This is a genomic window from Pseudomonas sp. GL_139_B (genome assembly GCF_057834475.1).
Genome location: NZ_CM174403.1, coordinates 4,657,206 through 5,118,578, shown reverse-complemented (window position 1 = coordinate 5,118,578; position 461,373 = coordinate 4,657,206). Strand labels below are relative to the sequence as shown.

The window sequence follows — 461,373 nt, the reverse complement described above, 5'->3', positions numbered from 1 at the left end:
CATCGCGCAAGCTCGGTATACGGCCGTTGTCTTCTTTGCGAAAGTTATGGAACACGTGCAACCCGCCGCCGGTGAAAAACGCTTCGCCGGGGTTGGCCGAGTATTTGCGATCCAGTGCGGCGCCGAGCATGGCCGGCAGGTTGCGGTCGGTGTTCGCGATCAGGTAATCGACGGCCCAGCGGCTCACGTGATCTTGGTCAGGGACGTCGATTTTTTTCAGTTCAGGGACCGTCATCCCGGCATATTTATCGTGCAACTCGGCGATGATTTGCAGGTAGGTGGTCAGCACGCGCATTTTTGCAGTGGAGCCCAATTCCAGTTTGCTGCCTTCGTTGATGTCGAACGGCTGGTCGGTGCTGTCGGTCTGAACCCGCACGCGCGCGCCGTCCGGTGTCAGTTCAAACAGGGTGAAGCTGTAGCGCACCTGGGTGGTACTGGTGGGGGTGAGCAGGCGTTCGCCCATCAAGCCGATCTTTGCGGCAAACGCCGGATCGGCCAGATGCTTGAGGTATTCGGTGGCCTGGGCTTGCAGATCCCCTTGCAGGGTGCTGGTGGCAGACAGGTCGAGGCGATCAAGGTCGTACAGCGGACGATTGAGCAATCCGCCCAGGCGGCTGCGCGCTACGCTGATGCCTTTATTGGTTTCGATCGGCTGAATGGTCGGCTGGGTCTGCCAGTCGCGATAAGTGACCTTGCTGGCCAGTGCCGCCGCCGCGAGGGGCGCATCAATCACGTTGTTCTGGGCCAGCAGGCGAATGTGGCTGTCGGTGAGATCGACCAGTTCGTCACGGCCCTTGGTCAGGTAATGAGAAGGGCGGCGCTGGGCAATCATCAACGAGAGCACTTCACGCAGGGCCAAACCTTTCGCGGCCAGGGTCTTTGGGTCCGTGTTGGTGCTGGTGAGCGTCTCGTTGGCCTTGTTGAAGTCGGCGCCGTACCAGACGCGCAACCCTTCGGCCATGCCATGCACTTCACCGTGGCCTGGCACGGCAGAAAGCGGCACGCTGTTGAGGTAGTCGCGAACCACATCCTGCCGGACCTTTAGGGTTTCCGGGCCGGCCTGATAGGCGCGTACGGTGGCGGAAATCATCTGCCGGATCTTTTCCGCGCCTGACACCGTCAGGCCATCGGGTGAATGCCGATACTTTTCAAGCTGGGTCGCCAGGGTACTACCACCTGCTGACTGGCCCGGCAGGTGGATCAGTTTGGCCACCTGCGACCACGCGGCCATGCCAAAGCGTGGCCAGTCCACGGCAGGGTTGGCCAAGGGTTGTTTGGGGTCGAGCAGAAAGCGGTTCTCGATGAACAACAGGCTGTTGACTACCAGTGGCGGAATCGATTCAAAGCTTGAATAAAGTTGTTGTGGATACTTGAACTGGTAAAGCGGTAACGCACGGCAATCGGTAATCGACAGGCCGGCCTGGATTTTTTCCGAGTAGGGAACGAAAAGGCCTTTGGCGCTGTAGTCCATCAGCTTTGGAGAGAAGCGGGTCTGGGCTGAAATCACGTAGTCGCGCTTGAGTAACCGGGGCAGGAACTCATTCAGTGAACTGTAGCCCAGACGCAAATCGAAAGGCCCGGCGCCAGGGTAACGAATGGCATCGCTGGGGCCCGGTTCCAGGGCGTAGCTCAGGGACGCGGCGAATTTGCTGACTTCCCGCGCCTGAAACTTCGACGTGCGCATTTCTTTGGCAGCAGCCAGTCCCACGACGATCAGGATGATGAGCAGCAGCAACCAAAACGCCTTCCAGCCATGTTTGACACGGCTGCTACGGGGTTTTTCAGGTGACGGCGCTTCTTCCACAGGTTCAGTCGGGACCACAGTTTTACTCGTATCGGTTTGCCACAAAGCGCCCATGTTCGATTGATCCATTTACGTAGATTGATCGGACTTGTCTCAAGCTTAGACGGTGGTTGGCGATGGTGAAAAAATTGTGAGTGCATAAATATCGAATATTTCCCGTGACCTGCGATGAATGGGCTTGCTGTGGTGAGTGGGCGTTCCGACAAGCCCCCTCGCCACAACAGCCCCTTGCCTTGGGAGCGAGGTTGGCTCTGAAATGCCTGGATTAGACACGTCGCCGCGTAAATGCTGCGAAGGTCTGGGCATGACGATGCACCAATGCTGTGCAATACTCGGCGCCGTTTTAAATAGCGAGTGAAAGCCGTTTTAGCCAGTTAAAGCCCCTCCTTAATTCGCGCTTTTGCCGAGAGTTGTGGCTGTAACTTATGGTTTATAGAGTGAAAACGCCTGCTAAAAGCTTTTTATACTGCGCGTCCCGCTGATCCTGAAGGTTTTGTCCTACGGGACGGTTTTGCTCATGAAGCAGGCCGGTTTCAGGCAAGCAATGACTTATCGGTCAACGCTTCGACACTCGGTGGGTATATCCAATAACAAGACGAGGATGTCCCCTATGCCAGCTGGCAATCACCTGCCCCACGGCGAGACCGCTCAAGGCGGCCCGCTTAAACGCGAACTCGGCGAACGGCATATTCGCTTGATGGCGCTCGGTGCCTGTATCGGCGTCGGTCTGTTCCTGGGTTCGGCCAAGGCCATCGAAATGGCCGGCCCCGCAATCATGCTGTCCTACATCATTGGCGGTCTGGCGATCCTGGTGATCATGCGTGCCCTCGGCGAAATGGCCGTGCACAACCCGGTCGCCGGCTCGTTCAGCCGTTACGCCCAAGACTACCTCGGCCCCTTGGCGGGTTTTCTGACGGGCTGGAACTATTGGTTCCTGTGGCTGGTGACATGCGTGGCGGAAATTACGGCGGTGGCGGTGTACATGGGTGTCTGGTTCCCCGATGTGCCGCGCTGGATCTGGGCGCTATCGGCGTTGATCAGCATGGGCACCATCAACCTGATCGCGGTCAAAGCCTTCGGTGAGTTCGAATTCTGGTTCGCCCTGATCAAGATCGTCACTATCGTTGCGATGGTGATCGGTGGCATTGGTGTGATCGCGTTCGGCTTTGGCAACGATGGCGTGGCACTGGGAATTTCCAATCTTTGGGCCCACGGCGGCTTCATGCCCAATGGCATACAAGGCGTGTTGATGTCCCTGCAAATGGTCATGTTCGCCTACCTCGGTGTCGAAATGATCGGCCTGACCGCCGGAGAAGCAAAGAACCCGCAAAAAACCATTCCGGATGCCATTGGCTCGGTGTTCTGGCGGATTCTGCTGTTCTATGTCGGCGCGCTGTTTGTGATCCTGTCGATCTACCCGTGGAATGAAATTGGCACCCAGGGCAGTCCGTTTGTGATGACCTTTGAGCGACTGGGCATCAAGACTGCCGCCGGCATCATCAACTTTGTGGTGATCACTGCCGCGCTGTCGTCCTGCAACGGCGGCATCTTCAGCACCGGGCGCATGCTCTACAGCCTGGCGCAGAATGGCCAGGCCCCAGCCGGTTTCGCCAAGACGTCGAGCAACGGTGTGCCGCGTCGCGCCTTGCTGCTGTCGATGGGCGCGTTGCTGCTGGGCGTGTTGCTCAACTATCTGGTGCCTGAAAAAGTCTTCGTCTGGGTCACCGCAATCGCCACCTTCGGCGCGATCTGGACCTGGGTGATGATCTTGTTGGCCCAGCTCAAATTCCGCAAAGGCCTGAGCGCCAGCGAGCGTGCCGGCTTGAAATACAAGATGTGGCTGTATCCGGTCAGTTCGTACCTGGCGCTGGCGTTTCTTGTGTTGGTGGTCGGCTTGATGGCGTACTTTCCGGACACCCGCGTGGCACTGTATGTGGGACCGGCGTTCCTGGTGCTGCTGACGCTGTTGTTCTACGTATTCAAGTTGCACCCGACCCATGTGTCGCAAGGTGCGATGCGTTCGGCTTCGTAAGATGTAAGGCTGAAATGCAAAAAGCCCCGGTCGAGATGGCCGGGGCTTTTGGGTTTCAGGCGACAGCGATCTGCGGCGAGCGATTCAGGCGTTTGTTGAGCTGTAGCCATGCGCCCAACAACCCCATCAACCCGGCCCCCACCAGCGCGGTGAAGATTTGCATGGCAAACGCATCGTCGGTCAGAGCGTTGAGCATATCCGCCAACGGCGCCAGCAATACGCCCAAGCAGAACACTTCCAGTGAAAAACGGCCCATGCGCGAGCATTGCCGGGCCATCCAGTTTTGCGTCCAGCCGGTGTCCGGCAACAGTTTCGCCGTGACGTACGCCAGGGCCAGAAAGTGCAGCAGGCGCACCGGCGACAGGTCGGTCTTGCTGATCGGGTAGAGCAGGTTGTTCAGCAGGGTAGGCATCAGCGCGTCATGAATGTCCGGCCAGCGCCAAGAGACGGTAATCACCCCGGCAGCCACCACGTACATCGCCGCACAGACAAACAACGGCTGGCGCAGCAGCGGACGAGCTGCTGCCCGCCGTGGCTTTTGCCCGTGAATCGCAGCGGCGCCGCCGAGGACAAACAGCAGTTGCCAAGTGATAGGGTTGAAGTACCACACGCCGTCTTTGATCGCTGCCAGGTTCCAGCCAAACGACGGCGCCAGCAAGTAAACGGTCAACGACACCGCTACCACCGCCCAGGCCCTGCGCACCAACATTGGCAGTACCAGCGGCAATCCTGCCAGCAGCACGATATACAGCGGCAACGGATCCATCAGGTTCGGTTTGAAGCGCAACAATAGTTCATCAGTCAGCGCTTGCTGCGGGTTGGTGATGAAGTGGTGCATGCCCATTTCCTCGACCAGATCCCGGGTTTCAACATGGCTGTTGGCAAAGAACACGATGCCCATCAGCATCGCCAGCAGGAAAATATGCACCACATACAGCACCCAGGCGCGGCGCAGGATTTTCACGCAGGTAAAGAAATAGCCGTCCCGCGCAAGGACCTTGCCGTAGGCCAGGACCGCCGCGTAGCCCGCCAGAAATACAAAGACTTCTGCTGCATCGCTGAAGCCGAAATTACGTAGGGTAATTTGGCCCAAGGGGTTGTGGGGCACGTGATCCCAGAAAATGAAGATCAGTGCCAGGCCGCGGAAAAAGTCGATTCTGTGGTCGCGCTCAGTCGTCATGGTTGCGGGCTCTTGAACGGGTTTTGAAGGAGGCGCGGGCGGCACCACAAAAGGTTGCGCGGCGCACACGGCGGCGCGCAGGGTGCAGGGATTCGCCGGCAATTGCAAAAGGGGGCGATTGCGGGATATTTCTACGCATTGCCCAGGGACAACCACCTTTGACAACCCGCCCGGATCGCCACGCTTGAGTGGTAAACGAGCGGGTCAAAATGACCGTTGATCTGGAGTGCCGTGCTGCCTGTCAGTTCTGACAGTAGACGCACACCTGCTCTGACTTTAGGTTTAAAGACAGCTGAAGCGGAAACAGGCCAAGGATCGGACATGAAAGCCCTATGGAAAGAGTTTTCCACCTACGCGGTGGTTGGCGTGGCCAATACGCTGATTCATTGGCAAATATTTTATGTACTCACCACCTCCGCCGAATTGAGTCAGGCCGCCAGTAATGTTTCGGCGTTTTGTGTGGCAGCGGCGTTCTCTTTGTATGTGCATGCGCTGTACACATTCGACGCCAAATACTCGATGCTTCGTTATCTGGTGTATCTCTGTTTCATGGGGCTGATGAGTTTCGTTGTTGGCCATTTTGCGGATGTCTGGAAACTTCACGGGTTGCTGACCGTCGCGTCGTTCTCGCTTTTGAGCCTGATCTGCGGGTTGTTGTTTTCGAGATTTATTCTGTTCAGCGACCGTGAGGCATGAGGGTTTCTCAGCGCGTTGCGCCCCCACTGAAACCACTCAAGGCGCCGTCCCGACCGTTTGTTGTCGATCTGGATGGAACACTTCTAAGATCCGATCTTCTGTTCGAATGCGCCATGGCTTTTGTCCGTCGCCAGCCGTGGCGCTGGATAAAGCCTTTGGTTTGGCTATGTCGCGGCAAAGCGTTTTTGAAGCAACAGTTGGCCGAGTCGACGGATATCGACGTCACCCTGTTGCCCTACAATCCTGATGTGCTGGCCATGATCGAGGAGCAACGCAAGGAAGGGCGGAAAATAGTGTTGGCTACGGCCAGTCATCATTCCTTGGCGCTGCGTATTGCCGAGCACTTGAGCGTGTTTGATGACGTCTTGGCCACAAGCCTTGAATGCAATCTATCGGGTACACACAAGCGTGACTTGCTGCTGACGTTGTACGGCGAGCGAGGCTTTGATTACGTCGGCAATGCTCTTGAAGATCTGTCGATATGGCGCTCGGCCGAACGCGCCTATGTCGTCAACCCACTGCCAGGCGTCGAGCACGCCACTAAAAGCCTGGTAAACGTAGAGCAAGTGGTTCGTTCCGGTAGGACGAATTTCAGGGATTGGTACAAGGCGTTTCGCATCCATCAATGGGCGAAAAATGCCCTGATTTTTGTACCCTTGCTGGCCGCGCACCAGATCGGCAATCCGCTCTTGCTCTGGCACGGTGTGTTGGCTTTTGTGTTTTTCGGGTTGTGCGCATCCGGTGTCTATGTCCTCAACGACCTGCTGGATCTGGAGGATGACCGAAGACATCCGCGCAAACGCAATCGACCGTTTGCCAGTGGCCGATTGTCGATCAAATCCGGCCTGATGACATTCCCTTGTCTGTTGCTAGGGGCCTTTCTCGGCGCCTGGTGGTGCTTGCCGTGGCCATTCGTCACCGTGTTGGCCTCCTACTACGTGTTGACGTTGGTCTATTCGTTAGCGTTGAAGCGGGTCATGGCCCTGGACGTGATTGCCCTGGCTTTGCTTTACACCTTGCGCATCATCGCCGGTGGTGCAGCGTTCGAACTGGAACTGACCGTGTGGATACTGGCGTTTTCGATGTTCATGTTTTTGAGCCTGGCCCTGGTCAAACGCTATACCGAACTTCAGGCCGCATTGTGCAACGGCATTACCGGGAAAACCGGTGGTCGTGATTACTATCCGTCCGATCTGGCGATGCTCTCATCATTGGGGGCCGCTTCGGGTTATCTGGCCGTGATGGTGCTGGCGCTGTACATCCATGACAGCACGACGGTCGTTCTTTATCGCCACCCACAGCTGATCTGGCTGGCTTGCCCGTTGTTGCTGTTCTGGATCACCCGCGTCTGGATGCTGACCCATCGCGGCAGGATGAATGATGATCCGGTGGTCTTTGCCCTGCGTGATCGCTTGAGCCTGGTAATGGGCGCGATGTTTGGCCTGATTTTCTGGGTGGCGGCATGAAGCGCTGCGGCCATCAAGATCGGCTCCTGCGATGAGTCGGCCATTAACGTCATGGGGGCATTTCCCCTCGGTGCCACAAACAGGTCACCCGTGCCATTGGCGAAACGATTTGGACCAGCGGTTACGGGATTTGATCAACGCTCACGGCACAACCCTGCCGTTCGGCAATGGCCGCAGTTACGGCGACAGCTGCCTGGCCAGCAGTGATCATGTGCTGCAGTTACTCCCCTTGAACCGATTTATTGACGCGAATTGGGAAACAGGAGAAATCTGCGCCGAAGCGGGGGCCACGCTTGGGGAAATTCTGCAACTGTCGATCCCGCGCGGCTGGTTTCTGGAGGTCACACCGGGCACACGTCACATAACACTTGGCGGCGCATTGGCCAATGACGTGCATGGCAAGAATCACCATCGGCGCGGCACGTTTGCCCACTCGGTATTGAGCTTTGGCCTGCATCGCTCCACGCATCCTCCGATGACCTGTTCACCTACACAAAACCCACAATGGTTTGCCGCCACCATCGGCGGGTTGGGCCTGACCGGGGTCATCAGTTGGGTGAGCCTGCGTCTGCGCAAAATCGAATCCAGCCTGGTCGATACGATTCGAGTGCGGTTCGACTGTCTGAGTGAGTTCTTCGCCCTGTCCGCAGAACTGGACCCTTTGCATGAATACAGTGTGGCCTGGATCGATTGCCTGGCCACGGGGCGTGCACTGGGGCGTGGCGTCTTTACCGTAGGAACGCATCGCGCAAGCGGCCCACTTCAAGTCGCATCGTCGCGCTCGTTGCGCATGCCTGTCCGGCCTCCAGTGTCGTTGATCAATCGGCACTCGCTGAACATCTTCAACCACAGCTACTGGACATTGCAGCCGAGGGGCAGGGAACACAGAACCATCGCCTACAGCCCGTTTTTCTATCCACTGGATCACATCGAAGACTGGAATCGGATCTATGGGCGCAAGGGCTTTCAACAGTTCCAGTGTGTATTGCCCGAAGCGGTGGCCAAGGACGCGTTGGCGCAGCTACTCAAGTTCACTGCCAGCAGTGGCACCGGATCATTTCTGGCGGTGCTCAAGCGCTGTGGCGATATTTCCTCCCCAGGCCTGATTTCATTTCCGATGCCAGGGACGTCTCTGGCGCTGGATTTTCCACAGAGCAATGCGCTGACAAATAAGTTGTTGCCTCTTCTTGATGCCATCGTGCGCGAGGCAGGTGGGCGGCTCTATCCGGCCAAGGACGCCCACATGAGCGGCAGCGATTTCCGCAAGGCGTATCCGGCATGGGAACAGATGGAGGCGCTGCGCGATCCTGCGCTCATTTCACGTTTTTGGCAGCGAGTCATTCGATGAAAAAAATACTGATTGTGGGCGCTACTTCCGCCATTGCCAGTGCGTGCGCGCGACTGTGGGCGGTCGATCAAGGTGAGTTCTTTTTGGTCGCCCGTGATGCGCAAAAACTGCAGCAGTCTAGTGCTGATCTATTGGTACGCGGCGCGAGCGAGGTGACAACGCATGTGATGGACGCCACCGATATCGCTGCGCACGCCGTCATGCTGGAATATTGCCTGAACACTTTGCAATCGATTGACATCTGCCTGATCGCCCACGGCACCTTGCCTGACCAATCCGCTTGCGAGCAAAACGCCGATCTGACCCTGACGGAGTTGGCCAACAACGGTACATCGGTAATTGCGTTGTTGACGTTGTTGGCCAATCAAATGGCCGTTCAGCGCAGCGGCACCCTCGCGGTCATCTCCTCGGTCGCCGGTGACCGAGGGCGCCCGTCCAACTACGTCTATGGTTGCGCCAAAGCCGCGGTATCGACCTTTTGCGAAGGATTGCGCGCGCGGTTGTTCAAGTCGGGCGTACAGGTGATGACCATCAAGCCTGGTTTCGTCGATACGCCGATGACCCAAGGTCTGGCATTGCCGGCGTTGCTGGTTGCCCAACCGGAAGCGGTCGCACTGCGCATTGTCGTCGGCATCGAACGCAAGGTGTCGGTGTTGTATGTGCCGGGGTTCTGGGCCTGGATCATGTGGGTGATTTGCGGGCTCCCGCAGCCGCTGTTCAAGAGGTTGAACCTATGAGCCAGGCGCAGTTTCTTTCGGGCTGGCGCTATCAGGTATTGATCGGTTCGGTGGCGATTTCAGCGCTCGGTTACCTCGGTATTTCACTATGGGGTGGGTGGCCGGCGGTGAGCGATGCGATGAGCCGGGTCGGGTTGTTCGGCGGGGCGCAGATTGTTGCACTTATCCTGGTCAGTTATGGCCTGCGCTTCTTGCGTTGGCAGCTGTACCTGAATGCGCTGGGACATCCATTGCGGTGGTGGCCGAGCCTGAACATCTATCTGGCGGGGTTTGCCCTGACCACCACACCGGGCAAGGCCGGCGAAGCACTGCGCGGGGTGTTGCTCAAACGCTGGGGCGTTCCTTACGCGAGCAGCTTCGCCGCGTTGGTCAGCGAGCGTCTGTCCGACCTGTTGGCGATGGTGTTACTGGCCTTGCTGGGTCTGAGCCGTTATCCCGAGTCGCTTTGGATGATCATCGCCTGCCTGGTGCTGGTGGCCGGCGGTATGCGACTGGTTTCCCGACACGCACTGATTGAAGCCATTGAACAGCGCATCTCCTTGGGGCGTGGCTGGATGCATCGGCTGCTGCGCTACGTTATTCGCGTATTGCACCAATCGCGCCGCTGCCACAGCCCGCCGCGACTGCTGGGAACCACGGTGCTGAGCCTGGCGGCCTGGAGCCTCGAAGCGCTGGCTTTTTACTGGATATTGAATGCCATGAACATCGATGTCCCGCTGATGTTTGCGATGTTTGTTTATGCGGTGTCGATGTTGGCCGGTGCCTTGAGCTTTATGCCTGGTGGGCTTGGCAGTGCTGAAGCGGTGATGGTGGGGTTGTTGGTGACCCGTGGTGTTGCAGTGGCTGATGCGATAGCGGCGACGGTTTTGTTGCGGTTAGCGACGTTGTGGTTTGCGGTGGGGTTAGGGAGTGTGGTGTTAATAAGCTCCAGGGAGGGCAAAGATGAATGTAAAGAATAATGGGAGATATGGGCATGTTTATGCATCACTTGGTGCAGCCATGCTTTTGGGATGTTACTTGAGGCTTCATAATCTCACGATTGATGGTCTCTGGCTTGATGAAGCATTTAGTGTGGCTACGAGCGATCCGGATAATGATTTTTTGAAGGTGTATAAACAAACATTGATGGATGTGCATCCTGCATTTTATCAATTGTCATTGTGGTTGTTTTACAAGGTTTTTGGTTTTGCAGAAACGACGGGTAGGTATTTGTCGGTGGCGTTTGGTGTGCTGTTGATACCCAGTATTTTTTACTTGGGTAAGCAGTTCTTCAATGATCGAGTAGCGCTAATTGCCGCGTGGCTGGCGGCTGTTAATTTTTACTTGATAACGTATTCTCAAGAGACGCGCTCATATGCGTTATTAGTTTTGTTGACGACGCTTTCATTTGCTGTATTTATAGTCGCCATCCGCAAGCCGAGTTTCCTGAACGTTTTTGTTTATGCGTTGGTTACAGCAATGCTGGTAAATACCCATTACTTCGGATTTCTTCCGGTGGCGGCTCAAGTGCTGTTATGGCTTTCTTTTTTGGTGAAGGTACCATTCGACAGGGGGTTGTTGTTCAAGTTTGTTGCCGCTGGGCTATTTGTTCTGCTGACAGTAATGCCAGGAGTCACGTATGTCTGGGCAAATCTCAATCGGCAGGGGTTCTGGGTTCCGCAGCCCAATGACCGATTTTTTATCGAATTGTTCGTTTTGTACTTCGGAAATCTTTTTCTTTCCATGATGTTTGCAGTCTTCCTGATTATCGGGCTTGGTTGTCTCGTGAAGGATGGAAACAAGAAAGAGGTACTTCAAGTACTCGTTGTATGGGGCGTCGTGTGCGTTGTTGTTCCTTATGCTCGATCTCTTTATGTTGAGCCTGTACTGACTATGCGCAATTTGATTGTTTTGCTGCCGGTTCTGTTAGTCATCTTGGCTTTTTCTATTAGTCTTTTAACGGATCGATTCACGTTGTGGAGTATTGCTGTTGTAGTTGCGTGCTTCTCTATGACACCTCTGTTTACTAGTCAGAAACCTGTGTTTACATATGAAAATCAACTGCGGCCGGTCAGTCAAATGCGTGAGCTTGTTAAGAGTGTGCTTGATACGTGCTCTAAATGTTTGATTTATTCTCCGGTTTCTATCGAGATGCAGGGGTATTTTAAAGTTTTGGGTTCGTCGGTTAGAGTTGAGGGTGTTGGGGTGATGGAGAGTGACTTGACGTCTGCAAAGCGACCTTCCGTTTTTTTTATTGTTGTAACGCGTGGAGTCTGGATGCCTGACGCTGATTACAGGACGAAGTACAAATTTCGTTTGGTTAAGGAAAACGTTATAGGAGACTCGTTGATTAGTGAGTACCAGACCATCCCCTAATTGATATGACATCCCGCAGCACCGTAGGAAATGGTACTGCGGTTGGGGGGTATTCAGGCCGCCACCACCTCATTCGGCTCAAAACTATCCGCCCGCGCCATCTGCCACATCCGCGAGTAGAACTCGCCGTTCACTTCTCCGGTAAGTAACTCCCCCGGTTTCAAAAACACATGCAACTGCGAGAACAGCTTGATCTCGGTCGCCGACATGCGTCGCACCAGATGCTTGGCCGACAGTTGCGAAGGGTGTTCCAGGCCAGCGGCAGCCAGCATTTCAGCCAATGCCTTGAGCGTATTGCGGTGAAAGTTGAACACTCGCTGGGCCTTGTCCGGAACCACCAGCGCACGTTGGCGCAAGGTGTCCTGAGTCGCCACACCGGTCGGGCATTTGTTGGTGTGGCAGCTTTGCGACTGGATGCAGCCGATAGCGAACATGAAGCCGCGCGCCGAGTTGGCCCAGTCGGCGCCGATGGCCAATACACTGGCGATGTCGAAGGCGCTGACGATCTTGCCACTGGCGCCGAGTTTGATTTTGTCCCGCAGGTTCAAGCCGACCAGCGTGTTGTGCACAAATAGCAGGCCTTCGCGCATCGGTACGCCGATGTGGTCGGTGAACTCCACCGGCGCGGCTCCGGTGCCGCCTTCCTTGCCGTCGACGACGATGAAGTCCGGGAGAATGCCGGTTTCCAGCATGGCCTTGGCGATGCCCATGAATTCCCACGGATGGCCGAGGCAGAACTTGAAGCCCACCGGTTTGCCGCCGGACAGTTCACGCAGCTGCTGGATGAAGTGCATCAGTTCGATCGGTGTGGAAAAGGCGCTGTGCCGCGACGGCGAGATGCAGTCTTCGCCCATTTTGATGCCGCGGGTTTCGGCGATTTCCCGGGTGACTTTGTGCTTGGGCAGAATCCCACCGTGACCGGGCTTGGCGCCCTGGCTCATCTTGATTTCGATCATTCGCACTTGCGGCGTTTGTGCCTGGGCCGCGAAACGTTCCGGGTCGAAACGGCCGTCAGCGGTGCGGCAGCCGAAGTAACCGCTGCCGAGCTCCCAGGTCAGGTCGCCGCCGTTTTCCCGATGGTACGCGCTGATGCTGCCTTCACCGGTGTCATGGGCAAAGTTGCCGAGCTTGGCGCCCTGATTCAAGGCGCGAATCGCGTTGGCGCTGAGCGAGCCGAAACTCATGGCCGAGATATTGAACACCGACGCAGAGTACGGCTGGGTACATTGCGGGCCGCCGACCATCACGCGGAATGCGCTCGGGTCACTCAACGGCGCCGGTCGCATCGAGTGGCCGATGAACTCGAAGCCCGACTGATACACATCGATCAGCGTGCCGAAGGGTTTGTCGGCGCTTTCGTTCTTGGCACGCGAATAGACCAGCGAACGCTGAGCCCGGGAGAAGGGCAGGGCATCACTGTCGGATTCGAGCAGGTATTGGCGGATTTCCGGGCGTATGCCTTCCACCAGATAACGAATATTGCCCAGGATCGGATAATTGCGACGCACCGCGTGCGGGCTTTGCATCAGATCGAACAGGCCGATCAGGCTCAGCACGCCGGTGACGGCGGTGATAGGCCAGAGCCAGTCGTATTGAAGAAAGGGCAGGCTGGCGAAGGTGAATATGACGCAAGCGGCAAAGAAGGCGTAGCGGCTCAAAAGTGACAGGCTCATACGGTTTCCTTGGGTTCGGACTCGGTTGTAGTCAGCACAGTGCCCCTTGTGGGAGCGAGCTTGCTGAGCAGTGAGGCGTTCTGCGCCTGGAGACAAATCGAAATAGCTCGGACCGGGATTTGATCCTCAGTTTGCTGTACATGTGTTTCTTATAGAGGTTCACGGTATCGACAGAGAGTTCCAGCTTACGGGGGATTTCTTGACAGGAGCAACCTCTGAGTATCAATCGCCCGACTTCCGGTCCCGGGCGGTCAATTGTGCGCCTTTGAGTGGCGGCACCGAGGCCTCCAGTTGCACTCACCAGGCAGTAAACGTCATAACACTGCGAGTGAGTAAGCGGGCCAGGTTGAGGTTCTCGGCTGTTTGATCAAGCTGCGGTAGGTTACCTGAATGAAAAAAACCCGGATCTTGCGATCCGGGCCGGCCTTACTTAACCCCTGAGAAGTCAGGCCGTTATCACCATGGAGTGGGCTCCAGCGGGCCGGCGCTCGGACCTTCGCCATTGCGTAGAAACGGCAGGTGCCAGAAGTCGTTGGGGATGATGCGGTCGCCAGGCATGATGTTTTCCGGAAAGATGAACTCAAACACTGGCGCGGTGTACATGCCTGCAACCAGACCGTTGGCCCACAAATTCCTGTTACTAAGGGCAGGGTTTGAGGCGTTTGCAATGCATTCGTCCACTTTCGCCTGGGTGGCGGGGATCGCGTCGGTGGCGGTGAGGGCTGTGCTCAATGCGGGGACCACTGGAACACAGAGTGAACGCACGATAACACGCAAGGTACGGCCCGGCTGGGTGAGAAGCCCGAGGGGCGCCTTGGCTGCCCGCAGCCTTGCACGGTTCGGCTGCGCGCCAGTGGACTGTGTCGCGATGCCACCGCTGACGCCCCGACAGGTTGCCGGCAGGGTTGTCGTTGTTACTGAGGCGTCGCACTCACCTGTCATTTCAAACGGTGTCACCCAGCGGTTGTGTTCTACGCCCGAAGCATCAACGTCCACCAGGTAGATGTCGATTGGTGTCTGCACATCGGTCGTGGACGCCTCTAGGAACATCCGATCCTGACTTTCCTGCAGCGCGCCATTGACGGCCGTCGCCGCAGGGTCGGCGGTACCGATGCCGAATTCACCGATAGACACGTAGCTTGGTTGCGTACCAGGCTGAGTGTAGATCCCGACTGCAGCTTCTATTGTGTGCGCCGAAATGAAGTCCGGAACGCCGCCACTGGTTGATTTGAAGAGAGTGCCGGAATACGTGATGAAGTCGCCGACTTCGAACGGCGCTTGCTCTCTCGCATCGGGTCCAGCAGTCAACGTACCGCGGGCGGGAGGGGTCGGCATTACGAATTGAGAGCAATACATCTGGTTTGCGCCCGGAGGAGTAAGCTCCCCGGCTTTTGGGATGGGTATACCAGCCTGGGCGAAGTTTCGGCAGTTGTTGGTGGAGGTCGGGCTCTTGACCAGTGGCCGGTTCGCCTGCGGGCAGAGTGGGTCACCATCGGGCGTTGACGTGCGAGGCACGCACATCGGGTAGCCGGTAGCGGCGTGAATCGTCGGGTTGACGTTATCGACTGAAAAACGAGGATCCGGGCTATGCGGCCGGCCAAAGCGCCCAGTGCTCCCATCCGGCAAGAGTGGGTCGTTGATCTGGATGATCGTCGGCGGCTGCGTCGAGTCACCGCTAACACCGCCAACCTCAATGTTGCCTGTGTCGTAGTCGATCCGGGTGATGTAGCCGCTACCGGTGTTGGCCGCTTGCTGTGAGATAAAGATCAGCCCGGCGATATTGTTGCTGGGACCGGGAGGATCGATCGAAACGCTCGGATCGGTCGGATTGATCAGGACGGAGTTGCCAACCACGTGGATCTCGAACGATGGATACGCTTTATTGAGGGCAAGCGATCCGGCCTTGACGAACTCGTTCCAGGGCAGGGTATTGGCTGGCATCTGGATAATGGTGTTGCAAGGAACAATGATCTTCATCCCATTGACTTTGACCATGCCGCCATAATTACCGCTGCTGACTGTGGTGGTAAGGCACTTCGAATTGTCGCTGTCCGCGGTCATGTCCTGGATAAAACCAGTGACGTCGAAGCCGTGAATACCATTCGGGTTCTTGAACGCCGGATCAGCCAGCGAGGGCACTACGAGCGGCACTGTTGCGCCCTTTACGGGCGGTTTGGCGGTCCCGGCGGCACCGCCGACATTCCCGCCCCCGCCCCCGCCACCCCCGCCACCCCCACCGCCCCCACCACCACCCCCTGGCGCACCTTTGGCGGCATAGGCAGCGCCTCCTCCAAGTAGCATTGCCAGGGCGACCGCACTGGCAATCAGTGCGGGACGACTAATGGCGCCGTTCAATCGCTTCTGGATTGGAGGCGCGGTTAGCGATTTTGTTTTTGCAAATAAGCTCATGGTGCTCTCCGAAATTTTGCGGGGCCAGTTGCCGGTCATTGACTCGCCTTGGTGGTGATGCACTTAGTCCTGCGCAAAAAAACAGAGCAGAGCGAGCGTTGCATGGGCTCGATCCAGTGAGTTGAATGACGTGGCTTCGTACCGTCGGCGCACAATCGCCATTCAGCCTCCAGACATATTCAAACGGCGTTGTGCTGGCCGGTTTCGGACACAATCGCGAGAGATAATCCCTGAGCCTGAAACGTATAAAGCGGGTTTCGTGCCACCTTTCGAAGATCTGACACAAATTGAAATAAAATGCCTGCTGCAGAGCTGTTTGTTGATGAGTCGGGTAGACCTTTGTGATTGCATCGCCCAACTGTGGTGGGGGAGATCCCCGCACGCGGGGAATGGGACGGGCTCAAAAGATTGCGGGGCCGGTGAGGCCCGTTTCTGCGGTATCGGAGCACTGATTGGGAGTGCGATTCATTCAAGCCAATTAGCGAGTACCTGCCTGGTGACGCCCCCTGGCGCGCATGGGATCCTTACATTTTTTCGCCCCCAGGCCATTTCTGACCCATGACACATTTATCCGAAGCTTTGCCTCGAATTATCCGCATCGCCGCTGCCCTGTTGATCGGCCCCGATGGTCGTACCTTGCTGGTGCGCAAGCACGGCACCGAAGCGTTCATGCAGCCGGGAGGCAAGATCGAAGCCCATGAGCAACCGGTTCATGCCTTGGCCCGTGAGCTGGAAGAAGAGCTGGGTTTGATCATCGACCCTGCGCATGCCACCTATCTGGGGGATTTCTCTGCACCGGCCGCCAACGAACCGGGATTTGTCGTACACGCTGAACTGTTTTTGCTGACTCTCGAGGCCGATGTCACCCCGGCGGCGGAGATCGAAGAAGTGATCTGGATCGACCCGACTACCGATGGCAATGTCACGCTGGCGCCATTGACACGGGACCTGATACTGCCGTTTTATCGAGCATCGCTGAGCGCGATCGCCTGATCATTTACGCAAAGGATTCGCCATGATCCCGCTTCAAGACCTGCTGATTTTCGCTGCCGCCGCGTTGCTGATGGTGCTGACGCCGGGGCCGAACATGATCTACCTGATCTCCCGTTCAATCTGTCAGGGGCGCAAGGCTGGCGTGACGTCATTGCTGGGCGTGGTCGCGGGGTTCTTCGTGCACTTGTTCGCTGCTGCGGCCGGTTTGACCGCGGTGTTCCTGGCGGTGCCGATGGCCTATGAAGTGTTGAAATGGGCGGGGGCGTTGTACTTGCTGTGGCTGGCCTGGCAGGCGGTCAAGCCCGGTGCGCGTTCACCGTTTGAGCCGCAGCAATTGCCGCCGGATTCATCGCGCAGGCTGATCACCATGGGCTTTCTCACCAGCGCGTTGAACCCGAAGATCGCGGTGTTTTATTTGTCGGTGTTCCCGCAGTTCATCAACCCTGAACATGGCTCGGTGTTCAGCCAAAGTATCATCCTTGGCTTGACTCAGATCAGCGTCAGCTTCTGCGTCAACCTGCTGATCGCGTTGTTTGCGGCGGGCATCGCCTCGTGGTTCGTCAGGAACCCCACCTGGCTGGCGGTGCAGCGTTATGTCATGGGTTTTGTGTTGGCGGCGCTGGCGGTGCGGCTGATGCTTGAGCAACGCAGGACGACGTGAACATGTGGATTGAACGGCTAGATGCCAGTCATGCGCTGGCTTACCGGGAACTGATGCTCGAAGCCTATGACTTGCATCCGCAGGCGTTTACGTCGAGTGTGCGCGAGCGTGCCGCCATGCCGTTGGGCTGGTGGGAAGGGCGCCTGACCAGCAAGCTGGATGTGGTGTTCGGTGCATTTGAGGAGGGCAAGTTGGCCGGCATCGTCGGTCTCGCCTTCGAACCCCGAGAAAAGGCCCGGCACAAGGCGACACTGTTTGGCATGTACGTGTCCGGCACGGTTCGCCAACGCGGGTTGGGGTATCAACTGGTGCAGGCGACATTGACCGAGGCGCGCAATCATCCGGCGCTGAAAGTCATTCAATTGACCGTCACCGCCGGCAATGAGGCAGCGTTCAACCTGTACCAGCGCTGCGGCTTCATTCAGTTCGGCCTGGAACCGCTGGCGGTGCGGGTGGGCGAGGACTACTTCGACAAAATCCACATGTGGCGGGAAATCTAAACCCACCCCAGCCCCCCCTGTGGGAGCCGGGCTTGCCCGCGATGGCGTCGCCAGATCCAACATTTATCTAACAGACATACCGCTATCGCGGGCAAGCCCGCTCCCACAGGGATCGTGTTGTGTTATCTGACTGCGCTCACGCCATCCAGCGTCGAGAACGACGTGTCTTTCGCGGTCAGCAAGAAATCGCGCATATACGGCGCATCCAGCATGTCCGCGCGAATTCCCGCGTACAACGTCGCAAACAAACCTTTCTCGCCCAGCCGCTTGGCCTTCACGTAACCCCGCGAGCTGTATTCATGCAGCGCCCAATGCGGCATGCCGCACACACCGCGTCCGCTGGCCACCAGTTGCATCATCATCACCGTCAGTTCCGAAGTGCGGACCTGAGCCGGTTCGATGTCGGCCGGTTCCAGGAAGCGGGTGAAGATGTCCAGCCGATCACGTTCCACCGGGTAGGTGATCAAGGTTTCCGTGAGCAAATCTTCCGGCATTATGTATGCCTTGCTCGCCAACCGGTGCTGGTTGGCCACCGCCAGCATGGCTTCATAGGTGAACAGCGGCACATAGGTGATCCCGGCGATGTCCAGCGGATCAGAAGTCACTACCAAGTCCAGATCGCCACGGGCCAGCGCCGGCAGCGGCGCAAAGGAGAAGCCTGAGGCCAGGTCCAATTCGACTTCCGGCCAGGCATCGCGGAACTGGTCGATGGTCGGCATCAGCCACTGGAAGCAACTGTGGCACTCGATTGCCATGTGCAGGCGCCCGGCCGTGCCGCCCGCCAAACGTGCGATATCACGCTCGGCGCCGCGCAGCAGCGGCAGGGTGGCGTCGGCCAGTTGCAGCAGGCGCAAACCGGCGCTGGTGAAGCGCACCGGTTTGGTTTTGCGCACGAACAGCGGCATGCCCATGCGCTCTTCCAGTTCCTTGAACTGGTGGGACAGGGCCGATTGCGTCAGGTGCAGGCGGTCGGCGGCGTCGACCAGGCTGTCGGCTTCGCGCAAGGCGTGCAGGGTCTTGAGGTGACGGATTTCAAGCACCGGATGGCTCCATGAGTAAAACTTGTGATCAACACGAAAAGGTTGAGTTTGTCTCATGATGGGTTGGCTGTCGACAATGGCGCCATGTTTTACAGCATCTTTTATAGAGAGAACTCATCATGGCGCTGGCCCACACACTTGGTTTCCCACGCATCGGCTCGGACCGCGAACTGAAAAAAGCCCTCGAAGCCTACTGGAAGGGCGACCTCGATCAGGACGCGCTGAACCGGGTCGGCCGCCAATTGCGCGCCACCCATTGGCAGCTGCAGAAAGACGCCGGCATCGACCTGCTGCCGGTCGGCGATTTTGCGTGGTACGACCAGGTGCTGACCCACTCCCTGACGTTCGGCGTGATCCCCGAGCGTTTCGACGGCGCCAAGGATGCCAACGGCCTGCCGACCCTCGACACCCTGTTCGCCATGGCCCGAGGTGCCACGGCGACCTGCTGCGGTGGCGAACACGGCACAGCGCAATATGCCCAGGAACTGACCAAGTGGTTCGACACCAACTACCACTACCTGGTCCCGGAATTCAGCGCTGACCAGCCGTTTAAACTGAGCTGGGAGCAGCTATTCGACGAAGTCGATGAAGCCAAGGCCCTCGGTCATAACGTCAAACCAGTGATCATCGGCCCGCTGACTTACCTGTGGCTGGGCAAGGCCAAAGGCCACGACTTCGACAAACTCGACCTGCTGGAACGCCTGCTGCCGGTGTACAACGAAATCCTCACGCGCCTTGCCGCTCAAGGTGTGGAATGGGTGCAGATCGACGAACCGATCCTGACCCTTGACCTGCCGCAAGCCTGGAAAAATGCGTTCGAACGTGCCTATCACATCCTGCAATATTCGCCGCTGAAAAAACTGCTGGCGACCTACTTCAGCGGTCTGGAGGACAACCTCGGCCTGGCCGTCGGTCTGCCGGTACAAGGCCTGCACATCGACGCCGTACGTGCGCCGGATCAACTCGGCCAGGTGCTGGATCGCCTGCCGACCTACAAGATTCTCTCGGTCGGTCTGGTCAATGGTCGCAACGTTTGGCGCTGTGAACTGGAGCAAGTGTTGGCGCAACTGCAACCGGCCCAGGAACGTTTTGGCGACAACCTGTGGGTCAGCAGTTCTTGCTCTCTGCTGCACAGCCCGGTTGACCTGGAACGTGAAGACAAACTCGACCCGGAACTGAAAAGCTGGCTGGCGTTTGCCGTGCAAAAGTGTGGCGAAATCGCCGTGCTGCGCGATGCCCTCAACGATCCGCAATCGCCCAAAGTACAAGCTGCACTGGCCGAGAGCCGGGCGATTCAGGCCAATCGCGCCGAGTCGCCGCGTATCCATAAAGCCGCCGTGCAGGCGCGCATCAACGCCATCGGCGCACCGGACAGCCAACGCCAGTCGCCGTTTGCCCAACGCATCGAACAACAACGTACTCGCCTGAAACTACCAGCATTCCCGACCACCACCATCGGCTCATTCCCGCAGACCGGTTCGATCCGGCTGGCACGTCAGGCGTTCAAACAGGGCAAGCTGTCGGCCAACGATTACACCGACGCCATGCACAGCGAAATCCGCCACGCTGTGCAAATACAGGAACGCCTTGGACTGGACGTTTTGGTGCACGGCGAAGCCGAACGCAATGACATGGTCGAATACTTCGCCGAGCAACTGGACGGCTACCTGTTCACCCGTTTCGGCTGGGTGCAGAGCTACGGCTCGCGCTGCGTGAAACCGGCGATCATTTACGGCGACCTCAGCCGTCCGAAGGCGATGACGGTCGACTGGATCACCTATGCACAGGGCCTGACCGACAAGGTCATGAAAGGCATGCTCACCGGTCCGGTGACCATGCTGATGTGGTCGTTCCCGCGTGAAGACGTGTCGCGCAAGATCCAGGCGCAGCAGTTGGCGCTGGCGCTGCGTGATGAAGTGGTGGACCTGGAAAACGCCGGCATCAAGATCGTGCAGATCGACGAAGCCGCCTTCCGCGAAGGCTTGCCGCTACGCCGGGCACACTGGCAGGAATACCTGGACTGGGCAGTCGAAGCCTTCCGCTTGAGCGCCAGCGGTGTGCGTGATGAAACCCAGATCCACACCCACATGTGCTACAGCGAATTCAACGACGTGATCAAGGCCATCGCCGACATGGACGCCGACGTGATCACCATCGAAACCTCGCGCTCGGACATGGAGTTACTGGAGGCCTTTGAAGCCTTCGATTACCCGAACGATATCGGCCCGGGCGTCTACGACATACACTCGCCACGGGTGCCGGACACCGCCGAGATGGTCAAGTTGATGAGCAAAGCCGTGCAGCGGATTCCGGCCGAGCGGCTGTGGGTGAACCCCGATTGCGGGTTGAAGACCCGGGCATGGCCGGAGACCGAAGCGGCATTAATCAACATGGTCGCGGCGGCACGGCAGTTGCGCAGTCAGTTGGCGTAAGAGGCCCAAAACGGGAGCGGAATAACCGCTCCCGTTTTTGCGTTCTAAGCCTGGTCGAAATGTTTGAGTGCTGCTGATTTCTTGCCGATGTCGGCGTACGGAAGACCGGCGTTATCCGCGTGAGTCACAAACCGGTGCTCCGGCAGTTTCAGATGGGCCTTTTCAAATTCACCGAATGCAGGGGCTGCCTTGCTGTAGTGAAAATGGGCATACCACATCACCTTGGGTGGTGTGTGCGTCAGGTCCAGGACCTCGTATTCCTGCAGGTAATCGGTTCGCCCGTCCGCACGTTTACCTAACGTTTCCATCGGTTTCTGTTTATGGATATCGACGATTTTCTTCCGCGTGGAATTTTGTTGCATGAGGTAATCCAGCATTCCATCGGTCGGGTTTCGACTTTTCATCGAGTACTCGATACGCAGCGTCCGTGCGGTATGGGTCAGCTCCGTGGCCTTGTCACGCAACTGCTGGATGAGCACGTGGCCGGTTTGAAGATCTTCTATCGCCAGAGCACGCTGGCCGAGTTCGGCTGCTTCGCTGAGCATCATGTGTTCCAGGTCAACCGGTCGCATGTCCTGTCGGGCATAGGCCTCGACACGGGTCTTGTACGCCGCTTGAGCAGCGAGTCGGTTCCGGGCATCGGCCGTTAACGCTTCAAGGTTCCGGGGTGCGGGGTGAGCAGCCTGCTCCTGAGGATTGAGCAGGCGAAACTTGCCGTTTGTTCCTTGCTCCCAAACCTCCTCGAACCCGCCCTGACTTGTCAGGGTGTATTGGCGCTTTTGCGTCGTCGGTTCCCAGCGCTCCTCCCCGATCAGCAATTGATCGTCTTCGGTGGTGAACACTTTTTTACTGCGTTGCCCGGCAGGGGCGGCGGGTGCGGGTTGATCGATGGCCTTGCGTGCCCGTTCGGCCATCTTCTCGATACCCAGCAGCAGTGGTTCCACGGCGTCCAGATGGAAGTGCTGGGGATAGCTGACGGTCCAGGCATTCATGTTGCGGCGAAACTCCCCGTAAAGATCAAGGCACTCCTGCAATATCTGATTGCGCTGGGCCCGAGTGGCGCTCACTTCCGCCAGGCTAAATTGAGTGAACAGGGCGCGATCGACTTTGGTTCGCAGCGTCTGTGCCCGTGCTTGCAAGTAGAACCAGGAAACATCGCCGGTGCTGTCGTAGCGTTTGACGATCTCCAGCAAGTGACTGGTTTTCAAGTACAGCTGATTGGCCTCGTTGAGCCTCGCGTTCAAGTCCACGAAGGCGCGGCTCAAGACTGTCTTTGTCGGTTTGTCGGTAATGCGCGGGTACCACAGGTTAAGGTCGCGCATGTGGGCATCGATCGCATCGAACTCGCGCATATTCTCCAGTCGCAGCTTCCTGACGTCCTCCAGAATACGCAGGCGCTCGCCCAGTGCCTCGACCGGCAGCAAGTCCAGTTGGTCCAGAAAATCGTCGATCCTGTCCGTCAGGGTCAATGCCCGTTGGCTGGCCAGGACCACCCGTTGTTTGGCCCGATCGGCCAGTAACAAGGCGTCGTTACTTTGTATTTCCTTGAGCACGCGCATTTTGTTGCCGCGCGTCATGGGGAGCAGATCAGTCAGCGTCTGGTAATGCGTGCTGCCCAGTTCCATGTCCTTGATGCACGCCGCTTCAAGTGCCTGTATCAGCGCTGGGCGAAGGTGTTCGGGGTTGGCGTTGTACGCTTCCATCAGGGCGGTGGTCCGCGTGACCTGGGCATCGATGAGCGGGCCCATGGCATCGGCGGCTTCGGTCAGCGCTTGCTGGCGGCGCAAGGCCTGGTCGGTCCACCAGCGCGGCAGACGCTCGCGAATGGCGGCCGGCCAGAGCGGGTCAAGGCCGTCCGCCAAGTGCCCGAGCACGCCACCGCCGCCCAGCCCACCGCCCTCGAACGTCACCCCATAGACACCGAACCAAGTGTCCCAATTGCCGGCTTCATCGAGGCCGACAGGTTGCTTGTAGGTTTTTTGTGAAGTGCCGCAGAGGCGCCAGTTGCGCGAGTCGCTGCTGCGTTCAATTTGGTAGATGCGTCCCTGGCGAACGATAAAGTCACCGTCGGCATGCCGGTAGACATTGCGGTAAACCCCTTGGGTTGCCGGTTCCAGGCCGGTCAGGGAAATCGGTTTTTCGTACTCGTACCCGGCGAAACGCTGGACAGCATGCCGGGCCCGGCGTTTCGACGGCACGTGCAGCGCCCCGGCGTTTTTCCCCAATACGCCGAGTTGACGAACACGCGTTAGCGAGTGAGCGCCCTTGGCGGTCCTGGCACTGACGGAAGCGCCCGGAAGGATGTCCATGGCGGCATCGATCAGTGACAGCAACACCGATTCAATCTCCGTCAGGCCATCGCCGACGTCACCGCGCAACAGGGCCGCGACGGCGTGGTTGGCGCTGTTCCAGGCGTCGTAGAGGGCGACGCCCGCGCCGACAAAGGGCACCATGCCCAGGGCCATTTTCATGTAGTTGAACGCCCTCGGCCCGCTGAGCGCATAGCGTTCCTGATACAAGGCATCGTTGGAGCGGGAAGTGCCGCGATGCGCTTCGATCAGGCGTCCCATGTGCGCATCGAGCAGGTGGGCCGACAACGACGTTGTTTTCGGCCAAGGCAAGCCGACCCCGATCATCGCGTCGAAATGTTTGAGCACGGACTGGTTGATGCGGCTTGCATGGGCTCGCACGTCGCCGATCAAGGCCCGTCCGGCCAGATAACTGAGCATCTCGCTGCGCAGGCACAGATTGAACAACGCGCGGCGGGCGGTCTCCAGGTTGTCGTAGCGGCGCAGGAACTGGCCGTCAGGGCTGTCAGGCAGATAAAGCAGGGTCATCCCGCTGACTTGCTCTTCAACGAAGGTCACCCCGGACAACGTCGTGGGTCCTTCGTTGGGTGTGTCCTTGCCACCGGCGCTGAGGTACGCCGGCCGGATCACGACGCGTTTGCCCGCAACGTTCCAGGCTGACGGCGTATCGGCTGAAATGGCGATGTTCAACACTTGCCAATCGTTTTGGTTGATCTGCTTTTGCAGGCGCGCACAGGTCCCCTGCAACTGGAGCATCAGGCGCCAGGGCTCGATCAGGCATTCACGCCGGTGTTCCTTGATGAACGTGGTTTCGCTGGCCGAGCCCATGAAGGCCTCGCGAATCAGGTTTTCGTAGGCTTGGGGCAGGTCCAGTTCAGGCAGCATCTTGCGCAGCCAGGGCAGGGTGATGCCAATGGCCAACGCCCGGCGTTCGGTTTCATCCGCCGCCGTGACCTCAAGCCGCATAAAGCCCAGTCGCAGGGAAAGAGGTTCCAGCTGCATCGAGGGCGTGTTGTCGATGTTGAGCTGAGCGAGTGCTTCAAGTGACATCTTGCTGCGAGCCGCGCTGGGCACCGCGACGAGTTTCTGCGGGGTGCCCGGGGCGGCGCCATCGGACAGTTGTTTTTGCAGCGATACCGAGTTGGGCAGATCAACTTGCACGGCAAAATGCCCGTTGAGCGAGAAGTCTTTGCGCAGTCGGGCCTGTAAATGCTGACGAGTGAAATCGTCACGCGGTGGCAGGGCGATTTCCAACTGTGCATGACTGCGGCGCATGGTCAGGAGATAAGCCTCCACCAGACCCTTGAGTTCAGCACGCTCGGACGCCGATAAGGTCGCCAGCCAATCGGGCAACAGAGAGAAGAGTTTCGCACTGCGGCTTTGTTCCAACAGGTGTGCAAAGGCCAGGTTTCTGGCGGCGGGCATCGGGACTTGCAGGGTCGCCAGCGTTTGTTTGCGCAGCGTTTCCAGTGGCTCTGCATGCTGGCGCAGATGCGCGGCGTGTTCTTCGAAGTGGGTGACCTGTTTATCGAGGCTGTAGTGCAGCGGGTCGGTGACGATTTTGTTCAGCTGCAAGGCCAACATCGGGTCTTGGTCCTGGATCTTGAACAGCTGTCGCTCCAGTTCTGTGCGGTTGGCAAACCGTTGCAAGCCGCCGCCGACACCTGGCCAGTACAGCAAAAGGCTGTGCGTCGATGGCGTATTCCGGGTGATGACGAAGGGGCCATTGAGCGCCTGGGTGGTGACGCCGCCATTGGCGCCGGTCATCGACAACGTCAGGCTGGCGGCGGTGATGGTCGCGTCACGATCGGCCGCCAGCGGCGTATCCAGCACAGCGTTGAGCAGGCTGAACTCATCGCTGTCGAGCTGCTTGAGCGCCAACTGAAGCTGGGCCTCGGCGCGCAGGCCCGCCTTGTGCGCCTGATAGAGCGCGCTGAACTCGCGGTTGATGGTCGTAAAGTCGAGGGCGCGCGACCGGTAAAGCAGGGCGGCGGCGGCCGTGTCGGCGGCTTGCTCAGCCGTCTCCAGCGTCTTCAATGCCTCTTTGAATGATCGGTGGCGGTCGCCTTCGAGCTCATCGCCCAGCAGCGCTTCGAGCGCATCGCGCTGCCGGTTCAGCGAGGCCTGGCGCTGGGGCCAGGGAATGTCGGCGAACAGGTTGTCGAACAGCGGTTGTTCATCGTCAGCCGGGTTGTCTGGCAGCGGAATTTCAAGGTCTGGAGGCGACGCGAAAACCACGGCGTTCGGGTACTGCGGGTGTAAAAGCAGCTCGGTGATACCGACCGTGAGCGGCTGAGCCTTCGCCGTGTACTCAAAGCGCACGCCATCGTCGGGCAGGCCTTGCGGAACGAGCGATTGGCCGGACAACCAGTCTTCCATGTCACTGCGCCGAGTGAAGCGCTGAATGGGAACAGCCCGGCCCGGCAGGTACAACCACTGCGCGGCGGGTTGCCGATCGCCCACGCTGATGACCCACGCAGCGGGGAGTTTCAGGGTGCCGCTGTCGCTCAATACCAGGGTCAACTGCTCGGTCTGGATGGGTTGATCGTCCAGGCGCAGGCCAGCGGCGGGAGAGGCCAGGATCAACCACAGCGGCTGCAACTGCTCAGCCGTCAGTGTTCGGCGAGCGAAGGCCACCTGCGCGCAGGCCTCGAAATGACTGCGGTACAACTGACCCGCCCGCTCGCGCCGCGACACTGGCGTACCGGGTGCCCGTGCATCCCAATAGGCGTTCCAGCGATCGTTGAGCGAGGGTTCAGGGCGGTGACTTCTCAAGGGCGCGGCGTCGAACAACGCCTGCAAACCCTGGCTGCACTCGCGCCAACGCGCGCAAGCGCTCAGCAACAGGCTTTCATCCGGGTTGTTTTTCAGGAGCGGAGTGGAGACGGGCAGGGTGCTGAACACACTTTCATTCATGGCAACGTGGCTCTGTGCAAGGGAGCGGCGTATCCGCTCTTGAAGAGCGCCATTAAAGGAAAATCGCCTCGGTGTGTGGCACTACATAGTTATCGCATTGACCATTGGGCGGCGTTCACGAAATTGTCATGGAACTGTGGCAGCGCGCTTGAACAAACATCATCAGACTCGCGCTCTACTGGGGTTCTGCGTTTTGGTGTTTTTCATGGGTGCTTCATTTTTTTCAAGAGTCGTATTGTTGGCCGCGCTGCTGTTCGGCCTGCCGTCTTTTGCGGCGTCTCGTTGTGATGTCAACGTTCCAACCGAACACGCCGATCTGGCGCAGGTGAGCCTGGCGTACCAGAGCATCGGCCGTGCGTCGGACCCTGCATTGCTGCTGGTGATGGGCCTGGGCGGACAATTGATTCACTGGCCGGACGAAGTGGTGGTTGCGCTGTGTCAGCAGGGCTTTCGGGTGATTCGTTACGACAACCGTGACGTCGGCCTGTCCACGTGGCGGCAAGCGCCGGCCGAGGCCAACCTGACCTTCGAAGCCTTGCGCTACAAACTCGGCTTGCCGGTGTCGGCGCCGTACACCTTGACCGACATGGCCGATGACGCTTTTGGCCTGATGGATGCGTTGCACGTCGAGCAGTTTCACGTATTGGGCGCGAGCATGGGCGGGATGATTGCCCAGCACATGGCAGCGATGGCGCCGCAACGTGTGGAAAGCCTGACGTTGATCATGACCAGCTCCGGGGCTGAAGGCTTGCCGGCGCCAAGTGAGGCACTGGTGCAATTGTTGTCCCGTCGTGGCGCGCCGAATCGCGAGGTGGCGCTGGAACAACAGGCGGATTTGCTCGCGGCGCTGGGCAGTCCATCGGTAACGGATGATCGCCAGGCGTTGCTGCAGCAAGCGGCGCAGTCCTACGACCGGGCGTTCAACCCGGAAGGCGTGAAGCGCCAGATCATGGCGATCCTCGCCGAGCGCAGTCGCGTGGATCTGCTCAATCAGTTGCGCGTACCGACGCTGGTGGTGCACGGCACGGCCGATCCGCTGTTGCCGGTGATGCACGGTGTGCATCTGGCGGCGCATATCCGGGGCAGTCAGTTGAAGCTGATCCCGGGGTTGGCGCATCGGTTCCAGGAGGCATTCAAGGAACCGTTGCTGGCGGCGGTGTTGCCGTACTTGCGGGCCCATCGCGAAGACACTTCGCATTGGGCGCAAATCGACCCGGTTCCGTCCCCAAATCTCTTGTAATCCCCAATCAAAATGTGGGTGCGAGCTTGCTCGCGATGGCAGTGTGTCAGACATGGGTGAGTTGACTGACAAGCCGCCATCGCGAGCAAGCTCGCTCCCACAGTTGATTTTCTGCCGCTTGGGGTTTAGGTGGGGACGACGTTATCCAGCATCCGGTTCACCGCCAGTTCACCGAGCATGACCGAGTGCTGAATGCCGAGCACGGTGTTGCGCTGGGTGCCGTCGACCGTCGCTGCGAAATTGCTCAACATCACACTCGCCGACGCCAGGGATTCACAGGCGTTGACCAGCAGGGTTTCGTGGTCGGTGTCGGCGGCGACGAGGTAGATGGTGCTGGGTTTGCGTGGGGTGTCTTTGGGGATGACCGGTTTCAGGTAGTAATCGAGGGCGCGGTCGGCGGCTTTGTTGAGCTTTTTGGACTCAGGGGTTTCGTAGGGGGAAACGTAGTCGGTTTCCGGTGGGTTCGGAGTAATTTTGAACATTGGGTATTCTTCCTAAAAGTAGAGCCGCAACCTGTCTCGCTACTAAACGGAAAGGGTGGCAGCTGTGCGCAAGTTAGTAGACCGGTAAAGATTACCCAAAAACCCGGCGCGCCCGAGGGCGCCATGCGCACAGCTACCATCAAGCGCAGGTCGAAACCTGACTGGATGACACTTGTGCAACCGAGGATAACCTAGCCGGGCTACTAAACCCGATCACTGGGAATCAGTGACAGGACCAAGTTACCGACGGGACTCCAGGCGCACAAGCCGGCGGATTCTGACGTGGTTGTAGGCGACGGCGCAAGGCGCTGTAGCTTTCAGGAAGTAACCCTAAACAGAATTAAACATACCCCCCAAAACACCGCACAAACCTGTAGGAGCCTGGCTTGCCAGCGATGGCGTCGTGTCAGTCGCTACCTGCTGTGGCTGACACACCGCCATCGCGGGCAAGCCCGGCTCCCACAGGGATTGGGGATGACTGCCAACGCGGGTCAGTCAGGTGTATCGTGCGAACTTTCCAGCGCGATTCAAGCCAGCGAGGTGTGTGATGAGTACCCCTTTGAAAATCGATTTCGTCAGCGACGTGTCCTGCCCCTGGTGCGTTATCGGCTTGTACGGCCTGACCCGGGCGCTGGATATTCTGGGTGATGAGGTCCAGGCCGAGATCCGCTTCCAGCCGTTCGAGCTGAACCCGAAGATGGGCCCCGAAGGGCAGAACATCACCGAACACATCACCGAAAAATACGGCTCGACGCCCGAGCAATCCCAGAAGAACCGCGAAATGATCCGCGCCCGTGGCGCCGAGGTCGGGTTTGCGTTTCGCACCAACGGCAACAGCCGCATCTACAACACGTTCAATGCTCATCGGTTGCTGTACTGGGCAGGGCTGGAAGGCTTGCAGTTCAACCTGAAAGAAGCGCTGTTCAAGGCGTATTTCACCGACGGCGGCAACCCGTCCGATCACGGGCAGTTGGCGCAGATTGCCGAAAGCGTCGGGCTCAATCGGCAGCGGGCCGAGATGATTCTGGCGTCGGATGAATACGCCAAAGAGGTGGTTGAGGAAGAACAGCTGTGGCTGACCCGTGGCGTGAGCTCGGTGCCGACGGTGGTGTTCAACGGTCAGTACGCCGTCACTGGCGGGCAGCCGGTGGAAACGTTTGTCGGGGCGATCCGGCAGATCATGAGCGAGGCGAAGGGCGGAACCGTAAGCTGATACCTGTGGGAGCGAGCTTGCTCGCTCCCACAGGGGGGGGCCGGGAATTAGCGGACGATTTTGTCGACGTGGATTCCCAGTTTTTTCAGCCGATACCAAAAGCTGCGCTCGGAAATCCCGATCAGTTGTGCGGCGGCCGCCTGCACGCCATTGCTCTGCGCCAATGCCGCCAGAATGTAGGATTTCTCCACGTGTGCCAGCGCCGCTTCCAGGTCCGCCGGCACGCTGCCCTCCGCGACCAGAACACCATTGTCAGCGGATCGTGAAGCAAACAAATACGCCGGCAGATCATCCTCTTCAATCACCGCCGCCGACGCGACGATGGTCGCGCGCTCCACGCAGTTTTGCAGCTCTCGAATATTCCCCGGCCACGAATAATTGGCCATTGCCTGCAACGCCTCGGCGCTGAAACCAGTGATGCGTTTACCCGACGTGGCCCCCAGCGTATGGGCGAAATGCCGGGCGAGCGGGGCGATGTCTTCGACCCGCTCACGCAGCGCCGGCAACGGAATCGGGAACACATTGAGGCGGTAGTAAAGGTCTTCGCGAAACTCCTTGTTGGCCACCGCATCCAGCAAATTCTTGTTGGTGGCGGCGATCACCCGCACATCCACCTTGCGCTCGCGCGGATCGCCCACCGGTTCGATCACCCGTTCTTGCAACGCCCGCAGGATCTTCGCCTGCAAGGCCAGCGGCATCTCGCCGATTTCATCCAGAAATAACGTGCCCTTGTCAGCCTGCATGAAGCGCCCGACCCGATCCGTCACGGCGCCGGTAAACGCGCCTTTGCGGTGGCCGAACATTTCGCTTTCCAGCAACCCTTCCGGGATCGCCGCGCAGTTCACCGCGACAAACGGTTTGTCCGCGCGATTGCCGTGTTTGTGGATGGCGCGGGCGACCATTTCCTTGCCGGTGCCGCTCTCGCCGGTCAGCAGGATGGTCGCGTTGCTGTCGCGCACCGAGTCGATGGCGTGCAGCACCCGGCGAAAGCTCGGGCTGTCGCCGATCAGGCTGTCGATCTGCTGGTGTTCGTCGAGCTCGGCGCGCATGCGCTGGTTGTCTTTGAGGATGTCGCGAAACTGCAGGGCTTTGTTGACGGTGATGTCCAGCTCGTCGATGTCGAACGGTTTGGCGATGTAGTCGAAGGCGCCGTTGCGCATCGACTGCACGGCATTTTTCACGGTGCTGTAGGCGGTCATGACGATCACCGGCAAGTGCGGATAGCGGGTTTTGATTTCCGCGAGCAATTGCGGGCCGTCCATGCCGGGCATGCGCCAGTCGCTGATCACCAGGTCGATGTCTTCGACTTCCAGTACTTTGAGTGCATGCAGTCCATTGCCGGCGGTGAATACCTGAATGCCGTTTTGACTCAAGGCCGATGCCAGCAGGTCGCACAGCTTGGGTTCGTCGTCGACCACCAGAACGTTATGTGTCATCACTGCCCCTGTCGAAGTGTTCGCCGTTTGCCGGGATGGACAAGGTGAAGGTCGCCCCGGACTCTTTTTCACTGACGCATTCGATGCGCCCGTCGTGACTTTCCATGATCGAGAAGACCTTGGCCAGACCCAGCCCGGTGCCGGAAGCCTTGGTGGTGACGAACGGCGTGAAGATCCGTTCGAGCATGTCCGCTGCGATGCCCTGGCCGGTGTCGCTGATGCGGATGACGGTGTAGTGCTGCTCGCTGCTGATCCCGACCGTCAGGCGCCCCCCCTCGGGCATGGCGTCGATGGCATTGACGATCAGGTTCAGCCCGGCCTGTTTGAGTTGCCGCGCGTCGGCATACAGGGTCGCGGCAGGCACTTGGTCGTCGATGCGCACCTCGATGTTGTGGCTGGTCAGTTCCGGGGCGCAGAAGCCGATCAGTTCATCCACCAGCGGGCGTGCCAGTTGCGTCGAGCGCATCGGTGCGCTGGGTTTGGCGAAGTCGAGGAAGTCGGTGATCAGGTCGTTGATGCGGCTGACTTCGCTGACCACGTATTCCAGGTGACGTTTGTCGGTGTCGGGCAAGTCGGCGCGCCGGTGCAGCAATTGCGTGGCGGTTTTGATGATGCCCAGCGGGTTGCGGATTTCATGGGCCAGGCCCATCGCCACTTCGCCCAACGCATGCAGACGATCCCGCCGGCGCAGTTGCGACTCCAGATGCTGCAGCTCGCCGAGGCGTTCGCTCATGTGGTTGAAAGTACTGCTCAGTTCCGCCAGCTCGTCGCCGCCGGTGACCTCCAGACGCTGGCGGTAATCGCCGGCAATCACCGCTTGAACACCTTCAGAGAGACTGCGCAAGGGTTTGGTCAGTCGCTGCGACACCAACCAGCCGACCGCCAGGGACGCCCCCGAGCTGAGCAGGAAAATCAGGATGAACAGGCTGCTCTGGTTCACCAGCCCGACAAGACTGGAGTGGCGCAGCAAGCCGCTGAAGATCACGCCTTGCAGCTCGCCGCTTTCATTGAAAATCGGCTTATAGATGCCGCTGTAGCGGCTGGTGAATTGTTCGATCGGTTGCTTGGTGGTGCGCAGAAATTGTTCGATGTCTTCTGGCACGGTCGCTGGATGGTCTTCGAAGCGCTGGCTCGCAAAGATCTCCGAAAAGTCGTCGGCCTTGGCCAGGTACAGGCGCAAATCGAGGGAATGCACATCGGCCACGCTGGTGAGGAAGCTGCTGTCGAGGTACGTCGCGATCACCAGTTTGTAGTCAACGCCGTCCTGGTCGGTCTCGAAGGTCGAGACCACCGTCCCGGTCGCGACGCCGCCGATTTGCAGGGTTTGCAGCACCGCTTTGGGTTCGGTGCTGATTTGCCGGACGATGTCGTCGGCGACGGTGCTGAACACCACTTTGTGATCGCTGTTGCGCACCAGCGTCACCACGTCGATGCCCATGGAATCGGCGATTTCGGTGGTGAGTTTGTTGTGCCTGGCCGACAGTCGATCCGTGGGCGGGCGGGTGTAACGCAGGAACAACTGCGCGGCTCGGGCGTTGTCACGGAGGATTTCGCTGATTTCGTCTTCGACGATCTTGGTCGATTCCTGCAGCCAGATCCGCACATTGCTGTCGAAAATCTGCGACAGCGTGGTGGCCGCCAGTTCGGCGGCGATCATGGTCGGGATCACGCTGACCAGCCAGAACGCCAGCACCAGTTTGCGTTGCAGGCTCCAGCCGGAAAGGGCGAATGGTCGGGTGGTGACGGGTGATTCTTTGGTCATTGAGTTTCGCTTATCACAGCGGGTCCGATCGGATAAACAGTTTCAATACAGTAGCCGACTTCGCCCTGTAGCAGCAGGCTTCGCCAGCTGCTACATGAACCGGATACGGGTTTTGGGTCAGGCCAGTTGGCGGTAATCCTGGCGCATGGTTTGCGGGGCGTAGCCTTGTTGCATGAAACGGTGCTGGATGAAATCCGCGCTCAGCTCTACCACGCGGCGGTATTGCAAGTCGACGGTGATCATGTGGTAGCAATCATCGAGCAAGATCTTCACCACAGGCCCACCGAGTTTTCGCTCCACGTAATCGGCGTTCCAGGGGCTGGTGATGTCGTCTTCGCGTGAGTGCAGCACCAGCGCCGGAGTGGTGATCCGCGGCATGCGTTTTTTCACCGCTGCCACCAGCCGATGCAATTCGCGAACACTGACCCCGGACATGGTCAGCAGCCCGGCGTTGCTGCTTTCGCCGGCCTTCATCTGTCGTTCGACAATCGCGCGCAAGCGTTCGTCCTTGATGCCGAACGGTGATTTTTCGTTGAAGCGGCACAGGTGCACGCCAAACGGAATCGACATCACCAGGCTGCTGAATTTCGCCACCCATGGGATGTTCCAGCCGTCATAACGCAGGGTCGTCGAATACAGCAACAAGCCTTCGATCTGGCCCGGATGCTCAGCGGCCAGGTACATCGACAATACCGCGCCCATCGATAAGCCGCCGACGAACACATGCTGGTGTTTGCGCCGAACGCCGACGAAGGTACTGCGAGCGCTCTCGTACCAGTCGCGCCAACCGGTGGCTTGCAGGTCGGCATTGTCGCTGCAATGGCCAGCCAGGGTCGGCACATACACCGTGCACCCAGCCTTGGCCAGACCCATGGCGACCCGACGCAACTCGGTCGGGGTGCCGGTGAGGCCGTGGATCAACAACACCGCGACCTCCCCTGAGCCGAGAACGAAACCGGCGCTGCCTCCGCCCATATCGATCTCTGCAGCATTCATCGTTTCATGGCCCGATCAAGCAAGCGGTCGAGCAGGGCGATGCCGAGGTCGATTTCCTGGTAGCTGATTTCCAGCGAAGGCGCGAGGGTGATCACGTTTTTGTAATAACCCCCCACGTCGAGGATCAAGCCGAGCCGTTTGCCGTCGATTTCGATGTCGCCCTTCATGCCTTCATCGACCATGAAATCCAGGGTCGCCTTGTCGGGCGTGAAGCCGTCCGGCCCGCAGATTTCACAGCGCAGGGCCAGGCCCAGACCGTCGACGTCGCCGATGATCGGGTAGCGTTTCTGCAAGTCTTTCAGGCCTTCGAGGAAGTATCTGCCCTTGTTCATCACCATGGCGCCATAGTCGAATTCGCTGGTCATCTTGAACATTTCCAGGCCCACCGCCGTGCCCAACGGGTTGGAAGCGAAGGTCGAGTGGGTCGAACCTGGCGGGAAGATTTTCGGGTTGATCAACTCTTCCTTGGCCCAGATGCCGCCCAACGGATTGAGGCCGTTGGTCAGTGCCTTGCCGAAAACGATGACGTCCGGTTTGACGTCGAAGTGCTCGATCGACCACAGCTTGCCGGTGCGGTAGAAGCCCATCTGGATTTCATCGACCACCATCAGGATGCCGTGCTGATCGAGCACATGCTTGAGTTCGCTGTAGAAGTTCATCGGCGGAATCACGTAGCCGCCGGTGCCCTGGATCGGCTCGACGTAGAACGCTGCGTATTCACTCTGGCCGACTTTCGGGTCCCAGACGCCGTTGTATTCGGTCTCGAACAGGCGGGCGAATTGCTGCACGCAATGGCTGCCGTATTCTTCCTTGGTCATGCCTTTCGGGCCGCGGAAGTGGTACGGGAACGGAATGAAATTGGCACGCTCGCCGAAGTGGCCGTAGCGGCGGCGATAACGGTAGCTGGAGGTGATCGACGAGGCGCCGAGAGTCCGGCCGTGGTAACCGCCCTCGAAGGCGAACATCAGGCTTTTGCCGTTGGTGGCGTTACGCACCACTTTCAATGAGTCCTCGATGGACTGCGAACCGCCGACGTTGAAGTGCACGCGACCATCGAGGCCGAACTTCTTCTTGGCATCGACCGCGATCATTTCCGAGAGCTCGATCTTGCCTTTGTGCAGGTATTGGCTGGCGATCTGCGGCAGGGTGTCGATCTGTTGTTTCAGCGCATTGTTCAGGCGCGGGTTGGCGTAACCGAAGTTGACCGCCGAGTACCACATTTGCAGGTCAAGGTAGGCCTGGTCTTCAGTGTCCCAGACGTAGGAACCTTTGCAACGGCTGAAAATGCGCGGTGGGTCGATGTAGTGGACAGTGTCGCCGTACGAGCAATATTTGGCTTCTTTATCCAGGAGGATCTGGTCTTCAGGGGTGGCGATTCGAATATCAGACATGGTGGAAGAGTTCCTGTGTTTCGGCGTTGAAAGTGGTGGCGTTGGCAGCGCTGGTCCCGTCGTTGGTGTGGCGCAGCAGTGCAAGTAACGCAGGGAGTTCGGCGAAGCTGTCAAAGCGTGCATGGGCGATGCCGTTGCGCTCGCAGTGCTCGGCCAGGCGATCCTTGGCGAACACGAAATCGGCAGTGGCGGCCACGCACATGTCGGACTGGCCATCACCGATCACCAGCACCCGTTTGGCGCTGGGGGTGGATTTGCATTTGCAGTTGCCGGAAGCGGCGCGGCAGGCGTCGCTGGCATGCGGGAAGTCGATGCGCCAGCTGTCGTGGCCTTGCTGACGCAAGCGGTTGGCGAGGATCGGCAACAAGCTGACGTAGTGGCGCGCCAGGATCCGGGCGATGCCTTGTTCGATACCATCGCTGACCACTTCAAACGAAGCGCCGAGGCCGATGGCGTGGTCGACGAAGTCGGGGAAGTCCGGGTCGATCTCGATGCTGTCGAAGAACCCGAGCAGTTCACTGGGTGTGGCCTTGACCAGCGCGAGCTGGCGGCTGAGGCATTCACGGGAACCGATGCTACCGGCCAGCCACTCGTTTTCGATCGCTTCCCAACTCGGGTCGGCGAAGCGTTGGAGGATGCTGTCGATCACGTCGGTGCGGGTGATGGTCCCGTCGAAATCACACACGATATGCCAGTCAATCATCTGCTGTACCTATTGGGCGTTGCGCGCTGTCTGCGCTTGCCAAAGGGATAGAGCAGGGACTGTGCCAATCGCGGCTGGCCCCGCGGGGCTGGGGTTTTGGCAGGTTTTGAGTGCTGCGAAGCTACAATTTTTGTAGGTCGCTACAAACAACATGAGTGCTTGCGCAGGGCATGTGGTTCGGGGATTGATGCGCGCATATCCCCGTACAAGGAACTGCCTCATGTCCCGGATCACTGTTGCTCTATTCGCAGCGCTGACGTGCCTTTCAGCCAATGTTTCAGCCAGTGGCATCACCGGAGAGGCCGGGGCGGGCCTCAGCTATCATCCGAGCGATCCGACCGGCAGCCGCTATGAAACCGGGCCAGTGCCGTACTTCGATCTGGACTGGGGCGATGTCAGCCTCGGCACCGACGACGGTCTGACCTGGCATGCGTTGAAGAGCAACGGCTTCAGCGCCGGGCCGTTCTTGAATTACCTGCCGGGCCGGACATCCAACGGCGATCTGCGTGGCTTGCGCGATGTGCCGGACATGGGCGAGGTGGGCGGATTTGTGCAATACGCGCCAGCCGATTTCTGGCGCGTGTTTGCCTCGGTTGGCCAAGCGGTAGGCGGGAACGGCGGACAGGGCGGGGTGCTGGGAAGGGTCGGTGGCGAGGTGGGGTATCCCGTGGGCGGCGGGGTGATCGGCAGTAGCAACCTGACCGCGCATTTCGCCGATGCGCGGCAGAATCAGACGTTCTTCGGGGTCAGCGGTGAGGAATCCCGGGCTTCAGGGTTTCGGCCGTATAACGCGGGGGGCGGATTGCAGAATGTGGTGTTGACCCAAAGCTTTGAGTTTGCGCTGGCAGCGCATTGGTCATTGCTGACCAGTGCCAGCTGGACTCACCTGACGGGTTCGGCGGCGGACAGCAGCATTGTCAAAGCCGTTGGGGATAGCAATCAGGGGGCCGTGCAGGCGGCCATTGCCTACAAATTCAATTGACCGGGACACCGTAATCCCTGTGGGAGCGAGCTTGCTCGCTCCCACAGGGGATTTGTGTCAACTGACAGAAGTGAGGTCTCAGGTTTCTTCGCCCTCGGCCAGCAACGCAATCCCGCCAATAATCACCGCCACCCCCACCCAGTGCAGCCCACTGATCTGCTCTCCCAGCCCCAGCCACGACCCGAGCAAAACCCCTACAAACACTAATGAACTCAGGGGAAACGCCAACGACAAACTGCTGCGCCGCAAGATCAGCATCCACACAAAAAACGCGCCGATGCCACAGCTCACGGCACACAGTACGCCGGGGTCGACCACCACGGCTTGCAGCCAGTGCAGGGTGAACGTCATCTGTCCCAACTGATCGCCGCCCACCTTGGTCGCGATCTGTCCCGCACTTTCCAGGAAAATCAGCAGCGCCCACAGCACCACGGTACCGATCCGCCCGTGTAGCCAATCTATCGGTGTGGAATCAGGCATGGCCGGCACACACGAGCATCACGCCCACCGTAATCACCAGTGTTGCGAGCCAGCGCCGCCGACTGACAGTTTCGCCCAGCACCACTTTGCCCGCCAGCACCACGCCGCAGTAGGCCAGGGCTCCGGCCGGAAACAACAGACTCAAAGGCGCTCGGGACAACGCTTCAAGCCAGACGAAAAATTCCAGTGCATAGGCGCCGATTCCGCCCCACAGCAGCGGCGCGTTGAACACCTGGCCCCAGAAGGCGTTCAGCCGGAAACCGCCTTCGAGTTCCGGCAAACGGTCCAGGCCGAGCTTGAAACAGAGCTGGCCGATGACGTCCAGCACGATGGACAAGGCGACCAGCAGGATGACGGTGAAGGTCAGGTCGGGATCTAAGATGTGCACGGTCAGGATTCACCCTTGGCGGACGCTCCCAGATACCGGGTTCACCAAACATGAAGACCGGCCGGGAGGGCTTTGGGGGTAAATGCAAGGGGCGGGCCAGACATCACGGCAGTGAGCCTGATGGAGATCCCTTGTAGGAGCCGGGATTGCCCGCGATGGCGGTGAGTGTCAGACACGTTCAATGTCGACTTACACACCGCCATCGCGGGCAAGCCCGGCTCCTACAGGGGATTGGGGGTTTCAGGAGTGGAGGCGAACCCAAACGGTGACGAGGATTGTCGCCGCGATCAACCAACCCACCGCCGCCACGGCCAACGAAGCCTCCAACCGCATCCGGTCCACCATCACATACAAGGTCGCCAGGTAAACGAAGTACGGAATGATCGACCACATGCCAAATACGATGGTGGTCTTCAAGTCCTCCACTGTGCGCCCTTTACCGACGATGAAATGCGCAATCAGCGCAAAGGTCGGAAACAACGGCACCAGCCCGGCGATGTAATAGTTTTTGGTCTTGGCCAGCGCCGCCAGAATAAGCACCACCGCCGCGCCCAACGCGGCTTTCAGAATCAGATCCATCAGTGGCTCAGCCCGTACTTTTTGACTTTGTCGAACAACGTGGTCTTGGCCATGCCCAGTTCCAGGCTGGCCTGGGTCAGGTTGCCGCCGCTGCGCTGCAAGGCGTCGCTGAGCAAGTTGCGTTCAAAAGCTTCCACCGCTTCAGCAAAGGCCAGGCCTTGATTGCTACCGCTGGCGCCAGACTTTTTGAAGGCCGGCAGGCCGAGGGCGAAGCGTTCGGCGACGTTGCGCAATTCGCGCACATTGCCCGGCCAGTCGTGGCTCATCAGGTTCGACAGGGTCTGGTTATCCAACTCCGGCACGGCGCGGTCGAAGCGCAGGGACGACTGCTGCAAGAAGTGTTCGAACAGTTGCAGGATGTCCTCGCGACGTTCGCGCAGCGGCGGCAGTTCAAGGGTCACCACGTTCAAGCGGTAATACAGGTCGCTGCGGAATTCACCGGCTCGGCTGGTTTCGGCCAGATCGGACTTGGTGGCCGCGATCACCCGGCAATCCACCGCCACGCTCTGGTTCGAACCGAGGCGTTCGAGGGTGCGTTCCTGCAACACTCGCAGCAGTTTGATTTGCAGCGGCAGGGGCATGCTTTCCACTTCGTCGAGGAACAGCGTGCCGCCGTCGGCGTGTTCGATCTTGCCGATCCGTCGCTTGCCGGCACCGGTGAATGCGTTGGCTTCGTGGCCGAAAATTTCGCTTTCGAACAGGTTTTCCGGCAGACCGCCGCAGTTCAGCGCGACGAATTGTTTGGTGTGGCGGCGACTGAAATCATGCAGGCAGCGCGCGACCAGTTCTTTACCGGTGCCGGTCTCGCCTTCGATCAACACGTTGGCCGAGGTGTCGGCGACGTTGGCGATCAGTTCCCGTAGGTTTTGCATGGCCGGCGAACGACCGATGATGCGACCTTCGAGGGAATCGCGCTCGGCCAGTTGCCGGCGCAATGACGAGACTTCGCGGGCCAGGCTACGTTGTTCCAGCGCACGGCGCGCAACGTCCACCAGGCGTTCCGGGGAGAAGGGTTTCTCCATGAAATCATAGGCGCCTTTTTGCATCGCGCCGACCGCCATGGAGATGTCGCCGTGACCGGTAATGAGCACAACCGGCAAGCTGCGGTCGCGAGCCTTGAGCTGCGTCAGCAGTTCCAGGCCATCGATGCCGGGCAGGCGAATGTCGCTGATGACGATGCCGGCAAAGTTGTCGCCGACCCGTTCCAGTGCTTCTTCGGCGCTGCCCACACCGACGCTGGGAATGTCTTCCAGGGTCAGCGCCTGTTGGCAGCCGAGCAGCACATGAGGATCGTCCTCGACGATCAGCACACTAAGGTCGTTGTTCATATGGGCTCGGCGGAAGTAGGGCTTACCAACGGTAAACTGAGGACGAAAGTGGTACCACCGCTGGCCGGGTGTTCGACACCCAAGTGCCCGCCGGTGGCGGCCGCCAGACTGGCAGACAGGGTCAGGCCGAGGCCCAGTCCTTGTTCACCGGGCTTGGTGGTGAAGAACGGTTCGAACAAATGCTTGCGCGTTTCGGCGTCGATGCCGTGGCCGTTGTCACGTACGCGAAGGCGATATTTGCCGTCGAATACGTCGCCTTCCAGCCAAAGTTCCGGCAACGGTTGGGCCTGCATGGCGTCGAGGGCGTTGCCGATCAGGTTGACCAGGATCTGTTCGAGGCGGGTCTGATCGATCTGCACTTGCACATCTTTGTAATCGCGATGCAGTTGCAGGTGCGCGCTGTCCACCCGACTGCCAAGCAGTTGCAAGGCGGCGTCTACGCCTTTGCCGAGGCTGGCCTGACCTTTGTCATCACCGCGACGAGCGAAAGAGCGCAGGCTGGCAGTGATCCGGCCCATGCGGTCGATCAGTTCGTTGATGGTGTTGAGGTTGGTGCTGGCCACGTCCAGCTGACCCCGCTCAAGAAAGCGCACGGTGTTGCCGGACAAGGTGCGCAGCGCGGCCAGCGGCTGGTTCAATTCGTGGGCGATGCTGGTGGACATTTGGCCGATGGCCGCGAGTTTGCCGGCCTGCACCAGTTCATCCTGGGCGCGGCGCAGCGTCTCTTCCGCGTGCCGGCGCTCGCGGATTTGGCCCTTGAGCCGTTCGTTGCTGGCGCGCAGGTCGGTGGTGCGTTCGGTAATCCGACGCTCCAGTTGATTGTTGGCTTCCTGCAAGGCTTCCCGGGCTGCAAGTCGGGTGGCGATGACCTTGCGCCGCTCGTTCCAGGCGATCAGCAGAAACGCCACCAGGGCGAATGCGATAGCCACCAGAATCCCCTGATTGATCGCTTCACGGCGCAAATCCTGAAGTGGCGTGAGCAGGGTGAAGTTCCACGGCGTGTCGCTCAAGGGCCGGGTCTGGGCCAGGTAGCTGATGTCTTCTTCGCCAGCCTTCACTTCGCTGTTGGCGGGGAAGGTCAGCTTCTCGACACCCTCGGCCAGGGTTTCACGGGCCAGCGGTTGCAGTTCATTCAGCGGAAACCAGTAGTACTGGAGGCTGCGGGCGAGTTTTTCTTTGGTCTCATCGCTCAACGGCACGACTGACTTGAGGCGCCGCGCCGGATCACTGGAGAGAATGATGATGCCGTTTTCGTCGCTGACGAAGGCTTCGAGGCGCGCCCGCTGCCAACGCTCCTCCAGGGCTTCGAGGCGGACTTTGACCACCGCGACGCCGATGATCTTGCCGTGTTCTTCCAGGCCGTGGGCCAGGTAGTAGCCGGGTTCACCGTTGGTGCTGCCGATGCCGTAGAAACGTCCCGACTGGCCGCGAATGGCGTTCTGGAAATAGGCGCGGAAGGACAGGTCTTCACCCAGATAACTGTCGACATCGCGCCAGTTACTGGTGGCCAGGACACGACCGGTGGTGTCCATTACGTAGATAGCCCGACTGCGGCTGCGCCGGTTCAGGCCTTCAAGGTAATCGTTGACCGTTTGCCGGTGTTCCGGCGACGGGTCGGCCAGCAGTGTGGACACACTGGTTTCGAGTTCCAACAGGCTGGGCAGGTAGGTGTATTTGCTGATCTCGCTCTCGACGGCGCGGGCGTGCAGTTCGAGCTGACGCTGGCCGTTCTCGCTGAGGCTGCGAATCCCATAGTGTTCACTGAGCCAGAAGCCAGCGTAACCCAGTCCGATCATCAGGGTGATGATCAGCGGCGGCAGTAACACGTGGCGAATCAGACGGGGTTTCACGGCAAGTGATGGCGTTGCTGCGCGATAGAGAGTGGGGTCGCATTTCATCACAGATGCCTTGGGTCAACCACAACACAAATCCGAACCTTGCACCGACCCCCTGTAGGAGCCGGCTTGCCGGCGAAGGCGATTGCCCGGACACCCGTGTTCGTCTGGACCACCGCCTTTGCTGGCAAGCCAGCTCCTACAAAGGAGCGGCGTTTGGGGCTTAGTGCTGCAGAATCTTGTTGAGGAAGTGCTGTGTCCGCTCGGCGCGGGCGTTGATGTCGCCGAAGAACTCCTCCTTAGGGCAGTCCTCGATGATTTTTCCCGCGTCCATGAAAATCACCCGGTCAGCCACTTTGCGGGCGAAGCCCATTTCGTGGGTCACGCACATCATGGTCATGCCTTCGTGGGCCAGTTGCACCATTACGTCGAGCACTTCGTTGACCATTTCCGGGTCCAGTGCCGAGGTCGGTTCGTCGAACAGCATGACGATCGGGTCCATCGCCAGCGCACGGGCAATCGCCACACGCTGTTGCTGACCACCGGAAAGCTGGCCAGGGTGCTTGTGCGCATGGGCAGACAGTCCGACGCGCTCAAGCAGTTGCAGGCCTTTCTTGGTGGCTTCTTCCTTGCTGCGGCCCAACACCTTGATCTGCGCGATAGTCAGGTTTTCGGTGATGGTCAGGTGCGGGAACAGTTCGAAATGCTGGAACACCATGCCAACGCGTGAACGCAGTTTCGGCAGGTTGGTCTTCGGGTCGGCAATCGAAGTGCCATCGACCACGATGTCGCCTTTCTGGAACGGTTCGAGGGCGTTGACGCATTTGATCAGGGTGGATTTGCCGGAACCGGACGGCCCGCACACCACGATCACTTCACCTTTTTTGACCTCGGTGCTGCAATCAGTCAGTACCTGGAAGTCGCCATACCACTTGTTGATGTTCTTGATAGAGATCATACGGCAAACCTTTTTTGCAGACGCTTGACCAGCAGCGAGGCGGCAAAGCTGATTGTGAAGTACACGAGACCTGCGAAGATCAGGAACTCATTGGAGCGGCCAATGATGTCGCCGCTGGCACGCGAGGCGTTGAGGAAGTCAACCAGGCCGACCGCGTAAACCAGCGAGGTATCCTGAAACAGGATGATGCTCTGTTGCAGCAACAACGGGGTCATCTTGCGGAACGCTTGCGGCAGGATGATCAGACGCATCATCTGGCCATACGTCATGCCCAGGGCCTGGGCGGCGCCCATCTGACCCTTGGGAATCGACTGCACACCAGCCCGGACGATTTCGCAGAAGTACGCCGCTTCAAACATCATGAAGGCCACGATGCACGAGGCGAATGCGCCGATCGGGGTGTCTTCGCCGGTGATCCAGCGCAGCACGAACGGCACTGCCAGGTAGAACCAGGTGATCACCAGCAGCAGCGGGATCGAGCGGAAATAGTTGACGTAGGCGCCGGCCAGGTTCGACAGCAGTTTGTTGTGGGACAGACGGCACAGCGCCAGGATGGTGCCGAGGATGATCCCGCCGACCACGCCCATGATCATCAGCTTGAGGGTCATGACCATGCCGTTCCACAAACCCGGCAGGGAAGGGATGATGCCCGAAAAGTCGAATTCCATTATTTACCCCCCACGGAGATCAGGCCCGGTACGGCCACTTTCTTCTCGACCAGACGCATCAGCAGCATGAGGCTCATGTTCAGGGTGAAGTAGATCAGGGTTGCCAGGGTGAAAGCTTCGAACAGGTTGGCGGAGAACTCGGCGGTCTGCTTGGTTTGCGCCAGCAGCTCCATCAAACCGATCAGCGAGGCCACGGACGTGTTCTTGAACACGTTGAGGAATTCCGAAGTGAGCGGCGGAATGATGATCCGGTAGGCCTGGGGCAGCAGCACATTCCAGTAGATCTGTGGCAGCTTGAAGCCCATGGCGCGAGCAGCGGACTCCTGGCCTTTGGGCAGGGCCTGGATGCCGGTGCGCACTTGTTCGCAAACGCGAGCGGTGGTGAACAGGCCCAGGCAGACGACGACGCTCAGGAAAGCCGAGGTGACCGGGCTCAGGTCCTGTTTGTACCAGTCTTGCAGGTCTTGCGGCAGCAGGTCGGGCACCAGGAAGTACCAGATGAACAGCTGAACCAGCAGCGGCACGTTACGGAAGAGTTCGACGTAGCAGGTCGCGATGCCCGATACGATGCGATTCGGTACGGTGCGCATGACGCCCAGAATCGAGCCCAGTGTGAGGGCGATGATCCAGGCCACGATGGCAATGGCAATGGTCCAGCCCAATCCGGTGATGTACCAGTCGAGATAGGTCTCGCTGCCAACGCCAGTGGACTTGAAGAACACGCCCCAGTCCCAGTTGTAATTCATTAGGGTCTCCCCTCAGATCGTTCGATGTACAAGTGCCCGCCTGGGGAAGCTCCGTTCCCGCCCTGACCTTGATGGTCAGGCACACACTATCGGCTCGACAGCCACCGGTTCGAGTGTTTCCAAAAATGCCAGCAGGGAGTGACAACCCCCTGAAAGGGCAGAGCCCTGTCAGGGGATAAGGTTAGTCAGAATTCAGGACTTTTTTTCTACAGGCTTGTCGTCAGCCGCTTTATCGGTCGGATTGGCGATCAGGGCCTTGAGCTCGTCGCTCATCGGGAAGTTCAGGTTCAGGCCTTTAGGCGGGATTGGCTGCATGAACCATTTGTCGTAGATCTTGTTGATCTCGCCCGACTTGTAGGTGGCGATGATGGCTTCATCCACTGCTTTCTTGAACGGTTCGTCGCCCTTGCGGACCATGCAGCCGTAAATTTCGTAGGACTGTGGAGTACCGGTCACGGCCCAGTCATCGGCTTTCTTGGCTTTGGCGGCTTCGCCGGCCAGCAAGGCGTCGTCCATCATGAAAGCAACCGCGCGGCCCGATTCCAGCATCTGGAAGGATTCGCCGTGGTCTTTGGCAGAGATGACGTTCATGCCCATTTGCTTGTCGGCGTTCATCGACTTGAGGATGCGTTCGGACGTGGTGCCAGCGGTGGTCACGACGTTCTTGCCTTTGAGGTCGTTGAAGTCTTTGTAAACCGAATCTTTCTTGGACAGCAGACGGGTGCCGATTTCGAAGATGCCAACGGAGAAGTCAACTTGCTGCTGACGCTCGACGTTGTTGGTGGTGGAGCCGCACTCGACGTCCACGGTGCCGTTCTGCACCAGTGGGATACGGGTTTGCGACGTCACCAGGTTGTAATTGACCTTGAGGTTCGGCATGTCGAGGTCTTTCTTAATGGCTTCGACGATTTTCAGTTGGATATCGTGGGAGTAGCCCATCGGCTTGCCGGAGGCGTCCGCGATATAGGAAAACGGAATGGACGCGTCACGATGCCCGAGGGTGATGACACCGGACTCTTTGATCTTTTTCAGGGTGCCGGTGAGTTCGGCGGCGAAAACCGGAGTGCTGATCAGAGCGGCAGCAATGGCTGCGCCCAGGATGTGGGGAACGATGCGCATCAAATTTTCCTCGACATTGTTTTTTTTATGGAGCCAGTTTATCGGCCCTTTTGTGCTTCGAAAGCCCGGCGGTCCCTGAAAGGATGCCGCGAAGGGTGTTCGTCAAAGAGTGTAGAGCATGACTCGTGCCAGGCCAGGTCATATGGCTCAACATATTGATTTGTAAGGGTATTAAATATTTATGGCGGTGTTTCTCGCGAGGAATAGTCCGGTTAACCGAATCGACTGGTGGGTCGCGTTCGGAAAACCGAATGCGGATGCCATACACATAACCCTGTCGGAGCCGGGCTTGCCCGCGATGACGGAGTGTCAGCCACCACAGTCGTCGGCTGGAAGACCGTCATCGCGGGCAAGCCCGGCTCCCACAGGGGATTTGTGGTGTCTGGCGGAATGTAAAAAGCCCCTGAATCTCTCGATTCAGGGGCTTTGCTTTTAACGGAAGCCCGATCAGGCTGCTTCGATCTTGCTGCGGTTCTGTTCAACCTTGCTCAGGTAATCCGCCAGTTTCTGTTGTTCGGCCGCAGTGGTGAACAGCCCCAGCTTGCTACGACGCCACATAATGTCGTGCGCGGTGGTTGCCCACTCATCGCTGCACAGGTAATCGACTTCGCGGGTGTAGAGCCCGCCACCGATGTGTTCACCCATATCACTGAGGTTCTGCACGCCTTCAAGCATGCGCCAGGTGCGACTGCCGTAAGCGGTGGCCCAGCGGCGGGCGATTTCGGTTGGCACCCAGTCGAACCTGTCGCGGATCAAGGCGCACAAGGCTTGTGGGGTGGTCATGTCTTCGCCACCCGGCAGCGTGGCGCTGGCGGTCCAGCTTGGCTTCATGTCGGTGAAGTACGGCGCCAGTTGCGCCAGCGCCGACTCGGCCAGTTTGCGGTAAGTGGTCAGTTTGCCGCCGAACACCGAGAGCAGCGGTGCTTTTTCACCGGTGCCCGACAGCGCCAGGGTGTAGTCGCGAGTGACGGCCGATGGGTTATCGGACTCGTCGTTGCACAGCGGGCGAACGCCGGAATAGCTGTGCAGGATGTCGTCGCGGCTGACCTGCTTTTTGAAGTGGGCGTTGACCACGTTCAACAGGTAGTCGGTTTCGCTTTCGGTGATCGCCACTTTTGCCGGATCGCCGGTGTACTCACGGTCGGTGGTGCCGATCAGGGTGAAGTGGTTGAGGTACGGAATGGTGAAGACAATGCGCTGATCTTCGTTTTGCAGAATGTGTGCGTGTTCGCCGTCATACAGTTTCGGCACGATCAGGTGGCTGCCCTGAATCAGGCGGATGCCGTACGGCGATTCCATCTTCAGGTCGTCACGAATGAACTTGGCGACCCACGGACCGGCCGCATTGACCAATGCCTTGGCGCGGATCGAAAACAGGCTGCCATCGGCGCGTTCCAGGTGCAGGTGCCACATATCCTTGGTACGACGCGCGCTGACGCAACGGGTCTGGGTGTGTACGTGTGCGCCTTTTTCGCGAGCAGCCATTGCATTCAAGACGACAAGGCGCGCGTCATCGACCCAGCAATCGGAGTATTCAAAGCCTTTGGTGATTTCGCTTTTCAGCGCGCTGTCCGGGCCGAACTTGAGGCTTTTCGAACCTGCCAGTTTTTCTCGTTTGCCAAGGTTGTCATATAGGAACAGGCCGGCGCGGATCATCCACGCGGGCCGCAGGTGCGGCCGATGTGGCAGCACGAAGCGCATTTGCTTGACGATGTGCGGTGCCTTGGCCAGCAGCACTTCGCGCTCGGCGAGGGCTTCGCGCACCAGGCGGAACTCGTAATGTTCGAGGTAGCGCAGGCCACCGTGGATCAGCTTGCTGCTGGCCGAGGACGTGTGGCTGGCCAGGTCATCCTTTTCACAAAGGAACACCGTAAGACCGCGGCCGGCTGCATCCGCTGCGATCCCTACGCCATTGATCCCGCCGCCGATGACGGCGATATCGTAGATCTCAGCGAGCGGGGGCGTACGCAAGGTGGAAGTGGGCATCGGTTGGCCTCGGTGCTTATTTTATGTATTTGAATTCGAACATTAATGTTCATTTACGAAAATGGTAGCCCATAAAGAAGCGCGCAGCCAGTTAACTTCGATTAAAAAACTCATCGAAGGGCGGTTAAAGGAAAATATTCGAACATTTAAAGGTGCGATTGGGGCGCAAGAGATGTGTTGCTTGATGATCGTCATCGCGGGCTTGCCCGCGATGGCGTCGGTACAGACGATAAAAGATGAGGCGGTTAAACGACTTCCAGTCGAATCTTGTGCTGACTCAACAACTGCGCCAACGCTGGCGAAGGTTGCTGATCGGTGACCAGGCAATCAATCAGGCTGATCGGCCCCAAGCGAATCATGGCGTTGCGCCCGAATTTGCTGGAGTCCGCCGCCAGAATCACTTGCCGGGCATTGGCAATGATCGCCTGCGATACGCGTACTTCCTGATAATCGAAGTCCAGCAGGCTGCCGTCTTCATCGATACCGCTGATGCCCACCAGCGCGAAGTCGACTTTAAACTGGTTGATGAAGTCGACGCTCGCCTGACCGACCACACCACCGTCACGCCGCACATTGCCGCCGGTCAGCAGAACGTCGAAGTCGTCCTTGGTGCTGAGCATCGAAGCCACGTGCAGGTTGTTGGTGATGATCTTCAGATGATTGTGGCTGAGCAGCGCCCGGGCAATCGATTCGGTGGTGGTGCCGATATTGATGAACAGCGAGGCGTGATCAGGGATCTGTGCGGCAATGGCTTCGCCGATACGCTGTTTTTCATCGCGCATCTGGTCGGCGCGCATGGCGTAGGCAGTGTTTTCGACACTGGAGTCGTAAGCGGCGCCGCCGTGGTAGCGACGCAATAAATTAGCTTCCGCGAGCTGATTGATATCGCGGCGGATGGTCTGCGGTGTAACAACGAACAGCGTGGCCATTTCTTCGATACTGACGTAGCCGCGTTCGCGGACCAGTTCGAGGATTTGCTGCTGACGGGGAGGCAGATTCATGGGGCTTCCTTTGGGCTGCCGTGCAAAATTTTCCCATGATGCCGCAGGAATCTGCTCCCGACCAGTTACAACCCTATTCGTAACCTGTTGTTGGCTTATTCAGCGCCTTCATGCGGTTCCCAGTCGCGAGTGCGGCTGACGGCTTTCTTCCAGCCGGCGTAGAGTTTTTCCTTCGCGGTTTCCTCCAGGGTTGGTTCGAATTCGCGCTCGATCACCGCTTTGCCGCGCAGTTCTTCCAGGCTGCCCCAGAAGCCGCACGCCAGGCCAGCCAGGTACGCGGCGCCGAGTGCAGTGGTTTCACGCATTTGCGGACGCTCGACCTGAGTGCCAAGAATGTCTGCCTGGAACTGCATCAAGAAATTGTTCGCCACCGCACCGCCGTCCACACGCAGGGCTTTCAAGCGTTCGCCGGAATCCTGTTGCATGGCATCGAGCACGTCGCGGGTCTGGTAGGCAATCGACTCCAGCGCGGCACGAATGATGTGATCCACGCGAACGCCGCGAGTCAGGCCAAACAGCGCGCCACGGGCATACGGGTCCCAGTACGGTGCACCCAGCCCGGTGAAGGCGGGCACCAGATATACGCCGTTGCTGTCCTTCACTTTGTTGGCGAAGTATTCCGTGTCGTGGGCGTCGTTGATGATTTTCAGTTCATCACGCAACCATTGAACCGTGGAGCCGCCATTGAACACCGCACCTTCCAGCGCATAGGCCACTTCGCCGCGTGGGCCGCAGGCAATAGTGGTCAGCATGCCGTGCTTGGACTTCACCGCTTTGTCGCCGGTGTTCATCAGCAGGAAGCAGCCGGTGCCATAGGTGTTTTTCGCTTGACCGGGTTCTACGCACATCTGGCCGAACAGGGCGGCTTGCTGGTCACCAGCGATACCGCCAATCGCGATGCCGCTTTTAGTGTGGCCGTAGATTTCGGAGGAGGACTTCACTTGCGGCAGCATCTCGCGCGGGATATCCAGCACCTCCAGCATCTTCGCGTCCCACTCCAGGGAGTGGATGTTGAAGAGCATGGTGCGCGAAGCGTTGGTGTAGTCGGTGACGTGGACTTTGCCACCGGTAAATTTCCAGATCAGCCAGCTGTCGACGGTGCCGAACAGAATTTCGCCGTTACGCGCACGCTCGCGGCTGCCTTCGACATTATCGAGGATCCACTTGAGCTTGGTGCCGGAGAAGTACGGGTCGGTGACCAGGCCGGTGGTGTCGCTGATGTATTGCTCGTGGCCGTCGCGCTTGAGCTGCTCACAGATCTCGGTGCTGCGACGGCACTGCCAGACGATCGCGTTGTAGATCGGGCGGCCGGTGGTCTTGTCCCAGACCACGGTGGTTTCGCGCTGGTTGGTGATGCCGATGGCCGCGACCTGGTCGTGATGCAGGCCGGCTTGCGCCAGGGCCTCTACCATCACGGCGCTTTGGGTGGCGAAAATTTCCATGGGGTCATGCTCAACCCAGCCGGCTTGCGGGTAATGCTGTGCGAATTCGCGTTGGGCGGTGCCGACCACATTCGCGTCGCGGTCGAAAATGATTGCGCGCGAGCTGGTCGTACCCTGATCGAGGGCAATGATGTAGTTCTTATTCTGAATGTCGGTCATGTCGATTGCCTTGGACGAAATTAGGGAGTGAGGTCAGGCGCGCAAACCCATTCGCAGGATCACGCGCCTACGATATCAAGAAGTTCTTGGTTTGCCGTCAATGGCCGGTGTTGCTTCCTTTGTGGCAGGTGTGGCGCTGGGCAGATGACGGGCAATCAGCCCGCGATAAGCGGCAGCGCCGAGGCAGGCACCGACAATCGGTGCAAAAACAGGAATCAGGAAGTACGGGATATCACGCCCACCGGTGAAGGAAATTTCACCCCAGCCCGCGAAGAAAGTCATCAGCTTCGGTCCGAAATCTCGCGCCGGGTTCATCGCGAAACCGGTCAGCGGGCCCATCGAACTGCCGATCACCGCAATCAACAGACCGATCAGCAGCGGCGCCATCGGCCCATTTGGCAGACCGTTGTTATCGTCGGTCAGGGACATGATCACGCCCATCAGGATCGCGGTGATGATCACTTCCACCAGGAACGCTTGGGCCGTGGTCAGGGCCGGGTTGGGGAAGGTCGAGAACACCGATGCCAATTCCAGACTTGCCTCGGTGCCGCGAACCATATGGTGGGTTTGTTCGAAATCGAAGAACAGATTGCTGTACAGCGTGTAGACCAACAGTGCGCCACAGAAGGCGCCCGCCACTTGGGCGAGGATGTAAAATGGCAATTTACGTTTTTCGAAGTCAGCAAAAATACTCAGGGCGATGCTGACAGCGGGGTTGAGATGCGCACCAGAAACCCCGGCGGTCAGGTAGATCGCCATGCTGACGCCGACGCCCCAGATGATGCTGATTTCCCATAAGCCAAAGCTGGAACCCGCGACCTTGAGCGCGGCAACGCAGCCAGTGCCAAAAAAGATAAGCAGCGCAGTCCCCAGAAACTCAGCCATGCATTGGCTCGAAAGCGACGGTTGTCGTAAAGCAGTTGTCATTGAAAACCTCAATTGTTTTTGTTGTCTGGCGCTTTTTTCATCATTGTCGAAGCGCGATTTTCACCAAGGCAGGATCCCCATCCTGGTCTTGGCTTACTGCGGTGTGCTGCTGAATAGCTTTCGTACTTGTTCAGATACGAAAAAATATAGACAAGAAACGCGGCTGTCAAAGGCCGAAAGTGAACCATCAGTCATAATCAAACTATTGGTCATGTGAATGATCGCGTTGTTCACGCGACGCTTCCTGCGTTGACGGACGGTAAAATGCATCAATGCCCCTTGAAAACAGGGGCGCAATAGAGCCTTTTGCGAGTCGATGACCTAGAATCCAGCGCAGGATTTTTCTACTGCCACCCAGTCTGGAGCTGTCATGACCCCCGCATTGGATTTGTTGAAAAAAGTTCGAGCCGAACATCGTGTGCACAGTTACGAACATGACCCCAAGGCCGCGTCCTATGGATTGGAGGCTGCAGAGAAGCTGGGGCTTGACTCCGCGCAGGTGTTCAAGACCTTGCTGGCGGCCAGCGAAAAAGGTGAGTTGCTGGTGGCGGTGGTACCGGTTGCGGGGAGTCTGGATTTGAAGCATCTGGCTCATGCAGCGGGCGTGAAAAAAGTCGAAATGGCCGATCCGGCCGCTGCGCAACGATCCACCGGTTATTTGTTGGGCGGCATTAGCCCGTTGGGGCAGAAAAAGCGTTTGCGCACCTTTATCGATAGTTCGGCTCAGCCGTTCGCCAGCATTTTTGTCAGTGCCGGTCGGCGTGGTCTGGAAGTCGAGTTGGCACCGGCAGTACTGGCCGAGCACACTCAGGCCAAGTTCGCCGATATCGGCCGCGCTTGAGTCAGAGGTGGGGAAAGATTGACGGGAGTGCGTCGCTCGTTGCGAGCGGAACGCTGATGCTGGATTGACGCTGATCTTTGTAGGAGCAAAGCTTGCTCGCGATGAACGATGACGCGGTGCGTCAGTTAAACCGCGGCGATGCTATCGCGAGCAAGCTTTGCTCCTACAGAAGCGGGGAGTCAGTTGGCGGTGCTGTAGCGACGCACGCCTGACTCTATTGCCGGAATCTGCGCTGCCGTACTGCCCGATGCCTGGAACAATACCAAGTGCTCAGCCGCGACACGAATACCGACCTCAGCGCCGACCTGTCGATCCACATGACTCGGGAAAATCGATTCCAGTTGCGCCCCGGTCGGCATCTGCAACCGGTACAACGTCGATGCGCCCTGGAACGACTTGCCGACAATCCGTGCCTTCAATGTGCTATTGGGCGCATAAACGATATCGTCCGGACGCAGCAACACATCCACCGCACCACCGACCGGCCAGGTGTAGGCACGATTGCCGCGCAACTCACCCAGTTCAGTTTGTACCGACTCCGGACTGCTCAACTGGCCACGGATGAAATAACCCTGGCCGATGAAGCTGGCTACAAACGGTGTCAGCGGTTCGTGGTAGAGGTTGTAGGGCGTGTCCCATTGTTCCAGGCGACCTTCCTTGAACACGCCGACGTGATCGCTGACGGCGAAGGCTTCTTCCTGGTCGTGGGTCACCAGAATCGCACTGGTGCCACGGGCCTTGAGAATGTCGCGCACTTCATGGCTAAGCTTGCGTCGCAGCTCGCCATCGAGGTTGGAGAACGGTTCGTCGAGCAGCAACAGTTGCGGTTCCGGTGCCAGGGCCCGGGCCAAGGCAACACGCTGCTGCTGACCGCCGGACAGTTCATGCGGGAAGCGATTGCCGAGGTTTTTCAGGTTGACCAACTCCAGAAGCTCTTCGGTCACGCGATCCTTTTGCGGGTGCTTGCGGATCCCGAAGGCAATGTTGTCGGCCACGCTCAAATGCGGAAACAATGCGTAGTCCTGGAAAACCATGCCGATCCGGCGTTTCTCCGGAGCCAAAGTGAAACCGGCGCGGGAGAGGGTCTCGCCCGCCAAGGTGATTTCACCTTCGTGCACCGGCTCAAAACCGGCAATCGCGCGCAACGTGGTGGTTTTGCCGCACCCCGAGGAGCCGAGCAGGCAACCGATGTCACCGGCATTCAAATGCAGGTTGAGGTTTTGCACGACCCGCTGGTCTTGATAGCCGCAGGCGAGGTTACGCAGGTTAAGCAGTAATGGCTGGCTCATGCGTGGTGATACGCCGGTTCAACGAGAAATTCGAGCAGGGCCTTTTGAGCGTGGAGGCGGTTTTCGGCTTGGTCCCAGGCCACGGAGCGTTTGTCGTCGAGCAGGTCGACGCTGATCTCTTCGCCGCGATGAGCCGGCAGGCAATGCATGAACAGCACATCGTCTGCGGCCAGGTCCAGCAAGGCGCGATTGACCTGGTAGGGCGCGAACAGTTTCAAGCGTTTGGCGGTTTCTTCTTCCTGGCCCATGGAGGTCCAGACGTCGGTGCTCACCAGGTGGGCGCCGCGCACAGCGTCCTTCGGGTCACGGACGATGGTCACCCGATCGCCGGCCCTGGCCACGAACTCAGGGTTGGGTTCATAGCCTTCAGGGCAGGCAACGCGCAGCTGGAAGTCGAACTGGATCGCCGCTTCTATATAGCTGTTGCACATGTTGTTGCCGTCGCCGATCCAGGCCACGGTCTTGCCATGAATCGAACCGCGATGTTCGAGGAAGGTTTGCATGTCGGCCAGCAACTGGCACGGGTGCAGGTCGTCGGACAGGCCGTTGATCACTGGCACGCGGGAGTTGGCGGCGAATTCGGTCAGGGTGCTGTGGGCAAAGGTTCGGATCATCACCGCATCGAGCATGCTCGACATGACGATCGCGCAGTCACCGATCGGCTCGCCACGGCCCAGTTGCGTATCGCGCGGCGAAAGGAAGATCGCCTGGCCGCCAAGCTGGATCATGCCGGCTTCGAAGGAGATCCGGGTGCGGGTCGAGGACTTCTCGAAAATCATCCCCAGGACGCGGTTTTTCAGAGGCTCGAACAGTACGCCGCGGTTACGCAGGTCCTTGAGCTCAACGCCTCGACGGATCACGCTGACCAGCTCTTCGGGCGTGCAATCCATCAGGGAGAGAAAGTGCCTTGCGCTCATCATTGACTACCTTTTTGCTACAAACCGCAGATGCTCAAAGCCTTGTTTAACGGAACAACGGGCGAGACCTGCGGCGTAAGCCGCACGGGGCGACGAAATAGGGGAAGGCGCGATCTTATAATTAAATGTCGCGTCTTACCAATAGGGGGCTTATTTTTACCGCATCCTATGGTTGCAGCGTTGCAACCATAGGATGCGGGCGAAGGGGTTGATCCACGTCGCTAAAGTCCAGACCAGCATTTGTACACGGTGCAGAAGCGGGTATGCAATAACCGCTGTGTTCAGGCACGCGCATTCAGCGCGTGTGTTTGTTCAGGGGCTGCGAGCCGCAAAGGCCTGCTTTTTAAGGGTTGGCGTTGTTTGCTGTTACGGTTTTACAAGCCGGTATCTGGCCATGCTCAGGTATCCTCTGCCTCATTGCGTGATGTCGACTTGAATCAAGCCAAACACCCCAAGGAGGGAACCCTGTATGTCGGTCGAAAAAAACGGATACGCAGGCCTGACGCGTCTTTGCCGTGTTTCTCCGGCTTTTGATATGGCTGTGCTTTCCACGGTCATGGGCTTCGCGATTATCGCCAGCACGATTTACCCCGGGCTCCCGAGCGCAGTGGTGGGAGCCATCGTTGGTGCTTTTATCGGGGTGAAGAATTTCAAGGACGACACGAGTGCAGATTGATTCGACCCAGTGTTTGGTGGTGGGTGGATTGATCGCAACTGGAATCTATCTGGGGGCTTCACTGCTCTACCGATCAACGCCTGACCTGAAGCATGGAACAGCATTAGTGGTCGCGTGGTTTACCGTAGTGAGCGTCGTCGACATTGCGTTGCAGGTCTATCAAGCTGAACCTCATCAACTAGGCATCCTGGCAAACCAGAAAGCGATCATCCTGATCGGGTCTGGGGTCATGCTTTGGTTGGCTGTCGGGGGCATATGGACGGCATTGATCTCACCTCTAAAGAAGAAGGCGTTGAAAGCTTCTCAAGCCCGGTGAGGTGTGTCTTCATGGTGAGCTGCCGATGTGTCTTCTACTGCCAGGTGCGGGGTTTTAACTAGCTGATGAGTGACGCAATTGCGAACGGCCATCGGCTGGCCTGATGGTCGCCGATTCACAAGACGAACGTCGCTGGCGCAGTAGCGGGTCTGGCGCCATAGTTTTGTTCCCGCGGCCGTTATGGCTCGCCCAGAACAAGACAGAGACTGGCCATGACCAAGACTCTCCATCACCGTGCCTGCCACTTGTGTGAAGCCATTTGCGGCCTGACCATCGAAACCTCCGAGGTCGATGGCGCTGTGCAAATCACCTCGATCAAGGGCGATTCGCTGGATACGTTCAGTCGTGGGCACATCTGCCCCAAAGCGGTGGCCCTGCAAGATATTCAGAACGATCCGGATCGTCTGCGCCAGCCGATGCTGCGAGTGGGCGGCGAATGGCAGCCTATCGCGTGGGAAGATGCCTTCAACCTTGTCGCCGAGCGCCTGGCGTCGATTCAGGAGCGACACGGGCAGAACGCGGTGGCGGTGTATCAGGGCAATCCCAGCGTGCATAACTACGGGTTGATGACCCACAGCAATTACTTCCTCGGTCTGCTGAAAACCCGCAACCGCTTTTCTGCGACGTCGGTCGACCAGTTACCGCACCATCTGACCAGTCATTTGATGTACGGCCATGGGTTGTTGTTGCCGATCCCGGACATCGATCACACCGATTTTATGCTGATCCTGGGCGGTAACCCCCTGGCTTCCAACGGCAGCATCATGACCGTGCCGGATGTGGAAAAACGTTTGAAGGCGATTCAGGCCCGGGGCGGCAAAGTGGTGGTGGTCGATCCACGCCGCAGCGAAACGGCGGCGATGGCTGATCAGCACCTGTTCGTGCGTCCCGGTGGCGATGCGGCGTTATTGTTCGGGCTGCTCAATGCCTTGTTCGCTGAAAACCTGACGCGTGAGAGTCATTTGCCGGTGGACGGTCTGGAAGATGTACGTCAGGCCATCGCCACCTTCACCGCCGAAGCCATGAGCCCGTTGTGCGCGGTGCCGGCAGAACAGATCCGCCAACTGGCGCGGGATTTTGCGGCGGCGCCGACGGCGGTATGTTACGGCCGCATGGGTGTTTCGACCCAGGCATTCGGTACGCTGTGCCATTGGCTGGTGCAACTGATCAATCTGGTCACTGGCAACCTTGATCGGGTCGGTGGCGCGCTGTGCACCGAACCGGCGGTGGACCTCGTGGCGTCCACCTCGGGCGGGCATTTCAATCGCTGGCAAAGCCGCGTGTCCGGTCGTCCGGAGTACGCCGGTGAGTTGCCGGTGTCAGCCTTGGCCGAAGAAATGCTCACCGAAGGAGTAGGGCAGGTCCGTGCTTTGATCACCGTCGCCGGTAATCCGGTGTTATCCACACCCAATGGCCGGAAGCTGGAGCAGGCACTGGATGGTCTGGAGTTCATGGTCAGCGTCGATCTGTATATCAATGAAACCACGCGCTATGCCAACCTGATTCTGCCGTCGACTTCAGCACTGGAAAACGATCACTACGACACAACGTTCAACATGTTTGCCGTGCGTAACGTGACTCGCTTCAACCGCGCGATTCTGGCCAAGCCTGAAGGTGCCCTGCATGACTGGGAGATCTTCGTCGGCCTGGCCAAGGCATTTGCCGCCAAAACCGGCAAGGAATTGAAGCCGACCATCGCTCCGGCGCAAATGATCGACCTTGGTTTGCGGATGGGGCTATATGGCGACGCCTCGGAGCATAAACTCTCGCTGACAACCTTGTTCGATCATCCTCATGGTGTCGACCTGGGCGCGCTGAAATCCAACCTCGCGCCACGTTTGAAAACAACCAATCAGCGCGTTCAGGCTGCGCCGCTGCAGATCCTTGCCGACCTTGCGCGCTTCGCCGCTCTGGAGGCTCCGGCCGCTGATCAGTTGCTGATGATTGGCCGCCGTCATGTGCGCAGCAATAACTCGTGGATGCACAACTATCACCGACTGGTGAAGGGCAAGCCGCGCCATCAATTGTTGATGCACCCGGATGACCTGGCCAGTCGCGGACTCAACGACGGCCAGCGTGTGCGGGTGAGTTCGCGGGTTGGCAAGATCGAAGTGGAAGTGGTCGCCAGCCTGGACATGATGAAAGGTGTGGTCAGTCTGCCGCATGGCTGGGGTCATGCGCGGCCGGGTGTGCAGATGACGATTGCCAGTGGCCAGCCGGGTTCCAGCGCTAACGACCTGACTGACGAGTGTCACCTGGACGAATTGTCGGGGAATGCGGCGTTGAACGGCGTGCCGGTAACGGTCGCGGCGGCGTGATTGTGTCTGTCGGGCAGACCGAGCATGGCGCTCGGGTTTCCGTTACAATGCGCCACCGAGCCGACCCCTGAGTCGGAAAGTTCAGCCGAGGTGCTCCATGGATATCATCGAAACGATTAAAGAGCAGATTGCTAACAACACCATTCTGCTTTACATGAAAGGTTCGCCGAATGCCCCGCAGTGTGGCTTCTCCGCGAAAGCCGCGCAGGCCGTGATGGCATGTGGTGAAAAGTTTGCATACGTGGACATCCTGCAGAACCCGGAAATCCGCGCCAACCTGCCAAAATACGCCAACTGGCCAACCTTCCCGCAACTGTGGGTCGGTGGTGAGCTGGTCGGCGGTAGCGACATCATGACCGAGATGGCTGCTGACGGTTCGTTGCAGACCACGATCAAAGCCGCTGTTGAAGCAGCTGCTGCCAACAAGACCGAAGCTTGATTCGATCTCTGTAGGCAATAAAAAAGCCCCGCCTCTTTAAAAGAGTGCGGGGCTTTTTAGTGTTTCGAGTTTAGCGAGCGCTGACTTACTCGTCTTCGCCCATCTGCGATTGCAGATAGTTCTCAAGACCGACTTTATCGATCAAGCCCAGTTGGGTTTCCAGCCAGTCGATATGTTCTTCTTCAGACTCAAGAATATCTTCGAGCAGTTCACGGCTACCGAAGTCGCCGACCGTTTCGCAATGAGCGATAGCGACTTTCAGATCGGCATGACCGATGCGTTCGATACGCAGGTCGCACTCAAGCATTTCCTTGGTGTGTTCGCCGATGTGCAGCTTGCCCAGGTCCTGGACGTTCGGCAGGCCTTCAAGGAACAGGATTCGCTTGATCAGCTTGTCCGCGTGCTTCATCTCATCGATGGATTCGTGGTATTCGTGCTTGCCGAGCTTGTTCAGGCCCCAATCTTCATACATGCGGGCATGCAGAAAGTATTGATTGATCGCGACCAGCTCATTGGCAAGGATCTTGTTGAGATGCTGGATGACTGTAACGTCGCCTTTCATGATGGGGTCCTGCCCTAAGTAGCTGTCTATAAGGCTGAGTTTGAGCCGCGTATGTAAGAGTGTCAAACCTAAGTTATTGAAACTTATATGAAAAATTAATCGGAATAAGAATGTTTGTGTTCCGCGTCTAGGGCGTAAGCAGTTGATTTTCGGACATAAAAAAACCGGACATCGAGTCCGGTTCTTTGAAACAGGGTAATTAAGCGGCAGTAAATTCTACAGGGAAAGGAATGGCTGCCTGGGACGATTGCAATTTGGTCAGGGTTTCGCGAACCACTTCCTTTGCAAGGCAGGCGCATTTTCCGCATTGGCTGGCTACGCCGGTGGCCTGACGGACTTCCTTATAGCTGCAGCAACCTTCATAGATTGCATCGCGGATTTGACCGTCGGTGACGCCAGTGCAGAGGCAGACATACATAAGTGAAAACCGTCGCTGGTTGTGACTCAATTGCGATGGATCTTAATGTTAACGAGAATGATTGTCAAAGTGCTTTCTGAAAGCTTTGCGCTATAAGTGGACGTGACCGACGAACGGTTTTCACTCGCTCATCTGCCAGTCACTGTAACAACGGTAAATTTACGCTCCTGCAAAAAACCGTTGAGGACAGCTCAAAAACGCCGTGTATGATGGTCGGTCCTTCGAAGGGGGATCGTGTCACAGGGCTGTCGCTTGAGGGTGGCAGGCTGATGCGTATCCAGTTCTTCACGTTAATAGACCAGGAGATATCCAATGAGCGTACTCGTAGGCAAACAAGCCCCGGACTTCACCGTTCCAGCTGTACTGGGCAATGGCGAAATCGTAGACAGCTTCACCCTGTCGTCGGCCATCAAAGGCAAATACGGCCTGGTGTTCTTCTACCCACTGGACTTCACCTTCGTTTGCCCGTCCGAGCTGATTGCTCTGGACAACCGCATGTCTGACTTCAAGTCCCGCAACGTTGAAGTGATTGCCGTGTCGATCGACTCGCACTTCACCCACAACGCCTGGCGTAACACCCCGGTAAACAATGGTGGCATCGGCGAAGTCCGTTACACCATGGCTGCCGACATGAAGCACGACATCGCCAAGGCCTACGACGTTGAGTCCGAAGGCGGCGTGGCTTTCCGTGGCGCGTTCCTGATCGACGACAAAGGCGTTGTCCGTTCGCAGATCATCAACGACCTGCCACTGGGCCGTAACATCGAAGAGCTGATCCGTCTGGTCGACGCTCTGCAATTCCACGAAGAGCACGGCGAAGTTTGCCCTGCCAACTGGAAAAAAGGCGACAAAGGCATGACCGCTTCGACCGAAGGCGTTGCGGCTTACCTGACCGAGAACGCTGCGGCACTGTAAGCCCAAGCGTCAGGCAATAAAAAACCGGCCTCTGATGAGGCCGGTTTTTTTATGCGCGGGATAAATCAACAAGATCAGTCGTTGAAGTCTTCCCAGCCGCCCATTTGTTTCCAGCGATTGACGATGCCGCAGAACAGCTCTGCGGTCTTCTCGGTGTCATAGCGGGCCGAGTGCGCCTCGCGACCGTCGAAATCGATATCGGCTGCCTGACAGGCCTTGGCCAGTACGGTTTGGCCGTAAGCCAGACCGGCAAGGGTCGCGGTGTCGAAGCTGGAGAACGGATGAAACGGGTTACGTTTCATGTCCAGGCGTGCGACTGCTGCGTTGAGGAAGCCCAAGTCGAAGCTGCTGTTGTGGCCGACCAGAATCGCTCGTTTACAACTGTTGGCTTTCAAAGCCTTGCGGATGCCACGGAAGATATCGGTCAGGGCCGCTTCTTCACTCACCGCCATGCGCAGCGGGTGATCGAGTTTGATTCCGGTGAACTCCAGCGCTGCTGCTTCAATGTTCGCGCCTTCAAAAGGCTCTACACGGAAGAAGTAGGTGTGATCGGGGTACACAAACCCTTTCTCGTCCATCGCGATGGTGGTTGCGGCAATTTCCAGCAGGGCGTCGGTGGCCGAGTTGAAACCACCGGTTTCTACGTCGACGACAACCGGCAGGTAACCACGGAATCTGGCAGCCATTGGATGGCGAGGACCGCCTCCACCGCCTTGACCGTCCTGTTCGTCGTCGAAATGGTCTTCACTCACGCGTGTTCCTCCAGCAGGCGCCAGCGCAGTTTTTCACCGGCGCGCAGCGGGATAACGGTCAGCTCGCCAAATGGCAGGCTGGTGGGGGCGGTCCACTCATCGCGGACCAGGGTAATGCGGTCAGTGTTCGCTGGCAGACCATAGAAGCGCGGGCCGTTGAGGCTGGCGAAGGCTTCGAGCTTGTCCAGCGCGTTGCGTTGTTCGAACGCTTCGGCGTACATCTCGATGGCCGCATAAGCGGTGTAGCAACCGGCGCAGCCACACGCGGCTTCTTTGGCGTGCTGGGCGTGGGGTGCCGAGTCGGTGCCCAGGAAGAATTTTTCGCTGCCGCTGGTAGCGGCGTCGAGCAAGGCTTCCTGGTGGGTATTGCGCTTGAGAATCGGCAGGCAATAGAAGTGCGGCCGAATTCCGCCCACCAGCATGTGATTGCGGTTGTACAGCAGGTGATGCGCGGTGATGGTCGCGCCGACGTTGGCCGAAGCCTCGTTGACGAACTGCACGGCATCGGCGGTGGTGATGTGTTCAAACACCACTTTGAGCGTCGGGAAGCGCTCGACTACGCGACGCATGTGCTCATCGATGAAGATTTTTTCGCGGTCGAACACGTCGACATCGCCACGGGTGACTTCACCGTGAATCAGCAAAGGCATCCCGACGTCGGCCATGGCCTCAAGCGCAGGGAAGATTTTGTCGATGCTGGTGACGCCAGAATCCGAGTTGGTGGTCGCGCCGGCCGGGTACAGCTTGGCGGCGTACACGAAACCGCTGGCCTTGGCCTCGCGAATTTCTTCAGGCTGGGTACGGTCGGTCAGGTACAGCACCATCAACGGTTCGAAGCGACTGCCGGCCGGGCGTGCAGCGAGAATCCGCTGGCGATAGCCGTCGGCTTCCGCGGCGTTACGCACCGGAGGTACCAGGTTGGGCATGATGATGGCGCGACCAAAGGTGCGCGCGACATCCGCAACGGTATTGGTCAACACGGCACCATCGCGAAGATGAATGTGCCAGTCGTCGGGACGCAGCAGGGTCAGGCGGTCGGACATGAGGGAATTCCAGGCGGGTCAAACTGAGGGGAATGCTACCGGAAAAGACACTTGCAGGCACTCGCTATCAAGTTTTGCAGGAACTTACCGATATGAACCAGGTATGCCGTAAACATGCGTGTGTCGGTCTTTTTGTCGTAGAAGCCAGTGGAGCCTCCCGTGCGCCAGCGTTATTTAGCCTTGCTCAGTGTGTTTGCCAGCCTTCCTGCAATGGCGCTGACTTTCCAGACACCTCTGGAGAACATTGAGTGGACGGTCGAAGGTGACAAGTTCGAATGCCGCCTGACTCAGCCGGTCACCGATTTCGGCTCGGGTGAGTTTGTGCGTCGTGCCGGCGAGCAAGCGACGTTTCGTCTGAATGCCTACAACGCGATGATCGGTGGTGGTTGGGCGACTTTGCTGGCGGCCGCCGCGCCGTGGCAGCCGGGACGGGGCGATATCAACCTGGGTTCCGTCAGAGTCGGCAGCGGCAATGTGCTGTTCAACAGCTCGCAAGCTCAGGCTGGGCGTTTGATCAGCGGATTGATCGATGGCCGCAGCCCGGTGATCCGGCATACTTCCGGCGATGGCCGGGTGTCGGAAGTGCGTTTGTTGCCGGTCAAATTCAACAAGGCGTTCAGCGACTATCAGAGTTGCGTGGCGAAACTGCTGCCGAAGAATTTCGAACAAGTTAAAAGGTCCGAAATCGGCTTCCCGGGTGAAAGTATTGATCTTGACCCGCAAGCCAAGGCTCAGTTGCAGGTGATGCTGGAGTTCATGAAGGCCGATCCTTCGGTGAATCATATCGAGCTTGACGGGCACTCTGACAACAGTGGCAATCGCCTGACCAACCGAGAGTTGTCACGCCGCCGCGCCTTGGCGGTGATGGACTATTTCAAGGGCAACGGTATTCAGGAGTCGCAGATCACGATGCGCTTCCATGGTGAGCGCTACCCTGTGGCGCCGAACACCAACGCTGGCAATCGCGCGAAAAATCGTCGGGTTGCGGTGCGACTGGAACGTGTGGCACCGACCGGACAAGTCGCGCCTCAAATTGCTACGAGCAGTACCCCAGCAAATTCCTGACTCGCCGGTCATCGTCGCGCGCTCGACAGATTCTGTCGCTTCGTCGTCATAAGCTGTCGCGCCTCTGTAAATTACCGCGGTTGAGCGGTAGACTTCCCGGCTTTCCGTAGAACCCCGTGGAGTGATGGCATGGCGGACGTAAACAAGGTCGTTCTGGCGTATTCCGGCGGCCTGGACACTTCGGTGATCCTCAAGTGGCTGCAGGATACTTATAACTGTGAAGTGGTAACGTTCACCGCTGACCTGGGTCAGGGCGAAGAGGTTGAACCTGCGCGCGCCAAGGCGCAGGCCATGGGCGTCAAAGAGATCTACATCGACGACTTGCGCGAAGAATTCGTGCGTGATTTCGTTTACCCGATGTTCCGCGCCAACACCGTTTACGAAGGCGAGTACCTGCTGGGTACTTCCATCGCTCGTCCGTTGATCGCCAAACGCCTGATCGAAATTGCCAACGAAACCGGCGCTGACGCCATTTCCCACGGCGCCACCGGCAAGGGCAACGACCAGGTTCGTTTCGAACTGGGCGCCTACGCGTTGAAGCCAGGTGTGAAAGTGATCGCTCCGTGGCGCGAATGGGACTTGCTCTCCCGTGAAAAGCTGATGGATTACGCTGAAAAGCACAACATCCCGATCGAGCGTCACGGCAAGAAAAAATCCCCGTACTCGATGGATGCCAACCTGCTGCACATCTCCTATGAAGGCGGCGTGCTGGAAGATACCTGGACCGAGCACGAAGAAGACATGTGGAAATGGACCGTCTCCCCGGAGAAGGCTCCTGACAAAGCGCAGTACCTGGAACTGACCTACCGTAACGGCGACATCGTTGCACTGGACGGCGTCGAAATGACCCCTGCCACCGTGCTGGCGACCCTGAACCGTATCGGTGGCGAACACGGTATCGGTCGTCTCGACATCGTCGAGAACCGTTACGTGGGCATGAAGTCCCGTGGTTGCTACGAAACCCCAGGCGGCACCATCATGCTGCGCGCTCACCGTGCGATCGAATCGATCACCCTGGACCGCGAAGTGGCTCACCTCAAAGACGAGCTGATGCCGAAATACGCCAGCCTGATCTACACCGGCTACTGGTGGAGCCCTGAGCGTCTGATGCTGCAACAAATGATCGATGCGTCACAGGCCCACGTGAACGGCGTTGTTCGCCTGAAGCTGTACAAGGGCAATGTGATCGTTACCGGTCGCAAATCTGACGAATCGTTGTTCGATGCCAACATCGCAACCTTCGAAGAAGACGGCGGCGCTTACAACCAGGCCGACGCGGCGGGCTTCATCAAGCTCAACGCCTTGCGCATGCGCATTGCCGCGAACAAAGGCCGGAAGTTGTTCTGAGCCCATTGAAGTAATAGAGCTGTGGCCTTGTCAGTGACAAGGCCACAATTCTGAAAAGGGAAGTTTTTCCTGTCGCGCATTGTGTTTTTCGACGTTCTTCTTGTTACTCGTACAATTCCTTCTGCGTTTTCTCTCTCTGAGTTTTAGAGAGTTGTCCTGTTCGGCTATCGGGCACTCAAGCCATAGTCGTCATACCCTGTGAGCTCACGTTGTAAGCGACACAGAACGCTGTGTTGCTGCGTTTCTTTGTTTGCTTTGAATGCTTGAGCGCGCTTTCTTTCAGTAACGCCTCTGAATCGCTACACGTGAGAAATACGATCAATTGTGCAGAGGGAGCCTGGACCTTCTCGATCAACGTGTTGAATTCCATTTTTTTGCTCATCCTTCGTACATCGACGATGTGTAGATCCTTCAGCAAGCCCGGTAACCGCACCTGATGCTCAATCCAGTTCTCGGTCGAGACTGCTCGTGCGTAACTACTATCCGATTGATCGGCGTTCTCCATCACCTTTATGAAATGTTTTCCCTTCTCAAAATCAGAGGGGGCGTACAGCGATCGGTAGTTAAAGTTGAGTGTTGCGAAGAATAGAAAAAGCAAATAAAAAGGGAAGCTGATAAGAAACCAGATGTAAATCTCGCGTTCATCATTATCGAGAAAGGGCAGAGAAATAGCCGCTGAAGTTTCAGACAGTGTTGCAAATACTGCGATGATCGTCATGGGGTTGGTGAGTCTTGATTTGGGTTTTATCATTTTTTCTGCTCATGAAAGAATATGTTTTCTCGATCTGTTAGTTTGGGTTGTTCATGTGTTTTGCGTTTTATTATGTCGGGTCGATTTTTTAGATCCGTTTAGTTTGGTTTATCGGGGGGGGTGGTGATTTTATACTAGCTGGATTTTTTGTGTGTCGGGTATGGTGGGTGTTCATGTTTTAAGTGAATTAAATTGATCTTTAAAGTTGGAGTGTTGCTCGATGTTGATTTTTTAAGCGTAGCTCAATCGCAGGTGTTTGTCGGGCGACACGTTCACTGTTCTGTCTCCTTTGTTTTTGGATGTAAATAGATACACAAAAATTTCAAAAAACGGGGTGCTGATAGGCAGGTAAAATTTAAGACACACAGTATTTGAGCATTTCTTGTAAGAATTATCCTTCTTGTTTGTAGGGAATGTCTCTCGGTGTGGGTCGCGGAGTGAGGCAGCATGCTATGGGTGAAGTGACTAGGCTATTGTGCGGGCTCTAAAAATTCGAACAGCGAAAATTGGAATTGCCCATGAATAAAGTGCTGATCGTGGATGATCACCCCGTCATTCGTCTTGCGGTACGTATGCTAATGGAGCGCCATGGCTACGAAGTCATTGCAGAAACAGATAACGGCGTGGATGCATTACAACTGGCCCGCGAACTTATGCCGGATATTGTCATTCTTGATATTGGAATACCGAAGCTGGATGGGCTGGAAGTTATTGCGCGACTGACAACGACGGCGATGCCACTTAAAGTGTTGATATTGACTTCACAAGCCCCTGGGCATTTTTCCATGCGTTGCATGCAGTCAGGGGCTGCAGGCTATGTTTGCAAACAGCAGGACCTCACTGAATTACTTAGTGCGATAAAAGCCGTTCTTTCAGGCTACAGTTACTTTCCGAATCAAGCGTTGCATACCGTACGGTCCAGTCTTGGCAATGCCAGTGAAGCCGATATGGTGGATCGTCTGTCCGGGCGCGAAATGATGGTGTTGCAACAGTTGGCCAGAGGCAAGACCAATAAGGAGATTGCCGATGGAATGTTCCTCAGCAATAAAACCGTCAGCACTTACAAAACTCGCCTGTTGTTGAAGCTCAATGCGCGCTCCTTGGTCGATCTGATCGAACTGGCTCAACGCAATGGTCTGGTTTAAGTGCCACTAACGGCTGATGAGGCGGCGCTCATCAGGAAACGGCACTTAGTAAAAAGCCTCCATTTCAGGAGGCTTTTAGGTGTTAAAGGTCAAAATCGTAATCGGCCAATTGCTTTTGAAGTCGGCGCTCCTCCAGCAAATTGTCGATGGTGCGGCGTTTGCTCAGGTTGGTCTTTGCCACTTCAACCACCGGTTCAGCGTCATCGGCCTCAACGGGTGTGAAGTCGTCTTCTACGTCCAATTGCTCTTTGCCAGTGCTCATCAGGTCAACTCCAGGCTAAGGCTGCCTTTGGGGCTCCTTATATCGACAATCGACCGGCGGGTAAAAAAGATTTTTTCAATCGATGGATCAATAAATCCAATAGTGCCTCAATCGTCCGAGGTCTTTTGCTTGTATTCGCACAAGTCCTCGATCCGGCAACTGCCGCAGCGGGGCTTGCGGGCCAGGCATACGTAGCGCCCATGAAGGATTAGCCAGTGGTGGGAGTCGAGCAAGTATTGCTTGGGTACAAACTTCATCAGTTTCTGCTCCACCTCGACCACATTTTTGCCGGGAGCAATGCCGGTGCGGTTGCTGACCCGGAAAATGTGGGTGTCCACCGCCATGGTCAATTGGCGAAAGGCAGTATTGAGCACCACGTTTGCCGTCTTGCGGCCGACGCCGGGTAGCGCTTCCAGTTCCTCGCGAGTTTGCGGCACTTCGCCGCCATGACGCTCCACCAACAGGCGACAGGTTTCGATCACGTTTTTCGCTTTGCTGTTAAACAAACCGATCGTCTTGATGTATTCCGACAGTCCCTCGACGCCCAGCGCATAGATCGCCGCCGGTGTATTGGCCACGGGATAGAGTTTGGCGGTGGCCTTGTTGACGCCGACATCGGTCGACTGGGCGGAAAGAATCACGGCAATCAGCAATTCGAATGGCGATGAATAGGCCAGTTCAGTCTTCGGTTCCGGGTTGTCTTCGTGAAACCTGCGGAAAATTTCCAAGCGTTTTGCGGCGTTCATGGGCGATGCGTTTCCTGAAAAACAGTCAATCAATGTGAGGACGTCGAGCGGGTCCAGGCCTGACGAGCGGCGATCAACACTCCCAACAGAATGAACCCGCCGGGGGCCAGCGTGGCGAGGTGCAGGCCACCGTTGCCAAGCAGTTCGCGCAGCAGGCCCAGGCCGACCATCAGCGCGCCAAACAGGGCGCACAGGCGCAAGCGATCAAGACGTGGGCTCTGGAAGAAACCGTTGTACTCCAGCACAACGCATTGCAGGGCAATCAGCCCAGCATAAAGCGCTACTGGTTGGTGCCATTGGAGTGACCAGACTTGTGCGGCCATTTGCGCGCAGCTGGTGAGCATGGCGGCCAGCAGGAGGCAGGCAGGCAAGCGGGCTGACGGAACCAGCCGGGATCTCAAGGCCCACATGCCAGCGCCATAAGCGCTGATCACTACGATGAACATCAGCCACAGTCCCAGCGCCGCCGCCCAGGAAGTCGTGGTGCCGATCAGGGGCGCAAGCATCAACGAGTTTTGCAGGGTCGAGGACTTAGTCATGGATGCTACTCCCGCTCAATTGTTGGCGGTGTTCATCGAAGTAGCGTAATGCGTCGTGAATGGCACTGATCACCGCCCTGGAAGTGCTGGTTGCCCCCGCCACCTGATCGAATTGCCCCTGATCCTTTTTCAGGGCCCAGCCAGCGTCGTCGGGGTCGCTTCGAGACTTGTCGGCAAATGCCTGGAGCCAGGTGTTGGGCCAGTCGGCGATCTTGCCACCCAGCCCCGGAGTTTCCGATTGCTTGAGGGTTTTGACTCCCAATAACTTGCCGTTGGGATCGATGGCAATCAGCAATTCGATTGAGCCTTCGTAGCCCATGGTCTGACTGCGCAGCAATACCGCGCTCGGCTGACCTGCCTTGGTCGCCAGGTAGCCGCCCAGCAGTGTGCTGTTGGGCAACGTGATGTTGGCGAGGACGAGCGGCTGTTCCAGCGGTTGATTGTCGTAGCTTTGCGGTGGTAGCAGGTCGAGCAGGTGGCGGCTATCGATCAGCCGTTGTTCAGCGGCAATGCGGGGGGCGCTGATGCGTTGCACGAGGTAGCTCGCGCTGATTCCCAGCCCGGCTACCAGCACCAGAATGACAACGCTGGACGCTCGGCTCATGGGGTCACTTCCTGTCTGGACGCGACAAAGCGCTCCAGCGCTGGCACACAAAGGTTCATCAGCAGCACGGCAAATGCCACGCCGTCCGGGTAGCCACCCCAGGTCCGTATCAAGTAAGTCAACAAGCCTGCGCCGATACCAAAAAGCAACCGGGCACCAGCGCTTTTGGCGCCGGACACCGGTTCCGTGACAATGAAAAATGCTCCCAGCATGGTGGCGCCGGTCAGCAGATGAAACAGGGGGGAGCCATGGGAGTCGGAGCCCGAGCCGTTCCAGCACAGCAGGCTGATGACGAACAGGCTGGCGAGCATGCCGACCGGCGCATGCCAGCTGAACACCCGCCGTTGCAGGAGAAAGGCGCCACCGCCCAGAAAGGCCAGGTTGACCCATTCCACGCCGCGTCCGCCGAAATGGCCGAATGCCGGGTTGCCGGCGAAGAGTTCGTCCATGGTCAGGCTTTTATTGATGCGCAGGCTGTCCAGTGCGGTGGCCTGGGCCCAGGCATCTGGTGCAGCGCTGAAGCTGAATCCGAAAATCTGTTGCAGGCCGCTGAGCAAGTCCATGCCGTGGGAGGACGGCCAGTGCGTCATTTGCTGGGGAAAGGCCACCAGCACCAGGGCGAAACCGAGCATTGCCGGGTTGAACGGGTTCTTGCCAACGCCGCCATACAGTTGTTTGCCGAACAGCGCGAACGCCGTCGCAGAGACCGTCAGCCACCACGGGCAGTACGGCGGTAACGCCAGTGCCAGTAACGTCGCGCTGACCAGCGCACTGCCGTCGCTCAAGGTTGGCTTAAGCGGGCGCTGGCGCAGCCGCAACACGGCGCCCTCAACCGCCAGCGCGGTAGCGGCCGCCAGTATCAGGTTGATCAATACGCCCCAGCCATACAGCCAGAACAACGTCAGCATTCCCGGCACGGTGGCCAGCAACACCAGTTTCATGGCCTGCTGGAGGCGTTCGTCCACCGATTCAAGGGGCGACATAGGCATCCACCTGGCGCTGGGCTTCCAGCAAGCGTGCGCGGGCCTTGTCGATCAATTCGCTTGGGGTGTCCGCACCTCGTTCAAGTTTGCTGACGTCGGCTCGGGCGTAGGCCAATTCGGTTTTCAGTTGTCGAAGTTGGCTGTCGATGGGGCGCTTTTCGACTCGCGTCAGGTCTGGCAGCGGTTGTTCACTCGCCGCTTCAGCGACGTGCAAGGCCTGTTCTGCCTCATTGAGTGCGCGTTGCAGGGTGTCGATCTGTTCGGCCGGTGCTTCGTTAGTCTGGGCTTTCTTGAACTCGGCGCGGCGCATGGCCAACTGGATCTTCGCCCGTTTCAACTCGGCGTCCTTCGCCGGGGCAACCGGTGTCGGGGCTGGCGGTGAACTGCTTTCCAGTCGTGCCAAAGCCTGTTCGGCGGCCTCGAACTGTTGTTGCAGCACGATCAGTTGCGACTGCTGCTCGAAGGTCGGTGGGTGCCCGAAGGCCTTGAGCGACTTGTTCAGTTGCGCCCGACTCATCGCCAGATCGATCTTGGCCTTTTTCAACGCTGCATCGGCGTTGGCCGCTTTTTGCGCGCGCACGCGTTCAAGCGCTGCCTGTACCGGGTCGAGCGTCGTCACTTCACTTTGCACAACGGTGCGTTGGGCGCGGGCCTGACGTTCCGCGAGTTTCTGTTGTTCCTCGCGCTGCAAGCGGGCATTGCGCTGTTGGAATCGACGCCGTGCATGGTTGCGCTTGGCGGCGCGAGCCTGTTGCTCTTCAAGGCTGAAGGCCAGGCCCCCGACAATCGGCAGCACTGTGACCAGCGGCAACGGTCGCATCTCGATGCAGTCTACCGGGCAGGGCGCCACGCAAAGGTCGCACCCGGTGCATTCGTCGACGATCACCGTGTGCATCAACTTGGCCGCGCCAACAATGGCGTCAACCGGGCAGGCCTGGATGCATTTGGTGCAGCCGATGCATTCGGCTTCGCGAATATAGGCAATTTGCGCTGGGGCTGAACCGCGACTGGTGTCCAGTTCCAGCACCGGTACTTTCAGCAGTTCGGCCAGGGCTGCAATGGTTTCGCTGCCGCCGGGCGGGCACTTGTTGATCGGCTCGCCGCTGGCGATGCCTTCGGCGTAGGGCTTGCATCCGGGGTGGCCACACTTGCCGCATTGAGTTTGCGGCAGGAGGGCGTCGATGCGTCGAATCAGACTCATGTTTTGATCAGTCCGCTAAATCCGAGAAATGCCACTGCGATCAGTCCGGCACCGATCAACTCGATTGGCAGGCCGCGAAAGGGCAGGGGGATATCGTTATCGAGTGTGCGCTGGCGCAAATCGCTGAACAGGCTCAGCACCAGCCAAAACCCCAGTCCGGTGCCAAGGCTCAGGAAGGTGGCATGAAAGAATCCCCTGTCGTCCTGAGCGTTGAGCAACGTCAACCCGAGCACGCCAGCGTTGCCCAAAAGCAGCAGCCAGAGCCCGTCGAACGCCAAATTGGGCAACAGCCGCGACAGCGCTTTCAACAACGGTCCGATCAACAACACGCTTAAGGGCAAGAATGCGAACAGGCGTAGCGACGTCAGCTCCAGCGGCACCAGCAGCCAACGGTCGGCGGTATAGCCCAACGTGCCAACCAACAGCATCAAACAGGTGGTCGCGATGCCCAGCGCATGGACTTGCCGGTGCTCGTTACCCAGCAGTGGATCAGCGCCCAGCGGCCAGTGCAACACGACATTGTTGATCAGGGCTGCGCTGATAAGCGTAAGAAGTATCTCGGTCATGATCGTGCCGGCAAGAACGGGGGCTTTTTAACGAGTGGTCTAAAAAGCTTAGGCATTATCCGGCAAGGACGGAGGGTGGGCCAGATATGAAAATCCCACAGTCGCGTCAGGCACGACTGTGGGATTGATTTACTGCAAGACCTTACTTGATGCGTTGACCCGGCTTGGCGCCGCTATCAGGGCTGAGCAGGTAGATTTCTTCGCCACCAGGGCCCGCCGCCATCACCATGCCTTCGGAGATGCCGAACTTCATTTTCCGTGGCTTGAGGTTGGCGATCATCATGGTCAGGCGACCATTGAGCTTGGATGGATCCGGATAAGCACTCTTGATCCCGGAGAATACGTTGCGTTGCTCGTCACCGATGTCCAGGGTCAGGCGCAGCAACTTGTCAGCACCTTCCACGTGTTCAGCTTTGAGAATCAACGCGACACGCAAGTCGACTGCAGCGAACGCGTCGAACTCGATCTCCGGCGACAGCGGGTCCTTGGCCAGTTCGCCGTTGCCGGCCGGTGCGGCTTCGCCGGTGTCGGTTGCGCTGGCGGTCAGGTCTTCTTTCGAAGCGTCGCTCATGGCCTGCACTTTTACCGGGTCGATGCGGGTCATCAACGGTTTGAACTCGTTCAGCTGATGATTGCTGAGCAAGGTCGCGTGGTCATTCCAGGTCAGCGGCGCGACGTTGAGGAACGCCTCGGCGTCGGCGGCCAGCAATGGCAGGACCGGCTTGAGGAAGATCACCAACTGGCGGAACAGGTTGACGCCCAAAGCGCAAATGGCCTGGACTTCGTCCTGCTTGCCTTCCTGTTTGTTCAGCGACCACGGTGCCTTGTCGGCGATCCAGGCGTTGGCACGGTCGGCCAGGCCCATGATTTCACGCATGGCACGGGCGAAGTCGCGAGCCTCGTAAGCCTCGGCGATGCTCGGCGCAGCCGCCAGGAACGCGTCGGTCAGTTCCGGCGCGGCATTACCCGCAACCAGCACACCGGCGTTGCCTTTGTGAATGAAGCCGGCGCAACGGCTGGCGATGTTGACGACTTTGCCGACCAGGTCCGAGTTGACCTTCTGCACGAAGTCTTCAAGGTTCAGATCGAGGTCGTCGACGCCACGGCTCAGCTTGGCTGCGTAGTAGTAGCGCAGGTATTCCGGCGACAGGTGATCCAGATACGTCCGGGCTTTGATGAAGGTGCCACGGGACTTGGACATTTTCTGACCGTTGACGGTCAGGTAGCCGTGCACGTTGATGCCGGTCGGTTTACGGAAACCGGCGCCTTCGAGCATGGCTGGCCAGAACAGGGCGTGGAAGTTGACGATGTCCTTGCCGATGAAATGGTACAGCTCGGCCGTGGAGTCCTTGCCCCAGAACGCGTCGAAGTCCAGCTCCGGCGTGCGGTCGCACAGGTTCTTGAAGCTGGCCATGTAGCCGATCGGTGCATCCAGCCACACATAGAAGTATTTACCCGGCTCGTCAGGAATCTCGAAACCGAAGTACGGCGCATCGCGGGAGATGTCCCACTGTTGCAGGCCGGCGTCCAGCCATTCGGCGATCTTGTTGGCCACGGCGTCTTGCAGGGTGCCGCTGCGGGTCCAGGTTTGCAGCATCTCCTGGAAGTCCGGCAGCTTGAAGAAGAAGTGTTGGGAATCTTTGAGCACCGGCGTGGCGCCAGAGATAGCCGACTTTGGGTCCTTCAGATCAGTCGGCGCGTAGGTCGCACCGCATTTTTCGCAGTTGTCGCCGTACTGGTCTTCGGTGCCACATTTCGGGCAGGTGCCCTTGATGAAACGGTCGGCCAGGAACATTTTCTTTTCCGGGTCGAAGTACTGCGTGATCGAGCGCTGGGCGATGTGCCCGGCGTCGCGCAGCTTCAGGTAGATCTGGCTCGACAGCTCACGGTTTTCTTCGGCGTGAGTGGAGTGGAAGTTGTCGAAGTCCACCAGGAACTCGGCAAAGTCGGCGCTGTGTTCAGCCTGGACGTTGGCGATCAGTTGTTCCGGGGTGATGCCTTCCTTTTCCGCGCGCAACATGATCGCCGAACCGTGGGCGTCGTCGGCGCAGACATAAATGCATTGATTGCCGCGGTGCTTCTGGAAACGCACCCACATATCGGTCTGGATGTATTCCAGCATGTGGCCAAGATGGATCGAACCATTGGCATAGGGCAGGGCGCTGGTGACGAGGATCTTGCGTGGCTCGGACATGGGGCTCGGCTACTTGATGAAACGGAGGTCGGCCACTATAAAGCGCTGGCGCATATTTTTCACCTTGTGAGCCTGTTTCATTGGATGAGTGACGAGGATTCACGCAACGGATCACGCCTCTGTAGGAGCCCGGCTTGCCAGCGATGGCGTATTGACGCCTCGGCGTGGGCGAGTCCATCCAATTACAGATCTGTTCGGCATCCCGCCAAGCGATCAGAACAGGTACGATACCCACCTGATTTTCCAGTCTTGCTATCGGAGTTGCCCATGAGCGCCGTCAATCGCGCAGCGGTGGAAGCCGTCCTTCGCCAATACACCGACCCTTATCTGAACCAGGATCCGGTCAGCGCCGGATGCGTGCGCGATATCCAGATCCAGGGCGATCGCGTCAGTGTCCAGCTGGAGTTGGGTTACGCCGCCGGGCTGTTCAAAAGTGGCTGGTCACAGCTGCTGCAAATGGCCATTGAAGGCCTGGACGGCGTGATGACCGCTCGCGTTGAGATCACCAGCGTGATTGCCGCGCACAAGGCTCAGGCGCAGATTCCGGGGCTGGCGAACGTGAAAAACGTGGTGGCGGTGGCGTCCGGCAAGGGCGGAGTAGGCAAGTCCACCACCGCCGCGAACCTGGCGCTGGCGCTGGCCCGTGAAGGCGCCAAGGTCGGGATTCTCGACGCGGACATCTATGGTCCGAGCCAGGGCATCATGTTTGGTATTCCGGAAGGTACCCGACCAAAGGTGAAGGATCAGAAGTGGTTTGTGCCGATCGAGTCGCATGGCGTTGAAGTGATGTCGATGGCATTCCTGACCGACGACAACACACCCATGGTCTGGCGTGGGCCGATGGTGTCCGGTGCGCTGCTGCAACTGGTGACCCAGACCGCCTGGGGCGACCTGGATTACCTGGTCATCGACATGCCGCCAGGCACCGGTGACATTCAGCTGACCCTGGCACAGAAAGTCCCCGTGGCGGGTGCCGTGATCGTCACCACCCCGCAAGATCTGGCCCTGTTAGACGCGCGCAAAGGCGTGGAGATGTTCCGCAAGGTCAACATCCCGGTGCTGGGCGTGGTGGAAAACATGGCCGTGCACATCTGCTCCAACTGCGGGCATGCCGAGCATCTGTTCGGTGAAGGAGGCGGGGTGAAGCTGGCCAACCAGTATGGCGTCGAACTGTTGGCCTCGTTGCCACTGTCGATGGTCATTCGCGAGCAGGCCGATGGCGGCAAACCAACGGTGATCGCCGAGCCGGACAGCCAGATTGCGATGGTGTACCAGGAACTGGCCCGCCACGTCGGCGCGCGGATCGTGTTGCAGGAAGCGGTGTCGCCGGCGATGCCGAACATCTCCATCAGCGACGATTGATATCTATCAATCAACACTGAAACCTGTGGGAGCGAGCTTGCTCGCGATAGCGGATTAACATTCAACAGATTTGTTGACTGAACCGCCGCTATCGCGAGCAAGCTCGCTCCTACAGTTGATTTTGCGGTGGATTTAGATCCGCAACCCGCCATCCATCTCGAGAATCCGGCCGGTGTAGTAGTCGTTCTCGAAAATGTACGCCGCCGAATGGGCGATCTCTTCCGATTTACCCATGCGCTTGAGCGGAATACCGGCGGTCATCTTGTCCAGCGCTTCAGGCTTCATCCCCAGCGTCATCTCGGTTTCGATAAAACCCGGTGCAATGCCCGCCACGCGGATGCCGTAGCGCGCCAGTTCCTTGGCCCAGGTCACGGTCGCCGCAGCGACACCGGCCTTGGCGGCCGAGTAGTTGGTCTGACCGACGTTGCCGGCGCGGGAGATCGAGGAGATATTGATGATCGCGCCGCTGTTGTTCAGCTCGACCATTTTGGCCGCAACTTCACGGGTGCACAGGAACACGCCGGTCAGGTTGACGTCGATGACGGCCTGCCATTGGGCCAGGCTCATCTTGGTCATTTCGCCGTCCTTGACCTTCAGCAGCAGACCGTCGCGCAGAATCCCGGCGTTGTTGATCAGGCCGTGGATAGCGCCAAAATCTTCGGCGACCTGGGCGACCATGTGGGTCACTTGCTCTTCATTGGCTACGTTGCACAGGTAGCTGCGCGCCTCGGCACCTTTGGCCTTACAAGCTGCGACGGTGTCGTCGAGCTTTTCCTGGTTCAGGTCCACCAGCGCCAGTTTCGCGCCTTTGGCGGCGAAATACTCGGCCATGGAACGACCTAAGCCCTGGCAACCGCCAGTGATAATGATTACTTTGTCAGTGAGTTGCATTCGCATGCCCCAATTGCAGGTCAGAGTGGGTTTCCTTGGAGAGGGCCTCTCGATCTGCGCCGGATGAGGCCTGGCTGCACATGAGAACTGCCCGAATGGCGCGCTGAATACTTATCCCCAGCCGCCTGTCCGTTTTTTCGACGGATTCTATTTAAGGAGTCATAAATTGAGCGTAGAAGCGGCCAAGAATGCCCGAAAATTGCTTCTCAAGGAATACCGGGGGGTGCTGTCGACCCATTCCAAGTCAATGCCGGGTTACCCGTTTGGCTCTGTGGTTCCTTACTGTCTGGATGAACAGGGCCGGCCGCTGATCCTTATCAGCCGCATCGCTCAGCACACGCATAACCTTCAGAAAGATCCAAAATGCTCTCTGTTTGTGGGCGAACGCGAGGCCGACGATGTACAAGCCGTTGGTCGGCTGACCTACCTCGCCGAAGCAGAACAGCTTGTGGACGAGGCCGCCATTGAAGCGGCGGCCCAGCGTTACTACCGCTATTTCCCTGATTCGCAGAGCTACCACAAGGCGCACGATTTCGATTTCTGGGTGCTCAAACCCGTACGTCACCGCTACATCGGCGGCTTCGGCGCGATTCATTGGGTCGATCAACTGACATTGGCCAACCCGTTTGCCGGCAAGGCTGAAGTGAGCATGGTCGAGCACATGAATGCCGATCATGCCAAAGCCATTGCGCACTACGTCGAACTGGCGGGCCTGCCGAAAACCGAACCGGCGCAACTGGCCGGCATCGACACCGAAGGCATGCATTTGCGTATTGGTCAGGCGCTATACTGGTTGCCGTTTCAAGCGCCTTGTAATACGCCGACACAAGTCCGGGAAGCCTTGGTTTCTCTGGCTCACGCCGAGCATTGGCCCAGTAATGACGTCGCCGGCGCTTGAATTCACGAAACGGCGACGTCATCTAGGGAAGACTGGCAAGGCATTCTTGCGTTGAGGAACCATTTGATGCGCCCTTTTTTGTTGCTCTTTGTACTGTTCCCGGTGTTGGAACTGTTCGTATTCGTCAAAGTCAGTGGGGCAATCGGGTTTTTCCCGGCCCTGCTACTGATCATTCTTGGCTCGATGCTCGGCGTGTTCGTGCTGCGTATCGCCGGTCTGGCCACTGCACTGCGTGCCCGTGAAAGCCTGAGTCGTGGCGAGCTGCCGGCCCAGACCATGCTGGAAGGCCTGATGCTGGCCCTGGCAGGCGGTCTATTGATCCTGCCGGGCTTCGTCAGTGATGTGCTGGGCCTGATCATGCTGCTGCCGTTCTCTCGTCGACTGCTGGCCAACAAAATGCGCCAGCGCGCCGAGGAAGCCGCGATCCGTCAGCGTGCATTCGCTGACGACCTTCGGCCGCGCGGCGGCCCTGTACCGCGCGAGCCGCTGGGCCGTGAGCCCAATGTGATCGAAGGCGAGTTCGAGCACCGCGACGCCAAGTAAATCGTTTCACCTGCACGGCACCTTCGGGTGCCGTGTTCGTTTTCGGGTCATCGATGTAAAAAATTTCGATCCCCGCCCTTGTAATGAGCTTATGTGCCCTTATGTAACGGTCACCGCAAGGTTTCTGGCAATCATGCCAGACAGACTTCCGCGTCTCGCTTGTCGAGCCGCACCCGGCACCGCCGGATTTTGTTAAACCCGCCGGGAGTACACCGGCCGATGAAAACCACAATTAGGAGAGATCGACAATGAAGCTTCGTCCTCTGCATGACCGCGTCGTCATCCGTCGCAGCGAAGAAGAAAAGAAAACCGCTGGCGGTATCGTCCTGCCAGGTTCGGCTGCTGAAAAAGCCAACAGCGGTGAAATTCTGGCAGTCGGCACTGGCCGCGTGCTGGACAACGGTGAAGTGCGTGCACTGGCCGTTAAAGTGGGCGACAAGGTTGTGTTCGGTCCTTACTCCGGCAGCAACACCGTGAAAGTTGATGGCGAAGACCTGCTGGTAATGGCTGAGAACGAGATTCTCGCTGTTATCGAAGGCTGATTCCCCGCTCATTTTCCCGCTACTACAAAGTATTTAAGGAATATCGATCATGGCTGCTAAAGAAGTTAAATTCGGCGATTCCGCCCGCAAAAAAATGCTCGCCGGTGTCAACGTCCTGGCTGACGCAGTAAAAGCGACCCTGGGCCCTAAAGGCCGTAACGTGATCATCGAGAAGAGCTTCGGCGCTCCGACCATCACCAAGGACGGCGTTTCCGTTGCCAAAGAAATCGAGCTGAAAGATCGCTTCGAAAACATGGGCGCGCAACTGGTCAAAGACGTTGCCTCCCGTGCCAACGATGACGCAGGCGACGGTACTACCACCGCTACCGTTCTGGCTCAATCGATCGTCAACGAAGGCCTGAAAGCCGTCGCTGCCGGCATGAACCCGATGGACCTGAAGCGCGGTATCGACAAAGCGACCATCGCTATCGTCAAAGAGCTCAAAGCCCTGTCCAAGCCTTGCGCTGACACCAAGGCCATCGCTCAGGTCGGCACCATCTCGGCCAACTCCGACAACTCCATCGGCGACATCATTGCCGAAGCCATGGAAAAAGTCGGTAAAGAAGGCGTGATCACCGTTGAAGAAGGCTCGGGCCTGGAAAACGAACTGTCGGTTGTTGAAGGCATGCAGTTCGACCGTGGCTACCTGTCCCCGTACTTCGTCAACAAGCCAGAGACCATGACTGCCGAGCTGGACGGTCCGCTGATCCTGCTGGTCGACAAAAAGATCTCGAACATCCGCGAAATGCTGCCAGTGCTGGAAGCCGTTGCCAAAGCCGGCCGTCCATTGCTGATCGTGGCCGAAGACGTTGAAGGCGAAGCCCTGGCGACTCTGGTTGTAAACAACATGCGTGGCATCGTTAAAGTCGCAGCCGTCAAGGCTCCAGGCTTCGGCGACCGTCGCAAGGCCATGCTGCAGGACATCGCTGTCCTGACTGGCGGTACCGTAATCTCCGAAGAGATCGGTCTGAGCCTGGAAAGCACTACCCTGGAGCACCTGGGTAATGCCAAGCGCGTCATCCTGTCCAAAGAAAACACCACCGTGATCGACGGCGCCGGCGTTGAGGCTGATATCCAGGCTCGCGTTCTGCAAATCCGTCAGCAAGTGGCCGACACTTCGTCCGACTACGACCGTGAAAAACTGCAAGAGCGTCTGGCCAAACTGTCCGGCGGCGTTGCAGTGATCAAGGTTGGCGCTGGTTCCGAAGTTGAAATGAAAGAGAAGAAAGCCCGCGTTGAAGACGCCCTGCACGCAACCCGTGCAGCCGTTGAAGAAGGCGTGGTACCTGGCGGCGGCGTGGCACTGGTTCGCGCTCTGCAGGCTATCTCCGAACTGAAAGGCGACAATGCTGATCAAGACGTTGGTATCCAGTTGCTGCGTCGCGCTGTTGAAGCGCCACTGCGCCAGATCGTTGCCAACTCCGGCGACGAGCCAAGCGTGGTGGTCGACAAGGTCAAGCAGGGTTCGGGTAACTACGGTTACAACGCTGCTACCGGCGAATACGGCGACATGATCGAAATGGGCATCCTCGACCCGGCTAAAGTGACTCGTTCGGCTCTGCAGGCAGCGGCTTCCATCGCCAGCCTGATGATCACCACCGAAGCCATGATCGCCGAGATCAAGGACGACGCTCCAGCTGGCGGCATGCCAGACATGGGCGGTATGGGCGGCATGGGCGGCATGATGTAAGCCAGCCTTACCCCAGTAATGAAAAACCCCGCCTGCGAAAGCAGGCGGGGTTTTTTTTGGTGCGCCCAGCATGGGCGCAATCTTGTGGGTGAAAGTCCCGCCGTAAGCTGACCACAGCGAACGAAGTGAAGCGCAACTGCATGAGGGTGACCGAGTGTGGGGAGGAAGCGTGAATCGAAGCCGTGAGCCGATGGACAAGAACCGGATACAAGGCGAAGCCGATCAGGGCGAGCGAGCCAAAAATCGCGAAGCTCTTGTGGTCAAAGATCAGGCTGCGTAAATCCGGCGGTTGTGCGGGGAAGGATTGCGTTCTTACCTGGGGAGATCTCGCCTCGTGCCTGAAAGGGCGACGGCGCCAGCCGGAGCGAGAAGTCAGCAGAGGCCGTAGTAGTCTTTTTTTTTTGACGAAGGGCCGAACGAGAGAAAGCGTTATAGGCCATGTTGATGCGAACGACCGGAAGTCAGATGCCTGCCAAACGCGGGGCGGATCGAGACTGCGAGCGGTGAAGCCGTGAGAAGCTCCGTCAGTGACGAGGTCAATCGCCCGCAAGATGAAACCGACAACGCAGGGCAAGGGCTACTGGAACGGGCCTTTGCGAGAGAAAACCTGAAGCGGGCATGGAAGCGGGTCAAGGCCAACAAAGGGGCAGCGGGAGTCGATGGTCTGGATATTGAACGGACTGCCGAACACTTGTTAACCCAGTGGGCAGCGATTCGTGAACAGCTTCTCTCAGGTGTCTACCGGCCCAGTCCGGTACGACGTGTGGTCATTCCCAAACCTGACGGCGGTCAACGCGAGTTGGGTATCCCGACGGTCACCGACCGTTTGATCCAACAAGCGCTGCTACAAGTCCTGCAGCCATTACTCGATCCGACTTTCAGTGAACACAGCTACGGCTTTCGCCCGGGACGCTGCGCGCAAGACGCCGTGTTGGCAGCTCAGCGCCACGTGTCTTCGGGCCGAAAAGTGGTGGTGGATGTGGATCTGGAGAAGTTCTTTGACCGGGTCGACCACGACATTTTGATGGATCGTTTACGCAAGCGGATTGCGGATCGGGCGGTTATCCGGCTGATTCGGGCGTATCTGGATGCAGGAACGCTGATCAATGGCGTGGTCGAGAAAAGCCGCTGCGGGGCGCCGCAAGGCGGCCCGCTGTCGCCGTTGTTGGCGAATGTGCTGTTGGACGAAGTGGATCGGGAGCTTGAGCGTCGAGGTCATTGTTTCGTGCGCTATGCCGACGATGCGAATGTGTATGTCCGTAGTCGCAAGGCAGGGCAGCGGGTGATGGCCTTGCTGAAGCGTGTGTATGACAAGCTGCACTTGAGCGTCAACGAGAGCAAGAGTGCGGTGGCGAGTGCGTATGGTCGCAAGTTTCTGGGCTACGCCTTCTGGGCATCTCCACAAGGCGTCAAAAGAGCGGTAGCGATCAAGGCGCGCAAGCAGTTCAAGCAACGGATACGCGAGCTCACCCGTCGCTCAGGCGGTCGCAGTATGCGACAAGTTGTGGAGAATCTACGCCCTTATCTCTTGGGCTGGAAAACTTACTTTGGGTTGTCGCAAACACCGAAAATCTGGCGAGAGCTGGATGAATGGATACGACACCGACTGCGAGCGATCCAGCTTAAGCAATGGAGGCGTGGACCGACGATCTACCGCGAACTGCGGACGTTGGGAGCCAGCAGCCAATCGGCCCGGAAAGTGGCGGCCAACTCGCATAGCTGGTGGCGTAACAGCCGATTTGAGCTGAATCGAGTGTTGGATTTGGCGTGGTTCGACAGGCTGGGACTGGTGCGACTCTCATAACCTCAATCTCTCGAACCGCCCGGTGCGGACCCGCATGCCGGGTGGTGTGGCAGGGGAGCGGCCTATGAAGGCTGCCCCCTATGCCGATTCCTGATTCGGGTAAGTCAGGAGACCGAGTCGCCGCCATCGCGGGCAAGCCACGCTCCCACAGGGGACTGCGTTAACCTGTGAGGTCAGCTCAGGCGCTGACAGCTTTTGCCTTGGCCACCGACTCAACCTTGGAAGCCGGTCGGTACAGAAGGTAGTAATACGACCCCAGGCAAATCAGCCAGCAGAAAATCGCGGTCCAGACGTTGTGCGAAAAGAAGTGCGCCCCCTGCATCATCCGGCCAATGGAGAACACCGAGCCCAGGGCAAAAGCGAAGACAAGCGCCGCTCGAGCCATGCGCGGGCGGCGGTCACGCAACACGAAGAACAAGGCAAACAGCGTGAAACCGGTGGCAGCATGACCACCCGGCCAGCAACGGCCAGGTTTGTCCGTGTGCGGTCGAGGGCTCAGCAATTCGCTGTATGTCTCGTGGCCGCCGAATTGCTCAAGGCTCCATGGACATTGCACCGCCGTCACCGCTTTCATGGGGGTGACAAAGGAAGTCGCCAGCCCCAGAGATAGCACGAGGCAGCCCAGCTCCCGTTTGAACGGCTTGAGCCTGCTCATGAAAAACGAGCCGATGAAGCCGAAGACGGCTAAAACCGAGAACGCGATGACCACTTGCTTGGCGCGGTCATGCAGGATGTCTTCCAGGAAGTAACTGTGGCGTCCGATAAAATCCCCTGCCACCGGATCGTAGAACAGTTTGGCAAGGTCCATGTCCAGGGATGTCAGTTCGAGCAGCACCAGAATGATCGCCGCGACGGCGGGGATGCCCAGGCACACCCAGAAATTGAGGGGGCGAGAGGCAGGACGGACAACGGTTGATGACATGGTGGATCCTGAACAGGGAAACAAGCCCCAGGGCATCAGCCTGGGGCGATTCGGTTAACGGTCGCTGACTTGGCCGGCACCCTCCTTGGGCGCCTTCCAGCCAAGCAGCTGTTGCTTGAAGCCATAACTGGCCGTTTGGTAATAGGTAATCGCACGGGTGATCAATGGATCGTTGGCGGTGGCACGGGACTCGCGACTGTCGGTCAGCGCGTCATCATGTCGACGCAACCCTTGGCGCGGGCTAAGGATCGCCAGATCCTTACCGTCAAACAACCCCAGGTGTTGATAATTGCCAACCACCACTCGCGGTGGCAGCGGATTGTCCTGCAACAGGTTGCGACCAAAGAACGTCGATTCATAATCCAGATTCAGCAAACCCAGCAAGGTGGGCGCGAGGTCGATTTGGCTGGCCAGTTGTGCGGTCTCACGGGCTTCGATCAACTTCGGTGCATAAATGAACAGCGGAATCTGATAGTTACTGATCGGCAAGTCTTCTTTACCGGCGCTGCCAGCGGTGTGATCGGCGACGAAGATGAAGATTGTATTGTCAAACCAGGGCTTTTTGCGCGCCTGATCAAGGAACTGACCAATGGCATAGTCTGTGTATTTCACTGCACCGTTACGGCCATCACCGGATTTGATGTCGATCCGATTCTCCGGATAGGTGTAAGGGCGGTGGTTGGACGTGGTCATCAGTTGCAGTAGAAACGGCTGTTGCTTCGCATAGTCGGCGTCAGCCAGTTTAAGCGTCTGCTTATACAAATCTTCGTCGGCCATACCCCAGGCATTCTTGAAGTGAATCTCTGCCTCATCGACGCTGCTCTGGTCGACTACACGGTAACCATTGCCGCTGAAAAACGCGTTCATGTTGTCGAAATAGCCGCGCCCACCATAAACAAACACGCTGTCGTAACCGACGGCGTTGAGTTGCTGGCCGAGACTGGCAAAACCGCTTTCACGCCCTACGCGCTTGACGATTGAGCGCCCCGGTGTCGGTGGGATGGCCAGAGTGATTGCTTCCAGGCCCCGGTCAGTACGGGTGCCAGTGGCGTAAAAGTTGTTGAAATACAGGCTCTGTTTGCGCAAGGCATCGAGGTTGGGCGTCAGGTTGAACTGGTTGCCATTGCTGCCCATGTATTTGGCGCTGAAGCTTTCGATGGTCACCAATATGATATTGGGTTTGCGCAGGGTGCCAGGATTATCGATATCCCGACGGATGTCTTGCGGGTCGGTGCCGATGAAGCGCGCATTTGGTTCGCTTAGCTCGGCCCGAATCTGCTGTGCGACAACGTCACTCGGCAAGGTGCTGTAAAACTGCGTGTAATCCAGTTCGTTGTTACGGAACGCTGCAAAAAATTGGTACGGACCGTTACTCGCCAGCTCGTTTTGGTAGGCGTTACCGCCTTGTGCGCGAGGCGAGTCCTGGCTGAGCAATTGCAGGCTCAACCCAGCAACGATCAATAACCCCAGGGCATTCAGCAGGCGCCCGCGCAAGGGTGGAAGCGGGGCATTCATCGCGGCATTGAAGGGCTTGCGTAATACGAAGCTCAGGCCCACGGCCAGGACCGCGAGCAGGCTCAGTAGCTTACCGATCGGATAGGATTCGAGCAGGTTGTTCAGTACTTCGTCGGAATACACCAGGTAGTCGACGGCGATGAAATTGAAGCGCACACCAAATTCATCCCAGAACAGCCACTCGGCCACCGCGGTAAAGAGCATGGCGAACAGGCTGACCGTCAGAAGCCCCTGAAGAAACCAGCGATGAGCGCGCAAACGCCACAGGCCCGGTGGACACAGCAGCAAGTAGAGGCCCATTGGCAGTGCCGCATAGGCAATAAAGCCCAGGTCATAAATCAAGCCGATGCCGAACACTGACAGGAAGCCGCTACCGGCCTCGTCCAGATGAGTGAGCAGCAGAACCGTTCGGGTCAGAAAGAAAATGGCCAGCCAGGCACCGGCGACCAGCAGGAGAAAGCGCATGGGAGCCGTCTTGAAGAAGTCCATGTTGTGTACATTCCTTATTATCAGTTACGCGGGATCTTCACCCGACCGCTGTAGTCAGGGTGTGAATCCATAGTGAAAAACGTGTTAACTCTATCATTTGGTTGTGCGAATTGATTCCTCCTGTCCGCAACCCTAGCCCTGAGCCACACTTGGCCTTAAGCTGCGCGGGCCAAGACGGCCGTTACTGTGTACGGAGGAGTGCCCATGCGAATTCTATTGGTTGAAGACAACCGCGATATCCTGGCCAACCTGGCTGATTATCTGGGCCTCAAAGGCTACACCGTGGATTGTGCACAAGACGGTCTGTCTGGCCTGCACCTGGCGGCCACAGAGCATTACGACTTGATCGTGCTTGATATCATGCTGCCAGGCATCGACGGTTACACCCTGTGCAAACGCCTGCGCGAAGACGCCCGTCGCGATACACCGGTGATCATGCTCACCGCTCGCGATCAACTGGATGACCGGCTGCAAGGCTTCAAATCCGGCGCTGATGATTACCTGATCAAACCTTTTGCCCTGTCTGAACTGGCCGCGCGGATCGAGGCGGTGATGCGCCGCACTCAAGGTGGCGGTCGTCGTACGTTGCAGGTTGGCGATCTGGCCTACGACCTCGATACCCTGGAAGTGACCCGCGAAGGCCGACTGCTCAAGCTCAACCCGGTGGGCTTGAAATTGCTGGCCGTGCTGATGCAGAAAAGCCCGCACGTACTGCGCCGCGAAATACTCGAAGAGGCGCTGTGGGGCGACGACTGCCCGGACAGTGACAGCCTGCGTAGCCACGTCCATCAACTGCGTCAGGTCATCGACAAGCCATTCGCCAAGCCATTGCTGCAAACCGTTCACGGTGTAGGTTATCGCCTGGCCGAGGGCCGTGATGGAGTTTAAGCAGAGCCTTGCTCAACGAATCATCATCGCCTTTGCGCTGATGAGCGCATTGGTGGCTGGCGCTTTTGCCATGGGCATTGTGGCGACCGTACACGTGGTGGAAGAAAAACTGATTTCGTCCGGTCTGGGCGGTGACTTGAACCGTCTGTTGCTGATGGACAGCATGTCAGACTGGAACCACCGTCCCGAGCCGGACCAGTTGTTCTACTTCAGTGGTGGGGCAGGCGATTTCGAACTGCCAAAGGATTTGCGCAACCTGGACTCGGGTTTTCACGAGGTTTTTCGCGATCATTTGTCTTATCACGCCATGGTCGAAATCGTCGACGGCCGGCGTTATGTTTTGCTTCAGGACCAAAGCGATTTCGAAGAGCGTGAGCGGGTGCTGTTTGCCGTGGTGTTAGTGGGCTTCGTGCTGAGCCTGGCGCTGGCAGTTTTTCTCGGTTGGGTCCTGGCGCGCAAAGTCATGGCGCCGGTGGTCCGTCTGGCTCGGCAGGTGCGTCATCGTGATCAGTTGTTAGGGCTGGCGCCGCCCCTGGCGCCCGACTATGCGGCCGACGAAGTAGGCGAGCTGGCTGTTGCCTTCGACGCCACCCTCGGGCGCTTGCGCCAGGCGTTGAACCGCGAGCGGTTGTTTACCAGTGACGTCAGCCACGAACTGCGTACGCCATTGATGGTGCTGGCCAGTTCCTGTGAGCTGCTGTTGGAAAACCCCGGTATCGATCAGCGCGGCCACGCCCAGGTCGAGCGCATTGCCCGGGCCTGTGAAGAGATGCGAGAGCTGGTACAAACCTTTCTGATGCTGGCCCGCGCACAGCGTGAAGACGCGAGCATGTCGCCCCAGCAGAACGTGAAGCAGGTCGCTGACGGGCTGCTCAATCTGTGGCGAGAGCCCATTGAAATGAAGGGGCTGACGCTGATTTTCGAGCCAGGCCCCCCTCCAGCCACCAGTTACAACGCAACCCTCTTGCACGCGGTAATGGGCAACTTGTTGCGCAACGCTCTGCATTACACCGAACGCGGGTTCATTCGCCTGACCCTCACGGCCACGGGTTTTTTGGTCGAGGACAGTGGTGTGGGCATTCCAGAGGACAAGCGCGAAGCGATGTTCGAGCCTTTCGTGCGGGGGTCCGAAAAGCGCGGCGAAGGCCTGGGGCTGGGGTTGTCGCTGGTGCAGCGGATTTGTGAGAACCAGGGCTGGACTGTCAGCCTGACGACAATGGAGCCCAATGGCTGTCGTTTTCAGGTCGAATTAGAGGTCGAGTTACCGGCGTCGAATGCCAGTTGATTGAATGGTCACGGTGAGATGCCATGAGCTATTGTTATCATCCTGTAAAATCTTGAAATAGTTCGAAGTTTTACTCAACGAAATTTTCACAAACACACGACCTTGCACTGACACTAAACTACCTAAGGTTGATGACATCAGCATTTCAGGAGACCTTGATGATGGACGACCCGATCAAACTTGATTTTTCCGAAAAATACGACGATCAACACGCTCAACACTACCTGCGCAAGCATCAGGATGGGCTCGGTCGCAAGTTGTCCCACTGGCGTGACGTTCAGCTGGCGCGCAAGGCGCTGAAGCTGGTCGGTGATCCTGGACTTGTACTCGATTTGCCATGCGGTGCCGGGCGTTTCTGGCCAATGCTGGCGGAAAAAGCCAACCGTGCGATCATCGGTGCCGACAACTCTGAGTCGATGGTGAAGATTGCCATGCAGTCGCAACCCGCCGACGTGGTCAAACGTGTACAACCCTTGCACACCTCTGCCTTCGACATCGCCTTGCCTGATAACGCTGTCGACAGCATTTTCTGCATGCGTTTGCTGCACCACATCGGTGAATCCGAACATCGAATGGCCATTTTTCGCGAATTCCAGCGTGTCTCCCGTGACAGCGTGATCCTTTCGTTGTGGGTGGACGGTAACTTCAAGGCCTGGAAACGCAAGCGTTCAGAAGCGCGGCGTGGGCAGGAAGGTTACCAAAACCGCTTTGTGCTACAGGCCGCAACGGTGGAAAAGGAGTTTGAGCAGGCGGGTTTCCGTATCCAGGAAAAACTGGACTTCATACCGCTCTACGCGATGTGGCGCGTTTACGTATTACGCAAGAGGTAACAGGATGGCAGTGCAATCGGCAGCAGAAAAGGAAGTCGCTCCCCAGGATCGCTTCGACTATTTCTGGAACCAGCGCGGTGAATGGGTAGAAGAACCCAACATTCGCCGCGGTGGAGAGAGTGGCGTGCAGCGCGTTACGGACAGCAGTGGACAGTTGCTTTACGCCAAGCGTCAGACCGGCCATATCTATCGCAGCTGGTTGCACCCGTTCGGCCGACCGACCGTATTGCGTGAGCAAGATGCCCTCATCGGCCTGCGCAAGCTCGACGTGCGGGTTCCTGAAATCGTTTTCTGCGGCGCACAGCGCGACCCTGTGCACAAATGGCGCGCATTGCTGGTGACCAAGTCGCTGGATGGCTTCGAGGAAATCGAACACTGGTACGCCGGTGGTGGCCGTGAGCGTCATGGCGAAGCGGTGCATGAGCGCGTCTTGAAAGACCTGGCCGAGAACCTCGCCCGTATGCACAAGGGCCGTTGGCAGCACAGTTGCATCTACATCAAGCACGTATTTTTGCGTGTCACCGGTGAAGGCGAGTCGGCCAAGCCGGAAATCGCCTTGATCGATCTGGAGAAGTGCCGGCAGCGTATGACCGCTTCTCAAGCGGCCGCTCATGACATGAAGCAACTGCGTCGCCACTCGTCGTTCAGCGCTGCGGATTGGAAAAAACTCGTCTACTTTTACGAGACGGCGTTTGGCAGCGCTATCAAAGGTTTATAGCGATGAAACTGGAAATTGCGCGAGGTTTGTTTTTGGTTGGAGCCTTGGCAGTTGCTACATTGGCGATGGCTGCATGGGAGCAGCCTCGCACGCAGGTCCTCAGTTCAGTGGGCGGCGATGCCCACTGTCCAATACCGCGGGCAATCAAAGCCTCCGCGGCTGCGCAACCCGACCACGATTTGTTGTTGCTGATGTTCGGGCTTGCTCAGGGAGTGAGGCCGCAAAGTTGAACAGATTGAAGCCAAAATAAAAGGCCTCGCAAGTGCGAGGCCTTTTATTTGTCCAACACCAATCCCCCTGTAGGAGCGAGCAAGCTCACTCCTACAGAGGGTTATGCGTGTTCTTTGGTGTCGGGTTTGGCCAGCAAGGTGTAAATGCAAGGCAACACAAACAAGGTAAACAGCGTCCCGATAGACATCCCCGTAGCGATCACCGTCCCGATATCAAACCGGCTTACCGCACCTGCGCCCGTAGCAATGATCAACGGCACCATGCCGAACACCATCGCTGCCGTGGTCATCAAGACGGGACGAAGCCGAATGGCCGCCGCTTCCTCCACCGCTTCGCGAGCCGTCAAGCCCTTTTCCTTGCGGAGCAGGTTGGCAAACTCGACGATCAGAATGCCGTGCTTGCTGATCAGCCCGATCAGGGTCACCAGCCCGACCTGGGTGTAGATATTCATGCTCGACCAGCCGAGGAAAAGCGGGATCAACGCACCGCAAATCGACAGCGGTACGGTCACCAGAATCACCAGCGGGTCGCGAAAGCTTTCAAACTGAGCGGCCAGTACCAGAAAAATGATCGCCAGTGCCAAGGCGAAGGTCACCCACAGGGCGCTGCCTTCCTGAACGTATTGCCGCGATGCGCCGGCATAGTCGATGGCGAAGCCCGCGGGGGCTTCTTCCCGGGCGATCTGCCGCACGGCATCGATGGCTTCGCCCATGCTGACCAGCGGCACCCCTGACAGGATGGCCGAGTTGAGTTGCTGGAACTGGTTCAACTGCCGCGGTCGGGCACGGTCGGTCACGGTGATCAGGGTCGACAGGGCCAGCAGTTCGCCTTTGGTGTTCTTCACGTAATAGTTATTGAGCCAGTCCGGGTTATCCCGGAACGGGCGTTCAACCTGCGCAATGACCTTGTAACTGCGACCCTCGATAGTGAAACGGTTGATTTCCGCCTCACCCAGCAACGTCGCCAGCGTTCCGCCCAGATCTTGCATCGACACGCCCATCTGCGCGGCTTTGGCCCGGTCGATATCGACCACCACTTCCGGTTTGTCGAAGGCCAGGTCAACGTCGACGAAGGCGAATTTGCCGGACTCCATTGCGCGCTTTTTCACCCGGTCCATCACTTGCAGCAGCAACTCGTAATCGTTGGCTGTATTGATGACGAACTGAAACGGCAGCCCCTCGCCAGTACCGGGCAGGGACGGCAGGTTGAAACCGAAAACCTGCAACCCCGGAATGCTTTCCAGTTTCGCCTGGACGGTGGGGAGGATCTGCATTTGAGTGCGGTCGCGCTGGTTCCACGGCTTGAGCAAGAAGCCGCCGATCCCCGATTGCACGCCGTTGAAACCATTGATCTGGAACGAAGAGTAATACTCGGGAAATGCTTTGAAGATCGAGATGAACTCGTCGGTGTAAGTGTTCAGGTAATTGAGGTTGGTCGGTTGCGGGGCGTTGGCCAACATGAAAATGATGCCCTGATCCTCGTCCGGAGCCAGTTCCGATTTGGTGAACTTGAGCAGCACCGGAATCAGGCACAGCACAATGACCGCGAACACCAGCACCACGGGCCGGGTGTTGAGGGTGCCGTGAAGCATCTGTTGATAACGTCGCTTCAGGCCTTCAAAAATCAGGTCCAGGCGATGAGCCAGCCCGCTGGGGTTTTCATCGTGACGCAACAGCAGCGCGCACATCATCGGTGACAAGGTCAGTGCAATGACCCCGGAGATCACCACCGCCCCGGCCAGCGTCAGGGCAAACTCCTTGAATAACGCCCCCGTCAGCCCCGTCAGGAAGCCAATTGGCGCGTAGACCGCCGCCAGGGTGATGGTCATGGACACCACCGGCATGGCGATTTCCCGGGCGCCTTCGATGGCGGCATCAAAAGGCGTCTTGCCTTCTTCGATGTGCCGGTGAATGTTCTCGACCACCACGATAGCGTCGTCCACCACCAGGCCGATGGCCAACACCATGGCCAGTAGTGTCAGCAGGTTGATCGAGTACCCCATCATTTGCATGAAGAACATCACGCCGATCATCGACAACGGGATCGTGACCACCGGGATCACCACCGAGCGAAAGGCGCCGAGGAACAGGAACACCACCACAATTACGATCAGCACCGCCTCGAACAGGGTTTTCACTACTTCGTCGATCGAGGCCTGGATGAACAGCGTGGCGTCGTAGGCAATCTCACCTTTGAGGTTGGGCGGCAACTGGGCATCCAGGTCCGGCATGATCTTGCGCACTTCCTTGATCACGTCCAGCGGGTTGGCGCCGGGCGTGGCCTTGATGCCGATGTACACCGAAGGCGTGCCGCCGAAGGAGCTGATGGTGTCGTAGTTTTCCGCGCCCATTTCCACCCGCGCCACATCACGCAACAGCACCCGACTGTCGCCATCGATCTTCAGTGGAATCGCCGAAAAGGCCTCGGCGGATTTGAGCTCGGTGTTGGCGTTGATGCTGGTCACCACGTACTCGCCTTTCACCTCGCCGGCGGCGGAAAGGAAGTTGTACTGGCGCACCGCGTTGGTCACGTCGCTGGCACTCAAGCCGAAACCGGCGAGCTTCACCGGGTCCAGCCACAGGCGCATGGCAAACACCTGATTGCCGAGAATCTCGGCTTCGGCCATGCCCGGTAGCGTCGCCAATTTCGGCTGTATGACCCGCGACAGGTAATCGGTGATCTGCGGGTTGCTCAGTTCCTTGCTGAAGTAACTGATGTACATCAGCGCCGAGGCGTCGGCCGATTCCTTGCTCAATACAGGGTCTTCGGCGTCTTGAGGTAGCTTGTTCTTCACCTCGTTGGCTTTGGCCAGCAGTTCGGTAAACAAACGGTCGGTGTTGGCGCCGACGCGCGCGTAGATCGAGATCACAGAGAAGTTCTGGCGACTGACCGAGGTCATATAGTCGATCCCCTCGGCGCTGGCCAGACTCTGCTGCATCGGTTGGGTGATGTAGCCCTGAATGGTTTCGGCGTTGGCTCCGGGGTACGCGGTCGTCACCGTGATCAGGGCGTTTTCCATGATCGGGTACTGGCGCAGCGGCAGTTTGCTCCAGGCCTGAAAGCCCAGCAGCACTATCAACAGGCTGACCACGGTCGCGAGGACCGGGCGGCGGATGAACGGGTCGGTAAAAGCCATGGGGATTCCTTGATCAGTCCGCGCGCGGCTGACTGTTCTTCTCGGCTAGGGTCTTGTCGTCGCTGATCGCGATGGGCGCACCGTTGTCCAGTTTGATCTGGCCGGCTGTGACCACTTTTTCGCCGTCCTGCACGCCTTTGGTAATGATCACCAGACCCTCGCGACGCTCACCGGTTTCAATGAAACGCCGTTCGGCGACCAGGATCGGCTCACCCTTGTCGTTCTTCTCGACGCTGCCGTCTTCGGCTTTTTTTTGCGCGACCACGTAAATCGAATTGCCGTAGAGGGTGTAGGTGATCGCGCTTTCCGGCACGACGACGCGCGGCTGCGGGTTGGGCAGAAGCACTTGCAGGCTGGCGAACATGCCAGGCAACAGTTTGCCGTCGGGGTTGGCCAGGGTGGCGCGCACTTGCACATTGCGCGTGCTGTTCTCGACTTTCGGGTTGATCGCAGTAATGGTGCCGGGAAATTCCTGTGTCGGATAAGCCGAGACAATGATCTGCACCGGTTGCCCAATTGCGATCTTCGGTACTGACTGCTCAGGCATGAAAAAGTCGACGTAGAGACTGCTGAGGTCTTGCAGGGTGGCAATCATGGTGCCGCTGGCCACGTAGTCACCCACGTCGACCTGACGAATGCCGATGGTTCCGCTGAAGGGTGCGAAGATGCGTTTTTTTTCAAGCGAGGCCTTGAGTTGATTGACTGTGGCCTTGCTCTTTTTCAGGACGGCCGAGAGGCGATCGAACTCGCCTTTGGAAATGGCCTGACTGCCCACCAGTTGGCTGCCACGGGTGTAATCCACCTGGGCCAGCCCGAGGTCGGCCTGAGCAGTCTCCAAAAGAGCGGTTTCCACGGCGCTGTCGAGTTGCACGATCGGCTGGCCGGCCTTGACCTTCTGGCCTGACTGAAACTGCACATCTGTGACAGTGCCGGCGATTTCCAGGCTCAGGTCTACGCCTTGCAGTGCCTTGAGGGTGCCAACGGTTGGCAGGCGAGCTTGCCACGGACGTTCGGTAGCCGTGGCCACAGCGACACTGATCGGCGGTTTTGGCGCAGAGAAGCCTTGAATCATCGTGTAAATGGAGAAGGCTTTATAACCGGCCAGGACCAGTACGATCAGCAGAACAACACCCAACATGATCAGCATGCGGCGACGCAGCATAGTTCCAGTTCCTTGGAGAAAATCAAGTGAGACAGAGAGGCACATTACCCCGTGTGCGCGGGTGATTCCAGCTGACACATTTCATAGGCCGATCCCTCTAGCAGCTGGCGCAGCCTGCGTCCGGCGGCGCAGCCGTCGTAAAACCATGCACCTCGGTGTGTCAGGCGCAACCGGATGTCCGGGATGACGACGGCTGCGCCCGAGCGCGGACCGGCCGACGCAGGCTGCGCCAGCTGCTACAGAGGACCGTGTCTAGATGAGGTGCAGGTGGTTGTCCCAGAGCCCTGCCGGCAGCTCCAGCGGTTGTGCAACCAGATTGGTCTGGCGGCAATCGTAGTAGCGACAGCGGCCCTGGCCCGAAGTCACGACAAAACCATCGGCTACGGCACCGACTCCGGCGCAATCGGGAAGTGGTGCATCCAGGCGCACTTCACCGCTGTCCAGGTCCCAGATGAAAAAGCGGTTGCCTCGGGGAGCGGTCAACGCCACCAGGCGCAGTTCGCTGTGCACCGCAACACTGGCGGTGTAATGCCCCATCGCCTGCAACTGATGCTCGGGCACGGGAAACGCCACGAACGGCTGGCCGGGGCGCTTGATTGCCAGCAACTCCGACGATTCGTGTGACGGCCCCATGAATTGCTGTCCGGCAACGATGGTGCCGTCGCTGGCGATTCCCAGATGGCGCACGCTGTTCATCTGCTGGGCCAGGGTTTCCTTGCTCAACAAGGTGCCGTCGCGCTGCATCAGCACCAGGCTTGGCTCCATGGCGTTGAGGTTCATGTCGACCCGGCTTTCAGCCTCGGTGCGAATGCCGCCGTTGGCCACGACCAGGGTTTCACCATCGGGCATCCATGACACCTGATGCGGGCCGAGGCCATGGGTGGAAATCTCGCCGCTGTGCACCAGCCGCTCATCCTCGAACTTATACACACCCAGCAAGCCGCGACCCGGATCGGTGGTGTCGTTCTCGGTGGCGTACAGCCAATCGCCGCTTTTGTGAATCACCGCGTGCCCGTAAAAGTGCCGGTTCGGCTGCGCGGTTACGGTTTGCAACAACGTGCCGTCACGCAGGTCGATCAGGTAACTCTCGGTGCCCGGACGACGGGCGACGAACAACGCAATCGACAGCGTCGGGTGGTTGATGATGTCGTGGCAGCGCTGGCCGACCTGGGTGGCGAACACCCGAGTGCCGTCCAGCCGATAGCCGACGGCGTAATGCTTGCCGTCGGTATCATCGCGCGCCGACAACAGCAGCGGGCTTTTGTCCTTTTGCTTGAACAGCGTCCAGCCGCCCAGTGTCACTGCTCCCAGCAGCAAGCTACCTAAAGTCAGAGCCTGACGTCGCAGCATGGCACTCGTCCTCATCAGTCACCGTCGTTGGCGTTGAAGCCCAGTTGAATGCCCAGCGCCTTGGCCAGTTCGCCTTCGTGCAGGCGATGGACCACGTTGAGGCTGTCGTACAGATCGTTGAGTTGCTGGCGACCGGCATCGTCGTTGAGCATTTCAGTCAACGAGCGCTGGTTGCTGGCGAAAAGCTTCAGCGAGGCAGCGTAGGCGGCATCGATCTTGTCGGCCAAGGGTTTTTGCTCAGCCGGCAACAGGCTGCGCAGGCCTTTGTTGTCGACGCCTTCCCACACGGTTTTGGCCGCGGCGAGGCTGGTTTCGATACCGGTCAGAGACGACTGGCTGCGCCATGCATCGGCCTGGAACGGCTGCGGCACGCCCTTGCTCTGGCGGCCCATTGGCGTGCCGAGTTTTTTCTTCAGGGTGTCGATGGCGGTGACTTGCACGCGCAGCAAGTCGGCGATGGCTTCGTGAGAGTCGGCGTAGCGCTGGTTCGGGAACTTGCTCATTTGCGCGAGCATGCCGTCGGTGTTGTTCCAGCTTTGCAGAATCTCTTCGGCCAGTTGTTTCTGACGCTCGCCAATGGCCTTCAGCAGTGGGCAGTATTTGGCTTTTTGCGCGTCATTGGCCACGTCTGGCTTGCTGTCGAACAGGATGTATTCATAGGCCGAGAGGCCCTGAACCACAACGCTGGACTTGGCCAGGGCGGCGGCATCGATCTGCGGTTGCGCGGTGACCAATTGCTCGACCTGACGGCCGACCAGGTTCTTCTTGTCCGGCCAGAACTGCACCTGCCACGAACGGTTGCCCTCGGCCAGCGGACCGATCAGCAGCGGTTGCAACTCGGCCCAGGCTTTCTGCGCGTGCAGGAAGTCGGCGCGGGCGGTGTCGAGGCTTTCCTTGCCTTCGCAATAGGAGAGGGCGCTGACGGCCAATTGGCGGTCGGCTTCAACCCAGCGGGTGTAGGTCGGCAGGATCACCGATTTGGCAATGGCGGCCGATGTCACGGCTTGCGGGTCCTGCGGTGAACAGGCGGCCAGTGCGAGTGCTGCAAGGCTGGTGAACAACAATTTGGGACGGAACATGTCGGGCTCCCGATTCTTTATAAGTGTTTAAAGAGAATTCAAAAACGCCAGCAACGCAGCGCGCTGCTCGGCATTGAAAGACAAAACCTGTTCACGCGCAGCCTGAGCTTCGCCGCCATGCCAGAGCACGGCTTCGAGCAGATTGCGCGCGCGGCCATCATGCAAAAACTGGGTGTGGCCACTGACCGCTTGCGTCAGGCCGATGCCCCACAACGGCGGGGTGCGCCAGTCGCGGCCACTGGCCTGGAATTCAGTGCGGTTGTCGGCCAGACCGTCGCCCATGTCATGCAGCAGCAGATCGCTGTACGGGCGAATCACTTGATTGGCCAGTTCAGGTTCTGCGGCGTTGGCGGCGGTGGTGTATTTCGGCGTGTGGCAGGACTGGCATCCGGCCTGGAAGAACAGATTTTTGCCGGCCAGCACTTGCGGGGCACTGACATCGCGGCGGGCCGGTACTGCAAGGTTACGGCTGTAGAACAGCACCAGACGCAAGATGTTGTCGCTGACTTCCGGCTCGCCATCGGGGCCGTTGCCGTTCGGCGCCTGTTTGCAGGCGGTTTGAGCGTCGGTGCAGTCATCGAACGGCCTGAGGCTGGTCGTCAGGCCCATATCACCTGAAAACGCGTGAACATTTTGCTGATTGAGGTTCGGTTGTCCGGCTTTCCAGCCAAATCGGCCGAGGACGGTCTTCTGTTGCACGTCATCCCAGACCCGGTTTGGGCGTCCATTGATGCCGTTTTTATCCTTGGCCTGCGCTTCGGCATTGGCCAGGATCGTCTCGTCGGGGATCGCTTCGAGCAAACCCAGGCCAATCATTGGCGGGGCGACGCGCGCCGAGAAACGGGTATCGGGATGCATCGGGCCATAGCCCAATTGAGTGATGTTCAGGCTCGGCTTGCGCAACTCGACTTCAGTGCCGTCCTTGAACCGCACTGGAACGGGTGCGTAATCGACGCGTACTTTGCCTTCCGGGGCAACGCCGGGGACGGCCATGTCCTGGAATTGGCCACCGTAGACCGGTTCAGGCACCACGCCGAGCTGTTCGATGACGCTGGCATAAGCCGGCGTGTTGGGGATCGACAGGCGTACGAGCATCGACACGGCATTTGCTGCATCCGGCGTCGGCGGATGGCCGCGACCGTCCTTGATGTGGCAGCCCTGACAAGCGTTGGTGTTGAACAGCGGACCCAGGCCATCGCGGGCGGTGGTGGTCGACGGGGCGATCACCCACGGGCTGCGGAAGAAACTGTTGCCGACGCTGAAGTCAACACGCCGTGACGGTGGCAGGTTGGCGGACGGCTGGGAAAACGAGTTCTGATCGGTCTTGCGCACGGTCGCGCTGCCACCGGACCGGGCTTCACCGGGTTCGGCCTTGGTAAAACGCGGGGCGTCATCGCAGGCACTCAGGCACAGGGCCAGCAACAGTGCGGACAAGCGAAGGAACAGCGGGGGCATCAGACATCCTGCAAGACGAGCAAAACAAGGGCGCAAAGTCTAACAGGGCAGCAGAGTTTGAATAAGAGGAATTATCGTTTACTTGATGTGGGGCAGGATTTGACTTTAGACCGCGTCGTGGCCATCGCGGGCAAGCCACGCTCCCACAGGGGGATTGCATTCAGGCAGGTATGAAAAAGGCGACCCTAAGGTCGCCTTCTTGTGCAGCCAGCGTTGATCAGAATTCGTGATCAGCGTTGTCCGGGTTCAGGTCGCTGATGCCCAGTTTGCCAGCGGCGGCTTCGATCGAACCGGTCTGCTTGACCAGGGAAGCGATCGCGTCGCGGACGATCTGGTTGCCAGCGGTGTTGCCGGCAGCAATCAGTTGGTCGTAGTGCTCACCCTTGTTGGCGTGATCGACCATGACCTGGATCTTGGCTTCGGTAGCAGCCAGGTCGGCTTTCAGCGCGTTGTCGGCAGCCGGGTCGGCCTTGGCCACCAGGGACGACAGGCTGGCGCCGGTCATTTTGGTACCGTCGACACGGGTGTATTCGCCCAGGTACACGTTACGAATGCCTTTGGCATCGTAGAAGTGCGAGTTGTGGGTGTTGTCGCTGAAGCAATCCTGTTCGTCTTCCGGGGAGTTGGCTTCCAGGGAAACCTTCATGCGCTCGCCCGCCAGTTCGCCCAAGGACAGACTGCCCATGCCGAACAGCATTTTGCGCAGACCCGAATCAACCGGTTCGGCTTCCAGGGTGGCGCGGTAGTTGTCGGCCACGTTCGGCTTCCAGTTACCGACCATTTCTTCCAGGTCGCTGACCAGCAGTTGGGTCACGGACTTCAGGTAAGCGCGGCGACGATCGTTGTGACCGCCGGTTGCGCCTTTGCCTTCCAGATAGTCGGAAGCAGGACGGTTGCCGGCGCCAGGGCCGGTACCGTTCAGGTCCTGGCCCCACAGCAGGAATTCAATGGCATGGTAGCCGGTCGCAACGTTAGCCTCGGAACCACCCAGCTCGTTCAGGCTGGCGAGTTTTGCCGGGGTGATGTCTTTCACGTCGACCTTGTCTTCGCCGATCTGAACTTCAGTGTTGGCGATGATGTTGGCTGTTGCGCCCGGGTTACCCAGTGCGTGTTCGTAGGATTTGTCGACGTAGTCGATCAGGCCTTCGTCCAGCGGCCAGGAGTTAACCTGACCTTCCCAGTCGTCGATGATCGTGTTGCCGAAGCGGAACACTTCGCTCTGCAGGTAAGGAACGCGGGCAGCAATCCAGGCAGCCTTGGCGGCTTTCAGGGTGTCGTCATTCGGTTTGGCGAGGAAGGCGTCGACGGCGGTTTGCAGGGTCTTCGCGGTGGATTCGGCATCGCTGTAAACGGCGAAGACGATGTCGGCGTAATTCGCGATAACGGCTTTGGCGGCGGCTTCATCGACTTTGCTGGCAGCGGCAGGCGCGACAGCAGGTGCTGATGCTGCAGCGGCAGTGCTAACGACCGCAGCAGGCGCTGGCGCGGCGGCGGCCTTGTCTTTGCCTTCGCCGCAACCGGCGAGGGAAATAGCGATGGCCAACAGACTGGCGGTAGCCAGAGGCATACGAATCATGGCGAACATCCTGCTTCAAGAGGGGTGGACTGGCGCTTCACGCGCGCAAAACTGCGACATAATGCAAATCTTTCGCATTCTGTGTAAAGGGTGCAGGTGGAAATATTTCCTATTTGCGCAAGAGGTGTGTCGTGGATCAAAGATCGCAGCCTCGTTTCACTCGACAGCTCCTACAGAGTGAAACGAGGCTGCGATGTTCGCAGACCTACAAAATAGCCGCGTTATTGCGCTGGGCCTGTTTCAGAAAGGCACTCAATTCCCGTGCCGGCAACGGTTTGCTGTAGAAATAGCCCTGACCTTCGTGGCAGCCTTCGGAGATGATGTAGGCCTCTTGCTCGGCGGTCTCCACGCCTTCGGCAATCACTTGCATGCCCAGGCTCTTGCCCAGCTGGATGATCGCCCGAACGATGGTTGCATCGTCGTCGTCATCGAGCAGGTCTTGTACGAAGCTCTTGTCGATCTTGATCTTGTCCAGCGGCAGGCTTTTCAGGTAGCTCAGTGACGAATAGCCGGTGCCGAAGTCATCGATGGCGATCAATGCGCCGGAGCGACGCAGGCTCAGCAGGTGCTGGGCGGCCGTGCTGATGTCTTCCATCAGGCCGGTTTCGGTCACTTCCAGTTCCAGGCTGCGCGGTGGCAAGCGGTACATTTGCAGCAGGTTGTTCACCACGCGCGGCAACTCGGCGTGGTGCAATTGCACGGTGGACAGGTTCACCGCCATGCGCAGGTCGGGGAAGCCCTGATCGTGCCAGTCGCGCAATTGCTTGCAGGCCTGATCCAGCACCCATTCACCGATGGCAATGATGGTGCCGTTCTGCTCGGCCAACGGGATAAACAGGTCGGGCGGCACCAGGCCATGCTCGGGATGCTGCCAGCGAATCAACGCCTCGACACCCACCACCCGGTGATCGCGGTAGCTGATTTGGGGTTGGTAGACGAGGTAGAACTGATCGCGGGCCAGTGCGTCACGCAGATCCTTCTCCAGTTCGCGACGACGGCGCATCTCGGTGTCGACGCTGGCGATGTAGAACTGATAGCGGTTGCGCGAGCGGGTTTTGGCCAACGTCATGGTCTGCTCAGCTTTTTGCAGCAGCTTCTCAGTGCTGTCACCGTCCTCGGGGAACAAGGTGATGCCAATAGTCGCGCGCAGGCGAATTTCCTGGTGATCGAGGGCAAACGCCGCTTCCAGATCATCGAGGATGCTTTGCGCCAGTTCGGCGGCTTCGTAGGGTTGTTCGATATCGGCCTGGACCAGGGCGAACTGATCGCCGCCCAGACGAGCGAGGGCGCCGAGTCGGCCGCTGTGGGCCCGCAGCCTGTCAGCCAGCGCCAGCAGCAATTGGTCACCGGTCTGGTAACTGAACTGTTCATTGATGCCTTTGAAGTCGTCCAGACCCACCACCAACACCGCGACCCGGCGTTGTAGTTTGCCGGCGTCGACCAGGATTTTGTCCAGTTGTTGTTGCAATTGCTGGCGGTTCGGCAGTCCGGTGAGGAAGTCGTACTGGGCCATGCGCAACAGGCTGTTTTCGGCTTCGTGGCGCAAGTGGGTGTTGCGTTCTATGGATTCGAGCAACTGGTTGGCGGTATTGATCCAGATCCCCAGTTCGTTCTTTTCGTGACCCTTGAGCTGCGGAATTTTGTGTTCGCTGGGGCGATCGGGATTGATTTCGGTCAGGTGCTGGATAATTCGCGATAACGGTTTGGTCAGCAGCCAGTGGTACACCAGGTACAGCACCAGGCCCATGGCCAGGGCGCGCAACACGCCGGAGATAAAGATGATGACCGAGCTGACGATGAACCCTTGCCCATAGGTGGCGGTGTCGAGGGTGATGCTCAGGTCGCCGTAATATTCACTGTATGGGCCTCGACCGACCAGCTGGGTGGTAAAGGTGCGTTCCTGGCCAAGGATCAGGTCGGTTAGCCAGCGGCTGTCTGAATGCTGCAACTCGCGGGATTTTTGCGCGAGCATGGCTTCGTTGGGATGGCCGATGGAGGCTTGGCGCACGGCGTCATCCTGGAACAGGCCTTCGATCACTTGCATGCCCATTTCCCGGTCAAGGCTGTAAACGGCCTGGGTCGAGGGGTCGCGGAACATGTCGAGGATACGTTCGGCATCGTTGGCTACGGCCTGGCGCGTCTTATAAGCATCGAAAACGATCTGCGCGCAGCTCAAGACCACGCCGACAATCAATGCCGAGAGGAGGACGACCCGGAGCAACTTCACCGACAAGCTGTTCTTGAGTTCCAGCTTCAAAGGGTTATTCCTTGTTTCGTGCGGGTAGCATCAAGTTGCCATGAGTATTGGCAATCCCGTGATGGCAGTCAAAGGGACAATCCATCACAGGGGGTTTTGCCTGTGGGCTTGGCCGATATGCTGTTGCCTGGGGTATTTGTCCTATTAGTACTGTGTCGGTAGTTGGAGCCTTCAACTTGAGGGGATTGGGATAATTTTTCCTTCTTGGTTGATGGTAGTCGGCTATGGCGGTGCGGCAAGGGGGCTAAGGCTGGACTCATCGTCGGTTTGGCCTGTTTTGTGGAGGTACGCGTTCTAACTGTAGGAGCTGGCTTGCCAGTGAAGGCGGCCTTCGGGCCGACCATGTTCTTGTTGGTTGTGTACATATCCATTCCTGCGGTAACGGCCGCTAATGGTTTCGCTCTTACAGCGAGTCCCTTTTGGCAAACGCCCCAAAAGGAACCAAAAGGTCTCGCCCCGAGCGTCCGGCCCCTCGCTAAGGCTCGGCGTTCCTTCGTTCCGGTATCCATCCGGGGACACTGCCCTCCGGTCTGCTTCGCTACGACCTACATGCAGCGTGTTCGACTGCGTCGAACGGCGCTACGCGCCACTCCCCGGATGCACACCTCCACTCAGCCTCCCGAGGGGGCGGGTGAATCAAGATCAAGAGCTGCAGGCGAGCTAACGCTCGGCCTGATGAGTGGTGAAAAGCGGCGGGTGTACACCGATTTACTGTAGGAGCTGGCTTGCCAGCGAAGGCGGCCTGACAGCCTACCAATCTCATTCTGCTGCCACCCGACTGATCGTTCCCACGCTCCCGCGCGGGTATGCCGCCATGGACGCTCCGCGTTTCAATTTTGTGTGTTGAAAGATGTGTAAAAAACACAGCGCTTTTCCACGCATTTTTCAGGTTGCCGGGTAGGAAGCAGTCTCTCTAACCTCTGACGGTCGCTGAAAACTCAGCGACCGGGTGTGAGAGCCCGGCAACTTATGGTCATCCAGTGTCTGTACACGCATAATCGCCGCCAGCTTACTTGCTGCCGGTAAATGCGTTATGGCGGCTGTGTGCGGGCGGACTTCGGTCCGGCCGGGTGTCCATAACCGGTCTTCTCACCTCGCACATAGCTGCCACCTCTTCGCCGTGTGAGAAGCGGCAAGTGGAGCCTCCAACGCTGGAGAAATTTTCAATGGACAAATTGATTCCCGATCCACCCTTCAACACCATCCCTCCAGACACCGAAGACACCCAATCCGAAGCGCTCCTGCGAGACCGCGAAGCCATCAAACGCGCCCTCGACTACTACCTCGACCCACCATCGCAATACACCGAAAAACCCCGCCGCCCGAGCACGATGTACATGATCGCCTCGAACATGGACACCGAAAGCCTCCTGGCCCAAGCCTGCGAGTCACTGGCCTCCGCCAGCGTCATGACCAGCGATTTCGCCGCTAACCTGATAGGTCCGCAGCGTAATACGGTGTTGGCGATTCAGCAGATCATCATGCTGGCGGAATTGGCGGTGAATCGCGCCTTGGATAACGTCGATCCGCAGGTCTAATCAAGCACCGCGTTATCGTTTATCGCAGGCAAGCCAGCTCCCACAAGAGATTGAGTGTGTTCTCAGGTTTTGAACACGACATAGATCACCTGTGGGAGCGGGCTTGCCCGCGATGGCGCCCGAATAGTCGACACATTTCTCCAGGCAATAAAAAACCCGGCAAAAGCCGGGTTTTTTGACTGGCATCGAGTTTAAGCGGTGAAGGTTTTGCCTTCGAACTGCTCAGCCACGAATTTCCAGTTGACCAGGTTCCAGAACGCTTCGACGTATTTCGGACGAACGTTGCGGTAGTCGATGTAGTAGGCGTGTTCCCAGACGTCGCAGGTCAGCAGCGGGGTGTCGCCGTTGGTCAGCGGGTTGCCGGCGCCGATGGTGCTGGCCAGGGCCAGGGAACCGTCAGCCTTTTTCACCAGCCAGCCCCAACCGGAACCGAAGGTGCCGATGGAAGTCTTGCTGAATTCTTCCTTGAACTTGTCGAACGAACCGAACGCAGCGTTGATGGCTTCAGCCAGCGCGCCGGTTGGTTGACCGCCGGCGTTTGGCGCCAGGCAGTTCCAATAGAAGGTGTGGTTCCAGACCTGAGCGGCGTTGTTGAAGATACCGCCCGAGGAAGATTTAACGATTTCTTCCAGAGTCTTGCCTTCGAACTCGGTGCCTGGCACCAGGTTGTTCAGGTTCACGACGTAGGTGTTGTGGTGCTTGTCGTGGTGGTATTCCAGAGTTTCCTTGGAAATGTGCGGCTGCAGGGCATCGTGTGCGTAAGGCAGCGGCGGCAATTCGAAAGCCATGATGATTCTCCTAATCAGGTCAGTTGCGGTGAGCGCAAGGCCGATCACGGGCGGCCAGACAAGCGCCGGGGAGTTTGTACTCTTTGCGGCGCAGGGAATCGGATCATAGCACTGGGGGTGCTGCATAACCACGCAACAACTGTGTGGAATAGAGGTTCCAGAGCCATTTGGAATAATTAAGGGGTGACAATTAATTGAAAGGCCACGGCAAACATCATCACCGCGACCAACAGGTCAAGAATTCTCCAGGTGCTCGGTCGCGCGAGCCAAGGTGCCAGCCACGCCGCGCCCAATGCCAAAGTGAAAAACCAAAGCAACGACGCACTCGCCGCGCCCACGACATAAGCACCAGGTTCGGTTTGTTGCGCACCAAGGGAGCCGATCAGCAAAACCGTGTCCAGATAAACGTGCGGGTTAAGCAGTGTCACTGCCAACGCACTGAGCATGACGGCGCGCAGTGAGCGCACGGCCTGGTTTTCTCCCTGTTGCAGGCTCTGTTTCGAGCAAGCGCGGCGCAGCGCCTGGCTGCCATACCAAATCAGAAACACCGCGCCGCCCCAACGGGCAACCGCCAGCAATGTCGGGTTTTGTGCGAGCACGGTCGCCAGACCGAACACGCCTGCGGCGACCAACAGTGCATCGCACGCCACGCACAGCGCCGCCACCGGCAGGTGATGTTCACGCCGAAGACTTTGCGCCAGTACAAACGCATTCTGCGTGCCAATCGCCATGATCAGTCCGGCGGCCACTAACAGGCCGTTCACATAGCTTTGCCACATAAAGGTTACTCCGCGTTGGTTGCAAGGTCGCGCAGCACGTGCAGTGCGCGTTCGGCGTCGGCCTGACCGACAAACAGGTGATCGTGGTAGTAACCGGCGATCACGTTGCAGCTGATGCCAGCCTTGCCTAACGCGGTGGCGAAGGCGGCGGTCAGACCGACGGCTTCCAGAGCGGAATGCACATTCAAGGTGATCCAGGCTGCAACGTAGTCAAAGCTGAAACCGGCCTTTTCGGCGTGGGAACGCTCCAGGACCACGGTCAGACCCTCCTGTTCGCGAAAGCTGCCGACAATCTCAAGGCCCGCCGGCAGCTTGCCGTCGCGCAGGGTGCAGAACACGTATTCGCCGGCGTTGAGTTGCGGGCTCATGCTGCGCAGCAGGGTTGCCAATGATGTTTCGCCAGCCATGTCGGTGTTCCTTGTTAAAGAGATCTTGATGGGCATTCTCCGCTGCTAACCTGTATAAGAAAAACCAATCATGCTGATCGCTCATTAGGAAAACTGATGTTCGACTATAAATTACTCTCTGCCCTGGCTGCCGTGGTCGAGCAAGCCGGTTTCGAACGGGCCGCGCAGGTGCTGGGCTTGTCGCAATCGGCGATCTCCCAGCGGATCAAACTGCTGGAAGCGCGGGTCGGCCAACCGGTGCTGGTGCGGGTGACGCCGCCGGCGCCGACGGAAATTGGTCGGCGCCTGCTCAACCATGTGCAGCAGGTGCGTTTGCTGGAGCGCGATTTGCAGTCCCTGGTGCCGGCGCTGGATGAAGAGGGCCTGCCGGAGCGCCTGCGCATCGCGTTGAATGCCGATAGCCTGGCCACGTGGTGGGCGCAAGCGGTGGGCGACTTTTGCGCCGAACAACACTTGCTGCTGGATCTGGTGGTTGAAGACCAGACCGTCGGCCTCAAACGTATGCGCGCCGGCGACGTGGCGGCGTGTGTCTGCGCCAGCGAGCGCCCGGTGGCTGGTGCCCGCAGCGTTCTGCTGGGGGCCATGCGTTATCGGGCGTTGGCCAGTCCGGCGTTCATCGAGCGCCATTTCCCGGAAGGCGTTCGCGCTGACCGACTGGCGAAAACCCCGGCGCTGGTCTTTGGCCCGGACGATTTCCTGCAGCATCGCTACCTTGCTTCGCTGGGGGTGGATGGCGGTTTCGAACACCATTTATGCCCCTCGTCTGAAGGCTTCATTCGCTTGACCGAGGCCGGTCTCGGCTGGGGGCTGGTCCCGGAATTACAGGTGCGCGAGCAACTGGAACGCGGTGTTTTGCTGGAGCTTTTGCCAGATAAGCCCATCGACGTGCCGCTGTACTGGCATCATTGGCGCAATGGCGGTCAACTTCTGGGGTTGTTGACCGATCAATTGGTGCGTTCGTCGAAGCAATGGCTGGTGCCGTTGGACTGACGGACAGCGTCAAGACCTCTCGAAATACGCAAAACGAAAGACATCGGAGCACTACATGAAAATTCTGGTCACCGGCGCAAGCGGCTTCATTGGCGGACGCTTTGCGCGTTTCGCGTTGGAGCAGGGCCTGGACGTGCGGGTCAACGGTCGCCGGGCCGAAAGCGTCGAACACCTGGTGCGCCGTGGCGCGGAGTTTATTCAGGGCGATTTGAGCGACCCGGAACTGGCGCGCGACCTGTGTTCAGACGTCGAAGCCGTGGTCCATTGCGCGGGGGCAGTGGGGCTGTGGGGGCGCTATCAGGACTTTCATCTAGGAAACGTCCAGGTCACCGAAAACGTGGTCGAAGCTTGTCTGAAGCAGCGCGTTCGACGGTTGGTGCACTTGTCCTCGCCGTCGATCTACTTCGATGGCCGTGATCACTTGGGGTTGACCGAAGAACAGGTACCCAAGCGGTTCAAGCACCCTTACGCCGCAACCAAATTTCTGGCCGAGCAAAAGGTCTTCGGTGCCCAGGAATTCGGCCTCGAAGTCCTGGCGCTGCGCCCGCGTTTCGTCACGGGCGCCGGTGACATGAGCATTTTTCCGCGATTGCTGAAAATGCAGCGCAAAGGACGCTTGGCGATCATCGGTAATGGCCTGAACAAGGTCGATTTCACCAGTGTGCAAAACCTCAACGAAGCGTTGCTCAGCAGTTTGCTCGCCAGCGGCTCGGCCTTGGGCAAGGCCTACAACATCAGTAATGGAACCCCGGTTCCAGTGTGGGATGTGGTCAATTACGTCATGCGCAACATGGAAGTCCCACAAGTGACGCGCTACCGTTCCTACGGTTTGGGTTATACCGTCGCGGCGCTCAACGAAGGGGTGTGCAAGTTGTGGCCCGGGCGCCCCGAGCCGACCTTGTCGCGACTAGGCATGCAGGTCATGAACAAAAACTTCACCCTGGACATCAGCCGCGCCCGGCATTATCTGGACTACGATCCGAAAGTCAGCCTCTGGGCCGCCCTCGATGAATTTTGCAGTTGGTGGAAGGCTCAGGACATCCGCTGACCGTCCAATCCCGCCTGCCAGCACTGAACCGAGTTGGGTGTAGAGAGTCAATCGGTGCGGCAGTGGGGGTTATACTCGCCGCATAAAGCCATCACCTCGTTCTACAAAGGTTGATTCAATGTCCATGCGTAACGATGCCAACGACGATTTCGAGAATGTACCGAGTCTGCGTGCCGACAGCCTCGACGATGATGACTATCCGCCCACTGTTCGTACCCGCGTGCATTCGCGGCCGGCGCCGGTAGTCAACGTCAAAGGCGCTAGCACCGGCCCGCTCTGGGCATTGGTCGGCGCGTTGTTTATTGCATTTGCTGGTCTTGCCTGGTGGAGTTTTCAGCAGATCTCGCTGATGGAACAACAACTGGTCGCGACCCAGGAAAGTTTCGCGCGTATCAGTGAAGAAGCAGCGGGGCGCTTGCAGGACATTTCCGGCAAGGTCGTCGCCAGCCAGACTAACGTCACCAGCGACAGCGAGGCGTTGAAACTGCAAATCAAGGACCTGGAAACCAAACTGCTGGATCAGGGCAAACAGCAACAAGGTGTTGTCGGCCAGGCCTCTGATCTGGACAAACGTCTGGCGCAGATGACTGCGCAAACCAGTGAATTGGATAAGCGACTGGCGCAACTCACCGCTCAGGATACCGAGCACCAAGCGGCCAATACGCAATTGCAGGCGCAGGTCAAAGCCTTGAGCGCTGAGTTGACTGCGCTGAAAAGCACGCCGGACGACAGCAGCAAATTCGACGCTCAGCTCAAAAGCCTGGGCGCCGACATTGCCTCGCTGAAAAAACAGGGCAACCCGAGCGCCGCTATCGAGCGTCTGGAGCAGGAGATGATTGTGCTCAAAAGCGTGCAGGACAACCGCCCGGCCGCTGCGCAAGGCGCCACCAATACCGCCGAGTTCGACGCGTTCCGCGGCCAGGTCACCCGCAACATCAACACCCTTCAGGCGCAGATCCAGAATCTGCAGCAACAACTTCGCACCCGGCAGTAAACCCAGGCCCCGCCGGGTATATCCCCCATTGCCGTCTACGCTCTTGAGACACCGACAAGAACGAGGAATGCACTATGGGGGTTCTGCGCAAACTGGCCTTACTGGGTGGGACGCTCTTGCTGTGCCTCGGGCAGGCTCATGCCGCCGGTACAGAAAAAGAAGACAGTCAGGCCGCCAAAGCCTTGCTGGAGAAGGCCCTGGCCTACTACCACGACAATGGTGACAAGGCCCTCGCGGCATTCAGTCGTCAAGGCGAGTTTGTCGACAAGGACCGCTACGTCTTTGTGGTCGATACCAAGGGCATGATGCTCGCGAGCGGCGGGCCATCTGCCGCGTTGATCGGGCGTGATGTCACCGAAACTCTCGGGCCGGACTTGCAGAAAGCCTTCAAGGACGCCGTGAAAGTGCCGGAGAGCAATGGCATTCAAGAGGCGGAATACCGCTGGCAGAACTGGGCTGACGGCAAAGTCGAACGCAAACATGTTTACTATCAGCGCGTCGGTAATCGGATTCTGGCGGTCGGTTACTACCTGCCGCGGGCGTCGGCGGAACAGGCAATGGCGCTGCTGAACAAAGCCGCGACCGATCTGGCCAAGGACGAGAAGGGCACACTGACCGCGATCAATTCCCTCAAGGGCGGTTACTTGCAGGATGACCTGTATGTGTTCGTCGTCGACCTGAACACCCAGCGTTACGTGGCCCACGGCACCAACCTGCGGTTGGTCAATACCGACTTCGGCGCGATCAAGGACCCGGAAGGTAAACCGGTGGGCGAGCCGATCCTGGCGTTGATGGCCAAGAAGGATTATGGCGATTACGAATACCGCTGGAAAAACCCGGTCACCAACAAGATTGAGAACAAGCATGCCTACCTGAAAAAGGTCGGGCACTTTCTGGTGGCTGTCGGGTATTACAGCCCGTGAGTTCTTTGGTGCCTGTAATGGCCCCTTCGCGGGCAAGTCGAATCGTCGCACCGCCGCTCCTACAGGATCTCCGTCGTACACATATTTTGTGATCACTGGGCATCCACTGTGGGAGCGAGCCTGCTCGCGAAGGCCGCGACTCGGTCCAACTACCGAACCTTGTCTTCCCGCCCCCGCAACAACATATTCGGCATCGCAACCGCCGCCGCCAACCCCAACAGCGACACCGCTGCACTGACCATCAGCAAATGCCTGAACGTCAGCAACAACTCGGCGCGCAAGGCGTTTTGTGCATCCCCCGGTGCGGCGTTCAAGCCATCGAGCAAGACATTGCCCGAACTGCCCTCGGCAATCAGCGACGAACCGGCGATGTGGGCAAAGCTGGAGTCCTGCAACAACGCCAGCAGTAGTGCCGACATCAACGCCACCCCCACCGCGCCGCCCAGCGAGCGAAACAGGTTGGTAGTGCTGGTGGCGACGCCAATATCGCGCTGGTCCACCGAGTTCTGCGTGCCGACCAATGACGTCGGGAATTGCATGCCGCCAGCGATCCCGCACAACAACATAAACAGGCTGCTCAGTACAAAGGCCTGAGGCGGGCTGAACGCCATGCCCAGAATCGAGATTGGCATCAGCGCCGCCCCGGTCAGGATCATCGGTTTGTAGCGCCCGGTCACCGAGGTACGGCGTCCGGCAAAGTACGCGCCGATCGGCAAGCCCATCGCCAACGGCAACAGGTGCAGCGCGGCGCTGTCGGCCCCGGCGCCGGTGACGCTCTGGAAGCGCAGCGGCATCAGCACGATCAGCGAGATTGCCTGGAAGCTAGTGAAGAAAATCGTGCACCAACACAGGATCGCGTTGCGGTTGGCGAACAAATGCATCGGCAACAAAGGTTCTCGCGCTCGGCGTTCATGCCAGACGAACACCCCAAGCACCAGCACCGCACAGGCAAACAATCCCAGCACTTCGGCGCTGCGCCACGAATGACCTTGGCCGACTTGAGTGATGCCTAGCAACAATGCGGTCAAACCGATGATCATCAGCAACGTGCCGAGGTAGTCGATGATCGGCTTGCGCTGCGGCACCGGCAGCCCGACCAGCGTGCGATTGGCCACCAGCCAGGCCCCAAGGCCCAGTGGCAGATTGATCAAAAACACCCAGCGCCAGGACAAGTACTCGGTCATGTAGCCGCCCAGCACCGGGCCGGCCACGCTGGCCACGGCGTACATGCTGCTGAAATATCCCTGATAGCGCCCGCGTTCCCTGGGCGGGACGATGTCACCGATGATTGCCTGGCTGACCGAAACCATCCCGCCCGCGCCGATGCCTTGAATGATCCGCGCCAGCACCAGTTGCTCCATGCTCTGGGCCATGCCGCAGAACAACGAAGCGAGGGTGAACAGCCCCATGCCAAACAGCATCAGCTTGCGACGGCCATACAAATCGCCGAGCTTGCCGTAGATCGGCACCGCCACCGTCATCGCCACCATGTACCCGGAGATCACCCAGGCCAGCAGGTTGACATCCTTGAACTGGGCGGAAATCGCTGGCATCGAGACGGCAACGATGGTCTGGTCCAGTGCGCTGAGAAAGATCGCCAGCATCAGGGCGATCAGCACGCTGCGAATGGCCGGTTTAGGCCTGTCAGGCTGGTTGAGATTGGTCACGGTAAAACCTGCAGGCAGTGGGGGGCCCGCGAGGAACAAGGCGAGCGGGAATGCTCGCCAGTGTAAGTCGATAGCAGGCTATTCGATAGCCTCGTACGGAAGCCCGACGTAATTTTCTGCAATGGTTTTTCGGCCGGCTTCAGAACCGACGAAGTAGTCCAGCTCCGATTCGCTGATGCGTTGACTGAAGGCGTCATGGTCGTCGAAGCGATGCAGCATCGAGGTCATCCACCAGGAAAAACGCTCGGCTTTCCAGACGCGGCGTAGACAGATTTCGGAGTACTTCTCCAGCAAATCCACGCGTCCCTCGCGGTAAACCTTCAGCAAAATATTGAACAACGTACTGACGTCGCTGGCCGCGAGGTTCAGGCCTTTGGCACCGGTGGGTGGAACAATGTGTGCCGCGTCTCCGACCAGGAACATACGCCCGTATTGCATCGGTTCCACAACAAAACTCCGTAACGGCGCGATGCTTTTTTCGATGGAAGGTCCAGTGACCAATGACTCTGCCAACGCGCAAGGCAAACGGGATTTAAGTTCATCCCAAAAGCGTTGATCAGACCAGTTTTCAACCTTCTCGTCAGCCGGTACCTGGAGGTAATAACGGGTACGGGTTGCCGAGCGCATGCTGCACAGGGCAAAGCCGCGCTCGTGGCGGGCATACACCAGCTCTTCGTGCACCGGCGGTGTGTCGGCGAGGATGCCGAGCCAACCAAACGGGTAGACGCGCTCGAAGACCTTGAGGCAATCGTCCGGGATCGATTGGCGCGCCACACCGTGGAAGCCATCGCACCCGGCGATGTAGTCGCAATCGAGGCGGTACGTCTCGCCATCCTTCTCAAATGTCACAAAGGGTTCTGCGGTTTTCATCCCGTGCGGTACGACGTTGCAGGCGTCGTAAATCGTCTGCGCGCCAGCCTCCCGACGAGCGGACATCAGGTCGCGGGTGACCTCGGTCTGGCCATACACCATCACGGTTTTTCCGCCGGTCAATGCGTGCAGATCGATGTGCACCTGGCGACCATCGAGTGCCAGTTCGAAGCCGGTGTGCACCAGCCCTTCGGCATCCATGCGCTGACCCACCCCGGCCTGACGCAACAGCTCTACCATGCCTTGTTCAAGGACGCCGGCACGGATTCGGCCAAGCACATAATCCGGGTTTTGGCGTTCAAGAATGAGGGTGTCGATACCGGCGTTGTGCAGCAGCTGACCGAGCAGTAAACCGGAGGGGCCGGCGCCAATGATGGCGATTTGGGTCTTCAGTGTTTTCATTGTTTTTAAGACTCGCAAGCTCCACGCGACCATGGCCGGTGAATTATTTTTATGTTTCGAGTGCTTGCATTTTTCACTTGCGAGTCTGTCAATTGAAGGTGAAAACTGAGCCGATACCTGTACATTCTGCCAATCAGTGCGATTATCGCCCGTAACCTCGAGGCCTTGATGAACAAGCCTGACCTGCCTTCGATTCCAGTGTTCAAGCTGTACGGTGAAAGCCTGGACTGGCCGACCCCGGACTTACTGCACTGCGAGACCATTTCCAAACGCAGCCGCGAACATCAGTGGGAAATCAAACCCCACCGCCACGCCGATTTGTGCCAGTTACTCTTCGTTTTCAAAGGTCAGGCAGAGCTTGAAATCGAAGGTAAACGCACGCAACTGACTGAACCGGCGATCCTGATCCTGCCGCCGTTGTCGGTGCATGGTTATCGGTTTTCCGAGGACGTCGAAGGGTTTGTATTGACCCTGGCCGCGCCGCTGGTTGCCCATTTGCAGGCGCAACTGGGCAACTCGGTGAATGCGCTGGCCCAGCCCGAAAGCTACCCGGCGGGCAAGGACGGCGACTACCTCAACAGCCTGTTTTCAGCACTGCAAGACGAATACACCGGTCACCAGCCGGCGCGTGAAATGCTCATGCATTCGTTGGTCAGCGTGATCATGGTCTGGGTCAGCCGACAGGTGATCACGCGCCGCAACGCCAGCCAGCGTCCGCAGCGCGCCCGGGAATACCTCAACGGGTTTATTCAACTGGTGGAAGAGACTTACCGCCAGCACGTCAAAGTTGAAGACCTGGCGCATCGGCTGGGGATTTCCGTGTCCCACCTCAACGGCACGTGCCGTGAATTGGCGGGACAACCGGCGTTGCAGATCATGCACGAACGGCAGTTGCTGGAGGCCAAGCGCTTGCTGACCTACACCAGCATGACTATTTACGAAATGTCCGACGTGTTGGGGTTTTCCGATCCGACCAACTTCACGCGCCTGTTCCGGCGTCGAGTGGGGATTTCGCCCAAGGCGTTTCGCGATCGCTTGAAGGCCGATCAGGACAACGAGGCCTGATCCCCTTCGTCACCGCAGGGCGTTGAGGGTCGCATTGTGGGGAATGCAGCGCTCGAAGTTGCAGCTCGCAAATTCACGGGGCAGTTGCCGCGCCTGCTCGACCCGCCAGGCCGCAGTGCCATACAGCGCCAGCGTCACCGCGCAGGTGATAAAAATGGTGAGGTATCTTCTTGTTTTGATGTTCATGGCGTGGACCTCTGAACGAATACCCTTGGGTATTACTTTGAGCATAGGTCAGCGCCGGTGAGTTGCCACTAAAGTGGCATTGCCCGTACCCCTTGTAGGAGCTGGCTTGCCAGCTCCTACGGGGGTGTTTACAGGCCGAGATCCCATTCTGGTTCATCGGGGAACCTCAAAACGAGAAAATCCAGCAGGCTGCGCAACGCCGCGGGCATATGTTTGCGTGAGGCGTACACCGCGTAGATGTTCATTTGTCGTGGCTCGGCCTGGGGCAGCAGGCGGATCAGCTCCCCGCTATGGATATGCACACCCGCTTGATAACTTGGCAGCATCGCCACCCCCGCGCCGGCCATTGCCGCGCGCAGCAAGGTGCTGGCTTCATTGGCGCTGATGTTGCCTTGGACCGCCACAGAGACCGGTTCGCCGTCCTCCTCGAAATGCCAAAGGCTTTTGCCGAAGTAGGAATGGGTCAGGCAGTTATGCCGGCTCAGATCTTCCACCCGCTGCGGCGTCGGATGTTCGCGCAGGTAGGAGGGGGAGGCGCAGATCACCGAGCGACAGACCGTCAGCCGCCGGGCAATCAGGTTCGGGTCCAGGTCGTTGCTGGTGCGAATCGCCAGATCAATGCGTTCATCCACCAGGTTCACCGTGCGGTCGAGCATTTGCATATCAATGCTGACGCTGGGGTAACGTTTGACGAATGCCGCCATGGCGTCCGCCAGTTGCGCCTGACCAAACGAGGTGCTGACACTGATCCGCAGCAATCCGCGCGGCGTATCGTCCGGCTCGCTGACAGCGGCTCGCATGTCTGTGGACAAGTCGAGCATCTGCCGACAGCGGGGCAGCATCTCGGTGCCGGCGGCGGTCAGGCTCAGCTTGCGGGTCGTGCGGTGCATCAACCGGGCGCCGAGCCAATCCTCCAACTCCGCCAGATAGCGCGAAACCACTGGCCGCGACAGGTCCAGTTGGTCGGCGGCGGCCGACTGGCTGCCGAGGTCGACCACCGTGACGAACACCCGCATTGCTTGTAGACGATCCATGATTTGCACGCTTTCAGAAACAAACTATGTTCCAGCATCGCATTTTTTGTACTGAGTCATGCAACTAAGCTCCCTCCCATCGCCAAGCATGGCATTCGGACAACGGAGCAACACATGATCGGTTTCACCACCCTCAAGCGCATTTTGCTGGCCACCGCCACGCTCGGCTTCGCGGCCCATGCAGCAGCCGCATCGACCCTGACGCTGGAGGTCTACAACCCCGCCGACAAGGCGATCTTCCCGGTGACGTCGGTACTGGTCAGTGGCGAGAAGGAGGCGATTCTGGTGGATGCGCAATTCGGCAAATCCCAGGCTGAACAGGTTGTCGAGAAAATCCGCGCCAGCGGCAAGCAACTGACCACCATCTACATCAGCCACGGCGACCCGGATTACTACTTCGGTCTCGACACTCTGACTGCCGCGTTTCCGAATGCAAAAGTGCTCGCCTCGCAGCCGACCGTGGACCACATCAAGCACACCGTCGACGGCAAATTGGCGTTCTGGGGGCCAAAAATGGGCGCCGACGTACCGGCGACAACCATCGTGCCCCAAGTACTCAAGGGCGACAGCCTGATACTGGAAGGGCAGAAGTTGCAGGTGGTGGGGCTGGAGGGGAAACAGCCTGATCGCACCTTCGTCTGGATTCCGTCGATCAAAGCGGTCGTCGGTGGAGTGGTCGTGGCAGAGAACATCCATGTCTGGATGGCCGATACACAAACCCCGCAATCACACGCCGATTGGTTGGCTACGCTGCACTCCATCGAAACCTTGAAACCGAACACCATCGTGCCGGGGCATTACCTCGGGGACAGCGCTCGATCCTTGGCCGCCGTGCAGTTCACGGCGGAATACATCAAGGCCTTCGACGAGGAAACCGCCAAGGCCAAAGATTCCGCCGCACTGATCGCCGCGATGAAAAAACGCTTCCCGACGCTGGGCGAAGAAAGCTCGCTGGAACTGAGCGCCAAAGTCGCCAAGGGCGAGATGAAGTGGGGGGAATGATCGTTCCGCATACACTAGTTCACCTGAGCCAACTGGAGAATGTCATGAGCAAAATCGCAATCATCGGGGCCACCGGCCGTGCCGGCAGCCAACTGTTGGAAGAGGCGCTGCGTCGTGGTCACAGCGTCACCGCCATTGCCCGCGACACGTCGAAAATCGGCCAGCGTGCCGGTGTGGTCAGCAAGAACGTCGATGCCCTTGATGCCGCAGCGTTGCAGGCCGCAGTTGCCGGTCATGACGTGGTCATCAGCGCCGCGCATTTCTCGACGCTTGCCGCCGCTGCCGTGATCGGGCCAGTGAAAAAGGCCGGGGTGAAACGTCTGCTGGTGGTGGGGGGCGCCGGTTCGCTGTTGTTGCCGGATAGCACACGCGTGATCGACAGCAAGGGCTTTCCCGAGGCGTATAAGGCCGAGGCGGGTGCCGGTGCTTTGTTTCTTGAGAGCTTGCGTCAGGAACACGAACTGGACTGGACCTTCCTGTCACCGTCGGCGGAGTTTGTCGAAGGTGAGCGTACAGGCATGTTCCGGATCGGCAAGGATGATTTGCTGGTGAGCAGTGCAGGGCGCAGCTGGATCACGTTTGCTGATTATGCGATTGCGATGATCGACGAAGTGGAAGTGCCGAAGCATTCCCGTCAGCGGTTCGCCGTCGGCTACTGAGTTCACCGATCCCTTGTAGGAGTGAGCCTGCTCGCGATGGCGTTGGGTCAGTCGACATCACCGTTGAATGATCAACCGCAATCGCGAGCAGGCTCACTCCCACAGGGAACCGCATCAAGACTTTCGGGTTTCACCGCGCTTGAGCCTGCTCGACCAACCACCCCAATAATTCCTGCAACTTCGGCGAAGGTGCGGACTTTTGCGGCAATACCAGGTAATACCCCAGCCCCGTCTTTACCTTCAATTCAAACGGCATGACCAGCCGCCCGGCGCTTAAGTCATCGCCAATCAACGACCAGTCTCCGATCGCCACACCCGTCCCCTGGGACGCCATCGACATCGCCAGGTCCAGGGTTTCGAAGTGCTGACCCTTGCTGACATTGCTCAGGCGAACATTGGCCGTGGCCAGCCAGGCCTTCCAGTCCCGCTCATCACGGGTGGGATGCAGCAGCATGTGCTGCTCAAGATCTTCCGGTGTCAGCAATGGCACCGGACCTTCGAGCAACGGTTTGGAGCAGACCGGGGTCAGCTGTTCATCGAACAGGCGTTGCGACACCAATGAAGTGTCCGGCGGCGCGCCGTACATCACCGCCGCATCGAACTGTTCGCGATGAAAATCCACGCCGTGCTTGACCGTCGTGGTCAGTTCCACCGGCACATCCGGACGCTCTCTCTGCCATTGCATAAGACGCGGCAGCAGCCAGCGCATGACGCACGTCGGGGCCTTGAGTTGCAGGGTTTCGCGTTTCTGGCCGATCTGTTCGACCGCCTCGTCGATCAGCCCGAAAATCTGCTGAACCCGTGGCAGCCATTCGCGTCCTTCTGCCGTCAGATCGAGGCCGCGAGCCTGACGGATAAACAGCTCATAACCCAGATGATCTTCCAGCCCGGCGATTTGTCGGCTTACCGCGCCTTGGGTGATGTGCAGCTGTTCGGCGGCCCGGGTGAAATTGCAGCATTGCGCGGTAATCAGAAAGCTGTGGAGCGCCGACAGGGGAGGCAGTCGTTTCATTGGAATCCAAGGTATGACGTGAGGACATGGCTAGTATGACTTTTTATCCATTGTTGCGGCTACGTGTCGCCCGTTCCAATGAGGCCATCCCTGGACCTGCCCACCCATCATAAACATTGCGCAGGCCCGGCGTCTCAAACGAACAAGAAGGGCAAAACACAATGGCGACGTGCGGCGAAGTATTGGTCAAGTTACTCGAAGATTACGGGGTCGAGCAGGTGTTCGGTATTCCCGGGGTTCACACCGTGGAGCTGTATCGCGGGCTGGCCCGTTCGAGCATCAACCACGTCACTCCGCGTCACGAACAGGGCGCCGGTTTCATGGCCGACGGTTATGCACGCACCAGCGGCAAACCGGGTGTGTGCTTCATCATCACCGGCCCTGGCATGACCAACATCACCACCGCCATGGGCCAGGCCTACGCCGACTCGATCCCGATGCTGGTGATCTCCAGCGTGCAATCGCGCAGCCAGTTGGGCGGCGGTCGCGGCAAGCTGCATGAACTGCCGAACCAAGGCGCATTGGTTGCCGGCGTGGCGGCTTTCTCCCACACCTTGATGTCGGCGTCCGAGTTGCCGGGCGTTCTGGCCCGCGCATTCGCGTTGTTTCAGGCGGGCCGTCCGCGTCCGGTGCACATCGAAATTCCATTGGACGTGCTGGTTGAAGAAGCCGATGACCTGCTCAGCAGCGTACCGGTGAACATCGACCGCGCCGGCGCATCGCCGACCGCCGTTTCGCGCATGACCGAGTTGCTGGCCGGCGCCAAGCGTCCGCTGATTCTCGCCGGTGGCGGTGCCATCGATGCCGCCGCTGAACTGACGGAACTGGCCGAACTGCTGGACGCACCGGTGGCACTGACCATCAATGCCAAAGGCATGCTCGAATCCAGCCACCCGTTGCTGATCGGTTCCACCCAAAGCCTGGTTGCGACCCGTGCACTGGTGGCCGAGGCCGACGTGGTATTGGCGATCGGCACCGAGCTGGCCGAGACCGACTATGACGTCACCTTCGCCGGTGGTTTCGAAATCCCGGGCAAGCTGCTGCGAGTGGACATCGACCCGGACCAGACCGTGCGCAACTATCCGCCGCACGTGGCGCTGGTGTCCGACTCGCGTAACGCCGCCCAGGCTTTGCTGAGTGCGCTGTCCCAGCAGTCGCTGGCCGAGCGTCGCAACGATTGGGGTCAGGCCCGTGCCGCCCGTTTGCGTGAAGAACTGGCCAAGACTTGGGATGCCCCGACCCTGGCCCAGACCCGCTTCCTTGAAACGGTATTGAACGTGTTGCCGGACGCGGTGTTCGTCGGCGATTCGACCCAGCCTGTCTACACCGGCAACCTGACATTCAATCCCGAGCGACCACGGCGCTGGTTCAACTCGTCCACCGGTTACGGCACCCTCGGTTACGCCTTGCCGGCCGCCATCGGCGCCTGGCTTGGCGGTAGCGTTGAAGGCGGCTCGCGTGCGCCGGTGGTGTGCCTGATCGGTGACGGCGGCCTGCAATTCACCTTGCCGGAACTGGCCAGTGCTGTAGAAGCGCAGACCCCGGTGATTGTGCTGTTGTGGAATAACCAAGGCTACGAAGAGATCAAGAAATACATGGTCAACCGCGCCATCGAGCCGGTTGGCGTGGACATCTACACCCCGGACTTCATCGGTGTGGCCAAGGCATTGGGTTGCGCAGCGGAAGCGATCAGCAGTATCGAGCAACTGCGCACAGCGCTGCGTTCCGCGGCCGATCGTCAAGGCCCGACCTTGATTGAAATCGATCAGACCCAGTGGATGAAGGCGGTGTCGAAATGACGTTCCCTACGACACTGGACGGTCTATTCATCGACGGTCAATGGTCGGCGGGCAACGAACACCTGCGCGTCATCAACCCGGCGACCGAAGCCCTGTTGACCACGGTCAATGGCGGCGATGCCCAGGCCGTCGATCACGCCGTGAGTGCGGCGACCAAGGCCTTCGCCGACTGGTCGAAAACCACCGGTGCCGAGCGTGGCGCGATCCTGCGCAAAATCGCAGCGGGCGTGCAGGCGGGTCGTGAGCAATTGATGCATTTGCAGTCGAGCAACAACGGCAAGCCGCTGTTCGAAGCCGCTATCGATGTCGATGACGTGATCGCCACTTTCGAGTTTTACGCCGGTCTGGCAGAAGGCCTCGACGCTAAACAAGACAGCGCCGTTGAATTGCCGAGCGACGATTTCAGTGCGCGTCTGCGCCGTGAGCCTGCCGGTGTGGTCGGCCTGATCGTGCCGTGGAATTTCCCGATGGTCACCACCGCCTGGAAACTCGCCCCGGCGCTCGCTGCCGGTTGCTGCGTGGTGCTCAAGCCTTCGGAAGTGACACCGCTGCCGGAACTGGAGCTGGCGTCGATCATCGCTAAGGCCGGTTTGCCAGCCGGAGTCTTCAACCTGGTGTGCGGCACCGGCCTGGCGGTCGGCGCGCCACTGTCGGCGGATCCGCGCATCGCCAAAATTTCCTTCACAGGCAGCAACGCGGTGGGCGTGCAAGTCATGCAACGCGCGGCGGAAACCGTTAAAGGCGTGAGCCTGGAACTGGGCGGTAAATCCTCGCTGCTGGTGCTGGCTGATGCCGACCTCGACCTGGCGGTGGAAGTGGCCTGTGGCGGCGGTTTCTTCAACGCCGGGCAAATGTGTTCCGCCACCAGTCGCGTGCTGGTCGCCGATGAACTGGCTGATGAATTCCTGTTGCGTCTGAAGGCGCGCACCGAAGCCATTCGCGTGGCCGACCCGTTCGACCCGGCCGTGGAAATGGGCGCACTGGTCAATCAGGCGCAATACCAGCGCGTGTTGGGCCACATTGATCGTGGTTTGACTGCGGGTGCCAAGTTGATTTGTGGCGGTAATCGTCCGGCAGACTTGCCGCGCGGCTATTTTTTGCAGCCGACGATCTTCACCGAAGTGCCCCTCGACAGTGCGCTGTGGTGTGAAGAGATTTTCGGCCCGGTGATCTGCGTGCGCCGTTTCGCCTCTGAAGCCGAGGCGATTGCCCTGGCCAACGACAGCCAGTTCGGCTTGGTAGCCAGTGTGGTCACGCGCAATGCCGAGGCGGCTGATCGAGTCGCCAACGCCTTGCAGGCGGGGCTGGTGTGGATCAACGCGCCGCAGGTGATCTTCCCCCAGACCGCCTGGGGTGGCTACAAACAGAGCAGCATCGGCCGCGAGTTGGGGCCATGGGGTTTGCAGGCGTTCCAGGAAATCAAACACGTGATTCGGGCTGTCTGACAGCACGAAAAGGGTGAGCGCATGCCTCTTGTTGAGGCATGCGCTGGCGTCATGGCTTCAATGAGTTTTTATCGATAGTCAGGTGTTTTACACAACCTCAGGATGAACCCGTCGGCGCAGCTTGAACCCCGTAAATACGGGGGTTTTAAGCTGGTCAGGCCGCGCGGATGCAACGGTTGCGACCAGCCTCATACCTACAAAAACAAAGGGAGTCCGTAATGGGCGAGCATGATCTGAACAGACGTCAATTCATCAAGACCGTGGGCGTAGCCTCGGTGGCAGCAGCGGCCATGAGCATGCCGTTCATCAAGGCTAATGCCAGCGACACACGCTTTGCGGGCAAAACCCTGCGTTTGCTGACCTGGTCCGATGACACCGGCCTGGCAGCCCTGCGCAATATCGCTGCGACCTTCGAAGACAAGTACGGCTGCAAGGTCATCGCTGACCGCACCGGCAGTACCTCGGAAATGGTCGCCAAACTCAAGGCCGGCGGTGATCGTCCGCAGTACGACATCATCACCCTGGCAGGCGTTGGTGCCGAAGGTCTGGCCGCTGCCAACCTGCTGGAAAAACCTGACCTCAACCGCATTCCCAACCTGGTCGACGTACCGGAAAAATACCGCACCGGCGCCAATGGCCACGGTATCGGTTACCTCCTGTGGTGCAACAGCCTGGTCTATAGCACTCGCACCCAGAAAGAAGCCCCGACCAGTTACGCCGCCCTGTGGGACCCGGAACTGGCGCCGAACATCTTCCTGCCGCCACCAAACTGGACCGAGGCCATGGACCTGATCATCATCGCCGCCAAACTGGCCGGTGGTGACGAACACAACATTGAGCCAGGCTTCAAGAAGCTTGCCGAGCTGAAAGATCGCGTGGTCACCCTGGGTGAAAACCCTAACCAGATCGCCGAGCTGTTCCGCACAGGTTCCCTGGACATGGGCGGCCTGTACGCGCCAGCCTTCTTCCCGAAACAGATTCGCGATCCGGCCTACGGCCTGAGTGCAACCTTTGGCATGAAGGAAGGTTTCTACACCGACTTGATGCAATCGGTCATGCCGAAGAACCGTCCGGGCGACACCGACATGGCGTACGCCTTCATCAACCACTCTCTGGACCCACTGGTGCAGGGCAAGATGGCTGAAGACATCTACAACGGCCCGGTCAACGCCAAGGCGATAATCTCCGCCGAAGCGCGCAAGAGCCCGTACATCCTCACGCCAGAGCAGATTGCCGAGAAGGCGATCATGCACGACAACGCCTTCCTGGCCACCGTGCATGACCAATGGATTCGTCGCTACACGGAAATCTTTTCTTCCTGATCGAGTGACGACCACACGTCTTTAGAACACTGAAATCCCCTGTGGGAGCGAGCCTGCTCGCGAATGCGTCGGCACATCCAACATCGATGTGACTGACGCACCGCTTTCGCGAGCAGGCTCGCTCCCACAAGGGGAACAGGGTGGTTTCAAGGACCTGTGTTTGTCAGCTGCTTTCCATTGACGAGACCCTTGCTATGGAACACCAACCTCTGACTCATCCGGTAAGCGTCGCCCCCGTGCGTGCTCGTCGGGGTGTTTCGCCGACGACCCGCGCCTGGTTTTTCCTGACGCCGTCGATGCTGTTTCTGGGTGTACTGATCGCCGCCAGCCTGCTGGTCCTGCGCATGAGCGTGGGCACCAAAGGCGCGGAATGGACCGGGTTCAGCCTGGCCAGTTACGCCCAATTGCTCGAACCGTATTACCTCAAATCCTTGCTGCTGACCCTGCGTCTGGCGCTGATCAGCGCAGTGATCGCCGTAGTCCTGGCGATCCCGGTGGCCTACACCATGTCGCGCCTGACCTCACCGTTTGTGCGCCGGGTATTCCTTGCCGCGGTGCTGTTGCCGTTGCTGGTCAACCTGCTGCTGCAAAGCTACGGCTGGCTGGTGATCCTCGGCCCGGGCGGCATGCTCAATCAAGCGCTGATGGGCCTCGGTCTGATCAAGCGCCCGATCATGCTGCTCTACAACCAGAACGGCGTGCTGATGGGCCTGGTGCAAACTGCGTTCCCGTTGGCCGTGTTGCCGATTGCCAGCGCCATGCGCGGCGTCGCCCGTACTTACGAAGAAGCCGCCGCGACCCTGGGCGCGAGTCGCTTTCAGGTGTTCCGTCAAGTGGTGCTGCCGATGAGCATGCCGGGGATCATTACCGGCGCGACGTTGGTATTTGCCTACAACGCGAGCAGTTTCGTGGTGCCTTTGCTGCTCGGGGGTCGACGCGTGCCGATGCTGGCGGTGATGGTCCATGACCAGATCGCGCCGCTGATGAACTGGCCTGCCGCGTCCGCTGCCGGTGTGGTGCTGATTGTGACCACGCTGGCGATCATGACCTTGTCCGAATACATCACTGGCCGCCGTCGGCGCATGCTGGAGGCTTCGCAATGAGCACCCTGATCAAAAAGCGTTATGGCCTGCTGCCGGGCGAAACCGGCAAGTTTGCCGGCATCCTCTCGGGCTTCATCCTGCTGCTGGCGGTGTTGCCGATCCTGACCATGATCGTGATGTCGTTCAGCGGTTCGTCGAACCTCGACTTCCCGCCGAGCAGCTACAGCCTGCAATGGTACAAGGCCGCCTGGCACACCTTCGTCTCGCCGGACGCCAGCGACGTGCTGAGCCTCGGCAAAGCGATGACCACCAGCCTGATGGTCGCGTGCCTGACCATGGTTTTCGCCACGATCATCGCGGTGCCTGCGTCGTATGCGCTGACCCGTTGCGAGTTCCGTGGCAAAGCCGTGGCGCTGCAACTGATGTCGCTGCCTCTAGTGTTCCCGATGGTGGTGTTGGGGCTGGCGTTGCTGCTGGTGTTCGACAGCCTGCCGTTCCAGATGACCACCTCGCGGCTGGTGATTGCCCACGTGATCCTGGCGTTGCCATTCGTGGTGAAGAACTGCACCGCGGCGATGCTCTCGATCGGCAGTGAAGTCGAAGAAGCCGCGCAAATGCTCGGTGCTTCACCGACCCGGGCGATTGTCGATGTGGTAGTGCCGTTGATGAAGTCGGGGATTCTGGCGGGCATGCTGCTGGCGTTCATCGTCTCGTTCAACGAATTCACCGTGACCTATTTCCTCTACACCATCGACGTCATGACCGTGCCGATCTGGATGTACAGCCGCACCGTGTCATCGCTCGACCCTACCGTTTTCTCGTTTGCCGTGCTGATCGTGCTGATCGACTTCGTCCTGATCTGGGCGCTGGAGAAGCTGGTCGGTGAAGGTGGCGTTTCGTTCTGATTTCTTGAGGTGATTCACATGTCTGGTCTGATTCTGGAAAACGTCGAGAAACATTACGGCTCGGCCTGCGCGGTAAAGGATGTAAACCTGCATTTGCCGGAAGGCAAACTGGTGTGTTTCCTCGGCCCGTCGGGCTGTGGCAAAACCACGTTGCTGCGCATGATTGCCGGCCTCGAAACCCTGACCGGTGGCGAGATTCGCCTGGACGGTGAAGACATCGGCCACACCCCGGCGCATCAGCGCAATTTCGGCATGGTGTTTCAATCGCTGGCGCTGTTCCCGCACATGACGGTGGGGGAGAACATCGCCTATCCGCTGAAACTGCGTGGCGTCAGCAAGGCTGATCAGCAGGCGCGTGTGGTGGAATTGCTGGAGCTGATTCAGTTGCAGGAAATGATTGATCGCCCGGTGGCAAAACTCTCCGGCGGTCAACGTCAGCGCGTGGCGATTGCCCGGGCAATTGCTTCGCGACCAAAAATCCTCCTGCTGGATGAGCCGCTGTCGGCGCTGGACGCCAAGCTGCGCGAGTCGATGCAAGTGGAAATCCGTCAGCTGCAACAACGCCTGAACATCACCACGATCATGGTGACCCACGATCAGCGTGAGGCGATGACCATGGCCGATATCGTCGTGGTACTGGGTGAGCACCGCGTGCAACAAGTCGGTACGCCAATTGAAATCTACCGGCACCCGGCCAACGAATTTGTCGCGGACTTTATTGGTTCCGGCAACATCTTCCCGGCCACGGCGTTGGGCAATGGCAAAGTCGGTTTGCCGGGTGGCGATGCACTGGAAGTGCCGATTTGCAGCAGCATCGTGGCTGGCGAAAAAGTGAAAATGCTGATTCGCCCGGAAGACTTGCAACTGTCGCACCCGCAGGCGACGGCGGGGAATCGCTTGCTGGGCAAGGTGACGTTCGTGCGTGATATCGGCGCGACGATTGAAACCACCGTGGAGTGTTCGGGTGTGTCGTTTACTGCATTGAGCACGCCGTGTCAGGGGTTTGGGTTGAACATTGGTAACCCGGTGTCGGTGACGTTGCCGGCTGAGGCTTGCCGAGTACTCGGCGCCTGACTGACTGGCCTCATCGTCGGAACGCCGCCTGGAGGCGGCTCGCACACAGGGGATAGATGAAGGGCTCAAGGTCTGGTTAAAAAACAACCATCGTTGTGTAGCCCATACGCTGTATGGGCTGTAGGCCCTTTCACTCAGGTTATCCACAGGCAGTTCCACAGGCATTGTGGGTAAGGACTCACACCTCAGTGACAACTGGATGACTGCCAGACCCGTTGCGCGCTGTGATGCGGGATGCCGTGCCGACATGCCAGGGCCTTACGGTCCTTGCTGTCTCCGCCGCCAATCACCGGGGCCACCGGAATATCCCGGCCCAGTCAATACCCTGCGGAGATGCTCGGCTGCTGCATTCGGTTTTTACGGCCGCACCCCAGTGTTCCCCTTTACAGTCGGCTTGGAGACAAACAGTGTGATCTCGGCCGATGATAAACGTCGCTGTCAGGGTGAAAGTATCGTACGCGTTTAACTGAGTCTTCATATTCAGCCAAGTAGTGTTGCCGGCCTCGTCGAGTGGAAAATCCGTTTTGTAAAAAATGTCGACTCGGATATGGCCGGAAGGCAGCCTATAAATATGTATATCCCTGTTATCTTTGTTTGCCGCGCTTACAACACTTGGATCATGTTTATTTGAAATTCCAATCAAATCAAGTATGCCCATCTGGCTAGCCAGCATGCCTAGCCAGCGTTGCTGGTAGAGAGTGCATTCATCAGCAAATTTTTTTACCGACTCTTTTTTCAGCTTACTATCCACTCCGTCCTCTGGGCTATAGCGGTAGGTCTCGCCGTTGTTGTGGAAGCAGAGGCTTAAACGATCGGCGTCGGTCTCTAGTTGGGCGAGGCATTCGTCAGCATCCTGATCAGCACGCACTGTCTTGATAGAGTCCACTATTTCAGCTGTTGGTGTGTCCGTGGGTAGTTGAAATGTTTGTGAAATACCTATTTTACCTATAGCGATTTCCACCGAGCTCTCATTCCGAACTTCGTAATCAAATTCGCATCGGAAGGTAGCCGCAACTAACGTGTAGAGTGTATTGAAGCCGGCGAGCTGCACGTCGTCGCTTGTCCCGCAGTACAGGTCGTACAGGGCAACCTTTGCTTTTTCTATATGCGTATCACAGAACCAGTCTTTGATCTTGTCCCAAGCGATAGTCTTCGCGAGAGTCTTTACGTTTTTAATGTCTTCAACATTTGTATTGTCAATGGATCTGCTGAACCTGCTTCCTTCAAACACGACTGCCGGCATATTTTTCTCTGTTGTAAATAAGGGGGCAGGTATCTGGAGATACAGCAATATCTCCATGCCTTGCGATCCATAGTAAACGGATTGATTTTTTCGGCGGGATTATGGCCGTTCGGAAAAAACCGGCCTCTATAAAACGCTCAATTGGGCTCCAGTGACGGGTTCGGCAAATGACCAGTTCCGGATCAGACTGACAACCGCAACCGCGCCAAATCCCGCAACGGCGGCGCCCCGAACAACCGGCTGTACTCGCGGCTGAACTGCGAAGGGCTTTCATACCCCACCCGATACCCCGCCGCCGAAGCCTCCAATCCTTCGGCCAGCATCAACCGCCGCGCTTCCTGCAACCGCAACTGCTTCTGATACTGCAACGGACTCATCGCCGTCATCGCCTTGAAACGGTGATGCAACGTCGACACGCTCAGGTTCACTTCCTTCGCCAGATCATCGATACGCAGCGGTTGCTCATAGTTGCCGTTGAGCCACTTGATCGCCTGGCTGATGCGATGGCTCTGGCTGTTGGCGATCGCAATTTCATACAGCCGATGCCCCTGCGGACTGCGTAGCAACCGGTACAGAATTTCCCGGCGAATCAGCGGCGCGAGCATGGCGATGTCTTTCGGGGTGTCCAGCAAGCGCGCCAGACGCAGCACCGCGTCGAGCATCGCTGTGTCGATCCGCTCGACGTACAAGCCACGACCGGTGGGGCGGGTTGGTACGCCCAAGGGGCCGGCATCGGCAATCAGCGCGCTGATTTCCGCCGGGTCGATGTCCAGCCGCACCGCAAGGATCGGTGCTTCGGGCGAGACGTTCACCACCCGCCCGCTCAGCGGCATCGAGACCGACACCACCAGGTAATTCAGCGGGTCGTAGTTAAAGTGCTCATCGGCCAGCCTGACCTCTTTGCGCCCCTGGGCCATGATGCACAGCGCCGGTTGGGCGAGCCCCGGGGTAAATTCATGAGACTGGCTATGGCGTGACATGAAGAGCGAACCGACGGCCGTCGCATAATTGCCATCCTCCTGCGTATTGCGGCGGATGATCGCGGCCAGTTCTGCGCGCTGTTTCTCCATGTCGGCGTCCAGCGGGGCTTGAAAATGATCGAGCGACGACATGCAAGGCATCCTCGGTGAGGCGTGGGTTATGAGCCGAGCTTAAGTTTGTGCAAGCCAATGCGGTAGACACATCCTGCCTCAACCTTGCCTGATTCTGCACGGAGTGGATTAACGGTGCCTCTACGGCGGGGCCGCACAAGGAAAACTTGCTTGAAAGCCCTGTTTCATTGGCTTGAAAGCGATTTTCCGTGGTTACAGTTTTTTCAGAGGTCGCGCAGGATTGTGCAACACACCGGCAGGAATCGACTAACCGCGCTGGAACCTGTGCGCTTAACCTCGGATCCTGTCGCAGCCCGTCCCACGGCTGCCACTCGAGTACCTGGGAGGGTTGAACATGTCTACGCAGATCCCCGTCAGCCATATGGCTTTTGTCCGTGCCCACGCCGGGCGTTCGGTGGAACTCGGTGTGCGCCTGAGCGCCCTGATCGAGCCGTCGCGCAATGCACCGGGTTGCTTGAACTTTGCCCTGCAACAGTCGCAATGCGATCCCGAGTTGTGGCTGGTGTCCGGTTTCTGGGTGAACCAGCAGGCCATGACCGCGTACTTCAGCACCCCGGCGATGGAAGTGTTTGCCGAATTGCTGCAGGACCTGGTGGTCAACAGCCTGGATTTTCATACCTTCAAGGAGGTATCGGCCGCCGAAGCGTTGGGTCAGACCCAGTCGTGGGTACACAAAATGGCGGGTTGAGGGTTTAATGAGGCCATTCTCAATCAGCCAGGATCCGCGACATGGCACGTAAAGCCTTTGATCACTTCGAAGCCGTTTCCGCTGTAGTACCGGGTGAGGGCGGTTACCACGCCGCCATCGCCGTCAAAGCCTTGGGTGGTGCAGGCGCACCGCGATTCCACAAAGTCCTTGAAGACCGTACTTTCAAGACCGCGCATGAAGCCGATGAAGCAGCAGCCAAAGAACTGACCCGCCTCAAAGACGTCAAGGAAAACACCGATCTGCTTTGGTGATTTACCTGCTCGCCCCAGGGCGATACATCTTGAACAACGCCTCCGGCCCCAGCTGAAAATAATCCGCTGGCCCACCGCCGCGCAGAATCGGTTCTGCCGCGGCGGTGTCGTAGACCCCATCCTTCAATAGCCATTTGGCGATATGCACGGCGACCACTTCGCCGAGAATCAGCCAGCTCGGCACCACATTCCCGTCCGCGCGCTGCAACTGAATGATCTGCGTGACTTTGCATTCGAAGGACACCGGGCTTTCAGCTACCCGTGGCACCTGAATGATTTTCGAGGCAACAGGCGTCAGTCCGGACAGTTCGAACTCGTTGACCTGCGGCCCGACCATCGCGCAGCTCTGGTTCATCTGCTCGGCCAATGGGCGAGTGGCGAGGTTCCAGGCGAACTCGCCGGTTTGCTCGATGTTGTTCAGGCTGTCTTTGCGCCCGACGCTTGCAAAACCAATGATCGGCGGAATGTAATTGAACGCGTTGAAGAAGCTGTACGGCGCCAGGTTCAAGTGGCCGTTGGCATCCTGCGAGGAAATCCAGCCAATGGGGCGTGGTCCGACGATGGCATTGAACGGGTCGTGGGGCAGGCCGTGGCCGTTGGCGGGTTCGTAGAAATGGATGTCGTCAGGCATGAGGTGCAATCCAGGAGCGCTCGTGAGACGGCCATGGTGCAAGGACCTGCCGATAATTTCCAGCGAAGCGGTCCAAATGATGAGGGGGTATCAGTCGATATCGATGTTGAATGTCCGTTCGCAATCGCGAGCAGGCTCGCTCCCACAAGGGGCCGGTGTACACCAATCCAATGTGGGAGCGAGCCTGCTCGCGATGGGGCCAGTACAGCCTACCTTGAACTAAAGGTCAGTCCGTCTCGATCCGCGAATGCTTGCGGGTATCTTTCATGGTCACGTACACCAACAACGACACAGCAATACACGCCGTGACATACCAGTAGTACCCGGTTTCCATGCCAATGCTCTTGAACCACAGTGCAATGTATTCAGCGGTACCGCCGAAGATCGACACGGTCAGCGCATACGGCAGGCCAACGCCCAGAGCACGGATTTCAGTCGGGAACAGTTCGGCTTTCACCACTGCGTTGATCGACGTATAGCCGCTGACGATGATCAACGCCGCCATGATCAGGAAGAACGCGCCCCACCAAGTGGTGATGGTGTGGAGCGTGGTGAGGATTGGTACGGTGAACAGCGTTCCGAGGACACCGAAGGCAATCAGGATCGGCCGACGACCGATTTTATCCGATAGCCCGCCGATAATCGGTTGCAGGCACATGAACAGGAACAGCGTGGCGGCGGAAATCGTGGTGGAGTCGGAGATGCTCATGCCGACGGTGTTCACCAGATATTTCTGCATGTAGGTGGTGTAGGTGTAGAACGCCAGCGTGCCGCCCATGGTCAGGCCGACCACGGTCATCAGTTCCTTGGGATGGCGCATCAAGGTGCGCATCGCGCTTTCCTTGGCCTTTTCTTTCTTGGTGAACGACTCGGTTTCTTCCATGCCGCGACGCAGGTACAGCGCAACTACGGCACACAGTGCGCCGATGGCGAACGGGATGCGCCAGCCCCAGGCGTACAGTTCTTCAGTGGTCAGTACTTGTTGCAATACGATCAGTACCGCCAGGGCTATGAGTTGACCGGAGATCAGCGTCACGTACTGGAAGCTGGAGTAGAAACCGCGACGTTCCTTGGTTGCCATCTCGCTGAGATAGGTCGCTGAAGTGCCGTACTCACCCCCGACCGACAAACCTTGCAGCAGGCGAGCGAACACCAGCAGGATCGGTGCGCCGATGCCGATGGTTTCATAGCCCGGGCTCAGGGCGATCAGCAGCGAGCCGAAGCACATCAGGTAGACCGAGGCCATCAGGGCCTTTTTGCGCCCGACCTTGTCGGCGTACAGGCCCATCAGCCAGCCACCGATCGGGCGCATCAGGAAGCCCACGGCGAAGATCGCGGCGGTGTTCAGCAGTTGGGCGGTGGTGTCGCCTTTGGGGAAAAAGGCCTTGGCGAAGTACAGGGAAAAGGCGGCATAAACGTACCAGTCATACCACTCGACCATGTTGCCGACCGAGCCGCTGAAGATCGACTTGATGCGGCTGGAGGTGGTTCTTTCTTTGGCGGGCACGGCAGCCGACCCAAGGGGCAGGGCGTTGGAGTTATCCATTGAAGGATCCTTCATCTGATTGTTTTTATGGAGCGCGGTTAAACGCAGCCTGTGAGGGCTATAGCAGGAGGTGTGCCAAGAGGCAGAGGGGCGGTTTAGAGGGGGTTGGAAGGTTTGGTGAGCGGAAATCCGCTTATGCTGAATTGGGGGTGAGCGGAAAATTGCTTACAGAGTCGTTTTTTGCGTTGCCTGTGCCGGCCTCTTCGCTGGCAAGCCAACTCCTGCAGGGTAATGTGTATACCGTGCAAATGTAGGAGCTGGCTTGCCAGCGAAGAGGCCATATCAGGCACCAATAAATCAGCTGTCTTGCAAGAACATCTCCCGACTCAACCCATGCCGCTGCATTTTTTCATTGAAGGTGCGGCGTGGCAGTTGCAGCTCTTCAAGTACCCCTTTCACATCGCCCTTGTGCCGGGTCAACGCCGCACGCAAACAATGTGCTTCAAACGCTTCCTGTTGCGCCGCCAGCGACTGCCCGGGATCAATTCCCGCCGGTTCTGGTTCACTCAACCCCAGCACTTGCCGCTCGGCGACGTTCGCCAGTTCGCGCACATTGCCGGGCCAGTCGTGGCTCAGCAGATGGCTAAGTTGCGGGCCGGTCAACGGTGGAAAGGTCCGACCCAAACGCTCGGCGGCATGCTGGGCAAACGACTCGAACAACAACGGAATGTCCTCGCGCCGATCACGCAACGGCGGCAGACGCAACTCGGCCACGTTCAACCGGTAAGCCAAATCCTCACGAAAACGCCCGGCCCGTGCTTCATCCAGCAAATCAGGTTTGGTCGCGGCGATGATCCGCAAGTCCACGCGAATGCTCTGGTTCGAACCGAGTCGCTCAAGCTTCTGCTCCTGCAACACCCGCAGCAATTTCACTTGCTGAGCCAGCGGCATGCTTTCAATCTCATCGAGAAACAGCGTGCCGCCGTCGGCATATTCAAGCTTGCCGATGCGTTTGCCCTGGGCGCCGGTGAACGCGCCGCTCTCGTGGCCGAACAACTCGGCCTCGAACAACTGCTCGGGAATCGCCGCGCAGTTGAGCGCCACAAACGGCTTTTCGGCACGCGGCCCGAAGTCATGCAGGCAACGCGCAACCAGCTCCTTGCCGCTACCTGTTTCGCCACGGATCAACACGTTGACCGGCAACGTCGCCAGGTCCAGCACCTGTCGGCGCAGCGTCTGTAAACCACGGGACACGCCGAGCAAAGTGGCATCGAGTTTGGCGCGGTTGTCGGCCTGTTCGTGCAGGGCACGGTTTTCCAATACCAGCCGACGCTTGTCCAACGCCCTGCGCAGACTGTTTAGCAGGGTTTGCGGGCTGAAGGGTTTCTCCAGAAAGTCATACGCGCCATCGCGCATCGCTTCGACTGCCATCGGCACATCGCCGTGTCCGGTCAGCAAAATCACCGGCAAGTCAGCATCGCGGCGCTGAACTTCAGCCAGCAACTCCAGCCCGGTCCTGCCAGGCATGCGCACGTCGCTGAGGATCACGCCGGGAAAGTGCGCGGGCAATTGCGCCAGGCACTCATCGGCGCGGCTGAATAACTGCACCTCAAATCCCGACAGGCTCAACCATTGTTCGACGGCGCTACGGATGCTGCTTTCGTCGTCGACCACCATTACTGAATTCAGCATGCGACAGGCGCCTCCAGATCGATGGGCAAGGTCAGGGTAAACACGGCGCCGGTTTCACCATTGTCGGCACTCAGGCGTCCGCCCGATTCGTGAACGATGGCAAACGATACCGCCAGTCCCAGACCCAGGCCATCACCCACCGGTTTGGTGGTGAAAAACGGGTCGAACACATTCGGCAGATGTTCTTCGGCAATGCCACCACCGTTGTCGCTGACCGTCAGGCGCCACAATTGTTCGTCGGCTTCGAGGCGGATTTCCAGACGTTTGCAGGGCTTGTCGTGCATGGCATCGAGGGCATTGCGCAGCAGATTGATCAGCACCTGTTCCAGACGAATCGCATCGCCGCGCACCCATGCCGGGCGGGTCAGGTGCAGCACGGTGCTGACCTGTTCATCACGCAGACGCGCGTCGAGCAAGTGCAGCGATTGGTCCACCACTGCCGCCAGATCCAGCCGTTCGCGCAGACCGCTGGGGCTCTTGCGGGCGAAGGTTTTCAGGTGGCCTGTGAGGGCCGCCATGCGCGTCAGCATCTCATCCACCGGCCTGAGCGCCTTGTAGGCGTCGTCGACCCGACCGTGATCGAGCAGCAGCCTCAGAGTAGCAAGCTGCATGCGCTGGGCGGTCAGTGGCTGGTTGATTTCATGAGCGAGGGCGGCCGACATCTGCCCGAGGGCCGCGAGTTTGGCCGATTGCACCAGACCGTCTTGAGCGGTGCGCAAATCGCGGGTGCGCTCCTCTACCAGTCGTTCAAGTTCTTCGCGGCTGCGCTGACGCATTTTGGCCAGGCGCCAGCGTTGATTGAGGAACAGCAACAGAAACACTAGCGCCAGCCACAGCCCGGCAGCGGCGAGCGCGGCATTGCGGCTGTCTTCGAAGGCGACTTGCGGGCGGCGCAGCAAATGCAGGGTCCAGCCTTCACTGGCCAGCGGCAGCGACTCCCACAGGTAATCAGCCGTCCCGTCGGGGCCCGCAACGCGCCTCAGATCACTGTTGTCGTCGAAGTGCTGCAGTGTTTGATAATCCAGCGGTGTCAGCGGTTGTTTGTCGTATTGGCGGGTGGCCTTGAGCGCGGCGTGATCGCTGTCGCTCAACGGTTGCAACAGTCGATAGCGCCAGCCCGGCTGGTTGGCGATGAAGATGATCCCGCGTGCATCGCTGACCAGCAGTGTGTCGCTGCCCTGGCGCCATTCGCGCTCCAGTTCCGGAAACTCGAGCTTGACCACCATCGCGCCGAGAAACTCGCCGTTGTCGCCGGTGACCGCGTTGGACAAAAAATACCCCGGAATGCCGCTGGTCACGCCCACCGCATAAAAACGCCCGGTGCCTTGGGTGCGTGTCTCACTGAAGTACGGACGAAAGCCGTAGTTGTGACCGACATAGCTGCTGGGCAACCGCCAGTTGCTGGCAGCCACGGCGAGGCCGGTGCGGTCGAGCAGTTCGAGGGTCGAGGATTGCGCCGCGCCGTTGATTATTTCCAGTTTGCGATTCAGTGCGTCCTGTTGCTCAGGCGACACTGTGCCGTTGAGGGCGGCGCGCAACTCCGGGTCCAGCGCAAGCACGGCGGGCAGGGCGCGGTAGCGATCGATCAGGGTGTGCAGGGAGTTGGCGTACAGCGCCAGTTGCTGATTGGCGCGCGCGGCATCTTCGACCAGGGCCTGGCGTTCGGTGTGACGCATGGCGAAACCCGCCGCCAGCGCGGCGCCGGCGATGATCAACAAGGTGTACAGCGTCAGGCGTAACGCGCGCGAACGAGCAAGCATGGTGTCCGAAACAATCAGCAGTAGGGGCGCGCACCATAACATGGAGTCGCGCCGAAAATTCAGGGCCCGACGCCGTGGCGCAGGCCCTCAGGCGGCTCTTTTTTCCATAAGGTGCTGAGAGACTCTTCCGACCAGGTTTCTGGCTTGCTTGATCCCGCTTCGTGCCACTTTAAAGGCTTGCTCAAGGCTCGACCTGTCGAGAGCACCCGAGTGCATCGGCATGTTGAGGGCGCCGATCAGCCTGTCATCGCTGACGGCCGCGCCTGCCTGCGTTTCAAGGGCGTCGTTGACCTGTGCTTCTACGCCATTGAGATAAGTGTCCAGCGCGTCGAGATTGGACGTGATTCTGTCGAGATCGCCTTGGCCAAGGGAATCATTGAGCGCTTCGGTCAGCTGGGACGCCTGACGGGCGATGGCCAGGGTTTGTTTGAGGTAAGGCACTTTGAGGTGTTTGCCAATGACTCGGGCGGTGGTTTCGATGGCTGTTTTTGTCAAGCCTGCGGAGTTCTCCGGGCTGAAGCTTTGTGCCACCGCTTTAACGCTGAAAGGCTCGGCGCGGGATTTGCTTTTCAGGTTTTTTACCGAAAGCGCTGACGGATCCGGGGTGATGGTGTAACCCAGCCCAGTTTCCTCGCCGACTTTGTCCATGAATTTGGCGGCCGCTTCGGCGGCAAAAATCCCTCCAACAGCCGCTGCAATCGGCACCGCAACCGGTGCCGCCGGGCCCGTCAGGCTGCCGATGCCTGTGCCGACTGTCGCTCCAGCCGCCCCCGCATGAAACGTGACGGCAAACGAAGCCACGCTATAGAGTAGTTTTTTGCCCGCCGTTTTGTAGATGTCACGGGTTCGAGTGAGATTGTAGAGTTGATAATTGAGTTTCTTCATTTCGCTGTTGACGGCCGACAGTGTGTTTGACGCGTCGATGATCTGTTGTTTTGCAGCGTCTTCCTTTTTCGTACCGCTGCTATCGACATAGCGCATCGGGTTGTTCGTCACAAACGCATAGAGATTCAACCCGTCCACATCCCATTCCGGATCGACACTCACCCACCGCTGCAACCACGGCGCGTAGTAACGAGCACCGTAGTAATAAAGCCCGCATTCGTCCATTTCCTTGCCCGAATAGCGGACGGTTTTGTAGCTGACCTCCACTGCTGAAACCGCCGCCAGCCAGGCGGTGCCGCCAAACGGGTAATAGCCTTCGTGGGTGATCAGTCGGGCGTTTTGATCGAGTTCCATGAGGCTGGAACCCAAGTGATCGTCGAGGCTGTAGCGCAGTTGATCCTGGTCGATACCGTCGGGTTTTCTGCTGACCCAATGCAGGCAACGCACGCTGCCACGACCTCCCGGCAGGGTGATGACGTGCAGTGTTTCGCCGTTGTCGCGGGTGCGGATTTCCAGCCCCGGCAGGTAAATCACCTGGTGAAAATGGGTCGTTGTGGACGTTTGGGTTTCGTGGCGTTTGTAGACGCGCGTGCCTTGGCTGTAGCGAAAGGTTTCTTCATCGTTGAGCGCGCCGGCACGCGCAACCAGTGTCGCTGCGGCCAGTTGATCGCGGCTGTTCCAATGCAGGGGCCCTCCCGGGGTCGAGGCGATCAGGTTGCCATGGCGGTCGAACAAGCTGTCGAAATCAGGGACGGGATCTCCTTCTTTCCAGCGCACGCCACGGTTGCTGTTGGGATCGATGAACATCCGCTGGGTGTAACCGCCCAGCGCACGCTCATGGACCAACATGATCAGGTTACCGCCAGAATCGTACGTGTAGTTCTGTGTGTAGTTGAGGTGATTGTTGGGATCGCTCGGCGAAGGGCGCCCCGGCAGGTCTGAGGGCGAGGTGGCGTCATGGCCCGTGGCGCTGGTCAGTTGATACAGCGAGTCATAAGTAAAAGCACGATGACCATCGATGAGCTGGTTTTTGAAGTAGACCGGTTTAAACGCGAGATCGTCGATGCGTAACAGGTTACCGACCCGGTCATAACCGTACTGAAAGTGCTGGAGCAGGTTCTGGCCTGGCACACCTGCGGTCAGGGTATCGAGACGACCATCGGCCTTATCGTAAGTCCAGGTGCTGACCACGTTGTTGCCGGCCTGTTGCTCGATGATCTTGCTGGCGGCGTTATACCGGGTGTTTGCCAGAACGGGCTGCCAGGTCCCTGTGGATTTGAGTTTCAGGTGAACCTGTTTCAATTGGCCGGCGATGTCGTAATGCATCTGTTGTTGATGCTCACCCGCATCGGTCTGGGTCAGCACCGCACCGAGCGGGCTATAGGTCTGATGACGGGAAAAGGTGCCGACTTCTCTGAGCGTGCGGCTGTCGCGCAATGGTTGGCCGTGCAGGCTGAAACTGCTGAATTCGAGCACGGCGCAGGGATCGACTTGCCTGATCAGTTGGCCGCGCAGGTTGTGCTCGGGGTTGGCCCAGGCATCGGCATAGGTGAAGGTTTCGACAGTGCCGTGAACGCTCTCTTCTGCGGCGACAATGCGCAACTGGTTGTCGTAGGAGGTGCGCCAGTGGCTGCCTCGCTCATCCCAGCGCTGAAGAATCTGCCCGGCCACCCCAGCCAGGCTCAGGCGCCAGCCGGCATCGACGCTGACGACTTTGACCGGTTCACCGGAGAGTCGGTAAACCGTGGTCAGGTTCGGCACCTTTTCGAACAGACGCGGGTCCCACTGCGCCACCAAATGCGCGAACCCGTCAAAGTGATGGCGGGTTATCAGCGCTTCCAGCAGGCCGTTCTGGCGCAGGTAGGCCACTTGGCGAACGGGCAACCCGCGCGGCTCATGGGCAATGACTACGGGGGTACGATAGTCCGGGTTCGTGTTCATTTTTCAGGCTCGCCGTTGCGCCGGTTCATGCGGCTGACTCAGAGACAGTTTTATGCAACCGCTGTATTAGTTTTCTGGGTTTTGGGATGGGTCTCTCCATCGTATTTGCGACCTGGCTCAGTTCCGCCAACCGCTGATTGGCACCGTCAGCTTCACTGGATTGCTCAACGACGGCCTTCGCCATTTCCAGCGTTTGACTGATTGCCTCAAACGGTTCCATGCCGGTATTGAGCAGTTTCATGGCCTGGCGTTGTGCTTCGCAGCCAAGCTCTCCCAGTTGTTTGTAGAACATGTCTTGAATTGGCAGCGGGTAGCTCGTGATGCTGTCCGCGAACTGTTTGATTTTGTCGATGGCCTCTCGGCCACCGCTGACAATACTTTGTGCTCTCTCAATGACTTTGTTCGTGGTGTCGACAGCCGTGCCCAAGCCATTTTTGATTTCTTGGGTATGTAGCGTCTGCGCCAGCTTCAAACCTTTCTTGAAAAAGTAATACCGCAGCAACGGCATCGCGATGGCGCCGACCACCATGCCGACTGCCGCGCCAATGCCGGTGCCGATACCGGGTACGACGCTCCCGAGTGCCGAGGCCACGGTGGTACCGGCAATCGCGCCTTTCAATATTGATTTGACGCCATGTTTGGACCGAAGGAATTTACCCAGCGTCATGCTCTGGCGAACCTCGGCAATGTCGGCGCTTTCGGGAATAAGGCCGTCGAATTCAGTGGCGAGGCTGTGTATCTGATCGGCAGCATTCTTGGCTTTACCGAGTACGCCTACGAAATCTCGGCCCAGTTCAAATACGGCTTTGAATGTGCCTGATTTGTCGACGTACAGAAGCGGGTTGTTGCCGACCATCGCATACAGATTCAACCCATCCACATCCCCTGCCGGGTCAGCACTGATCCAGCGCTGCAACCACGGTGCGCAGTAACGCGCGCCGTAGTAATACAGGCCGCTGTCATCCATTTCCTTGCCCGAATAACGGATGGTTTTGTAGTCGGCATCGACTTGATTGCCCGCCGCCAGCCAGGCCGTGGCGCCGAAGGGGTAATAACCTTCGTGGCTGATCACTTGCGCTTGCCGGTCGAGTTCCATGACACAGGAGCCCAAATGGTCTTCCAGGCTGTAGCGCAATTGATCGGCCTCGATGCCGCCAGGTTTGCCGCTGACCCAGTGCAGGCAACGCACGCTGCCGTGCCCGACGGGCAGGGTGATCACGTGCAGTTCTTCGCCGTTGTCGCGGCTGCGGATTTCCAGTCCCGGCAGGTAGACCACCTGGTGAAAATGGCTGAGCGAGGAGGTGTGGGTTTCATGCCGCTTGACCACGCGCACGCCCTGGCTGTAGCGGTAGAGTTCCTGGTCGTCGGGGCCATTGTCGCGTTTGACCCGCGTGACGGATGCCAGCTCATCGAGGCTGTTCCACTGCAAGGCGTTGCCCGGTTGCAATTGCTGAAGGTTGCCGTGGCAGTCGAACAGCTCGGAAAAAACCGGTGCAGGATCTCCCTCTCTCCAGCGCACGCCACGGTTGCTGCCAGGGTCGATGAACATCTCGCGGGTATGCGCGGCGCCATTACGGACATGACGCAACGTGATCAGGTTGCCGCCATGATCGTACTCATAGTCTTGCTGGTAGTTGAGCCGATTGCTTGAGTCGCCGGGCAGCGGCCGGCCCGGAATATCCGACGGTGGGGCATCGTCGTAACCGCTGGCACGGGTCAGCCGGTACAGCGAGTCATAGGTGAAATCGCGGTGACCGTCGATTCTCTGGTTGGCGAAGTGGATCGGCGGGAACAGGCGGTCTTCGATACGGGTGATGTTGCCGACACGGTCGTAGAAATAGTCGAGGTGTTGCAGCGCCGCCCCGGCGTTTTTCTGGCTGCGTTGGCGGGTCAGGCGCCCATCGGCCGGGTCGTAGGTCCAGGTGCTGAGCACATCGTTGCCGGCGCGTTGTTCAATGATCAGGCCGGCGGCGTCGAACTGCGCCGCTTTCAATACCGGCTGCCAGGTCGGGCTGCCTTTTAGCCGCAGCTCAACCTGCTGGAGTTGGCCGCCGACGTCGTAGCGCAACTGTTGCTGGTGTTCCCCGGCATCGGTCTGGCCCAGCACCACACCGAGCGGACTGAACGTGCGGCTGCTGCGATAGGGCGTGCCTTCGACCAGGGTTCGCGTTTCACGCAGCGGCTGCCCCAGCAGGCCATAGCTGTCGACACTCAAGGTGCCGGCGCGGTCGAGTTGTTCGGTCAGGTGGCAACGCAGGTTGAAATCAGGGTCGGCCGAGGCATCGGCATAAGCAAAGGTTTCGACGTTCGGCTGGGCGTTCTCTTCAATCGCGACCGGACGCAGCAAGTGGTCGTATCGGGTGCGCCAGTGACTGCCGCGCTGGTCCCAGCGTTGCAGCGCCTCCCCGGCCGGTCCGGCCAGGCTTAACCGCCAGCCGGCATCCACGGAATCGACCTTCAACGGTTCGCCGGAAAGGGTGTAGACCGTGTTCAGGTTAGGGGGGAGCCCGAACAGCCGCGGGTCTGTTTGTTTGAGCAGGCGCCCGGCCGCGTCATACCGTTGTCGGGTGATCAGGGTTTCCCGCGTGCCGCCGACGACTTTGCGCAAGTACGCGATCTGGCGGATCGGCAAACCCCGACTATCCATGGTCGTCAGGTTCGGGGTGCGCGCATACAGGCCCGGGTTCATGGGAATGTACTCTCGAAGGCCGCGCCCTGCAGGCTGGGGCGCCGCACGACTGGCTCCTCAATTTTTCGCATGTTGTCGATTAGCTGGGCGGGTTTGCTTCAACAAGAACTGGTTATCTGTTGTGCCCATTTCCTTGTAGTGCGCCATGCCAGTTTTGGCTCGCATTATCAGATCCTGAGTCCTGCTGTGCTGCTGTTTCAACGCGCTGCGGTGAATCGGCTCAAGCAGACTCCTGTCGGTCATGGCATTGACATTGGGCAACAGAGCCGCCGGATAAATGGTGTCAGCGCCAGCGGCGTCAAAGGCTAATTCAGCTTGGGCGTAGCGTTCATTCTCGATGATTTCCCACTCGTTCAACATTCGCTCGATTTTGATGATCTTGACCGGATCCAGTCTGTTCTGGATGTCTTCGGCCTCCTGGACCCTGCTTCCCATGTTCAGGAAAGCGCCGACTCCCGGTACGACCGAACCCACCACGTTATTCAGGAAAATATTGATCCCTTTACCAAGCCAGTCAGTGGAATTATCCGCAGAGAGGCCAAGCTGGCGATCAATGGCTTCGATGTTCATGGTGGACGTCTGCGGTAACAGAGGCCGGATCAGGCTTGCCATCGGCAGGCTCGCTCCACCCCCTGCGCCAGCGAGTTCGCCACCCAGATTGCCACCGGTCAAGCCTTCAGAAAAAGCCGGTTTGCCTTGTGTTGTCAGATTGACGACGTGGGGCGCATCGGGCAACAGGACGCCGCCTGCCTGAGCCCCGTAGTACCCGCCCGCGAAGCCGATGGCTGCGTTGATTGATTCACCGGCAAGGTTCTTCAGCAGGTCCACGGCAATGTTGGTTTCATTGAAGACGTTGTCGAGTTGCTCAAGTGTCTGGGCGGCGTGACCTTCCAGGACAGCAATAAAATTCGAGTAGTTGTAGATGACCTCGTCCGCTTTTGCCTCGCCGTTTGTATCCACATATCGCATCGGATTAGCGCCCACAAACCCATACAGATTCAACCCATCCACATCCCCCGCCGGGTCGGCACTGATCCAGCGTTGCAACCATGGGGCGTAATAGCGCGCGCCGTAGTAGTACAACCCGCTGTCATCCATCTCCTTGCCTGAATAACGGATGGTTTTGTAGTCAACGTCCACTTCATTGCCTCGCGCATACCAAGCCGTGGCGCCGAACGGGTAATAACCTTCCTGGCTGATGACTTGGGCCTGTTGATCGAGTTCCAGTGCGCAGGAACCCAAGTGATCGTCGAGGCTGTAGCGCAATTGATCGGCGGCGATGTTTGCCGGTTTGCCGCTGACCCAGTGCAGGCAACGCACGGCGCCATGTCCGCCGGGCAGGGTGATTACGTGCAACTCTTCGCCGTTGTCGCGGGTGCGGATTTCCAGCCCCGGCAGGTAGGCCACATCCTGGAAATGGACGCGCGAGGACGTGTGGGTTTCATGGCGTTTGTACAGGCGCACGCCCTGGCTGTAGCGGTAGAACTCTTGGTCATCGGGGCCGTCGTTGCGTTTGACCAGCGTGACCGATTCCAGTTGGTCCAGGTTGTTCCACCGTAAGGTTTTGCCTGGCTGCAAGCCCTGGAGATTGCCGTGGCGATCAAACAGTGCGTCGAAGTCCGGTTCGTCACCGGGTGTCCCGCGCACACCGCGATTACTGGTCGGGGCGATGCACAGCTCGCGGGTATAGGAGGCCCCCGCACGTACATGAGTCAATTTGATCAGGTTGCCGCCGGAGTCGTATTCATAGCGTTGCCTATAGTTGAGCCGATTGCCGGGATCGCCGGGCAGGGGCCGTCCCGGAATATCCGACGGTGGCGCATCGTCGTAACCGGTGGCGCTGGTCAGTCGGTACAGCGAGTCGTAGGTGAAGTCGCGGTGGCCGTCGATGAGCTGGTTGGCGTAGTAAACCGGCTGGAAGGCGTGGTCTTCGAGGCGGATGATGTTGCCCACGGGGTCGTAGAAATACTCGACGTCTTGCCGCGCCGGTTCGGTGGTTTTTTGCGCTTTCTGCGTGGACAGGCGTCCATCCGCCGGGTCGTAGGTCCAGGTGCTGAACACGTCATTGCCGGCGTGTTGCTTGATGATCTGACCGTTGGCGTCGTATTGCGCATCTTTGAGCACTGGCTGCCAGTCGGGGTTGCCTTTTATCCGCAGTTCAACCTGCTTGAGTTGCCCGCCGATGTCGTAACGCAACTGTTGCTGGTGGTCACCGGCATCGGTCTGGCCCAACAGCGTGCCGAGCGGGCTGTACGTTTGGCTGCTGTGGTAGCGCTGGCCCTCGACCAGGGTTCGGGTTTCGCGCAGCGGCGGCCCCGGCAGGCTGTAGCTGTCGACACTCAAGGTGGCAGCGCGATCGACCTGCTTGCTCAACCGACCGCGCAGGTTGTGGGCGGGGTCGGCGCCGACATCGGCGTAGGTAAAGGTTTCGACGTTCGGCTGGCCGTTTTCCTCGATGGCGAGGGGGCGCAACTTAGGGTCGTAGGTGGTGCGCCAATGACTTCCACGTTGATCCCAGCGCTGTCGCATCTCACCTGCCATTCCGACCAGGCTCAAGCGCCAACCGGCATCGACGCTATCGACTTTGAGCGGTTCGCCGCAAAGGCGGTAGACGGTGACCAGGTTGGGGACGACACCGAACAACCGCGGGTCCCATTGCGCGACTCGTCGCCCGGCGGCGTCATACCGCTGTCGGGTAATCAGGGTGTCCAGTGGCCCGCCGACGACGTTGCGCAAGTAAGCGACCTGACGGATCGGTAAACCCCTGCTATCAATGACCGTCAGGTTCGGGGTGTGCCAATGAACCGCGGTGGTCATTGCTTGCCTGCCTTCAGACCACTGACAGGTGGTGCAACGTAGGTGTCGTTGAAATCCAGACTGGTTTTGTACCAGGGGTGGATGATTTCAAGTGCGACATCCCCTTTGGCGTTGATGACTTTGTTCAGGCGACCCAGCACGTCGTAAAAGTTCTGATCGTGATGGCCGAACTCACGCAAGGAGTGGTCATTGATGTAGCGGTGTACATTGGCGAAGTACGGGCGAAACACGCGAACGGGCAATCCCTTGTTGTTGTATTCCACCCGTTCGCTGACGCGCCAGCGAGGGTTGGCGGGGGCGACCTTGGGTTTGCCGTCTTCAATCACCAGCTCACCGTTTTCCACCACGAAAGCCGGGCCGGGCTCCACCAATTGTTTGATCTGCAGTGGTCGGCCGAAACCATTCACGGAGGCTTTGACGATCTGGATTTGCTGTAACTCATCATCAAAGTAGCGGTCGGCGGTGAGGACGACACTGTGCACCGGTTCGCGGGAAACCGTGTGGATCAGGGCAAACAGTGCTTGTTCAGGCACGGTCAGGGATTTGAGCCGAGACAGGCGGCGCCGGGCACTGGCGCGAATATGCAGGCTGGGTAAGACATCACCTTGCTCGATCCAGGTGGTCAGCCAGTCAGGTGTCTGTCTGACCGAGTCGGGGAGTTCGCCCATCCAGCTGAACAGGTCCTTGCGCAATACGCTGGCCGCGTTTTGCAGGGCGCCTTTCGGATCTTCGATGGCAGGGCCCGGACGAGGGTCGAGGGGGCGCACGTGCTCATCGATAGGCCGAAAACCTGCGGCCTTGCCATCTTCAGTGCCATAGAAACTGATGGCGAGCGGTTGGCCGGACGGTTCGTAAAGGGCTTCCTCGATATTTTCATTGGCATCGATACTGCGCATGAGTTGCAGCGCGTGATAGTCATATTCAAAACGCGCTTCGCAACCGTCTGGCTGCCTGACGCTTTCCGGAAACAGACGGTAGGCGTCGTAACGGGTTGTCGTGATGCCGTGACTCGGCGTTTCGTTGTACTCAAGCACCTTATAAAAGTTGTCGGGGGCGTCGTACCTGGCAAAGCCGTATCGGGATGACCATAAATTGCGTTGCTTGTCTTCCTCTTCGTCGGCGGCAGGGTCCACGCCCAGAATCAGGGGCATGTGCGAATAACCGATCTTTTCCAGTTCGTCCCGGATAACCAATGACGGCACGATGTCGTAGGCGTCCAGCGCAGTCTTGTCCAGTAGCGCAATTTCCAGCGGCGCCCGCAGTGCCTCGAATTCAGCGTCGCCATCGGCCAGTGGGGTCTGATCCTCTGTCTTGAGGTAGCGATAGACGGATTGGGTGGTCAATAGCCGCTGAGCGACCCATTGGGGTGACGCGTACAGTTTAATCAGCCCCTCAAAGGATATTTCTTCGGGGGCCAGTCCTTGTGGCACCGACCCCTTGGGCAATATCAACGCATTGCCGCGCTGCTGCCAGGGCAGGCCCAGTCGCCAGCCTTGCAAGTCCTGCTTCAAGTGAATGAACCGGGCGCGGGTTTCGTTCAGGTAATAAGACTGTTGCGCCAGGTCATGGGCATCAAGCCACCATTTCTTTTCATCGACGTCGTCAAAGGGCGGTTCATCGCCTTCGGTTCGGCGCCTTGCATAGCTGACCGTGATGGCATGCACAGGCATGCCGAACTCGTCATGGCCCAAGGTGATTTCATGGCGGCACAGCGGGTCGTTGACGAAGCGCTCGTACTGGTAGCTGATCTTTTCCAGTGGCAAGGGCAGCATGATCGGGTAGGCGTCATGGTCTCCCTTTTGGCGCAGCTCGCGGACCTTGTAACGACTTTCCTCCACCGCGAAAGGCACCGCCGTAGCCGGATCGTCATCGGCGGCGTAGGTCTCCACGCGCAGCACCGAACCGGCGAGGGCGTGAGCGATGGCGTGGGCGGTGGCTTCGTCGGCGGGCGGGACGGGATCATCAAAATCATCGTTGGGGTGATACTGGCAAAACAACGCGGGTTTCAAGGCGAGGGCCTCGGGATCACGGTTGAAGTAACCATCGCGTGGCAGATCGATCAGCCGTCCGGTATGAAACCAGGTGCGGGTCAACGAGGGGGCGGTAAAGCCGCTGTCTTCATCCCTTTGAGCGGTTTCGCTGTCGGTCTGACACAGCAGGCCGAAGCCGCGGAACTCCCGGTTCCGGCCATCGTAATAACCCTGCGAATACTCGAAGCGTTGGTTCAGGCAATTGCCAGTGATTTCGTCGAGCTGGGTTTGTTGCTTGACCACTGGCACCGGGAACGGCAGGTAGCACACTGGCTTGATCGGCGGTTTTTCATCCAGCCATTCCTGTGCGGAACTTCGATAAACCACTTCTGTGCTGCAACCCATGTTGTTGTTACTGGCGATCAGCATGTAAGGCTTGGCGCTGACGAAATCGTAGCGCCAGTGCCGTGGCGACATGTGCGGCACCGTCAGGATCAGACTCGCGCAACCCAGGCCTTGCAAGTCGGCGAGGGTGACCTGGCACAGATTGTCGTAACGGATGTCGTCGGGCCAGGGGACGGAAACGGGGATTTGCTCCAGGCCATTACCACCGTGATTCAAATAGATGTCGAAACAATCTGACTTCAGGTAAATCAGTGCCGGTGCACCGGAGCCATCCAGATCGGCGATCCGCACGCGCGCCGCGTCGAATGTCGCGTAGTCGAAAGGCAGGGCACTCATGACAAAGCCCTTGCCGAACCGACCCTGCCCCAGGTTCGGCCAGCATCTTATTTCGTCGTGGCGGATGCGACACAGCTCGGTCATGTCGCTGCCCAACAAGTTACCCAGCATCACCAGCTCGCTACGCGAATTGCTGAGTAGCGGCAGGCTATCGCTGTCCGGTTTATGCGGGACGTCCAGGCCTTGGCCGAAACCGTCCTCACGTCGGTTGGCGTACAGTCGCACGCTCCGTGGGCCGATCAGCGCCATCGAGCTGAGACCGTCGCCCATCAAGTCGCCAGACTGTGAAAGCGTGTGGAAGAACTCCACCGGGAACGCTGTAAAGGGAATGAACCCCGACCAACTGCGATCGGGATTGAGAGTGTGGAAGCCGCTTGTGCCGGGTGAGGCGAGGATCCAGTCCAGGCGGCCGTCACCGGTCAGATCGGTCAGCGCCTGATAGGCGGGTTGGTTGCGATCAGCCATCGGGATCTGCTGCAGCTCCGTCCATGGGCCGTAATGGATGTCATCGCCCCCCGTCGTTGCGCGCAAGGGCTCGCGGTAGTACCAGCTCTGGTCGTAACGACAGAGAAAACCGGGCACGCCTTCACCGAACAGATCGACACATTGATGGTGCGCTCTGTCCTCGATGCCAGGCATGTTTTCGAATGGCAGGAACGGGCTTGACTGGGCATTGAGTTCGAAACCTGAATAGTCGAACTCCACCGGCGGCATGTTTTCCACAGCACCGCTGGCGTCGTACGCCTGATAGTGCGCCGCCACCAGTTGGGTGTATGCCAGTGCAGTCGTTTGGTATTGCAGCAGCAAACGTCGAACGAGTACCGGTTTTGCGCCCAGCGCCTGCGGGAAATGATGGAACATCAGAACTTGATGGCACAGCCGTCGTGTGCTCAGTTCGAAACCGTAGGTGTAGCTGTGGAAGGGGTCGCTGCGCAGCTGCCACTCGCCGAAACCTTCGCCGGGGGTATCAAACGGCGGGCCGTAGAGCGGTTTCTTTTGCAGATCGAGCGTGCGCTCGCCGTAGTCGAACACCAAGTGGAAATGCCAGTCCAGGCTCGTCGGGTTTTCTACCGTCCAGGCATACAAATCTTGGCTGGCCACGGCATTGCCGTAACAAACCCGGTGCAGGTAGCGCTGGGCACGATAGTCGTGCGAGTCATCGGGGCTATGAGCCTGATCTTCGGGCTTGTAGTCGAAACAGATGTGTTCGCCATGGGGGCTCATGCTTTCGAGCAGTAACCACACACCGATACGCGGCGCAGCGTCAGGGTTGGCCGGGTCAACAGGTTCGGCACGGCGCGAAGTGTCGGTCTTGCCATAGACATGCAGGCTGCCATCTGCCCCGTGTAGCAACCAGAAGGGCGGTTTTCCCTGCGGTTGCCAAAGCTCGATCAGATCAAATGAACGCTCGACCCGCGGCCAGTAGCGCACTACGCGGTGCTCACCAATATCAAGCTGGCGATAGCGCGTTTCGATTCTGCATTTTGGTCTGCCCTCGCCATCCAGTTCGGGCATTAACTCCTCGCCACCAGGTCCGACCATGATGTCAACGTCGAGGTAATCGGGTACCCCCTTGCTGGTCCGGCGAGTGATTGCATTGATGCCCAGACGCCAGCCAATGCCAAACGGCCCGTTACCGCCCTGACTGTCATAGCTGAGCGCCATGGCGGGATCGAACCCGCGCCCAGCTGAAAGGGGCAGCTGCAATTCGAATGAGGCTCTACCCGTCACGCCGACTGATCCCCAGCTTTTGCCGATTGTGGCGATCGATGCACTTTTGGCGATGGAGGGTTCAGTGATACTCAGAGACGCTTGGTCTTCCATGGGCTGATCCTGTTGTTGGCCTGGCGCTCGCCCGTGACTACGGTGTCGCTGGATGGATCAGACGCTAACAAGATGAGAGCCATTCGTAACCTGTCAGATCTGACAGGTCACGCGGGGTGTGTTAGACCGAATAGTTGTAAACACTTCGTTTTTAATGCCGCGGCATTATTTTTGAGCAAAAAAAACGGCCGGGTCGTCTATTCAGACACCCCGGCCGCTGTTTAGCCCGCTAAAGCGCTTACTGCACTTCTACTGCCAGGCTCTCACTGATCTTCTTCTGCCAGATGGCAGGACCCGTGATGTGGACCGACTCACCCTTGCTGTCAACCGCAACAGTCACAGGCATGTCTTTGACGTCGAACTCGTAGATCGCTTCCATGCCCAGTTCAGCGAAAGCCACTACGCGGGACTTCTTGATGGCTTGCGCCACCAGATAAGCCGCGCCGCCGACAGCCATCAGGTAAACGGCTTTGTGGTCCTTGATCGCTTCGATTGCGGTCGGACCGCGCTCGGATTTGCCGATCATGCCCAGCAGGCCTGTTTGCTCAAGGATCTGACGGGTGAACTTGTCCATCCGCGTCGCGGTGGTCGGACCGGCAGGGCCCACCACTTCTTCGCGCACCGGATCAACCGGGCCGACGTAGTAGATGAAGCGACCTTTGAGGTCCACTGGCAGGGTTTCACCCTTGTTCAGCATCTCGACCATGCGCTTGTGCGCCGCGTCGCGACCGGTGAGCATCTTGCCGTTGAGCAGGACGGTCTCGCCCGGCTTCCAGCTCTGCACTTCTTCCGGGGTCAGGGTGTCAAGGTTGACTCGACGAGCCGACGGGCCGGCTTCCCAGACGATTTCCGGGTAGGCGTCCAGCGGTGGCGCTTCCAGCGAAGCAGGGCCGGAACCGTCGAGCACGAAGTGCGCGTGACGGGTGGCGGCGCAGTTCGGGATCATGCACACCGGCAACGAAGCGGCGTGGGTCGGGTAATCCATGATCTTCACGTCGAGCACGGTGGTCAGACCACCCAGGCCCTGGGCGCCGATGCCCAGTTGGTTGACCTTCTCGAACAGCTCCAGGCGCATTTCTTCAATGCGGTTCTGTGGGCCACGCGCTTTCAGCTCGTGAATGTCGATGGACTCCATCAACACTTCCTTGGCCATGACCGCGGCTTTCTCGGCGGTGCCGCCGATGCCGATGCCGAGCATGCCCGGTGGGCACCAGCCCGCGCCCATGGTCGGAACGGTCTTCAGCACCCAGTCGACGATCGAGTCGGACGGGTTGAGCATGGCCATTTTTGACTTGTTTTCGGAACCACCGCCCTTGGCTGCCACGTCCACTTCCACGGTGTTACCCGGAACGATGGAGTAGTGGATAACGGCCGGGGTGTTGTCCTTGGTATTTTTACGAGCGCCCGCCGGGTCGGCGAGGATCGAGGCACGCAGAACGTTTTCCGGCAGGTTGTAAGCCCGGCGCACGCCTTCGTTGATCATGTCGTCCAGGCCCATGGTGGCGCCATCCCAACGTACGTCCATGCCCACACGAACGAACACGGTGACGATGCCGGTGTCCTGGCAGATCGGGCGGTGGCCGGTGGCACACATGCGCGAGTTGATCAGGATTTGCGCGATGGAGTCGCGGGCGGCTGGCGATTCTTCACGCAGGTAGGCTTCGTGCATCGCCTGGATGAAGTCAACGGGGTGGTAGTAAGAAATGAATTGCAGGGCGTCGGCAACGCTCTGAATCAGGTCGTCTTGCTTGATCACGGTCATGAGTCGCGCTCCTCTAAAAGACGGGAACATTCAATAAGGTGCTTGCAGCTTGGGTGCATCGGTCGGTTGCAAGCACCTTTCAAGGCACGCCGGGGCTGCTGGCGCGACGCTAAAAAGGCGCGGCAGTATAGCGCGCCTCGGTTCAGGACACACCCGCCGACGGTCAATCGTTGGTCGCATACCGCCCACATATTGGAAATTTGGAAAATGGCCTTTGTGGCGAGGGGGCTTGCCCTAATGCCGATCAGTTAAGGCGTTGAGCGCCGCAATCCTTGTGGGAGCGTCTTAACTGACTGGCATTAGGGCAAGCCCCCTCACCACAGGTTTTTCGCCGTACTGAGGCATGTTTTTGACGCCAGTTTAATGTCCCTAAAATTGGATGGTCATTTATCCGGCTCGCCACTAAAGTGGCAACCGGCCTGTAGAGTAGGACACTCAAACAGCTTTCCTTCGCATGGTGAGTCAACGATTGACCCATAACGCCCTTCAACAGCTTTTACTCAAACGCTTTGCCCTTGCAGCCGGCACTTACGCCCTGGCGCTGATGCTACTGTGGCTGGCGTTTTTCTCCGGACACTACGACCAACCCGTGGCCAGCCTGGCCGTCGGCACTGCATTGGTGGTCATCAGCCAAGCGGCCTTGTTCGCGGTGTTTTACAGCGGCTGCAACCAGCGTTTTTCCGATCCCAGCCTGACCGAAGCGCAAGTGTTGATGGGGCTGGGGTGGCAAACCTGGCTGATCGCCAATCTGGATGAGGCACGCGGTGCGTTTCTGGTGTTTTACGTGCTGATCCTGCTTTTCGGACTGTTCCATCTCTCGCGCCGAGCACTGGTGCGGTGTGCGCTATTGGTGTTTTTCAGTTTCAGTGCGATCACGCTGTGGGAGGGCTACCACTTTCAGCTCCGCGACCCGGCGCTGGCCGGGCTGCAAGTGTGCGTGTTGCTTATTGTGTTGATCTGGCTGGTGCTCTACGCCCGTTATGTTCAGGCTACGCGTCAGCGCATGCGCCAGCGGCGCTTCGCTTTGCAAGCGCACCAGGACACCCTGCGCGGGATGATGCGCCAGCTCGAAGACCTGGTCGCCACCGACGAACTCACCGGGCTGTTCAACCGTCGCCATTTCCTGCGCCTGGCCTCCCGCGAACTGAACGCCATGGACGCCGATGTGACGCATGGCCTGGCGCTGATCGACCTTGATCACTTCAAACGCATCAACGATGTGCACGGCCATGCGGCGGGCGACCAGGTTCTGCAAGCCTTTGCCGGTGTCGCGACTGCGTGTCTGCGCAATGGCGATGTGTTGGCACGTTATGGCGGTGAAGAATTCGTGGTACTGGTGCCCGATTGCGATGCCGAAAGCCTGACCGCGTGCTGTGAGCGGTTACGCATCGCCTTTACCGATGTCGAGCTGATCGGCCTCGACGTCGCCCATCTCAGTTTGTCGGCGGGTATGACCTTGCTGGAGCTGGGCGATGATCTTGACGACGCCTTGCAGCGCGCCGATCAGGCGCTATACCGCGCCAAACGTGACGGTCGCAATCGGTGTGCGGCTGCCTGGGAGAACGTCGATGCCTGAGTTGCGGGTCGGCGAGCGTCAGTGGACGGTGGCGCCGGGCAGCAACCTGCTCGATGCCTTGAATCAAAACGGCGTGGCCGTCCCCTACAGTTGCCGCGCCGGCAGTTGCCATGCCTGTCTGGTCCAATGCGTGCAGGGGTTACCGAGCGACAGCCGCCCGGATGCCTTGAGCGCAGACCAGCGTCAGCAGGGCTGGCGCCTGGCGTGCCAGTGTCATGTGGTTGAGGATTTGCAGGTGCATACCTTCGATCCCCAGGTCGATGGTCTCCCGGCTGAAGTCGCCGCCGTCGATTGGTTGAGCGCCAATGTGTTGCGGCTGCGCCTGACGCCGCAGCGTCCTTTGCGCTACAACGCCGGGCAACATCTGGTGTTGTGGGCAGGCAATGTGGCGCGTCCTTATTCGTTGGCCAGCCTGCCGCAAGAAGACCGCTTCCTGGAGTTTCACCTCGATTGTCGTCAGCCGGGGCAATTTAGCGACGCGGCCCGTCAGTTGAAGATCGGCGATTCGATCCGCCTTGGCGAACTGCGCGGCGGCGCCCTGCATTACGACCCGGACTGGCACACCCGGCCGCTGTGGCTGTTGGCCGCCGGCACCGGTTTAGGCCCGCTGTTTGGCGTATTGCGCGAAGCGCTGCGTCAGGATCACCAAGGCGCCATTCGCGTTATTCACCTGGCCCATGACGCCGACGAGCATTACCTGGCCAAACCCCTGCGCGCCATGGCCGAGGGCCGCGATAACCTGAGTGTCGAGTGCTGGACCCCGGCCGAGTTGCCGCAGGCATTGGCGCAACTGCGGCTTGTCTCCCGGCAAACCCTGGCCTTAGTCTGCGGAGCCCCCGACAGTGTCGACGCCTTTTCCCGGCGCCTGTACCTCGCGGGATTGCCGCGCAATCAACTGCTGGCCGATGTGTTCCTGCCTCGTGGTTGAGCGCTGATTTTTTCAGACGCGAGACCCCCATGACCGAAGCCATCCAGATCGAGCGCGAACGCGGTTTGCTGACGCTGCGCCTGAATCGCCCCGAAAAGAAAAACGCCCTGACCCGCGCCATGTACAGCCATTTGGCCGAGGCACTGAAACAGGCCGACACCGACTCCGAAATCAACGCCGTGCTGATCAGCGGCAGCGCCGAGTGCTTCACCGCCGGCAACGACATCGCCGATTTCATCCAGCAACCACCGGGCAACCTCGACAGCCCGGTGTTTCATTTCATGCTCAATTTGCTCGAATGCCGCAAGCCGGTAATCGCCGCTGTGGCCGGTGCAGCGGTGGGGATTGGCACGACGATGTTGCTGCATTGTGATCTGGTTTACGTCAGTCGTGATGCTCGCCTGCGCATGCCTTTCGTCAATCTCGGGTTGTGTCCGGAGTTCGGCTCCAGCCTGATGCTGCCGCGCTTGCTTGGGCATGCCAAAGCAGCGGAGTTGTTGCTGCTGGGTGAAAGTTTCAGCGGTGAACAGGCGGCAGAGTGGGGCATTGCCACTGAAGCGTTGGGCAGTGGCGAAGCGGCGTTGGCCAAGGCGCGGGAGATGGCGTTGCGCTTTGAGTCGTTGCCGCCGGAAGCGGTGCGCATCAGCAAGCAATTGATGAAAGCGCCGGACCAGGAACTGCTGCGCAAAGTGATAGAAGAAGAGGGTGCGTTGTTCACTCAGCGGTTGCGCTCGCCGGAGGCGTTGGCGGCGTTGACCGGGTTTATCAAGCGGCATTGATTTTTCGGTGACTGGGCCGGCCTCATCGCGAGCAGGCTCGCTCCCACATTAGATCTTCAGTGTTCACAAATCCCCTGTGGGAGCGAGCCTGCTCGCGATGGGGCCAGCCCAGACAACACAGATGTTGGATCAGAAACCAAAAAGCCCCGCCATTCACATGGCGGGGCTTTTGTTTTTCAGCGGTCGGTCACTCAGACCATCGGATCGCCAACGTGCAGGATTTTCATGCCGTTGGTGCCGCCGATGGTGTGGTAGCTGTCGCCCTTGGTCAGGATGACCCAGTCGCCTTTCGCCACAACGCCCAGTTTGAGCAACTCGTCGATCGCAGCCTGACTGACTTGCTCAGGCGGCAAGGATGCCGGGTCGAACGGGACGGTGTAGACGCCACGGAACATGGCCGCTCGGGCCTGGGTTTCACGGTGCGGGGAGAATGCGTAGATCGGCACCGAAGAACGGATGCGCGACATGATCAACGGCGTGTAGCCACTTTCGGTCAGGGCGATGATCGCTTTCACACCGGGGAAGTGGTTGGCGGTGTACATGGCCGCCAAGGCGATGGACTGGTCGCAGCTTTCGAAGACCTTGCCGATGCGGTGGCTGGAGGTCTTGCTGGTCGGGTGCTTTTCAGCGCCGACACAGATGCGCGCCATCGCCTGCACCGCTTCCAGCGGGTACAAACCAGCAGCACTTTCCGCCGACAGCATCACGGCGTCGGTGTAGTCGAGCACGGCGTTGGCTACGTCGGACACTTCGGCGCGGGTCGGCATCGGGTTCTGGATCATCGACTCCATCATCTGGGTCGCGACGATCACAGCCTTGTTGTGGCGGCGTGCGTGCAGAATGATTTTCTTCTGAATGCCCACCAGCTCGGCGTCGCCGATTTCCACACCCAGGTCACCACGGGCAACCATCACCGCGTCGGACGCCATGATCAGTGCATCGAGGGTGTCGTCGTCAGCCACAGCTTCGGCGCGTTCGATCTTCGCCACCAGCCAGGCAGTACCGCCGGCCTCGTCGCGCAGTTGACGGGCGTATTCCATGTCGGCGGCGTCACGCGGGAAGGACACGGCGAGGTAGTCGACTTCCATCTCGGCGGCGAGCTTGATGTCGGCCTTGTCTTTCTCGGTCAGGGCCGGAGCCGTCAGGCCACCACCGCGACGGTTGATGCCTTTGTGGTCGGACAGCGGGCCGCCGATCAGCACGGTGCAGTTCAGTTCGGTGGCGGTGGCGGTGTCCACGCGCATCACCACGCGGCCGTCGTCGAGCAGCAGCTCGTCGCCTACGCCGCAGTCCTTGACCAGATCCGGGTAGTCGATACCGACCACCTGCTGGGTGCCTTCGGTCAGAGGATGGCTGGTGGAGAAGGTGAATTGATCACCGATCTTCAGCTCGATCTTCTTGTTGGCGAATTTGGCGATACGGATTTTCGGGCCTTGCAGGTCACCCAGCAAGGCGACGAAGCGACCGTGCTTGGCAGCGAGGTCACGCACCAGCTTCGCGCGAGCCTTGTGCTCGTCGGGGGTGCCGTGGGAGAAGTTCAGGCGGGCGACGTCCAGGCCAGCCAGAATCAGCTGTTCGAGAACTTCCGGCGAGTTACTGGCCGGGCCAAGGGTAGCGACGATTTTGGTACGACGGACGGACATGCAAAGACTCCTGAGTTCAAGCGCTGAGTGAGGCTACTATCATCTTTGGGTGTAGTCATTGTTCGAATGCACTACTTATTGGCTTTTATCTTTAAATGATCGTGACAAGCAGCCTGAAGATTTTGCACAACGGGTCGATACAGAACTCAAGACAGGAGAACCCCCCATGCGATTCGCGCTCATTGCCGTCCTTGCCCTCAGTGTGACGGGCTGCGCCCGTTGGTCGATGAACCATCATTTGAATCTCGCCTACAGCGCCTACGACCGTGGCAATTGCGAGCAGGTCATACTCGAACTGTCGAAAGTCGAGCGCTCCAGCCGTGCGCGGCCTTATGTGTGGCCGGAAGTGTCGATGATGCGCGGCCAGTGCCTCGAAAAGCAGATGCTGTTTATCGATGCGGCGCAAACTTACCAGTACATCATCGAGACCTACCCGCACAGCGAATACGCCTACCGCGCCCGTGCTCGCCTGGAAACCCTGGAGAGCCAGGGCCATTACCCACTGCGAAGCGCCGCAGCCGCACGCCCGACGCCGTACTGATTGCAGTCGTCGCGCAACGGCTCGCTCACTGGCGGTGGTGAGCTATAGTCCAAGGGATCGGATTTAGAGCCTTGCCTCTGAATCCGAGGTCATTCCTGTGATCGGCAGGAGTAAGCGTCAGCGGATACATGGACTGTCGCACCGGGATCGGGGAGAGCGCGCCTTCACTTCTATCAATAAAGAAGAAGACCCGTTCCGAAGCAGTAGTGCGGCCCTGCTTAAGGGTCTTGCTGGGCCATTTGCGCATGTTTACCAACCGCCGGATCACGCGGCATCAGCTGCCGTATTTCCTGAAAGTGTTCAACAGCGTCACCGACAAACCCATCGGCTTTCTCGGCAACGTGTCCGAAGAAGGGCTGATGCTGATCAGCCAGTTGCCCATGATGGTGGGCGTCGACTTCGACCTGCGTCTGAAAATCCCCGCCACCGAAGGTTGCCAGCAGGTCATCGACCTGAAGGCGCGTTGCCTGTGGTGCCATGAAGACGAAACGCCGCAGCACTACGACGCCGGGTTCAGCCTGCAACGGGCACCGCCGGAGTATGGGCAATTGGTGAAGGCGTTGAGGCAGTACTTCAGTTTTCAGCCGTTGCCGGCGTCTGCTTGAGCTTCGCGGCGCTCTCACGATTGCCATCGCGGGCGAGCCCGCTCCCACAGTGGTTGGCGTTGTTCACAAAACTTGTGTTCGCCGAAAATCCCTGTGGGAGCGAGCCTGCTCGCGATGGCGTCAGCACAGGCGCCTGATATCTAAAGCTCAGGTCACCTTGATCGCCCGCTCGTTATCCAGCGACCGCTCCACCAGCATCAACCCCAACTCACTCATACGATAAATCGCCATCGCCAGATGCCGCGGCGTGTTGTCCAGGCTTTCCGCCAGGTCGAGCAGCAGAATGCTGACCGTCGAAAACGTTTCGTAGGTCTCGATGGTCAGGGCTTCAACGTTGGCATCCGGGACAACGGTGAACATTTTCATGGCGCGGTCCTGGGAAGTGCGAAGGGATTCGACGTCGGGTTTGAGGTAATGGTCGAGCGCTTTGTCGGCGGCAGCGTGGAGCTTTCTAGAATCGAGGGTGGCGTAGGGGGAAACCGGGTCGGTTTCAGGGGGATTAGGTGTGGCTTTGAACATTATCGATCTCCGTTATAGGGCTGCCACCGTCTCGCGACTAAACGAGGGGGTGGCGGCTGTAAGCAGGTTAGTCGACCGGCGGAGATACGAATTCCGGCGCGCCCGAGGGCGCCCTGCGAACAGCCACCATCAAGTGCGGGGATAGGGAGTACCCGACTGGATGACGCTTATGCACATGTATCGAACCGCCAGGCGACTAAACCCGATCGCTGATGGGCAGCGACGTGATCAAGTTACGGGGCAGGGCCAAGGTGCACAAGCCGGCGGATTCTGGCGGATGTGTAGTCCGTTGCGCAAGGAGGTGTAGTCACTCGAATGACGTCTGTAGGATCCAGCACGAAAGGGACGGCAGCGGCTTACACCACTCGTCGGGACTGTCAGATCTTACAGGTGTGAGGTAACAGGCCCGGATGGTAGAACCCACATCACCAAAAGCACTTTGCGGAATTGAACATCATGGCTGATGAACAGAATGATCCCCTGTTTCCTAACCCCCAAGTCGTCATCACGCAGCCGTCTGGGGGGCAGGTCATGACGTCCGGCTTTTTTTCCATCAAGGGCTATGACGGCATGATCTGGGTCAACGCATACAAGGTGCTCTCCGACAACTCATTAGAGTTATTAGGTGGCTCGGTAACGCCGGGTGGTTATTGGGAAGTGCCCGTATTTTTTACTGATGGTTCGTACACCATTTGTGTTGGTCTTGAATCCAATATGTCTGAACGTGTCACGTTTTCAGTTCGGGTGGCTTTTATCGTGCCACGGATCACCCTACCCAGAGATGAGGAGGTTGATATTAGCCAGCCGTTCACCGTTGGAGGAACGGCGACCCCTGGTTTTCGAGTTCGGATTATGACGCAAGGTGGTTGGCATGATTTTGGACTGTCTGAACCTGCTGCACGCGATGGATCCTGGAGCAAGTCGCTGGATATCCGAAACCTGCCAGGCACTATTACGATCCAGGCTGCGCACGATGCGCATGGTCAATGGTCAGAGGCACGAACCTTTCGGTTACGGGCAGGCACGCCGATTATTCAACTCCCGGATAACGGCGATATTACCGATGTGAAGGGGGGGATATCTGGTGTTGGCGGGGTATTGGGGGCCGTTGTCGAGGTACTCAAAGACCTTGATCACTCGTTCAAGATCGGGGAGGGAACTGCAGGGGCGAACGGGGAGTGGAGCGTATCAAGGTTCGTCACGGATATGCCCCCCGGTCCGCTTTCGATTGTGGCGCGACAAATTGTCGGAGGTGTGTCTTCTGATGTGAGTGCCGTCCGGTCATTCAAAGTCCGTCCCCCAGCACTGACCGCCGTCACCCTTTCACACCCAACCGAAACCTCGCTCAAATTCTCGGGCTCCGGCCACACCGGCGCAACGGTCGAGATCACTATCGTCAGCGGGCCACCGAATGCAACAACGCCGCCAACAGTTCAGGTAGAGGCTGACAGGTGGGAAACGACCGTGACCAACTGGCCGTTTGGCACGTACAGCCTGAGGGCTATTCAGAAAGTCTCGGACAATGCCAATGGCTGGATTGAGTCACAGCCTTACGCCTTTACCGTCAACCGGATACTGCCGGATCCGAGCGACATAGCGTTCACGAAGGAATACCGGCCGACCTTTTCCGGCAATGGCACCAACAACGCTACGGTGAAGATCGCTGATCCCGGTGGCAGGACCTTCCCCGCCCCTAACGCGCTCGTGTCCGGAGGCAAGTGGTCGAGCCAGGCATCCCAGGTGTGGGGTCCGACATTCAAGCGGGATGTTCATGTCAGGCAATTTCTGGATAGTCAGCAGTCGCCGACCTGGGTCCCCCTCATCGTCACCATCCCACCATTGGCACCTGTCATTGGCCCGGTGGTAGAGGACGGCTTCTCTCCAAAATTCTCCGGCACCTGCTGGGCGGGTGCTGTGGTGGAGCTCATGTTCAGCGACGCCCCCACCATAAAGCGTACTGCTACCGTTACCGACACAATCTGGACCTTTCAGCGTGAGACTGGGTTTGAGCCGGATGTTGTCGCTCACACCGTCACCGTCACCCAGACGGCTGCCTCGCAAACATCACCCGCTATGTCTGAAACCTTCAAGGTCTACACGCCTATTCTTCAACCGGTGATCACTAAACCCGCGCCCGGCTCGGAGGTCGGTCGTGACATGACGGTTGAGGGGCGGCATGGCATGGCCGGGGCCACGATGCAGCTGCGCAATGCTCAATCCGGGAGGGATCTGGGTGAGCCAAAATTGCTGACCGCCGACGGTGACTGGTCGATCGACCTCACCGGTATTGAGTTTCGCGAGTACACCATTGATGCCCAACAAAAGCGCTATGAGCGGCCATCCGAGCGAAGCGCCGAGCTCAAGTTCAAGGTGGTGCTGCTACCACCGGTCATTACGCAGCCCGTGGAAAACGGCGATCTGCCACGAACCGCGACGCTTGAGGGGGAGGGCATGCCCGGCGGATTTGTCGAAGTCTGGCTGGAGGGCAATTCTGAACCTTTGCGGAGCGGTGTTCCCGTGGACGAGTACGGCCGCTGGAAGGCTGAGGTGACCTTGCCGGTGGGGACCAAAATCATCCGGGCCAGGCAAAGCTTCGAAGGACAGACATCCAAAGACAGCCCACTGTTGAGCTACAACGTGGTGCCGGCTGCGCCGTTTATCGAAACGCCGGCGCTGGACGAACTCATTGGTCGGCGGGTGGTGATATCCGGTTTCGGCGTGCCGGGGGACACCGTGACGGTGAAGTTGGTGGGCGCTGCGTCAACGGCGCTGGGACGCAGTCCGGTGCTGGAGGATCGCACCTGGTCGGTCACGCTGATGCTCGATCAGCCTGGTGGCCGCTGCGACTTGGTAGCTGTGGCGTCATGCGACGGCTTCGAATCGGCCGACTCCCCTGAACGGTCGGTCGTGCTGGGTACGTTTCTGCCTTCCATCGATGTACCGGCGGCGGGACGTTGGGTCAGTGATCCGGTTCACTTTGAAGGTCAGGGTAAACCGGGAGTCGGGCAGGTCACGAGCTGGTTCAACCCTGATCAAAAATGGACGTTCGATGTTCCCGTCAGCACCAGTGGCTGGATTGGCAGTGCGGCGCAGCCATTGCCCGATGGTGGCAATTGGTGCCGGTTCAGGCAAACCCTCACTGACGGTGAAGAGGGCGCGACGGTTTCCGACTGGGTGGACAGCGAACGCTTCGAAGTCGGGCCTGCGCTACCCACGAACGCCAGATAGCGCTCCTCTGATGAACGGTCACCGATACTGTCATTTGTGACAGTAGACGGTGATCGGCTTCAAGCGCCAAATCTCTTCTGTCAATTGCACGGCCTGACAGGCTTGTCAGGGCCATTATCGACCCCAGGAACCCGACCATGGCTGACTCCCGCCCCGCCTCGCAATTGCTGACCCAGGTCTTCAGTGAAGAACAACGCACACAGTACGCTGCTCTCAACACTTACATCGACGACGGTGGTTCGATTTTTCCTCTGGTGGAAAAGGGTGTGCAGGGGCTGGTGAGGGACTTCAACGTGAACCCCGATGACGCCCGCCGGTTTTTGCGGCGGGCCAACAGCATGGCCATTTATGTGCGCCGCCAATTCATCGAACACAGCTTGCGCAGACATGAAACAGGTGAGGCCGGGGCGACCAGTGGTTTGTTGTCGATGGTTTCGGGACCCAGTTTTGAGATCCTGTTCAGACCCGAATACGACAGTTTTTGCCCACCACAGGCTCTGGAGTCTCTCGCTTCGCCAGTGGCGTATCTGATCGAGCTGTTGAGGTGGATCGAGCAGCGTATCGAGTCCGTTTCGAGCAGCAACGAAAAGCTGCCGCTGCATGAGCGACGCAAGGACCTGAAACCGCTGTCGGTCGATTTCAATGCGGTGTATCGATCGGTGTCTGCGGTCGACATCATCGTCCCGGTGCTGGAAACCCTCATCGCCAAGCACGACGCCAGACTGGATGTTGAAGACGCGATGATCGAGGCGCGTTATCCCAATGGGCTGCCTTACTACCAGCACTGGGTAACCCTGGATGCGGTCGCCCATCACCATGGGCTTTCGGTCGGCAATTTTGCGCACCTGGTGGACATCTCCGGTCCTTATTTTTTGCAACGCCAGGCTTGGGATGCCGACGCGGGGCGTGCCCTGGCCCACGCATCACGACTGGGGCCTTATCAACGGCGGTTGCTGACCGAGGAGCCCGCAGACTTCGAAAGTCGCGACGCTTTTTATTCGCAGAACTTCGGTGCCGAGGGCGTGGCGTGGCAGAACCTTAACCAGGTGCCATTCTTTGGTGAGCGAACCAAACTCGACACTCCGGGGCTGGAGGCATTGCTGTCGGTACGAGGTTTCGCACCGGTTCGTTCTGCCAACGTGACGTACCCGCAAAACAAGCCTGTTGAGCCGGAAAGCTGGCACTCCGGTTCGGTTTACCTCAATGCCAATAGCGACCCTGCGGTCAGCATTACGGGTAGCGGAGCCGGCCCTTCATTCCTGCATAAATTATCAGCGGATCCCACAAGCGCAAATGGTCTTGACCAATACGACCGAATGAACCGCAAGTTGCGTCTGGATCAGTGGCTGGGGCTGCCCAGCGATCAGGTGGATGCGTTGCTGGTGGCGGCCATCAGGGCGGAATCGCGCACTAGCAAGTCGGTCAATTCCTGGTGGATCACGGAAAAAGTTGTGCACGCACTGGGTCTGTTTCAGTCATTACGTGAGCGCTACGGGTGTACGGCACCAGACTTTGCCGCGTTTATCGACGAGTTGTCGATTTACGGTCGCGGTGAAGCGCTCTCGCAGTTTGATCAAGTCTTCAATGGCCAGGGCGACTACCGCCAACCCATGTTGCTCGACGACGGTGAGTTCTCGGTGTTGCCGGTCCAGGGCGATTCTGAATTGACCGTCACCCAGTTGTGCAGTGCGTTGGGGATCGACCTGCAGACCTACCGATACCTGGCCATGGCAATTGCCGGTGCGCATGGCGTCACCGACAACAAACTCAAGCGCACCCCCGCAGTCATCTCCAGTTTTTACCGCCTGGTGAAGCTGCCCCGTCTGTTGGGCATGACACCGGTCGAAGGCGTCCTGATGCTGACGTTATTGGGTGGGGAAGACTGGCTCTACGGTCTGGCAGGGGCTCCCCTGATCTATTCGACCCGAGTCGACACGCCCGATGTGCTGAACCTGATTTACGCCCTGCATTCCTGTGTGGGGTGGTGCGCAGACCGCAAGATTGCGGTGCTCTGGATGTTGCAGCACATCTCGCAGCCCCAGGCGTTGACCTCCGACTCCGATGATGAGCGCCAGTTGTTTGAAAAAGTGCGCAGCCTGTTGCCTGGCGCGCAGTTCACCCTCTCGGCGTTGTTGATGGCGGGTGTGCCGCCGCTGGCGGGCGCCAGTTGGCTGGATTTGCTGACGATGCTGGTCGACGCTGACGGGCTGGTCCTGGCGTATGCGGGTACGCAAGCCGAGTATCAGGCCTTTGCCCGGAGGGCGCTCGACGGGGCGGTGAAGGATGGTCTCGGTGATAGCGATGAAGTCGCGCGCGTTGCCATTGTCGAGAAAATGCTCGCTGTGCTTTTGCAGGCCCAGGAGGCTCAGGCGTCGGTGGTCAAGGAGTCGCTGGCGGTTTATGCGGGCGTCAACGCCGAGCAAGCGTTTCAAGTGCTGGCCTGGGCCAATGCAACGGTGCACCAATTGTTGCGTCAGGTGTTCGAACGCACCCTGTCGGATCGGGAAGACTCTTTGCGGGGACGCAACGAGCAGCCTGACCCGCTGCTTGTACTGTTGGCCGATGTACGCCGTCGCAGTGCGGTGGTGGCGAAACTCGATCTCGGCGCCCAGCTGTTGCAGGACTACCTGGCTTACGGCCACAAGGCCTGGCTGGATCAGGAGGACAAACATGCGTTCACGGTGAGGACGCTGTACTACCTGACGGTGCTCACCCGGGCGTTTGAGTTGAGCGAGAAGCCTGCGCAGAAACTGCTCGATTATCTGCGTGAGGTCAATGGCTTGCCTGACAACCTGAGCGTTGATGCTGAGCGACTGGCCCAGCAAGCGGCTGCGATTCGCCTGGCGGAGTTTTTCGACTGGAGTGTTCAAGAAGTGCGCGAGTGTGTCAGTCGCTTCGACTCGACAAACCACATCCTGAAAAACCTGGCCCAGCTGGATCTGTTGATGCGCATTCGGGTCATGGCGGCGAACACCGGCATGGACGCCTTGACGATTTTTTTGATCGGCACCTTGCCCGAGGCGGTGGACAAGTTGAAGTACAAGGATGCTGCCGAGCATGCATTGCTGAGCCTGTCCGGATCCCCTGTGTCTCAGATGGCGTTCACGGAGGATTTGCAGCAGCTCGTTACCTTGACCTGTGTGCCGGACAAGACCGAGGTGGTGGCCAACAAGACCGGCGAGAAAATAACCTTCACCGTGACCCTCAAGGATATCGATGCAAAGCCATTGAGCGGCGTCAGGGTGTACTGGCGTGCCAACCTGGGCAGCATCGCCACTCTGGAAACAGATACCCAAGGCGTGGTCAAGGCAGAATATTTGCCCGGCAAGGTCATGGGCACGGACACCCCGCAGTTCTGGCTGGATCTGTTCAAGCCGCAGTACGCCGCCACCATCAATATTGTCGCTGAAGCGAATTCCCTGCAGTTTCCGCCGTCGCTCATGTCGCCGGTGCCGTTGGGCTCCGTGCCCCACGGTCAGGAGATCGAACTCTACGCCACGCTGATGGACCAGCATCTAAACCTCGGGAAAAACAGCCTCGTGCGATGGAGCTACGAGGTTGTGGGCGACACCAAACTGCCTTTGCTGGTTATCCGGCCGGAGCAGACCTACACCAACCAGGAGGGCGTGACGCGAGTGTTTGTCTCCAGCCCTACCGGCGGAAAGTTTGAGATCAGTGTGCTGTCCGAAGCAGGAGAAACCACGGCTCATTTCGATCCCATCACGTTCGACGGCATGGAGGCAGGCCAATGATCGCTATCGCTGATTGGTCGTGCGTTCCCGGCTCAAACCCTCAGGAGTTAGGACTATGGCACTGAACAATATGGCTGGCCTGCTCGAAAAGCGCCGTAATGCGCTGGTCGAGTTCTGCATCGGGAAGCTCGGGAGCGGAGAATCGCCACAGTACAGCTTCCTGAAAACCCCGGCAGACCTGTTCGAACTGCTGCGCATGGATCCCCTGGACAACTACCCGGTTCAAAGTTCCTGGGTGGCCGAAGCGACGAGCTGCGCCCAGCAGTTTATCCATGCCGCGTACCGCAAGCTGGAGCCGGGCTATGCGACGATCGAGTTTGATAAAAGAGATTTGGCGACTTGGGAGCTTTACAGCAATTATCCGGATTGGGCCGCGCGGCAACTGATCGCGATCTACCCGGAAAATTTCATGACCCCCTTTGTGCGACAGCGCAAGACCAGCCTGTTCAAAACCCTTGAAAACAATCTCAATCAGACCCGCCTCAACAGCGATTCGGTACAGGCAGCCCTGCAGGACTACCTGAAAACGTTCGAGCAGACCTGCAACCTGGACGTGATCAGCAGCTACATGGACGGTGCCTTGCCGGAACGCGCCGATTATTACTTTGTCGGTCGTCAGCGGGTGCCGCCTTACCAGTACTTCTGGCGCAAGGCTGAGGTGGAGCTCTCGCCGGCCGACGTCGCCCTCAATCCCGCAGTGTGGAATGAATGGCAGCCAGTGGATATTCCGGCAGGAGCCAAGGTGTTAGACATTCGCCCGGTGTTCTGGAGCGGACGGTTGTGCCTGGTGTGGGCCGAGTGGCGGGACAAGGTCGAGGGAGCGGATGGCAAAAGCATACCGCCGTGGCTGGACATCAATCTGGCGTTCATGAGTCAAAACGGCCAGTGGTCGGCACCGTTGAGCATGCACAGCTCCGCGCAGACGGCAGATCACTCCCAGGACAAAAACGTTCGACTGATTGCGACCGTGTGGGCCGATCATCACAACCCCAAGGGCAAGTTGGGGGTGTTGTTGACGAACCGCAAAGGGGACGGGAGTGAGCCCGGTCTGAATGTGACAGCGGTACGCGATGTGCTTTTCCGTCCCTTGCCCGAAGACGATGGCGGCTGGCTGGAGCACGCCGCGGACAAACGCTTTGTCACCGCCGAAACGGTGCAGCATCCGTTGCTGAACCAACCGACCCTTGTCGCCACTGTGCCCACATCGGGGACCCTGACGCCTTACCTGGATGTGCAGGCCGTGGCGTTTCGCGTCGGTGAAGAGGACATGTTGATTGTCCAGGGACTTTTGAGGCCCACGGGTAATACCAGTACCAGTAACGTTGAATTGGAATTGGCGTTGAAAAACATAACCCCCGACGACCCTGCACCCATTAAAACCTCCAAGCCACTTGCCGGTGGCTGGGGCACTGTATGGCAAGTCTTCAAACGGAGGAAAGGTGGATGGGGGATGCCTACCTTTACTTTTGGCACTGTCACGGGTGGATATGGAGTTAAAGAATTTGCATTGACGATTGTCAACGTAACGGACTTCAACCCGGCGGCATTGCTCAAAAACACTTCCAATGCGGCGCAGTTTATTGCTTTCAACCAGCCAGACTGGAAGCTTGAATTCACCCGTCTGAATTCGCTGTTCGGCCCCGAGCTGGTGCAACGCTCCAATATTTCCGTGGATGCTGTACTGGATTGGGACACCCAGTTTCTGTCGGAACCGCCCCCCGGTTCTGCAACGATCATCGAGCCGAACGGTGCATTCAACGGCGCCAATGGCTTGTTTTTCTGGGAGCTGTTTTTTCATTTGCCTCATCTGGTATCAACGCGTCTGCGCACGGAGGATCGTTTTCTGGAGGCGCAAAAATGGCTGCATTACCTGTTTGATCCGCAAGCGCCTGCCGATCCGGGACAACCACCGCGCCCGAATCCTAAACCCCTGTATTGGCGCTGCCGGCCATTGAACGTCGTCAAAGGCAATGTGGGCTTCGAAACCCGCGCACCGACCGATCCAGACGCCATCGGCTATTCCGCGCCCTACCATTTCCAGGTCCTGGTGTTTACTGAATACGTCAAGAATCTGGTCGCCTGGGGCGATTGGTATTACCGCCAGCTCACCCGTGACAGCCTGGTGGCAGCCAAGTTGTGTTACGTCCAGGCCGAGTTCTTCATGGGTAAGGCCCCCACGGTGCGCACAGTAAACCGTTGGGAAACCGACACGGTGGAGGGCCTTTTGACCAAGAGCCTGTCGCGGCCGGCGCTTGAGCAATTTGAACAAGCCCTAGTGTTCAGCCTGGCGGACTGTCCTGCCGGCGCCGACGAACCGCCCGAGCTCGGGTTGCTGGCGAACAATCCTTTCAAACTCCCGATCAATGACCAGTTGCTTGCGCTGTACGACTTGCCCGGCCAACGTCTGCATAACCTGCGCAATAACCTCACCCTTGATGGCAAGTCGATGGAGATCCCGCTGTTCAGCCCTCCCACCGATCCTAATCAATTGTTGCAAGACCTGGCAGCGGGGGGCATTGGTGCGCCAAGACCCATGGGAGGGCGGCTGGTGGTCGGTGCTTTCCGTTGGCGCGTGATTTTCGAGGCGGCGTTGCGTGCGGTGCAAACCCTGCAGGAATACGGCAACCAGGTACTGCGCTTGCTTGAGCAGCGAGATCGGATCGAGCAGGAAGAAATGCAGCAAGACCATCTGGTGAAATTGGGCGCCTATGCCCAGACCGTACAGGAATATGCCATTGATCAGTTGAAGGCGAATGTGGTCGCGCTGGAGCAAAGCCGGGCCGTGGCGGCGGAACGGGCCGATGCCTATGCGGCACTCTATGACGAAAATGTGTCGGCAGTTGAATACGAGGTCATGGAAAGTCTGCAGGAGTCAAAAAAACTGTCACTGGTGTCCTCAAGCATCAAGCCCGCAGCCGGGGCGCTGGCTGCTCTGCCCAATGTGTTCGGTTTGGCCAATGGTGGATTTCGCCCTGACGAACTCATCAATGCGGTGTGCTTCGGATTGGACATCGCTTCGGCGGTCAAGCAGCTGGACGCGGACAAGCAAGCCACCACCGAAGCTTACCGCCGGCGCCGTAACGAATGGGCGCTGCAGCGCAGTCAAGCGACAGCGGAGATTCGCGCGATCGATGAGCAGATCGGCGCTCAACAGCATGCCGTCGAGGCGGCCAAAGCCAGCCTGCAGCAAACCCTCACGGCCAACAGTCAGGCGCTGACGGTTTACAACTTCCTCAAGAAGCGTGCGACCAATGCCGAATTGTTTGGCTGGTTGCTGGGCCAGTTCAAGGCGCTGCATTATCAGGCGCACGATGCGGTCGTCAGTTTATGCCTCAACGCCCAGGCTTCGTTGAACGCGGAAACTGGCGATTACGACGCGAATCTCCCCCTGCCCCAGGTCTGGCTGGATAACCGTCACGGCTTGACCGCAGGCGAACACCTGCGCGGGCATTTGTTGCGCATGGAGCGTGAATACCTGCAACGCCATGAACGTCGGCTCGAACTGGTCAAAACCGTATCCTTGCGGCAACTGTTTGACGACAAGGTCGAACCGCAAGTGGGGATCGACAATTGGACGTCGGCGCTGCAGCAGTTGCAGGACCGGGGGACACTGGAATTCAAGCTTACCCAGTTGCTGTTCGATCGCGATCATCCGGGGCATTACTGCCGACAAATCACCTCGGTCGAGGTCGATCTGCCGGTGCTGACCGGACCTTACGAAAATGTACGAGCAAGCTTGTTGCAGATCAGCAGCATGATCGCGACCCAGGCATCGAGTCAGTCAGTGAGGTATTTGCACAACCCGGACGGTGCCACTGGCCCCTCCGACGTGCAAGTCAACCTGCGCAGTGGTCAACAAATCGTCTTGTCGATGGGGATTACCGACAACGGCATGACGGCAATGAAACCTGATGAAGGGCTGCTCAACCCCTTCGAAAACACCGGGGCAGTGTCGCGCTGGACGTTGAATTTTCCGCGGCCGACAAAAGCGTCGCAGCACGCCATGCTGCTCTCGTTGACGGACATCATTCTGCGGATCCGGTTCACAGCCAAAGCCGGCAAGCCGACCTTCGCGCGAACCGTCGAAGACCTGGTGACCCAAGCCGAAAACCCGGAGCAAAACCCAACCGTCGAAGGAGCCGTCCGTCATGAATGAACCGATCATTCAGGCCAATGAAAGTCTAATCCGCAATGGCGGTTTCGAGCAGGGGTTTACCGATTGGAAGAAAGGTCCGATAAATCCAAGCTGGTTGAGTAAAGCAAGTGAAGTCCATGAAGGCGTATTGACTCCTTTTCTGAAGGCTGGAAACAGGTCTTCGGTCAGTCAGTCGTTGAGGGTCCCCAAGAATCCGGGTGCGCAAGCGCGCTATGTCCTCGGTTTCTGGTGCGAGACCCGGCACATCGACGCGGGCACGCTGAAGATCAGTATTGATGGGCAGCAAGAGACTTTGGTAATCCCGTTGCCGCCGGGTGCATCACGGGATATAGGGGAAGATCAGGCGCGGCTGAGGAACGGTCAGCCGCTGGAGTTCAAGCCGATCAAGTACGAAGTCGAACTGGCGCTGCCATTCAGTGCCGGGGACACGCTCACCGTCGACGTGTCCAGTCCGGCCAATACCCCCAATGACCCCATCTCGGGCATCTGCATCACCCAAATCAATCTCCAATTGCATCTGGAGCCAGCGGTGATGCAAGGGCTAATGCTGGATGAAGAGCCTGTGTCACCTGCTGCGACGCTGTACATGTGCCTGGGGGCCGCCGCGAGTCTTGCTCACCGGTTGAAATTCCTCCCCGCACCAGATAATGCCTGGCAGGACACCCACGCAGCGTTGACCAGCGACGATAATCCGCTTGATGCGATTGTCGCGTCGCCGGACTGGGGTATGAATCATCCGCTAGAGGATCAATGGCAACTTGATTGCCCGTTGATTGGCGAGGAGGGGCCTTACCTTTTCTCGATGAACCTGCTTAACCAATACACCGCCGAGCCTTATCCGGTGAATGTGTCGCTAGGGCATCATCGGGTGGTGTTCCGCGACGTGTTCGAGGCAGCGTATTACCCGGTGCTCGAATACGGGCAGGGTGTACGTCTGGGCGTTCAAGTGGCGTCGTACTACACCGGCCATCCCCTCAGCGGGCGAACGGTGACCTGGACACTTGAAGGCCAAGGGGTGAAAGGCGCTGGCGTCACGAATGACCAAGGCTGGGCTTACTTCGATTTTGAACCACAGGCACACGGCAACGTTGTCATTCAGGCCTCTGTCGACAGCCCCTATTACGCCGCTGGTGTGGTCACTCAGTCGTTGGACGTCCGGGTATTGGCGACGGATCCGTGGAAGGACGTATTGGCGGTCGTCGAGGGCGTTGAGAAGCGCTGGGAGGAAAAAACCGGCTACCCCAATCGGGGCTCGGATTATCCGGTGACGGTAAAACTGCCCGCAGACAGCCCGTTGTTGGGCACGGAATTGTCATTGCGCTGGAGCGGCGATTCCCATGTGCAACTGGGGGTTGTTGTCAGCCCGGCGCTTGAGCATTGGGTGCCGGTCATTGGTGTCGAAATGGCCTGGACCCTGACGAGCGAGGATCGTCTTGACGGTCGGTTTTATCTGGAGCTGGCCTGCTCGAAGCTGTTGTCCCCCTCACCGAAAAAAACCATGTCGCTGGCGCGCAATCTGGTCAAGGTCGGTGAGGTACGCGAGGCCAACAAGTTTCCGGTGGTGGATGAAAACGAAAGCGTGCTGTTGCGGGTGCAAGTGGTGCACGTCGTGGTCAGTGGCGACGGTGATCCGGTGAACAACACGCAGGTCGACTGGATTACGCCTGATGGCACTATTTCGACTCGTTCGGGTGCCGGTGGCTGGGCCAGTGTGCTGTATGCGCCAACACGTTCAGGGGATCAAGTTGTCACGGCCAGCATCAAGGCCCATGCGGAGGCCGTTGCGGTTGAACAGCTTTTTAATGTGAAGGCCTTTGCTACCAGTCCCTGGAAAAGTGAAGTCAAGTTCCTGCTGGATAATGTGGAAGTCGAGCGCAATACACTCGGCCTACTCTGCCGGCGTGGGGAGACACATATCTTGAAAGTCGTACCGGTCCCGGGCAGTACATGGGTCGGCAAAAACATCAGTTTGCACTGGCGAGGTGCAGCGCCGGATATCGGGCTGGTGCCCGGCGATCTTGATACGCCCAAGTCACTCGCGGCAGCCGGTGTGGAGTGGGAACTGGTCTCACAAGCGAATGACAGCATCAGCCGTCTGTTTGAGCTGGAGCTACGGCTTGAAGGCGTTTCAACCGTTCGGGAGCTGCCTGGGCGCTTGGTATCCATGGATCTGGCGGAAGAAGTGAGCCTGATGCTGGATCAGATTTCGGCAGCGTTGGTCGGTCGGTCGTTCTATCCGTGCCTGGGGGCTCTTCACCGCTTCAACGTTTTGCCCAATGCACTGAGCCCGCTGGTGGGGCTGGAGGCATTGCTGACATGGTCGGGGACGCCGGCCGATCAGTTGGGCGCAACCGTTCAACCTGCCCTGAACCTCTCGCAAAACCTGAGCGATGGGGGCGCGACCTGGATGCTGGACTTCACCGCCAGTCAGACACCCGGCGACTTTGCCCTGGCGTTGGCACTGCCTCAGTTGAACTTCGTTGCCACCGCCAAGCCGATGATGCTGGCGCATAACAAAATCAGAATCGAGGCGTGGCGTGAATCGCCGGTGGACCCGGTGGTGGGTCAGGAACCTGCGTGGCAGTGGGTTCAAGTGTTCTCTCATTTCACCCGGCGCGCTGTGAATCAGGTGCCCGTGACATGGACGACGCCGCAGGGGCCGAGCGTGATGCATTCCGATAACGATGGTTGGTCCGGTGTTGATTTTTCGCCGTTAATCGATGGAGCACATGAAGTTCAGGCGTTGGTGGTCAGTCCTTTTGACGGCTTTGAAGATAAACGCACGATGGGGGTTACGACACTGGCGAACGATCCGTGGGAGGGGCTGTTGGTCAAGTTTGACGGCGGACCGGCTCACACCTGGGGCGAAAAGACCTACTTCCCGCGTCGCAAGGGAGAGCACACGTTTGAGTTGTTGGCTCCAGAGAACAGCCCATTGTTTGATCGTGACTTGGCGCTAGGTATGACGGGGACCGGGCCTGTCGAACTGGGTATCCAGTTTTTGCCGGCGGCGCTGGGGGTGCCACGCAAGTTCTACGACGTGGTGGGCTTGCAATACACGTTCAAAGCCGGCGATTTGAAGGACGCTAGTTTTGCGTTGCGATTGTCGTCGCAGCGACTGGCGAGTCTGTCGCCGGCGAACGCGATGTCCTTGGGGGAAGGCGCGCAGGTGGTGAAAATCATCGGGAACAGCCGCGTTGATCAGACTCTGGATTGGGGGCAGGAATTTTTTGGGCAGATTACTGTGGTGTCGGCCATCAGTGGCAGGGCGATGGTGGGGTGGTCGGTGACATGGCGTAGCCTGGATATTGGGGTTGTGACCTCAGTGACTGATTTCTATGGGGTGGCGAAAGTGAGGTTTGTTCCAACTACGCCAGGCGCGGCTGTGCTAACTGCGACGGTGGGGGATGAGGATTATGCCGATTCGGTGTCGTTTCCGTTTTTCTTGAATGATCCCCAGGAAATACAGACGCTACTCAGCACAGAGCCAACCGGGTATCCGGGTCAGGAGGTTTCGGCACAGGCTATGGTGGTTTCAACTATTACCGGAAAACCTTTGGCGGACGTCGAGGTAATGTGGGATTTTCCAGAAGTTACGATTGCGCCGACGAAGACGGACGTTGAAGGTAAAGCAAGTGTGGTGTTCAGGCTTTCTGCGGACAAGCCGAGTGTTCTGGGAGCCACCGTGCGAGGGGGATATGGCGGGTGGAATACCGAGCTGATGTTGTTTACGGTGTTGTACGGTGATCTCGTCATAGAGAGTGTCACCTCAGAAAGTACGCAGACTTATGTAGGAGTTAAAACAACAGCCTATGCAAAATTGGGTTCTCGTCAGACCGGTCATTCCGTAAGGAATGTTGAAGTTCTTTGGCGTTACCCTGGGCTCGAACTTCCATCGTCCCACTCTAATATTAATGGATTTACTGACATCCATTTTGTGCCTGATAAAGCTGGGGTTTACGACCTCGTCGCAATGACAGTAGAGGGCGTTTCAGCCGCGAAAACGTTTACGGTTCTGGATCGCACCCGAAATCTTGTTGAGTTCAAGGGCAGTGGAGATTACACGGTAGGGGACACAGCAGAAATCTCTTTCCGACTGGTTGATACTTCTACAGGGGAGGGGGTGATGGGGGAAGAGGTTTTCTTTTTTAACTACGGTGCACCGGATGGCTCGGTTAAGTCAGTTGCGGGAGGATGGGTGACTAAAACTTACCATTCGAGTCAACCTCGTTATTTCGACATACTTGTTCGAATTAATAACCCTGACGGGTCCGTCTCAATCGAAGTGGGTGCAGGTGTCCAATTTGTGAGGGAGGTATATTGATTTAAAGCGCGAGCCCAATGATCCTTTTGTACAGAGAACGATCGTTAAATTACGCCAGCCCTTTTCCAGCATAGATACCGCGTCACCAACTCGGCCCCCAGTTCTGAGGGCCGAGCATCCACCACTGGCACTCCATGAGCAATCAACCGCTCATGGAGTTCTGCCCGTGCATTTAGATAATCCACCGTCCCGCAGTACGCCAGCGCCTCCGGCAAGGTTTGCACCGGCACGTGCCGCAAATGGTCGAGCAAGTTTTCGCGCAAACTCGCCACCAGCACCCGATGCTGTTTGCTTAGGCGTTTGATGGCGGTCAGCAGTTCTTCATCGTCTTCATCGCGCAGGTTGGTGACCAGCACCACCAGCGCCCGGCGTTTCTGTCGGGCCAGCAACTGAGTGGCGGCCGCCTGGTAATCGGCGGGACGTTGGCTGCTGTCGAGGTCGTAGACACTGTTTAGCAATACATTGAGTTGGCCAGTGCCTTTGACCGGGGCGAGGTAATGCGCACGGTCGCTGGCGAACGTACTCAGGCCCACGGCATCACCCTGGCGCAGGGCGATGTAGCTGAGTAGCAGACAGGCATTGAGTGCGTGATCGAAATGCGCGAGTTCGCCATCCTGACTGCGCATGCGCCGGCCGCAATCGAGCATGAAAATGATCTGCTGGTCGCGCTCGTCCTGATACTCACGGGCAATCGGCGTGCGTTGCCGGGCGGTGGCTTTCCAGTCGATCTGGCGCAGGCTGTCGCCTTCGCGAAATTCGCGCAGTTGATGAAACTCCAGACCCAACCCGCGACGTTGCCGCTGACGCACGCCGAGTTGGCTGAGCCAGTTGTCCACTGCCAACAGTTCGCCGCCATAGAGGCGAGCGAAGTCGGGGTAGACGCGGGTGCTGTCGACCACGTTTAGCAGGCGTTTGTCGGACCATAAGCCGAGAGGGCTTGGCAGGTTGATTTCGCAGTGTTCGAAACTGAAATGGCCGCGTTTGAGCGGACGCAGCCGATAGCCAATCACACTCTGTTGGCCGGGTTGCAGTTCAACCGAGAGCGGGAGGTTTTCGAAGCTCAGGCCATCCGGAACATGATCGAAAATGTCGGCATTGAGTGATTGAGCAAAGTCATGCTCGACCTCCAGCCGCACTTCGCTCCATCGGCCGAGCGCCAGACTGCCGGGCATCTGCCGTTGCACACGAGGCGAGGGCAGGCGCTTGAGGCGAATGACGTCGAGGATCGCCAAGGCCAGCAACGCCAACAGCAACCCCCAATTGATCGATAACAGCGTCGATGGGACGGCGATGTCCAGCGCCCGCAACGCGCCCAACACAATGCCGATGGCCAGCAGGATCGCGAGCCAGCTCAACAGCAGGCGGGACGGTTTCACAATCGTGGCGCCGGCACTTGATCGAGCAGTTGCTTGAGCACCTGATCGGCGTCCAGCCCTTCGATGTCCAGCTCCGGCGCGATGCGCACGCGGTGGCGCAGCACCGCCAATGCACAGCCTTTGATGTCATCCGGAATCACAAACTCGCCGCCGCGCAGCAAGGCACGGGCTCGGGCACAACGCACTAAAGCGATGGACGCACGCGGCCCGGCGCCGAGGGTCAAGCCCGGCCAGGTGCGCGTGCTGCGGGCCAGGCGCACGGCGTAATCGAGGACCTGATCATCCAGTGGCAAATCACTGGCAATACGCTGCAAAGCCAGCACGTCTTTGGCTTGCAGTACGGTGCGCAGCGGTTGCACGTCGAGCATGTCGGCGCGGGTCGAACGGCTGACCTGACGGACCATGTTCAACTCCTGCTCGGCATCGGGGTAGTCCATGCGCACCTTGAGCATGAAGCGGTCGAGCTCGGCTTCGGGCAGTGGATACGTGCCTTCCTGTTCGATCGGGTTTTGCGTGGCGAGCACCATGAACGGTTGCACGATGGGCAGGGCGCGGCCTTCGAGGGTGACCTGGCGTTCCTGCATCGCTTCGAGCAGCGCGGATTGGGTTTTCGCCGGGGCGCGGTTGATCTCGTCGGCCAGTAGCAGGTTGGTGAACACCGGGCCTTTGCGCAGTTTGAACTGCTCGGTGTTCAGGTCGTAGACCGCGTGCCCGGTGACGTCGCTGGGCATCAGGTCCGGGGTGAACTGGATACGCGCGAATTCGCCGCCGAAGCAGCGAGCGAGGGCGCGCACCAGCAAGGTCTTGCCCAACCCTGGCACGCCTTCCAGCAGCACATGGCCGCCGGCGATCAGCGCGGTGAGGACGTCGTCGATCACCGTGTTCTGGCCGATCACCGCTTTCTGCAATTCGCCGCGCACGGCCTGGGCCAATTGACTGGCGCGCTGGCGTTGCTGGGTGGCGTGAGTCGGCGAGCCGGGCTCGATCTGTTCACTCATAAAACGTTCCTCAAGGTTTGCAGGTGGGCGACCAGACGGCTGAAGTGAGCGCTGGACAGCCGCTGCTTCGATCGCGGGCTCATGGCCTGGCTGATAGCGCGTGTGGGTTGGCCGGTCAGGCGTGAGAGCACCCGCCATTGCTCGGCAACGCCGAGTTGTTCAAAACCGGGTTGACGGCGCCGCACACGGCGCAGGATGTCTTGTTGCAAGGCTTGCAGCAGGTGCTGCTGGCCGTTGCGGCGCAACATGAAATCGGCACTGGCGCGCAGGTGTTCCTGGAGTTGGCGGCGGCCTTTCGATGCGGGTTCCAGCAGCGGACCCTGGCGCACGCCGACATGCCAGAATCCCAGGATGATCAGCGCAATCAAGGCCACCAATGACTGTGGGAAATAACGCCACAGCAAGGTCAGCAAGTTGTCGTGATCGGTGTTGAACAGCAACGTCACGCTCGTGTCCGCCGTCAGATACCAGAGCAGCCAGGCATTGTCGTACTGGTCGATGGCCGGGGTTTTCCACAGGTCGGCATCGGTGACCACGGTGATCGAACCGAGCCCTTGATTGAGCTGCATCATGTGCGTGGCCTTGCCGCTGTTGGCCCAGGCTTGCGCGAGGTTTTTCGGATCATCGAGATGGAAGGCCGTGTCGAAATTCGCGTAGGCCGGTGCTTCTTCATCCTCCAGATACAGCTTGGTCAGTTTGGGATATTGATCGTCGAGGATGTCGGGTGGCGGGTCCTTGAGGTCTTTGCTCAGCGACTGGTGCAATTGCACCCGGTCGAGCAGCAGGTCGTTGCTCTGGCCGGTCTTTTCATCCCAAAGGGATTGGGCCACAAATAAAATACGCCCACCGGCTCGAGTCCAGTTCAAGACTTGATCAATCTGACGCGGGGTCATGTTGTGGCGATCCCCGAGCAGCAACAGACTGTGCTGATGGGGATCGAGGGTGGGCAGCACGTCAAGGCCATTGGCATGGCTGACGGTCAGGCCCTGCTTGCGCAAAAAATGTTCAGCGGCGAGGTAGGGGTTGGCCTGCGCTTCAGGCGATGGGCCGTGATCGATTTCAACCTGATAGGGCGTGGCTTTCAGGTACAGATAAATGCTCAGCGCACCGACCAACAGGACGATGAATACGCTGGTCACCTGCCACAATCGCCGGCTCACTGGGCTGCTCCCGGGCCGAACAAAGCCCGCCACCCGTCACACAGTTCCTGTTGCAGATACGCGGGTGGCAGGCGATGACCATAGGCCATGTTTTGCCAGTGACCGGTCAGGGTTTTGCTAAAAGCCAGCAACGCGGGTTGCTGCAATTGTTCGACGCGCCGCAGAACCTCGCCTTCGGTGTCGGCGGGTTTCAGCGCCATGTGGTGGTCGTGCAGCAAGTGGCTGAGCAGGGCGCGATAGAGCAAACCGAGGGCCGCGCGCGGATTGGTTTGCCAGAGACTTTCAGCACTGGCGGCAATGTCGGCGGGCAGGGTTTCGCGGCTAAGGTCCAGGCCGAAAGCCTGTTGCGGTAACGGCCGAGCGACTTTGCTTTTCAACGCGGGGCGACGGCTGACGAACGCCTGCAACCACTCACGGTAACGCCAGATCAATATGCCGATACCGCCGATAATCGCGCTCCACAGCAGCAGTTCAATTGCGGTGGCGAGGAAGCCGAAACGCTGGCTGTCCAGCAGCGCCAACAACACCTTCAGCCATTCGGGTGTTTTGCCGTCATTCGGGGTTTTTGCCTCGGGTTTATCATCGCCAAACTGATAGCGGGTGACCGTTTCCCTGTTCTTGAACGGTGGCTTGTCGAGGAGGGCTTTGATGCTGTCTTTTGAAGCCTGGCTGGTCAACGGTTGATTGAGCAGACGAGGACTGTCCGGAGTGATGACAGGCTCGGCGGCCCAAACGTGTTGCGCGCCAGGCAGCAACAGGATTGCCGCCAGCATCAGGGAGAGGGTGGTTGTATTGAGGCGTTGGCGTAAGCGGCGAAACACCAGTTCAATATCCCAGGCCTCCAGCACCGTGCGCCGATTCAGGTAAAGACTGAAACCGCAGGCGACATAGACCGGCTCCCAGACAATCAGCACCAGCACGTAAAAAGCATTGGTCAGGTGTTCCAGCCAGCGCCAGTCCTGCACGACGGCGGTGATTAGGGTCTGCCAGCTCCAGTCGAGTTCGACCTGCTGTGGCAGGAAGAGGTAGAACAACACCATCAAACCAACCCACAACGCGCTTTCCAGATGCACGCCGATGATCGTCAGCCATTGCGCCGCGCCGGCGTTGCGCTGCAGCAGTACCTGCAACCGCTGTTGTCGCGCTTCGCCACTCAAGCCTTCAAGTTGCACCACCGGCATCACAAAACTGCGGCTCAGACTCAGGCGGCGCCAAGTCAGGCTGGCCAGCAGTTGCGGCTTGAGCAGGCGCGGCCATTCGCGCAGCGCCTGTTCCAACGTCGGTGTTTCGCCGAACAGGCTTTTGGACAGGATGAACAACGGCAGACGCTCGAACGCCGGTTTGAGCCACCAGAAGATAAACACAGCGAGGGACGGCGAATCCCAGAACATCGCGCTGAGCAAGGCGAAGATCGGCAAGGTCACGATGGCCCAACTGGTCATCAACAGACGACGATGGCGCTGGCTCAACAGCACGCCCAGGTCCATGGCTTCCCAGGTTTTGCGCGGGCGGATCACGACCGTGGCGTCACTCAGGCGCATGGCGAGCCCGTCCGGCAAACAGCAGATAGGTTACGACCAACGCCCAGAGCGTGGCGCCGACCAGGTATTTGGTCATCGGTGCCGGAGCGGTCATCGACGACCAGTAAGCTTCGATAAACGCCGCAATCAACAGGAACAACATGACGCCGCAGATCAGCAACACGCTCTTGCCCGCCGCCCGTCGCAATGCTTCGGCGCGCGGCAGGCGTCCCGGTGCGATCAGCGCCCAACCCAGTTGTAGGCCGGCGGCACCGGACAGGGCGATGGCCGTCAGTTCAAAAGCACCGTGCCCAATCACGAACGACCAGAACGTTTGCCCGTAGCCGACGTGCGTCAGGTGCCCGGCCACTGCACCGATCATCAAGCCGTTGAACAGCAGGAAAAACGCGCTGCCCAGCCCCAGTAGCAAACCGCTGGCGAAGGTCTGAAAGGCGATACCGATGTTGTGCATGATGTAGTAACCGAACATCACCCAGTCTTCACTGGAGGCGCGTTCCGTTGTGCGTCCCAAATGGCCGGCGACCGGGTCGTACATGCTCTGCAATTCGCTGACCTGCTCGGCCGGAATCAGGTTGTAGACGAGGTCCGGGAACAGGTACACCAACAGCGAGAAGCCGATCAGGCTGCCAAAAAACATCAGGCCGGCGGCGAGTACAAAGCGCCATTGTTCGCGCACCAATCGCGGAAAACCGGCCAGGATGAAGCCCGCCACGTTGGCGCCCAGCCCGCTGCGATGCCGATACAGCTGTTGATGCCCGCGCAGCACGAGCTGCTGCAATGAGTCGATCAGAAAACTGCTGTAGCCCCGTTCCTGAGCCAATGCCAAATGTTGGCAGAGACGACGGTAGTCCTTGGGGAAGTTGCCGATCCGGGACGAGGCCTTACCGCGCTCCAGTTGGCCCAGCATCAGGGAAAACTGTTCCCACTCGGCCTTGTGGCGCTGTTCGAAAAGACTTTGCTTCATGCCGGACCCAACAAGCCGCGGGCGATGCCGTTGAGTTCTGCCACGGCGCGCGGCGGGTCGACCTGCAACGGTTGCGCGAGAATCGAGGCGAGCTCACGGGTGCGCGCCTGGGAGAGTTCACCCTGGCGCTCGGCAAAACCGAGGATGGCGCGTTGTTCGGACAGCGTCAGGGCAAAAGCCGGGCGCACTGGCGGGGCTTCGGGCAGTTGCGGTCGAGTGAGCGGTTGTTCGCGGTAGATCACAAGCGTGCCGGCCGCGAGGTCACCGAGGCGTTTGAAGGTGGAATGTTGCAGGCAGCTGATAGCACCGAGGAAGTAGCCGAAGGGCAGCATGTCGACAAATCTAAGCAGGTTGCGCAGCAGCGAAGCGGACCAGCCGATCGGTGTGCCGTCGTCCTGCACCACGCGCAAGCCCATCCACTGTTTGCCCGGTGATCGCCCCTGATTGAGCACTTCGAACAGCACCATGTACCACCAGCTCACGCCGAACAGCAGGAGCGAGCCCAGCCCGGCGCCAAGCTTTCCGAGAAACGCCAGCACCATAAACAGCAGGCCGAGGATCAGCCCGCGTAACCCGAGGTCGATGGCGAAGGCCAGCGCTCGCACCATCAATCCGGCGGGACGCAGTGGCAAGTCGATGCCTTCGGGCGTTTCGACTTGATACCGTGTGTCCAGTGGCGGGTACAGCGTCGCTTTCCTTGGCAGTGCTGTGGTCTCGAGCATGGGCAACCTGTGTGGCCTGTTCGGGATTCGATGTCTGTTCGATGCTAGCAGCCTCTCGGGGGAAAACGACATAACTATGTATTGCACGGGGAGTAACGAGAGGTGATTGAATGACAAGTTACTGGCCGGGGCGGGATGTGAGCGCCTAGACTTCGTCGATCTTCAGTTCAGGAACAACCCGTGACCTCGATCTTCTGGTACGACTATGAAACCACTGGCATCAGCCCCCGATGCGACCGTCCGCTGCAAGTCGCGGGGATTCGCACCGACTTCGATCTCAATGAAATAGACGAACCGGTCAATCTTTACTGCCAGCCCAGTGATGACATCCTGCCGCACCCGGCGGCGTGCGCCATCACCGGAATAACGCCAGGTCGACTGGCGGAGCAAGGCTTGAGCGAAGCAGATTTCATGACACGTGTGCATGCCCAGTTGGCGGCGCCTGGCACGTGCGGTGCGGGTTACAACACGCTGCGTTTTGACGACGAGATGACCCGTTACAGTCTGTATCGAAACTTTTTCGATCCATATGCACGCGAGTGGCAGGGGGGGAACAGTCGCTGGGACCTGATCGATGTGGTGCGTGCAGCGTATGCCTTGCGTCCTGATGGGCTCGTCTGGCCCACGGACGACGAGGGCCGAGTGACGCTCAAACTTGAACGTCTGAGCGCCGCTAACGGCATTGATCACGGAAACGCCCACGAAGCGCTATCCGACGTGCGCGCCACCATCGCGCTGGCGCGTCTGATTCGTGAAAAACAGCCGAAGTTGTATGACTGGCTATTCAAGTTGCGCAGTAAGCAAAAGGTGATGGACCAGATTCGCCTGTTGCAACCGATGGTGCATATTTCCGGGCGGTTTTCGGCGGCCCGCAGCTATGTCGGTGTGGTGCTGCCACTGGCCTGGCACCCGCGTAACAAGAATGCATTGATTGTCTGCGACCTGCACCTGGATCCCCAGGGTTTGCTGGATCTGGATGCCGAGACCTTGCGACAGCGGCTGTACACCCGTCGCGATGATCTGGCCGAAGGCGAACTGCCCGTGCCGCTTAAACTCATTCACATCAACAAGTGCCCGGTGGTCGCACCCTTGTCGGTACTTCGTCCCGACGACCAGAAACGCCTGGGGCTGGACATGGCGCTTTATCAGGAGCGATCGCTGCGGCTAATCGACGCACAACAAGTTTGGCGAGATAAAGTGCAGGCGATTTATAGCAGCGAAGATTTCACGCCAAGCCAGGATCCCGAACAACAGTTATACGATGGTTTTATCGGTGACCGGGATCGTCGTCTATGCGAGCAAGTCAGAGCCGCGGACCCTGTGCAACTAGCACAAGAACAATGGCCTTTCGATGACGAACGTTTACCTGAATTATTGTTTCGATATCGCGCACGTAACTTCCCCGATACGTTGAATTCCGAGGAGCAAGAGCGCTGGCGATTATTCTGTCAGAAACGTTTGTCAGCACCCGAGTGGGGGGCACCCCATACCCTGGATTCGTTTGCAGAAGCCGCGGCCCAATTGAACGAAACTGCTACACCGTTGCAGCGTACAGTGCTGAATGAATGGCAAAATTATGTCGATGCATTACGAACACGTTTGAATCTTTGAAAACGAAAACAGTCATGCTTCCAGCACGAGCATAAAAAAACGCCAGCATTCGCTGGCGTTCTTTTTTGTCATGGATTCGTCTGCGACAAGCTCTGCGGCTTAGCCCAGCAGAGTAGCCCAGCCTTCAACCACGTCGCCGCCCCACTTGGCTTTCCACTCTTTCAGCGTTTTGTGGTTGCCACCTTTGGTTTCGATGACTTCGCCGTTGTGCGGGTTTTTGTATTGTTTAACTTTACGAGCGCGCTTGGTGCCAGTAGTTTTTACTGCGCCGCCGCGTGGTGCTTTGGATTTGGACTCTGGATCCAGCAGCGCGATGATGTCACGCAGGGACTTGGAGTATTCGCCCATCAGGGTGCGCAGTTTGCCTTCGAATTCCAGCTCAGTTTGCAGTTTGTCGTCTTGGGACAGGTTTTTCAAACGGGCTTGCAGCTCTTTGATAGCTTCTTCGGTGGCACGGTATTCGTTGATCAAGGACATGAGGACTACCTTATGTTGGAGGCTGGATGGCAGGTGACAGTGGGGCAATAATAGTCAGGGTGTTTCATCAAGTAAACATTTAACCGACGTTTTAATTAAATTACTTGTGATGAACAGGGTGGAAATTGAATAGGTCGTTAAATAGTGTCAGCAAACATCACAGCTATTCACAATTTGACTCTTGATATCGACCAAAAGATCACCACCGCGCGGGGAACGCCTGCTTTCAGAGTCGGGTCCACGACCGCTGTGCAGGGCAATCAGTCATCAATACTGTAGTTTTGCTGCGCAATCGCTAGAATGGCGGCCTTTGCGAAGTTCTGGAGTTTTCCCTCATGCGCACTTTTCGGCTGGTGATTGCTTGTCCGGACCGCGTCGGTATTGTTGCTAAAGTCAGTAACTTTCTGGCGTCACATAACGGCTGGATCACCGAAGCGAGCCATCACTCGGACAATCTCAGTGGCTGGTTCTTCATGCGTCACGAAATTCGTGCCGACTCGCTGCCTTTCGGTATCGAAGCCTTTCGCGAAGCCTTTGCGCCGATTGCCAAAGAGTTCTCGATGGACTGGCGCATCACCGATACCGCGCAGAAGAAACGCGTGGTGTTAATGGCCAGCCGCGAGTCTCACTGTCTGGCCGACTTGCTGCACCGCTGGCATAGCGATGAACTGGATTGCGAAATCTCCTGCGTGATTTCCAACCATGACGACTTGCGCAGCATGGTCGAGTGGCACGGCATTCCTTACTACCATGTGCCGGTCAATCCACAGGACAAAGAGCCGGCGTTTGCCGAAGTTTCGCGTCTGGTCAAACAGCACGATGCTGAAGTGGTCGTGCTTGCCCGCTACATGCAAATCCTGCCGCCGGCGTTGTGCAGCGAATATGCGCATAAGGTCATCAACATTCACCACAGCTTCCTGCCGTCGTTCGTCGGTGCCAAGCCGTATCACCAGGCTTCCATGCGGGGTGTGAAGTTGATCGGTGCAACCTGCCACTACGTGACTGAAGAACTGGACGCCGGCCCGATCATCGAGCAGGACGTGGTGCGTGTCAGCCACAGTGACAGCATTGAAGACATGGTGCGTTTCGGCCGTGATGTCGAGAAGATGGTGTTGGCACGCGGCCTACGTTATCACCTGGAAGACCGGGTGTTGGTCCACGGCAACAAGACGGTCGTGTTCTGATAACACCGCAATGCAGTTGAAATCCGAAGGGCCTGGGCGTTCAATCGCTTCAGGCCCTTCGCCGTTTCTGCACTGAGGATATTGAACATGGCCGATCCACTCGACAAAGCCACTTCTAAAGCACCGGCAACAGTGGGCGAGGGCTGTTTGAGTCGCTATGACCCGGATGACATGAGTCCCGACGACGGCACGGAGTTTCCCGGTGCTGCCGAGTTGTGGGAGCAGTTACAGCAAGACCGTGAAGACATGATCAAGCCCGCTTGAATTTCATCTCCGCCGCCCGGCACAGCCCGGTGTTTGATAGACCGCTATCGCGAGCAGGCTCGCTCCCACAGGGTTAGTACAAAAACCTGTAGAAGCGGGCTTGCCCGCGAAGGGGCCAGAACAGACGCTAGATACGGAAACTGCCTACCAACTGCTTAAGACGCGAAGCCTGCTGCTCCAGATCGGAGCACGCGCGCAAGGTCGATTGCAGGTTTTCAACGCCTTCCTGGTTCAGCGTATTGATCTCGGTGATGTCGACGTTGATCGATTCCACTACGGCGGTCTGCTCTTCGGTCGCCGTCGCCACCGACTGGTTCATCCCGTCGATTTCTCCGATGCGTAACGTCACGCTGTTCAACCGCTCCCCCGCCAGGTTGGCGATTTCCACGCTGTCCTGACTGTGGCGCTGGCTGTCGCTCATGGTGCTGACAGATTCGCGGGCGCCGACTTGCAGCTCCTCTATCATGGTCTGCACCTGTTGCGCCGATTCCTGCGTGCGGTGCGCCAGGTTGCGCACTTCGTCCGCCACCACCGCGAAGCCGCGACCGGCTTCACCGGCGCGGGCCGCTTCGATGGCTGCGTTGAGTGCCAGCAGGTTGGTTTGTTGGGAAATGCTGGTGATCACTTCCAGAATCTGCCCGATGTTCACGGTTTTGCTGTTCAACGATTCGATGTTGGTGCTCGATGCGCTGAGCATGCTCGACAGCTGATTCATCGCGACAATGCTGCGATCCACCACTTGCTGACCCTCTTCGGCCAGGCTGCGGGCATCACTGGCCTGGCTCGACGCTTGCGCGGCATTACGGGCGATTTCCTGAGTGGCGGCCCCGAGTTGATTGATCGCAGCGGCAACGCTGCTGGTGCGCGTGGCCTGCTGGTCGGAGTTGAACATCGAGGAGTTCGAGGCGGCCACGACACGCAGCGCCACTTCGTTGACTTGCCCGGTGGCCGAGGACACTTCGCGAATCGAGGTGTGAATACGTTCCACAAAGCGGTTGAACGCCGTACCGAGAATACCGAACTCATCGTTGCTCAGGATGGTCAGTCGCTTGGTCAAATCGCCTTCACCGTCGGCAATGTCGGCCATGGCGCGGGTCATGACGTGCAGCGGCTGGATCAGGATGCGGATCAACATGCCCAACAGCGCGATGATGATCGCCACGGCAATAATCGTCGCGACGACCGCCGAAGCGCGGAAATCGCTGAGCATCGAGAAGGCTTTGTCCTTGTCCACCGACAAACCGATGTACCAGTTGACCGACGGCAGTCCTTTGATCGCGGTGAAGGTGACGATGCGGGTCTTGCCGTCGACCTCCACTTCACTGTAGGCGCTGCTGATGCGCGGGGTATTTTTCGGGTACGCCTCGTTCAGGGACTTCATCACCAGGGCTTTGTCCGGGTGAACCAGGATTTTGCCGTCAGCACTGACCAGAAAGGCATACCCCATGCCGTTGAAGTCACGACCGCTGAGGGTGTCGATCAGGGTTTGCAGGCTCAAGTCACCGCCCACCACGCCGACGCTTTGTCCGGCACTCCTTGAGGCGGTGGCAATGGAAATGATGGTCTGGCCGGTGGCCGCGTCGATGTACGGTTCGGTCAGGGTCGCGGTGCTGCTGCTTTGCGCACCTTTGTACCAAGGACGAACCCGTGGGTCGAAGCCGGCGGGCATCTTGGCGTCCGGGCGAATAGTAAAGCTACCGGTGGCATCACCCAGGTAGGACGCCATGAAGGTCGACGTCAGGGCTTTCTGCTCAAGCAGGCTGGCGACCGTAGACGGTTCAGGGTTGATGGCGATGTTTTGGGCGAGGTTGTCGATCAGCAGGATTCGGCCGTTCAACCAGGTCTGGATGTTATTGGCGGTGACGTCACCCATCTCACTGAGGTAATTGTCGAGGTCTTTGCGGATGGCATTGCGCTGTAAATAGTCGTTGTACAGCGTGAAGGAGGCGAATGCGGCAATAACAATGAGCGCGGCGGCAAGCAAAATCTTATGGCTGAAGCGCAGGTTTTTGTTCATGGCTTGGGGTTCCGCTAAGGTCTTAATGTCCTGGGCGTGCTTTTATAAAGGCACGCAAAGTGGGCAATGTTGTAAGTAAGCTGATATTTCCGTTCTTTCCTTAGGGAATTACCGACGCTGATTTCTGTGCAGTCTCGGTTTTTGTATCGGCCGCGCCGGATCAAAGATTAACCATGGGTGACAAAATGCCTGACTCATTGCAACTCGTTCTCGGCGCCGACCTTGCCGGCCAGCCCATCGCCCAGGCCATGCGTCTGGCCAACCGTCACGGTCTGGTCGCAGGCGCTACCGGGACGGGTAAAACCGTCACGTTGCAGCGCATGGCCGAAGCCTTCAGCGACGCGGGCGTGGCGGTGTTTGCCGCCGACATCAAGGGCGACCTGTGTGGTCTCGGTGCCGCCGGCAACCCGCAAGGCAAGATCGCCGAGCGCATCGCCGGGATGCCGTGGCTAAACCACAAGCCGCAGGCGTATCCGGTGACTCTGTGGGACATTCATGGCCAGTCTGGTCATCCATTGCGCACTACCTTGAGTGAAATGGGCCCGCTACTGCTGGGTAGTCTGTTGGAACTGACCGACAGCCAGCAGTCGGCGCTGTATGCGGCGTTCAAGGTGGCGGATCGCGAAGGACTGTTGCTGCTGGATCTCAAGGATCTGAAGGCGTTGCTCAATCACCTGCGTGACAACCCGCAATTGCTCGGGGATGACGCCGCGTTGATGACTACCGGCTCAAGTCAGGCGCTGTTGCGGCGTCTGGCAACGCTGGAGCAACAAGGCGCCGAAGCGCTGTTCGGTGAACCGGCGCTGCAACTGGAAGACATCCTGCAGCCAACCGCTGACGGTCGCGGGCGCATTCACTTGCTCGATGCCAGTCGTCTGGTTCACGAAGCACCGAAGGTCTACGCGACGTTCCTGCTCTGGCTGCTCGCTGAGCTGTTCGAGCAGTTGCCGGAGCGCGGTGATGCGGACAAACCGCTGCTGGCGTTGTTTTTCGACGAAGCGCATTTGTTGTTCGCCGGTACACCCAAGGCGTTGCAGGAGCGATTGGAGCAGGTGGTGCGGCTGATTCGTTCTAAAGGCGTGGGCGTGTATTTCGTCACCCAATCGCCGGGTGACTTGCCGGATGACGTGCTGGCTCAGTTGGGTTTACGCATCCAGCACGGTTTGCGCGCGTTCACCGCCAAGGAACAGAAGTCCTTGCGCGCCGTGGCCGAGGGTTTCCGACCGAACCCGGCGTTCGATGCCTTGTCGGTATTGACCGAATTGGGGATTGGCGAGGCATTGGTCGGTACGTTGGCCGATAAAGGCACGCCGGAGATGGTCCAGCGCGTGTTGATCGCGCCGCCGCAATCGCGGATCGGACCGCTGAGCGAGGCCGAACGTGCGGCACTGATCGCCAGTTCGCCATTGCAGGGGCGATATGACAAACCGATTGATCGAGAATCGGCTTATGAAGTGCTGATGGGGCGCAAGGGGCTGGCCCCCGATCCCGATGCAGCGCCAGTCAAGCCTGCACCCGAAGAGCCAAGTTTTACCGACCAGGCCGGGGAGTTCCTCGGGACGGCAGCCGGTCAGGCATTAAAGTCGGCCATGCGACAGGCGGCCAATCAATTGGGCCGACAGTTGGTACGCGGGTTGATGGGCTCGTTGCTCGGTGGCAAAAAAAGCCGATAACCAGCGAACACTGTAGACCCTGTGGGAGCGAGCCTGCTCCTACATGAGGATCTGTGTCAGGTTTTGGGTTTGGCGTGGGCCGCCAGGCGCTCCAGCGCGGCCCGCAGATTCGGATCGCTGATCCCGTCTGCTGTCGCCTGTATGGTCGCGCCCGCATCCGTCGACAAACTGATGGTATGTCCCGCGGCCCCTTGCTGCACGGTCGGCGGCTGAACCTTGAACAAAATCCGCGTCAAACTGGCGAACTCGTCAAACATCTGTAGCTGGCGCTGTAGACGTTTTTGCTGATAACGCAGGCGGGTCGCCCAATGTCCGTCGGTGACGATCAGCAACAAACTGCCTTCGCGCCACGACGCCACATGGCAATGTTCGCGAGCGGCGGGCTGCAACTGGCTTTCGAGCAGACGTTGTAAATGACCCAGGCGTTGAGCGTGGCCAAATATAGCTTTCAGCGGCTTGGCTTCGCGAAGCAGAACGGCGGGTGCTCTGGCCGTAAGGGGGCGAAATGCCATGATCAGACACCTGAAGTAACAGAGCCGCCATGGTAGCAGAAAGCACCACGTGCACCTGACCCATTGCTTTGCGCGCGCTTTACCCATTAAATCAACAAGTAACTTCTGCCGCGAATGGCTTGAAGTTCAGCAAAAAGCCCTTATTTTAAGTGAGCCCCGTTACAGCGCAGTGCATGCATCGTGGAATAACGCCACTTTCCTCACCATCGTTTCCGGGTAGAATGCTCGTTCGCATGCGGCCATGAGGGCTGCACGGGCGACTCACGGGGCCGCCCTCCATCCCTTTAGTGTGGAAGATCCTGCCGATATGTTTGCGCCTTTGTTAAAGAAACTTTTTGGAAGCAAGAACGAGCGTGAAGTCAAACGCATGCTCAAGACGGTGCAATTCGTCAATGCCTTCGAAGAGCAAATGGTGGCCCTTTCGGACGATCAATTGCGTGCCAAGACTGACGAGTTCAAGGCCCGCATCGCCAAAGGGGAATCCCTCGACAAGCTGCTGCCAGAAGCCTTTGCGGTCGCCCGCGAAGCCGGCAAGCGCGTCATGGGTATGCGCCACTTCGATGTCCAGTTGATCGGCGGCATGACCTTGCATGAAGGCATGATCGCGGAAATGCGTACCGGTGAAGGCAAGACCCTGGTGGCAACACTGGGCGTTTACCTAAACGCACTGTCCGGCAAGGGCGTGCACGTTGTGACAGTGAACGACTACCTGGCCCGCCGTGACGCCAACTGGATGCGTCCGCTCTACGAATTCCTCGGCCTGACGGTCGGCGTCGTCACGCCTTTCCAGCCGCCGGAAGAGAAACGTCTGGCTTACGCCGCCGACATTACTTACGGCACCAACAACGAATTCGGTTTCGATTACCTGCGCGACAACATGGCGTTCAGCATGGAAGAAAAATTCCAGCGTGAACTCAATTTTGCCGTGATCGACGAAGTCGACTCCATCCTCATCGACGAAGCCCGTACTCCGCTGATCATTTCCGGTCAGGCCGAGGACAGCTCCAAGCTGTACATCGAGATCAACAAACTGATCCCGCAGCTGGAGTTGCACATCGAAGAAGTGGAAGGCGAAGTCACCAAGGCCGGCCACTACACCGTTGATGAGAAGACCCGTCAGGTCGAACTCAACGAAGCCGGTCACCAGTACGTCGAAGAAACGCTCACCCGCATCGGCCTGCTGGCTGAGGGTGAAAGCCTGTATTCGGCACACAACCTGGGCCTGCTGACTCACGTTTATTCCGGTCTGCGCGCGCACAAACTGTTCCACCGCAACGTCGAGTACATCGTGCAGGACGGCCAGGTTGTCCTGGTCGACGAACACACCGGTCGTACCATGCCGGGGCGTCGTTTGTCCGAAGGCCTGCACCAGGCCATCGAAGCCAAGGAAAACCTGAACATTCAGGCCGAAAGCCAGACCCTGGCATCGACCACGTTCCAGAACTACTTCCGGCTGTACAACAAACTGTCCGGCATGACCGGTACGGCTGACACCGAGGCGTTCGAGTTCCATCAGATCTATGGCCTGCAGGTCATGGTCATTCCGCCGAACAAGCCGCTGGCACGTAAAGACTACAATGACCTGGTGTTCCTGACGGCCGACGAGAAGTACACGGCTATCGTGGCTGACATCAAGGAAAGCATGGCGGCGGGTCGTCCGGTGCTGGTGGGTACCGCGACCATCGAAACCTCCGAGCACATGTCCCGACTGCTCGTGGAAGAAGGCATCGAACACAAGGTTCTGAACGCCAAGTTCCACGAAAAAGAAGCCGAGATCATTGCCCAGGCCGGTCGCCCAGGCGCACTGACCATCGCTACCAACATGGCCGGTCGTGGTACCGACATCCTGTTGGGCGGTAACTGGGAAGTGGAAGTGGCATCCCTGGAAGATCCAACGCCAGAGCAGATTGCCCAGATCAAGGCTGACTGGCAGAAGCGTCACCAGCAGGTGCTCGAATCGGGCGGCTTGCAGGTGATTGCTTCCGAGCGTCATGAATCGCGCCGTATCGACAACCAACTGCGTGGTCGTGCCGGTCGCCAGGGCGACGCCGGTTCCAGCCGCTTCTACCTGTCGCTGGAAGACAGCCTGATGCGCATCTTCGCCTCTGATCGGGTGAAGAACTTCATGAAGGCCCTGGGCATGCAGCCAGGCGAGGCGATTGAGCACCGCATGGTGACCAATGCCATTGAAAAGGCTCAGCGCAAGGTTGAAGGTCGTAACTTCGACATTCGTAAGCAACTGCTTGAGTTCGACGACGTCAACAACGAACAGCGTAAAGTGATTTATCACATGCGTAACACGTTGCTGGCCGCTGACAACATTGGTGAAACCATCGCCGATTTCCGTCAGGACGTGCTCAACGCCACCGTCAGTGCACACATTCCTCCACAGTCGCTGCCTGAGCAGTGGGACGTGGCGGGTCTGGAAGCTGCATTGCAGAGCGATTTCGGTGTGGCGCTGCCGATCCAGCAATGGCTCGACGAAGACGATCACCTGTACGAAGAAACCCTGCGCGAGAAGCTGATGCAAGAGCTGATTGCGGCGTACAACGAGAAAGAAGACCAAGCGGGCGCCGAGGCGCTGCGCAGCTTCGAGAAGCAAATCGTACTGCGTGTTCTGGACGACCTGTGGAAAGACCACCTGTCGACCATGGATCACCTGCGTCACGGCATCCACTTGCGTGGCTATGCGCAGAAGAACCCAAAGCAAGAGTACAAGCGCGAGTCGTTCACGCTGTTCTCCGAGTTGCTGGATTCGATCAAGCGCGACTCGATCCGCGTGCTGTCCCACGTTCAGGTTCGCCGCGAAGATCCGGAAGCCGAAGAGCAACGCCTGCGTCAGGAAGCCGAAGCGCTGGCTGCACGCATGCAGTTCCATCACGAAGAAGCACCGGGCCTTGAGCAAGTGGAACCGTTGGGCGAAGAGATTGATGTCGCCCTCGCCGTAGCACCGGTTCGCAACGAGCAGAAGCTGGGCCGTAACGAACTGTGCTACTGCGGTTCGGGCAAGAAATTCAAGCATTGCCACGGGCAGATCCAGTAAACCCCGTTTCAAACGCTGAAATACCCGCGCCGCGACCGGCATCAGCCGTCGCGGCGTTTTGCCATTTAACACCACCGCTAATTGCATGACGGTGATGACTACATTTTTAAGGAGCGCATTCATGGCTGTTGGTCTTGGTCCTTTGCCAACGTTGCACCCGGTTGCCGGTTTTGAACTCGGTATCGCCTCGGCTGGCATCAAGCGCCCGGGGCGCAAGGATGTTGTGGTCATGCGCTGCGCCGAAGGCTCCACGGTCGCAGGCGTCTTCACGCTCAACGCCTTTTGCGCCGCGCCCGTGATCCTCGCCAAGCAACGCGTGCAGGGCCCGGTGCGTTACCTGCTGACCAACACCGGCAATGCCAACGCCGGCACCGGCGAACCCGGCCTGGCCGCCGCTGAGCGCACGTGCGCCAAACTGGCTGAGCTGACGGGCGTTGATGCCAGCCTGGTGCTGCCGTACTCCACCGGTGTGATCGGCGAACCGCTGCCGGTCGAGAAAATCGAAGGCGCGCTGCAAGCGGCCCTCGACGACCTGTCGATCCACAACTGGGAAGCTGCCGCTACCGGCATCATGACCACCGATACCCTGCCCAAGGGCGCGAGCCGTCAGTTCCAGCATGACGGTGTGACCATCACTGTCACCGGCATCAGCAAAGGCGCAGGCATGATCCGTCCGAACATGGCGACCATGCTCGGATACATCGCTACCGACGCCAAAGTCTCCCGTGACGTGCTGCAAAACCTGCTGCTGGACGGTGCCAACAAGTCGTTCAATCGCATCACCATCGACGGCGATACCTCGACCAACGATTGCTGCATGCTGATCGCCACGGGCCAGGCTGCCTTGCCGGAAATCACCCGCGCCGAAGGCGAATTGTTCGCCAAATTGAAACAGGCAGTGTTCGAAGTGTGCATGGACGTTGCTCAAGCCATCGTTCGCGACGGCGAAGGCGCAACCAAGTTCGTCACTGTTGAAGTTAACGGCGGCGGGAATCACCAGGAATGCCTGGATGTTGGTTATACCGTGGCACACTCGCCGTTGATCAAGACGGCCTTGTTCGCCTCCGATCCGAACTGGGGCCGCATCCTCGCTGCCGTCGGTCGTGCCGGCGTACCGAACCTGGACGTGAGCAAGATAGACGTGTTCCTCGGCGAGGTGTGCATTGCCAGCCAAGGCGCGCGTGCCGCGACTTACACTGAGGCCCAGGGCGCTGCGGTGATGCAGCAGGAAGAGATCACCATCCGTATCGAGTTGGGTCGCGGCGCTTGCAGCGAAACCATCTGGACCACCGACTTGTCCCACGAATACGTGAAGATCAACGCCGAGTACCGTACGTAAGACCGAGTCGACCCGATCGCGGGCAAGCCCGCTCCCACAGGTTCAGTGGCGTGTGTTCAACGCGTTCACTGTGGGAGCGGGCTTGCCCGCGATGACGGATGACCAGACGCTAGATATTCTGGCTTGTTCCCCTGACAAGAAGGCACCCGAACATGAGCCTCCACCTGATTATCGGCGACAAACTGCTTTCCTCCTGGTCCCTGCGCGGTGCACTGGCCCTCGACCTGACCGGGGCTGCCTACACCGAAGAATTGATCAAGCTGGGTCAACCCGACACCCGCGAACGTCTGCTCAAGCATTCGCCAACCGGCAAAGTCCCGCTGCTCAAAACCGAACACGGCACCATCGCCGATTCCCTGGCGATTGCCGAGTACCTGGCCGAGCAATTCCCCAATGTCGGTCTCTGGCCAAAAGACACCGCCGCCCGTGCCCAGGCGCGTTCGGCCTGTGCGCAGATGCACGCCGGGTTCTTTGCCATGCGCGGCAACATGCCGTTCGACCTGAGTCGTGATGCGCCGCTATCGTCAATACCTGATGATGTTCAGGCCGACATCCAGCGCATGCTGGTGTTGTGGGCTGAATGCCGCGCGGCGGCGACCGACACCGGTCCTTTCCTGTTCGGCGGCGCGACGCTGGCCGATGCTTTCTTCGCGCCGATTGCCGTACGCCTGCGCACCTATCGGGTGAAATTGCCGGCAGCAGACGAGGCCTATGTCGAAACGATTTACCAATGGCCGGCTTTCAAGGCCTGGCAGAAAGCAGGTCTGGAGGAGGTGGGGCAGTGAAACGAGTCCATGTAGCCGCCGCCGTCATTCGTGATCACAGCGGCAAGATCCTCATCGCACGCCGTGCCGATACTCAGCACCAGGGTGGCTTGTGGGAGTTTCCCGGTGGCAAGGTCGAGGGCGACGAGTCCGTCGAAACCGCGCTGACCCGTGAGCTTCAGGAAGAACTGGGCATTGTGGTCAGCACTGCGCGTCCGTTGATCAAGGTTCATCACGATTACCCGGACAAGCACGTGTTGCTAGATGTCTGGGAAGTCTCGGCCTTTACCGGCGAGCCCCACGGGGCTGAAGGCCAGCCGTTGGAATGGGTGTCACCGCGCGATCTGTTGAACTACGAGTTCCCGGCGGCCAACCAGCCAATCGTCGCTGCCGCACGCTTGCCGGCCGAATACTTGATTACTCCCGAAGACCTGGAAACCCCGGCGCTGCTACGCGGTATCCAGAAAGCTATCGCCGGTGGGATTAAACTGATCCAGCTACGTGCGCCCAACGGCTACGATCCGAAGTACCGCGATCTGGCAGTGGACGCGGCGGGGCTGTGTGCCGGCAAGGCGCAGCTGATGATCAAGGGACCGTTCGAATGGTTAGGAGATTTCCCGTCCGCTGGTTGGCACATCACCTCGGCGCAGTTGCGTAAATACGCGGCGGCGGGTCGACCACTGCCCGCGTCGCGCTGGTTGGCAGCTTCCTGCCATAACGCTGAAGAACTGGCGTTGGCCGAGCAGATGGGCGTGGACTTTGTGACCCTCTCGCCGGTGCAAAAGACCCAGACTCACCCCGAGGCTCAGCCGTTGGGTTGGGAGCAGGCTGCAGCGTTGATCGAAGGCTTCAGCAAGCCGGTGTTTCTGTTGGGCGGTGTTGGTCCGGCGGAGCGGCAACTAGCCTGGGAAGCAGGGGCTCAAGGTGTGGCGGGGATTCGGGCGTTCTGGCCTGATTCTTTGGTGTAGCTGCCGGCCTCATCGCGAGCAAGCTCGCTCCCACAGGGGATCGGATTTCTTCAGGAAGAACTCGGTCAACTGTGGGAGCGGGCTTGCCCGCGAAGGCGTCCTGACAGGCGCCGATTAAACCTGAGGTTTAGCGGCTGGCTCCCACAAAATCTCGGCAACCCCCTGTCGCTTGGCAATCAACCGCGCCACCACAAACAACAGATCCGACAACCGATTGATATACGCCAAACCAACCCCGGCCAACGGCTCGATCGCATTCAACTGCTGGCACCGTCGCTCGGCACTGCGCGCCAGGCTTCTGCATACATGGGCCTGAGCGATCAGCGTTGAACCACCCGGCAGAATGAAATTCTCCAGTGGCCCCAACTCTTCATTCCACTGATCAATCGCCGCTTCCAGGCGTTCGATTTCCGTCACGCCCAACGCCTGATACACCGGCATCGCCAGCTCGCCACCCAAGTCGAACAAGCGGTGCTGGCAAGGCGCCAAAACTTCGATTACCTCGTCCAGCCCCGGATACGTGACGCTTTCTGCGGCCAGCCCGGCCAGCAGTACGCCGACCTGACTGTTCAGCGAATCGACTTCGCCAATGGCTTCTATTCGCGGGTGGTCCTTGGGTACTCGGCGGCCATCTCCCAGCCCGGTTTCGCCTTTGTCGCCAGTGCGGGTGTAAATCTTCGACAAGCGAAAGCCCATGGGTTACCTCGATAGCTGATTGAGTTCTTGAGAGGCCACCGGTGTGCCCGACAAGGGCAGGCGCAAGGTGAAACAGGTGCCTTGGCCCAGCGTCGACTGCACTTCCATCTGCCCCTTGTGATTGTTGGTGATGATGAAATAGGAGACTGACAGGCCCAGACCGGTGCCCTGGCCAATTTCCTTGGTGGTGAAAAACGGCTCGAACGTGCGTTTGCGCACGCTTTCGCTCATGCCGATGCCATTGTCCTCGACCTGGATCTCTGCCCATGGCGGATTCAGTCGAGTCCGCAGAATAATCCGCCCCGGTTCGCTGTCGTCCTCACGCTGGTGAATGGCCTGGGCCGCGTTTTTCAACAAGTTGAGCAGCACTTGTTCCAGTTCGTTGGCCGTGCCGGGCACCGGGCCCAGGGCCGGATCAAACTGACGAATGATCGCCTGGCCCTTGAAGTCAAAACCGATCGCCAGGTCGAAGTCGTTACCGGCGATTTCCACCGCTTGATCGATCAATGCGGGCAGATCGCAAGGCGCCATTTGCCGGGTGCTTCGGCGGCTGAAGCTGAGCATGTGCGTGACAATCTTCGCCGCGCGAGCGCCAGCCTGCTGAATGCCATCGAGCAATTGCGGCACTTCGCGCACTTGCAGGTAGTGGTTGACCGTGTCCAGTTCGACTCCGATCTGCTCGGCTTGCTCCATGTTCTTCGGCAGATCAGGTGACAGGCGTCGGCGAATGTTCTGGACGTTATGCAGGATCGCGCCCAACGGGTTATTGATTTCGTGGGCCATGCCGGCGGCGAGCCCGCCGACCGAGAGCATTTTTTCCGACTGCACCATCATTTCTTCCAGGGACAGACGCTGGGTAATGTCGTCGATCCGGATCACCACGCCACGTCCGGCGCCGCCCATCAGCGGGTAAAAGGTCAGGGCGTAATGTTTGGGCTCATCATCCTTGAACCACGTTACCCGTTCGATCTTGGCCACGGTGTGCTGCTCGACGGTTTGCTTGAGTTGCGGCAGAAACGGCTTCAGTGGTTCGAAGGCGAGGAAAATCGGCTGATTCAAGGCTTCATCCAGACGGGTGCCGGACAAGGCGCTGGCCTCTTGATTCCACTGGGTCACGTAAAGCTGTTCGTCGAGGGCGATCAGCGCCGACGGCATGGAGTCGATAATGCTGTTGAGGTAGTTCTGGAAGCCGGTGAGCTTTTTCTCGATCTTGCTGCGCACCTGGACTTCGAGTTCGAGCTTGCGGTTGGTATGTCGCGTTTCTTCGGCCAGGCCTTGGGCCTGGTCATAAGCGGCCTGGGAGTCGTCCCGTGCACGCTTGAGTTGCTGTTCCCGGGCCTCGATCCGCGAGAGCATGGTGTTGAACGCCTCGGCGAGGCTGCCGATTTCGTCGTGGTTGCCACGGGAGGCTCGCAGCGCATAGTTCTCTTCGCGGGTCACTTGCCGGGACAGCTCTTCGAGCTCATGGATAGGTCGGGTAATCAGGCGTTTGATTTGCTGGGCGATCACCAGCCACAACAGCACACTAAAGATCAGAATGCCCAAGCTGGCGGTCAGCGTGCCGGTGTAGAACGCCATTGGCAATTCGCTGCTGGCCACCAACAGTAAATGGCCGGGCTCTGTGCCGGGACGGGGCAGGGTGATCAGTTGATTGCTGCGAAACTCGGTCGCTTGCCAGGCTTCGATGTGCTGATAGTGCCCCGGCAGGCTCAGTTTATCGCCATGCTGCAACTGCGCCAGCCGTTCGCCCTTGCCGTCATAAAGGGCAGCCGCACGCAGGGGAGAGTAACTGTCGAGTTCGTTGAGCAGGCGTTCGGCATTTTGTGGCGTCTTTAAGGCATCGGCCACCAGGCTGGGGTTGGACACCAGTCGGCCAATGGTCTGCAAGGCCTGTGGCGCCATGCTTTCCTGGGAAATGTAATAGGCCGCGCTGATGAACGTCAGATTGGCGACCAGCAGGATGGTGATCAACAGCACCAGCAGGGCGGCCAGCAACTTCTGGCCGACTGGGAGGTTTTCGAGGCGCTGGCGCAATGGCATCAGGTTCGTCGCTGAAAAGGAACAAGTGGCCAGCGTAGCCGCTGCTCAGTCGCTGGGCAATCCAAGGCTGTGCAGATGGCCGATCAGCCGTTGCTGTAGTTGATGGAGGTGGGGCAGGTTCAGTTGATGACGCTCGGCCACTTTGCAGACATGGCCCAGCAAGTAGGTGATTTCGGTGCGGCGCTGATTCGCGACGTCCTGATACATCGAGGAGTAATTGGCCGCCGTGGCATGGATCACGCGCTCGACTTCATGCTGCAGGTTTTCTGCCGCCGCGGGCTGACCACAACGTTCCAGCAACTCGGTCAATTCACCGCAGAGGGTAGCGACTTCGCACTGGTGCTCCTGCAATCCGCCATTGCGGCAATTGTGAAGGACGGTCAACGGATTGATTGCACAGTTGAGCGCCAGCTTGCGCCACAGCCGTGTGAGGATGTCAGTACTCCATTCATGGGGAATCCCGGCGGCCGTCAGATCATCCAGCCAGATCGGCGCAACTGGATGGCCGGCATCCCCCAGCCAGGTGTAACCGTGACCCGCGAATACCGCACGCCAATCGCCATCGCGAAACGCACCTTCAGTACTCGATGCACTCACGCAACGTGCTTGCGGCACCTGCGCAGCGACGGCGTCCTGACTGCCGAGGCCGTTCTGCAACAGGATTAGTTCGGCATCGGGCGTCAGACGTGGCGCTAGTTGCGCGACGGCTTTCTCGGCGTCGTAGGCCTTGCAGGCGACCAGCAGTCGGCTGATCGGTTCATGGCTGTGCGGTGTCTGGCCGGGAATCTCATAAGTAGTGGCTTCGCCCTGTTCCACCAACGTCAGCCCACCTGCCTTCTGATAGGCCTGCAAGCGCTGCTCATTGCGAACGATCAGCCTGACCGGCAATCCGGCCCGCGCCAGGCGCGTGGCCCACAACGTGCCCAGGCTGCCGGCACCCAATACATGCCAAGGGGTCGACATCAGCTTTTTACTCGGTTTGAGGCAGGCATGTAAGGCTCGCAGTATGGGTTGGAAAAGACCCGTTATAATGAGCCCGATTTTAACCGCAAGCCAAGCGCGCGCCATCGCAATCGAGTGCGCCTTTTTATTGGAGAGATTACATGCCGTCGTTCGACGTGGTATCCGAACTGGACAAACACGAAGTCACCAACGCGGTCGAAAACGCCGTCAAGGAACTCGATCGTCGTTATGACCTGAAGGGCAAGGGCACTTTCGAGTTCAAGGAAAAGGACCTGACCGTCAACCTGACCGCTGAAGCCGACTTCCAGCTCGAAGCGATGATCGAGATCCTCAAGCTGGCGCTGGTCAAGCGCAAAATCGACGTGCAGTGCCTTGAAGTCAAGGAGGCCTACGCGTCGGGCAAGCTGATGAAGCAGGAAGCGGTCCTCAAGGAAGGCATCGACAAAGAGCTGGCGAAGAAAATCGTCGCTCACGTCAAAGACGCCAAGCTCAAGGTTCAGGCCGCCATTCAGGGTGAACAGGTGCGTATTACTGGCAAGAAACGTGACGATTTGCAGGAAGCCATCGCGGCCCTGCGCGCCAAGACGTTCGATATGCCGCTTCAGTTCAACAACTTCCGCGACTGACCTTTAACGCGGGAACCTCTCGGCGCTTTTGGCGTCCGAGGCCCAAGCAGCGGCAGAAATGATTGAGCCGGAGACGGCTCGGTTTTTCTGCCGCTTTATTTTTCGTGTGCCGGATCCCCGGAAAATCAAGGAGAGCGTAGATGGACTTAAATGCCGAAGTAAACAACCTGGTCAAGATGTCCCAGTCCTGGATCCCGATGATCATGGAGTACGGCAGTCGTGTACTGCTGGCGGTGATCACCCTGGCCGTCGGCTGGTGGCTGATCAACAAAGTGACGCAAAAGCTCGGCGGCCTGCTGGCGCTGCGAAATGCCGACCTTGCACTGCAAGGGTTCATCAGCAGCCTGGCTAACATCATTCTCAAGGTTTTGCTGATCGTCAGCGTAGCGTCGATGATCGGTGTGGAAACCACGTCGTTCGTCGCGGCCATCGGTGCGGCGGGTCTGGCCATCGGTCTGGCATTGCAGGGTAGCCTGGCAAACTTCGCCGGCGGCGTGTTGATTCTGCTGTTCCGTCCGTTCCGCATCGGTGACTGGATCGAAGCTCAAGGTATTGCCGGTACCGTCGACAGCATTCAAATCTTCCACACTGTACTGCGTACTGGCGACAACAAAACCATCATTGTGCCTAACGGCATCTTGTCGAACGGCATCATCACCAATACCAATCGTCAACCAACGCGCAAAGTGGTGTTTGACGTGGGTGTGGACTACGAAGCGGACTTGCAGAAGGCCCGTGAAGTTTTGCTGGAACTGGCCAAAGATCCACGTGTATTGGCAGATCCGGCACCACAGGCAGTGGTGTCTACTCTCGGTGACAGTTCGATCACTCTTTCGCTTCGGGTTTGGGTAAAGACGGCCGACTACTGGGATGTGATGTTCATGTTCAACGAACAGTCCCGTTATCGTTTGAAAACTGCCGGTGTTGATGTTCCGTTGCCACAGCGGATGATTCGGGTGGTTCAGGAATCTGTGTCGCAGTGATTGTTTTTTGATCATGTCTGACTGCTAAGTCAGGCATGTTCTGAACGGATCTGATTGTTTAAGCGCAATGTTCCAGCCAACAAAAAAGGCCCATCCGAAGATGGGCCTTTTTTTGATTACCGGGTGCTGACTTTCTGCAATTACAGAATGTTGAGCGGGTAGTCGGTGATCAGGCGGAACTCTTTAACGTCGCCTTCGCCTTCGTCAGCATTGGCGTAGTGCCATGCTTGACGGATACGGAAGGACAGATCTTTGGCCGGGCCGGATTGAACGACGTACTTGGCTTCAAAGTTGATTTCGTGGTGTTTGCCGTCTTCGCCGTACAGACCAGCGTAAGCGCTGCCCGCTGGAGTCTTGGTACCGTCGATGTTCCAACCATCCACGTAACGGGTCATGAAGCTCAGGCCAGGTACGCCGTATTCAGCCATTTTCAGGTCGTAACGGGCTTGTACCGATTTCTCGCCAGGACCGTTGAAGTCGGAGTACTGGATGGAGTTGGCGAGGAAAATCGAGTCGCCACCGCGGTTGTTCTTGCCCACGCCGACGTAGTCGAACGGAGTATCACCGTTAACCTTCTGGAAGCCCAGGGTCAGGGTGTGCGCATTCAGGAACGAGTAAGCCGCAGCCAGCGAGAAGGCGGTGTTGCTGATTTCGCCTGCGTCAGCGTTACCGGTATCCTGAGTGTTGTAGATGTTACCGTCGAAGTTCAGGGACTGAGTGCCACCCAATGCGAGGGTGTAGTTCGCGTTGGCGTAGTACTGGTTCCAGATGTCTTCGAGCTTGGCACCGTAGAGAGACAGGCTCAGTGCATCGGTAACGCCCCATTTGCCGCCAGCGTAGTCGATGGAGTTCGCTTCTACGCCTGCGTAGGTTGCAAACAGACCGCCGTCACGGGCGTTTTTGTCCTGGCTGGTCGCCGAGTAGAAGTGGCCGCCTTCCAGGTCAAGGTTCTTGATTTCGCTGCTCTGCAGTTGGAAACCGCTAGCAGTTTGAGGAAGGATGCGGGAACCGCCAACAGCGAACACTGGAGCAGTGCTAGGCTGCATGTCACCGGCTTTCAGCTCGGTTTTGGAGATGCGGAATTTAACGGCGCCGCCGGCTTTGCCTTGGCTGTCATTGACATCGCGACCACCATTAGGGTTCGTGGTATCGCTACGGCTCATGTTGCCGGTGCCGCTGGTACCGTCGCCACCATCCAGTTTGATTGCCAGGTAGCCGAATGCATCAACGCCAACGCCGATCAGGCCCTGGGTGTAACCGGAGCTGTAGTTGCCCCAGATACCTTGGGTCCAGTCTTTCTGGTCGTTGGAGCCATTTTTGTTGTCACGGTTGAAGTAGTAGTTGCGAACCAGCAAGTTCATCGAGCTGTCTTCAACAAAACCTTTGGCTTCAGCCTGGTCACTTACAAACGGTGCGGCCGTAGCCAACTGAGTACTGGCTGCTGCTGCAACTGCCAGTGCGATCATGCTCCACTTCATCACGCGCATCGTGATTTGCTCCTTTGGTTTTAGAAGAGTACTGCCGTCCCACCTGATTTATTATCTGGGCGGCTCTTTCTTTTTGTGTCGGCGCAAACTTATATCACGCCGACTCTATTGGCGATACTTGCGTATCTATCCTTTCGGCTTCTTTACGAGCCTGTCGCAAACAGCTCGGTAGATGTCGCAAATTTACAGCTTGAATGCAAGCGCGCCGGCAACTTTAGCGTTGTTTTCCAGGGCTTGAACTTCGGTAAAAAGAGTCCTTGGTGAAACGTTTGAATCTCCTTCGGGCAACCCTGCCGCTGTTTTTATTTGCCTTGAGCCTTCCACGTCCCGCAGAGGTTTTCTAGGCGATGTGGGTGTGAATGCAACAAACGTGCACAAATTGGCAGTTTGATGACTTTTTTTCTTCTTACCTACCTTTAGCTGTAAAAACCTCATAAAACCGGGCATTTCAAGCATGTTCTATTCGGCTTGACGCAAAGGTTTGCGTCGTGTTTCAGCATGCGGGTCGGCGGCGTGACAATGTAAAACGTTACCGGTCCACCCCGCAAGTGAGTAGATAACGGATGCTGAGGCGCTCAGCGTAGACGATCTGTGCGATTTTGGTGCGGAAAATTTTACCGGCTGTACCGAATTCATACAGTGTTGCCTTTTGTCCGGATCGAACACCTGGTGGTTAATCAGTCATTTCGGTGTTTTTACCTTGGTCGTTGGTTCTGTAATGGTGCGAATAGGTAAAAATGCCTCATGCCGGGGCGTGAGTCTGTTCGTGAAGCCAGCGCTGTTCGCAGGTATGCTGCCGTCCTGTCGCTTGGTGCACCGTCCCCGGGAAGGGGCGCTAAGCTGAAAAATGAGAACCAGGCGGGAGTGCGCACAGTGTTCGCTTTAGATCCACGGCTTCAACAAGACACGCTACCGATCGGGGATTTCCCACTCTGCCGGTTGCTGTTGTCCAACGATTCGAATTACCCCTGGTTCATCCTGGTGCCTCGTCGTGACAATATCAGCGAGATATTTCAGTTGAGTGTCGCCGAGCAGCAACAGCTGTGGCAGGAGACGACTGCGTTGGCAGAAACGCTGAAGGATTCGTTCGACGCCGACAAGTTGAATGTCGCGACATTGGGTAATGTCGTCAGCCAGTTGCACATGCATGTGATTGTGCGCAAACGTGATGACGCGGCCTGGCCTGCTCCTGTCTGGGGCAAGCTACCGGCCACGCCATACACTGCGGAGCAGATCGCAGCGATTCGCGAACGCCTGCGTTTGGTATTGGCCGAAGACTTTACGTTTCTGGAGGGTTGAATCATGAGCCTGGAAGAACGCGTTACCGATCTGGAGAGCCAGTTGGCGTTTCAGGATGACGCCCTTCAGTCATTGAGTGATGTGCTGGCGACGCAGCAGCGTGCAGTTGAACGCCTGCAGCTGCAAATGGCCGCATTGCTCAAGCGGCAGGAGGAAATGGCCGGCCAATTCGAAACCTTCGAAGAAGAAGCGCCACCGCCGCATTACTGACTTTTTATGATAAAGAAGCAGGCAATAAAAAACCGCGAACAGCCAAGCTGTTCGCGGTTTTTTTTAGCCTTGAATCAGCGGCGCGGCAGGGCGGCGATCACGTCTTCGGCTTGCAGGCCTTTGTCGCGGTTCATGACGGAGAACTCGACACGCTGCCCTTCAACCAGAACGCGGTGACCTTCTCCACGAATAGCCCGGAAATGCACGAAAATATCATCGCCGGAATCGCGGGAGATAAAGCCGAAGCCTTTGGAGGTATTGAACCACTTGACGGTGCCAGTATCGCGGTTGCTCATGTCATAGCTTGGCGAGGCGGCGGCCGGTGAAGATTTGTAGAAGCTGACGCCCAGGTGCAGTAAAACGGCGGTCAGGGCGGCTAACAGGCTAAACAAAACGGCGGGTTGACCGGCGATGACAGGCATCGGCGCGAGCAACGTCAGAACTTGCAGGAAGACGGCCAGAACCAGCAGCACGCTGACCAGGTTTTGCAATTGGTGGCGTGGGCCTTTGTTCCAGTAAGGGATAACAGGAGCAAGGGTGAGGTTCAGCAGTCCGAAAAACGCCAGGTACAGCGCATCGGGTTGTTGCAGGTAAGGGACCGCTTCAGCTCGCAGGCTAGGGATGAAGGACAGCATCAGGGCAGCTGCGCCCGTTAGCAGGTGGACGATTTTCAACATTTTGATTAACTCGCGTTAAGACGGATCACAAGGAAGAGCTGATGGAGCACGGTTCGCCTCAGGACAATAAGAGGCGTTGGGCACGTACCCGGTATCAGCCTATGCGCTGCCCCCGGAAAAATAGGCGGTAGCGGCACACTGCCTATTTAACAGCAAAGCCTGCGGCTACTCAAATCAGGCGGTCCGGCGGTGCTCTGGTGCTTGATTTGTCGCGGGGGTAAGGAAGAAGTTGGCGTGCCCGGCACCAAAGAGATAATCAAATAGCTTGCCGATAGGGTGGGAGGCAGTCAGGTCGTTGAGTTTTGTTCTCTTTCTGGCTTTTTACTTCATCTGGTCTCTTTTTCGCTGGGTAAAACGCGCCTGAGCGCGTAGGAATATGGCCGGCCTAGGAAGAGCTCCATGATCCCCCTTTAATTGTTGGCTTATCCTACGTGGATGGTCATAAAGTCATCTGGAAATACCTTTGCGCCTGCGCTTTTATAAGGCAACAGATGCAGCTTTATAGAAGGCAAGGATGGCAAAGGAGTGTCAGTGATATGGTTTACGAAGGCAGGCTGGGCGAAGGATCTCTCGGCCCGACCGGGGATATAAGGGTTGATCCGTTCGTCAGTGAGTTTGATATGGGGCTGGCCCGGCCTTTATCCCGCTCGGTGCGTTTGAATGGATTTGCGACCTGCTTGCGGCTTGAGCAGGTCTATTGGGATATTTTGGGTGATATGGCCAAGGTCAATTGCTGTTCTGTCAGTGCGTTGCTGTCCCATGTGGACCGTGAAGTGCATTTGCGTCACGGCGGGGTCAAGAACTTCACCGGGCTGGTGCGGGTTGTGTGCGTCGTGCGCAGCTTGAAGGAAGGGGGCTGCATTGTGATGCCCTAGTCACAGCGGCGTAGGGGATTGAGTGTCAGTCTGTGCAGTCTTACGGCTGCACAGGCTGCATTTAATGGATATAATCCCGCACTTTGCCGCAAAACCCAGCGTGCGCGGTAGCAATCTGATCGCCGAGACAACCCCCATGCCGATGTACGACTATCAATGTGCTTCCTGTGGTCATCAGTTGGAAGCCATTCAAAAGATCAGCGCAGCACCGCTGGTCGACTGCCCTGCCTGCCAGGCACCAGAGCTTAAAAAGATGCTTTCCATGCCAGGCTTCCGCCTCAGCGGCACTGGTTGGTACGAGACCGATTTCAAGACCGGCTCGAAGAAGAACCTGGCCGGCGGCGACAAAGCTGACTAGGGTTCAGGGCCTGAATTGAACCACACGCGTGAGCGCTTGCATCATCGGGCACCTTTATTAAGGGCCGGATGTGCGGGGCTCCAACCGAATTTCGAATTACGAGAAGTGAAACCACTACCATGATGCGCAGCCATTATTGCGGCCAACTGAACGAAAGCCTGGAAGGCCAGGAAATTACTCTTTGCGGTTGGGTTCACCGTCGCCGTGACCACGGTGGGGTGATTTTCCTCGATATCCGTGATCGTGACGGTCTGGCCCAAGTGGTGTTCGACCCGGACCGCGCAGAATCCTTCGCGGCCGCCGATCGCGTGCGCAGCGAATACGTCGTGAAGATCACCGGCAAGGTTCGCCTGCGTCCGGCCGGTGCTACCAACGCCAACATGGCGTCGGGCATGATCGAGGTCCTCGGCTACGAGCTGGAAGTGCTGAACGAATCGGAAACCCCGCCGTTCCCACTGAACGAGTTCTCCGATGTCGGCGAAGAAACCCGCCTGCGCTATCGCTTCCTTGACCTGCGTCGCCCGGAGATGGCCGAGAAGCTGCGTCTGCGTTCGCGCATGACCACCAGCATCCGTCGCTATCTGGACGAGAACGGCTTCCTCGATGTCGAGACGCCGATCCTGACCCGCGCCACCCCTGAGGGTGCTCGCGACTACTTGGTGCCGAGCCGTACCCACGCCGGTTCGTTCTTCGCCTTGCCGCAATCGCCGCAGCTGTTCAAGCAACTGTTGATGGTGGCCGGCTTCGACCGTTACTACCAGATCGCCAAGTGCTTCCGTGACGAAGACCTGCGTGCCGACCGTCAGCCTGAGTTCACCCAGATCGACATCGAGACCAGCTTCCTCGATGAAAAAGACATCATGGGCCTGACTGAAGGCATGATCCGCAACCTGTTCAAGGAAGTGCTGGGTCTGGAGTTCGGTGAGTTCCCGCACATGACCTTCGAAGAGGCTATGCGTCGTTACGGTTCCGACAAGCCGGACCTGCGTAACCCGCTGGAGCTGGTTGACGTTGCCGATCAACTCAAAGAAGTTGATTTCAAAGTGTTCAGCGGCCCGGCCAACGACCCGAAATGCCGTATTGCCGCTTTGCGCGTTCCGGGCGCGGCGAGCATGCCGCGCAAGCAGATTGATGACTACACCAAGTTCGTCGGCATCTACGGTGCCAAGGGCCTGGCGTACATCAAGGTCAATGAGCGCGCCAAAGGCGTTGAAGGCCTGCAGTCGCCAATCGTGAAGAACATCCCTGAAGCCAACCTCAACGTGATCCTTGATCGCGTTGGCGCGGTTGATGGCGACATCGTGTTCTTCGGTGCCGACAAAGCCAAAATCGTCAGCGAAGCCCTGGGCGCGTTGCGAATCAAGGTCGGTAACGACCTGGAACTGCTGACCTGCAAGTGGGCGCCAATGTGGGTCGTCGACTTCCCGATGTTCGAAGAGAACGATGACGGCAGCTTCAGCGCCTTGCACCACCCGTTCACCGCGCCGAAGTGCACTCCGGAAGAACTGGAAGCCAATCCGGCGACCGCTCTGTCCCGTGCCTACGACATGGTGCTGAACGGCACTGAGCTGGGTGGCGGTTCGATCCGTATTCACCGCAAGGAAATGCAGCAGACAGTATTCCGCCTGCTGGGTATCAACGAAGCGGAACAGGAAGAGAAATTCGGCTTCCTGCTCGACGCCCTGAAGTACGGCGCGCCGCCGCACGGTGGCCTCGCCTTCGGTCTGGACCGTCTGGTGATGCTGATGACCGGCGCCCAGTCGATCCGTGAAGTGATCGCCTTCCCGAAAACCCAGAGCGCGGCGGACGTCATGACGCAGGCACCGGGTCAAGTGGATGCCAAGGCATTGCGCGAACTGCACATTCGTCTGCGCGAAACACCAAAGGCTGAGTAAGGCTGACCGCAAAGGCGCATCCTTTTGGGTGCGCCTTTTCTTTAGGTCGTGATTTTTTGTTGCTGGCCGACACTGTGTGGGGCGGGCAATGTTTCAAAGATAATTCGGAGCGAGTTATGGCGGGTCATTCCAAGTGGGCGAACATCAAGCACCGCAAAGAACGTCAGGATGCCAAGAAGGGCAAGATTTTCACCAAGTGGATTCGTGAACTGACTGTTGCTGCCCGTCAGGGTGGTGGTGATCCGGGCTCCAACCCACGCCTGCGTCTGGCGCTGGACAAGGCCCTTGGCGCGAACATGAGTCGTGACATCATTGATCGCGCGGTCGCACGCGGCGCGGGTGCTGCCGACACCGACGACATGGTCGAGTTGAGCTATGAAGGCTACGGCCCGGGCGGTGTAGCGGTGATGGTCGAGTGCATGACCGATAACCGTAATCGCACTGCCGCTGCTGTTCGCCACGCGTTCAGCAAATGCGGCGGCAACCTCGGCACCGACGGTTCCGTGGCGTATTTGTTCGAGCGCAAAGGGCAGATTTCCTTTGCGCCAGGCGTTGATGAAGACGCGCTGATAGAAGCGGCCATGGAAGCCGACGCCGATGACGTGGTCACTCACGAAGATGGCTCTATTGACGTGTTCACATCGTTCTCTGGCTTCTATGCCGTGCGCAATGCGCTGGAAGCAGCCGGTTTCAAGGGTGTAGATGCTGAAATCGTCATGCTGCCGACCACCAGCGCCGAGCTGGACCTGGAAGGCGCCGAGAAGGTGCTCAAGCTGATCGACATGCTTGAAGACCTGGATGATGTGCAGAACGTCTACTCCAACGCGGACATCCCTGAATCGGTGGCCGCACAGCTCGGTTAAGGGCTACTAAGATTCAATGTGGGAGCGAGCCTGCTCGCGAATGCGGATTTTCAGGCAACATCGTTGCTGAATATGAAACCGCTTTCGCGAGCAGGCTCGCTCCCACATTTGTTATTCGCTGAATTGAATATCGTGCTTTTACTGAACCCGCAGGCGTTATGACTTTAATTCTTGGTATCGACCCCGGTTCGCGTATTACCGGTTATGGCGTGGTGCGCGATACCGGGCGTGGCTGTGTGTACGTCGCGTCGGGCTGCATTCGCACGGGTTCGGGAGAATTGCATGAGCGTCTGCAAATCGTTTATCGCGGCGTGCGTGAAATCATCCAGACATACGGCCCGGTCACCATGGGCATCGAAAAGGTGTTCATGGCGCGCAATGCCGATTCTGCGTTGAAATTGGGGCAAGCGCGCGGTGCGGCCATCGTTGCCGGGGCCGAAGAAAGCCTGGAAATCGCCGAGTACACCGCAACCCAGGTCAAGCAGGCAGTGACCGGCACCGGCGCGGCGAATAAAGAACAGGTGCAGATGATGGTCATGCACATGCTGAAATTGACCAGCAAACCGCAAATCGACGCCTCGGACGCCCTGGCCATTGCCATTTGCCATGCACATACCCGTTCCAGCCTATTGCCCCATGGCCTTGGCACGGCACGCAGTCGTGGCGGGCGCTTGCGTCTCTGATAGCATCAACAGTCTTTTTTATGGAATGAGGGTTGTCGGGTCTGTGTCGTCGACGCGACCCCTTGTTCTGTTCGTCGCCAGGCATTGATCTGGCCAACGCTCAAGGATCTGAAACGTGATTGGACGCTTGCGCGGCACATTGGCTGAAAAACAGCCGCCGCACCTGATTCTGGATGTAAACGGTCTGGGGTATGAGCTGGAAGTGCCCATGACCACGCTGTATCGCTTGCCGTCGGTCGGTGAACCGCTGACCTTGCATACCCACTTGGTCGTACGCGAGGACGCGCAGTTACTCTATGGTTTCTTCGGCAAGCGTGAGCGAGACTTTTTCCGCGAGTTGATCCGTCTCAACGGCGTAGGGCCAAAATTGGCGCTGGCGTTGATGTCGAGTCTGGAAGTCGATGAACTGGTTCGTTGTGTGCAGTCCCAGGACACCTCGGCGCTGACCAAGGTGCCAGGCGTGGGCAAAAAAACCGCCGAACGTTTACTGGTGGAGCTCAAGGATCGCTTCAAAGCCTGGGAAACCGTGCCGGCGATGTTCGCCCTGGTGCCAAACCAGCCGGTCGGGCCTGACGCGCCGGCTCCGGTCGCCACCGCCGAAAATGACGCGGTCAGCGCGCTGATCTCCCTGGGCTACAAGCCTCAGGAGGCCAGCAAGGCGATTTCTGCGATCAAGGAGAAAGGTTTGAGCAGTGAAGACATGATTCGTCGTGCCCTGAAGGGAATGATTTAAGTGATTGAAGCTGATCGTCTGATTACCGCTACGCCCGCTCCTCGTGATCGCGAGGAAGTCCAGGACCGGGCAATTCGTCCTGTCAGCCTGGCCGAATACATCGGCCAGCCGACCGTTCGCGAGCAAATGGAGCTGTTCATCCAGGCCGCCCGTGGGCGTAACGAGTCTCTGGATCACACGCTGATCTTCGGTCCGCCGGGCCTGGGGAAAACCACCTTGGCGAACATCATCGCCCAGGAAATGGGAGTGTCGATCAAAAGCACGTCGGGGCCCGTGCTTGAGCGTCCGGGTGATCTGGCGGCACTGTTGACTAACCTTGAACCCCATGACGTGCTGTTCATCGACGAAATCCATCGCCTGTCACCGATCGTCGAAGAAGTGCTGTACCCAGCCATGGAAGACTTCCAGCTCGACATCATGATTGGTGAAGGGCCCGCCGCGCGCTCGATCAAGCTTGATCTGCCGCCATTCACCCTCGTCGGTGCAACCACGCGTGCCGGTATGTTGACCAATCCTTTGCGCGATCGCTTCGGGATTGTCCAGCGCCTGGAGTTCTACAGCACTGCGGACCTCGCCACGATTGTCAGTCGTTCGGCGAGCATTCTTGGTCTGCCGCTGGACCCGGAAGGCGCCTTTGAAATCGCCCGGCGTGCTCGCGGTACGCCTCGGATCGCCAACCGGCTGTTGCGTAGGGTGCGCGATTTCGCCGAAGTGCGCGCCAAGGGGCACATTACCAAGCCGATTGCCGACCTCGCGTTGAATCTGCTGGACGTCGACGAACGTGGTTTCGACCATCAGGACCGGCGTTTGCTGTTGACCATGATTGAGAAATTCGATGGTGGTCCGGTCGGTGTGGACAGCCTGGCCGCCGCGATCAGTGAAGAGCGCCACACCATTGAAGACGTGCTGGAGCCGTATCTGATCCAGCAGGGCTATATCATGCGAACCCCGCGGGGGCGGGTGGTGACCCGGCATGCGTATTTGCACTTCGGTTTAAACATTCCGTCACGAATGGGCGAAATGCCTGTCGTAGACGAGTTCCTTGATGCCGTGGACGATTAATAATTTTTGCGCACTGATATATTCGGCGTTTGTGCGGTCCCAGGACTGTACTTTTGCTGGAAAGCCGCAGATCAATGAAAAACAGTTGCCTGGCCGGATTGGCAACCTGAGGAGTAAGCACTAGAGTATGCGCGCGCAAAACGGGCTTGAGCCGTTCACACATCGTTGTCGCGTTTATTACGAGGACACCGATGCAGGCGGCATCGTGTATTACGTCAATTACCTCAAGTTTATGGAACGGGCTCGAACCGAACGGCTCCGAGATCTGGGCTTTGCCCAATCGGCGCTGGCAGGGGAGGACCTGTTGTTTGTCGTGCATTCCAGCGAAGCGCGTTACCACGCGCCGGCGCGACTGGACGACGAACTTCTGGTAAGCGCTGAAGTAATCGAATTGAACCGTGTCAGCCTGCGCTTCAAACAGCAGGTCAGGCGGGCTACGGATAATGTGCTGCTCTGTGAAGGGCAGTTTTTGGTGGCCTGTGTGCGCACTAACAGTTTAAAACCCCGGGCCATTCCCGAAGCTCTACGTGCGGCCTTTGCCGACGTGAGCGGCGCGGGTACACACTCAAAGCAGGAGATAAAGCGTGGAAGCTAACGTCGTCGACCATTCCTCCATGTGGAGCCTGGTCAGCAATGCCAGTATCGTGGTGCAACTGGTAATGCTGATCCTGGTAGCCGCATCGGTCACCTCATGGATCATGATTTTTCAGCGCAGCAATTTGATTCGCGCCGGTCGACGTGCCCTGGAGAGCTTTGAAGAGCGCTTCTGGTCCGGTATCGACCTGTCCAAACTCTACCGTCAGGCCGGCAGCAACCCTGATCCGGATTCGGGCGTCGAGCAGATCTTCCGGGCCGGTTTCAAGGAGTTCTCCCGTCTGCGCCAGCAGCCAGGCGTTGATCCGGAAGCGGTCATGGAAGGTGTGGCCCGCGCCATGCGCGTTGCCATTTCCCGCGAAGAAGAAAAGCTTGAACAGAGCCTGCCATTTCTCGCGACCGTCGGCTCCGTCAGTCCGTACATCGGTCTGTTCGGTACGGTCTGGGGCATCATGAACTCCTTCCGTGGTCTGGCCACTGCCCAGCAAGCGACCCTGGCCACTGTGGCCCCTGGTATCGCCGAAGCACTGATCGCCACCGCGATCGGTCTGTTCGCCGCCATCCCGGCCGTTATTGCTTACAACCGCTTCTCTGCTCGCAGCGAAACCCTGCTGAGCCGTTACTACACCTTCGCCGATGAATTCCAGGCGATCCTGCACCGCAAAGTGCACACCAGCGAAGAATAAGCAGGTAATTTCCAATGGCTTTAATCGCTCGAGCTCGCAAAAAGCGCAAGCCGGTTGCCGAGATGAACGTAGTGCCTTACATCGACGTGATGCTGGTGCTGCTGGTCATCTTCATGGTGACCGCGCCAATGCTCAATCAGGGCGTGAAAGTTGATCTGCCCAAGGTTTCCAGCGAAGCCTTGCCGCAGGACAACAACACCCAGGTTCTGACCATTTCGATCAAGGCTGACAAGACCTACTACTGGAACCTTGGCAGCGAAGTCGACACCGATAAGCAGCAGGACAAGGCCATGACCTTGCCGCAGATGACCAGCGCAGTGACCAAAATCATCAGCGCCGGCAATGAAAACGGCAAGCACACCCAAGTCTTCATTCGTGGCGACAAGACCGTCGACTACGGTTCGGTCATGGGCGCCATGGGCGGGTTGCAGAAGGCCGGAGTCGGTAATGTTGGCTTGATTACCGAGGCGCCCTGATGCAGCAACAACGAGAGCCAACAGCCTCGGAAAGCTACTTCTGGCCTAGTGTCTGGGCGATTGGCCTGCACGTGCTGGTGTTTGGCATGCTGTTTGTCAGTTTTGCCATGACGCCTGAGTTGCCGCCGGCCAAGCCGATTGTCCAGGCGACGCTGTACCAGCTGAAATCGAAAAGTCGGGCGACCACCCAGACCAATCAGAAGATTGCGGGTGAGGCGCAGAAATCTGCTGCGCGTCAGACCGAAGTCGAACAGATGGAACAGAAGAAGGTCGAGCAGGAAGCGGTGAAGGCTGCGGAACAAAAGAAAGAGGAAGCGGCTCAAAAGGCCGAGGAAGCCAAGAAGGCCGACGAGTCGAAGAAAGCGGATGAGGCGAAAAAGGCTGATGAAGCCAAGAAAGCCGATGAAGCGAAGAAGACCGCCGAAGCCAAAAAGGCCGAAGAGAAACAATTGGCTGATATAGCCAAGAAGAAAGCCGAAGAAGAAGCCAAGAAAGCTGCTGAAGAAGAGGCCAAGAAAGAGGCCGCTGAAGAAGCGAAGAAGAAAATCGTCGAAGACGCGAAGAAGAAAGCCGCCGAAGACGCCAAGAAGAAAGCTGAAGCTGAAGAGGCGAAGAAGAAAGTCGCCGAAGACGCGAAGAAGAAAGCTGCTGCCGATGCTGCGAAGAAAAAATCGCAGGATGCTGCACGTAAATCGACCGAAGACAAAAAGGCTCAGGCCTTGGCCGATTTGCTTTCCGACACGCCGCAGCGCCAGCAGGCCTTGGCGGATGAACAGGGTGACGAAGTCGCCGGCAGTTTCGATGATTTGATTCGGGCTCGTGCGGCAGAAGGCTGGGCTCGTCCACCTTCGGCCCGCAAAGGTATGACAGTCGTGCTGCAAATCGGCATGTTGCCGGATGGTACGGTGACTTCGGTCAACGTGGCCAAGTCCAGCGGTGACGGTCCGTTTGATGCGTCTGCTGTAGCGGCGGTCAAGAATATTGGGCGTTTGACAGAAATGCAGGGAATGAAGCCGAGCGATTTCGCTCCGTATCGTTCATTCAAGATGACATTCACACCTGAGGATTTAGCCTTGTGAGAAACCTTCTTCGAGGAATGCTTGTCGTTATCTGCTGCTTGGCAGGGATAGCGACAGCGGATGAAAAAAACATTCTGGTGACCAGCGGCAGTGATCGGGCTACCCCGATTGCAGTCGTGCCGTTCGCTTTCCAGGGCGGTACTGTCCTGCCGGACGATATGGCCGAAATCATCGGAAACGACCTGCGCAACTCGGGTTACTACTCGCCGATTCCAAAGCAGAACATGATCAGCCTGCCGAGTCAGGCCAGTGAGATCATTTTCCGTGACTGGAAGGCGGTTGGCGCCCAGTACATTATGGTCGGCAGCATTGTTCCGGCAGGCGGTCGCCTGCAGGTTCAGTACGCTCTGTTCAACGTCGCCACCGAGCAGCAAGTGCTGACCGGCAGCGTGTCGGGCAGCACTGATCAACTGCGCGACATGGCGCACTACATCTCCGACCAGTCGTTTGAAAAGCTGACCGGTATCAAAGGTGCTTTCTCGACGCGTCTGTTGTACGTGACGGCCGAGCGTTTCTCCGAGAAGAACACGCGCTACACGCTGCAACGTTCTGACTATGACGGTGCCCGTGCCGTGACCCTGCTGCAATCGCGCGAGCCGATCCTGTCGCCGCGTTTTGCACCGGATGGCAAGCGCATCGCGTATGTGTCGTTCGAGCAGAAGCGTCCACGCATTTTCATGCAGAACATCGACACCGGTCGCCGCGAGCAGATTACCAACTTCGAAGGACTGAACGGCGCGCCAGCCTGGTCACCGGATGGCAATCGCCTGGCCTTCGTATTGTCCAAGGATGGCAACCCGGACATCTACGTGATGAACCTGGGTTCGCGTCAGATCTCGCGCGTCACCAACGGTCCCGGCATCAACACCGAACCGTTCTGGGGTAAGGATGGTTCGACCATCTACTTCACTTCCGACCGTGGTGGCAAGCCACAGATCTACAAAACCAGCGTCGGTGGTGGCGGTGCGGAGCGGGTGACCTTTGTGGGTAACTACAACGCTAACCCTAAACTTTCGGCTGATGAAAAGACCCTGGTCATGATTCACCGTCAGGATGGCTTCACCAATTTCAAGGTGGCGGCCCAGGATTTGCAACGAGGTAGTGTAAAGATCCTCACTGATAGCACTCTGGACGAGTCGCCTACTGTCGCGCCCAACGGCACCATGGTAATCTACGCCACCCGCCAGCAGGGCCGGGGAGTCTTGATGCTCGTGTCCATTAATGGGCGCGTAAGGCTCCCGCTTCCTACCGCACAAGGCGAAGTCAGAGAACCTTCCTGGTCCCCTTACCTGAACTGACGCGGCGCTACACGTTGTACTTAACACATTGGGGTTCATTAGGAGTTTCACGATGGAAATGCTGAAGTTTGGTAAATTTGCTGCGCTGGCTCTCGCCATGGCTGTAGCTGTAGGTTGCTCGTCCAAAGGCGGCGACAATGCCGGTGAAGGCGCAGTAGATCCAAACGCTGGTTACGGCGCAAACACTGGTGCCGTTGATGGTTCCCTGAGCGAAGAAGCTGCTCTGCGCGCAATCACCATCTTCTACTTCGAATACGACAGTTCGGACCTGAAGCCAGAAGCCATGCGCGCTCTGGACGTTCACGCCAAAGACCTGAAAGCAAACGGCGCTCGCGTTGTTCTGGAAGGCAACACCGACGAACGTGGTACTCGTGAGTACAACATGGCACTGGGCGAGCGTCGTGCGAAAGCCGTTCAACGCTACCTGGTACTGCAAGGTGTTTCCCCAGCTCAGCTGGAACTGGTTTCCTACGGCGAAGAGCGTCCAGTTGCTACCGGCAACGACGAGCAGTCCTGGGCTCAAAACCGTCGCGTCGAACTGCGTAAGTAATTCGTCATGCGAACGTGCCGTCGTGCTGTAACTGTCTTGGCTCTCAGTCTCGCGCCGCTTGCGGTGTGGGCTGCGGTTCCTGTGGTCGATAACAACTCCGGTTATAACAATAGCGGGAGCAGTTATCCGCCTGCGGGTTACGGTACGAACGGCGCCTATGCCGGGGGAGGGGTTTCGACCCCTGTCTCGGCACAGGGCGAGCTGTTCAACCAACTGCAATCCATGCAGGAGCAGATCTCTCGCCAACAGGGTGTGATCGAAGTTCTGCAAAATGAAGTAGCGCGCATGAAGCAAGAGAACCTGGAGCGATATCAGGATCTTGATCGGCGCATAGGAACCGGCGTTGCACCTGCCGCGACTCCTGAAAATTCTTCCACCGGTGGTGATTTGAACGCCCCTGGTGCAGCCGCTGGCGCAAGTGCAGGAGCAGCTACCGCTGCCGCTCATGCACCTGCCGCGGGTAGTGAACCGGCTGATCCGGCGAAGGAAAAGCTGTATTACGACGCAGCCTTTGACCTGATCAAAGCCAAGGATTTCGACAAGGCCAGCCAGGCTTTCACCGCCTTCCTGCGCAAGTACCCGAACAGCCAATACGCGGGCAATGCCCAGTACTGGTTGGGCGAAGTGAACCTGGCCAAAGGCGATCTGCAAGGTGCAGGTCAGGCGTTTGCCAAGGTTTCGCAGCTATACCCCAAGCACCCCAAAGTGCCTGACTCGCTGTACAAACTGGCTGATGTAGAGCGCCGCCTCGGTCACCTCGACAAGGTCAAAGGCATTCTGCAGCAGGTTGTGTCGCAATACCCGGGCACTTCCGCCGCTCAGTTGGCCCAGCGAGACTTGCAGCGCATGTAAGCCTGCTTGGCCTGCTTTGAAGAAACCCGCGCTTGTCGCGGGTTTTTTCGTTAGAATTCACCCCCTTTTTATGAAACACGCTTTTTGGGATCTGCGCGGTGGCGGGGTTCCTTGAAGTGCCTGACGGAGGCGGACAGCCTGTTTAGCTGTTATGCCCGTGGCGACTATGCAAGACACATTGAGAATTACCGAAGTTTTTTACTCGTTGCAGGGTGAAACGCGGACTGCCGGGCTGCCCACAGTATTTGTGCGCCTCACCGGTTGCCCATTGCGTTGCCAATACTGCGACAGCGCCTATGCGTTCACTGGCGGCACCATTCGCCCGCTCGATGACATCCTCGAGCAAGTGGCTGGTTTTCGTCCGCGTTATGTGTGTGTCACCGGTGGCGAACCGTTGGCCCAACCTAACGCCATCCCATTGCTCAAGCAGTTGTGCGACGCCGGTTACGAAGTGTCACTGGAAACCAGTGGTGCGCTCGACATCTCGGCAGTAGATTCGCGGGTCAGTCGCGTTGTCGACCTGAAAACCCCGGGTTCGAAGGAAGTACACCGCAACCGCTACGAGAATATCGAATTGCTCACGCCTAACGATCAGGTGAAATTTGTCATCTGCTCGCGGGAAGACTACGACTGGGCTGTGTCCAAGCTGATCCAGTACGGTCTCGATCGGCGCGCCGGCGAAGTCCTGTTCTCGCCAAGCCACCATGACCTGAATGCTCGGGACCTGGCGGATTGGGTGGTGGCGGACAACCTGCCAGTACGTCTGCAATTGCAACTGCATAAATATCTTTGGAATGACGAGCCGGGGCGCTGAAATGACGGAACAACTGAACACAGCTGAAAAACGTGCGGTCATCCTGCTGTCCGGCGGCCTGGACTCGGCGACAGTCGTGGCAATGGCTCGCGCCGAAGGTTACAGCTGCTACACCATGAGCTTCGACTACGGTCAGCGCTCTCATGCCGAGTTGTACGCCGCCGAACGCGTCGCCCGAGATCTCGGTGTGGTCGAGCACAAAGTGATCGGCCTCAACCTGAACGGTATGGGTGGCTCGGCACTGACCGACAGAAGTATCGACATTCCGGAGGAGCTGGGGGAGGGCATTCCAGTCACTTACGTGCCGGCGCGCAACACGGTATTCCTGTCGCTGGCGTTGGGTTGGGCCGAGGTGCTCGGCGCGCGTGACATCTTTATTGGTGTCAACGCGGTGGATTACTCCGGTTACCCGGACTGCCGACCCGAGTTCATCGAGTCCTTCGAACGCATGGCCAATCTGGCCACCAAGGCTGGGGTAGAAGGCAACGGCTTCCGCATTCAGGCGCCTCTGCAGAACCTGAGCAAGGCGCAGATCGTCGAGGCGGGCGTGAAGCTGGGCGTCAATTACGGGCTGACGGTTTCCTGCTATCAGGCCGACGATAACGGCCGTGCATGCGGCAAGTGCGATAGCTGCCGACTGCGTGCAGAAGGCTTCGCGGCGGCCGGAATCAGCGACCCAACACCTTATTTTTGATTTATTTCAAATTAGGTGTTGAATAGTCCTTAAAAATCAGTATTATACGCGCCACCACACAGCGGGTCGTTAGCTCAGTTGGTAGAGCAGTTGGCTTTTAACCAATTGGTCGTAGGTTCGAATCCCACACGACCCACCATTTTTGTAGCAGTTTTAAAAGTCTGGAAGGCCCACGCAAGTGAGGATTTCCGGATTTTTTTTTGCCTGCGATTTAAGGTCGCCCAAGTGTTGGGCTGCACTGCGACACGCAGGTCAGAATCATCTTTTGCATCTGCAGGATATTCTGTAGCCTTGCCCAGCTTCAACGCTGTCCGTGCCTGATGAATACTCACTCTCCCGGCGGTACCCTGAAGGGTCCGGAGCCGGGTGTATACTCGACTTTCGCGCAAATGCGCCTGCAGGTCTTGCGAACATGACGCAGATTTCCGAACGCCTTCTGGTTCAGGCTCACCTCGATGCCAAGCAGCCCAAGCCGCTGACCGCCGAGGAAGAAGCCTATTACCGTACCGCCATCGCCGCTGAGCTCAAGGCTCAGGACGCGGTGCTGGTTGCCCACTTCTATTGCGATCCGATCATCCAGGCCTTGGCCGAAGAAACCGGTGGTTGCGTCTCCGACTCGTTGGAGATGGCCCGCTTCGGCAACGCCCATCCGGCCAAGACCGTGGTGGTCGCCGGTGTGAAGTTCATGGGTGAAACCGCGAAAATTCTCAACCCTGAAAAGCGCGTGTTGATGCCAACCCTCGAGGCGACCTGCTCGCTGGACCTGGGTTGCCCGGTGGACGAGTTTTCGGCGTTTTGTGATCAGCACCCTGAACGCACGGTGGTGGTGTATGCCAATACCTCGGCGGCGGTCAAAGCGCGGGCGGATTGGGTGGTGACGTCCAGCTGTGCGCTGGAGATCGTCGAAAGCCTGATGGATAACGGCGAGACCATCATCTGGGGCCCGGACAAACACCTGGGCACCTACATTCAGCGCCAGACCGGTGCGGACATGCTGCTGTGGGACGGTGCCTGCATCGTTCACGAAGAGTTCAAGTCCAAGCAGCTTGAAGACATGAAAGCGCTGTACCCGGATGCTGCGATTCTGGTGCACCCAGAGTCGCCAACCGCAGTGATCGAATTGGCGGATGCCGTCGGTTCCACCAGTCAGCTGATCGCTGCGGCCCAGAGACTTCCGAACAAAACGCTGATCGTCGCCACTGATCGCGGCATTTTCTACAAAATGCAGCAGCTGTGCCCGGACAAGGTCTTCATTGAGGCGCCAACGGCCGGTAACGGTGCCGCGTGCCGTAGTTGCGCGCACTGCCCGTGGATGGCGATGAACACCCTTGAGCGCACGCTGAAGAGCTTGAAAGAGGGGGCGAACGAGATCTTTGTTGATCCGGCGTTGATCCCTCAAGCCATTCGGCCGTTGAAGCGCATGCTCGACTTCACTCAGGCGGCGCGGATGAAACTGGCCGGCAACGCTTGAGATCTATCGGTTAAGCCAAAAAAACTGTGGGAGCGAGCCTGCTCGCTCCCACAATGGTTTCGTACGGCTGAATTATTTGGTTTTCTTCGGAATCCGAACCAGCTGCGTGTTCGAATACATGTCATGCCAGCTGCGCTTTTGCTTGTCGAACAGCGACCAGAAGAATCCCAGTCCGAGGCATAGCCAGGACGCAATCGACACCACAAACCGCAACAACGCCTGCCACAGGCTAATGGACGAGCCATCGGCGTTCTGTACGCGGATGCACCACACCTGCATGCCAAGGGTCTGGCCCGACCAGGTCCAGAATTTGGCGAAGAAGCCGAACAGCACAAACAGCAGCACCGTCGAGAGCAATGGATCACCATCCAGAGCGCCTGCTTCAGTCAGGGTGCGCATTTTGTCTTCGCCGAGGATCGCCATCTGGATCATCTTGTAGATGCCGCTGGTGACGATCAGCAGGGCGGTACACAACAGGAAGTCATAGAACATCGCTGCCAGACGACGACCCAGGGTGGCGGCGGGAAACTCGCCCTTGGGGTTGAGCAGGTGTTTCGACATGGCAGCCTCTGGATAGAAAAAGAAGCCATTTTACGGATTTACGCGCACAAAAAAGCCCCTGATGTCAGCATCAGGGGCTTTTTCGTAACAGAAGATTAGCCTTCTGCTTGAACCTCGTCAGCCTGCATGCCTTTCTGGCCTTGCACAGCAACGAAAGTCACTTTCTGGCCTTCTTTCAGGCTCTTGAAGCCGTTGCCCTGGATGGCGCGGAAATGCACGAACAGATCCGGACCGCTTTCAGGAGTGATAAAACCAAAACCTTTCTCGTCGTTAAACCACTTGACGGTACCGCTCTGACGTTGGGACATTTCTTATTTCCTTTGACGCAAAAATTAATGACAGTCTCCTTCTCATGAAAGAGTACTGGGGCTGGTTGCAGGAGAGTAAGAAGACGTCGAACGGGATGTAGCTAACTTGTAGGCTACTGCCCAGGTCACGATTCCAAGCGACCCATGCAAACACAGTGAACAAACTCTACGCCAACTACGGGAGAAAAAACAAGCCCCGTCAGAGGCCCGGTTTTGCTCAGCTTGAGCACACTAGTACGGTCTTATTCTTTGTTGCGGTTCACTTGTTTTCGAACGTTATAAGCAGTGTTCAAAAACGAAGCTTACAGGGAATGATATGCACTATTTTATGGCGGTTGCGTTACACATTAGTGCGCTGTTAACGCAACCGCGTTACTTATAGAAACAGTCAATCAGCCGCGATAGTAGCGTTGTGCAACAAATGGCATTTTGCTTACAAGCAAAGGCACCTTTTTTCCACGGACAATCGCCCATACGGGTGTGTCGATGGCGATACAAGCGCTGTCGACGTAACCCATGGCCAAAGGACCGCCGAGGGTCGGACCGAAGCCGCCACTGCAAACAGTGCCGATGATGTCGCCAGCTTCATTGACGATTTCCGCGCCTTCACGCACCGGCGTACGTTCCTGAGGCAGCAGACCGACGCGCTTGCGGCTGACGCCGCCTTGTTGTTGTGCGAACACGGTTTCAGCGCCTGGGAAGCCGCCAGCCCGTGCGCCATCGGCACGACGAGGCTTGGAGATGGCCCACAGCAGGCTCGCTTCGATAGGCGTGGTGTCGGTGTTCATGTCATGGCCATAGAGGCATAGGCCGGCTTCCAGACGCAGCGAGTCGCGAGCGCCGAGGCCGATGGCCGCCACTTCAGTTTCAGCCAGCAGGGAGCGGGCAAGGGCTTCGGCGTTGGCGGCCGGTACCGAAATCTCGAAACCGTCTTCACCGGTGTACCCCGAACGGCTGACAAAGCAGTCAACGCCCAGCAGTTTCACGCGAGCGAACTGCATGAAGGTCATCTTCGTCACTTCGGGTGCCAGACGCGCGAGCACGGTGACCGCCGCCGGACCTTGCAGCGCCAGCAGCGCGCGTTCTTCGAACAAAGGCTCGATGGTGCACTGGTCGCCAATGTGCTTGCGCAGGTGCGCCAGGTCCTGATCCTTGCAGGCGGCGTTGACCACCAGGAACAGTTCGTCGTTACCGAGGTTGGCGACCATCAGGTCGTCGAGGATGCCACCGGTTTCGTTGGTGAACATCGCGTAGCGCTGCATGCCCACCGGCAGGTCAATGATGTCCACCGGCACCAGGGTTTCCAGGGCCTTGGCGGCATTGGCGCCGGTCAGGCGAATCTGGCCCATGTGCGAGACATCGAACAGCCCGGCCTGGTCACGGGTGTGTTGATGTTCTTTCATCACGCCCAGCGGATATTGCACCGGCATGTCATAGCCGGCGAACGGCACCATGCGCGCACCGAGTTCGATGTGCAAAGCGTGTAGCGGGGTTTTCAGCAATTGTTCGGTGGACATATCCAGCTCCTGAAAAAGTGTGCAAATGCGCGTGAGCATCAGCACTCGATAATGTTGACCGCCAAACCGCCACGGGCGGTTTCCTTGTATTTGCTTTTCATGTCGGCGCCGGTCTGGCGCATGGTGCGGATGACCTTGTCGAGGGAGACGAAGTGCTGACCGTCGCCGCGCAGTGCCATGCGTACCGCGTTGATCGCCTTCACCGAGCCCATGGCGTTGCGCTCGATGCAAGGCACTTGCACCAGCCCGCCAATCGGGTCGCAGGTCAGGCCCAGGTTGTGTTCCATGCCGATTTCGGCGGCGTTTTCGACTTGCTGCACGGTCCCGCCAAGGACTTCGCACAAGGCGCCGGCCGCCATGGAACAGGCCACGCCGACCTCGCCCTGGCAACCCACTTCGGCGCCAGAAATCGAGGCGTTTTCTTTATAGAGAATGCCGATGGCGGCAGCGGTCAGCAGGAAGCGTACGACGCCGTCTTCAGTAGCCCCGGGAATAAAGCGCATGTAGTAATGCAAAACCGCCGGAACGATCCCGGCCGCACCGTTTGTGGGTGCGGTCACGACGCGTCCGCCATTGGCGTTTTCTTCATTGACCGCCAAGGCGTACAGGTTGACCCAATCCAGCACGGACAGTGGATCGCGCAACGACGATTCCGGGTTTTTGCACAATTGCCGATGGAGTGCCGCCGCGCGGCGTTTGACCTTCAATCCACCCGGCAAGATGCCTTCGTTGCGGCAACCGGCATCGACGCAGTCTTGCATCACTTGCCAGATTTTCAGCAGGCCGGCGCGGGTTTCCGCTTCCGGGCGCCAGGCGCTTTCGTTGGTCAGCATCACTTGGCTGATGGATAGGCCGTAAGTGGCGCAATGACCGAGTAAGTCCTTGGCACTTTTGAACGGGAAGGTCAGAGGTGTCGCGTCTTCGACGATGCGGTCGGCGCCGGCGGCGTCTTCATCGACCACAAAACCGCCGCCGACCGAGTAGTATTCGCGGCTGCGAATCTGCAGACCGGCGGCGTCGAATGCGCGAAAAATCATGCCGTTGGGGTGATAGGCCAACGGTTTGCGAATCATCGCCAGGTGTTCTTTCTCGTTGAACGCAATGCTGTGTTCGCCGAGCAAGATCAAGCGACCGTTGCTACGGATGTCTTGCAGGCGGGCGGCGACGGTTTCGGTATTTACGGTGTCCGGGTGTTCACCTTCCAGGCCGAGCAGCACAGCCTTGTCGCTGCCGTGCCCCTTGCCAGTGGCGCCGAGCGAGCCGTAGAGCTCGACTTTGACGCAGGTTGTGGCGGCCAGCAGCCCTTCACGGCGCAAACCTTCGGCGAAACGCGCGGCAGCGCGCATCGGGCCGACGGTGTGGGAGCTGGAGGGGCCGATGCCAATCTTGAACAGGTCGAACACGCTTAACGACATGGTTGTTCTCCGGTTTCTTGTTATAGGAATAGGCGGAAAATGGTCCTGTAGGAGCTGGCTTGCCAGCGAAGGCGTTGTGTCAGGCAACTTTTGGGTCGGCTGATCCTCCGTCTTCGCTGGCAAGCCAGCTCCTACAGGGGGTTTGTGGTGTTCTTGAATGAGGGGGCGAGTAAACCCGCCCCCTCATTGGTTTAAGCGTAGCTTTCGATCGATGGGCAGGCGCAGATCAGGTTGCGATCGCCAAACACGTTGTCGACGCGACCGACCGGTGGCCAGTATTTGCCTTCGATCAGCGATGCAACCGGGTAAACCGCTTGCTCACGGCTGTACGGATGCGTCCACTCGCCAACGATTTCCGCAGCGGTGTGCGGAGCGTTCTTCAACGGGTTGTCGTCCTTGTCCAGCGTGCCGTTTTCCACCGCGCGGATTTCTTCGCGGATGCGGATCATGGCGTCACAGAAGCGGTCCAGTTCTTCCTTGGATTCGCTTTCGGTCGGCTCGATCATCAGCGTGCCGGCGACCGGGAATGACATGGTCGGGGCGTGGAAGCCGAAGTCGATCAGGCGCTTGGCAACGTCATCGACGCTGATACCGCTGCTGTCTTTCAGTGGGCGCAGGTCAAGGATGCATTCGTGCGCGACCAAGCCGTTGCTGCCGGTGTACAGCACTGGATAGTGCTCTTCGAGGCGACGGGAGATGTAGTTGGCATTCAGGATCGCGAGCTGCGAAGCGCGCTTGAGGCCTGCGCCGCCCATCATTCGAATGTACATCCAAGTGATCGGCAAAATGCTCGCGCTGCCAAACGGCGCTGCGCAGACCGCGCCTTCCTTGCGTTCCATCTGGGCATGACCCGGCAGGAACGGGGTCAGGTGCGATTTCACGCCAATCGGGCCGACGCCCGGGCCGCCACCGCCGTGCGGGATGCAGAAGGTTTTGTGCAGGTTCAGGTGCGACACGTCGCCGCCGAACTTGCCCGGTGCGCAGAGGCCGACCATCGCGTTCATGTTGGCGCCGTCGATGTATACCTGGCCGCCGTTGTCATGAATGATGCCGCAGATTTCGCGGATGCCTTCTTCGAACACGCCGTGGGTCGACGGGTAGGTGATCATCAGCGCGGCGAGATGTTCACGGTGCTCGATGGCCTTGGCGCGCAGGTCTTCGATGTCGACGTTGCCGCGGGCATCGCAAGCGGTCACGACCACACGCATGCCAGCCATGTTGGCGGTGGCCGGATTGGTGCCGTGGGCGGACGACGGGATCAGGCAGATGTCGCGGCGGTCTTCGCCACGGCTCTGGTGATAGGCGCGAATCGCCAGCAGGCCTGCGTATTCACCTTGCGAGCCGGCGTTCGGTTGCAGCGAGATCGAGTCGTAACCGGTCGCGGCGCAGAGCATCGCTTCCAGTTCGTCGGTCAGTTGCTGATAGCCGGCGCTTTGCTCGGCCGGGGCGAACGGGTGCAGGGCACCGAATTCAGCCCAGGTCACCGGGATCATTTCGCTGGCGGCGTTGAGTTTCATGGTGCACGAACCCAGCGGGATCATGGTGCGGTCCAGCGCCAGGTCCTTGTCGGCCAGCTTGCGCAGGTAGCGCATCAGCTCGGTTTCCGAGTGGTAACGGTTGAACACCGGGTGGCTGAGGATCGGCGATTGGCGCTCCAGTGCGGCCGGAATGGCGCTGACCACGCAAGCGGCGAGGGCGGTGAAGTCTGGCAGGGCTTTGCCGTCAGCCAGCACGCTCCACAGGGTTTCAACGTCGGCCTGGGTGGTGGTTTCGTCGAGGGACAGGCCCAGACGTTCAGCGTCGACCACACGCAGGTTGATGCGCTGGGCGCGCGCCTGCTCGTGCAGCTTGGCGGTGTTGGCACCAGTGTTCAGGGTCAGGGTGTCGAAGAAGCTGGCTTGTTCGACGGTCAGGCCCAGTGCGTTCAAGCCTTTGGCCAGAATGGCGGTCAGGTGATGCACGCGGTTGGCGATCTGGGTCAGGCCTTTCGGACCGTGGTACACGGCGTACATGCTGGCGATGTTGGCCAGCAAGACTTGTGCGGTGCAGATGTTGCTGGTCGCCTTCTCGCGACGGATGTGTTGCTCGCGGGTCTGCATGGCCAGGCGCAGGGCCGGCTTGCCGAAACGGTCCACCGAGACACCGACCAGTCGGCCCGGCATGTCGCGCTTGAACGCATCTTTAGTGGAGAAGTACGCCGCGTGCGGGCCACCGAAGCCCAGCGGAACGCCGAAACGCTGGGCACTGCCGATGGCCACGTCAGCGCCGAATTCGCCTGGCGGGGTCAGCACGGTCAGGGCCAACAGGTCAGCGGCCACAGCCACCAATGCGTTGGCAGCGTGGAAGCGTTCGGTCAGTTCGCGGTAATCGAACACGTCGCCGTTGCTGGCCGGGTATTGCAGCAGGGCGCCGAAGAACGGCGTCACGTCAGTCAGTTCGGACTCGTCGCCGACCACCACGTCGATGCCCAGCGGCTCGGCACGGGTGCGCAGCACGTCGAGGGTTTGCGGGTGGCAATGCACGGAGGCGAAGAAGGCGTGGCTGCCCTTGTTCTTGCTCAGGCGTTTGCAGAAGGTCATGGCCTCGGCAGCGGCGGTGGCTTCGTCGAGCAAGGAAGCGTTGGCAATCGGCAGGCCGGTCAGGTCGCTGATCAGGGTCTGGAAGTTCAGCAGCGCCTCGAGACGGCCTTGGGAAATTTCTGGCTGGTACGGGGTGTAGGCGGTGTACCAGGCCGGGTTTTCCAGCAGGTTGCGCAGGATCGGCGACGGCGTGTGGGTGCCGTAGTAGCCCTGGCCAATGAAGGTCTTGAACAGCTGGTTTTTACCGGCGATGGCTTTGATCGAGGCCAGGGCCTCGGCTTCGCTCAGACCGTCTTCCAGGCCCAGCACGCTGGTGCCTTTGATGCTGTCGGGAATGACGCTGGCGCTCAGGGCTTCCAGGGAGTCGAAACCGAGGCTGTTGAGCATGGCTTGCTCGTCGCCGGCACGCGGGCCGATGTGACGGGCGATGAATTCGTTGGCGGTGGTCAGATGTACAGTCATGTCAGTGCTCCTCAGGCTTCGGCTTGGGCTTTGATCAGACGGTCGTAGGCGTCCTGGTCCAGCAGTTTGGCGACCGCCGCGGCGTCGCTTGGCTGGAAGCGGAAGAACCAGCCTTCGCCCAGCGGATCTTCGTTCACCAGTTCAGGGCTGCTGTCGAGTGCCGGGTTGACTTCCAGCACCTCCCCGTCGAGTGGCATGTAGACGCCGCTGGCGGCTTTTACCGATTCCACGGTGGCGGCTTCAGCGCCTTTATCGTAGGACTGCAGCTCAGGCAGTTGTACGAAAACCACGTCGCCCAAGGCGTTCTGTGCGAAAGCGGTGATGCCGACAGTGACGGTGCCGTCAGCTTCGGTGCGCAGCCATTCGTGATCTTCAGTAAAACGCAAATCGCTCATGAGAACTCCTAAGGGGCCAGACTCGTCTGGTGGACGCTGTTGAATGCTCGGGCAAAAAGCCCTGTTATGACGGACTACATAGCAAGAACGCGGCCAATGTTGGTTTTGTCTTTATTAATCAGTGGTTTGGGAGGTTTTTCGGGCGTGTGGGTTTTGCTGGTTGTAGCGAAATCGATACGGGCAAAGTCAGAGAAGAAAGCCGAGGTGGATCAAAGCCTTGCACAGCCGTGATCGGGGAGGGGTGTAGCGATATCGTTCCGCTGTAGCGCTTTCAGTACAGGTGGAGGTCGTTTTCAGCATAGAGCCCTGTAGGAGCCGAGCTTGCTCGCGATGGCGGTATTTCAGTCGAAATCAATGGTGACTGACATACCGTCATCGCGAGCAAGCTCGGTTCCTACAGGGTTCTGTGGTGTCTGGGGATTTCAGGGTTTGTTGGGAATGCCGTACTTGCGCAACCGATGGGCAATCGCGGTGTGGGAGGTTTGCAGGCGGCTGGCCAGTTGGCGGGTCGAGGGGTAGCTGACGTAGAGTTTTTCCAGCAGGGTTTTCTCAAACTCTTCCATCGCCTGTTCCAGGCTGTCGACGTCACTGTCGCTCTGGCGCGCCACCGAGGTGCCGGCGATGTCGAGGTCGCCGATGTCGACCAAGGTACTTTCGCAAATCGCCGCCGCGCGGAAAATCACGTTCTGCAATTGCCGCACGTTGCCCGGCCAGCGATTGCCCAGCAGCGCCGGGTAGGTGCCCGGTGCCAGGCGACAGACCGGGCGCTGGATTTGCGCGCAGGCCTGCTGCATGAAGTAGCGGGCGAGCAACAGAATGTCCTGGCCACGTTCGCGCAACGGCGGGACTTCAACGTTGAGCACATTGAGGCGATAAAACAGGTCCTCGCGAAAGCTGCCTTCGCTGACCATTTTTTCCAGATCGCGGTGGGTGGCGCTGAGGATCCGCACATTCACCTTTACCTCACGATCGCCACCGACCCGGCGGAAGCTGCCGTCATTGAGAAACCGCAGCAGTTTTGCCTGTAAATACGGCGACATCTCGCCGATCTCATCCAGAAACACCGTGCCCTGGTTGGCCAGTTCCATGAGCCCTGGTTTGCCGCCCCGTTGCGCGCCGGTGAAGGCGCCGGGGGCGTAGCCGAACAATTCACTTTCGGCGAGGTTCTCTGGCAATGCCGCGCAGTTCAAGGCGAGAAATGGCGAACTGTGCCGAGCGCTGCTGGCATGGCAGGCCCGCGCTACCAATTCCTTGCCGGTGCCGGTTTCGCCCTGAATCAGCAGCGGCGCATCAAGGGCGGCGACCCTTTGGGCGCGAGCCTTGAGGGTGCGGATGACGGGGGACTCGCCGAGCAGCGCATCGAAACCTTCGGCGTGATCATGGTGTAGAGCCGAGAGGCGTTCGCCGATGCGGTTGGGTAGGTACAAGGTCAGCAGGGCACCTGCATCGGTGATCGGCGTGGCGTCCAGCAGCAACGTCTGACCGTTTACCGTGATTTCCCGCAGAGGCAAGCGAAAGCCCTGTTCAAGCAACGCGTCGAGCAGTGCCGGGTCGGCGAACAGCTCGGCGATGCTTTCACCGGCCGGTTCACGGCCATACAACGCAATCAGTGCCGGGTTGGCCAGCAGCACTTTGCCGGCACTGTCCAGCGCCAGGACCGGGTCGGTCATGGCCGCGAGCAATGCGTCGAGTTGCAGGTGCCGGCGCTGGCCGGGAAGGATGTCGACCACCGTTACCGCTTGCACGCCTCGCACGCTGAACAGCGCATCGCGCAGCTCCTCTAGGACTTGCGGGCTCAGGGTCGGGGCGTCGATGTAAACGTTGGGCGGAACCATTTCCACCGCATCCAGATTGAGATTGCGCCCACCGAGCAGGGCCAGTACTTCCTGGGTAATGCCGACGCGGTCGATGAAACTGACGTGGATACGCATGGGGCGGTTTTTGGTTCTGGAATGCGGAGGGGCGCAAGTATGCCTTGGGGCGGGCGAATGGTGAAATCCTGCGCAGGATTTCGGGCCAACACCAAACCCCTGTAGGAGCTGGCTTGATCGGCGAAGGCGGCGTGTCAGTCGCTATCGATGTCGACTGTCAGACCGCTTTCGCGAGCAAGCTCGCTCCTACAGGGGCCGGTGGGTTATTCGAAGTGTTTGATGTCCACCGGGTCGCCGGATTTCATGTCCAGCTGCACCCGGATGTCTTCAAACATTTTATCGTAATGCTCGTGGTTCGAGCCAATCCGGCTGTGTGTCTCCGGAATGCCATACTTCATGGCGATACTCGTCACGTTCCTGGCAAAGTTGTAGGCCTCCTCCTTGGGCAGGAAGAAGGTCTCTTTCATCTCCTTGTCCTGAATGCTGCCATGCATCGTGAACTGGATGCCTTTTACCCCTTTGGGATTCTTGCTGACTTCATAGTCGAGGTGAATGTTGTAGCTGACATCATCCTTGGTCAGCGCGTGACGCTCGATGTGCAAGTGCCCTGGCTCAAACTGCGCCATAGACGTCTCTCCTTATAAGTAAGTAATGCCAGGTGCTGCCGTGCTGATGCGCGTACCTGCCGTGCCCTGGACGATCGCTTCAATGTCCGAGAGTGAACCGATTACCGCGACTTTTCCAGTATGGCGAGCGAACTCGCACGCGGCCTGAACCTTCGGTCCCATGGAGCCCGCGGCGAAGCCGAGTTTTTCCATTTCGTCGGGATGAGCCTGGCCGATGGCTTTCTGGGTCGGCTTGCCATAGTCGATGAAGGCGGCGCTGACGTCGGTGGCGATCACCAGAATATCGGCTTCAAGTTGTTCGGCCAGCAGCGCCGAGCACAGGTCTTTGTCGATGACCGCTTCGACACCTTCCAGTACGCCGGGGGAGGTGTACATGGTCGGGATACCACCGCCGCCGGCGCAGATCACGATGCTGCCTTTTTCCAGCAGCCATTTGATCGGGCGGATCTCGAAGATGCGTTTCGGTTTCGGGCTGGCCACCACACGACGGAATTTGTCGCCGTCCGGGGCAATCGCCCAGCCTTTTTCGGCGGCTAGTTTTTCCGCATCGGCTTTGTCGTACACCGGGCCGATCGGCTTGGTGGGGTTTTGGAACGCCGGGTCGTTGGCGTCGACTTCGACCTGGGTGAGCAGGGTGGCGAAGGGCACTTCGAAGTCCAGCAGGTTGCCCAGTTCCTGTTCGATGATGTAGCCGATCATGCCTTCGGTTTCGGCACCGAGCACGTCCAGCGGATAGGGGGTCACCGAGGTGTAGGCCGCGGCTTGCAGCGACAACAGGCCGACCTGCGGACCATTACCGTGGGCGATCACCAGTTGGTTGCCGGCATGGACTTTGGCAATTTGTTCGGTGGCGATCCGGATGTTGGCGCGTTGATTGTCCGCAGTCATGGGTTCACCACGGCGGAGCAGGGCGTTACCGCCCAGAGCTACGACGATACGCATAATGGCAGTCCTTTCAGAAATCAGTGAGGTCTCGTAAGACGAATGCGGTCATTGTGGGAACCGGCTTGCCAGCGATGCAGACGCCTCGGTGAATCAGTTGCAACGAGGTGATGCCATCGTCGGAACGCCGCTCGGGGCAAGCCCGGCTCCCACAAAAGGCAGCTCCCACATTGACTGTGTCCAGTCAGTGGGAGCCGGGTGAGCCGTTAAAGGTCAGCCAGGGTCGACACCAGGATCGCCTTGATGGTGTGCATGCGGTTTTCCGCTTGCTCAAAGGCGATGCAGGCCGGCGACTCGAACACGTCATCGGTCACTTCGATGCCGTTCTTCAGGTTCGGGTACTGCTCGGCAATCTGCTTGCCAATCTTGGTGTCACTGTTGTGGAAGGCCGGCAGGCAGTGCATGAACTTGGTGCGTGGGTTGCCGGTGGCTTTCATCAGTTCGGCGTTGACCTGATACGGCAGCAATTGCTGGATACGCTCGGCCCAGGCTTCCACCGGTTCGCCCATCGAGACCCAAACGTCGGTGTGGATGAAGTCCACGCCTTTGACCGCGGCTTTCGGGTCTTCGGTCAGGGTGATACGGGCACCGCTTTCTTCCGCGTATTTCTTGCAACGCGCGACCAGATCGTCAAGCGGCCACAGGGCTTTCGGGGCGCAGATGCGCACGTCCATGCCCAGCTTGGCGCCGATCAGCAGCAGCGAGTTGCCCATGTTGTTACGGGCATCGCCCAGGTAGACGTAGCTGATTTCGTGGATTGGTTTGTCGGCGTTTTCACGCATGGTCAGTACGTCGGCGATCATTTGGGTCGGGTGATATTCATCGGTCAGGCCGTTGAACACCGGCACGCCGGCAAACTTGGCCAGTTCCTCGACAATTTCCTGCTTGAAGCCACGGTACTCGATGGCGTCGTACATGCGCCCCAGTACACGTGCGGTGTCCTTCATGCTTTCCTTGTGACCGATCTGCGATGAGTTCGGGTCGATGTAGGTGACGTTGGCGCCTTGGTCATAGGCGGCGACTTCGAAGGCGCAACGGGTACGGGTCGAAGTTTTTTCGAAGATCAGCGCGATGTTGTTGCCTTTGAGGTGCTGTTGCTCGGTGCCGGTGTACTTGGCGCGCTTGAGGTCGCGGGACAGGTCGAGCAGGTAACGCAATTCGCGAGGGGTGTGGTGTTCCAGGCTCAGCAAATTACGGTTGTGAATGTTAAAAGCCATGATGGATCTCCTTAGGTGTCGGTTATCCCCCTGACCGTGCTCGGTAAGCACGGCCAAGGCTCAAAGGTTAGTAGTCGATAGGGTCGCGAATGATCGGGCAGGTCATGCAGTGACCGCCGCCACGCCCACGGCCCAGCTCGCCGGCGCTGATGGTGATGACTTCGATGCCGGCCTTGCGCAGCAGGGTGTTGGTGTAGGTGTTGCGGTCATAACCGATCACCACGCCTGGCTCCACGGCCACCACGTTGTTGCCGTCGTCCCATTGTTCGCGTTCCGCGGCGAAGCTGTTGCCGCCGGTTTCCACCACTCGCAACGTTTTCAGGTTGAGGGCCTTGGCCACGGTATCGAGGAAGGTGCCTTCTTCGCGTCGGATGTCGATGCCGCCCGGTTTCTTCTCGTCCGGACGCAGGGTGAAGGCGACGATCTGGTTGACGACTTCAGGGAAAACGGTAACCAGGTCGCGGTCGCAGAAGCTGAAGACGGTATCAAGGTGCATCGCGGCGCGGGATTTCGGCAGACCGGCGACGATGACTTTTTCGACCGCTTTGTTTTTGAACAGGTTTTGCGCTAGCAAGCCTATGGCCTGGCGGGACGAGCGTTCGCCCATGCCGATCAGCACTACGCCGTTACCGATGGGCATCACGTCGCCACCTTCAAGGGTGGAGCTGCCGTGTTCCAGGTCCGGATCGCCGTACCAGATCTCGAATTCGGCGTTGGTGAATTCCGGATGGAATTTGTAAATGGCAGTGGTCAGCAGGGTTTCCTGACGGCGTGCCGGCCAGTACATCGGGTTCAGGGTCACGCCACCGTAGATCCAGCAGGTGGTGTCGCGGGTGAACTGGGTGTTGGGCAGTGGCGGCAGAATGAAGCTGGAGTGGCCGAGGAAGTCGCGGAACATCTCGATGGTTTTGCCACCGAAGCTGTCCGGCAGGTCATCGGCGGAGACACCACCGATCAGGAACTCGGCAATTTTGCGCGGCTCCAGGCTACGCAGCCACGAACCGGTTTCATTAATCAGGCCCAGGCCCACAGAGTTGGGGGTGATCTTGCGCTCCAGAATCCAGTCGAGCGCTGCCGGGATTGCGACGATGTCGGTCAGCAGGTTGTGCATTTCCAGCACGTCGATGTTGCGTTCGCGCATCTTGGTGACGAAGTCGAAATGGTCACGTTTGGCTTGAGCGACCCATAACACATCATCAAAAAGCAGTTCGTCACAATTGTTCGGGGTCAGCCGCTGGTGGGCCAGGCCCGGGGAACAAACCATGACTTTGCGCAGTTTGCCGGCTTCGGAATGTACGCCGAGCTTGACTTTTTCCGTGGTCATTACAGTGATCCTCCAGATGACAAATTATTCAGGTGTTACAGGGTCAGGAAGCCGTCATACAGTCCATAGGCCGCCACCACGGCGCCCACGATTACGGCTGCAAAAATCAGCTTCTCGACGTTGGTGAAAACAGGTTTGTTAAGTTCTCGCTTGGCCTTGGCGAACAGGATCACCCCGGGCGCATAGAGCAGGGCGGACAGCAGCAGGTATTTGGTGCCCCCCGCGTAGACCAGCCACACCGCATAGATCACCGAGATGGCGCCGATGAGCAGGTCTTTGGTGCGTTCTCCGCCATCGTTTTCGTAAGTCTCACCCCGTACAGCCAACAGCAGCGCGTAAGCCGCCGACCACAGATAAGGCACCAGAATCATCGAGGTGGCGAGGTAGATCAGCGACAGGTAAGTACTGGCCGAAAACAACGTGATGATCAGGAACACCTGCACCATCGCGTTAGTCAGCCACAGCGCATTGACCGGCACATGGTTGGCGTTTTCCTTGCGCAGGAACTCCGGCATGGTGTGGTCCTTGGCGGCGGCGAACATGATCTCCGCACACAGCAGCACCCATGACAGCAAGGCCCCCAGCAGCGAGATGATCAAGCCGACGCTGATCAGCACCGCGCCCCAATCACCGACCACATGTTTCAGCACCGCCGCCATCGACGGGTTTTGCAACTTGGCCAGTTCCGGTTGGGTCATGATCCCCAGGGACAGCACGTTCACCAGCACCAGGAACAGCAGCACGGTGATGAAACCGATGACGGTCGCTTTACCCACGTCACTGCGTTTTTCGGCGCGGGCCGAGAAAATGCTCGCACCCTCGATGCCGATGAACACCCAGACGGTGACCAGCATCATTTTGCGCACCTGGTTCATTACGCTGCCCAGATCCGGGTTTTTCAAACCCCAGATGTCGGCGGTGAAGATGTCCAGTTTGAAGGCGAAAATCGCGATCAACACAAACAGCACCAGCGGCACGATCTTGGCGACCGTGGTCACCATGTTGATGAACGCCGCTTCCTTGATCCCCTGCAATACAAGGAAATGCACACCCCAGAGCAGTACCGATGCACCGATGATGGCTGCGACCGTATTTCCCTCGCCAAAAATGGGGAAGAAGTAGCCGAGGGTACTGAACAAGAGAACGAAGTAGCCGACGTTGCCCAGCCAGGCACTGATCCAGTACCCCCAGGCTGAAGAGAAACCCATGTAGTCGCCGAATCCGGCCTTGGCGTAGGCGTAAACCCCGCCATCCAGATCAGGTTTGCGGTTGGCGAGGGTCTGGAAGACGAACGCCAGGGTCAGCATGCCGACGGCAGTGATGGCCCAGCCAATCAGTACCGCGCCAACGTCGGCACTGGCGGCCATGTTTTGCGGCAACGAGAAGATCCCGCCGCCAATCATTGATCCGACTACCAGCGCAACCAATGCGCCAAGTTTCAGTTTTCCGGGGGATTCAGACATCGCATGACTCCAGTGCAGGAGAAGAGAGACAACAGAGTAGTTCTGCTAGCTGTTCGAACATCTGACTTAGATCATTGGATGGGCACATTCCATTGTGAATTAAAGAGTTACGAATCTTTTCCGTCCATGGCAGTACTGCCGGGAAAGCCCTATCCAGAGGCCTCGGTCAGAACAAACAGGAATAACGAACCCCCTGCTTCGATTTTTAAATTAGTTGGTTTTTGCGTTTCCGCAACTATTTGGCGCCAGTTTCATGAATAGACAGAATTTGTCAGGATTCCCCCGCAAAACTGCTCTTTGCCATGACGCTCATAGAATGATCGGTTATAAATAAAAGGGCTTGGCATGGCGTCATCTAATAAACGTTATTACGCTGTATCTATTTAGTTAAAACCAACCTTGTGACGGTTTTATAACAAGGGTCACCCCGGCTGCATCAGGAAACAGTGGAGACGCAGGAATGTCACAACCGACGCAAAAGCTACGCCTGAGTGCGCTTATCGCCCTGGTGGTGGGATCGATGATTGGTGGCGGGATCTTCTCGTTGCCACAAAACATGGCAGCACGGGCCGATGCAGGGGCGGTGCTGATTGGCTGGGCTATTACCGCCGTGGGGATGCTGACCCTGGCGTTTGTCTTCCAGACCCTGGCCAATCGCAAACCCGAACTCGATTCCGGGGTCTACGCCTATGCCAAGGCCGGCTTCGGTGACTACATGGGATTCTCCTCCGCCTGGGGGTACTGGATCAGCGCCTGGCTGGGCAACGTTGGCTATTTCGTGTTGCTGTTCAGCACCCTCGGTTACTTCTTTCCGGTCTTTGGCCAGGGCAACACGCCCATTGCTATCGGCTGTGCCTCGGTGTTGCTGTGGGCCGTGCATTTCCTCGTGTTGCGGGGGATCAAGGAGGCGGCCTTCATTAACCAAGTGACCACCGTGGCCAAGATTGTGCCGCTGATCATGTTCATCGTCATCGCCGCCGTCGCCTTCAAGGCCGACATTTTTACTCGGGATATCTGGGGGCACAGCAACCCGGAGTTCGGCGGGGTTATGGACCAAGTGCGCAACATGATGCTGGTGACGGTGTTCGTGTTTATCGGCATTGAGGGCGCCAGTGTGTATTCGGCGCGAGCGGAGAAACGTTCGGACGTGGGTCGGGCGACGGTCATCGGTTTCATCGGGGTGCTGGCGCTGTTGGTGCTGGTGAACGTGCTGTCGCTGGGGATTATGAGTCAGCCGGAGCTGGCGAACTTGCAAAACCCGTCGCTGGCGGCGGTGCTCGAACATATCGTCGGGCCCTGGGGCGCATTGCTGATCAGCGTTGGTCTGGCGATTTCGCTGTTGGGGGCGTTGCTGTCCTGGGCGCTGCTGTGTGCCGAAATTCTGTTCGCGACGGCCAAAGACAAGACCATGCCTGCCTTCCTTAAAAAGGAAAACGCCAACCACGTGCCGGTAAACGCCTTGTGGTTGACCAACGTGATGATCCAGATCTTTCTGCTGATCACGCTGTTTTCGGCCGGCACTTACACCAGTCTGATCTACCTCGCCTCGTCGATGATTCTGGTGCCCTACCTGTGGTCGGCGGCGTATGCAGTGTTGTTGAGCGGGCGCGGCGAAACCTACGAACACGCCAGCGCCGAGCGCACCAAAGACCTGATGATCGGCGGTATCGCACTAGGGTATGCGGTGTGGTTGCTGTATGCCGGCGGGGTCAAATATCTACTGTTGTCGGCGTTGCTGTATGCGCCAGGGGTGATTCTGTTTGCCAAGGCCAAGCATGAGCAAGGCGAGCCATTGTTCACGCCTATCGAGAAGGGCATTTTTACCGGAGTCCTGATTGGTGCCGGGCTGGCCGCGTATGGGCTGTACAGCGGCTTGTTGTCGTTGTGAGATTGTTGCTGGCGTATCAACCGCCGTATGACTGGTCGGCGATGTTGCAGTTTTTATCGGCGCGGGCGGTGGCCGGTATGGAAGCCGTGGCCGATGGGGTGTATTCGCGCAGCATCGGGCTGAACGGTGTTCACGGTAGGTTTTCGGTAGGGCCGGCGGACGGTCATGCGCTTGAGCTGACGCTGGATTTTCCAGATGAGTCGGCGGTGCCTGAGATCGTGGCGCGACTGCGACGGATGTTTGATCTGGAGGCGGATTTGCCGTCGATTCATCGACAGTTGGCGTTGGACCCCTTGATGAAATGCTTGATTGCCCAGCGCCCGGGCCTGCGGGTGCCGGGGGCGTGGGATGGGCTGGAGTTGGCGATTCGTGCCGTGCTAGGGCAGCAAATTAGCGTGGGCGCGGCGATTCGTTTGGCGGGCAAACTGGTGGCGCAGTATGGCGTGCCGTTGCAGTCACCGGTGGCGGGGTTGACCCATGTGTTTCCTGAGCCGGCGGTGTTGGCGCAGGCGGATCTGGCAACGTTGGGCATGCCCAAAAGCCGGGGGCGAACCTTGTCTGGCGTGGCGCAGGCGTTGCTGGATGATCCGCTGTTGTTGGAGCCCGGCCGGGAGGGCGGTGTGGCTCGATTGCTCGCCTTGCACGGGATTGGTGACTGGACGGCGCAGTACATTGCCTTGCGGCAATTACGCGAGCCCGATGCGTTTCCGTCAGGGGATGTGGGGTTGATCAACGCGCTGGCCGCGCTTGAAGGCGAGCCGGTGACGGCGCTGGAGTTGCTGCAGCGAGCCGAGGCGTGGCGACCTTGTCGAGGGTATGCGGCGCAGCTGCTTTGGACATCACTCAGCCGGTCGGACTGAGTTGTCTGTTCGGGCCTCATCGCCAGCCTGCTGGCGATGAGGCAGACCTGTCACCACCACTGCGCGCGATGGGAACCCAATTCAGTTGCCGGTAGCACCCACTGCAACGGTGTCCCGGTAATTTTCAGTGGCACATGCAGCCGATGCGCTGGCCCCCACGGTGTTTGCTCAACCACTAGCCCTTGATCGCTTTCATCTTCCGCCCGCAACGGCTCGTTTGTTCCCGCGCCATTTTCAACCAACAACTTCGCCGTACGCGCCAACGACAACCGCGCCGAACCTCCACGCCCCAACAACCTGATCACAGCAGCCGCCATCAAATAGCCGGTGGCGTGATCGAGTGCCTGCACCGGCAAAGGCGTCGGTTTGTCCGCGTTCTTCCACTGCATCCCTGCGTCTGCAATCCCGCTGCTCATCTGCACCAGGCTGTCGAAACCACGGCGGTTCTGCCACGGGCCACTCCAGCCGTAAGCGTTGAGGCTGACATCGATCAGGCCCGGAGCCAGTTTCCGGCGTTCGGCAACGCCGTAGCCCAAGCGCTCCAGCGCATCGGCGCGGTAACCGTGCAGCAGGATGTCGGCCTCTTTGAGTAAGGTTTCGAACACCGCGCGATCCTCGTTGTTCTGCAGGTCGAGGCGTGCGCAGCGTTTGCCCAGGGTGACTTCCGGTACCACGCCGGGTTCGTTCCAGGTCGGTGGGTCAATGCGCAACACATCCGCACCGAGGCCTGCGAGAAAACGGCTGGCGACCGGACCTGCCAGCACGCGGGTCAGATCCAGCACCTTTATCCCGGTCAGCGGCCGGGCCACATTGCCTTGCCACAGTTTCGCGGGTTGGCCACTGTCGCCACTGAACTGAATCAACGGCTCGGCGTTCACGGCAACCCCCTGGGGGTGGCGTTGCCATTGCGCCCACGTGCGCATCTGGGCGGCGCACCCTCCGGCGTCGACCACGGCCTGTTCCAGATCGCTTGTGGCCCATTGCGCCACCTTGCTCAACATCGCCGTACGGTCGGCACCGCTGCCGAGTACGCTTTCAGCCGCTGCGCGGTGATGGGGCGCGTTGGTGTGCAGACGGATCCAGCCGTCCTTGGTCGCGTAGTCACCGGCAATCGGGTCCCACAGGGGAGGGACGCTCCAGCCAACGGGACGGATTGAGGTGGCGAACCAGAAGGAGGCGAGGCGGCGGTCGACTTCAACGCCGGGCAAGCGATCGGTGTGCTGCAGCAGCAACTCGCTGACAGCTTGACCGGCCGCGGCAATGCTGGCGCAGGCTAGATCAGTGACGGCAAACGCCGAGGGCAGGGCGCCGCTCGACGTGAAGGGGGTTTGGGTGTGAGGCAAACCGAGCGCGGCTTGAATGGGCGTGAGTAAATCAGTCATCGAAAGCCCTCCGGAACGAGTGCCCGATCATAGTTCAAATCAAGTGACACACCAGATGAAACCTGTGGGAGCGAGCCTGCTCGCGATGACGGACTGACATTCACCATAGAAGTTGAATGAGAGACCGCTATCGCGAGCAGGCTCGTTCCACAGGGGATCTGCGGAGATTTCTAAACCCGGAACTGATCCATCAATTTCATCTGGCGGGTAGTCAGTGAGTTGAGCTGGCTGCTGATCTGCGCTGATTCGGTGGCCTGGCCGGTGAGGGTCTCGGTCACGGTGCGGATCGCCGAGACGTTGCGGTTGACCTCTTCGGCCACGGCACTTTGCTGCTCGGCGGCGCTGGCGATTTGCAGGTTCATGTCGCTGATCACCGTGACCGCATCACTGATTTTGCTCAGGGCCTGGACCGCTTGCTGGATTTGCCCGGCGTTGCTGTGGGCCTGGGTCTGGCTTGAATGCATGGTGGCGACCACGCCACGCGTGCCGCTCTGGATGCGTTCGATCACCTGGCGAATTTCTTCCACTGAATCCTGGGTGCGTTTAGCCAGATTGCGCACTTCATCGGCCACCACCGCAAAACCGCGACCGCTCTCGCCGGCACGGGCCGCTTCAATCGCGGCGTTGAGCGCCAGCAAGTTGGTTTGCTCGGCAATGCTGCGGATCACTTCCAGTACCGAACCGATTTGCTCGCTATTGACCGCCAGCGCTTCGACTTCGGTCACGGCTTTGCTGACTTCGTCGGCCAGTTGATTGATGTCGCGGGTGCTGCGCTCGATGATCTGCATGCCGTCACGGGCCGATTGGTCGGCACCCTTGGCGGCGTTGGCTGCGTTCGAGGCGCTGTTAGCAACATCGTGGGCAGTGGCGCTCATTTCATTGGACGCGGTGGCGACCTGATCGATTTCGCGGAACTGCAACTGCATGCCTTCGCTGGTCTGACGGGCGATCTCCGAAGACTGGTCGGCGGTGCCGCGGGCGTCGGTGATGCTTTGTTTGATCTGCGCGATGGTCGGTTGCAGTTTGTCGAGGAAGCGGTTGAACCAGCTGACTAGCTCGCCCAGTTCGTCTTTCTTGCTGTAGTGCAAACGCTGTGTCAGGTCGCCGTCGCCACTGGCAATTGCCTTGAGCATCTGGGCCACGCTGTTGATCGGCCGGGTCACGCCCGATGCGGTGAGCCAGATCAGCAGCAAGCCGACCAGGCCGGCGATGACCGCGACCAGCACGGCTTTGATCGTGCCGCTTTGCTGGGCATCATCGAGCAGCGCTTGGAGTTTCACCGAATCGGCCAGCAACGCTTGCTTGGGCAAGTCGATCACCACGCCCCAGGCTTTGGAATCGCCAATCGGGCTGACCGGGTACACCGCGCGGATCAATTCGCCTTGTTCGAGAATCTTCGGTGCACCGCCGCTGAGCAGTTGCAGGATGTCCTTGCCGTCTGTGCCCAGGGTTTCGCCAATGCTTTTGCCGACCTTGCTGGCATCAACGCTGTAGCCGGCCAGCACGCCAGTTCCGGAGACGATCAGCATGTGCCCGGCGTTGTTGAACAGTTCCCGCTGGGAGTCGACCGTCGCCGCTTGCAGCGCATCGAGGGCAATGTCGACACCGACCACGCCGATGGATTTCCCATCCACCAGCAGCGGCACGGAAATGGTGGTCATCAACACTTCCTTGTTGCCCACGGTATCGGCGTACGGGTCAAGCAGGCAGGTACGCTTGCTGTCTCGCGGGCAGGTGTACCAGACGTTGTAAGGCGTGCCGCTGAGGTTCAAGGTGGTTTTGGTCATGTCTTCTTCGACCATGATTGTATTGAGCGCTTGCCCCCCGGCTCGGCTCCAATACGTGGCGAAACGACCGGCTTCGTTGGATTGGCGGGCGGCGTCGTTGACGAACTCACTGTCCTTGCCATCCAGGCCATCAGGTTCGAACGCCAACCAGACGCCTAAGACCTTGCCGTTGCGCTCGAACGCGGTTTTGAGGCTCTGGTTCAACTCTTCACGCAGGGCTCCGGGCTCAATGGAACGTTTGGCGGCCATGTTGCGCATGTCGTTGATCTGATCCGCCAGGGCGGTCACTACTGTCAGGGTTTCGCCAAAGGTCTTCTGCACCCGCACCGCTTGTTCGGCCGCCTTGGCTTGCAGCAGGTTCTGCACGCTGTTGGTGAGCATTTTGCTGCTGGAGGTGCTGACCAGTTCATTGTTCTGATTGGTCTGGTACATGTTCATGCCGACGATCAGGGCGACCACGCCGAGCAGGCAAAGACCGGACAGCAAAACGATTTTCAGACGGATAGAGAGAGAGTCGAACATGGGGCGAACTCACAAATGGATGAAGTATTGGCAAGGAGTCGATAGCGACTCGGTGCGCCAAATCCATTCAGCGCCATTCAATGCACATCGGCGCCGTGAGACGGTTGCATGAACCCTATGCCGACGAACGGTAGCAAGTAAACGTTTGCGCAGGAAAATGCCCTGAAAAGATTGGGAATTCAGGAGATTCTCGGTAGGGATTCCGGTCGCGACCAGATCCACAGATTGCCCAGGCTCATGCCGGCAATCGTCAGATAAACCGGCCAGCCGCGATCGAGCATTACCAGCATCAGCGTGGCGCAGAGCAACATGCTGACGGTGGCACTGACCTTGGCACGGCGGGTGATGATTTTGCCGGTGCGCCAGTTGCGCAGGATCGATCCGAACAGCCTATGGTTCTCCAGCCAGGCACCCAGGCGAGGCGAACTTTTGGTCGCGGCCCAGGCTGCGAGCAGGATGAATTCGGTGGTGGGCAGGCCTGGGACAACGATGGCGATCAGGCCGATGCCGAGACTGAGGTAGGCCAGTAGGCCAAACAGCAGACGGGAGAGTTTTGAAGAAGAAAGGTGAGGCATTGGGCTCAAGTTGCGCGACTAAGGCTTGATCGGGATCGTGCAGGCACACACGGTCCCTTGTAGGAGTGAGCCTGCTCGCGATGACAGAGTGTCAGTCGACATCATTGCCACCTGACCCACCGCTATCGCGAGCAGGCTCACTCCTACAAGGGGGATATGTTTCTTCAGGCGAGTTCCAGGGTGGTGGCGTAAGCCTGCTCCAGCAGTACGGTGAAGCGGTTGAACGCATCGACCGCAGCTTTCTCCACTTCAGCTTCCTCTTGTGCAGAAAACTCCAGGCCATCCAGCGTCTTCACAAAGTTTTTCCAGCCCTCAGCACGGCCGCCAGCAGGTTCAGCCAGGTGGCGGGCGCCAAAGGTTTCGCTCAGGCCAAGACCGACAGCGCGTTTGATCAAAAACGCCGCGCCCAGCTTCGACCCCTCGGAGACGAACAGCCAACCCAGTGCCTCGGCTTTGGTTGGATGTTTCACGGCACCGGCGACGGGGGCTGGAACTTCAGTGTCCAGATCGGCCAGATCCGCCTTGGCGGCTTCAGCACGGCAACGGTCCGGCAGGAACGGGACGATCGCGGTCAATTCGGCATCGTTGTACAGCGACACCAATTCCGACTGAAACAGGTACTGAGCCACCATGAAACGCGCGAAGTTGGCCTGGGTTTCAAACGGCGCGTGGGCTTTGACCAGCGCATCGAGTTGGGTGTGCGGTTCGTGGGTGATCTGGTTCAAGCGTTGCGAACGCAGAGCGGGGCGTTGAGCAGTGTCCTGAGAGGTCATGAGAAATCCTTGAGAAATGGAGGCGCCTGGTAACGAGACGAATAAGCAGGCGCCTGACAGTAAAAAGTCTCACCGCGCCGCTTCTATAGAGCGGCGCGATGAGGAGATCGGGTCAGATATCCCAGACCAGATTGATCGCGAAGTTGCGACCCGGCTGAGTCAGGCGATCGAGGTTGGCCGGTTGTGTGACCGAGGCTTCGCCGACGCTGTCGTAGCCGCGCACGTCATCCCACTGCCAGTACTTTTTGTTGGTCAGGTTGTAGAGACCGGCGTTGACGGTCACGTCGTCGGTCACCTTGTAGAAGCCGGCCAGGTCGAGCACGCCATAACCCGGGGTTTTGAACTGGGTGCTGGTGCCGTCCGGGGTCTTGAAACTGGTGCTGTCGACGCGGGTCTTGCGCTTGACCAAGGTCCAGTTCAACAGCGCGCCGTATTTTTCCTGGTCATAACCCAGGCCGAACACGCCAGTCAGCGGGTTGATGCTGTTCAGCGGCTGGCCAGTGTCATCGTTGCGGCCATACAGGTAGGCCGCTGAGCCTTGAGTGTAGAGACCGGTCGGGGCGCCGAAGCTGTCCAGGTTCAGGTGACCCTTGAGTTCAACGCCTTTGATGGTGGCGTGAGCGATGTTGTTGCTCTGGAACGTGGTCTCGGTATAACCGGGCGTGATGGCGTTCTCGTCGATGAAGTCGCGGTATTTGTTGTAGAACACCGCCATATCGAACGTACCGGCCTCGAATTGGCCGCGCAGGCCAGTTTCATAGCTCTTGCTCTTTTCCGGTTCCAGATCCGGATTGGGCGCGACCTGATAGCCGCCGGCCAGGTTCTCAAAGCGACCGTATAAGGCCTTGGCGGTCGGCGTGCGGAAGCCCTCGGCATATTGGCCGTACCAAGTGTAGTTGTCGTTGAAGCTGTAAGTGGTGCCGAGTTTTGGCGACAGACGATGCCAGGTTTTGGTGTCTTCGCTCACGTCGCCGTTGCCACTCTGGTCGGCGGTGACGAGAAACTCGTCGGTAACGTGCGGCTTGAGCTCGGTGTAGTCGTAACGCGCGCCAGGCAGGAAGGTCCAGTTGCCCCAGCTGATCTGATCCTGGGCGAACAGGCTGTAGCTGGTGGTGGTCGGGTCGGGGAAATCGCTGGCCGGTTTCAGTGTGTCGGCGGCGCTAGGGGCACCGATCACCCGGCAGGCGCCCGCCACGGTCAGGCAAGTGCCGGTGCCGGTGCGCAGACCGGTGACTTTATCCTGTTTGATGGTGGTGCCGTAGGTGACGAGGTGATCGGTGTCGGTGAAGGCGAACGACTTGTCCACCTGGGCATCGAACACCCATTGGCGATCCTTGTAAGTGGTTTCGCGGTTGCGCAGCACGGTACGCGACGGGGCGTAGATTTCGTCGGTGGTCTGATCGGCCTTGGCGATCTGGTAATTGAGCGACCACTTGATGTTGTCGGCCAGAACGGTGTCCAGGCCAAAGGTGTGCTCCAGGCCGAAACGTTCGCGAGTGATCGTGTCATTACCTGTGCGCGCTTGATAGAAGCCGAAACCGCGTCCTGCGTTGAACGGGCCGCCCACCGCGCTCAACTGGTTAGTGTCGGTGTCGTTCTTGTAGTGCTCGTAGGTCAGGCCCAGGCGCGCGTCGTCGGCGTAATCCCAGCCCAGCTTGGCCAGTACGCTGTAGGTGCGTACATCCGCGGGGTTGGCCTCGGTGCGGTTCAGGCCGGTGCCACCGGTTTCGCCATAGGATTGTGTTTCATGGCCATTGCGCTGATTCAGGTGCAACAGACCATCGAACTCGCCGGTACGGCCAGCCACGGTGCCGGCGGTCAGCCAACTGTCATCGGCCGAGCTGTAACCGGTTTTCAGGCGTGCGCCCACGTCCTTGCCAGGCTTGATGATGTCGTCCGCGTCCAGCGTGTAGTAGCTGACCGCGCCGCCGATGGCGTTACTGCCGTACAGCACCGATGCCGGGCCTCGGAGGATTTCCACGCGCTGGACGATTTCCGGGTCGACGTAGTTGCGGTTGGTCTGGGCATACGGGCCGTTGAAAAAACTGTCAGGCACTTGCACGCCATCCACCTGGGTCAGGACGCGGTCGCCGTCGATGCCACGGATGTTGTAGCCGGTGAGGCCGGCGCGTTGGCCGGTGCCGCCGACCGAAACACCCGGTTCGTAGCGCACCAGCTCCTTGATGGTGTTGACGTTGTTGCGGTCCAGGTCTTCACGGGTATAAACGCTGACTGTGCTCGGGACGCTGTTCACGTCCTGTTCATTACGGGTGGCGCTGATGGTGACCTGGTCCAGATTGAGCGCACCGCTGTTGCTGCGCCTCTCCAGCACGATGTTGTTGGCGCTCAGTTTGCGATAGCTCAGGTTGGTCCCCACCAACAGGCGGTCGAGGGCTTTTTCCGGCGGTAACGAACCGCGCACGCCCGGCGAAGCCACGCCTTGAGCCAGTTCTGCCGGCAAGCCGACCTGCCAGCCGGTCACGACGGTAAAGGCGTTGAGTGCCGACACCAGCGACTGTTGAGGGATGGCGAACGAGTAATCACCCAGAGTGCGGGTCGACTGCTCGGCCGCAGTGGCAGCCAGGAGCGGCGCGGCACCGGCCATGAGGATGGCAGCGGTCAGCAGCGACAGTGCACGCGAAGGTGAAGAGGACTGGCGGGTAAGGCGAGAGGACATCAATAACGCTCCGTGTCGCACGAATCTTTATAGGTGCTGATTGGCATGTGGAGATGCGAATCAATTGCATTGGCTATAACGAGACGAACGAACTTCGGCTATCGAGTAAAAATAATTCTCATTTAGTTCAAGATCACCAGAGCGGGGAATTCCTTAAGTTGTGCAGAGGTGATGTGAGCGAGGGAGCGGACAACCTCCAGCGGCTGGTCGAGACGGTAATTTCCGGTCACGGCGACGTTGGCCAATTGTTCATTGTTGTTGATGATCCAGCCCGGGTAGTAGCGACTCAGCTCCGCCAGCACTTGGCTCAAGGGGCAGTTCTCGAACACCAGTCGGCCCTGGACCCACGCCAGATCGGTGGCGGCATCGAGTTTGGCCGGGCGGTCGAAACCGTTGGGTCCGATACGGATGCTTTCACCGGCGGAGAGGCGTACGTGCGCATTGTCCTGAGTCGCCCGTAAGTCGACATCCCCGCGCTGCACCTGAACCTGCGCCACGCCGTTCAGGTAGCGCACGGCAAACGCGGTATCACGCACGCTGGCGGTGACTGGCCCTGCGTTGATTTCCAGCGGCAGGTCACGGTTGGACGGCACTTCGAAAAACGCCTCGCCCTGATACAACCGGGCCACGCGTTGCTGATCGTTGATGGTGCTGGAAAACGCCGAGTCGGTATTGAGCAGCACTTTCGAGCCGTCCTCCAATTGCAGGCGCTGGCGTTCGCCGACCACCGTCAAATGATCCGCCTGAAGGCGATCGGCAGATTGCTGAAACTGAACAAGCCGAGGATCAACACTGCAGCAGTGGCCAGCGATCTCCAATGCGGACGCAGACGTGAGAATACGGTGACTTTCGGTGGCCGGGCGGCCAGTTGTTGTGCGCATTGCACAATTTGCGGGCCATCCCAGAGCGCCTGCGCCTTGGCGAACGTCTCGGCATTCATGGGGGCGGCGGCCAGCCAGTCTTGAAACGCCTGGGTTTGTTCCTCGCTCGGACTGCCCAGCACAATCAGCCAGTCCAGGGCCTGGTCCATCGCGCTTGCGGCGTCCCGCGCCGGGGAGGGCGCAGAGGAGCGGTGAGTGTCCGTCACGGTGTTTCCTCGGAAGGGAGAGGAGCAGTTTCGAGTTTCGAATTTCAAGCTGCAAGCTCAAGCTGAATGGGGTTTAGCTTGAGCTTGCAGCTTAACGCTTGCCGCTGCCGTCGTGTCGTTGCGCGACACCGATGCAGATCGTCATGATCAACTTCAGTTCCTTCTGCACCGTACTCAACGATACGTTGAGCTTCTCGGCAATTTCCAGGTAGCTGTGCCCGTGCAGACGGCTGAGGATGAATATCTGCTGCTGACGATGGCTCAGTTCGCCGAGGCTCACGTTCAAACGCTCCAGCAACTGCTCGGCATGGGCGGCATCCTCGGCACTGCTGGTGGGTGCAGCGACGCTTTCCATCACGTCCTGCGGGACGTCGTCGAGCATCGTGCGGGACTGAATGCGGCGCGCGCGCAAATGGTCCAGCGCCAGGTTGCGGGCGGTCTGGAAAACGAAGGGTTCAAGGTGATCGATGGCCCGTTCGCTGAGCGCCCGGGTCACTCGCAGGTAGGTCTCCTGCAAGAGATCTTCGGCGGTACTGTGATTGTTGACCATCCGCTCCAATGTGCGCAGCAGCGAAACCCGCTGGGCGATGAAGACGTGATTGAAGCGAGATTGACTCACGGGGGAACCTGATCCATGTCTAGCAAATGATAATGCTTATCATCCACTCGGGTGGTCAAGTATTGATTTCAGAACGCCACAAATCCTGTGGGAGCGACCTGTGGCGAGGGGGGTTGTCGGAACGCCGCATCGCCCCGTTGGGCTGCGAAGCGGCCCCAAAATCTCTGACAGGGGCTCGGTTTACTCGGCGTTGCACAACGCCAGGCAGTTATCGAGCATGCGGTTGGAGAAACCCCATTCGTTGTCGTACCAGGCCAACACCTTGAGCAGCTTGCCGCTGGATTTGGTGTGGTTTGCATCGAAAATCGACGACAGCGGATTGTGATTGAAGTCGCTGGAAACAAGCGGCAGTGTGTTGTAACCAAGAATTTTCGAGTGCTGGCTGGCTTCTTTAAGCAGCGCATTCACTTCATCGGCTGACGCTTCGCGCTTGAGCTGCACGGTCAGGTCCACCAGCGACACATTGATCACGGGTACGCGCACCGCCATGCCGGTCAATTTGCCCGCCAGTTCTGGCAGCACCAGGCCGACGGCTTCAGCCGCACCGGTCTTGCTCGGGATCATGTTCTGGGTGGCGGAGCGGGCGCGGTACGGGTCGGTGTGGTAGACGTCGGTGAGGTTTTGATCGTTGGTGTAAGCGTGGATCGTGGTCATCAGACCGCTCTCGATGCCCAGTTCGCGGTGCAGCACCTGGGCGACCGGGGCCAAACAGTTGGTGGTGCACGACGCGTTGGAAATGATTTGGTGGTGCTGGCGCAAAATGTCGTGGTTAACCCCATAAACCACAGTGGCGTCGGCGCCCTGGGCTGGGGCCGAAATGATCACTTTGCGTGCGCCGGCCGTAATATGTGCGGCGGCTTTGGCGCGGTCGGTGAACAGACCGGTGCATTCGAATACCACATCAATTTTTTCCGCAGCCCAGGGCAGGTCGGCCGGGTTGCGAATGGCGCTGACGGCAATGCGGTCTCCGTTGACCGTCAGACTCTCGCTGTCGTGCTGAACATCGGCGTCGAACGTGCCATGAACAGTGTCAAACTTGAGCAGATGAGCGTTGATCGCGCTGTCACCCAAATCGTTGATGGCGACGATCTGCAGATCCTGACGATAGCCTTGGGTATACAGTGCGCGAAGGACGTTGCGGCCAATTCGGCCAAAACCATTGATTGCGATTCGAAGAGTCATTTACAGCGCCGCCGTCGTTTTGTTGTTGGAATTACAAGATTATTCGCATAAAAATAGAAAACAAGCGTTTTTAATGGCAATATTTTGTTCAATCTACAACGAGTGACCTGATCAACTGGTCCGACCGATCAAGAAAGCCGTCTGTCATCCCAATCACAACGGTCCTTGTTCAGCATAGACAATCAGGTCGCCACATCCGTTAGCCTGGAGTTCTACACATGCATCCCCGCGTCCTTGAGGTCACCGAACGGCTTATCGCCCGTAGCCGCGCCACGCGTGAGGCCTACCTTGCACTGATTCGCGGTGCGGCCAGCGACGGTCCGATGCGCGGCAAGCTGCAATGCGCCAACTTCGCCCACGGCGTGGCCGGTTGCGGCACCGAAGACAAGAACAGCCTGCGGATGATGAACTCCGCCAACATCGCAATAGTTTCGTCATATAACGACATGCTCTCGGCGCATCAGCCGTACGAAGTCTTCCCGGAACAGATCAAGCGAGCGCTGCGCGAGATCGGTTCGGTCGGACAGTTCGCCGGTGGCACCCCGGCCATGTGCGATGGCGTGACCCAGGGCGAGCCGGGTATGGAACTGAGCCTGCCGAGCCGCGAAGTGATCGCGATGTCGACCGCCGTGGCGTTGTCCCACAACATGTTCGACGGGGCGCTGATGCTCGGCATCTGCGACAAGATCGTGCCGGGCCTGATGATGGGCGCGTTGCGTTTCGGTCATCTGCCGACGATCTTCGTGCCGGGCGGGCCAATGGTGTCGGGCATTTCCAACAAGCAAAAAGCCGATGTGCGCCAGCGCTACGCCGAAGGCAAGGCCAGCCGCGAAGAGCTGCTGGAGTCGGAAATGAAGTCCTACCACAGCCCTGGCACCTGCACGTTCTATGGCACTGCCAACACCAACCAGTTGCTGATGGAAGTCATGGGCCTGCACTTGCCAGGCGCTTCTTTCGTCAATCCGAATACGCCGTTGCGCGATGCCCTGACCCGCGAAGCGGCGCACCAGGTGACGCGTCTGACCAAGCAAAGCGGCGACTTCATGCCGATCGGCGAAATCGTCGACGAGCGCTCGCTGGTCAACTCCATCGTGGCGCTGCATGCCACCGGCGGCTCGACCAACCACACCTTGCACATGCCGGCCATCGCCATGGCGGCGGGCATCCAGTTGACCTGGCAGGACATGGCCGACCTCTCCGAAGTCGTGCCGACCCTGAGCCACGTCTACCCGAACGGCAAAGCCGACATCAACCACTTCCAGGCGGCGGGCGGCATGTCGTTCCTGATCCGCGAACTGCTGGACGCCGGGCTGCTCCACGAAAACGTCAACACCGTGCTCGGCCACGGCCTGCGCCGTTACACCATGGAGCCGTTCCTCGATAACGGCGAACTGGTCTGGCGCGAAGGCCCAACCGACAGCCTTGACGAAAACATCCTGCGCCCGGTCGCCCGTGCGTTCTCGCCAGAGGGTGGCTTGCGGGTGATGGAAGGCAACCTCGGTCGTGGCGTGATGAAAGTCTCGGCCGTGGCGCTGGAAAACCAGGTGGTCGAAGCACCGGCCATGGTGTTCCAGGATCAGCAGGACCTGGCCGATGCGTTCAAGGCCGGTTTGCTGGAGAAGGATTTTGTTGCGGTGATGCGCTTCCAGGGCCCGCGCTCCAACGGCATGCCGGAATTGCACAAGATGACGCCGTTCCTCGGTGTGTTGCAGGATCGCGGCTTCAAAGTGGCGCTGGTGACGGACGGACGCATGTCCGGTGCCTCGGGAAAAATCCCGGCAGCAATTCACGTCAGCCCCGAAGCGTATGTCGGTGGCGCTTTGGCGCGGGTGCAAGAGGGCGATATCATCCGCGTCGATGGCGTCAAAGGCACCCTGGAGCTTAAGGTGGACGCCGACGAATTTGCGGCGCGCGAACCTGCCAAGGGCCTGTTGGGCAATAACATTGGCAGCGGACGCGAGCTGTTTGGTTTCATGCGCATGGCCTTCAGCTCCGCAGAGCAGGGCGCCAGCGCCTTTACTTCTGCCCTGGAGACGCTTAATTGAAACTGGCTTTGGTCGGTGACATCGGTGGGACCAACGCTCGTTTCGCGTTGTGGAAAAACCAGCAACTGGAGTCGGTCCAGGTGCTGGCGACGGCCGACCACGCCAGCCCGGAAGAGGCGATTGCCCTCTACCTGAGGGGCCTCGGTCTGGCGTTGGGCTCTATCGGTTCGGTGTGCCTGTCGGTGGCAGGTCCCGTGAGTGGCGATGAATTCAAGTTCACCAACAATCACTGGCGACTGAGCCGCAAGGGATTCTGCAAGACCTTGCAGGTCGAGCAATTGTTGCTGGTCAACGATTTCTCGGCGATGGCGCTGGGCATGACGCGTTTGCAGCCGGGCGAGTTTCGGGTGGTTTGCGAAGGCACCCCGGAAGCGTTGCGGCCGGCAGTGGTGATCGGACCGGGCACCGGCCTTGGCGTCGGTACCCTGCTGGATCTCGGCGAAGGGCGTTTTGCCGCGTTGCCGGGGGAGGGCGGCCACGTCGATTTGCCACTGAGCAGCCCGCGGGAAACACAGCTGTGGCAACACATCTTCAATGAGATCGGCCATGTCAGCGCTGAAACCGCGTTGAGCGGCGGCGGGTTGCCACGGGTTTACCGGGCGATTTGTGCGGTGGACGGCCACACGCCAGTGCTCGAAACACCGGAAGCGATTACCGCTGCCGGGCTCGCGGGCGACCCGATTGCCCTGGAAGTGCTGGAGCAGTTCTGCTGCTGGCTCGGTCGCGTGGCCGGCAACAATGTACTGACCACCGGTGGGCGCGGTGGCGTGTACATCGTTGGCGGGGTGATTCCGCGGTTTGCCGATTTCTTTGTTGAAAGCGGATTTGCCCGGTGCTTCGCCGACAAGGGTTGCATGAGCGATTATTTCAAGGGCATACCGGTGTGGCTGGTGACAGCACCGTATTCCGGCCTGATGGGCGCGGGTGTGGCGCTCGATCAGGCATAAGACCGAGTCGTTCCCTTCGCGGGCAAGCCTCGCTCCTACAGGTTGTCGGTTTTCTGTGGACCGACGCCAATCCTGTAGGAGCGAGGCTTGCCCGCGAGGAGGCCGGAACTGACACATAGATTTATGATCGATCAGGCATAATCCGCCCAATTCAAACAACAAGGACGCCGCCCCGTGAGCTCAGTCAACAAGTCGATTTTGTTGGTCGATGACGATCAAGAGATACGCGAGTTGCTGGATACCTACCTGACTCGCGCCGGTTTCCAGGTCCGCACCACACCCGATGGTGCCGGTTTTCGCCAGGCCTTGAACGAGGCGCCGAGCGATCTGGTGATCCTCGACGTGATGCTCCCGGACGAAGACGGCTTCAGCCTCTGCCGCTGGGTTCGTCAGCACCCGCGTCAGGCTCAGGTGCCGATCATCATGCTCACGGCCAGTTCCGACGAGGCCGACCGCGTCATTGGCCTGGAACTGGGCGCCGACGATTACCTTGGCAAACCGTTCAGCCCGCGTGAATTGCAGGCGCGCATCAAAGCCCTGTTGCGCCGCGCGCAGTTCGGTCAGGAACGCAACGGCGGTGAAGTGCTGGCCTTCGACGAATGGCGGCTAGACATGGTCAGCCACCGGCTGTTCCACACCGACGGCGAAGAAGTGATTCTTTCCGGTGCCGACTTCGCGCTGCTGAAACTGTTCCTCGATCATCCGCAGGAAATTCTCGACCGCGATACCATCGGCAACGCCACCCGTGGCCGCGATCTGATGCCGCTGGACCGCATCGTCGACATGGCCGTCAGCCGCTTGCGTCAACGCCTGCGTGACACGGAAAAGCCGCCACGACTGATCCGCACCGTACGCGGCAGCGGCTACCAACTGGCAGCCAATGTGGTTGCCAGCAATGGCCACTGAGTTTCTCAACACACTCGCCGCCCGCGTACCGGTACCGCGTTCGCTGCTCGGGCGGATGTTGCTGCTGACATTGCTGGCGGTGCTGTTTGCGCAGACATTGTCGAGCGTGATCTGGGTGTCGCAACTGCGTGCTACGCAGCTTCAAGGCTTGGTCACCAGTGCACGCAGCCTGGCGCATTCGATGACGGCCAGCGTCAGTTACTTCCGCTCGCTGCCGGTGGCCTTCAGGCCGTTGGTTCTGGACCAGTTGCGCAGCATGGGCGGCACCCGATTTGTGGTGACGCTCAACGACAAACCCTTGGGCATGGAAGTGCTGCCGATCACCCCGCGCAAGGAAGCGGTGCTCAAAGCGGTGGACGAAGTGCTGCGCGAATCCCTGGGACATGACACAGATATCTCGGTGACCTTTGTCAGCCCTGAAGACCTGCGGATCTTCAACAGCGGGCTGAAACTCGATGAATTGCCACGCTCTTGGGCGCATTACGCGTTGACCCTGGAGCCGGTCAACCCGCCTGTGCTGGTCACGCAAATTCAGATGGCGCCGGGGGAATGGCTGTACATCGCTTCATTGCTGCCAGAGCCCTACACCAGTCTTGAAGAACAAGGCCTGCCGGCGCAACAGGTCTGGTTCATCGTCCTCACCAGTAGTTTTTTGCTGTTGTTCATCGGCTTGCTGGTGCACTGGCAGAGCCGGCCACTCAAGCGCCTGGCGCGGGCCGCGCGCGACATGTCGCTGGGGGCTGATGTGCAACCGGTGGCCGAGGGCGGTGGCAGTGAAGTGGTTGAGGTAGGGCGTGCATTTAACGCCATGCGCGAACGGATCAGCCGTTACCTGACGGAGCGTAGCCAGTTGTTTAGCGCGATCTCCCACGACCTGCGCACGCCCATCACCCGTTTGCGCCTGCGCGTGGAATTGCTGGAAGACGAGAAGCTGCAAGCCAAGTTCGGGCGTGATCTGGATGAGTTGGAGTTACTGGTCAAAGGCGCGCTGCAATGCGTGAAAGACACCGACATTCACGAAAACATCGAACCGGTGGACCTCAACCACGTGCTCGACTGCCTGGTGGAACCGTATCTGGCACCTAACGGCAATGGACGCGTGACCCAGCAGGGCCGGGCACTGGCGGCGTATCCGGGTAAACCGCTGGCGCTTAAACGCTGCATTGGCAACCTGATCGACAACGCCCTGAAATATGGGCAGAACGCGCATCTGCACATCGATGATGATGACAGTGCGTTTGTCCTGCACGTCGATGACGAAGGGCCGGGTGTGCCGGAGCAACGGTTGGAGCAAGTGTTCGAACCGCACTTCCGCCTGGCCGGGCAGCAGCAGGGGTATGGGTTGGGGTTGGGGATTGCGCGCAATATTGCGCATAGCCATGGCGGGGAGGTTAGCCTGCAAAACCTGCGTGAGGGCGGGTTAAGAGTGACGCTTCAATTGCCGCGCAGTGTTGAATAGACAAGCCGCGTCGCATTCATCGCTGGCAAGCCAGCTCTCACAGGTACGGCGCAATCCCTGGAGGAGCTGCGGTGCGACGATTCGACTTGCCAGCGAAGGTGTCAGAAGATTCAACACATTCTTAAAAGCAAATGTCACAACCTGGTGACATAACTCGCCCCCTTCGTTACAAGCCTGCCACCGCCTGTTGTTTAGACTGCCCAAAGTCAAAACAACAAAAAAGGCACCCCATGACCACCTTCCAACCGGACTTCAGCAGTTGGCTGAACGCGCCTGCTCATCAGCAATGGCTCGCCGCTGAAGGCCTGCGCCTGCTGGCGTTTGCCAAGGCATCAAAGCTTGCCGAAGGCTTCGGCAATCTGGATGAAAAAGGCCGGCTCCCGGTCAACGCCCACGCCGAAACCATGAACACCGCACGCATGACCCACAGTTTCGCCATGGCTCATATTCAGGGCTTGCCGGGGTTTGCCGAGCTGGTGGATCACGGCGTCAATGCGCTCAGTGGCCCGTTGCGCGATGCCGAGTCCGGTGGCTGGTTTGCAGTGCCCCATGCGCTGGATGGCAACTCCGGCAAGGCGGCGTATCTGCATGCCTTCGTCGCCCTGGCCGCCAGTTCTGCCGTGGTCGCCCAACGTCCCGGCGCACAAGCCTTGCTCGATGATGCGATCAACATCATCGACACGCATTTCTGGAGCGAAGAGGAGGGCGCAATGCGCGAATCCTTCAATCGCGACTGGAGCGAAGAGGAAGCATACCGTGGCGCCAATAGCAACATGCACGCCACCGAAGCCTTCCTCGCACTGGCCGATGTCACCGAAGACAACCGCTGGCTATGCCGCGCCCAGCGCATCGTCGAGCGGGTGATCCACAGCCACGCTGCCACTAATGATTACCTGGTGATCGAGCATTTTGACCGCACCTGGCAACCGCTGCGCGACTACAACCGCAACAACCCGGCCGACGGTTTTCGCCCCTACGGCACCACGCCCGGTCACGGTTTTGAGTGGGCGCGGCTGTTGCTGCACCTCGAAGCGGCGCGGGTTCAGGCCGGGATGCTCACGCCGGGCTGGCTAGCCATCGACGCGCAAAATCTCTTCGACCATAACTGCCGTCACGGCTGGAATGTCGACGGCGCACCGGGGATTGCCTACACCCTGGATTGGGACAACCGCGCGGTGGTTCGTCATCGCCTGCACTGGACTCATTGCGAAGCCAGCGCCGCCGCCAGTGCACTGCTCAAGCGCACAGGGAATGAACGATACGAAACCTGGTACCGGCTATTCTGGGAATTTTGTGACCGTCATTTCATCGACCGTTGCGACGGCAGCTGGCACCACGAACTCGATCCGTTAAACCGTCCAAGCGCTGATATCTGGGCCGGCAAACCCGACCTGTATCACGCCTGGCAAGCTGTGCTGATTCCGCGATTGCCATTGGCACCGAGCATGGCCACGGCTCTGGCGCAGTTGTCCCAAGGCGCACCTGTGTAACCATGCAGTGACATTCAAGCGTCCCTTCGTTACCTGCGAGGGGATAACTCCTGTTTAAAATCCTATGCAGCGCAAGCACCAGACTTGCATGCATAACAACAAGAAAGGTACTTCTAGATGAATGCGATTTCTCGCCTCGCTACTGTCATTTCTCTCGCCTCCCTGTCTTCGCTCCCTCTCAGTGTGCTTGCCGCCGAATCCAAAGGTTCCGTGGAAGTGGTTCACTGGTGGACGTCGGGTGGTGAAAAAGCAGCGGTCGATGTGCTCAAGGCCCAAGTCGAAAAAGACGGCTTCACCTGGAAGGACGGCGCTGTTGCCGGTGGTGGCGGTGCTACAGCCATGACCGTGCTCAAGAGCCGTGCCGTTGCCGGTAACCCGCCAGGTGTGGCGCAGATCAAAGGTCCGGACATCCAGGAGTGGGCGTCTACCGGCCTGCTCGACACAGACGTCTTGAAGGATGTTTCCAAATCGGAGAAGTGGGACAGCCTGCTCGACAAGAAAGTCTCCGATACCGTGAAGTACGACGGTGATTACGTGGCCGTGCCGGTGAATATTCACCGCGTCAACTGGCTGTGGATCAACCCGGAAGTCTTCAAGAAAGCCGGCATCACCAAAAACCCGACCACTCTTGAAGAATTCTACGCCGCCGGCGACAAGCTCAAGGCTGCGGGCTTCATTCCACTCGCCCACGGCGGTCAGCCTTGGCAGGACAGCACCGTGTTCGAAGCCGTAGTGCTTTCGGTCATGGGTGTCGATGGCTACAAGAAAGCCTTGGTCGATCTGGACAACGCTGCGCTGACCGGTCCGGAAATGGTCAAGGCGCTGACCGAGCTGAAGAAAGTCGCGACCTACATGGACGTCGACGGCAAAGGCCAGGACTGGAACCTGGAAGCGGCCAAGGTCATCAATGGCAAGGCCGGCATGCAGATCATGGGTGACTGGGCCAAGTCCGAATGGACCGCCGCCAAGAAAGTCGCCGGCAAGGACTACGAGTGCGTAGCGTTCCCGGGCACCGACAAGGCCTTCACCTACAACATCGACTCCCTGGCCGTGTTCAAGCAAAAAGACGCGGGCACTGCGGCCGGTCAGCAGGACATTGCCAAGATCGTCCTGGGTGAGAACTTCCAGAAAGTCTTCAGCATCAACAAGGGCTCGATCCCGGTTCGCAACGACATGCTGAGCGACATGGACAAGTACGGTTTCGACTCCTGCGCGCAGAGCGCAGCCAAGGACTTCCTGGCGGACGCCAAGTCCGGCGGCCTGCAGCCGAGCATGGCGCACAACATGGCGACCACGCTGGCCGTACAGGGTGCGTTCTTTGATGTGGTGACCAACTACATCAACGACCCGAAAGCCGACCCTGCCGATGCCGCCAAAAAGCTTGGCGCAGCGGTCAAGTCTGCCAAGTAGGCATCAGCGGCAAGCTGCGAGCTACAAGCTGCAAGTGATGTCTGCTTGTCTTGCAGCTTGCAGCTTATAACTGCCTTCAACTTTTCTTCCCGTACTGGATTTCCCCATGAGTTCTGTTGCTGTGTTCAGCAAGGCCTCGCCGTTCGATGCATTGCAACGCTGGCTCCCTAAGCTGGTGCTGGCGCCGAGCATGTTCATCGTTCTGGTGGGCTTCTATGGCTACATCCTGTGGACGTTCGTTCTGTCGTTCACCAGTTCGACCTTTCTGCCGACTTACAAATGGGCAGGCCTGGCTCAATACCAGCGGCTGTTCGACAACGACCGTTGGTGGGTGGCGAGCAAGAACCTGGCCGTTTTCGGCGGCATGTTCATTGGGATCACGCTGGTGATCGGTGTGCTGCTGGCCGTGTTTCTTGATCAGCGCATTCGTCGCGAAGGTTTCATTCGCACCATTTACCTGTACCCGATGGCGCTCTCGATGATCGTCACCGGTACCGCCTGGAAATGGCTGCTCAACCCTGGCATGGGCCTGGACAAACTGCTGCGTGACTGGGGCTGGGAAGGCTTTCGCCTGGACTGGCTGATCGACCCGGATCGCGTAGTGTATTGCCTGGTGATCGCTGCGGTCTGGCAAGCCTCGGGCTTCATCATGGCGATGTTCCTCGCCGGCCTGCGTGGCGTTGATCAATCGATCATCCGTGCCGCCCAAATCGACGGCGCGAGCATGCCGCGCATTTACCTGAAAGTGGTGTTGCCCAGCCTGCGACCGGTGTTTTTCAGTGCCGTGATGATCCTGGCCCACATCGCGATCAAGAGTTTCGACCTGGTGGCGGCAATGACTGCCGGTGGCCCGGGTTACTCCTCCGATTTGCCTGCGATGTTCATGTATTCCTTCACCTTCAGTCGCGGCCAGATGGGCATGGGCTCGGCCAGTGCGATTCTGATGCTCGGTGCGATTCTCGCAATCATCGTGCCTTACCTGTACTCCGAGCTGAGGACCAAGCGTCATGACTAGTTTCGCTGCCAAACCTTCCATCAGCCTGAGTCGCATCGCGATTTACGGCGTGCTGATCCTGGCCGTATTTCTTTACCTGATACCGCTGGTGGTCATGTTGTTGACCAGCTTCAAGACGCCGGAAGACATCAACACCGGCAATCTGCTGAGCTGGCCGACCGTGGTCAGTGGCGTTGGCTGGGTCAAGGCCTGGGGCACTGTCGACGGGTATTTCTGGAACTCGATCAAGATCACCGTCCCGGCGGTTTTGATCTCCACCGCCATCGGTGCATTGAACGGCTATGTGCTGTCGATGTGGCGCTTTCGCGGCTCGCAGTTGTTCTTCGGCTTGCTGTTATTCGGTTGCTTCCTGCCGTTCCAGACGGTCCTGCTGCCAGCCTCGTTTACCCTCGGCAAGATGGGCCTGGCCAGCACCACCACGGGCCTGGTGTTCGTCCACGTGGTCTACGGCCTGGCGTTCACCACGCTGTTTTTCCGTAACTATTACGTCAGCGTTCCCGATGCACTGGTGAAGGCTGCACGGCTCGATGGCGCGGGATTCTTCACGATCTTCCGCCTGATCATCCTGCCGATGTCCACCCCGATCATCATGGTCTGCCTGATATGGCAGTTCACCCAGATCTGGAACGACTTCCTGTTCGGCGTGGTGTTCTCCAGCGGTGACTCGCAACCCATCACGGTCGCGCTGAACAACCTGGTCAACACCAGTACCGGGGCCAAGGAATATAACGTTGATATGGCGGCGGCGATGATCGCCGGGCTGCCGACCCTGCTGGTCTATGTGGTCGCAGGCAAGTATTTCGTGCGCGGGCTGACGGCCGGCGCAGTCAAGGGGTAATCATGGCTACGCTCGAACTTCGCAATGTAAACAAGACCTATGGCCCCGGCCTGCCGGACACCCTCAAGGACATCCAACTGTCGATCAAAGACGGTGAGTTCCTGATCCTCGTCGGACCTTCGGGTTGCGGCAAGTCGACCCTGATGAATTGTATCGCCGGCCTGGAAACCATCACCGGCGGCGCGATCATGATCGATGACCAGGACGTCAGCGGCATGAGCCCGAAAGACCGCGACATCGCCATGGTGTTCCAGTCCTACGCGCTGTATCCGACCATGAGCGTGCGCGAGAACATAGCCTTCGGCTTGAAGATTCGCAAAATGCCCGCCGCCGACATCGAAACGGAAGTGGCGCGGGTGTCCAAGCTGTTGCAGATCGAACACCTGCTCAACCGCAAGCCCGGTCAGCTCTCCGGTGGTCAGCAACAGCGCGTGGCCATGGGCCGTGCCCTGGCGCGTCGGCCGAAGATTTATCTGTTCGACGAACCGCTGTCCAACCTCGACGCCAAGTTGCGGGTCGAGATGCGCACCGAAATGAAACTGATGCACCAGCGTCTGAAAACTACCACGGTCTATGTGACCCACGACCAGATCGAAGCAATGACGCTGGGCGACAAAGTGGCGGTGATGAAGGACGGGATCATTCAGCAGTTCGGCACACCGAAAGACATCTACAACAACCCGGCCAACCTGTTCGTGGCGAGCTTCATCGGTTCGCCGCCGATGAACTTCATCCCGCTGCGGTTGCAGCGCAAGGACGGTCGTCTGGTCGCACTGCTCGACAGCGGTCAGGCCCGTTGTGAGTTGCCGCTGGGCATGCAGGACGCCGGGCTCGAAGACCGCGAAGTGATTCTCGGCATGCGCCCAGAACAAATCGTGTTGGCGAACGGCGAGCCGAACGGATTGCCGACTATTCGCGCTGAAGTTCAGGTCACCGAGCCGACCGGTCCCGACACCCTGGTGTTCGTCAATCTCAACGAAACCAAAGTCTGCTGCCGTCTGGCACCGGACGTCGCACCGGCCCCGGGCGAAACCCTGACCCTGCAATTCGATCCGTCGAAAGTGCTGCTGTTCGATGCCAAGACCGGGGAGCGATTGGGTGTGGCCGGTCAGCCTGTAGCCGAGACACACAGCGCCAACGTGGCCCAATTCAAAGGCCGCTGAAGATCAAAACTGTAGGAGCCAGCAAGCCGGCTCCTGCAGGGGGGGAATTCGCGGCGGATGGCCTGCTGTCCGTCGCATCTGATGTCACCGAGTTAGATAAAAACAGTTAATAACAATAAAACGAGGAAGTAGGGATGAAGAAGAACAACAACGCTCAGCTTATCTGCCAGTTGTCAGCAGTTGCAGCAATGATGCTGGCCGGTAGTGTGCATGCAGCTGACGCGTTCAGCGCCGATTCCGAATGGATGACCGGCGATTGGGGTGGCGAGCGGACCAAGCTGATCGAGCAAGGCATCGACATCAAAATGGACTACGTCGGTGAAGTTGGCAGCAACCTTCACGGTGGCTTCAACGACGACACAACGGCTCGTTACGCCGACCAGTTTGGCCTGGGGGCCGCGCTGGACCTGCAAAAACTGTTTGGTTGGGATAACACCCAAGCCAAGGTCCAGTTCACCAACCGTAATGGCGAGAACATCTCCAATGACCGTGTCGGCGACCCGCGGACCGGTACGTTGAGTTCCTCCCAGGAAGTCTACGGTCGTGGTCATATGGTCCGTCTGACCCAACTGTGGATCAAGCACCAGTTCCTCGACAATAAACTGGACATCAAAGCCGGTTACTTCGGCGAAGGCGAAGACTTCAACACCTTCCCGTGTGAGTTCCAGAACCTGGCGTTCTGCGGTTCCCAAGTCGGTAACTGGGCCACCAACATCTGGTTCAACTGGCCGGTCATGCAGGCTGCGGTCCGCTTGAAGTACAACATCTCGCCTGAGTTCTATGCGCAGATCGGTGCGTACAACCAGAACCCGTCGCAACTGGAACACGGTAATGGCTTCAAGCTGAGCGGCAGTGGCACCGCAGGTACCGTGTTGCCCGTCGAAATGGTCTGGTTGCCTAACCCAAACAACCTGCCGGGTGAATACCGTGTCGGTTATTACAAGAGCACGGCCGAGGCCAATGACGTCCTTAAAGACGCCAACGGTACCGATGCGGCAACGACCGGCCAACCCTATCGCGAACACAGCAGCAAGCACGGCTACTGGTTCGTTGCACAACAACAACTCACCAGCCACAACGGTGACAAGTCTCGCGGTCTGAACATTGCTGCCAACGCCACTTTCCACGACAAGGACACCAACGTCGTCGACAATTACCAGTCGCTGATGTTCGTGTACAAGGGGCCGTTCGATGCGCGTCCAAAAGATGACATGGGCATCGGATTCGCCCGTATCCATGTCAACGATGACGTGAAGAAAAACGAAGAAGCGATCAACGCTGCCAACGGCGTCACAGAATACGAAAATCCACTGTTCACACCGCTGCAGACCACCGAATACAACTACGAAATCAACTATGGTTTCCACGTTACCAACTGGCTGACCGTGCGTCCCAACCTGCAATACATCACTCATCCAGGCGGTGTGGATGAGGTCGATAACGCGCTGGTGGCCGGCCTGAAAATTCAGTCGGTGTTCTAACGTTGTTGCGATAAGCTCCCCTCTATGTGCGCATATTTGCGGACAGCCCAGGCTGTCCGCTTTTTTTTTTGGGGTGGCGCACCCCTGGTGACAGATGATTTTCAGGATCGTGGCACATGCATGAGCATCCGCTACAACGCTTCTTCAAATCCCTGCGCGAACGTCCGGTGTTTGCATGGGAGCGCTATCAGAAGCGCGACGTGTTGGTGATCGACCATCCGCTGTGTCAGGCGGTGTTCAGTCGCCAGGGCGCGCAGTTGCTGCACTTCCAGCCATCGGGTCAAAAACCCTGGCTCTGGTGCGCGGCGAAGTGGCCGCAGGTCGGTGCGATTCGTGGCGGGGTGCCGGTGTGCTGGCCGTGGTACGGCCGTCATCCGAGCGAAAATGCCTGGCCTTCCCATGGTTGGGCGCGGCTGATCGACTGGAAGCTGCTCGACAGCAGTCATGACGACGATGGTGTGCGATTGCATTGGCAGCTTCAGCTATGCGACTGGCAAGTGGACCTGCATGCCCACCTTGGCGAGCGCATGGATTTGCGACTGAGCACTGAGCATCAGGACAGCCTGCCGTGCCAACTGAGTCAGGCGTTGCACGCTTATTGGCGTATCGGTGATGTGGGTGAGGTAGCGCTGTCTGGGTTGGAAGGCGCACAGGGCTACGACCACTTGAACCGTCAGAGGTGTCAGCAAGAAGGTGAGTTGCGGGTCGATGGCGGGTGCCAGCGTGTGTTCCAGCATGACGGCGAATTGCAGCTCAAGGACCACGCCTGGCAACGGGAATTGTGCATCGATACCGGTGATCAGGCGGATACGGTGGTCTGGCATCCTGGCTCGCGGCCATTGTTGGGGGTGAGCTGGAATGAGATTTCAGAGTTTGTGTGTGTGGAGGCGGCCAGTGGCGGTACCGATAGCCTGAGTCTTGCGCCGGGGGAGAGGGCGCATTTGAGTTTGCAGGCGCGGGTGGGGGGGTAGCTCAAGACTTGCGTGTTGCGGCTGGCCCCATCGCGAGCAGGCTCGCTCCCACAGGGTACTTGTGTACGCCGCAGATCCACTGTGGGAGTGAGCCTGTTCGCGATGAGGCCGGGCCAGGCGGCAAAGATGTTGGACTAGTTGAACTCATCCCCAACCGGATACCGGCTCGCATTCAGGCTCTCTTTGATCTTGCGCAAATGCGGCTGGAAATCCACACCGCGTCGCAAGGTCATGCCGGTAGCCAGCACGTCCAGCACGGTCAGTTGGATGATGCGCGAGGTCATCGGCATGTAGATGTCGGTGTCTTCCGGCAGCGGAATGTTCAGGCTCAGCGTACTGGCCTTGGCCAATGGCGATCCCTCAGCTGTCAGGCCCAGTACCGATGCACCGTTTTCACGGGCGATGCGCGCCACTTCCACCAGTTCACGCGTGCGGCCGGTGTAGGAAATGATCACGAACAGCTCGCCGGTATGCGCCACCGACGCGATCATGCGTTGCATCAGTACGTCGGCATGCGCGGTGACGGCCAGGTTGAAACGGAAGAATTTGTGCTGCGCATCCAGCGCCACCGGGGCCGAGGCGCCGAGGCCGAAGAAGTGGATCTGCCGGGCCTGAATCAACAGATCGACAGCGCGGCTGATCAGGTTCGGGTCCAGCGCCTGCAAAGCACTGTCCAGAGAAGCGATGGCGCTGCCGAAAATCTTTTTTGTATAGGCTTCAGGATTGTCATCGGCCTCGACCGCACGGCTGACATACGCCGCGCCACTGGCCAGGCTTTGGGCCAACTGCAGTTTGAGTTCCGGGTAACCGCTGACGCCGAACGAACGGCAGAAGCGGTTGACCGTCGGCTCGCTGACCTTGGAGGCCTGGGCGAGCGCAGCGATGCTGAACCGGGTGGCCTGCTGTGGGTTGAGCAGGATTACTTCGGCGACTTTACGTTCAGCCTTGTTCAGGTCTTCAAGGCGATTCTGGATCTGTTCCAGTAAATTTCGCACGCGGTCCATATATGTTCCTTGGGTCAGCTGCGCAAATTAGAGTTCGGCTATGCCAAAAGGGCCTTGGATGCGGCCCCAAACGGTGGCCTATCCTACTGATGGCTCCGACCGCCTACCACTCGGAATCTGTATTTTGCGAAAATGTTGTGGTTATTACTACATTTTCTCTTGAGCGATGCCTTGAAAAAAGGTATTTGTAGCTTAACTTGATAAAAGAACAAACATCATGCCTTCGATTACGGTTGAACCGTGCACCTTTGCCTTGTTCGGCGCCCTCGGCGATCTGGCCTTGCGCAAGCTGTTTCCTGCCCTCTATCAACTCGATGGCGCAGGCCTTCTGCACGAGGATACGCGCATTATCGCGCTGGCCCGCGAGCCCGGCACCGAGCAGCAGCACCTGGCATTCATCGCCTCGGAGTTGCGTCGTTATGTGGGCGCCAAAGAGCTGGACGAAGCGGTGGTCGAGCGCTTTCTGGCGCGACTGACCTACCTGCACGTGGACTTCCTCAAGGCTGACGATTACATCGCCTTGGCCGAAATGGCCGGCAGCGCCCAGCGAGTGATTGCTTACTTTGCGACACCAGCCGCCGTTTACGGAGCGATTTGCGAGAACCTGGCGAAGGTCGGTCTGACTGAAAACACCCGCGTGGTTCTGGAAAAACCCATCGGCTCGGACCTGGAATCCTCGCGCAAGGTCAACGACGCGGTGGCGCAGTTTTTCCCGGAAAACCGCACCTATCGCATCGACCATTACCTGGGCAAAGAGACGGTTCAAAACCTCATCGCCCTGCGTTTCGCCAACAGCCTGTTTGAAACCCAGTGGAACCAGAACTACATCTCCCACGTGGAAATCACCGTGGCTGAAAAGGTCGGGATCGAAGGCCGCTGGGGGTACTTCGACAAGGCCGGACAGCTGCGGGACATGATTCAGAATCACCTGCTGCAACTGCTTTGCCTGATCGCCATGGACCCGCCGGCCGACCTGTCAGCCGACAGCATTCGCGACGAGAAAGTCAAAGTCCTCAAAGCGCTGGCGCCGATCAGCCCGGAAGGCCTGACCACTCAGGTGGTGCGCGGTCAATACATCGCCGGCTACAGCGAAGGCAAGCCGGTGCCGGGTTACCTGGAAGAGCCGAATTCGAACACCCAGAGCGACACCGAAACCTTCGTCGCCTTGCGTGCTGATATCCGCAACTGGCGTTGGGCCGGCGTACCGTTTTACCTGCGCACAGGCAAGCGCATGCCGCAGAAACTGTCGCAGATCGTCATTCACTTCAAGGAGCCATCGCACTACATCTTCGCCCCTGAGCAGCGCCTGCAAATCAGCAACAAGCTGATTATCCGCCTGCAACCGGACGAAGGTATTTCCTTGCGTGTGATGACCAAAGAGCAAGGCCTGGACAAGGGCATGCAGCTGCGCAGCGGTCCGTTGCAGCTGAATTTTTCCGACACCTATCGCAGCGCGCGGATTCCCGATGCCTACGAGCGGTTGTTGCTGGAAGTGATGCGCGGCAATCAGAACCTGTTTGTCCGTAAAGATGAAATCGAAGCCGCGTGGAAGTGGTGTGACCAGTTGATCGCCGGGTGGAAAAAATCCGGTGATGCGCCCAAGCCGTACGCGGCCGGGTCCTGGGGACCAATGAGCTCCATTGCTCTGATCACGCGGGATGGGAGGTCGTGGTATGGCGATATCTGAATTGAAACTGCCTCAGGGCGTCAGCGCCCATGAGTTCAAGAGTCCGGTGTTGTTGGCTGAAGCGCTGGCACTGTCGGTGGCCAAGCAACTGAGCGAAGCGATCGAGGCCCAAGGCACCGCCACGCTGGTGGTGTCCGGTGGTCGCAGTCCGGTGGCGTTTTTCCAGCACCTGGCCAAACAGGCGCTGGACTGGTCGAACGTGGTGGTCAGCCTGGCCGACGAGCGTTGGGTGCCGGTTGAACACGCCGACAGCAATGCCGGTCTGCTCAAACGTTATCTATTGCAAGGCCCGGCGGCCAAGGCGCAGTTTCTGAGCTTGTACAGCGCCAGCGTCAACCTTGAACAGGCTGCCGAGCAGGCTGACCGTTTGCTGTCCGAACTGCCGGTGATCGACGTGCTGGTGTTGGGCATGGGCGATGACGGCCACACCGCGTCGTTGTTCCCGAACAGCCCGAACCTGGCCGACGCCTTGAAAGTCGATGGTACACGTCGTTGCTGGCCGATGCTGGCGCCCACCGTACCGCATCAGCGTTTGACCATGAGCCGTGCGCTGTTGGCGTCGGCCAAACACAAAGTTCTATCGATTTCCGGTCAGTCCAAACTGACCACCCTGAGTGCCGCACTGGCCGCTGACGATGTCGCCGCCATGCCGATTCGCGCGTTTTTGCAACCTAAGCTAGAGATTTACTGGTGCCCATAAGCCAAGGAACAACCGCTATGACAACCCCATCCCCGACCGTTTCCATGGCGGACAAAGTTGCCCTGATCGACAGCCTCTGCGCCAAGGCGCGGATTCTGCCGGTGATCACCATCGCCCGCGAACAGGACGTGCTGCCACTGGCCGACGCCCTGGCCGCCGGTGGTCTGACCGCTCTGGAAGTGACCCTGCGTTCGCAGTTCGGCCTCAAGGCCATCCAGATCCTGCGCGAACAGCGCCCGGAACTGATGACCGGTGCCGGCACCGTGCTGGATCGCCACATGCTCGCCGCTGCCGAAGCGGCCGGCTCGCAGTTCATCGTCACGCCGGGCATCACCCGTGATTTGCTCGAAGCCAGCGTCAACAGCCCGATCCCGCTGTTGCCGGGGATCAGCAATGCCTCCGGCATCATGGAAGGCTATGGCCTGGGCTATCGCCGCTTCAAGCTGTTCCCGGCGGAAGTGAGCGGCGGCGTCGCCGCTATCAAGGCCCTGGGTGGTCCGTTCGGCGAAGTGAAATTCTGCCCGACGGGCGGTGTCGGCCCGGCCAATATCAAGAGCTACATGGCGTTGAAAAACGTCATGTGCGTGGGCGGTAGCTGGATGCTTGATCCCGAGTGGATAAAGAACGGCGACTGGGCCCGCATTCAGGAGTGCACCGCCGAGGCATTGGCGCTGCTGGACTGATCAGCTTTACCTGACACCTCGTTGTGTGTTTTACGGCTTTACGGTGCACTTGGTCGGTGCACCGTTTTTTTTGCCCGCAAAAAAACGGTGTAGGAGCGAGCCTGCTCGCTCCTACCAGGAATCATGCGATAAATAATTACCGCACATCCGCTTTCGTCTCGCCCTAACCTGCGTTCATCTTATGGAAGAGAGCACATCATGGACGACAACACCTCAGTTGCACCCTCACAACCGGTTTGCCTGCTGTCTCCCGAACAGATCGCCGGCCCGTATTTCCGTAACCCGAAATTGGTCAGGCGCAACATCAGCGAAGGCGCCGATGGCGTTCCCTTGGTGTTGCGCCTGGCAATTGTCGATGCCATGACTGGGCAGCCTGTCACGGGCGCGCTGGTCGATATCTGGCATTGCAATGCGCGTGGCGCCTATTCGGGTTGGAGCAAGAACGATCCGGACAAGGAAGTCGATGTCGATGAAATCGGCTCGATCCCACGCACCGACGACGATACTTACCTGCGCGGCGGGCAATTCACGGACAAGAAAGGTGTCGTGCGCTTTACCACGATCTACCCGGGGTTCTATGCCGGTCGCGCGCTGCACATTCATGTGGCTGTGCGCATCACGTCCGGCAACAATTACCTGGAGGAACGGCATGTTGCCTGGGTCGGTCAGCTTTATTTTCCGCAGGTGGTTTCGCGATCAGTGCTGAACAGCCGTGAATACAGCGGTCGAAAGGCTTTGGCGCTGGCCAACGATGAAGATGTTTACTACAAACAGCATGGCGGCGAAGCCTCGACCTTAAGCGTTCATACCCTGGGGCGAGATTCGAATGAGGATGGTTTTTTCGGTTTCACGACCATCGGCATCGACACTTTCGCGATGTCATCTCACCTCAAGCCCGAGGACTTCGACAAGTACACCGTGTGACCTCAGCGCAGTTCGGACAGCGCCCGGGCCAGCAGTTCCATGTGTGCGGCGGTGGTGGTCAGGCCCGGTGTGATACGAATGCAGGGGCCACTCGCCGCGCCGCTGCGCATCACGGTAAACAGGTTGTAGTCGCTGAGCAGCCGTTCGACCATGGGCTGTTGATCGGCCTGTCGCGTGAAGCGCATCGAAGTGATGCCGCAATACAGGCGAGGATCGTCCGGCGTCATGATTTCGATCCCCGGGAGATCGCGCACCGCGCGCACCCACAGATTGCGCAGGTAGTTGAGCCGGGCACCCTTGGCAGCGGATCCGCCCATGACGCGATGTTCCTCCAATACCAGGGGCAAGGTCAGCAGCGCCGGGATATTGGGTGTGCTGTGCGGCGTACGTGCACGAATGTCGGTGACCGGGAAACTCGTCTCTCCCATGTCCGGGTCGATATCGGCCAGGCGCTCGGGCGCGATGTAGATGAACCCCAGTGTCAGCGGTGCACCGATCCATTTGTGCAGGTTGTAGCCGGCGAAGGAGATACCCAATTCATCGAGCTTGAAGTCGATCTGTCCCAACGCATGGGCGCCGTCGAGGATCACATCGATCCCGTGTTCTTTGGCCGCGGCTGCAATCGCCCGCACCGGCATGACCAGGCCAGTGCGGTGGGTGACGTGAGTCAGGGCCATTAGTTTGAGCCTGGGGTAACGCACAAACGCTTCGCGATAGCTGCCCAGCAAACTGTCGAAAGTGGCGGGGTGCGCGTGGTCGATTTCGATCACCTCGACGCCGCGATTGCGCGCCAGCCAACGCATCGCCCCTTTGACGGTGTCGTATTCCAGATCGCAGATCAGCACCTGATCGCCCGGCTTGAGTCGGTTGTAGTTGCGGATCAACGATTGCAAGGCGTCTGAGGCGTTGCGGGTCAGGGCTACAGAGTCGGCAGGCACACCCACCAGTTCGGCCAACAGCGCGTTGATCTTCAGTGATTCACCCTGTTCGAATCGCTGGCGCACATACACCGAGTTACTGCGGTTGATGAGCTCGATGTTGCATTGGTATTCCTCGACCACCGTTCGCGACATGCGCCCGAAGTAACCGTTTTCCAGATTGATCGGACCGGGTTCGACAGCATAGCGATCGGCAAAGGTCTGCCAGAACGTTTCATCACGGGCGCGGCGGGTGTTATCGGGCATGGGCTACTCGGTCAGGATCAATGGCGGGGGGCAGGTTTGCCATGTTTGGCGCGCAGGGGCTCAAGCAATTCCGACAAGCCGTTGTGATCGATTTCCTGCATCAGGGCCAACAAGCCACCCAGTTCGCCATGAGGAAATCCTTCCCGGGCGAACCAGTTCAGGTACTGGCCAGGCAGGTCGGCAATGATCCGGCCTTTGTATTTGCCAAAGGGCATTTCGCGGGTGATCAACAACTCGAGTTTTTCAGGGTTCATCAGTCGGTCATCTAGGTTCTATCAGTCTGGAAAATACAGGCATTCTGCATGCAGGCCAATTGACAGATCATGCAAAAAAAACGGATACAGATTTTTCTGTTTTATCTAACCATATGAAATATAACGAATAAATTATCGATTCGAAGCTGGCATGCAGGGTGCAATAGTCATTACATCTTTCATCAACCCGCGAGGAATTGAAAAATGACCGACATGAATAAAGAAGCCATCTCTGTACTCAACGACCTGATTGAAACCAGCAAAGACGGTCAGGAAGGGTTCAAGACTTGCGCTGAAGACATCAAACACCCGGAACTCAAAACGCTGTTCGTGCAGCGTGCTGCCGACTGCGCCACGGCCGCTTCCGAACTGCAAGCCGCCGTGCGTTCGATAGGCGGTGATCCGGAAACGTCCACCAGTGTCAGCGGCGACTTGCACCGTCGCTGGGTCGACGTGAAGTCGATGTTTACAGGTAAGGACGAAGAAGCGGTGCTGAACGAAGCCGAACGCGGTGAAGACCATGCGCTCAAGGCTTACCGAGAAGCCATGGAGAAAATCAACAAGCACAACCTGGTGGGCATTCGTGATCTGGTTGAACGCCAATACCACGGCGTGCAACGCAATCATGATCAGGTAAAAGCACTGCGCAACCAGGCTCGCGCACGTTCGTAATTGTTCGTTGCTTGCCAAAAAACGCCAGCCAGTCTGGCGTTTTTTATGCCGGGTTGATTAACCGATGCTAATCGCCGGCAATGTCGGCAACGTCACGGTCAGCTGCTTGCGTGGCGCCAGAATCTCCGCCTCGCCATCCACCACCAACTCATCACGCTGGTTAAATACGCGCGTGGCAATGCGCACACGAAACTTCGGCATTTTCTCGAGGATTTCCAGGCGCACGGTCAAGGTGTCGCCAATTTTCACCGGCTTCTGAAAGCTCATCTGCTGGCCAATATAAATAGTCCCCGGCCCAGGCAGCTCACAGGCAACGGCGGCACTGATCAGTGCGCCACTGAACATGCCATGAGCGATGCGCTCCTTGAACATGGTGCCTGCGGCGAATTCGGCGTCCAGGTGTACTGGGTTGTGGTCGCCGGACATGGCCGCGAACAATTGAATATCGCGCTCTTCGACCGTTTTGCTATAGCTGGCGGTCTGGCCTACTTCGAGGGCATCGTAAGGGGTGTTGGTAACCTGGGTCATCTGTCTCAATTCCTGTCACGAATAAATAAATTCACAAAATAACTATTCCGACCGGGGGGGGCGGCGGTGGCTGAGCGCTTCGGCGATCCACTGCAACACGTCGTTGACCACTTCAGCGCGGTTGCTCTCGTTGAAGAGTTCATGCCGCGCCTGTGGGTAAATCGTCAGGTGCAGGTTCTGGCTACCGGCCGCGCGTAAGGCGTTGGCCAGATCTTTCAGACGTTTGCCTTCGCTCACCGGATCACATTCGCCACCCATCACCAGCAGCGGCAGGCCCGGATCGATCTGGGCGAGATTGGACGCTTTGCTGATTTGCTGCAACCCACCCAGCAAATCGATCCACATCTGGTTGGTGCAGCGAAAGCCGCAGAGCGGGTCGTTGGCGTACAAATCCACTTCCACCGGGTCACGGCTGAGCCAGTCGAATTGGGTGCGTGCCGGTTTGAACTGTTTGTTGAATGAACCGAAGGACAGCCATTCGATCAGCGCACTACGCCCCTTGGGGCCCTGACGCCATTTTTCGAATCGGGCGATCTGCCGCGCCGCGCGATAAAGCGCCACTGGCTGGAAATTGGAGCCACTGAGCACCGCGCCGTGCAGGCTGGCACTGTGATGCAGCAAATAAGCCTGGGCGATGTAGCTGCCCATGCTGTGACCGAGCAACACGATCGGCACGCCAGGATGCTGTTGGCCGATGTGTTGATTGAGACAGGCCAGGTCGCCGACAACTTTGCACCAGCCATCATCATCGGCGAAATGTCCGAGAGTACCGTTTTCGGCAGTTTTGCCATGTCCTCGCAAATCCGGTGCGTACACGCCGTAACCCTGCTCGCAGAATTTTTCCGCCAGACGGGCGTAGCGAGCGCTGTGCTCGGCCATGCCATGGGCCAGCAGGATCACGGCTTTTAAAGGCGGGGCGGGCAGCCACTGATTGACGAAAAGGCGGCTGTGGTCCATCGCGGTCAGCCAGAATGAGGTGTGGATCATGGCGATTCCTTTGCATGGGGGTGCATGTGGCATGGGCGTGATTGCATTGTATAGCGCATCCCGTGCTCGCCGTCTGATCAGGCCACGCCCCGCCACGGCAGGAAGATTCACACGGTCAATGACGGCGTTGGCTGTATTTGCCTGAATCGCCATAACTGCTAGTGTCCGTGCAGCCCGCTTTTTTCAGAAGTGACAGAAAAGCGGCCCGGATAGGCTCAGGTAAAGAGGACAAGAATAATGCAACCTGAATTCTGGAATGACAAACGCCCGGCCGGCGTGCCCCTGAACATAGACCTTGGGGCCTATAAGTCGGTGATTGAGGTGTTCGAGCGGTCCTGCAAAAAATTTGCTGACCGTCCGGCCTTCAGCAACATGGGCGTGACCCTGACCTACGCCGAACTGGAGCGCCAGAGTCTGGCCTTTGCCGCGTACCTGCAAGCCCACACCGATTTGGTGCCGGGGGATCGCATCGCGGTGCAGATGCCCAACGTCCTGCATTATCCGATTGCCGTCTTTGGTGCCTTGCGCGCCGGGCTGATCGTGGTCAACACCAACCCGTTGTACACCGCGCGGGAGATGCGTCATCAGTTCAAGGATTCCGGTGTCCGGGCGCTGGTGTACCTGAACATGTTCGGGCAGAAGGTCCAGGAAGTGCTTCCCGACACCGACATCCAGTACCTGATTGAAGCGCGAATGGGCGACCTGATGCCCGCCGCCAAGGGCTGGCTGGTCAATACCATGGTCAGCAAGGTCAAGAAGATGGTCCCGGCGTATTCGTTGCCGCAGGCGATTTCGTTCAAAAGCGCGCTGGGCATGGGGCGTGGCCTGGGGATCAAGCCACTGAAAGTCGGCCTCGACGACATCGCCGTGCTGCAATACACCGGCGGCACCACCGGGTTGGCCAAGGGCGCGATGCTGACCCACGGCAACCTGGTGGCGAACATGCAACAGGCGCGGGCGTGCCTGGGGCAGTTCGGCGCAGACGGTCAGTCACTGCTGCGTGAGGGGCAGGAGGTGATGATCGCGCCGCTGCCGCTGTACCACATCTATGCCTTCACCGCGAACTGCATGTGCATGATGGTGACCGGCAACCACAACGTGCTGATCACCAATCCACGAGACATCGGCGGCTTCATCAAGGAGCTGAAGAACTGGCGTTTCTCGGCGTTGCTGGGGCTCAACACACTGTTTGTTGCGTTGATGGATCACCCGGATTTCAAGACCCTGGATTTCTCCAGTCTCAAGCTCACCAACTCCGGCGGCACTGCGTTGGTCAAGGCCACCGCCGAGCGCTGGCAGCAGATGACCGGTTGTCGCATCACCGAAGGTTACGGCCTGACCGAAACGTCACCGGTTGCGTGCACCAACCCTTACGGCGACCAATCGCGCATTGGCACGGTCGGACTGCCGGTGCCGGGCACCACGCTGAAAGTGATCAACGATGAAGGCGTCGAGCAGCCATTGGGCGAGCGTGGCGAACTGTGCATCAAGGGTCCGCAGATCATGAAGGGCTACTGGCAAAAACCGGAAGCCACTGCTGAAGTGCTGGATGCCGAGGGTTGGTTCAAGTCCGGCGATATTGCGGTGATCGACCCGGACGGTTTTGTGCGCATCGTCGATCGCAAGAAAGACATGATCATCGTGTCGGGTTTCAACGTGTACCCGAACGAGATCGAAGACGTGGTCATGGCTCACCCAAACGTCGCCAACTGCGCGGTCATCGGTGTGCCGGACGAGCGTTCGGGCGAGGCGGTGAAGTTGTTTGTGGTAGCTCGTGAAGCCGGGGTCAGCCTTGAAGAGCTGAAGGCTTACTGCAAGGAAAACTTCACGGCGTACAAAGTGCCCAAGCACATCGTATTGCGTGAGTCGTTGCCGATGACGCCGGTCGGGAAGATTCTGCGGCGGGAGTTGCGTGATATCGCGTAATTGGTGAATGGCCGCGCTTCGCGCGGATCGCGGGCAAGCCTCGCTTCCACAAGGTTATCGCTGATCCCTGTGGGAGCGGGCTTGCCCGCGATGCTTTTAAGGGTATTGAAAGTCCCTGTTTTCGGGGCTTTCAAGGCTTTATAGGTTTTTTGCTCTAAAATGACCGTAAGAAGTTCTTGAGTCACATTTGTGACCGTAGAGGCCGCTTTTGGCTCTGGTCGACCCTTGGCAAAGCTGCTACTCTCGGCGCGCTTTGTGACTTCTCGGCCTAAGTAAAAGCCAGACTCACCGAAAAAACACACCAATAATAATCGCATCAAATGCGGTGCTGAATTCGCGTTGCTGAGGAGTGGGCTTCCATGATTGAAGACTTTTGGAAGGATAAGTACCCAGCTGGGATTGCTGCCGAGATCAATCCAGACGAGTACCCGAATATTCAGGCAGTGTTGAAGCAATCCTGCCAACGCTTTGCCGACAAGCCGGCATTCAGCAACCTGGGCAAGACAATCACCTACGGTGAACTGTACGAATTGTCCGGTGCGTTTGCCGCTTACCTGCAACAGCATACCGACTTGCAGCCAGGCGATCGAATCGCCGTGCAATTGCCGAATGTGCTGCAGTATCCGGTTGCCGTCTTCGGCGCCATCCGCGCCGGGCTGATCGTGGTCAACACCAACCCGCTGTACACCGCGCGGGAAATGGAACACCAGTTCAACGATTCCGGTGCCAAAGCTCTGGTCTGCCTGGCCAACATGGCCCATCTGGCCGAGATCGTCGTGCCGAAAACCGGCGTCAAGCACGTAATCGTCACTGAAGTGGCCGACCTGTTGCCGCCGCTCAAGCGCCTGTTGGTCAACAGCGTCATCAAGTACGTGAAGAAGATGGTCCCGGCGTATCACTTGCCCAAGGCCATCAAGTTCAACAACGTGTTGAGCAAAGGCCATGGCCAGCCAGTGTCTGAAGCCAATCCGGCCAGCAGCGATGTCGCTGTGCTGCAATACACTGGCGGCACCACCGGCGTGGCAAAAGGGGCGATGCTGACCCACCGCAACCTCGTGGCAAACATGCTGCAATGCAAGGCGCTGATGGGCTCCAACCTTAATGAAGGTTGCGAGATCCTGATCACGCCGCTGCCGCTGTACCACATCTATGCGTTCACCTTTCATTGCATGGCGATGATGCTGATCGGCAACCACAACATCCTGATCAGCAACCCGCGCGACCTGCCGGCGATGGTCAAGGAACTGTCGAAGTGGAAATTCAGCGGTTTCGTCGGCCTCAACACCTTGTTTGTGGCCCTGTGCAATAACGAAGGTTTCCGCAAGCTGGACTTCTCGGCGCTGAAAATCACCCTGTCCGGTGGCATGGCCCTGCAACTGGCCGCCGCCGAACGCTGGAAAGCGGTCACCGGTTGCGCCATCTGCGAAGGTTACGGCATGACCGAAACCAGTCCGGTGGCCACCGTCAACCCGATTCAGAACATCCAGATCGGCACCATCGGTATCCCGGTTCCATCGACTCGCTGCAAAGTCATTGACGATGCCGGCGTGGAGCAGCCGCTGGGCGAAATTGGCGAATTGTGCGTGAAAGGCCCGCAGGTCATGAAGGGCTACTGGCAGCGCCAGGAAGCCACCGATGAAATGCTCGACAGCGAAGGCTGGTTGAAGACCGGTGACATCGCGTTGATCCAGGCGGATGGCTACCTGCGCATTGTCGATCGCAAGAAAGACATGATCCTGGTCTCCGGTTTCAACGTTTACCCGAACGAACTGGAAGACGTGCTCGCGACCCTGCCAGGCGTGCTGCAATGCGCGGCCATTGGCGTGCCGGATGAAAAATCAGGCGAAGCGATCAAAATCTTCATCGTTGCCAAACCCGGCGTGACGCTGACCAAAGAGCAAGTGATGGAGCACATGCGTGCGAACGTCACCGGCTACAAGGTTCCGCGTGCCGTCGAGTTCCGCGATGCGCTGCCGACCACCAACGTCGGCAAGATTTTGCGTCGAGAGCTGCGCGACGAAGAACTGAAGAAAATCGCCGCGAAAAAGGTCGGCGCGTAACAACAAAAAGCCCCGCGGATGCGGGGCTTTTTTTGCTCGTCTGACAGGTCTTCATTGCCTTTCAGACCGCTATCGCGTGCAGGCTCACTCCTACAGTTGATCGCATTCCTTCTGGAAGAACTCGGTCAAAATTGTAGGAGTGAGCCTGCTCGCGATGCTCTTGATTTTGCTGTTACAGGCGGAACGGTGCGAAGTTGACGTTGGTGCCTGCCGGGCGCATGTCCTGCAAGTACGAGTCTTTATCGGCACTCAACTCCAGGCTCAAGGCGGCTTTACGCTTGCCTTCATTACGCACCACCAGACCTTCAAGCTTCTCGCGCAGGAACACGGTCGGCACTTTCAGGTGCAGCAGTTCGTCGGTGTCCGGCGTGTGCATCAGCAAGTGAACCCATTCGTACTGACCAACGGCCAGGCGCGCGACCGGAATATCGAACCACCAGATGTTGCGGTTGCGGTTCAATTCGGTGAAATGGCAGTTGTTGACGCCAAGCACGGCACCGCCAAGTTCCTGGTTTCTGCGGGCAATGGCCTGCTTTTTATCGAGTTTCATAACATTCCTACGGGATTGGATCTTCAGCGCCATGGCCTGAATACGTTGCGCATTCTCGGGGGTTGGTCGCTAAACATAAAGCCCAACCTGCTGAGATCGACGAAATGTGCGGTACAAAATAAATGAAACTCCGCGCAAACGCCTTCGGTCAATCCTTGTGTAACGACTTTTCTCATTGAGTGGTCCACAGGAGAAACACCATGAGCAGCACTGGCGATAAAGTAAAAGGCATGGCGAACGAAGCGGTCGGCAACGTCAAGCAAGGTGTCGGCAAAGCGACTGACAACACCAAGCTGCAAGCCGAAGGAAAAATACAGGAAAGGAAAGGCGAAGCTCAGCAAGCCGTGGGCAAAGCCAAAGACGCCATCAAGAAAGGCATCGACAACGCTTGATTCGGCCATTGAAGATGATCAGGAGCGGCCATCCACGGATGGCCGTTTTTGTGTCAGCCTGAACTAGAACACGGAAATTGTTTCAAAGTCGCCAAGTAGGCTACTTTGATGTAGAAAACGGCCCCTGAGTCGCCACGACTGACTCCCGATCTTGCGGCGAATGGAGACGCTAATGATTTTCCCGGACATGAAAGGTCTGCCCCTGCACCGTGTGATGATGCGCACGGTCACCGAGTTCATCGACGATGAAATGTCGACCTATGCCTCGGCGCTGGCCTATCAAATGTTGTTCTCGTTGTTCCCCTTCATCCTGTTTTTGATTGCGCTGATCGGTTTCCTGCACCTGCCGGATTTTTTCTCCTGGCTGCGCCTGCAATCGGAACTGGTCTTGCCGCCCCAGGCGCTGGAACAGGTTAACCCGGTGATTGACCAGCTCCAGCAATCCAAGGGGGGCTTGCTCTCGGTGGGTATCGTGATTGCGCTGTATACCGCCTCCGCCGGTGTGCGGCTGATGATGAGCGCCATGAACGCGGCCTACGATGTGGTCGAAGGCCGGCCGGCGTGGAAGCGTTTTCCGTTGTCGATTATCTACACTGTCGGCATCGCCGGGATGCTGTTGATCGCCGCTGCGCTCATGGTACTGGGCCCGCAGGTGATGGGCTGGATCGCCTCGCAAGTCGGTCTCGAAGACTTCATTGTGACCCTCTGGACCATCATGCGCTGGCCGGTGGTCGTGATTCTGTTGATCGTCGCGGTGGCGCTGATTTATTACGTCATGCCCGACGTCAAACAGGAATTTCGCTTTATCACGCCGGGGTCGGTGCTGGCGGTGGTGGTGTGGATCTGTGCCTCCGTGGGCTTCGGTCTGTATGTCAAGGAGTTCGCTAACTACAACGCCATGTATGGCAGTATCGGCGCGATCATCGTGCTGTTGCTGTACTTCTATATTTCCGCCGCGGTGCTGTTGCTCGGCGCGGAGATGAATGCGGTGATCGAACACATGTCGAGGGAGGGCAAGGACCCCGGCGAAAAGTACCCTGGCGAGCCCGGCCATGATCATCAAAAACACCATGTTTCGGGATTGGGGCGCGATCACTCGCTCAATCCCTCCACTGACGAAGTCATCAAATGATCCGTGAAATTTTGAAAATGGGCGATGAGCGCCTGCTGCGCATTGCCCCTCCGGTTCCGGCCGAGATGTTCGACAGCCCCGAGTTGTGGCAACTGATCGACGACATGTTCCAGACCATGGAAAGCGTCGGCGGCGTTGGCCTGGCTGCGCCGCAGATTGGCGTCGACCTGCAACTGGTGATCTTCGGTTTCGAGCACAGCGAGCGGTATCCGGATGCCGAAGCGGTGCCGCAAACCATTCTGATCAATCCGCTGATCACGCCATTGAGCCCGAAACTGGAAGAGGGGTTTGAAGGTTGCCTGTCCGTGCCTGGCCTGCGCGGCGCCGTGGAGCGTTACCAGCAGATTCGCTACGAAGGTGTCGACCCCAAGGGCCAACCCATCGTGCGCATTGCTTCAGGGTTCCATGCGCGTGTGGTGCAGCATGAATGCGATCACCTGATCGGCCGTTTGTACCCGTCGCGTATTACCGACTTCAGCAAGTTCGGGTTTACCGAGGTCATGTTTCCGGATCTTGATCCGACAGCAGACGATTGATCCTGTAGACACCGCCGCTCCCACAGGGATCTCTGTGTATTCAGGTTGTGTGGGGCTCCAGCCCCATCGCAATCATCGGCTTGCTGCGCGCATAGCGGCTCAAGCGTTCGACCATGGCATAGGGCATCTGCGGGTCGAAGGCAAAACCGCGACGTTCATAAAAGCCACGCAAATCCGGATGGCAAAACAACCACACCGGAAGGTCGAGGTCCTTGACCGCCGCGGCGATCAATGCGCCGGCAACCCCTTGTTCGCGGCAGCCCGGATCGACAAACAGCCCCGTCAGCCAATGCCCGCCCGCCACCGGTCGCAAGCATAGCGCAGCCACAATCTCATCGCGTCGCGCGACCCATAACCGAGCATCGCGCACGGCCTTCATCGGCGATTGGTGAGCGCGATAAAATTTGTTCATCAATGGCCATAACGGTTCGTCTAGCAAGGTGTACTGGGTGTCGGGCATGGTCTGGACTGTCAGTGTGCAAAGCCGGCAATTATAAAAGAACGCGCGTGCAGGGATAGGTGTATACCTGATCTCACATCCCGTATGAGTGGAGTACGCATCATGTCCAAAGGTATGGATTCGAAGAAAGCTGCGAAGAAAAAGCCGGCGAAAACCGCCATCGAAAAGCGCGCGGACAAGAAGGCCAAGAAGGTGGATGTGTTCGGTCATTGATCCCGCGTCAAGGGAGCCCGGCAATCGGGCTCCTGCTGCACGTCTAACGATATAAGCAAATCATCTGCAAGATTTCCCAGGGCTGTTGCACAGAAGGGGATTGTTTCTCGATTTGAGCAACGCCATGCCCCACTACTCTGATAGTGCCCCCCCCTTCAAATCTAGACATATAAGCGAGCCTGCTCGCGATGGTATTCCGTCTTACATCGATCCCATACCCGCTGAATCGATTTTCCATGATGATGGCTCAGTAATGGCTTGGCGTCCTCAAAGCCACTGACTATGCTCACCCTGACAGATGATGACGGTCGAGCTTGAAGGCTGCCGTCAACGCTGTGAGAGTGCGCAACCCAAGGCACCCACACATAACGAAACGGATCTTTTGCGAGCCAATGGAATCACTTTTGAATACATCAGGTTTGGCCCGAGCCCGGGCTATCAAGAAAAGGATGCCTTAATAAGAGCGTCGCGGTAAGGACCCTCCGATTGAACATCATTTATCACCTGAGGACTCCTCCAGTGGAGGAATGCGTGTGTCTGCTCCATGGAACGTAGTGGTGGATACGTTGAAAGACCGAAGTACTTTCATCAACCAGAAGTCCGCTCCCAAGGTGATAAGAACATGTTTAACCTACATCACAAGTCTGACCTGCTGGAAATCGAGCGATACAGCTGTGCATTGAGCGAGGCCAATGCCAAGTTGGCGGCGGTCAGTCGTTCGATGGCAATGATCGAGTTCACCCCTGAAGGTATTGTGCTTGAGGCCAACGAGAACTTTTGCGCCGTCATGGGTTACGGCGCCGAAGAGGTTCGCGGCAAACACCACCGGGTCTTTTGTGAAGAGTCGTATTACCGCAGTGAGGATTATGCAAAGTTGTGGCGTAACCTGGCCCGTGGCGAGTCGGTCAGCGGGGCCTTCCTGCGGTTGACCAAGGGCGGTAAAGAGGTTTGGCTCGAAGCCAGTTACATGCCGGTGTACGGGGCTGATCGCCAGGTTAAAAGCGTGATCAAAGTGGCTTCGGACATCACCGCACGCGTCAACAAAGAGCACGAAAGCGATAGCCAGCTCGCCGCGATCAGCCGCTCGATGGCAGTGATCGAGTTTACCCCCGAAGGTAAAGTCATCACGGCCAACGAAAACTTCCTCAAGACCATGCACTACTCGCTCAATGAAGTAGTGGGCCAGCACCACAGCCTGTTTTGTCACCGCAGTGAGTCTGATTCTCAGAACTACAAAGCGTTCTGGGCTTCACTGAATCGTGGCGAATTTCACTCGCACCGTTTTGAGCGTAAAAATAAATACGGGCATACCGTGTTCCTGGAAGCGTCCTACAACCCGTTGTTCGACGCCAAGGGGCGTCTGTTCAAAGTGGTCAAGTTTGCCAGTGACATCACCCATCAGGTTTCCACTCTGCAAACCGCTGCCGAATCAGCCCACAGCACTTCTGTTCAGAACGACGCCTGCGCGCAGAAAGGTTCGCAGGTGGTGCAGCAAACGGTGCAGATCATTCAGGACATTTCCCGCGACCTGAAGGAAGCAGCGCTCAGTATCGATGCAGTTAGCAAGCAGTCCGACATCATCGGCACCATTGTCCAAACCATTCGCGGCATTGCAGACCAGACCAACTTGCTGGCGCTCAATGCGGCCATCGAAGCGGCTCGGGCCGGCGAGCACGGACGCGGGTTTGCAGTGGTGGCCGATGAAGTTAGAAGCCTTGCGGCACGCACCAGCCAGGCGACGCTGGAGATTGTCGAAGTGGTGCGCAAGAACCACGATTTATCGTTGAGTGCGGTATCGAGTATGCAATCAAGTTTGAGTCGAACCGGTCTTGGAGTGGAACTGGCGAATGAGGCGGGGGAGGTGATTCTGGAAATTCAGCAGGGCTCGCGGCACGTCGTCGATGCGATCAGCCAGTTCAACTCGACGTTGCAACTGAACTGATCATGGCAAATCAAAAAGGGTCCGGTTTCCGGGCCCTTTTTATATGCACAGATTGCAGCCTTTTTGCGATTTCTGGCGCCAAGGTTCTACCGCCGCGCAATCAAGGCAAGCCGTTACAACCGTATTTGAGAAAGCCCGGGCGTTGCGCCAGTCGTTGGAAATATTCGTCGATGGCAGGGAAGTCCGGGCGCTCCATCGGTGTCATCAGCCAGCGGTTGACGGACAGCCCGACGACAATGTCGGCCAGCGTAAAATGAGGCCCGGCGACATAGGCTTTGGTGATCGCGAGTTGATGTTCGAGGATGGCCATTTTCTGGTTCCAGCCGCGTATGCCGACAGCAATCCGATGCTCGTCCTGAAACTCCGGATCCTTGCGCACCAACGCGGTAAATACGTAGCTCCAGGCGGGATTGAGCTCGGTGGCTTGCCAATCCATCCACTGTTCCACCCGTGCACGCGCTGCCGGTTCGTGCGGCAGCAGGTCAGTGTTTTGGTGTTTACCCGCCAGGTAGCGGCAGATGGTATTGGACTCCCACAACACGCCGGCGTCGTCAATGATCACCGGCACCTGCGCATTGGGGTTGAGCCTGAGAAACTCCGGCGCGTGAGTCGACGCATAACCGCTGCCCCAGTCCTCGCGTTCGTAAGGCACGTCCAGTTCCTCACAGGTCCACAGGACCTTTCTGACGTTGATGGACGACGCTTTACCGAGAATTTTCAGTGCATGTGTCATTGAGCTATATCCATCCACCAAGCGATCAACAGGATGAGGAACACTATCAAGGTTAGTTGAAAACCCAAGGCATGGGCGATGCGCCGCTTGACGGAAGGTGGTCTGACAGCCAGATCACTCGTTTAATGACACACCGCTTTCGTCGGAACGCCGCCCGGAGCCGGCTCACTCCCACAGTGAGGTCAGGTGCTTTCTCTGATTTTCAATTCAAACCCCATGTCCTGCACCGGTTTAGCCACCACATTCCCCGCCAGCAACGTCAACATCAACTCCGCAGAACGCCGGCCAATCGCCTCGCGTGGGGTGTTGATGCTGCTCAGGCGCGGCACCATGTGCGCCGAGGCCGGCAGGTCGTTGAAGCCGAGGATCGCCACCTGTTCCGGGATCTTGATCCCGCAGCGCATGGCTTCGAGCAGTGCGCCCTGGGCCAGGTCGTCGTTGCCGAAAAAGATCGCGTCGACATCGGGGTGACTGGCGAGCAGTTGCACAAATAATTCACCGCCCAATCCAACGGAGGAGGCGCGCGGGGTCAGCACTTCAAGGTCCGGGTCATACAAACCGGCCTTTTTCAGGGCTTTGCGAAATCCTTCGCCGCGCAACAGGGTGCGCTGGTCCAGTTGCGCTCCGATGTAGGCCAGGCGCTTGCGACCGCGAGACAGTAAATGTTCGGCCGCTGTTTCCCCGGCGGCCAATTGCGAGAAACCCACGCAATTCACGCCCGCTGCGCTGTCCAGTTCCATCATGTACACACACGGAATGTTGCTGGCATCAATCATCCGCCGCGAGCTTTCCGTGCGGTCGAAACCGGTCAACAGCAAACCGCGAGGCTGATACGCCATGTAATTGCGCAGCAGGTTTTCTTCTTCATCGCGTGAGTAATGGAAGTTGCCAATCAGCACTTCAAAACCTTTGGGGCGAAGCACCTGATGAATGGCTTCCAGCGTGTCGATGAACAACAGGTTGGACAGCGACGGCACCAATACCACCACCGAATGGCTCTGCGCCGAGGCCAATGCGCGGGCGGCGGGGTTGACCACATAGTTGAGTTCAAGCGCGGCTTTTTGGACTTTTTCCACCAGTTCCGTGGCCACAGTACTTACACCGCGCAGGGCGCGAGAGGCGGTGATCGGGCTGACACCGGCCAGGCGTGCAACTTCGTTCAAGGTAGGGCGGCCAGTGGTGCGTGTATTTTTATCGTTTTTAGGAGAGGTCATCGGGCGGCTTGCCAAACAAAATTCAAGGCACTAAGGTAGCGCTGTCCCGAAGCAGCTGCAAATGCGTAAGCGAGTTTTGCCTGAACCTCGCTTTTTGGCGTTGGGAACGAACGTGCTGCAACCCACAAAAATGACAAGAAGGCGTCGGCAACTTCTACTTTTGGTCTAGTGTCATAACTGGCAAAGGTAGCGCTGTCTGCGCGCTGAGGTGTTACATGAATCATCCCATCACCGCCCTGGTCATCATGGGCGTTGCCGGTTGCGGCAAGACATGCGTCAGCGAGGCCTTGTGCCAACTCAGCGGCGCCACTGCCATTGAAGGCGATACTTTCCACCCTGCCGCCAATATCGAAAAGATGAGCGCGGGTACTCCCCTGAACGACCAAGACCGTGCCGGTTGGCTCGACAGCCTGTGCGACGAACTGCGCCGCGTCGACGCCAAAGGCGAACGCCCGGTGCTGACCTGCTCGGCCCTCAAGCACAGTTACCGCGAAGTGTTGCGCAGCGCGTTGCCGGGCCTGGGCTTTGTATTCCTTGAGTTGACCCCTGAAGTCGCTGCCGAGCGTGTGTCGCATCGGCCGGGCCACTTCATGCCATCGACCCTGATCGACAGCCAGTTCGCCACACTCGAATCCCCCGTTGGCGAGCCGTTGACCTTGGCGCTGGATGCATCGACCTTCAGTGTCGAGCAACTGGCATCGCAGGCGCATATCTGGTGGCAGGCTCACGGCCTGAAACACGCCATATGAGTTTTGCCGAAAAAGGTAGCGCTGTCCTGATGACTTTCGAATTACCCGCTTTAATAACAACAACAACCAGGAGACACCCCTAATGTTTGGCATGTCCCACGAGACGTTCCTGCTGCTCGATGCAGTGGTCACGGTGATCGGGCTTATCTTCCTGATCACCAAGTTCAAGTTCCACCCGTTTATTGCCCTGATCATCGCCGCAGCCTTTCTCGGGCTGACCTCCGGCATGCCGATCGGCACCGTCATCAAGGCGTTCCAGGACGGCTTTGGTGGGGTGCTTGGTTTTGTCGGGATCATCCTGGCGCTGGGCACCATGCTTGGCAAAATGATGGCCGAGTCGGGTGGGGCGGATCAGATTGCCCAGACCCTGATTCGCGCGTTCGGCAAGGATAAAGTGCAGTGGGCGATGATGTTCGCGGCCTTCCTGGTCGGCATTCCGCTGTTCTTCGAAATCGGCTTCGTACTGCTGATTCCGCTGGTTTTCATCGTAGCGCGCCGCACTGGCGTGTCGATTATCAAGATCGGTATCCCGTTGCTGGCCGGTCTGTCCGCCGTGCACGGTCTGGTTCCGCCGCACCCGGGTCCGTTGCTGGCCATCGGGGTGTTCGGTGCCGACATTGGTAAAACCATTCTCTACGGCCTGATCGTCGCGCTGCCAACGGCCATCATTGCCGGCCCGATCTACGGTACGTTCATTGCCAAGTACATCCCAGGTCATCCAAATCAGGAACTGGTGGATCAGCTGGCGCACGAGCCTGAGACGGCCGACCTGCCAAGCTTCAGCATCACGCTGATCACAGTGCTGCTGCCGGTGTTCCTGATGTTGCTCAAGACCTTTGCCGACGTGGTGCTGCCAGACGGCAATTTCGTACGCTCCTTCATGGACCTGATCGGTCACCCGATTTCGGCGTTGCTGTTGGCGCTGCTGCTGTCGCTGTACACCTTCGGTCACCGTCAGGGCATCGATTCGAAACGCATTCTGAAATGGCTCGATGCGAGCCTCGCGCCGACTGCCGCGATCATTCTGATCATCGGTGCCGGTGGTGGCTTCAAGCAGATGCTGGTAACCAGCGGTGTGGGTGACGTGATCGGCCACATGGCGGTGAACGCTCAGATCTCGCCGATTCTGTTGGCGTGGCTGGTGGCGGCGGTGATTCGCGTGGCAACCGGTTCGGCCACTGTGGCGACTATTACCGGCGCGGGCATTGTGGTGCCGGTGGTGGGGATGATTCCGGGTGTTAACCGTGAGCTGCTGGTGTTGGCCACCGGTGCCGGTTCGTTGGTCCTGTCTCACGTCAACGACGCGGGCTTCTGGCTGGTGAAGCAGTACTTCAACATGACCGTGGCGGAAACATTCAAGACCTGGACCGCGATGGAAACCATCCTGTCCGTGGTTGCGCTGGGCTTTATCCTGCTGCTGTCGATGTTCGTTTAAGCGACACTGCAAAACAAATGTGGGAGCTGGCTTTTGTGGGAGCTGGCTTGCCTGCGATGGCATCGACTCGGTCTGACGTTAAACCGAGTTGTCTGCATCGCGGGCAAGCCCGGCTCCCACAAAGGCTCGCTCCCACAGTGTTATGTGTCAGCTATCAGGATTTGGTGGCTAACCCATCCGCCCTGAACATCCCGCGAATCCCGCGCACGGCCTGACGAATCCGGTCCTGGTTTTCGATCAGCGCGAAGCGCACATGATCATCCCCATACTCACCAAAGCCCACGCCCGGCGAGACGCAGACCTTGGCCTCGGCCAGCAGTTTCTTGGCGAATTCAAGTGAGCCCAGGTGTGCATAAGCCTCGGGAATCTTGGCCCAGACGTACATCGACGCCTTCGGATTCTCGACCATCCAGCCCAGTTCATGCAGGCCTTTGACCAGCACGTTGCGCCGCTGCCGATACTGCTCGGCGATGTCTTTGACGCATTGCTGATCGCCTTCCAGCGCCGCAATCGCAGCGACTTGCAACGGGGTGAAAGTACCGTAGTCGTGGTAACTCTTGATCCGCGCCAGGGCGTTGACCAGTTCCGGGTTGCCGACCATGAAACCGATCCGCCAACCCGCCATGTTGTAGCTCTTGGACAGAGTGAAAAACTCCACCGCAATGTCCTTGGCGCCCGGCACTTGCATGATCGACGGGGCTTTCCAGCCGTCGTAGACGATGTCGGCGTAAGCCAGGTCGTGCACCACCAGTACGTCGTACTGTTTGGCGAGGGCGATCACGCGTTCGAAGAAATCCAGCTCCACGCATTGCGCGGTGGGGTTGGACGGGAAGCCGAGGATCATCATTTTCGGTTTCGGGATCGAGCCGCGAATCGCCCGTTCCAGTTCGGCGAAGAAATCCACCCCCGGAATCAGCGGCACCGAACGCACCTGGGCGCCGGCAATCACGGCACCGTAGATGTGAATCGGATAACTCGGATTCGGTACCAGCACGGTGTCGCCCTGATCCAGGGTCGCCAGCATCAAGTGCGCCAGGCCTTCCTTGGAACCGATGGTGACAATGGCCTCGGTTTCCGGGTCGATGTCGACCTCGTAGCGATCCTTGTACCAATTGGAAATCGCCCGGCGCAGACGCGGAATGCCTTTGGAGGTCGAGTAGCCGTGGGTGTCTTCGCGCTGGGCGACCTGCACGAGTTTTTCGACAATGTGCGGCGGGGTCGGGCCGTCAGGGTTGCCCATGCTCAAGTCGATGATGTCTTCGCCACGACGACGGGCGGCCATCTTCAGCTCGGCAGTGATATTGAAAACGTAAGGGGGGAGTCGATCTATGCGCGCAAAGCGGCGCGGCGAACCTTGTTCGGCCATTGTTGCCTCGATAACGTAAGCGCCCGGAACCGTCCGAGCGACGCTGGCCACTGCGGTGGCCTGTTGCGGAAGATAAGGGCAGTCGTGGCACACTGTCCAGTCAGTGTGTAAACAAATTTTTCCGAAGGAAATCGGTTGATGGAATTTAGCAGCGGCTTCTTGCTGAGCCTTTCGTTGTGCCTGGATATCGGCGTGGCCAATATCGCGATGATCACCCTGGCCATGCAACGCGGCTATTTCCAAGGCTTTGCGCTGGGGTTGGGGACCTGTGTCGGTGACCTGATCTACGCGGTGCTGGCGCTGGCGGGCATGACCGTTTTGCTGCAATACGAAACCGTGCGCTGGGTGCTGTGGATTGGCGGTTCGGCGTTGCTCATCTATTTCGCGGCGAAGATGATCTATTCGGCGATTCACCACGAAGCGGCATTGGCGCAAGCCGAAGAGGAAGAGCAGAACTCCCATCGCAAAGAGTTTTTCCGCGGGATCTTCCTCGCCATGTCCTCGCCCAGCGCCATCCTGTGGTTCGCGGCGGTGGGCGGTACGCTGATCGCCCGTTCCGGCGGCGGGGGTGCCCTCAGTTCGGCGCTGTTTCTCGGCGGATTCCTCTGCGCAGGTCTGCTCTGGAGCGCAGGTTTGTGCTTTGCCGCGAGCCACGGCGGCAAGTTGCTGGGCGACAAACTGCTCCGTTATTCCTACATGGCATCGGCGGCGATCTTCTGCTATTTCGCGGTCTACGTGATCCTATCGGGTTACAACGAGTTTGTTGGCGCGGCGGCCGTCGAACAGTTGCACGCCCTGTAAGTGGGCGAATCTGGTTTGGCTTCTATACTCCCAGCCGAACCCATTTTTAAGCTCAGGAGTTGAGTCATGGATGAGCAAACAGGCGCCGAAGTAATGGAACCACGCTTCGAACACGGACACTTCCTGCTGATCGCAGGGCTTGGTGGACAATTTACCCAACAAACCACCGCAGGCATTCCCGCGCTCTGGGAAAAATTCAATCCGCACATCGGCAATATTCCCGGACAAAAAGGCGAAGTGACCTACGGCGTCTGCTGCAATTTCGATGGCAAGGGTGGCTTCGATTACATTGCCGGCGTCGAGATCAGCAAGCTCGACGATTTGCCCGACGAGTACCGCTGGGTAGAGGTTCAGCCTCAGTATTACGCGGTGTTCGAGCACAAGGGGCCGCTGGAGTCCTTGCCGCAGACCTTTCGCTACATCTGCGATACTTGGCTACCCAAGTCCGGACATCAGGCGGCAGACGCTCCGGAGTTCGAACGCTACAGCGAAGACTTCAACCCGAAGCTCAACACCGGCAAGCTGGAAATCTGGCTGCCAATCAAAGGCTGAACACCTGCATCGAGAGGCGGATTGGTGATTCGTCTCTCGATGTCGTGTGGAGGCTGATTTATGATCCCCGACCTTTCCATCTGATTGCGACCTGCCATGAACACAGTCATCCGCCACGTCACGCCTGCTGATCTGGACCGTTGCTATGCCATCGAGACCGTTGCCTACGAAGGCGACGAAGCCGCCACCCGGGAAAAAATCGCCACCCGCATCGCCACCTGGCCCGAAGGTTTCATCGTGGCTGAAGTCGACGGTGTGGTAGCCGGTTTCATTAACTCCGGTGCGGCGTTTGAAGTGGAGATGTCGGACGAAGCGTTCAAGGAACTGATCGGCCACGACCCGGCCGGCCCGCATGTGGTGATCATGTCGGTGGTGGTGCACCCGGATTATCAAGGGCAGGGACTGGCGAAACGGTTGATGGGCGAGTTCATTGAGCGCATGCGCGCATTGGGCAAGGTCAGCATTCACCTGATGTGCAAGGAGCGGCATATCCCGCTGTACGCCGGGTTTGGCTTTGCCTACATCAAACCGTCGGCCTCGGACCATGGCGGGATGGCGTGGCATGAGATGGTGTTGGATTTATAAGTCCGCCGAAGATCCCCTGTAGGAGTGAGCCTGCTCGCGATAGCAGTGTGTCAGTCACCAACGAAGTTGAATGTGATGACCTCATCGCGAGCAGGCTCACTCCTACATCTATGGTTACCCCTTTTCAGAAAACCAGCCCCATTCGCCGCTCATAACCAATCCGCCCCTTGTAGGCTTCTCCACTGTCGACCCAGCCGAACTTTGCGTAAAGCGCGATAGCCGGCTCATTGTCCGCATCCACCGACAATTCCAGTCCCTTTATCTCCGGAAACGCCTGGCGCGCCACCTCGGGCAGCGCTTGCAGGCAGGCTTTGCCATAACCTTTTCCCTGAGCACGTTGATCGACTTGCAGCGCATGCAAAGTGGCACTGTGTTCATCTGCCCAAGCCGGCAGCACCGGTGGGCGCTTGAGCAGCAAAAAAGCCACGGGAGCGTCCTCGACCAGCAGCGCAAATCCTTTGACGCCGGGGCTGGGTTTGGACAACAGGGAGTGCAATGCTCCGTGAATGTCGCCGCTGAATTTAATTTGTTCTTTGTGCACTTCGATGGCCTCGACCTGCTGGCGCTGGTGCGCGTTCAGGCTTTCGTAAGGCACGAGTCGGGCTGTCACTGGAGTGTCCTTTTTCCAACACGAATGAGCCTCGGATTCTAGCGAGTTTGCGCCGATGGATTATTTTTATTTGGGCTGTCGATTTGGTTTTTTGCCGAACGACTAAGGGTGTATTCACAACAAAAACCACGGAGAAGCCCCATGAGCGCTACACACGAAATCCAGACCCTGATCGACACCTATCGCCAGGCCGTCATCTCCAAGGATGTCGACAGAATCATGGCCCTGTATGCCGAGGACATCGTCTCCTATGACGCGGTCAAGGCCTTGCAATTCCGGGGCAAGGCCGCCTACCGCGCGCATTGGCTGGAGTGCATGGAAATGTGCCAGGGCCCGCACAAGTTCGACTTCGACCACATGAACATCGTGGCGGACGAGCACATCGCCTTCGCCCATTGGCTGGCTCATTGCGGTGGCACCAACGATAAGGGCGAAACCCAGGCCTGCTGGATGCGCGTGACCGCTTGCTATCGTCGCGACGCCGGCCAATGGCGGATTGTCCACGAACACTGGTCGGCCCCGTTCGACATGGTCAGTGGCACTGCGCTGTTCAATCTGGAGCCCTGATCGTCGGGAATTTCGCCAGCGCGTCAATCTGCAGCCATAGTTGATTCGTTCGATTCAGGAGAGCCACATGAAATACCTATGCCTGGTCTACAGCAACGAGCACACCTTGCACTCGCTGCCCGAGAGCCCGAACGACGCCGAGTGCATGGCTTACGCCGAGTCGGTTCAAGGCAGTGGCCGGATGCTCGCGGCCGAGGCGCTGGAGTCGGTGCAGACCGCCACCACCGTGCGCATGCGAAACGGCAAGATGTCGATCACCGACGGCCCGTTCGCCGAAACCAAGGAACAATTGGCCGGCTTCTACCTGATCGATGCCAGGGACCTCAATGAAGCGCTCCAGGTCGCCGGCAACATCCCTGCGGCCCGCGTCGGCTGTGTCGAGGTGCGTCCCGTTCGCCAGTTGAATGCTTGAATAACAAGAACCAAAAAGGAGACCTGCATGAGTCCGCCATCGGCTGAAAGAACGACTGCCCAATTCCAGTTATCCGTCAGTCGCTTGACCGAGGAAACGCTGGTCACCAAAGGCATACCGGACTGATGCCTGGCGCCTCGGTGCAGGCCCGGGTCGAGCAGGTTTACCGCGAAGACTCGCGGCGGATCCTCGCGACGCTGATTCGTTTGCTGGGGGATTTCGACCTCGCGGAAGAGGCGCTGCACGAGGCCTTTTTCGTTGCGCTGGAGCGTTGGCAGCGTGATGGCGTGCCGGATAATCCGCGCACTTGGCTGGTGTCCACCGGGCGATTCAAGGCGATTGATGTGTTGCGCCGGCGCGCGCGATTCGCAGCGTCCCGGCCGCTGCTGATTGCGCAGGCCGAGGCGCTGGAGCAGGCCGTCTGGAGTGAAGAAGACGTGGAAGACGATCGACTGCGCCTGATCTTCACCTGCTGCCACCCGGCACTCGCAGCGGACGCTCAAGTGCCACTGACCTTGCGCGAAGTCTGCGACCTGACCACTGAAGAAATCGCCCGTGCGTTTCTCTCGTCGCCCGCCACCATCGCTCAGCGCATCGTGCGAGCGAAAGCGAAAATTCGTGATGCGAAAATCCCTTATCAAGTGCCGACACTGGCGCAATTGCCCGAGCGTCTCGACAGCGTTTTGCGGGTGATTTACCTGGTGTTCAACGAAGGTTACTCAGCGTCCATCGGTGCTGAAGTGACACGTGCAGATCTGACGCGCGAGGCGATTCGACTGGGGCGGTTATTGATGGACTTGTTGCCGGAATCGGAGGTGATAGGGCTGCTGGCGTTGATGTTGCTGCACGAGTCGCGACGCCCGGCCCGGACGTCGCCCGATGGTGAATTGATTGTGCTGGATGAGCAGGACCGTTCGTTGTGGGACGCCGAGATGATTACTGAAGGGTGTGCGCTGGTGGAAGCGGCGCTGACCACCGGGCAGTTCGGGCCGTATGGCCTGCAAGCGGCGATTGCGGCCGTGCATGCTGAAGCGCCTTCGGCGGCTGAAACGGACTGGGAGCAGATCGTCGGACTGTATGACGTGCTGCTGGCGGCCGTGCCTTCGCCGGTGATCGAGTTGAATCGCGCGGCGGCGATCTCTCGAAGGGATGGGCCGTTGGCGGGGCTGATGTTGGTTGAAGCAATTTTGAATCGGGGCGAATTGCTGGATTACCACTTGGCGCACTCGGCTCGGGCGGAGTTTTGTCGGCAGTTGGGGCGGATGGAGGAGGCGCGGGTGGCGTATGAACGGGCGCTGGAGCTGACGCAGCAAGTGCCGGAGCGGCGGTTTCTTGAAGCGCGGATCAAGGCGTTGGAGTGATGTGAGTTTGAGGCCCTTATCGCGAGCGGGCTCGCTCCCACAGGGTTAGCGCCAATCCTGTGGGAGTGAGCCTGCTCGCGATAAGGGCCGAAGGACCTTCATTCCAGCATCTTGCCCAGCAGCCAACTCCCCGCCGGCCCCGGTGGATGCTGGCGCGACCACAGTGCATCGACAAACACCGGTTTCGGCCAACCGCGTACCTCAAGTTCCTGCAACGAGCCCGGACCAAACCGTTCCACCAGCCACCGTGGCAACGGCGCCCAGCCAAATCCGCCCTGGGCCATCTCCAGCAGCATCAAATAACTCGGCGCCGACCAGACGCGTCCCTTCGCCCGACTTTCATACGGATTGACGATGGTTGCCAGACGCAGTTCACGGTGCTGTTGCAGCACGTCCTGATCGATATGATCGAGTGCCGCCAATGGATGCGCAGGGGAGACGAACAACGCGATTTCCGTGCGTTCCTCGACAGTCGAACTGACCAGATCCGGCGGATAGCTGTCCTGCATTTCAGCGAACGCCACCTGTGCTCGACCGCGCTGCACCAGTGCAATCAAGTCATCGCACTCGGCAATCAGGCATTCGAGTTCAAGGTCCGGGTAGCGTTGCTCGAACGCACCGAGCGCGGCTTCGAAACGATCGGATTGATAGGTGTCGGAAATCGCCACGGTCAGTTTTGGCTCGACGCCTTGTGACAGCTGGCTGGCGGTGATTTCCAGTCGACTGGTGGCAGCCAGAATCTCCTCGGCCCGTTGCAGCATCACATGCCCGGCCGGGGTCAAGCTGGGTTTGCGGCTGCTGCGGTCGAACAGCACAAGGTTCAAATCGATTTCCAGACTGGCCACCGCCGCGCTGATGGTCGACTGGCTGCGCCCCAGTTTGCGCGCCGCTGCGGAAAACGAACCTTGGGTCGCCGCCTCAACAAAGGCCAGCAACACTTCGTGAGAGGCCATGAACTATCGCCTTGATCGATGGTTATTGGTTATGAAGTATCGGTGTGGCAAGGGATCATGGCAACCACAGTCACTCAGAGGAGTCTGGCCATGAGCGTCAACAAATCCATCACTGAACGTATTTTCCAGGCCGTCGGTTTCGAACTGCTGGCCATCCTGATCTGTACCCCGTTGCTGGCCTGGATCATGGACAAACCGATGCTCGACATGGGCGTCGTCACCATGGCCATCGCGGCCCTGGCCCTGGCCTGGAACGTGGTTTTCAACGGTCTGTTCGACCGCGTGCTCAAGCGCTACGAGATGGCTCACACCGCGTGGGTCCGGGTTATCCATGCGTTGCTGTTTGAGGGGGGGCTGGTGGCGGCCGGTGTGCCGCTGATTGCCTGGTGGCTGAAGATCGGCCTGTGGGAAGCGTTCCTGCTCGACATCGGTGTGCTGCTGTTTTTCCTGCCGTACACCTACCTCTATCACTGGGTATACGACGTGGTGCGGGAGCGGATGGTGACGCGCACTGCTTGCGAAGGATGAACGTGTTGAGCGGGCTGATGATCAGCCCGCATTTTCAATTTTCGGTGATCAGAACAGTTGGGTGAATAACCAGTACAAGCTGCCCGACAACAGGATCGCCGCTGGCAAGGTCAGCACCCAGGCCATCAGCAAGTTACGGATGGTCGTCATCTGTAAACCGCCACCGTTGGCGACCATGGTCCCGGCCACCCCCGACGACAACACGTGGGTGGTCGACACCGGCAGGCCGAACATATCCGCCGCGCCAATCGTCAACATGGCCACGGTTTCCGCCGAGGCGCCTTGGGCGTAGGTCAGATGGGTCTTGCCGATCTTCTCGCCGACGGTCACCACGATGCGCTTCCAGCCCACCATGGTGCCCAATCCGAGCGCAATCGCCACGGCGATCTTGACCCACAACGGAATAAACCGCGTGGAGTTGTCGATCTGTTGCTTGAACAATTGCAGCTTGGCGCTGGTGTCGGCGTCGAAGTTACCGACCTTGTTCTTGTCCATCAGGCGAATGGTTTCGCTGGTCAGGTACATGTCGTTCCGCACGTTGCCCACGGCCTCGGCCGGCACTTGGGACAGCGAGCCGTAACCCTTGACCTGAGCGCCAATGCTGCCGGTGAGGGCGGCAAGCGCTGGTACCAGTTGCGGCGTGGCTTCCTTGGTACGCACGAAGTCAGACAGCACCGGGCGCGGGTCGGGCGGGGCCAGCTGCGGCGCAGCCTTGACCAACGCTTGCTGGGTCACTTGCGCCACCGCGGCAAACTGCAACGCCTGGTCGGCCGGCATGGCGCGGTTCAGCGCGTAGGCCATGGGCAGCGTGCCGACCAGAATCAACATGATCAGGCCCATGCCTTTCTGGCCATCGTTGGAGCCGTGGGCAAATGACACACCGGTGCAGGTCACAATCAACATGCCGCGAATCCACCACGGTGGCGGGGTGTTGCCTTCGGGGGCCTTGTACAGCGAGCGGTTCTTGACGAAGGCGCGCAGGGCCAGCAACAGCAAAGCGGCGAAACCAAAACCGACCAGCGGCGAGAGCAGCAACGCATAACCGATCTTGGTCGCCTGCGCCCAGTCCACACCGCTGGTGCCGTCACGGCCGTGCATCAGGGCATTGGCCACGCCGACGCCGATGATCGAACCGATCAGCGTGTGCGAAGACGAGGCCGGCAAGCCCAGCCACCAAGTGCCGAGGTTCCACAGGATCGCGGCGATCAACAGGGCGAAGATCATGGCAAAACCGGCGGAGGAGCCGACTTGCAGAATCAGTTCCACCGGCAACAGGGCAATGATGCCGAACGCCACCGCGCCGCTGGACAGCAGCACGCCGAGGAAGTTGAAGAACCCGGACCAGGCCACCGCGAAATTCGGCGGCATCGAGTTGGTGTAGATCACCGTCGCCACGGCGTTGGCGGTGTCATGGAAACCGTTGACGAACTCAAAGCCGAGGGCGATCAGCAGCGCCACGCCCAGCAGCAAATACGGGGTCCAGGTGGTGACCACCGTGCCGATTTCTTTCACATCGCGCATCAGGCTATAAGCGGTGAACAGCAAGCCGATGGCCAACACGCCGAAAAAAATCACCAGCGTGAACGCGCTGGGTTTTTTGTCGAGTTGCGGTCTGGCGCTGCTGGCGGGTGCCTGAGCTTTGGCGGAGAAGGAAGGAGTAGCCATCACGGACAATCCTGAGGAGGGGGGAATGTCAGTGATGGTCGTTCCTATTTGTTACAGGGTGACTGCTCCAAATCAGGGTTTTGGGTTTTTGTTATTCCGTTGATCCGAATCCACTGCTACAGGGCACGGTGCGGTTCAGTAATCCTGGCGCTTACGAAACGCCCAACGTCCCGCAATCACGGTAAACGTTGCGACCAGCGCCACCAGAATCCAGAACCCTTCCGGGTCGCCCGAAAGCGGCACCCCGCCGACATTCATGCCAAAGAAACCGGCAATGATGTTGATCGGCAACGCCAGCACCGTCACCACCGTCAGGGTGAACAGGGTGCGGTTGCTTTGTTCATTGAGGTTGGCGGCGATTTCTTCCTGCAACAGCTTGATCCGCTCACCCAGCGCCGTGAGGTCGTTGATGATCAACGCAAACTCCTCGGTGGACTTGCGCAGTTCCTTGACGTCCTCCTTCTGCAGCCATTGCGGCGGACGATTGAGCAGGCGCAGCAACGAACCTGGCTCCAGCGCCAGCAGGCGTTGCAGACGCACCAGCACCCGACGGTTGGCGCCGAGTTCGGCACGGTTGGTCGACAGCCGCGACGACAACAACTCATCTTCGATCTGATCGACGCTCTGGCTGGTCTTGCGCACGATCTGCGTCAGCACTTCGCCCTGATCGCGCAGCAGATGTACGAGCAACTCCAGTGGCGAGCGAAAACATTCACCGGCCTTCACCGAAGAGCGCAGCTTGTCCACTGAGTGCAGCGGTTGCAGGCGCGCGCTGATGATCAGCCGACTGCGGGCGCACACCCACAGCGTCGAGACATCCGATGAAATCATGCTGCTGAGGTTGAACACCACATCGTTGACCACCGCCAGCAGGGCCGAATCCACATGCTCGATGCGCGTAGACCGGGAGCCCTCGTGCAAGGCTTCGAAAAACTCCTCCGGCAACTCCAGGTGACTCTTCATCCAACGCTCGCACGCGGCGTGGGCCAGATTCAAATGCAGCCAGAGGAATTCGTCGTTGTCGTCGGGTTGTTGCAGATATTGCAATGCCCTGGCGGAATCGATCTCCCGACCGCGTTCACCGGGGCGAAAAACGAAACCGTAAAGCAGGCCGAACAGATCCGTGTCGCGATGGCTTTGGTCGATGCTGTGGTTCATGAGTGCTCGCAAGGGAGGCGCCTGTCGCGGGTTTTACAGGTTCACTTGAGCGGCATCATTGCAAGGAATTTTGACGGTTTTGTGACAGGTTGATGGCTGCGATTCAGCGGCACTACTGACGGCTGCGTGATCCGCTTTCCCGGGGTTGCCTTAATGCCAGTCAGTTAAGACGCAATACCTGTGGGAGCGAGCCTGCTCGCGATGGCGGATTGTCAGGCAACGCAAGTGTTGACTGTGCCGCCGTCATCGCGAGCAGGCTCGCTCCCACAAGGATTGCGGCGCTCAACGCCTTAACTGATCGGCATTAGGGCTTGCCTGTTATGCCCAGAGAGATGCAAAAAAGCCGCACGATTGGCAAATCGTGCGGCTTTTTGCGGTGTGTATCAGTCGTCTTGTTTGTTTTTCAGGACTTCGCCGGTGGCGGCATTCAAATCCACGTCCCATTCAACACCTTTGGCGTCGCGCAATTCGACTTCGTATTCGTAGCTGTTGAAGTGGTTGTCCAGATCGCTGTCGGTAATCGTTGCACCCGGGTGCAACTTCATAACGATCTGGTTCAGTTCTTCCAGCGGCTTGATCTTGCCGTCTTTGACCAACTGAGGGATCTGATCGACAGGAACGTCTTTAGCCTGCGCCAAGCCCGCGGTGAGTGTCAGGGCAGCAGCAGTGAACAGGGCAGTCAGGGTTTTCATGAGGTTCTTTCCTTGGATTGATCTGTTTAAGTGGGGTCAGATTAGCGGTGGCAACTTAATTCATCCTTAATTCCAGAAAGCCATAGCGGGCAAGCCCGCTCCCACAGGTTTGCCGCAGACCCTTTGTGGGAGCGTGGCTTGCCCGCGATGGCCGCGCCAAGGTCCCGAATCAATACCCGTTGTTCTGCAGCAACTGCGCAACCGTCCCCGCCGCCGGCCGCTTATAAAACTTCAACAACTCACTGGCCCGATTGGTAAAAATCCCATCCACCCCGGCATCCATCACCTTCTGGTAATCCACCGCGTCATCAATGGTGTACACATGCACCAACAAACCCTGATCGTGGGTGAATTGGTTCATCCACGGTTTAACCAGGTCTGAGTAGCTCTGATCGCCACCCTCGGTAAGCGCGGCGGAAGGGCCGGTGCCGATGGCGCCCTGGGCCTTGGCATATTCGACCCATTGCTGGAATTCGGCTTTGTCTTTCGGCTCTTGTTTGGCGTAGTAAGTGGCTTTGTCCTTGTCGCCGGACTCGGCAAACGTCACCTTGGATTGCGGTTCAATGCTGCCTTCGCCGACCCACAACAGCAAGATTTTCGGCACTGTCGGCATTTCTTGTTGCAGCAGTTCGAGGCTGCTCTTCTCGAAGGTTTGCAGCACCACTTTGCCTTTGCCCTGACCGACCGCCAAGTCACTCTTCGCCAGTTTCGAACCGGCCGGGCTCAACCAGCCACGGTCCTGCAACTTGTCCTTGAGGTCGCGCTCGATGCCGGGGAATTGCTTCGGCTCTTTGGTCTCGATGTACAAGCCCGGCTTGTGCAGGGGATTGCCCTGGGCGATGTCGATGATTTCGTCCAGGGTCAGGATTTTCAGACCCGCATAGGAAGGACGCGCGCGATCCGGGTAAGCGGTGTTGAACCAACTGCCGGCGTCGAGGGTTTTAAGCTCGGCCATTGTGAATGCGTTGGCCGGGCTGTCCTTGCGATCGGGGAACCTTGTAGCGACGTCGGTGGTGCGTTGCAGGTTATTGTCGTGCAGGGCAAACAGCACGCCGTCCTTGCTGCGTTGCAGGTCCATCTCAAGGTAATCGGCGCCCAAGTCGCGGGCCAGTGTGTAGGCGGGGGCGGTGGATTCCGGCGCATCGAAAGACGCGCCACGATGGGCGATCACTGCTGGGTGCGGAATGCCCAATCGGCTTGCCAGAGTGTTCGGGTCGGGCTCGCTGGCAGCCTGTGCCTGGCCGAGACCGAGCATTAGGCTCAGCAGCAGGGCGCTTTTTGTGAAGGTAACCGGCATGTCGAGATCCTTTCGCAGAGAGTTTTTCAAAGACGTCTCTTTTAACAACTGAGTGTTACCAGCGCTATCGCGAGACCGACATAAACGTGTTTAAAGCAGTTTTTTCAGCGCCGGTGTGCGCTGCTTTGCAGTACTCTTGGCCACGGCAGTTTCCCCGGAAGAGGGAAACCCGCGTCATTTCCCTTGCGTGTAAACCATCGATCACCGGTCGTTAACGACCTTTTGTGAGGTTTATATGCGCATCACTTCCGAGCTCATCTGCCAGGCCGCCGACCAACTCAACGGTTTTGTCGGTCTCAACCGCAAGACGGGTCATTACATTGTGCGATTCAGCGAAGACTCGTTCGGCATGGACGTGGCCGATGACGGCATTATTCCGCTCAGCGAGTTTGTCTGGGTGCCCGGGCCGGAGCAGACCATGACGCTCAAGCGTGAGCTGATTCAGTTATTGCTGGATCAGAACATTGATGACCGGATCAACATTACCGAGCCGTTGCGGGTGTACATGAAGCGGCGGGAAGTACCGGAGATTTCTGCGGTCAGGAGTCTTGTGCAGGGCTGATGGTTTGGGGGTGACTGTTGGGCCGCCTTCGCTGGCAAGCCAGCTCCTACATGGGTTCTGCGTCGTACACAAAAACGATGCAGGAGCTGGCTTTCCAGCGAAGGCGTCCGAAAGGACAGCGCAATTTTCACAGCTGAAACCGATAATCCCGCTCAACCCTGCACACCCGCGTATGACACGCCGAATACCAGGTCGAGCGCCCTCGTTCACGAATCGCACTGTGCTCGGGATGATGTTTCCACGCCAGAATCGCCGCTTCACTGGACCAATACGAAACCGTAATCCCGAGCCCGTCCTCGCCCCGGGCCGACTCCACGCCCAAAAAGCCAGGCTGTTCACGGGCCAGTTCCACCATGCGTGCAGCGGCCTCGGCGTAACCCTGATCACCTTCAGTGCGCAAAGACGTAAAAATCACCGCGTAGTACGGCGTCGTCGCGATCATGATTTTTGCCTCATGCAAGCCTTGATGAAGGCGCGGACCAGCGGCGGCAGAATGCCTTTGAGCGCTGCACGTTCCGGTTGAAACAGCGTGGCGACGAAAAATGGATGACCTTTGAGCTCAACCGCCCGCAAATCCCCCTGCGAATCACGGCCAACGGCTTGTAGCTGTTGGGTCAATAACTCCTGTTCGAACGCCGGATTCACACCGAAGCGGCAGCGATATCCTTCGAGTATTTCAGTCGTTTCGTACGCGTTGGCAATCAACGAACCTTCGACCAAGTGAATGCTGTCGACAGCCTCCACCAACGAACAGGTCAACGGTGTCAGGAGCGCACGCGCGGCATCAGGATGCGTTTCACCGTGCTCGGCATCTTTCCAACCCAAAACCTGGCGTGCGTGTTCCAAAACGGCATGTTGAAACCCGCCACAGGTGCCGAGGAACGGTCGCTGCTGCTCCCGGGCAAACCGAATTCCCCGTAACGCCCCGTCCATGTCGCGGTAAGGGCTGGCGGGCACGCACCAGAAACCGTCGAAATCTTGCAGCGGCGTGTTGGCGTTGATTTCGTCAGTAGCCAACCATCGGAGTTGCACGTCCATGTTGAGCTGCTTGGCGGCCATGCCGAGGGCGAGGGGAATGGCTTGATGGGCAGTGACTTGAGGGTCGTAGTCACCGATCAGGGCGATGCGGATTGCTGTGGTTTCCATGAGTGCTCTCGACGCTTGTTGATTCCTGGTACCCACTATAGATTGGCGTTCACGCAATCAATATTGGCGTTATCCCAAGTGATCAATGCAGTGACGCACTATCGGCTGGACTATCCCGACCTGGCCCTGATCCTCGCCCTGGTGCGCGGTGGCTCTCTGGCCCGGGCATCGAACTTGCTGAAAGTCGACGTTTCCACGGTGTTTCGCGCCGTCCGCCGACTGGAAGCGGCATTGGGTCAGCAACTGTTTGAAAAGAGCCGCGCCGGCTACTTGCCGACCACGCTCGCGCAAACCCTGGCCGAACAGGCTGAGCGCGCGGAACAAGCGCTGGACGCCGCAAGAATTGGTGTGGAGCAGGGCGGGGAAGTGATCAGCGGCACTGTGCGCCTGACCTGCACGGACTCGGTCCTGCAAGGTTTGCTGCTACCGGCGCTGGCGCAATTCATGCCGTCCTACCCAGCGCTGACGATCGAACTCAGCACCTCCAACGACTTCGCCAACCTCAGCCGTCGCGATGCTGACATCGCCTTGCGTCTGACGCGTACACCGCCAGAGCATTTGGTCGGTCGACGTCTGGCGGATATTTCCTATCGGGTGTGTGCCAGCGCCAGATATCTGAAGTCTGTCGATCCTGAAGACCTGGCTTCGCTGACCTGGATCGCGCCGGACGATTTTCTGCCTGACCATCCCACCGTTGCCTGGCGGCGTCAGCACTTGCCGGGCGTAACACCGGCCTATCGTTGCAATAGCATGTTGTCAGTGACCGAACTGGTGCGCGCCGGGTTAGGTGTCGCAGCATTGCCGGATTTTTTGATCGGCGACACGTTGCAACCGCTGACCGGGCCTTTGCACGGTTACGATACCGCGCTCTGGTTGCTGACGCGTCCGGACTGCCGCGCGTTGCGCTCGGTGGTGACGTTGTTTGACGAGTTGGGGCGGGCGCTGCGATTACCCTGAGTGAGCGTTAAGCCTTTGGTGGCTCTTTGCGCACAAAGTGCTGATGCATTTCCGAGGTCAGGTTTTCAATGCGTTCGGTGAGGGTCTTGGTCATCTCGGTGAGTCGAGTGTTTTGTTCGAGCAATTCCAACAATTGCGCGGTGTTCTTCGCGGCTTGGGCCTGGCGTTCGCTATTGGCCACAGCGATGGCTTCACGGTGTTGCGCATCGGCATCGGATTGCGCTTTGTCCCGCGCCGCCTGACGAGTCTGGGCCAGCAGAATCAGCGGGGCGGCGTAAGCCGATTGCAGGCTGAACGCCAGGTTGAGCAGGATGAACGGGTAGACGTCGAAATGGGTCACGCCAAAGATATTGAGACACACCCAGAGCACTACGATCAGCGTCTGCGCACCGAGAAAGGTCGGCGTGCCAAAGAACCGAGCGAAGGCTTCGGCGCGAAGGGCAAATTTGTCGTTACCGAAGGTGGTCGCCAGGTGGGCGTGAGGGCGGTGAAAGCGCAGGTGGTCGACGGGAGTGGTGGACGTGGTTTCGGTGGTCGGGGTGGTCATGATGATCTCTGCATGGCGCTGGGACTGAGGCTCACTATAGCCCCAGCGCCAGTTTCATTCTGAAACACCTTGCGCTGTTTTATTCAAAGCTGAGCGATGAGGGGTAAGTAGCGAAAATTGTCACTTTTCGCAGACCTGATAACACGCCAGGAACATGTCCAGCGCCGACTCCACTACGGTGGTCTGCATCTGCGGCGACAGGCCCGGCAGCCCCATGGAAATCTGCGGCCAGAACGCAAAGGACTTGAGCATGCCCTGGATCTGTTGGGCGGCAAAGGCAGGGTCGACTGGTTTCAATCGACCGTCCAACTGGGCTGCGCGGATCCATACAGTCAGGTCTTCTTCACGCTCGCCCATTCTGGCGACCATGTTCTGCGCGCGCTCGGGAGAATGGATGGTGGCGGCAATGGCCACCCGCGCCAGGTCGAGAAAATTGTCATCGCCCAGCATCTGTAATTTCGCCTGAAACATCAGACGCATCTGATCGCGCAGAGGCAGGTCAGGTCGGTAGGGCATTTCTTGTACTGCCGTCAGCCGTGTCCAAAGTTGATTGAGGATTTCGGCAAACAACTCTTCCTTGCTCGGGAAGTGGTTGTACACCGTGCGCTTCGACACGCCGGCGGTGGCGGCAATCTTGTCCATGCTGGTGATGTCGAAACCGTTGGCACGGAACTCGGCAATCGCCGCTTGAATAATGGCTTCGCGTTTTCGGTCGGTGAGGCGCTGTGGAGCTGTCATAAGTACGCTTCGGCAGGAGGCAGAGGAAAATTACACTCGGTAGTTTACTTGTGAACGGCTTTGATGCAACCTAGAAACTACACTGCTCAGTGTAATGTTTTGTTAATCCTGTGCAGCGAACAATAGATCGTCCGGCTGATGCGTGCGTGCTTTGGCCATTTATCGTCCCACCGTGAAAAAACGCAATTTTGCGGTTTTTCTGGAGTCACTCAGTCATGGCCACTTCAACTTCCCCTGCGGATAACGCCCCTTTGCCTGAAGCTTCCCGTCAGGCCGAAGGGCACTTTCGAAACCATGCCCCCGTGCAACGCGAAGGCGGTCGCAAAATGTTGCGCATCATGTGGAACATGATCTTCCACAAACCACGCAACACTCGTCCGACCGCCCCGGTGCCGGTACAAACCCTGACCCAGGCGGCGTTGATCGCGGCTCCCAACCACAGCGTCTATCGCCTCGGCCATTCCACCGTACTGCTGAAACTGCGGGACAAATTCTGGATCACCGACCCGGTCTTCGCCGAGCGCGCTTCACCGGTGCAATGGGCCGGGCCCAAACGTTTCCACCAGCCACCGATCAGCCTGGAAGAATTGCCGCCGATTGAAGCAGTGATCCTGTCCCACGATCACTACGACCACCTCGATTATCACGCGGTGCTCAAACTGGCAGACAAGGCCAAGTACTTCCTCACCCCGCTGGGTGTCGGCGACACACTGATCAAGTGGGGCGTCGATGCGAGTAAAGTGCGCCAACTTGATTGGTGGCAGGGCACTGAAGTTGATGGCGTCCAGTTCATCGCCACCCCGTCGCAACACTTTTCCGGCCGTGGCCTGTTCGATGGCAACAGCACGCTTTGGGCGTCCTGGGTGATGATCGACGGCGACACGCGGATTTTCTTCAGCGGCGACAGCGGTTATTTCGATGGCTTCAAACGCATCGGCGAACAGTACGGCCCGTTCGACCTGACGCTGATGGAAACTGGCGCCTACAACGTCGAGTGGCCCCACGTTCACATGCAGCCGGAGCAAACCCTGCAAGCGCACATCGACCTCAAGGGGCGTTGGTTATTGCCGATTCACAATGGCACCTTCGATTTATCGATGCACGCCTGGTTCGAGCCCTTCGACCGGATCCTGGCGTTGGCCTGGGAGCGCAATGTGTCGATCACCACGCCGCAAATGGGCGAAGCGTTCAACGTGATGTATCCGCAACGAGGTAGCGCATGGTGGCTCGGGATGGAAAGTGAAAGCGATCAGGTCACTGCGCAGAACGCTTGATGTCTGACCACCGGGCCGAAGGAAGCGGCCCGAGTTCCACATCCAGACTAGCTCCGCGTATCGAGCAGCAGACTCAGATATTCCGAGATCTTCGCTACGGTCAAATCGCGAAATTTTCCACGGAGCAATTCATTCAGCTCCTCCTCAGACAAACCGAGCTTTTGCGCCGCCTCAGTCTTATCCAATCGACCGGCTTCGAGGAGTATCCCGATCTTCATCACGTACTCAGACTTGGCCCGCATTTCACCTGCATCGGGATAGCCGAGCGCCTCATAAACGCAGTTGTCACTTCCATCGACATCAATCATCCGCTGACCCCTCACTCCACCATCGCATAATCCGCCCGCCCAACCGGGTTCGGCGTAGACCCTTTCACATTCATCCCTCGACCCGGCGCAAACCCCGGGAAAAACACCAACCCCTGCGCCTCAAAGCAATACGCCAACGCCAGCCGGGTAACGTCCAGCACATCGCGCTTTGCCTCGAATCGCTCGATGGCCTCTACCGAAACCCCGGACTCCCGAGCCAGCTCATCAACACTCCAACCCAGCATCGCTCGGGCCTGGGCGCAGTGGGCCGGGGTGAATTGGAAGAGGGCGATACGTTCCAGGGTGATTTTCATCGCATGAGAGGCCATGGTGTTCTCCGGGCTCGAGAGTGCTGATTCAAAATATACTGTGTTTTTGTACAGTTGTTTTGTGCCCGGATCAAACTCATTTTTTGATGTGTGCTATTTCGAGGCTTGCATCCAGACGGACGGTGGCTGCCCCAGTACACGACGAAACATGGTCGAGAACGCCGCTGGGCTGTCATAACCGAAATCCAGCGCGATGCGCGTTACCGCGGTCCCCGATGCCAACCGCGCCAGGGCCAGCACCACGCAGGCTCGCTGCCGCCATTGGCTGAAACTCAGGCTGGTCTGTTGTCGGAACAACCGATTAAACGTTCGCAAGCTGATGTGCAATTGATCGGCCCAGTCCAGCGGCGATTGGTGAGCATTCGGGTGTTGCAGAAACGCCTGACACAACCCCAGCAACCGCGCATCGACGGGCAGCGGAATGTGCAACGGCAGGTGAGTGCTGCGCGCCAGTTCGTGCAGCAGCAAGTTGATTAGAGCACCGTCACGCCCGGCCTCGTCATACGCCAGCGGGATCTCCACCGCCTCCATCAACAAATGCCGCATCAACGGCGACACACTGATCACTTGGCAGCGATTCCCCAGATCAACCGCCACCGGTTCGATATACACACTGCGCGTACTCACCCCGAGCATCAGCACCTCATGCGCCATGCCCGGCGGAATCCACACCGCCCGCTGTGGCGGCACCACCCAATTGCCGTCATGCGTGCTGACCTGCATCACCCCGGTGGCGCCATACAACAACTGCGCCCGCCGGTGTGTATGACGAGGCAACAAGTGGCCGTGGGAATAATCCGTCCCAATCGCCACCACCGGGCGCGGTGTGTCATCCAGCAAATCAATCGAAACATTGCGCATCGAGCGGCTTCCAGCAGTTGGCGTAAACGCGAACATTATTGGCTGACTTGCTGAGGCAGGCCAAGGCGCATCGCTCTATCGTCGACCGCTCCCAACCAATGGACGACGCACAATGTTCTATCTCCTGCTGACACTCTTTGGCTGCATGACCGGCATCACGGCGGTGCTGTTCGGCTTCGGCGGCGGCTTCGTCGTCGTGCCATTGCTCTACCGCATGCTTACCGCCAGCCATGGCGCCGATGACCCCGTCGGCCAAGCGGCGATGCACATTGCTGTGGCGACTTCGACCTGCGTGATGATCGTCAATGCACTGATCGCCACTGGCAAACACCGGCGAGCCGGGAACCTCATTCGCCATTACCTGTGGCCATTGGGCGGGTTTATCGGGCTGGGCGCTATCGTCGGTGCCATGGCGGCGATGTGGGTGAGCGGCGAGGTGATTCGTTATGCGTTCATCGCGTACCTGGGCGTGACCATTGTGGATTGCCTGGTTAGACGCGGATTTCTTACACGCGCCGATAACGCAATCCCAAGGCGATTGGGGAGTGCGGAAGTGTCAGGCGGTGGCGTAGGCATTGGCGCTATCGCGACGTTTCTCGGCGTGGGCGGCAGCGTCATGACCGTGCCGTTATTGCGACGCTGTGGGTTGAGCATGAGTCAGGCGACGTCCATGGCCAATCCTTTGAGCCTGCCGGTCGCGGTGGCCGGGACGGTGACCTACATGGCCATGGCGGGATTCAGCGAGTTTGACTTGGGGTCGTGGTTTATTGGTTATGTGGATTTGCTGGCGTTTGCGGTTTTGACGATGGGATCGTTGCTGGGGATTCGATTGGCCACACCCTGGATCGGGCGGATTCCGGACCGAATACATGCGCGGGTATATGTGGGTTTGCTGGTGTTGGTGATGATCAGCATGTCTCTGACCTGAGCGCTGTTACTTATCCGCCAACCTCGGCACTTCCCGAATGATGAAGTGATCCAGGTTCTCAATATCCGCACTGAACACCCCGAAGGTCTGCTCGGGGTTTTTCTTGCTCGGCACCTGCTTCAACTCTGGTGTCACGCCATAAAAGAAGCAATACAAGTCCTTGCCGCTCTCAATGGCGTGCTTGATCTCTTCCAGAAACGCTTTGCGCTTGCGGTAGTTGTCGATCAGCTTCTTGCTCAAGTAAACGTTGACCGAATAAGGCTTTTTCTTCGCTTCGTCCGCTTGCTTGAACCAGACCTTCTGTTCGAAATCGATGCGAAAACTCTGGGTGTAATCCTTGATCTCCTTGATCTTGCCCCAGTAAATCAGCCCCTTGTTGTCCTGCAAATACTCGATCTTCTTGAAGAACGACCCGTACGGCGCCGTGTGCTCGCCAATCTTCAGCGGCATGCGCTTGAGCAACTCCTTGTCCTCGAAGTTCGAGACAAAACACTCCACTGGGTGGGCGAAGACGCTGGTTTTGTCCGGTGCCGATTCGCGGCTTGGGTACTCTGTGTGACTGTCCGGCGAAACGGTTTTCGGGACGTCTCGAACTTCATCCGCCGCCCCCGCCGGGTTCGACGGCTGACGAACATACTGACGCCGAGTCAGTAACAACTCCGACGGGAAATGCTCCTCGCGACTGTCATCCGTTTCCGCACTGTCTGCGTCCACACCGGACGCCGAGGCTTTGAGGCTGATATAAGGACAATCCGCCACGTGGCGGGTGCTGGGCGTGTTCTTGAAGTGCGGGGTGCGGACGTAATTCACGTTTTTTGCGTTGAATGTCGTCAGTACGTTGGCCGAGTCGAATGCCAAGCGACAGGCATCGTTGGGGCACTGGAAGTGCTCTTTGGCGGAGTCGAACACCATGGTTTCGTCGAAATTCAAATCGCGTACGTCATAGATCGACAGCTTGTCGTCGAGGCTGAAGCAGTAGGCGAGGTCGAATTTCATGGTGGGCTCGGGTCCTTGAGTGGGGAAGGGTATTAATAGCGGGAGCCGGGGCGGGTTGCACTGACTGTTTTCAACACTCCACAAAATCTGCGGCAACACACCAAACCTTGTGAGTGAGCCTGCTCGCGATTCCCAGCACCAACTCGGTCTAAATTCCTCCTGCTGACCCAGTGGCAACACAACTCACCGTGGCGAGGGAGCTTGCTCCCGCTGGGCTGCGCAGCAGCCCCAAAACCGGCAAGCACGGTGCATAAGCCAGATCAAGTTACTCGCCTGGTGACGGCTTCGCAGTCGAACGGGAGCAAGCTCCCTCGCCACGGTTAGTGTTTAGCTCAGCTACTCATCCTCTAGCCGATCCACCCGCTTATAAAGCGAAGCAGTGAACTCATCCCTATCGCTGGAATAGTGACAGCGACGATGGCAGTTCGGGCACAGAGCGACAGCGTTGGTCACCAAATCCGCGCCCTCGTTGACCAGATGTTTAACGTGGTGGACTTCGAGAAAATGCAATCCATTTGGCAGCTTGAATGGTGCGTTCTGACCGCAACCTTCGCAAACCCCGTTGGCATTCTTAAGTACCCAGGCCTTGACCAATGGATCTCGTAAAAATGAAGAGGTCGTTCCGCTGACCCGTTGCGGTCTCTCGATACCGCGAGGGATGCCTACCAACTCGCGCTGCTCAAGCTTCAGAACCTTGGTGTTTAACGCTTGATCATCCGCAGTAGGTGCATAGTCGTCAGGGTCGAAAGCACCTTTTGCAATCATTGCTGCGCGTACGCGCTGGGTTACGCCTGCGCCAAGATGTTTCGCAGGCAGGTATCCGACAATGTAAGGGAGGCACAGATCATGGAGTACGGTGGAAATATTACGCATCCGATACTCGATGGAGACTCTGCTGCGATTCATCAGTACCCCTTCACGCAAAAGGCGATTCTCATGTGCCTTATTGAGCTTCTGGTCACTTTTCTCAATCGCCAACATCTTCAAGTAGCCTTCGACTGCCGCCTCAAGCTCCTCGTCGCTCCAGTCACTCTTCTCTTTTTCGATATCCATACAATCGCCGAGGGTTGGAAACCCTCGGACGATACTGAGTGGCCATTACGACTGTCTACGAAAATTCCTACAGAAGATACCGACGCATCGCTCAAGCGGTCCTACAAAGACATCTTCGCTCTAACCCACCGAATGCTTCGACGACTGAAACACCTCCGCGACTTTCCGCCACCAAGGCTTAACCACCGTCGCCCGTTGCTGGGGTTGATCGTGCAGCAGGTAAGGCATGTCCCGCAGCCTAATCCAACCTTCATCCTGCCAATGCAGCAGGCTCAACGACATCTCCGGCCAATCCAACAAACTCAACATCGGCCGATCCGAATTTTCCGATTGCATAGCGTCGCGTAACGCCGGCACTACTTGATGGGTCAACCACTCGCGCAACAAACGATTTCCCGGTACGTAGTGATACACCAGCAGCGCATACACACCGGACTCACTGAGCATCAACTGCCTTTCGGGTTGGCGGAAATATTCAATCCACAAAACGCGGCGCTGATCTTTATCCAGTTTATTGACCATACGATCACTCAGATGGATACCCATCAAGCGGCCGATATCGCGAGCGCAGAACCAAGGTTGGTTTTCAAGCAGGAGGGCGTGCAGAGAGAGGTTGTGACGCGCGAATACAGTGGGATTGTGTGGGTCAGACATGGTGGGCCTCCAGAGTTGGAAGCTTGCAGATGGTGCGACGGCTGAAGCCGATTACCTTCGTGCAGAAGGAGACATTCTGTATCCGCTCCATGAACTCCACATTCCAAGCTGATAGTTGACGGCTGATGCTGTGCTCCCGATTTCCATCAGGAGCCCATCACCATGATGCGTCCAAATGCCAGCGTCGAAAAAGTGTACCTCTACCCGAAGCCTGTAGATTTTCGAAAGTCCATCGACGGCTTGGCTGCGTTGGTCGAACTGGACATCAAAGTTGCGGTGTTCGACCCCGTGCTTTTCGTCTTTCTAAATCGCCACCGCAACCGCGTCAAAGTGTTGTACTGGGAGCGCAACGGCTTCTGCCTTTGGCTCAAGCGCCTGGAGTCGGAACGTTTCAAAACATCGCCCGATGCCACCGACGAGGCCATCGTGTTAAGCGTCCAGGAGTTGAACTGGTTACTCGACGGTTTTGATCTGTGGCGTAACCGCCCCCATCAGGTTTTGACTCCAAGATTTGTCGCCTAAAGGTTATAATCCGCGGCATGATTTCCATGCCTGACAACCTTCCTGATGACCCCGTGCGTCTCAAACAGATGCTGCTTGAGACGTACGAAGCGCGTGCACGTGATCAGGAAGTCAAAGAGGCTTACCAGACCCATATCGTTGATCTGAAAGAGCAGATCAAGTTGCTGCGTGACCGTATATTTGGCTGTAAGTCCGAACAAACGGTCGAATCCAACACGCCGCAACTGGCGCTGTTCAATGAGCCCGAAAGTGAACCGATGCCCGCCGTCGAGGATGCCGATGAAGAAGTCGTTGCTCCAGCTCCACGCCGTGGTAAACGCAAGCCACTATCTGCTGATCTGCCGCGTATCGAAGTCATCCACGAATTGCCTGAGCACGAACTGACCTGTGCCTGCGGTTGCCGCAAGCATGTGATCAGCGAAGAAACCAGTGAGCAGCTGGATATCGTGCCGATGCAGATTCGGGTGATCAAACACATCCGTAAAGTCTACGGTTGCCGTGGTTGTGAAACCGCTCCGGTCACTGCTGACAAACCCGCCCAGTTGATCGAAAAGAGCATGGCCAGTCCGAGCGTCTTGGCGATGCTGCTAACCACCAAGTATGTCGACGGATTACCGCTGCATCGTTTTGAAACGGTGCTGAGCCGACACGGTATCGATATCCCGCGTCAAACCTTGGCGCGCTGGATCATCCAATGCGGCGAGCACTTGCAACCGTTGCTGAATCTGATGCGTGATCGATTGCTGGAAAGTCCGGTCATCCACTGCGATGAAACCCGCGTCCAGGTACTCAAAGAGCCAGGTCGAGACCCGACCAGTCAATCCTGGATGTGGGTGCAAGCCAGTGGGCCGCCAGATCGAAAAGTCGTGCTGTTCGACTACACCTCCAGCCGTGCGCAGGAAGTACCGTTGCGCCTGCTGGAAAGTTATCGCGGCTACGTGATGACCGACGACTACGCGGGTTACAACGCATTGGCGTTGCAGCCCGGTGTCGAGCGGTTGGCGTGCATGGCCCATGCGCGACGCAAGTTCGTGGACGCGCAAAAAGTGCAGCCCAAGGGCAAGACGGGACGTGCCGATATCGCGCTGACGATGATCAACAAGCTGTATGGCATCGAGCGTGAACTCAAGGACGTCAGCGATGAACAGCGCTTTATGAATCGTCAGGAAAAGAGCCTGCCGATCCTGGCGCAGTTGAAAAGCTGGCTGGATAAAACGCAGTCGCAGGTGACACCGCAAAGTGTTTTGGGCAAGGCCGTTAATTATCTTGCCAGTAACTGGAGCCGACTGGAGCGCTACGTGGAGGCTGGGTTTTTACCCATCGACAACAACCCGGCAGAGCGTGCAATAAAACCATTTGTAATCGGTCGCAAGGCTTGGCTGTTCAGCGACACGCCCAAAGGCGCGACTGCCAGCGCGCAGATCTACAGTCTGGTCGAGACCGCCAAGGTCAACGGCCAAGAGCCCTATACGTGGCTGCGCCACGTACTGGAACGACTGCCGCATGCGCAGTCGGTGGCCGACTACGAAGCACTATTGCCATGGAACTGCTCGCCAGAGATGCCACGGTAAACGAGGCGGTAGTCTGGCGGTAGGTGTAGTTCATGGATCGGATACGACATTCTTAGGCATATCCTTTACCTCTGTGTGATGTCAGCTTTCTTAGGGCTGGGTGCCGGGAGCTAAGAAACCCCACACAGAGGGCCGGACTTATTCCCCTTTCGGGTCTTGTATTCGCCCACTCCCGGCATAACAGAGTTTTTGATGCGCACGGGGAAACCGTAGGCACAAAAAAGCCGCTACTGTCGGGGGCGGTCAGTCCGCTGTGTGAGGTGTTTCTTAGGCACCTGTTTGAGAGGGTATTGCCTTCATCATCCATGGTCAAGGATGCGATTGTTGCCGGATAGCACCTACCTATAATGGTAGGGCCATCCTATTTATCTATTAGATTTCTTGACAGCTAAAAACATTTTTTACGTGACTGTGAAAATATCCGCCGGGAGAGCCCGCATTTATTAAATCTTGGTAAACGCTTTCAGGTACACCATGATATTCATAAATTTTCCCACTATTAAATTCAATGTGGAGTAGTGAGTTAGCTTCGTCGTATCCGACACTTGCTAAATTGCTTGAGCTTACAGGTCTTCTTTCCATTTACTTTGCTTCCTTTGTTATTTTCTGGTTTCGCCAGGCCGATACTAACGCCTCATAATTTTCAGCTTTTCTATCCTGTGCCCAACTGGTGGTTACTGCAGGGTCTCTGCTGTTGGGGTATTTGTCTGCTGGGAGTAAGCTTATACGGCATCTAGTTGGAAGTTTTGCTGACTCTCCAACTATAATGGCTTCTCCGGTTCTCAGAACTGGCAGAGAGTCGATTATTCCAGCCAGTCCCTCTGACATCGCAGCCTTTACGATGCCTCTATCTGTGGCGTTATTTATTCTGAGTGCTATAATCGTGCCGCATTGCGATAGTATTGTTTCATCAATTTCTGATGGGCGCTGACTTACAACCATCGCCCCTACGCCAAATTTCCGACCTTCTTTTGCAATCCGTTGCACCATTTGTTTAGCAAGGCCATCTTCTTTTTTAGATAAATATCGATGAGCTTCTTCAAGAACGACAAGCAATGGCCTATCTCTCATTCCTGAGTTTAGGTTTTTTCCCCAGATTGCAGATTCAAATAATATGTCTAGGATTGAGCCAAGTAAAAGACTCAGCCTAGAAGATGGCATTCCAGAAAGATCTAAGATAGTGATAGGTTGGTCGTGGCCAAGCCAGTCAGAAAGAAGTTGGTCTAAATCTTTTTCTATTTTTCCATCTTTATCCGGCGTCCAAGGGCCAGGTTTCAAAAGAAATGAGTATTGTGAGTCTAGAAGTCGGGACTTCATCTGTTCAAGCTGCCGTTTCACTAAACTATTTCCACCTTTGAACGGCGGGTTGCTAGACGTTGCTGGGGGGAGAAACTTTGGTGGGATCAAATTCTCTGCGTCGCCTTTCCCGTCTTTAGCGTAAGCAGGGTTAGTGTGCTCTTTTTCTTGCCATGTGACTGTGTCGTCATAATATAGTTCGTGCCATATGTTCTTTATTCTATATGGCAGTGGTGTGGAAGTCGTGACTGATTCAGTGGGTATGTTTTGTATGTTATTGGTAACGATTGATTTCTTTTTTTCTTCGATGGTCTTGTCTAGGTATAGTGTTTTGTGCGTTTCCGATATATTTCCGCAGAGGAAGTCTATTAAGCTTTCCGGTGATATGCACCAATATGGGATGTATAAAGGATTTTTACTGTCTGGAAGAACTGAAAATACTTTGGCAATGTCACCCAGCGCTGATTCGTACTCGCCATGAATGTCTATTAGAAGTATTCTTGCAGATGGAAGTCGAACTCGGTCATTGTTAGTAACTATGGATCTAATTATTGATGCGGTACTAGTGGATTTGCCTGAGCCCGTTGAGCCCAAGATGGCGGAGTGGCGTGTCACTAGCCGGTCTAAATCTAGGCTGACATCAATCCCGTCAGAGCTTGAAAGTTTTCCGATAGTGAATTGGCCTGCAGTAGGTTGTCCAAATATTTGCTTAAGGTCTCGATCCACGACTATGTGAACATCATCCCCTATACTAGGGTACTCACTGATCCCTCTATCAAATTCACCTCCAATCATTTCACCTATCAATTCAACTTTAATCCAGCGTCTACTTCTGGTCTGTATGTTTTCGGTTTCTTGTGTCGAAGATTCGTTGGACTCAGATGTAACGCCGTACAGTTGATTGTATCCTATAGGTATTTTTATAAAGCTGCCAACTTGTCCGATTCGATAGTTTTTGCCCTCTATAATTATTATTCCGGACTCCATTGACTCTGCAAGCTCCACAATAATTGAAGAGCTAGAGACTGAACTGACGCTACCCATATATGTGGCGTTATGCATCGTTCTGAGCCTGTTCAGTAATTGGAAGCGGTTGTACTGGTTCGGCAACAGTCTCAATTTCAATCATTGGGCGTGGTTCCAGGTCGAAGTCGCCTCCAGCAGTTGCTAAAAAACGTGTCAATGCATTGAAGTCACCTAGCTGGAACTCTTTGTTGCTGAAATATTCATCCCTGATAAGTTGCCAGTTTTTTGCTGGTAGAAGCCCAATTCTCCAAGGTGCTTCGACACCATTTATAATGGCTCCGTCTCGACAAAATAGACTAAAATTTGGACAGTTGAACGCTATTTCTCGGGCGAATGGTTCGTCTTCTAATTTGTTGTACTGAAAAGCAAATAGTGCGGTAGACTGATTTGCAATTAAGCTCTCAGTTATTTTGGAAGAAATGTGGGCGTCAGCAAAAGAAAAGCCAGATGCTATCGTTAAAGTATCGGGTTCGTTTAGAAAATTCTTAAAGCGCTCAAATAATGAGGAGAATGGTGCCGCTTGGGTTTGATCATATTTTATGTGGGATGGGTATACCATGTTTGTATTGGTTGATGTAGGCAATCTAATTACCTCTGAGTTTTCACCCAGTTCCCACCCAATTGACCCGTGAAGCTTCCATAGTCTTACCCAGCGGGGAGGGAGGTCGTTTCTTGAAATGCTAGAAGGGTCAAAGAAGGCGTTTCTAGAGCCGCTAAACCCATCGAAATAAGGTGTTTTTACTCTTTCTAATGCTTGCTCCAACAATAGATCATAGTTGGTTGTAAATATTTCTACGCCATGGCGCCGTTTGATCCCATTTATCCAGGATATTAACTCGGAATAAGGGTTTTTGCCTTTTGGTAGATCCTGGTTTACAGCGTCTTTTATTGCGCTGCATATGTTGTTTGTTAGAGTTGTAAAATCTGTGCTGTCGTAGTTGTGAATTTTTGATTCGCCAATTACTTCGGCTAGAGTTCTAATCTTAGATAAGACTTTTTCGAAATTTTTATCAGGGATCGATTTTTCGATTTCGTTAAAAACCCTGAGGTCTTCTTCTTGTAGGTTTTCTTTGATTAACTTGGTCAGCCCTATGACGTTGGGGATTAGTGGTTTTCTAGGGCCGTCGCCACCAATATTTATGCTAAATGGAGCTCCCGCTCCGAGAAGTAATCCAATTTTTTTCTTTCCGTTAGTGATGACCTGACGGAAGCCAAACATGTATTGATCGGGGTTATGTACTGATTCGCTCATAGCATGTCCTTATAAAAAATAAACCCCGCATTTGCGGGGTTTATTTTTCGCTACCCCAACAATCATGCTCAGGCAAAGCGGAAAGGCATCAGTTTTAGAGCAATATCAATCCCAGCTAAGCGCGCCACCAGTCTGATACTCAATAACCCGAGTCTCAAAGAAATTCTTCTCTTTCTTCAAGTCCATAATCTCGCTCATCCAAGGGAACGGGTTAGTCGTCCCTGGATACTCTTCCTTCAACCCAATCTGCGACAGACGACGGTTAGCAATAAACTTCAGGTAATCCTCCATCATCGCCGCATTCATGCCCAATACCCCACGAGGCATGGTATCGCGAGCGTATTCGATCTCCAGCTGAGTCCCCTGCAGAATCATCTGCGAAGCCTCTTCCTTCATTTCAGCATCCCACAAGTGCGGGTTTTCGATTTTGATCTGGTTGATCACGTCGATGCCGAAGTTCAGGTGCATGGATTCGTCGCGCAGGATGTACTGGAACTGCTCGGCGACGCCGGTCATTTTGTTGCGGCGGCCCATGGAGAGGATCTGGGTGAAGCCGCAGTAGAAGAAGATGCCTTCCAGAACGCAGTAGTAGGCGATCAGGTTGCGCAGCAGCTCTTTGTCGGTTTCGACGGTGCCGGTTTCGAACTTCGGATCGGAGATCGAACGAGTGTATTTGAGGCCCCAGGTGGCTTTTTTCGCGACCGATGGGATCTCGTGGTACATGTTGAAGATCTCGCCTTCATCCATGGCCAGCGATTCGATGCAGTACTGGTAGGCGTGGGTGTGGATCGCCTCTTCGAAGGCCTGGCGCAGGATGTACTGGCGGCATTCCGGGTTGGTGATCAGGCGGTACACGGCCAGGACCAGGTTGTTGGCAACCAGGGAGTCGGCGGTGGAGAAGAAGCCGAGGTTGCGCATGACGATGCGGCGCTCGTCGTCGGTCAGGCCTTCCGGGTCTTTCCAGAGGGCGATGTCGGCGGTCATGTTGACTTCTTGCGGCATCCAGTGGTTTGCGCAACCGTCCAGATATTTCTGCCAGGCCCAGTCGTACTTGAACGGTACGAGTTGGTTGAGGTCGGCGCGGCAGTTGATCATGCGCTTTTCGTCGACAGCGACGCGGGCGGAGGCGCCTTCGAGTTCGGCGAGGCCTTCGGCGACGTCGAGGGTGTCCAGGGCAGCTTTGGCACGGGCGATTGCGGCAGAGTCGTTCGCGGTAACGGCGCGAGCTTCTTGAGCGGCGACACCACCAGCGGTGTCGAGTCGGTCCATGTTGGCTTCGCTCGCGTGGCCGGCATTAGCGCCTTTTACCACGGCTTCGCCGCTGTCTTCTTTGTCGAATTCGTCCCAGCTCAGCATGACGTGTCGTCTCCTGCGTGAGGGCCAGATGCCCGTGTGATGGTTATTCACACGGTCGGTCTGACCGCGTTGGATCTTAAGGAATCGTTTTTTGCAGCCAAGGCAGGCAATAAAACAGAATTTTGTACGGGGTTCCGAGAGCCACTGATGGGCGCAAACAGCGTTAAACACTGCTGCGGGGCTTCAGACTGGCGTTCCATCCCTGTAAGGGGATATTGCAGGCCCGTTAAGGCGGCATTATAGGGAAATTTTCACCGGCGTGGGGCGGCGAATCGGCTCATGGAACGGCCGGAGGGGCGGGTTTTTCGGTCGGAGTGAGGGTTTACAGGGCTTTGACGGGTTTGGGGCCGCAAAGATTTTTTTCATAATTTTTAGCGCAGGAATGTTTTCGCTCAAAAAACAACCAAAAAGACGCTTTTTCACTACATCTAGTGTTTTGCAGCGGTTTTCGTCGCTTGCAAACACAACTGAGCCCGACCGAAGCCGGGCTGGAATCGACCCTCAGCGATCAGCTGAAATGACCCGATTCGGTGCAGTTTTGATCAGCCATTGGAGCAGCCGTTACCCATCATGCTGTAGCTCAAAATATGGCGTTGGCCCTTGGAATCTTCGTATTCCATTTTCATCGGGACAACTTCACACACGTTCGGTACTTCGCTCATGGAAACAACTTTGGCGATGTCCAGATGGGTGGAGTAAGTGTATTCCTCAACTACCGGTTGTTGCTGTGCGACATCAGTCGGGACCTCGTCTGCCATGGCGGTTGCGCACAGGCTGCTGAGGGCCAGAACTAATAAAGCTTTCATTTCGGATTTACCTTTTAGAGGTCGAATGGGGTCACGCAACCTTTGTGGGGTTGCGTGTGGAGCTTGGGTATCGGAGTGTTTGATTAACTGCCTTCGTGGGGGCTGCAACTTGGTTAATCAGGTTGCCTTGTTGGCGGGGCTGATTTTAGGCGTGGGGATTTCATTCATATAGGCGTGGTTTTGATAAACACCTTTGACGGAATTCGTAACAATCCTCGAATAACGCTGTAAGAGGTGGGTTGCTGGCGATCCTGGCGAGGGAGTTTTTTCAGATTAGATGGGCGAGTAAAAAAGTGATCCCTCGATATCGCTGCACGAGGTACGTCGTGCCGAGGGATCACAAAAAGCGAGGTGCCACCCCCGCTGTGGAACAAATACGTCGCCTTACCCGGTCGCAAGTGACGTAGATAGGTGGACAGAGACGGCGCGGTTCATGACCAGAATCCGGCATGCGGTCCAGCGGCCTCGGCTTCCAGCATGGGGCCTAGTACGACGATTTGGCGCTGGCCTCGGGCGAATACTTCCCGGCAAGGCAGGGAGAATGTCGGATTCTCCGGATGATCGCCGGTGAGGTTGAGCAGAGCGTGCTCTGATAACGCATAAACGACTCTGCCAATTCCCGTCCAATAGACGGCGCCGGCACACATGCAGCAAGGTTCGGCACTTGTATAGAGGGTGCACTTGCTCAGCTCTTCGGCGCTCAGTAATTTGGCAGCCTGGGCGACGGCGACCAATTCGGCATGTTGCGTGGGGTCCCCTTCGGGGGGCATGGAGTTGTTGCCAGCCTGCGATATCAGTTTGCCGTTTTGGTCCGCCACTAAAGCGGCAAACGGGTGGCGGCCACGCTCCTTCGCCGCTGAAGAGAGCTGGATGGTTTGGCGCAGCAGTTCCACGTCAAGGGCAGCAATGCCCAGAGGGGTCGTGTTGGTCAGGGCAGTCATTCAAAATCCTTGGGCATTTGGGATTGGAAGCAAAATGATGGGATGGCAATGCTGCGCAAAACAGGCATGTGCGCTCGGTCCGATCATTTTTCGTCAGTTGGCAGTCGTGTCTTGGCCTTAGCGCTTCGTGCTTCGGATTGCGCAGATCGCCTGCAGGATTCGCTCGCTCGTCGCAGGGCCGTTCAATGGCGGATTCAGTTTGTACTGCGCCACACTGGCGATCGCGTCGCGAAGCGCAAAGAACACCGAAAAAGCCAGTAGCATGGGCGGCTCGCCTACCGCCTTGGAACGGAAGATGGTGTCCTCGGCGTTGCGGTTGTCGAACAGTTTGACGCGAAGGTCGTCAGGGCAATCATTGACCGCCGGGATCTTGTAGGTCGAAGGCGCATGAGTCATCAGTTTTCCGTCCTTGTTCCACCACAACTCTTCCATCGTCAGCCAGCCCATGGCCTGGATGAAGGCACCTTCGACCTGGCCAACATCGAGCGCCGGGTTGATGGACTTGCCAGCGTCATGCAGCAGGTCCGCGCGCAGTAACTTCCATTCACCGGTCAGGCTGTCGATCTGCACCTCGGATACCGCAGCGCCATAGCTGAAGTAGAAGAACGGTCTGCCTTTTAGTGTCTCTCGGTCCCAGTTCAATTTAGGGGTGGCGTAGAAACCATCGGACCAGAGCTGCACGCGACTCTCATACGCCGCTCTCACCAACGCAGGCCAACTGAGTTGATGCTCATGCAAGCGCGCTTGATTGTTGGCAAAACCCACGTCATCGAGCGAGCCGCCGTATCGGTCCACCAGCATCTGTGACAAGCGGACTTTAATTTGGCGCGCCGCATCCTGGGCGGCTTTGCCGTTCAGGTCAGTCCCGCTTGAGGCCGCGGTGGCTGAGGTGTTGGGTACCTTGCTGGTGTCCGTTGCGGTGGAGCGCACCCAACTCAGATCGATACCCAGCTCATTGGCGACTATCTGGGCGATCTTGGTATTGAGGCCTTGCCCCATCTCGGTTCCGCCGTGGTTCACAAGCACCGAACCGTCGGTATAGATATGAACCAGGGCGCCGGCCTGGTTGAAGTGGACGACGTTGAAAGAGATGCCGAATTTGAGTGGGGTCAGGGCAAGGCCTTTCTTGAGCACTTCATTGTCTCGATTGAAGGCCAGAACTGCCTCGCGTCGAGCCCGGTAGTCGCTGCTCTGCTCCAGCTCAGCCACTAACTCGTGGATGACGTTGTCTTCCACCGTCATGCCGTAGGGGGTAACGTTGCGCTCGAGCTTGCCATAGAAGTTGCGCTTGCGAACGTCCAGCGGGTCCAGACCCAGTTCGCGAGCAATGTCATCGATGATGTACTCGATGGCGATCGCGCCCTGTGGGCCGCCAAACCCGCGAAAGGCGGTGTTGGACTGGGTATTGGTTTTACCGGCCATGGAGCGGATGTCCACGTCACTGAGGAAGTAGGCATTGTCGACGTGACACAAGGCGCGGGTCGCCACCGGGCCGGACAGGTCCGTCGAAAAGCCTCCCCGCGAACACATTTCCACGGTCACGCCTCGAATCAAGCCGTCGGGCTCGAAACCTGCCTGGTATTGGTAGTTGAAACAGTGACGCTTGCCGGTGATCATCATGTCGTCGTCCCGGTCCAGGCGTACCTTGACCGGGCGCTTCAGCCGCGCGGCGGCCAAGGCGGCCATGCAGGCAAAAAGACCGGATTGCGACTCCTTGCCGCCGAATGCCCCTCCCATGCGCCGAATCTCCACCTTGACCTGGTGGTTGGGCAGATTCAGGCAATGGGAAATCAGGTTTTGCATTTCAGTCGGGTGCTGCGTGGAACACAGGACATGCATGCCGTTGTCTTCTTTGGGCATGGCATAGGATATGTGTCCTTCCAGGTAAAAGTGCTCCTGGCCGCCGATGGAAAACTCGCCCTTGAGTCTGTGCTCTGCCCCTCCAATCGCTTGCTCGGCTTCACCACGGCGCAGGTGCAGCGGCGGGAACAGGAAGGCGCCCTGTTCCTTCGCTTGCTCGGGGGTGAGTATTGCGGGCAACGTCTCGTACTCTATTTTTCCCAGTCGAGCCGCACGGCGTGCGGCGTGGTAGGTATCGGCGATAACGATAAAGATCGGCTGGCCGACGTACTGCACCAACCCATCGGCAAGTATCGGATCGTCGTGGACGATGGGGCCGCAATCGTTGGCTCCCGGTATATCCGTTGCAGTCAGGACCGCGACCACACCCGGCGCTGCGAGCACATCACCCAAGTCCATCGACAGGATTCGCGCGTGGGCCTGTTGGCTCAAGCCCAGTGCTGCGTAAAGGGTGCCCTGCAGTTCGGGGATGTCGTCGATGTAAGTCGCTTCGCCGCTGACATGCAGATGAGCAGACTCATGGGTAAAGGCGCGCCCGGCGGCGCCCTGGCTTAGTGGCTCGTTGGGGAGGCTGACAGGCTTGTTCATGGTTGCTCCTGAGCCACGGCAAAGACCCGGATACGTTCCTCGGGCAATGGCTGATGCTGGCGGGTTTCAAGATAGAAGCGATAGAGCAGGTTCTTCGCACACTGCTGCCGGTATTGCGCGCTGGCACGCATGTCGGAGAGTGGCTGGTAATCCTCATCAAGCGTGACCATGGCTTGTTCCAGCGTACCCTCGGTCCATGACTTGCCGATCAGCAGCTTCTCGCAATGGCTGGCTCGTTTGACCGTTGCTGCCATGCCGCCGTATGCCACGCGGCAATCAACGACGCATCCAGCGTTAAGGCGAATGGAAAATGCCGCACAGACGGCCGAGATGTCCGAGTCAAAACGCTTGGACAGTTTGTAGGTACGCATCTGCCAGTCCGCTACGGGTAGCGGAATCAGGAGTGCTTCAACAAGTTCGTCGGCGTGCATGTCTTTCTGCATGTAGCCGGTGTACAAATCCTCAAGTGCAAGGGTCCGACTTCCGGCAGGGCTATGCATAACCACCCTGGCGCCCAACGCAACCAGCGCCGGCATCGAATCGCCGATGGGCGAGCCATTGGCGACGTTGCCACCCAAGGTGCCCGCGTTGCGGATAGGTTTGGAGGCGAAGCGTTCCCAGAGCTCCTTGAGTTGCGGATAGAGCGCGACGATAGCGGCGAAGCTGTCAGTCAGCGATACACCGCAACCTATGCGTAAAAACTGCTGGTCGCGCTCGATTCGCTTAAGTTCCGGCACCTTGCCGATGGAAATGATGTCGCCAATCTCGCGAAACTGCTTGGTCGTCCACAAGCCAATATCGGTACACCCCGCAAGCAGGAGCGCGTCAGGGTATTGGGCACGCAGCCTGACCAGTTCTTGCAAACTGAGCGGTGCAAAAAAGTGTCGACCCTCATGTTCGTAAACGAGCGTCTGGTTACGCTTGAGCGCCTCCAGCTTCACTTTCAATGCCTCGCGTTCGAACCTTACGGGTGCCAGTTTGAACATTTGCTCACCGGCATCCAGGATCGGTCGGTAACCGGTGCAGCGGCACAGGTTGCCGGTCAACGTCGAACGTATAGCGTCTCGCCCCGGCGGTATGTCGCATTGCTCATGATCCAGGTAAAAACTCCACAGGGACATGACGAACCCGGGCGTGCAAAAGCCGCACTGCGATCCATGGCAATCGACCAGCGCTTGCTGCACCGGGTGCAACGCCCCGGCTTCCTGGCGCAGGTGCTCAACGGTAAATACAGCCTTGCCGTCCAGTGAGGGCATGAACTGGATGCATGCGTTTACTGTGCGCATCTGCAGTTCACCGTCCAACAATTCACCCACTACGACCGTGCAGGCGCCACAGTCTCCTTCGGCACAGCCTTCTTTGGTGCCGGTGAGGCAGCGATCTTCACGCAAGTGATTGAGCAGGCTGCGGGTGGTGTCGACACGCTCAAGCGATATCACTTCGCCGTTGAGCACGTACTGAATAACCCCCTGCCTGGAGGCGTTGTCATACTGAATGTTTTGCATGAAGGTTTCCTCGAGGTCAAACGCCATCCACTCGATCAAGCTCGTTGACGGAGACCCCGGCCTGGTCCAGCCAGGTTTTGCGACGTGCAAACAGGTCAGGAGCCGTTTCGTTGACTTGAGTGATCAGCGCGTCCAGGTCAGCGTTCTTGAGTTGCCCGTTTTCGACCACCACGCGGCCGGCGACCATTGTCATGTCCACGTCACCGCCTTGTACGGCGTGCACCAGGTTGTGGTGAAGGTTGGCCAGCGGGCCACGGGTGATCAGCGGCGTCATCCTCGGTGTGTCAACGCGTACTGCGATGATGTCGGCGGCTTTACCCACTTCTAGCGAGCCGATCTGCTTGTCCATGCCCAAGGCGCGCGCGCCATCGATCGTGGCCATGCGACACACGGACCAGGCATCCAGTGCTGATGCATTGAGGTTGGCGAATTTAGCCAGCAGCGAGGACACTTTCATCTCCTCGAACATGTCCAGGTTGTTGTTCTCTTTTTCGCCATCGGTGCCCAGGCCAACCGCAACGCCTGCTGCTAACAGCTTCTCAATCGGCGCGGCACCGGATGCCAGTTTCATGTTGCTGATCGGGTTGTGCGCCACACCGATATTGCGTTGCGCCATCAGTGCGATTTCCTGGTCGTCGACCCAGACACAATGGGCAAGCAGAACCTTGCTGGCATCAAGCAGGCCGAACTTCTCCAAGGCCTGGACTGGGCGCATTCCGTAGCGCCGGATGGTTTCCTCCACGTCGAAGCGGCTTTCGTTACTGTGGGTGTGGAAACCCACCTGATTGGCCTTGCAGATATCCGCGATGCGCTTCCAGGCCTGGGGAACGGCGTAGAACATGTGCTCCAGACCTACCCAAACGCTGATGCGGCCATTCGCCCCGCCGTGCCAGCGTTCGATCAAGGCCTCGTTGCCGTCGAGGGTCTCGAAGTAATCATGGTCCGGGTGTTCGGCAACATAGGGCACCAGCACTGCGCGAATACCCAACTCACTGGCTGCCTCTGCGCTGCCGTGCATGTAACGCCACATATCGACCATCGTGGTGGTGCCGGACATCAAAGCTTCGCTGTAGCAAAGCATGGAAGACAAACGCGCCTCACTGGGCAGCAGCACCCGGTGCATGGGGTCGATGTATTGCTGCAACCAATCCCACACCGGCAGGCCTTCGGCAGTACCTCGGAGCATGCCGGAGTGGCAATGGGTATTGACCAGCCCTGGCATCAACAGTCGATCGGTCAGGCGGCGTATCGGGGCCAAGGGGTGGCGAGCGAGCAGATCTTGCGCAGGACCGACATCGGCGATCAGGCCGTCCTTGACCAATACTGCGCCGTCTTCGATCACGGTGTTGAGGGCGTCCATAGTGAGGACGAGGTCGGCCCTGATGAGTTCACAAGTCATCGTACTTAACCTTTCTAAAGTTTATTTTGGTTGTGCTGTTGTTCAGCTATCGCTGAGGGCGGCGGTGCGGGTCGCCGCTGCTTCGGCGTCGTCGGACTTGCCGATTCCGTTGAACAGAATGTTGAGGGTCAATGCGCTGCAAACAGTCAGGACGATCCCGCTTTCGGTGAAAACCCGGCTCCAGTCGGGCAAATGGTGAAAGTAGTGAGGCGAGACCATCGGAATCATGCCGATGCCCACACTCGTGGCCACGACCAGGAGGTTGTGGCGCGACCGTTCGAAGTCGACGGTGGAAAGAATGCGCACGCCCATTAGCGTGACCATGCCGAACATCACCATGCCGGCGGCACCGAGTACGTATTGGGGCGTGGAGGCGACGATGTAGGCTAGCTTTGGAAAAAGTCCCAGTCCGATCAGAATCATCGCACCGGCTATGCACACGAAGCGGCTCTTGACCCCGGTCATGGTCACCAGGCCAATGTTTTGCGAGAAAGAGGTATAGGGGAATGCGTTGAACACCCCGCCGAGAACGGCACCCAGACCATCGGAACGAAGGCCGCGCACTAACCTTTCGCGAGTGGTCGGGCGGTCTACCATCTTGCCCAGCGCAAGAAACATCCCCGTCGACTCGACCATGGTGACCAGCATGACCAGGCACATCGAAATGATTGCGACCAGATCAAATTTGGGCATGCCAAACGCAAAGGGTGAAATCGTCGAGAACCACGGCGTTTCATTGATGCCATCAAGCACGATATCGCCGCGAAAGAACGCAATGAAAAAGCCGACCAAGACCCCCAGGAGCACTGCGATATTGGCAATGAAGCCTTTTGCGAAGCGGTTGATACCCAGGATCAGGATCAACTGTAAAAGTGAAATGCCCAGGTAAACCGGATTGCCGTAATCCGGATTGGCGCTGCCATCGGCAAGTACCGGGTGCCCCCCGGCTGACCAGTCGATCCCGACACGCATCAGACTGATGCCGATAACCAACAGGACCGTGCCAGTCACCACCGGTGGAAAAAAACGTAGCAATCGTCCCATGACCGGGGCAAAGAGAATGCCGAAGATACCGGATACGATGATTGCACCGTAGACGCCTGGCAGCCCCAGGGAGGGGTTCAGGGCAATAGCGATCATCGGCGTTACCGATGCGAAGGTCACGCCCATCATGATCGGGAGTTGAATGCCGAAAAACCTGTTTCCTGCGCATTGCACGAGTGTCGCCAGGCCAGCGGCAAACAAGTCAGCGTTGATGATAAGGGTCAATTGGTCTTTGGGGAGTTGCAGTGCAGCGCCGAGAATCAGCGGCACGATGATGCATGCCGAATACATCACCAGTACATGCTGAAAGCCAAATATCACGGTTTGAGCCAGCGGTAGCCGCTGATCCACAGGGTGCACAGCATTAGTCATTGTCCTCTCCTGGTTGTTAGTGTCGAGGCAGCGATGGGATAGGTTATTGTTGTGGTTATCCGGTAACGCAGGGCCAAAATGCGCCCCGTTATTGCCGTTGTAAAAATGGGATCTATTGATTTTTTTTATGGTGCATCTATGAGGTTGTCTCTGGAGCAACTGGCCGCATTTTCTGAGGTCGCCAGTGAGCGCTCTTTCTCGGCCGCAGCGCGCAAACTGGGAAAATCGCAGTCAGCCGTGAGCATTTCCGTTGCGAACCTTGAGATCGACCTGGGCGTCACGCTGTTCGATCGCAGCCACCGCTATCCCCAGTTGACGACGGAGGGGCGTGCGTTGTTGCGCGACGCCGAGGCCATTCTTGGTCAGTGTTTCAACATGGAGAACCGCGCAAGTAGCTTGGCCGAGGAGCTGGAAACCGAGTTGGTGATCAGCATTGACGATGCCATCCCCTATCAGGCGCTCGCACCCGTCATGCAGGAGTTTTCCAGACACTTCACCCATGTCGACCTGACCGTGCTGCATCCATCGAGGCAGGATGCACTTGGCATGATCGAGGAGAAAAAAGTGTTGTTGGGCCTGATGTGTACTCGCTCGCATTATCCAAAGAACCTGCAGTTCAAACGGCTTGGCAGCATCACGTTCGGCAACTTCGTGTGCCGGGATCACCCGTTGACCCAAATGCAACCTGTCAGCTTCAACCAGTTGAGCAACTTCCGGCAGTTGGTCTACCTGCCTTTTCAGGACAGGCTACCCACCAGCGAGTACCTCAATTCGCCCAACCATTGGCGGGTCGATAGCTATCTCACACTGATGAACATGCTGCGCGAGGGGATGGGTTGGGCCATCGTACCCAAGCAACTCATGCAGGACCTTAATCCCGATGGGCAGCTGGTCGAGCTGGAACTGGATGCCTATCCGTTTACAGACTGGACGGTGGGAGTCGATTTGGTGTGGTCGTCGCTTTTGCGTTCGGGAAAAGCGGGCACATGGCTGCGTGAAACTCTCGGTCGGACATCGATCACGACTGGCAAGACGTGAGCGGTGGACACTACTGGGTGGTGTCAAACCCACAGCAGGAGCGTGATGTCCGGGACGTGTGTTCCAGGTTTGTTTTAGGCTTTTCAGGGCATTTTGTAGGGGCTTGTTACTACCATCGTCGAATGGTTCTATAGGGCCGGCCCGGCTAAAACGGTGTCATACAAAAACAACTATTCCACCGAGGTAAGAAAGATGAGTGCGGCTTCTCTGTATCCCGTTCGTCCCGAGGTCCTGGCTAACACGCTGACTGACGAGGCGACCTACAAGGCCATGTACCAGCAGTCGGTCGTCAACCCGGACGGCTTCTGGCGCGAGCAAGCCAAGCGCCTCGACTGGATCAAACCTTTCACCACGGTGAAGCAGACGTCCTTCGACGATCACCATGTCGACATCAAATGGTTCGCCGACGGCACCCTGAACGTTTCCTACAACTGCCTCGACCGTCATCTGGCCGAGCGCGGCGATCAAGTCGCGATCATTTGGGAAGGGGATGACCCTTGCGAAAGCCGCAACATCACCTACCGCGAACTGCACGAACAAGTCTGCAAGTTCGCCAACGCCTTGCGCGGCCAGGATGTGCACCGCGGTGACGTGGTGACTATCTATATGCCGATGATCCCCGAAGCCGTGGTCGCCATGCTGGCCTGCACCCGGATCGGCGCGATTCACTCGGTGGTATTCGGTGGTTTCTCGCCGGAAGCCTTGGCCGGTCGCATCATCGACTGCAAATCAAAAGTGGTGATCACCGCAGACGAAGGCATTCGTGCCGGCAAGAAGATCCCGCTCAAGGCCAACGTCGACGACGCGCTGACCAACCCGGAAACCAGCAGCATTCAGAAAGTCATCGTGTGCCAGCGCACCGGCGGCGACATCAAGTGGAACCAGCATCGCGACATCTGGTACGAAGACCTGATGAAAGTGGCCGGCACTGTCTGCGCGCCGAAAGAGATGGGCGCCGAAGAAGCGCTGTTCATCCTTTACACCTCCGGTTCGACCGGCAAGCCGAAGGGCGTGCAGCACACCACTGGCGGTTACCTGCTGTATGCGGCGATGACCCACGAGCGCGTGTTCGACTACCGTCCGGGTGAAGTCTACTGGTGCACCGCCGACGTCGGTTGGGTCACCGGTCACACTTACATCGTCTACGGCCCGTTGGCCAATGGCGCGACCACGCTGCTGTTCGAAGGCGTGCCGAACTACCCGGACATCACCCGGGTGGCGAAGATCGTCGACAAGCACAAGGTCAACATCCTCTACACCGCGCCGACCGCGATCCGCGCGATGATGGCGTCGGGCACCGCTGCCGTTGAAGGCGCGGATGGCAGCAGCCTGCGTCTGTTGGGTTCGGTTGGTGAGCCGATCAATCCGGAAGCGTGGGATTGGTACTACAAGAACGTCGGACAATCCCGTTGCCCGATTGTCGATACCTGGTGGCAGACCGAAACCGGCGCAACCTTGATGAGCCCGTTGCCGGGTGCCCACGGCCTCAAGCCGGGTTCGGCGGCGCGTCCGTTCTTTGGCGTGGTGCCGGCCTTGGTCGATAACCTGGGCAACATTATCGAAGGCGTTGCCGAGGGCAACCTGGTGATTCTCGATTCGTGGCCGGGTCAGGCGCGCACGCTGTACGGTGACCATGACCGTTTCGTTGATACCTACTTCAAGACGTTCCGCGGCATGTATTTCACCGGTGACGGTGCGCGTCGTGATGCGGATGGTTACTACTGGATCACCGGTCGCGTGGATGACGTGCTCAACGTCTCCGGCCACCGCATGGGCACTGCCGAAATTGAAAGTGCGATGGTCGCTCACCCGAAAGTCGCCGAAGCGGCGGTGGTCGGTGTGCCGCACGACATCAAGGGGCAGGGCATTTATGTCTACGTCACCCTGAACGGCGGCGAAGAGCCGAGCGAGCAGCTGCGCCTGGAACTGAAAAATTGGGTGCGTAAGGAGATCGGTCCGATTGCTTCGCCGGATGTGATCCAGTGGGCGCCGGGGCTGCCGAAAACCCGTTCGGGCAAGATCATGCGCCGGATTCTGCGCAAGATTGCGACGGCTGAATACGATGGGTTGGGGGATATTTCCACCCTGGCCGATCCGGGTGTGGTGCAGCATTTGATTGATACGCACAAGACCATGAATGTTGCTTAAGTAGCGGGTCTTGGGTCATTGAAACCCTGCCGGGTGGTGAGCCTGGTGGGGTTTTTTATTGTCTGGGTTTTTGTGTTGGCAGTTCTGGCCCCTTCGCGAGCAAGCTCGCTCCCACAGGGGATTTGCGGTGCGTGCGGAATCGGCGTGGCAACCCGATCAAATGTGGGAGCGGGCTTGCCCGCGAAGGCGGCCTGTCAGGCATCCCATAAACAACAGCCAATAATTATCGGCTTCAGTTGTAGGCCCTTTCCCACTGTTACCCATCCCCCTTCAAGTAACTGAATGTGTAACCGCTCGCGCCAATCCGGGGCATTGGGAAACGCCAAACCCCATTCCCGCGCCTCCTCAGCACCCTATGAAAAATAAGACATAACGCCAAGCTTGCCGGATTTGCTGGCTTTGCCAATAATAGGCCCGCAATTTGCAACATGGATCGGTTCACTGTCTTTTGCTCTTGCATGATTTTGCAGGAGTGTCAACGCGCTCAAGCGGCTTTCTCGGTGCTTCTGTAATTAGTTGTCGCATTGAAGAAATATCGACTTCGGGCCTGTCGTTAGAATGCCGATCACTCGCTCGTTGTGGCTCGCGTTGAAAAAAGCGCGCGATTCCTACAGCGCTGCATCGCTTTGTGGTTGTACTCACTCGCATATTGGGCTGTCGCTCACTCTGCCGTTTTTGCCCTTTACCGATGGAGTCCCAAAGATGAAGAAACTCGTGCTGCTTGGCGCCCTGGCACTGTCCGTGCTGTCCCTGCCAACCTTCGCCGATGAAAAGCCTCTGAAAATTGGCATCGAAGCGGCTTACCCTCCGTTTGCATCCAAAGCGCCGGACGGCAGCATCGTGGGTTTCGACTACGACATCGGCAACGCCCTGTGCGAGCAGATGCAGGTCAAGTGTGTGTGGGTCGAGCAAGAGTTCGACGGTTTGATCCCGGCACTCAAAGTGCGCAAGATCGACGCGATCCTGTCGTCCATGTCGATCACTGAAGACCGCAAGAAGTCTGTCGACTTCACCAACAAGTACTACAACACCCCGGCTCGCCTGGTCATGAAGGCCGGCACTCAAGTCAGCGAAGGCCTGACTGAATTGAAGGGCAAGAACATCGGCGTGCAACGTGGTTCGATCCACGAGCGTTTCGCCCGTGAAGTCCTGGCCCCGCTGGGTGCCGAGGTCAAGCCTTACGGTTCGCAGAACGAAATTTACCTCGACGTGGCCGCTGGCCGCCTCGATGGCACCGTGGCAGACGCTACGCTGTTGAACGACGGCTTCTTGAAAACCGACTCCGGCAAAGGTTTCGCGTTCGTAGGTCCAGCGTTCACCGACGTCAAATACTTCGGCGACGGCGTGGGTATCGCAGTTCGCAAGGACGACAAGGCCGATCTGGACAAACTCAACGCTGCCATCGCCGCCATTCGTGAGAACGGCAAGTACAAGCAAATCCAGGACAAGTACTTCGACTTCGACATTTACGGCAAGTAAATACGTCGTAACGAAAAGTCCGAAATGGCGCAAGCAACAGGATCTCTGAGGTTTGCGCCATTTTTTCATCCCAACTTTCGAGGACCTGAATCATGTTGAAAGGCTACGGGGCTGTCATCCTCGATGGCGCATGGCTGACGCTTCAGCTCGCCTTGTCGTCCATGGTCCTGGCCATCGTTCTGGGGCTGATCGGCGTTGCGCTGCGTCTGTCGCCGATTCGCTGGCTGGCCTGGCTGGGCGATCTGTATTCCACGGTGATCCGCGGTATTCCCGATCTGGTGCTGATCCTGCTGATTTTCTACGGCGGCCAGGACCTGCTCAACCGCGTCGCACCGCTGCTGGGCTTTAACGATTACATCGACCTGAACCCGCTGGCCGCCGGTATCGGCACCCTGGGTTTCATCTTCGGTGCGTACCTGTCGGAAACCTTCCGCGGCGCCTTCATGGCGATCCCGAAGGGGCAGGCAGAAGCGGGCATGGCGTACGGCATGAGCAGTTTTCAGGTGTTCTTCCGGGTATTGGTGCCGCAGATGATTCGCCTGGCGATTCCGGGCTTTACCAATAACTGGCTGGTATTGACCAAAGCTACTGCGCTGATTTCCGTGGTGGGGCTGCAAGACATGATGTTCAAGGCCAAGCAGGCGGCAGATGCCACCCGCGAGCCTTTCACCTTCTTCCTCGCAGTGGCAGCGATGTACCTGGTAATCACCAGTGTCTCGTTGCTGGCATTGCGTCACCTTGAGAAGCGCTACTCGGTAGGCGTAAGGGCGGCTGATCTATGATCTTCGACTACAACGTCATTTGGGAGGCTTTGCCGCTGTACCTCGGCGGCTTGGTGACTACCCTCAAATTGCTCGCGCTGTCGCTGTTTTTCGGCCTGCTGTGCGCATTGCCATTGGGCCTGATGCGCGTCTCGAAGAACGCGGCCGTCAACATGACGGCGTGGCTCTACACCTACGTGATCCGCGGCACGCCGATGCTGGTGCAGCTGTTTTTGATCTACTACGGGTTGGCGCAATTCGAAGCGGTACGTGAAAGTTTCCTCTGGCCGTGGCTGTCCAGCGCAACGTTCTGTGCGTGCCTGGCCTTTGCGATCAACACCAGCGCCTACACCGCTGAAATCATCGCCGGCAGCCTGCGTGCCACGCCGAACGGCGAGATCGAAGCGGCCAAGGCCATGGGCATGTCGCGCTACAAAATGTACAAGCGCATCCTGTTGCCATCGGCCCTGCGCCGGGCGCTGCCGCAGTACAGCAACGAAGTGATCATGATGCTGCAGACTACCAGTCTGGCGTCAATCGTGACCCTGATCGACATCACCGGTGCCGCGCGCACGGTCAACGCCCAGTTCTACCTGCCGTTCGAGGCGTACATCACGGCTGGCGTGTTCTACCTGTGCCTGACCTTCATTCTGGTGAAACTGTTCAAAATGGCCGAGCGCCGCTGGCTGGGCTACCTGGCCCCGCGGAAGCACTGATATGGAACGCATCGATCATGCATTGCCGTGGAGCCACCTGGGCAGCGAACGCCAGATTTCGGTATTCCGTTTCGGCACTGGCGAACGCAAGGCCTATATCCAGGCCAGCCTGCACGCCGACGAACTGCCGGGGATGCGCACGGCCTGGGAGCTGAAAAAGCGCCTGGCCGAGCTCGAAGCCCAAGGCTTGCTCAACGGTGTGATCGAATTGGTGCCGGTGGCCAATCCACTGGGCCTAGGGCAACTGTTGCAGGGTAATCATCAAGGACGTTTCGAGGCGGGTAGCGGCAAGAATTTCAACCGCGATTTCGTCGAGTTGAGCGCGCCGGTTGCGTCTGCGCTGGCAGGGCGTCTCGGTGATGATCCGCACGCCAACATCCGTTTGATCCGCCAGGCCATGAGCGATGCGTTCGCTGCATTGCCGCCGGCCGCGAGTCAGTTGCAAGGCATGCAGCGCATCTTGCTCAGCCACGCTTGCACCGCCGATGTTGTGCTGGATTTGCACTGCGATGCCGAAGCGGCGCTGCACATGTACGCCTTACCGCAGCACTGGCCGCAGTGGCGTTCGCTGGCCGCGCATTTGAATGTGAGGGTCGGTCTGCTGGCGGAAGATTCCGGCGGCAGTTCCTTCGACGAAGCCTGCTCGCTGCCGTGGTTGCGTCTGTCGCGTCTTTTCCCTGATGCACAGATTCCGTTGGCCTGCCTGGCGACTACCATTGAATTAGGTGGTCAGGCCGATACCGGTCGACTTGAGTCTGAGGCTCACGCCGAAGGCATTCTGGCGTACCTCGCCGAGCAAGGCTTGATCAGCGGCGAATGGCCAAAACCTGCGCAAGAAGCGTGCGAAGGCTTGCCGTTTGAAGGCACAGAATTGCTGTTTGCACCGCACCCTGGTGTGGTGAGTTTTCTGCGTAAACCCGGTGAGTGGATCGAAGCCGGTGACGAGATTTTTGAAGTGATCGATCCGTTGTCGGATCGGGTCAGCACGGTGTGTGCTGGTACGTCCGGGGTGCTGTTTGCCATTGAACGGCTGCGTTATGCCCAACCCGGTTTCTGGCTGGCCAAGGTGGCGGGGCGCGAAGCGCTGCGTCACGGGCGCTTGCTCAACGACTGACTGACTGTTTTTGTGAGAACCGACCGCATGTACAAACTTGAAGTCCAAGACCTGCATAAACGCTATGGCAGTCACGAAGTGCTCAAGGGCGTGTCCCTGAAAGCGGCGGCTGGCGATGTGATCAGCATCATCGGCTCCAGTGGCTCCGGCAAAAGTACCTTCCTGCGCTGCATCAACCTGCTGGAGCAGCCGCACGCGGGCAAGATTCTGCTCAACAATGAAGAGCTGAAACTGGTCGCCAACAAGGACGGCGCGCTGAAGGCGGCCGACCCGAAACAGCTGCAGCGTATGCGTTCGCGCCTGTCGATGGTGTTCCAGCATTTCAACCTGTGGTCGCACATGACTGCGTTGGAAAACATCATGGAAGCGCCGGTTCACGTGCTGGGCATGTCCAAGGCCGAAGCCCGAGACAAGGCCGAGCACTATCTGAACAAAGTAGGCGTGGGTCACCGCAAAGACGCCTACCCGGGCCACATGTCCGGCGGCGAGCAGCAGCGCGTGGCGATTGCCCGTGCGCTGGCGATGGAACCTGAGGTGATGCTGTTCGACGAACCGACCTCGGCACTCGACCCGGAACTGGTCGGCGACGTGCTGAAAGTCATGCAGGCTCTGGCTCAGGAAGGCCGGACCATGGTGGTGGTGACGCACGAAATGGGCTTTGCCCGTGAAGTGTCGAACCAGTTGGTGTTCCTGCACAAAGGTGTCGTTGAAGAAAGTGGCAACCCGCGTGAGGTGCTGGTCAATCCCCAGTCCGAACGTCTGCAACAATTCCTCTCGGGCAGCCTGAAGTAATCGCTCCCGTTACGCACCAAATTAGGTCATGCTGCGCACCGTGCGCCAGATGGTCTAATTTGGTTGCAGCCGCTTTCGGCTTCTAACACTGTTCTTGTTTCGGATTGCCCGCCATGACTGCCCATCGAATTGGTTTCCTGATTTGGCCCAGCACTAAAGCACTGACGCTTGCGCTGGCTGAGGAGGCCTTGCGTGTTGCCCAGCGTGTGCACCCGGACGTGGTTTACGAACTGTCGTTTTTGCAGGCCGAACCGCCGACCGAAGGCGCCTGGCAATTGCCCGGTGAGCCGTGGGCTGGCAAGCTCGAAAACTTTCAGAAGCTGTTTCTGCTCGCCGATGAGCCTCCGACCACACTCGCGCCGGCGCTCAGCAGTGCGTTGAAACAACTGGTGCGGGCCGGTTGTGTGATTGGCGGTTTGTCGGCCGGTGTCTACCCGCTGGCGCAATTGGGTTTGCTCGACGGCTATCGCGCTGCCGTGCATTGGCGCTGGCAGGACGATTTCGCCGAACGCTTTCCGAAAGTCATCGCCACCAGTCATTTGTTCGATTGGGATCGCGATCGCCTGACCGCGTGTGGCGGCCTGTCGGTACTCGACTTGCTGTTGGCTGTATTGGCCCGTGATCACGGCGCCGAACTCGCTGGCGCCGTGTCCGAAGAACTGGTGGTTGAACGCATCCGCGAAGGCGGCGAGCGTCAACGCATTCCGCTGCAAAATCGCCTCGGTTCCAGCCATCCGAAGCTCACCCAGGCGGTGTTGCTGATGGAAGCCAACATCGAAGAACCGCTGACCACCGACGAAATCGCCCAGCATGTGTGCGTGTCCCGTCGGCAGTTGGAGCGGATCTTCAAGCAATACCTCAATCGTGTGCCGAGCCAGTACTACCTGGAGTTACGCCTGAACAAGGCCCGGCAAATGTTGATGCAAACCAGCAAGTCGATCATCCAGATCGGCCTGTCGTGTGGCTTCTCATCGGGGCCGCACTTCTCCAGCGCCTACCGTAATTTCTTCGGCGCCACGCCGCGGGAAGATCGCAACCAGCGGCGCAGCAGCAGCCCGTTCGAATTATCGTCAGTGCCGCCCGAGCGCGGCTGAGTTACTCGTCGATCTCGGAACCCTCAGAGGTGGAAATTTCCATTTCACCTCGATTGATGACTTCGTCCACGCCGAAATCTGCTCCTGTACGTTCGTAGTAACTGATCAGCCGTAACAGGCTTTCCTCCGATAACGGGTTGCCTCGCAACGTAATGTTTTCTGCCGTTTCCACTGGCAGTTCCATCAAGTCGCTGGGCATTTCGGTGATCGCATTGGTGCTCAGGTCTACCCAGTCCAGATCAGTCAGTTGCAGCAGGCCGTTTGGTATTTCGGTGATGCCGGTGTTATCAAGCAGGAGGGTCGCCAGGTCCTTCATCTGGCTGAGATCAACGTTTTGTCCCAACGGGTTGGAGCCCAGGTCGAGGTAGTCGAGCTGTTCCATTCCGGCCAATGCGTTTGCCGATTCTGCTGACAGTCTGATGCGGCAAGCAGGAAGTGAAAGGGATCGTAATTGGCCCATGTTGAACACGGCATCTGGAACGTTGCCCAGCGTGCAATCGCGCAGCCTCAGGCTTTTGAGGTTAGGGAAGGACTCCAGGAAGCGACCGATAGAGGTCGCGCCATCGGCACTTCGAATATCCAGCGCTGAAACATGACCGAAGTCTGCATTCAGTGTGGGTAATTGTCCGTTGATGACCGAGCGGGTAGTCAGTTCGTAGGTGGGCGTTATACCGTCGTTGAAATCATCCTGTTCGGATTCGTGCTGCCAGCATTGCTCCAGCGTTTGCTTGAACTCTTCGCGGTTGACTTGTTCGGCAAAGAGTTCGGCGGCGCTGAAAGGCTGGCCCGTCAGCGGGTGTCGGGCCGGGAGGTCGGCGGTCCATGCGGACAAATCGGTTCTCAAGCGTGTCAGCTCCTCTTCCAGGCGCGCCAGTTCTGCCCGGCCATCCTCCAGAGTGCCCGGCAACTCGTAGACAAATTCACTCGCTTGCTCGACTTCCATGCCTGGGTACAGCGTCCTGACGCGATCAATATCCGCCTCGGGTGCGTAGACGCCCATGTCATAAGCGCTTTCGAAGTGATGTTGTTTGACAAGTTCCCGTGAGCGGTTGGAAATCGGGTTGTGCGTAAGGTGCACACCGCGTTTTTCGTACAGCGGACTCTCGAACAACTCGACGGGCAACTCACCGATCTTGTTGTTCATCAGCAAGAGGGTATCGAGTTTTGGATGCTGCAGGGTTCCGGTCGGGATGGTGGTCAGATGGGTATCGCTTAGATCAAGGTGAACCAGCTCGTTCATCGAGTCGATGCGAGGTACGATTTCGAACGGGTTTTTGTACAGGTCCAGCATGACCAGTTTGTTCAAAGCAGTCAGTTTCGACCACGTGGCAGTGTTCATCCTGATCCCGCAATTACTTAACACCAGCGCATCGAGGTTCGGCATTCGGGTGATGGCCTCGGGGAGGGTGGTCAAGGCGAAACGGCGTAGTTCCAGGCGGCGAAGCCCACTAAATCGGTTCAGGAACTCCGATACACCCTGCGCAGCATGATTGCCTTCCAGAGAAAGCAGCGACACATGATTGAAGTCGGCGGTCAGTGTCGGCAAGTCGCCCAGGATCGGCTCTGCAAACCTCAGTACATACTGCTCGCTGCCATCGGGCGCATCGAAATCGTGCTCGGACTGGCGGCGCCAACTGCGCTGGATTTCCTGGGCAAGCTGAGTGCGATTACGGCGCGCGACCTCGCGGTCCAGATCGCTCAGTGCTAGTCGGGTTTGCGGGTGGACGGTCGGTGCGTCGTTTATCCAGCGCCCCAGATCCTGGTGCAGACGGGCCAACTCGTTTGTCAGTCTTGAAAGTTCTACGCGGGCGCCACTGGGGTGACGCTGCAGCATGAGGACCATGGACTGGATTTCGTCCACGGAGAGGCTTGGGTAAACCTCGCGCACCCTATCGTTGAGCGTTGGAGCTGCGGGACCAATGCGCGGGTAACCTTCCACACCTCCGGGCAGGCGCATGGTCGTTGGATCATAGAAGGGTTTTCGATGAGGGTTTTTCGCAAAGAGTGCACGAAGCTGTGGGCGGTCCAGAGCCTGTGCGGCAATGCGCCGTTTGAGCATTTGTCCTTCCCCGACGGAAAAGCCCAGTGTGGTGCGCTCTTTATCCGGCAGCGTCTGAAGGAGGGCCTGATAAAAGTCGCCAGAGAACAGCGGCGTTTGGCTGTCATCCAGCACCTGGTAAATGCCCTCTTCGTTGCGCACCAGCGTTTTTCGAATCGATGCGTCGACGGGGCCAATGCTGTCGCGCATGATCCCGTTATGGACAAAGTCCCGCACCTCGATGCGCACGTTGGCAGGCCATTCGGGTAGCAAATCCAGACTGTGCAAAGCCAGGGTGTGGGTGTCTGCAGTCGCCAGGGCATCAGAGAAAAGCCCTTCATACGCTCGGGATGCGCGCACAGCCTCCAGAGCTTTTCTTGCGACGTCTTTCAGGCGCTGAGGTGTGGTTCCGTTGTGCAATTGCCTCAGTTCGTTGCCCGACGCATTGCTCGCCAGCTCCAGAGCGATATCGGTGGGTAATCCCTCAAAGTCGGCAAGCAGCTGTTGGGTCGGCAGATCTGCAGTCTTTTCCTGTTCGCGATAGCGAAGCTCGAACAGCGACTTGCGGTAGTTTCGGGCGATGTCCGCGGTCTGCTTTCGAAAAGCTTGTGTCTGGGCTCCCGGTTCCGACAGGGCGGTATCGACAGGCCATGAGTCGAACCGGGTCAGCAACTGATGTTGCATGAGCGGATCAGCCTTGCGGTATTGCTCAGGTTGGTCGCTGCCAATCTGTTCGATAAACGTCTGAATATCCCGGTCGATCCTGAAACGCTTGATCGTGTCGGTCAGCAGCGATGGCGGGCGATGGTTTTCGACATGGGTTTCTCGCAGCACGTTGTCGTGAAAACCGCTGATTCGCAGAATCTGCTCTCGCTCGACACTGGAGAACCGTTCGACACTGCGCCCAAGACGCCGCATGACGGTTTCCCGGTCCCAATGAAGGGGTTGTTCCAGTTCTGTTTGCCAGGCGCCATGACCGTTGTGCTGCAATGATGGCTTATAACTGTCGACGCGGCTTGGGTGTTCAATCTGAAACTGACCGGTATCGCGAGTTGGCCGTACGGCATACAGCTTTCCTTCAAGAGGCAGAAGCGTTTTGCCCTCGTGGCGGTACAGGCCCAGGAGATCGGGGTTTTTCTCTGCCGGCAGTTCGATGGTTTGTTCGTACGGCGCCAGATCCGGCCTCCAGTATTTGGTTTTGCCCGCTGGTGTGGGTACGGGTTTTAGTGGCGCAATAAGTGCCGTCGTTTCGCGGGATAGGAGGCGACTGAAGGTGCCGGCGGCGATCGCGCCGCCCACCGCGAAGGTTCCCACTTGCACCGCCGTTTCGACGATGCCGATCAGGTGCTCGAACGCTTCTTTTTTCAGCCCTTGCGCCCAGTCAGTGATCCCTTCAAAGGTCTCGTCGAGTAGCTGGTAGGCCATATAGGCCAGCATCAACTCACCCAGAAACGGCACAAAGGGCAGGGCAACGAACGTCGCCACTTCAAGGATCGTGGAGGCGATTTTGCTGAACGCGTCCCACAGTGCCCATCGCGCAGTTTGATCGGCACGAGCGGTGGAAACGGCGAGTGTGCTCGCGTCGTTGATGATTTTGTTCAGTTGTCGCTGGTACAGGTGATTCCACAGGCTCGCTCTGAACGGTGCCATCGAAAATTGCAGATTGGGCTTGTCGATGGGCGTTTCGCGCCAGCTCGGCAACGGGTCGCCGTGAGCGTGTTGATGCCAGGTAACGGTTTGCAGGCGGCTGTTGAGATCGGCGAAAAAGTGCCCCCGTGCGGCGTGATCGACGAAGCGGCTAAAGAATGTTTGATACGTCGGCGAGCGAAGCTTGCGGGTCAGTTCGGTCATGAACGCCACGGTATCGGGGTACTGCTTGAGCGGATGCTCCGGATCATCCGGAATGTAGGCAATGATGCGGGTTGCCTTCGTTGCCCGGCCAGAATTGACGCCAAAGATGACGATGCCGGTCAGCGATGAAGACATCATCGTCAGGTCGTGACACTGGAGGGGATAACCATCCAGTGGTATCGCTGCCTGGCCCGTCAGCATACGAGCGATCGCGTTGTAGGCGTCGTCTTGAATATCCTGGCGCGCGTGGGCCAGTTGCAATGCCGACCGCAGAGCGGCTTTATTCGTACTGAAGACTTGCGGTTTCAAAGTGGCGCCGGCCACCGGGTTGGTCAACCCCAGATTGTCTTTGAGATAGACGTGGTACTTGCCACCGATGTCCAGCTCCCGGCACAACCGGGTAAAACCCTGAACCGTGATTTTCCGTGAGACGTCCGCAAGGGTCTCGAATTGGCCTGTGGGTGACGGTGCGGTGATGAAGGTTGAGGCGGGCTCGTAAGCCTCTGCCTCGGTCTCTGACTCTTGAAAGTTGTGTAGCGCGGCATCGAGCAGCGATACCGTCCAGGTGCGGGCGGCGCCTGTCTTGATTGAAAACCACGGCGTGGTCTGAGGGATATACAGCCGCAGAAAGGTGGTTTTGACGTCCACTTCCAGCTCGAATCGGGTTTTCAGGGCCGGGGCCAGAATCGACTCGGCAAAATCCCGAGCGTTTTGCAGCCTTGCCAGCTTCGAGCCCAAACGATTTCGATGGGTCCAGTGTGTCTGGGTTGAGGTTTTCAACGCTTGATGTTGCAGGTGTGTAGCGGTGTCGTGCCATTGAGGCTTTTCAAGGTTGGCGTTCTTCAGCGCGTTACGTGTCTCGGCCGATGACTCCAGTACCCACGCAGGCAGGTTTTGGTAAATGTGATGGAAGTGGGTGTCCGGTTGCGTACCGAGCTCAAAATCGTCTTGATTCATGCGCTAGTCCCTTAGCGTTTGGTTTGAGCTCAAGCAAAACAGACGACGATGCACCGCGTGCGGTACATATTTACCGCACTGTTCATCAAGCCTGCCTATAACCTGTGCCGGCGGTTTAAACTGCGCCTTTGCGACGCTATATGTCGCATTGCCGTAAACCCGGCTGAAACCGGGGTTTGCGCTATAAGAAGTTGTCGCTTGGCGGCAAGGCCGGGCTGAAAACTGTCCTTACAATCCTCACCAAGCTCGCCAGTTTCAGGCGAGTGTTCCTCTTCAGGAGACTCCGATGTCCGTTGAGCACGCTGCGGTACAACGCGCCGATTTCGACCAGGTAATGGTTCCCAACTACGCGCCTGCCGCTTTCATCCCTGTGCGTGGTGCCGGTTCCCGCGTCTGGGACCAGTCTGGCCGCGAGCTGATCGACTTCGCCGGCGGGATTGCCGTTAACGTATTGGGCCACGCACACCCTGCGCTGGTCGGTGCCTTGACCGAACAAGCGAACAAGCTGTGGCACGTGTCCAACGTGTTCACCAATGAGCCGGCGCTGCGCCTGGCACATAAGCTGATCGACGCCACTTTTGCCGAGCGCGTGTTCTTCTGTAACTCCGGTGCCGAAGCCAACGAGGCCGCATTCAAGCTGGCCCGTCGCGTCGCCTTCGACCGTTACGGCAGCGAGAAGTACGAAATCATCGCCGCGCTGAACAGCTTCCACGGCCGTACCCTGTTCACCGTGAACGTCGGTGGCCAGTCGAAGTACTCCGACGGTTTCGGTCCGAAAATCACCGGCATCACCCACGTGCCGTACAACGATCTGGCGGCTTTGAAAGCGGCCATTTCCGACAAGACCTGCGCGGTGGTGCTGGAACCGATCCAGGGCGAAGGCGGCGTATTGCCGGCCGAACTGGCTTACCTGCAAGGCGCCCGCGAACTGTGCAGCGAGCACAACGCGCTGTTGGTGTTCGACGAAGTGCAAACCGGCATGGGCCGCAGCGGCAAGCTGTTCGCCTATCAGCATTACGGCGTGACTCCGGACATCCTGACCAGTGCCAAGAGCCTGGGCGGTGGTTTCCCGATCGCAGCCATGCTGACCACCGAAGACCTGGCCAAACACCTGGTTGTCGGTACTCACGGCACTACCTATGGCGGTAACCCGCTGGCGTGCGCTGTCGCTGAAGCTGTGATCGACGTGATCAACACCCCTGAAGTGCTGGCCGGCGTCAACGCCAAGCACGACAAGTTCAAGGCGCGCCTGGAGCAGATCGGCGAGAAGTACGGCCTGTTCACTCAGGTCCGTGGCCTTGGTCTGCTAATCGGTTGCGTGCTGAGCGAGGCGTGGAAGGGCAAGGCAAAAGACATCTTCAACGCCGCCGAACGTGAAGGCCTGATGATTCTGCAAGCCGGCCCGGACGTGATTCGCTTCGCGCCAAGCCTGGTGGTTGAAGACGCCGATATCGATGCCGGTCTGGACCGCTTCGAACGTGCAGCTGCAAAACTGACGCAAGCCTGATAGGCCCTTCGACGCCTGATCATTCAGGCGTCGAACCAATTTTTATGCCAGACCCGCTCTCCTGTAGGAGCGAGGCTTGCCCGCGAAGTGGGCGTGTCAGCCACCGCCATCATCGGCTGACACAACGCCTTCGCGGGCAAGCCTCGCTCCTACAAGGGGCCGGTTTATTTTCCTCAAAGAGTTTTTCGAGAAAGGAGTGACACCATGCTGGTGATGCGCCCCGCGCAAATGGCTGATCTGGGCGAGGTACAGCGTCTGGCTGCGGATAGCCCGATTGGTGTCACTTCCTTGCCGGATGACGTGGAACGCCTGAGCGACAAGATCGCCGCAAGCGAAGCGTCGTTTGCCGCCGAAGTCAGCTTCAATGGTGAAGAAAGCTATTTCTTCGTCCTCGAAGACACGGCCACCGGCAAACTGGCCGGTTGCTCGGCAATCGTGGCCTCGGCGGGTTATTCCGAGCCGTTCTACAGCTTCCGTAATGAAACCTTTGTGCACGCTTCACGCGAGCTGAAGATTCATAACAAGATTCACGTGCTCTCCCAGTGCCACGACCTGACCGGCAACAGCCTGCTGACCAGTTTCTACGTGCAGCGCGAGCTGGTGGGGTCACCTTGGGCCGAGCTCAACTCCCGTGGTCGCTTGCTGTTTGTGGCCAGCCATCCGGAGCGCTTTGCCGATTCCGTGGTGACCGAGATCGTGGGCTACAGCGATGAAAACGGTGACTCGCCATTCTGGGATGCCATCGGCCGCAACTTTTTCGACCTCAACTACGCTGAAGCCGAACGTCTGTGCGGTCTGAAGAGCCGCACGTTCCTGGCCGAACTGATGCCGCATTACCCGATCTATGTGCCGCTGCTGCCGGACTCCGCTCAAGAGGCGATGGGCCAGGTGCATCCACGGGCGCAGATCACCTTCGACATCCTGATGCGCGAAGGTTTTGAAACCGATCACTACATCGACATTTTCGACGGCGGCCCGACCTTGCACGCACGTGTGACGGGGATCCGTTCGATCGCCCAGAGCCGCGTCGTGCCGGTGAAAATCGGTGAACCGGTCAAAGGTGCCGGTCGCCAGTACTTGGTGGCCAATGCCCAGTTGCAGGATTACCGCGCCGTGTTGCTTGAGCTCGATTACGCACCAGGCAAGCCAGTGACCCTGGATCTGGAAGCGGCCGAAGCCTTGGGCGTCGGTGAAGGCGCCAGCGTGCGCCTGGTGGCGGTTTAACGCCGGCTTTGATTTCCAGAAAGAAACACCTGGAAAGCAGCGAAATTTCACGGGTGGCGCAAGCGGCCCGTTTGAGGAGATAGCATGATCGTTCGTCCCGTACGTAGCAGCGATTTACCCGCTCTGATCGACCTGGCCCGCAGCACCGGCACCGGCCTGACCACTTTGCCGGCCAACGAAGAGCGTCTGGCCCATCGGGTCGGCTGGGCCGAGAAGACCTTTCGCGGCGAAGCCGGGCGCGCTGATGCGGATTACCTGTTCGTACTCGAAGACGACACTGGCCGTGTGGTGGGCATTTCCGCAATCGCTGGTGCGGTCGGCCTGCGTGAGCCTTGGTACAACTTCCGGGTCGGCCTGACGGTCAGCGCTTCGCAAGAGCTGAACATCTACCGCGAGATCCCGACGCTGTTCCTGGCCAATGACCTGACGGGTAACTCTGAGTTGTGCTCATTGTTCCTGCACGCCGATTACCGCACCGGTCTCAATGGCCGCATGCTGGCCAAGGCGCGGATGCTGTTTATCGCCGAGTTCCCGCAACTGTTTGGCAACAAGATCATCGCCGAAATGCGGGGTGTGTCCGACGAAGCCGGGCGCTCGCCGTTTTGGGAAAGCCTGGGCCGTCACTTTTTCAAGATGGAGTTCAGCCAGGCCGATTACCTGACCGGCGTGGGCAACAAGGCGTTCATCGCCGAACTGATGCCGAAGTTTCCGCTGTACACCTGCTTCCTGTCGCCCGACGCGCGCAACGTCATCGGCCAGGTTCACCCGGATACCGAGCCGGCGCTGGCCATGCTCAAGAGCGAAGGTTTCAGCTATCAGGGCTACGTCGACATCTTCGACGCCGGCCCGGCCGTTGAGTGCGAAACCGGCAAGATCCGCGCGGTACGTGACAGCGAGGCGCTGGTGTTGGCCATCGGCACGCCAGGTGACGACGCTACGCCTTTCCTGATTCACAACCGCAAGCGCGAAGACTGCCGAATCACTGCCGCGCCAGCACGCCTCGCTGCCGGCACGCTGGTGGTTGATCCGTTGACCGCCAAACGTCTTCAACTCAACGCTGGCGATCAGGTGCGCGCCGTTTCGTTGTCTGCTGCTCGGGAGTCGAAATAATGAATTCGCTATACATCGCAGGTGAATGGCTGGCCGGCCAGGGCGAAGCCTTCCAGTCGCTGAATCCGGTGACCCAGCAAGTGCTGTGGTCCGGCGAAGGCGCTACGGCGGCTCAGGTTGAATCCGCCGTGCAAGCCGCACGTCAGGCATTCCCGGGCTGGGCCCGACGTACGCTGGACGAGCGCATTGCCGTGCTTGAAGCTTTTGCCGCGGCACTGAAAAGCAAGGCTGACGAGCTGGCGCACTGCATCGGAGAGGAAACCGGCAAACCTTTGTGGGAATCGGCGACTGAAGTGACCAGCATGGTCAACAAGATTGCGATTTCGGTGCAGAGCTACCGCGAACGTACCGGCGAGAAGAGTGGCCCTCTGGGCGACGCCACTGCGGTACTGCGTCACAAGCCACATGGCGTGGTGGCGGTGTTCGGTCCTTACAATTTCCCTGGCCACTTGCCGAACGGTCACATCGTGCCAGCGCTACTGGCCGGTAACAGCGTGTTGTTCAAGCCGAGCGAACTGACCCCGAAAGTCGCTGAGCTGACGGTTAAATGCTGGATCGAAGCCGGTCTGCCAGCGGGCGTGTTGAACCTGCTGCAAGGCGCTCGCGAAACCGGAATCGCCCTGGCGGCGAACCCGGGCATCGACGGCCTGTTCTTCACCGGCTCCAGCCGCACCGGCAATCACTTGCATCAGCAATTCGCTGGTCGTCCAGACAAGATCCTTGCGCTGGAAATGGGCGGCAACAACCCGCTGGTGGTCGACGAAGTGGCGGACCTCGATGCCGCCGTTTACACCATTATCCAGTCGGCTTTCATTTCTGCCGGTCAGCGTTGCACCTGTGCTCGCCGTCTGCTGGTGCCGCAGGGTACCTGGGGCGACACGCTGCTGGCGCGTCTGGTGGCGGTCTGCGCGACGATTGAAGTCGGTGCGTTTGATCAGCAACCGGCGCCGTTCATGGGTTCGGTCATCTCCCTGGGCGCTGCGAAAGCGCTGATGGATGCGCAAGAACACTTGCTGGCCAATGGCGCCGTGGCCTTGCTGGAGATGACCCAGCCTCAGGTGCAAGCCGCGTTGCTGACCCCCGGTATTCTGGACGTGTCAGCCGTAGCTGATCGCCCTGACGAAGAGCTGTTCGGCCCGTTGCTGCAAGTGATCCGCTACGCTGATTTTGAAGCGGCGATCGTCGAAGCCAACGACACCGACTATGGCCTGGCGGCTGGTTTGCTATCGGATTCCGAAGCGCGTTATCAGCAGTTCTGGCTGGAAAGCCGCGCCGGTATCGTCAACTGGAACAAGCAACTGACCGGTGCGGCGAGCAGCGCGCCCTTCGGCGGCGTCGGCGCCTCGGGCAACCATCGCGCAAGTGCCTACTACGCAGCGGATTACTGCGCGTACCCGGTGGCCTCGCTGGAAACCCCGAGCCTGGTGTTGCCTGCAGCTCTCACGCCTGGCGTGAAGATGGCGTAACGCCCAATCGCGGGCAAGCCCGCTCCCACAGTGATTGAGTGAATCACAATATTTGTGAACACCTCCGAACCTGTGGGAGCCGGGCTTGCCCGCGAAGGCCGCGCCTCTGTCTTACTGAATTGTTACTTGAAGCCTATAACAACAGATTCTCGTGGAGCCTCGCTGATGAAATCCTATGAAGTCAATTTTGACGGTCTAGTGGGGCCGACCCATAACTACGGCGGTTTGTCCTACGGCAACGTCGCATCCCAGAGCAACAGCCAGCAGTCCTCCAACCCGAAGGAGGCTGCGCTGCAAGGCCTGGCGAAAATGAAATCGCTGATGGAAATGGGCTTTCAGCAAGGTGTGCTGGCGCCGCAAGAGCGTCCGGACGTGGCCGCGCTGCGCCGTTTGGGTTTCAGCGGTACCGATGCTCAAGTGATCGAGCAAGCGGCTAAAGACGCCATGCCGTTGCTGGTCGCCAGTTGCTCGGCATCGAGCATGTGGGTGGCTAACGCCGCCACGGTCAGCCCAAGTGCCGACACGGCGGATGGCCGCGTGCATTTCACCGCTGCCAACCTCAACTGCAAATATCACCGCAGCATTGAACACCCGACCACCAGCCGCGTGCTCGGCGCCATGTTCGCCGATCAGAAGCATTTTGCTCACCACGCCGCCTTGCCGGCCGTGGCGCAGTTCGGTGACGAAGGTGCCGCCAACCACACCCGTTTCTGCCGTGAATACGGTGAAGCGGGCGTAGAGTTCTTCGTGTTTGGTCGCAGTGCCTTCGATACTCGCTACCCAGCACCGCAGAAATACCCGGCGCGGCAGACGCTGGAAGCGTCCCAGGCCGTTGCCCGCTTGCACGGTTTGAGCGAAGACGGCGTGGTCTATGCGCAACAGAATCCGTCGGTGATTGATCAGGGCGTGTTTCACAACGACGTGATCGCCGTGGGTAACGGCGAGGTATTGTTCTATCACGAGGATGCGTTCCTCGATACCGAGCAGATGCTGGCGGAGTTGCAAAGCAAACTCGCTAAAGTCGGCGGGAAATTCCAGTCGGTCTGTGTGCCGCGTTCCGCAGTCACCGTGGAAGACGCCGTTCGTTCCTACCTGTTCAATAGCCAACTTCTGTCGCGTCCGGACGGTTCGATGCTGTTGATCGTGCCGGAAGAATGCCGTGGTAACGAGCGTGTCTGGCAGTACCTGCAAGGTCTGACCAGCTCCGGCGGCCTGATCCGCGAAGTGAAAGTCTTCGATCTGAAGCAAAGCATGCAGAACGGGGGTGGCCCGGCTTGCCTGCGACTGCGCGTCGCACTGAATGAAACCGAGCTGGCGGCGGTGAACCCAGGGGTTATCATGACGGCACCGTTGTACGGCACGCTGACCGAATGGGTCGACAAGCACTACCGCGATCGCATGACCGAAAACGATCTTGCGGACCCGCAATTACTGCTTGAGTGCCGGACGGCACTGGATGAACTGACGCAAATCCTTAAACTGGGCGCGGTTTATCCATTCCAGATCAATTGAAAGTCTCAAACGAGAGCGTAAAAACATGAGCGATACCCTGCAGCTGATCCTTGAAGACACCGACGGCACGCAACTGGAAACCTCCTGCACCCGCGTTGCGGTCATGTGGCAAGGCAAAGAGCTGTGGATCCAGCACGATGGCCGCGGCCAACTGCTGATCGGTGTGGACGTTGAAGAAGGCGATGCTGAATACGCTAACCTGCTGCTGCGTCCATTGGCGACTAATCTGGTAAGTCTGCAACTGGAAATGGAACCGGCTGAAGTCGGTGACGAAGACCACGAGCACGGCCCGGATTGCGCACACGACCACTAAGGAAACCGCTCTATGCTCGCCCTCGGCAAACTGCTTGAACTGACCCTCGCCGGCCGCGAACCGGCGGAGAAGACTCAACTGACTGTCGAAGGCGTGCGGATGCGCTGGTTGAGCGAAGGTGCGCTGGAAGTCCGGCCACCTGAAGCGCGCGACAATGGTCTGGACCTGCTGCTATCGGCCGGTATCCACGGTAACGAAACAGCGCCGATCGAGTTGCTTGATCGTCTGTTGCATGACATCGCTCGTGGCGACTTGAAGCCACGCGCACGAATTCTTTTTCTGTTCGGTAACCCCGAAGCGATCCGTAAAGGCGAGCGCTTCATCGAACAGGACGTCAATCGGCTGTTCAATGGCCGTCACGAACAAAGCAGCGGGTCTGAAGCCTTGCGTGCTTGTGAGCTGGAGCGGCTGGCGGCGATTTTCTTCAGCTTGCCTGATCGCCAGCGACTGCACTATGACCTGCACACCGCCATTCGCGGCTCGAAAATCGAGCAGTTCGCCTTGTACCCCTGGAAGGAGGGTCGCCAGCATTCACGTCAGGAACTGGCGCGCCTGCGTGCGGCCGGCATGGAGGCGGTGCTGTTGCAGAACAAGCCATCCATCGTCTTCAGTTCCTACACCTACGACAAGCTGGGCGCCGAGTCCTTCACCCTCGAACTGGGCAAGGCGCGGCCGTTCGGGCAAAACGCCGGGGTTAATGTTTCCTTGCTGGAAGCCCGCCTGAAACAGATCATCGAAGGCACCGAACCGGAGCTGATCGAATCGGCGCTGGACGGTTTGCAGCTGTACAGCGTGGCGCGTGAAATCATCAAGCACAGCGATAGCTTCCGCTTGAACCTTCCGGCGGACATCGAGAACTTTTCTGAACTGGACGTGGGTTACCTGTTGGCGGAAGACATCGCCAATACCCGCTGGATCATTGAAGAAGAGGGCGCCCGGATCATCTTCCCGAACCCCAAGGTGAAGAACGGCTTGCGTGCCGGCATCCTGGTCGTGCCGGCTACCGACGAACACCTGGCCTGACACTACGCCCCCAGTAGGAGCCGGCTTGCCGGCGAAAGCGGTGTAGCAGGCACATCAATGTTGGATGTGCCATCGTCTTCGCCGGCAAGCCAGCTCCTACAGGTCTGCGTCAGACAGCCACTGCACGCGGCTCGTTACGGCGCAACGCACGCATCTTGTGCAGAGTATCCGCGCACGTTTTCGCCGCTTCCTGGCCTTTATGCACAAAATGTTCGAAGAAGAATTTTTGATGCTCTTCGCCGGCATGGAAGTGGTGCGGGGTCAAAACCACCGAGAACACCGGCACTTCGGTTTCCAGCTGAACCTGCATCAGGCCGCTGATCACTGACTGCGCCACGAATTCGTGACGGTAGATACCGCCGTCGACCACCAGGCCTGCGGCGACGATGCCGGCATAACGACCGGACTTGGCCAGCAGCTTGGCATGCAGCGGGATTTCAAAGGCGCCGCCAACTTCGAAGAAATCGATTTCCGATTCCGGATAACCCTGAGCAATCATTTCGGCCACGAAGCCTTTGCGGCTCTGATCGACGATTTCCTTGTGCCAGCAGGCCTGGATGAACGCAACGCGTTCGCCCTGATGGTTTTTGCTTTTGCTATCGATTGCGGTGGGTTGCATGTTCTGACTCTTGTTTATGTATAAAACAGGGCATATGAATCGAATGGGATTTCAGGGTACGCACGCTTGCACGAATGCTTGCGGACGGCCCTTTGGCGTCAATCCCGTTCTCTCTTCATCCGGATTATGACCGTCGGCCCCGGGATCACACCGGGTCGGCTGACCTTGTCGTCATACACAGCCATTTGCCGTGCCTGTCGCCAAGCGCTCGCGGGCTATGCGCGTTGTGCGCAATTACCGCCGGTGGGGAGTTGCACCCCGCCCTGAGAACGTTTTGCCGTCAGAATGTCTGACAGCGCAGCGTTTTTAACACATATTTCCTGCCTGAACATGACGGCAATCTGATGATTGCTATCCACTTTTTCGCTGGCTTGAGCGGCCTTTTCCCACTCAAGGGTTGATTATTCGGTGTCATGCCCGCAGTAATTCCTGCCTGGAAGGGATTTCCCCTGCTTACCGAGGCCAGATTCATGAGCGTTATCGATCTTCGCAGCGACACCGTCACCCAACCCTCCGCCGGGATGCTCGACGCGATGGCCAAAGCGGCCACCGGTGACGACGTTTATGGTGAGGACCCTACGGTCAACGGTCTGGAATCCGAATTGGCAAAACGCCTTGGTTTCGCCGCTGCGCTGTTTGTGCCGACGGGCACCATGAGCAACTTGCTGGGGTTGATGGCGCATTGCGAACGCGGTGATGAATATATTGTTGGCCAGCAGGCTCACACCTATAAGTACGAAGGTGGTGGCGCGGCGGTGCTTGGTTCGATCCAGCCGCAGCCGCTGGAGGTTCAGACCGACGGCTCGTTGGACTTGGCTCATGTTGCCGCAGCGATTAAACCGGACGATTTCCACTTCGCCCGCACCCGTTTGCTGGCACTGGAGAACACCATGCAAGGCAAAGTGCTGCCGCTGGAGTATCTGGCGCGGGCCCGAAGCTTTACCCGTGAACATGGGTTGCAGTTGCACCTGGACGGCGCGCGGCTCTACAACGCAGCCGTCAAACTGGGGGTTGATGCCAGGGAAATCACCCAGCACTTCGATTCCGTTTCGGTCTGCCTGTCCAAAGGCCTGGGGGCGCCAGTGGGTTCTGTACTGTGCGGCTCGGTCGAGTTGATTGGCAAGGCGCGCCGTTTGCGCAAGATGGTCGGGGGCGGCATGCGTCAGGCCGGGCTTCTGGCCGCGGCGGGTCTGTATGCCCTGAACAACAATGTCCAGCGTCTGGCCGATGACCATGCCAATGCACAGTTCCTCGCCGAAGGCTTGCGTGCGGCGGGTTACGACGTCGAGCCGGTACAGACCAACATGGTTTACGCGCAGATGGGCGAAAAGGCCGAAGCGATCAAGACGTTCGCGGCCGAGCGCGGGATCAAGTTGAGCGCGGCGGGGCGTCTGCGTATGGTCACGCACATGGACGTCAGTCGTGAGCAAATCGAGCAGGTCGTCGCGGCATTCGTCGACTTTTCACGCAAGTGATAGCGTTAGCCGTCCAATTGACGGCTTGTAACGTACAAACACACTGTACCTAGTCACTAACGCCGATATAATGCGGCCCTTTGCCGTCGCTTCGTCTGTTGACGTTTCGAACAGGCCTTTGGCCGCAGCCTCCGTGGAAGAACCTAATGAAAAGCGCAGAAATCCGTGAAGCCTTCCTTCGCTTCTTCGAAGAGCAAGGCCACACCCGTGTAGCCTCCAGCTCTTTGATTCCGGGCAACGACCCAACCCTGCTGTTCACTAACGCGGGGATGAACCAGTTCAAGGACTGCTTCCTGGGCCAGGAAAAACGCGCGTACACCCGCGCGGTCAGCAGTCAGAAATGCGTGCGCGCTGGCGGCAAGCACAACGATCTGGAAAACGTCGGTTATACCGCCCGTCACCACACTTTCTTCGAAATGCTGGGCAACTTCAGTTTCGGTGATTATTTCAAGCGTGACGCCATCACCTACGCCTGGAACTTCTTGACGTCCGACCAGTGGCTGAACCTGCCAAAGGAAAAGCTCTGGGTCACTGTCTACGCCAGCGATGACGAGGCGTACGACATCTGGACCAAGGAAATCGGTGTCCCGGCCGAGCGCATGGTTCGTATCGGCGACAACAAAGGTGCGCCGTACGCGTCCGACAACTTCTGGACCATGGGCGATACCGGCCCGTGCGGTCCTTGCACCGAGATTTTCTACGATCACGGCGCCGACATCTGGGGTGGCCCACCGGGTTCACCGGAAGAAGACGGTGACCGTTACATCGAAATCTGGAACAACGTGTTCATGCAGTTCAACCGCACCGCCGATGGCGTGTTGCACCCGCTGCCTGCACCGTCGGTCGACACCGGCATGGGCCTGGAGCGGATCAGTGCCGTGCTGCAGCACGTTCACTCGAACTATGAAATCGACCTGTTCCAGAGCCTGCTGAGCGCTTCGGCCAAGGCCATCGGTTGCACTAACGACGCTCAGGCTTCCCTGAAAGTCGTGGCTGACCACATTCGTTCTTGCGGCTTCCTGATTGCCGACGGTGTGCTGCCGTCCAACGAGGGTCGCGGCTATGTACTGCGCCGGATCATTCGTCGCGCTTGCCGTCACGGCAACAAGCTGGGGGCCAAGGGCAGTTTCTTCTATCAGATCGTTGCGGCCCTCGTCGCCGAGATGGGCGAAGCCTTCCCGGAGCTGAAATCCCAGCAGGCGCATATCGAACGCGTTCTGAAAGCCGAAGAAGAGCAGTTCGCCAAAACCCTGGAGCAGGGCTTGAAGATCCTCGAGCAGGATCTGGCCGACCTCAAAGGCGACGTGGTGCCGGGCGACGTAGTGTTCAAACTCTACGATACCTACGGCTTCCCGATGGACCTGACCGGTGACATCGCTCGCGAGCGTAGCTTGACCATCGACGAAGAAGGTTTTGAGCGCGAAATGGAAGCCCAGCGCGTCCGTGCCCGTTCCGCCAGCTCCTTCGGCATGGACTACAACAGCCTGGTCAAGGTTGATGTGGCCACCGAATTTACCGGTTACAAGGCGACCAGCGGTTCAGCGAAAGTGGTTGGTCTGTATAAAGATGGCCAAGCGGTCGATGTATTGAGTGAAGGTGAAGAGGGCGTGATCGTCCTGAACCAGACGCCTTTCTACGCGGAGTCGGGCGGTCAGGTGGGTGACTGCGGTTACTTGCAGGCCGGCGCTTCGCGTTTCGACGTGCGCGACACGACCAAGACTGGTGGCGCGTTCCTGCACCACGGTGTGTTGGCGTCGGGCAGTCTGATCGTTGGTGCGCCAGTTGAGGCCCACGTCGAAGCCGACGTGCGCCATGCGACTTCGCTGAACCACTCGGCGACTCACTTGCTGCACGCTGCATTGCGTCAGGTGCTGGGCGATCACGTTCAGCAGAAAGGCTCGTTGGTCGACAGTCAGCGTCTGCGTTTTGACTTCAGCCACTTCGAAGCCATCAAGCCTGAGCAGTTGAAGGCGCTGGAAGATATCGTCAATGCCGAGATTCGCAAGAACTCTGCCGTTGAGACCGAAGAAACCGACATCGAAACCGCCAAGCAAAAAGGCGCCATGGCGCTGTTCGGCGAGAAGTACGGCGATAACGTACGCGTGCTGAGCATGGGTGGTGATTTCTCGGTTGAGCTGTGCGGCGGTATCCACGCCAACCGTACCGGCGACATCGGCCTGCTGAAAATCATCAGCGAAGGTGGTGTGGCGTCTGGCGTACGTCGTATCGAAGCGGTCACTGGTGCTGCGGCGCTGGCCTACTTGAACGCTGCTGAAGAACAACTCAAGGAAGCGGCCAACCTGGTTAAAGGTAGCCGCGACAACCTGATCGACAAGCTGTCGGCTGTGCTGGAGCGCAACCGTCTGCTGGAGAAGCAACTCGAGCAGTTGCAAGCCAAGGCAGCCAGTGCGGTGGGCGACGATCTGTCGGCCTCTGCCCTGGACGTCAAAGGCGTGAAGGTGCTGGCCGTGCGTCTGGACGGTCAGGATGGCAAGGCGCTGCTGGCGCTGGTCGATCAACTGAAAAACAAACTCGGTCGCGCAGTGATCCTGCTCGGCAGTGTCCATGAGGAAAAGGTCGTGCTGGTTGCAGGCGTGACCAAAGACCTGACTGGCCAACTCAAAGCCGGTGATTTAATGAAGCAAGCCGCTGCGGCGGTGGGCGGGAAGGGTGGTGGTCGTCCAGACATGGCGCAGGGCGGCGGCACAGACGCTGGCGCTCTGGATGCAGCATTGGCCCTGACCGTTCCATTTGTAGAGCAGGGTTTATAAGGCAGTGCTTCGGGCTCGCGGTCTAGTCGCGGGCCAGAACGCTGTTTGAGTGATAATTTGGGCGCCCTTCATGGGCAGAGGCGGCTTTGAAATGGCTTTGATCGTACAGAAATTTGGAGGCACCTCGGTCGGCACTGTCGAGAGAATCGAGCAGGTCGCCGACAAGGTTAAGAAATTCCGCGATGCCGGCGATGACCTGGTGGTTGTGCTGTCTGCAATGAGCGGCGAAACCAACCGTCTGATCGATCTGGCCAAGCAAATCAGTGGCGGCGACCAACCGGTTCCTCGCGAGCTGGATGTGATCGTCTCCACCGGTGAGCAGGTGACGATTGCGCTGTTGGCCATGGCGTTGATCAAGCGCGGCGTGCCAGCAGTGTCCTACACCGGTAATCAGGTACGGATTCTGACCGACAGCGCGCACAATAAAGCGCGTATCTTGCAGATTGACGACCAGAAGATTCGTGGAGATCTGAAGGCCGGTCGTGTGGTGGTTGTCGCCGGTTTCCAGGGCGTCGACGAGCACGGCAACATCACCACCCTCGGTCGTGGCGGTTCCGACACCACCGGCGTGGCGCTGGCCGCAGCTCTGAAGGCTGATGAGTGCCAGATCTACACCGACGTCGATGGTGTCTACACCACCGACCCGCGTGTGGTGTCCGTGGCCCAGCGCCTGGAAAAGATTACCTTCGAAGAGATGCTGGAAATGGCCAGTCTCGGTTCCAAGGTATTGCAGATCCGTGCGGTCGAGTTCGCCGGCAAGTACAACGTTCCGCTGCGCGTACTGCACAGCTTCAAGGAGGGTCCGGGCACCCTCATTACTATTGATGAAGAGGAAACCATGGAACAGCCGATCATTTCCGGTATCGCTTTCAACCGCGATGAAGCCAAGCTGACCATCCGTGGCGTGCCAGACATCCCGGGCGTTGCATTCAAGATTCTCGGCCCGATCAGTGCCGCGAACATCGAAGTCGACATGATCGTGCAGAACGTCGCGCACGATAACACCACCGACTTTACCTTCACTGTGCACCGCAACGACTACCAGGCGGCGCAAGCCGTGCTGGAAACAACCGCTGGCGAGCTGGGTGCCCGTGAAGTCGTAGGCGACACCAAGATCGCCAAGGTATCGATCGTCGGCGTTGGCATGCGTTCGCACGCAGGTGTGGCCAGCCGCATGTTCGAATCCCTGGCGAAAGAAAGCATCAACATCCAGATGATCTCGACATCGGAAATCAAAGTCTCCGTCGTGATAGAAGAGAAGTACCTGGAACTGGCTGTGCGCGCGCTGCACACGGCTTTCGAACTGGACGCGCCGGCCCGACAGGGCGAGTGATGCGTTTGCCGAAGGGCGCGGGCTGACCGCGCCTTTTGTTTTTTTGAATAGCGCGACCCAAGGCTGTTCTTTTGCTCGCGCTGGTCAATACTCAGGCATGTAGGGCTGCGATCAATCTGGTTGTGGGTCGAATGCCTTTTTTTTGCAGATTGTTGTCCCTGAAATGAAATGCGTTAGGAGAAAGGTATGCTGATTCTGACCCGGCGGTGCGCTGAAAGCCTGATTATTGGTGATGGCGAAATCACCGTGACCGTGCTCGGCGTCAAAGGAAATCAAGTGCGTATCGGTGTCAACGCCCCGAAAGAGGTTGCTGTGCACCGTGAAGAAATTTACCTGCGTATAAAGAAAGAGAAGGACGAAGAACCAAGCCATTAATTTTTATCGTTTTTTATGTTTGCAAACGGGGAAAAGGTTGGTTAAGATACGCCCCGTGTTGCGGAGAGCTGGCCGAGTGGCCGAAGGCGCTCCCCTGCTAAGGGAGTACACCTCAAAAGGGTGTCGGGGGTTCGAATCCCCCGTTCTCCGCCATTATTTGCGTAGTACGTTGTAATCTGGCTTCTTCGGTAAGTTGTTGAAATTACTAGAAAAAGTGTTTGACATAGAGATTAGACGGCCTATAATGCGCGGCAACAAATGCACTCGTAGCTCAGCTGGATAGAGTACTCGGCTACGAACCGAGCGGTCACAGGTTCGAATCCTGTCGAGTGCACCATTTAAGAGTCATCTGCAGTAATGTGAATGACTTTGCTTCAGCCAGTTGTGGTCTGGTTTAAAAACACAAATGCACTCGTAGCTCAGCTGGATAGAGTACTCGGCTACGAACCGAGCGGTCACAGGTTCGAATCCTGTCGAGTGCACCAAACAACAAAAAGCCCGCGTTTAACGCGGGCTTTTTGCCGTCTGGAGTTTGGCTTTTCCGTTCGTGCATCCTTTCTCATCGAACTCGACGTGTGCGCTACGACCTCGCTTGGTGTCGTAACGATAAGTCGTTGATGAATTCCTGATACTGATCTTGTCTGGTTTGCCGAGAGCGCTCTCAACGTCCTGCTGGCTCATGCCAGCGACGATGCGTTGATTGATAATTGCTGTGCGCCGTTCCTTGGCGTTGATCAGATTTCCGCATTTATCCTCAGCCTGACCCACGATGATCGGCGCTCTCCTTTTGTTTTTCATGCCCGATGTTTCGCCTGTGTCGGCGCTTGGCATGAGTGCCGTCGTGCTGCCGGGCGTGAATGTGCGCACATCCTGCAAAGACAGTCTCTCTCCGGTCGTGCAGCTCAAGGTGGTGAAGGTAAGTTGCCCGTTGGGGGCTTCACATCGGTGAACAGTCTCTGCTTGCAGTCGAGGCGGCAAGCAGAGCAGGGTGGTCAGCAAAAAATAGTACGCAATCGGTGGCATTTGACGTCCTCCATGACGGTCGATATCAAGGGTAGCTGCTACATTTTTCAAGGACGGTGTGTTTTCTTTTCAGAATGAGTCGTCGCAATTGAATAGATAAGGCGGCGCTCAGGTTTAGCTTGCAAGCGCTTGTTTCAGCCACGATTTTTTAACGTTTAAAACCGTTGGGCGGTGTATCATTGCCCCCGTCAGCCCCGCCGGGGCTTGTGGAATACCTCCATGGACTTACCCAGTAGTTACTCAGTACCCCGTTTTACCAATCATGAATTGACTGATTGATCCTTCCGGCGTGCCCCGCTGCTGGGAGTGGAGTTCGCCTATGTCCGAAGTTGAAGTAAAGAAAACGCAAGAAAGCCTGCAGGACCGCCTCGCTCAAGTTGTTGAGCTGTTGCAGCGTCAGCGGGTCATCGAAGACCTGACTCATCGCCAGGAAGGTCCACATCACGACCGGGTCGAGAATCTGGTTCACCGGCAAAATCTCGTCGAGCTGCAACGCAAGCTCGATGATCTGCACTCCGCCGACGTCGCCTACATACTTGAAGCGCTGCCGCTGAACGATCGTCTGACGCTTTGGCAATTGGTCAAGGCGGATCGCGACGGCGACATCCTGCTCGAAGTATCCGATTCGGTCCGTGAAACCCTGATCGCCGACATGGACGATCACGAGCTCCTGGCTGCGGCCAAGGACATGGACGCTGACGAACTGGCTGACCTGGCTTCCGAGCTGCCGCGAGACGTCGTTCACGAGCTGATGGAAACCCTCGATGGACAACAGCGTGAGCGCGTTCGCTCCGCGTTGTCCTATGACGAGGAGCAGGTCGGCGCGCTCATGGACTTCGAGATGGTGACTATCCGTGAAGATGTCAGTCTCGAAGTGGTTCTGCGTTACCTGCGTCGTCTCAAGGAGCTGCCAGGCCATACCGACAAATTGTTTGTGGTTGACTATGATGGCGTGCTCAAGGGCGTGCTGCCGATCAAACGTTTGCTGGTCAACGATCCGGAAAAACAGGTGTCGGAAGTCATGGCCAGCGATCCGGTGAGTTTTCATCCGGACGAGGATGCCTACGACGCTGCTCAGGCATTCGAACGTTACGACTTGATCTCGGCCCCCGTGGTCGACAAGAACGGCAAGCTGATTGGTCGTCTGACCATCGATGAAATGGTCGACCTGATTCGTGAAGAGAGCGAAAACGAAGTTCTCAACATGGCGGGCCTGCGCGAAGAAGAAGATATTTTTGCGTCCGTCTGGAAATCCCTGCGTAACCGTTGGGCCTGGCTGGCGGTCAATCTGATTACTGCGTTTATTGCATCGCGGGTGATTGGCCTGTTTGAAGGCTCTATCGAAAAACTGGTCGCACTGGCGGCATTGATGCCGATCGTGGCGGGTATTGGTGGCAACTCCGGTAACCAGACCATCACGATGATCGTTCGGGCCATGGCGCTGGATCAGGTGAGTACCGGTAATACCTCGCGACTGATGCGCAAAGAGTTGGCAGTCGCTTTGATCAATGGTCTGGTCTGGGGCGGGGTGATAGGGGTGGTGGCCTACATGCTTTACGGCAGTTGGTCCTTGGGCGTGGTCATGACTGCCGCCATGACGCTCAATCTGTTGCTGGCGGCATTGATGGGCGTGTTGATTCCGATGACCCTGGCGCGGCTTGGGCGCGACCCGGCAATGGGCGCGAGTGTCATGATCACCGCCATGACCGACAGCGGCGGCTTCTTCATCTTCCTCGGGCTGGCGACGATTTTCTTGCTCTGACTTGCCCACTTCTAGAAACCTGCCAAATCGGCGGGTTTTTTTAGGGCCAAATTTCAGGCAAAAAAAAGCCAGCGATTATGCTGGCTTGAGCTTTCGGGGTGAATCAGGAGGCGTCTGCGGCCAATTCAGCGTCATGTGCGATCAGCGAAACAAGTGCGTTTTGCTGGCGGTGGGAAAGTTGACGGAAACGTTGCAACAATTCGCGTTCGTGCAATGACAGCTCTGGACTGTCCAGGCGCATGCTCAACTCTTCACCCAGAGCGCCTTCTTGAATAAGGCTCTGCTCAAGGCGCGCAATGATTTCGGAGTTCATGCTGCGATGATGATTGCGAGCCACCTCGGCAATGCGTTCACGCATTCCGTCTGGCAGACGTACGACGAACTTGTCAGCCGTACGGCTGGAATAAATTGCCTGTTTCAATGGGCGCATATATTTAACCGGTTAGTTCAGGGGAGCGGTTCTCGGGATTGGCCGCAGGATGTCTGATAGGACAAGCTCTCTGACCAAATGTTCAACCTGAATTGATAGAGGCGCGCATCATGCCTCAAAGCAGCCAGATCATTGGCGTCAATTCTGTGACAAATATTGAACCGGGTAACGGCGCATTGCCAGTACCTGTTTACAGAAATGCGGACTGGTTGGAAAAGTTTGTCCATTGCCGTATCGCCGACCGCCTCGTCTGCCCAACAGGTGATGTCTCAAGTCGCTTGAAGGTGCATGCTATGCAGATTCGATCCTTGGTCCTTGTCTGATACAGGATAGTGGCAAATGGCCGATTTACTAGGGGCGGACGCGCAGTGGGGGATGATTCATGATGGATGGCAGGTTGATTTATTTGATGGGGCCTTCCGGATCCGGCAAAGACAGCCTTATCGATGCCGCTCGAAAACCTCTGCAGTCGATGAACGGCGAAGTGGTGCGGCGAGTCATCACGCGTTCTGCCGAGAGTGTGGGTGAGGACGCCATCGGTGTATCTCGCGAAGAATTCGAGCGTCGCAAAGACGAGGGTGAATTCGCACTGTCATGGCAGGCCAATGGCCTGGATTATGGTATTCCGATTCAGATTGATCAGTGGCTAAATGAGGGCCGGCATGTATTGGTCAACGGATCTCGCGGTCATCTTGCCGAGGCGCTACAGCGGTACCCCACGCTTGTGCCGGTACTGTTGACTGTCAAGGATGAAGTGTTGCGCGAGCGCCTGGTGCGGCGGGGCCGTGAGAGTCTTGCAGAGATTGATTCGCGACTGAGCCGCAATGAGCAATTCATGGCGGGCGATTTCCCCGGTGATACGCAGATCCAGCGACTCGATAACTCCGGCGAGCTCGCCGATGCCGTTGCTCATCTACTCAATCTGCTGAAAACTAACGCAGAACCGGATCAAACTTGATTTTTCGCCCTGCAATCAGCGCCAATACAAACAAACCACCGAAAACGCCGCAGGCAATCAGGGGCAGGGTGATAACCGCCTCCTGAACCAATGCCAAGTGAAGAATGCCGCTCAGTAAGGCAAGGATCAAAAATCCTGCGGCCGATTTGGACATGCTGTGCTCCTGATAGGGGGGGAATTCAAAATACCAAGCGTTGTGAAGACTGCGACACCGGACTGGCTTCCGGGCTCACATCCTGACGAATCAAGCCGAGCTGGTCGTTTGTGACCGCCATTTGCGGGGCTTTTTGCAGTTGAAGGTAATGCGGTATGCGCTGAGCGACCTGCACCGCGCTGCTCTCGGGGGCAAAATGAAACCCCGCCAGAACTGCAAGGGCGATTGCATTTGAGAGTAACAGGGCACGGTTCATGAGGCTCACCTCAGCTGTTCTTGAATACAGTTGAAGCAGCCGGCGTGCCAAGAGTTTAGCGGCTATTAATTTCTTTAAAAACAATGAATTAACATATATTTGGTAAAGGTCTGTCTTGCAAATTGCAATGCTGGCTTTTTGAGACGATGCAATTTGCACGGTAAACAAAGCCACGGTCATGCGGGGCGTCTGCCTACACTTAAAAAGCCTACGGACGACATGACAAACTCAGGCTTGCCCGTTAACATGCACGCCGTCTATCGCACCGCTTTGCGTGCAGGCGATTTGTGTCTCAGTAGCTCAATTGGATAGAGCATCCCCCTCCTAAGGGGAAGGTTGGCAGTTCGAACCTGCCCTGGGACACCATATTTTCATGGCGTCTTGCGCAACGCGGGCGTTTTGAACCTGAAAGGGTTAGCGCTCAAGCAGCTATGCACCGCTAACGTCCAAAGCATCAGAATGCCTTTCTGTTAATACCCCATCGCACACTATCTGCTTACTCGTTTCCAGAGGCGTTGCCACCCATAGGTGAAGAAGCGCTGTCGAGGCCGCAGCGGTCGGTTTGCGTGAGGCATTCCGGTTTTGGTTGAAGCTCGGCTTCATCAGTTTTGGTGGGCCGGCGGGACAGATTTCGATCCATGCATCAAGAGTTGGTGGCGCGTTTCAGCGGCAACATCGATTGGCCCTCTGCGCTGATCTCGATTGCAGCGGCCATTGCTTTCTTCCGCTTCAAGCGGGGCGTGATTCAGGTGCTGATCGCCTGCGCAGTCGTCGGCCTGGCCGTGCATTTGCTGCGCTAAATGAAGTGTGAGTCAGATAACCGTCTGTGGCGGGCATCGGGCCCGCCAGATCACCCGGTAGATGAGCCCCTCTCAGTCTAAAGGTAACGGTACTGTTGGCCGATAACCCGTACGGTCATGCTCTTCTTCTTAAAATTGCCTGGAAATCTTCGATGCTGTCGTATCACCAAAAGAGTTTTCTGATCGTCGATGATTTCTCGGATTTCCGCAGCTCCGTCAGGTCCATGCTGCGTGAGCTGGGCGTCAAGGACGTGGATACCGCGGACACGGGCGAGCAGGCACTGCGTATGTGTTCGCAGAAGTCCTACGATTTCATCCTGCAGGATTTCCACCTCGGTGACGGTAAAAAAAACGGTCAACAGGTCCTCGAAGACTTGATGATCGAGAAGCTGATCAGCCATGAAAGTGTCTTCGTCATGGTCACTGCTGAAACCAGCCAGGCCATGGTGCTCAGTGCGCTGGAGCACGAGCCTGATGCCTACTTGACCAAGCCGTTCAACCGTTCTGGCCTGGCTCAGCGTCTGGAGCGTCTGGAGCAGCGCAAGAACTTGCTCAAGCCGATCCTGCAAGCACTCGACCGTGGCAAGCCGCTTGAAGTGCTCAATGCCTGTATCGAACTGTGCAAGAAGGACATCCGTTATTCGCCGCTGTGTCTGCGCTATCGCGCGGATGCGTTGCGCGACTTGAATCAGAACGAAGCGCTGGAGCGCCTTTACGACAGCATCATTGCTGATCGGCCGTTGCCGTGGGCGTTTGCCGGGTTGGGCCAGTTGCTGTTCAAGCGCGGTCAGATCAGCCAGGCCAAGGGTATCTATGAAAAAGCCCTGAAAGTGTTTCCGATGATGCCCGCGCTGTATGACGGCATGGCCGATGTGCTGGTGGTCGAAGGCGACAGCAGGGGCGCCCAGAGAGTATTGGAGGAGGCCATTCGCCTGTCGCCGCTGGCGGTGCGTCGGCAAGCGTTGCTGGGCAAACTGGCGATGGCCAACGAAGATTTCGACACGGCCTCCCGGGCTTATCGACAGGCAGTGTCCCAAGGCGCTCAATCGCGCTTCAAGGATGCGGAAAGCAATCTGGGGCTGGCCCACGCCTTGATCTGCAAAGGCAGCGAGAAAGGGCTGGACACCCGCACCCGCCTGGAAATCAACACGACCCTCAGCCAGGTGGCCAAGGACAACCCGAGCGATCCGGGGCTGCAGATTCGTGCGCGCCTGATGAAAGCCACCAGCCTATTGCTCAACGATGCCGAAACTGCCGAAAAACTCACCGAGCAAGCGATGATGCGCCTCGATGGCATGGAGCAATTCATGAGCGCCGAGGCGGCGCTGTTGGTGGCCAAGCAGTTGCAAATGCTCGGTCAGGCGAGCGCCGGTGCATCAATGTTGAAAAACTGCGCGGAAATCTACGGCGACGATCCGGTGGTGATGAAGGGCATCGCCAAACTGACCGACGACCCGACGATCCTCAGTTCGAGCAGTGCGGCCGCCGACCTTAACCGTCAGGGCGTGCGGGTATACAAGACCGGCAACCTGGTGGAGGCCCGTGCGGTGTTCCGCAAAGCGCTGGCGATGCAGCCGAAAAATATCAGTATCGCCCTGAACATGGCGCAATCGCTGCTGCACGGTACTGATACCAGTGTGCCGTCGGCCGAAATCGAAGAATGTCGGGTCTGCCTGAAAATGGTCGGATTAATGCCCGATACCGACGCGCGTTATCCGCGCTATCAGAAACTGAAAATCAAGGCGTTCGGCGGATGAGCCAAGACAACCCGGCATTGGATTTTTCGACGGTGATTGCTTCCACCGTGCATGACATGAAGAACTCGTTGGCCACGCTGATTCAGGCTCACAGCCAGTGGCTGTCCCGCTTGCCCGATCCGGCGCAGCACAGCCCGGAGCAGGGCACCATCGAGTATGAGTTCGCGCACCTCAATGGCATGCTGGTGCAGTTGTTGGGGCTGTACAAGCTGGGCGTCAATCAGCTGCCGGTGCAACCGGCCTACCATGATCTGGATGACTTTCTCGAAGCGCAGCTGGCCAGCCATCAAGAAGTGTTTGCCAGTCGCGGCATTCTTGCGACCTATGACGTCGACCCGTTGTGCCCGCTGGGTTTCTTCGACCGAGAGCTGGTCGCCTCGGTGCTGGCCAACATCATCAACAACGCCATTCGCTACGCGCGCGAGTCGTTGCTGATCAGCGTCAGTGATGAGGGCGGCCAGTTGGTGCTGACCATCAACGACGATGGCGACGGCTATCCAGCCGAGATGATCGAGTTTCAGGCTGACTATGTGCAGGGCATCAATTACAGCAGCAGTAGCACCGGCCTGGGGCTGTATTTTGCCGGTCGGATTGCCGCGCTGCACCAGCGTAATGGTGTCGGCGGAAGCACCCGGCTCAGCAACGGCGGCCCGCTGGGCGGCGGTGTGTTCAGCCTTTATCTGCCCTGACAGTTCTTTATTGTGTGGCGCTGCTTGATATTCTGAACAGGCGAAGCCTATTTTGTACAGGGCGCCGTTCGCGGCTCGCACGACAAACGAATACGTCATGACAACTGATGCCCCCCCAGGGCGAGATTGAACTGCCGAATAATCTTTCGTTGCCGTGTACCCCGCATGCGGCGCTTGAACGTCTGAAATGTAGACAATTGGCGAAGGAACTGTTTGGCGAAGAGTTCATCGAAGGCTACGACGCTTCGAAGTCCATGGAGCTGACCAGCTTGTTTGATGAAATTATCCCCTGGGAACGGCGTGTTTTAGCAACCCAGGCCTGACGCTTCGTCGTCTTCAGTCTATTGTTTCGGTAGTCTGATCTTCACTGCAAGGAGCCGCTCGGAACGCCGATGCGCCAAATCTGGAAATCCTTTCGAGCGCTGTATTTCGCCTCGCTGATGATGTTGATCGGCTCGGGCCTGTTAAGCACTTACCTGGCCTTGCGCCTGGCAGCCGATCACGTTGACAGCTTGTGGGTCGGTGCGTTGATGGCCGCCAACTATTTCGGCTTGGTACTGGGCGGCAAGATCGGTCATCGACTGATCGCCAGGGTCGGGCATATTCGTGCATATGCCGCGTGTGCCGGGATCGTCGGCGCGGCGGTATTGGGCCATGGATTGACCAACTGGCTGCCGGCCTGGTTGTTCCTGCGGGTGATCGTCGGCCTGGGCATGATGTGCCAATACATGGTTATCGAGAGCTGGCTAAACGAACAAGCCGATGCCCACAAGCGCGGCAAGGTATTTAGCGGTTACATGATCGCGTCCTATCTGGGGTTGGTACTGGGTCAGTTGATACTGGTCATGCACCCTGGCCTGGGTCTGGAACTGTTGATGCTGGTCGCCTTGTGCTTCGCCCTGTGTCTGGTGCCGGTGGCACTCACTCGACGAATTCACCCGGCGGCGTTGCACCCGGCCCCCATGGAGCCGCGCTTCTTCATCAAGCGCGTGCCGCAGTCGTTGAGTACGGTGTTGGGGGCGGGGTTGATTGTGGGTTCGTTCTACGGTCTGGCGCCGTTGTATGCGTCCCAGCAGGGGTTGTCCAACGAACAGGTCGGTCTGTTCATGGGTAGCTGTATTTTTGCCGGCCTTTTGGTGCAGTGGCCGTTGGGGTGGCTGTCTGACCGCTATGACCGGGCGCTGTTGATCCGCTGTTTTGCCTTCAGCCTGGCTTTGGCCGCGTTGCCGCTGGCGATCCTGCAGACCGTGCCGATTGAGGTGTTGTTCATCTCCGGGTTCTTGTGTTCGCTGGTGCAGTTCTGCCTGTATCCGTTGGCAGTAGCGTTCTCCAATGACCACGTAGAAGGAGATCGTCGGGTCTCGCTCACGGCGATGCTGCTGGTGACATACGGTGTCGGCGCCAGCATCGGGCCGCTGGTCGCGGGCGTGCTGATGAAGCTGTTCGGCAGCCACATGCTCTATGCATTTTTCAGTTTTTTTGCGCTGGTGCTCGTGTGGCGGATCCGCCCAAAAGCGGTCACCAATCTGCATCAGGTCGACGACGCGCCGCTGCATCACGTGGCCATGCCGGACAGCATGTCGAGTTCGCCGCTGGTGGCGTGCCTTGACCCGCGTGTCGATGAGCAGGTCGTGCAGGAGCAGATGCACAGCCCGCCCCATCCGGAGTCGGATTCAGAGCTGGAACCGGAAGCAGAACCGACGCCACCGGAGGATCCTGACTCAGGACGCGAACAAAGTTTTACTGAAGCCAGACCCTGACGTTTGATGCATAAAAAAAACGGGCAGTCACCGCAAGGGACTGCCCGTTTTTTGTTGAAGCGTTGAATCAGAAGTCGTCTTTGTCGAAGCGCCGTGCTTCACGCTGAAGCTGGTACACGAAGCGCTCGACCTGACGCTGCACCATCCCGCTCATGTTGTGAAAGCGGATACCGGCGAAGGTGGTGGAGATCCTTTCTTCGAAGTGCAGGTAACGCAATTCCACTGGTGTGCTCATGCTGCCGAAGGGTAGGGCGGCAACGAAGCGGTCGTAGACCTGACCCAATTGCAGTTGGCCAGTGATGTCACCGTCAAAGCGCAGCTTGCAGCCGGTGGCGGAAATATCCAGCAGCTTGCCGCTGACCGGGGATTTGAGCTTTTCACCACCCAGTTCGACATCGACCAGCTGCGCCAGCTTCAATGCCGCCCGGAAGGCGTTTCGGCGCTGGTGGTAAACCACCTCATCGGGGAGTTTGCCGCGATAGCAGCGCGTGTTGCTGAATTCGTCAATGCTCAGTGGGCCGTTGCTTTCCCAAGCGATGCGCACGCCCTCATGGAAGCCTTCGACCCGAAACGATTCGCCCGCCAGCAGATAGCGTTCGCCATCGCGGGGCACCATTTCGTCCAGGGCGATCATGTCTGCGTCACGATCGACGTCAACCAGATAGCTCTGGAAACGCTGGTTGCGCTCATGGAACGTAATGATCAGAGGGTCATGACTCTCTTGTAGCTGCCGAAGGTTGCCAGCGATCTCCATTGGCGTGGAAAGCACCTTGGGTGGCTGTGGAGCATCTTCCGCGTTTAAGGCATTGGACACGGTTCATCATTCTCCGGACAAAATATGTTTGCGCATTGCCAGTATATTGCCAGCATGTGACGCGCCTAGATAGAGCGAACTCATCGACAGGTTCAAGCCTGACTGAGCGGGCGTGGCTTCGCTAGCATGGAGGTTGATCCGCGGGCATCGTAAAGCGCGGGTGGTTCGCCGCCGGTGAGAATTTTCAGCTGATGGGCCGTGGCGGCCTGCTGGATCAGGATCGACTGACCATTATTGACATTGATGGCCTGGCACTGAGCCAGAAGGTCGGTCAGGGCATCACTTTGCGCAAGTAACTGATCACCGACGCTTGATTGGCTGGCGAGTTGCTCCAGGCCGTGGCGATTGGTGGGCAGGTTGAGGCTGGCGAGGATTTCGCTGCGTTTGCGGCCATGCTGTTCGAGCAGAATGATCATTGCCTGTTTGCGCGCCAGAATGTCTTCGAGCAGCGGCATGTCGCGACCATGCAAGGCGAGGGACTCGGTTTGCAGTAATTCCAGCAAGTGTTGCGCTGGAGCAAAGTCGTCGATGATCAGTTGCAGTAAATTAGTGTCGTGCATGGCTGGCCTTGGGTTTTAAGCGTCCAAAAGCCTGGCGCAGGCCGTGGCCTAGCGCTGGGCTTCGAAGTTGAGCAGTTTGCTGGCTACACGGTTGCTGTCGACTTTATAGCTGCCATCGGCAATCGCTGCTTTCAACTCAGCCACGCGGGCGTTGTCGACGGCAGGCTGATCGCGCAGCTTGTCAGTGACCTTCTGCAACTGCTGAGCCTCATTGCTGAGGTGTACCGATTCCCCGCTTTTGGCGGTACTGGCCTGTTCGGCCGGGGTATTCAGCGGCACGGATTTGCCGGCTTCGGCAGTGTCCTTGTTGGCGCTGGTACGCGTACTGCCGGTGAGTGACGAGGAACTGTTCAAACGGCTGAAATCGATGACCATGATAAAAAACCTCTGGGAATTTGGACGCTTGCCATGTTTTCGGCTCTCCTTGCAAAAACTTTAGGCCCATTTATCAATGAGCGTGCATGCGCCAGCGCATTTCCTGCGCGCGGCACAGTTTAGGGAACCGCCACGATCAGCGCCATGCTTTCACCAACAAGGCTCCCTACATGGCCACTTCCACCTGGCCCGGCGCCATGACCTGCGCCTTGATGACCCGTTGGGAGTTGAGGTTTTTCACTCGAATCTGTTCACGCAAGCCGCCATTTGACAGCGCTTCGCCCGGCATGCGCACGCTGAGCGTACCACTGCGGGCGGTAATCACTACCTGGTCGCCCTTGCTGATGACTTCGGCCTGTTCGAGATGGACCTGCGTCAGGACCTGATCGGTGACCGTTGGTCGGGTCAGCTTCTGTCCGATCGCCTGATCCACAGAGGTGAAGTAACCCTGGCTGATCAGGCTGATGTCTCGTTCGCGCAGCATGACGTCACCCGACTCGATAAAGCCGGCTCGCTTGAGCGGTCGAGTGGTGGTGACGACATCGCGAAACAGGCGGACTTGAGCGGGTACAAAGACAGTCCAGGGGGCGGTGCTGTCGCAACGTACCTTGACCGTGACCCGGCCAATCGGGATCGCAGGGCTCTCTAAAGTGGCTGTCAATTCCTTGTCGCACAGGGGCATGCGCAGTCGCGGATCGAGCTGATTGACCTGAATCTCATAGCGACCTTCGGTTTGGCTGGTCGCCAAATAGTCTTCGACAGTGAATTCAAGAAAGCCCTGAGTGACGCCGATAAGCATGTCAGGCAAGGTAACTGCGTCAGCAAGGGCAGGGCTGCCAGTATTGAACAGGCAGACGGCCGATATCGCGCAAAGCCATTGGCGAGCGATTGATGTGAGGCGTCGAAAAAATGTCGGTTCTGTGTTCATACGCGTTAAAAAGCAAGCGCCGTGCCGTTTTGTGATGACAGCGCGTCGCAACACATTCAAGCGTTGTGTAGGAGTCGGTGCATGGCTGGTGTAATGGATGCGGTAAACCAGCGCACGCAGCTGGTAGGGCAGAATCGCCTTGAGCTGTTGTTGTTCCGTCTCGACGGCCAGCAGCTTTATGGGATCAACGTGTTCAAGGTTCGGGAAGTGCTGCAATGCCCCAAACTCACGCTGATGCCAAAATCCAGTCCTGTCGTGTGCGGTGTGGCAAGTATTCGGGGGGCGACTATTCCGATTCTTGATCTGGCGATGGCGACCGGCTCCGGCGCGTTGAAAGATCAAAGTAATCCATTCGTGATCATCACGGAGTACAACACCAAGACTCAGGGTTTCCTGGTGCGCTCGGTGGAGCGCATCGTCAACATGAACTGGGAGGAGATTCATCCGCCACCCAAGGGCACGGGGCGCGACCATTACCTGACAGCTGTGACGCGGGTCGACAATCAGCTGGTCGAAATCATCGACGTCGAAAAAGTGCTGGCGGAAGTCGCGCCGACACCAGACGCGATTTCGGTCGGTGTGGTCGATCTCGAAACCCAGCACAAGGCCTTGTCCTTGAAGGTCTTGACGGTCGATGACTCGTCGGTGGCGCGCAAACAGGTGAGCCGTTGCCTGCAAACCGTCGGCGTTGAAGTGGTGGCGTTGAACGACGGCAGGCAAGCGCTGGATTACTTGCGCAAGCTGGTCGACGAAGGGAAAAAGCCGGAAGAAGAGTTCCTGATGATGATTTCCGACATCGAGATGCCGGAGATGGATGGGTACACACTGACGGCTGAGGTCCGCAACGACCCACGCATGCAAAAGCTACATATCATCCTGCATACTTCGTTGTCGGGGGTTTTCAATCAGGCGATGGTCAAGAAAGTCGGTGCCGATGACTTCCTGGCCAAGTTCCGCCCTGATGACCTGGCATCCCGGGTAGTCGACCGGATCAAAGCAGCAGACATCAGCTAGGGGCCTTCTGCCCCTGGTGGTTCACACGATTTAAGAGGCGGCATCTTTGTCTACGGGTAATTTGGATTTTGAACAGTTCCGGGTCTTCCTGGAAAAAGCCTGTGGCATTTTGCTCGGTGAAAACAAGCAGTATCTGGTCTCGAGCCGTCTCAACAAACTGATGGAACAGCAGGGCATTAAGTCGTTGGGTGAGTTGGTCCAACGCATTCAGACCCAGCCACGCAGCGGTTTGCGCGAAATGGTGGTGGATGCCATGACTACCAACGAAACTTTGTGGTTTCGTGACACCTATCCCTTTGAAGTGTTGAAGAACAAGGTATTGCCGGAAGCGATCAAGGCCTCACCCGGTCAGCGTTTGCGGATATGGTCGGCGGCCTGTTCGTCGGGGCAGGAGCCGTACTCGCTGTCGATGTCCATCGATGAGTTCGAACGCGTCAACCTGGGCCAATTGAAGATGGGCGCGCAGATTGTGGCCACCGATCTGTCCGGCACCATGTTGGCCAACTGCAAGACTGGCGAGTACGACAGCCTGGCGATTGGCCGTGGTCTGTCGCCCGAGCGCCTTCAGCGTTACTTCGACCCGAAAGGGCCGGGGCGCTGGGCGATCAAGGCGCCGATCAAGAGCCGGGTGGAGTTTCGCTCGTTCAACCTGCTGGACAGCTACGCAGCCTTGGGCAAGTTCGACATCGTGTTCTGCCGCAACGTGCTGATCTACTTCTCCGCCGAGGTGAAGAAAGACATCCTGTTGCGCATACACAGCACGCTCAAGCCAGGTGGCTATTTGTTCCTCGGTGCGTCCGAAGCGCTGAACGGTTTGCCGGATCATTACCAGATGGTCCAGTGCAGCCCGGGGATTATTTACCAGGCGAAGTGATTCGTCGGCGGCACAAAAACGGGAGCCCTCAGGGGCTCCCTTTTTTTTTTGCCTGGTGATTTCTCGCCACCACCTCTAGACCCTGTGGGAGCCGGGCTTGCCCGCGATGGCGGTATCACTGGCGAAGTTGATGTGACTGATAGACCGCCATCGCGGGCAAGCCCGGCTCCCACAAGGTACGTTGTGTTCTTTGGAGGGTGATAAGCGGCAGAAAAGCGGCAGATAACGGAACCCGGTTGCCGCTTTTCTGGCATTGCCGCCTTGCCACTCCCCGCAAAGCCCCGGTTTCCGGGCTTTTTTTATTTGGCACGCCGCTTGCTATGTCTCTGTTACGAAAAATCAGGTCACCCAAAGGTTTCCCGACATGAGCATCAGCTTCGATAAAGCGCTCGGTATCCACGAACAAGCCCTGGGCTTTCGCGCTCAGCGTGCCGAAGTCCTGGCCAACAACATCGCCAACGCCGACACCCCGAACTACAAGGCTCGGGATCTGGACTTCTCGAAAGTGCTCGCCGCACAGAACGAGAAAACCAAGAACGGTACTTTTGCCTTGAACATGACCAATAGCCGTCATATCGAAGCTCAAGGCCTGGGCAATGGCGACGAGTCGCTGCTGTATCGCACGCCGATGCAACCATCGATCGACCAGAACACCGTGGACGCCCAGCTGGAACAGTCGAACTACGCGGAAAACGCCGTCGGCTTCCAGGCCAGCTTCACCCTGCTCAACAGCAAATTCAAAGGGCTCATGTCAGCCCTGCGCGGAGAGTAAGTCATGTCCTTATCCAGTGTTTTCAACATTGCCGGTAGCGGCATGAGTGCCCAAACCACTCGCTTGAACACCGTGGCCTCGAACATCGCCAACGCCGAAACGGTCTCGTCGAGCATCGATCAGACCTATCGTGCCCGTCACCCGGTGTTCGCCACCATGTTCCAGGGCGGCCAGAGCGGCGGCAGTAATTCGCTGTTCCAGAGCCAGGACGCTGCCGGTCAAGGCGTGCAAGTGCTCGGCGTAGTCGAAGACCAGAGCAACCTTGAAGCGCGCTACGAGCCGAACCACCCGGCTGCCGATGCCAAGGGTTACGTCTACTACCCCAACGTCAACGTCGTCGAAGAAATGGCCGATATGATTTCCGCGAGCCGTTCGTTCCAGACCAACGCCGAAATGATGAACACCGCCAAAACCATGATGCAGAAGGTCCTGACCCTCGGTCAGTGATAAGGGGCGACTCTGATGAGTGTTATCGATACCACCAGCGGCTTGAGTCTCAAGGATGTTTTGGCCAACTCCTCGGTCAAGACCAGTAGCACCGGCACCGACGGCCTGGCAGCCGCCACAGGCAGCGCCACCGGTAAAAAAGCGTTGGGCAAAGACGCGTTCCTGCAATTGCTGGTGACCCAGCTGAAAAACCAGAACCCGCTTGAGCCACAAGACAACGGCGCGTTCGTCGCTCAGTTGGCGCAGTTCAGCAGCCTGGAAGGCATCACCACGCTGAACGATACGGTCAGCGGCATTGCCGGCAATTACAACTCGTCGCAAGCGTTGCAAGCTTCTTCGCTGGTCGGCCGCTCGGTGGTCGCCCAGACCGACACCGCAGTGGTTGATACCTCCAAGAGTTTCAACGGTACGGCAATCGTGCCGGCATCGACGGACCCGGTGACGATCAAGATCGCCAATGCCGAGGGTAAAGTCGTTCGCACCATCGACCTGGGCAGCCAGCCAGCGGGCAATGCCAGTTTCATCTGGGACGGTAAAAACGATGCGGGCGAAGTGGCCGCGGCCGGAACGTACAAGTTCGCCGCCACCGCAACCTATGACAGCCAGGCGACCTCGCTGGTGACTTACCTGCCCGCAACCGTCAACAGCGTGACCATCAGCCAGACCGGCGGCGAGATGATGCTGAACCTGGCAGGTTTGGGCAGTGTTGCCCTGTCCAAAGTACAAACCATTGGTATATAGAGCCGGCTAACGCGGCACAAAGGAGTGGATTATGTCTTTCAATATCGGCCTTAGCGGTCTCTATGCCGCCAACAAACAACTGGACGTAACCGGCAACAACATCGCCAACGTCGCGACCACCGGTTTCAAATCCTCCCGCGCAGAATTCGAAGACGTGTACTCGGCCACCCGCCTGGGCACCGGCAGCAAGACCATCGGCAACGGCGTACGCCTGGCCAACGTTTCCCAGCAGTTCGGCCAGGGCGACGTGAGCAACACCGGTAACGTGTTGGACATGGGCATCCAGGGCAACGGTTTCTTCATCATGAGCGACAACGGTTCGCTCAGCTACACTCGTGCCGGTGCGTTCAAGACTGACGCCCAAAACTATGTGGTCGACAACAACGGCAACCGCTTGCAGGGTTATGGCGTAGACGCCAACGGCAAGATCATCAACGGCGTGCTGACTGACTTGAAAATCGATACGTCGAGTCTGACGCCGCATGCGACCACGCTTGTCAATCAGACGATGAATCTGAACTCCTCGGACGCACTGCCAACGGTGACTCCGTTCAACGTCAAAGACACCAACAGCTACAACAAAACCATTTCCACCCCTGTGTACGACACGCAGGGTAACCAGCACTCGATGGACCAGTACTACGTTAAAAATCCGGGGGCCAACTCCTGGACTGTTTACACCTACATGGACGGCCGTAGCCCTGGCGACCCGACGCAAAACCCACCGGTGCCGTTGGTAGCTGACATCACCTTCAATCCCGATGGCAGCATCAAGACGATGGCGACCACAACTCCAGCTCCCCCGCCTCCGGCCGCTTCTTGGAATCTAAGCGGCACCACCCTGACCATGAAAGGCTGGAATCCGGGCGTACTGGTTGACGCCAACGCCAACCCGCCAACCTGGGCCTTGAACGGCTCGGATGCCGCTGCTGGCGGTGTTGCGTTCGATTTGACCAAAACCACCTCGTACGCCTCGCCAACCGCGCGTACTGCGCAGTACCAGGACGGCTACGCCACTGGCCAGATCGCCAGCCTGACCATCGACGAAAGCGGTGTCATGACCGCCAACTTCACCAACCAGCAGACCAAGGCCATCGGCCAGGTAGCCATTGCCAGCTTCGCCAACGAACAAGGCTTGCAGCCAATCGGTGGTACTTCCTGGAAGGAAACCTACGCCTCAGGCGTAGCCGGCGTCGATGCACCGAAAACCGGTACGCTGGGTTCAGTCGTGTCCAACTCGCTGGAAGAGTCCAACGTCAACCTGACCAACGAACTGGTTGATTTGATCAAGGCGCAGAGCAACTACCAGGCGAACGCCAAGACCATCTCCACCCAAAGCACCATCATGCAGACCATCATTCAGATGACTTGATGCCGGATAACGCTACTTAAAGACCCCCTCGAAAGAGGGGTTTTTTATGGGCGGGATTTGTCTCGGGCCCTGACATCCTGGCTGTCTGTTTTGGCTTCGTCGCCAGCAGCCCGGCACATTTGTTTTGTGTTGCGCCTGATAACCCCATCCAGGCAAAAATCCCTGGATGCGATCACCCCAGGTTATCGCCGGATACGCATAAGTGATTATCCGCCCCCCCGAGTGCTGGCTAAAGTCGCTTCATCGAATTGCCCGGACCCGCCCCAGAGCGGTTCTGCGCAGCGACCTGACAACTACAAGAAGCCGGCAGCGCAAGGAACTGTATTCATGAAAATCAAAGCAATCCGTACCCGTGTTTTTGAGTGGAAAGGCAAAGTCGTTCCCCCTCAAGCACACTTCTGCACCAACGCCAGCGACATCCTGTTCGAACGCGGCGACGCCATGGGCTCGTTCCGTTTTCACGGTTGGCTGGTGGTGGAAGTCGAGACCGATACCGGTCTGGTGGGCATCGGTAACTGCGCTCTGGCGCCACGGGTGGCCAAGGAAATCATCGACACTTACCTGGCTCCGATTGCAATCGGCGAAGACCCGTTCGACAACGAGTACATCTGGCAGAAAATGTACCGCCAGAGCCACGCCTGGGGTCGTAAAGGCATCGGCATGGCGGCGATCTCGGCGATCGACATCGCGATCTGGGACATCATGGGCAAAGCGGTGAACAAACCGGTGTTCAAACTGCTCGGCGGACGGACCAAGGAAAAGATCTGGACCTACGCCTCCAAACTCTACGCCAACGACAACCTCGACCTGTTCCTCGAAGAAGCCCAGGGTTATCTGAACCAGGGTTTCACCGCGCTGAAAATGCGTTTCGGCTACGGCCCGAAAGACGGCCCGGCGGGTATGCGCAAGAACATCGAACAAGTGCGCGCGCTGCGTAATCTGGCCGGCCCCGACATCGACATCATGCTCGAATGCTACATGGGCTGGACCCTGGAATATGCGCGGCGCATGTTGCCAAAACTCGCTGAGTTTGAGCCGCGCTGGCTGGAAGAACCGGTGATCGCCGATGACATCGAGGGTTACATCGAACTGAAAAAAATGGGGATCATGCCGATCTCCGGAGGTGAGCATGAATTCACCTCTTACGGCTTCAAGGACCTGCTGGAACGCCGCGCTGTCGACGTGATCCAGTACGACACCAATCGCGTGGGCGGCATAACCGCCGCGCGCAAGATCAACGCCATGGCCGAAGCCTGGTCGGTGCCGGTGATTCCGCACGCCGGACAGATGCACAACTATCACCTGACCATGTCCACCACCGCCTCGCCGATGGCCGAATTCTTCCCGGTGTTCGACGTCGAGGTCGGCAACGAGCTCTTCTACTACGTGTTCAAGGGCGAGCCGCAACCGGTCAACGGCTACATCCAGCTCGACGACAACAAGCCGGGCCTGGGCCTGGAAATCTCCGATGAGTATTTGAGCGACTTCAACATCATCGAGTGACCTTGAGGCGCCGCTTTCGGGCGGTGCCATCCCCGACTTTCTGGAGGCCGTCATGCGCCTGATTCAATTTGAAAACACTGCCGGCGAGCGCCAGGTCGGCCTCGTCGACGGGGCACAGGTGCAGGTGCTCAAAGGCATCCGCAGCACCCGTGAACTGGCACTCGCGGCGATTCGCGCCCAACGTAGCCTGCAAGAAGAAGTCGCTCAACGCGGCACCGAGGCAGGCCCGGATTACGCGCAACTGTTGCAACAAGGCAAGGTTCTCCCGCCGTTGGATCACGAAGACCCGGCCCATTGCCTGATCAGCGGCACCGGCCTGACCCATCTGGGCAGCGCAGCGGCGCGGGACAAAATGCACCAGCATGACGGCGCAGTCGAAGCCGGCATGACCGACACCATGCGCATCTTCAAGTGGGGCCTGGAGGGCGGAAAACCCGCAGCCGGGCAGGTCGGCGCGCAGCCGGAGTGGTTCTACAAAGGCGACGGCAGCATCGTCGTGCGCCCCGGCGCGGATTTTCCAGTGCCACCGTTTGCCGAAGACGCCGGTGAAGAACCGGAGTTGACTGGTCTGTATGTCATTGGCGACGACGGCCTGCCGTATCGCGTCGGTTATGCCTTGGGCAACGAGTTTTCCGACCATGTGATGGAGCGGCGCAATTATTTGTACCTGGCGCATTCGAAATTGCGCTATTGCTCGTACGGTCCTGAGTTGCGCGTCGGTGAATTGCCCAGGCACCTGGTCGGCACCAGCCGGATCAAACGCAACGGCGAAACGATTTGGGAAAAGGAATTTCTCAGCGGTGAAGACAACATGTGCCACAGCCTTGCCAACCTCGAATTCCACCACTTCAAATACACGCAGTTTTTGCGCCCCGGCGATGTCCATGTGCACTACTTCGGCACCGCCACGCTGTCGTTTGCCGACGGGGTGAAAACCCAGCCGGGCGACCGCTTCCAGATCAGCCTCGATGAGTTTGGTGCGCCACTGGTGAACGGTATCGGCGAAAGCGCCCAGCCGTTGGCCATCGGTCAGGTGCGTGCGCTTTAAGCCTTTCAAAAGGAACCCTTCATGACATTGCCACTGGGACACAACTACATCGGCGGTCGCCGTAGCGCCAACGGCACGTTGCAACTGCAAAGCCTCGATGCAACGACCGGCGAACCGCTGCCGGGCACGTTCTTTCAGGCGTCTGAAGTCGAAGTGGATGCCGCCGCCAAAGCCGCGGCTGCCGCTTACCCGGTCTACCGCAACCTGAGCGCGGAAAAACGCGCACGGTTCCTCGACGCCATCGCCGATGAAATCGATGCCCTCGGCGATGATTTCGTCGCCACGGTGTGCCGTGAAACCGCGCTGCCGGCCGGGCGAATTCAGGGCGAGCGCGCACGCACCAGCGGGCAGATGCGCTTGTTCGCCAAAGTCCTGCGTCGCGGGGATTTTTATGGTGCGCGGATTGATCAGGCGCTTCCGGATCGCCAGCCATTGCCACGTCCGGATCTGCGTCAGTACCGCATCGCTTTAGGGCCGGTTGCGGTGTTCGGCGCGAGTAACTTTCCGCTGGCGTTCTCCACCGCCGGTGGCGATACCGCGTCGGCATTGGCCGCCGGTTGCCCGGTGGTGTTCAAGGCTCATAGCGGTCACATGGCGACGGCCGAGTGGGTGGCAGACGCGATCATTCGTGCCGCCGAGTGCACCGAGATGCCGGCGGGAGTGTTCAACATGATCTACGGCGGGGGCGTCGGTGAGTGGCTGGTCAAACACCCGGCGATTCAAGCGGTGGGCTTCACCGGTTCGCTCAAGGGGGGTAATGCCCTGAGCCATATGGCCGCCTCCCGGCCGCAACCGATCCCGGTGTTTGCCGAGATGTCGAGCATCAACCCGGTCTTCCTGCTGCCCGAAGCGTTAGCGCTACGCGGTGAGCAAATCGCCGCGCAGCTTGCCGCATCAGTGAGCCAGGGTTGTGGTCAATTCTGTACCAATCCCGGTCTGATCATTGGCCTGCGTTCGCCGCAGTTCAGTATCTTCCTGGAAACCTTTTGCGCCAGCATGAACCAGCAACCGGCGCAAACCATGCTCAACGCCGGTACGCTGGTCAGCTATGGCCATGGCCTTGGCGAGCTGCACGAGCATCCGGGGCTGACGCACTTGGCGGGTAGACCGCAGCAGGGTTATCAAGCTCAGCCGCAGGTGTTTCAGGCCGATGTCAGCCTGTTACTTGAGGGGGATGAGCTGCTCCAGGAAGAAGTCTTCGGGCCGACCACCCTCGTTGTCGAAATCGAGAGCCAGGCTCAGTTGGTGGCCGCGTTGCAGGGGTTGCGCGGGCAATTGACAGCGACCTTGATTGGCGAGGCCGAGGAGTTGCTGGAATACCGCTGGCTGGCAGAAATGCTTCAGGAAAAGGTCGGGCGGATTTTGCTCAATGGCTATCCGACTGGGGTCGAGGTGTGCGAGGCGATGGTACACGGCGGACCGTACCCGGCCACGACCGATTCACGAGGGACGTCGGTGGGGACGCTGGCGATCGATCGGTTCCTGCGACCGGTGTGCTTCCAGAATTATCCGGATGCATTACTGCCCGAGGCGTTGCAGAACGCTAATCCGCTGGGGATTCAACGGTTGGTGGATGGGGAGGTGAGTCAGTCGGCCTTGTAGTGTCTGGGCGATCGCCATCGCGAGCAGGCTCGCTCCCACAGTTAATTTCAGTGTTCACAAATAGTGTGTTCACAGCAAATCCACTGTGGGAGCGAGCCTGCTCGCGATGGCGTCATCTGCAACACCGCCAAACTATTTGGCAGTCACCTCAGCCACCTTCGCCACCGCTGGCTTCAACACCAACCACAACGCCGCCGCAATCAATACCCCGCCATAGACATGCGCCATGGACAACGGCTCATCCAGTAATAACGCCCCCCACAACACTCCGAACGGTGGGATCAGGAAGGTCGTGGTCATCGACCTCACCGGCCCGATCGAGCTGAGCAAACGGAAGTAAATGATGTATGCAAGCGCGGTACACACCAGCCCCAACCCCAGCAACGACAACCAGACATTCCAGCCACCCCAGCTCGTCGGCGGTTGGCTGATCACGCTGTAACCGAACAATGGCAACAGAAACAAGGTCGCCCCCAGCATGCTGCCCAGCGCAGACAAACGGCTGTCGAGGCCGCCAGCCTGATCCAGCCAACGGCGGGCGAGGAAACCGGCGAAGCCATAGCATGTCGTGGCCAGCAGGCAGGCGAGGGCGCCCATCAGCAATTGCATGTCAAACGCCACCGGGCCCGCGCGGGTCAGGACGCCAACACCCAACAATCCGAGGAAGACCCCGCCGAGCTTGGCGGCGGTGAGTCGTTCATGAAAGAACAACCCGCCGATGAGCACGCCCATCAGTGGGAAGAGGTCGGCAGTGTGTTTATGGGTTAGCACCGCTGAAAGCCCTTCACAGTATGAAGTCTGCCAGTGCAGCAGGGTCGTACCCTTCCACATTTCACACACGGCGATGCGATCATGATGACGCAAACCTGCGTTATCCCCGCCCGTAAAATAAATCAAAATAAGCTTGCAATATCGCCTGAAGTGTGAGTTTTTACTTGACAAGGATGAATGTATGTGGTAATATTAGCCCCTCTGTTAAAGAACTAACCAGCAACTCCCTCCCCAAGTTTCCCACCTGCTCCGGCATAGTTACTTCTGATCCTGCGTAACTGTGTTGGCCTACCACTTGTCTGCTGATCCAAGTGCAGAAGATCGGCACCTAACATTCCTTAGAGTGGATTGTTGCCATAGTGACTCTGGAGTACAGGCATTCTCTGTAGTCGCAATGCCAGTCCTTGACCGTCAGGATGCAACGTAGACGGTCACTAATTCCACATGTACTCACTTCTGAGTGCATGTTCTACGCACTACTCAGTGCAAACAACCTGATAGCCATTTTCCCCCGGGACTCTATGCAGAGTGCGGGGTTATATTTGGCCTATAGAAACATTCCATACATACAAGAGATAACAACTATGGCACAACGCCCGCTTCGCAAACACAGCTGTGAGTCTTGCCAACGAGCTTTTTTCAGTCGTTCTCCTCACAGCAGGTTTTGCTGTATCGCTCACCAAGTTAAGGTTTGGAGAGCTAACAACAGAGACACCCAAGAGCAACTTGAGCATCAATATCAGGCTCAGGAAGCAGAACAGAACACTAGTCAACGAACACAAGAAGGGACGCCATAATGGCTGACACACTATATCTGGAAGTAGACAAGAGTAACGGAGCGATCCTCTCGTACTCTGATACTAAGTTAGAGAGTAAGACTTCTGACTACATTGAAGCAACAGAGGCAGAACTAAACTACTTGAATGCCGTGGAGGCCAAGCTTCCAGCGGGCATGGTCACTACATTGGCAGACTTGCAAGGGTATCGGGCGAACGTAAAGAAGCTCGACGTTCTCAAGTTCCAGATTGCCCAGGACAACGGAAAGATTGCCCAAATCAAAGCCAAGATGGGCGCCATCCAAGCCGAGAGGAGCGCTCTCCTGAAGGCAGGAGCTGCTAGGCACGGTGTAACCGTTGCTGAGTATGAGGCAGAGATGATCGCCCAGTACAAAGCCTTACAGGCAGGCACAGACACCCCTCAAGTGGAGTCCGGTCTAACTCGTGAAGAGAGAGCCGCATCAATTAGAAAAATGATGAGCCAGCGCCGGGGCTTTGTACCCACCAAACTAAATATTATCGACCAACCATAACCCATAAGGAATAACAGAGCATGACAACTACATACGAATACGGGCAAGCAGTTGCCGAAATTATCAAACACTCTGATGAAGAGTTGCAAGTGCTGATCGCCAAGAAAGAGGCTCAGTATCAATCCCGCTCAGAGGGATTACATTGGAAGGATCTGGCCGCTAATGTTGACTTCTGCCGGGATCAGTTACTTACAGCAACCCTTCTGGACTTGCAGGGGTTCATCCAGCAGGGTTACACCGTAGTGAATGCTTGGGCTAATGGGTTTTACTTTCATGCCACCTTGCGTAAGCCAGATGCAATCATTGCAACAGAGCTTCCTAAGTTGACTGAACTTGCGAAAGCTGAGTATGCGGAACTGAGGTACGCAAGTAACGTTGCCGAGACTCAACGCCAGATGCAGATTACTATTGAGAAGCGTGCAAGAGACACAGCAGCCGCTAAAGCTAAGGCCGAGGCAGAACACAAGGCAGCCGAAGAAGCATTTGCTCTAGCAGACTTGCTGAGTGCTTACTCGCCAAAGACTAAAGCCAAAGTTAAGCAGGAAGTAGCAGCGTGAGGAACACACAAGTCGGAACAAGGACTCTCAACTTCTCAATCCCCGCTGAACACTTCAGCGCCATGAATTTACATGCACGTCGCCAAGGAATGTCACTCCGTGACTTTATGGCTTACATGATTGAGTCGTACCTTGATGCAATGAAAGCAGCGCCAGCTCAGTAACTTTCCTGTATAGTCCCCGCCTTCCCCTGACACCACTCAGCCGATAATCAAACGATTAGCGTCGGTTTTCTGCTGTCTGGCGAAAGGCGGTGAAGGTCCGCAGGTAGTATGGAATGTGTCCCGCTAATCTGAGCAAACCCGCAGGCTAGAGCCTTCGCAGGCGTAAACATCTGCACAATTATCCCTTTTAAGGAGTACCAATCATGAGATTGAACGTTAACGAGCAAGCCCAAAAAGAGCTGGTGGAGCTGATGGAGGCACGAGGGAAATACAACCCTTCCTACTTCATCAATGTCCTGATCAGCGAAGCGTACAAACACCATTTTGAAATCCCAAATCCAGAGGGAAGCTATGAACAACCGGAACCAACCCGCGCAGCGTAATTACATCTGCTGCCATAAAGCGTGCAGCACCGAGTACCTTGCAAAACGCTTCACCGATCCAGCCAAGCGATACTGCACCGAAGCCTGCAAAAAGAAGGCACAGCGAGCCAAGAAGCCCAGTGCAAAGGTAGAGAAGCGATCCGCCAAGCTTCCTAAGAACACTTTTTGGCAGTGGGTAGCTGGAGACTGCCGAAAGGCTAGCACCATTCAAGTAATGGCCGGACACACATCCGCCACACTGCTAGCTCTGCACTCTCTCAGTAACGCCATGTACAAGTGCTACGGCGGGAGTGAAGACCGCAAGACCTACCTGTTCAACATCTGCCATATCCAGCCACGGCATGGCCGTCTCGGGCACATCGGCCTGCTTCACCCAGCGAACCTGTTCATTGGTTGCAGTAAGTTGAACAAGCACCAGAGCAACAAGCCAGTGCCAGCCGATGCAGGTCTACGAATCCCCGCCAGTGCTTTGCAGCAGAAGTGGGCAGTAGAGAAGGGCGACACAGATGCAGCCATCATTGAAAAGATCCGTGCCTTCCTTGGGAAAGAGTTTGACGACTACCTCGACCAAGTGAAGTCGATCAACCTCAGTAAGCTCCACGAACTCGCGCAGCGGATCTACAACCGCCAGCAGAAAGGGAATGCCATCCGCAGCCTTGACCAGCACTGGACGTTAGGTGGTCTAGGGGCACTTGATGTCGAAACACTGGAGCAGATGGATGCGTATCAACGCGGCGCGACGACAACCAACAAGTTCAAGCAAGAGCGATATGCAAGGGCGATCCTGTGCATCTACGCGGATGAGCTGGAGCGTATCGCCGACACAGCCACAGGGCGCCACCGGGACAACTGCCAAGTAATGCTGCGACTAGTGCGCGTGTTGGGAATGTACCTGGCCCAGACTGAAGACATGGCTCAGGCAGAGGACTCCCCTCGGCAGCAGTACAACAGCTTCCTCAATCTGTTCAATGCTTCATGGACACCACTACAGTACTGCCACACTCGGAACCCGTGGAGGCCGTCAAAACAGATGCTGGATACAGACCGTCAGGCACTGGTCAAACTGATCACAGAGGCGGCATTCAAAGCACTACAGGGGCTCTCAATCCCCGTAGAAATGCTGGAGCGGAAGTTGGTGAAACGCATGCACCTTCAAACGTTGGTGCCAGTGGTAGACATCCCAACCCTGTACCCGTGGCAAGCCTGTGGTTCGAACTGGGAAGGCTACATTGCCAACCTGTACCGCTCGTTTGAACCTACATGGCAAGCGTTGCTGGACATTGGCATCTGCACTGCTGAGGAGATTGCAGCAGCCCGTATAGGCGTACTGGAGAGCTTGAACACTGCCATTGTGCTAGGGCGTAAGCAGTACAAGAATCAACCGTGCTTCAAGCGTACAGTCCTAGGCAAGTACCACGACAGCTGGGGCTTCAAGGGGTTTCCGGCCTATCTGGAATTCCCACCAGTAGCGCCAGAGGAGCAGTATCAGCTAGCAGCATGAGGGGTATGTACATTCGGCATACCCTCTCAAATAACTATCCAACATCTAATCCCACATCCAATCCTCCGCATCACCATATCCCACCTTCCTGACATCCCCTCACACCCTCACACCCGGCCAAGTGCCCTATCTGCGGGCCGATACCCTTACAGTGGCTCAAGCCGCATTCCCTTTCGTGCGATAAACCCAACGCGGCTCAGAGTTGAGCCACATCACGCGCAGTAAATGTGAGGAAAACGCTCAGACATGAACCAGCTTTGGTTCATATGATTCACTTTTGAGTCATCACCTCTGCTGGGTATCTTGGAAAGTGAAGACACCCCAGAGCCTGTGTCATTCAGGGTGTGGCTCAGGCACTACAGAAAACCTGTACAAAAAGTAGCCAAAACACCCCTTAAAACAGGGCTTTCAAGGTTGTTGACACACCCAGAATGACACGGTACGATGTGACACACCCAGAATGACACAGAGGCTTTACCATGTTCATCCGTGCCTACCTCCGAGCTTCAACTTCTCAGCAAGATGCATCCCGCGCCAAGCAAGCACTTGTAACGTTCGCTGCTGACAATGGTCATAAGATCGCAGCCTTCTACACAGAGAACGAGAGTGGCACGAAGCTGGACCGTCCTGAGCTGTTCCGTCTACTAGAAGACAGCCATGCAGGTGACATCCTGCTAATTGAAGGCGTGGACCGTCTCTCCCGGTTGTCTCAAGACGACTGGGCATCGCTGAAGACGATCATTGCAGCCAAGAAGGTGACGGTTGTTTCGGTTGACTTGTCCACCAGTCACGCAGCATTGAAGCCAGCAGCGGGCATGGACGACTTCACCAAGGGCATGATTGCAGCGGTCAATGGCATGTTGCTCGACATGCTGGCAGTGGTCGCCCGTAAGGACTATGAAGACCGTCGCCGCCGTCAGGCTGAAGGGATTGCTAAGGCCAAGCTCGATGGCACGTACAAGGGGCGCCAAGCAGATACAGATAAGCATGAACGCATCACAGAACTACTGAAGGACGGCAAGAGCATTCGCAAGGTAGCCGCCTTATTGAAGTGCAGCACGACCACTGTTCAAAAGGTCAAAGCATCCCTTAATCCAGAGCTGTAAGCCTCTGTGGTGCGATCTAGGCCACTCTAATGCAGTGGCCTTGTACTACACTGGATATTCGGCATAGGGCTTTTATGGGCTCCGTAGCTCATCTGAGCGGGGTCAAACCACGAGCCAGCTAGTGCGCAATTTCCCCATTCTCCAGAGTGCATCTGGATATTCCCGGGCTCAGCGTGAGGCAGATATTCAGATAGGCGATCCCAGCGGATAGGAAATTCAGGAATTCCAGCCTTCTGGAAAATTGGGCACTATCCATGGCCGGTCCCTTGTGTCGAATTCCACTTCCTCCCAGCCAGTCTTCTCAGACTCTTCTATATCTCTTGCACGAATCTTTTCGTAACCAGCAGTGCCAACCCCTTGCAGGTGCATGGGATGACCATTTTCTGTCAGTTCGTACATGGCAGTCTTTCGGTTGAGTCTGCTGTAGTGGAACTTCTGCACGGGCAGGTCATTAAGGTTGCTCGCAGCTTCGTTTACAACAATGTCCCCACCGTCACAAACAATCTTGTATCCGGCGCCACGGATCAGTGCACCGAGCTTTACAGGATCATTCTCGCGTAGATCGTTCTGGGCATTAAGTGCGGCAATGAACGGCGGTGGCGGTGCAGTTCTCAGTAGTGCGCGTTCCTCCTCCAGTGCCTGAATGTTGGCCGTCACCTTGTCCAGTACGTCAGTGATTGCCTTCAGCATGCCGTACTTCACCAACGCTTCAGCAGCGTTCTCACTCTGCTTGCGCAGTTCGACCAGTTCACCTTCGATTTCAACTTCACGCTTCTCGCTAGCGGTGAGATGTTGCCCAGCCAGAGCCCGTTCGAGTGCTTCGAAGTAGGTGGCAAACAGGATGTACTCCAGCACTGAGTACGGGATGGATTTGCTGTTGGTGCACCCAGCTTCACCGAGTCGGTGACGGGACATGCACAACATTGCAGCGGGGCTTACCTTCGTATCCACCACGCCAAAGTTCTTGCCGCAACGGCCACAGGTCACCAACCCCGAGAGCAGATAGGCCTTCGATGCACCCTTGATCTTGGCGCCAGACGCCAACTGCTTCTGCACCCTGTACCAAAGCTCTTTGGATACGACAGCCGGATACACATCATCTATAGGCGCTTGCTCCACTCCATCAACAGGCCAAGGCTGCCAGCGACCGATAGCCGTTGGGTTCCTCAGCCACTTCTTGATAGTGGTGGGGTTCAATGTCTCAAGCAGCGGATGTTGTCCGCGCACCCGGGCAAGGATTCGACGTTCTCCAATCCCTGCTGCGTAGTCTTGGAAAATCTGGACAATGAACGGTTGAAGGTCTTTAACCAGCTCAACTTTATCGCCGGTATTCTCTAGCCAGAGCGGCGTACGGCGTTCTGTAAACTCGCCCTTGGCTGCGTTTGCCCTTTTGCGTTTGTAGGCGTCTTTGACGCGACGGCTCAGGTTGTCGCTATATGTGTACGCCTGCTGGACTTTCGCCACCAATAGGAACAGGTGATTGCTGTTCACCGACTCCCGGTTGTACGTGATCCCGTCATCCAGTGAGACGATGTTGACACCCGCATTCACGATCTGAGACAGCAGCGGCAACATCTCCATGGGCTCCAGACGTCCAGCCCGGTCGATAGCCTCAATCAGTACAACATCGCCTGCTTTTATTACACCGTCTTCGACAGCCGCCAGTAGACGACCAAATGCATTCTTGAGGTGTGTCCCATCGCGACCAGATTTCCCAAGGTCTTGAAAGCTCAGTTCACTACGTGTGTAGGTGGGGTTCGCCACGAGCCACTTGCCGACCATCTCCTGTTGCCGCTCAAGGGATGTACCGTGTTGCTGTTGGGCAGAAGAGAAGCGGATATAGCTGTAGGCGACTGGCATTACAGAGCCCCTATAAAGGAAGGAAGGCGCTCATCATAACATTGCCGATTTATTAGGAGTCGTCGCGTTGAAGATGGCCGAGTACCCGGCCGGCAGCACTTGGGCCGCCACGGAATAGAGCGTCGCCGGAATCCCGGAGTTGATCACCCCGAGCAGCATCACGGTTTTGAGTTTGCCTTTGAAATCCCAGCTGATGCGCATCAGCCCGAGAATCACCAGCAGGCCGGTAGCGGCAATCGACACGCGGAAAAAAGCAGTGGGGATTGTGCCAATCACTGGGGCAATGATGCGCATGAACAGAAAGCTCGCACCCCAAATGGCCGCCAGTGACAGTAAACGGACGATATCGACGGGGTTCACGGTGCTCTCCTTCCTTGCTGGGGACGAGAGTGTTGCTGAGCGCCAGATCGATGGCAACCGAAAAACGGGCAAATAACCTGAGCTAAAAATTACGCTTCTCCTGCACCCGGTTCACTGGCTAAGCTCAGGGCTCACGAATTCCCGCAGAGGTCTCACCATGCCGCAGCAATGGCCAGCCGCCGATATCGCCCGAATGATCCTCGACGGCTTTGACGATTACCGCGAGCATTTTCGTCAGATCACCGACGGCGCACGGGCGCGTTTCGAGCAGGCCCAGTGGCAGGAGACGCAAGTTGCGTCGGCTGCACGGATCAATCTCTATGAAGAGAAAGTCAGCGAAACGGTGGAACGGCTGCGCATCGCGTTCGACGCCGACACGCTGGATGTCAGTTGCTGGCCGCTGGTCAAAAGCGCGTACATCACGCTGATCGACCTGCGTTTCGACGATGAACTCTCCGAGACCTGGTACAACTCGATTTTCTGCGGTTTGTTCAGTCATGACCTGATCAGCGACGGCTGCATGTTCATCCACACCACCCGCCCGAGCCTGCGCCGGGCTCGCGCCGCACAAACCCGCACCTACAAACCTCATGGTCAGTTGTCCGGCATGCTCGCGAGCATTTTTGCCGACTACCGCTTCAGCGAGGATTACGCCGATCTGGCCGGTGACTTGAGTCGCCTCGAAGCGCAACTGCGCGAGAACCTGCCGGACTGGGTGTGCAAAGACCCGGAGTTAAGCGTCGAACTGTTTTCCTCGGTGCTTTATCGCAATAAAGGAGCGTACCTGGTTGGGCGCATCTACACCCACGACGAACAGTGGCCGCTGGTGATTCCGCTGCTGCACCGCGAAGGTCGCGGGATTCAGATCGATGCGCTGATTACTGATGAGGCGGACGTGTCGATCATCTTCTCGTTCACCCGTTCGTACTTCATGGTCGACGTGCCGGTGCCGGCGGAGTTCATTGGTTTCCTCAAGCGTATTCTGCCGGGCAAGCACATCGCCGAGCTGTACACCTCGATCGGTTTCTACAAACACGGCAAGTCCGAGTTCTATCGGGCGCTGATCAATCACCTGGCCAACACCGACGATCAGTTCATCATGGCCCCTGGCGTGCGCGGCATGGTCATGAGCGTGTTTACCCTGCCGGGTTTCAACACCGTGTTCAAAATCATCAAGGACCGTTTCTCGCCGTCGAAAAACGTCGACCGCGCCACGGTGATCGAGAAATACCGCTTGGTAAAAAGCGTCGACCGCGTCGGGCGGATGGCCGATACCCAGGAGTTCGCCGACTTCCGTTTCCCGTTGAGCAAATTCGATCCGGCGTGCCTGGAAGAATTGCTCGAAGTGGCGGCGTCCACGGTGTCGGTGGAAGGCGACACCGTGCTGATCCGTCACTGCTGGACCGAACGGCGGATGACGCCGTTGAACCTGTACCTGGAAAACGCCAATGAGGCGCAGGTGCATGAGGCACTGGAGGATTACGGCCTGGCGATCAAGCAACTGGCGGCGGCGAATATCTTTCCCGGCGATATGCTGCTAAAAAACTTCGGCGTCACCCGGCACGGTCGCGTGGTGTTTTATGACTATGACGAGATTTGCTTTTTAACCGAGGCCAACTTCCGCCATATCCCGCAACCGCGTACGCCGGAAGACGAGATGGCGTCGGAGCCTTGGTATTCGATCGGGCCGCTGGATGTGTTTCCCGAGGAGTTTCCACCGTTTTTGTTTGCGGATTCCGGGCAGCGCAAGTTGTTTGATCAACTGCATGGCGAGTTGTACAACGCCGATTACTGGAAAAGCCTGCAGGAAGCGATTCGGGCGGGCAAAGTGATCGACGTGTTCCCGTATCGGCGCAAGGGCCTCGATAACGAATAACCTCGTTTGGGCGACCACAAACCTGTAGGAGCCCGGCTTGCCGGCGATGGCGTCCGTAAGATCGCTATCGCCGGCAAGCCGGGCTCCTGCAGGGAGCAGTGGCCGTTCGAAAAATCGCGGCACTCATTTGTACCGCCAAATCTGCGACAATCGCCCCCCTGCGCCACTAGACGACTGAATTGCGTACCCGATGACCGACGAATCGCCCTCCATCGACAAACTGTTGAAAAACCTCGATCACGCCATGCTCGCCGACCGCCACCGGCTGCGGCGGCAGTTGCTTGAGCTGCGCAAGAAACCTGACGAGGCCAAGCTGGCCCTGTGGGTGACGCGGATGCAGGCGTCCTGTGATCAGGTGTTGGCGCGGCGGGCCAGCCTGCCGGTGATTCGGTACGACGACAGTTTGCCGATTGCCGCCAAGCGCGACGAAATCAAAGAGGCGCTGCTCAAGCATCAGGTGCTGATCATCGCCGGTGAAACCGGTTCGGGTAAAACCACCCAGTTACCGAAGATCTGCCTGGAAATCGGTCGCGGCCAGCATGGCCTGATCGGCCACACCCAGCCCCGTCGAATCGCTGCGCGCAGCGTGGCCAGCCGGGTGGCCGAAGAACTGGCGACACCGTTGGGCGCGCTGGTCGGTTATCAGGTGCGGTTCGAGGATCAGAGCGATTCCAACACCCTGATCAAACTGATGACCGACGGTATCCTGCTGGCGGAAACCCAGAACGACCGCTACCTCGAACGCTACGACACGATCATCGTCGACGAAGCCCACGAACGCAGCCTGAACATCGACTTCCTGCTCGGTTACCTGAAAACCCTGCTGCCGCGTCGCCCGGACCTGAAAGTCATCATCACCTCGGCAACCATCGACCTGGAGCGTTTCTCCAAACATTTCGATAACGCGCCGATTGTCGAAGTCTCCGGCCGCACCTTCCCGGTGGAAACCTGGTATCGCCCGCTGACGCTGGAGCAGGACGAAGAGGGCAACCGCGTCGAGGATGACTTGACCGTGGATCAGGCGATCCTCGCCACCCTCGACGAAATCGCCGCATTCGAACGCAGCGAACGCAAGAGCCCTGGCGATGTGCTGGTGTTCCTGCCCGGTGAGCGTGAGATTCGTGACGCGGCCGACATGCTGCGCAAGGCCCAGCTCAAGCACACCGAAATCCTGCCGTTGTACGCGCGCCTTTCGCCAGCCGAACAGCAGCGGATTTTCCAGTCGCATCCGGGGCGTCGCGTGGTCCTGGCAACCAACGTCGCGGAAACCTCGCTGACGGTGCCGGGTATTCGTTACGTGATCGACAGCGGCACCGCGCGCATTAGCCGTTACAGCTATCGCGCCAAGGTCCAGCGCCTGCCCATCGAAGCGATCTCCCAGGCCAGCGCCAACCAGCGTAAAGGTCGTTGCGGACGGGTCGAGCCCGGTATCTGCATCCGCCTCTACGGTGAAGATGATTTCATTGGCCGCCCGGAATTTACCGATCCGGAGATACTGCGCACCAACCTCGCCGCCGTGATCCTGCAGATGCTGCACCTGCGCCTCGGCGAGATCACTGATTTCCCGTTTATCGAACCGCCGGACGGCAAGGCGATCAGCGACGGTTTCAACCTGCTGCAGGAACTCTCGGCGGTGGACCGCAACAGTCAGCTGACCCCGTTGGGGCGCAATCTGGCGCGCTTGCCGGTGGACCCGCGCATGGGCCGCATGTTGCTGGAAGCGGCGAAACTCGGCAGCTTGCAGGAAGTGCTGATCGTCGCCAGCGCCATGTCGATTCAAGACCCGCGCGAACGTCCGCCAGAGCGTCAGCAAGCGGCGGATCAGGCCCACGCGCAGTGGAAAGACGTGGACTCGGACTTCGCCGGGCTGGTCAATCTGTGGCGCGGTTTTGAAGAGCAGCGTCAGGCGCTGACGGCCAGCCCGTTGCGCAATTGGTGTCGCAAGAACTTCCTGAATTACCTGCGACTGCGCGAATGGCGCGACTCGCACCGCCAGTTGAGCCTGATCTGCCGCGACATGCAGTTGAGCATCAACAAAGAACCGGCGGATTACCCGAAGCTGCATAAAGCCGTGCTCTCGGGGCTGCTCAGTCAGATCGGTCAGAAAACTGATGAAGGCGATTACTTGGGCGCCCGTCAGCGGCGTTTCTGGATTCACCCGTCATCCGGGTTGGGTAAAAAACGCCCGCAGTGGCTGATGACTGCTGAATTGGTGGAAACCACCAAACTCTATGCGCGCATGGTCGCCAAAATCGACGCTGACTGGATCGAGCCGCTGGCCGGGCACTTGATCAAGAAAAACCATTTCGAACCGCACTGGGAGAAGAAGCGCGGTCAGGTCGTGGCCTTCGAACAGATCACCTTGTTCGGACTGATCGTGGTCGGCCGCCGGCCGGTGCATTACGGGCCGATTGATCCGGTGGTGTCCCGTGAGTTTTTCATTCGTGAAGGTCTGGTGCGCGGGGAGATTCAATCCAAGGCCAAATGCCTGACGGCCAACGCGCAACTGCTGGAACAACTCGACGAACTGGAAGCCAAGGCCCGTCGCCGCGACATTCTGGCCGACGAAGAAACCCTGTTCGCTTTCTACGATGCGCGACTGCCAGCGGAGATTCACCAGACCGCGACGTTCGACAGTTGGTACAAGGTCAACAGCCAGAAAGACCCGCAGCTGTTGATCATGCGCGAAGAAGACGTGCTGGCGCGCGAGGCCAGCGAAGTCACCGCCTTGCATTACCCGGACACCTTGCACATCGGCGATCTGGAACTGGCGCTGAGTTACCACTTCGAGCCCAATCATCCGCGCGATGGCGTGACCCTGCGCGTGCCGGCGCCGTTGCTGCCGATGCTGCCGCCGGAACGTCTGGAATGGCTGGTGCCCGGTGTGATCGAAGCCAAGTGCATTGCGTTGGTGCGCAATCTGCCCAAAGCGCTACGCAAGAATTTTGTGCCGGTGCCGGACTTCGTCAAAGCGGCGTTGCAACGCATGACGTTCGCCGAGGGTTCGTTGCCTCAGGCGTTGGGCCGAGAATTGCTGCGCATGACCGGGGCGCGGGTCAGCGATGAAGCGTGGGCCGAGGCGTCGCAGCAGGTCGACAGCCATTTGCGCATGAACCTGGAAATCGTCGACGGCCAGGGCAAGTTCCTTGGCGAAGGGCGTGACCTGGCTGAACTCACCGCACGTTTTGCCGAAGCCAGCCAAGCCGCATTGGCGGTACCGCAAACCGCGAAAAGCCAGCAGCCTGTGGAGGCCAAAGTCTTTGCCGCAGTTGCCGAGAAAACCCAGCAGAAGATCGCCGGACTGTCGATGACGGTCTACCCGGCGCTGGTGGAAGAGGGCGGCACGGTCAAGGAAGGGCGTTTCTCGACGCCGGCTGAAGCGGAGTTCCAGCATCGCCGCGCCTTGCAGCGTTTGTTGATGCAACAACTGGCCGAACCGGCGAAGTTCCTGCGCAGCAAGTTGCCGGGGCTTACCGAGCTGGGCCTGATGTACCGCGACATGGGGCGTATCGACAGTCTGGTGGAAGACATTCTGCTGGCCAGTCTCGACAGCTGCATTCTTGAGGGTGAAGACCCGTTGCCGCGTGATGGCGCCGGGTTGGCGGCGTTGGCCGAGCGCAAACGGGGTGGCTGGACTGATCACGCCGAGCGTCTGGCGAAGTTGACGCTGGAAATCCTCAAGTTGTGGCATGGCCTGCAAAAACGCTTCAAGGGCAAGATCGACCTGGCGCAAGCCGTGGCCTTGAATGACATCAAGCAGCAGCTCAGTCACCTGGTGTATCCCGGTTTTGTCCGTGAAACGCCGATGGTGTGGCTCAAGGAATTGCCGCGTTACTTGAAAGCGGTCGAGCAGCGTTTTGAAAAAATCGGCGCTCAGGTGCAGAGGGATCGGGTGTGGAGCGGTGAATTGTCTGGCCTCTGGACCCAATACCAGACTCGCGCCAGCAAACACGCTCAGGAAGGCAAGCGTGATCCGCAGCTGGAGCTCTATCGCTGGTGGCTGGAGGAATACCGGGTTTCGCTGTTCGCCCAGCAATTGGGGACCAAGGTGCCGATCTCCGACAAGCGTCTGAACAAGCAGTGGACCCAGGTCGAACCGTAATACGGCCCCTTGTAGGAGCTGGCTTGCCAGCGAAGGCGGTGTATCAGTCAGCATTGATGCTGAAGCTGACGGCCTCTTCGCGGGCAAGCCCGCTCCTACAGGTAGGGTGTTGTGTCAGGTAGGTGTTTAAACCAGCAAGTAGGGCCAAACCCCAATGTTTATGGCAAACTTCGCGCCTATAAACGCCGGTTCTGCGGTTTTGAGCCCTTCAAGGTTCGGGTGAATCGGAATAAAGCGATGCCTGGTTGGCTTCCCATGACGGGAACAGACCCCTTGTGTGTTGGTACGTCGGTGCCAATACTTTCTGCCTGAACAGATTAGAGAAACAACCATGCATAACGTCGTCATCAGCGGCACTGGCCTGTACACCCCGGCCAACAGCATCTCCAACGAAGAGCTGGTGCAGTCTTTCAACGCCTACGTTGCTCAATTCAACGTCGACAACGCCGAGGCCATCGCCCGTGGCGAAGTCGAAGCGTTGACCGAGTCCAACGCGGCGTTTATAGAGAAAGCCTCCGGCATCAAAAGCCGCTTTGTCATGGACAAGGAGGGCATTCTCGATCCGCAACGCATGGCGCCGCGCCTGCCGGAGCGTTCGAACGACGAATGGTCGGTACTCTGCCAAATGGCTATCGGCGCCGCCGAACAAGCCTTGCAGCGCGCCGGCAAGACGGCCGCGGACATCGACGGCGTGATCGTCGCCTGTTCCAACCTGCAGCGCGCTTACCCGGCCATCGCCATCGAAGTCCAGGAAGCGTTGGGCATTCAGGGGTTCGGTTTCGACATGAACGTTGCCTGCTCCTCGGCAACCTTCGGCATTCAAGCAGCCACCAACAGTGTGCAACTGGGCCAGGCCCGGGCCATCCTGATGGTTAATCCGGAAGTCTGCACCGGTCACTTGAACTTCCGCGACCGCGACAGCCACTTCATCTTCGGTGACGCTGCCACGGCCGTGATCATCGAACGTGCGGACCTGGCGACGTCCAAGTACCAGTTCGACATCGTCAGCACCAAGCTACTGACCAAGTTCTCCAACAACATCCGCAACAACTTCGGCTTCCTCAACCGCACGGCGGAAGAGGGCATCGGTGCCAGGGACAAACTGTTCGTGCAGGAAGGCCGCAAGGTGTTCCGCGACGTGTGCCCGATGGTTGCCGAGCTGATCGCGACACACCTGGAAGAAAACTCGTTGAATATCAGCGATGTGAAGCGCTTCTGGTTGCACCAGGCCAACCTCAGCATGAACCACCTGATCGTCAAGAAGCTGCTGGGTCGCGAGGCCACCGAAGAAGAAGCCCCGGTGATTCTCGACACCTACGCCAACACCAGCTCTGCCGGTTCGGTGATTGCGTTTCACAAGAACCAGGACGATCTCACCGCCGGCTCGCTGGCCGTGCTTAGTTCTTTTGGTGCCGGTTATTCGATTGGTAGCGTGATTTTGCGCAAGCGTTGAGTCAAACCTTGTAGCCCTTTTCCATTGGTTGTCAGGAAACTTCCTACATTCGAAATCGGCAGGACGCTGTAGTTTTCGGAAATGATGGCAGGACTGCGCACTGTGCAGTCTTGCCATCGTCATTTTCGAAGTCTGAAGAAGGAGATTGATTGATGGCGGCTGACGACTCGCAACTGCTTGAGCGATTACTGGTCGGTGAGCAAAAGGCTTTTAAAGAATTAGTCAGCACCTACCAGAGCGCCATGCGAGCAGTGGCGTATGCGATTGTGGGTAACCGGCATGCCGACGAAATCGTCCAGGATGCCTGGTTATCGGTTGTGCGCAATCTGAGCCAATTCGAGGCGCGTTCGAGCCTCAAGACCTGGTTGTTGACCATCACCGCCAATGCGGCAAAAGGTCGATACAAACAAAACCGTCGCGAAGTACTCCTCGATGACCTTCCATCGCCCCATGGCACAATCGACGACGACCGTTTTTCTCCAAGTGACGGTCACTGGCTGGTCGCGCCCTTCGCCTGGCATCAGGACACGCCGGAGGCACTGTTGACCGAAGGCGAGTTGCGCAAATGTCTCGATCACACGTTGTTGAACCTGTCAGAGCTGCAAAGAAGTGTGTTGTTACTTCGCGAGCGCCAGGGGCTGGAGCTGGAAGAAATCTGTAATCTTCTGGACATCTCGCTCTCCAATGTTCGCGTGCTGTTGCACAGGGCGCGGTTGAAGGTCTTTGCGGCCGTAGAACATTTTGAGGACACCGGCGAATGCTGACCTGTAAGGAACAAGTAGCACGCTCCAGCGATTATCTTGACGGACAGTTGAGTTTTCGTGAGCGGCTGATGGTGCGTCATCACCTGATGTTCTGCCCTAATTGCCGACGCTTCATTCGTCAGATGCGGCTGATGCAGGCGACATTGCGCGCCATGCCCGAAGAAACGATGCCGGACGCCGATGCGCTGGCCGAACGTCTCGCAGCTGTACGTCGCAAGGACATTCCGTAGCAGGGTGTTGATGTCCGAATCTTTCTTGTTGGGGCTGTCGTTGACTTGGTCAGAGTTAGCCAAGAAGTACGTGGCGCCGAGGGTGAAGTTCTTGTCCAGCTCGTAGCTCACTTTCAACTTGCTGCCGCGCGGTAGTTGCAGTCCACTGCAACGCCGTAGAACTTGGTTTTGACGCCGGCCAACCAGGCAGTGTCCTGGTCATTGCTGGCTTCGGTGTTATTGACGTACTGACCGTATAGCGACAACGGCATTGGCAGACCGCCAATGTCCAGCTGACCGAAACCTTCGTACAGGTTGAATTCTTCGCCCGGGCTGTTGCCATTGACGGCCAGTGCACACGGTGCAGTGGTGGTGCCGGAGGTAGGGTATGCGCTGTCTTCATCGTTATCGTAGGCGTAGAGTCTTCCGCCCAGGGTCATTTTCAGATTGTAAGTGATAGCGAAGCGCCCACCCAATTGGCCTGCGTACAGACGCAGATCGTTTTTGAATTGCACGCCTTCGCTGACGATTCTTGTCTTTGTTGTTAGGCGCGTCATTGTTCTGGATAGTTTCCTGACGTAAACGCATGTCACCCTTGAATTGGGTCTTGGCAGCCCATGCCAGTTTCTGGTCGAAGGTACTCAGTTCAGTGGTTTTCTTCGCCGTTACTGCGATTTGCTCGTTGGTCTCTTGCTGAGCCTGTCGAGCGATTTGCTGGTCTTGTTCCTTGGTCAGTTCGGCTTGCAGTTCGCTGTACTGGGCGTTAGTAATCCAAGATGACGATAAAAAGTCTGTTTGGACACGCTCTTCAGAGGACTGATGGCGAAATGCGGGTATGGAATGGGCGTGGGATCGGCGTGGAATGGGGTGTGGAATAGGTTTCGTTAAGCGATACTCGCGAGGCTTTTACGTAAGAAAGTGGAGAGGAAGTTGATGCCGCTGCAACGTTTGGAAAAGCTTTCGGCAATTGCACCGCATACCTGGGACGCGCTCGTGCCTGAGCGTCAGCCATTTCTGCGCCATGCCTTTCTCAGTGCCCTGGAAGACAGCGGCAGTGTCGGTCCGCATTCCGGCTGGCAACCCGAGCATCTGTTGCACGTCGAGGGTGATCGACTGATCGCCGCACTGCCCAGTTACCGCAAGTGGCATTCCTATGGCGAGTACGTGTTCGATCATGCCTGGGCGGATGCCTGTGAGCGGGCCGGCATCGACTATTACCCCAAATTATTGACCGCCGTGCCCTTCAGTCCCGTCAGCGGCCCGCGCTTGCTGGCGGCCAGCGTCGAGGACGGTTTCGAGCTACTTAAAAGCCTGCCGGGCTACCTTGAGATCGAAGCGCTTTCCAGCGCTCACATCAACTTCACCGACCCGTTCACTGACGCGGCACTGGTCGAACAGCCCGGCTGGTTGCAGCGAATTGGCTGTCAGTATCACTGGCAGAATCGCGGCTATCGGGACTTTCAGGATTTTCTCGATGTCTTGAGTTCACGCAAACGCAAGCAGATGCGCAAAGAGCGTGAGCAAGTCGCGGGACAGGGCATTGATTTCGAATGGCTTGAAGGTCGACAGCTGGATCAGGCTCAGTGGGATTTCGTCTATGCCTGCTACGCCAATACCTACGCGGTGCGTCGACAAAGGCCTTATTTGACGCGCGAGTTTTTCAGCCTGTTGGCCGAGCGCATGCCGGAATCGATTCGTGTGGTGCTGGCCAAACAAGGCTCACGGCCGGTGGCCATGGCCTTCAGCCTGGTGGGCGGCGACAGTTTTTACGGTCGTTACTGGGGCTGTCTGGCGGAGTTTGATCGGCTGCACTTCGAGACTTGTTTCTATCAAGGTATGGATTATGCGATTGCCAATGGCTTTAAACGTTTCGACGCTGGAGCCCAAGGCGAGCACAAATTGATTCGCGGGTTTGAACCGGTGATCACCCATTCCTGGCATTACTTGCGTCACGCGGGTCTGAAGGCGGCGGTCAAAGACTTCCTGCAACAAGAGCGCGTTGGGGTGTTGGCGTATGCAGAGGAGGCGAGGACCGCCTTGCCTTACCGGCAAGACTGATCCTCGTCTGGGGCTTTAAGTGTCTTCTTTGCCCAGCCAGCGATAAGTTATGCCGCCAATCACTGCGCCCAACAGCGGTGCAACCCAGAACATCCACAACTGTTGAATCGCCCAGCCACCGACGATCAGTGCCGGCCCGGTGCTGCGCGCCGGGTTGACCGAGGTATTGGTGACCGGGATCGAGATCAGGTGGATCAGGGTCAGACCCAGGCCGATGGCGATGGGCGCAAGTCCTGCCGGAGCGCGCTTGTCGGTGGCACCGAGGATGATCAAGATGAACATCGCCGTCATCACCAGTTCACAAACAAACCCTGCCGCCATGGAATAGCCGCCGGGGGAGTGTTCGCCATAGCCGTTGGAAGCCAGGCCGCCGGCCAGGTCGAAACCGGGTTTGCCGCTGGCAATGAAGTACAGCAACGCTGCGGCAATCACCCCGCCAATCACCTGGGCAATGATGTAAGCCGGCAGCTCCTTGGCCGGAAACCGCCCGCCGACCACCAGTCCCAGCGACACTGCCGGGTTGAGGTGACACCCGGAGATATGGCCAATGGCGAACGCCATGGTCAGCACGGTCAAACCAAACGCCAGGGACACCCCCAGCAAACCGATCCCCACATTCGGGAAGGCGGCGGCCAGCACTGCACTGCCACACCCCCCCAACACCAGCCAGAACGTGCCTACCAACTCTGTCGCTGAACGTTTGAATAGAGACATGAGAGCGTGTCCTTTCGAATTTTTACTGCCTATCGCATCCAGTAGATGGACTGCAGAACCATCTCCAGAACCTTGGCTGAGTACAGCAGGGTTTTTAGAGAATTCCAGTGCCCATAGAAAACCGCCAGAGCCCGTGGTTGAGAGGCTGCGGCGGTTTTTTGGAATGTTGAAGATCTCCCTGTGGGAGATGAACTCCTGTGGGAGCGAGCTTGCTCGCGATAGCGGTAGGTCAGATACATCTATTTCGCCTGACCCACCGCCATCGCGAGCAAGCTCGCTCCCACAGGGGTTATGGCGATTACAAGACTCAATCGATTCCTACGAAGCCGCCAGTCTGGTGCTTCCACAACCGTGCATACAACCCGCCATGGGCCAGCAGTTCGGCGTGGGTGCCGGCTTCGGCGATCTTGCCGTTTTCCAGCACCACCAGGCGGTCCATCCGGGCAATGGTCGAGAGGCGGTGGGCGATGGCGATCACGGTTTTGCCCTGCATCAGGGTTTCCAGGCTTTCCTGGATCGCCGCTTCAACTTCCGAATCGAGGGCCGACGTGGCCTCGTCCATGATCAGGATCGGCGCATCCTTGAGCAGTACGCGGGCAATCGCAATCCGCTGACGCTGACCGCCTGACAGTTTCACTCCGCGCTCACCGACATGCGCATCGAAACCGCTGCGGCCTTCGGCATCCGACAATAATGGGATGAACTCGTCGGCGCGGGCCTTGTGCACCGCTTCCCAGAGTTCGGCGTCGGTCGCGTCGGGTTTGCCATATAGCAAATTGTCGCGGATCGAGCGGTGCAGCAGCGACGTGTCCTGAGTGATCATGCCGATACGTTCTCGCAGGCTCTCCTGGCCAACTTCAGCGATATTCTGGCCATCGATGAGGATTCGTCCTCCCTCCACGTCATACAGGCGCAGCAGCAGATTGACCAAGGTTGATTTGCCGGCGCCGGACGGGCCAATCAAGCCGATCTTTTCACCCGCTTTGATGTTGAGATTGAGGTCGCCGATGATCCCGCTCTTCTTGCCGTAGTGGAAATCCACGTGCTCGAAACGCACTTCACCCCGGGCGACGGCCAGCGGCTTGGCTTCATTGCGATCCGTCACGCTGACCGGCTGAGAGATGGTCTGCAAGCCGTCCTGAACCATGCCGATGTTTTCGAAGATGCCGGTGACCACCCACATGATCCAGCCGGACATGTTGACGATGCGGATCACCAGGCCCGTGGCCAGGGCAATGGCGCCGACGGTGATCAGCGACTGCGTCCACAGCCACAGGGCCAGGCCGGTGGTGGTGACGATCAGCAAGCCGTTCATGCTGGTGATGACCACGTCCATACTGGTGACCACACGGCCGGCCAGTTGCGCCTTGACCGTCTGTTCTTCGATGGCTTCCTTGGCGTATTGCTGTTCGAAGTTGGTGTGGGCGAACAGCTTCAGCGTGGTGATGTTGGTGTAGCCGTCGACGATCCGCCCCATGAGTTTGGAACGCGCATCGGAAGACACCACCGAACGCTCCTTGACCCGTGGCACGAAGTAATAAAGCGCCCCCATGTACGCAGCGATCCAGCTCAACAGCGGGATCATCAGGCGCCAGTCGGCTTCGGCAAACAACACCAGCGAACTGATCGCGTAGATCAGCACGTGCCACAGCGCGTCCACCGCTTGCACCGCCGAATCGCGCAACGAGTTGCCGGTCTGCATGATGCGCTGGGCGATGCGCCCGGCGAAGTCGTTCTGGAAGAAATTGAGGCTCTGTTTGAGCACGTAACTGTGGTTCTGCCAGCGGATCATGCTGGTCATGCTGGGGCTCAGGGTCTGGTGCACCAGCAGGTCATGCAGGCCGACGAATACCGGGCGCAGGATCAGCGCTACCACTGCCATCCAAGCCAGTTCGATGCCGTGTTCATTGAAGAAATTGACGTTGGGTGTGCCCTGGGCGAGGTCGATGATGCGGCTCAGGTAACTGAACAGCGCCACTTCGATCAGCGCGCCAAACAGGCCGACGATCAGCAAGGCGGCGAAACTCGGCCAGACCTGCTTCAGATAATAGGTATAGAAAGGGAGAACCCGATCCGGCGGAGCCGCCGTCGGTGCATCACGAAAGACGTCGATCAGTTTTTCAAAACGGCGATAAAGCATCAGTTCTCCGCCCGCGCACGGGCTCTCCTTTGAACAGTGTGAGCGGCGCCGCGGGCCGGCAACCGCTCAAGGCTTCCTGTGTAGCTTAGTCGATGACCTTGGCCGACTTGATGAATACAGGATCGGCGGGCACGTCTTTCATGCCCATTTTGGTGGTGGTCGGGGAGTTGACGATGACGTCCACCACGTCCATGCCTTTCACGACTTTACCGAACACGGCATAACCGTCACCGCTGTCGAGGAAATCGTTGTCCTTGACGTTGATGAAGAACTGGCTGGTGGCCGAATCCGGATCGGAGGTGCGGGCCATGGACAGCGTGCCACGGACGTTATGCAGACCGTTTTTGGATTCGTTCTTGATCGGAGCTTCGGTAGGCTTTTGCTGCATTTGCTGAGTGAAACCGCCGCCCTGGATCATGAAACCCGGTATGACTCGGTGGAAAATGGTGTTGTCGTAGAAGCCTTTGTTGACGTAATCAAGAAAGTTCTTGGTACTGATCGGCGCCTTGACCGGGTCCAGTTCGATTTCGATTTGGCCGTTGGTAGTTTCCAGCAGAACGTGCGGCGCTTTGGCAGGCGTCGCAGCCATCAGGTTGGCAGCAAACAGTACGGAGCCGGCGACGAGGGCGATTTTCTTTAGCATGGGTCAGTGATCCTGAGTGGGGTGGTGTCGACTGCGGTGAGAAACTCGAGCAGTGTTTGGTTGAAGCGTTCGGGTTGGTCCAGCGGGGTGGCGTGACGCGAATCGGCAATCACCACCAGCCGTGCATCGGGCAGCAGTTTTACGTAGGTTTCCTTCAGCGCGACCGGCGTGTAATCACGGTCGGCGCTGACGATGAGGGTTGGACAGGCGACCTTCGAAAGTCGTTCCTGAACCCCCCAGCCAACGATGGCATCGAAGCTGGCGAGATAAGCATGTTTGTCGTTTTTTGCCCAGCGCTCGGCCATCTTTTGTCGCAGATCCGCCTGTTCCGGTTTCGGGAACAACTTACCGCCGAGCGCCTTGCCGATGGTGCCCAGGCTGAGGGCGCGCATCAGGCTCCAGCGTTTGAACCACTGCCAGTAATCGTCGCGACTGCGCAGTTTGACCTCTGGTGCGCTGTTGACGATGGTCAGGCTTTTCAGCAGTTCCGGCTGGTCCACGGCCAGTTGAAAGCCGATCATCCCGCCCATTGAAAGCCCTACGTAGTGGACCGGACCGAGGTTCAAATGCTCGATCAGCGCAACCACGTCGGCGCTAAAGCCGGCGATGCTGTAGCGCTCACGGGGTTTATCGGAACGACCGTGGCCCCGCACATCCGGGACGATCACCCGGTAACGTGCGGACAGGGCCGGGATCTGCATTTCCCAGTCCAGTGTGCTGGACCCTAAGCCGTGGACCAGTAGTAACGGCGTGCCATGGCCGTACTCCTCGTAGTGCAGGTTGCAACCTTCGTGTTCGAAATAGGCCATGCATTCACTCCTTGTCAGGCTTGTTCAGGCGCAGCAAAAGGCGCGTCCAGCGGTGCGGTGTCAAAGGTGCGCAGCAGTTCGATGAGAATCTGCGTCGCAGGTCCCAGGGGTTTTTCCTTGTTCGAATACAGGTAAAAACTCGGGTTACGGCTACCGCCCTGATCCAACGGTAGCAGTTTGAGCGTACCTTCTTTGAGTTCCCGTTCAATCATGTGCCTGGGCAACCAGGCGAACCCCAGGCCGCTGCTGACAAACGTCGCGGCGGTGGCCAGGCTGCCGACGGTCCAGCGCTGTTCGGCACCGAGCCAGCCGACGTCGCGCGGTTGCTGCCGACCGGAGTCGCGGATCACCACTTGCATCTGGCTTTCCAGGTCCTGGAAATTCAGCTCACGGTTGAGGCGGTGTAGCGCATGTTCGGGATGGGCGACCGCAACGAATTCGACATCACTCAATTCCGCCCCCAGATAACCTGGAATGCTCAGGCCGGTGATCGCCAGGTCAGCCACGCCTTCGAGCAGGACTTCCTCGACACCCGACAGCACCTCTTCGCGCAGTCGAACCCGGCAGCCACGGCTTTGCGGCATGAACGCGGTCAAGGCGCGGACGAGGCGGGCGCTCGGGTAGGCCGCGTCGACCACCAGCCGCACTTCGGCTTCCCATCCTTGCTCCATGTGATGAGCCAGGTCTTCCAGCTGACTGGCCTGTTTCACCAATTGCCGCGAGCGGCGCAGCAACACGCCACCGGCTTCGGTCAACACCGCTTTGCGCCCGTCGATGCGCAACAGCGGCACGCCGAGTTGGTCCTGCATGCGTGCCACTGTGTAGCTCACCGACGATTGCGAGCGGTGCAGCGCTTCGGCGGCCTGGGCGAAACCACCGTGGTCGACCACGGCTTGCAACGTTCGCCATTGATCAAGGGTCACGCGGGGCGCTTTCATGAATGGCTCCTCTTGTCCTAAGCTGGCAGCCTTTTATGGAGACTGCTGAGTGAAAAAAATCTTTTGTTTGTTGCTGGCGATGTTGCCGCTGACGGCGTTTGCGTATCCGATTGATGTGCAGAAAAACCTCAATGGCTTGAAAATCGACTACGAGACCTTCGACACGGATAACGACATCGGCTCTATCCGGGTGGCTAACTACGGTGACGTTGATGCGAGCTGCAAAGCGGTTTTCAGCAATGGCCCGGAAGCGCCGCGTACTCGCAAGATCGATGTGCCCGCCGGTAAGAATAAAAATGCCACCGCGAAGTTCTCCCGCAGCATTATCAAGCTGCGCATCGAGCTGACCTGCACGCCGAAATGACTTCAATCCCCTGTAGGCGTGAGCCTGCTCGCGATAGCAGTGTGTCAGCGAAAATCAAATGGAATGACACACCGCTATCGTCGGAACGCCGCCGGGAGCCGGCTCACTCCTACAGGGGTATGCTCTGCTTATAAACGAATTAATTGATGGGTTATAGCAGTTATTTGCGCTTTTTCATCGATATGACTCTGTTTAACCTTCACTCCATCGCCTTACAGCATTCTCAGATGGAGCCTACATCCCATGTCACGCGTTCTGATCATCGAAAGCAGCGCCCGTCAGCAAGACTCGGTTTCCCGTCAACTGACCCAGACCTTCATCAACCAGTGGAAAGCCGCTCATCCAGCCGACCAGATCACCGTGCGTGACCTGGCCGTCAAACCGGTGCCGCACCTTGATATCAATCTGCTGGGCGGCTGGATGAAACCTGCCGAGCAACGCAGTGACCTCGAACAGGTTTCGCTGGAGCGCTCCAACCAGCTGACCGATGAACTGCTGGCTGCCGACGTGCTGGTCATGGCTGCACCGATGTACAACTTCGCTATCCCCAGCACGCTTAAAGCCTGGCTCGACCATGTGCTGCGTGCGGGCGTGACTTTCAAATACACCGACACCGGCCCGCAAGGCCTGCTCAGTGGCAAGCGTGCCTACGTGTTGACCGCTCGCGGCGGGATCTACGCCGGCAGCACAGCGGATCACCAGGAACCGTACCTGCGGCAGGTCATGGCTTTCATCGGCATCCATGACGTGACCTTCATTCACGCCGAAGGCATGAACCTGGGCGGCGACTTCCACGAGAAGGGCCTGAGCCAGGCCAACGCCAAGCTTTCCAAGGTGGCATGAGGCATTAATCGCCAGATAATCCCTTGATGTTCAAGTGACCTGGCGCAACCCCTTCAAGGCTTTACGCGCATCGAACCTCCCTTTGCACTTATTGCTCCTGAGTGCTGTTGCCCGATTGAACGCTTTAGCGAGATCGGGCTTTTTTTCGCCCACGATTTGATGGGCGCGCACATAACCCTGTAGGAGCTGAGCTTGCTCGCGATGGCGGTGTACCAGCCGACATCCATGTTGAATGTGACACCCTCATCGCGAGCAAGCTCAGCTCCTACAGGGTTGTGTGTCGCCTGACGATTCGCAGTGATCGGCAAAACCCGCTATCGTCGCCGCCATTCAAAACGAGGCGAGCATGGGCTATCTACTTTTTGTCACGCTGATCCAGGCGTTTTCCTTCAGTTTGATCGGCGAATACCTGGCCGGTCACGTCGACAGTTATTTCGCGGTCCTGGTGCGCGTGGTGCTGGCGGGGCTGGTGTTTATTCCGCTGACGCGTTGGCGTTCGGTGGAGCCGGCATTCATGCGCGGCATGCTGTTGATCGGCGCGTTGCAGTTCGGCGTGACGTACGTGTGCCTGTACCTGAGCTTCCGCGTGCTGACGGTGCCGGAAGTGTTGCTGTTCACGATCCTCACGCCATTGCATGTGACCTTGATCGAAGACGCACTGAATCGGCGTTTCAATGCATGGGCATTGATTGCAGCGGTGGTGGCGGTGATGGGGGCAGCGGTGATTCGTTACGACCGGATCAACCCGGATTTCTTCATGGGTTTCCTGCTGCTGCAACTGGCCAACTTCACCTACGCCGCCGGGCAAGTGCTTTATAAACATCTGGTGGCGCGCCATCCGAGCGATCTGCCGCACTACCGCCGATTCGGTTACTTCTATCTGGGTGCATTGGCGGTGGCCTTGCCGGCGTTTCTGCTGTTCGGCAAACAGAACTTCCTGCCCGAAGCACCACTGCAATGGGGCGTGCTGGTATTCCTCGGCCTGGTCTCGACTGCGTTGGGGTTGTACTGGTGGAACAAAGGCGCCTGCATGGTCAACGGCGGAACGCTGGCGGTGATGAACAATTTGCATGTGCCTGTGGGGTTGCTGATCAATCTGCTGATCTGGAATCAGCATGAAGAGTTGGGGCGGTTGTTCCTCGGTGGGTCGGTAATTCTGATGGCGGTGTGGATCAGTCGTTTGGGTGTCAAACGAGAAGTTCAGCCGGTGCAGGAGCGACTATGACGGACCTTCCACACGAACTGGTCGCCGCCATCGGGCAGGTGTACAAACCAGCAGGGCTGACATTGACGCAGCAGGCTCAACGCGAGCCGGAGAGTGCCGAGTACGAAGCCTGCCGTCTTGGCCTCGATGACCAGGTGGTGGTCTTCCGTGTGGCGAAAACCACGCCGACCAAGATTGGCCAGTTCGTTACGCTATGGAAGCGGCCGACGTCGGTCAGCGAGATTGCCCCGTTCGACACCGGCGATGGCGTCGCCTTTGTGGTAGTGAGTGTTGCTGATGACACGCACCACGGACAGTTTGTGTTCGATCAGAAGATACTGGCCGCCAAAGGGGTCATGTCGGTTGACGGTGACGGTGGCAAGCGCGCAATTCGCGTCTACCCGCCTTGGGTCAAGCCTGTCGCAAAACAGGCGATCAGGACGCAGCAATGGCAGCTGAAGTATTTTCTCGCGATTGAGCAGGACGGCGGGGCAGACGTGGATCAGGTGCGTCGACTTTTCGGCAAATAGGCACCTGACCTTGTGGGAGTGAGCCTGCTCGCGATAGCGATATCACTTTCAATATTGATGTCGGCTGACACACCGCTATCGCGAGCAGGCTCACTCCTACAAGGGATCTGCGTTATTTCTCTGCCAACTGCGCTACCAAAAACTCAATAAACGTCCGGGTCTTTTGCGGGAGCCGGCGTGCCGAAGGGTACACCGCATTAATCGTGATCGCGGGCGCCTGCCATTCGCACATCAATGGCACCAGGCGGCCAGCTGCCAGCGCATCCTCGACAATGAAGTCAGGCAGCAGGGCGATGCCCATTCCTGCTTCGGCGGCCTGAGCGAGCAAGTCGCCGTTGTTGGCGTGCAAGGGGCCGGTCACGGTGACCCGTTGGGTTTCCTGGCCGTTGCACAGTTGCAGGCTGACGCCACTTTGCAGATACCCGTAGTTGAGGCATTGATGGGCGCGCAAGTCTTGCGGGGTCTGCGGTATTCCGGCGCGTGCCAGATACGCCGGGGACGCCACCATGATGCGTGGGGCCGGCGCCAGTTGCCGGGCAATCATCGTCGAGTCCGGCAGGCTGGCAATGCGTATGGTCACATCGAAACCACCACGCACCGGGTCAACCTGCTGGTCGCTGAGCACCAGTTGCAATTCGATGTTCGGATGCTGCTCATGAAACAGCGGGATCAACGGCCCCAATCGGCGCAAGCCGAAGGACATCGGCGCATTGACCCGCAACACCCCGCGCAATTCGCCGATGCCGTTACGCGCTCGCTGTTCGGCCTCATCCAGCGACGCGAGTACTTCGCGCGCGGCGTCGAAGTATTCGGCGCCTGCCTCGGTCAGGTGCAGGCTGCGGGTGGTGCGCTGCAGCAATTGCACGCCGATCGCGTCCTCCAGCGCCTGAATCTGTTTGCTGACTTTTGATCGTGGCACATCCATTGCCCGTGCAGCGGCGGCGAAGCCGTTCTCGCCAACCGTGACGACAAACGCACGCATGCATTCGATGCGGTCCATGATTGTCCCTGTTTTAGAATCAATGATTCTCGATTTTATGGAATTGTCCCTTTATATGCCAACCCCTAAAGTGACATCCAAGCCGACGACTATGCTGCTGAAGGCAACGTCGACTCACCCATCATTCACTTTGAAAATCGACATCAAAAGGAACGCGCCATGTCTATCCGTGAACTGCTCAACCCAACCAATTCCGCCCTGATCCTGATCGACCACCAGCCACAAATGGCGTTTGGTGTGCAGTCGATTGACCGTCAAACGCTGAAAAACAACACGGTAGGCCTGGCCAAGGCCGCGAAGATCTTCAATGTGCCGACCATCTACACCTCGGTTGAAACCGAAAGCTTCAGCGGTTACATCTGGCCCGAGCTGCTGGCGGTTCACCCTGAGCAAAAGCCGATCGAACGCACCTCGATGAACTCGTGGGAAGACAAGGCGCTGGTTGACGCGGTGAAAGCCACCGGGCGCAAAAAACTGATCATTGCCGCGCTGTGGACCGAGGTCTGCCTGACCTTCCCGGCACTGGAGGCGTTGGCTGAAGGTTACGAGGTGTATATCGTCACGGACGCTTCCGGTGGCACCACCAAAGAAGCGCACGACATGTCGGTGCAGCGGATGATTCAGGCCGGTGCGGTGCCGGTGACCTGGCAACAGGTGCTGCTTGAGTACCAACGTGACTGGGCACACAAGGACACCTACGAAGCCGTGATGGAATTGGTGCTGGAACACAGCGGCGCGTATGGCATGGGCGTGGATTACGCTTACACCATGGTGCACAAGGCGCCGCAGCGTCAGGTCAAGTAACCCGCAAATCTAAAAAACGATACAAACCCATGTAGGAGCGGGCCCCGGGTGGCGTTCCGACGAAGGCATCGTGTCAGTCAATAGATTCGTTAACTGACACTCTGCTTTCGCGGGCAAGCCCACTCCTTGTATGTTGACCCTGATTCCAACGAGAGAGGTTACGCTCAAGGATTCATACAACAGCAAGTGCGTTTCTGGGGGAGGCCGATCACTCCTGAAGGCAGGATTTGCTCCTGACCTTGTCTGTAGAGAGGCCCCCCCGCCTCATTGCCCACCACGAAGAGTATCGAGAAGCCGACAAGTCGGACTTCGCATTACAAGGTTGCGGTGGCATGAAGTTCGAGGTCGGGGGAACCGGAAGCAATCTTACCGAAAGTCAGGGAAGTGAAAAGCATGAATACTCATGTCGGCATAGACATTGGTGCCCGTACGTCTGCGATGGGATGGCGACAGAACGGTAAGACATCAGGCCAGTGGGAGATTCAGCACACGTCGAAGGGGCGTAAGGCTGCCGTGACCAAGATGTTGGGCCTCAAACCGCTGAGCGTGATCATGGAGGCCACCGGCATTTACTACCTGGACCTTGCGCTGGAGCTACACGCCGCCGGTTTGCCGGTCTCGGTGATTAATCCCAAAAGCTTCCACAACTTTGCCAAGCTGATGCTGCAAAACAGCAAGACTGATCAGATTGATGCCCAATTGCTGGCCGAATACGGTGAGCGCATGGCGCCTAGACTGTGGGTCCCGCCGACTGCAGATCAACTGATGCTGCGTGCGCTTGGTCGCCATATCAACCGGCTGATTGGTCATCGGACCAGAGCCAAGAATGAGCTGCACGCGCTACAAGCGACACAAACGAGTGTCGAGCTACTGATCGAGGATGAGAAAGATGCGATTGCAGCGCTGGACACACGGATTGATCGTTTGAAGAAGGCGGCACGCGAGGCCATCGCCAAATGCCCGGATCTGAGTTTGCAGTTTCGCTGCATGATGGCTGCTCCCGGCGTGGGAGAAGCCTCGGCTATCGCCGCACTGGCTGAGCTGACGACCTTGCCTGTGACGCTCAAGTCGGCACAGGTCAGCCGTTATGCAGGGCTCGACGTCAGGCTGACCCAGTCAGGCACCAGTGTGAACCGACCAAGTCGAATGTCCAAATGCGGTAACGCGTATTTGCGTGCAGCGATGTTCATGCCGGCGATGACGGCAATTCGCTGTGATGAGAATGTGAAGGCCTTTTACGAGGCGCTGCTAGCTCGCGGCAAGAAGAAAATGCAGGCCATTGGAGCGGTGATGCGCAAATACCTGACCGGGTTATGGGCATGCATGCGTTCTGGAGAAGAATTTAATACGGCCAAGCTTTTTAGCGAAAAACATCTCGCGAAAGCTTGACCGTGAACAGAGTATCTACAGGTTTTTTGTGGTGCTACATGATGTGTTTTTCGGTTTCGGGGATATGGCTTGCACCCAGCATCGCCGGCAACAACCCGGCCCGCAAATCACCACCACTCGGCTGCTGGTAAAGACTCAACCCAAACTCCGGCAGCACGGCCAGCAAGTAATCGAAAATATCCCCCTGAATCCGCTCGTAATCCGCCCACGCCGTGGTGCTGGTGAAGCAGTAGATTTCCAATGGTATGCCCTGTGCGGTGGTCTGCATCTGGCGAACCATACAGGTCATGCCGGGTTGAATCTCGGGGCGGCTTTTCAGATACGCCAACGCATAAGCGCGGAAGGTCCCGATGTTGGTCATCCGCCGACGGTTGGCCGACATGGCGGCCACATTGCCCTGGGCTTCGTTCCAGGCTTTGAGTTCGGCCTGTTTGCGACCGATGTAATCGGTCAGCAGATGCACCTGCGACAACTTCTGCTCTTCGTCATCACGGATGAAACGCACCCCGCTGGCGTCGATGAACAGGCTGCGCTTGATCCGTCGACCGCCGGATTGCTGCATGCCACGCCAGTTTTTGAACGACTCGGACATCAAGCGCCAGGTCGGGATCGAGACAATGGTTTTATCGAAGTTCTGCACTTTCACCGTATGCAACGTGATGTCGACCACATCACCGTCAGCGCCGACTTGTGGCACTTCGATCCAGTCGCCCACCCGCAGCATGTCGTTACTGGTCAATTGCACGCTGGCCACGAACGACAGCAGAGTGTCTTTGTAGACCAATATGATCACCGCCGACATGGCGCCCAGACCCGAGAGCAGCAACAGCGGCGAGCGGTCGATCAAGGTGGCGACAATGATGATCGCCCCCAGCACGTACAAGACCATTTTCGTCAGCTGCACGTAGCCTTTGATCGAGCGGGTACGGGCGTATTCGGTGCGCGCATAGATGTCCAGCAATGCATTGAGCAGGGAGGAGACCGCCAGCAGCAGGAACAGAAAGGTGAACGCCAGCGACACATTGCTGAGGAAGTTCAGGGCGGTCTTGCTCAGTTCGGGTACCAGGCGCAGGCAGAACTGAATCACCAGCAATGGCGTCACCTGGGCCAGGCGATGAAAAACCTTGTTGTAGTAAAAGTCGTTGATCCAGTGCAGTGCTGGTTGGCGACCGAGTATTTTGGTCGCGTGAAGAATGAGGTAGCGCGCCACTCGTCCGAGGGCCAGCGCAATGACCAACAACAGCATCAGCGCCAGGCTTGAATGCAGGAGTGGGTGCTGATCCAGGGTCCCCCAAAGGTCTTGGACGTTGAGCCAGAGCTGTTTGATATCCATGGGTTAAAACGATTCTTCTGTAGGACGCGATCGGTCGATTAGAGCATTTAAGTGGGGTTGGATGACGTTTGAAGACAAATCCGGCAACAAAAAGCCACTGTTTATCGTCGTTTTCACAAAGAAACTCGGCCTGAGCGCTCGAAACCGTTACCCTATGCAGCTGTTTTTTTGTATTTCTTCGAGGTAGCACCCGTGTTTTCCCAATTCGCCCTGCACGAACGCCTGCTCAAAGCCGTGGCCGAGCTTAAATTTGTCGAGCCAACGCCAGTGCAAGCAGCGGCTATCCCGCTGGCGCTCCAAGGGCGTGACCTGCGGGTGACAGCGCAAACCGGTAGCGGCAAAACCGCTGCTTTCGTTTTGCCGATCCTCCACCGTCTGATCGGCCCGGCGAAAGTCCGCGTCAGCATCAAGACCCTGATCCTGCTGCCAACCCGCGAGCTGGCTCAGCAGACCATCAAGGAAGTCGAGCGCTTCGCGCAGTTCACCTTTATCAAATCCGGCCTGATCACCGGCGGTGAAGACTTCAAGGTTCAGGCCGCCATGCTGCGCAAGGTGCCGGACATCCTGATCGGTACGCCGGGACGGATGATCGAGCAACTGAACGCCGGCAACCTTGACTTGAAAGAAGTTGAAGTGCTGGTGCTCGACGAAGCCGACCGCATGCTCGACATGGGCTTTGCCGAAGACGTGCAGCGTCTGGTGGCTGAATGCACCAACCGTCAGCAAACCATGCTGTTCTCCGCTACCACCGGTGGTTCGGGTCTGCGCGACATGGTGGCCAAGGTGTTGAACAACCCTGAGCACCTGCAGGTCAACAACGTCAGTGACCTCAACGCGACCACCCGTCAGCAGATCATCACCGCTGACCACAACGTGCATAAAGAGCAGATCCTCAACTGGTTGCTGGCCAACGAGACCTATCAGAAGGCCATCGTGTTCACCAACACCCGGGCCATGGCCGACCGCATCTACGGTCGCTTGGTGGCACAGGAATACAAAGCGTTCGTGCTGCACGGTGACAAAGACCAGAAAGACCGCAAGCTGGCCATCGACCGCCTGAAGCAGGGCGGCGTGAAAATCCTCGTCGCCACCGACGTCGCCGCACGCGGCCTGGACGTGGATGGCCTGGACCTGGTGATCAACTTCGACATGCCACGCAGCGGCGATGAATACGTTCACCGTATCGGTCGCACCGGCCGCGCCGGCAACGAAGGCCTGGCGATCTCGCTGATCTGCCATGGCGACTGGAACTTGATGTCGAGCATCGAGCGCTACCTCAAGCAGAGCTTCGAGCGCCGTACCATCAAGGAAGTCAAAGGCACCTACGGCGGACCGAAAAAGGTCAAGGCCTCGGGCAAAGCCGTTGGCGTGAAGAAGAAAAAGGTCGACGCCAAAGGCGACAAGAAGAAAACCGGCGCCAAGGCGCCGACCAAACGCAAAATTGCCAACCGCCCAAAGACCGACGCTCTGTCGCTGGTCAGCAAGGACGGCATGGCGCCGCTCAAGCGCCGCAAGCCGGAAGCGCCGGCGGCTGAATAAGCCGTTGTCGTGACCCAAAAAAACCGGACTGATGTCCGGTTTTTTTATGCGCGGGATTTGGGATCAGCTCTCGGCTTTCTTATCCGCTGTTTCCAACTCTTTCAACCGCTGATCGATCAACTGGCACTTGTCCGGCAAATCCTTGCTGGCGGTGCCCAGGTCCATCTTTTGCAACTCGGCGTTGATCTCTTTGGCTTTGGCCGGATTTTGCTCGGTGAGCTTGGCCACCTCCTGAGCCAGTTGCTCGCGCTTGGCGGTGGCTTCCTCGGGGGTGCAGGCCCACACGGGGAGGGCGCAGGCAAGGGTGGTGGCGAGGGTGAGTTTCAGCAGGGTTTTCATGGGAGGCCTCGGATTCCATGTTCGGCGGTTAAACGGTTGAGGCTTCAAGGTTCGGAAAGTTCATACGACTGCCTATGAGGCAAATACGCTCTCGGAAATTTCCGCAACATCAATCGGAAACGTCTGATGTTTTTACTACCGTTCGTCGCGTACTCTTTGGAATGGATCCAATATTTGGCGCCAAGAAGATGGCTCTACCTATCGAGCCACTAGTTTGCCGTCATCACCGTTTCGAGGGATCGAACATGTACTCACCCGCCCTGGTGGCGAGGTTGTGCCTGGCTTTGCTGTGCTTTTCTTCGCTAAATCCTGCCAATGCCACCACCCCAGGTGACACCGATCTCATCCGCGAACGTCAGGATCGCCTGCTCGAAGAGCAGCGTCGTCGTCTTGAGGAACTCAAGGAATTGCCCGGCAAGGAATTGAAACCGGTTGTTCCAGCGCCACCCGCTGACACTCGCTGCTTCCCGATAAAGGACATAGCACTCGAAGGCGCCGACAGTCTTTCCGACAACGATAAACGTCGTCTGCTCAAGCCCTACATTGACCAATGCCTGGGCGTCACTCAGCTCAACGAACTGCTGAAAGTCATCACTGGTCTCTACATCGAAAAAGGCCTGGTCACCAGTCGGGCGTACTTGCCGCAGCAGGATTTATCCGGAGGGCGCCTGAAAGTGCTGGTGGTCGAGGGCAAGCTCGAAGGCTTGAAAGGCGCCGACGGCAGCAAGCTGTCGGACCGCGAGTTGGGCATGGCTTTCCCCGGCAAAACCGGGGAGTTGGTTAACCTGCGCGAAATCGAGCAACTGGTTGATCAGCTCAACCGCTTGCCATCCAATCAGGCGCAGATGGAATTGGCGCCGGGCAAGCGCGTCGGCGGCAGTGAGGTGCTGGTCAAGAACTCGCCGCAAAAGCCCTGGCGTGCCGGGTTGTCGCGTAGCAATGACGGCCAGCGCAGCACCGGCGAGCAACAGTGGGGCACGACGTTTGATTGGGACAGCCCGCTGGGCCTGGCCGATCAGTTGAATCTGCACGGCAGTCACGATGGGGTGAGCGATCATCAGCACACCTCCAGCAACGCGATGCTCAATTACAGCTTGCCGTGGGGCTGGTGGAACTTCAGTTACACCTACAGCCAGAGTGACTATCGCTCGTTGGCTCAAGCCAACGGCTTCAATTTCAAGCAGACCGGCGACAGTGAAAACCATCAACTGCGCGCCGAGTGGGTGATCCATCGCGATGCCGTAAGCAAGACCTCACTCAGCTCCGGTCTGTCGCACTTGCGCACCAATAATTTCATCGAAGACAGCAAGCTCAAATTGAGCAGCAACCGCATCAGCGAAGCCCAGTTGGGCATCAACCACGGTCGTCGAATCGGTGGCGCATTCGTCAATTTCGACCTCGGGATGCAACAGGGGATCGGTGCGTTCGATGCTCAGAGCAATAACCATCCAGGCCCCGGCGAACCGAACGCGCGTTACCGCAAATACACCGCCACCGTGAGCTACTTGCAGCCGTTCAAGGTGTGGGACGAGTCATTCAGTTTCATCAGCTTGATGACCGGCCAGCTTAGTGAAGACCTGCTGTTCAGCTCGCAACGCACCAGCCTCGGCGGGCAGCCGTCGATCCGTGGATACAAGGACCAATCTTTGTCCGGCGATAGCGGGGGGTACTGGCGCAACGACCTGCGTTGGAGTCGTCCGGTCACCCTGGAGTGGTTGCACCCGGTGTTCGCCGAATATGGCACCAGCCTCGGTTACGACCAAGGCGTAATTCGCGGTACTCGCTACAACGGCGATCAACACGGGCGCATGTCCAGCAACTCGGTTGAGCTGTTTGCTCGCGGTCAGCACCTGGCTGCCAGCGTGACCTTTGCTCATTCCCTGGAACGTCCAGATGCCCTGATCGAGCGCGAAGCGCCGATCTATTTCCGCATGGATTTCTTTCTTTAATTTCGCAGTATCGAGACTTTGACATGGACGCCATTCAATTCGCCTTCCTGAGCCGCCAGCCTTCTGCGGCAGTGAAAGCCCGCGACCATTTCTGGGGCATGCCCAAGCGCGGATTGGCGTTCGTGTTGGCGAACGTCATGTTCTGGCAACCGATGTGGGCGCAGGCCACCGGTATCGTGGTGGCCACGCCGGGCACCAGCCTCGGTCAGGCAGGCAACGGCGTGCCGATTGTCAATATTGCCACGCCCAATGGAACAGGGCTGTCGCATAACCAGTTCCACGATTACAACGTCGGCAAACAAGGCGTCATCCTCAACAACGTCGCCGCACGAACCGGTACGACGCAGTTGGGCGGCATCATCGTCGGCAACCCCAACCTGACCAACCGGATTGCAGCGCAAACCATCCTCAACGAAGTGGTCGGTGGCAGCCCCAGCCAGTTGCGCGGTTATACCGAAGTGGCAGGGCAGTCGGCCCGCGTGATCGTCGCCAACCCGTACGGCATCACTTGCAATGGTTGCGGGTTCATCAACACGCCTCGAGTGACGCTGACCACCGGCAAACCGATGCTGGATAACGGGCGCCTGGATCGCTTTCAGGTGGACCAGGGCAGCGTCTCCATCAACGGCGCGGGGTTGAACGCCAACAACATCGACAGCTTCGAAATAATCACCCGCAGCGCGCAGATCAATGCCGAGATACAGGCGAAAAAGCTGACGGTTGTGGCCGGTCGTAATGACGTCAATGCTCAGACCTTAAATGCTACCGCTCGCGCCGATGACGGCAGCGTCAAACCGCAATTGGCCATCGACAGTTCGGCGCTGGGTGGCATGTATGCCGGGGCGATCAAACTGGTCGGCACGGAAGCCGGGGTCGGGGTGAAACTGGCCGGTAACCTGGCGTCCAGCGGCGGCGACATCCAGATCGATGGCAATGGTCATTTGAGCTTGGCGCAGACCACCGCCGCCGGTGCGGTGAGCGTCAAAGTCGTCAGCCTCGACGCCCAGGGACCGGTCTATGCCGGCAGCGCCGTCAATGTGCAAACCCAGGGCAACCTGACGAACCAGCAAACTCTCGCGGCCCGGGACGGTATTGCCTTGAGTGCCGGTGGTCAGTTGACCAACAACGGTGTGATCGAGGCCGGGGTCAATACCGATCTCAGTCGTAACACCTCCGGCGATGTCTCGATCACTGCGCAGTACCTCACCAACACCGGCAAGAGCGTCGTTGCCAGTCGCAGTCTGCTGGTAAATACCGCGCAAACGTTGAGCAACCAAAGCGGAACAGTCAAAGGGCAAAACGTCAGCATCAGCGCCGGCACCCTGGACAACAGCGGCGGTCTGCTTAGCGCCGTGGGGCCTGTCACGCTGAATGCCGCTGAAGTGCAAAACGCCGCCGGGCGGATCTCCAGCCAAACCGATCTCACGGCTGTAATCGGCTTGTTGCAACAACAGGGTGGCGCACTGGTCGCCCAAGGCAATCTGAGCCTGACCGGCGCTACCCTCGATAACCGCAATGGCGGTCTGGTCGGCACCACTAAAGCGCTGACGCTGAAGGTCGGTGATGTCGACAACCGTGCGGGTAAAATTTCCAGCAGTCTGCTGTTGAACATCAATAGCCAACGTCTGGATAACAGTGAGGGTGGCAAGGTGTTGGCGGCCACCGATCTGGCATTGACCGTTGCCAGACTGATCAACCAGAACAAGGGAGTGATCGTCGGCCAAGGCGTCACGACGCTGACCGGCAACTCACTGGACAACCGTGGCGGCACTCTCAATAGCCTCAATGGTCTGGTGATCACCCTTGATGACGCCTTGCTCAACGTTCAGGGCTTGATCAGCACCGACAGCACGTTGAACCTCAACAGTGACCGCTTCGATAACAGTCAAAAAGGTGTGGTCTTCAGCAAGGGCGCTTCGCACGTCATCACGGGTGATTTTGATAACAGCCAGGGTGGCCGCCTCACGGGTGAGGCGACCCTGGACCTGACGAGCAAACAGGTCAACAACAAGGCTGGCCGGATTGCCAGTCAGCAGGCGCTGCGTGCTTCGGTCACTGGTCTTGATCAACAGGGTGGCGAACTGTTCAGCAAAACCAGCCTGAGCCTGGACCTGAACCAGGGTCAGTTGAACAACCAGAACGGTCTGATCAACGCACCGGGCGTATTGCTGCTCAAGCACCTCAATGGCGTGAATAACCAGAGCGGTGAAGTTTCCAGCGCCGAAGCCTTCACGTTAACCGCACAAAATCTGGACAACAGTGGCGGCAAACTGCTGAGTAATCAGGGTTTGACCCTGCGCATCGCCCAGGTGTTGAACAACCTCAAAGGCACTCTTTCCGCCGCGTCCATCCACAGCCACAGCGCCAGTCTCGACAACACGCAAGGCATGATCAGTAGCCGGGGTCGGCTGGCGCTGGAAGCCGACGACTTCTTGAACAACCAGTACGGTACGGTGGTTGCCGACGGTGAATTGTTATTGACGGCCAATGCCCTGGATAACCGTGGCGGCAAAGTCACCGGTAAAAGTGAAGCGGCACTCAAGGTCGGGCACCTGGATAACCAGCAAGGGACGCTGATTGCCACCGGATCGTTGCAGGTCACCGCTGACACCCTCGACAACCGCCAGAGCGGGTTGTTGGGGGCCACCAAAGACCTGACCCTTAGGGTCGGCGAACTCGACAATCGCGGGGGCGAACTGACCACCAACGCCAACCTGCAGAGTACCGGCAAAAAACTCGACAACAGCGATGGGGGCACCGTCATTGCTGGCAAGGCGTTGGCCCTGACGGTCGAGCAGTTGCTCAACCGCAACAAAGGCAAGATCGACGCCACGGGCGCATTGAATCTGCAAGGGCGTTTACTCGATAACAGCGCTGGCAACCTTGTCAGCCTGCAGAGCATGAGCCTGAACCTGAGCGGTGCCTTCAACAACACTCAAGGGCAAGTCAACAGCGCCAGCACGCTGAACCTCTCCGCCGCTCAAGTCACCAACCAGGACGGTGGCCGTATCGGCAGCCAAGGCGCGTTGACCGCAACGGTCACCGGGTTGGAACAACAGGGCGGCAAACTGTTCAGCGACAGCAACCTGAGTCTTGACCTGAACAATGGCCAATTGAATAACCAGAATGGCTTGATCAACGCCCCCGGCACCTTGTTGCTCAAACAACTCAACGGCGTGAACAACCAGGGCGGGGAAATCTCCAGTGCCGAAGCGTTCACACTGATCGCGCAAAGTCTCGACAACAGCAATGGCAAATTGCTCAGCAGCCAAGGGGTGACCCTGCGCATTGCCAACGCGCTGGACAACGTCAAAGGTCTGATCGGCGGCGCAACGCTGGACGTCCAAGCGGGCACATTGAATAACAGCGGTGGTACGTTCAGCAGCCGGGGTAATCTGGATCTGACGGTCACCGGTCTGCTGCGCAACGATGACAAAGGCCTGATAAACGCCGTACAAACGCTGAATCTGAACAGCGCCGACCTGAATAATCAGGGCGGTAGCCTGCTCGGCGGCGCGGCGGTCATTCTCAATGCCAAAGCCGTGAACAACCGCGATGGCGGCTTGATCAACAGCAAGGGCCATCTGACCCTGGCCGCCACGACACTGGATTCGAGCAATGGTGGTGAAGTCTCGGCCAACGGCGATATCGGCCTGACCCTGACCGCTCTGACCCAGAACGGCGGGCGCTTGCTGGGTAGTAAAGCGGTGACCTTGGACCTGACCAATGGTGACCTCGACAACCGTCATGGTTTGATCACCGCCAAGGGACCGCTGAGCCTTAATCACCTGGGCGACCTCAACAATCACAGCGGCGAGATCTCCAGCGACCTCGGCTTCAGCGTCACCGCCCGCGCGCTGGACAACAGCGCCGGTCGGCTGTTCAGCAGCCAGCATCTGATTGTCGGCGGCACCTCGCTGGTCAACCCAAAAGGACTGATCTCCGGCTGGCAGGGTTTGACCGTCAACGGCGACAGCCTCGACAACCGTGACAACGGCACCTTATCGAGCCGCAACGGCGATGTTTCAGTGTCAGTCAACGATGCGTTGCTCAACAACGATGCCGGCGCACTGGTGAGCCAAGGCAGGCTGAGCGTCAAAGCGGGCAGCCTGGATAACAGTGACAAAGGCATTTTGAGTAGCGCGGCGGGGCAGATCCTTACCGTCAAGGATTCACTGAACAACAACCATGGCGGCTTGATCGACAGTGGCGCCGGTCTCGATATCACCACCGCCGCGTTCACCAACGTTGGCGGCACGATCAATGTGCAACAAGCGTTTAACGCCTCTGCCACCACCTTCGATAACAGTCGTGGCCAGGTTGGCGGCAACGCGGCTCTCACGCTAAGCCTGCTCGGCCGTTTGAACAACGACGGCGGCAAACTGGTCGGTGCCGGACCGGTGCTGATTAAGGGCGTAACCGACCTCACCAACAAAAATGGCCAGCTCGCCAGCCAAAGCACGCTGACCCTGTTGACCGGTTCTTTGGACAACAGCAACAACGGCACCCTCGCCGCCAATGATGCCCTGTTGATCAGTGCCAGCGGCGCGGTGCAGAACAACACCAATGGTCTGATCTTCAGCAAGAACGCCGGTCTGAAACTGCAAGCCGCCAGCCTGGCAAATGGCAACGGCGCACTCCAGAGCCAAAATGGCCTGATCCTCGACGTCAGTGGCGATCTCGATAACCAGAGCGGAAAAATCATCGCAGAAAACGGCAACGTCAGCGTTAATGCGACCAACATCGATAACCGTGGTGGCGTGTTGTCGAGCATCAAAGGTGCCCTCGAAGCACGGACTGTCGGCGTGTTGCGCAACGGTTTTGACCTCAACAACAACCGTCAGGGCGGGATCATTCAGGGGCAGCGTTTGACGCTGTCAGCCTTGACGGGTCTGGACAACAACGGCGGACGAGTCTCGGCGCAAGCCACTGACGCGAACATCACCACCACAGGTTTTGATAATCGCCACGGCGTGCTTTATGCCAAGGGCCTGGTCGGCGTAACCGGCACTCATCTGGACAACAGTGCCGGCCAGATCGCCGGTAGCAGTATCGACCTGAGCCTCAGCGGCGCCCTGAACAACCGCGCCGGTATCGTCGAAAGCGACACCACGCTGAGGGTCACAGCTGCCAGCGTCGACAACTACAACGGTCGGCTTCGCTCCCTCGGCAACAGCGGTAAAACCAGCTTCCAGATTGGCGGTTTACTGGACAACCGCACCGGCATGCTAGAGACGGCCAACACCGATCTGAACTTGGCCGTTGGCAGCTTTCTGAACGCCGATGGTCAACTCAATCACGTCGGTCGCGGCCGGTTTGATATCGCCACTGCCAACGTCATCAATGCTGGCGGTGGCATCACCAGCGGCGGCACCCTCGATCTGAATGTCGATACCTGGACCAACTCCAGCGTCATCCAGGCCGGACGCCTGAACGTCAACGTCAACAACTTCAGCCAGACCGCCAACGGCAACCTGCTCGCTTCGGAGTACCTGCAAGCGCGCGGTCGCAACTGGACTAACGAAGGCCTGATCGCCAGCGATGGTGTTCTGGATATGCAGTTGGGCGGCACGTACAGCGGCAATGGCCGTCTATCGAGCCTTGGTGACATTAACCTCAACGCGGCGCAATTGAACCTTGGCGCGGCTGGCAGCATTGGTAGTGGCGCAAATGTCGTGATGACAGTGGGCGGGCTGCTGAGCAATGCCGGCCGCTTGACCTCAAATGCGGATTTGACCCTCACCGCCGGTGCCCTGAACAACACCGGTACGCTGGGCAGTGCGCAATCGTTGGTGATCAATACCCCAGGCTTGGTAAATGACCGGGGGCTGATTTTCAGTGGCGGCGATATGACACTGAACGTTGGCAACTTCACCAACCAGAACGGCGACCTTTATGGCATGGGTGATGTTGTCATCAAAGGCAATGGCACGGCGCAGGCCAGCCAGGTGTCAAACATCTCCGGCTCGATGGAAAGCGGCGGGGCGTTTTCGATCAGTGCCGGGACCTTTACCAACCGGACGGCGGGCTCCGACGGTACGCAGAATTTCGGTCTGGGACGTACGCTGATTTCCGGTTCCATTACCGTGCAATGTCTCGATTGCCGTGGCGATCACTACGACGTCAACTTCATCGCCCGAGAACGCTTCGACGCCGGGCAGGACAGCGATACCACGGCGTCCGCGGTGTTAAATGCCGGCAGTAACTTCGTGTTCAACGGCGGCGACTTTCTCAATAGCAAAAGCATTGTCAGTGCGTCAGGCAACATCACCATCAATGCCAACAACCTGAAGAACCTCGGTGCCGTCAGCGGAGTGATCGAGCGCACGAGTACCTATCGCAGCGGTTCCGTTACAGATGGCACGATCAATCGTTTCATGCCTCAAGTGGTGGCCTATAACCAGCGCAACAATCCGGATTTTCCGAACATCTACTACATCGACGGTTCTGGAGGTTTCAGTACCGGAATCGTTTCGTCTGACACCGGCCGTGAGCCCGGTCATGATGGCGGCCTGATTGAAATGGTCGTGGTCAAGGATTCAATAACGGATCAGGCGGTGACCAACACCCTCTCGGGTTACGCCTACGGCAATACCAGCCCTCAATCCCAATATGACCGAAACAACCTGGTAGTGTTGCCGGGCGGGCTGCAAAGTTTTACCCCGATGACGCCTACCGAAACAGTGACCAGTGGCGGCAGCGGTGGACGTAACGCCGTTATCCAGGCCGGTGGCAATGTGTCGATTGCCGCCACCCAAGAACTGCAAAACAGCGTCATTCACGAAGACTATGGCGTTGCCGGTGGCACCAACAAAGTCGCCGATACCAGCGTCGGCGGAACTGGTACTACGGTTATCAGGCTTAACTCCCAACTACCGCCTGATCTGGCCCAGCAGCAAGTCAATCCCCTCAGCCTGCCCGGCTTCTCATTGCCCGCCGGCGACAATGGCCTGTTCCGGCTCAGCAAGGACGGGGCGAGTGATGTTGCGGTTGCCGATACACAGCAACCGTCGGATTGGAGTGTCAGCAGTGAACGCGTCAACACCCAAGATCACCTGACCCAAGGCACCAGCGCGGGGCCACGCAGTTTGCTGGTCGATAGCCCTGAGAGGGTCTCCAGTACTGATCGTGCCCTTGACCCGGTCATACGACTTCCAACCATCGCCCAAGCAGACGCCGTCAATTCGGTCGGCCCTGACACCGGCGCACGCCAAGACGAGATCAAAAGCTCCGTCGACATTCGCCCTGTGACCCGCGTCACCGGTCTGCCAGAGGTCAAAGCACCGGCCAACGCCCATAAATACCTGATCGAAACCAACCCGGTACTCACCGACCTCAAGCAATTCATGAGCTCGGATTACCTGCTGGCCAACCTCGGCTACAACCCCGACCACAGCGCCAAGCGCCTGGGCGACGGTTTGTATGAACAACGCCTGATTCAACAAGCGGTGGTCGCCCGCACCGGCCAGGCCTTCATCAATGGCCAGACGTCCAATCAGGATCAGTTCAAGTACCTGATGAACAACGCCATCGCCAGCAAGGACGCGCTGAACCTGGCGGTGGGCGTGACCCTCTCGGCCCAGCAAGTCGCGGCCCTGACCCATGACATCGTCTGGCTCGAAGAGCACGAAGTGAATGGCGAAAAAGTCCTGGTGCCGGTGCTGTACCTGGCACAGGCCGAAGGCCGTCTCGGCCCGACCGGGGCGCTGATCGCCGGCAACGACGTGACACTGATCGCCGGTCAGAACCTCGATAACGTCGGCACGCTGCGCGCAACCCACAACCTGAAGGCTACGGCGGGCAACGACCTGATCAACAGCGGCCTGCTCCAAGCGGGTAACCGTCTGGATGTGCTGGCCGGTCACGACGTCATCAACAAGGCGGGCGGTATCCTCGCCGGCCGTGACGTCAGCGTGACGGCGATCCGCGGGGACGTCCTCAACGAGCGGACCATCACCTCCTCCGACAGCGATACCCGTTTTGGCACCCAGCACCATGACTACGCCGACACCGCCGCCCGCATCGAGGCAATCAATGACCTCACGCTGAGCGCGGGTCAAGACATCCACATGGCTGGTGGTGTGCTGCACAGCGGCCGGGACTTGAGCCTGAAGGCCGGGCGAGACGTCAACCTGTCCTCGGTGCACGTCAGCAACAGCGTGTACGCCAACAGCCAACACAACCGCAGCGACATCACGCAACTGGGCGCCACCGTCACCGCCGGGCGTGACCTGTCCGCCCAGGCCGGTCGCGACCTCAACGTCATCGCCAGCCAGATCGACGCCCAGCGCGACATTGCCATGGCCGCAACGGAAAACCTGACCATCCGCTCGGCGGCGGACGAAGAACACGCCCTGTCCAAGAGCAAAAAACTCACGGTGCAGGAAGACCACGTCAGCCAGGTCATGTCGGGAATCACGGCGGGCGGCAACGTCCAACTGCAGGCAGGCAGGGACCTCACCGTGATCTCCAGCCGCATCACCGCCGGCGATGAAGCGTATTTGGTGGCAGGGGATAACCTCGACATTTTGGCGGCGCAGGACAGTGATTATTCGCTGTATGACAAGCAGAAAAAGGGCTCCTTCGGCGCGAAGAAAACCCGGCGTGATGAAGTGACCGATGTGAAAAACATCGGCAGTGAAATCACCAGCGGCGGCGACCTGACGCTGGTCAGTGGCGGGGATCAGCGTTATCAGGTGGCGAAGCTGGACAGTGGCAACGACCTCACGCTGGCGAGTGGTGGGGCGATTACGTTTGAGGGGGTGAAAGACCTGCACCAGGAGAGTCACGAGAAAAGTGATAGTGACCTCGCCTGGACCAGCGCCAAGGGGAAGGGGGCTACGGATGAGACGTTGCGTCAGAGCCAGCTGATGGCGCAGGGCGATGTGGTCATCAAGGCCGTCGATGGCCTGAAGATCGATATCAAACACATCGATCAGAAGACGGTCGGCGAAGCCATTGATGCCATGGTCAAGGCCGATCCGAATCTGGCTTGGCTGAAAGAGGCTGAACAGCGCGGGGATGTGGATTGGCGCAAGGTGCAAGAGCTGCATGATTCGTTCAAGTACAGCCACTCGGGTCTGGGCCAGGGGGCGATGCTGGCGATCATTATTATTGTGACTGTACTCACGGCAGGCGCCGCGAGTGCGGCAATAGGAACAGCAGCCAATGCAGCAGCCGCGTCCGGGACAGTCATGGCGGCGGCCGGTACTTCGGCTGCTGGGGCGGCCGTTACGGCGGGGTGGGGCAATGTGGCGCTCACGGCCGTGGCTACCTCGGCGGCCAGCGGGGCAACTGTCAGTACGATCAATAACCGAGGCAATCTGGGGGCCGTTGCCAAGGATGTAACCTCTAGCGAAAGCCTGAAAAACTACGTGGCTGCAGGGGTTAGTGGCGGTATTGGTGGCGCGAACATTGGCGTTCGCCTGGCAGTTAATTCGGCCCTGCAAACAGTCACAAACGGTGGCAAGTTCAAGGACAACCTGAGTCAAGCCGCGGTTGGGTTGGTCGCGGATTTGATGGCTGGCGCGATCTACGATCAGGTAGGTACAAGTCTGCTAGGGAGTGGTTTGCCAACGAAGGTAGCGGTGCATGCCATCGTGGGGGGCTTGATCGGTGAAGCGGCCGGCGGCGATTTTGCCACTTCGGCGCTGGCGGCAGGTGCGAACAAAACCTTGATCGAGATGGTCGGGAGCAAAATCTTCCCGGGTGTCGCCCATGAGCAAGTGCTGGCAATGACGTCCCAGCTCTTGGGCATGACCGTAGCCGCTGCCGCAGGCGGCAGTGACAAGGATCAGCAGGTCGCGGGTTGGGTGGCGCAGCAGGCAACGGTCAATAACTACCTGCGGCACAACGAGGTTGATGGCTTAATTGATGAAGCAAAAACCTGTGTCGCAAACAACTGTGCCGAGGTCAGGAATAAATACGCGGATCTGAATGACGCTAACGAAAAGCGGTTTGCGGAGTTTTGCGGGAACAACCCTACTGGCTGTAAAGCGGCTGAATTCCAGGGATTTGTCGATAGCTACGACAAGACCCACGAGCAGATTTCTCAAGCACGAACATCTGACATTCCGTTAGAAATGAAAAATGTGCTGGCAACTGTGCAAATGATGAACGCAGTGGCCAAGTACCGATTGATTGAAATGGGCGTCGCCCTCGGACTGTCACAAACCGGTAGCGATCTCGCGGGGCAGGCTGGACTGAGTGTCGAACCCGAGACCGTAGGGAGTGTTGCTAATTGGTCGGCTATACTTTTGGGGGCTGGGAAGGCTGCAGGCACGAAAGGCACGCCTCCTCAGAATATGAGCCCTCCTGGTGCTGGGAGAAGCGGTGCATTTGATGAAGCTAAGCGTCAATCAGGTATTCCTGTAAGTCAGCAACCTAGTAGGGTCCTAGCTAATGTCGATAAGCGTGGCACCCCTCAGCCAGGAAGAATCTATGAGTTTGAGGTTCCTGCATCAGGTGGAGGTACTCAAACGATAAGGATTCGTGAAGATGCGGGGGGACATGATTTTGGTGTGGGGAATTTACAGAACAGAGGTCCGCACTTTAACGACGAAGCTGGTAATCACTATGACTATTGAAATTCGGATTATAAGTACACCTGATATTTTGGTTGCTAACGATGTTTTTAACCTCCGCCAGGTGCAAGGTCATAACTGTCGGGGACTATCGGCGTCGAGTTTTTTGCTCGCAGGTGAATCACGCTCCTCATTGAACGGTGTATTAGATTTTGTTTGCAATCTTGTTTGTAAAAAAATGCCTGAAAATGAAATTTGGTTTTTTGTCGGTAATTCAGCATGGCAACCAAACACACGAATCGTTAATTACCGGGGGTTGTGGGGGGCATTGAAATTCCGAGGTCTGGAGGTGTTAGGTGGTAGTGATGCACAGGAAAGTATTCTTGAGGCCGATGGAAAAATAAAGTTCTTTGGTGCTATGCGTCTATCAGCGCAATCTGCTGAAAGCGTTGTGGGTGCACTTTTTAGTGAGCAATGCTCCTATATCCTAGTGTTACCAAAAAACTTCGAGGTTCGTCATGCTCTTGATATGGGGTGGTGTGGAGACGTAGCAGAAGATCTAAATTTCTTTAATTATATTTGCGAAAATAGAGGGCTTGTCTTAAAGAAAGTCGGTGAGTTTGACGACTGTGAATGGGGTGTTTTGGCGATTGGATCGTTAGAGATGATGAAGGTGTTGTTAAGATAAATAGAAAATCGGAAAAAGGGGGGGGCGAATTTGATGGGTGATAAGAGGGTGGGTTTGTTTTTTAATTTATTTGTTATTTATATGGTGGGTCAGATGGATAATTTTTGTCTCCCATAGGCACGCCATTTGATCAGCGGGCATTAGCTTCCAGCTCAAAAGCTGGGGGATATTACGTATACTAAGTACTTAAACCCTTGTCCGTAATTCAAGAATTTATTTAAGGGGGAGGATTTATTTAATTTTTTTATCGCTCTTTAAAAACATGGGGCTTATTAAGCGGACGTCGTCTGGTGGCTTCGCTGTAATCTGATCGAAACCAACCCGGTACTCACCGACCTCAAGCAATTCATGAGCTCGGATTACCTGCTGGCCAACCTCGGCTACAACCCCGACCACAGCGCCAAGCGCCTGGGCGACGGTTTGTATGAACAACGCCTGATTCAACAAGCGGTGGTCGCCCGCACCGGCCAGGCCTTCATCAATGGCCAGACCTCCAATCAGGATCAGTTCAAGTACCTGATGAACAACGCCATCGCCAGCAAGGACGCGCTGAACCTGGCGGTGGGCGTGACCCTCTCGGCCCAGCAAGTCGCGGCCCTGACCCATGACATCGTCTGGCTCGAAGAGCACGAAGTGAATGGCGAAAAAGTCCTGGGTAAAGGGGACGGATTTATTTTACTTGTGACGGCGTAAAATTCATCCCGCGGAAATTAAGTCTGTCCCCTTGCACGCCAGTATTCATGTTGAATGTTAGTCCGCCATCGCAAGCAGTCTCGCTCTACAGCGATTTGGGCGTTACTGGTCTTTCACAGCAATGCACATGTCCATTTCCATCACACCGGTGCTCTCGTCGTAGGAAGCCTCCACCGGGTAGCATTCGAACCCTGGCCGCTGATCGTAGGCCAATCCGCTCTCCGGCATCCACTGTCCGCACAACTCACCCCATGCCGCCGGGATTTCACTGGCCGGGCCCTTGAAATGGGCGACGGCGTAGCGGCCGCCTGGCAGATTGGTGACGGCGAGTGGGTATTTCGGTTCGAAGTCGGCGGGCACTTCTACGCAGGCGTCGTAGCGGCAGTATTGCGCTGGTGTGGTACTCGGGTCGTCGTGGCCGATGCCGTAGCGCACGCGGTTGAGCAGGTTGTTTTCGATCATCCACGGCGCGACGGTTTCGCGCCAGAACGTGCCGATTTCCGGGCCGTAGGGGCCGGTGTAGCGCAGGTAGGCGACGCGGGCTGGGGGTAGGGTTTTCAGGGTGACGTTCAATGTCTGGGGCCTTATGGTCTGGTTCGCTGGAGTTGGTGAGTGGCTGGACTGGCCTCATCGCGAGCAGGCTCGCTCCCACATTGGATTTGTGTTCGCTACCGATCCTCTGTGGGAGTGAGCCCGCTCGCGATGGCTGCAATTCGGTGTTGTGTTCTACTCCCCATGGCAGCAACTGACCGCAGCTTTCTCTTCATAGCGGTCGTGATGCCGCACCCATTCCATGATTTCCTCTTCATTTCGGCCCTTGGGGGTGAGGTCGAGGTAGTTGTAGGCGCCGACCAGCATGTCGAGACCTCGCGCATAAGTGGAATAGGTGTGGAAGATGTCGCCGGCGTCATTGCGATAAAACACGCTGAGGCCGGGGAGTTCTTCTTCGGCGCCGTCGGATTTTTCGTAGTTATAGGTGGCTTTGCCGGCGGCGACGTCTTCGGCTCGGGCAGTGACGCCGAAGTCGTAGTTGAAGTCGCAGCCTTCTGACGACAACCAATCGAATTTCCAGCCCATGCGCCGTTTGAAGGCCTGGAATTCGGCGAAGGGTGCGTGGGAAACCGCCACGACGGCAATGTCATGGTGCGCCAGGTGTTGGTTGGCGCCGTCGATGTGGTCGGACAGGAATGAGCAGCCGGGGCAACCTTCGTCCCACCCGGCGGCGAACATGAAGTGGTAGATGACCAATTGGCTGCGGCCGCCAAACAGGTCGGCTAGCTTCAACTCGCCGTGGGGTCCCTGAAAGTGGTAGTCCTTGTCTATTTTCACCCAGGGCAGGGCGCGGCGTTCGGCGCTCAGTTTATCTCGTTCTTTGGTGAAGGCTTTTTCGTGGGCCAGATGTTGTTTGCGCGCGGCGAGCCATTCTTCGCGGGACACCACGGGGTGATTCTGGATGTTCATTGGCAGTACTCCTGCGGGAGGCTGGGAGGTGACTTACACAGCCTAGTCGTTTGGCCTACGCTAGATTCGACATGCCGCCGGTCGGTACTGTCCAAAACCTCGGCTGAACGGCTACGCCCTGTTTCGGTCACAAACCAAGAGGGCCCTCTCCAATAACGCGGTCTGGAGGTTGAAACAGGATGACAACTTATAACTGGGATTTGATTGAACGCTTGCTTCACGAGGTGCAAAACGGTGCCAGCAGCTTCACGCCGCGGCCCTATGCCGAGCAGTACGTGGCGGAGAAAACGGCGGAAGGTGAGCAGACGGAAAACCTGGATCACCTCAAAGCAGTGGCCGGCGAGTACGAAAAGTTACTGCTGGGACGTGGCTACATAGAGCCTCGGCCAGAGGAGCAAGGCGGTACCGGCTCGAATTACATTTTGACGATGCGCGGCTCCAGTTTATTGAGCCTGATCGACAGCAGCATTCCGGGCAACGACCATCCGCGGCAGGTGCTGGATGAGCAGGAGGATGCACTGGATGAAGTGACGTTTGATGACGTGGCATCGAGAGCGCAGATTGCCTGAACATCGCGCATAACATTGTGGGAGCGAGCCTGGTCGCGAAGGCGGCGTGTCAGTTCACGATTATGTCGACTGATACACCGTCTTCGCGAGCAGGCTCGCTCCCACAGGGGAGTTGTATTGAGGGTTAGTTTTGTTTGGCTGCCTTCAGGCACTTTAGATCGTTGAAGTCTTTGCGCACCCCTTCGATTTTCTTCAACAACCGCTGACGCTGGGCCGGTGTGCTTTCGGCCATCAAATCCACGATCAGCCCCCGGGCCTGGGCTTCTGTGTTGGCGTAGGCCTGGCGATAGGCCGGCGTCCACAAACTCTCGCGATTGACCAGAAGCGTCTCGATTTTCTGTGAGAAATCCGGACTATGGCGCTGGGCAACGGCCGCGCTGAATTGTGACTGCCAGTGCGCGCGGTTGGCGATCCATTGCGTATTCTGATCACCCAAGGCCTTCGACCAAGTGACCACCCGTTGTTGCTGGGTGGGGCTCAGCGGGCCAAGCCAGTCATCCAGACGTTTCTCCATGCGTTCGGCACGCTGTGTGATCTGCTGATCGAGGGACGGTTTGAGGTATTCCGCCTGCCGTTTGCGCAGGTCCTTGGCGAAGGCCTCATTCATTTCCGCAACTTGCTTGTCATCCAGCCCCTTTAACAATTCGACGGCCGACGGGGTGATTTCCCGGGCGGTCTGGGCGATGGCTGCTTTGGCTTCCTGCGTGCGAGTTTGCAGCGCGGCATCGGTGACCTGATTGGTTTCGACCATGGTTTGCAAGCGGTCCAGCCAATTCAGGTAACCCGGCAGTTGCGTGGTGCAATGCCAGCTAAGGTGCTCCTTGAGACGTTCGTTGAACCAGTCTTTCTGCTCGCCGCTCATGTCCAGATAGTCGCTGAGCGTCCATGGAATGATCACGTCGAGATTGCGGTAGGCCAGGCCCACTCGGCTGCACGCGCTGAACACGAGGCTCAGGGTGATCAGAACGGCGAAACGAATTAGCCAGCGCGACATGGGCAGATCCTTGCTTGGCGTAGGTTCTCATGTGAACGCAGGAGGGACCCGGCAGTTCAGCGGTTTAATAAAACGCGTGTTCAGCCTTGAGGGTGACCAGCCCGTCGCATTGGCTGTTGTGCCCGGAATAGGCCGAGCAGTTGCTGCCACTGAGACTTGAATCACTGTAGATCAGGTCCAGATCGATGCCCATGAACGGCCGGGAAAGTTGCACCGACCAATCAGTAAAACTGCCGATATACCCACTGTCGACCGAAACCGGTGTGTAGAGCTGGTGGGTGGTGTACTTCATGCTGATCCCGATGCCAAACGGTTGATTGCCACTGAGGTCGGCAAACAGTGTCCGGTTCAGTTTGTCCGGGTCGTTGCTGAAGGCGGCGCCAAAACGGCTGCCGAGCAGAGTCAGGCCGCCGAAGAGTTCCTGGCTGTCGAGGGTGTCCACTTGCGGATAGCTGTAGTGGATCATTCCCACTTCGTACCCGAGGGTTTGATCGAAGGGGTGTTTAAACCCTACGTAGGAATCCACTTCAAGGTTCTTGCCTGGACTCAACCCCATGCTCGGGGCCCATTGGCCGACATAGAAGCCGCTGTCGTGGGTCAGGTCGAGGCCACCATGGAATGAACCAGTACTGGAAGGCTTGACCAATCCCTGGGCCATGCTGCGGCTGGGCGTAGTGCCGAGCTTGAGGTCGAAGTCGCCCAGTTCACGCTGGAAGATTTGTGCGTTGGCGAGCGGACATGCCAGCAACATACAGAGCACGATGAGAGAGGACTTGAGCATGCGTCACTCCATTGACAGCGAGGAGCAGGAATCGAAAACCTGCTGAAACGCTTGTTCTAGACGTGCGCAAGCATACCGGCGAATGCTCGGCATCGAGAGCCGTTCGTCGATTTTTGAAATATTTGAATTTGTCGGGGTGTTGCAGGAGGGTTCCAGTCCAAGCGCTTCGAAGCTCAAAGCGCTTATGGACCAGTTGACGCGGCGGATCTTTGGGGGAAGTTACTTCTTGCCCAAAGTGATCTGCTTGGACGGGCCGAACGTCTGGCCGCTGACGCCTTTGGCAATTTGCTGGATTTCACCACCGGACTTGAGGAACGCAGCGATCTGGTTGTTGATCGATTCGCTGGTTTCAACGGCTGGAGCTGGCTTTGCTTTGCTGTTGGATGCTTTTACACGCATGGCGGCCATTAACCTGTAGAAAATTAACTTGGCCAGGCATCGTACAGGAAATACTTGACAATTGCTTGGCTAATATCCCCTCAAAATACGAATTGCAGGGTTGTAGTTTATCTCGGGCCATTCGCTGAAATAGGTCTCTAACCCGCTGTTTTATATAAGATCGTTGATAAAAATAGTCCTCGCCTGAATGGACTGGCAGGTGGCAAATTCACCTTGTCGGGCTGACGAGTGGCGAGGTCCTCGGAGCCAACGCCCAGGAAAATCAAGGTTTGCAGAGTATTTTCTTTCACCATCGGGCTGGCCAGCGAACGTCACCCGCAAAACCGGGTAGAATGCCGCCCACGTAATGAGGGTATTTGAAATGGCTTTAGTCGGGCGTTACAACAGTTTGCAAGTGGTTAAACACACTAACTTCGGTTTATATCTGGACGGTGGGGCGGATGGCGAAATCCTGTTGCCTAATCGTTATATCCCTAAAGATATTCCCAGCGAAGATGAAGACTGGCTCAACGTTTTTATTTATCTGGACAGCGATGACAAACTCATCGCAACTACCGAAAAGCCGAAAGTTCAGGTCGGTGAGTTCGCCAGTTTGAAAGTCGTTGAAGTCAACAGCATCGGCGTTTTCCTGGATTGGGGTCTGCCGAAGGACCTGCTGCTGCCGTACTCCGAAGAAAAACGCCAGATGACCGCCGGTGAGTATGTGGTGGTGCATGTCTACCTCGACAAGCATACCCGTCGTATCACCGCGACCGCGCGTCTGGATCGCTACCTGGACAAGACTCCGGCCAGCTACACCCCTGGCCAGGAAGTGGATTTGCTGGTGGCCGAAGCGACCGACATGGGCTTCAAGGCAATCATCAACAACAAGCACTGGGGCCTGATCCACAAGAACGAAATCTTCAAGTTCATGCGTGCCGGCAAAGAAGAGAAGGGCTTTATCAAAGAAGTCCGTGCCGACGGCAAGATCAGCCTGAGCCTGCAACCCGTAGGCGAAGAAGCCGCCACCAGCCTCAACTCGAAGATTCTGGCCAAGTTGCGTGAAAACAATGGCAGCTTGCCGGTCAGCGACAAGAGCGACCCAACAGTGATCAGCAGCATGTTTGGCGTCAGCAAGGGCAACTTCAAGAAAGCCATCGGTGCGCTGTACAAGAATGGCCAGATCGTCATTCACGCGGATCGCATTGAACTAAGCTGACCTCGCACCGGCCTCGTGTAACGCGGTTACATCGGGCTGGACTGTGATAAAAAGACCCGGCCCCTGTGCCGGGCTTTGTTTTTATTCTGCCGAGTTTCTGCCATGGATTGTGTTGTCGAGGTGTCACGGTGAGCCCCAGCCGGCGTAGCGCCGACGGATTTGCCCTGCAAGTGATGATCGGGTTGTGCCTGATCTGGGGCGTACAGCAGGTGATCATCAAGTGGGCGGCGCCCGACATCGCACCGGTCATGCAGGCGGTGGGGCGGTCGGGCATTTCCGCATTGCTCGTAGGATTGCTGATCTGCTGGAAAGGCGGCTGGGATCAGGTCGGCGCCACGTGGCGCGGCGGCTTGCTGGCCGGTGCGCTGTTTGGTCTGGAGTTCTTCTTCATCTCCGAAGGCTTGCAACTGACCACGGCGGCGCACATGTCGGTGTTCCTCTACACCGCGCCGATTTTTACCGCGTTGGGCGTGCATTGGTTGCTGCCGAGTGAGCGTTTAAGGCCTTTGCAGTGGCTGGGTATTTTCCTCGCATTCGTCGGGATCGCCATCGCGTTTGCCGGTGGCGTGTCCTGGGACAACCTCGATCACCGCATGTTGCTGGGCGATGCGCTGGGCGTACTGGCCGGCGCAGCGTGGGGCGCAACCACGGTAGTGGTGCGCGCTTCGCGCCTGTCGGAAGCACCGGTGACGCTCACGTTGTTCTATCAACTGATCGTCGGTTTCGTGGGCCTGGTGCTGATCGCGATCCTCAGCGGCCAGATCACTCACGTCAGCCTGACGGCGGTGGCGGTGACCAGCGTACTGTTTCAAGGGTTGGTGGTGTCGTTCTTCAGTTACCTGACCTGGTTCTGGCTGTTGCGTCGTTATCTGGCGGCGAACCTCGCGGTGTTCTCGTTCATGACGCCGCTGTTCGGCGTCACGTTCGGGGTGGTGTTACTGGGGGAAGAACTGAGCCTCAATTTTGTCATCGGCGCCGTACTGGTGCTGCTTGGCATCACGTTCGTCAGCGCTGAACAGTGGGTTCGCCGTCGTTTGCGCAAAGCGCTCGGGCAGCATTGACCGGGCGCAACAACAGGCTGCCGGCGATGAGCAATCCGCTGCCGGCAATGACCAAGGCGGCCTGCAGACTGCCACTGAAATGGCTGCTCAGGGCGGCCAGTAACGGCCCGGCGAGCTGACCCACGGCGAAGCATGCGGTCAGCAGCCCAGCGTTGCGTTGGGTGGCGTGGGGCGCCAGTTCGCGGGAACGTTGCATCACCAATTGCATGCAGGCCAGAAACGGCGTGCCGCACAGCAACACCCCCAGCGCCAGGCCCGTATCGCTGCCCAACAGGCAAGCGAAGACTCCGGCGGCTTGCAGCCATAAGGTGATCATCAGCCAATGGCGTGTGCCATTCAGGGACTGTCGACGCAGGCTCACCAGCACCACGCCGACAGCCGATGCCAGGCCGAAGCACGGCCAGAACAGGTCGGCCTGCCACTGTCCGTGAAACTGCGTGTTGGCCATTTGTGACAGGAACGTGGCGGGGATGATGTAGCCCAGACCGTACAAGCCATAGATCACACCCAGTCGAGCGATGCCCTGATTGTTCGACGTGACGGCAATGGGGGCGGTCGACGCTGTTGCCGCAGGTTGGGGCAGGAACGGCAAAATCCCCAGCAGCATCACCAGCGCTACGCCGGCATACACCAGCCACAACGTTGCGGAGGTTTGCCCCAGCAGGTTCGAACCCAGAGCCAATAAACCAGTGAGAAAAATCCCCAGACCCGGCCCGGCAAATACCAGCGCTCCCAACCTTGGACGACCGGCCGCTGCCGCCAATGGCTGGCTCAACGCAGTGATCATCACCAACACCCAGGCACTGGCCACGCCGGTGCCAAACCGCAACAGCAGATGCGCCCAGAACCCGTTGGCCCAGAACGACGCCAGGGTCAGCAGTACACAAAGCCACAATCCACCCAGCAGACGCTGACGGACTTGCGCCGGTCTGCGCGAGAACATCGCATCCAGTGCACCGACGAAGTAGCCAAGGTAATTGGCAGCGGCAATCAGGCCCGCCGCGGTCAGGTCGATCTGCCCTTCACTGAGCAAGTGCGGCATTTGCGGAGTCAGCGCGAAGCGCCCGATGCCCATGGCCATCATCAGGGCGATAAAACTGGCGAGCAAGCGAATCAGCGGGGACATAGTCTGAGTTCCGGTAAAGGATCAATGACCGTCAGGCTAGGACTGTTTGACTTTCTTTTAAAATGAATAATAGTGAGTAACTTGTTCTTTTTTGGAGATGGTCGTGGAATTCAGCCAATTACGCATCTTCCAGGCGGTGGCGCAGGAGGGTTCGATCACCCGTGCTGCCGAACGTTTGCATCGTGTGCCGTCCAACCTGTCGACGCGACTGAAACAACTTGAGGAGCAACTCGGTGTAGAACTATTCGTCCGCGAGCGTCAGCGTTTGCAGTTGTCGCCTGCGGGAAAAGTCTTGCTGGACTACACCGCCAAGCTGTTTGCCCTACATGACGAAGCCAGTGCAGCAGTGCAAGGCGGGCAACCGGCCGGGGACTTCGTGCTCGGCACCATGTACAGCACGGCGGCGATTCATCTGCCGCCCTTGCTGGCGGGGTATCACCGCCGTTACCCGGCGGTAAACCTGCAAGTGCAGTCGGGACCCAGCGGTGAACTGCTTGAAGGTCTGCTCAGTGGTCGGCTGGATGCGGCGCTGGTGGACGGCCCGCTGGAGTTCGCGGGGCTGGACGGCGTGCCGTTGTGCGACGAACGGCTGGTGCTGATCACTGAAATCGATCACCCTCCGGTACGCAGTGCATTGGATGTAGAAGGGCGCTCGGTGTTTACCTTTCGTCAGGGTTGTGCCTACCGGATGCGCCTGGAGGCCTGGTTCGCCCATGACCATGCGGCGATGGGCCGGGCAATGGAAATTGAATCCTATCCGGGAATGCTTGCGTGTGTGATTGCAGGCTCCGGTGTGGCGTTGATGTCGCAGTCGATGCTCGCCAGTCTGCCGGGCCGCGAAAGCGTGGCGGTGCACCCTTTGGCTGAACCATTTGCCAGCGCGACGACGTGGCTGATGTGGCGCAAGGGCATGGTCGGGGCCAATTTGAACGCGTGGATCGAGCAGCAGCAGGAGGTCTTTGCGCCGGCACCGATTCAGTCCCTGGCGATTGCTTGAACTAGCGGTCAGGTATTTTGTTCAATTCAGTAACAGATCATTGCGTCTTTTGATGAGCATTGCGTAGGACTTCGGACTATTATCAGTGCGAAGCGGCCTCAGAATTCCGGTCGCTCGGCACTACCCTGAAGGGGGCACCATGAAAGAGAAAATCCAAAACTGGCTGCACGATCTGGGTGTTGCACTCGGTTTGATCGAACCGCCTCTGCAGCCTGTGCCTATTCGTACGGACGACGAACAGCGCCGACGCCAGCAACGCCGCCGGTAACAGCGCGTAAGTGTGGCAGTTCACCTGTGATGAGGAGCTTGTTGTGGCGAGGGGGCTTGCCTCCGTTCGAGTGCGCAGCACTCGTAATTAGCCTAATGGGGTCTTCCTGATACAACTCAGGTGAATGGATTGGGGCCGCTTCGCGGCCCAACGGGGGCGAGCCCCCTCGCCACAAATGCACCTGCCACAAAAGGAGTGTTTGAAAACCCGTCTCAATGCCGCCCGATCTCAATCAAAAACCGACTCAAATCATTCGCCGTCCTGGCACTCTTGAGCAGCCGGTCTTCCTCCGCCGTAAACGCCGTCAACCCCAGCTCATCTTCCAGATGGAAGATCAGCTCTTCAATGTCCTCTTTATCCAATCCCAACTCCGCCAGGCTGGCATCGTCGCTGAAGTCATCCCGGCCCTCCAGCGCGCGGCTGACAAACTGGTGGACAGCGAGGCGAACGGCGGCTCTGTTCATGGTCGTTCTTCGAGGGCGATAGTGTTGTTGGCCCTGAGCTTGATTACAGCAGGCTTCAGCCGTGTGAACGCTGCCACTCGTCAATCATCGTGCGCAAATGCTCCCCGGAGAAACTCCCGAAATGCCCGCCATGCACCGTGCGCACAGGCAACTCACGCAGGCGTTGCAGGCTGCGGGCGTAGTCGTTGAGGTTGGAGTGGTAGGCGTCTTCGACCAGCGGGCCGTCGTAGATGATGTCGCCGCTGAACAGGGTCCCGGTCGCCGCTTCATACAGGCTGATACCGCCCGGTGAATGCCCCGGTGTGTGCAGCACCTGCAGCACGCGGTCGCCCAGGTCCAGCACATCGCCTTCTTCTATCAAACCCGTGGCCGGTGCGGCTTTGACCCGGTATTCGGCGTAGCACAACGGGCAATCGGGGTGAGCTTCGAACATGTCGTCGCCGACATAGGCTTTGCTCAAATCGTTGTCGCCGTCGGGTGCGGCGAGGATGTCCGCCTCGGCCGGGTGCACCAGCCGTTCAGGAAATTCATGATGCCCGGCAATGTGGTCGAAATGGCAATGGCTCGCCACTGCCACCAGCGGCCTTTCGGTGATCCAGGGCAGTTGTTCGCGCAGGCTGACCAGCCCGGAACCGCTGTCCAAGAGTAAATCCTTGTCGCGACCCTGTATGTGCCAGAGGTTGCAGCGATAGAAAGGCCGGATGTAGGGCTCGTGAATCAGGCGAATGCCGTCGCTGAGTTGTTTCACCTCGAACCACAAATCGCGGTCGACGATTTTCATAAACACTTTTCTCCAGACGAAAAAAACGGGTGTGGCAACCGACGCCACACCCGCCGAAGAAAGCATCAAGTTGTTATGTTCAGCTTAGGCGGCACTGGCCTGAGTTGCCGGGCTACGGGACATCAGGCTGACCAGTACGAAGCTCACCAGACCAACGCCGAGGCTGTAGTAGATCGGGGTGTTGGCATCCAGGCCGTCCTTGAACATGAACACCAGCGCAGTGGCGAAGCCCATGCCCATGCTGGTGATCGCGCCGGCGGTGGTTGCGCGTTTCCAGAAAATCGCACCCATCAGCGGGATCAGCATGCCGCCCACCAGCAGGTTGTACGCCAGGGTCAGGGCGCTGATCACGTCATTCACGACCAGAGCGATGCCGAGTACGACGATGCCGGTCAACAGGGTGAACAGGCGGTTGATGCGCAGGCTTGACGGTTTACCGCCACGCAGTTTCGGCAGCATATCTTCCGTCAGGGTCGTGGCCGCGGCGAGCAGGCCGGCGCTGGCGGTGGACATCATGGCGGCCAGGGCAGCGGCGATTACCAAGCCACGGATACCGTCCGGCAGGGACAGTTTGACGATGGCGGCGAAGGCGTTGTTGACGTTGTCCAGGTCCGGGATCAGCACGTGAGCAGCCATGCCGATCAGCGCGCAGGCCAGTCCGTAGAGGATGCAGTAGAAGCCGGCGAACGTACCGGCGACCTGGGCCACTTTGGCGGTCTTGACGGTGAACACACGCTGCCAGATGTCTTGACCGATCAGGATCCCGAAGAAGTAGATCATGAAGTAGGTGATGATGGTGTCCCAGCCAATCGTGGTGAAACTGAAGGCGGTGGCCGGCAATTTCAACACCAACTCATCCCAACCGCCAACGCGATACAGACAGATTGGCAACAGGATGAACATCAGGCCCACGGTCTTGATCACGAACTGGACAATGTCGGTCAGGGTCAGGGACCACATGCCGCCGATCGCGGAGTAGATCACCACCACACCGCCGCCGAGCAATACCGAGACCCAGAACGGCAGGCCGAACAGCACTTGCAGCACGGTGCCGATGGCCAGGATCGAGGTCACGCCGATCATCAGCGCATACGCCAGCATGATTATTGCGCTCGCGGAGCGGGCCATCGGGTTGTAGCGTTTTTCCAGCACTTGGGTAACGGTGTAGATCTTCAGTTTCAGCAGCGGTTTGGCGAGGAACAGGTTCAGCGCCACGATCCCGCAACCGAGGGCCGCGCAGAGCCAGAAACCGGAAATGCCATGGACGTAGCCCAGACGTACGGTGCCGACGGTGGACGCGCCGCCCAGAACGGTGGCGGCCATGGTGCCCATGTACAGGCTTGGGCCGAGGTTACGACCGGCGACCAAAAAGTCTTCGTTGGTCTTGGCCTTGCGCATGCCGTAGTAGCCGAGTATCAGCATCGCGGCGGCGTAGATGAGTACGACGAATAAATCCAAAGCCATTATGGCGTGTCTCCGATTGTCTTTTTTATAGTGAAACAAAGGTGTTTCTGTTCTCTGTGGGCGCAAGCCTGCCCGCGAATACGGTCTTTCGGTCACATCGCAGTTGGATGTGCCGCCGTTATCGCGAGCAGGCTCGCTCCCACAAGGGAAAGGTTGTCAGGTTGACTGACGCAGTTCAGGTTTTGCCGTGGTGCTGGTGATCACGCACGTTCGTGAGCCATCCTTAGCGGTGGACCACACCCGGCAGTACGCAGAGCATTTCGTATAGCAGGTTGGCAGCCAGCAGCGAGGTGTTGCCGGTGGTGTCATAAGCGGGCGAGACTTCTACCAGATCGCAACCGACCAGGTCGAGGCCTTGGCAGCCGCGAACGATTTCAATCGCTTGAATGGTCGTCAGACCGCCGATTTCCGGGGTGCCGGTGCCAGGCGCCCAGGCCGGGTCGATGCCATCGATGTCGAAACTCAGGTACACCGGACCGCCACCGACTTTCTCGCGAACTTCGGCCATCAATGGCGCCAGGGATTTGTGCCAGCACTCTTCGGCCTGAACCACGCGGAAGCCCTGATTGCGGCTCCAGTTGAAATCGTCAGCGGTGTAACCCTGAGCGCGCAGGCCGATTTGCACTACGCGATCGCAATCCAGCAGGCCTTCCTCGACAGCGCGGCGGAAGGTGGTGCCGTGGGCGATTTTCTCGCCGAACATGTGATCGTTCACATCGGCGTGCGCATCGATGTGCACCAGGCCGATCTTGCCGTGCTTTTTATGAATGGCACGCAGGATTGGCAGGGTGATGGTGTGGTCGCCGCCCAGGGTCAGGGGGATCACATCGTGCTCGAGGATTTTGTGGTAGGACTCTTCGATGATCCGTACCGCGTCCAGCAGGTTGAACGTGTTGATCGCGATGTCACCGATATCGGCAACGGACAGCGAATCGAACGGAGCCGCGCCGGTCGCCATGTTGTACGGGCGGATCATGACCGATTCAGCGCGGATTTCGCGAGGTCCGAAACGGGTGCCTGGGCGCAGCGAGGTGCCGATGTCCAGTGGCACGCCAACGAAGGCAGCGTCCAGACCGGCAGCGGTATCTAAATGGGGGAGTCGCATCATGGTGGCGATGCCGCCGAAGCGCGGCATTTCATTGCCGCCCAGTGGTTGGTGAAGAATCTTGTCCACGGGTAGGGCCTCATCGTCGTTGTTTTATTTATGTCGGTTGCACAGTTCATGAAAGACACAGGCACCGTTGTGGGGCGATTCTGCGAAATGTAGTGGCCGGGAAGAATCGCTACGGGCAAATACTTAGTTCAGATTTTTCTAAACTAATGGCGGAAGCGGAGATAGACTTGATGCCGCGTGTAGAACCCGCATCCCCTGTAGGAGCGGGCTTGCCCGCGAAGGCGGCGTGTCAGGCGACATTTTTATCAACTGATACACCGCCTTCGCGGGCAAGCCCGCTCCTACATGGATTGTGTTTCCTTGTGACTGGAGTGCCTCATGGCCAACGCTTTACCCGACCTGAAACTATTGCGAATCTTCGTCAGCGTGGTCCGTCATCAAGGGTTCGCCAACGCCCAGCAAGAACTCAACCTCTCGACATCGGCCATCAGCACCTACATGAGCCAGCTTGAAGCGGCCCTCGGTCTGGTGCTCTGCCATCGCGGTCGTGGCGGGTTCAGCCTGACCAGCAAGGGCGAACTGTTTCATCAGGAAACCCTGCGTCTATTGGGCGAGCTCGAAGGCTTCGAGCAATACGCCGCAGCGCTCAAGGGCGAACTGCGTGGCACGCTGAACCTCGGCGTGATTGACTCAACCGTCAGCGACAAGGCCTTGCCCTTCGCCGAAGCCATCGGCGCCTACAGCCAGGAACACCCGGCGGTGCATTTGCATTTGTCGGTCATGAGCCCGTACGAACTGCAACTCGGCGTGCAGGACAATCGCCTGGACCTGGCCATCGGTGCGTTCTCCACGCGCATGAGCGGCCTGGTCTATATGCCGCTTTACCGCGAGCAGCACTGGCTGTATTGCAGCAGCCGGCATCCGCTGTTCACCGAGCGGCGTATCCCCGAGCAAGTCATCACCCAGCAACGGATGGTTGGCCGGGGTTACTGGAGCCAGGCGGAATTGGCGCGGCACGGTTTCAAACACAGCGCGGCGACGGTGGAGAGTATGGAGGCACAACTGATCCTGGTGCTGTCCGGCGCCTACATCGGTTACCTGCCGGAGCACTATGCTCAGGCATGGGCGGACAAGGGCGATTTGCGTGTGCTGCTGCCGGCGACCTTTGGTTATCAGGCGCCGTTTTCGATGATCGTGCGCCGTGGCCGCAGTCGCGAACCACTGATCCAGACCTTTCGCGATTTGCTCAAAGCACAACTGAATCAGGCTTGATCCATGTCCAGAATCCAGTGTCCCCGTTGCCTGCGCCCGCAAACTCATTGTTTGTGCCCGCTGATCCCGAGCCTCGACAGCCACACGCGGGTGTTGCTGTTGCAGCATCCCAGCGAAGTGAATCACGCACTGAACACCGCGCGGTTGGCAGCGTTGGGCTTGAACAATGCCGAGCTGATCGTCGGTGAAGTTTTCGAGGATTTGCCGGTACTGTTGAATCAACCGGGGTATCAGGCGCGGTTGTTGTTTCCGGGCGAGAATGCGCAGCTGATGCCAACGTATACGGCGAGTGACGAGCCACTGTTGCTGGTCGTCCCGGACGGCACCTGGCGCAAGGCGCGCAAGTTGCTGCACCTCAATCCACTGTTGGCAGAATTGCCAAGAGTGACTTTGGCGAACGGCGGGGTGTCTCGCTATCGATTGCGCAAGGCACCGGGGCCGGGGGCGTTGTCGACGGTGGAGGCGATTGTGCAGGCGCTGCAAACGCTGGAAGCACCGAGTACGTTTGAGCCGTTGTTGAAACCGTTCGAGGCGTTGATCGAGGGGCAGATTGCGGCGATGGGGGAGGAGACCTTCCAGCGTAATCATGGGCCGAAATGATCGGCGTTTGTCAGGGCCTCTTCGCGGGCAAGCCCGCTCCCACAGGTTCAGTGGCATTCGCAGATTTTGTGCACGCCACGGGCACTGCGGGAGCGGGCTTGCCCGCGAAGACGGCGTTTCGATCACCGCAATCTTAGTAGAGTGACTACCTTTCCCGCATCGCCTCGGTCCGGGCTTTAAGCACCGGTTTGAGCAGGTAATCCAGCACGCTCTTCTCACCCGTAATGATGTCCACCGTGGCAACCATCCCCGGAATGATCAGCAACGGTTTCACATCCCCGCCCAAGTGGTTTTTATCCGTGCGAACCTGAATCAGATAAAAGCTGTTGCCCTTGTCGTCGGTGATGGTGTCGGCGCCGATCAATTCGAGTTTGGCGCTCAACCCGCCATAAATCGTGTAATCGTACGCACTGAACTTGACCATCGCTTTCTGCCCCGGATGCAGGAACGCCACGTCCTGTGGCCGCACTTTGGCTTCGATCAGCAAGTTGTCTTCCAGCGGCACGATTTCCACCATGTCGCTGCCGGGTTGAACCACGCCGCCGATGGTATTGACCTTCAACACTTTGATAATGCCGTGAACCGGCGACACCACCGTCGTGCGCGTCACGCGGTCATCGATGGCAATACTCGATGCGGTTATTTTAGACAGGTCGGTGCGTTTCTCATTCAGTTCCTTCGCCGCGTCGGAGCGGAAGGATTGTTCCGACTCGTCAATCTTGCTTTTGATCTCGTTGATCGCCGATTCCGCCCTGGGAATCGCCAGCGTCGTTGCATTCAGCGAGCCGCGAATCTCCACCGCGCTGCGTTTGAGGCGCAGGATTTCCACCGGTGAAACCGCGCCGGTGCCGACCAATGGCGTGGACATGTTCATCTCTTGTTGCAGCAGCGCCAGACTGGAGCTGAACTGACCCTGTTTAGAACGGAACTCCGCCAGTTCCTGGGTCTTTTGCCGAAGTTGTTCGCTCAACGTGCGTTGCTCACTGGCGAGTCGACGCTGACGTTGTTCGTACAGCGAGCGCTCGTCCTCGGCCACTTGCGGTGCCTTGGCGATCACTTCATCTGACAGCTTGAAGGGGCGTCCTTCCGCTTCTGCCGACAGCCGCTCAACCTGCGCCGTCAGGGCATAACGGTCCGCTTCGCTCTCGCCCTTGTTCGACAGAAACCGCGTGTCATCCAGGCGCAGCAACGTGTCGCCCTTGTTTACCATTTGCCCTTCGCGAACGAAGATCTCGGTGACGATGCCGCCCTCCAGGTTCTGGATCACCTGGACTTTGCTCGACGGAATCGCCTTGCCTTCGCCCATGGTGACTTCTTGAAGCACCGCGAACTTGGCCCACACCACCGCACTGATAATCAGCCCCGCCGCCAGCCACACGGTAATCCGTGACCAGCGGGGGGAATCCTGCAGCGAGGCGCTGGCCGTTTCCGGCATGAACTCACTCTCGGCGGTTTTGCCGAAGCTGCCGAAGTAGCCGCGGTCCTTGGGTTTGTCGGATGATGAACGGGCCATGGGGCGCTCCTAGACAGCAGCAGAGCCGACACGGCCCTTGCGCAATGCATCGATAACCGCTTCCTTCGGACCGTCGGCGACGATCCGCCCGTTATCCAGCACGACCAATCGATCCACCAGGCTGAGCATCGACGTGCGGTGAGTGACCAGCAGCAGGGTTTTGCCCTGGACCCAAGTGTGGAGTTTTTGTCGCAGAACGTCTTCGCTACTGTTGTCCATGGCGCTGGTCGGTTCGTCGAGCAGCAGAATCGGCGGATCGAGCAACAAGGCCCGCGCCAGCAATACCGCCTGACGCTGCCCTCCGGACAGCAACTGCCCGCGCTCGCCCACCGGCCGGTCGAAACCCTGAGGGTGCTGGCGCGCCAATTCGGTGACGCCGGTCAGTTCGGCGACTTCGAGCATCCGTGAATCACTGATGTAGCGGGCGCCCAGGGTCAGGTTATCGCGCAGGCTGCCGGCCAGCAGCGGCAGGTCATGGGCGACATAACCGATCTGTTGGCGCAGGTCCGCGACATCCAGTTGCCGCAGGTCCAGACCGTCGAGCAGTAACTGGCCTTCTTCCGGCACGTAGAACCCCATCACCAGTCGCGCCAGGGTGCTTTTGCCCGAACCACTGCGACCGATGATGCCGATGCGTTCGCCCGGCTTCATGCTGAAGCTGACGTTGGCCAGTGCTGGTGCGTTCTGGCCGTTGTAGTGAAAGGTCACGCCGCTGACGTCGAGCGCGCCTTGCAGTTGTGTGCGCTCCAGCGGCCGCTGTTTCGCGTCGCGTTCCTGTGGCAACCCCATCAGCGCATCGGTGCTTTTCATGGTCAGTTGCGCTTGCTGGTAGCGAGTGATCAAACCGGCAATCTGCCCCAGTGGCGCGAGCACGCGGCTACCGAGCATATAAGTCGCCACCAGCGCCCCCACACTGAGGTTGCCGGCGATGATGCTGTAGACCCCGGCGACGATGGTCGCCATGCCGGAGAATTGCTGGATGAACAAGGTGCCGTTGGTGGCTACCGCCGAGAGATTGCGCGCGTGGCTGTCGAGGCGGGTCAGGGCGCCGTGGGTGCTTTCCCATTTATGCTGGCGCTCGCTCTCGGCGCTACAGGCCTTGAGGGTTTCCAGGCCGCCGAGGGTTTCGATCAGCAACGCCTGGCGTTCGGCGCCCAGGCTCAGGCTTTTTTGCACGGTGTCGCGCAGGCGCACCTGGATTACCATCGCGAAGATGATCGTGATCGGAAACGCCAGCAACGGAATCACCACCAGCCAGCCACCGAGCAAGCCGATCACCACCAGCATCAATACGGCGAAGGGCAGATCGATCAGGCTGGTCAAGGTGACGGCGGTAAGAAATTCCCGCAGGCCCTGGAAGTCATGAATGCTCTGGGCAAAGCCGCCGATGGTTGCCGGGCGGGCTTTCATCGACATGCCGGTGATGCGCTCGAACAAGGTCGCCGACAGGATTACGTCGGTTTTCTTCCCGGCGGTGTCTAGCAAATGGGCGCGCACGACTCGCAGCACCAATTCGAATCCGGTACCGATCAGCAAACCGATCGATAGCACCCACAAGGTCGAGGTGGCCTGATTCGGCACCACCCGGTCGTAGGTCTGCATCACGAACAGCGGCACCATCAACCCGAGCAGGTTGATCAGAAAGCTCGCCAGAATCGCATCGCTGTACAGCCATTTCGACAGTTTCAGCGTGTCGCGAAACCACGCTTCGACGCGCGGTACCAGGGGCGAGCGCAAGTCTTCGAGTTCGTGGCGTGGCCGGGCAAACAAGGCCTGGCCACTGTAATTTTCGGCCAGCTCATCCGTACGGACCCATTGTTCACCGCCGTCGGCTTCGCTGGGCAGGATCAACGCCTGACCGTCATCGCCGAAGCGGCGCAGGATGGCCGTGCGGCCGTTAGTGAGGATCAACATCACGGGCAGGTTGAGGGCGCTAATATCGCCCAGTTCACGGCGCAGCAAACGCGCCTGCAAACTGGCCCGGGCCGCTGCGCGTGGCAGCAGGTCCAGGCTCAAGCGTTGTTTGTTCAAGGGGAGCCCAGCACTCAGGCTGGCGCGACTGACAGTCGCGCCGTGGAGTTTGCAGAGAATCAACAGACCGTCCAGAAGCGGGTCATCGAAGCTCAGGCGCGGATCGACACCGGTGTTGCCGGATTCCATGCTGGTCACATTGATCGCTCCCAGTGAGCTACTTCATTTCAGGCAAATGAGCTTCGTTCTTCACTTCAGAGGAGGCGATTGTATCGGCAGGCAACACGACCCGTTGCTTGCTTAGCAACTCACCCATACCGGCCAGCACGCGGTACATCGAGAACTCCTCGGTGTAGCGCACTTCGGTGTAGCGGCGGTTAGCGTTATAGAGCTCGTTTTCACTGTCGAGCAAGTCGAGCAGTGACCGCTGACCCAGACCGAACTGGTCCTGATACGCAATGCGCACGCGTTTACTGGTTTCGGCGTATTCGCGCGCGGTAGGGGTTTGTTTCTTCGCATTGACCATGGCGTTCCAGGCCAGGTTAATGTTCTCGTTGAGCTGGCGCAGGGCGTTGTTGCGGATGTCCATCGCCTGGTTGATCTGGTGCGCATCGGAGGCCAGGCGCGCCTTGTCACTGCCGCCGCGGAACAGGTTGTAGTTCATCACCACGCCCACGCGCCACTCATTGTCGTGACCTTCATCGCCCTGCACGTTGTTGTTTGCGCCCACCGCGGCTTCAGCGTCGAGGCGTGGGTAGAACGGCGATTTGGCGACTTCGTACTGGCTTTCGGCCGATTGCACGTCAGCCTGGGCGGATTTCAAGAACGGGTTGTTGGTCACCATGCTCTGCTGGGCTTCCGGCAGGGTGGCGGGCACTTCGCCGCGGGTCGATGGTGGCGTTTCGAGTTCATCCGGCAGGCGCCCTACGACGCTGAAGAAGTTCGACTCGGCATCCGCCAGGTCGACTTCAGCGGTATCGAGGTTGTTTTGCGCCAGTGCCCGGCGCGCGCCGGATTGATCGGAGTCGGCGTTACTGCCGACGCCGCGCGCGGTGCGCAGGCCAATCTGGTCGTTGACGCGCAAGTGGGCTTGCAGGTTGTTCTTGGCCAGGGTCACCAGTTCGCGGCGCTTGAGCACTTCGAGGTAAACCTCGATGGTGCGCAGGGCCAAGTCCTGGGCGGTGCCTTGTGCGTAATAGGCCCGGGAGTTGACCACGCCTTCGGTGCGTTTAACTTCGTTCGAGGTGCTGAAACCGTCGAACAGCATCTGCCGCAAGCGTAATTCCGACTGGGTGTAATTAAGGGTTTCGGTGTTGTGTTTGCCTAATGCCCGGGTGTTGGTGTTATCGCTGTACCCGCGTCCGTAGGCACCCGTCAGATCAACCGTTGGGTAAAAACCCCCTTTGGCAACATTCACCTGCTCATCCGCGGACAGGCGCGAGTCCACCCGCGAGGCCAGTTCCGGATGGGTAGCGATGGTGCTTTGGATTGCCTCGGTCAACGTCATGGCTTGAGCGCTGGAAGAGCAGGCAATCGCCAGCAGAACCGCGCTGCAAAGGGGGGTTAAAACGCGCATGGGTGTATCTCCCTGAATTCCTGATGGTGCTTATTAGTCGTCAATTAATTGACGGCATTTATAGTTAAAATCGTTTCACCCTTGTAACAACAGAGCTAAGAACATTCTAGAGGATAGCTAAGAAATATTTCTCATTACTTTTATGCCAAAAAAAACTTATGCCGTCAGCAAAATCCAGCACATTGTTCAATACGAAAGCCTTTGAATTATCGGTGATAGGGAGCTTTCAAAGGTTTTTTTAAAAGTTCAATCCACTTATCGAAATAGGACTAGGAAGTGCTGGGAGGGGAGGGCGGTGTAACGGTTTTTTGGTGACGGTTTTTTGTCACTTAATTTATTCAGAACTGTTACGCATCGTTCACCAGGCTAGTTGCGACGCGAGTGGGCCCCGAAGCCATTGATTGCAAAGGGTTTACCTACTATCGCCGACGCTGCGGTTGAGCGACACGCTGGGCGAGCACATCGCCAGGGCAGCGGCTTACTCAGGTAAACGCGCCTTGCAGGCGATCCGCGCAAGTACCTTTTGAACCATGAGCACTTTCTTCGAAAAACACAGGATGCCGACAGCTGTTGGCAGCGGAGGAAGTGCACATGGCTACGCTCATCGGGATCGTCAGTAAGGTCATTGGTCAGGTATTCGCTGTGACGAGCGACGGTACCCGGCGCGCGTTGGTCGAGGGCGATCGATTGTTCGCCGGTGATCAACTCGTCACCGGAGCCGAAGGCGCGGTGGCGGTCCATCTGCAAAATGGCCAGGAACTGACACTCGGCCGTGGCAGCAGCCTGCAAATGAGTCCCCATCTCCTCGCCAATGAGTCGCCGCACGTTGGCACTTTAGAGGCGGTAACACCGAGCGAAGCGCAGCTGACCGATGTTGATCAACTGCAAAAAGCTATCGCGGCCGGCGCCGACCCGACGCAGACCGGTGAAGCCACTGCGGCCGGGCCAAGCTTCACCGGGCCTGCCACAGGGGTGCAGGGCGGTGGCCACAGCTTTGTCATGCTCGAAGAAGTGGGCGGACGGGTCGATCCGACGATTGGCTTCCCGACGGCAGGGTTTGGCAACATCCCGCAATTTCCCGAAGAACGGCACAACGCCGATATCCAGCAGAATGCCGACGGTACTCCAGTGGTCGTGGTTCCACCGATTAACAACCCGGTCACACTCAGTGGACTTTCGGTGGTGGGGGGCGAACTGACTCTCAATGAAGCTAACCTGGCCGACGGTTCAGCCAGCAATCCAGGGGCGCTGACCCAGAGCGGCACGTTCAGTGTGTCTGCACCGGATGGGCTGAGCAGCCTGAGTATCGGTGGGATCAACGTGATCACCGGCGGCGTGGCCGCAGGCTTTCCACAGTCGATCACCACGCAACTGGGCAACACCCTGACCATCTCCGGTTACAACCCGGCCACCGGCGTCGTGAGTTACAGCTACACTCTCAACGGCAACGATACCCATTCGGCGGGCGACGGTGCCAACAACCTCAGTGAACACTTCTCCGTGGTGGCGGGTGATTCCAATGGTGATTCCACCACTGGCTCTCTGGACGTCAACATCACTGACGACGTGCCCAAGGCCGTCGATGACAGCAATGCCAATACCGCGTCGGAAACCCTGCTGACCCTCAACGGCAACGTCCTGACCAACGACGTACAAGGCGCCGACCGCGTGACCATTGGGGAAAATACGGGCCCGATCACTCCGGGCACCTTCGCCGGGACTTACGGCACCCTGGTGTTGAACGCCAACGGCACCTACACCTACACGCTGCACACCAGTGATGCGGATTTCAAAGCCTTGCACGGCAATGGCAACGGCACGGAAACCTTCGCCTACACCATCACCGATTCGGACGGCGACACCAGCACCGCCAACCTGGTGCTGCAAATCCACAACAACGATGCCCCGGTGATCATCAACGGCCTCAACGTCGAAGGTGGCGAACTCACCGTCTTCGAGAAAAACCTCAGCACCGGCAGCGCACCTGACTCCACGGCACTGACCCAGAACGGGACCTTCACCATCACCGCGTTGGACGGCGTGACCACGCTGACGGTCGGCGGTATCGCGGTGGTCACCAACGGTGTGGCCGCTGGGTTCCCGCAAACTGTCACGACGCCATTGGGCAGCACGCTGACCATCACCGGGTTTAACGCCACGACTGGCGTCGTCAGTTACAGCTACACCTTGAACCACAACGACGCGCACCCCACCGCCAACGGCGCGAACAACCTCCCTGAGCAATTCGCCGTGACCGTGGTCGACGACAACGGCACCACCGCCAACGGCACGCTCGACGTCAACATCATCGATGACCTGCCTAAAGGCGTGAACGACAGCAACGCCGGCACCGCCTCGGAAACCCTGCTGACGCTGAACGGCAACGTGCTGACCAACGACGTGCAAGGCGCCGACCGCGTGACCATTGGGGAAAATGCTGGCCCGATCACTCCGGGCACCTTCGCCGGGACTTACGGCACCCTGGTGTTGAACGCCAACGGCACCTACACCTACACGCTGCACACCAGTGATGCGGATTTCAAAGCCTTGCACGGCAATGGCAACGGCACGGAAACCTTCGCCTACACCATCACCGATTCGGACGGCGACACCAGCACCGCCAACCTGGTGCTGCAAATCCACAACAACGATGCCCCGGTGATCATCAACGGCCTCAACGTCGAAGGTGGCGAACTCACCGTCTTCGAGAAAAACCTCAGCACCGGCAGCGCACCTGACTCCACGGCACTGACCCAGAACGGGACCTTCACCATCACCGCGTTGGACGGCGTGACCACGCTGACGGTCGGCGGTATCGCGGTGGTCACCAACGGTGTGGCCGCTGGGTTCCCGCAAACTGTCACGACGCCATTGGGCAGCACGCTGACCATCACCGGGTTTAACGCCACGACTGGCGTCGTCAGTTACAGCTACACCTTGAACCACAACGACGCGCACCCCACCGCCAACGGCGCGAACAACCTCCCTGAGCAATTCGCCGTCACTGTGGTCGACGACAACGGCACCACCGCCAACGGCACGCTCGACGTCAACATCATCGATGACCTGCCTAAAGGCGTGAACGACAGCAACGCCGGCACCGCGTCGGAAACCCTGCTGACGCTGAACGGCAACGTCCTGACCAACGACGTGCAAGGCGCCGACCGCGTGACCATTGGGGAAAATACGGGGCCGATCACTCCGGGGACCTTCGCCGGGACTTACGGCACCCTGGTGTTGAACGCCAACGGCACCTACACCTACACGCTGCACACCAGTGATGCGGATTTCAAAGCCTTGCACGGCAATGGCAACGGCACGGAAACCTTCGCCTACACCATCACCGATTCGGACGGCGACACCAGCACCGCCAACCTGGTGCTGCAAATCCACAACAACGATGCCCCGGTGATCATCAACGGCCTCAACGTCGAAGGTGGCGAACTCACCGTCTTCGAGAAAAACCTCAGCACCGGCAGCGCACCTGACTCCACGGCACTAACCCAGAACGGGACCTTCACCATCACCGCGTTGGACGGCGTGACCACGCTGACGGTCGGCGGTATCGCGGTGGTCACCAACGGTGTGGCCGCTGGGTTCCCGCAAACTGTCACGACGCCATTGGGCAGCACGCTGACCATCACCGGGTTTAACGCCACGACTGGCGTCGTCAGTTACAGCTACACCTTGAACCACAACGACGCGCACCCCACCGCCAACGGCGCGAACAACCTCCCTGAGCAATTCGCCGTGACCGTGGTCGACGACAACGGCACCACCGCCAACGGCACGCTCGACGTCAACATCATCGATGACCTGCCTAAAGGCGTGAACGACAGCAACGCCGGCACTGCGTCGGAAACCCTGCTGACCCTCAACGGCAACGTCCTGAGCAACGACGTGCAAGGCGCCGACCGCGTGACCATTGGGGAAAATGCTGGCCCGATCACTCCGGGCACCTTCGCCGGGACTTACGGCACCCTAGTGTTGAACGCCAACGGCACCTACACCTACACGCTGCACACCAGTGATGCGGATTTCAAAGCCTTGCACGGCAATGGCAACGGCACGGAAACCTTCGCCTACACCATCACCGATTCGGACGGCGACACCAGCACCGCCAACCTGGTGCTGCAAATCCACAACAACGATGACCCGGTGATCATCAACGGCCTCGACGTCAACGGCGGTGAACTGACTGTCTATGAGAAGAACCTCAGCACCGGCAGCGCACCTGACTCCACGGCACTGACCCAGAACGGGACCTTCACCATCACCGCGTTGGACGGCGTGACCACGTTGACGGTCGGCGGTATCGCGGTGGTCACCAACGGTGTGGCCGCTGGGTTCCCGCAAACTGTCACGACGCCATTGGGCAGCACGCTGACCATCACCGGGTTTAACGCCACGACTGGCGTCGTCAGTTACAGCTACACCTTGAACCACAACGACGCGCACCCCACCGCCAACGGCGCGAACAACCTCCCTGAGCAATTCGCCGTGACCGTGGTCGACGACAACGGCACCACCGCCAACGGCACGCTCGACGTCAACATCATCGATGACCTGCCTAAAGGCGTGAACGACAGCAACGCCGGCACTGCGTCGGAAACCCTGCTGACCCTCAACGGCAACGTCCTGAGCAACGACGTGCAAGGCGCCGACCGCGTGACCATTGGGGAAAATACCGGCCCGATCACTCCGGGCACCTTCGCCGGGACTTACGGCACCCTAGTGTTGAACGCCAACGGCACCTACACCTACACGCTGCACACCAGTGATGCGGATTTCAAAGCCTTGCACGGCAATGGCAACGGCACGGAAACCTTCGCCTACACCATCACCGATTCGGACGGCGACACCAGCACCGCCAACCTGGTGCTGCAAATCCACAACAACGATGACCCGGTGATCATCAACGGCCTCGACGTCAACGGCGGTGAACTGACTGTCTATGAGAAGAACCTCAGCGATGGCAGCAGCCCGAACACCCCGGCGTTGACCCAGAACGGCACCTTCACCGTGACCGCGCTTGATGGTCTGCAAACCCTCGATGTCGGTGGCCTGCATGTGGTAGTCGGTGGCGTGCCCGCGGGCTTCCCGCAATCGATCGTCACTCCGCTGGGCAGCACGCTGACCATCACAGGCTTCAATCCGACCACTGGTGTGGTGAGTTACAGCTACACCCTGGTCGACAACGAAACTCATCCAACTGGTAATGGTGCCAACAGCATTACCGAGAACTTCAACGTGGTGGCTACGGACACCGACGGCAGTACGGCAACGAATCAAATCAACGTCAACATCGTTGACGACTTGCCGGCAGCAGTGGCTTCGGAGCGCTCGGTAACATCAGTGGAAGTCGACTCCAACTTACTGATTGTGCTAGACATTTCCGGCAGTATGATCGACCCCTCTGGCGTGCCCGGCCTGTCGCGGCTGGATTTGGCCAAACAGGCGATCAGCGCCTTACTCGACAAGTATGACGACCTCGGCGATGTAAAAGTGCAGCTCGTCACCTTCGGCACCAATGCCACTGACCGGACTTCAGTGTGGGTCGATGTGGCAACTGCGAAGTCGCTCCTCGCCGGCCTGACAGCGGGTGGAAACACCAACTACGATGCGGCAGTGGCTACGATGCAAACCGCGTTCAATACCTCGGGCAAACTGACCGGCGCGCAGAACGTCGGTTACTTCTTCTCTGACGGAAAACCGACCGCCGGCCAGGACATTGGCACGTCGGACGAGACGGCATTGAAAGCCTTCCTCGACGCTAATGGCATCAAGAACTACGCCATTGGCCTGGGCAGCGGCGTGAGCAACGCTAACCTCAACCCTTTGGCCTATGACGGCAGCACCCATACCGATACCAACGCAGTAGTGGTGACCGATCTCAACCAACTCAACTCGGTGCTCTCGGGCACGGTAGTTGGGGCGCCAGTCACCGGCACATTGCTGGAGGGCGGCACGTTTGGTGCTGATGGCGGCTTCATCAAAACCATCGTGGTCGACGGCACCACGTACACCTACGACCCTAAAGGCAACAGCAATCAGGGTTCACTGAGCTTCAATGGCGGCACCAACCACGGCACGTTCAACACGGTGGACAACAGCATCAGCATCGCCACCAACAATGGCGGCACCCTGGTGGTGAACCTCGACACCGGCGAGTACAACTACGCCTCGCAAAAAACCACCTCCGTGGTGATCACCGAAAACATCGGCTTTACCGTCAGCGACAACGACGGTGACCTGGCTAGCTCCACGCTAACGGTCAAAGTCAATCCGAACACGGCGCCGGTGGCGGTCGATGACCACGTCATCACCAACGTGCTATCGAGCAATATCGTGGTGCCGGGCGAGCTGCTGCTGGCCAACGACACCGATGCCGACAAGGATCCGCTGACCGCCTCGCCAACCTCCTTCAACACGGGTTGGGCGGCCAAGGGCGCGGACTTCATCGGTGCCGTACTGCCCAAATTCGTCGGCACCAACGATACGGCGGCCAACCAGTCCCTGGCGGACGTGCGCAGTGCCTTTGTGGCCAACACCACCACGATGACGGCGCTATTGGTGGTCAGCGGGTATCTGGGGCAGGTGACACCTAACGACGCCAATGATGAAGACCTCATCACCGTGAAGCTCAAAGCGGGTGAAACCCTCAATCTGGATCACAACCTGGCGGCCGGGCACATCACCATGGAGTATTCCCTCAATGGCGGCGCCTTCGCCAGCATTGCGGACGGCGGAACGATCACCGCGTCGGCGGACGGGACCTACCAGATCCACATCACCAACATCGAAAACACCAGTGGCGGCCACGCCAAAGGAGAAGAGAGCTACCAGCTGACCATGACCGTCAACTACGCCGGTGCCCATGACATCACACCGGACTTCCACGGCACCTACGCCGCCAACGACAACCACGGTGGCAGTGACAGCGCGGCCGTGACCATCAGCTATCAGGATGGCCACACCCTCACCGGTACGGCGGGCGATGACGTGCTGGTGGCGGGCACCGGCGATAACATCATCAATGCCGGCGACGGCAACGACGTGCTCACCGCTGGCAGCGGCAACAACGAGTTGCACGGTGGCGCTGGCAACGACTTGCTGTTCAGCGGCATCGGCAACGACCTGCTCGACGGCGGCACCGGCATCGACACCGCGAGCTACGCCCACGCAACTGCCGGGGTCACGGTCAACCTCGGCCTCGCCGGAGCGCAAAACACTATAGGCGCCGGTACTGACACCCTCACCGGGATCGAAAACCTGGTCGGCTCCAACTTCAACGACACTCTCACGGGCGACAGCAACAGCAACGTCATCAATGGCGGTTTGGGCAACGACATCCTTAACGGTGGCGGCGGTGACGACATCCTGATCGGCGGTATGGGCAACAACACCCTGACCGGCGGGGCGGGGGCTGACACTTTCCAGTGGCTCAAAGGCAACAGCGGCCACGACGTCGTCACCGACTTCACCCCAGGCACCGACAAACTCGATTTGTCGCAACTGCTGCAAGGTGAAAACAGCACCACGGCCTCGCTGGATGACTACCTGCACTTCAAAGTCGTGGGCAGCGGCGCCTCGGTACTGACCAGCATCGACGTCAGCGCCATGGCCGGCGCCACGCCGAACCAGACCATCGACCTGGCCGGCGTCAACCTGGCCAGCCATTATGGCGTCACGCCGGGGGCGGGTGGTGTGGTTGCAGGTGGGCACGATACGGCGACCATCATCAATGGCATGTTGAACGACCATTCGTTGAAGGTGGATACCGTTTGATCTGAAAACCTGAAAGGGCAAAACCCGCCATTCTTGGGTAAGGAATGGCGGGTTTTTCGTTGCCTGTGGCACCGCCATCGCGAGCAGGCTCACTCCCACAGTTGTTTCGCGGTCAGCACAAAAATCGGCTACACCAAATATCCCTGTGAGAGCGAGCCTGCTCGCGATGAGGCCCGACCAACCACCACAAAACTCTACGGTCAGCCATCACCACAAAGGTCACCCTGACCTCAGCGGGTTAGCCCTGCGGATCGACGTTATCCAGCATCCGATTCACCGCCAACTCACCCAGCATCACGGAGTGTTGAATCCCCAGCAGCGTGTGGCGCTGCGGACCATTCAGTTGCCCCGCGAAATCGCTCAACATCACACTCGCTGAGGCCAACGTCTCACAGGCGTTGACCAGCAGGGTTTCGTTATCGGTGTCGGGCCCGACGAAGTAGATCGTGCTGGGTTTGCGTGGCGTGTCTTTTGGGATGACCAGTTTGAGGTAGTCATCGAGGGCGCGGTCGGCAGCGTTGTTGAGCTTTTTGGAATCGTTGGATTCGTATGGGGAGACGTCGTCGGTTTCTGGCGGGTTTGGCGTGATTTTGAACATGGTGAAACTCCTTGATTAATGGAGCTACCACGGCTCGCTGCGAAACGAGGGAAGGTGGCAGCTGTACGCGGGTTCGCAGACCGGGAATCAAGGAACCCGGCAGACCCGAAGATCTCCCGCGCACAGCCGCCATAACGCAATGCAGTAGACGAAAAAAAGCGCTAACTGAAAGGAAACGGTGGCGCAATGCGCCTTGATTGACCTGGGCTGCGAAACCCGATCGCTGATTTGTCAGCGACCCGGAAACGATAGAGTCCCGGCCCAAGGCGTACAAGCCGGCGGATTCTGGCGCAGTCGTAGGCAGCGGCGCAAGGATGTGTAGCCTGAGTGAGTATCTGGAGGTGTCTTATAAACACCAATGTTTAATACTCAATAATCGTGTTCGGCTACATCGGCTCCGGCGGCCCAATCAACCGCCCCATCACCCCAAACAACCCCAACTCCCGAATCACCTCCAACTCCCCTTGCGTCTCCACCATCTCCGCAATCAACGGCAAATCAATGCTGTTGGTCGCCCGGAAAATCGCATCAATAAATAGCCGCTTGTCAGGCTGCAGATCAATGCTGCGGATGTACGCGCCATCGATTTTCAAATACGCCAGCCCCAGTTGCGTCAAATTGCCGATCTGGTTGAAGCTGCCGCCGAAATGCTGCAAACCCATGTGGTAACCGGTGTTGAGCAGGCTGTGGCTTAGGCGGTGTAGTTCCTCGGGGGGCGGCAATTGGCGTTCGTCGATTTCCAAGGTCAGCAGCGACGCCAGATCGGGCAGTGAGTCGAGCAAGTCGATGATTTCTCGCAGTTGCGCCGGGTCGCGCAGGGTGCTGCCGGATAGGCTCAACGCCAGGGGCCAGCGGTTGACGACCAGATAGTCGAGGGTCGCTTCGAGCATCGCCAGGTCGAACCGCGCCGACCAGCCAAGACGTTCGATCCAGGGCAGGAAATGCCCGGCGGCAATCGCTTCGCCGCTCGGGTCGAGCAGGCGCGCAAGGACTTTGTGGTGCAGCACCTGGCTGGTGTCGGCACATTGCACGACGGGTTGGAAATACAGCTGCAGTTTGCCGTGGGTCAGGGCGTCGTCGATCCAGCTGCGCCAGTCATGCTGGGAGTGGTTGGTTGCGGTGTCGGTATCGGCCAGATGTACCCACGGCCGCTCGGGGTGTTGCTGGGCTTGTGTCAGCGCCTGATCGAGGCGCAGCAGTACGTCACTGGCCGGTTCGCCGGGGTGGTAGGCGACGATGCCCAAGTGCGCCACCGGCGTGCAATCGCTGGCATCGGTCAGGCGCAGGTTTTCCAGGGTGGCGCTGATTTCCGAGGCCAGACGTGCGGCATCGGCGCTGTCCAGTCTCGGCGTCAGCAGGCTGAATTCGCCGCCACGATTACGCGCCGCGAGCCAGGTGCGCCGTTCCGGCGGTTGCGTCAGACGCTTGAGCAGTTCGCCAACAGCACTGATCAGCTCATCGGTACGCTGGCCACCCAGACGCTGGTTGAGGCCGATCAAGTCGTTGATCCGCAGCATCAGCAAATGGCCGGCGCTGCTTTGTTCGCTGATCAGCAGATGATCAGCCAGTTGCTCATCCAGCAAGCGCCGGTTGGCCAGGCCGGTGAGGCTGTCCTGATAGGATTCGGCCCGCAGTTTTTCACTGCGCGTGGCTTCTTCGGCGAACAGCGTTTTGAGTTTTTCGACCATCTGGTTCATCGCCAGCACCACACGCCTCAATTCCGGTGTGCGCGGCACTTTCGGCAGACTCAAGAACTCGCGTTTGCTGATGGCTTCAGCCTGTTTGACCATTTTGTCGAGCGGACGCAATTGCCGGCGTAACAGCCAACCGCCGAATACGGCGCTGAGCAAGCCGCAGACCAGCAGCCAAAGCAGGCTGCCGAGGGTGCTGTCCCAGAGTTTGGCCAAGGCAAATTGCGGATTGCTCAACACTTCGACCCGCGCCACCTGGTCCCAGCCGCGCATGATCAGCGCGTCACCACCCTCCGGGCGCAGATTGACGAGCCTGACGAACCAGCGCGGAACGCCTTCGATTTTCGAGGGAGCACTGCGTTCCACCAACACCTGGTCATCGACAATGCTGACGACGCGGATGCTGCTGAAATAGCCGCTGTCGTAAATTGAACTGACCATCAGCTCGACCATGGCCGGGTCATCGATCTGTGCGGTCAGCGACAAACCGAGTGCGGTGGCGGCGTCCTGGGCATGGGAGCGCAACTGGCCGAGCATTTGTTCGCGAGAGCTTTCCAGGCTGACAAAAAAACTGCCGCTGAAAGCCACCAGCAGGAACAGGCAAATGGCGAGAAACAATTGTTTGCGCAGTGACATAAAACGCTCCTTGCGGTGGGGGCTAGCCTTCGCCCACGGCGAACCCTTCGGCTTGCATCTTTTTCAACACGTCTTGCCAGCGCGACAGCTTTTTACTGTCGCTGCTGCGTTTGCCGCCATTGGCCCCAGGCAAGTACAGGCCTTCGGCGTTGAAGGCGTAAACCGGCAGCAGGTCTTTGCGCTGGGACGCGGGGCGGATCTCGCTGATCAGGTTATCCAGCACCAACGGTTCGGCTGTGGGGCTGCTGTAGAAGGTCAACACCATGTGCGCCTGATTTTGCGCCAGGGCCTTGACGTAGGTGATGCGCAGTTTCTCACTGGGAATCCCGAGATAGCGCAGGCTGAAATACTTCGCCAGCGCGTAGTCCTCGCAGTCGCCGGCACCCTTGATCAGCGATTCTTCTGGCGTGGCCCAGTAATCGGTCTGACGCCAGATGCGCATGTCGTCCTGAAAATTCAGCTGCTGATTGAAGAAGCGGTTGACCGCATTCAGTTGCTCGCGCTCGGGCTGATTGAGTTCGCTTTTGAGCATTTGACTCCAGGCCTCGATTCTTCCCTTGGCGGGGCCGAGAGGGCCGTAACGCTGTTCGGCAGTTTGCAGGATCTGCGCAAAGTCCCAGTCGGCCAGGACGCTGCCCAGCCCCGTCAGCAGGAAACCGGCCAGCAGCAGCCATCCGCCGAGTCGAAGTCGGAGCGTTGACCATCCTGGACTACGCGGACGACGGGACATATGGCAACTCGCGTGAAGATGTCTGAAGTCTAGGCGGTGTTTTCAGCGCGGGCGGACAAATTGCCGGGTCAGGGTTTTTGCAGGGTTTTTTGCTTGAGGATATAGATAGTTACCAGCACTGCACTGGTCAGCATGAACCCGCGCGCCCACGGCAGGGGCACCAGGTAGCAGGAGAACAGGATGCTTGCCCACATCAATCCGATGGCGTAGACCTTGCCCTTGAGCGGGATGCCATTGCCGTCGAGGTAGTCGCGAATCCAGGGGCCAAGCCGTGGATGCTCCACCAGCCACTGATAGAAACGCGGCGAACTACGGGCAAAGCACGCAGCGGCCAGCAACAGAAAAGGCGTGGTGGGCAATACCGGGAGAAAAATCCCGATCACCCCAAGCGCTACGCTCAGCCAGCCGATGGCCAGCAGCACGTAACGCAACATCAGGGGGCGGTTGCCTATGGGGTTGGCCATAGGCAAAACCTTAGTGGTGACGTGGCTTGAGGATCGCCGGTTTTTCGTCTGGCGCGTTGCACAGCAGGTACAGCGCGGTCAGGGCTTCCGGGATCTGAACGATCATGTCGTCCATCAGGTTGGCATCCTTGGCGATGTCTTCGAACTCTGGCTGTTCGTCGAACAGGCCCGAGCCGACCATGATCGGCAGCAGCATTTCGCTGACTTCGTCTTCGGCGCTTTCGAACCAGGCCGCTTCGCGCAGGAATACGCCTTCCATGAAACCGATGCACCAGCCGCGCAGGTCGGAGTCGTCCGGCTCGTCGCCCAGGTCCAGGTCGCATGGCAGCTCGAATTCTTCGTCGGACGCCAATTGGCGGGCGATGTGAGCCTTGAGGGCCAGCAGGGTGGATTCGATGGCTTCACGCTCGGTGTCGTCGGCGTAGTGCGGCTCTTCGGCGAAGAGGGCGTCGATCCATTCACGATCAGGAACGGTTTCGGAACAGATCGACAGCGCGGTGAGGTAGCCGTGGGCGGCCACGTAGTCCAGCGCCTCGTCATGCAGTTCGTCGGCGTCGAGGAAGACTTGCAAACGGGTTAGTTGCTCAGCGAAGGACATTAACGGGCTACCTTGGGGAATGTTCGATGCGGGAATTCTAGGCCTTCTTGAGCGCTCAGGCCAGCCGCACGGCATATTTGCACCTTCGCAGGAATACAGAGCACCGCATACCCTGTGGGAGCGAGCCTGCTCGCGATAGCGGTGGGCCAGTCAGTATTGATTTTGAATGTAACGCCGCCATCGCCGGCAAGCCGGTCTCACTCCCACAGGGTTCTTCATTGCATTGGTTTTCATGTGTCTTATCAGCGGTGCCCTGTGCAAGGGAGGCCTCGGGTATACTCGCGCGTTTTGTGATGCCCTGCTGGCGTCGCGGCTGGTATGTGAAGCGTCATGCAACGTGCACTTACGATTTGTCGGTGCAGCGTGCGTGGTTCTGAACCAGCCTTGCAGGGATGTTTTTGTGATTTTTGGAGTTTTTATGCTCGAACAGGCTCAACGCGTCCTCAAGGACATCTTCGGCTACGACAGTTTTCGTGGCCGTCAGGGTGCAATCATTGAGCGCGTGGCCAGTGGCGGCGACGCCCTGGTGCTGATGCCTACCGGTGGTGGCAAATCCTTGTGCTTCCAGGTGCCGGCGCTATTGCGTGAAGGCCTGGCGGTGGTGGTGTCGCCGTTGATCGCGCTGATGGACGACCAGGTCGCCACCCTCGAAGAGCTGGGCGTCGCCGCTGCTGCATTGAACTCCACGCTGAGCGCCGAACAACAGCGCGACCTGGCGGCCCGCATCAAACGCGGCGAAGTGAAAATGCTCTACCTGGCGCCCGAACGTCTGGTCCAGCCGCGCATGCTGGCCTTCCTGCAAAGCCTTGAAATTGCCCTGTTCGCCATCGACGAAGCGCACTGCGTGTCCCAATGGGGTCATGACTTCCGTCGCGAATACTTGCAACTGGGGCAGTTGGCGGAGTTATTCCCTAACGTCCCGCGCATTGCGCTGACCGCCACCGCCGACAAGCGCACCCGCGAAGAAATCGTCGACCGCCTGCATCTTCGGGACGCCGAACGCTTTCTGTCGAGCTTCGACCGGCCGAACATTTTCTACCGCATCGTGCCCAAGGAGCAGCCGCGCAAACAGTTGCTGGCGTTCCTCGCCGAGCGGCGCAGCGATGCCGGCATCGTTTACTGCCTGTCGCGCAAAAAAGTCGACGAAGTCGCCGTATTTCTCAGCGAGCAAGGCTTCCCGGCGCTGCCGTATCACGCCGGTTTGCCCAACGAAACCCGAGCCCACCACCAGAAGCGCTTCCTCAACGAGGAGGGGCTGATCATGGTCGCTACCGTGGCGTTCGGCATGGGCATCGACAAGCCCAACGTGCGGTTTGTCGCTCACCTCGATTTGCCTAAATCCCTTGAGGCTTATTATCAGGAAACCGGTCGCGGCGGTCGTGACGGTCTGCCGGCAGATGCCTGGATGGCCTACGGCCTGCAAGATGTGGTGATGCTCAAGCAAATGTTGCAGAACTCCGAAGGCGACGAGCGGCACAAGCGCCTGGAGCAGCACAAACTCGATGCCATGCTCTCGCTTTGTGAAGAAACCCGCTGCCGTCGCCAGACGTTGCTGGCCTACTTCGACGAAGACATGCCTGAGCCGTGCGGCCATTGCGACAACTGTGTCGACGGCGTGCAGACCTGGGACGCCACCGAGCCGGCCCGTCAGGCGCTCTCGGCGATTTACCGCACCGGCCAGCGTTATGGCGTAGGGCATCTGGTGGACGTGCTGCTGGGCAAGGACAACGAAAAGGTCCGCAGCTTTGGTCATCAACATTTGTCAGTGTTTGGTGTCGGCAAAGCGATGGGCGAGAGTGAATGGCGCTCCCTGTTCCGCCAGCTGGTTGCCCGTGGTCTGGCCGACATCGACCTCGAAGGCTACGGCGGTTTGCGCCTGAGCGACACCTGTCGGCCGCTACTCAAGGGCGAAGTGACTCTGGAGCTGCGCCGCGACCTCAAGCCGCAAACCACCGCCAAAAGCAGCAAGAGCCAGGCGAGCCAACTGGTGCGTGGCGAAGAGCGCGAGCAGTGGGAGGCGCTTCGTGCCTTGCGGCGCAAACTGGCCGAAGAACATGGCGTGCCGCCGTATGTCATCTTCCCCGACTCGACACTGCTGGAGATGCTCCGCAGCCAGCCGACTTCGTTGTCGGAAATGGCCACCGTCAGCGGCGTTGGCGCGCGCAAGCTCGAACGTTATGGCGAGGCCTTCCTCGAAGTGCTGGGTGGTCAGGTCGAGGCACCGAAAGTGGTGGCCGACGTGCGCCACGAACTGATCACCCTGGCCCGCGCCGGCATGACGCCACTGCAAATCGCCGGTCAACTGCAATGCTCTGAAAAGAACGTCTACACCATGCTTGCCGAAGCGATTGGCAAGCAGCAGCTGTCACTGGAGCAAGCGCTGGACCTGCCTGAAGAGTTGATGGGCGAAGTCCAGGATGCGTTCCTCGACGGCGAAGGCGAGTTGCCGTCGGTTTCGGAAATTGCGGCGCTGTTTGCCGGGAGAGTGCCGGAAGGCGTTTTGTACTGCGTGCGTGCCGCCCTGCAATCGGAGTTTGAGGTTTAGGCCATCTTGTAGGTTGATGTAACGATTCACTAAAGACCGAGCCTTGCCTCAAGCCACCGGCCATGCTTAGCTGACTAATAATTAGGTTTTACTTATTTCAGTCTAATCATGAGTGTTTTATGCCGTTAACCGATCAACACCGCTTTGGCATGCAACTGGCCCAGATGTCGCGTGGCTGGCGTGCTGAGCTGGACCGTCGTCTCGCTGGTCTGGGATTGTCCCAGGCGCGCTGGCTGGTGCTGCTGCACCTTGCACGTTTCGACGAAGCCCCCACACAACGTGAACTGGCGCAAAGTGTTGGCGTCGAAGGGCCGACCCTGGCCCGTCTGCTCGATAGCCTGGAAACTCAGGGCCTGGTCCAGCGCCAAGCTGTGCTGGAAGACCGCCGGGCAAAAAAAATTGTCCTCTGCACGCCGGCCCGTCCCCTGATCGAACAAATTGAAACCATTGCCACGCAACTGCGCCGCGAGCTCTTCGAAGGCGTCGATGAAGCGGAAATACAGGTCTGTATGCGGGTTCACGGGCACATTCTGGCCAACCTTGAAAAATCTTGAGGCATAACCACTCGCCGGACTTTCGAGATACCCCGTTGGGCAGACTATAAAGAACTACCTGGCAATAACGTGTTCGTAACGGATGTGCGAACACGCACAGGTTGGTTCTGTCGTTAAGGGATGCTCATGTTCGAGAGTTGGCGATTGGTTTTGCAGTGTGGTGTCAGGTTGCTTTTGTTCGGTGGCGCTATCACCTACTCGGCATTGGCGCCCGCATTGGGCTTTGGGGACATCACACTCCACTCCGGGCTGAATCAGCCGTTGAGTGCTGACATCGCCCTGGTGGATGTCGCTGGCCTGGAGGAGGGCGAGTTGTCCGTCAGTCTGGCGACAGCGGATGAATTCAGCCGCGCCGGTGTCGAGCAGGTGCTGTTCCTCAACAATCTGAAGTTCACGCCCATCCTGCGCGGTAACCGAAGTGTGATTCGAGTGACCTCCAGCAAGCCGGTCAAGGAGCCTTTTCTGGATTTCGTGGTGCAGCTCAATCAGCCCAACGGGCGTTTGCTGCGCGAATACACGGTACTGATTGATCCACCGGACGCGGAGGCGATCGATCCCGCGTCTGATGAGCCAGTCGTCGAGCCTCAGTCTTCTGCATTTCCAGCCGTCCAGCCGGTCAATGCGTCATCAAACCCCATCAAGGAGCCCGTCTCAACGCCAGTCGCGGTTCAACCTGCCGCCGCTGTGAACGATTCCGTTGTTGCCGAGCAATTGGCCGCCAGCGTGCTGCAAAACCAGCAACTGCAAAAAACCGTCGAAGAGTTGGATTCGAAGCTTACGGCTCAAGACGAGCAGATCGCCGTTCAGAAAAAGCAGATGACCGAACTGCAAACCCGATTGGCTGAACTCAAGCCAGAAGCCACCGAGCCCGCAGCACCCGTCGCTGTCGTTGCCGAGGAGCCACAAGCCAACAACGGCTTGTTGATCGTCGGGCTGCTGGCACTGATGGCTTTGGCATTGCTGGGGTTTTTCCTTCGTCGTCATCGACGCCAGCAGGTTCTTGCAGTGTCCCAGGCTTCCCCCGATTTGCCTTCACCGCCGGAGCCGCTGCTTGATCCAGCCTGCGCAGTACAAAAAAACAGCTGGCCAGACGCCGGCTTCGACCCACTAAAACTTCAGGATTTGCGCGCCAGCCACCCGAAACTGGACAATGTGGCACCTTTGGCTGTCATGCCTGTGAGCGCGATGTCCAGCGACGAGTTCCAGTTGAACCTGGATGATGTGTCGATGGATTCAGGTTGGGATCTGGTCAGCCCTTTCGACAGTTCGCCGTCACTGGATGACGGCTTCCTCGACGAACTCGGCAATGCCGGCCAATCACTGGAACTTGAACCGCTTGACCTGAAACTGAAGGAGCCAACATGACCGCGCACAAACCGCAAATCGTCATCACTTACTGCACACAATGCCAATGGCTGTTGCGTGCCGCCTGGTTGGCCCAGGAACTGCTCAGTACCTTTGGCGATGACTTGGGCAAAGTGTCGCTGGTTCCCGGCACGGGAGGGGTGTTCCATATTTTTTGTGACGACGTGCAGCTCTGGGAACGCAAGGCGGATGGCGGTTTCCCTGAAGCCAAGGTGCTCAAGCAGCGGGTCCGCGATCAGATCGATCCGGACCGCGACCTAGGGCACAACGACCGCACTCAGTGAGAGGCCACTTCAGCCGCCACGGTCTTTTTACTGGAACCGCCGGATAGCCTGCTGGAGACGATGATCGCGACGATGATCAGCGCACCGCCGATCAGCATCCGCAGCGTCGGGTTTTCATCGAACAACAGCCAGGCCACTGTGATCCCGTAAACCGGTTCAAGGGCGAACACCACCGCAGCGGTGCGTGCCTTGATCACCGCCAGACTGGCGACGAAAAGACTGTGTGCGACGCCGGTGCAGAACACGCCGAGCAGACCGATCCACAGCCAGTCGAGACCACGTACTTCGCTCAATTGGGGAGCTGCCACCGGTAGCAGGCACAACGCGACCACCACGTTTTGACACAACGCAGCCTGCACCGGCGGGATTCGTCCGGAGCTGGCCCGGTTGGTCAGCGACAGCAGGGCAAATAACAACCCGGAGCCGACGGCCCAGAGCAGGCCCGTGGTGGCGCCGCTCGCCAGATCGAAGTCAGGCGTGACCAGCACCAGCCCGACGCTCACCAACACGACCAGCAGGATTTCATTGGCGCGAATCCGCTCGCGGAAGATCAGCCCTTCGAGGATCACGGTAAACGCCGGGAAGCTGGCAAAGCCCAGGGTCGCAATTGCCACTCCCGCCACCTTCACCGCAATAAAGAAACTCACCCAATGCCCGGCCAGCAACAAACCGCCGAGCAGCAGACGGCGCCAGTCCACGGCTTCAAGGGTGCGCCAACGGGTGTTGCTGGCGAAGCGCGCAAAAACCGCCAATGCCAGGACCGCAAACGCGGCACGGCCAAAGACGATGACAGCAGGGGAGGCGGCGGTGAGTTTGCCGAACACACCGGTCAGGCCAAACATCAATGCGCCGATATGCAGGGCGCCAAGGGCGGTACGGGGAGTCATTGCAATCCTTGATCAATACAACCAACAGAGGTGCAGTCTAGAGGGCTGGCGGCACGCCTGTCTGTCGTCAGACTCGCATCATTTGTCGCCAGCCTCGCGCCGCAGTTTGCCGGGGGAGGCGCCAAACTCGCGCAACACCGCTGCGGCGAAGGCACTCTGGGAGCTGTAACCGACCCGACTGGCAATCTCGCCGATGGGCAATGGCGAATCACGCAGCAGTCCCACCGCGATATGCAGTCGCCGACTGCGGATGTAATCCATGGGTGTCTGCCCGCATTCGGCGACAAACCGTGCATGCAACCGGGCGCTGGACAGCCCGGCGACACCGGCCAGGTCCGCCACCTGCAGCGGATAGGCCGCGTGCTGATCGATGTGTGCATTCATAGCCGCATAGGGCAGACGCCGTCCCCCGACGCTGGTCGGCGTGACGTTATTTAGGCTGGCCAATAACAGCACCGCACCTTGTTGCGCGATCAGCGGATCGTTGACCTGGCTGCTCGCCAGCCAATTGACCAATTGGCTTTGCCCGGCATCCAGCGGCAAGCGTCCGGCGTTGTCGAGAAGACGGCGACTGGCCTCGGCATGCTCGCCTAGCGACTGTGACACCCATTGATCGCTCGGCACATCCAGCACCAGGCAACGGCTGCCATTACTGCTGCCGCAGGCGTGATGGAAACCGGACGGCACCACCACAAAACTTTGCTGCACCACCTGACTGCCATGCCCGTCGACTTCAAAATCCAGCGCCCCCGACAAGCCGAACACCAGTTGGGCGTGGTCGTGGCTGTGGACGATCAGGTCGTGGGTGTACTGGCGTAGTGTGAGGATCGGTCTCATCACCGTTCTCCTGGGCAAGATGGGGCCAGTCTACACCGGCCCATGGTTGTCACAGGAATGACTCAACACTGTCATGGTCAATTCACCCGACCGGCGCACGCTTGGAAAAACCATCGCAGAGGGTTGCCCATGACCAGCGCCGAGCTCGCCAAACCCAGTCGTAAGCAACGTGTGCGGACGTTGTGGATTTCCGATGTGCATTTGGGCACTCGAGATTGCCAGGCCGAGCACCTGTCGCAGTTTCTCAAGGGCTACCAGGCGGACAGGATTTACCTGGTCGGCGACATCATCGATGGCTGGAAGCTGCGCGGGGGCATGTACTGGCCTCAGGCGCACACCAACGTGATCCGTCGTTTGCTGACCATGAGCAAGCGCGGCACTGAAGTCATCTACGTGACCGGCAATCACGACGAATTCCTGCGCCGCTACTCCAGGTTGATTCTGGGCAATATTCAATTGGTGGATGAAGCCGTGCACGTGACCGCCGATGGTCGTCATCTGTTGGTAATCCACGGCGATCAGTTCGATGTCATCACCCGGTATCACCGCTGGCTGGCCTTTCTGGGTGACTCGGCCTATGAATTCACCCTGACCCTCAACCGCTGGCTCAACCACTGGCGCGCACGTTATGGCTACGGTTACTGGTCGTTGTCGGCGTACCTCAAGCACAAGGTGAAAACCGCGGTGAGTTTTATCAGTGATTTCGAGGAAGCCATCGCTCACGAATGCGTGAAGCGAGAGTTGCATGGCGTGGTGTGCGGGCACATTCATCATGCCGAGATTCGCAAGGTGGGCGAGGTGGATTACCTCAATTGCGGGGATTGGGTGGAATCGTGTACGGCGCTGATCGAGCATTGGGATGGGACGATCGAGTTGTATCGATTGGCGGACGCGCAGGCGCGGGAGGCGGAGTTGAGGGCCATCAAAATCGCCGAACCAGCTTGAAATTTGCGGTGGCTGGACTGGCCTCATCGCGAGCAGGCTCACTCCTACATGTGACCGCGTTCTCAAGAGATACTCGGTTCACTGTGGGAGCGGGCTTGCCCGCGATGGACCGCGCAGCGGTCCCGCTGGATCCATCAGGTGGGTGAGTGTTCTTGCATCGCCGCCTTGTAGATCGAGTTCTTCGGCTGCGCAAACAACCGTTCCATCATCGGTTCAAAGAAGCTAAGCGGCAGGTTTTCGTACGCTGGGTCAAACGCCGCCGCATCGTATTTGGCACAAAACTCGATGGTCGCCTGATACTGCGGATGCTCGCTGAACTGCTCGCGCAGATGCCGATCCATGCCCAAATGATGGAAGAAGTAATAGCCCTGGAAAATCCCGTGTTTCTCCACCATCCAAAGATTCTCGGCGCTGACAAATGGCTTGAGTATCGCCGCCGCAATGTCTGGATGGTTGTAGGAGCCCAGCGTGTCGCCGATGTCATGCAGCAGCGCGCAGACTACATATTCTTCATCACGGCCATCGCGCCAGGCACGACTGGCGGTTTGCAGGGAGTGGGTGAGACGGTCCACCGGGAAGCCACCAAAATCGCCCTCCAGCAACTTCAGGTGCGACACAATCCGTACCGGCAATTGTTTCGCGTAAGCACTGAAATCTGCGGCGATGATCGCCCAGTCTTCCTGTGTCCCATCCTTCATGTGGGTGAAACGGGCGTTGGCATTCATCGGCTGTTCTCTCTTCTTGTTCACGACGCTTAAAACGGCACTCGGCCCAGAATCATGTCGCGGTACATGACAAAGTCGCCGAGAAGGCTATAAAGAGGATGTTGGAAGGTGGCAGGTCGATTCTTTTCAAAGAAGAAATGCCCGACCCAGGCGAAGCTGTAACCCGCCAGCGGAAGGGCCCATAGCATCAGCCATGCGCCTTTGCCGATGCTCAGGGCCAGAATGAAAATGACCAGCGTCGTGCCGATAAAATGCAGTCGTCGACAAGTACTGTCGCTGTGTTCGCTGAGGTAATACGGGTAGAACTCAGCAAAACTGTTGAAACGTTTGATGTTTTCCACGACTGCGATCTCTATGGTTATTGTTCTGATTGCAAGTTGTGCTGCGGGTAGCTTATTTGAGTCTAGAGTGATCATTGGCATCAGCCAGTGACAATGGGCGCCACTTTAGTATCCTTCGAAAACTAGCCGTGTTCAGACGGCTCACTGAACAGTAAGCAAACGCCATGAGCGAAAGAACGACTTCTGCAAGCTGGGCGATGGGGATTGTCAAAGCTCTGGAGATGGATGGCCTGGATTGCCGGACTCTGTTCCAGCAGCTAGGGCTCGACTACGCATCACTGGATGATCCGGATGCGCGTTTCCCGCAAGACTCCATGACGCGCCTGTGGCAGCGCGCGGTTGAGTTGTCTGGCAACCCGGCGATCGGCCTGAACATGGGCAAGGCGGTGCGACCGGCCTCCTTCCATGTGGCGGGTTACGCGTTGATGTCCAGTCAGACGCTGGTCGAAGGCTTTCAGCGACTGGTGCGCTTTCAGCGGATCATTGCTGAAAGTGCCGACCTGAGTTTCCGCCTGCTGGACGAGGGCTATGCGCTGATTCTGACGGTCCACGGCGATCATCTGCCGCCGACCCGGCAAAGCGCTGAAGCTTCAATGGCCTGTGCGCTGGCGTTGTGCAGCTGGTTGACCGGGCGTACCTTGCAACCGCGCAAGGTGTTGGTGCAGGGCGATGAGCCCATGGACCTTGAACCCTATAAGCAAGCCTTTCATGCGCCGTTGGTGTTCAACGCGCCTTACGACGCATTGATCTTCGAACGTGCCGACATGGAAGCGCCATTGCCCACTGCCAACGAGGCGATGGCGCTGTTGCATGACCGGTTTGCCGGTGAGTACTTGGCGCGCTTCTCCGAAACCCGCGTGACGCACAAGGCGCGTCAGGTGTTGTGCCGTCTGCTGCCACAGGGCGAACCCAAACGCGATACCGTGGCGCAGACGCTGCACCTGTCGCAACGCACATTGCAGCGACGCTTGCAGGAGGAGGGAACCAGTTTTCAGACGTTGCTCGATGACACGCGTCGCGAATTGGCCGAGCAATACCTGGCCCAGCCCACCATGACCCTGCTGGAAATTGCCTACCTGCTGGGATTTGCCGACCCGAGCAATTTCTTCCGCGCGTTCCGCCGCTGGTTCGACGCCACTCCCGGCGAGTACCGGGCGCACCTTTCAGCCGCGACGGCGCAAGTCAGTGTCGCCAGAAAGCAGGAATGCACAGAACAAACACCGTAATGATCTCCAGTCGGCCCAGCAGCATGCCGACCGATAGAATCCACTTGGCGGCGTCGGGTAACGTCGAGAAGTTACCCGACGGCCCGATGGTCGGACCCAACCCCGGCCCGACACCGGACACGGTACTGGCCGCACCGGTCAGGGCAGTCATCCAGTCCACGCCGAGCAGCGACAGCGCCAGTGCGATGACGCAGATGGTGATGGCGAAGAAGAACGAAAAGGTCAGGATCGAACGTACGATTTCTTCGTCGAGACGGTGACCGTTGTATTTCTGCTTGATCACCGCACGCGGGTGAATCAATTGGTTAAGGTTGGCCTTGAGCAGGATATAGGCGACCTGGAAGCGGAATATCTTGATCCCGCCGGCCGTCGAGCCAGAGCAGCCGCCGACAAAGCCCAGGTAAAAGAACAGCATCAGCGAGAAATTGCCCCACAGGCTGTAATCCCCCAGCGCAAAACCGGTGGTCGTGACCACCGATGTCACGTTGAACGCCACATGCCGCAAGGCTTCGAGCCAATGCAGTTGGGTGGTCCACCAGTACCAGGTGCCGAGCACCAGCCAGGTCACCAGCAACATGCCGAGCAACCCCTGAACCTGCTGATCCCTGAATAGCGCCCAGCGGTTGCCGCGCAAGGTTGCTACGTACAGGGTGAAGGGCAGGCTGCCGAGAATCATGATGACGATCGCCACCCAGTGCACCGCCGGTTGCGTCCATTTGGCCAGCGACTGGTCCGAGGTGGAAAAACCGCCGGTGGAAATCGCTGACATCGCGTGGTTGATCGCATCAAACAGGCTCATCCCGGCCCACCAGAACGCCAGGCTGCCAACAATGGTGATGCCGACGTAGGCCGCCACGATCAGACGCGCCACCATGTGCGAGCGAGGCATGACCTTTTCCGAACGGTCTGAGGACTCGGTCTGAAACAGGCGCATGCCACCGATGCGCAGCAGCGGCAGAATCGCGACTGCCATGCCGATAAAACCGATGCCGCCGAGCCAGTGCAGCAGCGATCGCCAGATCAGGATGCCGGGGGACATGGTGTCCAGGCCGCTGAGTACCGTGGAGCCGGTGGCGGTGATGCCGGACATGCTTTCAAAGATCGAGTCGGTGAAACTGACGTGCTGAGCCAGCAAAAACGGCAGCGCGGCGAAGAGGCAGACCACCAGCCAGCTGCTGACGGTCAACAGGTACATGTCCCGTGGACGCAGGTGGATATGTTCGGGACGACCAGGGATAACCATCACCAGCCCAGCGACAAAGGTAATCATGCTCGACCACAGGAACGAGGGTAGCTCGTGGGTGCGGTCGAAAATCACCAGGGTTGCCATGGGCACGACCATGGCGATCGCCAGCGTGATCAGGAAGATGCCGATGATAAAACCGATAATCCGTAAGGTCGGCAACGCCATGAAATCCGCTCGGGCTGTTGTGGGAGGGGCGCCATTCTACCTGCGGGGCAGGGCATGTAAACCGACGCTGATTGCGCACTTGCAGATAGAATAGCCAAACATTTTTTCAGGAGGTGGCCGATGCAGGCTCTCGACGCTTTGCTCAACCGTGTTTCCGTTCCACGACTGCTTGACCCGGCACCGTCTGCGGCGCAACGCGAAGTCCTGTTTGGCGCCGCCATGCGTGCCCCGGACCATGGCCATTTGCAGCCTTGGCGCTTCCTGACCGTCGAGGGCGAGGCGCGCGAGCAAATGGGCGAGCTGCTGGCTGAAGCGGCGAAGTTGCAAGACAGCGAGGTATCGGAAGCGGCACTGGACAAGGCGCGCAACGGCCCACTGCGTGCGCCATTGGTGGTGGTGGTGATTGCGCGAGTACAGGAACACGTCAAATACCCGAAATCCGAACAGCTGCTGGCCGCAGGCTGTGCGGCACATGGGATTTTACTGGCGGCGTACGCACAAGGGATTGGCGCGGTATGGCGCACCGGTGACCTGGCGTATTCGGCGCATGTGGCCAAAGGGCTGGGGTTGGCGGAAGGGGAGGAGGTGATTGCGTTCCTTTACCTCGGCACACCGCAGAAAGAACCGCGCGTGGCCGAGAAAGTCGACCTCGCCGAATTCGTCAGCGCCTGGTCCGGTAACAACTGAGTCCACAGTTCCATTGTGGGAGCGGGCTTGCCCGCGATAGCGGAGTGTCAGGCACTGAGATGTTAAAGTTGCCGTCGCCATCGCGGGCAAGCCCGCTCCCACAGAGGGGATTACGGTTGGACGACGGCCCCCGGCACCAGCGGCAATTCCAGACTGGCAATAAACCCGCCCTGCGGATGATTGGCCAGCACCAGACTCCCACCATGTCGTTCCGCCGCGCGGCGCGCAATCGCCAGGCCCAAGCCGTGCCCGGCCGCCGTTTGCCCAGGTGCTCGATAAAAGGGCTCACCCAACTGCTTTAGATGCTCGGCATTTACACCGGGCCCATGGTCACGCACGCTGACCACAATGCGCTCACCCTGACGCACGGCCTGCATTTGGATCGACTGCCCGACCGGGTTAAAGCGCTGAGCGTTGCGCAGCAGATTGTCGACGGCGCGCTCGATCATCGTCGGCCAGCCCTTGAGGTTTAAGTGCGGCTCTGCCTCAAGGCGCACATGCTGCTCTGGCGAACCCAATTGCGCATCCTTTTGCAGTGTATTGAGCAACGCGTTGAGGTCGACCTCTTCGGCGCTGGCGTTGTCGGCATCGACCCGCGCCAATACCAGGATTTCACTGATCAACGCTTCCAGCCGGTCGCATTCGCGGGTCAGGCGCGGCCAGAGTTTTTCACGTTCTTCAGGGTTGGCCCGTTCCGCCAATGCCAATGCAATGCGCAGTCGGGCGAGCGGAGAGCGCAGTTCATGCGACACATCGCGAAGCAATTGCCGCTGACTGCCGATCAGACTTTGCAGGCGTGAACCCATGCGATTGAAGTCGTTGGCCAGCACGCCGAACTCGTCGCGACGATTGGCCAGTTTTACCAGACTGTTCTGCTGGTAAGTGGTTTGTCCCAGGTCATGCACTGCGCCACGCAAACGGCTGAGCGGTCGGGTGATCGACAGTGTGACGAACAAGCTGAACAAGGTCAGCACCACCAGTGCAATGCCCAGTGCACTCAATGGCCAGAGCAGGCTTTCGCGGTGCCATGAATCCAGTTCCGGGTGAGGGATGCGGTAGATCAGCAGGTAGGTGTCGCCGGTTTTTTCGCTGGTGTACTCCGCCGTCAAACGACGCCAGGGCAGGCGCCGGTCATCGTTGTTCTGCCGAGCTTCAAACGCCGCCGCGCGACGAGGGAAAGTGCCTCGCACCACCGGGTCGCCGCTCTCGTTCAACACCTGAACGTCAATGTGATATTGACGTTTGCGCTGTTCCAGAATGTCCTGAGCGGCTTCTTCACCTTGGGATTCGTAGGTTTGCGTCCACTGTTCGGCCAGGGTATTGAGGCCCGGATGGCGGCTGAGAATCCACGCGTCCTGGTTGAGCATGTGCCCAAGCAGAATGGACAGCCCAGCCACCAGAGCGATGGCCAGCCAGAAGCTGGCCAGAATACGCCAGAACAATGAACGCACAGAAACTCCTCACACAAACACAAATCCCTGTGGGAGCGAGGCTTGCCCGCGAAGGCGATTTAACATTCAACATCTCTGTTGATTATGAAATCGCCTTCGCGGGCAAGCCTCGCTCCTACAATGGCAAAAGACCCCAACGGGTTGGCCGGCGGGCCCGGGGTTAGCGCATTATTGCGCTTTTTGCGGTTGTTGCGCTTTCCAGGCCTTGAATTCGGCCCATTCTGCGCGACGCTCAGCCTGTTTTTTCTGGATCTCGTCGAATTTCTTCTGTTGATCCGGTTTCAGCAAGGCACGCACGTCGGCCTCGGCTTTTTTGTGGTTGGCTGCCATTTCGTCTTTCAGGGCTTTCTGGTCGGCTGGGGAGAGTTTCTCCAGGTACTTGTCGACCAGTTGCTTACGCTCGTGCATCTGCTCGCCCATGATCTTGCGGATCTGCTCGCGTTGTTCGCGGCTCAGGTCCAGCTGGCTGTACGGGCCTTTACCGTGCATGCCGTGCATCTGACCGCCGTGGTGCGAGCCGTCCATAGGGCCATCCATCGAGCCGCTACCTTCTGGCATGGCCATGGCAATGGTCGGCAGGGTGGCGGCGAACATCAGAGCGATAAGAGTCTTGCGCATGGTGAATCTCCTTGTCTCGTTCCCGGTACGTTCCGGATGAGTACAGATTACGCAGGTCAAGGTCAGCGGCGGTCAGCGGAGTGTAAAGCTTGGGTAAAGAAGATTTTGTCAGAGGCTGACAAACCATCCCGCTGTAGGAGCCGGCTGCCGGCGAAGAGGTCCGTGAGCCATGCGTCGACAATGAAGACGCCTTCGCTGGCAAGCCAGCTCCTATAGGGTGTTGTTACAGGCTGTAGTAGTAACCACGACTACGCAGGGCAACGATGCGCGGACGGCCGTCGGGGTGCGGGCCGATCTTTTTGCGCAGGTTGCTGACATGCATGTCCAGGCTGCGGTCGTACAGGGTCAGCTTGCGGCCGAGGGCGATCTGCGCCAGTTCCTGTTTGTCCAGCGGTTCACCGGGTTGCTTGAGCAGGGCTTCAAGCAAGCGGCTTTCGGAGACGGTGAGGGTGAACTCCTGTTCATCGATGCTGACCACGCCGCGCACCGGGCTGAAACACAAGTCGCCCAGTTCCATCTGACTGGACACCGCCGCCGGATGGCTGCGGCGCAACACTGCGCGCAGACGGGCTGTCAGTTCCCGTGGGTCACAGGGTTTGGCCAGGTAATCGTCGGCGCCAAGTTCCAGGCCGAGGATGCGGTCCAGTGGCTCGCCGCGCGCCGACAGCATCAACACTGGCAAGTCCGGGTGATCGTTGCGCAATTGCTTGAGCAGTTCCAGGCCGCTGCCGTCTGGCAGCATCACATCCAGCACCACGGCGGCAGGGGAGGTTTCGGCCAGCGCGCGGCGGGCACTCTGGCCATCGTGACATGCACGGACCTGAAAGCCTTCCTGGCTCAACCAACTGCTCAGGAGCTCGCACAGCTCTTGGTCATCATCAATTAGTAACAGCTCGCTCATGAATCACTCAATTCAGCCATTGCCGACGTTTTCTGGTGGCACCACTGGCGAAGATACCGCACAGCAGGGCCGATAGCGCAACTCCTGCTCCAATGACAAACCACTGCTGCTGATCGGTCAGCAGGCGTGGCAGCGGGTTACTGGCCTGCGTTTCCTTGAGTTGCAGCTTGAGGCGCTGGTTCTCTTGGCGCAACCGGCTTAGTTGAGCGCTATCGCGTTCGCCATCGGTATTTTGCAATTGTTTGTTCAGTTCTTCTCGTTGCTGTTCGCTTACCTTCAAACGTTGCTGCAATTCGGCAATCTGGCTGCCGGCGCTCAAAGACAGAGGCGTCGAATTACCGCCCTCGGCGCTTTCCTCGCCGTGAGCCGGGGCCACCATCGACAACGTCACCAACAACAGACACAACGGACCCTTGCGCATCGCGACTCCTGATTCCAATCGAGTGATTGGGCAGGTTGTCGGCAGGCAAACGAGAATAATGAGCGATTGAGAGCGCGATGAACCGACAAGGTTCAACGCGCGGGGGCATTTGTAGGGGGAAGTTACGGCAGGACTTGCTTGAACGGCTTGACCAAAACGTTGGCATAGACGCCTGCGGCGATGTACGGATCAGCGTCGGCCCAGGCTTGTGCGGCGCTCAGGGAATCGAATTCGGCGACGATCAGGCTGCCGGTGAAACCCGCAGCGCCCGGATCATTGCTGTCGACTGCCGGGTTTGGACCGGCCAATACGATGCGACCTTCGCCCTTGAGCACTTGCAGGCGCTCAAGGTGGGCAGGACGCGCGGCCAGTCGGGCTTCCAGGGAGTTGGCGACGTCTGTGGCAATGATTGCGTAAAGCATGTCAGTCCTCGGTTTTTGGCGTAGTGGTATCGGCGTCGTGCAGGTGGCGGGACAGGTAAATGCCCTGGCCGACCAGGAACAGCAGCGTCATGCCCAGGCTACCGAAGACTTTGAAGTCGACCCAGTAGTCCTGATAGGTGAACGCGACGAACAGGTTGGCGGCACCGCAAAACAGGAAAAACGCGATCCAGGCGATGTTCAGGCGCGTCCAGACCGGCTCCGGCAGGGTCAGCGCGTGGCCCATGATGCGCTTGATCAACAGGCTATCACCGACGAAATGGCTGCCAATGAACGCCAGGGCAAACAACCAGTTCACCACCGGCGCCTTCCACTTCAGGAAGGTTTCGCTGTGGAACGCCAGGGTCAGGCTACCGAAGACCAGGCAGGCGATGAGGGTCAGCCACTGGCTTTTCTCAAGCTTGCGCTGCTTGATGAACAGCGTGCCGTAAACCACCAGGGAGCTGATGATCAGCATTGCGGTGGCGCTGTAGATTCCGCCTACAGTCAACTCATGGCCGGCGACGTCAACGACCCGTGGATCGAGTTTGAAGACGATGAAAAACAGCAGAAGCGGGATGAAATCGATGAATTGTTTCACAGTGGCAGCCAGAAGCAGGATGTGGCGGCATAATAACAAACATATGGGCGCGCGATAGCGCCAGCTGATTTGAGGTAACAAAGTCCTGTGAATGTTGATTTGCACTGCCATAGCACGGCCTCCGATGGCGCCCTGGCGCCTGCAGTACTGGTTGCGCGTGCGTTCGAGAAAGGCGTGCGAGTCCTGGCCTTGACCGATCACGACACCCTTGAGGGCCTTGATGAGGCCCGCACAGCCGCGACCGCGCTGGGGATGCAATTGGTCAATGGCGTCGAATTGTCCTGCACTTGGGGCGGCGCGACCATTCATGTATTGGGTTACGGGTTTGATGTCTCTGCACCGCCGTTGGTCGAGGCGATTGCCAAACTGCACGATGGCCGTTGGCTACGATCCGAAGAAATAAGCCGCAAGCTGGCATTGAAGGGTATGCCGGGAGCGCTGGACGGTGCCCGGGCCATGCAACAGGAACTGGGCGACAGCGGCAACGCGCCGGCCCGCCCGCACTTTGCCGACTGGATGGTGCGTGAAGGGTATGTAAAGGACCGCGCCGAAGCGTTCCGCAAATGGCTGGGCGCCGGCAAGCTGGGCGACGTCAAGCAACACTGGCCGACCCTGGAGGAGACCGTCGAAACCCTGCGTGCCGCCAAGGCTTGGGTCAGCCTGGCGCATCCCTGGCACTACGATTTCACTCGCAGCAAGCGTCGCCGGCTGATTTCTGACTATATTCAAGCCGGGGGCCACGCGATTGAAGTGGTCAATGGCCATCAGCCCGCCGAACAAGTGGGCAGTCTGGCGATTCTTGCTCGTGAATTCGGTCTGCTGGTCAGTGCCGGCAGTGATTTTCATGGTCCTGGAGGCTGGTCCGAGATCGGTGAATATCGCCCGCTCCCGGAGGATCTGCCACCACTGTGGTGTCGATTCAAACATGACCCAATTATTGCCGCCGTCTGAACAGGTAGAAAATGTGAGTCAATTTTTCCAGATTCATCCGGAAAACCCACAAGCACGCTTGATCAAACAGGCCGTCGAGATCATTCGCAGCGGTGGGGTGGTGGTTTATCCCACAGACTCGTCCTATGCCATTGGTTGCCAGATCGGCGACAAGAATGCCGTGGATCGCGTGCGCCGTTTGCGCGGGCTGGATGACAAACACAACTTCACGCTGATTTGCAGCGACCTGTCGCAACTAGGGCTGTTCGCCAAGATCGATACCGGCACGTTCCGCTTGCTCAAGGCGCACCTGCCGGGGCCGTATACGTTCATTCTCAACGCCACCCGCGAAGTCCCGCGCCTTTTGCTGCACCCGAAAAAGCGCACCATCGGCCTGCGGGTGCCGAGCCATCCGATTGCCCTGGCGCTGCTGGAAGAGCTGGGTGAGCCGTTGATGAGCGTGACCCTGATCATGCCCGGCGACACCGACCCGCTGACGGACCCGTACGAAATGCGTCAGTTGCTTGAGCATCAGGTCGACCTGATCATTGACGGTGGTTACGGCGGGATCAAGGCGTCCACCGTGATCAATCTCGCCGACGGCGAGCCGGAAGTGATCCGCGTCGGTTGCGGCGACCCTGTGCCGTTCATGGCCGAGGCGTAGATGTCTGCAGTAGAACCCGTTGTTGACAAGCAGGCCGGAG

General features: G+C 58.3%; 387 protein-coding genes, 5 tRNA genes, 15 pseudogenes and 1 riboswitch (2 of these 408 running past the window's edge). Of the genes and pseudogenes, 209 read left to right on the top strand and 198 right to left on the bottom strand.

The features are described 5' to 3' along the window. Positions 1-1,858, bottom strand: the 5' portion of a protein-coding gene (locus tag AC3ISI_RS23345; protein ID WP_489334008.1) for a transglycosylase domain-containing protein. It extends 1,259 nt beyond the left edge of the window; the window shows 1,858 of its 3,117 coding nt (coding positions 1-1,858); its start codon is at positions 1,856-1,858; its stop codon lies beyond the left edge, outside the window. Positions 1,859-2,414: 556 nt separating this feature from the next. On the opposite strand from AC3ISI_RS23345, the gene AC3ISI_RS23340 reads away from it, so the two are divergent. Next, positions 2,415-3,836: an amino acid permease gene (locus AC3ISI_RS23340; protein WP_489334007.1), complete on the top strand. Its 1,422-nt coding sequence runs from the start codon at positions 2,415-2,417 to the stop codon at positions 3,834-3,836. Positions 3,837-3,891: 55 nt separating this feature from the next. Here the strand turns inward: AC3ISI_RS23340 and AC3ISI_RS23335 are convergent, their stop codons facing one another. Next, positions 3,892-5,016, bottom strand: coding sequence for an OpgC family protein (locus AC3ISI_RS23335; protein ID WP_489334006.1), 1,125 nt, complete (start codon positions 5,014-5,016; stop codon positions 3,892-3,894). Positions 5,017-5,337: 321 nt separating this feature from the next. Here AC3ISI_RS23335 and AC3ISI_RS23330 point away from each other — a divergent pair, with 321 nt between their 5' ends. From AC3ISI_RS23330 to AC3ISI_RS23305, 6 genes are read left to right on the top strand one after another with little or no spacing between them, the layout of a single operon-like run. After that, on the top strand, positions 5,338-5,712 hold the full coding sequence (locus AC3ISI_RS23330) for a GtrA family protein (RefSeq protein ID WP_489334005.1): 375 nt from the start codon (positions 5,338-5,340) through the stop codon (positions 5,710-5,712). After that, complete coding sequence (locus AC3ISI_RS23325; RefSeq protein ID WP_489334003.1) at positions 5,709-7,178, top strand: UbiA family prenyltransferase; 1,470 nt, start codon at positions 5,709-5,711, stop codon at positions 7,176-7,178. Before AC3ISI_RS23330 ends, AC3ISI_RS23325 begins: the two co-directional genes overlap by 4 nt. 31 nt (positions 7,179-7,209) lie before the next feature. Then, a complete protein-coding gene (locus AC3ISI_RS23320; RefSeq protein WP_489334002.1) occupies positions 7,210-8,526 on the top strand; it encodes an FAD-binding protein in 1,317 nt (438 codons plus the stop codon). Then, on the top strand, positions 8,523-9,263 hold the full coding sequence (locus AC3ISI_RS23315) for an SDR family oxidoreductase (protein ID WP_489334001.1): 741 nt from the start codon (positions 8,523-8,525) through the stop codon (positions 9,261-9,263). Before AC3ISI_RS23320 ends, AC3ISI_RS23315 begins: the two co-directional genes overlap by 4 nt. Continuing rightward, positions 9,260-10,222, top strand: coding sequence for a lysylphosphatidylglycerol synthase transmembrane domain-containing protein (locus tag AC3ISI_RS23310; protein ID WP_489334000.1), 963 nt, complete (start codon positions 9,260-9,262; stop codon positions 10,220-10,222). The genes AC3ISI_RS23315 and AC3ISI_RS23310 overlap by 4 nt, the downstream gene beginning before the upstream one ends. Further along, positions 10,206-11,618 carry a glycosyltransferase family 39 protein gene (locus AC3ISI_RS23305; protein WP_489333999.1) on the top strand — a complete coding sequence of 471 codons (1,413 nt, stop codon included), beginning with the start codon at positions 10,206-10,208 and terminating at the stop codon, positions 11,616-11,618. Before AC3ISI_RS23310 ends, AC3ISI_RS23305 begins: the two co-directional genes overlap by 17 nt. Before the next feature lie 53 nt (positions 11,619-11,671). On the opposite strand, the gene AC3ISI_RS23300 is transcribed toward AC3ISI_RS23305, so the two are convergent. The 3 genes and pseudogenes from AC3ISI_RS23300 to AC3ISI_RS23290 all read right to left on the bottom strand — a co-directional run bounded on the left by AC3ISI_RS23300 (position 11,672) and on the right by AC3ISI_RS23290 (position 15,739). Then, positions 11,672-13,291: an FMN-binding glutamate synthase family protein gene (locus AC3ISI_RS23300; RefSeq protein ID WP_489333998.1), complete on the bottom strand. Its 1,620-nt coding sequence runs from the start codon at positions 13,289-13,291 to the stop codon at positions 11,672-11,674. A 74-nt stretch (positions 13,292-13,365) separates the two neighbouring features. Next, positions 13,366-13,588, bottom strand: a pseudogene (locus AC3ISI_RS23295) (response regulator transcription factor); the annotation flags it as partial. 159 nt (positions 13,589-13,747) lie between these two features. After that, entirely contained in the window at positions 13,748-15,739 is a 1,992-nt protein-coding gene (locus AC3ISI_RS23290; RefSeq protein ID WP_489333997.1) for a hypothetical protein, read from the bottom strand. A 519-nt stretch (positions 15,740-16,258) separates the two neighbouring features. Here AC3ISI_RS23290 and AC3ISI_RS23285 point away from each other — a divergent pair. Genes AC3ISI_RS23285 through AC3ISI_RS23275 form a run of 3 tightly spaced genes read left to right on the top strand, consistent with a single transcriptional unit; the run spans position 16,259 to position 17,854 of the window. Next, positions 16,259-16,693, top strand: coding sequence for an NUDIX hydrolase (locus AC3ISI_RS23285; RefSeq protein ID WP_489333996.1), 435 nt, complete (start codon positions 16,259-16,261; stop codon positions 16,691-16,693). Positions 16,694-16,715: 22 nt separating this feature from the next. After that, positions 16,716-17,354 (top strand): LysE family translocator, encoded by a 639-nt coding sequence (locus tag AC3ISI_RS23280; protein ID WP_489333995.1) that lies wholly within the window; start codon positions 16,716-16,718, stop codon positions 17,352-17,354. 2 nt (positions 17,355-17,356) lie between these two features. Continuing rightward, positions 17,357-17,854: a GNAT family N-acetyltransferase gene (locus AC3ISI_RS23275; protein WP_489333994.1), complete on the top strand. Its 498-nt coding sequence runs from the start codon at positions 17,357-17,359 to the stop codon at positions 17,852-17,854. Positions 17,855-17,976: 122 nt separating this feature from the next. Here AC3ISI_RS23275 and metR read toward each other — a convergent pair whose 3' ends face one another. Continuing rightward, positions 17,977-18,894, bottom strand: coding sequence for a transcriptional regulator MetR (gene metR, locus AC3ISI_RS23270; RefSeq protein ID WP_489333993.1), 918 nt, complete (start codon positions 18,892-18,894; stop codon positions 17,977-17,979). Positions 18,895-19,013: 119 nt separating this feature from the next. Between metR and metE the strand changes: the two genes are divergently transcribed. Then, the gene (gene metE, locus AC3ISI_RS23265) at positions 19,014-21,326 is read left to right on the top strand and encodes a 5-methyltetrahydropteroyltriglutamate--homocysteine S-methyltransferase (protein ID WP_489333992.1); all 2,313 of its coding nucleotides are present in this window, start codon (positions 19,014-19,016) and stop codon (positions 21,324-21,326) included. 44 nt (positions 21,327-21,370) lie between these two features. On the opposite strand, the gene AC3ISI_RS23260 is transcribed toward metE, so the two are convergent. Then, the gene (locus AC3ISI_RS23260; protein WP_489333991.1) at positions 21,371-26,551 is read right to left on the bottom strand and encodes a dermonecrotic toxin domain-containing protein; all 5,181 of its coding nucleotides are present in this window, start codon (positions 26,549-26,551) and stop codon (positions 21,371-21,373) included. Positions 26,552-26,756: 205 nt separating this feature from the next. Here AC3ISI_RS23260 and AC3ISI_RS23255 point away from each other — a divergent pair, with 205 nt between their 5' ends. After that, positions 26,757-27,791, top strand: coding sequence for an alpha/beta fold hydrolase (locus AC3ISI_RS23255; protein ID WP_489333990.1), 1,035 nt, complete (start codon positions 26,757-26,759; stop codon positions 27,789-27,791). A gap of 125 nt (positions 27,792-27,916) precedes the next feature. On the opposite strand, the gene AC3ISI_RS23250 is transcribed toward AC3ISI_RS23255, so the two are convergent. Then, on the bottom strand, positions 27,917-28,273 hold the full coding sequence (locus AC3ISI_RS23250; RefSeq protein WP_489333989.1) for a DUF6124 family protein: 357 nt from the start codon (positions 28,271-28,273) through the stop codon (positions 27,917-27,919). Positions 28,274-28,820: 547 nt separating this feature from the next. On the opposite strand from AC3ISI_RS23250, the gene AC3ISI_RS23245 reads away from it, so the two are divergent. Then, complete coding sequence (locus AC3ISI_RS23245) at positions 28,821-29,486, top strand: DsbA family oxidoreductase (RefSeq protein WP_489333988.1); 666 nt, start codon at positions 28,821-28,823, stop codon at positions 29,484-29,486. A 47-nt stretch (positions 29,487-29,533) separates the two neighbouring features. Here the strand turns inward: AC3ISI_RS23245 and AC3ISI_RS23240 are convergent, their stop codons facing one another. The 5 genes from AC3ISI_RS23240 to AC3ISI_RS23220 all read right to left on the bottom strand — a co-directional run bounded on the left by AC3ISI_RS23240 (position 29,534) and on the right by AC3ISI_RS23220 (position 35,774). Beyond that, a complete protein-coding gene (locus AC3ISI_RS23240) occupies positions 29,534-30,922 on the bottom strand; it encodes a sigma-54-dependent transcriptional regulator (RefSeq protein WP_489333987.1) in 1,389 nt (462 codons plus the stop codon). Next, complete coding sequence (locus tag AC3ISI_RS23235) at positions 30,912-32,684, bottom strand: sensor histidine kinase (RefSeq protein WP_489333986.1); 1,773 nt, start codon at positions 32,682-32,684, stop codon at positions 30,912-30,914. The genes AC3ISI_RS23240 and AC3ISI_RS23235 overlap by 11 nt, the downstream gene beginning before the upstream one ends. Positions 32,685-32,801: 117 nt before the next feature. Continuing rightward, complete coding sequence (locus AC3ISI_RS23230) at positions 32,802-33,680, bottom strand: alpha/beta hydrolase (protein WP_489333985.1); 879 nt, start codon at positions 33,678-33,680, stop codon at positions 32,802-32,804. Next, positions 33,677-35,071: an aspartate aminotransferase family protein gene (locus AC3ISI_RS23225; protein ID WP_489333984.1), complete on the bottom strand. Its 1,395-nt coding sequence runs from the start codon at positions 35,069-35,071 to the stop codon at positions 33,677-33,679. The genes AC3ISI_RS23230 and AC3ISI_RS23225 overlap by 4 nt, the downstream gene beginning before the upstream one ends. Beyond that, positions 35,064-35,774: an MtnX-like HAD-IB family phosphatase gene (locus AC3ISI_RS23220; RefSeq protein WP_489333983.1), complete on the bottom strand. Its 711-nt coding sequence runs from the start codon at positions 35,772-35,774 to the stop codon at positions 35,064-35,066. Before AC3ISI_RS23220 ends, AC3ISI_RS23225 begins: the two co-directional genes overlap by 8 nt. Before the next feature lie 220 nt (positions 35,775-35,994). On the opposite strand from AC3ISI_RS23220, the gene AC3ISI_RS23215 reads away from it, so the two are divergent. Further along, on the top strand, positions 35,995-36,756 hold the full coding sequence (locus AC3ISI_RS23215) for a MipA/OmpV family protein (protein WP_489333982.1): 762 nt from the start codon (positions 35,995-35,997) through the stop codon (positions 36,754-36,756). Between the two features lie 78 nt (positions 36,757-36,834). Here AC3ISI_RS23215 and AC3ISI_RS23210 read toward each other — a convergent pair whose 3' ends face one another. From AC3ISI_RS23210 to AC3ISI_RS23150, 13 genes are all read right to left on the bottom strand, one after another. Beyond that, entirely contained in the window at positions 36,835-37,236 is a 402-nt protein-coding gene (locus AC3ISI_RS23210; protein ID WP_489333981.1) for a DMT family transporter, read from the bottom strand. Further along, entirely contained in the window at positions 37,229-37,603 is a 375-nt protein-coding gene (locus AC3ISI_RS23205; protein WP_489337775.1) for a DMT family transporter, read from the bottom strand. The genes AC3ISI_RS23210 and AC3ISI_RS23205 overlap by 8 nt, the downstream gene beginning before the upstream one ends. Positions 37,604-37,864: 261 nt before the next feature. After that, positions 37,865-38,194 (bottom strand): GlpM family protein, encoded by a 330-nt coding sequence (locus AC3ISI_RS23200; RefSeq protein ID WP_489337774.1) that lies wholly within the window; start codon positions 38,192-38,194, stop codon positions 37,865-37,867. Positions 38,195-38,202: 8 nt separating this feature from the next. Beyond that, on the bottom strand, positions 38,203-39,531 hold the full coding sequence (aauR, locus tag AC3ISI_RS23195; RefSeq protein WP_489333980.1) for a two-component response regulator AauR: 1,329 nt from the start codon (positions 39,529-39,531) through the stop codon (positions 38,203-38,205). Further along, positions 39,528-41,429, bottom strand: coding sequence for a two-component sensor histidine kinase AauS (gene aauS / locus AC3ISI_RS23190; protein WP_489333979.1), 1,902 nt, complete (start codon positions 41,427-41,429; stop codon positions 39,528-39,530). The genes aauR and aauS overlap by 4 nt, the downstream gene beginning before the upstream one ends. A 160-nt stretch (positions 41,430-41,589) precedes the next feature. Then, positions 41,590-42,324, bottom strand: coding sequence for an amino acid ABC transporter ATP-binding protein (locus AC3ISI_RS23185; protein ID WP_489333978.1), 735 nt, complete (start codon positions 42,322-42,324; stop codon positions 41,590-41,592). Beyond that, a complete protein-coding gene (locus tag AC3ISI_RS23180; RefSeq protein WP_489333977.1) occupies positions 42,321-42,992 on the bottom strand; it encodes an amino acid ABC transporter permease in 672 nt (223 codons plus the stop codon). Before AC3ISI_RS23180 ends, AC3ISI_RS23185 begins: the two co-directional genes overlap by 4 nt. Beyond that, on the bottom strand, positions 42,992-43,738 hold the full coding sequence (locus tag AC3ISI_RS23175; protein WP_489333976.1) for an amino acid ABC transporter permease: 747 nt from the start codon (positions 43,736-43,738) through the stop codon (positions 42,992-42,994). The genes AC3ISI_RS23180 and AC3ISI_RS23175 overlap by 1 nt, the downstream gene beginning before the upstream one ends. Positions 43,739-43,930: 192 nt before the next feature. Next, positions 43,931-44,857, bottom strand: coding sequence for a glutamate/aspartate ABC transporter substrate-binding protein (locus tag AC3ISI_RS23170; protein WP_489333975.1), 927 nt, complete (start codon positions 44,855-44,857; stop codon positions 43,931-43,933). Positions 44,858-45,304: 447 nt separating this feature from the next. Next, positions 45,305-46,843 carry a glycerol-3-phosphate dehydrogenase gene (gene glpD / locus AC3ISI_RS23165; RefSeq protein ID WP_489333974.1) on the bottom strand — a complete coding sequence of 513 codons (1,539 nt, stop codon included), beginning with the start codon at positions 46,841-46,843 and terminating at the stop codon, positions 45,305-45,307. Positions 46,844-47,088: 245 nt separating this feature from the next. Then, positions 47,089-47,844, bottom strand: a complete 756-nt coding sequence (locus AC3ISI_RS23160; RefSeq protein ID WP_489333973.1) for a DeoR family transcriptional regulator — start codon at positions 47,842-47,844, stop codon at positions 47,089-47,091. Positions 47,845-47,939: 95 nt separating this feature from the next. Then, positions 47,940-49,445, bottom strand: coding sequence for a glycerol kinase GlpK (gene glpK, locus AC3ISI_RS23155; RefSeq protein WP_489333972.1), 1,506 nt, complete (start codon positions 49,443-49,445; stop codon positions 47,940-47,942). Between the two features lie 75 nt (positions 49,446-49,520). Beyond that, positions 49,521-50,372: an MIP/aquaporin family protein gene (locus AC3ISI_RS23150; protein ID WP_489333971.1), complete on the bottom strand. Its 852-nt coding sequence runs from the start codon at positions 50,370-50,372 to the stop codon at positions 49,521-49,523. Between the two features lie 370 nt (positions 50,373-50,742). Between AC3ISI_RS23150 and ybaK the strand changes: the two genes are divergently transcribed. Beyond that, positions 50,743-51,213 (top strand): Cys-tRNA(Pro) deacylase, encoded by a 471-nt coding sequence (ybaK, locus tag AC3ISI_RS23145; protein ID WP_489333970.1) that lies wholly within the window; start codon positions 50,743-50,745, stop codon positions 51,211-51,213. Positions 51,214-51,392: 179 nt separating this feature from the next. Here ybaK and AC3ISI_RS23140 read toward each other — a convergent pair whose 3' ends face one another. Further along, on the bottom strand, positions 51,393-52,502 hold the full coding sequence (locus tag AC3ISI_RS23140) for an ABC transporter ATP-binding protein (RefSeq protein WP_489333969.1): 1,110 nt from the start codon (positions 52,500-52,502) through the stop codon (positions 51,393-51,395). Beyond that, positions 52,499-53,419: an ornithine carbamoyltransferase gene (gene argF, locus AC3ISI_RS23135; RefSeq protein WP_489333968.1), complete on the bottom strand. Its 921-nt coding sequence runs from the start codon at positions 53,417-53,419 to the stop codon at positions 52,499-52,501. The genes AC3ISI_RS23140 and argF overlap by 4 nt, the downstream gene beginning before the upstream one ends. A 469-nt stretch (positions 53,420-53,888) precedes the next feature. Here argF and AC3ISI_RS23130 point away from each other — a divergent pair, with 469 nt between their 5' ends. The 4 genes from AC3ISI_RS23130 (at position 53,889) to grxD (ending at position 57,168) form a co-directional block, all read left to right on the top strand. Beyond that, complete coding sequence (locus tag AC3ISI_RS23130; RefSeq protein ID WP_489333967.1) at positions 53,889-54,095, top strand: hypothetical protein; 207 nt, start codon at positions 53,889-53,891, stop codon at positions 54,093-54,095. Next, positions 54,085-54,411: a hypothetical protein gene (locus AC3ISI_RS23125; protein WP_489333966.1), complete on the top strand. Its 327-nt coding sequence runs from the start codon at positions 54,085-54,087 to the stop codon at positions 54,409-54,411. The genes AC3ISI_RS23130 and AC3ISI_RS23125 overlap by 11 nt, the downstream gene beginning before the upstream one ends. Before the next feature lie 212 nt (positions 54,412-54,623). Beyond that, complete coding sequence (locus AC3ISI_RS23120) at positions 54,624-56,729, top strand: molybdopterin oxidoreductase family protein (RefSeq protein ID WP_489333965.1); 2,106 nt, start codon at positions 54,624-54,626, stop codon at positions 56,727-56,729. Positions 56,730-56,826: 97 nt separating this feature from the next. Beyond that, positions 56,827-57,168 (top strand): Grx4 family monothiol glutaredoxin, encoded by a 342-nt coding sequence (grxD, locus tag AC3ISI_RS23115; protein ID WP_007943565.1) that lies wholly within the window; start codon positions 56,827-56,829, stop codon positions 57,166-57,168. Positions 57,169-57,253: 85 nt separating this feature from the next. Here the strand turns inward: grxD and bfr are convergent, their stop codons facing one another. Together bfr and AC3ISI_RS23105 are read right to left on the bottom strand one after the other, a co-directional pair. After that, positions 57,254-57,730, bottom strand: coding sequence for a bacterioferritin (bfr, locus tag AC3ISI_RS23110; RefSeq protein WP_046026484.1), 477 nt, complete (start codon positions 57,728-57,730; stop codon positions 57,254-57,256). Between the two features lie 199 nt (positions 57,731-57,929). Then, positions 57,930-58,148, bottom strand: a complete 219-nt coding sequence (locus AC3ISI_RS23105) for a bacterioferritin-associated ferredoxin (protein ID WP_489333964.1) — start codon at positions 58,146-58,148, stop codon at positions 57,930-57,932. 312 nt (positions 58,149-58,460) lie between these two features. Here AC3ISI_RS23105 and AC3ISI_RS23100 point away from each other — a divergent pair, with 312 nt between their 5' ends. Beyond that, complete coding sequence (locus AC3ISI_RS23100; protein ID WP_489333963.1) at positions 58,461-59,063, top strand: peroxiredoxin; 603 nt, start codon at positions 58,461-58,463, stop codon at positions 59,061-59,063. A 74-nt stretch (positions 59,064-59,137) separates the two neighbouring features. Here the strand turns inward: AC3ISI_RS23100 and rnt are convergent, their stop codons facing one another. After that, positions 59,138-59,815 (bottom strand): ribonuclease T, encoded by a 678-nt coding sequence (gene rnt, locus AC3ISI_RS23095; RefSeq protein ID WP_007943569.1) that lies wholly within the window; start codon positions 59,813-59,815, stop codon positions 59,138-59,140. Then, positions 59,812-60,858 (bottom strand): dihydroorotase, encoded by a 1,047-nt coding sequence (gene pyrC, locus AC3ISI_RS23090; protein ID WP_140668350.1) that lies wholly within the window; start codon positions 60,856-60,858, stop codon positions 59,812-59,814. The genes rnt and pyrC overlap by 4 nt, the downstream gene beginning before the upstream one ends. Before the next feature lie 159 nt (positions 60,859-61,017). Between pyrC and AC3ISI_RS23085 the strand changes: the two genes are divergently transcribed. After that, positions 61,018-61,923 carry a flagellar protein MotY gene (locus AC3ISI_RS23085; protein ID WP_489333962.1) on the top strand — a complete coding sequence of 302 codons (906 nt, stop codon included), beginning with the start codon at positions 61,018-61,020 and terminating at the stop codon, positions 61,921-61,923. Positions 61,924-62,052: 129 nt separating this feature from the next. Continuing rightward, entirely contained in the window at positions 62,053-63,270 is a 1,218-nt protein-coding gene (locus AC3ISI_RS23080; RefSeq protein WP_489333961.1) for an argininosuccinate synthase, read from the top strand. A 175-nt stretch (positions 63,271-63,445) separates the two neighbouring features. Here the strand turns inward: AC3ISI_RS23080 and AC3ISI_RS23075 are convergent, their stop codons facing one another. Further along, positions 63,446-64,021, bottom strand: coding sequence for a hypothetical protein (locus AC3ISI_RS23075; protein WP_489333960.1), 576 nt, complete (start codon positions 64,019-64,021; stop codon positions 63,446-63,448). Positions 64,022-64,539: 518 nt separating this feature from the next. Between AC3ISI_RS23075 and AC3ISI_RS23070 the strand changes: the two genes are divergently transcribed. Then, complete coding sequence (locus AC3ISI_RS23070) at positions 64,540-65,166, top strand: response regulator transcription factor (protein WP_010457667.1); 627 nt, start codon at positions 64,540-64,542, stop codon at positions 65,164-65,166. A gap of 82 nt (positions 65,167-65,248) precedes the next feature. Here the strand turns inward: AC3ISI_RS23070 and AC3ISI_RS23065 are convergent, their stop codons facing one another. The 8 genes from AC3ISI_RS23065 to metG all read right to left on the bottom strand — a co-directional run bounded on the left by AC3ISI_RS23065 (position 65,249) and on the right by metG (position 72,261). Continuing rightward, a complete protein-coding gene (locus AC3ISI_RS23065) occupies positions 65,249-65,428 on the bottom strand; it encodes a PA3496 family putative envelope integrity protein (protein ID WP_007898493.1) in 180 nt (59 codons plus the stop codon). A 107-nt stretch (positions 65,429-65,535) separates the two neighbouring features. After that, positions 65,536-66,174: an endonuclease III gene (gene nth, locus AC3ISI_RS23060; RefSeq protein ID WP_027922850.1), complete on the bottom strand. Its 639-nt coding sequence runs from the start codon at positions 66,172-66,174 to the stop codon at positions 65,536-65,538. Positions 66,175-66,203: 29 nt separating this feature from the next. Beyond that, on the bottom strand, positions 66,204-66,713 hold the full coding sequence (locus AC3ISI_RS23055; protein WP_489333959.1) for an Rnf-Nqr domain containing protein: 510 nt from the start codon (positions 66,711-66,713) through the stop codon (positions 66,204-66,206). Beyond that, positions 66,706-67,317, bottom strand: a complete 612-nt coding sequence (locus AC3ISI_RS23050; RefSeq protein WP_489333958.1) for an RnfABCDGE type electron transport complex subunit G — start codon at positions 67,315-67,317, stop codon at positions 66,706-66,708. The genes AC3ISI_RS23055 and AC3ISI_RS23050 overlap by 8 nt, the downstream gene beginning before the upstream one ends. After that, entirely contained in the window at positions 67,314-68,300 is a 987-nt protein-coding gene (locus tag AC3ISI_RS23045; RefSeq protein WP_489333957.1) for an RnfABCDGE type electron transport complex subunit D, read from the bottom strand. Before AC3ISI_RS23045 ends, AC3ISI_RS23050 begins: the two co-directional genes overlap by 4 nt. Then, positions 68,287-69,501: an electron transport complex subunit RsxB gene (gene rsxB, locus AC3ISI_RS23040; RefSeq protein ID WP_489333956.1), complete on the bottom strand. Its 1,215-nt coding sequence runs from the start codon at positions 69,499-69,501 to the stop codon at positions 68,287-68,289. The genes AC3ISI_RS23045 and rsxB overlap by 14 nt, the downstream gene beginning before the upstream one ends. Beyond that, positions 69,498-70,067, bottom strand: coding sequence for an electron transport complex protein RnfA (locus tag AC3ISI_RS23035; RefSeq protein WP_489333955.1), 570 nt, complete (start codon positions 70,065-70,067; stop codon positions 69,498-69,500). Before AC3ISI_RS23035 ends, rsxB begins: the two co-directional genes overlap by 4 nt. Before the next feature lie 142 nt (positions 70,068-70,209). Beyond that, a complete protein-coding gene (gene metG, locus AC3ISI_RS23030) occupies positions 70,210-72,261 on the bottom strand; it encodes a methionine--tRNA ligase (RefSeq protein ID WP_489333954.1) in 2,052 nt (683 codons plus the stop codon). Between the two features lie 267 nt (positions 72,262-72,528). Between metG and apbC the strand changes: the two genes are divergently transcribed. Beyond that, positions 72,529-73,623 (top strand): iron-sulfur cluster carrier protein ApbC, encoded by a 1,095-nt coding sequence (gene apbC, locus AC3ISI_RS23025; RefSeq protein WP_489333953.1) that lies wholly within the window; start codon positions 72,529-72,531, stop codon positions 73,621-73,623. A gap of 132 nt (positions 73,624-73,755) precedes the next feature. Here the strand turns inward: apbC and AC3ISI_RS23020 are convergent, their stop codons facing one another. Beyond that, entirely contained in the window at positions 73,756-74,514 is a 759-nt protein-coding gene (locus AC3ISI_RS23020) for an SDR family oxidoreductase (RefSeq protein ID WP_489333952.1), read from the bottom strand. Positions 74,515-74,680: 166 nt separating this feature from the next. On the opposite strand from AC3ISI_RS23020, the gene AC3ISI_RS23015 reads away from it, so the two are divergent. The 5 genes from AC3ISI_RS23015 to ltrA all read left to right on the top strand — a co-directional run bounded on the left by AC3ISI_RS23015 (position 74,681) and on the right by ltrA (position 79,991). Then, positions 74,681-75,412, top strand: coding sequence for a HugZ family pyridoxamine 5'-phosphate oxidase (locus AC3ISI_RS23015; RefSeq protein ID WP_489333950.1), 732 nt, complete (start codon positions 74,681-74,683; stop codon positions 75,410-75,412). A gap of 66 nt (positions 75,413-75,478) precedes the next feature. After that, positions 75,479-75,955 (top strand): FxsA family protein, encoded by a 477-nt coding sequence (locus tag AC3ISI_RS23010; RefSeq protein ID WP_489333948.1) that lies wholly within the window; start codon positions 75,479-75,481, stop codon positions 75,953-75,955. A 248-nt stretch (positions 75,956-76,203) separates the two neighbouring features. Next, a complete protein-coding gene (locus AC3ISI_RS23005) occupies positions 76,204-76,497 on the top strand; it encodes a co-chaperone GroES (RefSeq protein WP_019827816.1) in 294 nt (97 codons plus the stop codon). 49 nt (positions 76,498-76,546) lie between these two features. Continuing rightward, a complete protein-coding gene (gene groL, locus AC3ISI_RS23000) occupies positions 76,547-78,187 on the top strand; it encodes a chaperonin GroEL (RefSeq protein WP_489333947.1) in 1,641 nt (546 codons plus the stop codon). A gap of 511 nt (positions 78,188-78,698) precedes the next feature. Further along, positions 78,699-79,991, top strand: coding sequence for a group II intron reverse transcriptase/maturase (ltrA, locus tag AC3ISI_RS22995; protein WP_489333946.1), 1,293 nt, complete (start codon positions 78,699-78,701; stop codon positions 79,989-79,991). A 178-nt stretch (positions 79,992-80,169) separates the two neighbouring features. On the opposite strand, the gene AC3ISI_RS22990 is transcribed toward ltrA, so the two are convergent. Continuing rightward, positions 80,170-80,913, bottom strand: coding sequence for a phosphatase PAP2 family protein (locus tag AC3ISI_RS22990; RefSeq protein ID WP_489333945.1), 744 nt, complete (start codon positions 80,911-80,913; stop codon positions 80,170-80,172). A 54-nt stretch (positions 80,914-80,967) separates the two neighbouring features. Beyond that, entirely contained in the window at positions 80,968-82,917 is a 1,950-nt protein-coding gene (locus tag AC3ISI_RS22985; protein WP_489333944.1) for an LTA synthase family protein, read from the bottom strand. A gap of 204 nt (positions 82,918-83,121) precedes the next feature. Here AC3ISI_RS22985 and colR point away from each other — a divergent pair, with 204 nt between their 5' ends. The 5 genes from colR (at position 83,122) to AC3ISI_RS22960 (ending at position 86,868) form a co-directional block, all read left to right on the top strand. Then, a complete protein-coding gene (gene colR / locus AC3ISI_RS22980) occupies positions 83,122-83,805 on the top strand; it encodes a two-component system response regulator ColR (protein WP_007948597.1) in 684 nt (227 codons plus the stop codon). Next, positions 83,795-85,090: a sensor histidine kinase gene (locus AC3ISI_RS22975; RefSeq protein WP_489333943.1), complete on the top strand. Its 1,296-nt coding sequence runs from the start codon at positions 83,795-83,797 to the stop codon at positions 85,088-85,090. Before colR ends, AC3ISI_RS22975 begins: the two co-directional genes overlap by 11 nt. A gap of 161 nt (positions 85,091-85,251) precedes the next feature. Next, the gene (locus AC3ISI_RS22970) at positions 85,252-85,920 is read left to right on the top strand and encodes a class I SAM-dependent methyltransferase (RefSeq protein ID WP_489337773.1); all 669 of its coding nucleotides are present in this window, start codon (positions 85,252-85,254) and stop codon (positions 85,918-85,920) included. 4 nt (positions 85,921-85,924) lie between these two features. Beyond that, the gene (locus AC3ISI_RS22965; protein ID WP_489333942.1) at positions 85,925-86,638 is read left to right on the top strand and encodes a lipopolysaccharide kinase InaA family protein; all 714 of its coding nucleotides are present in this window, start codon (positions 85,925-85,927) and stop codon (positions 86,636-86,638) included. Positions 86,639-86,640: 2 nt separating this feature from the next. Continuing rightward, positions 86,641-86,868 (top strand): hypothetical protein, encoded by a 228-nt coding sequence (locus AC3ISI_RS22960; RefSeq protein ID WP_489333941.1) that lies wholly within the window; start codon positions 86,641-86,643, stop codon positions 86,866-86,868. 101 nt (positions 86,869-86,969) lie between these two features. Here AC3ISI_RS22960 and AC3ISI_RS22955 read toward each other — a convergent pair whose 3' ends face one another. From AC3ISI_RS22955 to AC3ISI_RS22925, 7 genes are all read right to left on the bottom strand, one after another. Beyond that, positions 86,970-90,005, bottom strand: a complete 3,036-nt coding sequence (locus AC3ISI_RS22955) for a multidrug efflux RND transporter permease subunit (RefSeq protein WP_489333940.1) — start codon at positions 90,003-90,005, stop codon at positions 86,970-86,972. A gap of 13 nt (positions 90,006-90,018) precedes the next feature. Next, positions 90,019-91,167 (bottom strand): efflux RND transporter periplasmic adaptor subunit, encoded by a 1,149-nt coding sequence (locus AC3ISI_RS22950; RefSeq protein ID WP_489333939.1) that lies wholly within the window; start codon positions 91,165-91,167, stop codon positions 90,019-90,021. Between the two features lie 252 nt (positions 91,168-91,419). Beyond that, positions 91,420-92,517, bottom strand: coding sequence for a DUF1513 domain-containing protein (locus AC3ISI_RS22945; RefSeq protein ID WP_489333938.1), 1,098 nt, complete (start codon positions 92,515-92,517; stop codon positions 91,420-91,422). 14 nt (positions 92,518-92,531) lie between these two features. Then, entirely contained in the window at positions 92,532-93,596 is a 1,065-nt protein-coding gene (locus tag AC3ISI_RS22940; RefSeq protein ID WP_489333937.1) for an imelysin family protein, read from the bottom strand. A 27-nt stretch (positions 93,597-93,623) separates the two neighbouring features. Next, positions 93,624-95,051, bottom strand: a complete 1,428-nt coding sequence (locus AC3ISI_RS22935) for a di-heme oxidoreductase family protein (RefSeq protein ID WP_489333936.1) — start codon at positions 95,049-95,051, stop codon at positions 93,624-93,626. A gap of 217 nt (positions 95,052-95,268) precedes the next feature. Next, positions 95,269-96,627, bottom strand: coding sequence for an imelysin family protein (locus tag AC3ISI_RS22930; RefSeq protein ID WP_489333935.1), 1,359 nt, complete (start codon positions 96,625-96,627; stop codon positions 95,269-95,271). Between the two features lie 205 nt (positions 96,628-96,832). Then, positions 96,833-98,884, bottom strand: coding sequence for a putative bifunctional diguanylate cyclase/phosphodiesterase (locus tag AC3ISI_RS22925; RefSeq protein WP_489333934.1), 2,052 nt, complete (start codon positions 98,882-98,884; stop codon positions 96,833-96,835). Between the two features lie 1,166 nt (positions 98,885-100,050). On the opposite strand from AC3ISI_RS22925, the gene AC3ISI_RS22920 reads away from it, so the two are divergent. After that, positions 100,051-100,422, top strand: a complete 372-nt coding sequence (locus AC3ISI_RS22920; protein ID WP_489333933.1) for a DUF6124 family protein — start codon at positions 100,051-100,053, stop codon at positions 100,420-100,422. Positions 100,423-100,613: 191 nt separating this feature from the next. On the opposite strand, the gene AC3ISI_RS22915 is transcribed toward AC3ISI_RS22920, so the two are convergent. The 3 genes from AC3ISI_RS22915 to AC3ISI_RS22905 all read right to left on the bottom strand — a co-directional run bounded on the left by AC3ISI_RS22915 (position 100,614) and on the right by AC3ISI_RS22905 (position 102,396). Further along, the gene (locus tag AC3ISI_RS22915; protein ID WP_065949384.1) at positions 100,614-101,210 is read right to left on the bottom strand and encodes a superoxide dismutase; all 597 of its coding nucleotides are present in this window, start codon (positions 101,208-101,210) and stop codon (positions 100,614-100,616) included. Between the two features lie 176 nt (positions 101,211-101,386). After that, the gene (locus tag AC3ISI_RS22910) at positions 101,387-101,989 is read right to left on the bottom strand and encodes a LysE/ArgO family amino acid transporter (RefSeq protein ID WP_489333932.1); all 603 of its coding nucleotides are present in this window, start codon (positions 101,987-101,989) and stop codon (positions 101,387-101,389) included. 5 nt (positions 101,990-101,994) lie between these two features. After that, positions 101,995-102,396, bottom strand: coding sequence for an ACT domain-containing protein (locus AC3ISI_RS22905; RefSeq protein ID WP_489333930.1), 402 nt, complete (start codon positions 102,394-102,396; stop codon positions 101,995-101,997). A 96-nt stretch (positions 102,397-102,492) separates the two neighbouring features. Here AC3ISI_RS22905 and AC3ISI_RS22900 point away from each other — a divergent pair, with 96 nt between their 5' ends. The 4 genes from AC3ISI_RS22900 (at position 102,493) to AC3ISI_RS22885 (ending at position 106,351) form a co-directional block, all read left to right on the top strand. Continuing rightward, a complete protein-coding gene (locus AC3ISI_RS22900) occupies positions 102,493-103,386 on the top strand; it encodes a LysR family transcriptional regulator ArgP (RefSeq protein ID WP_489333929.1) in 894 nt (297 codons plus the stop codon). Between the two features lie 55 nt (positions 103,387-103,441). Beyond that, positions 103,442-104,434, top strand: coding sequence for an NAD-dependent epimerase/dehydratase family protein (locus AC3ISI_RS22895; protein ID WP_489333928.1), 993 nt, complete (start codon positions 103,442-103,444; stop codon positions 104,432-104,434). Between the two features lie 118 nt (positions 104,435-104,552). Next, entirely contained in the window at positions 104,553-105,428 is an 876-nt protein-coding gene (locus AC3ISI_RS22890; RefSeq protein WP_489333926.1) for an ATPase, read from the top strand. Positions 105,429-105,502: 74 nt separating this feature from the next. Further along, positions 105,503-106,351 (top strand): cache domain-containing protein, encoded by an 849-nt coding sequence (locus AC3ISI_RS22885; protein ID WP_489333925.1) that lies wholly within the window; start codon positions 105,503-105,505, stop codon positions 106,349-106,351. 149 nt (positions 106,352-106,500) lie between these two features. On the opposite strand, the gene AC3ISI_RS22880 is transcribed toward AC3ISI_RS22885, so the two are convergent. Then, positions 106,501-108,018 carry an MDR family MFS transporter gene (locus tag AC3ISI_RS22880; protein WP_489333924.1) on the bottom strand — a complete coding sequence of 506 codons (1,518 nt, stop codon included), beginning with the start codon at positions 108,016-108,018 and terminating at the stop codon, positions 106,501-106,503. A gap of 78 nt (positions 108,019-108,096) precedes the next feature. After that, complete coding sequence (gene pobA / locus AC3ISI_RS22875; RefSeq protein ID WP_489337772.1) at positions 108,097-109,281, bottom strand: 4-hydroxybenzoate 3-monooxygenase; 1,185 nt, start codon at positions 109,279-109,281, stop codon at positions 108,097-108,099. A 177-nt stretch (positions 109,282-109,458) separates the two neighbouring features. Between pobA and AC3ISI_RS22870 the strand changes: the two genes are divergently transcribed. Then, a complete protein-coding gene (locus AC3ISI_RS22870) occupies positions 109,459-110,355 on the top strand; it encodes a helix-turn-helix domain-containing protein (RefSeq protein ID WP_489333923.1) in 897 nt (298 codons plus the stop codon). Positions 110,356-110,364: 9 nt separating this feature from the next. Here the strand turns inward: AC3ISI_RS22870 and AC3ISI_RS22865 are convergent, their stop codons facing one another. Together AC3ISI_RS22865 and AC3ISI_RS22860 are read right to left on the bottom strand one after the other, a co-directional pair. After that, positions 110,365-110,541 (bottom strand): hypothetical protein, encoded by a 177-nt coding sequence (locus tag AC3ISI_RS22865; protein ID WP_170219114.1) that lies wholly within the window; start codon positions 110,539-110,541, stop codon positions 110,365-110,367. Positions 110,542-110,669: 128 nt separating this feature from the next. Further along, positions 110,670-111,575: a LysR family transcriptional regulator gene (locus tag AC3ISI_RS22860; RefSeq protein WP_489333922.1), complete on the bottom strand. Its 906-nt coding sequence runs from the start codon at positions 111,573-111,575 to the stop codon at positions 110,670-110,672. Positions 111,576-111,689: 114 nt separating this feature from the next. Between AC3ISI_RS22860 and AC3ISI_RS22855 the strand changes: the two genes are divergently transcribed. After that, complete coding sequence (locus tag AC3ISI_RS22855; RefSeq protein ID WP_489333921.1) at positions 111,690-112,577, top strand: MBL fold metallo-hydrolase; 888 nt, start codon at positions 111,690-111,692, stop codon at positions 112,575-112,577. A 44-nt stretch (positions 112,578-112,621) separates the two neighbouring features. Then, complete coding sequence (locus AC3ISI_RS22850) at positions 112,622-113,236, top strand: NAD(P)-dependent oxidoreductase (RefSeq protein WP_489333920.1); 615 nt, start codon at positions 112,622-112,624, stop codon at positions 113,234-113,236. A 130-nt stretch (positions 113,237-113,366) separates the two neighbouring features. On the opposite strand, the gene AC3ISI_RS22845 is transcribed toward AC3ISI_RS22850, so the two are convergent. Continuing rightward, positions 113,367-114,248: a LysR substrate-binding domain-containing protein gene (locus AC3ISI_RS22845; RefSeq protein WP_489333919.1), complete on the bottom strand. Its 882-nt coding sequence runs from the start codon at positions 114,246-114,248 to the stop codon at positions 113,367-113,369. Positions 114,249-114,409: 161 nt separating this feature from the next. Between AC3ISI_RS22845 and AC3ISI_RS22840 the strand changes: the two genes are divergently transcribed. The 6 genes from AC3ISI_RS22840 (at position 114,410) to AC3ISI_RS22815 (ending at position 121,836) form a co-directional block, all read left to right on the top strand. Further along, a complete protein-coding gene (locus AC3ISI_RS22840) occupies positions 114,410-116,047 on the top strand; it encodes a 5-guanidino-2-oxopentanoate decarboxylase (protein WP_489333918.1) in 1,638 nt (545 codons plus the stop codon). After that, complete coding sequence (locus AC3ISI_RS22835; RefSeq protein ID WP_489333916.1) at positions 116,044-117,492, top strand: aldehyde dehydrogenase family protein; 1,449 nt, start codon at positions 116,044-116,046, stop codon at positions 117,490-117,492. The genes AC3ISI_RS22840 and AC3ISI_RS22835 overlap by 4 nt, the downstream gene beginning before the upstream one ends. A gap of 218 nt (positions 117,493-117,710) precedes the next feature. Further along, entirely contained in the window at positions 117,711-118,814 is a 1,104-nt protein-coding gene (locus AC3ISI_RS22830) for an ABC transporter substrate-binding protein (RefSeq protein ID WP_489333915.1), read from the top strand. A gap of 194 nt (positions 118,815-119,008) precedes the next feature. Further along, positions 119,009-119,917, top strand: coding sequence for an ABC transporter permease (locus AC3ISI_RS22825; protein WP_489333914.1), 909 nt, complete (start codon positions 119,009-119,011; stop codon positions 119,915-119,917). Then, positions 119,914-120,762: an ABC transporter permease gene (locus AC3ISI_RS22820; protein WP_489333913.1), complete on the top strand. Its 849-nt coding sequence runs from the start codon at positions 119,914-119,916 to the stop codon at positions 120,760-120,762. Before AC3ISI_RS22825 ends, AC3ISI_RS22820 begins: the two co-directional genes overlap by 4 nt. An 18-nt stretch (positions 120,763-120,780) precedes the next feature. Then, positions 120,781-121,836, top strand: a complete 1,056-nt coding sequence (locus AC3ISI_RS22815) for an ABC transporter ATP-binding protein (RefSeq protein ID WP_489333912.1) — start codon at positions 120,781-120,783, stop codon at positions 121,834-121,836. 185 nt (positions 121,837-122,021) lie between these two features. Here the strand turns inward: AC3ISI_RS22815 and AC3ISI_RS22810 are convergent. The 3 genes and pseudogenes from AC3ISI_RS22810 to AC3ISI_RS22800 form a co-directional block, all read right to left on the bottom strand. After that, positions 122,022-122,153 (bottom strand): annotated as a pseudogene (locus tag AC3ISI_RS22810) (histone deacetylase); the annotation flags it as partial. Next, positions 122,123-123,136 carry a hypothetical protein gene (locus AC3ISI_RS22805; RefSeq protein WP_489333911.1) on the bottom strand — a complete coding sequence of 338 codons (1,014 nt, stop codon included), beginning with the start codon at positions 123,134-123,136 and terminating at the stop codon, positions 122,123-122,125. The pseudogene AC3ISI_RS22810 and the gene AC3ISI_RS22805, both read right to left, overlap by 31 nt. Before the next feature lie 125 nt (positions 123,137-123,261). Next, entirely contained in the window at positions 123,262-124,191 is a 930-nt protein-coding gene (locus AC3ISI_RS22800; RefSeq protein WP_477794877.1) for an AraC family transcriptional regulator, read from the bottom strand. A 334-nt stretch (positions 124,192-124,525) separates the two neighbouring features. Between AC3ISI_RS22800 and AC3ISI_RS22795 the strand changes: the two genes are divergently transcribed. Further along, on the top strand, positions 124,526-124,879 hold the full coding sequence (locus AC3ISI_RS22795; RefSeq protein WP_489333910.1) for a putative quinol monooxygenase: 354 nt from the start codon (positions 124,526-124,528) through the stop codon (positions 124,877-124,879). 41 nt (positions 124,880-124,920) lie between these two features. Then, the gene (locus tag AC3ISI_RS22790) at positions 124,921-125,151 is read left to right on the top strand and encodes a hypothetical protein (RefSeq protein ID WP_223520321.1); all 231 of its coding nucleotides are present in this window, start codon (positions 124,921-124,923) and stop codon (positions 125,149-125,151) included. A 1-nt stretch (position 125,152) separates the two neighbouring features. Here the strand turns inward: AC3ISI_RS22790 and AC3ISI_RS22785 are convergent, their stop codons facing one another. The 9 genes from AC3ISI_RS22785 to AC3ISI_RS22745 all read right to left on the bottom strand — a co-directional run bounded on the left by AC3ISI_RS22785 (position 125,153) and on the right by AC3ISI_RS22745 (position 145,349). Beyond that, on the bottom strand, positions 125,153-125,782 hold the full coding sequence (locus tag AC3ISI_RS22785) for a flavin reductase family protein (protein ID WP_489333909.1): 630 nt from the start codon (positions 125,780-125,782) through the stop codon (positions 125,153-125,155). A gap of 226 nt (positions 125,783-126,008) precedes the next feature. Then, positions 126,009-127,328 carry an MFS transporter gene (locus AC3ISI_RS22780; RefSeq protein WP_489333907.1) on the bottom strand — a complete coding sequence of 440 codons (1,320 nt, stop codon included), beginning with the start codon at positions 127,326-127,328 and terminating at the stop codon, positions 126,009-126,011. 297 nt (positions 127,329-127,625) lie between these two features. Beyond that, entirely contained in the window at positions 127,626-128,960 is a 1,335-nt protein-coding gene (locus AC3ISI_RS22775) for a sigma-54-dependent transcriptional regulator (RefSeq protein WP_489333905.1), read from the bottom strand. Further along, positions 128,954-130,720 (bottom strand): sensor histidine kinase, encoded by a 1,767-nt coding sequence (locus tag AC3ISI_RS22770; protein WP_489333904.1) that lies wholly within the window; start codon positions 130,718-130,720, stop codon positions 128,954-128,956. The genes AC3ISI_RS22775 and AC3ISI_RS22770 overlap by 7 nt, the downstream gene beginning before the upstream one ends. Positions 130,721-130,807: 87 nt before the next feature. Beyond that, a complete protein-coding gene (locus AC3ISI_RS22765; RefSeq protein WP_489333903.1) occupies positions 130,808-133,546 on the bottom strand; it encodes an RHS repeat domain-containing protein in 2,739 nt (912 codons plus the stop codon). 25 nt (positions 133,547-133,571) lie between these two features. After that, on the bottom strand, positions 133,572-136,235 hold the full coding sequence (locus AC3ISI_RS22760) for an RHS repeat-associated core domain-containing protein (protein ID WP_489333902.1): 2,664 nt from the start codon (positions 136,233-136,235) through the stop codon (positions 133,572-133,574). Between the two features lie 57 nt (positions 136,236-136,292). Continuing rightward, on the bottom strand, positions 136,293-139,052 hold the full coding sequence (locus AC3ISI_RS22755) for an RHS repeat-associated core domain-containing protein (protein WP_489333901.1): 2,760 nt from the start codon (positions 139,050-139,052) through the stop codon (positions 136,293-136,295). Then, positions 139,049-143,587, bottom strand: coding sequence for a SpvB/TcaC N-terminal domain-containing protein (locus AC3ISI_RS22750; RefSeq protein ID WP_489333900.1), 4,539 nt, complete (start codon positions 143,585-143,587; stop codon positions 139,049-139,051). Before AC3ISI_RS22750 ends, AC3ISI_RS22755 begins: the two co-directional genes overlap by 4 nt. Positions 143,588-143,825: 238 nt before the next feature. After that, positions 143,826-145,349 carry a fumarate hydratase gene (locus AC3ISI_RS22745; protein WP_019581511.1) on the bottom strand — a complete coding sequence of 508 codons (1,524 nt, stop codon included), beginning with the start codon at positions 145,347-145,349 and terminating at the stop codon, positions 143,826-143,828. A 469-nt stretch (positions 145,350-145,818) separates the two neighbouring features. Between AC3ISI_RS22745 and AC3ISI_RS22740 the strand changes: the two genes are divergently transcribed. From AC3ISI_RS22740 to AC3ISI_RS22730, 3 genes are read left to right on the top strand one after another with little or no spacing between them, the layout of a single operon-like run. After that, positions 145,819-146,925 carry a GGDEF domain-containing protein gene (locus AC3ISI_RS22740; protein ID WP_489333898.1) on the top strand — a complete coding sequence of 369 codons (1,107 nt, stop codon included), beginning with the start codon at positions 145,819-145,821 and terminating at the stop codon, positions 146,923-146,925. Further along, positions 146,918-147,853, top strand: a complete 936-nt coding sequence (locus AC3ISI_RS22735) for an iron-sulfur-binding ferredoxin reductase (RefSeq protein ID WP_489333896.1) — start codon at positions 146,918-146,920, stop codon at positions 147,851-147,853. The genes AC3ISI_RS22740 and AC3ISI_RS22735 overlap by 8 nt, the downstream gene beginning before the upstream one ends. Before the next feature lie 29 nt (positions 147,854-147,882). Beyond that, positions 147,883-148,632: an enoyl-CoA hydratase-related protein gene (locus AC3ISI_RS22730; protein WP_489333895.1), complete on the top strand. Its 750-nt coding sequence runs from the start codon at positions 147,883-147,885 to the stop codon at positions 148,630-148,632. 191 nt (positions 148,633-148,823) lie between these two features. Here the strand turns inward: AC3ISI_RS22730 and pyk are convergent, their stop codons facing one another. Next, positions 148,824-150,275: a pyruvate kinase gene (gene pyk, locus AC3ISI_RS22725; protein ID WP_489333894.1), complete on the bottom strand. Its 1,452-nt coding sequence runs from the start codon at positions 150,273-150,275 to the stop codon at positions 148,824-148,826. Between the two features lie 166 nt (positions 150,276-150,441). Between pyk and AC3ISI_RS22720 the strand changes: the two genes are divergently transcribed. Beyond that, on the top strand, positions 150,442-150,816 hold the full coding sequence (locus AC3ISI_RS22720; protein WP_489333893.1) for a tetratricopeptide repeat protein: 375 nt from the start codon (positions 150,442-150,444) through the stop codon (positions 150,814-150,816). A gap of 245 nt (positions 150,817-151,061) precedes the next feature. Then, the gene (locus AC3ISI_RS22715; protein WP_489333892.1) at positions 151,062-151,421 is read left to right on the top strand and encodes a PilZ domain-containing protein; all 360 of its coding nucleotides are present in this window, start codon (positions 151,062-151,064) and stop codon (positions 151,419-151,421) included. 147 nt (positions 151,422-151,568) lie between these two features. Here the strand turns inward: AC3ISI_RS22715 and AC3ISI_RS22710 are convergent, their stop codons facing one another. After that, positions 151,569-151,940 carry a DUF6124 family protein gene (locus AC3ISI_RS22710; RefSeq protein ID WP_489333891.1) on the bottom strand — a complete coding sequence of 124 codons (372 nt, stop codon included), beginning with the start codon at positions 151,938-151,940 and terminating at the stop codon, positions 151,569-151,571. Between the two features lie 456 nt (positions 151,941-152,396). On the opposite strand from AC3ISI_RS22710, the gene AC3ISI_RS22705 reads away from it, so the two are divergent. From AC3ISI_RS22705 to AC3ISI_RS22690, 4 genes are all read left to right on the top strand, one after another. Continuing rightward, a complete protein-coding gene (locus AC3ISI_RS22705) occupies positions 152,397-155,168 on the top strand; it encodes a hypothetical protein (protein WP_489333890.1) in 2,772 nt (923 codons plus the stop codon). Positions 155,169-155,305: 137 nt separating this feature from the next. Continuing rightward, on the top strand, positions 155,306-158,920 hold the full coding sequence (locus AC3ISI_RS22700) for a Tc toxin subunit A (protein ID WP_489333889.1): 3,615 nt from the start codon (positions 155,306-155,308) through the stop codon (positions 158,918-158,920). A 55-nt stretch (positions 158,921-158,975) separates the two neighbouring features. After that, positions 158,976-163,076 (top strand): Tc toxin subunit A-related protein, encoded by a 4,101-nt coding sequence (locus AC3ISI_RS22695; protein ID WP_489333888.1) that lies wholly within the window; start codon positions 158,976-158,978, stop codon positions 163,074-163,076. Continuing rightward, entirely contained in the window at positions 163,069-167,400 is a 4,332-nt protein-coding gene (locus tag AC3ISI_RS22690; RefSeq protein ID WP_489333887.1) for an Ig-like domain-containing protein, read from the top strand. Before AC3ISI_RS22695 ends, AC3ISI_RS22690 begins: the two co-directional genes overlap by 8 nt. Before the next feature lie 44 nt (positions 167,401-167,444). On the opposite strand, the gene AC3ISI_RS22685 is transcribed toward AC3ISI_RS22690, so the two are convergent. From AC3ISI_RS22685 to AC3ISI_RS22660, 6 genes are read right to left on the bottom strand one after another with little or no spacing between them, the layout of a single operon-like run. Continuing rightward, the gene (locus AC3ISI_RS22685; RefSeq protein ID WP_489333886.1) at positions 167,445-168,776 is read right to left on the bottom strand and encodes a DUF58 domain-containing protein; all 1,332 of its coding nucleotides are present in this window, start codon (positions 168,774-168,776) and stop codon (positions 167,445-167,447) included. Beyond that, positions 168,773-169,774 carry an AAA family ATPase gene (locus tag AC3ISI_RS22680; protein ID WP_489333885.1) on the bottom strand — a complete coding sequence of 334 codons (1,002 nt, stop codon included), beginning with the start codon at positions 169,772-169,774 and terminating at the stop codon, positions 168,773-168,775. Before AC3ISI_RS22680 ends, AC3ISI_RS22685 begins: the two co-directional genes overlap by 4 nt. Then, positions 169,771-170,934: a DUF4350 domain-containing protein gene (locus AC3ISI_RS22675; protein ID WP_489333884.1), complete on the bottom strand. Its 1,164-nt coding sequence runs from the start codon at positions 170,932-170,934 to the stop codon at positions 169,771-169,773. The genes AC3ISI_RS22680 and AC3ISI_RS22675 overlap by 4 nt, the downstream gene beginning before the upstream one ends. After that, positions 170,931-172,475 carry a DUF4129 domain-containing protein gene (locus AC3ISI_RS22670; RefSeq protein WP_489333882.1) on the bottom strand — a complete coding sequence of 515 codons (1,545 nt, stop codon included), beginning with the start codon at positions 172,473-172,475 and terminating at the stop codon, positions 170,931-170,933. Before AC3ISI_RS22670 ends, AC3ISI_RS22675 begins: the two co-directional genes overlap by 4 nt. After that, entirely contained in the window at positions 172,462-173,439 is a 978-nt protein-coding gene (locus tag AC3ISI_RS22665; protein WP_489333881.1) for a stage II sporulation protein M, read from the bottom strand. The genes AC3ISI_RS22670 and AC3ISI_RS22665 overlap by 14 nt, the downstream gene beginning before the upstream one ends. Beyond that, positions 173,436-174,161: an RDD family protein gene (locus AC3ISI_RS22660; RefSeq protein ID WP_489333880.1), complete on the bottom strand. Its 726-nt coding sequence runs from the start codon at positions 174,159-174,161 to the stop codon at positions 173,436-173,438. The genes AC3ISI_RS22665 and AC3ISI_RS22660 overlap by 4 nt, the downstream gene beginning before the upstream one ends. A 180-nt stretch (positions 174,162-174,341) precedes the next feature. Here AC3ISI_RS22660 and sbcB point away from each other — a divergent pair, with 180 nt between their 5' ends. Continuing rightward, a complete protein-coding gene (gene sbcB, locus AC3ISI_RS22655; RefSeq protein ID WP_489333879.1) occupies positions 174,342-175,772 on the top strand; it encodes an exodeoxyribonuclease I in 1,431 nt (476 codons plus the stop codon). 99 nt (positions 175,773-175,871) lie between these two features. Here sbcB and mvaT read toward each other — a convergent pair whose 3' ends face one another. After that, on the bottom strand, positions 175,872-176,249 hold the full coding sequence (gene mvaT / locus AC3ISI_RS22650; RefSeq protein ID WP_007945872.1) for a histone-like nucleoid-structuring protein MvaT: 378 nt from the start codon (positions 176,247-176,249) through the stop codon (positions 175,872-175,874). Between the two features lie 335 nt (positions 176,250-176,584). On the opposite strand from mvaT, the gene purU reads away from it, so the two are divergent. Then, positions 176,585-177,433 (top strand): formyltetrahydrofolate deformylase, encoded by an 849-nt coding sequence (purU, locus tag AC3ISI_RS22645; RefSeq protein ID WP_007945871.1) that lies wholly within the window; start codon positions 176,585-176,587, stop codon positions 177,431-177,433. Positions 177,434-177,520: 87 nt separating this feature from the next. After that, positions 177,521-177,697, top strand: a complete 177-nt coding sequence (locus AC3ISI_RS22640) for a hypothetical protein (RefSeq protein ID WP_489333878.1) — start codon at positions 177,521-177,523, stop codon at positions 177,695-177,697. A gap of 127 nt (positions 177,698-177,824) precedes the next feature. On the opposite strand, the gene AC3ISI_RS22635 is transcribed toward AC3ISI_RS22640, so the two are convergent. Beyond that, a complete protein-coding gene (locus AC3ISI_RS22635; protein WP_489337771.1) occupies positions 177,825-178,589 on the bottom strand; it encodes a methyl-accepting chemotaxis protein in 765 nt (254 codons plus the stop codon). Positions 178,590-178,682: 93 nt separating this feature from the next. Beyond that, positions 178,683-179,714, bottom strand: a pseudogene (locus AC3ISI_RS22630) (HAMP domain-containing protein); the annotation flags it as partial. 185 nt (positions 179,715-179,899) lie between these two features. Here AC3ISI_RS22630 and AC3ISI_RS22625 point away from each other — a divergent pair. After that, positions 179,900-181,387 (top strand): helicase HerA-like domain-containing protein, encoded by a 1,488-nt coding sequence (locus tag AC3ISI_RS22625; protein ID WP_489333877.1) that lies wholly within the window; start codon positions 179,900-179,902, stop codon positions 181,385-181,387. A 56-nt stretch (positions 181,388-181,443) separates the two neighbouring features. On the opposite strand, the gene AC3ISI_RS22620 is transcribed toward AC3ISI_RS22625, so the two are convergent. After that, the gene (locus AC3ISI_RS22620) at positions 181,444-181,899 is read right to left on the bottom strand and encodes a DUF721 domain-containing protein (RefSeq protein WP_008147416.1); all 456 of its coding nucleotides are present in this window, start codon (positions 181,897-181,899) and stop codon (positions 181,444-181,446) included. A gap of 307 nt (positions 181,900-182,206) precedes the next feature. Here AC3ISI_RS22620 and secA point away from each other — a divergent pair, with 307 nt between their 5' ends. The 4 genes from secA (at position 182,207) to AC3ISI_RS22600 (ending at position 188,013) form a co-directional block, all read left to right on the top strand. Beyond that, on the top strand, positions 182,207-184,942 hold the full coding sequence (gene secA / locus AC3ISI_RS22615; RefSeq protein ID WP_489333876.1) for a preprotein translocase subunit SecA: 2,736 nt from the start codon (positions 182,207-182,209) through the stop codon (positions 184,940-184,942). Positions 184,943-185,063: 121 nt separating this feature from the next. Further along, the gene (gene argJ / locus AC3ISI_RS22610) at positions 185,064-186,281 is read left to right on the top strand and encodes a bifunctional glutamate N-acetyltransferase/amino-acid acetyltransferase ArgJ (RefSeq protein ID WP_007945862.1); all 1,218 of its coding nucleotides are present in this window, start codon (positions 185,064-185,066) and stop codon (positions 186,279-186,281) included. Between the two features lie 152 nt (positions 186,282-186,433). Next, entirely contained in the window at positions 186,434-187,066 is a 633-nt protein-coding gene (locus tag AC3ISI_RS22605) for a glutathione S-transferase family protein (RefSeq protein WP_489333875.1), read from the top strand. After that, positions 187,063-188,013, top strand: a complete 951-nt coding sequence (locus tag AC3ISI_RS22600) for a Nudix family hydrolase (protein WP_489333873.1) — start codon at positions 187,063-187,065, stop codon at positions 188,011-188,013. Before AC3ISI_RS22605 ends, AC3ISI_RS22600 begins: the two co-directional genes overlap by 4 nt. A gap of 114 nt (positions 188,014-188,127) precedes the next feature. Here the strand turns inward: AC3ISI_RS22600 and AC3ISI_RS22595 are convergent, their stop codons facing one another. Genes AC3ISI_RS22595 through AC3ISI_RS22585 form a run of 3 tightly spaced genes read right to left on the bottom strand, consistent with a single transcriptional unit; the run spans position 188,128 to position 191,712 of the window. Continuing rightward, positions 188,128-188,709 carry a cob(I)yrinic acid a,c-diamide adenosyltransferase gene (locus AC3ISI_RS22595; RefSeq protein ID WP_489333872.1) on the bottom strand — a complete coding sequence of 194 codons (582 nt, stop codon included), beginning with the start codon at positions 188,707-188,709 and terminating at the stop codon, positions 188,128-188,130. A gap of 3 nt (positions 188,710-188,712) precedes the next feature. Next, entirely contained in the window at positions 188,713-190,749 is a 2,037-nt protein-coding gene (locus AC3ISI_RS22590) for a sensor histidine kinase (protein ID WP_489333871.1), read from the bottom strand. A 45-nt stretch (positions 190,750-190,794) separates the two neighbouring features. Then, the gene (locus AC3ISI_RS22585; protein ID WP_489333870.1) at positions 190,795-191,712 is read right to left on the bottom strand and encodes a putative 2-dehydropantoate 2-reductase; all 918 of its coding nucleotides are present in this window, start codon (positions 191,710-191,712) and stop codon (positions 190,795-190,797) included. A gap of 140 nt (positions 191,713-191,852) precedes the next feature. Here AC3ISI_RS22585 and AC3ISI_RS22580 point away from each other — a divergent pair, with 140 nt between their 5' ends. Then, positions 191,853-192,338: a YajQ family cyclic di-GMP-binding protein gene (locus tag AC3ISI_RS22580; RefSeq protein WP_489333868.1), complete on the top strand. Its 486-nt coding sequence runs from the start codon at positions 191,853-191,855 to the stop codon at positions 192,336-192,338. Positions 192,339-192,478: 140 nt separating this feature from the next. After that, positions 192,479-193,321: a mechanosensitive ion channel family protein gene (locus tag AC3ISI_RS22575; protein ID WP_489333867.1), complete on the top strand. Its 843-nt coding sequence runs from the start codon at positions 192,479-192,481 to the stop codon at positions 193,319-193,321. 140 nt (positions 193,322-193,461) lie between these two features. On the opposite strand, the gene AC3ISI_RS22570 is transcribed toward AC3ISI_RS22575, so the two are convergent. Both AC3ISI_RS22570 and AC3ISI_RS22565 read right to left on the bottom strand, forming a co-directional pair. Further along, positions 193,462-194,808: an OprD family porin gene (locus AC3ISI_RS22570; RefSeq protein ID WP_489333866.1), complete on the bottom strand. Its 1,347-nt coding sequence runs from the start codon at positions 194,806-194,808 to the stop codon at positions 193,462-193,464. 183 nt (positions 194,809-194,991) lie between these two features. After that, entirely contained in the window at positions 194,992-195,264 is a 273-nt protein-coding gene (locus AC3ISI_RS22565) for a hypothetical protein (protein WP_489333865.1), read from the bottom strand. Positions 195,265-195,681: 417 nt separating this feature from the next. Here AC3ISI_RS22565 and AC3ISI_RS22560 point away from each other — a divergent pair, with 417 nt between their 5' ends. Together AC3ISI_RS22560 and AC3ISI_RS22555 are read left to right on the top strand one after the other, a co-directional pair. After that, positions 195,682-196,107, top strand: a complete 426-nt coding sequence (locus tag AC3ISI_RS22560; RefSeq protein WP_489333864.1) for an HIT domain-containing protein — start codon at positions 195,682-195,684, stop codon at positions 196,105-196,107. Between the two features lie 3 nt (positions 196,108-196,110). After that, a complete protein-coding gene (locus AC3ISI_RS22555; protein WP_477790670.1) occupies positions 196,111-196,317 on the top strand; it encodes a SlyX family protein in 207 nt (68 codons plus the stop codon). Positions 196,318-196,391: 74 nt separating this feature from the next. Here AC3ISI_RS22555 and AC3ISI_RS22550 read toward each other — a convergent pair whose 3' ends face one another. Then, positions 196,392-196,994 (bottom strand): cold-shock protein, encoded by a 603-nt coding sequence (locus AC3ISI_RS22550; protein ID WP_489333863.1) that lies wholly within the window; start codon positions 196,992-196,994, stop codon positions 196,392-196,394. 536 nt (positions 196,995-197,530) lie between these two features. Between AC3ISI_RS22550 and AC3ISI_RS22545 the strand changes: the two genes are divergently transcribed. From AC3ISI_RS22545 to nadA, 18 genes are all read left to right on the top strand, one after another. After that, positions 197,531-197,869: a ribbon-helix-helix domain-containing protein gene (locus AC3ISI_RS22545; RefSeq protein WP_489333862.1), complete on the top strand. Its 339-nt coding sequence runs from the start codon at positions 197,531-197,533 to the stop codon at positions 197,867-197,869. Between the two features lie 136 nt (positions 197,870-198,005). Then, on the top strand, positions 198,006-198,227 hold the full coding sequence (locus AC3ISI_RS22540; RefSeq protein WP_010457489.1) for an FmdB family zinc ribbon protein: 222 nt from the start codon (positions 198,006-198,008) through the stop codon (positions 198,225-198,227). A 119-nt stretch (positions 198,228-198,346) separates the two neighbouring features. Next, entirely contained in the window at positions 198,347-200,122 is a 1,776-nt protein-coding gene (aspS, locus tag AC3ISI_RS22535) for an aspartate--tRNA ligase (RefSeq protein WP_489333861.1), read from the top strand. Positions 200,123-200,238: 116 nt separating this feature from the next. Further along, entirely contained in the window at positions 200,239-200,985 is a 747-nt protein-coding gene (locus AC3ISI_RS22530; protein WP_489333860.1) for a YebC/PmpR family DNA-binding transcriptional regulator, read from the top strand. Between the two features lie 158 nt (positions 200,986-201,143). Further along, the gene (gene ruvC / locus AC3ISI_RS22525; protein ID WP_007945844.1) at positions 201,144-201,668 is read left to right on the top strand and encodes a crossover junction endodeoxyribonuclease RuvC; all 525 of its coding nucleotides are present in this window, start codon (positions 201,144-201,146) and stop codon (positions 201,666-201,668) included. Between the two features lie 115 nt (positions 201,669-201,783). Next, a complete protein-coding gene (gene ruvA / locus AC3ISI_RS22520) occupies positions 201,784-202,401 on the top strand; it encodes a Holliday junction branch migration protein RuvA (protein ID WP_489333859.1) in 618 nt (205 codons plus the stop codon). After that, on the top strand, positions 202,402-203,463 hold the full coding sequence (ruvB, locus tag AC3ISI_RS22515; RefSeq protein WP_489333858.1) for a Holliday junction branch migration DNA helicase RuvB: 1,062 nt from the start codon (positions 202,402-202,404) through the stop codon (positions 203,461-203,463). It begins immediately after the preceding gene. Between the two features lie 127 nt (positions 203,464-203,590). Further along, on the top strand, positions 203,591-204,058 hold the full coding sequence (gene ybgC / locus AC3ISI_RS22510) for a tol-pal system-associated acyl-CoA thioesterase (protein WP_027922939.1): 468 nt from the start codon (positions 203,591-203,593) through the stop codon (positions 204,056-204,058). Continuing rightward, positions 204,048-204,743, top strand: a complete 696-nt coding sequence (gene tolQ, locus AC3ISI_RS22505; protein ID WP_140667542.1) for a protein TolQ — start codon at positions 204,048-204,050, stop codon at positions 204,741-204,743. Before ybgC ends, tolQ begins: the two co-directional genes overlap by 11 nt. A 23-nt stretch (positions 204,744-204,766) precedes the next feature. Beyond that, positions 204,767-205,219 carry a protein TolR gene (tolR, locus tag AC3ISI_RS22500; RefSeq protein WP_201206765.1) on the top strand — a complete coding sequence of 151 codons (453 nt, stop codon included), beginning with the start codon at positions 204,767-204,769 and terminating at the stop codon, positions 205,217-205,219. Next, positions 205,219-206,298 (top strand): cell envelope integrity protein TolA, encoded by a 1,080-nt coding sequence (gene tolA / locus AC3ISI_RS22495; protein ID WP_489333857.1) that lies wholly within the window; start codon positions 205,219-205,221, stop codon positions 206,296-206,298. The genes tolR and tolA overlap by 1 nt, the downstream gene beginning before the upstream one ends. Further along, entirely contained in the window at positions 206,295-207,596 is a 1,302-nt protein-coding gene (tolB, locus tag AC3ISI_RS22490) for a Tol-Pal system beta propeller repeat protein TolB (protein WP_489333856.1), read from the top strand. Before tolA ends, tolB begins: the two co-directional genes overlap by 4 nt. A gap of 52 nt (positions 207,597-207,648) precedes the next feature. Beyond that, entirely contained in the window at positions 207,649-208,146 is a 498-nt protein-coding gene (gene pal, locus AC3ISI_RS22485) for a peptidoglycan-associated lipoprotein Pal (protein ID WP_007945836.1), read from the top strand. A gap of 6 nt (positions 208,147-208,152) precedes the next feature. Next, positions 208,153-208,998 (top strand): tol-pal system protein YbgF, encoded by an 846-nt coding sequence (ybgF, locus tag AC3ISI_RS22480; RefSeq protein WP_489333855.1) that lies wholly within the window; start codon positions 208,153-208,155, stop codon positions 208,996-208,998. Positions 208,999-209,164: 166 nt separating this feature from the next. Then, positions 209,165-209,812, top strand: coding sequence for a 7-carboxy-7-deazaguanine synthase QueE (gene queE, locus AC3ISI_RS22475; RefSeq protein WP_201194062.1), 648 nt, complete (start codon positions 209,165-209,167; stop codon positions 209,810-209,812). A gap of 1 nt (position 209,813) precedes the next feature. Further along, complete coding sequence (gene queC / locus AC3ISI_RS22470) at positions 209,814-210,506, top strand: 7-cyano-7-deazaguanine synthase QueC (protein WP_489333854.1); 693 nt, start codon at positions 209,814-209,816, stop codon at positions 210,504-210,506. A gap of 63 nt (positions 210,507-210,569) precedes the next feature. Further along, positions 210,570-210,645, top strand: a tRNA-Lys gene (locus AC3ISI_RS22465). Positions 210,646-210,918: 273 nt separating this feature from the next. Then, complete coding sequence (nadA, locus tag AC3ISI_RS22460) at positions 210,919-211,977, top strand: quinolinate synthase NadA (RefSeq protein WP_489333853.1); 1,059 nt, start codon at positions 210,919-210,921, stop codon at positions 211,975-211,977. A 72-nt stretch (positions 211,978-212,049) separates the two neighbouring features. On the opposite strand, the gene AC3ISI_RS22455 is transcribed toward nadA, so the two are convergent. From AC3ISI_RS22455 to arcD (AC3ISI_RS22400), 12 genes are all read right to left on the bottom strand, one after another. After that, entirely contained in the window at positions 212,050-212,538 is a 489-nt protein-coding gene (locus tag AC3ISI_RS22455; protein ID WP_489333852.1) for an RDD family protein, read from the bottom strand. 95 nt (positions 212,539-212,633) lie between these two features. Next, entirely contained in the window at positions 212,634-212,846 is a 213-nt protein-coding gene (locus AC3ISI_RS22450; protein ID WP_007934683.1) for a cold-shock protein, read from the bottom strand. Positions 212,847-213,238: 392 nt separating this feature from the next. Then, the gene (gcvT, locus tag AC3ISI_RS22445) at positions 213,239-214,363 is read right to left on the bottom strand and encodes a glycine cleavage system aminomethyltransferase GcvT (RefSeq protein ID WP_489333851.1); all 1,125 of its coding nucleotides are present in this window, start codon (positions 214,361-214,363) and stop codon (positions 213,239-213,241) included. Between the two features lie 38 nt (positions 214,364-214,401). After that, positions 214,402-215,778 (bottom strand): L-serine ammonia-lyase, encoded by a 1,377-nt coding sequence (locus tag AC3ISI_RS22440; RefSeq protein WP_489333850.1) that lies wholly within the window; start codon positions 215,776-215,778, stop codon positions 214,402-214,404. A gap of 191 nt (positions 215,779-215,969) precedes the next feature. Further along, positions 215,970-218,819: an aminomethyl-transferring glycine dehydrogenase gene (gene gcvP, locus AC3ISI_RS22435; protein WP_489333849.1), complete on the bottom strand. Its 2,850-nt coding sequence runs from the start codon at positions 218,817-218,819 to the stop codon at positions 215,970-215,972. A gap of 11 nt (positions 218,820-218,830) precedes the next feature. Then, positions 218,831-219,214 (bottom strand): glycine cleavage system protein GcvH, encoded by a 384-nt coding sequence (gene gcvH / locus AC3ISI_RS22430; protein ID WP_489333848.1) that lies wholly within the window; start codon positions 219,212-219,214, stop codon positions 218,831-218,833. A gap of 422 nt (positions 219,215-219,636) precedes the next feature. Next, positions 219,637-221,145, bottom strand: coding sequence for a sigma-54-dependent transcriptional regulator (locus tag AC3ISI_RS22425; RefSeq protein ID WP_489333847.1), 1,509 nt, complete (start codon positions 221,143-221,145; stop codon positions 219,637-219,639). Positions 221,146-221,348: 203 nt separating this feature from the next. Beyond that, a complete protein-coding gene (locus AC3ISI_RS22420; protein WP_489333846.1) occupies positions 221,349-221,711 on the bottom strand; it encodes a DUF5064 family protein in 363 nt (120 codons plus the stop codon). 12 nt (positions 221,712-221,723) lie between these two features. Then, positions 221,724-222,653, bottom strand: coding sequence for a carbamate kinase (gene arcC / locus AC3ISI_RS22415; RefSeq protein WP_489333845.1), 930 nt, complete (start codon positions 222,651-222,653; stop codon positions 221,724-221,726). A 206-nt stretch (positions 222,654-222,859) separates the two neighbouring features. Further along, positions 222,860-223,870: an ornithine carbamoyltransferase gene (locus tag AC3ISI_RS22410; protein ID WP_034149160.1), complete on the bottom strand. Its 1,011-nt coding sequence runs from the start codon at positions 223,868-223,870 to the stop codon at positions 222,860-222,862. 67 nt (positions 223,871-223,937) lie between these two features. Further along, positions 223,938-225,194, bottom strand: a complete 1,257-nt coding sequence (gene arcA, locus AC3ISI_RS22405) for an arginine deiminase (protein WP_489333844.1) — start codon at positions 225,192-225,194, stop codon at positions 223,938-223,940. A 35-nt stretch (positions 225,195-225,229) separates the two neighbouring features. Beyond that, entirely contained in the window at positions 225,230-226,657 is a 1,428-nt protein-coding gene (gene arcD, locus AC3ISI_RS22400; protein WP_489333843.1) for an arginine-ornithine antiporter, read from the bottom strand. A 460-nt stretch (positions 226,658-227,117) separates the two neighbouring features. Here arcD (AC3ISI_RS22400) and arcD (AC3ISI_RS22395) point away from each other — a divergent pair, with 460 nt between their 5' ends. Then, complete coding sequence (gene arcD, locus AC3ISI_RS22395; protein ID WP_489333842.1) at positions 227,118-228,545, top strand: arginine-ornithine antiporter; 1,428 nt, start codon at positions 227,118-227,120, stop codon at positions 228,543-228,545. Further along, complete coding sequence (locus AC3ISI_RS22390; protein ID WP_489333841.1) at positions 228,542-229,405, top strand: DNA-3-methyladenine glycosylase family protein; 864 nt, start codon at positions 228,542-228,544, stop codon at positions 229,403-229,405. Before arcD (AC3ISI_RS22395) ends, AC3ISI_RS22390 begins: the two co-directional genes overlap by 4 nt. A gap of 50 nt (positions 229,406-229,455) precedes the next feature. On the opposite strand, the gene AC3ISI_RS22385 is transcribed toward AC3ISI_RS22390, so the two are convergent. The 9 genes and pseudogenes from AC3ISI_RS22385 to gap form a co-directional block, all read right to left on the bottom strand. After that, the gene (locus tag AC3ISI_RS22385) at positions 229,456-230,787 is read right to left on the bottom strand and encodes a CoA transferase (protein ID WP_489333840.1); all 1,332 of its coding nucleotides are present in this window, start codon (positions 230,785-230,787) and stop codon (positions 229,456-229,458) included. A gap of 170 nt (positions 230,788-230,957) precedes the next feature. After that, complete coding sequence (locus tag AC3ISI_RS22380) at positions 230,958-231,713, bottom strand: methyl-accepting chemotaxis protein (RefSeq protein ID WP_489337770.1); 756 nt, start codon at positions 231,711-231,713, stop codon at positions 230,958-230,960. 102 nt (positions 231,714-231,815) lie between these two features. After that, a pseudogene (locus tag AC3ISI_RS22375) lies at positions 231,816-232,823 on the bottom strand (methyl-accepting chemotaxis protein); the annotation flags it as partial. A 452-nt stretch (positions 232,824-233,275) separates the two neighbouring features. Then, entirely contained in the window at positions 233,276-233,671 is a 396-nt protein-coding gene (locus AC3ISI_RS22370; RefSeq protein WP_489333838.1) for a YbaN family protein, read from the bottom strand. 164 nt (positions 233,672-233,835) lie between these two features. Continuing rightward, a complete protein-coding gene (locus tag AC3ISI_RS22365) occupies positions 233,836-234,444 on the bottom strand; it encodes a biliverdin-producing heme oxygenase (protein ID WP_489333837.1) in 609 nt (202 codons plus the stop codon). 112 nt (positions 234,445-234,556) lie between these two features. Next, positions 234,557-237,121, bottom strand: coding sequence for a TonB-dependent receptor (locus AC3ISI_RS22360; RefSeq protein ID WP_489333836.1), 2,565 nt, complete (start codon positions 237,119-237,121; stop codon positions 234,557-234,559). Between the two features lie 122 nt (positions 237,122-237,243). Next, a pseudogene (locus AC3ISI_RS22355) lies at positions 237,244-238,151 on the bottom strand (FecR family protein). A gap of 148 nt (positions 238,152-238,299) precedes the next feature. After that, entirely contained in the window at positions 238,300-238,827 is a 528-nt protein-coding gene (locus AC3ISI_RS22350) for an RNA polymerase sigma factor (RefSeq protein ID WP_489333835.1), read from the bottom strand. Between the two features lie 180 nt (positions 238,828-239,007). Beyond that, positions 239,008-240,009 carry a type I glyceraldehyde-3-phosphate dehydrogenase gene (gap, locus tag AC3ISI_RS22345; protein ID WP_489333834.1) on the bottom strand — a complete coding sequence of 334 codons (1,002 nt, stop codon included), beginning with the start codon at positions 240,007-240,009 and terminating at the stop codon, positions 239,008-239,010. A gap of 218 nt (positions 240,010-240,227) precedes the next feature. On the opposite strand from gap, the gene edd reads away from it, so the two are divergent. From edd to AC3ISI_RS22290, 11 genes are all read left to right on the top strand, one after another. Beyond that, positions 240,228-242,054 (top strand): phosphogluconate dehydratase, encoded by a 1,827-nt coding sequence (gene edd, locus AC3ISI_RS22340; protein WP_489333833.1) that lies wholly within the window; start codon positions 240,228-240,230, stop codon positions 242,052-242,054. Next, a complete protein-coding gene (locus AC3ISI_RS22335; RefSeq protein ID WP_489333832.1) occupies positions 242,051-243,001 on the top strand; it encodes a glucokinase in 951 nt (316 codons plus the stop codon). Before edd ends, AC3ISI_RS22335 begins: the two co-directional genes overlap by 4 nt. A 174-nt stretch (positions 243,002-243,175) precedes the next feature. Next, positions 243,176-243,907, top strand: a complete 732-nt coding sequence (locus AC3ISI_RS22330) for a response regulator (protein ID WP_123432926.1) — start codon at positions 243,176-243,178, stop codon at positions 243,905-243,907. After that, entirely contained in the window at positions 243,897-245,366 is a 1,470-nt protein-coding gene (locus tag AC3ISI_RS22325; protein ID WP_489333831.1) for an ATP-binding protein, read from the top strand. The genes AC3ISI_RS22330 and AC3ISI_RS22325 overlap by 11 nt, the downstream gene beginning before the upstream one ends. Positions 245,367-245,596: 230 nt before the next feature. Next, positions 245,597-246,856, top strand: a complete 1,260-nt coding sequence (locus tag AC3ISI_RS22320) for a D-mannose isomerase (protein ID WP_489333830.1) — start codon at positions 245,597-245,599, stop codon at positions 246,854-246,856. A gap of 117 nt (positions 246,857-246,973) precedes the next feature. Further along, positions 246,974-248,266 carry an ABC transporter substrate-binding protein gene (locus tag AC3ISI_RS22315; RefSeq protein ID WP_489333829.1) on the top strand — a complete coding sequence of 431 codons (1,293 nt, stop codon included), beginning with the start codon at positions 246,974-246,976 and terminating at the stop codon, positions 248,264-248,266. Positions 248,267-248,372: 106 nt separating this feature from the next. Continuing rightward, positions 248,373-249,281, top strand: coding sequence for a carbohydrate ABC transporter permease (locus AC3ISI_RS22310; RefSeq protein ID WP_017340433.1), 909 nt, complete (start codon positions 248,373-248,375; stop codon positions 249,279-249,281). Then, on the top strand, positions 249,274-250,119 hold the full coding sequence (locus tag AC3ISI_RS22305) for a carbohydrate ABC transporter permease (protein ID WP_489333828.1): 846 nt from the start codon (positions 249,274-249,276) through the stop codon (positions 250,117-250,119). The genes AC3ISI_RS22310 and AC3ISI_RS22305 overlap by 8 nt, the downstream gene beginning before the upstream one ends. A gap of 2 nt (positions 250,120-250,121) precedes the next feature. After that, positions 250,122-251,282, top strand: coding sequence for an ABC transporter ATP-binding protein (locus AC3ISI_RS22300; protein ID WP_489333826.1), 1,161 nt, complete (start codon positions 250,122-250,124; stop codon positions 251,280-251,282). Between the two features lie 134 nt (positions 251,283-251,416). Next, the gene (locus tag AC3ISI_RS22295) at positions 251,417-252,763 is read left to right on the top strand and encodes a carbohydrate porin (RefSeq protein WP_489333825.1); all 1,347 of its coding nucleotides are present in this window, start codon (positions 251,417-251,419) and stop codon (positions 252,761-252,763) included. A gap of 116 nt (positions 252,764-252,879) precedes the next feature. Then, complete coding sequence (locus tag AC3ISI_RS22290; protein WP_489333824.1) at positions 252,880-253,734, top strand: D-hexose-6-phosphate mutarotase; 855 nt, start codon at positions 252,880-252,882, stop codon at positions 253,732-253,734. A 134-nt stretch (positions 253,735-253,868) separates the two neighbouring features. On the opposite strand, the gene AC3ISI_RS22285 is transcribed toward AC3ISI_RS22290, so the two are convergent. Further along, positions 253,869-254,729: a MurR/RpiR family transcriptional regulator gene (locus AC3ISI_RS22285; protein ID WP_175649041.1), complete on the bottom strand. Its 861-nt coding sequence runs from the start codon at positions 254,727-254,729 to the stop codon at positions 253,869-253,871. Positions 254,730-254,955: 226 nt separating this feature from the next. Between AC3ISI_RS22285 and zwf the strand changes: the two genes are divergently transcribed. The 4 genes from zwf (at position 254,956) to AC3ISI_RS22265 (ending at position 258,732) form a co-directional block, all read left to right on the top strand. Then, positions 254,956-256,425: a glucose-6-phosphate dehydrogenase gene (gene zwf, locus AC3ISI_RS22280; protein WP_489333823.1), complete on the top strand. Its 1,470-nt coding sequence runs from the start codon at positions 254,956-254,958 to the stop codon at positions 256,423-256,425. Continuing rightward, positions 256,412-257,125, top strand: coding sequence for a 6-phosphogluconolactonase (gene pgl, locus AC3ISI_RS22275; RefSeq protein WP_489333822.1), 714 nt, complete (start codon positions 256,412-256,414; stop codon positions 257,123-257,125). The genes zwf and pgl overlap by 14 nt, the downstream gene beginning before the upstream one ends. A gap of 17 nt (positions 257,126-257,142) precedes the next feature. Next, positions 257,143-257,808 (top strand): bifunctional 4-hydroxy-2-oxoglutarate aldolase/2-dehydro-3-deoxy-phosphogluconate aldolase, encoded by a 666-nt coding sequence (locus AC3ISI_RS22270; RefSeq protein ID WP_007949453.1) that lies wholly within the window; start codon positions 257,143-257,145, stop codon positions 257,806-257,808. Positions 257,809-258,006: 198 nt separating this feature from the next. Further along, positions 258,007-258,732: an intradiol ring-cleavage dioxygenase gene (locus AC3ISI_RS22265; protein WP_489333821.1), complete on the top strand. Its 726-nt coding sequence runs from the start codon at positions 258,007-258,009 to the stop codon at positions 258,730-258,732. A 2-nt stretch (positions 258,733-258,734) separates the two neighbouring features. On the opposite strand, the gene AC3ISI_RS22260 is transcribed toward AC3ISI_RS22265, so the two are convergent. Continuing rightward, positions 258,735-259,916 carry an aminotransferase class V-fold PLP-dependent enzyme gene (locus AC3ISI_RS22260; RefSeq protein ID WP_489333820.1) on the bottom strand — a complete coding sequence of 394 codons (1,182 nt, stop codon included), beginning with the start codon at positions 259,914-259,916 and terminating at the stop codon, positions 258,735-258,737. Between the two features lie 17 nt (positions 259,917-259,933). Then, on the bottom strand, positions 259,934-260,170 hold the full coding sequence (locus tag AC3ISI_RS22255; RefSeq protein ID WP_007949456.1) for a DUF3820 family protein: 237 nt from the start codon (positions 260,168-260,170) through the stop codon (positions 259,934-259,936). A 204-nt stretch (positions 260,171-260,374) separates the two neighbouring features. Between AC3ISI_RS22255 and AC3ISI_RS22250 the strand changes: the two genes are divergently transcribed. Next, positions 260,375-260,842 (top strand): ferritin-like domain-containing protein, encoded by a 468-nt coding sequence (locus tag AC3ISI_RS22250; RefSeq protein ID WP_489333819.1) that lies wholly within the window; start codon positions 260,375-260,377, stop codon positions 260,840-260,842. Positions 260,843-260,899: 57 nt separating this feature from the next. On the opposite strand, the gene AC3ISI_RS22245 is transcribed toward AC3ISI_RS22250, so the two are convergent. Beyond that, positions 260,900-261,370, bottom strand: coding sequence for a MaoC family dehydratase (locus AC3ISI_RS22245; RefSeq protein WP_007949458.1), 471 nt, complete (start codon positions 261,368-261,370; stop codon positions 260,900-260,902). Positions 261,371-261,412: 42 nt separating this feature from the next. After that, positions 261,413-262,357 carry an alpha/beta hydrolase gene (locus tag AC3ISI_RS22240; protein ID WP_489333818.1) on the bottom strand — a complete coding sequence of 315 codons (945 nt, stop codon included), beginning with the start codon at positions 262,355-262,357 and terminating at the stop codon, positions 261,413-261,415. A 237-nt stretch (positions 262,358-262,594) separates the two neighbouring features. On the opposite strand from AC3ISI_RS22240, the gene fadD2 reads away from it, so the two are divergent. Both fadD2 and fadD1 read left to right on the top strand, forming a co-directional pair. After that, complete coding sequence (gene fadD2 / locus AC3ISI_RS22235) at positions 262,595-264,283, top strand: long-chain-fatty-acid--CoA ligase FadD2 (protein ID WP_489333817.1); 1,689 nt, start codon at positions 262,595-262,597, stop codon at positions 264,281-264,283. A 359-nt stretch (positions 264,284-264,642) separates the two neighbouring features. Further along, a complete protein-coding gene (gene fadD1, locus AC3ISI_RS22230) occupies positions 264,643-266,343 on the top strand; it encodes a long-chain-fatty-acid--CoA ligase FadD1 (protein ID WP_489333816.1) in 1,701 nt (566 codons plus the stop codon). A gap of 172 nt (positions 266,344-266,515) precedes the next feature. Here fadD1 and AC3ISI_RS22225 read toward each other — a convergent pair whose 3' ends face one another. Beyond that, on the bottom strand, positions 266,516-266,893 hold the full coding sequence (locus tag AC3ISI_RS22225) for a hypothetical protein (RefSeq protein ID WP_046032015.1): 378 nt from the start codon (positions 266,891-266,893) through the stop codon (positions 266,516-266,518). Positions 266,894-267,093: 200 nt separating this feature from the next. On the opposite strand from AC3ISI_RS22225, the gene AC3ISI_RS22220 reads away from it, so the two are divergent. The 3 genes from AC3ISI_RS22220 to def all read left to right on the top strand — a co-directional run bounded on the left by AC3ISI_RS22220 (position 267,094) and on the right by def (position 268,953). After that, positions 267,094-267,285 (top strand): CsbD family protein, encoded by a 192-nt coding sequence (locus AC3ISI_RS22220; protein WP_489333815.1) that lies wholly within the window; start codon positions 267,094-267,096, stop codon positions 267,283-267,285. A gap of 172 nt (positions 267,286-267,457) precedes the next feature. After that, positions 267,458-268,417, top strand: a complete 960-nt coding sequence (locus AC3ISI_RS22215; protein ID WP_489333814.1) for a YihY/virulence factor BrkB family protein — start codon at positions 267,458-267,460, stop codon at positions 268,415-268,417. Continuing rightward, positions 268,414-268,953, top strand: coding sequence for a peptide deformylase (gene def / locus AC3ISI_RS22210; protein ID WP_489333813.1), 540 nt, complete (start codon positions 268,414-268,416; stop codon positions 268,951-268,953). The genes AC3ISI_RS22215 and def overlap by 4 nt, the downstream gene beginning before the upstream one ends. Positions 268,954-268,993: 40 nt before the next feature. On the opposite strand, the gene AC3ISI_RS22205 is transcribed toward def, so the two are convergent. Next, positions 268,994-269,413 carry a GNAT family N-acetyltransferase gene (locus AC3ISI_RS22205; RefSeq protein WP_489333812.1) on the bottom strand — a complete coding sequence of 140 codons (420 nt, stop codon included), beginning with the start codon at positions 269,411-269,413 and terminating at the stop codon, positions 268,994-268,996. Between the two features lie 757 nt (positions 269,414-270,170). Here AC3ISI_RS22205 and AC3ISI_RS22200 point away from each other — a divergent pair. Together AC3ISI_RS22200 and AC3ISI_RS22195 are read left to right on the top strand one after the other, a co-directional pair. Further along, positions 270,171-271,019 (top strand): annotated as a pseudogene (locus AC3ISI_RS22200) (PAS domain-containing protein); the annotation flags it as partial. Continuing rightward, positions 270,996-271,568 carry a methyl-accepting chemotaxis protein gene (locus AC3ISI_RS22195; RefSeq protein ID WP_489337769.1) on the top strand — a complete coding sequence of 191 codons (573 nt, stop codon included), beginning with the start codon at positions 270,996-270,998 and terminating at the stop codon, positions 271,566-271,568. The pseudogene AC3ISI_RS22200 and the gene AC3ISI_RS22195, both read left to right, overlap by 24 nt. A 100-nt stretch (positions 271,569-271,668) precedes the next feature. Here the strand turns inward: AC3ISI_RS22195 and AC3ISI_RS22190 are convergent, their stop codons facing one another. The 3 genes and pseudogenes from AC3ISI_RS22190 to gntR form a co-directional block, all read right to left on the bottom strand. Next, entirely contained in the window at positions 271,669-272,301 is a 633-nt protein-coding gene (locus tag AC3ISI_RS22190; protein WP_489333811.1) for a glutathione S-transferase family protein, read from the bottom strand. A gap of 2 nt (positions 272,302-272,303) precedes the next feature. Then, positions 272,304-272,405, bottom strand: a pseudogene (locus AC3ISI_RS22185) (chlorhexidine efflux transporter); the annotation flags it as partial. A gap of 78 nt (positions 272,406-272,483) precedes the next feature. Then, positions 272,484-273,515 (bottom strand): HTH-type transcriptional regulator GntR, encoded by a 1,032-nt coding sequence (gene gntR / locus AC3ISI_RS22180; RefSeq protein ID WP_489333810.1) that lies wholly within the window; start codon positions 273,513-273,515, stop codon positions 272,484-272,486. 215 nt (positions 273,516-273,730) lie between these two features. Here gntR and AC3ISI_RS22175 point away from each other — a divergent pair, with 215 nt between their 5' ends. After that, complete coding sequence (locus AC3ISI_RS22175; protein ID WP_489333809.1) at positions 273,731-274,264, top strand: gluconokinase; 534 nt, start codon at positions 273,731-273,733, stop codon at positions 274,262-274,264. Between the two features lie 82 nt (positions 274,265-274,346). Further along, positions 274,347-275,699: a GntP family permease gene (locus AC3ISI_RS22170; protein ID WP_489333808.1), complete on the top strand. Its 1,353-nt coding sequence runs from the start codon at positions 274,347-274,349 to the stop codon at positions 275,697-275,699. 154 nt (positions 275,700-275,853) lie between these two features. On the opposite strand, the gene alaC is transcribed toward AC3ISI_RS22170, so the two are convergent. Beyond that, positions 275,854-277,065: an alanine transaminase gene (gene alaC / locus AC3ISI_RS22165; RefSeq protein ID WP_489333807.1), complete on the bottom strand. Its 1,212-nt coding sequence runs from the start codon at positions 277,063-277,065 to the stop codon at positions 275,854-275,856. A 138-nt stretch (positions 277,066-277,203) separates the two neighbouring features. Here alaC and AC3ISI_RS22160 point away from each other — a divergent pair, with 138 nt between their 5' ends. The 3 genes from AC3ISI_RS22160 (at position 277,204) to AC3ISI_RS22150 (ending at position 279,003) form a co-directional block, all read left to right on the top strand. Further along, positions 277,204-277,866 carry a LysE family translocator gene (locus AC3ISI_RS22160; RefSeq protein WP_489333806.1) on the top strand — a complete coding sequence of 221 codons (663 nt, stop codon included), beginning with the start codon at positions 277,204-277,206 and terminating at the stop codon, positions 277,864-277,866. A gap of 66 nt (positions 277,867-277,932) precedes the next feature. Continuing rightward, positions 277,933-278,418, top strand: coding sequence for a GyrI-like domain-containing protein (locus AC3ISI_RS22155; RefSeq protein WP_489333805.1), 486 nt, complete (start codon positions 277,933-277,935; stop codon positions 278,416-278,418). A 96-nt stretch (positions 278,419-278,514) separates the two neighbouring features. Beyond that, on the top strand, positions 278,515-279,003 hold the full coding sequence (locus tag AC3ISI_RS22150; RefSeq protein ID WP_489333804.1) for a GNAT family N-acetyltransferase: 489 nt from the start codon (positions 278,515-278,517) through the stop codon (positions 279,001-279,003). Between the two features lie 124 nt (positions 279,004-279,127). On the opposite strand, the gene AC3ISI_RS22145 is transcribed toward AC3ISI_RS22150, so the two are convergent. Next, on the bottom strand, positions 279,128-279,613 hold the full coding sequence (locus AC3ISI_RS22145) for a GNAT family N-acetyltransferase (protein WP_489333803.1): 486 nt from the start codon (positions 279,611-279,613) through the stop codon (positions 279,128-279,130). A gap of 141 nt (positions 279,614-279,754) precedes the next feature. Here AC3ISI_RS22145 and AC3ISI_RS22140 point away from each other — a divergent pair, with 141 nt between their 5' ends. From AC3ISI_RS22140 to AC3ISI_RS22130, 3 genes are all read left to right on the top strand, one after another. Continuing rightward, positions 279,755-280,180: a YybH family protein gene (locus AC3ISI_RS22140; RefSeq protein ID WP_489333802.1), complete on the top strand. Its 426-nt coding sequence runs from the start codon at positions 279,755-279,757 to the stop codon at positions 280,178-280,180. A gap of 67 nt (positions 280,181-280,247) precedes the next feature. Then, positions 280,248-280,592 (top strand): YciI family protein, encoded by a 345-nt coding sequence (locus AC3ISI_RS22135; RefSeq protein ID WP_310350499.1) that lies wholly within the window; start codon positions 280,248-280,250, stop codon positions 280,590-280,592. Between the two features lie 125 nt (positions 280,593-280,717). Continuing rightward, complete coding sequence (locus tag AC3ISI_RS22130) at positions 280,718-281,953, top strand: RNA polymerase sigma factor (RefSeq protein WP_489333801.1); 1,236 nt, start codon at positions 280,718-280,720, stop codon at positions 281,951-281,953. Positions 281,954-282,051: 98 nt separating this feature from the next. Here AC3ISI_RS22130 and AC3ISI_RS22125 read toward each other — a convergent pair whose 3' ends face one another. Then, a complete protein-coding gene (locus tag AC3ISI_RS22125; RefSeq protein WP_489333800.1) occupies positions 282,052-282,906 on the bottom strand; it encodes a LysR family transcriptional regulator in 855 nt (284 codons plus the stop codon). Positions 282,907-282,996: 90 nt separating this feature from the next. Here AC3ISI_RS22125 and AC3ISI_RS22120 point away from each other — a divergent pair, with 90 nt between their 5' ends. Continuing rightward, positions 282,997-283,434 (top strand): multidrug/biocide efflux PACE transporter, encoded by a 438-nt coding sequence (locus tag AC3ISI_RS22120; protein WP_489333799.1) that lies wholly within the window; start codon positions 282,997-282,999, stop codon positions 283,432-283,434. Positions 283,435-283,482: 48 nt separating this feature from the next. Here the strand turns inward: AC3ISI_RS22120 and AC3ISI_RS22115 are convergent, their stop codons facing one another. From AC3ISI_RS22115 to AC3ISI_RS22100, 4 genes are all read right to left on the bottom strand, one after another. Beyond that, the gene (locus AC3ISI_RS22115; protein WP_489333798.1) at positions 283,483-285,099 is read right to left on the bottom strand and encodes an inorganic phosphate transporter; all 1,617 of its coding nucleotides are present in this window, start codon (positions 285,097-285,099) and stop codon (positions 283,483-283,485) included. A gap of 135 nt (positions 285,100-285,234) precedes the next feature. Then, positions 285,235-286,257, bottom strand: coding sequence for a transporter (locus AC3ISI_RS22110; protein WP_489333797.1), 1,023 nt, complete (start codon positions 286,255-286,257; stop codon positions 285,235-285,237). A gap of 383 nt (positions 286,258-286,640) precedes the next feature. After that, positions 286,641-286,949, bottom strand: a complete 309-nt coding sequence (locus AC3ISI_RS22105) for a PepSY domain-containing protein (protein ID WP_489333796.1) — start codon at positions 286,947-286,949, stop codon at positions 286,641-286,643. A gap of 169 nt (positions 286,950-287,118) precedes the next feature. Beyond that, complete coding sequence (locus tag AC3ISI_RS22100; protein ID WP_489333795.1) at positions 287,119-288,246, bottom strand: glycerophosphodiester phosphodiesterase; 1,128 nt, start codon at positions 288,244-288,246, stop codon at positions 287,119-287,121. Positions 288,247-288,481: 235 nt separating this feature from the next. Between AC3ISI_RS22100 and AC3ISI_RS22095 the strand changes: the two genes are divergently transcribed. Beyond that, positions 288,482-288,808, top strand: coding sequence for a DUF2025 family protein (locus AC3ISI_RS22095; RefSeq protein ID WP_489333794.1), 327 nt, complete (start codon positions 288,482-288,484; stop codon positions 288,806-288,808). Positions 288,809-288,935: 127 nt separating this feature from the next. Here AC3ISI_RS22095 and AC3ISI_RS22090 read toward each other — a convergent pair whose 3' ends face one another. Together AC3ISI_RS22090 and AC3ISI_RS22085 are read right to left on the bottom strand one after the other, a co-directional pair. Further along, the gene (locus AC3ISI_RS22090) at positions 288,936-289,250 is read right to left on the bottom strand and encodes an antibiotic biosynthesis monooxygenase family protein (protein ID WP_489333793.1); all 315 of its coding nucleotides are present in this window, start codon (positions 289,248-289,250) and stop codon (positions 288,936-288,938) included. Continuing rightward, complete coding sequence (locus AC3ISI_RS22085; RefSeq protein WP_489333792.1) at positions 289,247-289,954, bottom strand: CTP synthase C-terminal region-related (seleno)protein; 708 nt, start codon at positions 289,952-289,954, stop codon at positions 289,247-289,249. The genes AC3ISI_RS22090 and AC3ISI_RS22085 overlap by 4 nt, the downstream gene beginning before the upstream one ends. 15 nt (positions 289,955-289,969) lie before the next feature. Between AC3ISI_RS22085 and AC3ISI_RS22080 the strand changes: the two genes are divergently transcribed. After that, positions 289,970-290,911: a LysR family transcriptional regulator gene (locus AC3ISI_RS22080; protein ID WP_489333791.1), complete on the top strand. Its 942-nt coding sequence runs from the start codon at positions 289,970-289,972 to the stop codon at positions 290,909-290,911. 7 nt (positions 290,912-290,918) lie between these two features. Here the strand turns inward: AC3ISI_RS22080 and AC3ISI_RS22075 are convergent, their stop codons facing one another. Then, a complete protein-coding gene (locus AC3ISI_RS22075) occupies positions 290,919-291,458 on the bottom strand; it encodes a DUF1003 domain-containing protein (protein ID WP_489333790.1) in 540 nt (179 codons plus the stop codon). A 120-nt stretch (positions 291,459-291,578) separates the two neighbouring features. Beyond that, the gene (locus tag AC3ISI_RS22070; protein WP_489333789.1) at positions 291,579-292,196 is read right to left on the bottom strand and encodes a TetR/AcrR family transcriptional regulator; all 618 of its coding nucleotides are present in this window, start codon (positions 292,194-292,196) and stop codon (positions 291,579-291,581) included. Positions 292,197-292,411: 215 nt separating this feature from the next. On the opposite strand from AC3ISI_RS22070, the gene AC3ISI_RS22065 reads away from it, so the two are divergent. Next, a complete protein-coding gene (locus AC3ISI_RS22065) occupies positions 292,412-293,470 on the top strand; it encodes an MBL fold metallo-hydrolase (protein ID WP_489333788.1) in 1,059 nt (352 codons plus the stop codon). Positions 293,471-293,517: 47 nt separating this feature from the next. Here AC3ISI_RS22065 and AC3ISI_RS22060 read toward each other — a convergent pair whose 3' ends face one another. The 3 genes from AC3ISI_RS22060 to AC3ISI_RS22050 form a co-directional block, all read right to left on the bottom strand. Further along, positions 293,518-293,778, bottom strand: coding sequence for an XRE family transcriptional regulator (locus tag AC3ISI_RS22060; RefSeq protein ID WP_489333787.1), 261 nt, complete (start codon positions 293,776-293,778; stop codon positions 293,518-293,520). A gap of 11 nt (positions 293,779-293,789) precedes the next feature. Further along, positions 293,790-294,107 (bottom strand): helix-turn-helix domain-containing protein, encoded by a 318-nt coding sequence (locus AC3ISI_RS22055; protein WP_007946091.1) that lies wholly within the window; start codon positions 294,105-294,107, stop codon positions 293,790-293,792. Positions 294,108-294,200: 93 nt separating this feature from the next. After that, the gene (locus AC3ISI_RS22050) at positions 294,201-294,968 is read right to left on the bottom strand and encodes an AraC family transcriptional regulator (protein WP_489333786.1); all 768 of its coding nucleotides are present in this window, start codon (positions 294,966-294,968) and stop codon (positions 294,201-294,203) included. Between the two features lie 112 nt (positions 294,969-295,080). On the opposite strand from AC3ISI_RS22050, the gene AC3ISI_RS22045 reads away from it, so the two are divergent. Further along, a complete protein-coding gene (locus AC3ISI_RS22045) occupies positions 295,081-295,896 on the top strand; it encodes a sulfite exporter TauE/SafE family protein (RefSeq protein WP_489333785.1) in 816 nt (271 codons plus the stop codon). 6 nt (positions 295,897-295,902) lie between these two features. On the opposite strand, the gene AC3ISI_RS22040 is transcribed toward AC3ISI_RS22045, so the two are convergent. The 3 genes from AC3ISI_RS22040 to AC3ISI_RS22030 all read right to left on the bottom strand — a co-directional run bounded on the left by AC3ISI_RS22040 (position 295,903) and on the right by AC3ISI_RS22030 (position 298,599). Then, positions 295,903-296,892 carry a hypothetical protein gene (locus tag AC3ISI_RS22040; RefSeq protein WP_489333784.1) on the bottom strand — a complete coding sequence of 330 codons (990 nt, stop codon included), beginning with the start codon at positions 296,890-296,892 and terminating at the stop codon, positions 295,903-295,905. 336 nt (positions 296,893-297,228) lie between these two features. Beyond that, a complete protein-coding gene (locus tag AC3ISI_RS22035) occupies positions 297,229-297,945 on the bottom strand; it encodes an HNH endonuclease (protein WP_489333782.1) in 717 nt (238 codons plus the stop codon). Between the two features lie 120 nt (positions 297,946-298,065). After that, positions 298,066-298,599, bottom strand: coding sequence for a BRO-N domain-containing protein (locus AC3ISI_RS22030; RefSeq protein WP_310336057.1), 534 nt, complete (start codon positions 298,597-298,599; stop codon positions 298,066-298,068). A gap of 162 nt (positions 298,600-298,761) precedes the next feature. Between AC3ISI_RS22030 and tnpB the strand changes: the two genes are divergently transcribed. After that, positions 298,762-299,121, top strand: coding sequence for an IS66 family insertion sequence element accessory protein TnpB (gene tnpB, locus AC3ISI_RS22025; protein WP_489332793.1), 360 nt, complete (start codon positions 298,762-298,764; stop codon positions 299,119-299,121). A gap of 17 nt (positions 299,122-299,138) precedes the next feature. Continuing rightward, complete coding sequence (gene tnpC / locus AC3ISI_RS22020) at positions 299,139-300,692, top strand: IS66 family transposase (RefSeq protein WP_489332794.1); 1,554 nt, start codon at positions 299,139-299,141, stop codon at positions 300,690-300,692. Positions 300,693-301,064: 372 nt separating this feature from the next. Here tnpC and AC3ISI_RS22015 read toward each other — a convergent pair whose 3' ends face one another. From AC3ISI_RS22015 to AC3ISI_RS21970, 10 genes are all read right to left on the bottom strand, one after another. After that, positions 301,065-301,274 carry a KTSC domain-containing protein gene (locus AC3ISI_RS22015; RefSeq protein WP_310336055.1) on the bottom strand — a complete coding sequence of 70 codons (210 nt, stop codon included), beginning with the start codon at positions 301,272-301,274 and terminating at the stop codon, positions 301,065-301,067. After that, complete coding sequence (locus AC3ISI_RS22010; RefSeq protein ID WP_489333780.1) at positions 301,275-303,050, bottom strand: ATP-binding protein; 1,776 nt, start codon at positions 303,048-303,050, stop codon at positions 301,275-301,277. Then, positions 303,043-304,266 carry an SIR2 family protein gene (locus tag AC3ISI_RS22005; protein WP_489333779.1) on the bottom strand — a complete coding sequence of 408 codons (1,224 nt, stop codon included), beginning with the start codon at positions 304,264-304,266 and terminating at the stop codon, positions 303,043-303,045. The genes AC3ISI_RS22010 and AC3ISI_RS22005 overlap by 8 nt, the downstream gene beginning before the upstream one ends. Before the next feature lie 105 nt (positions 304,267-304,371). Further along, entirely contained in the window at positions 304,372-305,622 is a 1,251-nt protein-coding gene (locus AC3ISI_RS22000) for a ribonucleotide-diphosphate reductase subunit beta (protein ID WP_477792633.1), read from the bottom strand. 542 nt (positions 305,623-306,164) lie between these two features. Then, positions 306,165-306,428, bottom strand: coding sequence for a DUF2790 domain-containing protein (locus AC3ISI_RS21995; RefSeq protein WP_489333778.1), 264 nt, complete (start codon positions 306,426-306,428; stop codon positions 306,165-306,167). A 431-nt stretch (positions 306,429-306,859) separates the two neighbouring features. Beyond that, entirely contained in the window at positions 306,860-307,369 is a 510-nt protein-coding gene (locus tag AC3ISI_RS21990; RefSeq protein WP_489333777.1) for a nucleoside deaminase, read from the bottom strand. 117 nt (positions 307,370-307,486) lie between these two features. Beyond that, the gene (xdhB, locus tag AC3ISI_RS21985) at positions 307,487-309,817 is read right to left on the bottom strand and encodes a xanthine dehydrogenase molybdopterin binding subunit (protein WP_489333776.1); all 2,331 of its coding nucleotides are present in this window, start codon (positions 309,815-309,817) and stop codon (positions 307,487-307,489) included. Next, positions 309,814-311,322, bottom strand: coding sequence for a xanthine dehydrogenase small subunit (xdhA, locus tag AC3ISI_RS21980; RefSeq protein WP_489333775.1), 1,509 nt, complete (start codon positions 311,320-311,322; stop codon positions 309,814-309,816). Before xdhA ends, xdhB begins: the two co-directional genes overlap by 4 nt. Before the next feature lie 16 nt (positions 311,323-311,338). Continuing rightward, complete coding sequence (locus AC3ISI_RS21975) at positions 311,339-312,721, bottom strand: amidohydrolase family protein (RefSeq protein WP_489333774.1); 1,383 nt, start codon at positions 312,719-312,721, stop codon at positions 311,339-311,341. Between the two features lie 42 nt (positions 312,722-312,763). Continuing rightward, entirely contained in the window at positions 312,764-314,137 is a 1,374-nt protein-coding gene (locus AC3ISI_RS21970) for a nucleobase:cation symporter-2 family protein (protein ID WP_489333773.1), read from the bottom strand. A 78-nt stretch (positions 314,138-314,215) separates the two neighbouring features. Between AC3ISI_RS21970 and AC3ISI_RS21965 the strand changes: the two genes are divergently transcribed. From AC3ISI_RS21965 to argR, 8 genes are all read left to right on the top strand, one after another. After that, positions 314,216-315,175: a LysR family transcriptional regulator gene (locus tag AC3ISI_RS21965; protein ID WP_489333772.1), complete on the top strand. Its 960-nt coding sequence runs from the start codon at positions 314,216-314,218 to the stop codon at positions 315,173-315,175. A 192-nt stretch (positions 315,176-315,367) separates the two neighbouring features. Next, on the top strand, positions 315,368-317,323 hold the full coding sequence (gene acs, locus AC3ISI_RS21960) for an acetate--CoA ligase (RefSeq protein ID WP_489333771.1): 1,956 nt from the start codon (positions 315,368-315,370) through the stop codon (positions 317,321-317,323). A 702-nt stretch (positions 317,324-318,025) separates the two neighbouring features. Then, positions 318,026-318,802, top strand: coding sequence for an ABC transporter substrate-binding protein (locus tag AC3ISI_RS21955; protein WP_489333770.1), 777 nt, complete (start codon positions 318,026-318,028; stop codon positions 318,800-318,802). 92 nt (positions 318,803-318,894) lie between these two features. Next, positions 318,895-319,584: an ABC transporter permease gene (locus AC3ISI_RS21950; protein WP_027923922.1), complete on the top strand. Its 690-nt coding sequence runs from the start codon at positions 318,895-318,897 to the stop codon at positions 319,582-319,584. Then, positions 319,581-320,279, top strand: a complete 699-nt coding sequence (locus AC3ISI_RS21945; protein WP_489333769.1) for an ABC transporter permease — start codon at positions 319,581-319,583, stop codon at positions 320,277-320,279. Before AC3ISI_RS21950 ends, AC3ISI_RS21945 begins: the two co-directional genes overlap by 4 nt. A 1-nt stretch (position 320,280) precedes the next feature. Further along, the gene (locus AC3ISI_RS21940; RefSeq protein WP_489333768.1) at positions 320,281-321,393 is read left to right on the top strand and encodes a M14 family metallopeptidase; all 1,113 of its coding nucleotides are present in this window, start codon (positions 320,281-320,283) and stop codon (positions 321,391-321,393) included. Positions 321,394-321,420: 27 nt separating this feature from the next. Further along, positions 321,421-322,185, top strand: a complete 765-nt coding sequence (locus AC3ISI_RS21935) for an ABC transporter ATP-binding protein (RefSeq protein WP_489333767.1) — start codon at positions 321,421-321,423, stop codon at positions 322,183-322,185. Between the two features lie 113 nt (positions 322,186-322,298). After that, positions 322,299-323,279, top strand: coding sequence for a transcriptional regulator ArgR (gene argR / locus AC3ISI_RS21930; RefSeq protein ID WP_489333766.1), 981 nt, complete (start codon positions 322,299-322,301; stop codon positions 323,277-323,279). 1 nt (position 323,280) lies between these two features. Here the strand turns inward: argR and AC3ISI_RS21925 are convergent, their stop codons facing one another. Then, a complete protein-coding gene (locus tag AC3ISI_RS21925; protein ID WP_489333764.1) occupies positions 323,281-328,125 on the bottom strand; it encodes a dermonecrotic toxin domain-containing protein in 4,845 nt (1,614 codons plus the stop codon). A 286-nt stretch (positions 328,126-328,411) separates the two neighbouring features. On the opposite strand from AC3ISI_RS21925, the gene AC3ISI_RS21920 reads away from it, so the two are divergent. From AC3ISI_RS21920 to astE, 7 genes are all read left to right on the top strand, one after another. Continuing rightward, positions 328,412-329,632, top strand: coding sequence for an aspartate aminotransferase family protein (locus AC3ISI_RS21920; protein WP_489333763.1), 1,221 nt, complete (start codon positions 328,412-328,414; stop codon positions 329,630-329,632). 204 nt (positions 329,633-329,836) lie between these two features. Then, a complete protein-coding gene (gene aruF, locus AC3ISI_RS21915) occupies positions 329,837-330,856 on the top strand; it encodes an arginine/ornithine succinyltransferase subunit alpha (RefSeq protein ID WP_489333762.1) in 1,020 nt (339 codons plus the stop codon). An 84-nt stretch (positions 330,857-330,940) separates the two neighbouring features. Continuing rightward, positions 330,941-331,966 carry an arginine N-succinyltransferase gene (gene astA, locus AC3ISI_RS21910; protein ID WP_489333761.1) on the top strand — a complete coding sequence of 342 codons (1,026 nt, stop codon included), beginning with the start codon at positions 330,941-330,943 and terminating at the stop codon, positions 331,964-331,966. Beyond that, on the top strand, positions 331,963-333,432 hold the full coding sequence (gene astD, locus AC3ISI_RS21905; protein ID WP_489337768.1) for a succinylglutamate-semialdehyde dehydrogenase: 1,470 nt from the start codon (positions 331,963-331,965) through the stop codon (positions 333,430-333,432). Before astA ends, astD begins: the two co-directional genes overlap by 4 nt. 165 nt (positions 333,433-333,597) lie before the next feature. Next, positions 333,598-334,944 (top strand): N-succinylarginine dihydrolase, encoded by a 1,347-nt coding sequence (astB, locus tag AC3ISI_RS21900; protein WP_489333760.1) that lies wholly within the window; start codon positions 333,598-333,600, stop codon positions 334,942-334,944. A 25-nt stretch (positions 334,945-334,969) separates the two neighbouring features. After that, positions 334,970-335,257, top strand: a complete 288-nt coding sequence (locus AC3ISI_RS21895) for a topoisomerase II (RefSeq protein WP_223516149.1) — start codon at positions 334,970-334,972, stop codon at positions 335,255-335,257. 12 nt (positions 335,258-335,269) lie between these two features. Beyond that, the gene (gene astE, locus AC3ISI_RS21890; protein WP_489333759.1) at positions 335,270-336,280 is read left to right on the top strand and encodes a succinylglutamate desuccinylase; all 1,011 of its coding nucleotides are present in this window, start codon (positions 335,270-335,272) and stop codon (positions 336,278-336,280) included. Between the two features lie 109 nt (positions 336,281-336,389). On the opposite strand, the gene AC3ISI_RS21885 is transcribed toward astE, so the two are convergent. Beyond that, positions 336,390-336,899 carry a 6,7-dimethyl-8-ribityllumazine synthase gene (locus AC3ISI_RS21885; protein ID WP_489333758.1) on the bottom strand — a complete coding sequence of 170 codons (510 nt, stop codon included), beginning with the start codon at positions 336,897-336,899 and terminating at the stop codon, positions 336,390-336,392. A gap of 102 nt (positions 336,900-337,001) precedes the next feature. Further along, a riboswitch (FMN riboswitch) is annotated at positions 337,002-337,174 on the bottom strand. 195 nt (positions 337,175-337,369) lie between these two features. Between AC3ISI_RS21885 and ltaE the strand changes: the two genes are divergently transcribed. The 7 genes from ltaE (at position 337,370) to AC3ISI_RS21850 (ending at position 343,338) form a co-directional block, all read left to right on the top strand. Beyond that, positions 337,370-338,374 carry a low-specificity L-threonine aldolase gene (gene ltaE / locus AC3ISI_RS21880; protein ID WP_489333757.1) on the top strand — a complete coding sequence of 335 codons (1,005 nt, stop codon included), beginning with the start codon at positions 337,370-337,372 and terminating at the stop codon, positions 338,372-338,374. A gap of 146 nt (positions 338,375-338,520) precedes the next feature. Beyond that, the gene (gene alaS / locus AC3ISI_RS21875) at positions 338,521-341,145 is read left to right on the top strand and encodes an alanine--tRNA ligase (RefSeq protein WP_489333756.1); all 2,625 of its coding nucleotides are present in this window, start codon (positions 338,521-338,523) and stop codon (positions 341,143-341,145) included. 91 nt (positions 341,146-341,236) lie between these two features. Continuing rightward, positions 341,237-342,478, top strand: coding sequence for an aspartate kinase (locus AC3ISI_RS21870; RefSeq protein WP_489333755.1), 1,242 nt, complete (start codon positions 341,237-341,239; stop codon positions 342,476-342,478). Positions 342,479-342,664: 186 nt separating this feature from the next. Next, on the top strand, positions 342,665-342,853 hold the full coding sequence (gene csrA, locus AC3ISI_RS21865) for a carbon storage regulator CsrA (protein ID WP_002554426.1): 189 nt from the start codon (positions 342,665-342,667) through the stop codon (positions 342,851-342,853). A gap of 62 nt (positions 342,854-342,915) precedes the next feature. Next, positions 342,916-343,006: transfer RNA gene (locus AC3ISI_RS21860), tRNA-Ser, on the top strand. A gap of 107 nt (positions 343,007-343,113) precedes the next feature. Further along, positions 343,114-343,190 (top strand) — tRNA-Arg (locus AC3ISI_RS21855). Positions 343,191-343,261: 71 nt separating this feature from the next. Continuing rightward, positions 343,262-343,338: transfer RNA gene (locus AC3ISI_RS21850), tRNA-Arg, on the top strand. Positions 343,339-343,357: 19 nt separating this feature from the next. Here AC3ISI_RS21850 and AC3ISI_RS21845 read toward each other — a convergent pair. Beyond that, the gene (locus tag AC3ISI_RS21845; RefSeq protein WP_489333754.1) at positions 343,358-343,876 is read right to left on the bottom strand and encodes a cell envelope protein SmpA; all 519 of its coding nucleotides are present in this window, start codon (positions 343,874-343,876) and stop codon (positions 343,358-343,360) included. Between the two features lie 319 nt (positions 343,877-344,195). Between AC3ISI_RS21845 and mgtE the strand changes: the two genes are divergently transcribed. Beyond that, positions 344,196-345,638, top strand: a complete 1,443-nt coding sequence (gene mgtE / locus AC3ISI_RS21840; RefSeq protein WP_489333753.1) for a magnesium transporter — start codon at positions 344,196-344,198, stop codon at positions 345,636-345,638. A gap of 103 nt (positions 345,639-345,741) precedes the next feature. On the opposite strand, the gene AC3ISI_RS21835 is transcribed toward mgtE, so the two are convergent. After that, complete coding sequence (locus AC3ISI_RS21835) at positions 345,742-346,068, bottom strand: Arc family DNA-binding protein (RefSeq protein WP_028620557.1); 327 nt, start codon at positions 346,066-346,068, stop codon at positions 345,742-345,744. Positions 346,069-346,453: 385 nt separating this feature from the next. Between AC3ISI_RS21835 and phnN the strand changes: the two genes are divergently transcribed. Further along, on the top strand, positions 346,454-347,026 hold the full coding sequence (phnN, locus tag AC3ISI_RS21830; protein ID WP_489337767.1) for a phosphonate metabolism protein/1,5-bisphosphokinase (PRPP-forming) PhnN: 573 nt from the start codon (positions 346,454-346,456) through the stop codon (positions 347,024-347,026). On the opposite strand, the gene AC3ISI_RS21825 is transcribed toward phnN, so the two are convergent. Together AC3ISI_RS21825 and AC3ISI_RS21820 are read right to left on the bottom strand one after the other, a co-directional pair. Next, entirely contained in the window at positions 347,001-347,180 is a 180-nt protein-coding gene (locus AC3ISI_RS21825) for a PA3371 family protein (RefSeq protein WP_489333752.1), read from the bottom strand. The two genes, phnN and AC3ISI_RS21825, sit on opposite strands and share 26 nt — an antisense overlap. A 25-nt stretch (positions 347,181-347,205) precedes the next feature. Next, positions 347,206-347,436, bottom strand: a complete 231-nt coding sequence (locus AC3ISI_RS21820) for a hypothetical protein (protein ID WP_489337766.1) — start codon at positions 347,434-347,436, stop codon at positions 347,206-347,208. 289 nt (positions 347,437-347,725) lie between these two features. Between AC3ISI_RS21820 and AC3ISI_RS21815 the strand changes: the two genes are divergently transcribed. From AC3ISI_RS21815 to AC3ISI_RS21785, 7 genes and pseudogenes are all read left to right on the top strand, one after another. Further along, a tRNA-Arg gene (locus AC3ISI_RS21815) sits at positions 347,726-347,802 on the top strand. Positions 347,803-347,951: 149 nt separating this feature from the next. After that, positions 347,952-348,098 (top strand): annotated as a pseudogene (locus tag AC3ISI_RS21810) (chromate transporter); the annotation flags it as partial. Further along, positions 348,099-348,236 (top strand): annotated as a pseudogene (locus tag AC3ISI_RS21805) (chromate efflux transporter); the annotation flags it as partial. Between the two features lie 152 nt (positions 348,237-348,388). Continuing rightward, positions 348,389-349,993: a response regulator gene (locus tag AC3ISI_RS21800; RefSeq protein ID WP_489333751.1), complete on the top strand. Its 1,605-nt coding sequence runs from the start codon at positions 348,389-348,391 to the stop codon at positions 349,991-349,993. Beyond that, the gene (locus AC3ISI_RS21795) at positions 349,990-350,682 is read left to right on the top strand and encodes a sensor histidine kinase (protein ID WP_489333750.1); all 693 of its coding nucleotides are present in this window, start codon (positions 349,990-349,992) and stop codon (positions 350,680-350,682) included. Before AC3ISI_RS21800 ends, AC3ISI_RS21795 begins: the two co-directional genes overlap by 4 nt. A gap of 110 nt (positions 350,683-350,792) precedes the next feature. Continuing rightward, positions 350,793-351,005: pseudogene (locus AC3ISI_RS21790) on the top strand (glutamine synthetase family protein); the annotation flags it as partial. A gap of 69 nt (positions 351,006-351,074) precedes the next feature. After that, positions 351,075-352,442 carry an MFS transporter gene (locus AC3ISI_RS21785; RefSeq protein WP_489333749.1) on the top strand — a complete coding sequence of 456 codons (1,368 nt, stop codon included), beginning with the start codon at positions 351,075-351,077 and terminating at the stop codon, positions 352,440-352,442. Positions 352,443-352,509: 67 nt separating this feature from the next. On the opposite strand, the gene AC3ISI_RS21780 is transcribed toward AC3ISI_RS21785, so the two are convergent. The 4 genes from AC3ISI_RS21780 to flgA form a co-directional block, all read right to left on the bottom strand. Further along, the gene (locus tag AC3ISI_RS21780) at positions 352,510-353,256 is read right to left on the bottom strand and encodes a flagellar brake protein (RefSeq protein ID WP_489333748.1); all 747 of its coding nucleotides are present in this window, start codon (positions 353,254-353,256) and stop codon (positions 352,510-352,512) included. A gap of 92 nt (positions 353,257-353,348) precedes the next feature. After that, complete coding sequence (locus tag AC3ISI_RS21775; RefSeq protein ID WP_489333747.1) at positions 353,349-353,816, bottom strand: flagella synthesis protein FlgN; 468 nt, start codon at positions 353,814-353,816, stop codon at positions 353,349-353,351. 48 nt (positions 353,817-353,864) lie between these two features. Next, positions 353,865-354,191, bottom strand: a complete 327-nt coding sequence (flgM, locus tag AC3ISI_RS21770) for a flagellar biosynthesis anti-sigma factor FlgM (protein ID WP_489333746.1) — start codon at positions 354,189-354,191, stop codon at positions 353,865-353,867. Positions 354,192-354,357: 166 nt separating this feature from the next. After that, positions 354,358-355,119, bottom strand: a complete 762-nt coding sequence (gene flgA / locus AC3ISI_RS21765) for a flagellar basal body P-ring formation chaperone FlgA (protein WP_489333745.1) — start codon at positions 355,117-355,119, stop codon at positions 354,358-354,360. Between the two features lie 81 nt (positions 355,120-355,200). Between flgA and AC3ISI_RS21760 the strand changes: the two genes are divergently transcribed. The 9 genes from AC3ISI_RS21760 (at position 355,201) to AC3ISI_RS21720 (ending at position 364,492) form a co-directional block, all read left to right on the top strand. Continuing rightward, positions 355,201-356,133 (top strand): chemotaxis protein CheV, encoded by a 933-nt coding sequence (locus tag AC3ISI_RS21760; RefSeq protein WP_489333744.1) that lies wholly within the window; start codon positions 355,201-355,203, stop codon positions 356,131-356,133. A gap of 46 nt (positions 356,134-356,179) precedes the next feature. Continuing rightward, positions 356,180-357,007 (top strand): protein-glutamate O-methyltransferase CheR, encoded by an 828-nt coding sequence (gene cheR, locus AC3ISI_RS21755; protein ID WP_489333742.1) that lies wholly within the window; start codon positions 356,180-356,182, stop codon positions 357,005-357,007. Positions 357,008-357,371: 364 nt separating this feature from the next. Continuing rightward, positions 357,372-357,779, top strand: coding sequence for a flagellar basal body rod protein FlgB (gene flgB, locus AC3ISI_RS21750; protein ID WP_489333741.1), 408 nt, complete (start codon positions 357,372-357,374; stop codon positions 357,777-357,779). A 3-nt stretch (positions 357,780-357,782) separates the two neighbouring features. Then, a complete protein-coding gene (gene flgC, locus AC3ISI_RS21745) occupies positions 357,783-358,226 on the top strand; it encodes a flagellar basal body rod protein FlgC (protein WP_046031555.1) in 444 nt (147 codons plus the stop codon). A 15-nt stretch (positions 358,227-358,241) separates the two neighbouring features. After that, entirely contained in the window at positions 358,242-358,967 is a 726-nt protein-coding gene (gene flgD / locus AC3ISI_RS21740; protein ID WP_489333740.1) for a flagellar hook assembly protein FlgD, read from the top strand. Between the two features lie 31 nt (positions 358,968-358,998). Beyond that, a complete protein-coding gene (gene flgE / locus AC3ISI_RS21735) occupies positions 358,999-360,339 on the top strand; it encodes a flagellar hook protein FlgE (protein ID WP_489333739.1) in 1,341 nt (446 codons plus the stop codon). 327 nt (positions 360,340-360,666) lie between these two features. Continuing rightward, positions 360,667-361,842, top strand: a complete 1,176-nt coding sequence (locus AC3ISI_RS21730) for an L-rhamnonate dehydratase (protein ID WP_140677315.1) — start codon at positions 360,667-360,669, stop codon at positions 361,840-361,842. Between the two features lie 52 nt (positions 361,843-361,894). After that, positions 361,895-362,890 carry an AraD1 family protein gene (gene araD1 / locus AC3ISI_RS21725; RefSeq protein ID WP_489333737.1) on the top strand — a complete coding sequence of 332 codons (996 nt, stop codon included), beginning with the start codon at positions 361,895-361,897 and terminating at the stop codon, positions 362,888-362,890. Between the two features lie 21 nt (positions 362,891-362,911). Further along, on the top strand, positions 362,912-364,492 hold the full coding sequence (locus AC3ISI_RS21720; RefSeq protein ID WP_489333736.1) for an aldehyde dehydrogenase (NADP(+)): 1,581 nt from the start codon (positions 362,912-362,914) through the stop codon (positions 364,490-364,492). A 132-nt stretch (positions 364,493-364,624) separates the two neighbouring features. Here AC3ISI_RS21720 and AC3ISI_RS21715 read toward each other — a convergent pair. Beyond that, positions 364,625-365,230: pseudogene (locus AC3ISI_RS21715) on the bottom strand (DMT family transporter); the annotation flags it as partial. A gap of 829 nt (positions 365,231-366,059) precedes the next feature. On the opposite strand from AC3ISI_RS21715, the gene AC3ISI_RS21710 reads away from it, so the two are divergent. The 5 genes from AC3ISI_RS21710 to AC3ISI_RS21690 all read left to right on the top strand — a co-directional run bounded on the left by AC3ISI_RS21710 (position 366,060) and on the right by AC3ISI_RS21690 (position 370,283). Then, positions 366,060-366,572 (top strand): hypothetical protein, encoded by a 513-nt coding sequence (locus AC3ISI_RS21710; RefSeq protein WP_489333735.1) that lies wholly within the window; start codon positions 366,060-366,062, stop codon positions 366,570-366,572. 20 nt (positions 366,573-366,592) lie between these two features. Continuing rightward, positions 366,593-367,129 (top strand): hypothetical protein, encoded by a 537-nt coding sequence (locus tag AC3ISI_RS21705; RefSeq protein WP_489333734.1) that lies wholly within the window; start codon positions 366,593-366,595, stop codon positions 367,127-367,129. Positions 367,130-367,496: 367 nt separating this feature from the next. Next, positions 367,497-367,676: a hypothetical protein gene (locus AC3ISI_RS21700; RefSeq protein ID WP_489333733.1), complete on the top strand. Its 180-nt coding sequence runs from the start codon at positions 367,497-367,499 to the stop codon at positions 367,674-367,676. Next, entirely contained in the window at positions 367,645-369,177 is a 1,533-nt protein-coding gene (locus AC3ISI_RS21695; protein ID WP_489333732.1) for a hypothetical protein, read from the top strand. Before AC3ISI_RS21700 ends, AC3ISI_RS21695 begins: the two co-directional genes overlap by 32 nt. Before the next feature lie 479 nt (positions 369,178-369,656). After that, positions 369,657-370,283 (top strand): recombinase family protein, encoded by a 627-nt coding sequence (locus tag AC3ISI_RS21690; protein ID WP_489333731.1) that lies wholly within the window; start codon positions 369,657-369,659, stop codon positions 370,281-370,283. A 216-nt stretch (positions 370,284-370,499) separates the two neighbouring features. Here the strand turns inward: AC3ISI_RS21690 and AC3ISI_RS21685 are convergent, their stop codons facing one another. After that, positions 370,500-372,143 carry a recombinase family protein gene (locus AC3ISI_RS21685; protein ID WP_489333730.1) on the bottom strand — a complete coding sequence of 548 codons (1,644 nt, stop codon included), beginning with the start codon at positions 372,141-372,143 and terminating at the stop codon, positions 370,500-370,502. Between the two features lie 54 nt (positions 372,144-372,197). Continuing rightward, positions 372,198-372,503 (bottom strand): annotated as a pseudogene (locus tag AC3ISI_RS21680) (EamA family transporter); the annotation flags it as partial. A 157-nt stretch (positions 372,504-372,660) separates the two neighbouring features. Between AC3ISI_RS21680 and aceK the strand changes: the two are divergent. The 5 genes from aceK to AC3ISI_RS21655 all read left to right on the top strand — a co-directional run bounded on the left by aceK (position 372,661) and on the right by AC3ISI_RS21655 (position 380,928). Continuing rightward, positions 372,661-374,379 (top strand): bifunctional isocitrate dehydrogenase kinase/phosphatase, encoded by a 1,719-nt coding sequence (aceK, locus tag AC3ISI_RS21675; protein WP_489333729.1) that lies wholly within the window; start codon positions 372,661-372,663, stop codon positions 374,377-374,379. 190 nt (positions 374,380-374,569) lie between these two features. After that, entirely contained in the window at positions 374,570-378,481 is a 3,912-nt protein-coding gene (hrpA, locus tag AC3ISI_RS21670) for an ATP-dependent RNA helicase HrpA (RefSeq protein ID WP_489333728.1), read from the top strand. Between the two features lie 331 nt (positions 378,482-378,812). Beyond that, positions 378,813-379,934 carry a beta-ketoacyl-ACP synthase III gene (locus tag AC3ISI_RS21665; protein ID WP_489333727.1) on the top strand — a complete coding sequence of 374 codons (1,122 nt, stop codon included), beginning with the start codon at positions 378,813-378,815 and terminating at the stop codon, positions 379,932-379,934. A 149-nt stretch (positions 379,935-380,083) separates the two neighbouring features. Beyond that, positions 380,084-380,698, top strand: coding sequence for an RNA polymerase sigma factor (locus AC3ISI_RS21660; protein ID WP_489333726.1), 615 nt, complete (start codon positions 380,084-380,086; stop codon positions 380,696-380,698). Further along, entirely contained in the window at positions 380,692-380,928 is a 237-nt protein-coding gene (locus AC3ISI_RS21655) for an anti-sigma factor family protein (RefSeq protein WP_489333725.1), read from the top strand. Before AC3ISI_RS21660 ends, AC3ISI_RS21655 begins: the two co-directional genes overlap by 7 nt. Here AC3ISI_RS21655 and AC3ISI_RS21650 read toward each other — a convergent pair. Next, a pseudogene (locus AC3ISI_RS21650) lies at positions 380,929-381,783 on the bottom strand (hypothetical protein); the annotation flags it as partial. It abuts the gene before it with no gap. A 57-nt stretch (positions 381,784-381,840) separates the two neighbouring features. On the opposite strand from AC3ISI_RS21650, the gene AC3ISI_RS21645 reads away from it, so the two are divergent. Then, entirely contained in the window at positions 381,841-382,965 is a 1,125-nt protein-coding gene (locus tag AC3ISI_RS21645; RefSeq protein ID WP_489333724.1) for a GNAT family N-acetyltransferase, read from the top strand. 15 nt (positions 382,966-382,980) lie between these two features. Here AC3ISI_RS21645 and aqpZ read toward each other — a convergent pair whose 3' ends face one another. The 5 genes and pseudogenes from aqpZ to AC3ISI_RS21620 form a co-directional block, all read right to left on the bottom strand. Next, a complete protein-coding gene (aqpZ, locus tag AC3ISI_RS21640) occupies positions 382,981-383,679 on the bottom strand; it encodes an aquaporin Z (RefSeq protein WP_489333723.1) in 699 nt (232 codons plus the stop codon). Between the two features lie 307 nt (positions 383,680-383,986). Then, entirely contained in the window at positions 383,987-385,819 is a 1,833-nt protein-coding gene (locus AC3ISI_RS21635) for an ABC transporter ATP-binding protein (RefSeq protein ID WP_489333722.1), read from the bottom strand. Between the two features lie 85 nt (positions 385,820-385,904). After that, complete coding sequence (locus AC3ISI_RS21630) at positions 385,905-386,462, bottom strand: peptidylprolyl isomerase (protein WP_489333721.1); 558 nt, start codon at positions 386,460-386,462, stop codon at positions 385,905-385,907. 3 nt (positions 386,463-386,465) lie between these two features. Then, positions 386,466-387,271: pseudogene (locus AC3ISI_RS21625) on the bottom strand (alpha/beta fold hydrolase). Between the two features lie 14 nt (positions 387,272-387,285). Continuing rightward, entirely contained in the window at positions 387,286-388,209 is a 924-nt protein-coding gene (locus tag AC3ISI_RS21620; protein WP_489333720.1) for a PA3225 family LysR-type transcriptional regulator, read from the bottom strand. Positions 388,210-388,258: 49 nt separating this feature from the next. Between AC3ISI_RS21620 and AC3ISI_RS21615 the strand changes: the two genes are divergently transcribed. The 4 genes from AC3ISI_RS21615 to AC3ISI_RS21600 all read left to right on the top strand — a co-directional run bounded on the left by AC3ISI_RS21615 (position 388,259) and on the right by AC3ISI_RS21600 (position 391,150). Beyond that, positions 388,259-388,573 carry a 3-phosphoglycerate kinase gene (locus tag AC3ISI_RS21615; protein ID WP_489333719.1) on the top strand — a complete coding sequence of 105 codons (315 nt, stop codon included), beginning with the start codon at positions 388,259-388,261 and terminating at the stop codon, positions 388,571-388,573. 243 nt (positions 388,574-388,816) lie between these two features. Continuing rightward, positions 388,817-389,416, top strand: coding sequence for an FMN-dependent NADH-azoreductase (locus tag AC3ISI_RS21610; protein WP_489333717.1), 600 nt, complete (start codon positions 388,817-388,819; stop codon positions 389,414-389,416). A gap of 346 nt (positions 389,417-389,762) precedes the next feature. After that, positions 389,763-390,641 carry a carboxylate/amino acid/amine transporter gene (locus tag AC3ISI_RS21605; RefSeq protein WP_489333716.1) on the top strand — a complete coding sequence of 293 codons (879 nt, stop codon included), beginning with the start codon at positions 389,763-389,765 and terminating at the stop codon, positions 390,639-390,641. After that, complete coding sequence (locus AC3ISI_RS21600) at positions 390,638-391,150, top strand: MepB family protein (protein WP_489333715.1); 513 nt, start codon at positions 390,638-390,640, stop codon at positions 391,148-391,150. The genes AC3ISI_RS21605 and AC3ISI_RS21600 overlap by 4 nt, the downstream gene beginning before the upstream one ends. A gap of 112 nt (positions 391,151-391,262) precedes the next feature. Here AC3ISI_RS21600 and AC3ISI_RS21595 read toward each other — a convergent pair whose 3' ends face one another. Continuing rightward, positions 391,263-392,150 (bottom strand): LysR family transcriptional regulator, encoded by an 888-nt coding sequence (locus AC3ISI_RS21595; RefSeq protein WP_489333714.1) that lies wholly within the window; start codon positions 392,148-392,150, stop codon positions 391,263-391,265. Positions 392,151-392,309: 159 nt separating this feature from the next. Here AC3ISI_RS21595 and AC3ISI_RS21590 point away from each other — a divergent pair, with 159 nt between their 5' ends. Continuing rightward, on the top strand, positions 392,310-392,954 hold the full coding sequence (locus tag AC3ISI_RS21590) for a hydrolase (protein WP_027925826.1): 645 nt from the start codon (positions 392,310-392,312) through the stop codon (positions 392,952-392,954). Positions 392,955-393,347: 393 nt separating this feature from the next. Next, entirely contained in the window at positions 393,348-394,343 is a 996-nt protein-coding gene (locus tag AC3ISI_RS21585; RefSeq protein WP_489333713.1) for an IS110 family RNA-guided transposase, read from the top strand. 34 nt (positions 394,344-394,377) lie between these two features. Here AC3ISI_RS21585 and AC3ISI_RS21580 read toward each other — a convergent pair whose 3' ends face one another. Continuing rightward, on the bottom strand, positions 394,378-395,676 hold the full coding sequence (locus tag AC3ISI_RS21580) for a mechanosensitive ion channel family protein (RefSeq protein WP_489333712.1): 1,299 nt from the start codon (positions 395,674-395,676) through the stop codon (positions 394,378-394,380). Positions 395,677-395,868: 192 nt separating this feature from the next. Between AC3ISI_RS21580 and AC3ISI_RS21575 the strand changes: the two genes are divergently transcribed. Next, complete coding sequence (locus AC3ISI_RS21575; protein ID WP_150778992.1) at positions 395,869-397,215, top strand: DEAD/DEAH box helicase; 1,347 nt, start codon at positions 395,869-395,871, stop codon at positions 397,213-397,215. Between the two features lie 63 nt (positions 397,216-397,278). Here AC3ISI_RS21575 and AC3ISI_RS21570 read toward each other — a convergent pair whose 3' ends face one another. Beyond that, positions 397,279-397,554, bottom strand: coding sequence for a hypothetical protein (locus AC3ISI_RS21570; protein ID WP_489333711.1), 276 nt, complete (start codon positions 397,552-397,554; stop codon positions 397,279-397,281). A 245-nt stretch (positions 397,555-397,799) separates the two neighbouring features. Between AC3ISI_RS21570 and AC3ISI_RS21565 the strand changes: the two genes are divergently transcribed. From AC3ISI_RS21565 to AC3ISI_RS21550, 4 genes and pseudogenes are all read left to right on the top strand, one after another. After that, the gene (locus tag AC3ISI_RS21565) at positions 397,800-399,503 is read left to right on the top strand and encodes a ShlB/FhaC/HecB family hemolysin secretion/activation protein (RefSeq protein ID WP_489333710.1); all 1,704 of its coding nucleotides are present in this window, start codon (positions 397,800-397,802) and stop codon (positions 399,501-399,503) included. A 23-nt stretch (positions 399,504-399,526) separates the two neighbouring features. Further along, a complete protein-coding gene (locus AC3ISI_RS21560; protein WP_489333709.1) occupies positions 399,527-410,089 on the top strand; it encodes a two-partner secretion domain-containing protein in 10,563 nt (3,520 codons plus the stop codon). After that, the gene (locus AC3ISI_RS21555) at positions 410,079-410,714 is read left to right on the top strand and encodes a hypothetical protein (RefSeq protein ID WP_489333708.1); all 636 of its coding nucleotides are present in this window, start codon (positions 410,079-410,081) and stop codon (positions 410,712-410,714) included. The genes AC3ISI_RS21560 and AC3ISI_RS21555 overlap by 11 nt, the downstream gene beginning before the upstream one ends. 306 nt (positions 410,715-411,020) lie before the next feature. Continuing rightward, a pseudogene (locus tag AC3ISI_RS21550) lies at positions 411,021-411,368 on the top strand (S-layer family protein); the annotation flags it as partial. A gap of 141 nt (positions 411,369-411,509) precedes the next feature. Here AC3ISI_RS21550 and AC3ISI_RS21545 read toward each other — a convergent pair. Together AC3ISI_RS21545 and AC3ISI_RS21540 are read right to left on the bottom strand one after the other, a co-directional pair. Further along, complete coding sequence (locus AC3ISI_RS21545) at positions 411,510-411,980, bottom strand: AraC family transcriptional regulator (protein ID WP_489333707.1); 471 nt, start codon at positions 411,978-411,980, stop codon at positions 411,510-411,512. 153 nt (positions 411,981-412,133) lie between these two features. After that, complete coding sequence (locus AC3ISI_RS21540) at positions 412,134-412,868, bottom strand: DUF899 domain-containing protein (protein WP_489333706.1); 735 nt, start codon at positions 412,866-412,868, stop codon at positions 412,134-412,136. 179 nt (positions 412,869-413,047) lie between these two features. Here AC3ISI_RS21540 and AC3ISI_RS21535 point away from each other — a divergent pair, with 179 nt between their 5' ends. Next, positions 413,048-413,437 carry a transcriptional regulator gene (locus AC3ISI_RS21535; protein ID WP_452627739.1) on the top strand — a complete coding sequence of 130 codons (390 nt, stop codon included), beginning with the start codon at positions 413,048-413,050 and terminating at the stop codon, positions 413,435-413,437. 124 nt (positions 413,438-413,561) lie between these two features. On the opposite strand, the gene AC3ISI_RS21530 is transcribed toward AC3ISI_RS21535, so the two are convergent. The 3 genes from AC3ISI_RS21530 to AC3ISI_RS21520 all read right to left on the bottom strand — a co-directional run bounded on the left by AC3ISI_RS21530 (position 413,562) and on the right by AC3ISI_RS21520 (position 415,620). Beyond that, the gene (locus AC3ISI_RS21530; protein ID WP_489333705.1) at positions 413,562-414,431 is read right to left on the bottom strand and encodes a DUF6279 family lipoprotein; all 870 of its coding nucleotides are present in this window, start codon (positions 414,429-414,431) and stop codon (positions 413,562-413,564) included. 64 nt (positions 414,432-414,495) lie between these two features. Next, positions 414,496-415,212 carry a TorF family putative porin gene (locus AC3ISI_RS21525; RefSeq protein WP_489333704.1) on the bottom strand — a complete coding sequence of 239 codons (717 nt, stop codon included), beginning with the start codon at positions 415,210-415,212 and terminating at the stop codon, positions 414,496-414,498. A gap of 219 nt (positions 415,213-415,431) precedes the next feature. Beyond that, the gene (locus AC3ISI_RS21520) at positions 415,432-415,620 is read right to left on the bottom strand and encodes a hypothetical protein (protein ID WP_017337097.1); all 189 of its coding nucleotides are present in this window, start codon (positions 415,618-415,620) and stop codon (positions 415,432-415,434) included. A gap of 352 nt (positions 415,621-415,972) precedes the next feature. Here AC3ISI_RS21520 and AC3ISI_RS21515 point away from each other — a divergent pair, with 352 nt between their 5' ends. Together AC3ISI_RS21515 and AC3ISI_RS21510 are read left to right on the top strand one after the other, a co-directional pair. Then, positions 415,973-416,809: a CvfB family protein gene (locus tag AC3ISI_RS21515; RefSeq protein WP_489333703.1), complete on the top strand. Its 837-nt coding sequence runs from the start codon at positions 415,973-415,975 to the stop codon at positions 416,807-416,809. 128 nt (positions 416,810-416,937) lie between these two features. Continuing rightward, positions 416,938-417,870, top strand: a complete 933-nt coding sequence (locus tag AC3ISI_RS21510) for a DMT family transporter (protein WP_489333702.1) — start codon at positions 416,938-416,940, stop codon at positions 417,868-417,870. Here AC3ISI_RS21510 and AC3ISI_RS21505 read toward each other — a convergent pair. After that, positions 417,815-418,996: an MFS transporter gene (locus AC3ISI_RS21505; RefSeq protein ID WP_489333701.1), complete on the bottom strand. Its 1,182-nt coding sequence runs from the start codon at positions 418,994-418,996 to the stop codon at positions 417,815-417,817. The genes AC3ISI_RS21510 and AC3ISI_RS21505 overlap by 56 nt on opposite strands. A 103-nt stretch (positions 418,997-419,099) precedes the next feature. On the opposite strand from AC3ISI_RS21505, the gene ptrR reads away from it, so the two are divergent. Both ptrR and AC3ISI_RS21495 read left to right on the top strand, forming a co-directional pair. Continuing rightward, the gene (gene ptrR, locus AC3ISI_RS21500) at positions 419,100-419,993 is read left to right on the top strand and encodes a putrescine utilization regulator PtrR (RefSeq protein WP_489333700.1); all 894 of its coding nucleotides are present in this window, start codon (positions 419,100-419,102) and stop codon (positions 419,991-419,993) included. A gap of 139 nt (positions 419,994-420,132) precedes the next feature. Beyond that, positions 420,133-420,261 (top strand): PA1414 family protein, encoded by a 129-nt coding sequence (locus AC3ISI_RS21495; RefSeq protein WP_007914492.1) that lies wholly within the window; start codon positions 420,133-420,135, stop codon positions 420,259-420,261. A 212-nt stretch (positions 420,262-420,473) separates the two neighbouring features. Here the strand turns inward: AC3ISI_RS21495 and AC3ISI_RS21490 are convergent, their stop codons facing one another. The 4 genes from AC3ISI_RS21490 to speB all read right to left on the bottom strand — a co-directional run bounded on the left by AC3ISI_RS21490 (position 420,474) and on the right by speB (position 424,144). Continuing rightward, positions 420,474-420,725 carry an acyl carrier protein gene (locus tag AC3ISI_RS21490; RefSeq protein ID WP_489333699.1) on the bottom strand — a complete coding sequence of 84 codons (252 nt, stop codon included), beginning with the start codon at positions 420,723-420,725 and terminating at the stop codon, positions 420,474-420,476. A 55-nt stretch (positions 420,726-420,780) separates the two neighbouring features. Continuing rightward, complete coding sequence (locus tag AC3ISI_RS21485) at positions 420,781-421,506, bottom strand: MBL fold metallo-hydrolase (RefSeq protein ID WP_489333698.1); 726 nt, start codon at positions 421,504-421,506, stop codon at positions 420,781-420,783. Between the two features lie 84 nt (positions 421,507-421,590). Beyond that, entirely contained in the window at positions 421,591-422,970 is a 1,380-nt protein-coding gene (locus tag AC3ISI_RS21480; protein ID WP_489333697.1) for a sodium:solute symporter family protein, read from the bottom strand. A 223-nt stretch (positions 422,971-423,193) separates the two neighbouring features. After that, on the bottom strand, positions 423,194-424,144 hold the full coding sequence (speB, locus tag AC3ISI_RS21475; RefSeq protein WP_027925808.1) for an agmatinase: 951 nt from the start codon (positions 424,142-424,144) through the stop codon (positions 423,194-423,196). A 318-nt stretch (positions 424,145-424,462) separates the two neighbouring features. Between speB and AC3ISI_RS21470 the strand changes: the two genes are divergently transcribed. Together AC3ISI_RS21470 and AC3ISI_RS21465 are read left to right on the top strand one after the other, a co-directional pair. Beyond that, complete coding sequence (locus tag AC3ISI_RS21470) at positions 424,463-425,356, top strand: LysR family transcriptional regulator (protein WP_007945995.1); 894 nt, start codon at positions 424,463-424,465, stop codon at positions 425,354-425,356. Between the two features lie 3 nt (positions 425,357-425,359). Beyond that, positions 425,360-425,956 carry a tRNA-uridine aminocarboxypropyltransferase gene (locus tag AC3ISI_RS21465; RefSeq protein WP_489333696.1) on the top strand — a complete coding sequence of 199 codons (597 nt, stop codon included), beginning with the start codon at positions 425,360-425,362 and terminating at the stop codon, positions 425,954-425,956. Positions 425,957-426,101: 145 nt separating this feature from the next. Here the strand turns inward: AC3ISI_RS21465 and AC3ISI_RS21460 are convergent, their stop codons facing one another. Genes AC3ISI_RS21460 through AC3ISI_RS21450 form a run of 3 tightly spaced genes read right to left on the bottom strand, consistent with a single transcriptional unit; the run spans position 426,102 to position 431,016 of the window. After that, the gene (locus AC3ISI_RS21460; protein WP_489333695.1) at positions 426,102-427,469 is read right to left on the bottom strand and encodes an HlyD family type I secretion periplasmic adaptor subunit; all 1,368 of its coding nucleotides are present in this window, start codon (positions 427,467-427,469) and stop codon (positions 426,102-426,104) included. 9 nt (positions 427,470-427,478) lie between these two features. Next, positions 427,479-429,638: a type I secretion system permease/ATPase gene (locus AC3ISI_RS21455; RefSeq protein WP_489333694.1), complete on the bottom strand. Its 2,160-nt coding sequence runs from the start codon at positions 429,636-429,638 to the stop codon at positions 427,479-427,481. 19 nt (positions 429,639-429,657) lie between these two features. After that, positions 429,658-431,016 carry a TolC family outer membrane protein gene (locus AC3ISI_RS21450; protein WP_489333693.1) on the bottom strand — a complete coding sequence of 453 codons (1,359 nt, stop codon included), beginning with the start codon at positions 431,014-431,016 and terminating at the stop codon, positions 429,658-429,660. A gap of 591 nt (positions 431,017-431,607) precedes the next feature. On the opposite strand from AC3ISI_RS21450, the gene AC3ISI_RS21445 reads away from it, so the two are divergent. Continuing rightward, positions 431,608-438,804, top strand: a complete 7,197-nt coding sequence (locus AC3ISI_RS21445; RefSeq protein ID WP_489333692.1) for a retention module-containing protein — start codon at positions 431,608-431,610, stop codon at positions 438,802-438,804. Positions 438,805-439,042: 238 nt separating this feature from the next. Here AC3ISI_RS21445 and AC3ISI_RS21440 read toward each other — a convergent pair whose 3' ends face one another. From AC3ISI_RS21440 to AC3ISI_RS21420, 5 genes are all read right to left on the bottom strand, one after another. Next, positions 439,043-439,402: a DUF6124 family protein gene (locus AC3ISI_RS21440; RefSeq protein ID WP_489333691.1), complete on the bottom strand. Its 360-nt coding sequence runs from the start codon at positions 439,400-439,402 to the stop codon at positions 439,043-439,045. A gap of 386 nt (positions 439,403-439,788) precedes the next feature. Then, positions 439,789-441,729 (bottom strand): cyclic di-GMP receptor LapD, encoded by a 1,941-nt coding sequence (gene lapD, locus AC3ISI_RS21435; RefSeq protein WP_489333690.1) that lies wholly within the window; start codon positions 441,727-441,729, stop codon positions 439,789-439,791. A gap of 22 nt (positions 441,730-441,751) precedes the next feature. Then, a complete protein-coding gene (gene lapG, locus AC3ISI_RS21430) occupies positions 441,752-442,459 on the bottom strand; it encodes a cysteine protease LapG (RefSeq protein WP_489333689.1) in 708 nt (235 codons plus the stop codon). Between the two features lie 68 nt (positions 442,460-442,527). After that, on the bottom strand, positions 442,528-442,923 hold the full coding sequence (locus tag AC3ISI_RS21425; RefSeq protein WP_489333688.1) for a YbaN family protein: 396 nt from the start codon (positions 442,921-442,923) through the stop codon (positions 442,528-442,530). A 10-nt stretch (positions 442,924-442,933) separates the two neighbouring features. Continuing rightward, positions 442,934-443,521 (bottom strand): UPF0149 family protein, encoded by a 588-nt coding sequence (locus AC3ISI_RS21420; protein ID WP_489333687.1) that lies wholly within the window; start codon positions 443,519-443,521, stop codon positions 442,934-442,936. Between the two features lie 418 nt (positions 443,522-443,939). Between AC3ISI_RS21420 and recQ the strand changes: the two genes are divergently transcribed. From recQ to AC3ISI_RS21400, 4 genes are all read left to right on the top strand, one after another. Next, positions 443,940-446,066 carry a DNA helicase RecQ gene (gene recQ, locus AC3ISI_RS21415; RefSeq protein WP_489333686.1) on the top strand — a complete coding sequence of 709 codons (2,127 nt, stop codon included), beginning with the start codon at positions 443,940-443,942 and terminating at the stop codon, positions 446,064-446,066. 119 nt (positions 446,067-446,185) lie between these two features. Continuing rightward, the gene (locus tag AC3ISI_RS21410) at positions 446,186-446,620 is read left to right on the top strand and encodes a MarR family transcriptional regulator (protein WP_489333685.1); all 435 of its coding nucleotides are present in this window, start codon (positions 446,186-446,188) and stop codon (positions 446,618-446,620) included. A 126-nt stretch (positions 446,621-446,746) separates the two neighbouring features. Continuing rightward, complete coding sequence (locus tag AC3ISI_RS21405; RefSeq protein ID WP_489333684.1) at positions 446,747-447,985, top strand: type IV pilus assembly protein FimV; 1,239 nt, start codon at positions 446,747-446,749, stop codon at positions 447,983-447,985. Further along, a complete protein-coding gene (locus AC3ISI_RS21400) occupies positions 447,982-448,269 on the top strand; it encodes an Rdx family protein (RefSeq protein WP_489333683.1) in 288 nt (95 codons plus the stop codon). The genes AC3ISI_RS21405 and AC3ISI_RS21400 overlap by 4 nt, the downstream gene beginning before the upstream one ends. Here AC3ISI_RS21400 and AC3ISI_RS21395 read toward each other — a convergent pair. Both AC3ISI_RS21395 and AC3ISI_RS21390 read right to left on the bottom strand, forming a co-directional pair. Further along, positions 448,263-449,156 (bottom strand): DMT family transporter, encoded by an 894-nt coding sequence (locus tag AC3ISI_RS21395; RefSeq protein WP_489333682.1) that lies wholly within the window; start codon positions 449,154-449,156, stop codon positions 448,263-448,265. The genes AC3ISI_RS21400 and AC3ISI_RS21395 overlap by 7 nt on opposite strands. Positions 449,157-449,234: 78 nt before the next feature. Next, positions 449,235-449,993, bottom strand: a complete 759-nt coding sequence (locus AC3ISI_RS21390; protein ID WP_489333681.1) for a helix-turn-helix transcriptional regulator — start codon at positions 449,991-449,993, stop codon at positions 449,235-449,237. A 129-nt stretch (positions 449,994-450,122) separates the two neighbouring features. On the opposite strand from AC3ISI_RS21390, the gene AC3ISI_RS21385 reads away from it, so the two are divergent. Next, a complete protein-coding gene (locus tag AC3ISI_RS21385; protein ID WP_489333680.1) occupies positions 450,123-450,938 on the top strand; it encodes a UDP-2,3-diacylglucosamine diphosphatase in 816 nt (271 codons plus the stop codon). Positions 450,939-451,072: 134 nt separating this feature from the next. Here the strand turns inward: AC3ISI_RS21385 and AC3ISI_RS21380 are convergent, their stop codons facing one another. Together AC3ISI_RS21380 and AC3ISI_RS21375 are read right to left on the bottom strand one after the other, a co-directional pair. Continuing rightward, complete coding sequence (locus AC3ISI_RS21380; protein WP_489333679.1) at positions 451,073-451,663, bottom strand: HD domain-containing protein; 591 nt, start codon at positions 451,661-451,663, stop codon at positions 451,073-451,075. Positions 451,664-451,692: 29 nt separating this feature from the next. After that, on the bottom strand, positions 451,693-452,004 hold the full coding sequence (locus AC3ISI_RS21375; RefSeq protein WP_223519525.1) for an Mpo1-like protein: 312 nt from the start codon (positions 452,002-452,004) through the stop codon (positions 451,693-451,695). A gap of 164 nt (positions 452,005-452,168) precedes the next feature. On the opposite strand from AC3ISI_RS21375, the gene AC3ISI_RS21370 reads away from it, so the two are divergent. Then, on the top strand, positions 452,169-453,230 hold the full coding sequence (locus AC3ISI_RS21370; RefSeq protein WP_489333678.1) for an AraC family transcriptional regulator: 1,062 nt from the start codon (positions 452,169-452,171) through the stop codon (positions 453,228-453,230). On the opposite strand, the gene AC3ISI_RS21365 is transcribed toward AC3ISI_RS21370, so the two are convergent. Next, on the bottom strand, positions 453,187-454,641 hold the full coding sequence (locus tag AC3ISI_RS21365) for a TrkH family potassium uptake protein (RefSeq protein WP_489333677.1): 1,455 nt from the start codon (positions 454,639-454,641) through the stop codon (positions 453,187-453,189). The genes AC3ISI_RS21370 and AC3ISI_RS21365 overlap by 44 nt on opposite strands. 120 nt (positions 454,642-454,761) lie before the next feature. Between AC3ISI_RS21365 and AC3ISI_RS21360 the strand changes: the two genes are divergently transcribed. Beyond that, a complete protein-coding gene (locus tag AC3ISI_RS21360) occupies positions 454,762-455,328 on the top strand; it encodes an NAD(P)H nitroreductase (protein ID WP_489333676.1) in 567 nt (188 codons plus the stop codon). Positions 455,329-455,438: 110 nt separating this feature from the next. Here AC3ISI_RS21360 and AC3ISI_RS21355 read toward each other — a convergent pair whose 3' ends face one another. From AC3ISI_RS21355 to AC3ISI_RS21330, 6 genes are all read right to left on the bottom strand, one after another. Further along, on the bottom strand, positions 455,439-456,779 hold the full coding sequence (locus tag AC3ISI_RS21355) for a sensor histidine kinase (protein ID WP_489333675.1): 1,341 nt from the start codon (positions 456,777-456,779) through the stop codon (positions 455,439-455,441). A 168-nt stretch (positions 456,780-456,947) separates the two neighbouring features. Next, complete coding sequence (locus tag AC3ISI_RS21350) at positions 456,948-457,397, bottom strand: Spy/CpxP family protein refolding chaperone (protein WP_489333674.1); 450 nt, start codon at positions 457,395-457,397, stop codon at positions 456,948-456,950. A gap of 223 nt (positions 457,398-457,620) precedes the next feature. Continuing rightward, complete coding sequence (locus AC3ISI_RS21345) at positions 457,621-458,298, bottom strand: response regulator transcription factor (RefSeq protein WP_477791184.1); 678 nt, start codon at positions 458,296-458,298, stop codon at positions 457,621-457,623. Positions 458,299-458,305: 7 nt separating this feature from the next. Then, the gene (locus AC3ISI_RS21340) at positions 458,306-458,719 is read right to left on the bottom strand and encodes an SH3 domain-containing protein (protein ID WP_489333673.1); all 414 of its coding nucleotides are present in this window, start codon (positions 458,717-458,719) and stop codon (positions 458,306-458,308) included. A gap of 122 nt (positions 458,720-458,841) precedes the next feature. Continuing rightward, positions 458,842-459,141: a YciI family protein gene (locus AC3ISI_RS21335; RefSeq protein WP_108218598.1), complete on the bottom strand. Its 300-nt coding sequence runs from the start codon at positions 459,139-459,141 to the stop codon at positions 458,842-458,844. A gap of 1 nt (position 459,142) precedes the next feature. Beyond that, positions 459,143-459,739, bottom strand: coding sequence for a septation protein A (locus AC3ISI_RS21330; protein WP_489333672.1), 597 nt, complete (start codon positions 459,737-459,739; stop codon positions 459,143-459,145). A gap of 87 nt (positions 459,740-459,826) precedes the next feature. On the opposite strand from AC3ISI_RS21330, the gene AC3ISI_RS21325 reads away from it, so the two are divergent. The 3 genes in view from AC3ISI_RS21325 to AC3ISI_RS21315 are tightly spaced (at most 13 nt apart) and all read left to right on the top strand, a layout consistent with a single transcriptional unit that may run on beyond the window. Beyond that, the gene (locus tag AC3ISI_RS21325; protein ID WP_489333671.1) at positions 459,827-460,690 is read left to right on the top strand and encodes a PHP domain-containing protein; all 864 of its coding nucleotides are present in this window, start codon (positions 459,827-459,829) and stop codon (positions 460,688-460,690) included. Positions 460,691-460,703: 13 nt separating this feature from the next. Beyond that, positions 460,704-461,333, top strand: coding sequence for an L-threonylcarbamoyladenylate synthase (locus AC3ISI_RS21320; RefSeq protein WP_489333670.1), 630 nt, complete (start codon positions 460,704-460,706; stop codon positions 461,331-461,333). Beyond that, positions 461,334-461,373: the 5' portion of a segregation and condensation protein A gene (locus AC3ISI_RS21315; protein WP_489333668.1), read on the top strand. 782 nt of this gene lie beyond the right edge of the window; only the first 40 of its 822 coding nucleotides appear in the window; it begins with the start codon at positions 461,334-461,336; its stop codon lies beyond the right edge, outside the window.

Coding starts and splice junctions, on each gene's coding strand:
- AC3ISI_RS22620 (WP_008147416.1), bottom strand. CDS start 181,899: ATGGCATTTCGCCCCCTTACGGCCAGAGCACCCGCCGTTCTGCTTCGC.
- AC3ISI_RS21345 (WP_477791184.1), bottom strand. CDS start 458,298: ATGAGCGAGCTGTTACTAATTGATGATGACCAAGAGCTGTGCGAGCTC.
- glpK (WP_489333972.1), bottom strand. CDS start 49,445: ATGACCGACATTCAGAATAAGAACTACATCATTGCCCTCGATCAGGGT.
- AC3ISI_RS22835 (WP_489333916.1), top strand. CDS start 116,044: ATGACGTTCCCTACGACACTGGACGGTCTATTCATCGACGGTCAATGG.
- AC3ISI_RS22265 (WP_489333821.1), top strand. CDS start 258,007: ATGGACGACAACACCTCAGTTGCACCCTCACAACCGGTTTGCCTGCTG.
- AC3ISI_RS23225 (WP_489333984.1), bottom strand. CDS start 35,071: ATGTCTGATATTCGAATCGCCACCCCTGAAGACCAGATCCTCCTGGAT.
- AC3ISI_RS22160 (WP_489333806.1), top strand. CDS start 277,204: ATGGAATTTAGCAGCGGCTTCTTGCTGAGCCTTTCGTTGTGCCTGGAT.
- fadD1 (WP_489333816.1), top strand. CDS start 264,643: ATGATTGAAGACTTTTGGAAGGATAAGTACCCAGCTGGGATTGCTGCC.
- AC3ISI_RS22050 (WP_489333786.1), bottom strand. CDS start 294,968: ATGCGCAATGTTTCGATTGATTTGCTGGATGACACACCGCGCCCGGTG.
- AC3ISI_RS22325 (WP_489333831.1), top strand. CDS start 243,897: ATGGCCACTGAGTTTCTCAACACACTCGCCGCCCGCGTACCGGTACCG.
- AC3ISI_RS21395 (WP_489333682.1), bottom strand. CDS start 449,156: ATGACTCCCCGTACCGCCCTTGGCGCCCTGCATATCGGCGCATTGATG.
- AC3ISI_RS23080 (WP_489333961.1), top strand. CDS start 62,053: ATGGCGGACGTAAACAAGGTCGTTCTGGCGTATTCCGGCGGCCTGGAC.
- astE (WP_489333759.1), top strand. CDS start 335,270: ATGCTCGCCCTCGGCAAACTGCTTGAACTGACCCTCGCCGGCCGCGAA.
- gcvP (WP_489333849.1), bottom strand. CDS start 218,819: ATGACTGTACATCTGACCACCGCCAACGAATTCATCGCCCGTCACATC.
- astB (WP_489333760.1), top strand. CDS start 333,598: ATGAAATCCTATGAAGTCAATTTTGACGGTCTAGTGGGGCCGACCCAT.
- rsxB (WP_489333956.1), bottom strand. CDS start 69,501: ATGAGTCTGATTCGACGCATCGACGCCCTCCTGCCGCAAACTCAATGC.
- AC3ISI_RS23185 (WP_489333978.1), bottom strand. CDS start 42,324: ATGATCTCTATCAAGAACATCAACAAGTGGTATGGCGACTTCCAGGTA.
- AC3ISI_RS22125 (WP_489333800.1), bottom strand. CDS start 282,906: ATGGCCTCTCACGAAGTGTTGCTGGCCTTTGTTGAGGCGGCGACCCAA.
- AC3ISI_RS22935 (WP_489333936.1), bottom strand. CDS start 95,051: ATGCCCCCGCTGTTCCTTCGCTTGTCCGCACTGTTGCTGGCCCTGTGC.
- AC3ISI_RS22625 (WP_489333877.1), top strand. CDS start 179,900: ATGCCTGACTCATTGCAACTCGTTCTCGGCGCCGACCTTGCCGGCCAG.
- AC3ISI_RS21940 (WP_489333768.1), top strand. CDS start 320,281: ATGGAACGCATCGATCATGCATTGCCGTGGAGCCACCTGGGCAGCGAA.
- AC3ISI_RS22055 (WP_007946091.1), bottom strand. CDS start 294,107: ATGGCCTCTCATGCGATGAAAATCACCCTGGAACGTATCGCCCTCTTC.
- AC3ISI_RS22580 (WP_489333868.1), top strand. CDS start 191,853: ATGCCGTCGTTCGACGTGGTATCCGAACTGGACAAACACGAAGTCACC.
- AC3ISI_RS22245 (WP_007949458.1), bottom strand. CDS start 261,370: ATGACCCAGGTTACCAACACCCCTTACGATGCCCTCGAAGTAGGCCAG.
- AC3ISI_RS22780 (WP_489333907.1), bottom strand. CDS start 127,328: ATGGATAACTCCAACGCCCTGCCCCTTGGGTCGGCTGCCGTGCCCGCC.
- AC3ISI_RS22680 (WP_489333885.1), bottom strand. CDS start 169,774: ATGAGTGAACAGATCGAGCCCGGCTCGCCGACTCACGCCACCCAGCAA.
- AC3ISI_RS23005 (WP_019827816.1), top strand. CDS start 76,204: ATGAAGCTTCGTCCTCTGCATGACCGCGTCGTCATCCGTCGCAGCGAA.
- AC3ISI_RS22745 (WP_019581511.1), bottom strand. CDS start 145,349: ATGACCGTGATCAAGCAAGACGACCTGATTCAGAGCGTTGCCGACGCC.
- AC3ISI_RS23240 (WP_489333987.1), bottom strand. CDS start 30,922: ATGACACATAACGTTCTGGTGGTCGACGACGAACCCAAGCTGTGCGAC.
- AC3ISI_RS23245 (WP_489333988.1), top strand. CDS start 28,821: ATGAGTACCCCTTTGAAAATCGATTTCGTCAGCGACGTGTCCTGCCCC.
- AC3ISI_RS22550 (WP_489333863.1), bottom strand. CDS start 196,994: ATGTTGAAAATCGTCCACCTGCTAACGGGCGCAGCTGCCCTGATGCTG.
- AC3ISI_RS22910 (WP_489333932.1), bottom strand. CDS start 101,989: ATGTGGCAAAGCTATGTGAACGGCCTGTTAGTGGCCGCCGGACTGATC.
- lapD (WP_489333690.1), bottom strand. CDS start 441,729: ATGTCACTGCGCAAACAATTGTTTCTCGCCATTTGCCTGTTCCTGCTG.
- AC3ISI_RS22305 (WP_489333828.1), top strand. CDS start 249,274: ATGACTAGTTTCGCTGCCAAACCTTCCATCAGCCTGAGTCGCATCGCG.
- AC3ISI_RS21995 (WP_489333778.1), bottom strand. CDS start 306,428: ATGAAAGCTTTATTAGTTCTGGCCCTCAGCAGCCTGTGCGCAACCGCC.
- AC3ISI_RS22920 (WP_489333933.1), top strand. CDS start 100,051: ATGGACAAATTGATTCCCGATCCACCCTTCAACACCATCCCTCCAGAC.
- AC3ISI_RS22270 (WP_007949453.1), top strand. CDS start 257,143: ATGACAACCCCATCCCCGACCGTTTCCATGGCGGACAAAGTTGCCCTG.
- alaS (WP_489333756.1), top strand. CDS start 338,521: ATGAAAAGCGCAGAAATCCGTGAAGCCTTCCTTCGCTTCTTCGAAGAG.
- AC3ISI_RS21520 (WP_017337097.1), bottom strand. CDS start 415,620: ATGGCCGCCATGCGTGTAAAAGCATCCAACAGCAAAGCAAAGCCAGCT.
- AC3ISI_RS23140 (WP_489333969.1), bottom strand. CDS start 52,502: ATGAGCCAGCCATTACTGCTTAACCTGCGTAACCTCGCCTGCGGCTAT.
- AC3ISI_RS21975 (WP_489333774.1), bottom strand. CDS start 312,721: ATGACTTGTGAACTCATCAGGGCCGACCTCGTCCTCACTATGGACGCC.
- AC3ISI_RS22790 (WP_223520321.1), top strand. CDS start 124,921: ATGGCACGTAAAGCCTTTGATCACTTCGAAGCCGTTTCCGCTGTAGTA.
- AC3ISI_RS21535 (WP_452627739.1), top strand. CDS start 413,048: ATGACAACTTATAACTGGGATTTGATTGAACGCTTGCTTCACGAGGTG.
- queE (WP_201194062.1), top strand. CDS start 209,165: ATGCAAGACACATTGAGAATTACCGAAGTTTTTTACTCGTTGCAGGGT.
- AC3ISI_RS22605 (WP_489333875.1), top strand. CDS start 186,434: ATGAGCCTCCACCTGATTATCGGCGACAAACTGCTTTCCTCCTGGTCC.
- AC3ISI_RS21635 (WP_489333722.1), bottom strand. CDS start 385,819: ATGCTTTATCGCCGTTTTGAAAAACTGATCGACGTCTTTCGTGATGCA.
- AC3ISI_RS21605 (WP_489333716.1), top strand. CDS start 389,763: ATGGGCTATCTACTTTTTGTCACGCTGATCCAGGCGTTTTCCTTCAGT.
- AC3ISI_RS22295 (WP_489333825.1), top strand. CDS start 251,417: ATGAAGAAGAACAACAACGCTCAGCTTATCTGCCAGTTGTCAGCAGTT.
- purU (WP_007945871.1), top strand. CDS start 176,585: ATGCGCACTTTTCGGCTGGTGATTGCTTGTCCGGACCGCGTCGGTATT.
- AC3ISI_RS22240 (WP_489333818.1), bottom strand. CDS start 262,357: ATGATCCACACCTCATTCTGGCTGACCGCGATGGACCACAGCCGCCTT.
- AC3ISI_RS23250 (WP_489333989.1), bottom strand. CDS start 28,273: ATGTTCAAAATTACTCCGAACCCACCGGAAACCGACTACGTTTCCCCC.
- AC3ISI_RS22545 (WP_489333862.1), top strand. CDS start 197,531: ATGGTTTACGAAGGCAGGCTGGGCGAAGGATCTCTCGGCCCGACCGGG.
- AC3ISI_RS22750 (WP_489333900.1), bottom strand. CDS start 143,587: ATGGAAGACCAAGCGTCTCTGAGTATCACTGAACCCTCCATCGCCAAA.
- AC3ISI_RS21470 (WP_007945995.1), top strand. CDS start 424,463: ATGGCCAACGCTTTACCCGACCTGAAACTATTGCGAATCTTCGTCAGC.
- AC3ISI_RS22865 (WP_170219114.1), bottom strand. CDS start 110,541: ATGAACATCAAAACAAGAAGATACCTCACCATTTTTATCACCTGCGCG.
- AC3ISI_RS21620 (WP_489333720.1), bottom strand. CDS start 388,209: ATGAAAGCGCCCCGCGTGACCCTTGATCAATGGCGAACGTTGCAAGCC.
- AC3ISI_RS22850 (WP_489333920.1), top strand. CDS start 112,622: ATGAGCAAAATCGCAATCATCGGGGCCACCGGCCGTGCCGGCAGCCAA.
- AC3ISI_RS21580 (WP_489333712.1), bottom strand. CDS start 395,676: ATGGATATCAAACAGCTCTGGCTCAACGTCCAAGACCTTTGGGGGACC.
- AC3ISI_RS21835 (WP_028620557.1), bottom strand. CDS start 346,068: ATGCGCCCATTGAAACAGGCAATTTATTCCAGCCGTACGGCTGACAAG.
- AC3ISI_RS22075 (WP_489333790.1), bottom strand. CDS start 291,458: ATGACCACCCCGACCACCGAAACCACGTCCACCACTCCCGTCGACCAC.
- AC3ISI_RS22635 (WP_489337771.1), bottom strand. CDS start 178,589: ATGTTCAACTCCGACCAGCAGGCCACGCGCACCAGCAGCGTTGCCGCT.
- AC3ISI_RS22775 (WP_489333905.1), bottom strand. CDS start 128,960: ATGCTGAATTCAGTAATGGTGGTCGACGACGAAAGCAGCATCCGTAGC.
- AC3ISI_RS21380 (WP_489333679.1), bottom strand. CDS start 451,663: ATGAATGCCAACGCCCGTTTCACCCACATGAAGGATGGGACACAGGAA.
- AC3ISI_RS22595 (WP_489333872.1), bottom strand. CDS start 188,709: ATGGGCTTTCGCTTGTCGAAGATTTACACCCGCACTGGCGACAAAGGC.
- AC3ISI_RS22215 (WP_489333814.1), top strand. CDS start 267,458: ATGATTTTCCCGGACATGAAAGGTCTGCCCCTGCACCGTGTGATGATG.
- AC3ISI_RS21720 (WP_489333736.1), top strand. CDS start 362,912: ATGACATTGCCACTGGGACACAACTACATCGGCGGTCGCCGTAGCGCC.
- AC3ISI_RS21540 (WP_489333706.1), bottom strand. CDS start 412,868: ATGAACATCCAGAATCACCCCGTGGTGTCCCGCGAAGAATGGCTCGCC.
- AC3ISI_RS23255 (WP_489333990.1), top strand. CDS start 26,757: ATGGGTGCTTCATTTTTTTCAAGAGTCGTATTGTTGGCCGCGCTGCTG.
- AC3ISI_RS22805 (WP_489333911.1), bottom strand. CDS start 123,136: ATGGAGATATTGCTGTATCTCCAGATACCTGCCCCCTTATTTACAACA.
- colR (WP_007948597.1), top strand. CDS start 83,122: ATGCGAATTCTATTGGTTGAAGACAACCGCGATATCCTGGCCAACCTG.
- AC3ISI_RS23055 (WP_489333959.1), bottom strand. CDS start 66,713: ATGACTAAGTCCTCGACCCTGCAAAACTCGTTGATGCTTGCGCCCCTG.
- AC3ISI_RS22155 (WP_489333805.1), top strand. CDS start 277,933: ATGGATGAGCAAACAGGCGCCGAAGTAATGGAACCACGCTTCGAACAC.
- AC3ISI_RS23260 (WP_489333991.1), bottom strand. CDS start 26,551: ATGAATGAAAGTGTGTTCAGCACCCTGCCCGTCTCCACTCCGCTCCTG.
- AC3ISI_RS23075 (WP_489333960.1), bottom strand. CDS start 64,021: ATGATAAAACCCAAATCAAGACTCACCAACCCCATGACGATCATCGCA.
- AC3ISI_RS23070 (WP_010457667.1), top strand. CDS start 64,540: ATGAATAAAGTGCTGATCGTGGATGATCACCCCGTCATTCGTCTTGCG.
- bfr (WP_046026484.1), bottom strand. CDS start 57,730: ATGAAAGGCGACGTTACAGTCATCCAGCATCTCAACAAGATCCTTGCC.
- AC3ISI_RS21515 (WP_489333703.1), top strand. CDS start 415,973: ATGGCTTTAGTCGGGCGTTACAACAGTTTGCAAGTGGTTAAACACACT.
- AC3ISI_RS22030 (WP_310336057.1), bottom strand. CDS start 298,599: ATGTCTGACCCACACAATCCCACTGTATTCGCGCGTCACAACCTCTCT.
- AC3ISI_RS21775 (WP_489333747.1), bottom strand. CDS start 353,816: ATGCACGACACTAATTTACTGCAACTGATCATCGACGACTTTGCTCCA.
- AC3ISI_RS21800 (WP_489333751.1), top strand. CDS start 348,389: ATGCTGTCGTATCACCAAAAGAGTTTTCTGATCGTCGATGATTTCTCG.
- AC3ISI_RS22170 (WP_489333808.1), top strand. CDS start 274,347: ATGTTTGGCATGTCCCACGAGACGTTCCTGCTGCTCGATGCAGTGGTC.
- AC3ISI_RS22120 (WP_489333799.1), top strand. CDS start 282,997: ATGAGCGTCAACAAATCCATCACTGAACGTATTTTCCAGGCCGTCGGT.
- aceK (WP_489333729.1), top strand. CDS start 372,661: ATGCCGCAGCAATGGCCAGCCGCCGATATCGCCCGAATGATCCTCGAC.
- ybgF (WP_489333855.1), top strand. CDS start 208,153: ATGCGAACGTGCCGTCGTGCTGTAACTGTCTTGGCTCTCAGTCTCGCG.
- AC3ISI_RS22095 (WP_489333794.1), top strand. CDS start 288,482: ATGCGCATCACTTCCGAGCTCATCTGCCAGGCCGCCGACCAACTCAAC.
- AC3ISI_RS21440 (WP_489333691.1), bottom strand. CDS start 439,402: ATGTTCAAAATCACGCCAAACCCGCCAGAAACCGACGACGTCTCCCCA.
- AC3ISI_RS21405 (WP_489333684.1), top strand. CDS start 446,747: ATGTTCGAGAGTTGGCGATTGGTTTTGCAGTGTGGTGTCAGGTTGCTT.
- AC3ISI_RS22930 (WP_489333935.1), bottom strand. CDS start 96,627: ATGATTCGTATGCCTCTGGCTACCGCCAGTCTGTTGGCCATCGCTATT.
- AC3ISI_RS23335 (WP_489334006.1), bottom strand. CDS start 5,016: ATGACGACTGAGCGCGACCACAGAATCGACTTTTTCCGCGGCCTGGCA.
- AC3ISI_RS23325 (WP_489334003.1), top strand. CDS start 5,709: ATGAGGGTTTCTCAGCGCGTTGCGCCCCCACTGAAACCACTCAAGGCG.
- AC3ISI_RS23330 (WP_489334005.1), top strand. CDS start 5,338: ATGAAAGCCCTATGGAAAGAGTTTTCCACCTACGCGGTGGTTGGCGTG.
- AC3ISI_RS22365 (WP_489333837.1), bottom strand. CDS start 234,444: ATGACCTCTCAGGACACTGCTCAACGCCCCGCTCTGCGTTCGCAACGC.
- AC3ISI_RS21505 (WP_489333701.1), bottom strand. CDS start 418,996: ATGTCCCCGCTGATTCGCTTGCTCGCCAGTTTTATCGCCCTGATGATG.
- AC3ISI_RS21845 (WP_489333754.1), bottom strand. CDS start 343,876: ATGCCACCGATTGCGTACTATTTTTTGCTGACCACCCTGCTCTGCTTG.
- AC3ISI_RS23020 (WP_489333952.1), bottom strand. CDS start 74,514: ATGCAACTCACTGACAAAGTAATCATTATCACTGGCGGTTGCCAGGGC.
- def (WP_489333813.1), top strand. CDS start 268,414: ATGATCCGTGAAATTTTGAAAATGGGCGATGAGCGCCTGCTGCGCATT.
- arcD (WP_489333843.1), bottom strand. CDS start 226,657: ATGTCTGAATCCCCCGGAAAACTGAAACTTGGCGCATTGGTTGCGCTG.
- AC3ISI_RS21530 (WP_489333705.1), bottom strand. CDS start 414,431: ATGTCGCGCTGGCTAATTCGTTTCGCCGTTCTGATCACCCTGAGCCTC.
- AC3ISI_RS21655 (WP_489333725.1), top strand. CDS start 380,692: ATGCTGACCTGTAAGGAACAAGTAGCACGCTCCAGCGATTATCTTGAC.
- apbC (WP_489333953.1), top strand. CDS start 72,529: ATGAGCGCCGTCAATCGCGCAGCGGTGGAAGCCGTCCTTCGCCAATAC.
- aspS (WP_489333861.1), top strand. CDS start 198,347: ATGATGCGCAGCCATTATTGCGGCCAACTGAACGAAAGCCTGGAAGGC.
- AC3ISI_RS22785 (WP_489333909.1), bottom strand. CDS start 125,782: ATGCCTGACGACATCCATTTCTACGAACCCGCCAACGGCCACGGCCTG.
- nadA (WP_489333853.1), top strand. CDS start 210,919: ATGACGCAGATTTCCGAACGCCTTCTGGTTCAGGCTCACCTCGATGCC.
- argF (WP_489333968.1), bottom strand. CDS start 53,419: ATGAGCGCAAGGCACTTTCTCTCCCTGATGGATTGCACGCCCGAAGAG.
- AC3ISI_RS22000 (WP_477792633.1), bottom strand. CDS start 305,622: ATGCTGAGCTGGGACGAATTCGACAAAGAAGACAGCGGCGAAGCCGTG.
- AC3ISI_RS22190 (WP_489333811.1), bottom strand. CDS start 272,301: ATGACACATGCACTGAAAATTCTCGGTAAAGCGTCGTCCATCAACGTC.
- AC3ISI_RS22825 (WP_489333914.1), top strand. CDS start 119,009: ATGGAACACCAACCTCTGACTCATCCGGTAAGCGTCGCCCCCGTGCGT.
- AC3ISI_RS22585 (WP_489333870.1), bottom strand. CDS start 191,712: ATGTCGACCCCTTGGCATGTATTGGGTGCCGGCAGCCTGGGCACGTTG.
- AC3ISI_RS21705 (WP_489333734.1), top strand. CDS start 366,593: ATGACAACTACATACGAATACGGGCAAGCAGTTGCCGAAATTATCAAA.
- tolA (WP_489333857.1), top strand. CDS start 205,219: ATGCAGCAACAACGAGAGCCAACAGCCTCGGAAAGCTACTTCTGGCCT.
- AC3ISI_RS21730 (WP_140677315.1), top strand. CDS start 360,667: ATGAAAATCAAAGCAATCCGTACCCGTGTTTTTGAGTGGAAAGGCAAA.
- arcC (WP_489333845.1), bottom strand. CDS start 222,653: ATGCGTATCGTCGTAGCTCTGGGCGGTAACGCCCTGCTCCGCCGTGGT.
- alaC (WP_489333807.1), bottom strand. CDS start 277,065: ATGGCCGAACAAGGTTCGCCGCGCCGCTTTGCGCGCATAGATCGACTC.
- AC3ISI_RS22175 (WP_489333809.1), top strand. CDS start 273,731: ATGAATCATCCCATCACCGCCCTGGTCATCATGGGCGTTGCCGGTTGC.
- AC3ISI_RS22690 (WP_489333887.1), top strand. CDS start 163,069: ATGAATGAACCGATCATTCAGGCCAATGAAAGTCTAATCCGCAATGGC.
- AC3ISI_RS21600 (WP_489333715.1), top strand. CDS start 390,638: ATGACGGACCTTCCACACGAACTGGTCGCCGCCATCGGGCAGGTGTAC.
- ybaK (WP_489333970.1), top strand. CDS start 50,743: ATGACCCCCGCATTGGATTTGTTGAAAAAAGTTCGAGCCGAACATCGT.
- AC3ISI_RS22640 (WP_489333878.1), top strand. CDS start 177,521: ATGGCCGATCCACTCGACAAAGCCACTTCTAAAGCACCGGCAACAGTG.
- AC3ISI_RS21820 (WP_489337766.1), bottom strand. CDS start 347,436: ATGAACCGTGCCCTGTTACTCTCAAATGCAATCGCCCTTGCAGTTCTG.
- AC3ISI_RS21480 (WP_489333697.1), bottom strand. CDS start 422,970: ATGGCTTTGGATTTATTCGTCGTACTCATCTACGCCGCCGCGATGCTG.
- AC3ISI_RS22970 (WP_489337773.1), top strand. CDS start 85,252: ATGGACGACCCGATCAAACTTGATTTTTCCGAAAAATACGACGATCAA.
- AC3ISI_RS21370 (WP_489333678.1), top strand. CDS start 452,169: ATGAGCGAAAGAACGACTTCTGCAAGCTGGGCGATGGGGATTGTCAAA.
- flgD (WP_489333740.1), top strand. CDS start 358,242: ATGAGTGTTATCGATACCACCAGCGGCTTGAGTCTCAAGGATGTTTTG.
- gntR (WP_489333810.1), bottom strand. CDS start 273,515: ATGACCTCTCCTAAAAACGATAAAAATACACGCACCACTGGCCGCCCT.
- AC3ISI_RS22250 (WP_489333819.1), top strand. CDS start 260,375: ATGACCGACATGAATAAAGAAGCCATCTCTGTACTCAACGACCTGATT.
- csrA (WP_002554426.1), top strand. CDS start 342,665: ATGCTGATTCTGACCCGGCGGTGCGCTGAAAGCCTGATTATTGGTGAT.
- AC3ISI_RS22715 (WP_489333892.1), top strand. CDS start 151,062: ATGTTTACCAACCGCCGGATCACGCGGCATCAGCTGCCGTATTTCCTG.
- AC3ISI_RS21385 (WP_489333680.1), top strand. CDS start 450,123: ATGACCAGCGCCGAGCTCGCCAAACCCAGTCGTAAGCAACGTGTGCGG.
- AC3ISI_RS23220 (WP_489333983.1), bottom strand. CDS start 35,774: ATGATTGACTGGCATATCGTGTGTGATTTCGACGGGACCATCACCCGC.
- pgl (WP_489333822.1), top strand. CDS start 256,412: ATGGCGATATCTGAATTGAAACTGCCTCAGGGCGTCAGCGCCCATGAG.
- AC3ISI_RS21795 (WP_489333750.1), top strand. CDS start 349,990: ATGAGCCAAGACAACCCGGCATTGGATTTTTCGACGGTGATTGCTTCC.
- AC3ISI_RS21710 (WP_489333735.1), top strand. CDS start 366,060: ATGGCTGACACACTATATCTGGAAGTAGACAAGAGTAACGGAGCGATC.
- AC3ISI_RS21450 (WP_489333693.1), bottom strand. CDS start 431,016: ATGCGCGTTTTAACCCCCCTTTGCAGCGCGGTTCTGCTGGCGATTGCC.
- AC3ISI_RS22730 (WP_489333895.1), top strand. CDS start 147,883: ATGACCGAAGCCATCCAGATCGAGCGCGAACGCGGTTTGCTGACGCTG.
- AC3ISI_RS21630 (WP_489333721.1), bottom strand. CDS start 386,462: ATGCTAAAGAAAATCGCCCTCGTCGCCGGCTCCGTACTGTTTGCTGCC.
- AC3ISI_RS21595 (WP_489333714.1), bottom strand. CDS start 392,150: ATGGACCGCATCGAATGCATGCGTGCGTTTGTCGTCACGGTTGGCGAG.
- AC3ISI_RS21400 (WP_489333683.1), top strand. CDS start 447,982: ATGACCGCGCACAAACCGCAAATCGTCATCACTTACTGCACACAATGC.
- AC3ISI_RS22900 (WP_489333929.1), top strand. CDS start 102,493: ATGTTCGACTATAAATTACTCTCTGCCCTGGCTGCCGTGGTCGAGCAA.
- AC3ISI_RS22565 (WP_489333865.1), bottom strand. CDS start 195,264: ATGCTTGAAATGCCCGGTTTTATGAGGTTTTTACAGCTAAAGGTAGGT.
- AC3ISI_RS22890 (WP_489333926.1), top strand. CDS start 104,553: ATGTCCATGCGTAACGATGCCAACGACGATTTCGAGAATGTACCGAGT.
- AC3ISI_RS22950 (WP_489333939.1), bottom strand. CDS start 91,167: ATGCTGCGTCGCCGCATGCTGATCATGTTGGGTGTTGTTCTGCTGATC.
- AC3ISI_RS23105 (WP_489333964.1), bottom strand. CDS start 58,148: ATGTATGTCTGCCTCTGCACTGGCGTCACCGACGGTCAAATCCGCGAT.
- AC3ISI_RS21965 (WP_489333772.1), top strand. CDS start 314,216: ATGCGCCCCGTTATTGCCGTTGTAAAAATGGGATCTATTGATTTTTTT.
- AC3ISI_RS22965 (WP_489333942.1), top strand. CDS start 85,925: ATGGCAGTGCAATCGGCAGCAGAAAAGGAAGTCGCTCCCCAGGATCGC.
- glpD (WP_489333974.1), bottom strand. CDS start 46,843: ATGCCCACTTCCACCTTGCGTACGCCCCCGCTCGCTGAGATCTACGAT.
- AC3ISI_RS22205 (WP_489333812.1), bottom strand. CDS start 269,413: ATGCCCGACACCCAGTACACCTTGCTAGACGAACCGTTATGGCCATTG.
- edd (WP_489333833.1), top strand. CDS start 240,228: ATGCATCCCCGCGTCCTTGAGGTCACCGAACGGCTTATCGCCCGTAGC.
- AC3ISI_RS21420 (WP_489333687.1), bottom strand. CDS start 443,521: ATGTCCTTCGCTGAGCAACTAACCCGTTTGCAAGTCTTCCTCGACGCC.
- argR (WP_489333766.1), top strand. CDS start 322,299: ATGACTGCCCATCGAATTGGTTTCCTGATTTGGCCCAGCACTAAAGCA.
- AC3ISI_RS22410 (WP_034149160.1), bottom strand. CDS start 223,870: ATGGCTTTTAACATTCACAACCGTAATTTGCTGAGCCTGGAACACCAC.
- AC3ISI_RS21950 (WP_027923922.1), top strand. CDS start 318,895: ATGTTGAAAGGCTACGGGGCTGTCATCCTCGATGGCGCATGGCTGACG.
- AC3ISI_RS22310 (WP_017340433.1), top strand. CDS start 248,373: ATGAGTTCTGTTGCTGTGTTCAGCAAGGCCTCGCCGTTCGATGCATTG.
- tnpB (WP_489332793.1), top strand. CDS start 298,762: ATGATGCGTCCAAATGCCAGCGTCGAAAAAGTGTACCTCTACCCGAAG.
- AC3ISI_RS21935 (WP_489333767.1), top strand. CDS start 321,421: ATGTACAAACTTGAAGTCCAAGACCTGCATAAACGCTATGGCAGTCAC.
- AC3ISI_RS22555 (WP_477790670.1), top strand. CDS start 196,111: ATGAGCCTGGAAGAACGCGTTACCGATCTGGAGAGCCAGTTGGCGTTT.
- AC3ISI_RS23175 (WP_489333976.1), bottom strand. CDS start 43,738: ATGAATTACAACTGGGACTGGGGCGTGTTCTTCAAGTCCACTGGCGTT.
- AC3ISI_RS22225 (WP_046032015.1), bottom strand. CDS start 266,893: ATGAAACTCGATAAAAAGCAGGCCATTGCCCGCAGAAACCAGGAACTT.
- AC3ISI_RS22800 (WP_477794877.1), bottom strand. CDS start 124,191: ATGTCGTCGCTCGATCATTTTCAAGCCCCGCTGGACGCCGACATGGAG.
- AC3ISI_RS23010 (WP_489333948.1), top strand. CDS start 75,479: ATGCGCCCTTTTTTGTTGCTCTTTGTACTGTTCCCGGTGTTGGAACTG.
- AC3ISI_RS22820 (WP_489333913.1), top strand. CDS start 119,914: ATGAGCACCCTGATCAAAAAGCGTTATGGCCTGCTGCCGGGCGAAACC.
- AC3ISI_RS21445 (WP_489333692.1), top strand. CDS start 431,608: ATGGCTACGCTCATCGGGATCGTCAGTAAGGTCATTGGTCAGGTATTC.
- AC3ISI_RS23065 (WP_007898493.1), bottom strand. CDS start 65,428: ATGAGCACTGGCAAAGAGCAATTGGACGTAGAAGACGACTTCACACCC.
- AC3ISI_RS21560 (WP_489333709.1), top strand. CDS start 399,527: ATGGACGCCATTCAATTCGCCTTCCTGAGCCGCCAGCCTTCTGCGGCA.
- pyk (WP_489333894.1), bottom strand. CDS start 150,275: ATGTCCGTCCGTCGTACCAAAATCGTCGCTACCCTTGGCCCGGCCAGT.
- flgB (WP_489333741.1), top strand. CDS start 357,372: ATGAGCATCAGCTTCGATAAAGCGCTCGGTATCCACGAACAAGCCCTG.
- AC3ISI_RS21610 (WP_489333717.1), top strand. CDS start 388,817: ATGTCACGCGTTCTGATCATCGAAAGCAGCGCCCGTCAGCAAGACTCG.
- AC3ISI_RS23180 (WP_489333977.1), bottom strand. CDS start 42,992: ATGGAATTCGACTTTTCGGGCATCATCCCTTCCCTGCCGGGTTTGTGG.
- AC3ISI_RS22540 (WP_010457489.1), top strand. CDS start 198,006: ATGCCGATGTACGACTATCAATGTGCTTCCTGTGGTCATCAGTTGGAA.
- AC3ISI_RS21685 (WP_489333730.1), bottom strand. CDS start 372,143: ATGCCAGTCGCCTACAGCTATATCCGCTTCTCTTCTGCCCAACAGCAA.
- AC3ISI_RS22100 (WP_489333795.1), bottom strand. CDS start 288,246: ATGCCGGTTACCTTCACAAAAAGCGCCCTGCTGCTGAGCCTAATGCTC.
- AC3ISI_RS22940 (WP_489333937.1), bottom strand. CDS start 93,596: ATGTTCCGTCCCAAATTGTTGTTCACCAGCCTTGCAGCACTCGCACTG.
- AC3ISI_RS23045 (WP_489333957.1), bottom strand. CDS start 68,300: ATGTCGCCCCTTGAATCGGTGGACGAACGCCTCCAGCAGGCCATGAAA.
- AC3ISI_RS22830 (WP_489333915.1), top strand. CDS start 117,711: ATGGGCGAGCATGATCTGAACAGACGTCAATTCATCAAGACCGTGGGC.
- AC3ISI_RS21570 (WP_489333711.1), bottom strand. CDS start 397,554: ATGAAAACCCTGCTGAAACTCACCCTCGCCACCACCCTTGCCTGCGCC.
- AC3ISI_RS21425 (WP_489333688.1), bottom strand. CDS start 442,923: ATGGCCAACCCCATAGGCAACCGCCCCCTGATGTTGCGTTACGTGCTG.
- groL (WP_489333947.1), top strand. CDS start 76,547: ATGGCTGCTAAAGAAGTTAAATTCGGCGATTCCGCCCGCAAAAAAATG.
- AC3ISI_RS22795 (WP_489333910.1), top strand. CDS start 124,526: ATGTCTACGCAGATCCCCGTCAGCCATATGGCTTTTGTCCGTGCCCAC.
- AC3ISI_RS22255 (WP_007949456.1), bottom strand. CDS start 260,170: ATGAACCCTGAAAAACTCGAGTTGTTGATCACCCGCGAAATGCCCTTT.
- AC3ISI_RS21490 (WP_489333699.1), bottom strand. CDS start 420,725: ATGAACAGAGCCGCCGTTCGCCTCGCTGTCCACCAGTTTGTCAGCCGC.
- AC3ISI_RS23305 (WP_489333999.1), top strand. CDS start 10,206: ATGAATGTAAAGAATAATGGGAGATATGGGCATGTTTATGCATCACTT.
- recQ (WP_489333686.1), top strand. CDS start 443,940: ATGCTCGAACAGGCTCAACGCGTCCTCAAGGACATCTTCGGCTACGAC.
- AC3ISI_RS22955 (WP_489333940.1), bottom strand. CDS start 90,005: ATGGCTTTTACCGACCCGTTCATCCGCCGCCCGGTCCTCGCGACCGTG.
- AC3ISI_RS23280 (WP_489333995.1), top strand. CDS start 16,716: ATGATCCCGCTTCAAGACCTGCTGATTTTCGCTGCCGCCGCGTTGCTG.
- AC3ISI_RS23210 (WP_489333981.1), bottom strand. CDS start 37,236: ATGCCTGATTCCACACCGATAGATTGGCTACACGGGCGGATCGGTACC.
- AC3ISI_RS22035 (WP_489333782.1), bottom strand. CDS start 297,945: ATGGATATCGAAAAAGAGAAGAGTGACTGGAGCGACGAGGAGCTTGAG.
- gcvT (WP_489333851.1), bottom strand. CDS start 214,363: ATGTCCACCGAACAATTGCTGAAAACCCCGCTACACGCTTTGCACATC.
- xdhB (WP_489333776.1), bottom strand. CDS start 309,817: ATGAACAAGCCTGTCAGCCTCCCCAACGAGCCACTAAGCCAGGGCGCC.
- nth (WP_027922850.1), bottom strand. CDS start 66,174: ATGAACGCCGCAAAACGCTTGGAAATTTTCCGCAGGTTTCACGAAGAC.
- metG (WP_489333954.1), bottom strand. CDS start 72,261: ATGTCCGAGCCACGCAAGATCCTCGTCACCAGCGCCCTGCCCTATGCC.
- arcA (WP_489333844.1), bottom strand. CDS start 225,194: ATGACCACGGAAAAAGTCAAGCTCGGCGTACATTCCGAAGCCGGCAAA.
- flgC (WP_046031555.1), top strand. CDS start 357,783: ATGTCCTTATCCAGTGTTTTCAACATTGCCGGTAGCGGCATGAGTGCC.
- AC3ISI_RS23050 (WP_489333958.1), bottom strand. CDS start 67,317: ATGAGCCGAGCGTCCAGCGTTGTCATTCTGGTGCTGGTAGCCGGGCTG.
- arcD (WP_489333842.1), top strand. CDS start 227,118: ATGTCACAACCGACGCAAAAGCTACGCCTGAGTGCGCTTATCGCCCTG.
- zwf (WP_489333823.1), top strand. CDS start 254,956: ATGCCTTCGATTACGGTTGAACCGTGCACCTTTGCCTTGTTCGGCGCC.
- AC3ISI_RS22760 (WP_489333902.1), bottom strand. CDS start 136,235: ATGAACCCGGGCCTGTATGCGCGCACCCCGAACCTGACGACCATGGAT.
- AC3ISI_RS21990 (WP_489333777.1), bottom strand. CDS start 307,369: ATGACTGCCCTGACCAACACGACCCCTCTGGGCATTGCTGCCCTTGAC.
- AC3ISI_RS23320 (WP_489334002.1), top strand. CDS start 7,210: ATGAGTCGGCCATTAACGTCATGGGGGCATTTCCCCTCGGTGCCACAA.
- AC3ISI_RS21695 (WP_489333732.1), top strand. CDS start 367,645: ATGAACAACCGGAACCAACCCGCGCAGCGTAATTACATCTGCTGCCAT.
- AC3ISI_RS22755 (WP_489333901.1), bottom strand. CDS start 139,052: ATGACCACCGCGGTTCATTGGCACACCCCGAACCTGACGGTCATTGAT.
- AC3ISI_RS22385 (WP_489333840.1), bottom strand. CDS start 230,787: ATGACTGATTTACTCACGCCCATTCAAGCCGCGCTCGGTTTGCCTCAC.
- argJ (WP_007945862.1), top strand. CDS start 185,064: ATGGCTGTTGGTCTTGGTCCTTTGCCAACGTTGCACCCGGTTGCCGGT.
- AC3ISI_RS23230 (WP_489333985.1), bottom strand. CDS start 33,680: ATGAATGCTGCAGAGATCGATATGGGCGGAGGCAGCGCCGGTTTCGTT.
- AC3ISI_RS23340 (WP_489334007.1), top strand. CDS start 2,415: ATGCCAGCTGGCAATCACCTGCCCCACGGCGAGACCGCTCAAGGCGGC.
- araD1 (WP_489333737.1), top strand. CDS start 361,895: ATGCGCCTGATTCAATTTGAAAACACTGCCGGCGAGCGCCAGGTCGGC.
- mgtE (WP_489333753.1), top strand. CDS start 344,196: ATGTCCGAAGTTGAAGTAAAGAAAACGCAAGAAAGCCTGCAGGACCGC.
- AC3ISI_RS22695 (WP_489333888.1), top strand. CDS start 158,976: ATGGCACTGAACAATATGGCTGGCCTGCTCGAAAAGCGCCGTAATGCG.
- AC3ISI_RS21665 (WP_489333727.1), top strand. CDS start 378,813: ATGCATAACGTCGTCATCAGCGGCACTGGCCTGTACACCCCGGCCAAC.
- AC3ISI_RS22420 (WP_489333846.1), bottom strand. CDS start 221,711: ATGGCGCAGTTTGAGCCAGGGCACTTGCACATCGAGCGTCACGCGCTG.
- AC3ISI_RS22705 (WP_489333890.1), top strand. CDS start 152,397: ATGGCTGATGAACAGAATGATCCCCTGTTTCCTAACCCCCAAGTCGTC.
- AC3ISI_RS22855 (WP_489333921.1), top strand. CDS start 111,690: ATGATCGGTTTCACCACCCTCAAGCGCATTTTGCTGGCCACCGCCACG.
- AC3ISI_RS21825 (WP_489333752.1), bottom strand. CDS start 347,180: ATGTCCAAATCGGCCGCAGGATTTTTGATCCTTGCCTTACTGAGCGGC.
- AC3ISI_RS22895 (WP_489333928.1), top strand. CDS start 103,442: ATGAAAATTCTGGTCACCGGCGCAAGCGGCTTCATTGGCGGACGCTTT.
- AC3ISI_RS21955 (WP_489333770.1), top strand. CDS start 318,026: ATGAAGAAACTCGTGCTGCTTGGCGCCCTGGCACTGTCCGTGCTGTCC.
- AC3ISI_RS23300 (WP_489333998.1), bottom strand. CDS start 13,291: ATGAGCCTGTCACTTTTGAGCCGCTACGCCTTCTTTGCCGCTTGCGTC.
- AC3ISI_RS22290 (WP_489333824.1), top strand. CDS start 252,880: ATGCATGAGCATCCGCTACAACGCTTCTTCAAATCCCTGCGCGAACGT.
- AC3ISI_RS21885 (WP_489333758.1), bottom strand. CDS start 336,899: ATGCAACCCACCGCAATCGATAGCAAAAGCAAAAACCATCAGGGCGAA.
- AC3ISI_RS22700 (WP_489333889.1), top strand. CDS start 155,306: ATGGCTGACTCCCGCCCCGCCTCGCAATTGCTGACCCAGGTCTTCAGT.
- AC3ISI_RS22115 (WP_489333798.1), bottom strand. CDS start 285,099: ATGGCTACTCCTTCCTTCTCCGCCAAAGCTCAGGCACCCGCCAGCAGC.
- AC3ISI_RS22135 (WP_310350499.1), top strand. CDS start 280,248: ATGAAATACCTATGCCTGGTCTACAGCAACGAGCACACCTTGCACTCG.
- AC3ISI_RS22070 (WP_489333789.1), bottom strand. CDS start 292,196: ATGACAGCTCCACAGCGCCTCACCGACCGAAAACGCGAAGCCATTATT.
- AC3ISI_RS23100 (WP_489333963.1), top strand. CDS start 58,461: ATGAGCGTACTCGTAGGCAAACAAGCCCCGGACTTCACCGTTCCAGCT.
- AC3ISI_RS22315 (WP_489333829.1), top strand. CDS start 246,974: ATGAATGCGATTTCTCGCCTCGCTACTGTCATTTCTCTCGCCTCCCTG.
- flgE (WP_489333739.1), top strand. CDS start 358,999: ATGTCTTTCAATATCGGCCTTAGCGGTCTCTATGCCGCCAACAAACAA.
- AC3ISI_RS22360 (WP_489333836.1), bottom strand. CDS start 237,121: ATGTCCTCTCGCCTTACCCGCCAGTCCTCTTCACCTTCGCGTGCACTG.
- AC3ISI_RS22845 (WP_489333919.1), bottom strand. CDS start 114,248: ATGAAACGACTGCCTCCCCTGTCGGCGCTCCACAGCTTTCTGATTACC.
- hrpA (WP_489333728.1), top strand. CDS start 374,570: ATGACCGACGAATCGCCCTCCATCGACAAACTGTTGAAAAACCTCGAT.
- AC3ISI_RS23035 (WP_489333955.1), bottom strand. CDS start 70,067: ATGACCGAGATACTTCTTACGCTTATCAGCGCAGCCCTGATCAACAAT.
- AC3ISI_RS21565 (WP_489333710.1), top strand. CDS start 397,800: ATGTACTCACCCGCCCTGGTGGCGAGGTTGTGCCTGGCTTTGCTGTGC.
- xdhA (WP_489333775.1), bottom strand. CDS start 311,322: ATGCAAAACATTCAGTATGACAACGCCTCCAGGCAGGGGGTTATTCAG.
- AC3ISI_RS22990 (WP_489333945.1), bottom strand. CDS start 80,913: ATGTCATCAACCGTTGTCCGTCCTGCCTCTCGCCCCCTCAATTTCTGG.
- AC3ISI_RS23290 (WP_489333997.1), bottom strand. CDS start 15,739: ATGACCGGCAACTGGCCCCGCAAAATTTCGGAGAGCACCATGAGCTTA.
- AC3ISI_RS23160 (WP_489333973.1), bottom strand. CDS start 47,844: ATGAATCTGCCTCCCCGTCAGCAGCAAATCCTCGAACTGGTCCGCGAA.
- AC3ISI_RS22300 (WP_489333826.1), top strand. CDS start 250,122: ATGGCTACGCTCGAACTTCGCAATGTAAACAAGACCTATGGCCCCGGC.
- mvaT (WP_007945872.1), bottom strand. CDS start 176,249: ATGTCCTTGATCAACGAATACCGTGCCACCGAAGAAGCTATCAAAGAG.
- AC3ISI_RS21870 (WP_489333755.1), top strand. CDS start 341,237: ATGGCTTTGATCGTACAGAAATTTGGAGGCACCTCGGTCGGCACTGTC.
- AC3ISI_RS21970 (WP_489333773.1), bottom strand. CDS start 314,137: ATGACTAATGCTGTGCACCCTGTGGATCAGCGGCTACCGCTGGCTCAA.
- AC3ISI_RS22450 (WP_007934683.1), bottom strand. CDS start 212,846: ATGTCCCAACGTCAGAGCGGTACCGTCAAGTGGTTTAACGACGAGAAA.
- AC3ISI_RS22710 (WP_489333891.1), bottom strand. CDS start 151,940: ATGTTCAAAGCCACACCTAATCCCCCTGAAACCGACCCGGTTTCCCCC.
- AC3ISI_RS22670 (WP_489333882.1), bottom strand. CDS start 172,475: ATGCGCCTGAGTGACGCCACGGTCGTGATCCGCCCGCGCAAAACCTGG.
- AC3ISI_RS21525 (WP_489333704.1), bottom strand. CDS start 415,212: ATGCTCAAGTCCTCTCTCATCGTGCTCTGTATGTTGCTGGCATGTCCG.
- aruF (WP_489333762.1), top strand. CDS start 329,837: ATGCTGGTGATGCGCCCCGCGCAAATGGCTGATCTGGGCGAGGTACAG.
- AC3ISI_RS22665 (WP_489333881.1), bottom strand. CDS start 173,439: ATGAAGCAAAGTCTTTTCGAACAGCGCCACAAGGCCGAGTGGGAACAG.
- AC3ISI_RS23120 (WP_489333965.1), top strand. CDS start 54,624: ATGACCAAGACTCTCCATCACCGTGCCTGCCACTTGTGTGAAGCCATT.
- AC3ISI_RS22720 (WP_489333893.1), top strand. CDS start 150,442: ATGCGATTCGCGCTCATTGCCGTCCTTGCCCTCAGTGTGACGGGCTGC.
- AC3ISI_RS22130 (WP_489333801.1), top strand. CDS start 280,718: ATGCCTGGCGCCTCGGTGCAGGCCCGGGTCGAGCAGGTTTACCGCGAA.
- AC3ISI_RS21350 (WP_489333674.1), bottom strand. CDS start 457,397: ATGCGCAAGACTCTTATCGCTCTGATGTTCGCCGCCACCCTGCCGACC.
- AC3ISI_RS22370 (WP_489333838.1), bottom strand. CDS start 233,671: ATGCCTCACCTTTCTTCTTCAAAACTCTCCCGTCTGCTGTTTGGCCTA.
- AC3ISI_RS22105 (WP_489333796.1), bottom strand. CDS start 286,949: ATGAAAACCCTGACTGCCCTGTTCACTGCTGCTGCCCTGACACTCACC.
- AC3ISI_RS22860 (WP_489333922.1), bottom strand. CDS start 111,575: ATGGATCGTCTACAAGCAATGCGGGTGTTCGTCACGGTGGTCGACCTC.
- grxD (WP_007943565.1), top strand. CDS start 56,827: ATGGATATCATCGAAACGATTAAAGAGCAGATTGCTAACAACACCATT.
- AC3ISI_RS21335 (WP_108218598.1), bottom strand. CDS start 459,141: ATGCTTTACGCAATCATTGCCACAGACGTCGCCAACTCCCTGGAAGCC.
- acs (WP_489333771.1), top strand. CDS start 315,368: ATGAGTGCGGCTTCTCTGTATCCCGTTCGTCCCGAGGTCCTGGCTAAC.
- AC3ISI_RS22735 (WP_489333896.1), top strand. CDS start 146,918: ATGCCTGAGTTGCGGGTCGGCGAGCGTCAGTGGACGGTGGCGCCGGGC.
- AC3ISI_RS22040 (WP_489333784.1), bottom strand. CDS start 296,892: ATGAAATTCGACCTCGCCTACTGCTTCAGCCTCGACGACAAGCTGTCG.
- AC3ISI_RS21460 (WP_489333695.1), bottom strand. CDS start 427,469: ATGGCCCGTTCATCATCCGACAAACCCAAGGACCGCGGCTACTTCGGC.
- AC3ISI_RS22220 (WP_489333815.1), top strand. CDS start 267,094: ATGAGCAGCACTGGCGATAAAGTAAAAGGCATGGCGAACGAAGCGGTC.
- AC3ISI_RS22065 (WP_489333788.1), top strand. CDS start 292,412: ATGGCCACTTCAACTTCCCCTGCGGATAACGCCCCTTTGCCTGAAGCT.
- AC3ISI_RS22945 (WP_489333938.1), bottom strand. CDS start 92,517: ATGCTGCGACGTCAGGCTCTGACTTTAGGTAGCTTGCTGCTGGGAGCA.
- AC3ISI_RS22455 (WP_489333852.1), bottom strand. CDS start 212,538: ATGTCGAAACACCTGCTCAACCCCAAGGGCGAGTTTCCCGCCGCCACC.
- gap (WP_489333834.1), bottom strand. CDS start 240,009: ATGACTCTTCGAATCGCAATCAATGGTTTTGGCCGAATTGGCCGCAAC.
- AC3ISI_RS23310 (WP_489334000.1), top strand. CDS start 9,260: ATGAGCCAGGCGCAGTTTCTTTCGGGCTGGCGCTATCAGGTATTGATC.
- AC3ISI_RS22905 (WP_489333930.1), bottom strand. CDS start 102,396: ATGGCTGGCGAAACATCATTGGCAACCCTGCTGCGCAGCATGAGCCCG.
- AC3ISI_RS21410 (WP_489333685.1), top strand. CDS start 446,186: ATGCCGTTAACCGATCAACACCGCTTTGGCATGCAACTGGCCCAGATG.
- AC3ISI_RS22085 (WP_489333792.1), bottom strand. CDS start 289,954: ATGGAAACCACAGCAATCCGCATCGCCCTGATCGGTGACTACGACCCT.
- AC3ISI_RS22090 (WP_489333793.1), bottom strand. CDS start 289,250: ATGATCGCGACGACGCCGTACTACGCGGTGATTTTTACGTCTTTGCGC.
- flgA (WP_489333745.1), bottom strand. CDS start 355,119: ATGAACACAGAACCGACATTTTTTCGACGCCTCACATCAATCGCTCGC.
- AC3ISI_RS21785 (WP_489333749.1), top strand. CDS start 351,075: ATGCGCCAAATCTGGAAATCCTTTCGAGCGCTGTATTTCGCCTCGCTG.
- AC3ISI_RS21690 (WP_489333731.1), top strand. CDS start 369,657: ATGTTCATCCGTGCCTACCTCCGAGCTTCAACTTCTCAGCAAGATGCA.
- AC3ISI_RS23235 (WP_489333986.1), bottom strand. CDS start 32,684: ATGACCAAAGAATCACCCGTCACCACCCGACCATTCGCCCTTTCCGGC.
- AC3ISI_RS21555 (WP_489333708.1), top strand. CDS start 410,079: ATGACTATTGAAATTCGGATTATAAGTACACCTGATATTTTGGTTGCT.
- AC3ISI_RS21390 (WP_489333681.1), bottom strand. CDS start 449,993: ATGAGACCGATCCTCACACTACGCCAGTACACCCACGACCTGATCGTC.
- AC3ISI_RS21760 (WP_489333744.1), top strand. CDS start 355,201: ATGGCTGGTGTAATGGATGCGGTAAACCAGCGCACGCAGCTGGTAGGG.
- AC3ISI_RS22440 (WP_489333850.1), bottom strand. CDS start 215,778: ATGTCGTTAAGCGTGTTCGACCTGTTCAAGATTGGCATCGGCCCCTCC.
- AC3ISI_RS22060 (WP_489333787.1), bottom strand. CDS start 293,778: ATGATTGATGTCGATGGAAGTGACAACTGCGTTTATGAGGCGCTCGGC.
- AC3ISI_RS22380 (WP_489337770.1), bottom strand. CDS start 231,713: ATGCAGTTGCAGTTCCGCGAAATCGATCAGGTCGCCACCGCGTCCAAT.
- AC3ISI_RS21465 (WP_489333696.1), top strand. CDS start 425,360: ATGTCCAGAATCCAGTGTCCCCGTTGCCTGCGCCCGCAAACTCATTGT.
- AC3ISI_RS23275 (WP_489333994.1), top strand. CDS start 17,357: ATGTGGATTGAACGGCTAGATGCCAGTCATGCGCTGGCTTACCGGGAA.
- AC3ISI_RS22660 (WP_489333880.1), bottom strand. CDS start 174,161: ATGCTCGAGACCACAGCACTGCCAAGGAAAGCGACGCTGTACCCGCCA.
- AC3ISI_RS21485 (WP_489333698.1), bottom strand. CDS start 421,506: ATGAAAATCGTCGACCGCGATTTGTGGTTCGAGGTGAAACAACTCAGC.
- AC3ISI_RS21925 (WP_489333764.1), bottom strand. CDS start 328,125: ATGAATCAAGACGATTTTGAGCTCGGTACGCAACCGGACACCCACTTC.
- AC3ISI_RS22975 (WP_489333943.1), top strand. CDS start 83,795: ATGGAGTTTAAGCAGAGCCTTGCTCAACGAATCATCATCGCCTTTGCG.
- aqpZ (WP_489333723.1), bottom strand. CDS start 383,679: ATGTCTCTATTCAAACGTTCAGCGACAGAGTTGGTAGGCACGTTCTGG.
- AC3ISI_RS22815 (WP_489333912.1), top strand. CDS start 120,781: ATGTCTGGTCTGATTCTGGAAAACGTCGAGAAACATTACGGCTCGGCC.
- pyrC (WP_140668350.1), bottom strand. CDS start 60,858: ATGTCCGACCGCCTGACCCTGCTGCGTCCCGACGACTGGCACATTCAT.
- AC3ISI_RS21360 (WP_489333676.1), top strand. CDS start 454,762: ATGCAGGCTCTCGACGCTTTGCTCAACCGTGTTTCCGTTCCACGACTG.
- secA (WP_489333876.1), top strand. CDS start 182,207: ATGTTTGCGCCTTTGTTAAAGAAACTTTTTGGAAGCAAGAACGAGCGT.
- AC3ISI_RS22150 (WP_489333804.1), top strand. CDS start 278,515: ATGAACACAGTCATCCGCCACGTCACGCCTGCTGATCTGGACCGTTGC.
- AC3ISI_RS22570 (WP_489333866.1), bottom strand. CDS start 194,808: ATGCGCGTGATGAAGTGGAGCATGATCGCACTGGCAGTTGCAGCAGCA.
- AC3ISI_RS22005 (WP_489333779.1), bottom strand. CDS start 304,266: ATGAGCGAATCAGTACATAACCCCGATCAATACATGTTTGGCTTCCGT.
- AC3ISI_RS21645 (WP_489333724.1), top strand. CDS start 381,841: ATGCCGCTGCAACGTTTGGAAAAGCTTTCGGCAATTGCACCGCATACC.
- AC3ISI_RS22425 (WP_489333847.1), bottom strand. CDS start 221,145: ATGCGTATCCACGTCAGTTTCATCGACCGCGTCGGCATTACCCAGGAA.
- astA (WP_489333761.1), top strand. CDS start 330,941: ATGATCGTTCGTCCCGTACGTAGCAGCGATTTACCCGCTCTGATCGAC.
- AC3ISI_RS21945 (WP_489333769.1), top strand. CDS start 319,581: ATGATCTTCGACTACAACGTCATTTGGGAGGCTTTGCCGCTGTACCTC.
- AC3ISI_RS21895 (WP_223516149.1), top strand. CDS start 334,970: ATGAGCGATACCCTGCAGCTGATCCTTGAAGACACCGACGGCACGCAA.
- AC3ISI_RS23215 (WP_489333982.1), top strand. CDS start 35,995: ATGTCCCGGATCACTGTTGCTCTATTCGCAGCGCTGACGTGCCTTTCA.
- ybgC (WP_027922939.1), top strand. CDS start 203,591: ATGCGCGCGCAAAACGGGCTTGAGCCGTTCACACATCGTTGTCGCGTT.
- AC3ISI_RS21365 (WP_489333677.1), bottom strand. CDS start 454,641: ATGGCGTTGCCGACCTTACGGATTATCGGTTTTATCATCGGCATCTTC.
- AC3ISI_RS22530 (WP_489333860.1), top strand. CDS start 200,239: ATGGCGGGTCATTCCAAGTGGGCGAACATCAAGCACCGCAAAGAACGT.
- AC3ISI_RS22045 (WP_489333785.1), top strand. CDS start 295,081: ATGTTCTATCTCCTGCTGACACTCTTTGGCTGCATGACCGGCATCACG.
- ltaE (WP_489333757.1), top strand. CDS start 337,370: ATGAGCGTTATCGATCTTCGCAGCGACACCGTCACCCAACCCTCCGCC.
- AC3ISI_RS22140 (WP_489333802.1), top strand. CDS start 279,755: ATGAGCGCTACACACGAAATCCAGACCCTGATCGACACCTATCGCCAG.
- phnN (WP_489337767.1), top strand. CDS start 346,454: ATGGATGGCAGGTTGATTTATTTGATGGGGCCTTCCGGATCCGGCAAA.
- AC3ISI_RS22320 (WP_489333830.1), top strand. CDS start 245,597: ATGACCACCTTCCAACCGGACTTCAGCAGTTGGCTGAACGCGCCTGCT.
- lapG (WP_489333689.1), bottom strand. CDS start 442,459: ATGTCCCGTCGTCCGCGTAGTCCAGGATGGTCAACGCTCCGACTTCGA.
- AC3ISI_RS23170 (WP_489333975.1), bottom strand. CDS start 44,857: ATGCGCATCGTTCCCCACATCCTGGGCGCAGCCATTGCTGCCGCTCTG.
- AC3ISI_RS22015 (WP_310336055.1), bottom strand. CDS start 301,274: ATGGAAAGAAGACCTGTAAGCTCAAGCAATTTAGCAAGTGTCGGATAC.
- AC3ISI_RS23150 (WP_489333971.1), bottom strand. CDS start 50,372: ATGACAACTGCTTTACGACAACCGTCGCTTTCGAGCCAATGCATGGCT.
- AC3ISI_RS22870 (WP_489333923.1), top strand. CDS start 109,459: ATGAACAAGCCTGACCTGCCTTCGATTCCAGTGTTCAAGCTGTACGGT.
- AC3ISI_RS23315 (WP_489334001.1), top strand. CDS start 8,523: ATGAAAAAAATACTGATTGTGGGCGCTACTTCCGCCATTGCCAGTGCG.
- AC3ISI_RS22010 (WP_489333780.1), bottom strand. CDS start 303,050: ATGCATAACGCCACATATATGGGTAGCGTCAGTTCAGTCTCTAGCTCT.
- AC3ISI_RS22260 (WP_489333820.1), bottom strand. CDS start 259,916: ATGCCCGATAACACCCGCCGCGCCCGTGATGAAACGTTCTGGCAGACC.
- ruvC (WP_007945844.1), top strand. CDS start 201,144: ATGACTTTAATTCTTGGTATCGACCCCGGTTCGCGTATTACCGGTTAT.
- aauS (WP_489333979.1), bottom strand. CDS start 41,429: ATGAAATGCGACCCCACTCTCTATCGCGCAGCAACGCCATCACTTGCC.
- queC (WP_489333854.1), top strand. CDS start 209,814: ATGACGGAACAACTGAACACAGCTGAAAAACGTGCGGTCATCCTGCTG.
- AC3ISI_RS21920 (WP_489333763.1), top strand. CDS start 328,412: ATGTCCGTTGAGCACGCTGCGGTACAACGCGCCGATTTCGACCAGGTA.
- AC3ISI_RS21590 (WP_027925826.1), top strand. CDS start 392,310: ATGTCTATCCGTGAACTGCTCAACCCAACCAATTCCGCCCTGATCCTG.
- AC3ISI_RS22110 (WP_489333797.1), bottom strand. CDS start 286,257: ATGAACCACAGCATCGACCAAAGCCATCGCGACACGGATCTGTTCGGC.
- flgM (WP_489333746.1), bottom strand. CDS start 354,191: ATGGTCATCGATTTCAGCCGTTTGAACAGTTCCTCGTCACTCACCGGC.
- AC3ISI_RS22575 (WP_489333867.1), top strand. CDS start 192,479: ATGGACTTAAATGCCGAAGTAAACAACCTGGTCAAGATGTCCCAGTCC.
- AC3ISI_RS22840 (WP_489333918.1), top strand. CDS start 114,410: ATGGCGACGTGCGGCGAAGTATTGGTCAAGTTACTCGAAGATTACGGG.
- AC3ISI_RS23285 (WP_489333996.1), top strand. CDS start 16,259: ATGACACATTTATCCGAAGCTTTGCCTCGAATTATCCGCATCGCCGCT.
- AC3ISI_RS22885 (WP_489333925.1), top strand. CDS start 105,503: ATGGGGGTTCTGCGCAAACTGGCCTTACTGGGTGGGACGCTCTTGCTG.
- gcvH (WP_489333848.1), bottom strand. CDS start 219,214: ATGAGCGATTTGCGTTTTACTGAAGATCACGAATGGCTGCGCACCGAA.
- AC3ISI_RS22590 (WP_489333871.1), bottom strand. CDS start 190,749: ATGCCATTGCGCCAGCGCCTCGAAAACCTCCCAGTCGGCCAGAAGTTG.
- pal (WP_007945836.1), top strand. CDS start 207,649: ATGGAAATGCTGAAGTTTGGTAAATTTGCTGCGCTGGCTCTCGCCATG.
- AC3ISI_RS22960 (WP_489333941.1), top strand. CDS start 86,641: ATGAAACTGGAAATTGCGCGAGGTTTGTTTTTGGTTGGAGCCTTGGCA.
- AC3ISI_RS22915 (WP_065949384.1), bottom strand. CDS start 101,210: ATGGCTTTCGAATTGCCGCCGCTGCCTTACGCACACGATGCCCTGCAG.
- fadD2 (WP_489333817.1), top strand. CDS start 262,595: ATGCAACCTGAATTCTGGAATGACAAACGCCCGGCCGGCGTGCCCCTG.
- aauR (WP_489333980.1), bottom strand. CDS start 39,531: ATGAACAACGACCTTAGTGTGCTGATCGTCGAGGACGATCCTCATGTG.
- AC3ISI_RS23130 (WP_489333967.1), top strand. CDS start 53,889: ATGTCGGTCGAAAAAAACGGATACGCAGGCCTGACGCGTCTTTGCCGT.
- metE (WP_489333992.1), top strand. CDS start 19,014: ATGGCGCTGGCCCACACACTTGGTTTCCCACGCATCGGCTCGGACCGC.
- AC3ISI_RS22765 (WP_489333903.1), bottom strand. CDS start 133,546: ATGAACACGAACCCGGACTATCGTACCCCCGTAGTCATTGCCCATGAG.
- AC3ISI_RS21340 (WP_489333673.1), bottom strand. CDS start 458,719: ATGCGCAAGGGTCCGTTGTGTCTGTTGTTGGTGACGTTGTCGATGGTG.
- AC3ISI_RS21495 (WP_007914492.1), top strand. CDS start 420,133: ATGAAAGAGAAAATCCAAAACTGGCTGCACGATCTGGGTGTTGCACTC.
- AC3ISI_RS21585 (WP_489333713.1), top strand. CDS start 393,348: ATGAATACTCATGTCGGCATAGACATTGGTGCCCGTACGTCTGCGATG.
- AC3ISI_RS22770 (WP_489333904.1), bottom strand. CDS start 130,720: ATGCTTGCTCGTTCGCGCGCGTTACGCCTGACGCTGTACACCTTGTTG.
- tnpC (WP_489332794.1), top strand. CDS start 299,139: ATGATTTCCATGCCTGACAACCTTCCTGATGACCCCGTGCGTCTCAAA.
- AC3ISI_RS21700 (WP_489333733.1), top strand. CDS start 367,497: ATGAGATTGAACGTTAACGAGCAAGCCCAAAAAGAGCTGGTGGAGCTG.
- AC3ISI_RS22985 (WP_489333944.1), bottom strand. CDS start 82,917: ATGGACTTCTTCAAGACGGCTCCCATGCGCTTTCTCCTGCTGGTCGCC.